General features: G+C 72.5%; 340 protein-coding genes, 1 tRNA gene and 2 pseudogenes (1 of these 343 cut by a window edge). 164 read left to right on the top strand and 179 right to left on the bottom strand.

The annotated features are described in order from the left end of the window. Window positions 1–2,375 (bottom strand): sensor histidine kinase (locus ABUW04_RS19835; RefSeq protein ID WP_380565989.1); only part of this gene is annotated, 2,375 nt, incomplete at its 3' end. A gap of 112 nt (window positions 2,376–2,487) precedes the next feature. After that, complete coding sequence (locus tag ABUW04_RS19830; protein ID WP_051726152.1) at window positions 2,488–3,288, bottom strand: MHYT domain-containing protein; 801 nt, start codon at window positions 3,286–3,288, stop codon at window positions 2,488–2,490. A 209-nt stretch (window positions 3,289–3,497) separates the two neighbouring features. Between ABUW04_RS19830 and ABUW04_RS19825 the strand changes: the two genes are divergently transcribed. After that, a complete protein-coding gene (locus ABUW04_RS19825) occupies window positions 3,498–4,262 on the top strand; it encodes a MerR family transcriptional regulator (protein ID WP_380565988.1) in 765 nt (254 codons plus the stop codon). 54 nt (window positions 4,263–4,316) lie between these two features. On the opposite strand, the gene ABUW04_RS19820 is transcribed toward ABUW04_RS19825, so the two are convergent. After that, the gene (locus tag ABUW04_RS19820; RefSeq protein ID WP_380565987.1) at window positions 4,317–5,186 is read right to left on the bottom strand and encodes an SCO6745 family protein; all 870 of its coding nucleotides are present in this window, start codon (window positions 5,184–5,186) and stop codon (window positions 4,317–4,319) included. Between the two features lie 155 nt (window positions 5,187–5,341). On the opposite strand from ABUW04_RS19820, the gene ABUW04_RS19815 reads away from it, so the two are divergent. Then, the gene (locus tag ABUW04_RS19815; RefSeq protein WP_380565986.1) at window positions 5,342–6,904 is read left to right on the top strand and encodes an MFS transporter; all 1,563 of its coding nucleotides are present in this window, start codon (window positions 5,342–5,344) and stop codon (window positions 6,902–6,904) included. Between the two features lie 136 nt (window positions 6,905–7,040). Here the strand turns inward: ABUW04_RS19815 and ABUW04_RS19810 are convergent, their stop codons facing one another. Continuing rightward, a complete protein-coding gene (locus ABUW04_RS19810; protein WP_380565985.1) occupies window positions 7,041–8,462 on the bottom strand; it encodes an ATP-binding protein in 1,422 nt (473 codons plus the stop codon). 120 nt (window positions 8,463–8,582) lie between these two features. Between ABUW04_RS19810 and ABUW04_RS19805 the strand changes: the two genes are divergently transcribed. The 4 genes from ABUW04_RS19805 to ABUW04_RS19790 are packed head-to-tail and all read left to right on the top strand — an operon-like array spanning window position 8,583 to window position 15,145. Further along, on the top strand, window positions 8,583–9,224 hold the full coding sequence (locus tag ABUW04_RS19805; RefSeq protein WP_380565984.1) for a DinB family protein: 642 nt from the start codon (window positions 8,583–8,585) through the stop codon (window positions 9,222–9,224). Between the two features lie 46 nt (window positions 9,225–9,270). Beyond that, entirely contained in the window at window positions 9,271–10,434 is a 1,164-nt protein-coding gene (locus ABUW04_RS19800; protein WP_380565983.1) for an exonuclease SbcCD subunit D, read from the top strand. Then, on the top strand, window positions 10,434–13,418 hold the full coding sequence (locus ABUW04_RS19795; RefSeq protein WP_380565982.1) for an AAA family ATPase: 2,985 nt from the start codon (window positions 10,434–10,436) through the stop codon (window positions 13,416–13,418). Before ABUW04_RS19800 ends, ABUW04_RS19795 begins: the two co-directional genes overlap by 1 nt. Before the next feature lie 53 nt (window positions 13,419–13,471). Continuing rightward, entirely contained in the window at window positions 13,472–15,145 is a 1,674-nt protein-coding gene (locus tag ABUW04_RS19790; RefSeq protein WP_380565981.1) for a glycoside hydrolase family 13 protein, read from the top strand. A gap of 158 nt (window positions 15,146–15,303) precedes the next feature. Here the strand turns inward: ABUW04_RS19790 and ABUW04_RS19785 are convergent, their stop codons facing one another. After that, window positions 15,304–17,694, bottom strand: a complete 2,391-nt coding sequence (locus ABUW04_RS19785) for a Tex family protein (protein ID WP_380565980.1) — start codon at window positions 17,692–17,694, stop codon at window positions 15,304–15,306. A 113-nt stretch (window positions 17,695–17,807) separates the two neighbouring features. Here ABUW04_RS19785 and ABUW04_RS19780 point away from each other — a divergent pair, with 113 nt between their 5' ends. Continuing rightward, on the top strand, window positions 17,808–18,683 hold the full coding sequence (locus tag ABUW04_RS19780; RefSeq protein WP_380565979.1) for a helix-turn-helix transcriptional regulator: 876 nt from the start codon (window positions 17,808–17,810) through the stop codon (window positions 18,681–18,683). A gap of 193 nt (window positions 18,684–18,876) precedes the next feature. Continuing rightward, window positions 18,877–20,145: a S53 family peptidase gene (locus ABUW04_RS19775; RefSeq protein ID WP_051726130.1), complete on the top strand. Its 1,269-nt coding sequence runs from the start codon at window positions 18,877–18,879 to the stop codon at window positions 20,143–20,145. A gap of 75 nt (window positions 20,146–20,220) precedes the next feature. Here ABUW04_RS19775 and ABUW04_RS19770 read toward each other — a convergent pair whose 3' ends face one another. Further along, entirely contained in the window at window positions 20,221–21,075 is an 855-nt protein-coding gene (locus ABUW04_RS19770) for a thioesterase family protein (RefSeq protein ID WP_380565978.1), read from the bottom strand. Window positions 21,076–21,162: 87 nt separating this feature from the next. Between ABUW04_RS19770 and ABUW04_RS19765 the strand changes: the two genes are divergently transcribed. Continuing rightward, window positions 21,163–21,963, top strand: a complete 801-nt coding sequence (locus ABUW04_RS19765) for an SDR family NAD(P)-dependent oxidoreductase (protein ID WP_380565977.1) — start codon at window positions 21,163–21,165, stop codon at window positions 21,961–21,963. Window positions 21,964–21,985: 22 nt separating this feature from the next. Here the strand turns inward: ABUW04_RS19765 and pgi are convergent, their stop codons facing one another. The 3 genes from pgi to ABUW04_RS19750 are packed head-to-tail and all read right to left on the bottom strand — an operon-like array spanning window position 21,986 to window position 25,489. Beyond that, the gene (gene pgi, locus ABUW04_RS19760) at window positions 21,986–23,647 is read right to left on the bottom strand and encodes a glucose-6-phosphate isomerase (protein WP_380565976.1); all 1,662 of its coding nucleotides are present in this window, start codon (window positions 23,645–23,647) and stop codon (window positions 21,986–21,988) included. A gap of 43 nt (window positions 23,648–23,690) precedes the next feature. Continuing rightward, the gene (locus ABUW04_RS19755) at window positions 23,691–24,911 is read right to left on the bottom strand and encodes a sensor histidine kinase (protein ID WP_037594701.1); all 1,221 of its coding nucleotides are present in this window, start codon (window positions 24,909–24,911) and stop codon (window positions 23,691–23,693) included. Next, a complete protein-coding gene (locus tag ABUW04_RS19750; protein WP_380565997.1) occupies window positions 24,908–25,489 on the bottom strand; it encodes a response regulator transcription factor in 582 nt (193 codons plus the stop codon). The genes ABUW04_RS19755 and ABUW04_RS19750 overlap by 4 nt, the downstream gene beginning before the upstream one ends. Window positions 25,490–25,982: 493 nt before the next feature. Here ABUW04_RS19750 and ABUW04_RS19745 point away from each other — a divergent pair, with 493 nt between their 5' ends. After that, a complete protein-coding gene (locus ABUW04_RS19745; RefSeq protein WP_380565975.1) occupies window positions 25,983–26,837 on the top strand; it encodes an RNA polymerase sigma factor SigF in 855 nt (284 codons plus the stop codon). Between the two features lie 101 nt (window positions 26,838–26,938). Here ABUW04_RS19745 and ABUW04_RS19740 read toward each other — a convergent pair whose 3' ends face one another. The 6 genes from ABUW04_RS19740 to ABUW04_RS19715 all read right to left on the bottom strand — a co-directional run bounded on the left by ABUW04_RS19740 (window position 26,939) and on the right by ABUW04_RS19715 (window position 33,140). Continuing rightward, window positions 26,939–28,459, bottom strand: a complete 1,521-nt coding sequence (locus tag ABUW04_RS19740) for a DEAD/DEAH box helicase (protein WP_380565974.1) — start codon at window positions 28,457–28,459, stop codon at window positions 26,939–26,941. A gap of 170 nt (window positions 28,460–28,629) precedes the next feature. After that, window positions 28,630–28,703, bottom strand: a tRNA-Met gene (locus ABUW04_RS19735). A gap of 97 nt (window positions 28,704–28,800) precedes the next feature. Next, entirely contained in the window at window positions 28,801–29,652 is an 852-nt protein-coding gene (locus ABUW04_RS19730; protein WP_380565973.1) for a MerR family transcriptional regulator, read from the bottom strand. Window positions 29,653–29,764: 112 nt separating this feature from the next. Next, entirely contained in the window at window positions 29,765–31,012 is a 1,248-nt protein-coding gene (gene efeB / locus ABUW04_RS19725) for an iron uptake transporter deferrochelatase/peroxidase subunit (RefSeq protein ID WP_380565972.1), read from the bottom strand. Next, window positions 31,009–32,217, bottom strand: coding sequence for an EfeM/EfeO family lipoprotein (locus tag ABUW04_RS19720; protein ID WP_380565971.1), 1,209 nt, complete (start codon window positions 32,215–32,217; stop codon window positions 31,009–31,011). Before ABUW04_RS19720 ends, efeB (ABUW04_RS19725) begins: the two co-directional genes overlap by 4 nt. A 26-nt stretch (window positions 32,218–32,243) precedes the next feature. Beyond that, entirely contained in the window at window positions 32,244–33,140 is an 897-nt protein-coding gene (locus ABUW04_RS19715) for an alkaline phosphatase family protein (RefSeq protein WP_380565970.1), read from the bottom strand. Window positions 33,141–33,695: 555 nt separating this feature from the next. On the opposite strand from ABUW04_RS19715, the gene ABUW04_RS19710 reads away from it, so the two are divergent. Next, window positions 33,696–34,874 (top strand): magnesium and cobalt transport protein CorA, encoded by a 1,179-nt coding sequence (locus ABUW04_RS19710; protein WP_380565969.1) that lies wholly within the window; start codon window positions 33,696–33,698, stop codon window positions 34,872–34,874. On the opposite strand, the gene ABUW04_RS19705 is transcribed toward ABUW04_RS19710, so the two are convergent. Continuing rightward, complete coding sequence (locus ABUW04_RS19705) at window positions 34,852–35,520, bottom strand: GNAT family N-acetyltransferase (protein ID WP_380565968.1); 669 nt, start codon at window positions 35,518–35,520, stop codon at window positions 34,852–34,854. The two genes, ABUW04_RS19710 and ABUW04_RS19705, sit on opposite strands and share 23 nt — an antisense overlap. Before the next feature lie 82 nt (window positions 35,521–35,602). Between ABUW04_RS19705 and ABUW04_RS19700 the strand changes: the two genes are divergently transcribed. Then, window positions 35,603–37,018, top strand: coding sequence for an acyltransferase family protein (locus tag ABUW04_RS19700; protein ID WP_380565967.1), 1,416 nt, complete (start codon window positions 35,603–35,605; stop codon window positions 37,016–37,018). Here the strand turns inward: ABUW04_RS19700 and ABUW04_RS19695 are convergent. The 6 genes from ABUW04_RS19695 to ABUW04_RS19670 all read right to left on the bottom strand — a co-directional run bounded on the left by ABUW04_RS19695 (window position 36,988) and on the right by ABUW04_RS19670 (window position 45,455). Further along, complete coding sequence (locus ABUW04_RS19695) at window positions 36,988–38,241, bottom strand: arylsulfotransferase family protein (protein ID WP_380565966.1); 1,254 nt, start codon at window positions 38,239–38,241, stop codon at window positions 36,988–36,990. The genes ABUW04_RS19700 and ABUW04_RS19695 overlap by 31 nt on opposite strands. Window positions 38,242–38,352: 111 nt before the next feature. Continuing rightward, complete coding sequence (locus tag ABUW04_RS19690) at window positions 38,353–38,517, bottom strand: putative leader peptide (RefSeq protein WP_380565964.1); 165 nt, start codon at window positions 38,515–38,517, stop codon at window positions 38,353–38,355. A 199-nt stretch (window positions 38,518–38,716) separates the two neighbouring features. Next, window positions 38,717–40,420, bottom strand: a complete 1,704-nt coding sequence (atzF, locus tag ABUW04_RS19685; RefSeq protein ID WP_380565963.1) for an allophanate hydrolase — start codon at window positions 40,418–40,420, stop codon at window positions 38,717–38,719. Beyond that, on the bottom strand, window positions 40,417–43,995 hold the full coding sequence (locus ABUW04_RS19680) for a 5-oxoprolinase/urea amidolyase family protein (protein WP_380565962.1): 3,579 nt from the start codon (window positions 43,993–43,995) through the stop codon (window positions 40,417–40,419). The genes atzF and ABUW04_RS19680 overlap by 4 nt, the downstream gene beginning before the upstream one ends. A gap of 1 nt (window position 43,996) precedes the next feature. After that, window positions 43,997–44,650 (bottom strand): urea amidolyase associated protein UAAP2, encoded by a 654-nt coding sequence (locus tag ABUW04_RS19675; RefSeq protein ID WP_380565961.1) that lies wholly within the window; start codon window positions 44,648–44,650, stop codon window positions 43,997–43,999. A 1-nt stretch (window position 44,651) separates the two neighbouring features. Next, window positions 44,652–45,455 (bottom strand): urea amidolyase associated protein UAAP1, encoded by an 804-nt coding sequence (locus ABUW04_RS19670; RefSeq protein ID WP_380565960.1) that lies wholly within the window; start codon window positions 45,453–45,455, stop codon window positions 44,652–44,654. A 147-nt stretch (window positions 45,456–45,602) separates the two neighbouring features. On the opposite strand from ABUW04_RS19670, the gene ABUW04_RS19665 reads away from it, so the two are divergent. Then, the gene (locus ABUW04_RS19665; RefSeq protein ID WP_380565959.1) at window positions 45,603–46,310 is read left to right on the top strand and encodes a TetR/AcrR family transcriptional regulator; all 708 of its coding nucleotides are present in this window, start codon (window positions 45,603–45,605) and stop codon (window positions 46,308–46,310) included. Between the two features lie 31 nt (window positions 46,311–46,341). On the opposite strand, the gene ABUW04_RS19660 is transcribed toward ABUW04_RS19665, so the two are convergent. The 5 genes from ABUW04_RS19660 to ABUW04_RS19640 all read right to left on the bottom strand — a co-directional run bounded on the left by ABUW04_RS19660 (window position 46,342) and on the right by ABUW04_RS19640 (window position 52,215). Beyond that, window positions 46,342–47,904, bottom strand: a complete 1,563-nt coding sequence (locus ABUW04_RS19660; protein WP_380565958.1) for an amino acid permease — start codon at window positions 47,902–47,904, stop codon at window positions 46,342–46,344. Window positions 47,905–48,294: 390 nt separating this feature from the next. Beyond that, window positions 48,295–49,587 (bottom strand): D-arabinono-1,4-lactone oxidase, encoded by a 1,293-nt coding sequence (locus ABUW04_RS19655; RefSeq protein ID WP_380565957.1) that lies wholly within the window; start codon window positions 49,585–49,587, stop codon window positions 48,295–48,297. 106 nt (window positions 49,588–49,693) lie between these two features. Further along, window positions 49,694–50,359: an NAD(P)H-binding protein gene (locus ABUW04_RS19650; protein ID WP_030252452.1), complete on the bottom strand. Its 666-nt coding sequence runs from the start codon at window positions 50,357–50,359 to the stop codon at window positions 49,694–49,696. Between the two features lie 215 nt (window positions 50,360–50,574). Then, complete coding sequence (locus tag ABUW04_RS19645; protein WP_030252450.1) at window positions 50,575–51,180, bottom strand: pentapeptide repeat-containing protein; 606 nt, start codon at window positions 51,178–51,180, stop codon at window positions 50,575–50,577. Between the two features lie 84 nt (window positions 51,181–51,264). After that, window positions 51,265–52,215, bottom strand: a complete 951-nt coding sequence (locus tag ABUW04_RS19640; RefSeq protein ID WP_030252448.1) for a helix-turn-helix domain-containing protein — start codon at window positions 52,213–52,215, stop codon at window positions 51,265–51,267. 86 nt (window positions 52,216–52,301) lie between these two features. Here ABUW04_RS19640 and ABUW04_RS19635 point away from each other — a divergent pair, with 86 nt between their 5' ends. Next, the gene (locus tag ABUW04_RS19635) at window positions 52,302–52,490 is read left to right on the top strand and encodes a hypothetical protein (RefSeq protein ID WP_380565956.1); all 189 of its coding nucleotides are present in this window, start codon (window positions 52,302–52,304) and stop codon (window positions 52,488–52,490) included. 52 nt (window positions 52,491–52,542) lie between these two features. Beyond that, entirely contained in the window at window positions 52,543–53,547 is a 1,005-nt protein-coding gene (locus ABUW04_RS19630) for an alpha/beta fold hydrolase (RefSeq protein WP_084713826.1), read from the top strand. A gap of 7 nt (window positions 53,548–53,554) precedes the next feature. Here the strand turns inward: ABUW04_RS19630 and ABUW04_RS19625 are convergent, their stop codons facing one another. Then, window positions 53,555–54,388, bottom strand: a complete 834-nt coding sequence (locus ABUW04_RS19625; RefSeq protein ID WP_380565955.1) for an MBL fold metallo-hydrolase — start codon at window positions 54,386–54,388, stop codon at window positions 53,555–53,557. Next, entirely contained in the window at window positions 54,379–55,389 is a 1,011-nt protein-coding gene (locus ABUW04_RS19620) for a cyclic nucleotide-binding domain-containing protein (protein ID WP_380565954.1), read from the bottom strand. Before ABUW04_RS19620 ends, ABUW04_RS19625 begins: the two co-directional genes overlap by 10 nt. Window positions 55,390–55,543: 154 nt before the next feature. Here ABUW04_RS19620 and ABUW04_RS19615 point away from each other — a divergent pair, with 154 nt between their 5' ends. The 4 genes from ABUW04_RS19615 to ABUW04_RS19600 are packed head-to-tail and all read left to right on the top strand — an operon-like array spanning window position 55,544 to window position 62,277. Beyond that, on the top strand, window positions 55,544–56,932 hold the full coding sequence (locus tag ABUW04_RS19615; protein WP_380565953.1) for an adenylate/guanylate cyclase domain-containing protein: 1,389 nt from the start codon (window positions 55,544–55,546) through the stop codon (window positions 56,930–56,932). Continuing rightward, entirely contained in the window at window positions 56,929–57,717 is a 789-nt protein-coding gene (locus ABUW04_RS19610; protein WP_051725115.1) for an ABC transporter ATP-binding protein, read from the top strand. Before ABUW04_RS19615 ends, ABUW04_RS19610 begins: the two co-directional genes overlap by 4 nt. Then, a complete protein-coding gene (locus ABUW04_RS19605) occupies window positions 57,714–60,119 on the top strand; it encodes an ABC transporter permease (protein ID WP_380565952.1) in 2,406 nt (801 codons plus the stop codon). The genes ABUW04_RS19610 and ABUW04_RS19605 overlap by 4 nt, the downstream gene beginning before the upstream one ends. Before the next feature lie 4 nt (window positions 60,120–60,123). Continuing rightward, entirely contained in the window at window positions 60,124–62,277 is a 2,154-nt protein-coding gene (locus ABUW04_RS19600; RefSeq protein ID WP_380565951.1) for a sensor histidine kinase, read from the top strand. Here the strand turns inward: ABUW04_RS19600 and ABUW04_RS19595 are convergent. Both ABUW04_RS19595 and ABUW04_RS19590 read right to left on the bottom strand, forming a co-directional pair. Next, window positions 62,181–62,573, bottom strand: a complete 393-nt coding sequence (locus ABUW04_RS19595; RefSeq protein ID WP_380565950.1) for a response regulator — start codon at window positions 62,571–62,573, stop codon at window positions 62,181–62,183. The two genes, ABUW04_RS19600 and ABUW04_RS19595, sit on opposite strands and share 97 nt — an antisense overlap. A gap of 10 nt (window positions 62,574–62,583) precedes the next feature. Beyond that, window positions 62,584–63,279, bottom strand: coding sequence for a response regulator transcription factor (locus ABUW04_RS19590; protein WP_380565996.1), 696 nt, complete (start codon window positions 63,277–63,279; stop codon window positions 62,584–62,586). Between the two features lie 285 nt (window positions 63,280–63,564). On the opposite strand from ABUW04_RS19590, the gene ABUW04_RS19585 reads away from it, so the two are divergent. The 10 genes from ABUW04_RS19585 to ABUW04_RS19540 all read left to right on the top strand — a co-directional run bounded on the left by ABUW04_RS19585 (window position 63,565) and on the right by ABUW04_RS19540 (window position 73,686). Continuing rightward, window positions 63,565–63,768, top strand: a complete 204-nt coding sequence (locus tag ABUW04_RS19585; protein ID WP_030252428.1) for a cold-shock protein — start codon at window positions 63,565–63,567, stop codon at window positions 63,766–63,768. Between the two features lie 148 nt (window positions 63,769–63,916). Beyond that, window positions 63,917–64,354 (top strand): MarR family winged helix-turn-helix transcriptional regulator, encoded by a 438-nt coding sequence (locus ABUW04_RS19580; RefSeq protein WP_030252426.1) that lies wholly within the window; start codon window positions 63,917–63,919, stop codon window positions 64,352–64,354. A 63-nt stretch (window positions 64,355–64,417) separates the two neighbouring features. Then, window positions 64,418–65,002, top strand: coding sequence for a hydrolase (locus tag ABUW04_RS19575; protein ID WP_030252424.1), 585 nt, complete (start codon window positions 64,418–64,420; stop codon window positions 65,000–65,002). Between the two features lie 173 nt (window positions 65,003–65,175). Continuing rightward, window positions 65,176–66,747 (top strand): APC family permease, encoded by a 1,572-nt coding sequence (locus ABUW04_RS19570; RefSeq protein ID WP_380565949.1) that lies wholly within the window; start codon window positions 65,176–65,178, stop codon window positions 66,745–66,747. A gap of 189 nt (window positions 66,748–66,936) precedes the next feature. Then, window positions 66,937–68,682, top strand: coding sequence for a SpoIIE family protein phosphatase (locus tag ABUW04_RS19565; RefSeq protein ID WP_380565948.1), 1,746 nt, complete (start codon window positions 66,937–66,939; stop codon window positions 68,680–68,682). Window positions 68,683–68,857: 175 nt separating this feature from the next. After that, window positions 68,858–69,817, top strand: a complete 960-nt coding sequence (locus tag ABUW04_RS19560; protein WP_380565947.1) for a L,D-transpeptidase — start codon at window positions 68,858–68,860, stop codon at window positions 69,815–69,817. 667 nt (window positions 69,818–70,484) lie between these two features. Then, window positions 70,485–71,315, top strand: a complete 831-nt coding sequence (locus ABUW04_RS19555) for an SAM-dependent methyltransferase (RefSeq protein WP_380565946.1) — start codon at window positions 70,485–70,487, stop codon at window positions 71,313–71,315. 135 nt (window positions 71,316–71,450) lie between these two features. Then, entirely contained in the window at window positions 71,451–72,050 is a 600-nt protein-coding gene (locus ABUW04_RS19550; protein ID WP_380565945.1) for an ArsR/SmtB family transcription factor, read from the top strand. Between the two features lie 2 nt (window positions 72,051–72,052). Further along, entirely contained in the window at window positions 72,053–72,850 is a 798-nt protein-coding gene (locus ABUW04_RS19545; protein ID WP_380565944.1) for an SRPBCC family protein, read from the top strand. Beyond that, on the top strand, window positions 72,847–73,686 hold the full coding sequence (locus ABUW04_RS19540; protein ID WP_380565943.1) for an alpha/beta fold hydrolase: 840 nt from the start codon (window positions 72,847–72,849) through the stop codon (window positions 73,684–73,686). Before ABUW04_RS19545 ends, ABUW04_RS19540 begins: the two co-directional genes overlap by 4 nt. 90 nt (window positions 73,687–73,776) lie before the next feature. On the opposite strand, the gene ABUW04_RS19535 is transcribed toward ABUW04_RS19540, so the two are convergent. Next, window positions 73,777–75,630: an MFS transporter gene (locus tag ABUW04_RS19535; RefSeq protein ID WP_380565942.1), complete on the bottom strand. Its 1,854-nt coding sequence runs from the start codon at window positions 75,628–75,630 to the stop codon at window positions 73,777–73,779. Between the two features lie 257 nt (window positions 75,631–75,887). On the opposite strand from ABUW04_RS19535, the gene ABUW04_RS19530 reads away from it, so the two are divergent. Together ABUW04_RS19530 and ABUW04_RS19525 are read left to right on the top strand one after the other, a co-directional pair. Beyond that, window positions 75,888–76,295 carry a YciI family protein gene (locus tag ABUW04_RS19530; RefSeq protein ID WP_380565941.1) on the top strand — a complete coding sequence of 136 codons (408 nt, stop codon included), beginning with the start codon at window positions 75,888–75,890 and terminating at the stop codon, window positions 76,293–76,295. 29 nt (window positions 76,296–76,324) lie between these two features. Next, on the top strand, window positions 76,325–77,308 hold the full coding sequence (locus ABUW04_RS19525) for an arginase family protein (protein ID WP_380565940.1): 984 nt from the start codon (window positions 76,325–76,327) through the stop codon (window positions 77,306–77,308). On the opposite strand, the gene ABUW04_RS19520 is transcribed toward ABUW04_RS19525, so the two are convergent. The 4 genes from ABUW04_RS19520 to ABUW04_RS19505 form a co-directional block, all read right to left on the bottom strand. Next, window positions 77,259–78,350 carry a hypothetical protein gene (locus ABUW04_RS19520; protein WP_030252404.1) on the bottom strand — a complete coding sequence of 364 codons (1,092 nt, stop codon included), beginning with the start codon at window positions 78,348–78,350 and terminating at the stop codon, window positions 77,259–77,261. The genes ABUW04_RS19525 and ABUW04_RS19520 overlap by 50 nt on opposite strands. Before the next feature lie 139 nt (window positions 78,351–78,489). Further along, entirely contained in the window at window positions 78,490–79,704 is a 1,215-nt protein-coding gene (locus ABUW04_RS19515; RefSeq protein ID WP_380565939.1) for a transglycosylase family protein, read from the bottom strand. Between the two features lie 62 nt (window positions 79,705–79,766). Beyond that, on the bottom strand, window positions 79,767–83,162 hold the full coding sequence (locus ABUW04_RS19510) for a LysM peptidoglycan-binding domain-containing protein (RefSeq protein ID WP_380565938.1): 3,396 nt from the start codon (window positions 83,160–83,162) through the stop codon (window positions 79,767–79,769). 147 nt (window positions 83,163–83,309) lie between these two features. Further along, window positions 83,310–84,428, bottom strand: a complete 1,119-nt coding sequence (locus ABUW04_RS19505) for an MFS transporter (protein ID WP_380565937.1) — start codon at window positions 84,426–84,428, stop codon at window positions 83,310–83,312. 174 nt (window positions 84,429–84,602) lie between these two features. On the opposite strand from ABUW04_RS19505, the gene ABUW04_RS19500 reads away from it, so the two are divergent. The 3 genes from ABUW04_RS19500 (at window position 84,603) to ABUW04_RS19490 (ending at window position 88,057) form a co-directional block, all read left to right on the top strand. Beyond that, window positions 84,603–85,355, top strand: a complete 753-nt coding sequence (locus ABUW04_RS19500; RefSeq protein ID WP_380565936.1) for an AraC family transcriptional regulator — start codon at window positions 84,603–84,605, stop codon at window positions 85,353–85,355. Window positions 85,356–85,478: 123 nt separating this feature from the next. Further along, the gene (gene nagB, locus ABUW04_RS19495) at window positions 85,479–86,261 is read left to right on the top strand and encodes a glucosamine-6-phosphate deaminase (protein WP_030252394.1); all 783 of its coding nucleotides are present in this window, start codon (window positions 85,479–85,481) and stop codon (window positions 86,259–86,261) included. Window positions 86,262–86,404: 143 nt separating this feature from the next. Continuing rightward, entirely contained in the window at window positions 86,405–88,057 is a 1,653-nt protein-coding gene (locus ABUW04_RS19490) for an AMP-binding protein (RefSeq protein WP_380565935.1), read from the top strand. 95 nt (window positions 88,058–88,152) lie between these two features. On the opposite strand, the gene ABUW04_RS19485 is transcribed toward ABUW04_RS19490, so the two are convergent. Together ABUW04_RS19485 and ABUW04_RS19480 are read right to left on the bottom strand one after the other, a co-directional pair. Then, window positions 88,153–90,348, bottom strand: a complete 2,196-nt coding sequence (locus ABUW04_RS19485; RefSeq protein ID WP_380565934.1) for an ArnT family glycosyltransferase — start codon at window positions 90,346–90,348, stop codon at window positions 88,153–88,155. A gap of 135 nt (window positions 90,349–90,483) precedes the next feature. Next, a complete protein-coding gene (locus tag ABUW04_RS19480) occupies window positions 90,484–91,461 on the bottom strand; it encodes a S41 family peptidase (RefSeq protein WP_380565933.1) in 978 nt (325 codons plus the stop codon). 102 nt (window positions 91,462–91,563) lie between these two features. On the opposite strand from ABUW04_RS19480, the gene ABUW04_RS19475 reads away from it, so the two are divergent. The 4 genes from ABUW04_RS19475 (at window position 91,564) to ABUW04_RS19460 (ending at window position 95,165) form a co-directional block, all read left to right on the top strand. Next, complete coding sequence (locus ABUW04_RS19475; protein WP_380565932.1) at window positions 91,564–92,121, top strand: ArsR/SmtB family transcription factor; 558 nt, start codon at window positions 91,564–91,566, stop codon at window positions 92,119–92,121. A 148-nt stretch (window positions 92,122–92,269) separates the two neighbouring features. Next, complete coding sequence (locus ABUW04_RS19470) at window positions 92,270–93,091, top strand: class I SAM-dependent methyltransferase (protein WP_380565931.1); 822 nt, start codon at window positions 92,270–92,272, stop codon at window positions 93,089–93,091. Next, on the top strand, window positions 93,088–93,540 hold the full coding sequence (locus ABUW04_RS19465) for a protein-tyrosine phosphatase family protein (protein WP_380565930.1): 453 nt from the start codon (window positions 93,088–93,090) through the stop codon (window positions 93,538–93,540). The genes ABUW04_RS19470 and ABUW04_RS19465 overlap by 4 nt, the downstream gene beginning before the upstream one ends. A 356-nt stretch (window positions 93,541–93,896) precedes the next feature. Then, the gene (locus ABUW04_RS19460) at window positions 93,897–95,165 is read left to right on the top strand and encodes an HNH endonuclease signature motif containing protein (protein ID WP_380565929.1); all 1,269 of its coding nucleotides are present in this window, start codon (window positions 93,897–93,899) and stop codon (window positions 95,163–95,165) included. Here the strand turns inward: ABUW04_RS19460 and ABUW04_RS19455 are convergent. From ABUW04_RS19455 to ABUW04_RS19440, 4 genes are all read right to left on the bottom strand, one after another. Beyond that, window positions 95,162–97,102: a glycoside hydrolase family 9 protein gene (locus ABUW04_RS19455; protein WP_380565928.1), complete on the bottom strand. Its 1,941-nt coding sequence runs from the start codon at window positions 97,100–97,102 to the stop codon at window positions 95,162–95,164. The two genes, ABUW04_RS19460 and ABUW04_RS19455, sit on opposite strands and share 4 nt — an antisense overlap. Window positions 97,103–97,213: 111 nt before the next feature. Further along, window positions 97,214–98,044, bottom strand: a complete 831-nt coding sequence (locus tag ABUW04_RS19450) for a sugar phosphate isomerase/epimerase family protein (protein WP_380565927.1) — start codon at window positions 98,042–98,044, stop codon at window positions 97,214–97,216. Beyond that, window positions 98,041–99,132, bottom strand: a complete 1,092-nt coding sequence (locus tag ABUW04_RS19445) for a dihydrodipicolinate synthase family protein (protein ID WP_380565926.1) — start codon at window positions 99,130–99,132, stop codon at window positions 98,041–98,043. The genes ABUW04_RS19450 and ABUW04_RS19445 overlap by 4 nt, the downstream gene beginning before the upstream one ends. A gap of 8 nt (window positions 99,133–99,140) precedes the next feature. Then, a complete protein-coding gene (locus ABUW04_RS19440; RefSeq protein ID WP_380565925.1) occupies window positions 99,141–100,295 on the bottom strand; it encodes a Gfo/Idh/MocA family protein in 1,155 nt (384 codons plus the stop codon). Between the two features lie 177 nt (window positions 100,296–100,472). On the opposite strand from ABUW04_RS19440, the gene ABUW04_RS19435 reads away from it, so the two are divergent. From ABUW04_RS19435 to ABUW04_RS19405, 7 genes are all read left to right on the top strand, one after another. Next, complete coding sequence (locus ABUW04_RS19435; RefSeq protein WP_380565924.1) at window positions 100,473–101,516, top strand: LacI family DNA-binding transcriptional regulator; 1,044 nt, start codon at window positions 100,473–100,475, stop codon at window positions 101,514–101,516. Window positions 101,517–101,618: 102 nt separating this feature from the next. Further along, window positions 101,619–102,296 (top strand): ThuA domain-containing protein, encoded by a 678-nt coding sequence (locus ABUW04_RS19430; protein WP_380565923.1) that lies wholly within the window; start codon window positions 101,619–101,621, stop codon window positions 102,294–102,296. 25 nt (window positions 102,297–102,321) lie between these two features. Further along, window positions 102,322–103,029 (top strand): peptidyl-tRNA hydrolase, encoded by a 708-nt coding sequence (locus ABUW04_RS19425; RefSeq protein ID WP_380565922.1) that lies wholly within the window; start codon window positions 102,322–102,324, stop codon window positions 103,027–103,029. Window positions 103,030–103,150: 121 nt separating this feature from the next. After that, on the top strand, window positions 103,151–104,347 hold the full coding sequence (locus tag ABUW04_RS19420) for an FAD-dependent oxidoreductase (protein ID WP_380565921.1): 1,197 nt from the start codon (window positions 103,151–103,153) through the stop codon (window positions 104,345–104,347). 403 nt (window positions 104,348–104,750) lie between these two features. Further along, a complete protein-coding gene (locus ABUW04_RS19415) occupies window positions 104,751–109,052 on the top strand; it encodes a discoidin domain-containing protein (protein ID WP_380565920.1) in 4,302 nt (1,433 codons plus the stop codon). Between the two features lie 168 nt (window positions 109,053–109,220). Beyond that, a complete protein-coding gene (locus tag ABUW04_RS19410) occupies window positions 109,221–110,888 on the top strand; it encodes an MFS transporter (protein WP_380565995.1) in 1,668 nt (555 codons plus the stop codon). A 38-nt stretch (window positions 110,889–110,926) separates the two neighbouring features. Next, complete coding sequence (locus tag ABUW04_RS19405) at window positions 110,927–111,346, top strand: DUF1003 domain-containing protein (protein WP_380565919.1); 420 nt, start codon at window positions 110,927–110,929, stop codon at window positions 111,344–111,346. 16 nt (window positions 111,347–111,362) lie between these two features. Here the strand turns inward: ABUW04_RS19405 and pgm are convergent, their stop codons facing one another. Then, the gene (pgm, locus tag ABUW04_RS19400; RefSeq protein WP_380565918.1) at window positions 111,363–113,021 is read right to left on the bottom strand and encodes a phosphoglucomutase (alpha-D-glucose-1,6-bisphosphate-dependent); all 1,659 of its coding nucleotides are present in this window, start codon (window positions 113,019–113,021) and stop codon (window positions 111,363–111,365) included. A gap of 307 nt (window positions 113,022–113,328) precedes the next feature. Between pgm and ABUW04_RS19395 the strand changes: the two genes are divergently transcribed. Both ABUW04_RS19395 and ABUW04_RS19390 read left to right on the top strand, forming a co-directional pair. Further along, on the top strand, window positions 113,329–114,180 hold the full coding sequence (locus ABUW04_RS19395; protein ID WP_063757463.1) for a phosphatase PAP2 family protein: 852 nt from the start codon (window positions 113,329–113,331) through the stop codon (window positions 114,178–114,180). A gap of 135 nt (window positions 114,181–114,315) precedes the next feature. Beyond that, window positions 114,316–115,113 (top strand): SAM-dependent methyltransferase, encoded by a 798-nt coding sequence (locus ABUW04_RS19390; protein ID WP_037594695.1) that lies wholly within the window; start codon window positions 114,316–114,318, stop codon window positions 115,111–115,113. Window positions 115,114–115,197: 84 nt separating this feature from the next. Here the strand turns inward: ABUW04_RS19390 and ABUW04_RS19385 are convergent, their stop codons facing one another. From ABUW04_RS19385 to ABUW04_RS19355, 7 genes are all read right to left on the bottom strand, one after another. Then, entirely contained in the window at window positions 115,198–116,457 is a 1,260-nt protein-coding gene (locus tag ABUW04_RS19385; RefSeq protein ID WP_380565917.1) for an RNA polymerase sigma factor, read from the bottom strand. Then, window positions 116,454–116,816, bottom strand: a complete 363-nt coding sequence (locus tag ABUW04_RS19380; RefSeq protein ID WP_030252348.1) for a YciI family protein — start codon at window positions 116,814–116,816, stop codon at window positions 116,454–116,456. Before ABUW04_RS19380 ends, ABUW04_RS19385 begins: the two co-directional genes overlap by 4 nt. Window positions 116,817–116,940: 124 nt before the next feature. Then, window positions 116,941–118,344, bottom strand: a complete 1,404-nt coding sequence (gene sthA / locus ABUW04_RS19375; protein ID WP_030252346.1) for a Si-specific NAD(P)(+) transhydrogenase — start codon at window positions 118,342–118,344, stop codon at window positions 116,941–116,943. Window positions 118,345–118,391: 47 nt separating this feature from the next. Further along, the gene (locus ABUW04_RS19370) at window positions 118,392–118,835 is read right to left on the bottom strand and encodes a nuclear transport factor 2 family protein (RefSeq protein ID WP_380565916.1); all 444 of its coding nucleotides are present in this window, start codon (window positions 118,833–118,835) and stop codon (window positions 118,392–118,394) included. A gap of 50 nt (window positions 118,836–118,885) precedes the next feature. Next, window positions 118,886–120,643, bottom strand: coding sequence for a cholesterol oxidase substrate-binding domain-containing protein (locus tag ABUW04_RS19365; protein WP_380565915.1), 1,758 nt, complete (start codon window positions 120,641–120,643; stop codon window positions 118,886–118,888). 99 nt (window positions 120,644–120,742) lie between these two features. Beyond that, window positions 120,743–121,186, bottom strand: coding sequence for a PPOX class F420-dependent oxidoreductase (locus ABUW04_RS19360; RefSeq protein WP_380565914.1), 444 nt, complete (start codon window positions 121,184–121,186; stop codon window positions 120,743–120,745). Beyond that, the gene (locus tag ABUW04_RS19355; RefSeq protein ID WP_380565913.1) at window positions 121,179–122,705 is read right to left on the bottom strand and encodes a PucR family transcriptional regulator; all 1,527 of its coding nucleotides are present in this window, start codon (window positions 122,703–122,705) and stop codon (window positions 121,179–121,181) included. The genes ABUW04_RS19360 and ABUW04_RS19355 overlap by 8 nt, the downstream gene beginning before the upstream one ends. Window positions 122,706–122,955: 250 nt before the next feature. Between ABUW04_RS19355 and ABUW04_RS19350 the strand changes: the two genes are divergently transcribed. From ABUW04_RS19350 to ABUW04_RS19340, 3 genes are all read left to right on the top strand, one after another. Further along, window positions 122,956–123,816: an FAD binding domain-containing protein gene (locus tag ABUW04_RS19350; RefSeq protein WP_380565912.1), complete on the top strand. Its 861-nt coding sequence runs from the start codon at window positions 122,956–122,958 to the stop codon at window positions 123,814–123,816. Then, a complete protein-coding gene (locus ABUW04_RS19345; RefSeq protein WP_380565911.1) occupies window positions 123,807–126,578 on the top strand; it encodes a molybdopterin-dependent oxidoreductase in 2,772 nt (923 codons plus the stop codon). The genes ABUW04_RS19350 and ABUW04_RS19345 overlap by 10 nt, the downstream gene beginning before the upstream one ends. Before the next feature lie 93 nt (window positions 126,579–126,671). After that, window positions 126,672–127,217, top strand: coding sequence for a hypothetical protein (locus tag ABUW04_RS19340; RefSeq protein ID WP_380565910.1), 546 nt, complete (start codon window positions 126,672–126,674; stop codon window positions 127,215–127,217). On the opposite strand, the gene ABUW04_RS19335 is transcribed toward ABUW04_RS19340, so the two are convergent. Then, window positions 127,178–128,113, bottom strand: a complete 936-nt coding sequence (locus tag ABUW04_RS19335) for an alpha/beta fold hydrolase (RefSeq protein WP_051725102.1) — start codon at window positions 128,111–128,113, stop codon at window positions 127,178–127,180. The two genes, ABUW04_RS19340 and ABUW04_RS19335, sit on opposite strands and share 40 nt — an antisense overlap. 207 nt (window positions 128,114–128,320) lie before the next feature. On the opposite strand from ABUW04_RS19335, the gene ABUW04_RS19330 reads away from it, so the two are divergent. Continuing rightward, window positions 128,321–130,003, top strand: a complete 1,683-nt coding sequence (locus ABUW04_RS19330) for a DUF885 domain-containing protein (RefSeq protein ID WP_380565909.1) — start codon at window positions 128,321–128,323, stop codon at window positions 130,001–130,003. 74 nt (window positions 130,004–130,077) lie between these two features. Here ABUW04_RS19330 and ABUW04_RS19325 read toward each other — a convergent pair whose 3' ends face one another. Further along, window positions 130,078–130,986: an aldo/keto reductase gene (locus tag ABUW04_RS19325; RefSeq protein ID WP_380565908.1), complete on the bottom strand. Its 909-nt coding sequence runs from the start codon at window positions 130,984–130,986 to the stop codon at window positions 130,078–130,080. A 42-nt stretch (window positions 130,987–131,028) separates the two neighbouring features. Then, window positions 131,029–131,478, bottom strand: coding sequence for a GNAT family N-acetyltransferase (locus ABUW04_RS19320; RefSeq protein ID WP_380565907.1), 450 nt, complete (start codon window positions 131,476–131,478; stop codon window positions 131,029–131,031). 169 nt (window positions 131,479–131,647) lie between these two features. Here ABUW04_RS19320 and ABUW04_RS19315 point away from each other — a divergent pair, with 169 nt between their 5' ends. From ABUW04_RS19315 to ABUW04_RS19305, 3 genes are all read left to right on the top strand, one after another. Next, window positions 131,648–132,445: a phosphodiesterase gene (locus ABUW04_RS19315; protein ID WP_380565906.1), complete on the top strand. Its 798-nt coding sequence runs from the start codon at window positions 131,648–131,650 to the stop codon at window positions 132,443–132,445. 78 nt (window positions 132,446–132,523) lie between these two features. Next, window positions 132,524–132,973, top strand: coding sequence for a MarR family winged helix-turn-helix transcriptional regulator (locus ABUW04_RS19310; RefSeq protein ID WP_030252318.1), 450 nt, complete (start codon window positions 132,524–132,526; stop codon window positions 132,971–132,973). Continuing rightward, window positions 132,970–134,394 carry an MFS transporter gene (locus ABUW04_RS19305; protein ID WP_380565905.1) on the top strand — a complete coding sequence of 475 codons (1,425 nt, stop codon included), beginning with the start codon at window positions 132,970–132,972 and terminating at the stop codon, window positions 134,392–134,394. Before ABUW04_RS19310 ends, ABUW04_RS19305 begins: the two co-directional genes overlap by 4 nt. 34 nt (window positions 134,395–134,428) lie before the next feature. Here ABUW04_RS19305 and ABUW04_RS19300 read toward each other — a convergent pair whose 3' ends face one another. After that, entirely contained in the window at window positions 134,429–135,847 is a 1,419-nt protein-coding gene (locus tag ABUW04_RS19300; protein ID WP_380565904.1) for an MFS transporter, read from the bottom strand. A 127-nt stretch (window positions 135,848–135,974) separates the two neighbouring features. Here ABUW04_RS19300 and ABUW04_RS19295 point away from each other — a divergent pair, with 127 nt between their 5' ends. Beyond that, complete coding sequence (locus ABUW04_RS19295) at window positions 135,975–136,970, top strand: Lrp/AsnC family transcriptional regulator (protein WP_030252315.1); 996 nt, start codon at window positions 135,975–135,977, stop codon at window positions 136,968–136,970. Window positions 136,971–136,979: 9 nt separating this feature from the next. Here the strand turns inward: ABUW04_RS19295 and ABUW04_RS19290 are convergent, their stop codons facing one another. Next, window positions 136,980–137,726, bottom strand: coding sequence for a class I SAM-dependent methyltransferase (locus tag ABUW04_RS19290; protein WP_030252314.1), 747 nt, complete (start codon window positions 137,724–137,726; stop codon window positions 136,980–136,982). Between the two features lie 250 nt (window positions 137,727–137,976). On the opposite strand from ABUW04_RS19290, the gene ABUW04_RS19285 reads away from it, so the two are divergent. The 8 genes from ABUW04_RS19285 to ABUW04_RS19250 all read left to right on the top strand — a co-directional run bounded on the left by ABUW04_RS19285 (window position 137,977) and on the right by ABUW04_RS19250 (window position 148,660). Further along, the gene (locus tag ABUW04_RS19285) at window positions 137,977–138,954 is read left to right on the top strand and encodes an esterase/lipase family protein (protein ID WP_380565903.1); all 978 of its coding nucleotides are present in this window, start codon (window positions 137,977–137,979) and stop codon (window positions 138,952–138,954) included. 72 nt (window positions 138,955–139,026) lie between these two features. Next, a complete protein-coding gene (locus tag ABUW04_RS19280) occupies window positions 139,027–139,833 on the top strand; it encodes an EI24 domain-containing protein (protein ID WP_380565902.1) in 807 nt (268 codons plus the stop codon). A 138-nt stretch (window positions 139,834–139,971) separates the two neighbouring features. After that, window positions 139,972–143,340: an ABC transporter permease gene (locus ABUW04_RS19275; protein ID WP_380565901.1), complete on the top strand. Its 3,369-nt coding sequence runs from the start codon at window positions 139,972–139,974 to the stop codon at window positions 143,338–143,340. Further along, on the top strand, window positions 143,337–146,267 hold the full coding sequence (locus tag ABUW04_RS19270; protein ID WP_380565900.1) for a hypothetical protein: 2,931 nt from the start codon (window positions 143,337–143,339) through the stop codon (window positions 146,265–146,267). The genes ABUW04_RS19275 and ABUW04_RS19270 overlap by 4 nt, the downstream gene beginning before the upstream one ends. 92 nt (window positions 146,268–146,359) lie before the next feature. Further along, window positions 146,360–146,881 (top strand): hypothetical protein, encoded by a 522-nt coding sequence (locus ABUW04_RS19265; RefSeq protein WP_051725099.1) that lies wholly within the window; start codon window positions 146,360–146,362, stop codon window positions 146,879–146,881. Between the two features lie 17 nt (window positions 146,882–146,898). Continuing rightward, entirely contained in the window at window positions 146,899–147,249 is a 351-nt protein-coding gene (locus ABUW04_RS19260) for a GNAT family N-acetyltransferase (RefSeq protein WP_332262528.1), read from the top strand. A 167-nt stretch (window positions 147,250–147,416) separates the two neighbouring features. Next, on the top strand, window positions 147,417–147,998 hold the full coding sequence (locus ABUW04_RS19255) for a hypothetical protein (protein WP_063757461.1): 582 nt from the start codon (window positions 147,417–147,419) through the stop codon (window positions 147,996–147,998). After that, a complete protein-coding gene (locus tag ABUW04_RS19250) occupies window positions 147,998–148,660 on the top strand; it encodes a hypothetical protein (RefSeq protein WP_380565899.1) in 663 nt (220 codons plus the stop codon). Before ABUW04_RS19255 ends, ABUW04_RS19250 begins: the two co-directional genes overlap by 1 nt. A gap of 78 nt (window positions 148,661–148,738) precedes the next feature. Here ABUW04_RS19250 and ABUW04_RS19245 read toward each other — a convergent pair whose 3' ends face one another. Beyond that, window positions 148,739–149,194 (bottom strand): response regulator, encoded by a 456-nt coding sequence (locus ABUW04_RS19245; protein WP_380565898.1) that lies wholly within the window; start codon window positions 149,192–149,194, stop codon window positions 148,739–148,741. Continuing rightward, a complete protein-coding gene (locus tag ABUW04_RS19240; protein WP_051725096.1) occupies window positions 149,191–149,571 on the bottom strand; it encodes a hypothetical protein in 381 nt (126 codons plus the stop codon). Before ABUW04_RS19240 ends, ABUW04_RS19245 begins: the two co-directional genes overlap by 4 nt. 167 nt (window positions 149,572–149,738) lie before the next feature. Here ABUW04_RS19240 and ABUW04_RS19235 point away from each other — a divergent pair, with 167 nt between their 5' ends. Next, window positions 149,739–149,969, top strand: coding sequence for a hypothetical protein (locus tag ABUW04_RS19235; protein WP_030252299.1), 231 nt, complete (start codon window positions 149,739–149,741; stop codon window positions 149,967–149,969). Between the two features lie 103 nt (window positions 149,970–150,072). Continuing rightward, the gene (locus ABUW04_RS19230) at window positions 150,073–151,062 is read left to right on the top strand and encodes an LLM class flavin-dependent oxidoreductase (protein ID WP_380565897.1); all 990 of its coding nucleotides are present in this window, start codon (window positions 150,073–150,075) and stop codon (window positions 151,060–151,062) included. 53 nt (window positions 151,063–151,115) lie between these two features. On the opposite strand, the gene ABUW04_RS19225 is transcribed toward ABUW04_RS19230, so the two are convergent. The 3 genes from ABUW04_RS19225 to ABUW04_RS19215 form a co-directional block, all read right to left on the bottom strand. Continuing rightward, window positions 151,116–151,826, bottom strand: coding sequence for an alpha/beta fold hydrolase (locus tag ABUW04_RS19225; RefSeq protein ID WP_030252294.1), 711 nt, complete (start codon window positions 151,824–151,826; stop codon window positions 151,116–151,118). A gap of 72 nt (window positions 151,827–151,898) precedes the next feature. Then, entirely contained in the window at window positions 151,899–152,360 is a 462-nt protein-coding gene (locus ABUW04_RS19220; protein WP_380565896.1) for an HIT family protein, read from the bottom strand. After that, the gene (locus tag ABUW04_RS19215) at window positions 152,357–153,796 is read right to left on the bottom strand and encodes an MFS transporter (RefSeq protein WP_380565895.1); all 1,440 of its coding nucleotides are present in this window, start codon (window positions 153,794–153,796) and stop codon (window positions 152,357–152,359) included. The genes ABUW04_RS19220 and ABUW04_RS19215 overlap by 4 nt, the downstream gene beginning before the upstream one ends. Before the next feature lie 128 nt (window positions 153,797–153,924). Here ABUW04_RS19215 and ABUW04_RS19210 point away from each other — a divergent pair, with 128 nt between their 5' ends. The 3 genes from ABUW04_RS19210 (at window position 153,925) to ABUW04_RS19200 (ending at window position 156,434) form a co-directional block, all read left to right on the top strand. Then, a complete protein-coding gene (locus ABUW04_RS19210) occupies window positions 153,925–154,509 on the top strand; it encodes a DUF421 domain-containing protein (protein WP_030252290.1) in 585 nt (194 codons plus the stop codon). A gap of 247 nt (window positions 154,510–154,756) precedes the next feature. Then, entirely contained in the window at window positions 154,757–155,551 is a 795-nt protein-coding gene (locus ABUW04_RS19205) for a class I SAM-dependent methyltransferase (protein ID WP_380565894.1), read from the top strand. Between the two features lie 25 nt (window positions 155,552–155,576). Continuing rightward, window positions 155,577–156,434, top strand: coding sequence for an arylamine N-acetyltransferase family protein (locus ABUW04_RS19200; protein ID WP_380565893.1), 858 nt, complete (start codon window positions 155,577–155,579; stop codon window positions 156,432–156,434). Here the strand turns inward: ABUW04_RS19200 and ABUW04_RS19195 are convergent. From ABUW04_RS19195 to ABUW04_RS19180, 4 genes are all read right to left on the bottom strand, one after another. After that, on the bottom strand, window positions 156,400–157,611 hold the full coding sequence (locus tag ABUW04_RS19195) for a low temperature requirement protein A (RefSeq protein ID WP_380565892.1): 1,212 nt from the start codon (window positions 157,609–157,611) through the stop codon (window positions 156,400–156,402). The genes ABUW04_RS19200 and ABUW04_RS19195 overlap by 35 nt on opposite strands. 40 nt (window positions 157,612–157,651) lie before the next feature. Next, a complete protein-coding gene (locus ABUW04_RS19190) occupies window positions 157,652–160,486 on the bottom strand; it encodes a hypothetical protein (protein WP_380565891.1) in 2,835 nt (944 codons plus the stop codon). After that, entirely contained in the window at window positions 160,483–163,974 is a 3,492-nt protein-coding gene (locus ABUW04_RS19185) for an ABC transporter permease (protein ID WP_380565890.1), read from the bottom strand. Before ABUW04_RS19185 ends, ABUW04_RS19190 begins: the two co-directional genes overlap by 4 nt. Before the next feature lie 101 nt (window positions 163,975–164,075). Then, window positions 164,076–165,200 carry a cation:proton antiporter gene (locus ABUW04_RS19180; protein ID WP_030252278.1) on the bottom strand — a complete coding sequence of 375 codons (1,125 nt, stop codon included), beginning with the start codon at window positions 165,198–165,200 and terminating at the stop codon, window positions 164,076–164,078. A 332-nt stretch (window positions 165,201–165,532) separates the two neighbouring features. Between ABUW04_RS19180 and trpS the strand changes: the two genes are divergently transcribed. Then, entirely contained in the window at window positions 165,533–166,549 is a 1,017-nt protein-coding gene (gene trpS / locus ABUW04_RS19175) for a tryptophan--tRNA ligase (RefSeq protein WP_380565889.1), read from the top strand. Between the two features lie 24 nt (window positions 166,550–166,573). On the opposite strand, the gene ABUW04_RS19170 is transcribed toward trpS, so the two are convergent. From ABUW04_RS19170 to ABUW04_RS19145, 6 genes are all read right to left on the bottom strand, one after another. Further along, window positions 166,574–168,355 (bottom strand): gamma-glutamyltransferase family protein, encoded by a 1,782-nt coding sequence (locus ABUW04_RS19170; RefSeq protein ID WP_380565888.1) that lies wholly within the window; start codon window positions 168,353–168,355, stop codon window positions 166,574–166,576. A gap of 99 nt (window positions 168,356–168,454) precedes the next feature. Beyond that, window positions 168,455–170,233: a hypothetical protein gene (locus ABUW04_RS19165; protein ID WP_380565887.1), complete on the bottom strand. Its 1,779-nt coding sequence runs from the start codon at window positions 170,231–170,233 to the stop codon at window positions 168,455–168,457. Next, entirely contained in the window at window positions 170,230–171,141 is a 912-nt protein-coding gene (locus ABUW04_RS19160) for a nucleic acid/nucleotide deaminase domain-containing protein (RefSeq protein WP_380565886.1), read from the bottom strand. Before ABUW04_RS19160 ends, ABUW04_RS19165 begins: the two co-directional genes overlap by 4 nt. After that, window positions 171,138–171,719 carry an SUKH-4 family immunity protein gene (locus tag ABUW04_RS19155; RefSeq protein WP_380565885.1) on the bottom strand — a complete coding sequence of 194 codons (582 nt, stop codon included), beginning with the start codon at window positions 171,717–171,719 and terminating at the stop codon, window positions 171,138–171,140. The genes ABUW04_RS19160 and ABUW04_RS19155 overlap by 4 nt, the downstream gene beginning before the upstream one ends. Window positions 171,720–171,751: 32 nt before the next feature. After that, window positions 171,752–172,603: a nucleic acid/nucleotide deaminase domain-containing protein gene (locus ABUW04_RS19150; RefSeq protein WP_380565884.1), complete on the bottom strand. Its 852-nt coding sequence runs from the start codon at window positions 172,601–172,603 to the stop codon at window positions 171,752–171,754. Next, window positions 172,600–173,322 (bottom strand): WXG100-like domain-containing protein, encoded by a 723-nt coding sequence (locus ABUW04_RS19145; RefSeq protein WP_380565883.1) that lies wholly within the window; start codon window positions 173,320–173,322, stop codon window positions 172,600–172,602. The genes ABUW04_RS19150 and ABUW04_RS19145 overlap by 4 nt, the downstream gene beginning before the upstream one ends. Window positions 173,323–173,431: 109 nt before the next feature. On the opposite strand from ABUW04_RS19145, the gene ABUW04_RS19140 reads away from it, so the two are divergent. Continuing rightward, a complete protein-coding gene (locus ABUW04_RS19140; RefSeq protein ID WP_380565882.1) occupies window positions 173,432–173,623 on the top strand; it encodes a hypothetical protein in 192 nt (63 codons plus the stop codon). A 199-nt stretch (window positions 173,624–173,822) separates the two neighbouring features. Beyond that, the gene (locus ABUW04_RS19135) at window positions 173,823–174,086 is read left to right on the top strand and encodes a hypothetical protein (RefSeq protein ID WP_380565881.1); all 264 of its coding nucleotides are present in this window, start codon (window positions 173,823–173,825) and stop codon (window positions 174,084–174,086) included. A 544-nt stretch (window positions 174,087–174,630) separates the two neighbouring features. Here ABUW04_RS19135 and ABUW04_RS19130 read toward each other — a convergent pair. Together ABUW04_RS19130 and ABUW04_RS19125 are read right to left on the bottom strand one after the other, a co-directional pair. Then, on the bottom strand, window positions 174,631–174,861 hold the full coding sequence (locus ABUW04_RS19130) for a hypothetical protein (protein ID WP_380565880.1): 231 nt from the start codon (window positions 174,859–174,861) through the stop codon (window positions 174,631–174,633). Beyond that, window positions 174,854–181,678, bottom strand: a complete 6,825-nt coding sequence (locus ABUW04_RS19125) for an RHS repeat domain-containing protein (protein ID WP_380565879.1) — start codon at window positions 181,676–181,678, stop codon at window positions 174,854–174,856. The genes ABUW04_RS19130 and ABUW04_RS19125 overlap by 8 nt, the downstream gene beginning before the upstream one ends. Window positions 181,679–182,238: 560 nt before the next feature. Here ABUW04_RS19125 and ABUW04_RS19120 point away from each other — a divergent pair. Further along, window positions 182,239–186,207 carry a LamG-like jellyroll fold domain-containing protein gene (locus ABUW04_RS19120; RefSeq protein WP_380565878.1) on the top strand — a complete coding sequence of 1,323 codons (3,969 nt, stop codon included), beginning with the start codon at window positions 182,239–182,241 and terminating at the stop codon, window positions 186,205–186,207. A gap of 84 nt (window positions 186,208–186,291) precedes the next feature. On the opposite strand, the gene ABUW04_RS19115 is transcribed toward ABUW04_RS19120, so the two are convergent. Beyond that, window positions 186,292–188,652 carry a glycoside hydrolase family 65 protein gene (locus ABUW04_RS19115; RefSeq protein ID WP_380565877.1) on the bottom strand — a complete coding sequence of 787 codons (2,361 nt, stop codon included), beginning with the start codon at window positions 188,650–188,652 and terminating at the stop codon, window positions 186,292–186,294. Then, a complete protein-coding gene (locus tag ABUW04_RS19110; RefSeq protein WP_380565876.1) occupies window positions 188,649–189,413 on the bottom strand; it encodes an HAD family hydrolase in 765 nt (254 codons plus the stop codon). The genes ABUW04_RS19115 and ABUW04_RS19110 overlap by 4 nt, the downstream gene beginning before the upstream one ends. Window positions 189,414–189,557: 144 nt before the next feature. Here ABUW04_RS19110 and ABUW04_RS19105 point away from each other — a divergent pair, with 144 nt between their 5' ends. From ABUW04_RS19105 to ABUW04_RS19095, 3 genes are all read left to right on the top strand, one after another. Further along, window positions 189,558–190,184 carry a TetR/AcrR family transcriptional regulator gene (locus ABUW04_RS19105; protein ID WP_030252249.1) on the top strand — a complete coding sequence of 209 codons (627 nt, stop codon included), beginning with the start codon at window positions 189,558–189,560 and terminating at the stop codon, window positions 190,182–190,184. 14 nt (window positions 190,185–190,198) lie between these two features. After that, window positions 190,199–190,987, top strand: coding sequence for an SDR family NAD(P)-dependent oxidoreductase (locus ABUW04_RS19100; RefSeq protein ID WP_380565875.1), 789 nt, complete (start codon window positions 190,199–190,201; stop codon window positions 190,985–190,987). A gap of 88 nt (window positions 190,988–191,075) precedes the next feature. Beyond that, on the top strand, window positions 191,076–192,116 hold the full coding sequence (locus ABUW04_RS19095; RefSeq protein ID WP_380565994.1) for an NAD(P)-dependent alcohol dehydrogenase: 1,041 nt from the start codon (window positions 191,076–191,078) through the stop codon (window positions 192,114–192,116). A gap of 60 nt (window positions 192,117–192,176) precedes the next feature. On the opposite strand, the gene ABUW04_RS19090 is transcribed toward ABUW04_RS19095, so the two are convergent. Next, window positions 192,177–193,310, bottom strand: coding sequence for a S1C family serine protease (locus ABUW04_RS19090; RefSeq protein ID WP_380565874.1), 1,134 nt, complete (start codon window positions 193,308–193,310; stop codon window positions 192,177–192,179). A 36-nt stretch (window positions 193,311–193,346) separates the two neighbouring features. Continuing rightward, window positions 193,347–194,405 (bottom strand): ABC transporter permease, encoded by a 1,059-nt coding sequence (locus tag ABUW04_RS19085; protein WP_380565873.1) that lies wholly within the window; start codon window positions 194,403–194,405, stop codon window positions 193,347–193,349. Window positions 194,406–194,504: 99 nt separating this feature from the next. Between ABUW04_RS19085 and ABUW04_RS19080 the strand changes: the two genes are divergently transcribed. Next, a complete protein-coding gene (locus tag ABUW04_RS19080) occupies window positions 194,505–194,966 on the top strand; it encodes a MarR family winged helix-turn-helix transcriptional regulator (protein WP_380565872.1) in 462 nt (153 codons plus the stop codon). Between the two features lie 182 nt (window positions 194,967–195,148). Beyond that, complete coding sequence (locus ABUW04_RS19075; protein ID WP_380565871.1) at window positions 195,149–195,637, top strand: hypothetical protein; 489 nt, start codon at window positions 195,149–195,151, stop codon at window positions 195,635–195,637. Window positions 195,638–195,671: 34 nt separating this feature from the next. On the opposite strand, the gene ABUW04_RS19070 is transcribed toward ABUW04_RS19075, so the two are convergent. After that, window positions 195,672–196,202 carry an NUDIX domain-containing protein gene (locus ABUW04_RS19070; RefSeq protein WP_380565870.1) on the bottom strand — a complete coding sequence of 177 codons (531 nt, stop codon included), beginning with the start codon at window positions 196,200–196,202 and terminating at the stop codon, window positions 195,672–195,674. A gap of 236 nt (window positions 196,203–196,438) precedes the next feature. Between ABUW04_RS19070 and ppk2 the strand changes: the two genes are divergently transcribed. Then, the gene (ppk2, locus tag ABUW04_RS19065) at window positions 196,439–197,368 is read left to right on the top strand and encodes a polyphosphate kinase 2 (RefSeq protein WP_380565869.1); all 930 of its coding nucleotides are present in this window, start codon (window positions 196,439–196,441) and stop codon (window positions 197,366–197,368) included. Then, on the top strand, window positions 197,365–198,321 hold the full coding sequence (locus tag ABUW04_RS19060; RefSeq protein WP_380565868.1) for a magnesium transporter CorA family protein: 957 nt from the start codon (window positions 197,365–197,367) through the stop codon (window positions 198,319–198,321). The genes ppk2 and ABUW04_RS19060 overlap by 4 nt, the downstream gene beginning before the upstream one ends. A gap of 7 nt (window positions 198,322–198,328) precedes the next feature. On the opposite strand, the gene ABUW04_RS19055 is transcribed toward ABUW04_RS19060, so the two are convergent. From ABUW04_RS19055 to ABUW04_RS19035, 5 genes are all read right to left on the bottom strand, one after another. After that, window positions 198,329–200,518, bottom strand: a complete 2,190-nt coding sequence (locus tag ABUW04_RS19055) for an alpha-galactosidase (RefSeq protein WP_380565867.1) — start codon at window positions 200,516–200,518, stop codon at window positions 198,329–198,331. A 124-nt stretch (window positions 200,519–200,642) separates the two neighbouring features. Beyond that, window positions 200,643–201,386: a DUF2470 domain-containing protein gene (locus ABUW04_RS19050; RefSeq protein ID WP_380565866.1), complete on the bottom strand. Its 744-nt coding sequence runs from the start codon at window positions 201,384–201,386 to the stop codon at window positions 200,643–200,645. A 114-nt stretch (window positions 201,387–201,500) separates the two neighbouring features. Further along, on the bottom strand, window positions 201,501–202,601 hold the full coding sequence (locus ABUW04_RS19045) for a calcium:proton antiporter (RefSeq protein ID WP_030252223.1): 1,101 nt from the start codon (window positions 202,599–202,601) through the stop codon (window positions 201,501–201,503). A 115-nt stretch (window positions 202,602–202,716) separates the two neighbouring features. Beyond that, window positions 202,717–202,944, bottom strand: a complete 228-nt coding sequence (locus ABUW04_RS19040; protein ID WP_380565865.1) for a hypothetical protein — start codon at window positions 202,942–202,944, stop codon at window positions 202,717–202,719. 74 nt (window positions 202,945–203,018) lie between these two features. After that, the gene (locus ABUW04_RS19035) at window positions 203,019–203,720 is read right to left on the bottom strand and encodes a transglycosylase SLT domain-containing protein (RefSeq protein ID WP_380565864.1); all 702 of its coding nucleotides are present in this window, start codon (window positions 203,718–203,720) and stop codon (window positions 203,019–203,021) included. Window positions 203,721–203,824: 104 nt separating this feature from the next. Here ABUW04_RS19035 and cobF point away from each other — a divergent pair, with 104 nt between their 5' ends. The 3 genes from cobF (at window position 203,825) to ABUW04_RS19020 (ending at window position 206,125) form a co-directional block, all read left to right on the top strand. Continuing rightward, window positions 203,825–204,595, top strand: coding sequence for a precorrin-6A synthase (deacetylating) (gene cobF, locus ABUW04_RS19030; protein ID WP_380565863.1), 771 nt, complete (start codon window positions 203,825–203,827; stop codon window positions 204,593–204,595). Then, a complete protein-coding gene (locus ABUW04_RS19025) occupies window positions 204,592–205,419 on the top strand; it encodes a cobalt-precorrin-6A reductase (RefSeq protein WP_380565862.1) in 828 nt (275 codons plus the stop codon). Before cobF ends, ABUW04_RS19025 begins: the two co-directional genes overlap by 4 nt. A gap of 133 nt (window positions 205,420–205,552) precedes the next feature. Next, window positions 205,553–206,125 carry a COG4315 family predicted lipoprotein gene (locus ABUW04_RS19020; protein ID WP_380565861.1) on the top strand — a complete coding sequence of 191 codons (573 nt, stop codon included), beginning with the start codon at window positions 205,553–205,555 and terminating at the stop codon, window positions 206,123–206,125. Here the strand turns inward: ABUW04_RS19020 and ABUW04_RS19015 are convergent. Beyond that, window positions 206,119–206,733, bottom strand: coding sequence for a DUF6629 family protein (locus tag ABUW04_RS19015; RefSeq protein WP_380565860.1), 615 nt, complete (start codon window positions 206,731–206,733; stop codon window positions 206,119–206,121). The two genes, ABUW04_RS19020 and ABUW04_RS19015, sit on opposite strands and share 7 nt — an antisense overlap. Here ABUW04_RS19015 and ABUW04_RS19010 point away from each other — a divergent pair. Then, window positions 206,659–207,489 (top strand): NADPH-dependent F420 reductase, encoded by an 831-nt coding sequence (locus tag ABUW04_RS19010; protein ID WP_380565859.1) that lies wholly within the window; start codon window positions 206,659–206,661, stop codon window positions 207,487–207,489. The two genes, ABUW04_RS19015 and ABUW04_RS19010, sit on opposite strands and share 75 nt — an antisense overlap. Before the next feature lie 66 nt (window positions 207,490–207,555). On the opposite strand, the gene ABUW04_RS19005 is transcribed toward ABUW04_RS19010, so the two are convergent. After that, window positions 207,556–208,410 carry a putative protein N(5)-glutamine methyltransferase gene (locus ABUW04_RS19005; RefSeq protein ID WP_380565858.1) on the bottom strand — a complete coding sequence of 285 codons (855 nt, stop codon included), beginning with the start codon at window positions 208,408–208,410 and terminating at the stop codon, window positions 207,556–207,558. A gap of 653 nt (window positions 208,411–209,063) precedes the next feature. After that, window positions 209,064–211,706: an ATP-dependent helicase HrpB gene (hrpB, locus tag ABUW04_RS19000; protein ID WP_380565857.1), complete on the bottom strand. Its 2,643-nt coding sequence runs from the start codon at window positions 211,704–211,706 to the stop codon at window positions 209,064–209,066. Between the two features lie 62 nt (window positions 211,707–211,768). On the opposite strand from hrpB, the gene ABUW04_RS18995 reads away from it, so the two are divergent. Next, the gene (locus ABUW04_RS18995) at window positions 211,769–212,683 is read left to right on the top strand and encodes a carbohydrate kinase family protein (RefSeq protein WP_380565856.1); all 915 of its coding nucleotides are present in this window, start codon (window positions 211,769–211,771) and stop codon (window positions 212,681–212,683) included. 30 nt (window positions 212,684–212,713) lie between these two features. Here ABUW04_RS18995 and ABUW04_RS18990 read toward each other — a convergent pair whose 3' ends face one another. Further along, window positions 212,714–212,977, bottom strand: a complete 264-nt coding sequence (locus tag ABUW04_RS18990; RefSeq protein WP_037594684.1) for a hypothetical protein — start codon at window positions 212,975–212,977, stop codon at window positions 212,714–212,716. 126 nt (window positions 212,978–213,103) lie between these two features. Between ABUW04_RS18990 and ABUW04_RS18985 the strand changes: the two genes are divergently transcribed. Then, complete coding sequence (locus ABUW04_RS18985) at window positions 213,104–213,748, top strand: LysE family translocator (RefSeq protein WP_380565855.1); 645 nt, start codon at window positions 213,104–213,106, stop codon at window positions 213,746–213,748. A gap of 19 nt (window positions 213,749–213,767) precedes the next feature. On the opposite strand, the gene ABUW04_RS18980 is transcribed toward ABUW04_RS18985, so the two are convergent. Beyond that, window positions 213,768–213,998, bottom strand: coding sequence for a DUF2277 domain-containing protein (locus tag ABUW04_RS18980; RefSeq protein WP_380565854.1), 231 nt, complete (start codon window positions 213,996–213,998; stop codon window positions 213,768–213,770). Between the two features lie 31 nt (window positions 213,999–214,029). Then, window positions 214,030–214,845 (bottom strand): helix-turn-helix transcriptional regulator, encoded by an 816-nt coding sequence (locus ABUW04_RS18975; protein WP_380565853.1) that lies wholly within the window; start codon window positions 214,843–214,845, stop codon window positions 214,030–214,032. A 69-nt stretch (window positions 214,846–214,914) separates the two neighbouring features. On the opposite strand from ABUW04_RS18975, the gene ABUW04_RS18970 reads away from it, so the two are divergent. From ABUW04_RS18970 to ABUW04_RS18960, 3 genes are all read left to right on the top strand, one after another. Then, window positions 214,915–215,658, top strand: coding sequence for a dienelactone hydrolase family protein (locus tag ABUW04_RS18970; RefSeq protein WP_380565852.1), 744 nt, complete (start codon window positions 214,915–214,917; stop codon window positions 215,656–215,658). A 48-nt stretch (window positions 215,659–215,706) separates the two neighbouring features. Then, complete coding sequence (locus ABUW04_RS18965) at window positions 215,707–216,477, top strand: SDR family oxidoreductase (RefSeq protein WP_380565851.1); 771 nt, start codon at window positions 215,707–215,709, stop codon at window positions 216,475–216,477. A gap of 73 nt (window positions 216,478–216,550) precedes the next feature. Beyond that, window positions 216,551–217,615: a helix-turn-helix transcriptional regulator gene (locus ABUW04_RS18960; RefSeq protein ID WP_380565850.1), complete on the top strand. Its 1,065-nt coding sequence runs from the start codon at window positions 216,551–216,553 to the stop codon at window positions 217,613–217,615. A gap of 131 nt (window positions 217,616–217,746) precedes the next feature. Here the strand turns inward: ABUW04_RS18960 and ABUW04_RS18955 are convergent. Next, a pseudogene (locus ABUW04_RS18955) lies at window positions 217,747–218,631 on the bottom strand (MFS transporter); the annotation flags it as partial. Between the two features lie 222 nt (window positions 218,632–218,853). On the opposite strand from ABUW04_RS18955, the gene ABUW04_RS18950 reads away from it, so the two are divergent. Beyond that, the gene (locus tag ABUW04_RS18950) at window positions 218,854–219,567 is read left to right on the top strand and encodes a lysophospholipid acyltransferase family protein (protein WP_380565849.1); all 714 of its coding nucleotides are present in this window, start codon (window positions 218,854–218,856) and stop codon (window positions 219,565–219,567) included. Here ABUW04_RS18950 and ABUW04_RS18945 read toward each other — a convergent pair. From ABUW04_RS18945 to ABUW04_RS18925, 5 genes are all read right to left on the bottom strand, one after another. Then, the gene (locus tag ABUW04_RS18945) at window positions 219,527–220,330 is read right to left on the bottom strand and encodes a class I SAM-dependent methyltransferase (RefSeq protein WP_380565848.1); all 804 of its coding nucleotides are present in this window, start codon (window positions 220,328–220,330) and stop codon (window positions 219,527–219,529) included. The two genes, ABUW04_RS18950 and ABUW04_RS18945, sit on opposite strands and share 41 nt — an antisense overlap. Before the next feature lie 53 nt (window positions 220,331–220,383). Further along, entirely contained in the window at window positions 220,384–221,043 is a 660-nt protein-coding gene (locus ABUW04_RS18940; RefSeq protein ID WP_030252180.1) for a response regulator, read from the bottom strand. Then, the gene (locus ABUW04_RS18935; protein ID WP_380565847.1) at window positions 221,040–222,398 is read right to left on the bottom strand and encodes a sensor histidine kinase; all 1,359 of its coding nucleotides are present in this window, start codon (window positions 222,396–222,398) and stop codon (window positions 221,040–221,042) included. Before ABUW04_RS18935 ends, ABUW04_RS18940 begins: the two co-directional genes overlap by 4 nt. Window positions 222,399–222,479: 81 nt before the next feature. Continuing rightward, window positions 222,480–223,316, bottom strand: a complete 837-nt coding sequence (locus ABUW04_RS18930; RefSeq protein ID WP_030252175.1) for an ABC transporter permease subunit — start codon at window positions 223,314–223,316, stop codon at window positions 222,480–222,482. Further along, the gene (locus ABUW04_RS18925) at window positions 223,313–224,287 is read right to left on the bottom strand and encodes an ABC transporter ATP-binding protein (protein ID WP_051725083.1); all 975 of its coding nucleotides are present in this window, start codon (window positions 224,285–224,287) and stop codon (window positions 223,313–223,315) included. Before ABUW04_RS18925 ends, ABUW04_RS18930 begins: the two co-directional genes overlap by 4 nt. A gap of 506 nt (window positions 224,288–224,793) precedes the next feature. On the opposite strand from ABUW04_RS18925, the gene ABUW04_RS18920 reads away from it, so the two are divergent. The 3 genes from ABUW04_RS18920 (at window position 224,794) to ABUW04_RS18910 (ending at window position 228,607) form a co-directional block, all read left to right on the top strand. Next, window positions 224,794–226,566, top strand: a complete 1,773-nt coding sequence (locus ABUW04_RS18920; RefSeq protein ID WP_380565846.1) for an enoyl-CoA hydratase-related protein — start codon at window positions 224,794–224,796, stop codon at window positions 226,564–226,566. 64 nt (window positions 226,567–226,630) lie between these two features. Beyond that, on the top strand, window positions 226,631–227,125 hold the full coding sequence (locus ABUW04_RS18915; RefSeq protein WP_380565845.1) for a GNAT family N-acetyltransferase: 495 nt from the start codon (window positions 226,631–226,633) through the stop codon (window positions 227,123–227,125). 129 nt (window positions 227,126–227,254) lie between these two features. After that, complete coding sequence (locus ABUW04_RS18910) at window positions 227,255–228,607, top strand: hypothetical protein (RefSeq protein ID WP_380565844.1); 1,353 nt, start codon at window positions 227,255–227,257, stop codon at window positions 228,605–228,607. A gap of 30 nt (window positions 228,608–228,637) precedes the next feature. Here ABUW04_RS18910 and ABUW04_RS18905 read toward each other — a convergent pair whose 3' ends face one another. Then, window positions 228,638–229,090: a MarR family winged helix-turn-helix transcriptional regulator gene (locus ABUW04_RS18905; RefSeq protein WP_380565843.1), complete on the bottom strand. Its 453-nt coding sequence runs from the start codon at window positions 229,088–229,090 to the stop codon at window positions 228,638–228,640. An 87-nt stretch (window positions 229,091–229,177) separates the two neighbouring features. Here ABUW04_RS18905 and ABUW04_RS18900 point away from each other — a divergent pair, with 87 nt between their 5' ends. Further along, window positions 229,178–229,876, top strand: a complete 699-nt coding sequence (locus ABUW04_RS18900; RefSeq protein WP_380565842.1) for a hypothetical protein — start codon at window positions 229,178–229,180, stop codon at window positions 229,874–229,876. Here the strand turns inward: ABUW04_RS18900 and ABUW04_RS18895 are convergent. From ABUW04_RS18895 to pcaH, 5 genes are read right to left on the bottom strand one after another with little or no spacing between them, the layout of a single operon-like run. Further along, window positions 229,852–231,048 carry a 4-hydroxybenzoate 3-monooxygenase gene (locus tag ABUW04_RS18895; RefSeq protein WP_380565841.1) on the bottom strand — a complete coding sequence of 399 codons (1,197 nt, stop codon included), beginning with the start codon at window positions 231,046–231,048 and terminating at the stop codon, window positions 229,852–229,854. The genes ABUW04_RS18900 and ABUW04_RS18895 overlap by 25 nt on opposite strands. Next, window positions 231,045–232,181 carry a bifunctional 3-oxoadipate enol-lactonase/4-carboxymuconolactone decarboxylase PcaDC gene (gene pcaDC, locus ABUW04_RS18890; protein ID WP_380565840.1) on the bottom strand — a complete coding sequence of 379 codons (1,137 nt, stop codon included), beginning with the start codon at window positions 232,179–232,181 and terminating at the stop codon, window positions 231,045–231,047. Before pcaDC ends, ABUW04_RS18895 begins: the two co-directional genes overlap by 4 nt. Continuing rightward, window positions 232,178–233,656: a lyase family protein gene (locus ABUW04_RS18885; protein WP_380565839.1), complete on the bottom strand. Its 1,479-nt coding sequence runs from the start codon at window positions 233,654–233,656 to the stop codon at window positions 232,178–232,180. Before ABUW04_RS18885 ends, pcaDC begins: the two co-directional genes overlap by 4 nt. Window positions 233,657–233,690: 34 nt before the next feature. Continuing rightward, entirely contained in the window at window positions 233,691–234,278 is a 588-nt protein-coding gene (gene pcaG, locus ABUW04_RS18880) for a protocatechuate 3,4-dioxygenase subunit alpha (protein ID WP_380565838.1), read from the bottom strand. Further along, window positions 234,278–235,060, bottom strand: a complete 783-nt coding sequence (gene pcaH, locus ABUW04_RS18875) for a protocatechuate 3,4-dioxygenase subunit beta (protein ID WP_380565837.1) — start codon at window positions 235,058–235,060, stop codon at window positions 234,278–234,280. Before pcaH ends, pcaG begins: the two co-directional genes overlap by 1 nt. 128 nt (window positions 235,061–235,188) lie before the next feature. Between pcaH and ABUW04_RS18870 the strand changes: the two genes are divergently transcribed. The 3 genes from ABUW04_RS18870 (at window position 235,189) to ABUW04_RS18860 (ending at window position 238,193) form a co-directional block, all read left to right on the top strand. After that, on the top strand, window positions 235,189–236,745 hold the full coding sequence (locus ABUW04_RS18870; protein WP_380565836.1) for an IclR family transcriptional regulator domain-containing protein: 1,557 nt from the start codon (window positions 235,189–235,191) through the stop codon (window positions 236,743–236,745). A 254-nt stretch (window positions 236,746–236,999) separates the two neighbouring features. Beyond that, window positions 237,000–237,770: an SDR family NAD(P)-dependent oxidoreductase gene (locus tag ABUW04_RS18865; protein WP_380565835.1), complete on the top strand. Its 771-nt coding sequence runs from the start codon at window positions 237,000–237,002 to the stop codon at window positions 237,768–237,770. 3 nt (window positions 237,771–237,773) lie between these two features. Further along, window positions 237,774–238,193 (top strand): VOC family protein, encoded by a 420-nt coding sequence (locus ABUW04_RS18860; protein ID WP_380565834.1) that lies wholly within the window; start codon window positions 237,774–237,776, stop codon window positions 238,191–238,193. Window positions 238,194–238,254: 61 nt separating this feature from the next. Here ABUW04_RS18860 and ABUW04_RS18855 read toward each other — a convergent pair whose 3' ends face one another. From ABUW04_RS18855 to ABUW04_RS18825, 7 genes are all read right to left on the bottom strand, one after another. Then, window positions 238,255–239,040, bottom strand: coding sequence for an SDR family NAD(P)-dependent oxidoreductase (locus tag ABUW04_RS18855; protein ID WP_380565833.1), 786 nt, complete (start codon window positions 239,038–239,040; stop codon window positions 238,255–238,257). A gap of 57 nt (window positions 239,041–239,097) precedes the next feature. Then, window positions 239,098–240,093, bottom strand: a complete 996-nt coding sequence (locus ABUW04_RS18850; protein WP_380565832.1) for a LysR family transcriptional regulator — start codon at window positions 240,091–240,093, stop codon at window positions 239,098–239,100. A gap of 137 nt (window positions 240,094–240,230) precedes the next feature. Next, window positions 240,231–241,196 carry a fumarylacetoacetate hydrolase family protein gene (locus tag ABUW04_RS18845; RefSeq protein WP_380565831.1) on the bottom strand — a complete coding sequence of 322 codons (966 nt, stop codon included), beginning with the start codon at window positions 241,194–241,196 and terminating at the stop codon, window positions 240,231–240,233. A gap of 1 nt (window position 241,197) precedes the next feature. Then, window positions 241,198–242,574, bottom strand: a complete 1,377-nt coding sequence (locus ABUW04_RS18840) for an FAD-binding oxidoreductase (protein ID WP_380565830.1) — start codon at window positions 242,572–242,574, stop codon at window positions 241,198–241,200. Continuing rightward, on the bottom strand, window positions 242,571–243,542 hold the full coding sequence (locus tag ABUW04_RS18835) for a cyclase family protein (protein ID WP_030252133.1): 972 nt from the start codon (window positions 243,540–243,542) through the stop codon (window positions 242,571–242,573). Before ABUW04_RS18835 ends, ABUW04_RS18840 begins: the two co-directional genes overlap by 4 nt. Further along, a complete protein-coding gene (locus ABUW04_RS18830) occupies window positions 243,539–244,567 on the bottom strand; it encodes an amidohydrolase family protein (protein WP_380565829.1) in 1,029 nt (342 codons plus the stop codon). The genes ABUW04_RS18835 and ABUW04_RS18830 overlap by 4 nt, the downstream gene beginning before the upstream one ends. Next, window positions 244,564–245,688 carry an FAD-dependent monooxygenase gene (locus ABUW04_RS18825; RefSeq protein ID WP_380565828.1) on the bottom strand — a complete coding sequence of 375 codons (1,125 nt, stop codon included), beginning with the start codon at window positions 245,686–245,688 and terminating at the stop codon, window positions 244,564–244,566. Before ABUW04_RS18825 ends, ABUW04_RS18830 begins: the two co-directional genes overlap by 4 nt. A gap of 276 nt (window positions 245,689–245,964) precedes the next feature. On the opposite strand from ABUW04_RS18825, the gene ABUW04_RS18820 reads away from it, so the two are divergent. Genes ABUW04_RS18820 through ABUW04_RS18805 form a run of 4 tightly spaced genes read left to right on the top strand, consistent with a single transcriptional unit; the run spans window position 245,965 to window position 250,069 of the window. Beyond that, window positions 245,965–246,951 (top strand): fumarylacetoacetate hydrolase family protein, encoded by a 987-nt coding sequence (locus ABUW04_RS18820; protein WP_380565827.1) that lies wholly within the window; start codon window positions 245,965–245,967, stop codon window positions 246,949–246,951. Window positions 246,952–246,991: 40 nt separating this feature from the next. Beyond that, window positions 246,992–247,927 carry a VOC family protein gene (locus ABUW04_RS18815; RefSeq protein WP_380565826.1) on the top strand — a complete coding sequence of 312 codons (936 nt, stop codon included), beginning with the start codon at window positions 246,992–246,994 and terminating at the stop codon, window positions 247,925–247,927. 49 nt (window positions 247,928–247,976) lie between these two features. Further along, a complete protein-coding gene (hisD, locus tag ABUW04_RS18810; protein ID WP_380565825.1) occupies window positions 247,977–249,284 on the top strand; it encodes a histidinol dehydrogenase in 1,308 nt (435 codons plus the stop codon). Then, the gene (locus tag ABUW04_RS18805) at window positions 249,281–250,069 is read left to right on the top strand and encodes an SDR family NAD(P)-dependent oxidoreductase (protein ID WP_380565824.1); all 789 of its coding nucleotides are present in this window, start codon (window positions 249,281–249,283) and stop codon (window positions 250,067–250,069) included. The genes hisD and ABUW04_RS18805 overlap by 4 nt, the downstream gene beginning before the upstream one ends. A gap of 58 nt (window positions 250,070–250,127) precedes the next feature. On the opposite strand, the gene ABUW04_RS18800 is transcribed toward ABUW04_RS18805, so the two are convergent. The 5 genes from ABUW04_RS18800 to ABUW04_RS18780 form a co-directional block, all read right to left on the bottom strand. Beyond that, on the bottom strand, window positions 250,128–252,050 hold the full coding sequence (locus tag ABUW04_RS18800; protein WP_380565823.1) for a hypothetical protein: 1,923 nt from the start codon (window positions 252,048–252,050) through the stop codon (window positions 250,128–250,130). A 116-nt stretch (window positions 252,051–252,166) separates the two neighbouring features. Beyond that, the gene (locus ABUW04_RS18795; RefSeq protein ID WP_380565822.1) at window positions 252,167–253,195 is read right to left on the bottom strand and encodes an ABC transporter permease; all 1,029 of its coding nucleotides are present in this window, start codon (window positions 253,193–253,195) and stop codon (window positions 252,167–252,169) included. Further along, the gene (locus ABUW04_RS18790; protein WP_030252114.1) at window positions 253,192–254,163 is read right to left on the bottom strand and encodes an ABC transporter permease; all 972 of its coding nucleotides are present in this window, start codon (window positions 254,161–254,163) and stop codon (window positions 253,192–253,194) included. Before ABUW04_RS18790 ends, ABUW04_RS18795 begins: the two co-directional genes overlap by 4 nt. Next, window positions 254,160–255,836 (bottom strand): sugar ABC transporter ATP-binding protein, encoded by a 1,677-nt coding sequence (locus tag ABUW04_RS18785; RefSeq protein ID WP_380565821.1) that lies wholly within the window; start codon window positions 255,834–255,836, stop codon window positions 254,160–254,162. Before ABUW04_RS18785 ends, ABUW04_RS18790 begins: the two co-directional genes overlap by 4 nt. A gap of 68 nt (window positions 255,837–255,904) precedes the next feature. Beyond that, entirely contained in the window at window positions 255,905–256,984 is a 1,080-nt protein-coding gene (locus tag ABUW04_RS18780) for a substrate-binding domain-containing protein (RefSeq protein WP_380565820.1), read from the bottom strand. A gap of 1 nt (window position 256,985) precedes the next feature. Here ABUW04_RS18780 and ABUW04_RS18775 point away from each other — a divergent pair, with 1 nt between their 5' ends. Then, a complete protein-coding gene (locus ABUW04_RS18775) occupies window positions 256,986–257,132 on the top strand; it encodes a hypothetical protein (protein ID WP_198037353.1) in 147 nt (48 codons plus the stop codon). A 215-nt stretch (window positions 257,133–257,347) separates the two neighbouring features. Here the strand turns inward: ABUW04_RS18775 and ABUW04_RS18770 are convergent, their stop codons facing one another. From ABUW04_RS18770 to efeU, 4 genes are all read right to left on the bottom strand, one after another. Next, window positions 257,348–258,088 (bottom strand): rhomboid-like protein, encoded by a 741-nt coding sequence (locus ABUW04_RS18770; protein WP_380565819.1) that lies wholly within the window; start codon window positions 258,086–258,088, stop codon window positions 257,348–257,350. 88 nt (window positions 258,089–258,176) lie between these two features. Then, window positions 258,177–260,846, bottom strand: coding sequence for a beta-glucosidase family protein (locus ABUW04_RS18765; RefSeq protein ID WP_380565818.1), 2,670 nt, complete (start codon window positions 260,844–260,846; stop codon window positions 258,177–258,179). Between the two features lie 288 nt (window positions 260,847–261,134). Then, entirely contained in the window at window positions 261,135–262,400 is a 1,266-nt protein-coding gene (gene efeB, locus ABUW04_RS18760) for an iron uptake transporter deferrochelatase/peroxidase subunit (protein WP_380521540.1), read from the bottom strand. A gap of 74 nt (window positions 262,401–262,474) precedes the next feature. Beyond that, complete coding sequence (gene efeU / locus ABUW04_RS18755) at window positions 262,475–264,580, bottom strand: iron uptake transporter permease EfeU (protein WP_380565817.1); 2,106 nt, start codon at window positions 264,578–264,580, stop codon at window positions 262,475–262,477. 94 nt (window positions 264,581–264,674) lie between these two features. Here efeU and ABUW04_RS18750 point away from each other — a divergent pair, with 94 nt between their 5' ends. Next, entirely contained in the window at window positions 264,675–265,403 is a 729-nt protein-coding gene (locus ABUW04_RS18750) for a phosphatase PAP2 family protein (protein ID WP_380565816.1), read from the top strand. On the opposite strand, the gene ABUW04_RS18745 is transcribed toward ABUW04_RS18750, so the two are convergent. Then, window positions 265,318–266,607 (bottom strand): SLC13 family permease, encoded by a 1,290-nt coding sequence (locus ABUW04_RS18745; protein ID WP_380565815.1) that lies wholly within the window; start codon window positions 266,605–266,607, stop codon window positions 265,318–265,320. The two genes, ABUW04_RS18750 and ABUW04_RS18745, sit on opposite strands and share 86 nt — an antisense overlap. 141 nt (window positions 266,608–266,748) lie before the next feature. Here ABUW04_RS18745 and ABUW04_RS18740 point away from each other — a divergent pair, with 141 nt between their 5' ends. The 3 genes from ABUW04_RS18740 (at window position 266,749) to ABUW04_RS18730 (ending at window position 270,085) form a co-directional block, all read left to right on the top strand. After that, the gene (locus ABUW04_RS18740; RefSeq protein ID WP_030252093.1) at window positions 266,749–267,408 is read left to right on the top strand and encodes a response regulator transcription factor; all 660 of its coding nucleotides are present in this window, start codon (window positions 266,749–266,751) and stop codon (window positions 267,406–267,408) included. Then, complete coding sequence (locus ABUW04_RS18735; protein ID WP_380565814.1) at window positions 267,405–268,547, top strand: sensor histidine kinase; 1,143 nt, start codon at window positions 267,405–267,407, stop codon at window positions 268,545–268,547. The genes ABUW04_RS18740 and ABUW04_RS18735 overlap by 4 nt, the downstream gene beginning before the upstream one ends. A 362-nt stretch (window positions 268,548–268,909) precedes the next feature. Then, window positions 268,910–270,085 (top strand): bile acid:sodium symporter, encoded by a 1,176-nt coding sequence (locus tag ABUW04_RS18730; RefSeq protein ID WP_380565813.1) that lies wholly within the window; start codon window positions 268,910–268,912, stop codon window positions 270,083–270,085. Here ABUW04_RS18730 and ABUW04_RS18725 read toward each other — a convergent pair. Next, a complete protein-coding gene (locus tag ABUW04_RS18725; RefSeq protein ID WP_157623662.1) occupies window positions 270,051–272,063 on the bottom strand; it encodes a hypothetical protein in 2,013 nt (670 codons plus the stop codon). The two genes, ABUW04_RS18730 and ABUW04_RS18725, sit on opposite strands and share 35 nt — an antisense overlap. Window positions 272,064–272,350: 287 nt before the next feature. Between ABUW04_RS18725 and ABUW04_RS18720 the strand changes: the two genes are divergently transcribed. After that, window positions 272,351–273,082 carry a COG4705 family protein gene (locus ABUW04_RS18720; protein WP_380565812.1) on the top strand — a complete coding sequence of 244 codons (732 nt, stop codon included), beginning with the start codon at window positions 272,351–272,353 and terminating at the stop codon, window positions 273,080–273,082. A 73-nt stretch (window positions 273,083–273,155) separates the two neighbouring features. Here ABUW04_RS18720 and ABUW04_RS18715 read toward each other — a convergent pair whose 3' ends face one another. The 4 genes from ABUW04_RS18715 to ABUW04_RS18700 form a co-directional block, all read right to left on the bottom strand. After that, window positions 273,156–274,184: a LacI family DNA-binding transcriptional regulator gene (locus ABUW04_RS18715; RefSeq protein WP_030252077.1), complete on the bottom strand. Its 1,029-nt coding sequence runs from the start codon at window positions 274,182–274,184 to the stop codon at window positions 273,156–273,158. 90 nt (window positions 274,185–274,274) lie between these two features. Continuing rightward, window positions 274,275–275,165, bottom strand: a complete 891-nt coding sequence (locus ABUW04_RS18710) for a carbohydrate ABC transporter permease (RefSeq protein ID WP_380565993.1) — start codon at window positions 275,163–275,165, stop codon at window positions 274,275–274,277. Window positions 275,166–275,167: 2 nt separating this feature from the next. Then, window positions 275,168–276,094 (bottom strand): carbohydrate ABC transporter permease, encoded by a 927-nt coding sequence (locus ABUW04_RS18705; RefSeq protein WP_030252074.1) that lies wholly within the window; start codon window positions 276,092–276,094, stop codon window positions 275,168–275,170. A gap of 157 nt (window positions 276,095–276,251) precedes the next feature. Then, window positions 276,252–277,571, bottom strand: coding sequence for an ABC transporter substrate-binding protein (locus ABUW04_RS18700; protein WP_030252072.1), 1,320 nt, complete (start codon window positions 277,569–277,571; stop codon window positions 276,252–276,254). A gap of 282 nt (window positions 277,572–277,853) precedes the next feature. Here ABUW04_RS18700 and ABUW04_RS18695 point away from each other — a divergent pair, with 282 nt between their 5' ends. Next, window positions 277,854–279,917 (top strand): beta-galactosidase, encoded by a 2,064-nt coding sequence (locus ABUW04_RS18695; RefSeq protein ID WP_380565811.1) that lies wholly within the window; start codon window positions 277,854–277,856, stop codon window positions 279,915–279,917. Between the two features lie 105 nt (window positions 279,918–280,022). On the opposite strand, the gene ABUW04_RS18690 is transcribed toward ABUW04_RS18695, so the two are convergent. From ABUW04_RS18690 to ABUW04_RS18665, 6 genes are all read right to left on the bottom strand, one after another. Next, the gene (locus ABUW04_RS18690) at window positions 280,023–283,013 is read right to left on the bottom strand and encodes a glycoside hydrolase family 35 protein (protein WP_380565810.1); all 2,991 of its coding nucleotides are present in this window, start codon (window positions 283,011–283,013) and stop codon (window positions 280,023–280,025) included. A gap of 89 nt (window positions 283,014–283,102) precedes the next feature. Further along, window positions 283,103–284,125 carry an ABC transporter ATP-binding protein gene (locus ABUW04_RS18685; RefSeq protein ID WP_380565809.1) on the bottom strand — a complete coding sequence of 341 codons (1,023 nt, stop codon included), beginning with the start codon at window positions 284,123–284,125 and terminating at the stop codon, window positions 283,103–283,105. Further along, on the bottom strand, window positions 284,122–285,129 hold the full coding sequence (locus ABUW04_RS18680) for an ABC transporter ATP-binding protein (protein ID WP_380565808.1): 1,008 nt from the start codon (window positions 285,127–285,129) through the stop codon (window positions 284,122–284,124). The genes ABUW04_RS18685 and ABUW04_RS18680 overlap by 4 nt, the downstream gene beginning before the upstream one ends. Beyond that, a complete protein-coding gene (locus tag ABUW04_RS18675) occupies window positions 285,126–286,067 on the bottom strand; it encodes an ABC transporter permease (protein WP_051725076.1) in 942 nt (313 codons plus the stop codon). Before ABUW04_RS18675 ends, ABUW04_RS18680 begins: the two co-directional genes overlap by 4 nt. Beyond that, window positions 286,064–287,047, bottom strand: coding sequence for an ABC transporter permease (locus tag ABUW04_RS18670; RefSeq protein ID WP_380565807.1), 984 nt, complete (start codon window positions 287,045–287,047; stop codon window positions 286,064–286,066). Before ABUW04_RS18670 ends, ABUW04_RS18675 begins: the two co-directional genes overlap by 4 nt. A gap of 14 nt (window positions 287,048–287,061) precedes the next feature. Beyond that, window positions 287,062–288,738 (bottom strand): ABC transporter substrate-binding protein, encoded by a 1,677-nt coding sequence (locus ABUW04_RS18665; protein ID WP_380565806.1) that lies wholly within the window; start codon window positions 288,736–288,738, stop codon window positions 287,062–287,064. Window positions 288,739–288,957: 219 nt separating this feature from the next. Between ABUW04_RS18665 and ABUW04_RS18660 the strand changes: the two genes are divergently transcribed. The 7 genes from ABUW04_RS18660 (at window position 288,958) to ABUW04_RS18630 (ending at window position 297,520) form a co-directional block, all read left to right on the top strand. Next, window positions 288,958–289,983 carry a LacI family DNA-binding transcriptional regulator gene (locus ABUW04_RS18660; protein WP_037594674.1) on the top strand — a complete coding sequence of 342 codons (1,026 nt, stop codon included), beginning with the start codon at window positions 288,958–288,960 and terminating at the stop codon, window positions 289,981–289,983. A gap of 154 nt (window positions 289,984–290,137) precedes the next feature. Next, window positions 290,138–292,126: a cellulase family glycosylhydrolase gene (locus tag ABUW04_RS18655; protein ID WP_380565805.1), complete on the top strand. Its 1,989-nt coding sequence runs from the start codon at window positions 290,138–290,140 to the stop codon at window positions 292,124–292,126. Window positions 292,127–292,177: 51 nt separating this feature from the next. Further along, window positions 292,178–294,160, top strand: coding sequence for a DNA helicase RecQ (gene recQ / locus ABUW04_RS18650; RefSeq protein ID WP_380565804.1), 1,983 nt, complete (start codon window positions 292,178–292,180; stop codon window positions 294,158–294,160). Beyond that, complete coding sequence (locus tag ABUW04_RS18645; protein ID WP_380565803.1) at window positions 294,157–295,074, top strand: serine hydrolase; 918 nt, start codon at window positions 294,157–294,159, stop codon at window positions 295,072–295,074. The genes recQ and ABUW04_RS18645 overlap by 4 nt, the downstream gene beginning before the upstream one ends. Window positions 295,075–295,076: 2 nt before the next feature. Then, the gene (locus ABUW04_RS18640; RefSeq protein ID WP_380565802.1) at window positions 295,077–295,748 is read left to right on the top strand and encodes a hypothetical protein; all 672 of its coding nucleotides are present in this window, start codon (window positions 295,077–295,079) and stop codon (window positions 295,746–295,748) included. Window positions 295,749–296,293: 545 nt separating this feature from the next. Beyond that, window positions 296,294–296,986, top strand: coding sequence for a helix-turn-helix transcriptional regulator (locus tag ABUW04_RS18635; RefSeq protein WP_380565801.1), 693 nt, complete (start codon window positions 296,294–296,296; stop codon window positions 296,984–296,986). 48 nt (window positions 296,987–297,034) lie between these two features. Continuing rightward, window positions 297,035–297,520, top strand: a complete 486-nt coding sequence (locus ABUW04_RS18630; RefSeq protein WP_030252039.1) for a DUF3291 domain-containing protein — start codon at window positions 297,035–297,037, stop codon at window positions 297,518–297,520. Between the two features lie 7 nt (window positions 297,521–297,527). Here ABUW04_RS18630 and ABUW04_RS18625 read toward each other — a convergent pair whose 3' ends face one another. The 3 genes from ABUW04_RS18625 to ABUW04_RS18615 are packed head-to-tail and all read right to left on the bottom strand — an operon-like array spanning window position 297,528 to window position 300,873. After that, window positions 297,528–298,295 (bottom strand): ABC transporter permease, encoded by a 768-nt coding sequence (locus ABUW04_RS18625; protein WP_380565800.1) that lies wholly within the window; start codon window positions 298,293–298,295, stop codon window positions 297,528–297,530. After that, entirely contained in the window at window positions 298,292–299,893 is a 1,602-nt protein-coding gene (locus ABUW04_RS18620; protein WP_380565799.1) for an ABC transporter permease subunit, read from the bottom strand. Before ABUW04_RS18620 ends, ABUW04_RS18625 begins: the two co-directional genes overlap by 4 nt. After that, window positions 299,890–300,873, bottom strand: coding sequence for an ABC transporter ATP-binding protein (locus tag ABUW04_RS18615; protein WP_380565798.1), 984 nt, complete (start codon window positions 300,871–300,873; stop codon window positions 299,890–299,892). Before ABUW04_RS18615 ends, ABUW04_RS18620 begins: the two co-directional genes overlap by 4 nt. A gap of 159 nt (window positions 300,874–301,032) precedes the next feature. On the opposite strand from ABUW04_RS18615, the gene ABUW04_RS18610 reads away from it, so the two are divergent. Both ABUW04_RS18610 and ABUW04_RS18605 read left to right on the top strand, forming a co-directional pair. Then, window positions 301,033–302,217 carry a sensor histidine kinase gene (locus tag ABUW04_RS18610; protein WP_380565992.1) on the top strand — a complete coding sequence of 395 codons (1,185 nt, stop codon included), beginning with the start codon at window positions 301,033–301,035 and terminating at the stop codon, window positions 302,215–302,217. Further along, window positions 302,214–302,948: a response regulator gene (locus ABUW04_RS18605; RefSeq protein WP_380565797.1), complete on the top strand. Its 735-nt coding sequence runs from the start codon at window positions 302,214–302,216 to the stop codon at window positions 302,946–302,948. Before ABUW04_RS18610 ends, ABUW04_RS18605 begins: the two co-directional genes overlap by 4 nt. A gap of 92 nt (window positions 302,949–303,040) precedes the next feature. Here the strand turns inward: ABUW04_RS18605 and ABUW04_RS18600 are convergent, their stop codons facing one another. Then, window positions 303,041–303,694, bottom strand: a complete 654-nt coding sequence (locus ABUW04_RS18600; RefSeq protein WP_380565796.1) for a hypothetical protein — start codon at window positions 303,692–303,694, stop codon at window positions 303,041–303,043. Between the two features lie 139 nt (window positions 303,695–303,833). Between ABUW04_RS18600 and ABUW04_RS18595 the strand changes: the two genes are divergently transcribed. After that, window positions 303,834–304,343 carry a GNAT family N-acetyltransferase gene (locus ABUW04_RS18595; protein ID WP_380565795.1) on the top strand — a complete coding sequence of 170 codons (510 nt, stop codon included), beginning with the start codon at window positions 303,834–303,836 and terminating at the stop codon, window positions 304,341–304,343. Window positions 304,344–304,405: 62 nt separating this feature from the next. Here the strand turns inward: ABUW04_RS18595 and ABUW04_RS18590 are convergent, their stop codons facing one another. After that, a complete protein-coding gene (locus ABUW04_RS18590) occupies window positions 304,406–305,662 on the bottom strand; it encodes a hypothetical protein (RefSeq protein WP_380565794.1) in 1,257 nt (418 codons plus the stop codon). A 262-nt stretch (window positions 305,663–305,924) separates the two neighbouring features. On the opposite strand from ABUW04_RS18590, the gene ABUW04_RS18585 reads away from it, so the two are divergent. The 6 genes from ABUW04_RS18585 (at window position 305,925) to fxlM (ending at window position 313,078) form a co-directional block, all read left to right on the top strand. Then, the gene (locus ABUW04_RS18585; RefSeq protein WP_380565793.1) at window positions 305,925–307,775 is read left to right on the top strand and encodes a glycoside hydrolase family 35 protein; all 1,851 of its coding nucleotides are present in this window, start codon (window positions 305,925–305,927) and stop codon (window positions 307,773–307,775) included. A gap of 729 nt (window positions 307,776–308,504) precedes the next feature. After that, window positions 308,505–309,260 carry a VOC family protein gene (locus tag ABUW04_RS18580; protein ID WP_380565792.1) on the top strand — a complete coding sequence of 252 codons (756 nt, stop codon included), beginning with the start codon at window positions 308,505–308,507 and terminating at the stop codon, window positions 309,258–309,260. Between the two features lie 92 nt (window positions 309,261–309,352). Further along, complete coding sequence (locus ABUW04_RS18575) at window positions 309,353–309,724, top strand: arsenate reductase family protein (protein ID WP_380565791.1); 372 nt, start codon at window positions 309,353–309,355, stop codon at window positions 309,722–309,724. Window positions 309,725–309,843: 119 nt separating this feature from the next. After that, window positions 309,844–310,497: a hypothetical protein gene (locus tag ABUW04_RS18570; RefSeq protein ID WP_380565790.1), complete on the top strand. Its 654-nt coding sequence runs from the start codon at window positions 309,844–309,846 to the stop codon at window positions 310,495–310,497. Window positions 310,498–310,612: 115 nt separating this feature from the next. Beyond that, on the top strand, window positions 310,613–311,725 hold the full coding sequence (locus ABUW04_RS18565) for a baeRF3 domain-containing protein (RefSeq protein WP_380565789.1): 1,113 nt from the start codon (window positions 310,613–310,615) through the stop codon (window positions 311,723–311,725). Window positions 311,726–311,764: 39 nt separating this feature from the next. Further along, complete coding sequence (gene fxlM / locus ABUW04_RS18560) at window positions 311,765–313,078, top strand: methyltransferase, FxLD system (RefSeq protein WP_380565788.1); 1,314 nt, start codon at window positions 311,765–311,767, stop codon at window positions 313,076–313,078. Between the two features lie 16 nt (window positions 313,079–313,094). On the opposite strand, the gene ABUW04_RS18555 is transcribed toward fxlM, so the two are convergent. The 4 genes from ABUW04_RS18555 to ABUW04_RS18540 all read right to left on the bottom strand — a co-directional run bounded on the left by ABUW04_RS18555 (window position 313,095) and on the right by ABUW04_RS18540 (window position 318,880). After that, complete coding sequence (locus ABUW04_RS18555) at window positions 313,095–315,542, bottom strand: beta-xylosidase/alpha-l-arabinosidase (protein ID WP_380565787.1); 2,448 nt, start codon at window positions 315,540–315,542, stop codon at window positions 313,095–313,097. A gap of 163 nt (window positions 315,543–315,705) precedes the next feature. After that, window positions 315,706–316,605 carry a carbohydrate ABC transporter permease gene (locus ABUW04_RS18550; protein ID WP_030252000.1) on the bottom strand — a complete coding sequence of 300 codons (900 nt, stop codon included), beginning with the start codon at window positions 316,603–316,605 and terminating at the stop codon, window positions 315,706–315,708. Between the two features lie 2 nt (window positions 316,606–316,607). After that, window positions 316,608–317,615, bottom strand: a complete 1,008-nt coding sequence (locus tag ABUW04_RS18545) for a carbohydrate ABC transporter permease (protein WP_084713770.1) — start codon at window positions 317,613–317,615, stop codon at window positions 316,608–316,610. Continuing rightward, window positions 317,615–318,880: an ABC transporter substrate-binding protein gene (locus tag ABUW04_RS18540; protein WP_030251995.1), complete on the bottom strand. Its 1,266-nt coding sequence runs from the start codon at window positions 318,878–318,880 to the stop codon at window positions 317,615–317,617. Before ABUW04_RS18540 ends, ABUW04_RS18545 begins: the two co-directional genes overlap by 1 nt. Window positions 318,881–319,080: 200 nt before the next feature. Here ABUW04_RS18540 and ABUW04_RS18535 point away from each other — a divergent pair, with 200 nt between their 5' ends. Together ABUW04_RS18535 and ABUW04_RS18530 are read left to right on the top strand one after the other, a co-directional pair. Next, window positions 319,081–320,133: a LacI family DNA-binding transcriptional regulator gene (locus ABUW04_RS18535; protein WP_030251992.1), complete on the top strand. Its 1,053-nt coding sequence runs from the start codon at window positions 319,081–319,083 to the stop codon at window positions 320,131–320,133. A 107-nt stretch (window positions 320,134–320,240) separates the two neighbouring features. Continuing rightward, complete coding sequence (locus ABUW04_RS18530) at window positions 320,241–321,818, top strand: glycoside hydrolase family 43 protein (RefSeq protein ID WP_380565786.1); 1,578 nt, start codon at window positions 320,241–320,243, stop codon at window positions 321,816–321,818. A gap of 19 nt (window positions 321,819–321,837) precedes the next feature. On the opposite strand, the gene ABUW04_RS18525 is transcribed toward ABUW04_RS18530, so the two are convergent. From ABUW04_RS18525 to ABUW04_RS18500, 6 genes are all read right to left on the bottom strand, one after another. After that, a complete protein-coding gene (locus tag ABUW04_RS18525; protein WP_380565785.1) occupies window positions 321,838–323,880 on the bottom strand; it encodes a hypothetical protein in 2,043 nt (680 codons plus the stop codon). After that, entirely contained in the window at window positions 323,877–326,006 is a 2,130-nt protein-coding gene (locus ABUW04_RS18520) for a hypothetical protein (RefSeq protein ID WP_030251985.1), read from the bottom strand. Before ABUW04_RS18520 ends, ABUW04_RS18525 begins: the two co-directional genes overlap by 4 nt. A 3-nt stretch (window positions 326,007–326,009) precedes the next feature. Further along, window positions 326,010–326,735, bottom strand: a complete 726-nt coding sequence (locus tag ABUW04_RS18515; protein ID WP_157623661.1) for a hypothetical protein — start codon at window positions 326,733–326,735, stop codon at window positions 326,010–326,012. A gap of 161 nt (window positions 326,736–326,896) precedes the next feature. After that, the gene (locus ABUW04_RS18510; protein WP_380565784.1) at window positions 326,897–327,775 is read right to left on the bottom strand and encodes a DNA-3-methyladenine glycosylase family protein; all 879 of its coding nucleotides are present in this window, start codon (window positions 327,773–327,775) and stop codon (window positions 326,897–326,899) included. Further along, window positions 327,772–328,218 carry a MarR family winged helix-turn-helix transcriptional regulator gene (locus tag ABUW04_RS18505; protein ID WP_380565783.1) on the bottom strand — a complete coding sequence of 149 codons (447 nt, stop codon included), beginning with the start codon at window positions 328,216–328,218 and terminating at the stop codon, window positions 327,772–327,774. Before ABUW04_RS18505 ends, ABUW04_RS18510 begins: the two co-directional genes overlap by 4 nt. Window positions 328,219–328,319: 101 nt before the next feature. After that, the gene (locus ABUW04_RS18500; RefSeq protein ID WP_030251975.1) at window positions 328,320–329,630 is read right to left on the bottom strand and encodes a YhgE/Pip domain-containing protein; all 1,311 of its coding nucleotides are present in this window, start codon (window positions 329,628–329,630) and stop codon (window positions 328,320–328,322) included. 134 nt (window positions 329,631–329,764) lie between these two features. Here ABUW04_RS18500 and ABUW04_RS18495 point away from each other — a divergent pair, with 134 nt between their 5' ends. Then, the gene (locus ABUW04_RS18495) at window positions 329,765–330,205 is read left to right on the top strand and encodes a pyridoxamine 5'-phosphate oxidase family protein (RefSeq protein WP_232242072.1); all 441 of its coding nucleotides are present in this window, start codon (window positions 329,765–329,767) and stop codon (window positions 330,203–330,205) included. Window positions 330,206–330,215: 10 nt separating this feature from the next. Here ABUW04_RS18495 and ABUW04_RS18490 read toward each other — a convergent pair whose 3' ends face one another. Then, window positions 330,216–330,785 (bottom strand): TetR/AcrR family transcriptional regulator, encoded by a 570-nt coding sequence (locus ABUW04_RS18490; protein ID WP_030251971.1) that lies wholly within the window; start codon window positions 330,783–330,785, stop codon window positions 330,216–330,218. A gap of 99 nt (window positions 330,786–330,884) precedes the next feature. On the opposite strand from ABUW04_RS18490, the gene ABUW04_RS18485 reads away from it, so the two are divergent. From ABUW04_RS18485 to ABUW04_RS18470, 4 genes are all read left to right on the top strand, one after another. Further along, entirely contained in the window at window positions 330,885–331,337 is a 453-nt protein-coding gene (locus ABUW04_RS18485) for a nuclear transport factor 2 family protein (protein ID WP_037594672.1), read from the top strand. Between the two features lie 313 nt (window positions 331,338–331,650). Next, on the top strand, window positions 331,651–332,562 hold the full coding sequence (locus ABUW04_RS18480) for an ABC transporter substrate-binding protein (protein WP_030251964.1): 912 nt from the start codon (window positions 331,651–331,653) through the stop codon (window positions 332,560–332,562). A gap of 12 nt (window positions 332,563–332,574) precedes the next feature. Beyond that, a complete protein-coding gene (locus ABUW04_RS18475) occupies window positions 332,575–333,486 on the top strand; it encodes an amino acid ABC transporter permease (protein WP_084713764.1) in 912 nt (303 codons plus the stop codon). Next, window positions 333,483–334,223, top strand: a complete 741-nt coding sequence (locus tag ABUW04_RS18470) for an amino acid ABC transporter ATP-binding protein (RefSeq protein ID WP_037594670.1) — start codon at window positions 333,483–333,485, stop codon at window positions 334,221–334,223. Before ABUW04_RS18475 ends, ABUW04_RS18470 begins: the two co-directional genes overlap by 4 nt. A 64-nt stretch (window positions 334,224–334,287) precedes the next feature. Here the strand turns inward: ABUW04_RS18470 and ABUW04_RS18465 are convergent, their stop codons facing one another. The 12 genes from ABUW04_RS18465 to ABUW04_RS18410 form a co-directional block, all read right to left on the bottom strand. Next, window positions 334,288–335,943: an ABC-F family ATP-binding cassette domain-containing protein gene (locus tag ABUW04_RS18465; protein ID WP_030251956.1), complete on the bottom strand. Its 1,656-nt coding sequence runs from the start codon at window positions 335,941–335,943 to the stop codon at window positions 334,288–334,290. 333 nt (window positions 335,944–336,276) lie between these two features. Continuing rightward, on the bottom strand, window positions 336,277–336,594 hold the full coding sequence (locus tag ABUW04_RS18460; RefSeq protein WP_030251953.1) for a hypothetical protein: 318 nt from the start codon (window positions 336,592–336,594) through the stop codon (window positions 336,277–336,279). Beyond that, on the bottom strand, window positions 336,591–338,495 hold the full coding sequence (locus ABUW04_RS18455; RefSeq protein ID WP_380565782.1) for an FAD-dependent oxidoreductase: 1,905 nt from the start codon (window positions 338,493–338,495) through the stop codon (window positions 336,591–336,593). Before ABUW04_RS18455 ends, ABUW04_RS18460 begins: the two co-directional genes overlap by 4 nt. Then, window positions 338,492–339,244: a ferric reductase-like transmembrane domain-containing protein gene (locus ABUW04_RS18450; protein ID WP_051725068.1), complete on the bottom strand. Its 753-nt coding sequence runs from the start codon at window positions 339,242–339,244 to the stop codon at window positions 338,492–338,494. The genes ABUW04_RS18455 and ABUW04_RS18450 overlap by 4 nt, the downstream gene beginning before the upstream one ends. 377 nt (window positions 339,245–339,621) lie before the next feature. Beyond that, window positions 339,622–342,027 (bottom strand): helix-turn-helix transcriptional regulator, encoded by a 2,406-nt coding sequence (locus tag ABUW04_RS18445; protein ID WP_380565781.1) that lies wholly within the window; start codon window positions 342,025–342,027, stop codon window positions 339,622–339,624. Window positions 342,028–342,096: 69 nt separating this feature from the next. After that, complete coding sequence (locus tag ABUW04_RS18440) at window positions 342,097–342,228, bottom strand: hypothetical protein (protein WP_380565780.1); 132 nt, start codon at window positions 342,226–342,228, stop codon at window positions 342,097–342,099. 65 nt (window positions 342,229–342,293) lie between these two features. Further along, window positions 342,294–343,523: a hypothetical protein gene (locus tag ABUW04_RS18435; protein WP_380565779.1), complete on the bottom strand. Its 1,230-nt coding sequence runs from the start codon at window positions 343,521–343,523 to the stop codon at window positions 342,294–342,296. Then, the gene (locus tag ABUW04_RS18430) at window positions 343,520–344,311 is read right to left on the bottom strand and encodes a PP2C family serine/threonine-protein phosphatase (RefSeq protein WP_030251941.1); all 792 of its coding nucleotides are present in this window, start codon (window positions 344,309–344,311) and stop codon (window positions 343,520–343,522) included. Before ABUW04_RS18430 ends, ABUW04_RS18435 begins: the two co-directional genes overlap by 4 nt. Beyond that, on the bottom strand, window positions 344,312–345,103 hold the full coding sequence (locus ABUW04_RS18425) for a vWA domain-containing protein (protein ID WP_232242071.1): 792 nt from the start codon (window positions 345,101–345,103) through the stop codon (window positions 344,312–344,314). Beyond that, complete coding sequence (locus ABUW04_RS18420) at window positions 345,093–345,887, bottom strand: hypothetical protein (protein ID WP_380565778.1); 795 nt, start codon at window positions 345,885–345,887, stop codon at window positions 345,093–345,095. Before ABUW04_RS18420 ends, ABUW04_RS18425 begins: the two co-directional genes overlap by 11 nt. Window positions 345,888–345,918: 31 nt before the next feature. Then, complete coding sequence (locus ABUW04_RS18415; RefSeq protein WP_232242070.1) at window positions 345,919–346,374, bottom strand: hypothetical protein; 456 nt, start codon at window positions 346,372–346,374, stop codon at window positions 345,919–345,921. Beyond that, window positions 346,367–347,350 carry a serine/threonine-protein kinase gene (locus ABUW04_RS18410; RefSeq protein ID WP_030251932.1) on the bottom strand — a complete coding sequence of 328 codons (984 nt, stop codon included), beginning with the start codon at window positions 347,348–347,350 and terminating at the stop codon, window positions 346,367–346,369. Before ABUW04_RS18410 ends, ABUW04_RS18415 begins: the two co-directional genes overlap by 8 nt. Window positions 347,351–347,595: 245 nt before the next feature. On the opposite strand from ABUW04_RS18410, the gene ABUW04_RS18405 reads away from it, so the two are divergent. Then, complete coding sequence (locus ABUW04_RS18405; RefSeq protein ID WP_380565777.1) at window positions 347,596–349,167, top strand: leucyl aminopeptidase family protein; 1,572 nt, start codon at window positions 347,596–347,598, stop codon at window positions 349,165–349,167. Between the two features lie 15 nt (window positions 349,168–349,182). Then, complete coding sequence (locus tag ABUW04_RS18400) at window positions 349,183–350,991, top strand: SLC13 family permease (protein WP_380565776.1); 1,809 nt, start codon at window positions 349,183–349,185, stop codon at window positions 350,989–350,991. Between the two features lie 53 nt (window positions 350,992–351,044). Here ABUW04_RS18400 and ABUW04_RS18395 read toward each other — a convergent pair whose 3' ends face one another. Next, entirely contained in the window at window positions 351,045–351,743 is a 699-nt protein-coding gene (locus ABUW04_RS18395; RefSeq protein ID WP_380565775.1) for a CPBP family intramembrane glutamic endopeptidase, read from the bottom strand. A gap of 114 nt (window positions 351,744–351,857) precedes the next feature. Between ABUW04_RS18395 and ABUW04_RS18390 the strand changes: the two genes are divergently transcribed. The 4 genes from ABUW04_RS18390 (at window position 351,858) to ABUW04_RS18375 (ending at window position 356,877) form a co-directional block, all read left to right on the top strand. Continuing rightward, window positions 351,858–353,594, top strand: a complete 1,737-nt coding sequence (locus ABUW04_RS18390) for an alpha/beta hydrolase (protein ID WP_380565774.1) — start codon at window positions 351,858–351,860, stop codon at window positions 353,592–353,594. Window positions 353,595–353,681: 87 nt separating this feature from the next. Beyond that, complete coding sequence (locus tag ABUW04_RS18385) at window positions 353,682–354,134, top strand: nitroreductase family deazaflavin-dependent oxidoreductase (protein WP_380565773.1); 453 nt, start codon at window positions 353,682–353,684, stop codon at window positions 354,132–354,134. Between the two features lie 132 nt (window positions 354,135–354,266). Beyond that, complete coding sequence (locus ABUW04_RS18380) at window positions 354,267–356,006, top strand: peptide-N4-asparagine amidase (protein WP_380565772.1); 1,740 nt, start codon at window positions 354,267–354,269, stop codon at window positions 356,004–356,006. 37 nt (window positions 356,007–356,043) lie between these two features. Continuing rightward, window positions 356,044–356,877, top strand: a complete 834-nt coding sequence (locus tag ABUW04_RS18375; RefSeq protein WP_380565771.1) for a MerR family transcriptional regulator — start codon at window positions 356,044–356,046, stop codon at window positions 356,875–356,877. A gap of 29 nt (window positions 356,878–356,906) precedes the next feature. Here ABUW04_RS18375 and ABUW04_RS18370 read toward each other — a convergent pair whose 3' ends face one another. The 6 genes from ABUW04_RS18370 to tdh all read right to left on the bottom strand — a co-directional run bounded on the left by ABUW04_RS18370 (window position 356,907) and on the right by tdh (window position 362,039). Further along, window positions 356,907–357,524, bottom strand: a complete 618-nt coding sequence (locus ABUW04_RS18370; protein WP_380565770.1) for a mycothiol-dependent nitroreductase Rv2466c family protein — start codon at window positions 357,522–357,524, stop codon at window positions 356,907–356,909. A 154-nt stretch (window positions 357,525–357,678) separates the two neighbouring features. Continuing rightward, the gene (locus tag ABUW04_RS18365; RefSeq protein WP_380565769.1) at window positions 357,679–358,350 is read right to left on the bottom strand and encodes a TMEM175 family protein; all 672 of its coding nucleotides are present in this window, start codon (window positions 358,348–358,350) and stop codon (window positions 357,679–357,681) included. Window positions 358,351–358,384: 34 nt separating this feature from the next. Continuing rightward, the gene (locus tag ABUW04_RS18360) at window positions 358,385–358,699 is read right to left on the bottom strand and encodes a hypothetical protein (RefSeq protein WP_380565768.1); all 315 of its coding nucleotides are present in this window, start codon (window positions 358,697–358,699) and stop codon (window positions 358,385–358,387) included. 110 nt (window positions 358,700–358,809) lie between these two features. Continuing rightward, window positions 358,810–359,739: a LysR family transcriptional regulator gene (locus tag ABUW04_RS18355; RefSeq protein ID WP_030251900.1), complete on the bottom strand. Its 930-nt coding sequence runs from the start codon at window positions 359,737–359,739 to the stop codon at window positions 358,810–358,812. Between the two features lie 4 nt (window positions 359,740–359,743). Continuing rightward, on the bottom strand, window positions 359,744–360,955 hold the full coding sequence (locus tag ABUW04_RS18350; RefSeq protein WP_380565767.1) for a glycine C-acetyltransferase: 1,212 nt from the start codon (window positions 360,953–360,955) through the stop codon (window positions 359,744–359,746). Window positions 360,956–361,010: 55 nt separating this feature from the next. Then, window positions 361,011–362,039, bottom strand: coding sequence for an L-threonine 3-dehydrogenase (gene tdh, locus ABUW04_RS18345; RefSeq protein ID WP_380565766.1), 1,029 nt, complete (start codon window positions 362,037–362,039; stop codon window positions 361,011–361,013). A gap of 305 nt (window positions 362,040–362,344) precedes the next feature. Between tdh and ABUW04_RS18340 the strand changes: the two are divergent. The 3 genes and pseudogenes from ABUW04_RS18340 to ABUW04_RS18330 form a co-directional block, all read left to right on the top strand. Further along, window positions 362,345–362,578: pseudogene (locus ABUW04_RS18340) on the top strand (chaplin); the annotation flags it as partial. Between the two features lie 263 nt (window positions 362,579–362,841). Continuing rightward, window positions 362,842–364,164 (top strand): ammonium transporter, encoded by a 1,323-nt coding sequence (locus ABUW04_RS18335; RefSeq protein WP_380565765.1) that lies wholly within the window; start codon window positions 362,842–362,844, stop codon window positions 364,162–364,164. Continuing rightward, a complete protein-coding gene (locus ABUW04_RS18330; protein WP_030251888.1) occupies window positions 364,161–364,499 on the top strand; it encodes a P-II family nitrogen regulator in 339 nt (112 codons plus the stop codon). The genes ABUW04_RS18335 and ABUW04_RS18330 overlap by 4 nt, the downstream gene beginning before the upstream one ends. Window positions 364,500–364,582: 83 nt before the next feature. On the opposite strand, the gene ABUW04_RS18325 is transcribed toward ABUW04_RS18330, so the two are convergent. Continuing rightward, window positions 364,583–367,108, bottom strand: a complete 2,526-nt coding sequence (locus ABUW04_RS18325; RefSeq protein WP_380565764.1) for a carbohydrate-binding module family 20 domain-containing protein — start codon at window positions 367,106–367,108, stop codon at window positions 364,583–364,585. A 325-nt stretch (window positions 367,109–367,433) separates the two neighbouring features. Here ABUW04_RS18325 and ABUW04_RS18320 point away from each other — a divergent pair, with 325 nt between their 5' ends. From ABUW04_RS18320 to ABUW04_RS18310, 3 genes are all read left to right on the top strand, one after another. After that, window positions 367,434–368,078, top strand: coding sequence for a TetR/AcrR family transcriptional regulator (locus ABUW04_RS18320; RefSeq protein ID WP_380565763.1), 645 nt, complete (start codon window positions 367,434–367,436; stop codon window positions 368,076–368,078). 44 nt (window positions 368,079–368,122) lie between these two features. Beyond that, the gene (locus ABUW04_RS18315; RefSeq protein ID WP_380565991.1) at window positions 368,123–369,439 is read left to right on the top strand and encodes an MFS transporter; all 1,317 of its coding nucleotides are present in this window, start codon (window positions 368,123–368,125) and stop codon (window positions 369,437–369,439) included. Window positions 369,440–369,669: 230 nt separating this feature from the next. After that, the gene (locus tag ABUW04_RS18310; protein WP_380565762.1) at window positions 369,670–370,200 is read left to right on the top strand and encodes a hypothetical protein; all 531 of its coding nucleotides are present in this window, start codon (window positions 369,670–369,672) and stop codon (window positions 370,198–370,200) included. 39 nt (window positions 370,201–370,239) lie between these two features. Here the strand turns inward: ABUW04_RS18310 and ABUW04_RS18305 are convergent, their stop codons facing one another. Next, window positions 370,240–371,910: an HNH endonuclease signature motif containing protein gene (locus tag ABUW04_RS18305; RefSeq protein WP_380565761.1), complete on the bottom strand. Its 1,671-nt coding sequence runs from the start codon at window positions 371,908–371,910 to the stop codon at window positions 370,240–370,242. Between the two features lie 711 nt (window positions 371,911–372,621). Here ABUW04_RS18305 and ABUW04_RS18300 point away from each other — a divergent pair. The 3 genes from ABUW04_RS18300 to ABUW04_RS18290 are packed head-to-tail and all read left to right on the top strand — an operon-like array spanning window position 372,622 to window position 376,044. Further along, window positions 372,622–374,364, top strand: a complete 1,743-nt coding sequence (locus ABUW04_RS18300) for a sensor histidine kinase (RefSeq protein WP_380565760.1) — start codon at window positions 372,622–372,624, stop codon at window positions 374,362–374,364. Window positions 374,365–374,396: 32 nt separating this feature from the next. Then, on the top strand, window positions 374,397–375,107 hold the full coding sequence (locus tag ABUW04_RS18295) for a response regulator transcription factor (RefSeq protein WP_030256821.1): 711 nt from the start codon (window positions 374,397–374,399) through the stop codon (window positions 375,105–375,107). Window positions 375,108–375,144: 37 nt separating this feature from the next. Continuing rightward, complete coding sequence (locus ABUW04_RS18290; RefSeq protein ID WP_380565759.1) at window positions 375,145–376,044, top strand: NAD(P)-dependent oxidoreductase; 900 nt, start codon at window positions 375,145–375,147, stop codon at window positions 376,042–376,044. Window positions 376,045–376,078: 34 nt separating this feature from the next. Here ABUW04_RS18290 and ABUW04_RS18285 read toward each other — a convergent pair whose 3' ends face one another. The 4 genes from ABUW04_RS18285 to ABUW04_RS18270 are packed head-to-tail and all read right to left on the bottom strand — an operon-like array spanning window position 376,079 to window position 378,725. After that, window positions 376,079–376,390: an AzlD domain-containing protein gene (locus ABUW04_RS18285; RefSeq protein WP_030256829.1), complete on the bottom strand. Its 312-nt coding sequence runs from the start codon at window positions 376,388–376,390 to the stop codon at window positions 376,079–376,081. After that, the gene (locus ABUW04_RS18280; protein WP_380565758.1) at window positions 376,387–377,166 is read right to left on the bottom strand and encodes an AzlC family ABC transporter permease; all 780 of its coding nucleotides are present in this window, start codon (window positions 377,164–377,166) and stop codon (window positions 376,387–376,389) included. The genes ABUW04_RS18285 and ABUW04_RS18280 overlap by 4 nt, the downstream gene beginning before the upstream one ends. Window positions 377,167–377,185: 19 nt before the next feature. Then, window positions 377,186–378,061: an AraC family transcriptional regulator gene (locus ABUW04_RS18275; protein ID WP_380565757.1), complete on the bottom strand. Its 876-nt coding sequence runs from the start codon at window positions 378,059–378,061 to the stop codon at window positions 377,186–377,188. Window positions 378,062–378,107: 46 nt separating this feature from the next. Further along, window positions 378,108–378,725 (bottom strand): PadR family transcriptional regulator, encoded by a 618-nt coding sequence (locus ABUW04_RS18270; protein ID WP_380565756.1) that lies wholly within the window; start codon window positions 378,723–378,725, stop codon window positions 378,108–378,110. A gap of 128 nt (window positions 378,726–378,853) precedes the next feature. Here ABUW04_RS18270 and ABUW04_RS18265 point away from each other — a divergent pair, with 128 nt between their 5' ends. Then, a complete protein-coding gene (locus tag ABUW04_RS18265) occupies window positions 378,854–380,050 on the top strand; it encodes an FAD-dependent oxidoreductase (protein WP_380565755.1) in 1,197 nt (398 codons plus the stop codon). 112 nt (window positions 380,051–380,162) lie between these two features. On the opposite strand, the gene ABUW04_RS18260 is transcribed toward ABUW04_RS18265, so the two are convergent. From ABUW04_RS18260 to ABUW04_RS18250, 3 genes are all read right to left on the bottom strand, one after another. Continuing rightward, window positions 380,163–381,377 (bottom strand): nitric oxide synthase oxygenase, encoded by a 1,215-nt coding sequence (locus ABUW04_RS18260; RefSeq protein WP_380521603.1) that lies wholly within the window; start codon window positions 381,375–381,377, stop codon window positions 380,163–380,165. 88 nt (window positions 381,378–381,465) lie between these two features. Continuing rightward, complete coding sequence (locus ABUW04_RS18255; RefSeq protein WP_380565754.1) at window positions 381,466–382,803, bottom strand: globin domain-containing protein; 1,338 nt, start codon at window positions 382,801–382,803, stop codon at window positions 381,466–381,468. A 268-nt stretch (window positions 382,804–383,071) separates the two neighbouring features. Beyond that, window positions 383,072–384,088: a LacI family DNA-binding transcriptional regulator gene (locus ABUW04_RS18250; protein ID WP_030256849.1), complete on the bottom strand. Its 1,017-nt coding sequence runs from the start codon at window positions 384,086–384,088 to the stop codon at window positions 383,072–383,074. Window positions 384,089–384,333: 245 nt separating this feature from the next. Here ABUW04_RS18250 and ABUW04_RS18245 point away from each other — a divergent pair, with 245 nt between their 5' ends. The 7 genes from ABUW04_RS18245 to ABUW04_RS18215 all read left to right on the top strand — a co-directional run bounded on the left by ABUW04_RS18245 (window position 384,334) and on the right by ABUW04_RS18215 (window position 394,175). Further along, window positions 384,334–385,260, top strand: coding sequence for a carbohydrate ABC transporter permease (locus tag ABUW04_RS18245; protein ID WP_380565753.1), 927 nt, complete (start codon window positions 384,334–384,336; stop codon window positions 385,258–385,260). Continuing rightward, entirely contained in the window at window positions 385,257–386,198 is a 942-nt protein-coding gene (locus tag ABUW04_RS18240; protein WP_380565752.1) for a carbohydrate ABC transporter permease, read from the top strand. The genes ABUW04_RS18245 and ABUW04_RS18240 overlap by 4 nt, the downstream gene beginning before the upstream one ends. A 173-nt stretch (window positions 386,199–386,371) precedes the next feature. Further along, a complete protein-coding gene (locus ABUW04_RS18235) occupies window positions 386,372–387,754 on the top strand; it encodes an extracellular solute-binding protein (protein ID WP_380565751.1) in 1,383 nt (460 codons plus the stop codon). Between the two features lie 80 nt (window positions 387,755–387,834). Beyond that, a complete protein-coding gene (locus ABUW04_RS18230; protein WP_380565750.1) occupies window positions 387,835–389,583 on the top strand; it encodes a glycoside hydrolase family 35 protein in 1,749 nt (582 codons plus the stop codon). Between the two features lie 47 nt (window positions 389,584–389,630). After that, window positions 389,631–391,142 carry an RICIN domain-containing protein gene (locus ABUW04_RS18225; RefSeq protein WP_380565749.1) on the top strand — a complete coding sequence of 504 codons (1,512 nt, stop codon included), beginning with the start codon at window positions 389,631–389,633 and terminating at the stop codon, window positions 391,140–391,142. Window positions 391,143–391,277: 135 nt separating this feature from the next. Further along, the gene (locus ABUW04_RS18220; RefSeq protein WP_380565748.1) at window positions 391,278–392,447 is read left to right on the top strand and encodes a 4-hydroxybenzoate 3-monooxygenase; all 1,170 of its coding nucleotides are present in this window, start codon (window positions 391,278–391,280) and stop codon (window positions 392,445–392,447) included. Between the two features lie 144 nt (window positions 392,448–392,591). Continuing rightward, on the top strand, window positions 392,592–394,175 hold the full coding sequence (locus tag ABUW04_RS18215) for a purple acid phosphatase family protein (protein WP_380565747.1): 1,584 nt from the start codon (window positions 392,592–392,594) through the stop codon (window positions 394,173–394,175). A gap of 114 nt (window positions 394,176–394,289) precedes the next feature. Here the strand turns inward: ABUW04_RS18215 and ABUW04_RS18210 are convergent, their stop codons facing one another. Then, window positions 394,290–395,504, bottom strand: coding sequence for an aminotransferase-like domain-containing protein (locus ABUW04_RS18210; RefSeq protein ID WP_380565746.1), 1,215 nt, complete (start codon window positions 395,502–395,504; stop codon window positions 394,290–394,292). Window positions 395,505–395,641: 137 nt separating this feature from the next. Between ABUW04_RS18210 and ABUW04_RS18205 the strand changes: the two genes are divergently transcribed. From ABUW04_RS18205 to ABUW04_RS18195, 3 genes are read left to right on the top strand one after another with little or no spacing between them, the layout of a single operon-like run. Next, window positions 395,642–396,169 carry a PadR family transcriptional regulator gene (locus ABUW04_RS18205; RefSeq protein ID WP_380565745.1) on the top strand — a complete coding sequence of 176 codons (528 nt, stop codon included), beginning with the start codon at window positions 395,642–395,644 and terminating at the stop codon, window positions 396,167–396,169. Then, a complete protein-coding gene (locus tag ABUW04_RS18200; protein WP_380565744.1) occupies window positions 396,166–396,888 on the top strand; it encodes an ABC transporter ATP-binding protein in 723 nt (240 codons plus the stop codon). The genes ABUW04_RS18205 and ABUW04_RS18200 overlap by 4 nt, the downstream gene beginning before the upstream one ends. Beyond that, window positions 396,888–399,173 (top strand): FtsX-like permease family protein, encoded by a 2,286-nt coding sequence (locus tag ABUW04_RS18195; protein WP_380565743.1) that lies wholly within the window; start codon window positions 396,888–396,890, stop codon window positions 399,171–399,173. Before ABUW04_RS18200 ends, ABUW04_RS18195 begins: the two co-directional genes overlap by 1 nt. 18 nt (window positions 399,174–399,191) lie before the next feature. Here ABUW04_RS18195 and ABUW04_RS18190 read toward each other — a convergent pair whose 3' ends face one another. After that, on the bottom strand, window positions 399,192–399,788 hold the full coding sequence (locus ABUW04_RS18190) for a TetR/AcrR family transcriptional regulator (RefSeq protein WP_380565742.1): 597 nt from the start codon (window positions 399,786–399,788) through the stop codon (window positions 399,192–399,194). Between the two features lie 220 nt (window positions 399,789–400,008). On the opposite strand from ABUW04_RS18190, the gene ABUW04_RS18185 reads away from it, so the two are divergent. Both ABUW04_RS18185 and ABUW04_RS18180 read left to right on the top strand, forming a co-directional pair. Then, complete coding sequence (locus ABUW04_RS18185; RefSeq protein ID WP_380565741.1) at window positions 400,009–403,173, top strand: glycoside hydrolase family 2 TIM barrel-domain containing protein; 3,165 nt, start codon at window positions 400,009–400,011, stop codon at window positions 403,171–403,173. Window positions 403,174–403,203: 30 nt separating this feature from the next. Then, a complete protein-coding gene (locus tag ABUW04_RS18180) occupies window positions 403,204–404,121 on the top strand; it encodes a LysR family transcriptional regulator (RefSeq protein ID WP_380565740.1) in 918 nt (305 codons plus the stop codon). A 9-nt stretch (window positions 404,122–404,130) separates the two neighbouring features. Here the strand turns inward: ABUW04_RS18180 and ABUW04_RS39715 are convergent, their stop codons facing one another. Further along, a complete protein-coding gene (locus ABUW04_RS39715) occupies window positions 404,131–404,883 on the bottom strand; it encodes an SCO2400 family protein (protein WP_449341751.1) in 753 nt (250 codons plus the stop codon). Window positions 404,884–405,110: 227 nt separating this feature from the next. On the opposite strand from ABUW04_RS39715, the gene ABUW04_RS18170 reads away from it, so the two are divergent. Next, on the top strand, window positions 405,111–406,610 hold the full coding sequence (locus ABUW04_RS18170) for a glycosyltransferase family 39 protein (protein ID WP_380565738.1): 1,500 nt from the start codon (window positions 405,111–405,113) through the stop codon (window positions 406,608–406,610). 19 nt (window positions 406,611–406,629) lie between these two features. Here ABUW04_RS18170 and ABUW04_RS18165 read toward each other — a convergent pair whose 3' ends face one another. Together ABUW04_RS18165 and ABUW04_RS18160 are read right to left on the bottom strand one after the other, a co-directional pair. Further along, window positions 406,630–408,198 (bottom strand): Na+/H+ antiporter, encoded by a 1,569-nt coding sequence (locus ABUW04_RS18165; protein WP_380565737.1) that lies wholly within the window; start codon window positions 408,196–408,198, stop codon window positions 406,630–406,632. Window positions 408,199–408,324: 126 nt separating this feature from the next. Further along, window positions 408,325–408,666 (bottom strand): hypothetical protein, encoded by a 342-nt coding sequence (locus ABUW04_RS18160; RefSeq protein ID WP_380565736.1) that lies wholly within the window; start codon window positions 408,664–408,666, stop codon window positions 408,325–408,327. Between the two features lie 81 nt (window positions 408,667–408,747). Here ABUW04_RS18160 and ABUW04_RS18155 point away from each other — a divergent pair, with 81 nt between their 5' ends. From ABUW04_RS18155 to ABUW04_RS18145, 3 genes are read left to right on the top strand one after another with little or no spacing between them, the layout of a single operon-like run. Beyond that, entirely contained in the window at window positions 408,748–409,197 is a 450-nt protein-coding gene (locus tag ABUW04_RS18155; protein WP_051725566.1) for a BlaI/MecI/CopY family transcriptional regulator, read from the top strand. Window positions 409,198–409,248: 51 nt separating this feature from the next. Then, a complete protein-coding gene (locus ABUW04_RS18150) occupies window positions 409,249–410,241 on the top strand; it encodes an SPFH domain-containing protein (RefSeq protein ID WP_030256886.1) in 993 nt (330 codons plus the stop codon). Then, on the top strand, window positions 410,238–411,140 hold the full coding sequence (locus tag ABUW04_RS18145; protein WP_380565735.1) for a hypothetical protein: 903 nt from the start codon (window positions 410,238–410,240) through the stop codon (window positions 411,138–411,140). The genes ABUW04_RS18150 and ABUW04_RS18145 overlap by 4 nt, the downstream gene beginning before the upstream one ends. Window positions 411,141–411,238: 98 nt before the next feature. Here the strand turns inward: ABUW04_RS18145 and ABUW04_RS18140 are convergent, their stop codons facing one another. Then, entirely contained in the window at window positions 411,239–412,594 is a 1,356-nt protein-coding gene (locus ABUW04_RS18140; protein ID WP_380565734.1) for a ricin-type beta-trefoil lectin domain protein, read from the bottom strand. Window positions 412,595–412,848: 254 nt separating this feature from the next. Then, on the bottom strand, window positions 412,849–413,256 hold the full coding sequence (locus ABUW04_RS18135; protein WP_030256895.1) for a DUF5997 family protein: 408 nt from the start codon (window positions 413,254–413,256) through the stop codon (window positions 412,849–412,851). A gap of 58 nt (window positions 413,257–413,314) precedes the next feature. Here ABUW04_RS18135 and ABUW04_RS18130 point away from each other — a divergent pair, with 58 nt between their 5' ends. Then, window positions 413,315–414,121, top strand: coding sequence for a LysR substrate-binding domain-containing protein (locus tag ABUW04_RS18130; RefSeq protein WP_380565733.1), 807 nt, complete (start codon window positions 413,315–413,317; stop codon window positions 414,119–414,121). Between the two features lie 199 nt (window positions 414,122–414,320). Continuing rightward, window positions 414,321–414,439 carry the beginning of an RICIN domain-containing protein gene (locus tag ABUW04_RS18125; RefSeq protein WP_380565732.1) on the top strand. It continues 1,972 nt past the right edge of the window, so only the first 119 of its 2,091 coding nucleotides appear in the window; its start codon is at window positions 414,321–414,323; its stop codon lies off the right edge, out of view.

The following is a 414,439-nucleotide window of genomic DNA, read 5'->3' as shown; positions in this document are numbered from 1 at the left end:
CCCCCGGGGGCCGCACGGTCGGAGCCGCGGCCGCCGGACCCCGGCCCGACCGGTCCCGAAGCGACCGGCTCGGGGCTGCGCGGCCCGGGAACGCCCGGCGCGGGGCCGCGCGGCCCGGGGACGCCCGGCGCGGGGCCGCGCGGCACCGAGACCGCCGCCGCGGTGCGAACCGGTCCGGAGCCACCCGGCACCGCGGCACCCGGCCCGGCGTCCCCGGCCCCGGGGCCGTCCGACGCGAAGGCGCCCGCCGACGGGCCCGGTCCGGCGTGCTCGCGCACCGCCCGCTGCGGCGGACGCTGTTCCGGTCGCCCGCGCCGGCTCTGCCCCGGCTCCTCCAGCAGGGCGTTCGGCAGCAGCACCACCGCCGTGGTGCCGCCGTAGGCGGAGGTGCGCAGCGAGACCTGGATGTCATGGCGCTTCGCCAGCCGGCTCACCACGAAGAGGCCGAACTGGTCGGTGTCGAACAGGTCGGCCTGCCGTGCGTCGGCGATCCTGCGGTTCGCCTCGGCCACCGCGTCCCGGCTCATGCCCAGGCCGCGGTCCTCGATCTCCAGCACGTAGCCGGTGCCCACCTGCTCGCCGCCGAGGACCACCTTGGTGTGCGGGGGCGAGAAGCTGGTCGCGTTCTCGACCAGCTCGGCGACCAGGTGGGTCAGGTCGGCCACGGCCTTGCCGACCACCGACGCCCCGGGCAGGTCGCGCACCTCCACCCGGGCGAAGTCCTCGACCTCGGCGACCGCCGAGCGGACCACGTCCAGCAGCGGGACGGCGCGCCGCCAGGCCCGTCCGGGGACGGCGCCGGACAGGATGATCACGCCCTCGGCGTGCCGGCGCATCTGGGTGGTGAGGTGGTCCAGCCGGAACAGCCCCTCCAGCTCGGCCGGGTCGTCGGTGGCGCGTTCCATCCCGTCCAGCAGCGAGAGCTGACGGTGCACCAGCACCTGGCTGCGCCGGGCCAGATTGACCAGCACCCGGGCCACCCCGGCACGTTCGACGGCGGCCCGCAGCGCGGCCCGGTGGACCGTGCCGAGCGCCTCGCCGACCTGCCCCAGTTCGTCGCTGCCGGCCTTGACCTGCGGTGCCTCGGCCTCGACGTCCACCTCACCGCCGGCCCGCAGCCGGCCCAGCGCGTCCGGCAGCCGGCGCAGCGCCAGGTCGAGCGCGGAGTTGCGCAGCCCGACCAGTTCCTGCACCAGGTCGCGTCCGATCCGCACCGACACCACCAGCGAGACGACCACCGCCAGCAGCCCGAACAGCATGGCCGCGCCGTTGGTGCTGAGGAAGCCGATGCTGTAGGGGTTGGCGCTCGCGGTGGCGCTGGCGCCCGCCGCCGTCTCCACGGCCGCGTACTGCTGCCGGACGTCGTGGACGGTGGCGGACCAGCTGTCCGCGGGGATCTGCCGCACCGGTCCGGTGCCGGCGCCCTCCGTCCTGACCGTGGCCTCCAGCTGCGCCAGCGCCTTGGCCTGACCACCGTTCAGCACCGCTGCCAGGCGGTCCCGGTCGGCCGGGCGCAGATCGGCGACGGCGCCGCCGACCAGGGCCTGCCGGGCGTAGAGCGCCCCGGTGAACTCCTGGTACTGGGCCGGGCTCATCCGCCCCGCGGCCTGGGCCGCCTGCTCGGCGGTGTCCTCGCGGGCCAGCAGTTCGTCGGCCCTGGCGAGCTCCAGCAGCACCCTGGGATCCGAGGCGACCGCGGTGTTCTGCACCGTCCCCTGCTGGACCTCCGCCAGCGCGCCGTCGACCCCGAAGGCGGCCTCGATCACCGACCCGTACCCGCCGGCGATGTCCTGCCAGCCCGCGACCCGGCCGGTGACCTGGCGCCGCAGCGCGGCCAGCCCGTCGGTCGCCGTGCCCAGCGCGTCCAGCCGGGCGGGCAGCGTGGGGCTGAGGCCGGCGCTGGCTGCGGCGCCGACCCGGATGTCGGTGTCCAGCACGGACATGGTCCGGTCGGTGACGGCGGAGGCCGCCGCCAGCGCCGAGGCACGCGCCGGGACGGGGTCGGCGGCGTAGGCGGCGGCCGCGGTGCGCTCGCCCTGGAGCGCGCCGACGGTGGCGCCGACCGGTGTCAGCAGGGTCGCGTCCACCTGCTTCAGCCGTACCAGTGCGTCGACGTCCTGCGCGGTGGTGACGGTGGCGAAGCCCCACAGCGCGATCAGCGAGACCACCGGGACCATCAGTAGGCAGATCACCCGGGCCCGCACCGACCTGGGCGCAAGCGACCGGCGGGGGGCGTCGGCGGCGGGCGGCACCGGGGCGGGCGGCGGCAGCGGCGGCTCGTCGGCGGCGGGCGGGCCGGCGTGGGCGGGGCGGGGACGGCCTCCACGGTCCGGGCCCGTGTCGGTGACCGGGGCAGCCCCCCGTGGTCGGCGCATTCGATCCTCATCTCGCTTCATCGGCTGGTCGGTTGGTGAACCCGGAGGGTGTCGCCCGGACGGCGTGGCTCGGAGGGCGTGGTTCGGAGGGCATGGTTCGGAGGGCGCCGGCTCAGAGCGATGGCGAGGCCGAGGCGGTCGCGGGCGCGGCCTGCGCCCGCAGCTGCTCGGCGCCGGCCGCGGCGGCCCGCTCCCGCGCGGTGGGCGACAGTGCGACGAACGCCGCGGTCAGGAAGAGGAACGAGCCCAGTCCCACCGTCAGCGGGAAGACGAACTGCATCACCGTCGCCCCCGGCAGCGTCCCCTGCTCGGGGCGCAGCGCGACGGTGACCGCGGCCATCCCGGTGTAGTGCATGGAGCTGACGGCGACGCCCATGACCAGCGCCGCGGCGCCGGCCGCCACCGGGCCGTGGATGTTCAACCCGGCCCACAGCGCCGCCGTCGCGGCCACCACCGCGATCAGCACCGAGACGGCGACCACCGTCGGCCGGTAGCCGACGGTGCCGTGCAGATGCAGCGCGTACATGCCGAGGTAGTGCATGGCGGCGACGCCGAGCCCGGTGGTGAGACCGCCCAGCAGCAACGCCCGGCCCCGGTGCCGGCCGTAGCCGACGGCGAAGACGCCCAGGGCCACGAAGCCCACCGCCACCAGCAGGCTGAGCACGGTGAGCGGGACGTCGTAGCGGATCTCCGAGCCGGTGACGGAGAAGCCGAGCATGGCCACGAAGTGCATGGTCCAGATCCCCGACCCGATCGCCGCCGCGGCGGTGAGCAGCCAGTTGCGCTTGGAACGGCCCTCGGCCGCCAGCGCGCGGACCGTGCAGCGCAGGCCGAGCGCGGAGCCCAGGACGGCCATCGCGTAGGACAGGATCGGGGTGAGCCAGCCGTAGCCGAGCTCGGTCATGCTTCCCATTCCGGCCATCACGGCTCCCTGCGTCTCGGGCGTACGCCGGTACGGCGGACTGCTGCACCGGGCGCCGGGGACGCTACTCGCCGTGTTCGCCCGATTACCTGAATTCCGGCGAAAGTTCGGCGCGACCGCTCCGCTTGTGCTGCACTGGTGTGCTTCCGCCGGTGCCGGTGTGCCCGGCGGCCCCGCCCACAAGCACTAGGCTCGTCCGGGTGAGCGACACACCGGCGCAGCACCAGCACGAGTTCCGCACCGAGGACCTGGCCAAGGAGGCCGGGATCCCGGTCCGCACCCTGCGCTTCTACCGCGAGAAGCGGCTGCTGCCCCCGCCGCGGCGCGAGGGCCGGATCGCCTGGTACTCCGAGGACCACCTGGCCCGGCTGCGGATCATCGCCGACCTGCTGGAGCGCGGCCACACCCTGGGCGGCATCGCCGAGCTGCTCGCGGCCTGGGAGAACGGCCGCGACGTGGCCGAACTGCTGGGCCTGGAAGCGGCGATAGCCGCCCCGTGGTCCGAGGAGACCCCAGTCCCGCTGACGCTCCAGGAACTGGACCGGACCTACTCGGGCCAGGCCGACGCCGAGGCCCTGGCCGAGGCCGTCGCGCTCGGCTACCTGACCGTGGACGGCGACCGGGTCAGCCACATCAGCCGCCGGCTGCTGGACGCCTCGGCCGAACTGGTCGCCGAGGGCATCCCGCTGAGCGCGGTGCTGGAGGCCGCCCACGGCGTCCGGGCCAGCGCGGACGCCCTTGCCGACCTCTTCGTCGAACTGGTGGACAAGCAACTGCTGGACAAGCTGGGCACCCGGCTGACGGCGGGCGAGACGGCACGCCTCGCCGACACCCTGGCCCGGCTGCGCCCGGTGGCCAGGACCGTGGTCGACGTGGAGTTCGCGCTGGCGATGGACCGCCGGGTGCACGGCGAGCTGGGCGCGGTGCTCAGCCGCGCCGCCCGCGAGGACCCGGCGCCGCGCTGACCCCGGCGCACCCGGCCGATCCGCCCAACCGATCTGCCCGGCCGGTCTGCCCCGTCAGGCCTCGGGGAAGTCTCCGACCGGCATCCGCAGTCCCATCGACTCGGCCACCCGCGCACTCAACGGCGCGGCCAGTGCGTGCAGCCGGCGGCAGCGCTCCGGGCCCAGGGCCCGCCAGGGCGCGGCGGCCAGACGGTCCGTCATGGACTCGACCTGCTCCCGCAGTTCGGCGCCGGCCGGGGTCAGCCCGCCCTCCGCGGTGAGCAGCCCGCGCCCGACCAGCCGGTCGATCCCGGCCTGCCAGGCGGCGTCGTCCCAGCCGCGCCGCGGCTGCAGGCTCCGGCGGCGCTCGGATCCGGTGGCGACGATGCTGGTCAGCGCCTCGACGCCGTCCAGCTCCGCGGCGAGCAGCGCGGTGTTGTGGCCGTCGCCGCGCCATTCGCGCAGGGTGGTCGCCGCCTGCCACAGCGCCAGGTGCGGCTGGTCCGGCACCGGAAGCGCCGCGTTGGCCGCGCCCAGCGGGCGTCCGTAGGGCGCGGCGGCGCAGGCCGCCGCGGCCTCGACGGCGAGCTCGGCCGCCTCGGCCAGCTGCGGCGAGGCGAGCAGGTCCGGGTCGAAGGCCGCGCGCAGTCCGGCGTCCACGGCCTCCAGGCGCAGGGCGAGCAGCTTCTCCGCGTCGGCCGCACGGATGTGTCCCAGCTCCAGCCCGGTCAGCGCGGGGTCGAAGTGGTAGAACACCGCGTCGACCACCGAGGTGCTGACCTCGCCGAGCGGTGCGACGCGCCCGGCGAAGTAGGGGCTCCAGGGGCGGTCCAGGCCGGCCTCCTTGAAGACGGCCAGCGCGGCCGGCGCGAAGACCACGGCCAGGTGGTAGGGCTCCAGCAGGTCGCGCATGGCGCGGGCGATGCGCAGGTCCAGGGGTCGCATGGGGGTCAGCGTAGGACAGGTGCTTCGGCATGTGAACACTTTCCGCACTGAACCTTTTAACTTGACTACCTAAAGCATCGGGCCTAAGGTCCTCTTTATTGCTTGATGAACTAAAGCATCCAGTACCTGAACCTTCCGAAGGACCGCTGCCCACCATGAGCCATGCCGTCTCCCCCTCAACCGCCTCCGCGCCGGCGTCCGCGCGGCGCGGCAGCACCCCGCTGATCGCCGCCCTGGGGCTGGCGGCTGTGGTCGTCGCCATGGCGCAGACCCAGGTCATCCCGATCCTGACGCTGCTCGGCACCGACCTGCACTCCGGTGCCGCCGGCATCAGCTGGGTCACCACCGCCACGCTGCTCTCGGCCGCCGTGTTCACCCCGCTGCTGGGCCGGGTCGGCGACCAGTACGGCAAGAAGCGCACCCTGCTGGCCGTGCTGGTGGTCATGGTGGCCGGCTCGGTGCTGGCCGCGGCCACCACCTCGCTGGCCCTGCTGATCGTCGCCCGGGTGCTCCAGGGCTCGGCCACCGCGATCTTCCCGCTGGCGCTGTCGATCATCCGTGACGAGGTCCCCCGGGAGAAGCTGCACGGCGCGATGGCGCTGGTCAGCAGCACCCTCGCCTTCGGCAGCGGCCTCTCCCTGGTGGTCACCGGACTGCTCACCCAGGGCGCCCACCCCGACTACCACTCGGTGTTCTGGTTCTCCACCGGCGTCTCGGCGCTGGCCCTGGTCGCCGTCGCCCTCCTGGTCCCCGACGGCGGTGTCCGCACCGGCGGCCGCATCGACTTCCTGGGCGCGAGCACGCTGGCCGTCTTCCTGGTCCTGCTGCTGCTGGGCATCTCCCAGGGCCACACCTGGGGCTGGTCCTCGGGTCGGATCATCGGCTGCTTCGTCGGCGCCGTGGTGATGGCGGCGGTCTGGGTCCTGGTCGAGCGCAAGGTCGCCAACCCGCTGGTGGACATGCGGATGTTCGCCCACCGCCAGGTCGCCTTCACCAACGTCGCCGGACTGTTCGTCGGCTTCGCCTCCTTCGCCATGTTCATCGGCGTCTCCTACCTGGTGCAGATGCCGGCCCAGCTCACCGGCTACGGCTTCACCGCGTCGGTGCTGCGCGCCTCCACCGAGTACCTGCTGCCCAGCACCCTGGTCTCGCTGGTCGCCGCGCCGGTCGGCGGCATCCTGGTCCGCCGCATCGGCGCCCGCTACACCCTGGCCGCCGGCTCCCTGGTCGGCGTCGCCGGCTTCGCCTGGCTGGCCTGGGGCCACGGCTCCACCCCGAACGTGATCGCCGCCGGCATCCTCGCCGGTATCGCCATCGCCTTCGGCTACGCCTCGATGCCGGCCCTGATCGCGGCCAGCGTCCCGGTCGAGCAGACCGGGATCGCCAACGGCATCAACTCCATCTCCCGGTCCGTCGGCAGCTCCATCGCCTCCGCCGTGGTCACCTCGCTGCTGGCCTCCAAGCTGATCAGCGGACTCCCGGCCGGCGTCCCCCCGCTGCCCGCCGAGAGCCAGTTCACCACCAGCTTCGTGCTGGCCGCCGGCGCCCTGCTGCTCACCATCGCCGTCGCCCTCTTCGGCCTCACCCGCCACAGCCGCCCGATGGCCACCACCCCGGTCGCCACCGCGGTCCTCACCGAGGCGGCAGCCGAACTCAAGGCCGAGGCCCACGCCGAAGCCCTGGAGGACGCCCCGGTCCAGGCCGACGCCAAGGCCTGACATCGGCCCGGCTCCACACCCGACGCCCGCTGCTCGCTCCCCCTCACACCCGAGGGCCGCGGGAAGCGGGCGTCTTTCGAAGTCAAGTGGATCATGGCATCGATCCGAACCTGCCAGCGACCAGAGCGAGCCACAGTCAGCGAGCACGCCAGGCGCCGAGCAAATCCTCTGGGCCGTAGCTCGCCTGCAGCCCCGAGCAGCTGACGCCGTTTCGGGAGACCGCGACGAGTGGGATCGGATCGTCGCTGAGCGCGGCTCGGTGCTTGTGCAGTGCGGCCAGGTCATGGGCATCGAAGCTCGATGCCTCCAGCCACTTGACCGACCCCAGGAACAACAACTGCTTGGCCACCGGCTGACGGTCGGCCCCGACGATATCGATCTCGACGTCGTTGCTACGGGTCCAATAGCCGCCGACGACGGGTGCAGCAGGCAGGTCACCGTCCGGCAGGATCCGAGCCAGCGATTCGCGGATCAGGGGTTCGACGGCGCGGCCCCGCCAGCTCGTCCACTGCTCCCTTATCCGGGTCAGGGTGAGGTCTCCTCGCATACGTTCGATCTCCGCCATGTGCGGATCGAGGAAGGCCAGCCAGAAGCGCAGATAGGGATCCGCCACCCGGTAGCGGCGCTCCTTGGAAGGGTGCAGCGAGATCGGGAGCTCTGCCGCGACGACGCGTTTGTCGATCAGCAGGTCGGCCGCCCGGGTGAGGGTGCTGTGGGAGATGCCACCGGCGGCCCGGGCGATATTGGTGAAGGTCCGCTCCCCCGAGCCGATCGCCCGCAGCACTTCCCTGCCCATCGCCTGCGGAGGGAACTCCGCCGCCAGCGACCGTTCCGCCGAGACCAGCAGGGCCGAGATCGGGTTCTGCAGGGCCGTGTCGAGGAAGTCCCACATGGACGTCCCGGCCTGCCACTCACGACAGATCAACGGCAGCCCTCCGGTGATCAGCGCGGCGTCGAAGGCGTCGGCGGGACCGAGCTGGAGCATCTCACCGATGTCAGCCGGGTTGAGGGGGCCCACCACCATCTCGCGCCCCCGCTGGTGGAACGGACGGTCGTAGCTGTCGAGTGCTTCCATCATCGACAGGTCCGAGCCGACCAGCAGCAGCAATACGGGTTTGCGACTGAGCAGTCGATCCCAGGCCCGTTGCAGCATTCCCTCGAAGGCCTCGATGCGCTCCATCAGATAGGGCACCTCGTCGATCACCACCACACTCGGGGTGTCGTCAGGGAGGACCTCCGCGAGCAGGCGAAAGGCCGCATTCCACTGGTTCGGCGCCTCCTCGGCGAAGAGGGAGCGATCCGGCAGCGAGGAACTCAGCACGGCGTCGAGCAGTTCTGCCAGCTCGTCCTCCGAGGAGCCGCCGGCAGCGGTGAAGAACAGGTTGGGCACCCCCTCCCGCCGGAGGAACTCCTCAACCAGGGTCGATTTGCCAACACGCCGTCGACCGCGCATCAGCACGCACTGGCCGGGCTTGGCCGAACCGAGGGCTGCACGAACCTCACCCAGCGCATGGCGCAGCGTCTGCAGCTCGCGGTCCCGACCGATGAAGCGTTGCATGAGAGGAAATCCTGTCGCAGCAGTCCGAGAACCCTAGCCCCTTAGATAGTATCGCAAGAGATACTATCTGCAGAGATAGTATTGCCGGGGATCTGGGGGCTTCGCTGTACGGTCCTGGGCATGACTCGATCTTCAGTGGGTCCGGTGACCCCGGACGACCTCGACCTTGCGGTGCGGCTGACGGTGGAGCTGCTTCGCGAGGCGCCGGCGGCTGCCTGGGACGGGGAGGCCGGGTCGTTGGAGTGGAGTTGCTGGGAGACCGTCGAGCATCTGGCTGACGATCTGTTCGCCTATGCGGCACAGCTCGGGCCGCGTACCCCGCCGTCGGAGCGGGAGGTGCCGTTCGTGTGGCAGCGGCGGCGGCCGGAGGGGCCGGCCAACGTCGTGTTCGCGGACCGGGAGGCCGGGCCGGACGGGCTGCTGCAGGTGCTGGAGGCCTGCGGGGCGCTGCTGGTGGCGATGGTGCGGGTGACACCGGCGAGCGTCCGGTCCCATCACGTCTTCGGGAGAGCGGATCCGGAGGGCTTCGCCGCGATGGGGATCGTGGAGACCCTGGTGCACACCCACGACCTGGCCGCCGGGCTCGGCCTGGACTGGCGGCCCCCGGCCGGGCTCTGCGCCCGCACCCTGGCCAGGCTCTTCCCCGACGCGCCCGGGGACGCCGACCCCTGGACGGCGCTGCTCTGGTGCACCGGGCGCACCGAACTGCCCGGACGGCCCCGGCTCAGCACCTGGCGCTGGCACGGGGAGCCCGGGTACTGAGCGGTACGGAGTCCGTTGTCAGTGGCGGTTGTTACTGTCGTTGACCATGCGACTGCTGCACACCTCCGACTGGCATCTGGGGCGGACCCTCCACCGGGAGGACCTGCTTCCGGCGCAGCGTGCCTTCCTGGACCACCTGGTCGCCACGGTGCGGGCCGAGGCGGTGGACGCCGTGCTGGTCGCGGGCGACGTCTACGACCGGGCCATCCCCGGGCTGGGGGCGGTGGACCTGTTCGACCGGGTGCTGCGGGAGCTGGCCGGGCTCGGGGTGCCGGTGGTGCTGATCGCCGGGAACCACGACTCGGCCCGGCGGCTCGGGGTGGCCGCCCGGCTGATCGAGCGGGCCGGGGTGCACCTGCGGACCGACCCGGAGCGGTGCGGTGAGCCGGTGCTGCTCGCCGACGAGCACGGTCCGGTGGCGGTCTACGGACTGCCGTACCTGGAACCCGCGCTGGTGGGGGCCGGGCTGGGGGCCGAGAAGGTGAGCCACGCGGCGGTGCTGGCGGCGGCCATGGCGAGGGTCCGTGCGGATCTGGCGGACCGTCCGGAGCGGACCCGCTCGGTGGTGCTCGCGCATGCCTTCGTGGTGGGCGGCGAGGTGAGCGACAGCGAACGGGACATCGCCGTGGGCGGGGTGCCCAGCGTGCCCGCCTCGGTGTTCGACGGGGTCGACTACGCGGCGCTGGGGCATCTGCACGGGTGCCAGACGATCAGCGCAAGGGTGCGCTACAGCGGATCCCCGCTCGCCTACTCCTTCTCCGAGGCGGCACAGCGGAAATCCATGTGGCTGGTCGATCTCGGCCCCGGGGGCGAGGTTGCGGCCCGCCGGATCGACTGCCCGGTCCCGCGGGCCCTGGCCTGCCTGCGCGGCCGGCTGGACGAGCTGCTGGAGGATCCGGAACTGGCCCGGCACGAGGATTCCTGGGTGCAGGCGGTGCTGACGGACCCCGGACGTCCCGACCGGGCCATGGAGCGGCTGCGAGCCCGCTTCCCGCACGCCCTGCAGCTGGCCTTCGAGCCGGAGGGCGAGCTGGGCGACGGGCTCCCCTCCTATGCCGCGCGGACCCGGGGGCGCAGCGACACCGAGATCGCGCTGGGCTTCGTCCGGCACGTCCGGGGCAGCGGTCCGGGGCCCGAGGAGGAGCTGCTACTGCGCGAGGCCACCGAGGCCGCGGGCGCCGCCGCGCTCGCCGAGGGGGGTGGACGCTGATGCGGCTGCACCGGCTGGAGATCACCGCGTTCGGCCCGTTCGCCGACACCCAGACCGTTGACTTCAACGCCCTGGCCGCCGGCGGCCTGTTCCTGCTGCGCGGGGCGACCGGCGCGGGCAAGAGCAGCGTCCTGGACGCCGTCTGCTACGCCCTGTACGGGACGCTGCCCGGCAGCCGTCCGCGGACCCGGCTGCGCAGCGACCACGCCGCGGCCGACGTCCGAACCGAGGTGGTGCTGGAACTCACCCTGGGCGGCCGCAGGTTGGAGATCACCCGCAGTCCCGAGCAGGTGCGCGCCAAGAAGCGCGGCCAGGGGGTGACCACCGACAAGGCGCAGACCCTGCTGCGGGAGAAGGTGGTCGACAGCGCGAGCGAGGACGGTGTCTCCTGGCGAGCTAGCAGCCGGGCGCACCAGGAGATCGGCGCCGAGATCCAGCAGCTGCTGGGCATGAGCCGGGAGCAGTTCTGCCAGGTGGTACTGCTCCCCCAGGGCGGCTTCGCCCGCTTCCTGCACGCCAGCGCCCCGGAGCGGGCCGAGCTGCTCGGGCGGCTGTTCGACACCGCCCGCTTCGGCGCGGTGGAGGGCTGGCTGGCCGAGCGCCGCCAGCAGTCGGAGAAGGCCTGCCAGGCGGTGCGCGGGGAGATCGGCTCCCGGCTGGAACGGCTGCGCGAGGCGGCCGGGACGGACGACCCGGCGCCGGTGGACGTGGACGCGGACGGTCTCGGCTGGGCGGCCCAGCTCCGGGTGGAGGCCCGGGAGCAGCTGGCGGTGGCCCGCTGCTGGCACCGGCTCGCGGTCGAGCGGCGCGAGCTGACCGCCGAACGGGCCCGGGCGGTCGAGGTACTGGCGGACCGTCAGCAGCGGCACCGGCGCGCGGTCCGGCAGGCGCACGCTCTGGAGCAGGGCGCCGCCGATCAGTCCGCGGCGGAGGCCCGGCTGGAGCGGGCCCGCCGCGCCGAGGCCGTGGCCCCGCTGCTGACCCTGCATCAGCAGGCGCTGCTGACCCGGCGTCGGCTGGAGGCGGCCGAGCAGCAGGCCCGAGCCACGCTGCCCAGCGGCGACGGCCGGAGCGACGCCGAGCAGTTGGCCGCCGCCGAGCACGCGACCCGCGAGGAGCTGGGCGGCCTGCGGGCGCTACTGCCGGCCGAGCAGCAGTTCCACAGCAACGAGCGCACCCGCCGCCGGCTGGAGGCCGAGCGCGACGACGCCGAGGGCCGGCAGGCCGAGGCGGTGGAGTGGTTGGAGCAGTGGCCCGCGCTCCGGGAGCAGGCCGCCGCGTCGCTGGACACGGCCCGGCTGGCGGCGGCGCGGGCCGAACAGCTCGACGCCCGGCTCGCCGAGCTGCGGCAGCGCTGCGAGGCCGCCGAGCGGGCCGAGGGGCTGGGCAACCGGCTGTCGGGGTTCGAGCAGCGTGAGCTGGCGCTGCGGGAGAGTGCGGCGCGGGCCCACGAGGACTGGCTGGAGCTGCGCGAACGGCGGCTGCAGGGCATGGCGGCCGAGCTGGCGGCCCGGCTGGCCGAGGGCGAGGCCTGCCCGGTGTGCGGCTCCGCCGAGCACCCGGCACCGGCCAGGAGCGGTCCCGGGCAGGTCACCCGGGAGCAGGAGCAGCAGGCCGAGCGGGCGCACCGGGATGCGGCGGCCCGCGCCGAGACGGCCCGCGAGGACGTCCAGGAGCTGCGCCGGCAGATCGGTTCGCTGGCCGCCGTCGCCGGCGACCGCCCCGCCGCCGAACTGCGCCGGGAAGCCGAGCAGTTGAGCGCCGAACAGGCCGCGGCCCAGCAGCAGGCGGCGGTCGGGCTGCGGGCCCAGGAGGAGCTGGACCGGCTCCAGCACGAGCAGGGCCTGCGCAGCGAGGCCGCGGTGCAGGCCGCCGCGATGCTGGCCGCCCGCACCGCGGGCCTGGACGCCCTGGCCGTGGAACAGGCCAGGCTGGCGGCCGAGTTGCAGCGCGGACGCTCCGGCGCCGAGTCCGTGGCCGCGCGGGTGGCCGAGCTGGAGCCGCTGGCCGAGCGGCTGAACCGGGCGGTGGCCGCCGTCCGCGAGGCGGCCGCCGGCGCACAGGCGGTCGCCGCCGCCGAGGCCTCGGCCCGGGCCGCCGCCGAGCGGGAGGGCTTCGCCGACCCCGGCGAAGCCGAACGGGCGGCGCTCCCCGCCGCCGAGGCCCAGCGGCTGCGCACCCAGGTGGAGCGGCACCGGGCCGAGGTGGCCCGGGTCCGTACCGAGCTGGCCGACGCCGACCTGCTGGCCGCGGTACGGCTGCCGGAGGCGGACCCCGAGGCCGAGCAGGCCGCGGACCGCGCCGCCGAGCAGCGGCTGCGGCAGGCCTACGCCCGGGAGCGGGCCGCCGCCGACCGCTGCGCCGCGCTGGACCGGCTGAGCGACGGGCTGGCCGACGAGCTGCGCCGGCTGGGGCCGCTGGCCGCCGAGCACGCCACCGTCGCCGGACTGGCCGGGCTGGCCGCCGGGACCAGCAGCGGCAACCGGTTCCGGATGTCGCTGGAGACCTATGTGCTGGCGGCCCGGCTGGAACAGGTCGCCGCGGCGGCCGGGGCGCGGCTGGCGGTGATGTCCCAGGGCCGCTACTCGCTGGCCCACACCGACCTGCGGGCCAGGGGCGGCGGCCGCTCCGGCCTGGGCCTCAGCGTGCTGGACGCCTGGACCGGCCAGGAGCGGGACACCTCCACCCTCTCCGGCGGCGAGAGCTTCTTCGCCTCGCTGGCGCTGGCCCTGGGCCTGGCCGACGTGGTCACCGACGAGGCCGGCGGGATGCCGCTGGACACCCTGTTCATCGACGAGGGCTTCGGCTCGCTGGACGAGGACACCCTGGAGGACGTCCTGGACGTGCTGGACCGGCTGCGCGAACGGGACCGGGCGGTGGGCATCGTCAGCCACGTCGCCGACCTGCGCGGGCGCATCCCCACCCAACTGGAAGTCCGCAAGGGGCGCGACGGTTCGACGTTGCGGCAGCATGTCCCCGGGTAGGTCACCGGGTAGGTTCCCGGGCGGGCCGGGACGGCTCGGTCCCGACCCTGGGCATGGAGGAGACGACCTTGACGGATCAGGTGGCGGAGCAGGTGACGGAGACTCAGCCGTGGTGGCGCGGGGCGGCCATCTTCCAGGTGTACCCGCGCAGCTTCATGGACGGCGACGGCGACGGCACCGGTGATGTGGCCGGCATCCGCAGCCGGCTGCCGTACCTGGTGGAGCTGGGCGTGGACGCGCTGTGGATCTCGCCCTGGTACGTCTCCCCGCTGGCGGACGGCGGCTACGACATCGCCGACTACCGCGACATCGACCCGGCCTTCGGCACCCTCGCCGAGGCCGAGGCGCTGATAGCCGAGGGCCACGAGCTGGGGCTGCGGACCATCGTCGACCTGGTCCCCAACCACTGCTCGGACCAGCACCCCTGGTTCCGGGCGGCGCTGGCGGCGGCCCCGGGCTCGGCCGAGCGGGCGCTGTTCCACTTCCGCCCCGGGCGCGGCCCGGGCGGCGACCTGCCGCCCAACGACTGGCAGGCCCACTTCGGCGGCTCCGCCTGGCAGCGCACCACCGACGCCGAGGGCCGCCCCGGCGAGTGGTACCTGCACATGTTCGCGCCCGAGCAGCCGGACTGGAACTGGGACAACCCGGCGGTCCGGGCCGAGTTCGAGTCCATCCTGCGGTTCTGGCTGGACCGCGGCGTGGACGGCTTCCGGATCGACGTCACCGACCACCTGGTCAAGGAGCAGGGCCTGCCCCACTCCGCCGGGCACCACGGCCGCCCCGACCCCTGGCGGGACCAGGAGGGGGTGCACGAGATCTACCGCAGCTGGCGCGCCATCACCGACTCCTACCCCGGCGAGCGGATGTTCGTCGCCGAACTGTGGGAGAACAACCCGGCCCGCTTCGCCCGCTACCTGCGCCCCGACGAGTTGCAGACCGCCTTCAACTTCCCGCTGCTGAAGTCCGGCTGGGACGCGGCCGAGCTGCGCGGGGTCATCGACGACACCCTGTCCGCGCACGCGCTGGTGGGCGCCCCGCCGACCTGGGTGCTGTCCAACCACGACACCACCCGCCACGTCACCCGCTACGGCCGCGCCGACACCACCTACGACTTCGACCGGGCCGGGCGCTTCGGCCGCCCGGTCGACCTGGACCTGGGCACCCGCCGGGCCCGCGCCGCCGCGCTGCTGACCTTCGCGCTGCCCGGCGGCGTCTACGTCTACCAGGGCGACGAGCTGGGCCTGTGGGAGGTCGAGGACATCCCCGACGAGCTGCGCCAGGACCCCACCTGGCTGCGCTCCGGCCATGTCGACCGGGGCAGGGACGGCTGCCGGGTCCCGATCCCGTGGAGCGGCACCGGGCGCCCGTTCGGCTTCAGCGTGGGCGACGGGGACGCGCCGCCGTGGCTGGACGTCCAGCCGGCGGCCTGGAAGGAGCACACCGCCGCGGCCGAGTCCGGGATGGCCGGATCACATCTGGAGCTCTACCGGGCCGGGCTGCGGCTGCGCCGCGCGGAGCCCGGGCTCGGCGACGGCCCCATGGCCTGGCTGCCGTCCGCACCGGAGGTGCTGGACTTCACCCGGCCCGGCGGCTTCCGCTGCGTGGTGAACCTGGGCACGACCCCGGTCGCCCTGCCCGGACAGGTCGAGCTGCTTCTGGCCAGCGGCCCGCTGGACGGGGAGCTGCTGCCTTCGGACACGGCCGTCTGGCTACGTCAGGCCGGGTGACCCGGACCGCCAAAGCAGGCCAAAGCAGGAAGTCCCCTTCCGCACGGGGGAGCGGATGGGGACTTCCTTGGATCATCGTACGAGTGCGGCGCCGGACGCCCGGACCATTGGCGCACCAGGATCCACTGTGCCATCAGCCGATGGCAGCGATGCTCCGATCAGGGCCGCAGACCCGCCCTGCGCAGGGCGTCCGCCATCGCGCTGTTGGCCGCCGGCGCCGGCGCGGCGCCGCCCCGGGCGTTCTCCCGCCGGGGCTGCGGCGCCCTGCGGCCCTGGCCCTGCGACCGCTGACCCTGCGTCGGACCCTGGCCCTGACCCTGGTCCTGCCCCTGCTGCCGGCCGCGCGGTCCGCGCTCCTGCTTGGGCCCGGCCTCGTCGTCCAGCCGCAGCGTCAGCGAGATCCGCTTGCGCGGGATGTCCACCTCCAGCACCTTCACCCGGACGATGTCGCCGGACTTCACCACCTCGCGCGGGTCCTTGACGAAGGTCCTGGACAGCGCCGAGACATGGACCAGGCCGTCCTGGTGCACGCCGACGTCGACGAAGGCGCCGAAGGCCGCGACATTGGTGACGGTGCCCTCCAGCAGCATCCCCGGCTCCAGGTCGGAGAGCTTCTCCACGCCCTCCTTGAAGGCCGCGGTACGGAACGCCGGCCGCGGGTCCCGGCCCGGCTTCTCCAGCTCGCGCAGGATGTCGGTGACGGTCGGCACGCCGAACTGCTCGTCGGCGAAGTCCGAGGGGCGCAGCCCGCGCAGCACCGAGCCGTTGCCGATCAGCGCCTTGAGGTCGCCGCCGGTGTTCGTCAGGATCCTGCGCACCACCGGGTAGGCCTCGGGGTGCACGCTGGAGCCGTCCAGCGGGTCGTCGCCGCCGGGGATCCGCAGGAAGCCCGCGCACTGCTCGAAGGCCTTGGGGCCGAGCCGGGCCACGTCCTTGATTGCCTTGCGGCTGCGGAACGGGCCGTTGGCGTCGCGGTGCGCCACGATGTTGTCGGCCAGGGTCGCGCCGATGCCGGACACCCGGGTCAGCAGCGGCGCCGAGGCCGTGTTGACGTCCACGCCGACGCCGTTGACGCAGTCCTCGACCACCGCGTCCAGCGAGCGGGACAGCTTGGCCTCGGAGAGGTCGTGCTGGTACTGGCCCACGCCGATCGACTTGGGGTCGATCTTGACCAGCTCGGCCAGCGGGTCCTGCAGCCGGCGGGCGATGGAGACCGCGCCGCGGATGGAGACGTTGAGCTCGGGCAGCTCCTGCGAGGCGAAGGCGGAGGCCGAGTAGACCGAGGCGCCGGCCTCGGAGACCACGGCCTTGGTCAGCTTCAGCTCGGGGTGACGCTTGATCAGGTCCCCGGCCAGCTTGTCCGTCTCCCGGGAGGCGGTGCCGTTGCCGATGGCGATCAGCTCGACCCGGTGCGCCGCGCACAGCCTGGCCAGGGTGTGGATGGACTCGTCCCAGCGGTTGGCCGGGACGTGCGGGTGGATGGTGTCGTGGGCGACGACCTTGCCGGTGGCGTCCACCACGGCGACCTTGACCCCGGTGCGGAAGCCCGGGTCCAGGCCGAGGGTGGCCCGGGTGCCGGCCGGGGCGGCCAGCAGCAGGTCGCGCAGGTTGGCGGCGAAGACCCGGACCGCCTCGTCCTCGGCCTCGGTGCGCAGCCGCAGCCGCAGGTCGATGCCCAGGTGCACCAGCAGCCGGGTGCGCCAGGCCCAGCGGACGGTGTCCAGCAGCCAGCGGTCGGCGGGCCGGCCGCGGTCGCTGATCTCGAACTTCTGCGCGATCCGGGACTCGTAGCCGCCGGGGGCCTCGGCGTCGGCCTCGTCGGCGTAGGGCTCCATGGTGAGGTCCAGGACGTCCTCCTTCTCACCGCGCAGCATCGCCAGCACCCGGTGCGAGGGCAGCTTGACGAAGGGCTCGGCGAAGTCGAAGTAGTCGGAGAACTTCGCCCCGGCCTCCTCCTTGCCGTCGCGGACCTTCGCCGACAGCCGGCCCCGGCCCCACATCCGCTCGCGCAGCTCGCCGAGCAGGTCGGCGTCCTCGCCGAAGCGCTCGACCAGGATCGACCTGGCGCCCTCCAGCGCGGCCGCGGCGTCCGCCACGTTCTCGCCGAGGTAGCCGGCGGCCTCGGCCTGCGGGTCCCGGGTCGGGTCGGCGAGCAGCAGCTCGGCCAGCGGCTCCAGCCCGTTCTCCCGGGCGATCTGGGCCTTGGTCCGACGCTTGGGCTTGTAGGGGAGGTAGATGTCCTCCAGCCGGGCCTTGGAGTCGGCGGCGCGGATCTGCGCCTCCAGGGCCTCGTCCAGCTTGCCCTGGCTGCTGATCGACTCCAGGATCGCGGTCCGCCGCTCCTCCAGCTCGCGCAGGTAGCGCAGCCGCTCCTCCAGGGTGCGCAGCTGGGCGTCGTCGAGCTCGCCGGTGGCCTCCTTGCGGTAGCGGGCGATGAAGGGCACGGTCGCCCCGCCGTCGAGCAGGTCGACCGCCGCCTGCACCTGACCGGCCCGTACACCGAGCTCCTCGGCGATGGTCTGCTGGATGGACGCTGTCTGAAGGGTCACGCGCGGTTACCACTCTCTCGCAGGGATGCCACCTGCATTCTGCCGCGCGCGGTGGGCTGGGGAAAACCACGGGTCCCGGCGGGTTGTCAGTGGTGTGCGGCACGATGGATCGCATGACGACTGCCCCCGCTCGTCGCACCGAGCTCGCCGCCTTCCTGCGCAGCCGCAGGGCCAGGATCACCCCGGAGGAACTGGGCCTGCCGCCCGGCCCCCGGCGGCGCACGCCCGGGCTGCGCCGGGAGGAGGTCGCCCTGCACGCCGGGGTCGGCGTGACCTGGTACACCTGGCTGGAGCAGGGCCGCCCGATCAACGCCAGCCCGCAGGTGCTGGACGCGATAGCCAGGACGCTCCGGCTGAACCAGCCGGAGCTGAGCCATCTCTACCGCCTCGCCGACATCCGCACCGCACCCGCGCCGCCGCCCTGCGACGACCTGGACCCGACGGTCCAGCGGATCCTGGACGACTTCGGCACCTTCCCGGCCTGTGTGATCAACTCCCGGCTGGACGTGCTGGCCTGGAACGCCCCGTACGCGGCGCTGTGGCCCCGGTTCCGGGGGTCGCGCGGGCGGAACCTGCTGTGGCTGAGCTTCACCGTCCCGGCCTGCTGCAGCTCCCTGGTCGAGCGGGAGGTCGACCTGCCGCTGCTGGCCGCGCTGTTCCGCACCCACTACGTCCGGCACCTGGGGGACCCGGACTGGGAGGGTCTGGTGGACGACCTGCTGGCGGTCAGCCCCGAGTTCACCGAGATCTGGTCGCGCCAGGACGTGGCCGGCGTGAGCACCCGGACCAAGCGCCACCAGCATCCGGCCGTGGGTGAACTACGGGTGGTGGTGAGCAACTTCGAGATCCTCGGGGCCACCGACGTCGAGCTGGTGGTCTACACCCCGGAGGACCGGCAGAGCCGCGAGCGGCTGCAGTGGCTGCTGGACCACCCCGAGGCCCCCGGCTACGCGCACGACCACCCGGACGTCCTCTACGTACACGAATAGAGGGTTTTCCCTTGCTCGCAGGCTGTGAAAGGCCTGTCATCGGCGGGAGAAATCGCCAAGAACGGCGCACATCTGTGACGCGCAGGTAAATCCCACTGAGGCCACCTTGTTGTCGATGGTTCGTCAACCTTAGCTTCGGTGCGATTCAGCACGGCCCCCGGTTCCCCCGAGCACAACTCCTGGAGGCAGCGCCTTGCGCAAGCTACTGACCACCCTGATCGGCGCGGTGGCCCTCACCGTGTCGGCCCTCGCCGTCTCGGCCCCCGCCGACGCCGGCACCATCGCCGCGACCCCCAAGATCGGCGTCACCTGGACCAACGTCTGTGCCGCCACCCCGGCGGCCGGGTACGCGTCCTGCAACGCCAAGCGCGTCACCGGCGGCACCACCGCCTACATGGCCGCGAAGGCCGCCAGCCAGGGCAAGAGCGTCGCCCCGCTGGCCAGCACCTCCAGCCCGTCCGGCTTCGGCCCGACCGACCTGCAGAGCGCCTACGGCCTCGCCTCCGCCGCGGCCAGCAACGGCTCCGGCGAGACGGTGGCCATCGTGGACGCCTACAACGACCCCAACGCCGCGGCCGACCTGGCCGTCTACCGCTCCTACTACGGCCTGTCCGCCTGCACCGTGGCCAGCGGCTGTTTCAAGCAGGTCAGCCAGACCGGTAGCACCACCTCGCTGCCCACCAGCGACTCCGGCTGGGCCGAGGAGATCTCGCTCGACCTGGACATGGTCAGCGCCGCCTGCCCGAACTGCAACATCCTGCTGGTCGAGGCCAGTTCGGCGTCGTACGCCAACCTGGGCACCGCGGTGAACGAGGCGGTCAAGCTCGGCGCCAAGTACGTCTCCAACAGCTACGGCGGCTCCGAGTCCTCCTCGGAGACCAGCTACGACACCTCCTACTACAAGCACGCCGGAGTCGCGATAACCGTCAGCTCCGGTGACTCCGGCTACGGCGTCGAGTACCCGGCCGCCTCCCAGTACGTCACCGCCGTCGGCGGCACCAGCCTGGTCAAGGCCACCTCCACCACCCGCGGCTGGACCGAGAGCGTCTGGAAGACCAGCAGCACCGAGGGTGCGGGCTCCGGCTGCTCCAAGTACGAGACCAAGCCCACCTGGCAGACCGACACCGGCTGCACCAAGCGCACCGTCGCCGACGTCTCGGCCGTGGCCGACCCGGCCACCGGCGTCTCGGTCTACGACACCTACGGCGTCAGCGGCTGGTACACCTTCGGCGGCACCAGCGTCGCCTCGCCGTTCATCGCCGCGGTCTACGCGCTGGCCGGCACCCCGTCCACCAGCTCCTACCCGGCGTCCTTCCCCTACGCCCACACGTCCTCGCTCAACGACGTGACCAGCGGCTCGACCTCCACCTGCTCCCCGGCGTACCTGTGCACCGCGGAGACCGGCTACGACGGCCCGACCGGCCTCGGCACCCCGAGCGGCACCACCGCCTTCGCGGGCTGACGCTCCGTCACTGAGCTCCATCGCATAAACGGGGAGGGCACCGACCGCCGGGTCGGTGCCCTCCCCCACGTCAGGTCACGCCGGCCGCGGCACGACCGCCAACTGCCGGGACTGGGCCACCAGTCGGCCGGAGGCGTCCCACACCTCGGCGTCCTCCTCCAGCAGTCCGCCGGCCAGGTTCCGGGTCGAGTGGACCACGCGGAGCCAGCCGGGCACGGGCCGGGCCCGGACGTGGACGGTGAGTTCCAGGGTCGGGGTCCAGCCGAAGAGGCCGAGGTCGAAGGTGACCGGCGGCAGCGCGTCCACGGCGAACAGCAGCATCAGCGGGTCGGGCTCGCGGCCGTCCGCCATCCGCAGCCAACCCTGGATCCGGCCCTCCCCGGAGGGCTTGCCCAGCGCCCAGCCGACACAGGCCGGGTCGAGCCGCAGCTCCAGCCGCTGCAGCAGGGCGGCCTCGGTGAGGAAGTCCGGGGGCGCCAGCTCGGAGCTGATGCACTCCTCCACCGGCGGCAGTTCCGGCGGGGTGGCGCTGGTGCGGACCTCGCCCTTCGCCGCGTCCAGGTCGCCGTAGGAGGCGAGCACCCGCAGCCGCTCCACCATGGCGCCCTGCTCGTCCGGCTGGAGCAGGGTGGCGGCGCCCGTGGTGAAGGTGCGTCCCCGCCGTACCGCCTCGGTACGGATCTCGCCGGGGCCGGGACGGGCGGCGGAGATGTAGTAGGCGCTCATCGAGAACGGGTCGCCGTGGTCGTTCACGGCGCCCAACTCCTGCCGCAGGGCGTTGCCGACCAGGGCGAGCAGCAGCCCGCCGTTGATGCCGCCGCCGATGCGCCAGCCCGGGTCCAGCGCGGCGTCGTACACCGAGGGCACACCGGGGCGTGCCGTGACGGCGATCCCCCGGTCGAACTCGGACACCTGATCCGCTGCCGTCATACCGGTCGCTCCTCAATAAGTTACTTGCCAGTAGCTAACTGCACTGTCGCTTCCAAAGTCAAGGCGACGCTGGTAGTCATCGGTGGCATGACGGACAGCGAGACAGCGGACCCCTTCGGCCTGACCGACCGCGTCGCCGTGGTCACCGGCGCGGGCAGCGGCATCGGCCGGGCCACCGCCCAGGTACTGGCCGCCGCGGGGGCCTATGTGGTGTGCGCCGACGTGAACGGGGCCGCAGCCGGGGCCACCGCCGAGGGCATCGGCAAGTCGGCCGGCGCCGCGGCGCTGGACGTCACCGACCGGGCGGCGGTCTTCGCCCTGATCGAGAACACCGCCGCCGAACGCGGCCGGCTGGACATCCTCTGCAACATCGCCGGCATCATCCGCACCGGCCGGGTGCTGGACGTGCCCGAGGCCGACCTCGACGCCGTACTCGCCGTCAACTTCAAGGGCACCTTCCACGCCTGCCAGGCGGCGGCCAGGATCATGTGCGCCAACGGCGGCGGCAGCATCGTCAACACCGCCTCCGGAGCCGTGGACACCGCCCAGCCCGAGATCATGAGCTACTCGGTGTCCAAGGCCGCCGTGGTGCAACTGACCCGCAACCTCGCCGCCGAGGTGGGCCGCTACGGCGTCCGGGTGAACGCGGTGGCACCCGGCCTGGTGCGCACCGCGATGACCGGACGCCACTACCTGCGGCCCGACGGCAGCATGGACGAGACCGCCCGCGCCGCCGCCGAGAAGCCGCTGCGCCGACTGTCCCCGCTGGGGATGATCGGCGAACCCGAGGACATCGCCTACGCCGTCCGCTACCTGGTCAGCGATGCCGCCCGGTTCGTCACCGGACAGATCCTGCGTCCCAACGGCGGTGTGGCGATGCCCTGGTGAGTGGGCGTCAGTTGGGTGGGTGTCAGCGTCCGCGCAGGGTGCGGTAGCGGGTGGCCAGGGCGGCGGTGGAGGAGTCCAGCGCGTCCAGACCCGCACCCTCGACCAGGACCGGCTCGATCCTCTTGGCCAGCACCTTGCCCAGCTCCACGCCCCACTGGTCGAAGGAGTCGATGTTCCAGATCGCGCCCTGCACGAACACCTTGTGCTCGTACAACGCGATCAACTGCCCCAGCACCGACGGGGTCAGCTCCTTGGCCAGGATCGTGGTGGTGGGGTGGTTGCCCTTGAACGTCCTGTGCGCCACCAGGTCCTCGGCCACCCCCTCGGCCCGCACCTCGTCCGCGGTCTTCCCGAACGCCAGCGCCTGGCCCTGGGCGAACAGGTTGGCCATCAGCAGGTCGTGCTGCGCCACCAGCCCCGGAGCCAGGTCCGCCACCGGCTCGGCGAACCCGAGCAGGTCCGCCGAGATCACCTTGGTGCCCTGATGGATCAACTGGTAGTACGCGTGCTGCCCGTTGGTGCCCGGCGTGCCCCACACCACCGGACCGGTCTGCCACCGCACCGACTGACCGTCGCGGTCCACCGACTTGCCGTTGGACTCCATGTCCAACTGCTGCAGATACGCCGTGAACTTCGACAGGTAGTGCGAGTACGGCAGCACCGCATGCGACTGCGCATCGAAGAACGCCCCGTACCACACCCCCAACAGACCCAGCAGCAGCGGCACGTTCTCCTCCGGCGCCGCGGTGCGGAAGTGCTCGTCGACCAGATGGAACCCGGCCAGCATCTCCCGGAACGCGTCGGGCCCGATCGCGATCATCAGCGACAGGCCGATCGCCGAGTCGTAGGAGTACCGGCCCCCCACCCAGTCCCAGAACTCGAACATGTTCGCCACATCGATACCGAAGTCCGAGACCCCGGCGGCGTTGGTGGACAGCGCCACGAAGTGCTTGGCGACCGCGTCCTTGCCCGCACCCAGCCCCTCCAGCAGCCAGCTGCGCGCCGAGGTGGCGTTGGTGATGGTCTCGATGGTGGTGAACGTCTTGGAGGCGACGATGAACAGCGTCTCGGCCGGATCCAGGTCGCGGACGGCCTCGTGCAGGTCGGCGCCGTCGACGTTGGACACGAAACGGACCGTCAGGTCCCGGTCGGTGAACGAGCGCAGCGCCTCGTAGGCCATCGCCGGACCCAGGTCCGAGCCGCCGATGCCGATGTTGACGACGTTGCGGATCCGCCGGCCGGTGTGCCCGGTCCACTGCCCCGAACGGATCCGGTCGGCAAAACCGGCCATCTTGTCCAGCACCGCGTGCACACCGGGCACCACGTTCACCCCGTCGACCTCGACCACCGCGTCCCGCGGCGCCCGCAGCGCGGTGTGCAGCACCGCCCGGTCCTCGGTGATGTTGATCTTCTCGCCGCGGAACATCGCGTCCCGCAACTCGAACACCCCGCGCGCCGCCGCCAACTGCCGCAACAGCCCCAGCGTCTCATCGGTCACCAGATGCTTGGAGTAGTCCAGGTACAGATCCCCCACCCGCAGGCTGTAGCGCTCCCCGCGACCGGCGTCCGCGGCGAACAGCTCCCGCAGGTGCACCTCACCCAACTCGGCCCGGTGCTTTCCCAACTCCGCCCACTCCGGAGACCGATCCAGCGGCAGCCGGTCGGAACGGGTTCCCTCGGACATCGCGTTGACTCCATTCCTGCAGAGGTTCGGTACGTGCCCGAGCCTATCCCGCGCGCTCCTCCTCGGGCGGACCGACGATCGGCAGGCTGAGCCGTACGGCGAAGCCCCCCTCCGAGGTGACGCCGCTGGTGAAGCTGCCGCCGAGCAGGGTGGCGCGCTCCCGCAGGCCGATCAGGCCGTGCCCGCCGCGCGGCAGGTCGGACAGATCGGTGCCGTCCCGGACCAGTGTTGGCGGGCCGTTCACCACCGAGACCACCAGCCGTTCCCCGGCCGAGGACTCACCGCCCGGGGGGCCGCCGTTCGGCCAGACACAGCGCAGCTCCACCTCGGTGCGGGCGCCGGGGGCGTGCTTGCGCACATTGGTCAGCGCCTCCTGCACCGTCCGGTAGGCGGCGCGCTCCACCGGCTCGGGCAGGGCCGGCGGCACCGGGCCCGGCAGCCGCAGCTCGGCGTCCACGTCCGAGTCGGCCACCAGCCGGGGCAGGTCGGCCAGCCGGGGCTGCGGGGCCAGCTCGGTGGGTCCGGCGCCGGCGGCGCGCAGCACCAGGATCATGCTGCGCAGCTCCTCCAGAGTGGCCACCGCCAGCCCGCGCAGGGTGCCCGCGGTGGCCCGGACCTCCGGGTCCTTCGCGGTCACCTGGAGCGCGCCGGCCTGCACCGCGATCAGTCCGGCCTGGTGCGAGACCACGTCGTGCATCTCCCTGGCGATCCTGGCCCGCTCCCGGGCCAGCACCGTCTCGGCGTGCAGCTCCCGTTCCTGGTCCCGCAGCGTCGCCAGCTCGGCGACCCGTTCGGACAGCGCCTCCCTGGTGCGCGCCAGCAGTCCCAGCGCCGCCGGTCCGGCCGCCAGCATCACCGCGTAGATCAGGTCCTGGGTGTGGTCGCTCAGCGTCTCCACGGTGAACTGGTGCAGCGGCCAGGGGACGAACAGGCCGAGGCCGACCAGCCCCGCGCCGAGGTACACCTGCCAGTGCGGGCGGGGGGTGCGGGCCAGGCTGTAGAGGGCGGCCATGGCCGCCAGCACGGCCGTGCCCGCGTACAGCCCCGGCAGCACCACCAGCAGCACCAGCCGCGGGAACCGGCGCCAGAACAGCAGCGAGGCCGCCGACACGATGGAGACGGTGAAGGTCCAGTCGCGCGGCGGCGGGAAGTTCAGCAGGGCGTCGACGGTGGACGCGGCCACCAGGACCAGGGTCACCAGCGCCTGGCGCACCCGCCGGGGCAGCCGGCGCCAGAGCGCGGGGACGCTGCGCGGCCCGGTCATTCGAGCAGTCCGGCCCGCTCGGCCAGGACCGCCGCCTGGATCCGGTTGGCCACCCCGAGCTTGGTGAGCACCGCGCTGACGTAGTCCTTGACCGTCGCGGCGCCCAGGTGCATCCGCGCGCCTATCTCGATGTTGGACAGCCCCTGCCCCAGGAAGCCCAGAACCTGCAGTTCCCGCTCGCTCAGCGCCCCGATGATCTCGCCGCCGCGCACGCCGCCGCGCCGTTCGGCCGCCCGCAGCCGCCGCAGCAGCGGCGCCGACAGGCAGCCGGCGCCGGTAGCCACCGCCCGGACCGAGCGGGCCAGCACGTCCGGCTCGGTGTCCTTGAGCAGGAAGCCGCTGGCGCCCAGCCGCAGCGCCTGGTCCAGGTACTCGTCGGTGTCGAAGGTGGTGAGCATGGCGACCTCCGGCGGTTCGGGCAGCGCCCGCAGCCGGCGCAGCAGGGTCAGCCCGTCCACGTCGGGCATCCGGATGTCCAGCAGCACCACGTCCGGGCGCTGCTCCCTGACCACGTTCAGGGCGTCGGTCCCGGAGCAGGTCGCCACCACCTCGATGTCCGGGGCGGAGCCCAGGATCATGGCGAGGCCGGACCGGATCAGCGCCTCGTCGTCGACGATGGCGATCCGGAGCGGGAGGCTGCTGGCTGAGTGAGGGGGCAAAAGGACCTGTCCTGGACGATTCTCTGACATTGCTCCACCGGCGGCGCGCCGTTCCGGCGTCGCTTCAACACCTCGTTGACCTGGGAGTACCGCGTGACCGTACCCCAGGCTCCAGCGCTGGGCGAATCCGCGGCGGCCGGAGGCCCACCCCCGCTCCGCCCCCCGGTCGGTGGGCGGACAACCCCTGGTCGGGGGTGGTCCGGAGGTTCGGGTACGACCAGGATGGGCCCCTGGCGCCGGCAACGGCGCGTCGGCGGGCACCACGGGGGGGTGCCCGCCTTTGGCATGGGCCCGGGCCGTGCCATGCTTGGGCGGAAGGCATCCCGGGTAGGGCACGACGGAACAGCTCACCACACGCGGCCGGAGCATGGCAGCCAGCCATGCGGACCGAATCCCGACGAAGGAGCTTGGTATGCGGCAGACGGTACGCACGGTGGCGCGGAGGACCTCGGCCCCGGCCGGACCGGCCCCGGCCGGACTCCCCGAGATCCCGGAACCGTCGACGGTGTCGCCCGAGGACGCGCGGGTGCTGTCACGGCTGCTGTTCGACCGCCTGGGCCAGCTGGAGGAGGGCACTCCGCAGTACGCCTACGTGCGCAACACCCTGGTCGAGCTGAACATGGCGCTGGTGAAGTTCGCCGCCGCGCGGTTCCGCACCCGCAGCGAGCCGATGGCGGACATCATCCAGGTCGGCACCATCGGACTGATCAAGGCCATCAACCGGTTCGACCCGGGCCGCGGCCTGGAGTTCACCACCTTCGCGCTGCCCACCGTCACCGGCGAGATCAAGCGCTTCTTCCGCGACACCAGCTGGGCCGTACGGGTCCCGCGGCGGCTCCAGGAGCTGCGGCTGGAGCTGGCCAGGGCCACCGACGCGCTGCAGCAGGAGCTGGACCGGACCCCGACCACCGCCGAGCTGGCGGCCCGGCTGGGCCTGACCGAGGCCGAGGTGGAGGAGGGGCAGCGGGCCGGCCTGGCCTACTCGGCCGGGTCGCTGGACGCGGCGGCCGAGGAGGGCGAGGGTTCGCGCGGCGAACGGATCGGCTACGAGGACCCCGGTATGGCCCGGGTCGAGGACCACGAGTCGCTGCGGCCGCTGATCGCGGAGCTCTCGCCGCGGGACCGGCAGATCCTGTCGCTGCGCTTCGGCTCCGACCTCACCCAGTCGGAGATCGGCGCCGAGCTGGGGCTCTCGCAGATGCACGTGTCGCGGCTGCTGACCCGGACCCTGGGCAGGCTGCGGGCCGGACTGCTGGCCGAGGACTGACGCTCGGAGCGCCCGTGCCGTGCCCGGGACAGCCGGGACACCCGTGACAGACCGAGGGCCCCGAACCGCCTGCAGCGGTTCGGGGCCCTCGTGTGGCTGTCCTAGGCCGCGCGGCTGGGGCGCTGGCCCTGGCCGGAGGGACGGCGCGGGCGGCGGCCGCCGTTGCCGCCACTGCCACCGCTGCGGCCGGAGCCGCCGCGGGGGCCACGGGGTCCCTGCGCGGGCACGGCGGGGGCGGGCGCGGTGACGACCACCGGGACGCCGCTGGGCTTGCGGGCGCCGGTGATCCGGGCCAGCTCGGCGTCGCCGGCCCGGACCCGGTCGTTGTTGGGGGTGATCCCGGCGTCGGCCATCAGCCGCGCCATCTCCCGGCGCTGGTTGGACAGCACCAGGGTGACCACGGTGCCGGACTCCCCAGCGCGGGCGGTGCGGCCGCCGCGGTGCAGGTAGTCCTTGTGGTCGGTGGGCGGGTCGACATTGACGACCAGGTCCAGGTTGTCCACGTGGATGCCGCGGGCGGCGACGTTGGTGGCGACCAGGGCGGTGATGTGGCCGTCCTTGAACTGCTCCAGCACCCGGTTGCGCTGCGGCTGGGACTTGCCGCCGTGCAGCGAGGCCGCGCGGACGCCGTTGGCGAGCAGCTCCTTGGCCAGCTTGTCGGTGGCGTGCTTGGTGTCCATGAACATGATCACCCGGCCCTCGCGGGCGGCGATCTCCACGGTCACGGCGCGCTTGTCGGCGTCGGCGACATAGAGCACGTGGTGCTCCATGGTGGTCACGGCGCCGGCCGAGGGATCGACCGAATGAGTGACCGGGTCGCTGAGGAAGCGGCGCACCAGGCGGTCCACGTTGCGGTCCAGGGTGGCCGAGAACAGCATCGTCTGGCCGTCCGGGCGGACCTGCTCCAGCAGATTGGTGACCTGCGGCAGGAAGCCCATGTCGGCCATCTGGTCGGCCTCGTCCAGGACACTGATGGCGACCCGGTCCAGCCGGGCGTCGCCGCGGTCGATGAGGTCCTTGAGCCGGCCGGGGGTGGCGATCAGCACCTCGACGCCGCGGCGCAGCGAACCGGCCTGGCGGCCGATGGACATGCCGCCGACGACCGTGGTGAGCCGCAGGTTCACGGCGGTGGCGTAGGGGGTGAGCGCGTCGGCGACCTGCTGGGCCAGCTCGCGGGTCGGCACCAGCACCAGGGCCAGCGGGGCCTTGGGCTCGGCGCGCCGGCCGGCGGTGCGGGCCAGCAGGGCCAGGCCGAAGGCCAGGGTCTTGCCGGAGCCGGTGCGGCCGCGGCCGAGGACGTCGCGGCCGGCCAGGGCGTTGGGCAGGGTCGCCGCCTGGATCGGGAACGGCTCGGTGACGCCCTCGCGGGTCAGCGTGGCCAGCAGGCCGCTGGGCATCTCCAGCTCGCTGAAGGCGGCGACCGGGGGAAGCGCCGGGGTGGTGCTGACGGGCATCTCGAACTCGCCCTGCGGGGCCGTGTTCTGACGGCGGCGCGGGGCGCCCTGCTGCGGGCGGCCACGGAACTGCCCGCCGCCGCCACCGCTGCGGGTGCCCGTCCCGGTGGGACGGCCGAAGCGGGTGGCGGGACGCTGGTCATTGGAACGGCTGGTGCGATGGTTCACGGAGAACCTTCCTCGTAGCGGCACGCTTCGAGGAGAGCTCCGCAGCGCTGGGCGCGGAGGATCGCAAGAACGAGCCAGGGGGCGGCGGAGAGTTCTCCGCAGGGGCGTGATCTGAATCACACGCAAAACTCTGCAGGCCCAGCGAGAACGCCGGGCCTACAGAGTTCAAGTAGCGGGGACAGGATTTGAACCTGCGACCTCTGGGTTATGAGCCCAGCGAGCTACCGAGCTGCTCCACCCCGCGTCGGTAACTCAACTGTACCAGAGCGGGACGATCAGCTCGGAGCAGGGCGGCCGCGGACGGCCGCGGACGGTCGCGGACGGTTCGGGGACGGTCGTGGTCAGCCGGCCGCGGTCGCGGCGAGCGGTGGCAGCGGCGCGATCACGTCGCTGACCGGGGTGTCCGGGGTCACACCCCGGGGGTCGGCGAAGAAGACCTGGCGGAGCGGGCCGCGCGGGGACAGCACCTCGTCCTGCGCGGTGATCCAGGCCTCCAGGGTCTCCCCGGCCCGCATCCCGTCGGCCGGCGACAGCTCCCGGCGGGTGAGCCGGACGTAGGCCTCGCGGTGCGCCGGGTCCTGGCGGATCGTCAGGTCCGGGAAGCGGGCCGCCATCGCCTCGACCGCCTCGTCCGGGATCGGACGGCACCACTCGATCGGGCCGTCCGAGTCCTCGTCCACCTCGCCGTGGTAGATGAAGAAGGGCGCTCCCTCCATCCCGGCGAGCCCGGGGACGGTGCCGTCGCCGAGGCGGACCACCATCTCCACGGTGAAGTCGTTGATCTCGGCCGACGTGACATGGCGCAGCGAGCAGATCAGGGTGCGCGCCGGCATTTCGCGTACTGCGACGGGCAGCATGGTGGATCCCTCCGAGAGCGTCTCGACGAGGAAGCGGACGATGTCGCGGCGCTGCTGCTGCTCCGCCTCGACCTCGTCCCAGTAGCCGGACACGGCCTTCGCCGCCTCGCCCCGCGGCAGGTCGCAGACCTCGCGGATCCGGGCCAGCGGCATCCCGACCCGGCGCAGTCTGGCCACCAGCCGGGCCCGGGCCAGCTGGTCCTGGCTGTAGCGGCGGTAGCCGGACACCGGGTCGGTGTGCGCGGGGACCAGCAGTTCCAGCTCGTCGTACAGCCGCAGGGCCTTCGGTGACAGGCGGGCCGCCTTGGCGAAGGCTCCGATGGTCCAGAGCTCCATGGCCGTCCCCCTCCCCCCGTACCGGACTTCTCGGTACCGGACTTCCTCGTCCCGGGCCTTCTGCCCGGTCACCACGATGCTGGGCCTTCCCCCTGGGACAAGGTCAAGGCCGTCAGGACAGCATGCCCGCACCGAGGAAGTCGGACCCGTCGCGGACCCCGGGCAGGGCGAAGAAGTAGCCGCCGCCGGTGGGCTGGATGTAGTCCACCAGCGGCTCGTCGGCGAGCCTGGCCTGGACCGCCTCGAACTGCCGGACCACGTCCTGCTGGTAGCTGCAGAAGAGCAGGCCGACGTCGAGGTTGCCGTTGACGTCCACGCCGCGGTCGTAGTTGTAGCCGCGGCGCAGGATCTGCTGGGCGGCGGTGGCCCTGGTCCGGGGGTTGGCCAGGCGGATGTGCGCGCTCATCGGGACGGCGATGCCCTGGGGGTCGGCGGCGTAGTCGGGGACGTCGGTCTCCCGGTTGCCGTCCAGCGGGGCACCGGTGTCGCGGCGGCGGCCGATCATGGTCTCCTGCTCGTGCAGCGAGACCCGGTCCCAGAACTCCACCAGCATCCGGATGATCCTGACGACCTGGTAGCTGCCGCCCTCGGCCCAGGCGGGCTCGCCGCCGGCGCCGCCCCTGGTCCACAGCAGGGCGTCGGCCACCGCTGCGGTGGCCACGTCCGGGTTGGCGATGCCGTCCTTGAAGCCGAGCTGGTTGCGCTGCGCGCCGGTGGGGCGGGGGGCGGCGTGGAAGCCGTCGGCCTTCCAGTTGAGCTGCATGCCGGAGCGGGTGTGCTTGGCGATGTCGCGCAGCGCGTGCATCACGGTGTCCCGGGAATCGGCGCAGAACTGGATCGACAGATCGCCGTGCAGCTCTGTCGACCCGGCCAGGTGGTCGTTGGGGAACACCGGCATCGGCTTGAGCCGGGCCGGTCTGCGGGCGGCCAGGCCGTAGCGGGCGTCGAAGAGCGAGGAGCCGACGCCGACGGTGACGGTCAGCCCGTCGGCGGGTACGTCCGGGCCGAGGGTGGCGCTGTCGGCGGGTACCGAGGCGACGCTCACGTCCGGCGGGGTGCCGCCGGCGGTCAGGAAGCGGATCCGGTCGGTGAGGGTGCGGAACAGCTCGCGCAGGGCGGTCCTGTCGACGGCGGTGACATCGAAGGAGGCGAAGGTCGCTGCGGCCTGCTGCGGGGTGGTGATCCCGGCCTGGTGCGGCCCCTCGAAGGGGATGCGGCGCCCGGCCGGACCGGGGTCGCCGCCGTCGGACCCGGCCGCCGCAGCCCGCTCCACGCCCAGCGCGCCCACCCCGACCGCGGTGCCCACCGCGGCCCCGCGCAGGAAGGAGCGGCGGCGCAGCGGCTCGGACGTGGGGCTCATGCGGAGGGCCTTCCCTGGAGCAGGTCGGGGACGGTGGACAGCTGTTCCAGCAGTCCGCCCAGGGCGCTGTCGAGCCGCTGACGCTGCGTCAGCGGCAGGGCGGCCGGGGCGGTCCAGCCGTCCGTGGGGCTGCCTTCCGTGGGCCCGCCCGGGGCGGTCCGGCAGGCGGCGAGGTCGGCGTCGAGCGCGGACAGTCCGGCGTCGACGGCGGGCAGCAGCGCCGGGTCGCGCGGGGTGATCAGCGCGGTGAGGGTGCCGAGCACCGCCCGGGTCCCCTGCACATTGGCCTGCAGCGTCGCCAGCGCGGTGCCGCTGCCGTAGTCGGAGGCGCCGGTGAGCTGGAACTGCAGGGCGTTCTCCAGGATCTCGTGGCTGCGCAGCGGCAGGTCGCCGGGGTCGGTGTCGGCGCTGGGGAAGTCGGCGATCATGTCCTGCACGTCCTTGACCAGCCCGCTGCCGAGCGGACGCAGCACGGCGGCGCCCTGGCCGTGCCACAGGCCGTACTCGATCCGGTGGAAGCCGGTCCAGGACGGGTCCGCGGTGCCGCCCGGCAGGCCGTCGGCGGTGCCGTCGATGGCGCCGTCGAAGTCGCCGAAGGAGTTGTAGGCGGCGCCCAGCCGCTCGTAGTCCAGATGCGCGGGCAGCCAGTCGGCGCGGGCCCGGGCCAGGTCGCCGGCGGCCAGGTCGGCGTCGAGCCGGCGGCTGGCGGCGAGCAGCCCGGGCAGCGCCGCGGTGACGTAGGCGCGATAGGCCGTCACCGGGGCGCCCAGGTCCAGGTCGGGCAGCGGCGGGACGCCGGCGACCGCGTCGGCGACGGTGCCGCTGAGGGTGCGGCTCGGGGAGGTCCGCACCTGGCCGTCGGTGAACACGCAGCGCAGCGCGTAGCTGCCGCCGTCCAGGGTGGTGGAGAGGGTCCTGGGCACCCCGGGCAGCAGCGACAGCACTTCGGCGTAGACGTCGCCGCTGCCGGGGGCGATCAGATAGACCTCGGCCGGGTCGCGGGCGGTGTCGCTGAGGCGCAGCACCAGGTGCCCGGCGTGCCCGTCCGTGGCGGCGGCCCACTCCGCGCCGCAACCGCTCTCACTGACGGTGATCACGGGTGCGGCGGGAGCGTCCGCGGCGTCGGAGACGGCGACGCCGAGCAGGGCGATCACCGTCGCCGCGGTCAGTGCGGCCGCTGCGGCGCGGAGCGGGGGTCGGCGCATGGTCCGGTGCTGTTCCAGTCCCTGTGTCAGTTCCAGATGTCGGTGATCGCGGTGGCGGAGGCGCTGTTGCCGACCGCCTTCAGCCCGTACATCTGCTCCAGGGTCGCCAGCAGGTTGTAGTGGTTCACGGTCTCGTCGTAGGTGCCGGTCTTGACCGACTGGCCGACGATGATGGTGGGGACCTGGTTGCTCTCGGTGTAGTCGTCCTCGTCCCAGGTGACGATCAGCAGGCTGTTGTTGGCCTTGGCCCAGGTCGCGTAGGCGGACATCTTGCTGTTCAACCAGGTGTCGGCGGCGGCGATGGTGCCGTCGTGCATGTCGTCGTTGAGGTTGGGGATCACGAACGACAGCGTCGGCAGGCTCGCGTAGCCGGAGCTGCTGGTCGGGAAGGAGGTGAACGGCAGCGAGTCGGCGGTCGGGACGTTGCTGAAGTTGATCCAGGGCGAGTGCTTCCTGGCGTACTTCCCGGAGCTGCAGGTGGTGGAGCCGGTGGAGGGCAGGCCCTCGGAGTAGCCCTTGAAGGTGTCGCCGGCGGCCAGCAGCTCGGAGCCGAGGTTGGCGGTGGTGCCCTCGCTGACCGGGCAGGCGTCGGAGCTCAGGCCGAAGGTGCTGCCGGCGAACAGCGCCATGTAGTTGGGCTCGCTGGGGTGGGTCACCGCGTAGGACGAGGTGAGCAGCGCGCCCTGGCCGGCCAGGGAGTTGAAGTAGGGGGCGCTGCTGTTGCCGATGATGTCGGAGTAGGAGTGGTTCTCCTCCATCACCACCACGACGTGGGCCGGGGTGGGCACGGTGCTGGCGACCGCCTTGGTGGCGACCGGGGTGGCGGCGGGCGTGGCGTGGGTCTGGACTGCTGCCACGCCGAGGGCGACAGCCGCGGCGGTCGCGGCGGCGAGCGGGGCGAGCGTGCGGGACCTCAGACGCATGACGGGCTCCACGGTGAAGAGGGGGCGGCGGCAGAGCGCTGCTGCGCAGGTCAGCGTAGGGAGCCGGGGTAACCCGGAGCGGTACGAACAATCCGGATACGGTGAATTGGTCATGTCATTTTGGGGGCGGGGGCGATGCCCGCGATATGACCCCGGGGGCACGAGCTGCTACAACGGGTCTAGACTGCGGAACTTGGTGTGAAGGTGAGGGCGCCGCCGATGACGGCCGGCCCCACGCCCGGTCGGCGCTGACGGCGCCCCGGCGGTGAGGAGGTGAGAGCAGTGGAGTGCAGTAGTCCGGGTCGAAGTCGGCCCCGCCCCCGACTGTTCCCCTCTCCCCTCGGCCCCCGGTCCGTGCACCGCCCCGGAACGCGTCCGCATGCGGACCCGCGTCCGGTCCACGACTGACCTCTTCCTGGTCGCCTGCCGCACGGAAAACCCCGGGTGCCGTTCTGCCGTACGGTCCCTGCCCCGTTCTGCCCCGCGCCGTCCCGCGCCGGGAGCGGGCGAGCAGGTGCAGCGTCACGGCGGACCTACTCCATGGAGGTTCCTGAGATGTCCGAATGGCGTGTACGTGCGGTCCGCGCGAGCAAGCGGCCCTTCACCCGTCCGGCGGCACCCGCCCGCACCCCCGGCTCGACCCCGGCCGAGCGGGCTCCGGAGCACTCGATGGACCCCCGGCAGGAGCCCAGGCCCGACGCGGTGTCGCTGGAGCGCTCCGTCGTCGACGCCGCGGTCTACCGGGAGGGCGTGCGGATCGCCACGCCCACCAGCCTGTCCGACATCTACCAGCAGATCCCCGGCAAGCCCGGCAGCATGGCCTGGATCGGCCTGTTCCGTCCGGCCGAGTCCCAGCTGCTGGAGGCCGCCGAGCGCTTCGGCCTGCACGAGTTGGCGGTCGAGGACGCCATCGTCGCCCACCAGCGGCCCAAGCTGGAGCGCTACGGCGACACCCTGTTCGTGGTGCTGCGCGCGGCCCGCTACCTGGACGACGTGGAGGAGGTCGACTTCGGCGAGATCCACCTCTTCGTCGGCCCCGACTTCGTGCTGACGGTCCGTCACTCCCAGTCCCCCGACCTGTCAGCGGTGCGCCGCCGGCTGGAGGCCGACCCCGAACTGCTGGCCCTGGGACCGGAAGCGGTGCTGTACGCGGTCCTCGACGCCGTGGTGGACGGCTACGCGCCGGTCATCGCCGGCCTGCAGCACGACATCGACGAGATCGAGACCGAGGTCTTCCGCGGCGACAAGCAGGTCTCCCGGCGCATCTACGAACTCTCCCGCGAGGTCATCGAGTTCCAGCGGGCCACCCGGCCGCTGCTGGAAATCATGCGCAACCTCGCCGGCGGCTTCCAGAAGTACGGCACCGACGAGGAGCTCCAGCGCTACCTCCGCGACGTCGCCGACCACGCCACCACCGCCGCCGAACGCGTGGACGGCTTCCGGCAGATGCTCCAGAACATCCTCACCGTCAACGCGACCCTGGTCTCCCAGGCCCAGAACGAGGAGATGAAGCAGCTCGCCGAAGCCGGCCACGCCCAGAACGACGAGATCAAGAAGATCTCCTCCTGGGCCGCCATCCTCTTCGCCCCCACCCTGATCGGCACCGTCTACGGCATGAACTTCCGCGAGATGCCCGAACTCAAGTGGGCCTTCGGCTACCCCTTCGCCATCGCCCTGATGGGCGTGGTCTGCGGCGGCCTCTACGTCATCTTCAAGCGCCGCAACTGGCTGTAGGGCCGGGGGCACCGAGGAGCGGCAGGCAGGGTTCGAGCCCTTCGATGGTGGTGGCCGGGTGGGGGGTCTGCTGCCAGCGGGTGCGGGTGAGGCGGAGGCGGTGGCAGGTGACCGGTTCGCCGCGGACGGCGAGGCGGGTGATGCCGTCGGGTTCGTAGCCGAGCTTGCGGGAGACGGCCTGCGAGGCGTGGTTGTCGGAGAAGGCCCCGGAGGTGGCGAAGTCGGCGCCCAGGCCCGTGAAGCCCAGGTGCAGTACGGCGGCTCGCATCTCGGTGCCGAGGCCCTTGCCCTGGTGGTCGCGACCGAGCCAGGAGCCCGTGTCGACCTCGCGGGTCACCGACAGGTGCTCTGCGCTGATCTCCTGGAGGCCCACGACGCGTCCCTCGTGGAACACCGCGAAGGGCAGCTGCCACTTCTCGGGGGTCAGATCTCCGAGGGTGCGCCAGGTGAACTGCATGACCGACCTCGCCCGCTCGGCCGGGGGCAGGTCCGTCCAGGGGACGGTGAACGGCATCACGGACGGGTCGTGCACGCCCTGGGCCGCCAACTCGCCGAGTTCGGCCAGTTCCTCATGGTCGGGGAGGCGCAGCTCCAGACGGGGAGTGCGCAGGCGGAGACTGGACAGCGGCCAGTGGTTGGTCAGCATGCGGCATTGTTGCGGCCACGGATTGGTTGCGGCACCTGGTTTTCGGAGTCGTGGGGTGCGGTGCTGGGGCAGCATGCGCGACATGACGAGGGATCGCTACATCGACTTCCTGCGCGCGCTGGCGATCTGCCTGGTGGTGCTGGGGCACTGGCTGATCACCGGACTGGTGCGGCGGCCGGACGGGACCATCAGCGCGCCCGAGCTGTTGGCCACCGTTCACTGGACGCAGTGGCTGACCCTGGGTTTCCAGATCATGCCGTTGTTCTTCCTGGCCGGCGGGTACGCGGCCGGCGGCTCCTGGGCGCGGTGGTCGGCCGCCGGTGGGGAGGCCGCGGTGTGGGTGCGTGGGCGGGCGCTGCGGCTGCTGTTGCCCACGGCGGCGTACGCGGGGCTGGTGCTGCTCGCGGTGGCAGTCTGCGCGGGGGTAGGGGTCGATCCGGGGACGCTGGCGCTGGTGGGCTGGGCGCTGGGGATGCAGTTCTGGTTCCTGCCGGTGTATCTGCTGCTCAGCGCCCTCACGCCGGCACTGCACGCGGCGCACCGGCGCTGGGGGCTACTGGTGCCGGTGGCCATGGGCGTGGTGGCCGTGGTCGCCGATGTGCTGACCGTGGCAGCGCACACCCCGTACGTCGGACAGGTCGACTACGTCCTGGTCTGGGGCGTGCCGTACCAGCTGGGATTCTGCTGGCGGGACGGGCTGCTGACGCCCCGTCGGCTTCAGCTCGCCATGGCGGCGGGCGGTGCGGCGGCGTTCGCGGCGCTGGTGGGGTTCGGGCCGTTCCCGGTGAGCCTGATCCTGGTCAGTGACGAGACCGTGAGCAACACCAATCCCCCGTCGGCGGCGATGCTGGCCTGGGCGGTCGCACAGACCGGACTGTGCCTGCTGCTGGCCCCGGCGGCGCGGCGGCTGCTGGCGCGGGACCGGGTGTGGCGGTGGGTTCGCCCGGTGGGCGGGGCGAGCATGACGCTCTACCTCTGGCACATGGTGCCGGTACTGGTGCTGGCGGCGGTGCTGTATCTGACCGACCTGGCCCCGGAGCCGGCCTACGGCGCCGGGCTGTGGTGGTTGCTCAGGCTGCCGTGGCTGCTGCTGCTCAGCACGGTGCTGGTCGGGCTGGTGCTCTTGCTCCGGCCGCTGGAGCGGGGGCTGACGCAGGCGTATCTGAGGACCCGTCCGGACGGGCCAGTACGCCGGCCGGTGCTCGGCGGTCTCGGACTGGTGGCCTGTGTGGTGGCGCTGGCCCGCTGGGCAGTGACCGGCTTCGCCTACCAGGGGCGGTTCCAGCCACTGCCCGCGCTGCTGTTCGCGCTGGGCGCGGCGCTGGTGGTGCTCGCTGTCAGCGGGTCGGCTGCACACCGCCCTCACGGCGTAGGGAACGTGCAGCTTGGCGGCGGTCGGCCCGCACAGGCCGAGGCCGTCGAACCAGCGCTCCCGGAAGTCCAGGTCGTGCGGCGGGGAGAGACGTCCTACACGGTGGGCTTCCAGGAGAAGCGGTAGGCGCGGTAGGAGATCTCGGCGGGCAGTTCGGCCTGGAAGACGAGCTTGCCGTGGGCGTCGAACTCCGAGACGTAGTTCTGCGCTCCCCAGCCCACGAACTGGTGCCCGCCCGAGAGTGGTTGAGCGTCTCCCTGGGAGGGCGAGCTGAGCCGGTCGGGGGAGTCGTTGGACGAGACCAGGGTGGCCACCCGATGCTTCAGGTCCAGCTTCACCGTGACCGTGCGGCTCCAGGGCAGTTCGCTCAGGCTGTTCTGGCCCGTATTGGCTGTGCCTGCGGACTCGTTGTCGAAGACGGAGTAGCGGTCGCCGCCCAGCGGCTCAGGGTCGTGCTGCCAGGCGAAGATCGTCCCGGCGGTGTTGAGGGACTGCCCGGGTGCGGCGACCGGCTTGAAGCTGCTGGCCTTTCCGCCGAGCTGCCAGATGATCCGGCCGGTCCGGCGGTTGACCTTGTAGGTGGTCCAGGTGTCCCGGGCGTCCACCAGCAGGTTGCCGTCGGTGTCCACCTTGACGGCGTTGACGTGGAACCAGTCCCACGGCGTCGAGGACGAGGCCGGAAGCGGCTGCTCGCTTTGCCCGTAGGGGACGTGGTCGGCGCTGTTCCACTGGAAGAGGACCTTGCCGGTGCGGATGTCAATCTCCTGCACCAGGCCGTCGATCACCTCCTGGTCGGCCCGGCCGCCGATCGAGGTGAGGTCGGCGGTCGCGGTGGTGTAGGAGACGATCAGGGCGGTGTTCTTGGACGTGATGGTGAACTCGTGCCCGTCGGCGGAGTATCCGTTGCCTGCCCGGACGGTCGCGATCTGGTGGTAGTTCTCGTCGTAGATCACGTCCTCTCCGGCAGCCACGCCGCCGAGACCGGTCCCTTGCCACCAGGTCAGCACCTGGTGCCCGCGATAGGTCTGCTCGCGAAAGTCGGCGGCGGTCTCACCGGCGGGTACCAGGTGCGACCAGACGACCCTGGTGCCGTCCGGGCTGAGGATCTCCACCCCGGAGGCGGTGGCGCTGGTGGGGGTCAGGAAGATGTCACCGTTGTCCGCGCGGGGGCTGTCGGTGGTGACCTGGAGCGGGCCGAACAGCGGCGTGGCGGTGGCCGCGTGGGCGGCGCTCCCGGGCAGGGAGATCACAGCTGCGGCAGCCGCGGCGACCGCCGCGCCGGTGGCGATGCCGGTGCGGCGCGGTGAACGGGACTTCGCAGCAGGGGAGTCGGGCTGGTTCGCAGGCATGGCGGAATGACCTCCTGGCGGCGGGGCCGCCGAACGAGACGGACTGGGGGTTGGCCGAGTGGGCTGCCGGGCGATCGCGCCGGGGTTCGCGGCGACGTGTTCAGCGCGCGATCAGCGCGCGGGGCCGGTCAGTCGGAGCGTCGCCCGGAGGGTGACGGCGGGACAGAGCGCGCTGCTGACCCGGAGCAGGTCCACGTGGCGGCGTGAGGTGGAGCCGGCGAAGGAATGGTCGACGAGCCCTGGAGAGACGCTGTCGTCGTAACGGCCCATGCCCATGCCCGTCCCCTCCCCCTGTCTCTGCCGCCGTCTCGCCTGTGGACGCCTGTCGACCGGTCATGATCAACGTAAAGGTCGTGCAGCCTCCCCGGCAACACCTTCAGCACCCTGCTCGGCATACTGAAACACCCCTGCAACAGGGCGCATTGACGCCGTTGCACAACATCCGCACCTGCGGACCGGGAGATGCCGGGTCAGGTCAGTCCTGACGTCCCGCCGGGCCGGATTCCGCCGCGCGGTAGGCGCGCCAGCCGCCGTACGCGGTGATGTCCGGTGCGCCGTCCACGGCCAGGCCCTCGCAGAGGAAGCCGGTCACTGTGCTGCCGTCGGCCAGTCGTACCGGGCCCAGGGCCATCGGTGCGGGCAGGGCGGCGGCCAGTCGGCCCAGGCCCTCGGCCGGGAGCTCCCAGACCTCGGCCTCGATCGCGGCGCCGCCTTCAGCGACCCGGACCAGGCCCGGTTTGGGCGGGTCGGTGGCCAGGGCGTGCAGCCGGTACGTGGGGGCGGTGGTGGTGGCCGCGACCAGGTGTGCGCCCAGGTCCAGGAGTTGGCCGTTGAGCGGCTCGCCGCTGAGGTGGGCGCCGACCACCGCGAGTCGGACCGATGTGGGGGCCGCCAGCTGCCGGGCGATGGCGCCGAGCCGGGTCTCGGTGTGCGGGTGGCCGATCAGCATCACCCCGAAGGGCAGCCTCGCGGCGCCGGGCCCGGAGGTCTGCGGCACGGTCCCGGCCGGGGCGGCGAGGGCGCACAGGCCGAACAGGTTGGTCGAGTTGGTGAAGCGGCCCAGCCGGGAGTTGCTGCCGACCGGGTCGGCGGCGACCTGGGCCAGCGTCGGGTGGCCGGGCGTGGTGGGCAGCAGCAGGGCGTCGGCGTCCCCCAGTTCCGCCATTGCGGTGGCCCGCAGCCGGGCCAGCTCCTCCTGGTCGGCGAAGAGCCGGTGCGCGGGGATGTCGCGAGCGGCAGCGATGATGCCGGCGACCACCGGGTCGACGCCCGCACTCGGGTCGGCGGCGTGCTTGTCGACGAAGGCGCCGACGGCGGTGTAGCGCTCGGCGACGAAGGCTCCCTGGTACAGCAGTTCCGCCGCGCGGCTGAAGGGCTCCAGGTCCAGCGGCAGCAGTTCGACCCCGCCCTCGGCGAGTCGCGCGACCGCGGCGGCCCAGGCGGCGTCCCAACCGGGGTCGAGTTCGCCCAGCTGCGACACGTCCGGCACCGCCACCCGCCAGGGCCCGGGGCGGCGGGCCGGGGGCTCGGGCGGTGCGTCCAACAGCAGTGCGTGCGCCTGCTCGGCCTCGGGCAGGGTGCGGGCGAAGACGCTGACGCAGTCCAGGCTGCGGCAGGCGGGTACGACGCCGTCGGTCGGAACGTCCCCCGGCGCCGACTTGAGGCCGACGATGCCGTTGAAGGCGGCCGGGACCCGGCCGCTCCCCGCCGTGTCGGTGCCCAGGGCCAGGTCGGCGATGCCCAGGGCGACGGCGACCGCGGAGCCGGAGCTGGAGCCGCCGGAGATGCGGTCGGGGTCGACGGCGTTGCGGACCGGGCCGTGCGGACTGCGGGTGCCGACCAGGCCGGTGGCGAACTGGTCCAGGTTGGTGCTGCCCAGCACGATCGCGCCCGCGGCGCGCAGCCGGGCGACGGCGGTGGCGTCCTGACCCGGGTGGTAGGCGTAGCCCGGGCAGGCCGCGGTGGTGGGCAGCCCGGCCACGTCGATGTTGCCCTTGACCGCCAGCACCGTCCCGGCCAGCGGCAGCCGCTCGCCGGCGGCGGTGCGTACGTCCAGCGCCCGCGCCTCGGCCTCCACCTCCGGCTGCGGGCGCAGGTCGATCCAGACCTCCGGGCGGTCCACCTCCGCGATCCGGCGGTAGGCGGCCCGGACGCGGGCGAGTGCGGGTCCCTCGGTCATGCGGCGTCTCCGATCGTGGCCTCGACTGTCTCCCTGACCTCGGCGGGGGCCAGCAGCAGCAGTGGTGCCCCTGCCTCCACCTGGTCCCCCGCTCGCACCAGCAGTCTTTCCACCAGACCGTCCTGAGGTGCCGTCAGTACTGATTCCATCTTCATCGCCTCCACCGCCATCAGCCGCTGTCCGGCGGTGACCAGCTGCCCGGGCTCGACGTCCACCTTCCAGACGCAGGCGGTGAACTGAGCCTCGATCAGTCTGCCCCCAGCGGGGACCACGATCTCCTCGGCGGGCACCGTGGCGACCTGGGCCTGTTCGGCCCGGTCGAACTCCCCGGCCAGTTCCCAGGCCTGGCGCTCGGCGCCGAAGGCGGTCTGCTGCCGCTCCCGGAAGGCCGCGATGTCCGCGGCGTTGTCCTCCAGGAAGCGCAGGTGGTCGGCGAGGGCGAACTCGCCCTCCTCCATGGTGACCGCGAGCCGTCCGGCGGCCATGTCGGCCCGCATCTCCAGCAGTTCGTCCGCTCCGACCGGGTACCACTTGATCCGGTCGAAGAAGCGCAGCAGCCAGGGCTTCCCGGGCTCGAACGGGCCGCGCTGCTGCCAGCCGGACCAGACCTGGACGGTGCGGCCGACGAACTGGTAGCCGCCGGGGCCCTCCATCCCGTAGATGCACAGGTAGGCGCCGCCGATGCCGACGGAGTTCTCCGCGGTCCAGGTCCTGGCCGGGTTGTACTTGGTGGTGACCAGCCGGTGCCTGGGGTCCAGCGGGGTGGCCACCGGTGCGCCGAGGTAGACGTCGCCGAGGCCGAGGACCAGGTACTCGGCGTCGAAGACGGTGCGGTACACCTCGTCGACCGACCCCAGCCCGTTGACCCGGCGGATGAACTCGATGTTCCACGGGCACCAGGGCGCGTCGTCGCGCACCCCGGCCATGTACCGGGCGATGGCCTCGCGGGTCGCCGGATCGTCCCAGGACAGCGGCAGATGGACGGTCCGCGAGGGCACCCGCAGCTCGCGGGTGGGCGGCAGCCGCCGTTCCGCCTGCTGGACCAGCGGCAGCAGTTCGGCGAGCGGCAGCACCGCCGGGTCGGTGTGGATCTGCAGCGAGCGGATGCCCGGGGTGAGGTCGACCACGCCGGGCAGGTCCAGGGCGGCGAGCGATTCGGCCAGGGCGTGCACCCGCATCCGCAGCGCCAGGTCGAGCTGCATCGGCCCGTACTCGACCAGCAGGTTGTCGTCGCCGCTGCGGCGGTAGCCGACGGCGGGCCGGTCCTCGCCCTCGGGGGTGCGGGCCAGGATGCCGCCGTCCACGATGGCCGGACGGTCGCGGCCGTCGACGGTGACCGGGCGGAAGCGGACGGTGTCCCCGGGCCGCAGCTGGCCCAGTTTCCACCGGTCCCGGGTGAGCACGGTGGCCGGGCAGACGAAGCCGCCCAGTGACGGACCGTCAGGCCCCAGCAGCACCGGCATGTCACCGGTGTAGTCGACGGCGCCGACCGAGTAGGGCGTGTCATGGATGTTGGAGGGGTGCAGCCCCGCCTCGCCGCCGTCGCGACGGGCCCAGGCCGGCTTGGGGCCGACCAGGCGGACGCCGGTGCGGGCGCTGTTGAAGTGCACGCTCCACTCGGCGGCGTAGAACTCGGCGATGTCCTCCTCGGTGAAGAAGTCCGGTGCGGCGTGCGGTCCTTCGGCGGCGTCCAGCAGCCAGGACCGGGTGAGGACCGGGCGTTCGCCGAGCGGCACCGGCCGGGTCACGGCAGCGGTCCGGCCGCCGTGCAGCACGTCGCCGGCGCGCAGGGTACGGCCGCCGTGGCCGCCGAACCGGCCCAGGGTGAAGGTGGCCGCGCTGCCCAGGAAGTCCGGCACGTCCAGCCCGCCGGCGACCAGCAGGTAGCTGCGCAGCCCGGCCTGCTCCGGTGCGCCGACGGCCAGTTCGGATCCGGCCGGTACCGTCAGCGGCTCCCACTGCGGCACCGGGACCCCGTCCAGGGTGACCTCGGCCGGGGCCCCGGTGACGCAGACGGTGGTGGCGGCGCTGAAGCGCAGGGCCGGTCCCTCCAGGGTGCACTCCAGTCCGGCCGCGCCCTCGGGGTTGCCGAGCGCGCGGTTGCCGAGCCGGAACGACAGGTCGTCCATCGGCCCGCACGGGGGCACGCCGACATGCCAGTAGCCGGTGCGCCCGGGCCAGTCCTGGACGGTGGTGAGGGTGCCGGCCCGGACCACCTCGATCCTGGGCAGCGGGTCGCCGATCCCGGCCAGGGTGGCGGTGGTGTGCACGGCCGCACGGACTGCGGGTGCGGCGGTGGCGGCGCGGAGCAGTCCCAGGTTGGTCTCGATGCCGTCGATCCTGCTGTCGGCCAGCGCGGCGTCCAGGCGGTCCAGGGCGTCCGCGCGGTCCAAGCCGTGGGCGACGACCTTGGCGAGCATCGGGTCGTAGCTGGTGCCGACCTCGGTGCCGGTCTCCACCCAGGTGTCCACCCGGACGTCCTCGGGGAAGGCGACCCGGGTCAGCAGGCCGGCGCTGGGCCGGTGGTCGCGGTGCGGGTCCTCGGCGTAGACCCGGGCCTCGACGGCGTGGCCGCGCGGCGGCCCGACCGGCCGGACCACGTCGCGGTCGCCCTGGGCCAGGCGGAGCATCCACTCCACCAGGTCCACCCCGAAGACCGCCTCGGTGACCGGATGCTCCACCTGCAGCCGGGTGTTGACCTCCAGGAAGGCCGCCTCCTGGCGGACCGCGTCGTAGACGTACTCGACGGTTCCGGCGGAGCGGTAGTCGATGGAGGCGCAGAGCGCGACGGCCGATTCGGCCAGCCGGGTCCGGACGGCGTCCGGCAGGTCGGGGGCCGGGGCCTCCTCCAGCACCTTCTGGTTGCGCCGCTGCAGCGAGCAGTCGCGGTCGCCGAGGGTGACCACCCGCCCGGCCCCGTCGCCGAACACCTGCACCTCGACATGGCGGGCCTGCTCGACCAGCCGCTCCAGGAACAGTCCGGCGCCGGAGAAGCTGGCGGCGGCGACCCGCTGGACGCTGTCCCAGGCCTCGGCGAGCTGGTCGGAGGTGTGGCAGGCCCGCATGCCGATGCCGCCGCCGCCCCCGGTGGCCTTGAGCATCACCGGATAGCCGAGGGCCTCCGCGGCCGAGAGGGCTGACGCCAGGTCAGCAAGCAGGCCGGTACCGGGGAGCAGCGGCACCCCGGCGGCCTCGGCGGCGGCCCGGGCGGTGTGCTTGGCGCCGAACACCTCCAGCTGCTCGGGGGTCGGGCCGACGAACACCAGCCCGGCGTCCTCGACGCTGCGGGCGAACTCCGCGTCCTCGGACAGGAATCCGTAGCCGGGGTGGATCGCCCCGGCGCCGCTCTCCAGCGCCGCCTTCAGGACCAGGTCGGCGCGGAGGTAGCTGTCCTTGGCCGGCGCCGGGCCGAGCCGGACCGCGTGGTCGGCGAGCCGGACGTGCGGTGCGCCCCGGTCCGGGTCGGAGAAGACCGCGACGGTGCGCAGCCCCAGACGGCGGGCGGTGCGGATGATGCGGACCGCGATCTCGCCGCGGTTGGCCACCAGCAGGGTGTCGAAGGCGCGATCGGGCATCTCAGGCCGCTCCGTCGGTGATCGTCATCAGGACCGGGGTGGGGTCGAAGCCGTTGCAGGGGTTGTTCACCTGGGGGCAGTTGGAGACCAGCACCAGCACGTCGGTCTCGGCCCGCAGGGTCAGCGAGAGCCCCGGGGCCGACAGTCCGTCGACGATGCCGAGGGTGCCGTCGGCCTCCACCGGGACGTTCATGTACCAGTTGACGTTGCCCACCAGGTCACGCTTGCCCAGGCCCCAACGCGAGCCCTCGGCCAGGAAGTTGTCCACGCAGGCGTGCTGGGTCCAGGTGTGGTGGCCGTAGCGCAGGGTGTTGGACTCCCGGCTGCAGGCGCCGCCGATGGTGTCGTGCCGGCCGACCTGGTCGGCGCTGACGGTCATCAGCGGGGTGTGCTCGTTGGAGAGCAGCACGCTGCCGGTGGTGAGGAAGACCGAGCCCTGGGCCTGCAGGGTGTCGGCCGCGCTGTAGCGGACCGAGAGGTCGTGCCGGTCGTAGACCAGGAAGTCCACCGCCTGGTTGCCGGCCAGGTCGGTCACGGTGAGCGACTGGCCGGTGCGCAGCACGGCGGACCAGGCGGCCCGGGCCGGGACGGTGGCGCTCGAAACGACAGGGCCTGTCGCAACGTCAGAGCCCGTCGAAACGTCAGTGGTGGTCATCTCACAGCCCCCTTGCGGCGCAGAACTCGGCGGTGTTCAGGAAGGCCCGGTGGCCCTCGGGTGTCGCCTCCCAGAGCGGGTCGCCCGGCGCGGTGGGCCGGCCGCGCCAGGCGGTGACCTCCAGCGGGCCGCAGTGGTACTCCGGGCGCGGGTCCAGCGGATGCGGGACATTGGCGATCAGGACGGTCAGCGGCTGCTCCGCACGCAGCGTCACCGCGGTGCCGGGACCGGCGGAGCCGGTGTACTCCAGCGCGCCTTCGGCGCTGACCCGGACGCCCTTGAAGAGGGAGAGCGAGGGGGCCAGGTCGCGCCGGTCGAGACCGTTCTTGGCGGCGGCGAGCAGCAGCAGTTCGCGCCCGGCCGGGCTGGCCGACTCGGGCGCGCCGGCGCCGTAGCGGGCGGTGTTGCGGGCCAGGGTGGAGGTGCCGCACAGGGCGTCGTGCCGGCCGGAGCCGTCCTCGGTGATGCTCGCCAGGACCCGTCCCTGGTCGGAGAGGAGCAGGCTGCCCGGGCCGAGGTAGGCGTTCCACTGGACCTTGGTGGTGTCGGCCACGTTCAGCCGTTCCCAGGGCCGGTCGGCGACGTACAGCAGCAGATGGGCGCAGGCGTCGCCGAGCGGGTCGGCCAGCCGCAGCGACGTTCCCCGGGCCAGGACCTTGTGGGTGTAGTTGCCGCCGGGGACGGTCTCGGCCCAGACCACGTCCTCGGCCGGCACTCCCGGTGGCGCGGCGGGACGGTCGACGGGGGCTGCCTGGGCGCGGGCGTGGTCCCGGGCGCCATGGGTGGTGTCGGTCGCCGAACGCACGGTCAGCCTCCTGGTGTGGGCGAGGAGTTCGATGGGGCTGCGCTAATTTCTGTCGCTTGACAGAAATTAGGCGGGCCGCGCTTCCGCCCCGTTGCCCGAACGTTTCGTGCTGGTAACGCGGGTAGGCCGGTGTGCGAGGATCGCTCCATGCCCACCACTGCCCGCGCCTCAGGCCCGAACCGGGGACGGGTCGGCCGGCCCAGGGCCCAGGGCCCCGCCGCCGACGGTCTGGCCCCCCGGGACGGTGTGCTGGCAGCCGCCGCCGAGCTGTTCACCCGGCACGGCTATGCCGCGACCACCACCCGCGCCATCGCCGAGCGCGCCGGGCTGCGCCAGGCCTCGATGTACCACTACTTCGCCGGCAAGGAGGACATCCTCGCCGAGCTGCTGGAAGGCACCGTCCAGCCCTCGCTGGACCTGGCCCTGGTGCTGGCGGCGCGTGCCGAGCCCAGCGCGGAGGCCCGGCTGTGGGCGCTGTGCCGCGCCGACGTGGCGCTGCTCTGCGGCGGTCCGCACAACCTGGGCGCGCTCTACCTGCTGCCCGAGGTGGGCGCCGAGCGGTTCGCCGCCTTCCACCGGGTGCGCGCGGCGCTGAAGGCGGCCTACCGGGAGCTGCTGGCGGCGACCGCTGCGGGCGCCGCACTGGCCGGCCCCGAGCTGGAACTCCGCGGCGACCTGCTGTTCGGCCTGATCGAGGGCGTCATTCTGATCCGGCGCGGCACCCCGGCCGAGCCGGCCGAGGTGCTGGCCCCGGCGGCGGCCGACGCCGCGCTGCGGCTGTCCGGGGCCCCGGAGCCGGCCGTCGCCGACGCGGCGGTGCAGGGCGCCCGACTGCTGGGCACCCTGCACGTCTAGCCCCTGCGGGCCGGCCCCGGCCGACGGAACCTCAGCCTTCCGCCGCCTGCCGGCGCCCCAGCGTGGCCCGGTGCGCGACCACGCCCAGCAGCAGCGCGCCCGCCAGGAACAGCAGGGTGAAGTACTGCAGGTACCAGTGCCCGCCCTGCGGGTCGTAGACCGCCAGCCGCGGCCAGGCCAGGTTGACCGCCATGGCCACCCCGTACAGCACCGCCAGGACGTTGACCGGCAGGCCCCAGCGGCCCAGCGAGAACACCGGGCGGCCGGTCTCGTCCGCGCCGTCCCGTCCGCCCAGCGGCACCCCGCGCAGCCGGCGCAGCAGCATCGGCCCGGTGACCATCGCGTAGGCGGCGTACACCAGCACGATGCAGGTGGTGCCCAGGGCCAGGTAGACCGACGGGGAGACCAGGCTCATCGCCATCGCCGCCGCCGCGAGCACCCCGACGACCACGGCGGGTGCCTTGGGGGTGCCGGTGCGGGTGCCCACCGCCGCCAGCCGGCGCGAGGCCGGCAGCGCGCCGTCCCTGGCCATCGAGAAGACCATCCGCGCCCCGGCGGTCTGGATCGCCAGGGTCGCCACGCACACCGCCACCGCCACGTCGGCGAGCAGCGCCCGGCCCAGGCCGCTGCCGAGCCGGCTGGTCAGCACGTAGGAGAGCCCCTCGCCGGACAGGTGACCGTCGGTCAGGCTGGGCGCCGCGAGCACCCCGCCGAGCAGGATCAGCCCGCCGCCGAGCCCGGCCGCGGCCACCGCGCCCAGGATGGTGCGCGGTGCGGTGCGCCGGGGCGAGCGGGTCTCCTCGGACATCTCGCCGGCGCTGTCGAAGCCCACCAGCACGTAGGCGGCACTGAACGAGGCGATCAGGAACACGCCCAGGTAGCCGCCGGAGACATGGCCGGTGTGCAGGGTGACCCCCGGTCCGCGCTCGGTGTGGGTGAACAGCAGCACCGCCATCAGCGCGATGCCGAGCAGCTCGCAGGTCACGCCGACGCTGTTGATCACCGACATCACCCGGATGTCCACGACGTTGACCACGGTGGTGAGCACCAGCAGCACCAGGCCCAGCAGCACCGCGTTCTGCGCGCCGGTGTGGGTGGTGGGCGAGGGGTCGCCGCCGACGAGCTGGAAGCCGGACCAGATCGCCGGCAGCACCACCTGCAGCGCCAGGGCGGCCGCGGAGACCACGACGATCTGCCCGATGACCATCAGCCATCCGGCGAACCAGCCGAAGGTGGGGGTGCTCAGCCTGGTCGCCCACTGGTAGACGGCCCCGGAGATCGGGTAACGGGCGGCCAGTTCGGCGAAGCAGGCCGCGACGGCGAGTTGCCCGACCAGGACCACCGGCCAGGTCCACACGAAGGCGGCCCCGCCGAAGGAGAAGCCGAAGGCGAAGAACTGGAAGACGGTGGTGAGCACCGAGATGAAGGAGAAACCCGCGGCGAAGGAGGCGTACCTCCCGAGCCTGCGGTGCAGTTCCTGCCGGTAGCCGAAGGCGGCCAGGGCGACTGCATCGGTCCCCTCGGTGCCGGTTGCTGGAGGCGCGTCCACGCCCAGGGTCTGGACGGTGGTGCCGCTGAGAGCGGGATCGGACATGGCTGTCCCCTGTCGCTTCCGTGAGTGACATGTGACGGCGACGGCGGACGCCGGCGCGCGGCGACAGGTGGCACGGCCCGATGGCGGCGGGCGGTTGACCGGCAGGCGGTTGACTGGGCAGTCGGGTGATCGGGCAGGCGGTTGATTGGCAGCCAGGGAACCGGCCCATTGTTGCCGGGGCGCTAACGAGGCGTTACGGACGCAGAAATCCCCGCCCGCGCCCGGCTCCGGGAACGCCCCTTACGGCGCCGACACGGGCGCGACACGGGGCGGAAACCTCTCGTCCCTAATTTCTGTCACGCGACAGGTATTGCAGGCACCAGCTGCGGTCGAAGGAGCCCCCGGTGGCGGCCGGGGGCTCGGCACGGATCGACCGCAGCACTGACCGACCTACTGAGCCGTCACCTCTCCCCCCGCGTACACGCTCTGCACGAACGCATTGCGGAACTTGCCGTCCGGGTCCTGGCGGTCCATCAACTCGCGGAAGTCGGAGGCCCGTTCGTACAGATCGGCGGCCGCACCCGGGGTCGCGGTGAAGAGCTTGCCCCAGTGCGGGCGGGCCCCCAGCGGCGTCAGCGCCGACTCCACCGCGGCCAGCACCGGGGCGACCGCCTCCGGCGCCTTGTGCCAGGTGAAGTGGAGCGCGACGCAGTCACGGCCGTAGGCCGCACTGAGCCAGAGGTCGTCGGCGGCCACCGTGCGGATCTCGGAGACCTGCAGCACCGGGGCGATGCTGCCGCCGAGCTCCCGCAGGGCGGCGAAGGCGGCCTGCGCGGCGGCGCGCGGCAGCAGGAACTCGGACTGCAGCTCCTCCCCCGCGCTCGGGGTGAAGTCCGGACGGAAGTGCGGCAGCCGCTGGTGCCACGGGCCGGGGACGCCGAGCTGCTCGGTGCAGTGGGTGGCCGGCACCCCGGGGATGGGGTGCAGCGGCCGGTCGGCCGGGGTCGCGCCGAACCAGTCGAGCCGGGGCGTACCGGCCTCCACCCGCTGCTTCAGCCAGACCTGGGCCACCGGGGTGTGCCAGTCGGTGAAGACGCTGACGCTGTAGGCGGCCGCCAGCAGCGCCGACACCTCGTCGGCGGCGCCCTCGGTGAGGGCGTCCAGCGGCAGGCCGGTCAGCACGTGCTGGGCGACCTGGTAGGTCGGCTCCACGTCCAGGGTCACCGCCGAGAGCACGCCGAGCGCGCCCAGGTGGACCACCGCGCCGGCGAAGTCGGCGCTGTCACGGTCCAGCCGGACCAGGTCGCCGCCGGGGCCGACGAACTCCAGTCCGGCCACGGCCGAGGCCAGGCCGCGGTTGCCGACGCCGGAACCGTGCGTGGCCGTGGCGACGGCACCGGCCACCGAGATGTGCGGCAGCGAGGCCAGGTTCGCCAGCGCCAGCCCCTCGGGTTCGAGCAGCTCGGCCACCTGCGCGTAGCGCATGCCCGCCGAGACGGTGACCGTCGAGCGCTCGCGGTCGCTCTCGCAGCGCGGCGGCAGCCCTTCCAGGGAGACCAGGGTCCCGGCGGTGTCGGCGATCCGGTTGAAGGAGTGCCCCGTGCCCAGGACCCGCACGGCGTCGCTCCCGGCGACGGTGCGGCGCAGCTCGTCGACCGTGTCGGGGCGCGCGAGGCGCGAGGCGCCGAAGGTGACATTGCCGGCCCAGTTGGTGCGACCCGCCTCGGTGGTTGTGCCCGACATTCCCGCTCCTCGATTGGCGCTGCCCCGTGTTAGCGATCACAACCCTAGTACCGGCCCGGATCGTCACCTCGGCGGGGAGGAGCGGGAGGTCAGGCGGAGCCGCTGGTCAGGACGGGCCGACCAGGGCCGCCACCGCGTCCTGCACCGGAGTCTCGCCGGCGATGAGCTCCAGGGTGAGCCCGGCGGTCGCCGGAGTGTCCAGCAGGGCGGCGATGACGGCGGCCACGTCGGCACGCGGGACGCTGCCGCGCCCGGTACTCGGGGCGAGCAGGACCCGGCCGGCCGCCGGGGCGTCGGTGAGGGCGCCGGGGCGCAGCACGGTCCAGTCAAGGCCCTTGCGGGCGGAGACGTCGGCGTCGGCCGCGGCCTTGGCGCGCAGATAGGCGGCGAAGACCGGGTCGGTGCCGGGCGCCGGCTCGCGGTCCGCGCCCATCGAGGAGACCACCACGAAGCGGCGCACCCCGGCCAGTTCGGCGGCGTCGGCGAACAGCACGGCGGCGGCGCGGTCCACGGTGTCCTTGCGGCCGGCGCCGCTGCCGGGTCCCGCGCCCGCGGCGAAGACCGCGGCGTCGGCCCCGGCCAGGGCCGCCGCCACCTCCTCGACGGTGGCCGACTCCAGGTCGCAGACGACCGGCTCGGCCCCGGCCGCACGCAGGTCGTCGGACTGGGCGGGGTTGCGGATCAGGCCGACCGGCGTGTGGCCGCTGTCGGCGAGCAGGCGTTCCAGGTGCAGGGCGATCTGGCCGTGTCCTCCGGCGATGACAGTACGCATGCCTTCGACCCTAGGTCCTGTCCGGAGTTCCGGCGTGGAGGAAGGAGCGGCGGTCGGTGCGTGTCCTCGGCGTGCCGGACGAAGGTCCTTGTAGCGGAGCTACCTGGGCCTTTGGCCGGTGCGGCGAGAGGGGGCACCTCCCGGCCGAAGGCTGGGGGAGCGTGCCGGGCGCCGGGACGCCGCGCCGGAACTCCGGACAGGACCTGAGGCCGTCCTCACTCCACCCGCAGCCCGAGCGCGGTGGCGATCACCGCGGCCTGCGGCAGGTCGATCCTGGCCCCGCGCAGTTCCACGGTGAGCGGGTCCAGCGCCGACAGGTCGCTGCCGCGCAGGTCGGCGCCGGTGAACGTGGCGCCCTGGAGCACCGCGCCGGACAGGTCGGTGCCGGTGAGCACGGCCCTGTCCAGGCGGGCGGCGCCGAGGTCGGCCTCCCGCATCCGGACGTCCTCCACGGTCGCCTGCCGCAGGTCGGCGCCGGCCAGCCCGACGTAGGACCAGTCGCCGCCGGAGACCTGGAACAGGTTGAAGGTGCAGCGCTGGAACACGCTGCCCACCAGCTTGCAGTCGGTGAACCGGGTGTCGAAGAAGGTGCAGTTGCGGAAGGTGCAGTTGGTGAAGGCCGCGCCGGAGTGCCGGGAGGCGTTGAAGCGCACCCCGGCGAAGGTGCACTCGTCGAAGACGGTGCCGCTGCTGACGACCTCGGTCCAGTCGGTGTCCAGGAAGCTGTAGCCGGTGAACCGGTCGGCCGCCGTCAGCTCGCGGGCGTACCAGTCCTCGTCACGCACCACCAGTCCCGGGTCCGTCGGTTCCGGGGCGGTCATGTGCGGAGCCTTGTGGGCACGGGGTCGGTTCGCCATGCGGCCCATTGAACACCGGGCCACTGACAGAGGCCCGCGGGGCCCGGTTCAGCACTGGGCGAAGGTCCTGCGGTAGTCCATCGGGGTCACCCCGACCGCGCGGCGGAAGTGGTGCCGCAGCAGCGCGGCGCTGCCGAAGCCGCAGACCCGGGCGATCTCGTCGACGCCCCAGCCGGTCTCCTCCAGCAGCCGCCGGGCGTGCGACACCCGCTGCGTGGCCAGCCAGCGCTGCGGGGTGGTCCCGGTCTCGGCGGCGAAGCGCCGGGCCAGGGTCCGGGTGGACAGCTGCGCCTTGCGGGCCAGCGAGGCGACCGTGTGCTCGGTGTCCAGGGTCTCCAGCATCCAGCTGAGCAGCGGCTCCAGGCTGTCGGCCTCGCACTCGGGGATGGGTGCGGTGACGTACTGGCGCTGCCCGCCGTCCCGCTGCGGCGGCACCACCATCCGGCGGGCGATGGCGGTGGCCGCGGCGGTGCCGAGCTCGCGGCGGACCAGGTGCAGGCAGGCGTCGATGCCGGCGGCGGTGCCGGCGCTGGTGATGATCTCGCCGTCGTCGACGAAGAGCACGTCCGGGTCGAGCACGGCCTCCGGATGGCGCTTGGCGAGCTGGTCGGTGTGCCGCCAGTGGGTGGTGCAGCGGCGGCCGTCCAGCAGCCCGGCCGCTCCCAGGACGAAGGCGCCGCTGCAGACCGAGAGCAGCACCGCGCCCCGGGCGTGGGCGGCGACCACCGCGTCCAGCACGGCCTGCGGGTACTCCTCCCGGATGAAGGCGGCCGGGAGCGCGACCAGGTCCGCGTCCTCCAGCGCCTCCAGCCCGTACTCGGGCACGATCTGCGCGCCGATGCTGAGCCGCACCGGCTCGCCGGCCCGCTCGCCGCAGACCCGGAAGTCGAACGGGGGGACGCCGTCCTCGGTGCGGTCGATCCCGAACACCTCGCAGACAACGCCGAATTCAAACGGGGCGGAGTCGTCGATCAGCATCACAGCGACGGTCTTCAGCATGCCGTCAGCATAGCTGGCAGGATTTTGTTGGCATAGGGCTCTCCTGCCACTTCTGGCAGGATCCCGACGGGAGAACAATTACTGCCATGACCACAGCAGCCATCGCCCTCGTCCTGATCGCCCTCCTCGCCTACGCCCTGGAGCGGAACCACCGCCGCCAGCAGGGCCCGTCCTCCTCCCTCAGCGGAAGCCGCGTCGGCCCGCCCGACCGGGACCTGCAGCGGATCGCGGCCGAACTCGCACAGCGCCGTTTCGACGCCGAAACCCACCGGTAATCCCCTGTGCTTCGGGCGCCCTACGCTCGAAGCAGCAGGAGGAGGTGGGACCGTGTTCGACACGCCCAGGGAACTCTCGCCCCGCACCGGACGGCTGCGCTCCGTGGCCGACACGGACGCGGAACTCCACTACCACGTGGTGCACGGCTACCGCCGGGCCTACCGGATCGCCGGCTCCGGGCCGGCCGTGCTGCTGATCCACGGGATCGGCGACTCCTCGGCCACCTGGGCCGAGCTGATCCCGGGACTGGCCAGGAAGCACACCGTCATCGCCCCCGACCTGCTCGGCCACGGCGCCTCCGACAAACCGCGCGCCGACTACTCGGTGGCCGCCTACGCCAACGGCATGCGGGATCTGCTGGGGGTGCTCGGCATCGAGCGGGCCACCCTGGTCGGGCACTCGCTCGGCGGCGGGGTGGCGATGCAGTTCGCCTACCAGTTCCCGGAGCGCACCGAACGGCTGGTGCTGGTCAGCACCGGCGGCGTGGGGCGCGAGGTGAACCCGGTGCTGCGGGCCGTGTCGCTGCCCGGCGCCGACCTGATGCTCTCCTCGCTGCGGCTGCCCGGGATGCGACTGCAGAGCAACGCGGTGATCCAGCTGATGCAACTGCTCGGCACCGACCTCGGCCTGGACGCCGCCGACCTGCTCAACCTGGTGGACGGGCTGCCCGACGCGACCGCCCGCAGCGCCTTCATCCGCACCCTGCGCGCGGTGGTGGACTGGCGCGGCCAGGTGGTCACCATGCTGGACCGCTGCTACCTGGTGCAGGGCATGCCCACCCTGCTGCTCTGGGGCTCGCGCGACAGCGTGGTCCCGGTGGAGCACGCGCACCGCGCCCACACCGCGATGCCGGGAAGCCGGCTGGAGGTCTTCGAGGGCGCCGGGCACTTCCCCTTCCACAGCGATCCGCGCCGCTTCCTGGAACTGGTCGAGGACTTCATCGAGAGCACCCCGCCCGGCAGTTGGAGCGCCGACCAGTGGCGCGAGCTGCTGCGCAGCGGCCGGGACGGCGCGCTGCCGGACACCGGCGGGGCGGACGAGCGCAGCGCCACCTGACGGATGCTCAAGTAGCCTTGACCGTCAGGGTGTCGCCCTGGCGGGCGAGTTCCACCCGGCCGCCGCCGCACCGCAGGTCGTCCAACTCGGCCCGCAGCAGGTCGAGCTGGTCGTCGGTCCGGGTCGGCGCATGGTGGGTGAGCACCAGCCGGCGGACGCCGCAGCGGGCCGCGAAGGCCACCGCGTCCGGCACCGTGGCATGGCCGTAGCCGTCGGCCAGGGACCGCTCCCCGGCCAGGAACTGGCCGTCGTGCAGCAGCAGGTCCGCGCCGTCCGCCAGCGCCTCGGCGACGGCCGAACCCCTGGCCGGGGCGTGGTCGGGAAGATAGGCGAGCACCGCGCCGCCGGACTCGATCCGCAGTCCGTGGGTGAGGCCGCCCTTGTGCCTGATCCCGGCCGTGGTCACGGTGAACTCCTCTACCTGGCAAGGCCCCTGGACCGACCTGAGGAAGCGCCAGCTGCCCAGCAGCCCCTCCGGTCCGATCGGGAAGTGCGGCGGCGACATCGACCGGGCCAGCAGCCCGGCCGGCTCCGGACCGCCCACCGGGACCGGCAGCAGCAGGTCGACCCTGGCCTGCTTGCGGTCGACGGCGGGGCAGAACGGCAGGCCCTGGACGTGGTCCCAGTGCAGATGGGTGAGCACCACGGAGCCCTGGAACGCCTCCGCCCCGCCCAGCCGTGCGCCGAGGTCCCGCAGCCCGGTCCCGGCGTCCAGCACCAGCGTCGGCACCTCGGCGCCGTCCGGCACCACCGCCACGCAGCTGGTGTGGCCGCCGTAGCGGAGGAACGCGGGCCCCGGCGCCGGGGTGGAGCCGCGCACGCCGAGCAGGATCACCCGCATTCCGCCCGGCCCTCCTCCCGGCGGTGCCCCGCCGCCAGCGCCCGCAGGGCCTCGGTGTCGACGGTCTCCGCCGCGGCCTCGGCGACCCGGACCGGGGTCACCGCGGTCAGCGTGGAGGTGCGCAGACCGCCCTCCAGGACGGCCCGTTCACCGACCACCGCGCCCGGACCCAGCTCCGCCAGTCCGCTGCCGTCGACCTCCACCGCCACGATGCCGTCCAGCAGCAGGAACAGCGAGCGCCCCGGGTCGCCCTGACGGATCAGCACCTCGCCGGCCGCGAGCTCGCGCACCGCCGGGCGGCGGCCGCCGCGCATGATCAGCGTCGACAGCTCGCGTTCCAGAGCCGTCTCGGCGGCGGTGACCAGCACCGGGGAGTCCTCGTCGCCCCACGGGGTGTGCCGCCAGGAGTCCTGGCCGCTCCAGGCCTGCCAGTCGGCGACGCCGGCCTTCAGACAGAGCCGGTCCTCCCCGTCGTAGACCCAGTGCCTCGGGAACGGGCTGGCTCCGGCCAGCATCGGCACGGCCCGGCCGTCGGCGTGCAGGGTCAGCGTCAGGGTGGACCAGACGAAGGGGGCCTGCAGCCGGATCAGCTGGCGGCCCGGGATCCGGCGCGGCAGCGGGACTCCGGTGCGGCCGCCCACGGTCTGGGTGAAGCGCACCCAGCCGTCCCCGCGTTCCGGTTCGCCGCGCAGCTCGGGCATGACCACGGCGGCGAAGGTCGCGCCGAGCGGGCCGAGCCGCACCGTGGTCGAGCCCATCAGCAGCCCGCCGCCGGCCCCGCAGTCCAGCAGGGCGCCGTCGTCGCCGAACTCGGCCCAGCCGGTGAGCTGGTTGGCGAAGCGGAAGCCGTCGGCGGCCCGCAGCCCGTCGAAGTCCTTGATGACGTCGGGTGGCGGGTCGTCGTAGTGGCTGACGCCGGCCGTGAAGGCGCCGCGGGCGACCCCCTTCACGGCTTCGGAGGGTATCCAGGACAGCGAGGTGGTCCGTGACTCGATCCGCATCGTCTGCTCCGATCAGGTGTGATCATCCGTCAGGGTCCGTTCACACCAACGACGTTAGGAGCAGCGGCAGCCGGCACCCAGGAGTGCTGCCCGACCGGGCCGGGGGTGCCAGCACCCTGGGAAGCCGACCGGCGACACTGTGTAATGGTCCGTCATGGAGAGCATCACGGTGCTGCTCGCCGACGACAACCTGATCGTCCGCGAGGGTGTGCGCGCACTGCTGTCCCGCGACCGCAGCGTGGAGGTGGTCGGCCTGGCCGCCGACTACGACGAACTGGTCGAGGGGGCCGAACGGCTGCGCCCGCAGGTGCTGGTCACCGACATCAGGATGCCGCCGGACTTCCAGGACGAGGGCATCAGGGCGGCGCAGCGGGTGCGCAAGCAGCTCCCGGGGACGGGCGTGGTCGTGCTCAGCCAGTACGACGACCCCGACTACGCGGTGCAGCTGCTGGCCGAGGGCGAGGCCGGATACGCCTACCTGCTCAAGGACCGGATCGCCGACGCCGGGCTGCTGGGGCGGGCGATCCGCGCGGTCGCCGGCGGCGGCTCGATGATCGACCCGCAGATCGTCCGGAAGCTGATGGAGCCGGCCAGGCGTGAGGGCGAGCTGTCGGCCGACGAGGAGGACCTGCTGCGGCAGGTGGCCGAGGGGCGGCCGGTGAAGGCCATCGCCGCGGGCCTGGGCCAGCCGCCGGCGGCCGTCAACGACGCGGTGGAGAGCCTGTTCCTGCGGCTGGCCAAGGACGCGGGCGGGGGCTCCGGCGGGGCCAGGGACGGCGCGCTGCGGCGGCTGCGGCTGCTGCACACCGCGATCCTGCGCCGCGAGGAGCAGGGCGAGACGCTGTCCCGGCTGCTGCCCGGCGGCCTGGCCGAGAAGCTGCGCGCGGACCGCGGCGCGGCCACCCGCACCGAGCGGCTCACCGTGACCGTGCTGATGTCCGACGTCCGGGGCTACTGCTCGATCGCCGAGCGCACCGATCCGGCGGACCTGGCCGGGCAGTTGGGGGCGCACCGGCGGGCCATGAACGCGGCGGTGCTGGGCGAGGGCGGCACCGTGATGCAGTACGTCGGCGACGCGGTGATGGCGGTGTTCGGCGCGCCCGAGCCGCAGCCGGACCACGCCCGACGGGCCGTCAGGGCGGCCCGGGGGATGCACCGCCGCCAGCACGAGCTGGACCGGGAGTGGGCGGCGCTGGGCCTGGTCCCGTTCGGCCTCGGCATCGGGCTGAGCACCGGCGAGGTCGCGGCGGCGCTGCTGGGCAGCGCCGAGCGGCTGGAGTACACCCTGGTCGGCGACACCGTGAACCTGGCCCAGCGGATGCAGGACCTGGCCCGCCCGGCCGGGACCACGGTGGCCACCGCCGGCACCGTGGACGCGGCCGGAACAGCCGACGGGGCGTGGCCCTGGGCCCCGTTGGGACCGTGCAGCGTCAAGGGCCACAGCGCACCGGTGGTCGCCTTCCGACTGCCGGTCGGCGCCGGCCCCGCCACCGCTCCCGATCCGGCCGCCGTTCCCGATCCCGCTCTGGAGGCCCGCCCATGACCGCGCTCGACACCCCGGCCGAGGACCTGGCGCGGCCCGCCGTCCCCGCGGTGCGGATCACCGGCGCCCGCCGGGTCTTCGCCGCCGAGCTCGCACCGGTGCGGGCACTGCGCGGCGTGCACTTCGAGGTCGGTCCGGGCGAGTTCGTCGCCGTGATGGGACCCTCCGGCTGCGGCAAGTCCACCCTGCTCAATGTGATCGCCGGGCTGGACACCGTGGACGAGGGCACCGTGGAGGTGGCCGGGGAGCGGGTGGACGGCCGCGACCAGGACTGGCTGGCGCGGTTCCGGCGGCACCGGATCGGCTTCGTGTTCCAGTTCTTCAACCTGCTCGACGGGGTGTCCGCGCTGGACAACCTGGTGCTGCCGGGCGTGCTCGGCGGGATGGGGCGCAGGGCGGCCGAGTCGCGCGGCCGGGACCTGCTGGACATCCTCGGGCTCGGCGACCGCACCGCGCAGCTGCCGTCCAGCCTGTCCGGCGGCCAGCGCCAGCGGCTGGCGATCGCCCGGGCCCTGGTCAACCGGCCGGGGCTGCTGCTGGCCGACGAGCCGACCGGGGCGCTGGACAGCGAGGGCGGCGCGGAGGTGCTGGAGCTCTTCCGGCGGCTGCACGAGGACGGCCAGACCATCGTGATGGTCACCCACTCCCCCGAGGTCGCGGCCGGCGCGGACCGCGCGGTGCGGATGCGGGACGGCCGGGTGGTCGACGACGGGGCCACCGCGACCGGGCCCACCGCGGCCGGTTCCGACGCAGCCGAGTCCGGCGCGGCCGGCGGTCCGTCATGACCTTCACCGCCCTCTGGCTGCGCCTGGAACTGCGGCGGCGCTGGCGCTCGCTGGTCGTGCTGGCCCTGCTGGTGGCGCTGGCCGGCACCGCCGTGCTCGCCTCGGTGGCCGGGGCACGGCGCGGGGACACCGCGGTGGACCGGCTGGTGGCGCGGACCAGCCCGGCCGACATCACCGTGCTGCCCAACCAGCACGGCTTCGACTGGGACCGGATCAGGGCGCTGCCCGAGGTCGAGGCCCTCACCACCTTCGTGATCTCCTCCTTCCAGATCGAGGGCGTCCCGGACAACTCCACCGGCTTCGCGGTCGCCGACGACGCGAACATGCGCACCATCGAGCGGCCGATCGTGCTGCAGGGCCGGCTCGCCGACCAGGCGCGCGACGACGAGGTGGTGGTCAGCGCGCACTTCCCGGGGGCGTTCCACAAGGGCGTCGGGGACTACCTGACGATCCGTCTGTTCACCCCCGCGCAGGTCGACACCTACGTCACCGGGGCCGACCCGGGCGCCCCGGCGGGGCCCTCGATCCGGGCCCGCATCGTCGGCGTGGTCCGCTCGCCCTGGTACCACGACAACGTCCGGGACCAGGGCAGCGTCGCGGTGTCGGCCGCGCTCTACCTGAACCACAGGGCGAACTTCGTCGGCAGCACCGACCAGATCTACCTCAACGCCCTGGTCCGGCTCAAAGGCGGCGAGAAGACGATCCCGGAGTTCCGCGCCGACCTGGCCCGGGTCTCCGGCCGAACCGACATCGACATCTGGGACAACGCCGAGCTGGAACGCCACGCCACCAGGGTCAACACCTTCGAGGGCGACTGCCTGCTCGGCTTCGCGGGTGCGGCGCTGATCGCCGCGCTGTTCCTGGTCGGCCAGTCGGTGCTGCGCTACACCTCGGCCACCGTCGCCGACCTGCAGACCCTGCGCGGGGTCGGACTGGGGAACCGGCAGGCCCTCGCGGCGGCATCGGCCGGGCCGGTGATCGCGGCGCTCCTCGGCAGCCTGCTCGGGGCCGCCGGGGCGGTCCTGGTGTCCCGGTGGATGCCGATCGGCGCCGCGGCCCTCTACGAGCCGAGCCCGGGCTTCGACGTGGACTGGCTGGTGCTGGGAGCAGGACTGGTGCTGACGCCGCTGCTGGCCCTGGCCGGATCCGTGGCCTCGGCCTGGCTGGCGCTGGCCTCGGCGCAGAACCGGACCGCGCCCAGGCGCTCCGCGGTGGCCGTGGCCACCGCCAGGGCCGGGCTCCCGGTGCCGGTCGTGGTCGGCACCCGGTTCGCGCTGGAGCCCGGACGCGGACGCACCGCCGTACCGGTGCGCCCGGCCCTGCTGGGTGCGGTGATCGGGGTGCTGGGCGTGCTGGCGGCCTTCACCTTCGCGGCCGCCGTCGCCGACGCCGCCGCCAACCCGGCCAGGTTCGGCCAGACCCACCAGTTGGAGAGCTTCCTCGGCCTGAACAGCACCGACTTCGGGAAGGTCGACCCGGTGCTGGCGCGGATCGCCGCCGACCCCGCGGTCACCGCCGTCAACAACGCCAGGATCGCGGTCGCGGAGTCGGGGGACACCTCCATCACCACCTACACCGTCGACCCGGTCGGCGGGAAGCCGCTGTCGGTGGTCACCGTCTCCGGCCGGCTGCCGCAGGCCGCGGACCAGATCATGCTCGCGCCCACCAGCGCCCGGGCGCTGCACGCCGAGGTCGGGTCGTGGGTGACCCTGACCGGTGCCGCGCGGGCCCGGCGGGAGTTCACCGTGACCGGCATCGGCTTCGTCCCCGAGGGCTCGCACAACGACTACGACGCGGGCGCCTGGGCCACCACCGACGGCTACCGCGCACTGTTCGGCACGGCCTTCAAGTTCCACCTCGCCGAGATCGCGCTGCGCCCCGGCAGCAGCACCGCCGCCATGACCCGGCAACTGCAGCACGAGGCGGCGCCGCTGACCGGCGGGCAGTCGATCGGCCTGCAGCAGGTGACCGCGCCGCAGCAGCTCGCCGAGATCCAGGACGTGCAGACCCTCCCGCTGTTCCTCGGCGGCTTCCTGTTGCTGCTCGCGGCCGGAGCGGTCGGGCACGCCCTGGCCACCGCGGTACGACGGCGCCGCCATGACGTGGCGGTGCTGCGCGCCCTGGGCATGACGCGGCGTCAGTCCCGGCTGGTGGTGGTCGTCCAGGCCACGGTGCTGGCCCTGGTCGGGCTGCTGTTCGGGATCCCGCTGGGCCTGGCACTGGGCCGCACCCTGTGGCGCCAGGTCGCCGACAGCACCCCGCTGGCCTACCACCCGCCGCTGGCCCTGCTGACGCTGCTGCTGGCCGGACCGGTCGCGCTGCTGCTGGCCAATCTGCTCGCCGCCTGGCCGGGCCACCGCGCCGCGCGGCTCCATGTCGGACAGACCCTCAGAGCGGAGTGAACCGATGGCCCCGAAGTCCTCGCGGCTGTCCTCGCGGCTGCCGGTCGTCCTGGCCGCCCTCGCCGTACTGGCCACGGCGGTGGACGCGGTGCGCCGCCCGGACGGCCTGCGCACCGCCTCCACCGTGGTCGCCGTCGGCTGGCTGCTGACCGCGGCGGGCTGCGACCGGGCCCGGCTCGCCGCGCCGGCGCGACTGGCCGTCGTGCTGACGATCAGTCAGGACGCAGCTGCAGTATGGCCGTCCAGCGCGCCGCTCACCCTGGCTGCCTGGACCTGGGGCGGCCTGGCGCTGCCCGACGGCCGGCTGGACCACCCCCGGCGCCGCACCGCGGTCGCCCTGGTCTACGCCGTCGCCGCCGCCTGGACCGTCCTGGCCTGGCGGTCCACCGCCGCCCACGGCCCCGCCGCCGGGGTCACCGCGGCGGGCGTGCTGGCCGCCACCGCCGTGATCGTCGCCGGGGTGGCCCGCCGCTGCCGGCAGGCCGGGGCCGCGCGCCGCCGGGTGCTGCAGTGGGTCGCCGCCGGCACGGTGATGGCCGGGGCGGCCGACGCGGTACTGCTGGCGCTGCACATCCTGGTCGGCCTCCCGGCCGCACTGGCCCCCTGGGCGCTGGCGGCCCTGGTGCTGATCCCGGTGGGCAGCCTGCTCGGGCAGCTGCCGTCCACCGCCAGGCTCGCCGAGCGGGCGCTGCTGGAGGCGGTCACCACCTCCGGCCTGGCCTGCCTGGTGGTGGCCGTCTACCTGGTCACCGTCGTCGGCCTGGGCCGGGCCCCGGTCGGCCGGGAGCACGACGTCCTCGCCTACAGCGTCACCGCCGCCCTGGTCTGCGCGGCCCTGGCGCTGCCGGTGCGGCTGCGGCTGAACGCGTTGGGCCGGTCCCTGCTGCGGCTGGGCGAGCTGGCCCCCGAGGAGGCGCTGTCCGGCTTCGGCGCCAGGATGACCCGCGCCCTGCCGTTCGACGAGCTGCTGCTGCAGCTGGCGGAGTCACTGCGGGCCACGCTGGGCCCGGCCGGGGCGGAGATCTGGGTCGGCGGCGACGGCCTGCTGACCCGCACCGTCAGCGTCCCCGACCGGCCGCAGCGACGGATCAGGCTGACCGAGCACGAGCGGGCGGTGGTCGGCCGGACCAGGATCGGCGGAGCCGGCTGGACCGCGATCTGGATGGCGGACCTGCTGGCCGACCCCGCCCCCGAGCGCGGCCCCGACCCCGACCGCGAGCCGGACCAGGGCCCCGGGCCGGACGACGGCCCGCTGGTCCGGGTCGCCCCCGCCGCCCACGGCGGCGAGCTGCTGGGCCTGCTGCTGGTGCGCCGCCCGGCCGACGCCGCGCCCTACTCGGAGGCCGACGACCGGGTCCTGGTGGAGCTGGCCCGCCAGGTCGGCCTGGCCCTGCACAACGTCCGGCTGGACTCAGCGCTGCAGGCCTCGCTGCAGGAACTGCGGTCCCGCAACCAGGAACTGCGGGACTCCCGGCTGCGCCTGGTCACCGCGGCCGACGCCTCCCGCCGGGAGATCGAGCGCAATCTGCACGACGGCGCCCAGCAGCACCTGGTCGCCCTGTCGGTGAAGCTCGGGCTGGTGCGCGAACTCGTCGACACCGCCGACGGCGGCGACGAGGACCGGGCCACCGTGACCGCGCTGTTGGAGGAACTGCGCACCGACGTCCAGGGCACCGTCGCCGCCGTGCGGGAGCTGGCGCACGGCATCTACCCGCCGCTGCTGCGCAACCACGGCCTGGGGCAGGCGCTGCGCTCGGCCTCCCGGCGCTCGGTGCTGCCCTGCACGGTCTCGGTCGAGCTGCCCGGACGCTACCCGGAGGCCGCCGAGGCGGCGGTCTACTTCTGCTGCCTGGAGGCGCTGCAGAACGCGGGCAAGCACGCCGGCCCGGACGCCTCGGTCACGGTGCTGGTGGAGGCGGACGACGGGATGCTGCGGTTCCGGGTCAGCGACGACGGCCGAGGCTTCGCCGCCGACGGCGCGGCGGCCGGCAGCGGCTTCGTCAACATGGCGGACCGGCTGGGCGCCATCGGCGGCCGGCTCACCGTGGAGTCCCGCCCGGGTCAGGGCACCGCGGTGGTCGGCGAGATCCCGGTCCCCGCCGCACCGCCGACCAGCTCGCGCAGCAGCGAGGGGGTCAGGTCGTCCTTGTGGACGTAGCCGACCGCGCCGCAGCGCACCGCCTCGGCCGGCAGGTCCTCGGCGGCGTAGGTGGACAGCAGCACCACCGCGGTGCCCGGCTGCCGCTCCAGGATCCGGCGGGTGGCCGCGATCCCGTCCATTCCGGGCAGGTTGATGTCCATCAGCACCACCGCGGCACCCGCTGCCCGGTCCACCGCCTCCTCGCCGGAGGCGGCCTCGGCCAGGATCCGCCAGCCCGGAATCCGGGCCACGATCATCCGGGCCACCGACCGGAACAGCGGCTGGTCGTCGACGATCAGGACGGTACGCTCCATACCGCCAGGATCATCCCTGCGCCGCACCCGTACCAGGGGTGCCAGCACCCGGGTGTGCGGCCAGGTACAGCAGCACCGCCTTCACCCTGCGGTTGACGTCCGGTTCCGAGGTCAGCCCGAGCTTGGCGAAGAGCGCGTTGATGTGCTTCTCGACGGCGCGCTCGGACAGGTAGAGTGCGGCGCCGACCGCGGCGTTGCTCTTGCCCTGGGCGATCTGCGCCAGTACCTCGCCCTCCCGGCGGGACAGCCCGGCCAGCGGCGAGCGGCGCTCCTGCACCGCGTCGGCGACCAGCGCCTCCACCACCACCGGGTCGATGTACGAGCCGCCCACCGCCACGCTGCGCACCACACCGGCCAACTGCCCCGGCTCGCCCACCCGTTCCTTCAGCAGATAGGCGCGTCCCGCGCTGCCCTCGGCCAGCAGCGATGTGGCGTAGGCGGGTTCGGCGTACTGGGAGAGCACCACCACACCGATCCCGGGGTGGCTGCGGCGCAGCCGGACGGCGGCCCTGATCCCCTCGTCGGTGGAGGTGGGAGGCATCCGGACGTCGGTGACCACCACGTCGGGGCCAGCGGCGTCCACCGCGGCGAGCAGTCCGGGAAGGTCGCCGCAGACCCCGACCACCTCCAGATCCGGCTGGCGGTCGAGTACTTGGCGCACACCCTCGCGGACCAGGAACGAGTCCTCCGCGATGACGATCCGCAGCGTCACGGCCGGAGTCTAACGGCGGAATCGGGCCGCGAGCAGCCGATCAGCGAGACAATCCAGGGAAGATCACGGGCAGTTGTCCGATTTGCCGCCTGCGCACCGTAGCCAGGCGAACGCGCATCCGATACCTTTCCTGGCAGCAGTCGTGGTTCCGAAGTCTCATGTGCCCACGGTCAAGCACCGTGGGCGCTGTGCTGTGCACCAGTCGGAGGACCAGGGCGATCACCTCAACCCTGAGGGCGCGCACCAGGCACGCCCCTTTCTCCTGACAGAGGGAGCAGCATGGCCACCGGCACTGTGAAGTGGTTCAACTCGGAGAAGGGCTTCGGCTTCATCGCCCAGGACGGCGGCGGCGCCGACGTCTTCGCCCACTACTCCAACATCAACGCGACCGGCTACCGGGAGCTCCTCGAGGGCCAGGCCGTGGAGTTCGAGATCGCGCAGGGCCAGAAGGGCCCGCAGGCGGAGAACATCCGCGTGATCTGACGCCGTCCCGGCGCCCGAGTGCCCCGTACCGGATCCGTTCCGGCACGGGGCACTGCCATGTCATCAGCCGAACTGTTCAGCTGAACTGCTCAGCCGAACTGCTCAGCCGAACTTGTCAGTCTTCCTGTCATTCACGTACCCTCGAAGCATGGACACCGACCGCGAGGACCTCGCCGCGACCGTGTCCGAGCTGCACCAGCTGCTCGGACAGCTGATGCGGCGGATGCGCGCCGCGCACGAGGGTGCGGCACTGACCCTCTCCCAGGCCGCCGTCCTCTACCGGCTGGTCGCCGAGGGCCCGCACACCCCGGCCGCCCTGGCCCGCGCCGAGCGGGTCCGCCCGCAGTCGATGGGCGCGACCCTGGGCGCGCTGGAGGAGCAGGGCCTGGTCGTCCGCGGACGGCACCCGACCGACGGCCGCCAGGTGGTCATGACGCCCACCGAGGCCGGCAGCCGGCTGCTGGAGGAGATCAGGTCCGCCAAGGAGGGCTGGCTGCTCGACGCCATCGCCACCCGGCTCGATCCCGACGAGCAGCGGACCCTGATCGCCTCGGTCGCCCTGCTGCGCCGCCTCGTGGAGTCCTGAGCACACCCCTCGCACCGAACCCCCCGCACCGAATCCCCTGCACCACCGATCTACGGAGCACCCATGCCCGCCACCACTCTGGACCCCCGCACCGCCCTGGTCGTCATCGACCTCCAGCGCGGCATCACCGGCCACCCCGTCCAGCCGCACTCCGCCGCCGACACCATCGCCCGCTCCGCCGAGCTGGCCGCCGCCTTCCGCAAGCGCGGCCTGCCGGTCGTCCTGGTCAACGTCGACTTCTCCGCCGACGGCGGCGACGTCCCGCCCGGCCGCACCGAGGGTCCGGCCTCGCGCGGCGCCCTGCCCGAGGGCTGGGCCGAGCTGGTCGACGAGCTGGACGTGCAGCCGACCGACCTGCGGATCACCAAGCGCAACTGGGGCGCCTTCCACGGCACCGGCCTGGACGTGCAGCTGCGCCGCCGCGGCATCACCGGCATCGTCCTGACCGGCATCGCCACCAGCATCGGCGTGGAGTCCACCGCCCGCGCCGCGCACGAGCACGGCTACAACGTGACCATCGCCACCGACGCGTCCTCCGACCTGGACGCCGACTCGCACCACCACAGCGTCAGTAAGATCTTCCCCCGTCTGGGTGAGACCGCCACCACTGCCGAGATCCTGGCGCTGCTGGAAGCCTCCGCCGGATAGCCCACAGCTGCCCACATCAACCCAAAGCTATTGAAGCTTTTACAAACTGACGCGCCGTCGATATCACCGGATGACTCCCTCGGGCCTTACCATCCGGCCATGACGGCGCGTCAGTTCGTTTCCCGCCGTTTCGCAGCCAGTCGCCACGACCGCGAGAGGGACGGGATCCGCAGATGACCACACCCCCCACCGCCGAAACCTTCCAAGCCACCGGCTCCGGCGCCGGGGAGAAAGGCCTCAAGGGCAACGCCCTCGGCCTGTTCTCCTCCGTCGCCATCGGCCTGGCCTCCACCGCCCCCGCCTACAGCCTGGCCGCCACCCTCGGCATCATCGTGGCCGGGGTCGGGCTGCAGGCGCCGATCATCACCATCCTCGCCTTCATCCCGATGCTGCTGATCGCCTACGCCTACAAGGAGCTCAACGAGGTCGACCCGGACTGCGGCACCACCTTCGTCTGGGCCGCCCGGGCCTTCGGGCCGCGCACCGGCTGGATGGGCGGCTGGGGCATCGTCATCGCCGACGTCATCGTGATGGCGAACCTGGCCCAGATCGCCGGCTCCTACGGTTTCCAGCTCTTCGGCTTCGGCGGCCTGGCCTCCAGCACCCTGTGGACCACGGTCGCCGGGGTGATCTGGATCATCGTGATGACGGCCATCTGCTACGTCGGCATCGAGGTCTCGGCCGCCCTGCAGCGCTGGCTGCTGTGCGTGGAGGTGGCGATGCTGGCGGTGTTCTCGGTCACCGCGCTGGTCAAGGTCTACTCCAGCGGCGCGCCCAGCGGGTCGATCCACATCTCCGCATCCTGGTTCAACCCCTTCGATGTGTCCTCGGGGAGCGCCCTCACCGCCGGCATCCTGGCCGCCGTCTTCATCTACTGGGGCTGGGACACCGCGGTCTCCGTCAACGAGGAGACCACCGACAAGGAGCGCACCCCGGGCCGGGCCGCGGTCATCTCCACCGTGCTGCTGCTGATCATCTACGCCCTGGTGACCACCTCGGCGCAGGCCTTCGCCGGGGTCGGTGACAAGGGCATCGGACTGGCCAACCCGGACAACTCCGGGGACGTGCTCTCCGGCCTCGGCAACGCGGTCTTCGGCGGCAAGGGGCTCGGCTGGTTCCTGGCCAAGCTGCTGATCTTCATGGTGCTGACCTCCTCGGCGGCCTCCACCCAGACCACCATCCTGCCGACCGCCAGGACCACCTTCTCGATGGCCGCGCACAAGGCGATCCCCTCGCACTTCGCCCGGGTGCACCGCCGCTTCCTCACCCCGACCTGGTCCACCGTCGCGATGGGCCTGGCGTCGATCGCGTTCTACGTGCTGCTGGTGAAGGTCAGCACCAATGTGCTCAACGACTCCATCGCCTCGGTCGGCCTGGGCATCGCCTTCTACTACGGCCTCACCGGCTTCGCCTGCGTCTGGTACTTCCGCAGGGTGCTCACCCGCAGCGCCAGGGACCTCTGGTTCAAGGGCATCCTGCCGGGCCTGGGCGCGCTGATGCTGCTGTTCTTCTTCTGCTACGCCGCCTTCGACGTCTACGCGGACCCGAACTACGGCTACACCTCGGTCAACCTGCCCTGGGTCGGCGACGTCGGCGGGGTGACCGTGATCGGTATCGGCGCGCTGGTGCTGGGCCTGGTGCTGATGCTGGTGCAGTGGGCGGTCCAGGGCAGCTGGTTCCGCGACCCCGACGTGCCGGTGAGCGCGGCCTCACGAGAGGTGGCGGCGGACGCTCCGGCCCCCTGAGGCCCGTACGCCCGGGCAGCCCCGGCACCCGGAACCCGCCTGCGGGCGGCATCCGGCCGACGTGAGGCCTGCCACAACGCGCCCTACCATCCCAACATCCTACGTATCATTCACAGGAAGCCCACAAATTGGTGCAAATCGCCAGACGCCCCTGATCGAGCCCCGACCCCAGCGGAGAGTCACCCCGGCATGGAGTCCCAGCCCCAGCAGGCGCCCCAGCAGCGGGCGGCCGTCGACCCGACCGAACCCCGTCTCGCCGCAGCCGCCCGCGCCGCCCGCGCCGGCGCCTACGAGTGGGACCTGGTCACCGGAGACATCCTCTGGGACGACGCCGCCTGCCGGATGGTCGGCACGGCCCCCGAAGACTTCGAGGGCCGTGCCGAGGCGTTCTTCGCCGCCCTGCACCCGGACGACGCCACCCGGCTCGCCGCCGCCACCGCCGAGGTCATCGAGCGCGGCGGCAGCTACCGCAACCGCTACGAGGTCGTCCACGCCGACGGCACCGTCCGGCAGCTGGAGGAGCGCGGCGAGGTGCTGCTCGGTCCGGACGGGCGTCCGCACCGGGTCACCGGGCTGCTGCTGGACCGCACCGACGAGGGCCGCGAGCCGGGCCGCCCGCTCGCCCCCACCCCCGTGGTCCGACCCCGCGCCCCCTGGTTCCGCGGCGCCCTGCCCCGGCGCGGCGGCGACCCCGCCGCGAGCTCCGCCGACTCCTTCATGCTCACCCTCACCCGGGCGCTGTCCAAGGCGGCCAGCGTCGCCGACGTCACCCGGGTGATGACGGACATCGCCCGCCCGGCGCTCAACGCCGACCACCTCCTCATCGAGGCCGACGCGCACAACCCGGAGCACCCCTGCGCCGTCGTCGGCCGGGCGGCCACCGAGGCGATGCAGCGGGCGGTCCGGGACGACCAGCCGCTCTTCCTGGAGGGCGCGGCTGTTCCCCCCGACGACGGCGGGCCCTCCGTGGTCCGCTCCTGGGCCGTGCTCCCGCTCACCGGCACCGACGACGGACGCGGCGCCTGCCTCTTCGACTTCGCCGGCGCCAGGACCTTCGACGACGGGCAGCGGACCCTGTTCACCGCCGTCGCCGGCATCCTCGCCCACGCGCTGGCCCGGGCCAGGCTCTTCGACCGCGAGCACCAGTGGGCCGCCGAGCTGCAGCGCGCCATGCTGCCCCGCGGCGTCCCCTCCGTCGCCGGCCACGACACCGCCGTCCGCTACCTCCCCGGCACCACCGGGATGGCCGTCGGCGGCGACTGGTACGACGTGCTGCCGCTCCCGGACGGCCGGGTCGGCGTGGTCGTCGGCGACGTCCAGGGCCACAGCGTCGAGGCGTCCGCCGTGATGGGACAGCTGCGGATCGCACTGCGCGCCTACGCCGCCGAGGGCCACACCCCCGGCGCGGTACTGGCCCGAACCGGCCGGCTGCTCGCCGACCTGGACACCGACCTCTTCGCCACCTGCTGCTACCTCTCCCTGGACCCGGCCACCGGAGTGATCGAGGCCGCGAGAGCGGGACACCCACTACCGGTCCGGATCAGCGCGGGCGCGACTGGCACGGGGGTGTCGGGCACGGGCACGTCCGACACCGGCACCGCCGTCGAACTGGACCTCCCCGGCGGCCCGCCGCTCGGCGTGGACCCGCAGGCGCTCTACCCCGAGACGGTCACCGTGCTGGCCTCCGGCGAGACCCTGCTGCTCTACACCGACGGCCTCATCGAATGCCGCGGCGAGTCCATCGACACCTCACTGGACCGCCTGCTGGCCACGGTCACCGACTGGACCCGCGACGAGGCCCGTGACGAGGCCGACTCCCCGGCCCCCGAACGGCTCGAACGCCTCGCCGACCACCTGGTCCACCCCTGCCAGGCGCAGCACCCCCGCGCCGACGACGTCGCCGTCTTCCTGCTCCAACGGCGTTCATGTTCATAACGCCCGGATCCGGGAAGACAGTCGGTCAACAGCCGACGCCGGCCGCGCCCGGAACCACCCGGGCCTTCCCCGGCGTCATCCAGCATGCCGAGAACCCGACGATCTGACGATACGTGAGCGGAGCAGGCACGTGGGTCGAACCAGGAACGGTACAGGCATCATCCTGCTGGCGGGCGTGGTTCTGGTAGGCGCCGCCGCCTGCACCAGCAAGTCGCCGCAGACGCAGTCCGCCGGCTCCGGCGGCAGCAGGAGCGGTGCGGCCAGCGGCAGTTCACCGGCGAGCGCGAGCCCCAGCCCGAGCGCCAGCCCGTCCCCCTCCGGTCCGCCCATGCTGCTGGACTCGATCACCCCGGCCACCGGCGCCACCGTGGGCGTGGCCATGCCGATCTCGATCGTCTTCACCAAGCCGGTCGCCGACTCCGCGCGCAAGGCCATCGAGCAGCACCTCAGCGTCACCACCTCCACCCCGGTCACCGGCGCCTGGCACTGGTTCAGCAACCGCCGGGTCGACTGGCGTCCGCAGACCTTCTGGAAGTCCGGGACCACCGTCACCGTGAAGGCCGACTTCACCGGAGTACCGGACGGCAACGGCGACTTCGGCGCCCATGCCTACACCCACAGCTTCACCGTCGGCGCCGACGTCGAGACCACCGTCTCGGTGACCGGGCACTCCATGCAGGTCACCAACGCCGGCAAGGTCGTCCGGAAGATGTCCATCGACGCCGGCAGCTCCAGCTTCCCCACCTGGGACGGCACCATGGCGGTCATCGACAAGTCCAAGACCGTCCACATGACCTCCTGCAGCGCCGGCATCACCTGCAACAAGAACAGTCCCGACTTCTACGACGAGAACCTCCCCTGGGACGTCCACATCAGCTACTCCGGCACCTACCTCCACTACTCCGGCGCCGACCCGCACCCGGGCCACAGCTTCGGCTCCCACGGCTGCGTGCACCTGTCCCTGGCGGACGCCATCTGGTTCTACGACTACTCCAAGCAGGGCGACCCGGTCACTATCACCGGCTCCCCCCGCGGCAAGGCCGACGCCGACAACGGCTACGCCGCCTTCAACCTCACCTGGGCCCAGTGGGTCGCCGGCAGCACGACGGGAGCCCAGACCACCAAGGCGGCGTGACGTCGCGCCGTTGACGCCCCACGCTTGCAACGGCACCACCCGTGCCCCGACCTGACCCACCGTCTCCCGGGCTCACGCCCGGACAGAAGGCGCTTCGCGCCGGCAACAGGAGCGGGGGGTGCCTGGGCCCGGCGCGGAGCGTGCGGCGGGGGCGCGGGGCTGGGGCGCGTGCGCCGATCTGGGCCCCGGGTGATCGGGCAAACCGGGGTCACTTTCGGGACAAGGTGTCACTTGATCTTGCCGCTATGCCCGATTCATCCACACATGCCCGTACCAAGAATGACCCGACGTACCAAAAGTGACCCCAGTTCAGCGGAAGACGCCACGCAGGAACGTTTCCCCCGACCCCCACCGGAAGGGCACCGACCCGCCGCCCGGCAACGCACGCCCCACCACCCTCCCCCCTCCTCGCAGTTGGCCGCGAGCGACAGCGAGCCACCCCAGCCCGGGACCGACCGCCGTGCCCCACGGAGGCGACGAACAGTCAGCGGGAGCGAACACGCACGTCGGACCCGGCGTCGGGACGGGGGCTCGGCCGCCAGACGCATCCCGCCACACCGACGACGGCGCCCCGCCTCCCCCACCCCCGAGCACCCTCAGCAACCAGGTGTAACGTCACGCGCGGACCGGTGCGGGGGCGCCCGGGTCCGCCGAGGAGGAGGTTGTCGTGGGGAACCAGTTGCTGCCCGACGGGGTGCAGCGGACCGCAGTCGGGGTCGCTCGGGTACGAGCGGCGGAGAGTCGGCGGGAGGATCGGCTGTTCGCGGATCCCTACGCCAAGGCGTTCGTACGGGCCGCGACCGGGGCGCGGTCGCAGGCGGAGCACGCGGCGCCGAGGGAGCGCAGCGCGGGCGGGGCCGCGCTGGCCGCGCGGATCGTGCTGCGGACCCGGTTCTTCGACGACTACCTGCTGCGGGCGACCGCAGCCGGATGCCGTCAGGTCGTGCTGCTGGCGGCGGGGTTGGACACCCGGGCGTTCCGGCTGACCTGGCCCGAGGGCACCCGGGTGTTCGAGCTCGACCTGCCTCCGGTGGTCGCGTTCAAGGAGCGGGTGCTGCGTGAGGAGGGCGCCGTACCGACCTGCGAGCGCTCCGTGCTGACCGCCGACCTGCGGGAGGACTGGGGCGCGGCGCTCCGGGAGGCCGGGTTCGACCCGGCGGCGCGCACCGCCTGGCTGGTCGAGGGTCTGCTGGTCTATCTGGAGACGGACCAGGCCACGTCCCTGCTCTCCACGCTGACCGGGCTCTCCGCCGCGGGCAGTCTGCTCTCGCTCACCGAGGGCCGGGACCCGAACCGGATGGTCACCGAGAACGGTGCAGACCAGCGCCTGCAGGCCCTGGCCGGCCTCTGGAAGGGCGGCCTCGGCGAACCCGCGGCCGACTGGCTCCCCCGGCACGGCTGGCAGGTGACCGTCCACGGCAAGGCTGAACTGGAGCAGGCCTACGGCCGCCCCGCACCCGCCGGCAGCGAGGGGTTCCTGATCGCCGAGCGCGGATAGCGACAACCCGGCGCGGCACCCGACCCGACACCGGGTCCCGACACCGGGTCCCGACAGGCTGACAGCCCGCACCGGCCAGCACCCGACACTTCCACTTGTCTTGACAGAAATAATTGTCGGCGAGATCCTGGAAGCATGCTTGATGTAGCCGTGATCGACGACGCCGCGGCAGCGGCGTCGTCACTCGATCCGATCAGGAGCCGTCTGCTGGCCGAACTCGCCGAGCCGGCCTCGGCGACGATGCTGGCCGCCCGGGTGGGGCTGGCCCGGCAGAAGGTCAACTACCACCTGCGCGAACTGGAGCTGCACGGGCTGGTGGAGCTGGTCGAGGAGCGCCGCAAGGGCAATGTCACCGAGCGGATGCTGCGGGCCACCGCCGCCTCCTATGTCATCTCGCCCCAGGCGCTAGCCGTGATGCGGCCCGATCCCGACCGCGCTCCCGACCGGCTCTCCGCACGCTGGCTGCTGGCACTAGCCGCGCGGATGGTGCGCGAGGTGGGTGAACTGCTCACCGGCGCCTCCCGGGCCGGTAAGCCGCTGGCGACCTTCGCCATCGACACCGAGGTGCGCTTCGCCAGCGCCGCCGACCGGGCCGCCTTCGCCGAGGAGCTCTCCGGTGCGGTCACCGCGCTGGTCAGCAGGTACCACGACGAGAAGGCTCCGGGCGGTCGCAGCCACCGCTTCGTGGTCGCCGTCCATCCGAGCGCCGACCGTCAACCCGCGGAAGAGGTCTGACCATGGGTCATGACTATGTGATCCGCCACGAGGCCGAGGTCCCCGCCGAACCCGAGCAGGTGTGGGAGGCCATCGCCACCGGCCCGGGGATGGACTCCTGGTTCATGGGGAGCAACGAGGTCGAGGCCGGACCGGGCGGCCTGATCCGCACCCACACCAGGCGCGGGCCGCTGGACTCGACGGTGACCGGCTGGGATCCGCTGAAGCTCCTGGAGCACCGCAGCGGGACCGGGCCCGACGGCCGCTTCATCGCCTACGAGTTCCTGATCGAGGGACGGGACAGCGGAAGCACCGTGCTGCGCCTGTCGACCAGCGGATTCCTGCCCGGCGACGACTGGGAGGGCGAGTTCGAGGCCATGGGCCAGGGCATCGCCCTGTTCTTCCGCACCCTGGTCGAGCAGCTCACCCACTTCGCGGGCCGCACCGCCCGCCCGCTCACCCTCTTCGGCGCGCCGGGCCTGCGCTGGACCGACGCACGGACGCGGCTCCTCCAGGAACTCGGCCTGGGTGCCGAACCAGTGCACCCCGGCACCGGCACCGGCACCGGCCCCACTGTGCGTACGACGTCACCGGCCCTGGCCGCCCTCGCCTCCGGCACCGTCTACCACGCCGAGCCCGCCGCCCTCGCGGTGCGCACCGACGCGGGCCTGTTCCGCTTCCTGCTCCTGTTCCCCGAGAACGGCGTGATGCTGGCGCACCACCTGTTCGACCCCGCCGCCGACCTGGAACGGACCACCGCCGGGTGGCGCTCCTGGCTCGACACCCTCAACGACCCGACCGTCCCCAGGGAGTCACCATGACCTCCACCGCTCCGACCACCGCCCCCACTCCGACCGCTTTCGCCACCTCCAAGGACGGCACCGCCATCGCCTACGAGCGGATCGGGAGCGGCCCGGCCGTGATCCTGGTCGACGGCGCCCTCTGCTACCGCGCGTCCGGGCCGGCCCGTCCGCTGGCCGCCGCGCTCACCCGGCACTTCACCGTCTACACCTACGACCGGCGCGGCCGCGGCGAGAGCGGCAACACCCTGCCCTACGCGGTCGAGCGCGAGGTCGAGGACCTGGCCGCGGTTCTGGAGGCGGCCGGGGGCAGCGCCCATCTGTACGGGATCTCCTCGGGCGCGGCCGTGGCCCTGGAGGCGGCGAACGTCCTGCCCGACTTCCTCTCGCTGGCGCTCTACGAGTACCCGCTGGCCGTGGACGCCAACGGCCCGGTGCGTCCGGCCGACTACATCGAGACCATGGACGCCCTGGTCGCGGCGGGCAAGCGCGGCGCCACCGTGAAGATGTTCCTGCGCACCGTGGGCGTACCGTCCGCCGCCCTGCTGGTGATGCAACTGCTGCCGGTCTGGTCGAAGTTGAAGGGGGTGGCGCACACCCTGCCCTACGACATGCGGGTGCTCGGCGACACCGGCTCCGGCCGTCCACTGCCGACCGACCGCTGGACCGGGGCGACACTGCCGACGCTGGTGATGGACGGCGGCAAGAGCCCGCAGCCGATGCGCGACGGTATGCGCCAACTGGCCGACGTGCTAACGGGATCCGAGTACCGCACGCTGCCCGGCCAGACGCACATGCTCAAGCCGGACGCGGTCGCGCCGGTGCTGACCGAGTTCTTCCAGATGCACCAGCGCTGAGGGCGGGGACTGAACGGACCGGGCCCGCCGGTCGGCTGCGGATCGGTCGGCGGGCCCCGTAGTGTTTCCTGCTTCAGACCAGACGGTACGTCAGTTCTCGCCGCCCCCGCCGCTGCGCAGCGAGTCGACCACGTCCTCCACCACGTCCTCCACGTCCTCCGCCGAGACCGGCTCGTCGCCGACCGGGGAGGGGAGCTCGCGCTCCACCGGCGCGGCACCGGCCCTCACCGGCTTCACGCCGCCGGTGATGGCGGACGCCGCCGCCGCGATCAGGCAGGCGGCCAGCGCGAACCAGAACGCCACGCTGAGGCCGTCCTGGAACGGCCCGGTGACCAGGTGCGGGAAGAAGCTGCGGCCGGTGAGGTAGCTCGCCTTGTCCGCCGGGATCTGGTGCAGCACCGGCCCGAGCAGCTGCTGCATCGGGTTGTAGCCCAGGAACGCCGCGAACAGCACTGCCAGCGGCGGCAGTTGTGAGATCGAGTGGGCCGAGGCGGCCGGCACGCCCTGCGCGGTCAGTCCGCTGTACATCGCGGACGGCAGGTTCTGCGACAGGCCGATCACGATCAGGCTGAAGAAGATGCCGATCGACAGCACCATCGCCGCGTTCTGGAAGGTCGCCGTCATCCCCGCGCCCACGCCGCGCTGGCGGCCCGGGATCGCGTTCATGATCTGGGCCCGGTTCGGGGAGGCGAACAGCCCGGCCCCGAGGCCGTTCAGCACCAGGATCGCGGCGAAGGCCCAGTACGGGAAGTTCACCGGGAGCACCATCAGCAGCCCGAAGCTGAGCGCGTTGAGCAGCGCCCCCGCCACGGTGAAGATCCGCGAGCCGAAGCGGTCCGAGAGGATGCCGGAGATCGGCGCGGCCACCAGCAGACCCACCGTCATGGGGATCATGTAGATGCCGGCCCAGAGCGGGGTGTCCTGGAAGCTGTAGCCGTGCAGCGGGAGCCAGATGCCCTGCAGCCAGATGATCAGGATGAACTGCAGGCCGCCCCGCCCCAGCGCGGTCAGCAGGCTGGCCAGGTTGCCGGCGGTGAAGGCCCGGATCTTGAACAGCGACAGCCGGAACAGCGGGTCCTCGACCCGGGTCTCGATCCAGACGAAGAGCAGCATCACGATCAGCCCGCCGACCAGTGCGCTGATCACCCAGGGGTTGCCCCATCCGGTGGTGCTGCCGCCGTAGGGCTGGATGCCGTAGGTGATGCCGACCAGGATCGAGATGAGCCCGACCGCGAAGGTGAGGTTGCCCCACCAGTCGATGGTGGCGGGCTGCCTGGTGCCGGTGTCCTTGAGTTTGAGGTACGCCCAGATGGTGCCGAAGATGCCGACCGGGACCGAGACCAGGAAGATCCAGCGCCAGCCGACCGGGCCGAGCACGCCGCCGAGGATCAGTCCGATGAAGCCGCCGGCGATACCAGCGATGACGTTGATGCCCAGCGCGGTGCCGCGCTGGTTGACCGGGAACGCGTCGGTGATGATCGCGGTGGAGTTGGCGAAGATCAGCGCGCCGCCGACGCCCTGCACGATCCGCCAGCCGATCAGCCACAGCGCCGCCTGGCTGCCGCTGCCCCAGGTGAGGGAGAGCAGGATGGAGCAGACGGTGAACAGCAGGAAGCCCATGTTGTACATGCGGACCCGGCCGAACATGTCGCCGAGGCGGCCGAAGGAGACCACCAGCACCGCGGTGACCACCATGAAGCCCATCATCATCCAGAGCAGGTAACTGGTGTTGTGGGGGTCCAGGGGGTTGAGCTTGATGCCGTCGAAGATGTTGGGCAGTGCGATCAGCACGATCGACTGGTTGATCATCACCATCAGCATGCCGAGGGTGGTGTTGGACAGTGCGATCCACTTGTAGTGCGGGCCGTGCGGACTTGGGTGACCCTGCGGTCCCTCCGCTGCTGGGGAGGCGGCGGACCGGGAGGGCGATGAATCGCCGACCATATGGGGACTCCATTTCAGTGGTTGCTACCTACAACCTTCCCAGGCAGGGTATCGATTGTCACCTGATCGGATCAGCGCACCCCCAGGACTTGCAGTGTGGGGAGACAGGGACCACTCCGGCGCACGCCGGAAGTTTTCTCGGATTGCTTCCGGGGGGATGTAGAGAAACCGGTCCCGGCTCCGACCAGTCAGCGAGAGCGTCGAAGGACGCACCACCGCAGCGACACACCGACACACCGACCCTGAGGGAGAACACCATGAAGTACATGCTGCTGATGCAGTTCAGCCAGGTCTCCGCCGGCTTCCCGTCGATGGACCAGTGGACGAAGGACGAGATCGCCGCGCACATCGGGTTCATGCGGGACGCCGACCAGGAGATCGCCGCCCGGGGCAAGCTGGTCGACGCCCAGGGCCTCGCCTCCCCCGACCAGGCCAGGATCGTCAGGGCCGGTGCCGACGGCGGCGCAGCGGTCATCACCGACGGCCCGTACCCCGAGACCAAGGAGTTCCTGGCCGGCTACTGGATCGTCGACTGCCCCACCGCCGAGGCCGCCTACGACCTCGCCGCCTACCTCTCCACCGCACCCGGCCCCGGCGGACGCCCGCTGAACATGCCGATCCACGTCCAGCCGGTGCTGGACGCCCCGCCGATCCTGGAGGACTGAGCGCCACGGAGGGCGGGCAGGGGAAGCGCATGACGGCGACGAACACGCGGACGAGGAGCGCGGAACGAGGGCTGGGCGTTCTGGGAGTCCCGACCAGCGCGGGCTCGCACAACCCCGGCCAGGAGAAGGCCCCGGCCGCCTGGCGCGCGGCGGGCCTGCTCAAGGAACTCAGCGGGCACGGCCTCGCGGTGGAGGACTTCGGCGACCTGCCGGTACAGCGGCACCGGCCCAGCCCACCGGTGGACGGCGTCCGCGACCTGGAGCGGGTGGCGGAGACCGCCCGCCGCACCGCGGCCGAGGTCGCGGCGGTCGTGGCGACCGGACGGCTGCCGCTGGTGCTGGGCGGCGACTGCACCATCACCCTGGGCGCGGTCGCCGGGCTGTCGGCCCGGGGCACCACGCCCGGCCTGGTCTACTTCGACGGTGACGCCGACCTGAGCACCCCGGAGACCACCGACTCCGCCGTCCTGGACACCATGGGGACGACCCATCTGCTCGGCGACGGCGCCCCCGCCCTCGCCCGCCTCGGCGGCCGCCACCCGCTGCTCCCCGCCGACCACATCGCGCTGCTCGGCTTCGACCCCGCCGAACTCAGCACCGAGCACTGGGGCCGGCTGGCCGCCCACCGCCTGCACGCCACGCCCGTGGCGGCGGTCCGCGCCGACCCGGCGGGCGCCGCCGTGGCGGCGCTCGCCCACGTCGAGGCACGGGCGGAGTCGGTGCTGGTCCACTTCGACGTGGACGTGCTGGACACCGGCGCCTTCCCGCTCGCGAACTTCCCGCACTTCAACGGCCTGACACTCGATCAGGCCGAATCCGTCCTGGCCCGCCTGTGCGCGAGCCCGGCCTTCGCCGGCCTGGTGGTCACCGAGGTCAACCCGGACCACGACCCGGAGGGCGAGCTGCTGCGCCGGCTGGCGGAGGTACTGGGCCGGGTCCTCGCCGGCGCCGTACCACCCGGCGTCAGCGGGCGGCCGGCTGGCGGTCCTTCGGGGTCGTCGGTCGCAGGATGACCGAGGGGGTGCGGCGGGAGCCGGACCAGGCGGCCGGGACGGCGTCGATGTCGTAGGCGAGGCGGTAGGCGAGGTTCTCATAGTTGACCCGCCAGCCGCGGAAGTGCGGCCAGGCCTGCTCCGGGGTGCGCTCCATCGGGAAGCCCTGCTGGCGCATCCGCTCCACGCCCTCCAGGAACGACCCGTAGTCGAGGTCGAGCGGGTCGTCCGGCATCGGATCGGCGCTGTAGGGGATGCCCCGGACGTCGGCGAGGTCGCGCAGGCAGACGTAGCCGGCCCGCAGCGCCATCCGGGCCGGGGTCTGCGGACGCCGGGACGGGTTGAAGGCCAAGCTGAGGGCAGCCGCGTCGAGGACCGACAGCAGCGAGACCATCCAGTTGCGGGTGGCGCGGGCCGAGCGGAACTGGATCAGCACCGGATAGGTGGTGTGGCTCTCGTTGACCTGGGCGGCCCAGCGCTCCCAGTTGCTGAACAACTGGTCCAGCGAGTCCAACAGCTCCGCCTGGGAGTAGCGGGCCAGGATCTCCGGCCCCCAGGGCGGGCTGCCGGAGCGCGACTGGAGCAGGGTCACCTCCGCCTCCCTGGCCGCGTAGGCGCTGTAGAGGGCGGGCAGGTAGCCGATCTGCAGCGCGATGACGATCGGGCCGGTGGCCGCCGCGCAGAAGTCGACGGCGGTGAGCGCGCTGCGGTTGCTGCTGGCGAAGCCCAGGGTGAACAGCGACGACCCGGCCTCGTCGAGCGCCGCCTTGACGCCCAGATCGCTGACCGCCGCTTCGAGCAGGGCGTAACCGACCAGGAACGACAGCAGCCACAGCACCAGCGTGACCAGCAGCGACAGCGGTGCGACCGGGGCCAGCACCTTGTCCTTGCGCTCCACGCTGGAGCAGCGGTCGGCGAGCAGCTGGAACGGTACGAACAGCGTCGCCAGCACCACCCGGGTGAATCCGGAGCTGGAGGGCCGGGGCATCACCAGGGTGCGCACCACCGACGAGAACACACCGAGGACGGCGAGGGCGCCGATCACTCCGAGCAGGGGCCGCACGTGGTTTCCTTCCGTCCGCGCCGCACCGGGTGGGCACCGGGTCAGCACCGGAGGTCACCCTACGCGGCCCCTGTGACGGATGTGTCCCTCTCGCTGTGTCGCCGCCCTGCCGCTCAGCCCGGCCGCTCAGCCCTGCCGCTCAGCCCAGACTGACTCCGTGGGCGGCGAGCCAGCTGATCGGGTTGATGTCGGAGCCGTACTGCTCGGTGGTGTCCACCTCGAAGTGCAGGTGCGGACCCGTCACATTGCCGGTGGCGCCGGACAGTCCGAGTTCGGTGCCGGCAGAGACGGTCTCGCCGGTGTGCACGTCGATCCGGGAGAGGTGGGCGTAGAGGCTGTAGCGGCCGTCAGCGTGCCGGATCTCGACCATCTTCCCGTAGGCACCGCCCCACTCGGCCTTCACCACCGTGCCGGCGCCAACCGCGTGCACCGTGGTGCCGACCGGGACGGCGAGGTCCACACCGGTGTGGTGACCGGCCGCCCAGGCGCCGGGGACGCCGTAGCCCTCGGAGATCACGTAGTGGGCGCTGATCGGTGCGACGAAGGCGGCAGCCTTGCTGGACTTCGGAGTGGACGTGGTGTGGTGGACGACGCTGGTCGCGACGGTGACCTCGGCGGCGGGTTTGGCCGTGGGCTTGGCCGCGGCCGACCCGGTCCAGGTGAGGCGCTCGCCCGGCAGGATGAGATTCGGGTCGCTGCCGACGACGGAGCGGTTGACCGCGTAGAGGGCCTGCCAGCCGCCGCTGATGTGCAGGCTCTCAGCGATGCCGGACAGCGTCTCGCCGCGGCGGACGGTGTGCTCCTCGGTCTTCCCGGAGGTGCCCGGTGCCTTGACGGCGGCCTTCTTGACGGCCGCCTTCTTGACACTGGCCTTGTTGGTGGCGGCCTTCTTGACAGTGGCCTTCTTCGTGGCGGCCTTCACCGCAGGCTTGGGGGCGGGCTTCTCGGCCGCCGCCGCGGCGCCGTTGCTGCGGGTCAGTCCCGCCCGAACCGAGCAGACCGGCCAGGCCCCCGGCCCCTGACCCTGCAGCACCCGTTGGGCGACGGTGATCTGCTCGGCCTCGGTCGCCCGGTTCGCCGTGCTCGCGTAGTGCTCGCCACCGTAGGCCGCCCAGGTGGCGGCGGTGAACTGGAGTCCGCCGTAGTAGCCGTTGCCGGTGTTGATCTGCCAGTCGCCGCCCGACTCGCAGGCGGCCACCTTGTCCCAGACCGACGACGTCGCGGCATGGCCGGGTGCGGCGACCAGCACCGGTATCGCGGCGCCGACGGCGGTTGCGCCCGCGGCCTTGGCCAGGGTGACGCCGGCGGCGTTGGGCGGTTGCGGTCTGCGGTGACGTCCGTTCGAAGGGATCATTCCGTGGGCTCCTCACAGTGGTGACAGGTCGTGGGAAATCGCAGAGGGGTATCGGGTCTGCGTCAGATGCGTCTGTACCGGTACCGGTGTCCGGATCCTGGTCTGCGCCGGTGCGTACGCCCTCGGCCGGCGATCGAGTCGAGGAGTTCGAGGGTCTCCGGCTCGTAGTCGAGGCACCCCAGGGCGTCGTTGACCTGGGCGAGCCTGGTGATGGTGGCGGCGACGTGGTTGCCGAGCCCCGAGGTGGCATAGAGGCGGATCAGACCCCGGTGCAGGATCTCGGCCTCGGGGACGGCCGCGAGCCCGCTGTGCAGCGCGGTCTCGCAGCCGTTGAGGTCGCCGACGGCGAGGCGGCGCTTGGCGAGTTCGTGGGAGGCGTCGATGATCGCCGAGACCATGTCCTGGCGGTAGGGCTCGGCCCAGGGGTACAGGTGGTGCGATCCGGCGAACGGGCCTCCGCGCACCAGGTCCAGCGCCCGGCGCAGCGCCGCGTCCTCCGCCGGGCCCGAGGCGTTCATGCCGTGCCGGTACAGGTCCTGGAAGTCGGTCCAGTCGCAGGTCACGGCGGGATGCAGCCGCCTGGCGGCGGGGTCCAGATAGGGCACGCCACCGGGCGAGACCCCCAGCCAGTCGCGCAGCCGGGACAGCGCCGCGGTGCGGATCTGCTGGGCCCTGCGGCCGACCGCGGCCGGTCGTCGGGCGGCGTAGGGGACGGGATGGATCACCGCGTCCACGAGTCTGGGGTCGGGGTCGGGATGGGCCGCCAGCAGTGCGGCCAGGGCGGTCAACTGGCTGGTGAGCGCGGGTTCGGCGAAGCCGTTGGTGCCGATCAGCCGCACCGGCCCGAGCAGCAGGATGCGCGGGGCCGGAGCCAGCGGCCAGCCGTCCTCGCCGAGCGGCGGCGGGCCGGTACGCGAAGGCGGTACGGGGTGCTGCGGCAGCCGGTCTTGTACCGATGCCGGTCCGTGGTCGTGGCCGTGCGTGTGGCCGTGGCGCTGGCCCTCGCCCTGGCGCTGGCCCTGTCCCCGGCCCTGCCCCTCCGCTGCCTGATGCGCCCTCAGGCCGCCGCTCAGTGACGGGATCAGTCCGCCCCGGTGGCCCGGGACGGGCCGGCCCGCGCCCGGCAGGTCGGGGTCGAGCAGCGGGACGGAGGTGGCCGAGGCCGGAGTGCCGCCACCGGTCGCCCGGGATCGGGTGGCCAGTACCGGGATGACGAACGGGTCGTCCCGGTCGGGTTCGGCCTCCGGATCGTGGCCGGTCCAGTCCGGTGCCGGTTCGTCGGAAGGCCGCCGGCTGGTGGCGAGCAGGCTCAGCGCCGCCGCGTACTCGTCCGCCGTCAGGCGTTGCAGTTCGACGGCGAAGGGCAGCCCGTCGGGCGAGCCGTGATGACCGGGGCGGGCGTCGACATGGAGTCCAGGGCCGGCCGTCGCCGGGGTGACCGCGGCGATGCAGCGGTGTTCCTCCCCGGACAGGACCCAGTCCAGCTGCGCCAGCTGACCCTCCGTCAAGGTCTGGTCGGTGCAGAGCAGGGCGGGCACCCAGAGCTCGGTGGCCACGCCCTGGGAGCGGGCCGAGCGGGGGTGGGGGACCTGACACGCCGTCAATGAGTCGACCAGCGCTGACCGGTGTCCGGCCAGACCGGAGAGGGCCTGGTCGGCGCTGCCGCAGACGGCCATCCGGTCGCTGCCGAAGGCCTCCTCGGCGCCGGCCGGGCCAGGGCTGCCGACGGCGAACAGCCGGATCCGGTCCGCGAGCGGGCTCGCCGCGAGCTCCGCCGCCAGCGCCCGGCTGACGGCGGCGACCTCCTCGGGGCTGCCGTCCAGGTGCAGATGCCGTACCTGCTCCAGGTCCACCAGGACGTGCACCCCGTCCAGGGTGCGGCCCAGGGTGACCAGCGCCGGATAGGGGGCCGGGACGCCGCCGGCCCGCTCCGGGGCGATCAGCTCGGCTTCACGGGCGCGGCAGCGCCAGATCCGTCCGTCCGGAGAACCCTCGAAGGGCGCGAGCGGTGGCGCCGGAACCGCCAGGTGCAGATCGACGGTGCCGCCGGGGCGCAGGGCCACGGCGGTCAGCGGGGGCAGCTCGGCCCCGGTCTCCAGACAGGTCATGCCCAGGGTGCGCAGGGTGCGGTCGAGCAGGTCCAGCCCGGTCGGGTCGGCCACGGCCCGGAGGAACGCCTCGTACTGCTGCTCCTCGACATCGGGCATGGGGATGCGCCGACGCGGGGGTCTGCGGCGCTGCTGGCGGACCCGGTTGCGGACCAGCAGCCCGACCAGGCCGGCGGCGAGGAGCGCGGCGGCGCCCAGGGCAGGGAGCCGGACCGGATCTCCGGCGTGCGGCGCGACCGGCGCCGGCGCGGCGGGTCCCTGGGCAGCGGCCCCGGCGGCGGCAGGCTCCGGCACCGCCTGCTCGGGTACGGACCGGTGCGCGGGAGCGGGTGTCGGCGTAGGCGTAGGCGTGGCCGTGGGTGTCGGTGTCGGTGCCGCAGTGGGACGGGCGGACGCGGGCGCCGCACCCGGGAGCCGGAGTTGCTCGCCCGGCTGGATCACATCCGGATCGGCCCCGATGACCTGCCGGTTGGCGGCATAGACGGATTCCCAGCCCCCGCTGACACGGTGCTCCTCGGCGATTCCGGTGAGGGTGTCACCCTGGTGCACCGTCACCGTCACCGTGGTGGAGGTTTCGGGTGAACCCTTCTGAGTAACCGTCACCGCATCGGCCGGCATGACCAGTTGCCAGCCGGGCGAGAGCGGTGCGTCCGCCAGGAAGACCGCTCCGCTCGCGTCCATCACCCGCCCCTGGTTGAGCCGGGCGATCTCCTGCCAGCGGTCACCGCTGCCCAGCCGGGACTCGGCGATGGACCAGAGCGTCTCGGCCGGGCGGACCGCCTGCACGGTGTGCACGGTGTAGGCAGCCGCGGCAGCGGCAGTGGCCTTCGCGGCACCCGTCGGCGCGACGGCCGGCGGCGCGGTCGCCGAGACCGCCGCGGCCGGTGCCGGGAGCGCGGCAGCGAACGCTCCCGAGGCCGGCAGCAGTGCGAACACCGCACCGAGCAGCGCGGCGGCGGACCGCTGCGACCAGCCCAGCGCCGGGATCCGACGCGGGACCCGTCCGCCGATCCGTGCCGCGAGTTCGACCAGCACCCCCAGCGCGAACCCGGCCCAGGCCAGCCAGCCGATCGCGGCGAGCACCCAGACCAGCAACTGCCCCTGGTCGGGGGCGCTCATCAAGCCGCCCAGGCCTTGGCCGCCGAACGGTCCGCCGTCCCGGGCCAGTGCCAGCGTCCCGTACAGCAGCACCAGTGGCAGCCCGGCCAGCAGCGCCGGCAGCAGGACCAGCCCGGCGCAGCCGCGTACCAGCACCGGCCGCCATCCGGGCAGCGCGCCGTGCCGCCGCCGCATCGTCCGCCCGGCGGCGGAGGCGGAGGCGGGAGCGGCGTCGCGCGACTGCGGGCCCATGGCCCTCCCCCTCGGGCGCGCCGACGCGGCACGCCTGACACCTAGAGTGACGCCTCGTCACTGTGATCGGTAGGGGACATGGCAGATCCATGGGTGAACACGTGGTCACGGCAGTTGAACCGCCGTCAGCGACCAGGCGCGATCGGTCTAGGCATCGGCGTCGGGTTCGCGCAGGAAGAGCCCGAGTCCCAGGGCCAGCACCGGGACCACGCAGATGACGGCCAGCACCGCCTGCGGCCCGTGCGCGTCCGCGAGCACGCCGAAGGCCGGGGAGATCAGCCCGCCGATGCTGACGGCCAGTCCGAGGGTGACGCCGGCGGCGGTTCCCGGACGCGAGGGCAGGTAGTCCTGCCCCAGCTTGACCAGCACCGCGAAGGGGATGTTGAGCGCGACCCCGGACAGCAGCGCGAACAGCAGCGGCAGTGCTCCGCCCGGCGTCAGCCGCAGGCCGACCAGCAGCGGGACGGCCAGGACGGCGCCGAGCTGGACGGTGCGGACCATGCCGATCCGGTCCGAGATCCGCCCGCCCAGCAGGGTGCCCAGCACTCCTCCGCCGAGGAAGCAGGCCAGCGCGGTCCCGGCCAGCGCCCGGCCGGTGTGCAGCTCGCGCAGCCAGTACAGCTCGATGAAGGTGTTGACGCCGAAGAACGCCACCGAGCGGACCACCTCGATCGCCGTCAGCACCAGGAACGGGTTCCACTGGTCGCGACCCGACCTGGCCGGGGCGCCGGCGGTGAGCTCGCCGTGCCGACGGCGGTTCCGCAGCAGGGCGAAGGCCATCAGCACGGCCGGCGGGATGAACAGCGCCGTGGCGCCGACGCCCCAGGCCACCAGTGCCGGGGTGGCCAGGACCGGGGCGAGGAAGAATCCGACGCTGCCGCCCGCGGCGAAGATGCTCATCGCCCCGGCGCTGTCGCCGGCCGCCTCCCGGGCCGAGCGCCCGGCGGCGGGGTGGAACATGGCCACGCCGAGCCCGGAGAGCAGGATCAGCGTCCACACCAGCGGATATGTCGGGACCAGCCCCGACAGTCCGAGCCCGAGGCCGGCCAGGCCGACCCCGGCGGCCGCGAGCCAGCCGGGGCGCAGCCGGTCCACCAGCACCCCGATGAACGGCTGCGGCACCGAACTGCCCAGCGTGGCGGCCATGGTGAGCCCGGCTGCGGCGACGTAGCCGTAGTGCCGGTCCAGCACGAAGTAGGGCACGCTCGCGGGCACCAGGCCCTGGTAGAGGTCGTCGACGGCATGGGCCGCGCCCCACAGGCGCATCCGCTGCCAGGTGGTCGGCCCGGGACCGGCCGCAGCGGGCCCGGAGGGCAGTGTCGAACCGGGAGAACCGGCTGAACTGGCTGAACTGGGAGGACTGGCTGAACTGGGAGAACTCTGCATGCACCCAGGATTTCGCCGACGTCCTGGTGCGGGCTACCAGTATCCTGCCTACTTATGTCGGTAACCCGCCTGCCTCTGCCCGGCCCGGACCGGAAGTCGCTCACCCACCGCGAACGGGTCGAGTGGCACGACCACGAGGTCCACCAGCTGATCTACCCGAGGTCCGGGGTGCTCCAGGTGTCCACCAGCCTCGGCGCCTGGGTGGTGCCGCCGCACCGCGCGGTCTGGGTGCCGGCCGGGGTGCCGCACGCCCACCAGGCGCACGGCCCGACCCAGATGTACAACCTGATCTTCGAGGCCTCGGTCAATCCGCTGCGGGTGGACCAGCCGACCGTGGTGGCGGTCGGCCCACTGCTGCGCGAGGTCATCACCGCGCTGATCGAGGACCGGGACGCGGACGAGCAGGCCAGGGCCAACCTGGAGCGGGTGGCCCTGGACCAGCTGCGCCGGGTGCCGGCGCTGCCGCTGCATCTGCCCTCCCCCAGCGACCCCCGGCTGCGGGACATCACCGAACTGCTACTGGCCGACCCGTCCGACCCGCGCACCCTGGCCCAGCTCGGCGCCGCGATCGGCGCCGGCGAACGCACCCTCAGCCGGCTGTTCCGGGAGCACACCGCGATGACCTTCCCGCAGTGGCGGACCCAGCTGCGGCTGCACCACTCGCTCAAGTTGCTGGCCGCCGGAGCCTCCGTCACCACCACCGCGACCGCCTGCGGATACAGCAGCACCAGCGCCTTCGTGGAGTCGTTCCGGCACGCCTTCGGCAGCACGCCCGGACGCTACCGGCGCGAGGCCGAAAGCTTCTGATCCGCCGCTCCCCCGGACGGCCCGCCCGGGGCGCGAGGAGCCCCGCTTTCTGCTAAAATTGGTCTATACCACAATGCTTTTTTCGGCTTTGCCCGACTTTGCCTCGACTGTGATGGGACCAGCATGGAAATTGTGATCGTTCCCGACGCCGCCGCCGGCGGCGAGCTCATCGCGGCGGCGATCGCCGACCTGCTGATCCGCAAGCCGGACGCCCTGCTGGGCGTGGCCACCGGCTCCACGCCGCTGCCGATCTACGAGGCGCTGGCCACCAAGGTCCGCGAGACCGACCTGGACGTCAGCCGGGCCCGGATCTGCCAGCTGGACGAGTACGTCGGCCTGCCCAAGGGCCACCCCGAGTCCTACCGGTCGGTGGTGCTGCGCGAGGTCGTCGAGCCGCTGGGCCTGACCGAGTCCTCCTTCATGGGCCCGGACGGCAGCGCCGAGGACATCGCCGCCGCCTGCCTCGCCTACGACCAGGCCCTGGCCGCGGCCGGCGGCGTGGACCTGCAGCTGCTCGGCATCGGCACGGACGGCCACATCGGCTTCAACGAGCCCTGCTCCTCGCTGGCCTCCCGCACCCGGATCAAGACGCTGACCGAGCGGACCAGGGTCGACAACGCGCGCTTCTTCAACAACCTGGACGAGGTCCCGCACCACGTCATCACCCAGGGCATCGGCACCATCCTGGAGGCCCGCCACCTGGTACTGCTGGCCACCGGCGAGGGCAAGGCCGACGCCGTGGCCCTCACCGTCGAGGGCCCGGTCTCCGCCGTGGTCCCCGCCTCGGCACTGCAACTGCACCCGCACGCGACCGTGGTGGTCGACGAGGCCGCCGCCTCCGGCCTCAAGCTGGCCGACTACTTCCGCGCGACCTGGGCCGCCAAGCCCAGCTGGCAGTCCATCTGACGAGCGCGCACCGCTCCCCGGTCACCCACGACGGCCCCGCCCCGGACACCCCGGGTCGGGGCCGTCGTGCTGCCGCAGCCGGTCCGCAGCGTGTCCACGCCGACGTCTGTCCGTCGGGGTGGTAGCGGATATACCGTGTCCGCATGTCTGCCCCCAGCCATGCCACCAGTCATGCCACCGGCCCCGCCGACACTCCGCTGCTGACCAGCACCATCGGCGCCGACCTGGACCGGATCACGGCCCGGTACGGCGACCGCGAGGCACTGGTCGACGTTCCCACCGGACGCCGATGGACCTACCGCGCCTTCGGCGCCGAGGTCGACGCCGTGGCCCACGGGCTGCTGGCCCTGGGGGTGGCCAAGGGCGACCGGGTCGGCATCTGGTCCCCCAACTGCCCCGAGTGGGTCTTCCTCCAGTACGCCACCGCGAAGATCGGCGCGATCCTGGTCACCGTCAACCCCGGCTACCGGACCCACGAGCTGGAGTACGTGCTGAACCAGGCCGGGATCCGCACCGTGGTCGCCCTGCCGGCGCACAAGGGCTCCGACTACGCGGCGATGCTCGCCGAGGCCGCCCCCGAATGTCCGGCCCTGCGCGACACCGTGCTCATCGGCACCGAGTCCTGGGACGCCCTGGTCCGCGTCGGCCGCGCCGCGGCGGACAACGACCCGGACCGGCTCGCCGCCATCGGGGCGCAGCTGGACCCGGAGGACCCGATCAACATCCAGTACACCTCGGGCACCACCGGCTTCCCCAAGGGAGCCACCCTCTCCCACCGGAACATCCTCAACAACGGTTACTTCGTCGGTGAGTTGTGCCACTACACCGAGCAGGACCGGATCTGCGTGCCGGTGCCCTTCTACCACTGCTTCGGCATGGTCATGGGGAACCTCGCGGCCACCACCCACGGCTCCTGCGTGGTCATCCCGGCCCCCTCGTTCGAGCCCGCCGCCACCCTGGCCGCGGTCGCCGCCGAGCGCTGCACCTCGCTCTACGGCGTGCCGACGATGTTCATCGCCGTCCTGAACGACCCCGGCTTCGGCGGCTACGACCTGTCCAGCCTGCGGACCGGCATCATGGCCGGCTCGCCCTGCCCCACCGAGGTGATGAAGCAGGTGGTCGAGCGGATGGGCATGAGCGAGGTGTCAATCTGCTACGGCATGACCGAGACCTCTCCGGTCTCCACCCAGACCCGCATCGACGACACGCTGGAGCAGCGGGTCTCCACCGTCGGCCGGGTCGGACCGCACCTGGAGGTCAAGGTCGTCGACCCGGACAGCGGGGCCACCGTTCCGCGCGGCGGCAACGGGGAACTGTGCACCCGGGGCTACTCGGTGATGCTCGGTTACTGGGACGAGCCGGAGCGCACCGCCGAGGCGGTCGACGCCGAGGGCTGGATGCACACCGGCGACCTGGCCGCCATGGACGAGGACGGCTACGTCACCATCACCGGCCGGATCAAGGACCTGGTGATCCGGGGCGGCGAGAACGTCTATCCCCGCGAGATCGAGGAGTTCCTGCTCACCCACCCCGACATCATCGACGCCCAGGTCGTCGGCGTCCCCGACGAGAAGTACGGGGAGGAACTGATGGCCTGGGTGCGGCTGCGCCCCGGCGTGCCCGAACTGACCGTCGCGGCGCTGCGGGAGTTCTGCACCGGGCGGCTGGCGCACTTCAAGATCCCGCGCTATCTGCACCTGGTTGACGCCTTCCCGATGACGGTGACCGGGAAGATCAGGAAGGTGGAGATGCGCGAGGAGTCGATCCGGCTCCTCGGCATCCCCAAGCCTTCCTGACGGACAGCCTTCCTGACGGACAGCCTTCCCGACGGACTGCCTCCCTGACGGACAGCCCTACAGCCCTCCTGACGCTCAGCATTCTTGACGGCGGGTCAGCTCTGTTTCGGGGAGCAGTGGTAGAGCTTGCTGCCGGCCACGCCCCCGCCGTAGGCGGCGGGCGGGACGACGGTGCAGTTGCTGGTGACCCAGCCGGTGGCCTGGGCGGCGACGGTGGTGGCCACCGCGTCACCGGCACCGCCGGCGCCTCTGCCGGTGCCGTGGCCAGCGCCGAAGCTGCCGCCTCCGCCGGCCGCACCGCCGCCACCACCCCCACCAGCACCGAAGTCCAGCGGCCGGTCGCTGAGCAGCACATAGCCGAGCTCACCCGCACTGACCTGCTGCTTCAGTGACGCGAGGGTCGGCGACGGCGCCTGGTTGGTGAATCCGCCGATGGGCAGCACCGCCGCGTCCGAGGCCAGGATGTAGGGGGAGGCCAGCGCCCAGTTGTTGGTGGCGAAAAGGTAGCGGGCGCCGTCCCGGTTGGCCTTGGTGTAGCCGAGCAGGCTCCGCTGAGCGGTCGTCAGTGTCCCCGATCCGCGCATCACCCCGGCGAAGGCCGCCATGGCGGGGTCCACCGTCTTGGGCGCGAAGCCCCACATCCGCCGGGCCGGGGGCCCGACCGCGCCCAAGCCGGAGTGCCCGTACGCCGGGTCGAGCACCGAGGAGCTCCAGGCGGCGGGGGCGACCAGCATCGCCACCAGCCCGGCGGCGAACCCGGCTGCAGCCAGGCGACCGAGGCTGCGGAACCGGGGTAGCCCCGGCAGTGCCAGCGGTACGGCCAGCAGCAGCACCGAGACCAGGCCGACCAGCAGCACTGCGGGCATGAGCAGCGGCAGGAAGGTGGGGTAGCCGTGGGTCAGCCGCGCTCCCCAGCCGGCCGTCACCGCCACGGTGGCCGGCAGTGCCCAGGCAGCGGCGCCGCCGCGCCGGTAGGCGCGCCACAGCAGCACCAGGCCCGCGCCGCCCAGCGCGGCCAGCGGGGCGGCGACCACCCCAAGGTAGTAGGTGTGGCCGTTGACGCTCCCGGCGCTGAGGACCAGGAAGAACACCGCGAACCAGGTCCCCCAGAGCAGCAGCCCGGCGCGCAGGGTGTCGGTTCGTGGGGCGCGGCGGCGCTGGAGGAAGCCGAGTAGCAGGGTGGCCAGGGCCAGCGGATAGAACCAGCCGGTCTGTGCGGCCATGGGACCGGTCAGCAGCTTGGTCCAGCCACCGTCGCCCCTGCCGCCGCCACCGCCGCTACCGCCGCCACCGCCGCTACCGCCGTGTCCGGCGCCCTGGGCGACGGCGACGGCGCCGGTGCCGGTGCCGGTGCCGGTGCCGGCGTTCGCGGCGCCGTGGTGGGCGCCTGCGGCTCCCCCGCCGCCCATTCCTCCGGCGCGCACGGTCTGCACGCTGCCGGTGTCGGCGGCGTTGACGCCCACGGAGGAGAAGCGGTTGAGGAAGTTGTAGCCGACGACCATGCTCACGGCCGAGTTGTCGGTGCTGCCGTCGACATAGGGACGGTCCTGCGCCGGGGTGAGGGTGACCAGCAGCATCCAGGACGCCGACACCGCCAGCGTGACCGCTCCGGCCAGGCCGAGGTGGAGCAGCCTGCGCCGCAGCCTCGCCGGGGCGGACAGCCCGTACACCAGCGCCAGTGCCGGCAGTACCGCGAACGCCTCCAGCATCTTGGCCTGGAACGCCAGCCCGACCCAGACCCCGGCCAGCAGCAGCGACCGCAGTCTGGCGTCGCGCGCGGCGCGCTGGGTGGCGTCGGCGGCGAGCAGCAGGAGCAGAGTGAAGGCGGGCTCCTCGACGGCGGTGCGGAACAGCCCGGCCACCACCGGCGTCAGCGTGAACAGCGCGGCCGCGAACAGTGCCGCGTTGACGCCGGCCCAGCGCCGCACCGCCCGGTGCAGCACCAGCACGCTGAGCACGCCCTCGATGACCTGGGGCAGCGTCAGCGCCCAGGCGTGGAAGCCGAAGACGCGGGCGGAGAGGGCCTGCGGCCACAGGAAGCCGGGGAGCTTGTCCAGGGTGATGGTGTTGCCGGGGTCGAAGGACCCGTAGACGAAGGCCTTCCAGCTCCCCGCCATGCTGCGCACCGCGTCCGCGTAGAAGGGGTGGTAGCTGCTGTGTCCGATGTCCCAGGCGTAGAGCAGGGTCGCGACGGCGGTGATGACTATCAGGGCGGGGCGCGCGTAGCGGGGTTGCGGTGCTGCTTCGGTCCGGGGGGCTGGGACAGCCGTGCTCGTCGCGATCGTTGCCATGGCTCGGAGTCTGCCGGGGCCCCGGTCGGGGGCCCCGGCACGCAACACGACGAATCCGGACTTACCAGGTAAATATGGTGTTTTCTTGACGCGGAGCAGGGATTCCGTTTGCCTGACTCACAGACACGCCCGGCTTCAGGCGGATACGGCGGCGGCAGCGGAAGCGGCGGCGGTGGCGGTAGCGGATACGGCGGCGGCGGATGCGGCGGCCAGCGCGGCCAGCGCCTCGTGGTGGGCCCGGTCCAGCGCCTCGGTCGCCGGGACCTCGATGTCGGGCTGTACGCCGACGCCCTCCCAGTCGGTCCCGGAAACCGGGTTGACGGAGCGTCCGGTGGGGATGGTCGCCTCCAGGTGCGGGTGGACGGTGTAGCCCTCGCGGGGGTGGGCACCGCCCCGGCTGCGCTCGCCGACGACCACGGCCCGGCCGAGCTGCTGCAGGTCGTAGCTCAGCTCCTCGGCGCCGGAGAAGGTGGTGCCGCTGGTGAGGACGTACAGCGGCTTGCTGCCGCCGAAGCGCGGGCCGGGGACGTACGGCAGCGTCCAGGACTGGGCGTAGGTGTCGCCGTCGCGCCAGTAGTTGGTGTTGAGGTGGGTGGACTCGTCCAGCAGGTAGCTGCAGATGAAGGCGACGGTGTCGGGGCTGCCTCCACGGTTCCGGCGCAGGTCGATGATCAGAGCCTCGGCACCGGCGACCAGGTTGAGCGCGGCGATCAGGGTCTCCCCGGTAGCACCGTCCTTCAGCGTCATCGGGAAGATGATCGGCGCCAGTTCCAGCAGCACCACCCCGCCGTCCAGCCGCTGCACCAGCGGCACGCCGTTCAGGGATCCGTCGGCCTCCCGGGTGACCTCGGCCAGCACCGCGCCGCCGGGCTCCTCCGGGGCCTGCTCCGCGTGGAACTTCAGCCGCAGGTGCTGGTCGCCGTTGATGGACCGGAGGTCCTCGGTGACCAGCACGGCCAGCTGCTCGGCGGTGCCGGCGGCGGCGTAGCGGCCCGCCCCGAGGTTCGCCAGCAGCAGCGCGGACAGCTGCTCGGCGACCTCGGGGAAGACGTAGTGCTCGGCTATCAGCTTGGCGGTGTCGGTGACGATCCGGTCGGTGTCGAGCGTGGCCATGGAGACTCCCCCGTGAGTGGAACCAGTGTGTCGGTGCTTCCGTCAGCAGGAGTAGAGCACGCCACTTGAAAAAGCGTCAAGAGACATAGACACTTGGATGCCATGGAGCCCTTGCAGACACGCGACCTGCCCCCTGCGGACGAACTCCTGGAGGTCGACAGTGCGGTCCAGTTCAAAGCCCTCTCGCACCCGCTGCGGCAGCGCCTGCTCTTCGCCCTCGCCCGCCGCGCCACCATGAGCCAGCTCGCCACCGCACTCGGCGCCCAGAAGGGCAATGTCGCGCACCACCTCCGGGTTCTGCGCGACGCCGGGATGGTCCGCGTCGTGGAGACCCGCCAGGTGCGGGGCGGAACCGAGCAGTACTACCAGCGCACCGCCCGCCGGATGACCTTCGCCGGCCACCAGTCCGCCGCCACCGCGGCGATGTTCGGCGCGGTCGCCGAGGAACTCGACGAGTCCACCGGCGAGCCGCTCCTGCTGCTGCGCCACGTCCGATTGACGGAGGCTCAGGCCAAGCGCCTGAGAGCCGAGTTGGAACGCCTGGTGGAGACCGCCGAGGAGGCCGGCGCCGACGAGCCCGTGCACGGGGTGCTGGTCGCCCTGTACCCGCAGGGAGACCTGGGCGCGGGCGGCACCGACCTTGGCTCCGCAAGGGAGTGAATCCCCCCTCTGCCGGGGCCGATCCCGGCGCGGGACCGCATGCTCGCCGATCGGAGGGTTCGCCGATCGGAGGGTCACCAATCGGAGGGGCCGTCGACCGGAGAGGTCGCCGACCGGAGGAGTCGCCGACCGGAGGGGTGCACCGCACATGAGCGACGCCGAGGCCGAGACCGCTACCGGATCAGTGACCGGGGCCGAGGAACTGGCCGCCGCCAAGGAGCGCTCCTGGCGCACCATGGCAGCGATCGACGCCGCCTACGCCGCCGGGGAACTCGACCAGGCCGGCTGGCACGCCGCCGTCCTCGCCGTACTGGAACCGGCCTATCTGGCCGCGGACAACCCCCGCGCGCAGTCCGGCCACAGCGGTGACGTCGCCCACTGGCGGCGGGCCCGGGGCCTGCTCGTCGATGCGCTGCCCGAGCAGGGCGGCAGCTTCCTGGACATCGGCTGCGCCAACGGCCATCTGATGGAGACCCTGACGGAGTGGGCCGCCGAGCGCGGCACCGTGATCGATCCCTACGGTGTGGACATCTCCCCGCGCCTGGCTGCCCTGGCCCGGCAACGCTGCCCACAGTGGGCCGACAGGATCTGGTCCGCCAACGCCATGGGCTGGCAGCCGCCACGCCGCTTCGACATCGTCCGCACTGGCCTGGACTACGTCCCGCCGGCTACGCGGCCCGCCTACCTCAAGCATCTGATGACCAGGGTGCTGGTACCCGGCGGCCGTCTGATCGTCGGCGTCTTCAACGAGGAGACCGACCGGGACACCCTCGAACAGGAGGTGGCGTCCTACGGCTCGTCCATCCTGGCAGGGGGCCCGTCGAGCGGCAGCCCGTGGAGCGGCGGCCCGTCGAGCGGCAGCCTGTGGAGCGGCGGCCCGTCCTGCGTGACGGGCCGGACGCGTAGGCCGCACCGCCACCCGGCGCTGAGCTACAAGGCCTTCTGGATCTCCGACAAGGGGCCGGAATGAGCGCGCCCGTAGCGGCCACCTGGGACCCCGGCGCCGCGGGGGTGCTCCGGCTCCCCTCGGGTCGGCTCGTTCGCGGACGGGCGCTGCGCCGCCCACTCCCGGCAGGTCCGCTGCCGGAGTTCGCGCTCTATCTGCTGGGCCGTCAGCCACCCCGGGTCGACTGGGAGGCCAGGTGGCTGCACTGGCCCGACTTCCGGCTGCCTGCCGACCGTGCGGTAACCGCGGAGGCGCTGCAGGAGGCCTGGTCCCGAGCCGCGACGCAACGCGTCGAGCTCGCCTGCAGCGGCGGCCGCGGCCGTACCGGCACCGCACTCGCCTGCCTCGCCGTCCTGGACGGAGTCCCCGCCGACCGGGCGGTCGCCTACGTCCGCGCCCACTATGCGGCCGGTGCGGTGGAAACCCCCTGGCAGCGCACTTTCGTCCGCCGCTTCGACGAGCGGCCGTCATAGGTCACCCTGGCGTCAGTCCTGGGTGGCCCCCGCCGGTCCGCCGGCGACCGAGCCCCCTTCCAGGGAGCCGTGCAACCCGTGCGTGTCTGCTCCAACTGAACCACCGTCATCTCCGTGGGGCACGAAGGTCCATGCACGGCCGGGGTGGCTCGCTCGCGCTCGCGGCAACCACGAGGGGGCGGGCTTGTCCCGGTTTCGGGGACAGGTTGGGCCTCGGACAGGGAGCGTTTTCGGGGGACGTGCGGAGGTTCGACTAGCAACCGTTCATACAGGTCAGGGGCCCTATCGGTGACGGTTTTGACGGTGAGTCACGGTAGAATCAGGGGTGTACGGAGCACCTGGAGGGGGTGGTCGGGATGGACCGGTTCGAGGACGTGAACGTCCGGGCGGCGGGGTTGGCGCGGGCGGTGCCCGGCGCGGAGAGTGTGGCCGGGATCGCCGCGTTGGAGGGGCTGGAGTTGTCGGCGACGGCGCGGATCGATGCGCTGGTGGCGGTGGCGCGGGCGCGGTGCTGGCTGGAGGCGGTGCAGATCGCCATGCTGGCCGGGCTGCAGGAGCAGCCGCTGACCTGCATTCCCGGACGGCCGGATGCGCTGGGGGATTTCCTGGAGACCCAGGAGCAGGTGGCCTGTGCGCTGCGGATCTCCCCGGACACCGCACGGGGGCGGCTGGTCGAAGCCCAGCAGCTCACGAGCCGGTTCCCGACCGCTGTGGGGCTGCTGGCCCAGGGCCAGGTGCAGATCATGCACCTCAAGGCCCTGCTGGAACACACCGCCGCCCTCGACGACGAGACCGCCACGCGCGTGGAGGCCCTGGTCCTGCCCAAGCTCCCGACCCAGACGGTGGGCGCGGCCCGTAAAGCCATCAGCCGCGCCGTGCTCAAGGCCGACCCTGCCGGCGCCGAACAACGCCACACCCGCGCCCGGGAAGACCGGCGCACCACCCTGCAGGCCCACCCCGAGGGCATGGCCTGGTACGGCGCCCTGCTCACCGCAGGCGACGCCGCCCTGGTGGACGCCGCCGTCACCGCGCACGCCCACACCCTCGATGCGGACGGCCGCACCCTGCCCCAGCGCTGCGCCGACGCGCTGGTGGAACTTGTCTCCAAAACGGGGACAACGTCAGCCGCCCCTGCCCCGACGATCATCGTGACCGTCCCCTACGACACCCTGATCGGCACTGCTGAGGAACCCGCCGACCTCCAGGGCCACGGCCCCATCACCCCGGCCCAGGCCCGAGCACTGGCCACCCACCCCGGCAGCATCTGGCGCCGCCTACTCACCCACCCCGCCACCGGCCAGGTCCTCAAAACCGACCCCACCACCTACCGGCCGACCACCGAGGTCACCCGCCACGTGATCGCCCGCGACCCCCACTGCCGCTTCCCCGGCTGCACCCGCCCCTCCCGCCGCTGCGACCTGGACCACGTCACCCCCTTCAACCACACCAACCCCCACACCGGCGGCCTGACCACCCCCGACAACCTCATCCCCCTCTGCCGCCGACACCACCTCACCAAGCACCGCGCCGGCTGGCACATCGGCTACCAGTCCGACACCGGCAACGTCACCTGGACCGCCCCCACCGGCCACACCTACACCGACCATGCCGCTCCGGCCGCCTAGCGGGTCCCGGCCGCTGCCGACTGCAGGGCGCCGGCCAGCACCGCGCTGCCGGTCATGTCGAGCGCCTGCTCGCTGGACTGCCAGGAGCGGACGTCGTCCACGTACTCGCCGCCGTGGCCGGTGAAGGCGGTGTACGAGTCGTGCTCGCACTTCTTCATACCGTCCTGCAGGTCGCCGAGGCCTCCGGTGAAGTTGTCGGTCCCGTTGGGGCCGTTGACGACCGAGCCGGTGTCGATCGGCGCGGAGCCGTTGGTGGAGCCGGAGAGGTTGGGGATCTGCGAACCGGTGCAGTCCGGGAAGGTGGTGCCGGCGCCGACCATGAAGCTGGTGCCCCAGGCGTTGCCGCCGAGCAGCCAGTCGCGCTGCTCCCCCGCGAAGGCGGCGTACCGGCTGTCACCGCTGACCTTGCGGTAGAGGGCCTCGGTGGAGATGAAGCCGAAGCTGTGCGAGTCGACGTCGAAGTTGGTGTAGTCGCCGCCGGCACGGAAGATGTCGGCCGCGGAAGTCTTGGCGGCGGAGGCGACCTGGGCCTTGAGGTCGGCAACCAGGCCGGCCTTGGTGACGGCCAGGCCGCTCGGGCTGCCCGCCGCAGCTATCGCGCTGACCAGGTCGGCGTGGGCGAGGGCGCTGACATCGTAGAGGTTGAGGGTGTCCTTGCCCGAGTCGCTCGCGATGTAGTCCTTGGCCCAGGTCGCCGCCTGGGTGAGGTAGGGCAGGTAGGTCGCCCTGGACCGGCCCAGGGCCTGCTGGGCCAGGGCGATCTCGGTCGCGCCTAGTTCCATCGCGTCGTGCCAGATGGACTCCGGGTAGTACGCGTCGGGCGCTGCCGTCTCCAGGGTGCTGCCCGGCTTGGTGTTGGCCTGCGCGTAGAGGGAGGTCGAGTCGGCGAGTTCGGTGGTGGCGCCCGCGATGTCGCCGGAGGCGGCGTCGGCCTGGGCGGCGAGTGCGAAGGAGGCGGCGACCCGGCCCACGATGTCCGGGTCGATCTTGGCGCCGGGCGCTGCGGCTTCAAAGACCGGACGGTTCCTGGCGGCGTACTTGTCGGCGCTCGCGGTGTCGGAGTCGTCGACCTGCGGCAGCCGCCAGAGGTCGTGGTCGCCGAGGAAGGACCCGGAGGCGTTGCCGCTGCCGATGCCGACCTGGAGGTAGAGCGTCTTGGTGCCGGGGTTCCACATCTTGTTCAGCCATGTGGTGCCGTACTTCGCCTCGGCCGGGAGCGAGGCGGGCGCGCTGCTGCCCAGCGCCCGGGCCGAGGCGTAGAGCAGGTCGTCTGCGTAGGCGGTGGTGAAGGTGAACTTCAGGTAGTCGCCGGCGTCGAACCAGCCGCCGGAGACGTCGACCGGGCCGCCGATCCTCGTCAGCGAGCTGTCCTTGATGATGTCGCCGTTGTCGCTGGTGGTGTCGAAGTTCGGCAGCTTGTAGACGGTCGCGGACCTGTCGTTGAGGTGCGCCGGCTTCCGCTTGAGCGCCCCGGGGATGACGTCGGAGCCGTCCCGCTGGTTCTGGTAGAAGTTGACGCCGTCGGCGACCAGGGTGCCGTAGAGCTTGGCGGCGGACTCGACCCTGAACGTGGGCGAAGTAGCGCTTGCTGCACCACTGGTGACGATGTGGTAGCTGCCGGCGGTACGCACCGACGAGAAGTCGACGGGGTAGACGTCGGGGTAGGCGGAGTTCCAGTTGCCGCGGCTGGCGCTGCCGACCTTTCCGCTGGCGACGGTGGAGCCGGCGGAGTTGAGGACCTTGTAGGTCTCCCCCGTCACGGCGGCGCTGGTCATCAGATAGGCGATCTTCGTGTCGCCGGGCGCGTAGCCCACCTGGTCGACGCGCAGCAGGCCGGTGGTCGCGGCCTGCGCGGAGGTCAGCGGCACCAGCGCCGCCGCCAGCCCGGCCGTGGCGACGGCTGCCAGCAGGGCTCTTCTTCGGGTCGGCGATCCCATGCGGAGCTCCTCGGGACACGAAACAAGTCTGTCAGTTAGTTAACTTTCCTTACTTGTTTCGGAACCGTACTGAGCCCGTGCCGGACCGTCAAGAGCGTCGGAGGACGACTCTCATCGCAGCGCCACGTGCTCGCGATGCCGTTCGATCATCCGACGTAGGGTCAGTTCGCCTGGGGTGTCCCAGACTTCCTGGTTGAACAGCTCGACCTCGATCCAACCGGTGTAACCGGCCGCGGCCACGGCCCGGCTGAGCGGCGGGAAGTCGATCACGCCGTCGCCGACGTGGCCCCGGCCGAGCAGGGCGTCGGCGGGCAGCGGCAGGGTCCAGTCGCAGACCTGGTACGCCGCGATCCGGGCACCGGCGCGGTCGATCTGCCGGTACAGCTCCGGGTCCCACCAGACGTGGTAGCTGTCGACCACCACGCCGACCTGCTCCACCGGGAACTGCTCGGCCAGGTCCAGCGCCTGGGCGAGGGTGGACACCACCGCCCGGTCGGCGCAGAACATCGGGTGCAGCGGTTCCACGGCCAGCCGTACGCCGTGCTCCCCGGCGTACGGGGCCAACTCGCCGAGGGCGTCCCGGACCTGCTCGCGGGCGCCGACCAGGTCCCGGCTGCCCGCCGGCAGCCCGCCGCAGACCAGCACCAGGGTGTCGGTGCCCAGCGCGGCGGCCTCCTCGATGGCGCGGCGGTTGTCCTCGATCGCACCCGGAGTGGTGAAGAACCCGCCCCGGCAGAGGCTGCTGACGCTCAGTCCGGCGTCATGGACCAGCTTCGCGGCGGCGACCGCACCGCCCGCCTCCTCGACCTTGTCCCGCCACACCCCGATCCCGCCGATGCCCGCCTCCGCGCAGCCGCGTACGGCCTCCGCCAGGGACCAGCCCCGGGTGGTCATCTGGTTCAGCGAGAGGCGTTCGATGCCCTCGGTGGTGCTGCCGGTCATCGGCCGACTCCCATCAGGTCGCAGTACTGGCGCAGTCGGGCGGCGGCCAGGTCCTCGTCGGGGAGGATCCCGGCGGCCAGGGCGAGGCGGTGCAGCTCCAGCAGGTGCACGGCGGAGCGTCCGCTCTGCGCGCCGGCCACCATCCCGAAGTGGTCCTGGTGTCCGGCCAACCAGGCCAGGAAGACGATGCCGGTCTTGTAGTGGAAGGTCGGCGCGGCGAACAGGTGTCGGGCCAACGGCACGGTGGGGGCCAGCAGTTCCTGGTAGCGCTCGGTGTCCCCCGCGTCGAGGGCGCGCAGCGCCGCGGCGGCCGGGACGGCGATCGGGTCGAACACGCCGAGCAGGGCGTCGCTGCCGCCCCGGATCAGCTCCGGGTAGTGGAAGTCGTCGCCGGTGTAGAGCCGCACACCGGCGGGGAGGGCGGCCCGCAGGGCGATCTCCCGGTCGGCGTCCAGCAGCGAGACCTTGATCCCGTCGATCCGGTCGGCGTGCTCCTTGATCAGTGTGAGCACGCTGTCGGCCGCCGCGTCCAGGCCGGCCCCCGGGCCGGCCCAGTAGCCGTCGAGGGCCGGGTCGAACATGGTGCCGAGCCAGTGCAGGATCACCGGCTGCCGGGTCTGCCGCAGCAGCGCGCCGTAGACCCGGTGGTAGTCCTCGGGTCCGGCTGCGGTGGCCGCGAGTTGGCGGCTCGCCATCAGGATCACCCGGGCGCCGGCGGCCTCGACCGCCTCGACCTGCTGCTCGTAGCCCGCCTGTACCGAGGCCAGGTCGGCGGCCGGTCCGGCCGGGAGGTGGTCGGTGCCGGCGCCGCAGGCGAGCAGGCCGCCGACGGCCCTGGCCTCGGCGCCGCTGCGGGCGATCAGCTCGCTGGTGGCGGCCCAGTCCAGGCCCATGCCGCGCTGGGCGGTGTCCATGGCGTCGGCGACGCCGAAGCCCAGCGACCAGAGGTGGCGGCGGAAGGCGAGCGTGGCGTCCCAGTCGACGGCGGCGGGCGCGCCCGGCGCGTTGCCGCCGTAGGGGTCGGCCACCACATGGGCGGCCGCATAGGCGGTACGGGAGGAGAAGGGAGCGGAGGAGGAGTGCGTCATGGCGGGCCTCACAGCTCCAGTGCGGGGACGTCGAGGCGGCGGCCCTCGCGGGCCGAGCGCATCCCGAGTTCGGCCAGCTGGACGCCCTTGGCGCCCTCCAGCAGGTCCCAGTGGTAGTCCGAGCCGGTGACCACATGGCGCAGGAACAGCTCCCACTGCACCTTGAAGCCGTTGTCGAACACCTCGTTGTCCGGCACCTGGTGCCACTGCGAGCGGAAGTCCTCGGTGGCCGCGAGGTCGGGGTTCCACACCGGCTTGGGGGTGCCGACCCGGTGCTGGTAGCGGCAGTTGCGCAGTCCGGCGACGGCGCTGCCCTCGGTCCCGTCGACCTGGAACTCCACCAGTTCGTCGCGGTCCACCCGGACCGCCCAGGAGGAGTTGATCTGGGCGACCACGCCGCCCTCCAGCTCGAAGATGCCGTACGCCGCGTCGTCGGCGGTGGCCCGGTAGGCGGCGCCCTGCTCGTCGCGGCGCTCCGGGATGTGGGTGCTGCTGTGCGCGTAGACCGAGCGGACCGGGGCGACGATCTCGTCCAGCACGTAGCGCCAGTGCGGGAACATGTCGAGGATCATGCCTCCGCCGTCCTCGGCGCGGTAGTTCCAGGAGGGACGCTGGGCCGACTGCCAGTCGCCCTCAAACACCCAGTAGCCGAACTCGCCCCGGACCGAGAGGATCCGGCCGAAGAAGCCGCTGTCCACCAGGCGCTTGAGCTTCAGCAGGCCCGGCAGGAAGAGCTTGTCCTGCACCACGCCGTTGCGGACGCCGGCTTCACGGGCCAACCGGGCCAGGTCCAGCGCGCCCTCCAGGGATTCGGCGGTGGGCTTCTCGGTGTAGATGTGCTTTCCGGCGGCGATGGCGGTGCGCAGCGCCTTCTCCCGGGCCGGGGTGACCTGCGCGTCGAAGTAGACCTCGGTGATCGGGTCGGCCAGGGCGTCGTCCAGCGAGGTGGTCCAGCGCTCCAGGCCGTGGCGCTCGGCGAGGGCCCGCAGCCGGGCCTCGCTGCGGCCGACCAGGATCGGCTCGGGCCACAGCAGGGTGCCGTCCTCCAGCGGGAGGCCGCCCTGCTCCCGGATGGCCAGGATCGAGCGCAGCAGGTGCTGCCGGTAGCCCATCCTCCCGGTCACGCCGTTCATCACGATGCCGATGGTCCTACGGGTCGTCATCTCTGTCCTTCCGGGTATCCAGGGTGCTGGAAAGCGCTTTCCAACGGTTGAACCTAGAGCGGTGCGCCGAGGAGGTCAAGAGCCTCGGACCCGGTAGCCTTCCCCTCACACAGCGCACAGCGCACTAGGCACGGCGCACGGCGCACGGCGACTCGTCCGATCGGAGAGGTGGGGACCATGGCGGTGACCCTGGGCCAGGTGGCCCGCCATGCCGGGGTCTCCCTGGCGACGGCCTCCCGCGCGCTGAACGGCTCCGCGCGCACCGTGGGCGACGGGCTCGCCGCCCGGGTGCGGGCCAGCGCCGACGAGCTCGGCTACCTCCCCAACGCTCCCGCCCAGGCCCTCGCCAGGGCCAGCACCGCGACCATCGGGGTGCTGCTGCACGACATCGCGGACCCGTACTTCGGCGCCCTCGCCAAGGGCGCCACCGACACGGCGGCCGACGCCGGGCTGCTCACCATGGTCCTCAACACCGGCGGCGACCCCGAGGTCGAACTGCGCTGCATCCGGATGCTGCACGCCCAGCGGGTGCGGGCGATCGTGCTGGCGGGTTCCGGCTACACCGACCCGGGCGCGACCGCCGCCATCGACGCCGCGCTCTCGCTCTACCGCGCCGAGGGCGGCGCCGTCACCGCCGTGAGCGACCACGGCGACGGGTACGACACCGTCCTGCCCGACAACCGCGGCGGTGCGGCGGCGCTCACCCGGGCCCTGCTCGACCTGGGCTACCGCCGGCCGGCCGTGATCGCCGGGCCCGAGCGGTTCCGGGTGTCGGCGGAGCGGCTCGCCGGGGTCGCCGACGCGCTGGCCGAGGTCGGCCTGACCATGGATCAGATCAGGGTCGAGGAGGCCGAGTTCAGCAGGACCGGGGGCCGGGAGGCGGTGGGCCGGCTGCTGGACGGCGCCGCCGGGGGACGGGACCAGGACCGTCCGGATGTGGTGCTGGCGCTGTCGGACGTCTGCGCGGTCGGCGTCCTCGCGGAGCTGCGCGAGCGCGGGATCGACGTCCCGGGCGGGATCGCCGTCGCCGGATTCGACGACATCCCGCTGGCCGCCGACCTCGCTCCGGCGCTGACCACGGTGCGGATGCCGCTGCTGCAGATGGGCGCCGAGGCCGTCGGCCTGGCACTGGGCCGCCAGGACGACGGCCCGTCCGGACCGGTGCGGACGCTGCGGCTGCCGGTCGAGCCGATGCTGCGGGCCAGCACCGGGACGCCTTGACCGCCCGGCGGCGCCGTCCTTAGCCTGAGGCCCTGGAAAGCGCTTGCCGAGCTTCCCTGAGCCAGCGCGCAGCCCGCCCGAACCCTTGGAGCCGTCCCCGCCATGCCTCCTCTCCCCCGCGTCCTGCTGTTCACCCGCACCGCCGGGTTCCGCCACGACTCCATCCCGGCCGGTATCGCCGCGCTCGGCGAGCTGGCCGCCGGCCAGGGGCTGGAGCTGACCGCGACGGAGGACCCCGGGGCCTTCACCGAGGCCGGGCTGGACGGGACCACCGCCGTGGTGTTCCTGTCGACCACCGGAGAGGTGCTGACGGATCAGGGCCGCCAGGCCCTGGAGCGGTTCCTCTCGGCCGGCGGCGGCTTCCTGGGCATCCACTCGGCCGCCGGCACCGAGTACGACTGGCCCTTCTACGGCGAGCTCCTGGGCTCGCGCTTCCACAGCCACCCGGCGGCCCAGCCCGCCGCGGTCACCGTCGAGGACCGGAACCACCCGGCCACCGCGCACCTCCCGGAACAGTGGGACTGGACCGACGAGTGGTACGACTTCCGCAGCCCGCCCCGGTCCGCCGAGGGTGTGCGGGTGCTGGCGACGGTCGACGAGAGCCGGTACCAGGGCGGACGGATGGGCGCGGACCACCCGCTGGTCTGGTGCCGCGAGCCCGAGGGGAAGGGCCGCAGCTTCTACACCGCGCTGGGCCACTTCGACGAGGCCTACTCCGACCCGGCCTTCCGCGCGCATCTGCTGGGAGCGCTGCTCTGGGTCTGCCGGCTCAAGGACTGATCCGTCGGCGGCCTATTCTGGGTCCGTGACCAGCAGCCCCTTCGCCGACCGTGCCGTCGACCGCGACTCCGCTCCCCAGTTCGTCCTGCCACTGGTGGTCCGGATCGAGCGCACCGATCCGCCCTCCCACACCGACGCGCTGGAGACCGCCGCCCGCGCCGTGCTGACCCTGCTCTCGGACCAGCGCACCACAGACCCGGACGGCGAGTGGGCCGAGCGCGTGCACGCCTGGGAGGACGCCAGGATCCGCAAGGTGGTCCGCCGGGCCAGGGGCGGCGAGTGGCGCAAGGCGCAGGAGCTGGACGGGATCACGCTCACCGGCAAGTCCGCCGAGGTGCGGGTGTTCGTGCCGGTCCCGCTGGACGGCTGGCCGAAGGAGTTGGCGAAGCTCCAGGTCTCCGGCACCGAGCTGGACGACCCCGAGCCGCCGGGCCCGGCCGACCCCGGGATCCCGGTGCTGTGGTTCAACCCGGAGGTGGAGATGTCCACCGGCAAGTCCATGGCGCAGGCCGGCCACGGCGCACAGCTCGCCTGGTGGGCGCTGACGGCCGATCAGCGCGCGGCGTGGCGCGACGCCGGCTTCCCGCTCGCCGTCCGCACCGCGAGCCCGGAGCAGTGGGCGGTGCTGGCCGCCTCCGAGGACCTGCCGATGGTGCGCGACGCCGGCTTCACCGAGGTCGCTCCGGGCTCCTGCACGGTGGTCGCCGACCACCCGGCGCTGCACCGGAGTTGACCGAGGGAGCGTCGGCTGCGGCCCGAACGGCAACCGTCTGCTTTCCGCCAGGAAACCTCCAGGCAACACCCCGGCCGTCCAATGGAAACTGACAGCCGATCAGAGTCGTTTGGAGGTGGGCATGATGGCCCCCTTCGCGGACTCCGACGGTTATGACGTCGCGGTCATCGGCGCGGGACTGGCCGGCGCGGCCACCGCCTGGGAGCTGGCGCGGCGCGGTGTCGCCACGCTCCTGGTCGAGGCCTTCCACCCCGGGCACCGGCAGGGCAGCTCGCACGGCAGCTCGCGGATCTTCCGGCGCAGCTACGCCGACCCGCTGTACGTGGAGCTCACCGGCCAGGCGGCGGACTGCTGGGACGAGTTGGAGTCCGACGCAGGGACGCGCCTGCGGCATCGCGTCGGCATGCTGGACTTCGGCACTCGGCGCGACCCGGTGCGCCTGGCCGAGCAGTTGGCCGCCTCCGGGGTGCCGCACGAGCTGCTGTCCGCACGGGAGGCCGCCGAGCGCTGGCCGCAGCTGCGTTACGACGGCGGCCCGGTCCTGTACCACCCCGACGCGGGCCGGCTGGACGCGGACGCGACCGTCGCCGCCTGCGTGGAGCGGGCCGTCGCCCACGGGGCGGAGCTGCGCAGCGGCACCAGGGTCAGCCGCCTGGAGCGGCTGCCCTCGGGGCAGGTACGGCTGCACGGTCCCGGCCTCGACCACGCCGTGGTGCGCGCCGAGCGGGTGGTCGTCGCTGCGGGCGCCTGGCTCCCCGGGTTCGGACTCCCGTTCCGGCTACCGCCGCTGACGGTGAGTCAGCACGAGGTCTTCCACTTCCGGCGACGGGAGGACCAGTGGCGGGAGGACCGGTGGCGGGAGGACAGCGGCCCGGAATGGCCGGCCTTCCTCCACGCCGCCGGGCTCCTGCAGGCGTACGGACTGCCCTCGGGCGCGGACGGCGGGGGCGGCGGCACGTTCAAGGTCGGGCTGTCCGGTCGCGGGCGGAGCACCACCGCGGGGACGCGCAGCGGTGTGGTCGAGCCGCTGGTCCGCCATGCGGTGAGCGACTACATCCGGCACCGGCTCCCCGGGTTGGACCCGGAACCGGTGGCGGAATCGTCCTGCCTGATCACCTCCACCCCGACCAGGGACTTCGTGCTGGACCGGGCCGGCTCGCTGGTGATCGTCTCGGCCTGCTCCGGCCACGGCGCCAAGTTCGCCCCGCTGCTCGGCCGGATGGCGGCCGACCTGGCACTGGGCAAGTCCGTCGCCCACCCGCGCTTCGCCCTGTCGTCGGGCCCGCGGACGGCTCCCCGGTACCAGCACCAGATGTAGCTCCCGCTGACCGTCCGTCACCTCCGTGGGGCAGGTGCGTCGGTCCCGGGCCGGAGCGACCAGGCACGGCTGTCCGCCTCCCTTCGCGCGCCCGGCCCTGCCACCCTGCGTCGCAAAATTCCGACCACACAGTGCCTGATCAGCGCATGAATGGCGCAACAGGCTGAGCATCCGTCAACTCGCCACCTCTTCCCTAGTGCAGATGTCCGTGATGCACTCACCGGAACCCTGTGCGATCCATTGACGGAGCCATGGCGCCTCTGTAACTTCCTGCTCGATAGCCGCAAATTCTTGTCACTACTAGTTCAGGTGTCAGGACAGGCTCTGCAAATTCCGAGTGACCCGTCCGGGCTCCTGCTCCCGCATCCCCACCCGTGTGCGACAGCACAAGCAGAGGACGAGCATGCGCAGAAGAGGAAGATCCCTGCGGGTCAGGACCGTGGTCCTGACCCTGATCGGGTTGCTGGTCTCCATGGTTCCGGTGCTGAACCTGGTGCCGGCATCCGCTGCGGGCAGCAATCTGGCCCTCGGGAAGACCGCCACCGCCAGCAGTGCCAACGGCCAGTACGTGGCCGCCAATCTCAATGACGGCAACCAGGACAGCTACTGGGAGAGCACCGGCTCCTTCCCGGCCTGGGCCCAGGTCGACCTCGGTTCGGCGACCTCCGTCAACCAGGTGGTGCTGAAGCTGCCCAGCAGTTGGGGCGCCAGGACCGAGACGCTGTCCGTGCAGGGCAGCACCGACGGCTCCACCTTCAGCACCGTCGTGGCCTCGGCCGGGTACACCTTCGACCCGTCCAGCTCCAATGCGGTGACCATCAACTTCGGTGCCACCAGCACCCGTTACCTGCGGATCAACATCACCGCCAACACCGGCTGGGCGGCCGGGCAGATCTCCGAGCTGGAGGTCTACGGCAGCGGTACCAACGGGACCTCGGCCAACCTGGCGCTGGGCAAGACCATGAGCTCCAGCGGCGTCAGCCAGACCTACGCCGCGAGCAACGCCAACGACGGCAACCAGGCCACCTACTGGGAGAGCACCAACAACGCCTTCCCGCAGTGGCTGCAGGTGGACCTCGGCGCCTCCGTCAGCGTCAACCAGGTGGTGCTGAAGGTTCCGGCCGACACCAGTTGGGCGACCAGGACGCAGACCCTGACGGTCCAGGGCAGCAGCGACGGGTCGACCTTCTCCACCCTGGTCCCCTCCGCCGGCTACACCTTCAACCCGAGCACCGGGAACACGTCGACGATCAGCTTCACGGCGACGACCACCCGGTACATCCGGATCACCATCACCGCCAACACCGGCTGGCCGGCCGGGCAGATCTCCGAGCTGGAGGTGTACGGGCCGACGAGTGGGGACACCACCCCGCCCAGCGCCCCGACCAACCTGGCCTACACCCAGCCGCAGACCGGGCAGATCGCGCTGACCTGGAGCGCCTCCACCGACAACGTCGGTGTCACCGGCTATGACATCTACGCCAACAACAGCCTGCTGACCAGCGTCGCGGGCAGTGTGCTCAGCTACACCGACACCCAGCCGGCCAGCGCGACGGTCAGCTACTTCGTCCGGGCGCACGACGCCGCCGGGAACCAGTCGGGCAACAGCAACACGGTCACCCGTACCGGGCAGAGCGGCGACACCACGGCGCCGACCGCTCCGACCAACCTGGCGTACACCCAGCCGCAGAGCGGACAGATCGCGCTGACCTGGGGCGCCGCCACCGACAACGTCGGTGTCACCGGCTACGACATCTACCGCAACGGGGCCCTGGCCACCACGGTCGGCGGCTCCACGCTGACCTACACCGACGCGCAGCCGGACACCGCCACCGTCTCCTACTACGTGAAGGCGCACGACGCGGCCGGCAACCAGTCCTCCGCGTCCAACACCGTCACCCGTACCGGCAGCGGCGGGACCGGCAGCAACCTGGCCGTCGGCAAGCCGATCACCGGTACCGCCAACACCTTCACCTACGCCCCTGCCAACGCCAACGACAACGACCTGACCACCTACTTCGAGGGCTCCACCTACCCGAGCCAGCTCACCGTGAGCCTGGGCGCCAACGCCGACGTGACGTCGGTGGTCGTCAAGCTCAACCCGGACGCCGCCTGGTCCACCCGTACCCAGACCATCGCGGTCCTCGGGCGCGAGCAGAGCGCGACCGGCTTCACCACCATCGCCGCGGCGCAGACGTACACCTTCAACCCGAGCACCGGGAACAGCGTCTCCATCCCGGTCAGCGCGCGGGTCTCGGACGTCGAGCTGAGCATCACCAGCAACAGCGGCGCCCCGGGCGGGCAGGTCGCCGAGTTCCAGGTCATCGGGACCCCGGCACCCAACCCGGACCTGGTGGTCAGCTCCTCCTCCTGGTCGCCGACCTCCCCGGTGGAGACCGACCCGGTCACCGTGTCCGCCACGGTGAAGAACTCCGGTACGGCCGCCTCCGGCGCGACCAACGTCAACTTCTACCTGGGCACGACCAAGGTCGGCACCGCCGCCGTGGGCGCGCTGGCCGTCGGTGCCTCCAGCACCGTCTCGGCGAACATCGGCACCCAGACCGCCGGCAGCTACCCGCTGACGGCCAAGGTGGACGAGGCCAACACCGTCATCGAGCTCAACGACGGGAACAACAGCTACACCAACCCGACCAACCTGGTCGTGGCCCCGGTGCAGTCCTCGGACCTGATCGCCTCGGCGGTGAGCTCCAGCCCGGGCACCCCGTCCGCCGGAAACACCGTCACCTTCTCCGTGACGCTGAAGAACCAGGGCACCGTGGCCAGCGCCTCCGGTGCGCACGCCATCACGCTGACCCTGCTGGACAGCAACAACAGCGTGGTCAAGACGCTGAACGGCTCCTACAGCGGCAGCCTGGCCCCGGGGGCGACCGGCGCCCCGGTCTCCATGGGCACCTGGACCGCCGTGAACGGCAAGTACACCCTGCACACGGTCATCGCCATCGACGCCAACGAGCTGTCGGTCAAGCAGGCCAACAACATCAGTGACACCCCGTTCTACGTCGGCCGCGGCGCCAACATGCCGTACGACGTGTACGAGGCCGAGAACGGCATGATCGGCGGCGGCGCGGCCGTGGTCGGTCCCAACCGGACCATCGGCGACCTGGCCGGCGAGGCCTCCGGCCGCAAGGCGGTGACCCTGGACAGCACCGGCTCCTACGTCCAGTGGAACACCACCGACCCGACCAACACCCTGGTCACCCGCTTCAACATCCCGGACGCACCCGGCGGTGGCGGCACCACGGCCACCCTGGACGTCTACGTCAACGGAACGTTCCTGCAGACCATCACCCTCAACTCCAAGTACGAGTGGCTGTACGGAGCCGAGACCGGTCCCGGCAACGACCCGAGCGCCGGATCGCCCCGTCACATCTACGACGAGGCGCACATCATGCTCAACCAGACGGTGCCCGCCGACAGCGTGATCAAGCTGCAGAAGGACGCCGCCAACACCTCCCAGTACGCCATCGACTACATCAACACCGAGATGGTCGCCCCGGTGGCCAACCCCAACCCGGCCACCTACGTCACCCCGGCCGGCTTCGGGCAGCAGGACGTGCAGAACGCCCTGACCCAGGTCGCCAACGACACCACCGGCAAGCTGGTGGGCGTCTACCTGCCCGCCGGGCAGTACCAGACCACCAGCAAGTTCCAGGTCAGCGGCAAGGCGGTCAAGGTCGTCGGCGCCGGTCCCTGGTACACCCAGTTCAACGCCCCGACCACGCAGGACAACACGGACGTCGGCTGGTCCGTGCAGTCCAGCGCCAACGGGTCCTCGTTCAGCGGCTTCGGCTGGTTCGGCGACTACACCTCCCGCATCGACGGGCCCGGCAAGGTCTTCGACCTGACCGACGTCTCCAACCTCACCATCGACAACATCTGGATCGAGCACCAGGTGGTCGCGATCTGGGGTACCCATGTCACCGGCCTGACGGCCACCAACATGCGGATCCGCGACACCTTCGCCGACGGCATCAACCTCACCAACGGCAGCTCGGGCAACCTGGTCAGCAATGACGAGGCGAGGTCCACCGGCGACGACAGCTTCGCGCTGTTCGCGGCCCAGGACCACAACTCCTCGGACCTGACCAACAACACCTTCCAGAACCTGTCCGCGCTCACCCCCTGGCGCGCGGCCGGCATCGCCGTCTACGGCGGCGAGAACAACATCATGCAGAACCTGTACGTGGCCGACACGCTCACCTATGCGGGCATCACCATCAGCTCGCTGAACTTCGGCTACCCGTTCCAGGGCTTCGGCACCCAGCCGACGACCATCCAGAACGTCTCGCTGGTACGCGACGGCGGGCACTTCTGGAACGGCCAGGTGTTCCCGGCGATCTGGGTCTTCTCGGCGACCCAGCCGTTCCAGGGGATCAGGGTGAACAGCGTCGACATCACCGACCCGACCTACTCCGGGATCATGTTCCAGACGGACTACGTGGGCAGCACCGCGCAGTACCCGGTCACCGACACCATCTTCACCGACGTGTCGATTACCGGGGCGCAGCAGAGCGGTGACGCCTACAACGCCAAGTCCGGCTACGGCATCTGGGCCAACCAGCTGCCCGAGGCGGGGCAGGGTCCGGCGGTGGGCACGGCGGTGTTCAACCACCTCACCGAGAGCAACAACTACGTCAACATCCAGAACACCACCTCCACGTTCACCATCACCGTGAACCCGTAGGCACGGCCTGACCGAAGGTGCGGGGGCGCTCCCAGCCGGGGGCGCCCCCGCACCATTGCTTATACCAACTAAGATTCATAGGATGATCGGGTGCGTGTATCCGACACCCTTCCCCTGAGCCCGCGCTACAAGTGGGTCGCGCTGTCCAACACCACTCTCGGCGTCTTCATGGCCACCCTGGACGCCTCGATCGTCATCATCGCCATGCCGGCCATCTTCCGGGGCATCGGCCTGGACCCGCTGGCCCCCGGCAACATCAGCTACCTGCTCTGGCTGATCATGGGATACCTGCTGGTCACCGCGGTGCTGGTGGTGGCCCTCGGCCGGCTCGGGGACATCTACGGCCGGGTCAGGATCTACAACCTGGGCTTCGCGGTGTTCAGCGCCACCTCGCTGGCGCTCTCGCTGGACCCGATGCACGGCGCCGGCGGCGCGCTGTGGCTGATCGGCTTCCGCATCCTGCAGGCCGTCGGCGGAGCCATGCTGATGGCCAACTCCGCCGCGATCCTCACCGACGCCTTCCCCACCGAGCAGCGCGGCATGGCGCTGGGCGTCAACCAGATCGCCGGCCTGGCCGGGCAGTTCCTCGGCCTGGTCGCCGGCGGGCTGCTGGCCACCGTGGACTGGCGGGCCATCTTCTGGGTCAACGTCCCGATCGGCATCGTCGGCACCGTCTGGTCCTACCGCAGCCTGCGCGAGATCGGCGCCAAGCGCTCGGCCGGCATCGACTGGGCCGGGAACCTCACCTTCACCTGCGGCGCGCTGGCCCTGCTGGCCGGGATCACCTACGGCATCCAGCCCTACGGCGGGCACCCGACCGGCTGGACCAACCCGATGGTGCTGGCCATGCTGGGCGGCGGGGTGCTGCTGCTGGTGGTGTTCGGGCTGGTGGAGAACCGGGTCGCCGATCCGATGTTCCATCTGGGGCTGTTCCGGATCAGGGCCTTCGCGGCCGGCAACGCCGCCTCGCTGCTGACCGCGATCGCCCGCGGCGGGCTGCAGTTCATGCTGATCATCTGGCTGCAGGGGGTGTGGCTGCCGCTGCACGGCTACGCCTACGAGGACACCCCGCTGTGGGCCGGGATCGCGCTGATCCCGCTCACCGCCGGCTTCCTGATCGCCGGACCGGTCAGCGGCTACCTCTCGGACCGCTTCGGCGCGCGCACCTTCGCCAGCAGCGGCCTGCTGCTGATGGCCGCCTCCTTCGTCGGGCTGCTGTTCCTGCCGGTCGACTTCTCCTACCCGGTCTTCGCCGTCATCGTCTTCGCCAACGGCATCGGCCAGGGCATGTTCTCCGCGCCCAACACCTCCGCCATCATGGGCAGCGTGCCGCCTGAGCGGCGCGGCGCGGCCTCGGGGATGCGGGCCACCTTCCAGAACTCCGGGATGTCGCTGTCCATCGGCATCTTCTTCTCGCTGATGGTCACCGGACTGGCCGGATCCCTGCCGCAGACGCTCAGTTCGGGCCTGCAGGCACAGGGCGTGCCCGGCCCGGTGGCCGGCCAGGTCGCCTCGCTGCCACCGGTCTCCACCCTGTTCGCCGCCTTCCTGGGGCAGAACCCGGTCGGCCACTTGCTGGCGCCCTCGGGCGTGCTGAAGGCCCTCCCCCGGCACAACGCCGACACCCTGACCGGTACCCAGTTCTTCCCGCACCTCATCTCGGGACCGCTGCACCACGGGCTGGCGGTGGTCTTCATCGCCGCCGCGGCCATGGCCGTGGTCGCCGCCACCGCCTCGCTGCTGCGTGGCCGGGACACCCACCGGGACGGCGGCCGCGGCACGGACCGCTCGCCGAAGCCCGCCCCGGTCCGGGATGATGCTGCGCACCAGGCCTGACGGCCTGACCGCCCGCGTCAGCAGGAAGGCCCTCCGTCGTGTTCAAGCCCGACCTCCCGCTGGACCCCAAGGCCAAGCACCATCCCGTGGTGCTGGCCCACGAGGCCCGGCGCGCCTCCGACCTGCAGGTACGGATCGCCGACGCGATCACCAAGTTCGCCGGGTCGATGCTGTTCGTCTATCTGCACGCGGTGCTGTTCACGGTGTGGATGCTGTGGGTGGAGCGCAGCCCCTGGCCGACGCTGACCCTGGTGGTCTCGCTGGAGGCGATCTTCCTGTCCACCTTCGTGATGATCGGTCAGAACCGGCAGGCCGCCTTCCAGCAGGCCAAGGCCGACCACGACTTCGTCGAGCAGGAGCTGGAGCTCAAGACCAACACCGAGCTCACCCGCGCCATCCACGCCATGACCACCGAGCTGCACCGCCGCCTGGTGGCCCAGCAGCAGGACGGCGGGTGACCGCCGTCCTGCCGGGTCAGTCCTGGCCGAGGACCGACCCGACCAGGTCGCGGGCCTCCTGCTGGACCCGGGCCAGGTGGTCGGCGCCCTGGAAGCTCTCGGCGTAGATCTTGTAGACGTCCTCGGTGCCGGAGGGGCGGGCCGCGAACCAGGCGGAGTCGGTGCAGACCTTGAGGCCGCCGATGGCGGCGTCGTTGCCCGGTGCGCGGGTGAGCACCGCGGTGATCGGCTCGCCGGCCAGCTCCCCGGCGGTGACCTGGTCCGCCGACAGGGCCGCCAGGGCGGCCTTCTGCTCGCGGGTCGCCGGGGCGTCCACCCGGGCGTAGGCGGGGGCGCCGAAGCGGTCGGTGAGGGCCGCGTAGTGCTCGGAGGGGGTGCTGCCGGTGACCGCGGTGATCTCGGAGGCCAGCAGCGCCAGCAGGATGCCGTCCTTGTCGGTGGTCCAGGTGGAGCCGTCGCGGCGCAGGAAGGACGCGCCCGCCGACTCCTCGCCGCCGAAGGCGACGCTGCCGTCGGTCAGCCCGGGGACGAACCACTTGAAGCCGACCGGGACCTCGTCCAGCCGGCGGCCCAGGTCCGCGGCCACCCGGTCGATCATCGAGGAGGAGACCAGGGTCTTGCCGATCCCGGCGCCCTGCGGCCAGCCCTCGCGGTGGCGGTAGAGGTAGGAGATGGCGACGGCCAGGTAATGGTTGGGGTTCATCAGCCCGGCGTCGGGGGTGACGATGCCGTGGCGGTCGGCGTCGGCGTCGTTGCCGGTGGCGATGCGGTACTCGTCCCGCTTGGAGATCAGCGAGGCCATGGCGTACGGGGAGGAGCAGTCCATCCGGATCCTGCCGTCCCAGTCCAGGGTCATGAACCGCCAGGTCGGGTCGGTCTCCGGGTTGACCACGGTCAGGTCGAGCCGGTGCTGCTCGGCGATCCGGCCCCAGTAGGCCACCGAGGCCCCGCCCAGCGGGTCGGCGCCGATGCGGATGCCGGCCTCGCGGACCGCGTCCAGGTCCAGCACCGAGGGCAGGTCGGCGACGTAGGAGCCGAGGAAGTCGAAGCGGCCGGTGGTGTCGGCGGCCAGGGCCCGGGTGTAGGGGATCCGGCGGACCTCCGACATGCCCTTCTCGATCAGCTCGTTGGCGCGGTCCTGGATCCAGGAGGTCGCGGCCGAGTCGGCCGGGCCGCCGTGCGGGGGGTTGTACTTGAAGCCGCCGTCGCCGGGCGGGTTGTGCGAGGGGGTGACCACGATGCCGTCGGCCAGGGCCGCGGCACTGTTCGGGACGGTGCGGCCGCGGTTGTACGAGACGATGGCGTGGGAGACGGCCGGGGTGGGCGTGTAGCCGTCCTCGGTGTCGATCAGGACGGTGACGCCGTTGGCCGCCAGCACCTCCAGGGCGGTGGCCCGGGCCGGCTCGGACAGGGCGTGGGTGTCGATGCCCAGGAACAGCGGCCCGGTGGTGCCCTGCCGGGCCCGGTAGTCGCAGACCGCCTGGCTGGTGGCGGCGATGTGGGCCTCGTTGAAGGCGGTGGCGAAGGAGGAGCCGCGGTGGCCCGAGGTGCCGAAGGCGACCCGCTGGGCCGGGTCGGCGAGGTCCGGGGTGAGCGAGTAGTAGGCGGTCACCAGCCGGGCGACATCCACCAGGTCCCCGGGCTGGGCCGGCTGACCGGCTCGATCGTGCACCATCGCTGCTCCTTCGTGTCCGTGCTGTCGGTCGCGCGTCGTGTACCGCTCCATCATGATCGATGGGAGCGACGGGAGGTGCTGCCCGGACATCATGCCCGCTGGTCGTGCGTTCGATCCCCGCAGCGCGCTCCGGTCGCCGACGACACCCCGCCGACCCGGCACTGACCTGCGTACTTCCACTGGTACCGACCCGGATGCAGCGATTCGCACAGGGAGACGAGAGGATACCCGGGTGTCTACCGACCTGCCGGTTCCGCCCGGCTCCGATGAAGCTCCCGTGAACTCGCGGGAGAGTGCGTCCGAAGACGTGCGAACCCCGAAGACCCGGCGCCTCAGATGGCGCTGGCGCTCGACCTGGCAGTGGGAGATCCTCCTGGTCGTCTACGCCGTCTACGACGGCAGCCGGCTGCTGGTGCACGGCAAGCAGGACGTGGCCGAACAGCACGGCCGGGACATCCTCTCGGTCGAGCGGCACCTGGGCCTCAGCCCGGAGCACTGGCTGAACCACGCCTTCTACGACCACGCCTGGCTCGGCATACCCGCCGACTACATGTACGCCACGCTGCACTACATCCTCACCGTGGTGGTGCTGTTCTGGCTGTGGAAGTCCCACCGCGAGGCCTACCGGCAGGCCCGCACCTGGCTGGGGCTCACCACCATGCTCGGCCTGGTCGGCTTCATCACCTTCCCGACGGCGCCGCCGCGGATGCTGGGCGGTTCCTACGACTTCGTGGACACCCTGGCCGAGCACGCCTCGATCGGCTGGTGGGGCGGGGGCGGCGGGACGCCCAAGGGGTTCGGCAACGTCACCAACGAGTTCGCGGCGATGCCGAGCCTGCACGTCGGCTGGGCGCTCTGGTGCGGGCTGCTGCTGTTCCGCTACAGCAGGTCCCGGGTGGTGCGGGTGCTGGGCCTGGCCTACCCGGCGGTGATAGCCATGGTGGTCATGGGCACCGCCAACCACTACCTGCTGGACGCCGTCGCGGGCGTCGCGGTGACACTGCTGGGTCTCTGGGCCACCGGTCCGCTGCTGCGGCTGACCGGCCGCCTGCGCCGCCGCGGGGGCGGCGCAGGCAAGGTGGCGGCGGCCCATCTGCCGTCCCAGCGGACCTCGGTGGAGGACACGGAGAGCGTGGAGGCGGCCGGCCGCCGCAGCTGAAGGATCTTCGCGCACTCCTGCCGCCCGGACATCCGTACGACTACGATGCTTCTGGCGCACGGCCCCGGGGGCAGGGGCGGCGCACGGGGCGGCAGAGGCGGGGGCAGGGGCATGGCGGAGGCTTGGAACAGTCCGATGGCCGAGGTGCCGGAGCGCACCGTGCTGGACACCGGGGTTCCGCACATCGCCCGGGTCTACGACTACTGGCTCGGCGGCAAGGACAACTTCGCCGCCGACCGGGAGGTCGGCGACCAGGTCCTGGCCACCGGCAACGCCGTGACCGAGAACGTCCGGGCCAACCGCGCCTTCCTCGGCCGGGCGGTGCGGTACCTCTCCGCGGAGGCCGGGGTCCGGCAGTTCCTGGACATCGGTACCGGGCTCCCCTCCGTCGACAGCACCCACGAGGTCGCCCAGCTGATCGCCCCGGAGTCGCGGATCGCCTACGTCGACAACGACCCGATCGTGCTGGCCCACGCCAGGGCCCTGCTGACCAGCCACCCGGACGGCGCGACCTGCTACATCCACGCCGACGCCAGGGACACCGCGACCGTGCTGGCGGAGGCGGCCCGGGTGCTGGACTTCGACCGGCCGGTGGCGGTGATGATGGTCGGCCTGCTGCACTGCATCCCGGACGAGGACGATCCGGCCGGCCTGGTCGCGACGGTGCTGGACGCGGTCGCCCCGGGCAGCTATCTGACGGTGTCCCAGCCGGCCGCCGACATCCACACCGAGGTGATGGCCAGCACCGCCGCGGTGATGCGGGCGCTGATGCCGCAGAAGATCACCTACCGGACCCGGGAGCAGGTCGCCCGCTTCCTCGACGGCGTCGAGCTGCTGGAGCCCGGCCTGGTCTCGGCCCCGCACTGGCGCCCCGCGGCGGGGGCGGACCCCACTCCGCGGTCTGTGTGGGCGGGGATGGGGATCAAGCGGTAACGGGGCAGCACCCCAGGGGCGCGGGGCTCTGCTGATGCAACAGCGTGCGCGAGAAACCAGCTACGGTCCGCAGCCGAAGACCCCTCAGGGCTGCAGTCTGCGGGCGCGGGCGTCCAGGTAGCGCTGCTCCGGCAGGCTGCGGGTGCGCCGCGCCGCCGTGCGGTACGCCTCCCTGGCCGCGTCGCGCTCCCCCACCGCCTCCAGCAGATGGCCGCGCACGGCGTGCAGCATGTGGTTGTCGGCCAGCGCCGCGCTCTCCCGCTCCAGCGCCGCCAGCAGGTCGAGCCCGGCCTGCGGACCGCTGACCTCGGCCAGGGCCACCGCCCGGTTGAGGGTGACCACCGGGTTGGGGGTGAGCCGCTCCAGCGTCTCGTACAGGGCCAGGATCTGCGGCCAGTCGGTCTTCTCCGCGGACTCCGCCTCGTCGTGCACGGCGGCGATGGCCGCCTGCACCTGGTACGGGCCGAGCCGGGTGCTGGTCAGCGCCCGGGTGATCAGGTCGACGCCCTCGGCGACCAGCGCGGCGTCCCAGCGGCTGCGGTCCTGCTCCGCCAGCGGCACCAGGTTCCCCTGGGCGTCGGTGCGGGTCGCCCGGCGGGCGTCGGTGAGCAGCATCAGTGCCAGCAGGCCCTGGACCTCGCCGTCCAGCGGGGCGACGGTGCGCAGCTGCCGGGTCAGCCGGATCGCCTCGGCGGTCAGGTCCAGGCGCTGCAGGCTGCTGCCGGCGGAGGTGCCGTACCCCTCGTTGAATATCAGGTAGAGCACGTGCAGCACGGCCTTCAGCCGTTCCGGGCGGTCCTCGGGTTCGGGCATGGCGAAGGTCGCGCCGGCGTCGCGGATCCGCTGCTTGGCGCGGCTGATCCGCTGGGCCATGGTCGCCTCGGGGACCAGGAAGGCGCGGGCGATCTCGGCGGTGGTGAGCCCGCCGACGGCACGCAGGGTCAGCGCGATCTGCGAGGGCGCGGTGAGCACCGGGTGGCAGCAGAGGAAGAGCAGGGCGAGGGTGTCGTCGGTCCCGCTGTCGGCCTGCTCCTCCGGCCCTGGAGCAAGCATCTCGGCTGCCGGGGTGGCCGCCATCAGCCTCCGCTCGCGCTCCCGGCGGGCGCTCTCGCTGCGGATCTGGTCGATCAGCCGGCGCGAGGCCACGGTGAACAGCCAGCCCTGCGGGTTGTCCGGCACACCCTCCTCCGGCCACCGCAACACGCCTGCGAGCAGCGCCTCCGCCACGGCGTCCTCGCAGGCGTCGAACTGGCCGTAGCGGCGCACCAGCGCGCCGAGGACCCGCGGCGCCAGCCGCTGCAGCAGGTCCTCGACGCGCCGGTCGCCGGTCCGTTCCGTGGTCACAGCTGGGGGGCCGCCTCGTTCATGACCGGCCACAGCTCGACCGCGTTCTCGGCGGCGTAGGGCATCTCGGCGGCGATCTCCAGCGCCCTGGCCTCGTCCACGCAGTCCAGCAGGTAGTAGCTGGCCAGGTACTCCTTGGTCTCCAGGTAGGGCCCGTCGGTGACGGCCGGCGCCCCGGCCCGCACCCGGACGGTCTTGGCCTGGACGGCGTCGGCGAGGCCGTAGGCGCCGAGCAGTTCGCCGGTCTCGAAGAACTTCCTGTTGAAGGCGTCGACCGCGGCGATGGCCTTGGGCCACTCCTCGGCGGGGTAGGCGCTCCAGGTCTCCTGGTTGCCGTAGATCATCAGCATGAACTTCATGGGGACTCACTCCTCGCGGTGTCGGCACCCCTGCTGGGGAGCCTTTCACAGCGAGGTCGACGCCGCAGGCCGCCGCTCGACACCAACGGTGGAGGTTCTTGGAAATCTTTTCGCCGGCCCGCCGTCAGTCGCGCATCCGGTCGATCTGGCGGATCTTGTTGGTCGCGTCCAGCGCCGCGACCTTGTAGGACTCGGCCAGGGTCGGATAGTTGAAGACCGCGTCCACCAGGTAGTCCACGGTGCCGCCGCAGCCCATCACGGCCTGGCCGATGTGGATCAGCTCGGTCGCCCCGGTGCCGAAGCAGTGCACGCCGAGCAGCTTGCGGTCCTCCGGGGAGACCAGCAGCTTGAGCATGCCGTGGGCGTCGCCGATGATCTGGCCGCGGGCCAGCTCGCGGTAGCGGGCCACGCCGACCTCGAAGGGGACGCAGTCCTCGGTGAGCTGGTCCTCGGTGCGGCCGACGTAGCTGATCTCCGGGATGGTGTAGATCCCGATCGGCTGCAGCTCGGGCATCGGGTTCACCGGCTCGCCGCAGGCGTGGTACGCCGCCGTGCGGCCCTGCTCCATCGAGGTCGCGGCCAGTGCCGGGAAGCCGATGACGTCGCCGACCGCGTAGATGTGCGGGACGGAGGTGCGGAAGTGCTCGTCCACGGCTATCCGGCCGCGGGCGTCCGCCGACAGCCCCGCCTTCTCCAGGTCGAGGCCGTCGGTCAGCCCCTGCCGGCCGGCCGAGTACATCACCGCGTCGGCGGGGATCTTCTTGCCGCTCTCCAGCACCGTCAGGGCCCCGCGCGGATGCCGCTCCACCGCCGCGACCTTCTCGCCGAAGCGGAAGGTCACCGCCAGGTCCCGCAGGTGGTAGCGGAGCGCCTCCACCACCTCCTCGTCGCAGAACTCCAGCATCCTGGCCCGCTGCTCGACCACGGTCACCTTGCTGCCCAGCGCGGCGAACATGGAGGCGTACTCCAGCCCGATCACCCCGGCGCCGACGATCACCATGGAGCGCGGCACCCGCTCCAGGTTGATGACGTTGTCGGAGTCCAGGATGGTCTGCTCGTCGAACTCCACCAGGTCGGGACGGGCCGGTCGGGTGCCGGTGGCGATGACGATGTTCTCCGCCGTCAGCAGCCGCTCCTGGCCAGCGATATCGGTCACCAGGACGGAGTGCTGGTCGGCGAAGCGGCCGGTACCGGCGATCAGCGAGATCTGGTTGCGAGAGAGCTGACTGCGGATCACATCGACTTCCCGGCCTACCACGTGCTGGGTCCTGGCGGTCAGGTCGGCGACGGTGATCTCGTCCTTGAGCCGGTAGCTCTGCCCGTACAGGTCGCGCTGGGTCAGCCCGGTGAGGTAGAGCACCGCCTCGCGCAGCGTCTTGGACGGGATGGTGCCGGTGTGGATGGACACCCCGCCGACCCGGTCGGGGCGATCGACGACGGCGACCCTGCGGCCGAGCTTGGCGGCGGCGATGGCGGCCTTCTGGCCGCCGGGTCCGGAACCGATGACGAGCATGTCGAATTCGGGCACGGTGACGAGTCTGACAGCGGATCACGCCCCAGCGGAAGAACGGACCGTTACGAGTGCTCGTCGGTCGGCTGTGGATTCAGCACGGCCGAGTAGGCCTTGTCCTCGGAGCGTTCCCGCAGCCGCCAGCCGTCCGGGGTGCGCACCAGGGTGTCCACGTACCAGAGCCCGCAGACCAGCACGGACTCCGAGTCGGTGACGGCCATCGGGTTGTGGCACATGGTGCGGGCCGTGGCGCGGTCACCGTCCAGGGTGACCGCGCAGTTGGCGACCAGGTGCTGGGTGGCCGAGAACAGCGGCAGGGTGAGCGCCAGGAACGAGGTGACCTCGTCCACGGTCCCGCGCGGGCCGCCGAACGCGGTGTAGTCGATGACGGCGTCCTCGGTGAACAGCTCCTTGAACAGGGTCCATTCGCGGGTGTCCACCGCATGGGCGTAACGGACCATCAGATCCTGGATCTCCAACCGGTCGGAGATCTCCTGAAGCGTCAGCATGGGCGCCAGTGTGCGGACGGCGGCCGAAGAAGAGAAGGGGGAGGAGGGGGTCACTGCAGGACGCGCTCCAGGAAGGCGCTGCTGAACACCCCGGACGGGTCGAGCGTCTTCAGCGTCGCCACCGCTGCGGCCCAGCCGTCGCCGGCGGCCTGGCCGGCGGTGTAGGAGTCGGGGATGGCTCCGGCGATGACCGAGGCGTCGGTCCAGGCGCCGGAGGGGGTGTTGGCCCACTCCTTGGACCACTCGGCGTGGACCTGCCCGTAGGCACCCATGTTGCTGCGGACGAAGGCCTCCATCTCGCCGGTGAACTGGTGGTCGTAGGGGGTGACCGGGATGGTCGTCATGTCGAACCAGACGGCGGTGTCCCACTCCGGGTGGTCCGGGCGCGGGCGGAGGGTGGAGAGCTGGGCCCCCAGCGCGCCGGTGACCTGGCAGTCGGCCGGGTCGTCCACACCGGTGACCCGGATCTCCAGCGGCCCGTTCATCGGGTACAGGCCCTGGGCCGCGTAGGCGGCCAGCTTGGCCGAGTAGGCGGCGTAGAACTCGCTGACCGCGCGCTGCACATTGGCCCGGCTGGTGACCACGTTCCAGCAGGTCGAGGTGATCCGCAGGGTGGTCGGGCGGACGTAGAGCAGCACGTCGCTGGACCAGCCCCAGATGTCCCAGCTGGCGGTGGAGATCAGCCCGGCGCTGACGCCGGCCATCTGCGCGGCGGTGAAGCTGGGGGTGGCCGCGGCGTCGCCGCCGATGATCTCGGCCAGCAGGTCCGAGATGCTCTTGGGGACGATGTCGTTGAAGGGGAAGTTGTAGGGGCTGCTGACGGCGCGGCTGGTCCACGGCTGGCTGGGGGTCGGGGTGATCACCCGCAGCCAGGGCGAGGTGGTGTTGGGGAACCAGATGCACACCACCCGGCCCGAGCCGTTGACATAGCTCGCCAGCGACTGCGATCCGGCGCTCGCCGGCGGGGCGAACAGGTTGGCGGCGGTGATGTTGAACCAGCTCTGGCAGCGCAGCCGCTGGTCGGCTCCGACGCGCAGGGTGACCTCGGTGACGAAGGCCCGTCCGACGTGCGTGATCAGGGCCTGGATCTGCGGGTCGGTGCGCTGGAAGGTGCGCAGCACATAGGCGGACGAGCCGGCGTCCCAGACCACCGCGGTGAGGCTGACGACCAGGTTGCCGACCGAACCGTAGGTGTGCCCGGCGAGCTTGGTCTCCCCGGTGGCCGGGACGCCGGTGCCGCGGCCCCCGGTCGCGAGGACCCCGCCGAGGGTGGCGGCACCGAGGACCGGGAAACCGGTGAGGCCATAGCCGGCCGTCTTCAGGGTGCCGAGGAAGGTGTCCATGGTGACGCCGGGCTGCGCGGTCACGCTGGCCGGGGTGGAGCCGCTGGCCGGGTGGACGGTGACCGCGGTGAGGTGCTGACTGCAGTCCACCAGCAGGGTGTTGGCGGCCGGGGTGGCCGGGTCGACCACCACCGGCGACCAGCTGTAGGCGGCGCCCAGCGGGCGCAGCCGCCAGCCCTGCGCATGGGCCCAGTTGGCGAGGGTCACCACGTCGGCGGGGGTGGCCGGGGCACAGGTCCACAGCCCGTCGACGGTGATCTCCTCGGACCAGTTCTGGAAGGTCTGCTGGTAGAGGCTGATGCTGGCGGGGAACGACGGCGGCGTCGCCAGTGTGCTGGCCGCGCTGGCGGCCGGGATGCGTCCGAGCGGGGTCCACTGCACCGCGGTCGCGGCCAGTGCGGCCGCCGCCCCGCCGAGCAGCGCCCTGCGGCTCGGACCGGTGGCGTCTCTGCTGCTCAGGTCCATGGCTGGGGCCCTCCGGGTCAGTCGCGCACCGTTCCTGACGATGCGTCAGCTGACAACGTGGAACCTTGACCATGAGAAGTCAAGGCATAGGTGGACCCCCTACCCCTGCTCCGCCGCGCCCTCGCCGGCGACCCCGCTGTCGCCACCGCTGTCGCCGTCGTCCAGGGTGATGCGGATCGCCACCGTCCCCTCCGCGCCGCGGCGGAGCCTGCTGCCGAGCAGGGTCATCCGGCCCACCAGGCCGTACTTGCGCTTCAGCAGCTCGCGGTAGTGCCCGGCGAGCTCCGCGGGGCCGACCTCGGCCTTGGCCGCGACGTCCTCCCCGGTCCGGTTGCCGCGCACGTCGCAGGGGGCCACCAGCACCTCGCCGCGGTTGCGGATCCGCTTCACCTTGCCGGAGTCGGCGACGGTCCACACCCCCAGCGTGTCGCCGTCACGCACCACCCACACCGGGGTGGGCACGGTCCTGCCGTCCTTGCGGTAGGTGGTGACCAGCAGGTACTTGCCGGATCCGAGCCGGTCGAGGAGAACGGAATCAGTCATGCCGCCAGCCTAGGCCGCCGACCGGCTGCGGGGCGCAGAGGAGCGCGGCTCGGAGGTCGGTCTGGTCGGCGAAATCGGAGAGGTCGCGGCCGGTGAGCTGCTCGATGCGGCGGACCCGGTAGTGAACGGTGTTGACGTGGATGTGGAGCCTGCGGGCGGTACGGGCCCATGAGGCGTCGTGTTCCAGGAAGACGGCCAGGGTGTCCAGCAGCGAGACGGTGGTGCGGGCGTCCTGCTCGAGGAGGGGCGCCAGCAGCCGGTCGTGGAAGGCCGCGGTCACCTCCGGCGGCAGCCCGGCGAGCAGGCCCGGGAGCGAGTCGAGGGCGTCCGCGTCGGCGAAGGGCGCCGCTCCGGCCAGCGCATGGCGGGCGCGGACCCGGGCGGTCCGCAGGCCGGCTTCCCACGAACCGGCCGGGGCACCCGCGCCGCCCGGCTCCGGGGCGGCGCAGAGCGCCATCCGCAGGGTCTGACGGTCCGGCAGCCTGCTCTGCAGCCGGGCCAGTTGCTCGGGCAGGCCGGCCAGCGGCCCGGTCGTCAGCGCGGTGGCGTCACCGCTGTCGTCGGTGCCGGCGGTGAACGGCACCCCGAGCGAGAGCAGCGCCTCGGCGAGGGCGTCCACGGCCCAGACCGTGGGCGCGTGGTCGATGCGGGCGGTGACCAGGGTCAGCGGGGCACCGGCGGGCAGGCCGCAGGCGGCCAGCGCCTCCGCGGGGCGGGCCGCGCCGCCACCACTGCTGCTACCGGTACCACCACCGCCGTCACCGCCCAGCGTGTCGAACAGGCGGGCGGCAGCCGTGCGGCGGGCGGCGGCTTCGGCGCGGGCCGAGGCCGCGAGCGGGGCGAGCAGCTCGGCCAGGTCGCGCAGCATCGGGCCGCTGCCCCCGGTCAGCTGCCAACCGTCGAACGGCGAGGCGCCCTCGGCCCCGATCGGCACCGACGCCGCTCCCAGGTCGGCTCCGGCCACCGCCGCGACCACCCGTCCGCTGCCGCTGACCACGGCGCAGGGCGGCAGTCCCACCAGGGCGACGGCCCGGGTCAGCACCTCGGCGAGCGGCGCGCCGGTCTCCAGCAGCGCGGCCAGCTCCCGCCGGACGTCCCCCGGCAGCGCGCCGGGCTGCTCGGCCTCGGCCTGAAGGCCGCCCCACAGCCGCAGGTAGACCCGGTCGGTCACGGCCCGGAAGCTGGTCCCGGAGGGCACCGCCAGCAGCGGTATGCCGTGGGTGCGGCAGGCGTCCACCAGCGCCGGCGGGACCTCGCCGTGGATGCCCTCCCCCGCCAGCAGCGCGGCGACGCCGGCGCTGCGCAGCGCCGTGGTGAACCGCAGCTCGGCCCCGGGCCGCGCGTCCGGCCGCCACCAGACCAGGCCGGTGAGCACCAGCTCGCCCGGCCGCAGGTAGCGGGCCGGGTCCTGGAGGTCGGTCGAGGTCACCCCGGTGACCCTGCGTTCCAGCAGTTCGTCGGTGCCCCAGGCCAGGCCCAGGTCCAGGTCCTCCAGCCGCAGCAGGTCTCCCACGATCACGCGTCGCTCCTCGGTGCCGCGCACCGGCTGCCTGGACCGGGGTGTCCATCCGCAGAAGCGAGGGCAGGGCACGCCCCAGCATCGTAGATGCGAGCCGGATCGGTGAGAATCCCTCTTGGTCGATCCACCAGTAACGCTGGTCGGCGCTGGTGCGCTCCGACAGTCGTCGGTTGTAACAAGCCGCTGGTTCAATCGGCTGGGTCGGGACCGGGAAGCCGGGACCGGGAGACGGGAGAGGACCGAGCGCCGGATGGATCTGCACACCGTGACCGAGTCCGGGCCGGTGCACTGGGCCGAGCCCTGGCGGCCCGGTGACGCCTGGCTGGGCGGGGGCACCTACCTGTTCTCCGAGCCCCAGCCCTGGCTGCGCCGGCTGCGGGACCTCTCCACGGCCGGCTGGCCGCCGCTGACCGAGCGCCCGGAGGGCCTGGAGATCGCCGCGACCTGTACGGTCGCACAACTTTCGCGACTGGTGCTCCCGGACCGCTGGGCGCACAACCAGCGGCTGGTCGAGCAGTGCTGCCGGTCCTTCCTGGCCTCGTTCAAGATCTGGAACATGGCCACGGTCGGCGGCAACCTGGCCAACGCCCTCCCGGCCGGCCCGATGATCTCGCTGACCGCCGCCCTGGACGGGGTCTGCACGCTGCGGGCCATGGACGGCTCCGAGCGCCGGGTGAGGGTCACCGAGTTCGTCACCGGCGACAACCGCAACGTCCTCGGCGAGGGCGAGCTGCTCCGCGCCGTCACCCTGCCGGACGCCGCGCTGCGGCAGCGCACCGCCTTCCGCCGGGCCTCGCTGCACGAGCACGGCCGCTCGGCCGCCCTGCTGATCGGCCGCAGCGACCCGGCGGACGGCTCGCTGACGCTGACGATCACCGCGTCGACGGTGCGTCCGGTCCGGCTGTGGTTCCCGCTGCACCCCGGTGCGGCGCAGCTGCGCGCCGCCGTGGAGGCGGCCGTGCCGCGCGGGGAGTGGTTCGACGACATCCACGGGCTCCCGGAGTGGCGGCGCCACATGACGCTGCGACTGGCCGAGGAGATCCGCCGGGAGCTGCGGGAACCGGGCGAGCTGCGCGACGCGGCGGAGGAGAGGGGCGAGGCATGCGGCTGACGGTCAACGGCGAGGAGTCCGAGCTGCCGGTGCGTCCGGGCCAGTGCCTGCGCACCCATCTGCGCGAGCGCGGCTGGTTCGGGGTGAAGAAGGGCTGCGACGCCGGCGACTGCGGCGCCTGCACCGTGCACGTCGACGGCGAGCCGGTGCACAGCTGCCTCTACCCGGCCTTCCGGGCCGAGGGCCGGTCCGTCACCACCGTCGAGGGGCTGGCCAGACCGGGCGGCGAGCTGCATCCGGTGCAGCAGCGGTTCCTGGACGCCCAGGGGTTCCAGTGCGGCTTCTGCACGGCCGGCTACCTGATGACCACCGCCGCCCTGGACCACGAGCTGAGCGCCGACCTGCCGCGGGCCTTCAAGGGCAACCTGTGCCGCTGCACCGGCTACCGGGCCATCGAGGACGCCGTCCGCGGCCGCTGCAACACCGAGGAGCCGGAGGCCGGCCGGGCCGTCGGCCGCGGGCTGGCCGCGCCGGCCGGACCGCAGGTGGTCACCGGCACCGCCCGCTACACCTTCGACCTGACGGTGGAGGGCCTGCTGCACCTCAAACTGCTGCGGTCACCGCATCCGCACGCCAGGATCCGCTCCATCGACACCTCGGCCGCGCTGCGCGTCCCCGGCGTGGTCGTGGTGCTCACCCACCAGGACGCCCCGGAACGGCTGTTCTCCACCGCGAGGCACGAGCACCCGGACGAGGACCCCTACGACACCCGGGTCCTGGACGACACCGTCCGTTTCGTGGGCCAGCGGGTCGCCGCCGTGGTGGCCGAGAGCGAGGGCGCCGCCGAGGAGGGCTGCCGGCGGATCGAGGTCGAGTACGAGCTGCTGCCCTTCGTGGTGGACCCCGAGCTCGCGATGGCGCCGGACGCGCCGGTGATCCACCCGGTCCCCGGCAGCACCGTGAACGCCGTCGGCGAGGTGCACGGCGAGGTCGGCGACGTCGCGGCCGGGTTCGCGCAGGCGGCCGTGGTGTACGAGGAGGAGTTCCGCACCCAGCGGGTGCAGCACGCCAGCCTGGAGACCCATGGCGCGGTGGCCTGGTTCGAGGAGGACGGCCGGCTGGTGGTCCGTTCCAGCACGCAGACCCCGTTCCTGACCCGGCGCGCCCTGTGCACCCTGTTCGACCTGCCCGAGGACCGGCTTCGGGTGCTGGCGGGACGGGTCGGCGGCGGCTTCGGCGGCAAGCAGGAGATGCTGGTCGAGGACATCGTGGTGCTGGCCGCGCTGCGGACCGGACGGCCCGTCAAGCTGGAGTACACCCGGGCCGAGCAGTTCACCTCGGCGACCACCCGGCACCCCTTCACCGTCAGGGTCAAGGCGGGGGCCTCCGCGGACGGCGAGTTGACCGCCCTTCAGCTGCGGGTGGTCTCCAACACCGGCGCCTACGGCAACCACGGCCCCGCGGTGCTGTTCCACGGCTGCGGCGAGTCGCTGTCCGTCTACCGCTGCCCCAACAAGAAGGCCGACGGCTTCGCCGTCTACACCAACACCGTTCCGGCCGGGGCCTTCCGCGGCTACGGCCTGGGGCAGGTGGTGTTCGCCATGGAGCAGGTGATGGACGAGCTGGCCCGACGGCTGGGCATCGACCCGCTGGAGTTCCGGGCCCGCAACGTCATCGGTCCCGGCGAGCCGATGATCACCGCGGGCGGCGAGGAGGAGGACCTGCACATCGCCTCCTACGGCCTGGACCAGTGCCTGGACATCGTCCGCGCGGCGGCGGCCGAACAACCGGCGCACCCGGAACCGGAACTGCCGGACGGCTGGCTGGTGGGCGAGGGATCGGCGCTGGCGATGATCGCCACCGGTCCGCCCGGCGGCCACTTCGCCGACGCCACCCTGAGCCTGCTCTCCGACGGCCGCTACGACCTGGCCGTGGGCACCGCCGAGTTCGGCAACGGCACCACCACCGTGCACAAGCAGATCGCCTCAGGCGCGCTGGGCACCACCGCCGACCGGATCACCGTCCGGCAGTCCGACACCGACGTGGTGCGCCACGACACCGGCGCCTTCGGCTCCACCGGCACCGTGGTGGCCGGAAAGGCCGTGCTACAGGCGGGCAACGCGCTGGCCGAGGCGCTGCTGGCCTTCGCCGCCGAGCACACCGGCACGCCGCCGGAGGAGTGCCGGCTGGAGACGGACTCGGTCCGCTGCGGCAGCAGCCGCCGGCTCGCCCTCAAGGACCTGCACACCGCCATGGTCGCGGCCGGGCGGGAGACCTCGGCGGCCGGCCACTGGGGCGGCAGTCCGCGCTCGGTGGCCTTCAACGCCCAGTGGTTCCGGATCGCCGTCCACCCGGACACCGGGGAGCTGCGGATCCTGCGCAGCGTCCACGCCGCCGACGCCGGCAAGGTGATGAACCCGATGCAGTGCCGGGGCCAGGTCGAGGGCGGCATCGCCCAGGCGCTGGGCGCCACGCTCTGGGAGGAGGTGCGGATCGACGAGCGCGGCGCGGTGGAGACCGCCGCCTTCCGCCGCTACCACCTGCCCGCCTTCGCCGACGTCCCGCGCACCGAGGTGCACTTCATGGAGACTTCGGACGCCATCGGCCCGTTGGGCGCCAAGTCGATGAGCGAGAGCCCGTTCAACCCGGTCGCCCCGGCACTGGCCAACGCCCTGCGGGACGCCACCGGGCTCCGCTTCACCCGGCTGCCGCTGACCCGGGACCGGATCTGGCAGCAGCTCGCCGAGGCCGCGGAGGCCGGTGCCACGGCCAACACGGAAGCCCGCGGGGACGATCCGCAACTGCCAACCGCACAGGGGTGACCGGGCCGCAGATCCGAGGCCGTCGGGGCGGTTTCCCGGCAGATGCGGGTAAGCCCGTTCCCGACGGGGCATCACGCCGGTGGAGGTGCAGCCGTGGAGCACTCGTCGCGCACGCAGCGGACGGCCGTCCTGGAACTGACCGGTGCGTTCGCCCGGCCGTCGCTCATCGACGTCGCCGAACTGGCCCGCCGGCCGCTGCACCAGGCCGAGGTGACCTTCGCCTGCGCCACCAGCGGCATCCAGCGGCACCGCTTCCAGGGCCCGCTGCTGCACGACGTGGTGCTGGCCGCCGCCCCCGGCTTCGAGCTGCGGCGACGCAAGGACCGGGCCGGCTTCCTGCTGTCGGTGACCGGGGCCGACGGCCACCACGCCGTGCTGTCCTGGGGCGAGATCGACCCCGACTTCGCCCACCAGCCGGTGCTGCTGGCCACCCGCGCCGACGGGCAGCCGCTGGACGCCTGCGGGCCGCAGCTGGTGGTGCCGCAGGACCGCTGCGGCGGACGCTACGTCAGCGGCGTGACCCGGATCCACCTCACCGCGCTGGACCTCACCGCACTGGGCCTCGCTGATCCGGCCCTCGCTGCTCCGGCCCTCACTGCTCAGCCCGTCGCGGAGGGGCACTCCAGCGGTGTGCAGTAGGGCAGCGAGTCGATCGGACAGTCCGTCAGGAAGTGTGCCAGCAGGTCGGTGAACTCCTCGCTGCGCTCCATGTGCACCAGGTGGTCGGCGTCCTTGACGGTGGTGAACACCGCGCCGGGGAGCACCGCGGCGACGCCGCGCCCCATCTCCGGCGGCGTCAGCGAGTCGTGCTCGCCGGTGAAGACCAGGGTCGGCACCGCCGGGACCGGCTCGGGGCGGTACCACTCGTGGCGCATCAGCCGGCGGTTGTGGTCCGCCACCGCCATCTCGAACTGGCGCGGAGTCTGCTCCACGAACTGGCGGTGGATCAGCCGCCCGATCGCGGCGTGCCTGCGGATGGTGCCGCTGCCGGTGGGAGCCATGAAGCGGGCCACCAGCTCCCCGGCCATCTCCTCGTAGCGGCCCTCGTCCAGCATGCCCAGCCAGCGGGTGGCCGCCTGCTCGTACTCCGAGGGGACCGTGGTCGTCATCCCCACCAGCACCATCCGTTCCACCAGCTCCGGGTAGTGCTGGGCGAAGCGCAGCGCGATGGAGCCGCCGAAGCAGCCGCCGAACAGGTTCACCTCGCCCAGGTCCAGGGCGTCGACCAGGTGCCGGGTGGCGGCGGCCAGGAAGTCGGTGCCGTAGCGGGGTGGCAGCTGGTCGGCGTCGCCGTAGCCGGGGAGGTCGACGGTCACCACGTCGCACAGCGGCAGCAGCGCGGCCTGGTGCCGGATCCAGGAGAAGCGGTCCTGGGAGGAGCCGCCGAGCAGCAGCAGCGGCGCGGTGACGCTCTCCCCCTGGCGGACGACCCTGGCGACGTAGCGGAACCCGTCGAAGGTCAGGGTGTGCTCGGACACCACCACCGGGGGCGCTTCCAGCTCGACCTGCGGCGGCAGGGCGGTGTCGATGGACATGTCGAGGAGCTCCCCGTGGTTCGTGGACGTCGAATCCGAAGATCTATCACCGCGGAACGCGTCCTCCCCGGCAATGTCACTCAAACGTGGTCGCGCCCCGGATCCGACCTCGAACTCCCCTGCGGGAGCCGCGCGGCAGCCGCGTGACCGGCGGCCACGGACCGTCGCTGCTGGCGACCCGGGCCGCCGGTCAGGCAGGATGGCCGGATGTCGGATGATGAGATGACACCGCGCCGGATCGCAGACCAGCACGTCGAGAAGGTGGTCGCCCTGGACCCGGGCGTAGCCGCCTGGCTCGGCCTCAACCCGGGCGACGACCGGCAGGCGGACCTCTCCCCCGAAGGGTTCGAGGCCGAGGCCGAAGCGGCGAGGACGACGCTCGCCGCCCTCGACGCCCTTCCGGCCGGTAGCACCGAGGACCCCGCCGAGCAGGCCTGCGCCCGGCTGCTGCGGGAGCGGCTCACCGCCGAGCTCCAACTGCACGACGCCGGTGACCACCTGCGCAGCCTGCGCAACATCAACTCACCGCTGCACGGGGTCCGGAACATCTTCACGGTGATGTCCACCGACACCGACGAGAACTGGGCGACCGTGGCCGGACGGCTGCGCCACGTCCCCGGCGCCCTGGCCGGCTACCGGGCCAGCCTCACCGAGGGGATCGCCCGCGGGCTGCTCGCCGCACCCCGGCAGGCCGAGGTGGTGATCGGCCAGCTCGCCGCCTGGAGCGGCCAGGACACCGGCGGCGCGGGCTGGTTCGCCGACTTCGTCGCCCCCGCCCCGGAGCGGCTGCGCCCCGAACTGGACGCCGCTGCGCGGGAGGCCGCCGGCGCGGCGGCCGGGCTCGGCGACTGGCTCCGGGACGACTACCTGCCCGCCGCCCAGGGCACCCCGGACGCCGTCGGCCGTGAGCGCTACCTGCGCTCGGCCCGCTGGTCCACCGGCGCCGACCTCGACCTGGACGAGGCCTACTCCTGGGCCTGGAGCGAGTTCCACACCACCCTCGCCGCGATGCGCACCGAGGCCGAACGGATCCTGCCCGGAGCCGGCGTGCTGGAGGCCATGGCCCACCTGAACGAGCACGGTCCGGCGATCAAGGGCCAGGAGGAGGTCCGGGCCTGGCTGCAGCAGCTCATGGACGACGCCGTCGAGGCGCTGGACGGCGTCCACTTCGACATCACCGGTCCGCTGCGCCGGGTGGAGTCCTGCCTGGCCCCGGCCGGCAGCGCGGCCGCGCCCTACTACTCCGGCCCCAGCCTGGACTTCAGCCGCCCGGGCCGGACCTATCTGCCGACCCTGGGCCGGGAGTCCTTCCCGACCTGGCAGATCGTCAGCACCTGGTACCACGAGGGAGTTCCGGGCCACCATCTGCAGCTGGCCTCCTGGACCGCGGCGGCCGACCGGCTCAGCCGCTACCAGGTCACCCTCGGCAAGGTCAGCGCCAACGTCGAGGGCTGGGCCCTGTACGCCGAGCGGCTGATGGACGACCTGGGCTTCCTCACCGACGCCGGGCTGCGGCTCGGCTACCTCGACAAGCAGATGCTGCGCATCATCCGGGTGATCATCGACATCGGCATGCACCTGCAGCTGGCCGTCCCGGCCGACTCGGGCTTCCACCCGGGCGAGCGCTGGACCCCGGAGCTGGCCACCGCCTTCATGGCCGCCCACCACGGCAGCCCGGCAGCCCGCCGCGACAGCGAGATCGTCCGCTACCTCGGGCTGCCGGGCCAGGCCATCGGCTACAAGCTCGGCGAGCGCGCCTGGCTCCGAGGCCGCGAGGCGGCCAGGTCGCGCGCGGGGGCGGCCTTCGACCTCAAGGCCTGGCACATGAAGGCGCTGGTCCAGGGCTCGTTCGGGCTCGACGACCTGGCCGACAACCTGGCCGGCCTCTGAACGCACCGCGGTCAGCCGTTCAGGCGCCGTCGTTCAGGCCACGTCGTTCAGGCCCAGCCGTTCAGCCCCGTCGTTCAGGCGCAGTGGACCGCGTCGAGCCGGGCCAGCTCCTCGTCGGAGAGCTTCAGCGCGCCTGCGGCCACATTGGCCTCCAGGTGGGCCGGGTTGCCGGTGCCGGGGATGGCCAGCACGTGCGGGCCCAGGTGCAGCGACCAGGCCAGCCGGATCTCGGCGGCGGACACCCCGTGGGCCGCGGCCACCGCGAGGACCTCGGCGTCCTGGGCCGCACCGGCCGCACCCCGCTCCCCGGCGTGGCCGGCGATGGCGTAGAACGGGACGAAGGCGATGCCCTGCTCGCCGCAGGAGCGCAGGAAGGCGTCGCTCTCCGGGCTCGCCGCGCCCAGGCCGTACTTGTTCTGCACGCAGACCACCGGTGCGATGGCCTGGGCCTCGGCCAGGTGCTCGGGGCCGACGCCGGACAGCCCGAGGTGGCGGATCAGCCCCGCCTCGCGCAGCTCGGCCAGCGCACCGAAGTGCTCGGCGATCGAACCCGGCCGCTGGCGGCGGTAGTTGACCACGTCGAGGTGGTCCCGACCGAGCTGGCGCAGGTTCTCCTCCACCTGTCCGCGCAGCTGGGCCGGGGTGGCCGCGTCCGTCCATTCGCCGTGCTGGTCCCGGCCGGGACCGACCTTGGTGGTGATCACCAGGTCGTCCGGGTAGGGCGCCAGGGCGCTGTTGACCAGTTCGTTGGCGGAGCGCAGTGGGGAGAAGTAGAAGGCCGCGGTGTCCAGGTGGTTCACCCCGAGCTCGACCGCCCGGCGCAGCACGGACAGCGCCCGACCGCGGTCGCTGGGGACCGCCCGGGGGTCGAGGGCCGCACCGTCCTGGGTGAGCCGCATCGTGCCGAAGCCGATCCGGTTGACCGTCAGATCGCCCAGCTTCCAGGTGCCGGAGTCCTTCGCGGTGATCGTCTCAGAGTTCATCGTCGCAGTCTCTCATCCGCCTGCAAGCCTGCGGTCCGGGACTCAGAGCGGGCGTTCGAAGCAGAGCGAGCGCTTCGCGCCGACGTATCCGCCGAAGTTGGGGATCCGCCGGTATCCGGCACGGGTGTAGAAGCGGATGGCGTCGGGCTGGGCGTCGCCGGTCTCCAGCCGGAGGGTGGTCCACCCCTGCTCACGGGCCCAGTCCTCCAGCGTGCGGAGGATGTCCGCCGCGACTCCCGAACCACGCCGGCCGGGGTCGACGTACATCCGCTTGATCTCCCCGACCCCGGGCCCGAGCCGGCGCAGGCCGCCGCACCCGACCGCCGTTCCGTCGTCCTCCCGGGCCACGAAGAACACCTCGATGTCGGCGGCCGACGGCGGCGTCCCCGGCTCGCTGTCCGGGGTCCCGTACCGCTCGGCCACCTCGGCCCGCTGCCGCAGCCGCAGCTCGGTGGCGTCGGGGTCCGACCAGGGAGTCTCTTCGATCTTCATAGCGCCGATTGTGGCAAACGCCGCCGCGACCACTGGTGGTTCCCCGGCGGAGCCGGCCGTGCTGCTCGGCGCCCCGGGTCCGGCGGTGTGACCCCGCGTCACCAGTTGTTCGTTACGCCGTCAGCTTGACGGGTTGTCCGGGCACGGTGGGTCGGGGAAGCGTTCAGCCATGACTTCTTCCTTCTCCGTGGCGCACCTCAGCGATCCGCACATCACCACAGGACCGCTCGGCGCCGGCCCAGCGGCCGGGCTGCAGCTGGCGCTCGCCCGGGTGCTGGCGCTGGATCCGCAACCGGTGGCGGTGGTGATCAGCGGGGACCTGGTGGACCAGGGCCGTCCCGAGGAGTACCAGGAGCTGCGGCGGATCATCGGGCGGTTCCCGCTGCCGCTGCACCTGGTCGCGGGCAACCACGACAGCCCGGACGCCATGCTGGCCGCCTTCGCCGGCAGCGGCCTGCTCGACGGCGGTGAGCAGGGCGTCCACTACGCCGTGGAGCACGAAGCGGCCACCGTCGTCGTGCTGGACTCCAATCTGCCCGGGAAGCCCGGCGGCCTGCTCGGCGCGGAGCAGCTCGGCTGGCTGGACGCGGTGCTCGGCAAGCGCCCCGACGTGCCGGCCTTCGTCGCGGTGCACCATCCGCCGGTGCCGGTCGGCATCCCCTTCCTGGACGGGATGCGGCTGGAGGACGGCGAGGCGCTGGCCGAGGTGGTGGCCGCGCACCCCCGGGTGGTCCGGGTCCTGGCCGGGCATGTGCACCGGCCGATCACCTGCGCCTTCGGCGGCAGCACGCTGGCGGTCGCGCCGAGCACCTATCGCCAGAGCTCGCTGTCGATGCGCGACGGCTCCCCCATGGGCTACCTGGACGAGCCGACCGGCTTCCTGCTGCACCTGCTCACCGCGGACGGCGGCTGCGCCACCCACACCGTCCAGGTCAGCCATGCGGCCGGGCTGCTCGGAGGGTTCTGACCGGGGCGTTCTGACCGGAGCGTTCTGATTGTCAGGTCAAACTTGTAAGTCTGGACTGATGAAACTAGTGTAGAGGGCATGGATCCTCTCGAGCCCGCCGTCAGCAGCACCGCCGCCCAGGCGGCGGCCGACCTCCGGGTACTGCTGGGACGGCTGCGGCGGCGGCTCAAGGAGGTCGACAACACCGACGGGATCACCGCCTCGCAACTGTCGGTGCTGAGCCGGCTGGACCGGGAGGGCCCGGCGGCGCCGGGCGTGCTGGCGGCGGCCGAGCGGGTACGACCTCAGTCGATGGGCGCCACGCTCGCGGCGCTGGAGGAGCGCGCCCTGATCGAGCGCCGCCCCGACCCCGCCGACGGGCGGCGCCAGGTCGTCTCGCTCACCGACGAAGGCACCGAGGCGATCACCGGCACCCGCCGGGTCCGCGAGGAGTGGCTGGCCCGCGCTCTGCAGGACCGCTACACCGCGGCCGAGCGGGCCACCGTCGTCGAGGCGCTGGCGCTGCTGGAACGGCTGGACCGGGCATGAGCCGGATCACCGCGCTCCTCCCCCGCCGCGACGCCCGGCCCGCCGACGGCAGCGCCGCCGGCTTCGACCGCAGGCTCACCCCGCCGCTGGTCCTGGGCTCGCTGCTGAACCCGGTCAACTCCTCGATGATCGCGGTGACCCTGGTCCCGATCGGCGCGGCCTTCGGCGCACCGCCGTCCACCACGCTCTGGCTGGTCTCCGCGCTCTACCTGGCCACCGCCGTCGGACAGCCCGCCGTCGGACGCCTCGTCGACCGCTACGGCGCCCGCCCGGTCTACCTGGCCGGTACCGCGCTGGTCGGGATCGCCGGACTGCTGGGCGCGCTGGCGCCGTCGCTGGGGCTGCTGATCGTGGCCCGGGTCCTGCTCGGCCTCGGCACCTGCGCCGCCTACCCCGCCGCCATGCACCTGGTGCGCAGCGAGGCGGCCCGCACCGGGCTCAGCACGCCCGCGGGCATCCTGACCGCCCTCTCCGTCGCCGCCCAGGCCAGCTCGGCGATCGGCCCCACCCTCGGCGGCCTGCTGATCGGCGTCGGCGGCTGGCGCACCGTCTTCGCCGTCAACATCCCGCTGTCGCTGGCCTGCCTGGTGATGGGACGGCGCCGGCTGCCCGCCATCCCCCCTGAGCGTCCGTCGGACGGCGGGCGCAGCGGCCTGGACCTGGCCGGGATGGCGCTGTTCTCCGCCGCCATGACCGCCGCGCTGCTCTTCCTGATGGCCCCTCAGACCTCCAGCTGGTACCTGTTGTTGATCGCCGCAGTGGCCGCCGCCGCGCTGGTCGCACGGGAGCTGCGGGTCAACGACCCGTTCCTGGACCTGCGGATGCTCGCCGCCAACGGGCCGCTGCTGGTCACCTACGCCCGACACGCGCTGACCTGCACCGTCTCCTACTCCGTGCTCTACGGCTTCACCCAGTGGCTGGAACAGGGCCGCGGCCTCGGCGAGTCCGCGGCCGGGCTGGTGCTGCTGCCGATGTCGCTGGTGGCGATCGGCGTGGCGACAGCGACCGGACGCCGCAAGGGAATCCGGGCCAAGCTGGTGGTCGGCAGCACCGCGATGGCGGTCGGCTCGGCGCTGCTGCTCCTGCTCGGCCCGCACACCCCGGCCTGGGCGCTGATCGGCGTGGTCCTGGTCTACGGCGTCCCGCAGGGCCTGAACAGCCTCGCCAACCAGAACGCCCTCTACCACCAGGCCCCCGCCGACCGCATCGGCACCGCGTCCGGCCTGCTGCGCACCTTCCAGTACAGCGGCGCGATGCTGGCCTCCGCGGTCATCGCCGCCGTCTTCACCACCGGCGCCACCAGCGCCGGACTGCACGTCCTGGCGCTGGTGATGCTGGGCTGCGCCCTGCTGCTGCTCGCCGCGAGCGTGCTGGACCGCTCGCTGGGACGGGCCGGCGGAACGGCCCCCGCCCGCAGCTGACCGGCCGCCCCGGCACCCGCGCGGACCAGGCGGATCAGGAGGCCTCCGGAGCGGTCATCAGCCGAGCCGTGAGCGCCGTCGCCGCGAGCAGGCCGACCGCGACGCAGCAGGCCGTCCAGGCGCCGTCCGCCGCACCGGCGCGCAGGAAGACGGTGCCCAGCAGGGCGACCCCGATCGTTCCGCCGAACTGCTGGACCGCGTTGAGCAGTCCGGCCGCGGAGCCGTTCTCCTGCGGGCGGACCCGGTGCAGGGCGGTGGTGAAGAACGGCACGGTGAACAGCCCGATCCCGGCACCGCTCACCGCGAGGGCGGCCCACAGCAGCCAGGACCCCGGTCCGGCCGGACCGGCGGCGTAGTCGGCCGCCGCACCGCCGACCCCGCCGGCCAGCACCGCGAGACCGGCGAACATGACCCGCGCACCGTAGCGGGGCACCAGCCAGGTACCGGCGCACAGCGAGGCACCGGCCATCCCGCAGGACCAGGGCAGCAGCGTCAGCCCCGCCGTGAGCACACCGGCGTGCCGGGTCAGCTGCACCTGCACCACCACGACCAGCATCAGACCGTTCATCACCGCGAAGAACAGCGTGGAGGTCGCCAGCGCGGCCGGGAATCCCCGGTTGGCGAACAGGCTGGTCTCCACCAACGGACTGCTGCCCCGCCGGCTCTTCCCGCGCTGGTGCAGTCCGAACAGCAGCAGCACGGCGACGCCCGCGCCGACAGCGAGCCACAGCACCACGCCCGCGACGGCGTCCACCTCGATCAGCGGAGCGACCAGCAGCACGCTGCCCAGTACCAGCAGCGCGGTGCCGACCAGGTCCAGTCGCGGCCGGTGCTCGGCCCGGTCCTCGCGCAGCAGCGAGGAGCCGGCCAGCACGGCCGCGCCCAGCGGCAGATTGACCAGGAACACCGCCCGCCAGGACGAGCCGAACAGGTCCGCATGGGTCAGCACCCCGCCGAGCACCGGCCCGCAGACCGCGGCCAGCCCCATCACCGGGCCGATGGTGCCCAGCGCCCGGGACAGCTCGCCGCCGTCGAACATGGCCTTGATCAGTCCGAAGGTCTGCGGGATCACCAGCGCCGCCGCCCCGCCCTGCACCGCCCGGGCGGCGATCAGCAGTCCGGCCGAGGGCGCGAGCGCGCAGCACAGCGAGGCCAGCAGGAACCCGGCCACGCCGATCCGGAAGATCCGCCTGCGTCCGGCGATGTCGCCCAACCGCCCACCGGTGACCAGCAGTACGGCGAACGGCAGGGTGTAGGCGGCGCTGAACCACTGGATGTCGGCGACCGGACCGCCGAGCCCGGCGTGCATCACCGGGGCCGCGACCTGCACGATCGTCGAGTCCAGCAGGTTCATCGCCTCGGCGGTCAGCAGCAGCGCCAGCGCGAACCAGCGGCGCGGGTGCGGCGCGGCCGCTGCCGGGGCGGTCCGCGGCGCAGCGGTGGGGAGGGTCATCGGGGGCTCCTTCCAGGACGTCTCGCTCTCACCACGAGCGTGCTGGCACCCACCGGACCGCTTCCATCCACGCGGGGAAGTTGCGTGATTTCTTCCATCGCCGGGGCCGATGGCGAAGAATGGCTCCATGCTCGACGCTATCGACCGGGGCCTGATCCACGCCCTGCACATCGACGGCCGCGCCCCGTACACCAGGATCGCGGCCGCACTCGGCGTGTCCACGCAGACCGTGGCGCGACGCTACCGGAAACTGCGCGACAGCATCGCCCTGCGCGTGGTCGGCCTGCCCGACCCGCACCGGGCCGGCCAGGCCCAGTGGCTGGTCCGGCTGACCGCCGTCCCGCACCAGGCGCAGGACGTGGCCCACGCGCTGGCCCGGCGCAACGACACCTCCTGGGTGAAGCTGGCCTCCGGCGGCACGGAGATCGTCGCGATCATCCACACCCCGACCGGAGCCACCGCCAGCAGCCACTCGCTGCTGCTGCGCGACATACCGCGCACCGCGAGCGTCACCTCCGTGTCCGCGCACTACGTCCTGCACACCTACTTCGGCGGCCCCACGGCCTGGCGCGGACGCACCGGGGCGCTGGACGAGAAGCAGCAGGAAATGCTGCGCCCGGCCGTGACGCCCGCCGAGGGCGACGCCGCGATCACCGACGCCGACGGACCACTGCTGGCCGCGCTCCAGCACGACGGCCGGACCGGCAACGCCGAACTCGCCGCGGCCACCGGCTGGACCCCGGCGACCGTGGCCCGCCGCCTGGCCGAACTACGGGCCAGCGGCGCGCTGTTCTTCGACGTCGAACTGGACGTCGCGGTCTTCGGCGCGGGCACCCAGGCGCTGCTCTGGATGGCCGTGGCCCCGGCCCAGTTGGAGCGGATCGCGACCACCCTGGCCGGCCACGAGGAACTCGCCTTCGTCGGCGCCACCACCGGCCCCACCAACCTGGTCGCCCAGGCCCTGTGCCCCGACCCGGGTTCGCTGCACCGCTACCTCACCCACCGCCTGGGCGCCCTGGACGCCATCCACACCCTGGAGACGGCACCGGTACTGCGCACCATCAAGGCGGCCGGCCCGCTGGTGACCTACCCGCCCAGCACCGGCGCGGGCCGCCCCCGGTGAACCGCCCGCTCACCCCTCGCGTCGTACCGTCGCCGCCAGGAACGGGGGGAGGCCTTCGCGCAGCGGCTGTTCGGCGCGGAGTGGTTCCGGTGGGGCGGGCTCGGCGATGGCCTCCAGGGCGAAGCCCTGGTCCAGCAGGGCGCCGAGGTAGGTGGAGAGGGTGCGGTGCTGGTTGCCCGCGCGACGGAAGCCCTCGGGGTTGCCGGAGCGCCAGAAGCCCTCGCTCAGGTAGTCGCCGACGGTGCGGCGACGGCGACGGCTGTCCGGCGGGTCGTCGTCGACCGTCTCGGGTGCCCAGCCCGCACCCGGGGCCTCGAAGCAGGGGTGCGGGATGGTGAACACCAGCCGCCCGCCCGGGAGCAGCACCCGTTCGACGGCGGCGAGGGCGGCCTTGAGGTCGACGACGTTGTTGAGGGAGAGCCCGGCGGTCACGCAGTCCGCGGTGCCGTCACCGATGGTGGCCAGCGAGCAGCCGTCGTCGACCGTGTAGACGGCACCGGTCGGGTGCTCGGCCTCGGCGATCCAGGCGTGCGCGATCATGCGCGGGGAGAGGTCCACACCGCGCACTCCGGCCCCGCGCAGGGCGAGCGCCCGGGCCACGATTCCCTCGCCGCAACCCAGGTCCACGATCCGGAGGCCGGTCAGATCGTCCGGCATCTGCTCCAGCAGGATGTCGCGCGCGAACTCGTGCATCGCGGAGCCCTTCCGCAGGCGCTCCGCGTACCAGTCGGCGATGGTGTCCCAAGTGTCAGTCATCGAGAACTGGAGCGTACGCGAGGAGGGGGAGGCCGTGCAGAGGAATCCGAAGGCTCAGCTTCCGGGCGCCGCAACCCGTTCGAGTGGTCGTCAGCGGCTCCGCAGCGCGCCTGACCGCCGACGCTCGGACCGGCTCGCGAGAATCATGAAGTTGCGGTGTCATCCGCATTGCCTTCTCGTTCCGACGTTCCTACTCTCCAGTAAGTCTACCGATCGGTAGCCGGATCCTCCCCCACCCAGGAGGCCCTCCATGTCCCTGCCCATGCCCATGCCCAGATCCCGGCCCGGCTCCCGGCCCGGCCCCCGACGCCTCGCCGCCTCCCTGCTCGCCCTCGGCACCGCGACGGCCTCGGCCCTCGGCCTCGCCACCGCGACGGCGCACGCCTCGACCTACCCCGTCCCCTACAGCTTCGCCGCCGGCGTCGCCGCCGAGCTGGCGGCGCCCGGGAGCGCTCCCCCCGGCTCCAACAACTGGTCCTGCAAGCCGAGTTCGGCGCATCCCCGGCCGGTCGTGCTGGTCCACGGGACCTTCGGCGACATGACCGACAGCTGGCAGGCACTGTCCCCGCTGCTGGCGAACCAGGGCTACTGCGTCTTCGCCCTCAACTACGGCGGCTCGCCCGGCAACCTGTTCCAGGGCTACGGCGACATCCCCACCAGCGCAGCGCAGTTGGCGACTTTCGTGGACCAGGTGCTGGCCGCCACCGGGGCCGCGCAGGTCGACATCGTCGGCCACTCGCAGGGCGGCATGATGCCGCGCTACTACCTCAAGAACCTGGGCGGCGCGGCCAAGGTGCACACCCTGGTCGGCCTGGCCCCGTCCAACCACGGCACCGACCTGGACGGGCTCACCGGGCTGCTGGCCGCCTTCCCCGGCGGCTCCTCGTTCGTCAGCTCGCTGTGCGCCGCCTGCGGCCAGCAGGTCGTCGGCTCGCCGTTCATCACCGCGCTCAACGCGGGCGGCGACACCGTGCCCGGCGTCCACTACACCGTCATCGAGACCAGGTACGACGAGGTGGTCACCCCCTACACCTCGGCCTTCCTCACCGGTGGCAGCAGCGGGCAGGTCAGCGACATCACGCTGCAGGACCAGTGCGGCCTGGACTTCGCGGACCACCTGGCGGTGATCTACGACCCGGTGGCCCTGCACGATGTGAGCAACGCGCTGGACCCGGCGCACGCCACGGCACCGCTGTGCGTGCCGGTGCTGCCCGTCCTCGGCGGCTGATTCCGGGCCCGCGAACCGTCCGGGTCCCGGCCGGATGCGCAGTCTGTCGGTCCGCTACGGCAGACTGCGCGCATGCATGATCTCGGAAAGGGCCTCGGACACCTGTTCAAGGGGCAGCGGTGGGTGCTGCGGCACGGCCGCTGGTGGGGGTTCGGGCTGCTGCCCGGGCTGGTGGCACTGGTCCTCTACATCGCCGCCCTGGTCGCCCTGGCGACCTACGCCACCGACATCGCCAGCTGGGCCACCCCGTTCGCCGACAGCTGGTCCAGCGACTGGCGTTCGGCGGTGCGGGCACTGCTCGCCGTGCTGCTGGTCTGCGGCAGCCTGCTGCTGGCGGTCGTCACCTTCACCGCCGTCACCCTGCTGATCGGCCAGCCGTTCTATGAGTCGCTGTCCGAGCGGGTGGAGGAGATCGAGGGCGGTGCCCCACCCGCACCGAGCCAGTCCCTCTGGCAGCAGCTGGTGTTCGCCGCCCGCGAGGGCCTGGGCTCGGTGCTGCTGACCGCCGGCATCGGCCTGCTGCTCCTGGTCCTGGGTTTCGTCCCGGCGATCGGGCAGACCGTGGTCCCCGCCGCCGCCTTCTGCGTCTCCGGATTCTTCCTGACCGAGCAGTTGGCCGCCGTGGCCCTGCAGCGCCGCGGCCTGACCTTCCGGCAGCGGATACGCAGGCTGCGGAGCCGGCTCGGACTCACTCTGGGCTTCGGCGTCCCGCTGGTGCTGCTGTTCCTGATCCCCTTCGTCGCCGTCGTCCTCATGCCGGGCGCGGTGGCCGGAGCGACCCTGCTGGCAAGGGAGTTGGAGCCGACGGCAGCGCCTTCGCCCACGCCGGCACCGGACGGGGCGACCCCCGGTCCGCCGCCCTCCGAACCGCCTGCCTGACCCCTCCGCGCAAAAAGGACCACCGGGCTCCGCAATCCCTTGCGCCCCACCTGCACCGCGGGAAACACTGAGCCGGGCAGGCGCACAGTACAAGCACAGAAGCGCAGAACACGGAACACAAGGCCCAAGGAGACGTGCGTGGTCGCGACGGAGGTCCGACCGGTCCGGGCCGCGCAGGTCCGGAGGCTGCCGCCCTCGGTGCGGCGGTCCGCGCACCACGGACTGGTGCTGACCGCGGTCGCGGTGACCGTGCTGCTCGCAGCGACGGTGCTGGCCGCACTGGCCGCGCTGGCGGGCAACGCCGTCGACCAGGGGGCCGGGACCCGGCTGGCCGCCGATCCACGGGCCCAGGTGCAGGTCGGCGCGGGCTTCCAGACCACCGGTCTGGCCGCGGCCGACCTCGCGGTACGGAACGCCACCGCCCAGGTCTTCGGCAGCGTGCCCGAGCACACCTACCTGGGGCTGCTCGGCGTCGGGCCGCTGGTCGTCGGCGGCGGCGCCGACAGCAACGGCAAGGGGGCGGTGCTGCATCCGGTCGCGGTCCAGGGGGCCGCACGCTTCGGCCGACTGCTCTCCGGCGCCTGGCCCGCCGGAGCGGCCGACGCTCCGTCAACTGCCTTCACCAGCCTGCCCAACGTCTCCGCCGGCAGCTCCGCGCCCGGTGCGCCATCGACCGTGGACGCGGCTCTGCCCCGGCAGTTGGCGCAGCTGCTCGGCGTCGGCCCCGGCGGGAGGCTCGCGCTCAGCGACGCCTTCGGGCGCCCGGTCACGGTACGGGTCACCGGCGTCTACGCCGCCCAGGGCAACGCCGGGTTCTGGCCGGGCATGGCCGGGGACCCGACCGCCACCCAGGGCGCGGCGGACTCCCTGTTCGTCGTCTCCCCCGCCGCGCTGAACGGAACCGCCGCACTGAACGGCCAGGTCAGCGTCGACTGGAGCGTGCAGGGCGACTTCGCCGGCGCCGCTTCGGACCAGCTGGCCGGGCTGCGGGACCGGGTCGGCGCCTTCGCCGGGAGCCACGCCGACCTCTCCGTCTTCCACGGGGCGCCCTCCGCCTTCAGCAGCCGCATGACCGTCGTCTCCGCACTGCCCCAGGCCGTGGACGCGCTGGCCGCACCCGTCGCGGTGGCCCGCTCCGCGCTCTACCAACCGACCGCCCTGCTGGCCGTACTCGCCCTCACCGCACTGGTCCTGACGGCGCGTCAACTGGCCGAGCACCGGAGCGGCGAGCTGGCGCTGCAACAGGCTCGCGGCGCCGGGACGGTCCGACTGCTGCGGGCGGCCACCGCCGAGTGGGCGCTGACCGGTGTCCCCGCCGCCGTCGCCGCGCCGTTCCTGGCGCAGTCGCTCGTGCACGGCGCGCTCGGCTCCGCCGGATGGACGGCGGCCCTGCTGACCCTGGTGGTGCAGGGCGCGGCCGTACTGCTGCCGGTGCTGTATCCGGCCCTGCGGCCGCTCTTCGGACGAATACCGCGGCTGCGGCCCCGTGGTGGCCGTCGCGGGGCCCGGACCGTGGCGGTGCAGCGGGCCGGTCTGGATCTGGCGCTGGCCGTGGTCGCGGTGCTGGGCTGGTCGGAACTGGCGCACCATCACGCCGTGGTCCAGGGCACCCCGGTCGCCGCCGGCCCGGTCGCGGTGCCGGCCGTCGATCCGGTCCTGGTGCTCGCCCCGGTGGTGGCCTGTGTCGCCGCCTCGCTGCTGCTGTTCCGGCTGATGCCGCTGACCTCACGGCTGCTGGACCGCTACGGCCGCCGCCGCACCGGACTGGTGCTGCCGCTCGCGGGCTGGCAGCTGAGCCGGCGTTCGGCCCGCAACGCCGGCCCGGTGCTGCTGATGTGCCTGGCCGCAGCGGTGGGGGCGCTCGCCAGCACCGCGCTGGCCTGCCTGGACGGGCTGGCGCTGGACCAGGCCGCGTTCACCGTCGGCGCGGACGTCCGGGTGGACACCTCGGCCGGCGGCGGCTACGCCCCCTCGGTCCTGGCCGGTGCCTACCGGGCTCTGCCCGGAGTCACCGCGGTGACTCCGGTGACACTGACCCCGGTCACCTCGGCGGCTGGGACCACTCTGCAGATCGTGGGCACCGACAGCGGGACCGCGGCGTCCCCCGACGGTGTGCGGCTACCGGGACGTCCGAGCGGGCTGAGCCTGGACGAGACGCTGACCAGCGACGGCGCCAAGGCCGCCCCCACCCTGGAGCTGACCCTCCAGGACGCCTCCGGCCTCACCGACTCCGTCACCGCCGCACTGCCGGACGCCGACGGGGCCCGACACACCGTCACCGTCCCGCTCACGGTGAACGGCAGCGGCGGCCGGCCGCGCGACTACCCGCTGACGCTGACCTCGATCACCCTGGTGCCGCAGTCCGGCCAGGACGCGGCCCGGCTGCGGCTGGTGCTGCACCGCATCGGCTCCGACTCCGTCCCGACGCCCGGCTCCACCGCCGCCACGAGCTGGGCCGGGGCCCTGCCGCCCGGGCTGGCCTGGGCCGACCGCACCCTGTCCGCCACCGGTTCGAGGACCACCGCCTGCGACACCGCCGCGAACGCGGCCGACCCGTACCAGCCGGAGCCGCCCGGCGTGTGCTCGCTCTCCTCGGACCCCGACGGGTTGTTCTCGGCGACCGTCAGCACCGGTATCCCCGCCATCAAGACCGACCCCGGCACCCGGCTGCGGATCGCCGTCGCCCCAGCCGTGTCCACCGCGTCGTCCACCCCGGCGGCACCCGTCCCGGTGCTGGCCGACCCTCGGGCCCTGGCCGCCCTGCACCACGCCGTGGGCGACACCGTCAACCTGGACCTGGGCTCGGGACGGAGCCTGGCGGTGCGGATCACCGGCAGCGTGGCGGCCGTCCCCGGTCTCGGATCCACCCGCACCACCGGCTGGTTCACCGCCGACCAGCGCACCCTCGCCGCCGCCCTGGCCGCGGCCGGCGTGGACCAGCAGCCGCCCGCGCTGTGGCGGCTGACCAGCACCGACAGCGCCCGCACCGCCGCCGCGGTCACCGCCCGACCCGCCCTGGGCAGCCCGCTGACGGTGGCGCAGTCCGCCGCGCAGCTGCGCGGCGACCCCTTCCGCAGCGGGCTGCGGAAGGTGCTGACGCTGTGCCGACTGCTCGCCCCGGCCTTCGCCGTGATCGGCTTCACCGTGCACGCGGTGGTGTCGACCCGGGAGCGGCGCCGGGAGTTCGCGCTGCTGCGGGCCATGGGGGCGCGCAGCAGGTCGCTGTCGACGCTGCTGTGGGCCGAGCAACTGAGCATCGCCCTGTTCGCGGTGGTGCCGGGTGCCCTGCTGGGCACCGTCCTCGCCGCCCAGGTGCTGCCGCTGATCACGGTGGACGACTCCGGGCAGCCGCCGTTCCCGCCGCTGCGGGTACGGGTGCCCTGGGGCGGGGTCACCCTGTCGGCGCTGGGCACGGCCGCGGCGATCTGCCTGGTCGTCATGGCCCTGTCCCGGCTGCTCGCCCGGGTGGACCTGGTCCGGGTGCTGCGAGCCGGGGAGAGCGCATGAACGGCGGCGTGAACGGCGTGAACGGCGTGAACGGCGTGAACGGCGTGAACGGACGGCTGATCAGGGCCGAGGCGCGCGGCGACCTGCCGCTGCTGGGCTGCCTCGCGGTGCTGGTGGCGGTGCTGACCGCGCTGGCGGCGCTGGCACCGGTGCTGGCGGCCCGTCAGGAGGACCGGGCGCTGCGGCAGCGGCTGGTGACGGCCCAGCAGCAGGACGCACTGCTGACCGTGCAGACCACCGCCGAGGATCCCGCCAACATGCCTAGCGAGAGCCTGCTGCCGGCGGCGACACCGGGAACCCCGGTCGACACCGCCGCCCTGCTGGCCAAGGGCGGCCGACAGCTGATCGCGCACGCCGACCCCCGGCTCGCCGCGACACTGACCGTCTCCCGCGCCGAGGCCCAGTTCGACCCGGCGACGCTGGCCTCCCCGGCCGTGCCGCAGGCCAGCGTGGTGGGAACCAGTCTCGCCCTGTCCTACATCACCGACGCCGACGCGCACCTGCGGATCACGGCCGGCCGTGCACCGCGACCGCGACCGCGCTCCACCGCCCACAGCAGCCCGCCCGAGATCGCCCTATCCCGGGCCACCGCGACCCTGCTGGGACTGCACGTCGGCGAGCGGCTGAGCCTGGTCGGGCCCGGCGACCCCGCCGGGGCGCCGTCCTCCTACGTCCTCGCCGGGATCTTCGAGCCGCAGCGGACCGGGGACGACTTCTGGAACGAGCAGGCATCACTGGACCAGCCGATCGAGTACCCCAAGGACACCGATCCGACCAAGCAGCTGATCTCCGCGCGCGGCCTGGTCGCCGCCGACGGCGTGGACGCGGCGATGAACGCCGAGGTGCCCACGGAACCGGCCCTCAGCTGGCAGCTGCGGGTCACCCTCGGCAGCGACGCCGTCACCCAGGCCGCCCGCATCGCGCAGCCGCTCGCGTCCTGGAGCACCAGGCTCGACTCCGCGCTGTGTGCCGAGAACCCGATGCTGGATCAGTCCAGCTGCGTGCTGGACGGGCAGCTCACCGATCCGCTGCTGCTCGCCGACGGCCTCGGTCCGCTGCTGGCCGCCTTCACCGCCGAGGACGCCCAGGCCCACACCGTCGCCTCCTACGCCATCGCCTCACTGCTCGCCGTCGCGCTGGCCACCGCCGTGGTGGCGGTGCGGCTGCTGCTGCGCCGGCGCGACGCCGAACTGCGGCTGCAGCGGGCCCGGGGCGCCTCCGGGCCACGGCTGGTGCTGCTGCGGCTTGCGGTGGCCACACCCGTGGTCGCGGTGGCGGGCGCGGCGGGCTGGGCGGTCGGGCTGGGACTCGCCCCCGACGGGACGTCAGGAGCGCCGCGGCCGCTGCTCGCCGCCCTCCTGGCGGGCGCCGCCTGGCTGCTGCTTCCGCTGCTGACCTGGCCCGCCGTCAGGAACGACGGCCGGCTGCGCGGCGAGGGCCCGTCCCCGGCCCGGCGGGTGGTGCTGGAGGCCACCGTGCTGCTGCTCGCCGTCGCCGGGGTGGCGGTGCTGCGCACCTCCACGCCGGCCGGCTCCGCCCAGGACGCCGCGGGCCAGGGGGACGTCCGGCTCAGCGCGGTACCGGTGGTGGTGGCGCTGGCCGCCGTCCTGGTGCTGCTGCGGCTGTACCCGCCGGTGCTGCGCTGGTGCGCCGGTCGGCTGCGCCGGGGGCGCGGCCTGCTGGGGTACGTCGGCCTGGTGCGCGCCGGAGGGGATGCACCGGCGACCGCGATGGCCCTGTTCGTGCTGGTGCTGACGCTGGGTACGGCCGTCTTCGGCGGCCTGGTCTCCAGCACCGTCGGCGCGGGCGCCAGGACCGGCGCGGCCTGGGCCGCGGGGGCCGACGCGGTCGCGGTGCAGCTCGGCAACACCACCCCGCTGACCGCCACCTCCGGATCAGCCACCTCCGGATCAGCCACCGCCGCCGGACCCGGTACCGGGATCCGGACCGTCACCGAGCAGCTGCGCACCTTCAACCTGATCGGCGACCGGAACGGCGCCGGGATCGGCGGCGTCGCGGTGATCACGGTCGACCCCGCCGCGCTCGCCGCCGCCGACCCCGGCTCGGCCGCCGTCCGCGCCCTGCGCGCGGCGCTGTCCGCACCCGCCCGCACCCTCTCCGACGGCACCGTGCAGCTGCCCGCGCTGGGCTCGCCCGACCTGCTGGCGACGGCGCCCGGCGGCAGCCTCAGCGCCACCGTCCAGCCGTACCGGAAGCCGGTGGTCCATCTGCGGTTCAGCCCCACCGGGACGCTGACCGCCGCCGAGCGGGACGACCCGGTGCTGGGCCCGCTGGTGTCACTGGTCGCCGACGGAACCCCGCTGCTGGTCACCACCGCCGCGGTGGAGCAGCGGCTGCCGCAGCTGTCCTCCGGGCACACCGCGGTGCTGCTGTTCAGCGGCGGCGCGGACGCGGCGGCGCTGCATGCCGCCGCCGAGCGGGTGCTGGGACCGCTGGCGCAGGTCACCGTGCGCACCGAGGAGCTGGCCGCCCTGCGCGGGGACGGACTGACCCGGGGCGTCGGCGTCCTCTACACCGCGAGCACCCTGCTGGCGGTGCTGTTCGCGCTGCTCGCCGTCGGCCTGGAGCTGGTGCTGACCGCACCCGAGCGTGGGCGGACCACCTCCTACCTGCGCGCCCTCGGGCTGAACGGCCGGGGGGCGGCCGCCCTGCACCTGGTGCAGCTGCTGCCGCTGGTCCCGGTCGCGGCGCTGGGCGGGGTGGTGCTGGGCCTGGTCGAGCCGCGGATCCTCGGCCCGGCGCTGGACCTGCGCGCCTTCACCGGCGGACCGGGCCGGCCTGCCCTGCACTCGGACCCGGCGCTGACCGTGGCGCTGGGCCTGGCGGCCGGGCTGCTGGTGCTGGCGGCCGCGGTGGTGGAGACGCTGGTGGCCCGCGCCAGGACGCCGGCGGCGAGGATGAGGTAGGGATCGACCAGGCATGGACCGGGGCATCAGGTGGAGGATCAGCCGCCGGTGAACGAGACTGAGCGGGTCCGTCCGCCACGAAAGGAACCACCGTGTCCGCTGTCCACAGCGTGCTGTTCTTTGAGTTCGACGATCCCGACGCGGCGCTGCCCGCGCTTCAGGAGGCCAAGAAGCTGCCCGGGGTGCACCAGGCGGCGGCACTCACCCGCTCGGCCGACGGCGACTTCGACATCGCCGAGAGCTGGGTCCACCACGTGGGGGCGGCGACCGCCGCCGGCGGCGCGGTCGGCGCCCTGATCGGCCTGCTCGCCGGTCCGATGGGCTCCTTCGTGGGAGCGACCGCGGGTGCCTGGCTCGGCGGCACCAGCGAGGCGCACCAGGCCCAGGACTCCTTTGCCACGCTGATCCTCTTCGGCGCCGAGGTGGAGGACGACACCAGCCAGCTGATCGTCGACATCAGCGAGTCCGACCAGGGGCCGGCCGACGAGCTGGCGGCCCGTCACGGCGCGGCGCTGCACCGGCGTCCGGCCGAGGAGGTCGAGGCCCGGGTGAAGGCCGCCGAACAGGCCGCGGACCGTGCCAACGCCGAGGACAAGGCCGCCGAGCAGTTCTGACGGTCACTGAGGGAGAGGTGGACGACATGGCAGACATCGAGTTCGACGACAACGGCCGCACCCGGCTCCGGGCCCTGCAGGACGGACAGCAGATCGGCAAGATCGACTACTTCGTACTGGACCAGCCGCCGACGGCCCGGGTCGGCGTGCACACCGAGGTCGACCCGGACCACCAGGGCGAGGGCATCGCGGGCAAGCTGGCCGCCGAGTTCTACCGGCGTGCCGCGGAGGCCGGGCAGGGCGTGGTCCCGCTCTGCCCCTACCTCAAGCGCTGGTCGCTGGCGCACCCCGAGCAGGCGCCCGCGCCTGACGACGAACTGACGGCCCGTGCCATGGTGAAGCTGCGCGAGGACCCGGCGACCTGGTGACGCTCCGGCAACAACAGCACCACTGATCGGACCGGCCCCGGCGCGATGCGCCGGGGCCGCACTTCTGGCCGGCCCCAGCTTGTTTGCTCCGGTCGGATTCGGCTAGTCGCCCTACAGAAGGGACGCGTTGACGACCCGCGCGCCCCAACTCGTAGGAGAGGAACGGCATGTCCACAGGTCTGATCATCGTGATCGTCGTCGTTGTGGTCGCTGTCGTCGCACTGGCCGCCCTGGCCTTCATGCGTCCGCAGCAGCGCAACCGGAGGCTGCGACAGCAGTTCGGCCCCGAGTACGACCGCGAACTGGCCCAGCACGACGGCGATACCAGGGCGACCGACCAGGTACTGGAGCAACGGGTCAAGCGCGCCGGCGACCTGGACATCCGTCCGCTGGACCCGGCACAGCGCGAGCGCGCCCTGGCGCAGTGGAACACGCTGCAGGAGCAGTTCGTCGACTCGCCGGCCAAGGCCGTCATCGACGCCGACCGGCTGCTCGGCGAGGTCATGCGGGACCGCGGCTTCCCGGACGACGACGCGCAGGACGACCGCTACGCGGCGCTGTCCGTGCACCACGCCCGCGCACTGCCGGGGTACCGCACCTCGCGGCAGTTCGCCGAACGCGCCCAGCGGGGCGAGGCCACCACCGAGGAACTGCGCAAGGCGTTCGTCAACGCCCGCGAGACCTTCGACCAACTGGTCGGCGCCGAGACCGCGACGACCTCCACCAGCAGCAACGAGAGGACGGCCTGATGTCCGACCGACGTTTCCCCGAGCAGCACGAGGACCTGCAGGACCGGGCCCGCTGGGACGAGGAGTCCCCCGAGACCGACGAGCACGACGAGCGCGACGAGACGGACCTGGACGCCTTGGACACTCCGGACGCCCTGGACACCCCGGACGCCCTGGACACCCCGGATGCCGAGCGGACGGACCTGGCGAAGCCCGAGGCGAAGCCCGAGGCGGAGGACACCCTCTCCCACCCCGACGTGGACGACCGGACCAGCCTCGGAGCCGGCACGGTGGAGCCTGACGCCCCGCTACCCGCCCCGGCGTCGTTCGCCGACGTTCCCGCCTCCAGTGACTCGGCCGGTCCCGTCGGCCCCGCCGCCGTGGCTCCGGGCGGGCGGCTCTTCCCGGAGGGATCCGGTGAGAAGCTGCGCGACCGCTGGCAGCACATCCAGATCGACTTCGTCGACGACCCGCGCCACGCGGTCGAGGAGGCCGACACCCTGGTCGAGCAGGTGGCCGGTCAGCTGACCGCGGCCATCACGGCCAACCGCCGTGCCCTGCGCGACGGTTGGGACAAGCAGGGGGCCGGCAGCGCCGCCGACGACAGCGGCTTCCCCACCGAGCAGCTGCGGACCACGCTGCAGCAGTACCGGTCCATGCTGAACCAGCTCCTGGACGCCTGAACCCGGCAGCGGCGCCCCGCGGGCCGAGCCCCTTCCCCCTGCACGCACCAGGCCGTTCCGGCCGCCGGGGGAAGGGGCTCAGCCCTGCTCCCAGTCCCTCGGCACCCGGGTCGCGGTGTCCAGGAAGAACGCGTCGATGCTGCGCACGGCCTGGGCGAACTCGTCCAGGGTGACCGGCTTGGTGATGAAGGCGTTGGCGTGGCTCCGGTAGGCCCCGGCGATGTCCTGCGGCGCGCTGGAGGTGGTGAGCACCACCACCGGAATGACCTTCAGCTGCTCGTCGGCCTTCAGCACCGCCAGCAGCTCGAGCCCGTTCATCCGGGGCATGTTGAGGTCCATCACGATCAGGTCGGGCCGGTCGACCCCCGGTGTCCGCAGGTGTTCCAGCGCGGCCACGCCGTCAACGGCCTTGTGCAGGTTCCGGGCCAGGCCGTGCCCCAGCAGTGCCTCCTCGATCAGCATCGCGTCGGCGACGTCGTCCTCGACCAGCAGGATGTCGCATCTGCGCGCGGCGGGGAGCGCCGCCGGGGTCACGCGTCCCCGTCCCGGACGGCCCGAAGCGCGGCGGCGTGGGTGGGCCTGGCCGGGGTGACCAGTCCCGGCCAGCGCCGGCGGGCGCCCTGACGGCTCATGTTGCAGGCCTGCCCGAGCTGCGGGTACCCGGCGCCGACGTCGGCGGCGTGCTCGGCGGCCCGGTCGACCTGTCGCTCCACGGCCCGCTGGAGGTGCACCAGGGCGTGCAGGTGCGCCAGCGCGTCGCTCTCCTCGGCGCCGCCCGGCAGCAGGTCCGGGTCACCGAGCGGACGGAAGGCGCGGGCGGCCAGCCGGTGCGCCAGGTCCGCGACCGTGGCGTCAGCGACGGCCGCGATCTCGGCTTCGGACAGGACGAGTGCGAAATGGGTCCCGGGCATGTGGCTCAGCGTATGCCCTGGCCGGTTCATGCGACAACATCCGTTGTCCACCGTGTCGTGCGTGCCTGGTTTGGAACGGCCGCTTCAGGCTAGTCGCCCTGATGAAGGACGAAGGCAGTGACACGTTCCCGTGCCGGCTGCTCCACCAAGCAACGGAGGTCTCGACCATGGGTATCGGCGGCTGCATCGTGGTGTTCGCCCTGGGGGCGATCCTGACCTTCGGTGTCGACTGGCATATCAGCGGTATGAACGTCCATGTGGTGGGGGTGATCCTGATGGCCGCCGGCCTGCTCGGCCTGGTCACCTACGCGGGCATCTACCGCCGCCGCTTCCCCGGCGGACGCGCGGGCACCCCGCCGGAGTACGTCGAGGAGCGCCGCTACTACGACGGTCCCTGACGAACCGACAGACCACGGCTCCTGCACGGCCATTGAGGTCGCACCCGGGGAATGGTAGGCATCTCCTTGCCTGACACACCGTCAGCTCTGGAGGTGCGTGCCCATGACCATCACCACCCTGCGCTTCAACCAGGTCTCCCCCGGCCTGGACCGCCGCGACCTCTCCGCCCGTTACCGGGCCACCGTGGAGATGTCCGTCTTCGCCGACGAGGCCGGGTTCGACCTGGTCACCCTGGAGGAGCACCACGGCGCGGACAACGGCTGGAGCCCCTCGCCGATGCTCACCGCAGCAGCCGTGCTCGGCTCCACCCAGCGGCTCGGCGTCATGCTCTGCGCACTGATCACGCCCCTCCACGATCCGCTCCGGCTCGCCGAGGACGTCTCGGTGCTGGACCACCTCGGCGCCGGGCGGCTCACCGTGGTCGCCGGGATCGGCTACCGCCCCGACGAGTACGTGATGCTCGGCAAGGAGTGGTCCGAGCGCGGCAGGCTCCAGGACGAGGTGCTGGAGACCCTGCTGGCCGCCTGGACCGGCGAGCCGTTCGAGTACCGGGGCCGCACGGTCCGGGTCACCCCGCCGCCGCGCACCACCCCGCACCCCGGGCTGATGGTGGGCGGCTCCTCGCGGGTCGCCGTCCGCCGGGCGGTGCGGCTGGGACTGCCGTTCTTCACCTCGGCCCACGATCCCGGACTGGTCGACTACTACGACTCCCTCGCCGCCGAGGCGGGCTTCGAGGGCGGCTTCGCGACGCTGCCCCCGGAGCGCACCGCGATGATCCACTGCACCGAGGACCCCGACAAGGCCTGGGCCGAGTACGGCGAGTGCTTCCTGCACGAGGCCCGCACCTACGCCGGCTGGCAGACCTCCGACATCCACTCGGCGATGGCCTCCGCCTCGGCCACCCCCGAGCAGCTGCGCGCCGAGGGCATCTACGCCTGCCTCACCCCGGAGGAGTGCCTCGCCCTGGCCGCCGCCGAGGGCCCGATGGGCAGCCTGCTGCTGCACCCGCTGTGCGGCGGACTCCCCGTCGACGCCGGCTGGGAGAGCCTGCGGCTGTTCCGCGACCGGGTGATGCCGCATCTGGAGGCCTGAGGCCTGGAGGCAGAGCAACCCCCGGACACCTGCCCGGACACGAGCACCGGGCCCTACCGCAGCCCCGCCTGTGTCCGGTAGGCCTCCAGCCGCCGTACCAGTTCCTCCGGTCGGGACAGCGCCGGGAGGTGGCCGCTGTCCATCTCGTCCGGGGCGAAGCCCAGCCGTTCCCGCACCACCCGGCGCTGGAAGGCGGCGGGGAAGAAGCGGTCCTGGCGGCCGAGCAGAAAACGGGTGGGGACGTCGGGCCAGCGGTCCAGCGGCCACGGCTTGGCGAACGGCGTGTCGGACTGGCCTCGCGGGGCCTGCGCCATCGCCTCGGCAGTGACCTCCGCAGGGACGTCGTGGAAGAAGGTCACCAGCGGGTCGAACCCGGCGGCCGGATCACGGCCCTCGCTGCGGTCCAGCTCGGCCCTGGCCTCGGCGAAGCCGGTGTTGGCCCACCAGTCCCCCGGCGACTCGCCCGGCGCGGGAACCATCGCTGCGACCAGCACCAGCAGCCGCACCGGCAGCCTTCCGCACACCAGCGGCGCGGTGAAGCCGGCCATCGACTGGGCGACCACGACCAGGTCACCGTCCGTCCCGGGGCTACCGTCGACCGCCGCCACCACCGCGTCGGCGTACTCCGCCAGCCCGGCCGCGTCGTCGTCGACCGGCAGTTCTGGCAGCACCACCCGGTGCCCCTCGGTGTGGAGCAGCGGAACCACCCTGTGCCAGTACCGGGCGTCGGATCCTGCTCCGTGGATCAGTACGTAGGTCGCCATCGGCCGTCTCTCCCGTCCCGTGACCGTTCCGTGGCGGTCACTGCAGGGGCAGACTCCCCGATCCCGCCGAAGTCATCGCAGCGCCGCGCGCAGCTCCAGCGCGAGCTCGTCCATCCGGGTGTCCGGCACCCGTTGCTCCGGTGGGCTGTTGAGCAGGCCGAAGACCCCGGGGCCGCGGAGCGGCTGCGGCAGGTCGGCCGGGCGCGGGACCAGGTGGAAGTGGACATGGCCGAAGCCCTCGGCCTCGGCGAACTGGACCACATAGGTCTTGGCGCAGCCGGTGACCGCCTCCAGCGCGCGGGAGAGCCGTACCTGCCACAGTCCGAGGCCGGCGGCCTCCTCGTCGGTGAGCCCGGCGACGGTGGTCACATGGCGGCGCGGGAGCAGCACCAGCCAGCCGGGCAGCGCGGTGTTCACCGCATGCGCCGCGCGCCAGTACCGGTCGGAGGCTATCCGCTCGCGGGGCGGGAGTCGGTCGTGGGCCGCGTCCATCCGGCAGCTGTAGCAGTCCTGGGCGTACTGATCGTCGGTCACGGCCCCATCATGCCGGGCGGCGACGGTTCCGGTCGTTCGGGCAGCCGGTGCGGGATGGCCGTCCAGGACAGCACCGCGGCGGCGGCCATCAGCCCGGCGCAGCCGACGACCGCCGCGCGGAAGGCGTGGTCGACCGCATGGGCCGAGCGGTACTGCTCGCCGCTGAGGCCGACCAGCGCCGGCAGGGCGGCGACGGCGAGCAGGCTGCCGGTGCGGGCGGCGGCGTTGTTGACGCCGCTGGCGATACCGGCCCGGCGGGTCTCCACCGCGTTCAGCACGGTCTCCGTCAGCGGGGCCACCAGCAGGGTCATCCCGGCGCCCAGCACGATCGAGGCCGGCAGCACATCGGTGAGGTAGGAGGCGTGCGCGCCGATCCGCAGCATCAGCAGCGCCCCCGAGGCCGCCAGCAGCGGGCCGATGGTGAGCGGGACCCGTGCCCCTATCACCTCGCCCAGCTTCGCCGCGCGGGGCGAGAACACCAGCATCAGCAGGGTCAGCGGCAGGGTGCCGAGCCCGGCCAGCAGCGGCGTGAACCCCGCGGTGATCTGCAGCTGCAGCACCAGGAAGAACAGCAGCCCGCCCATCGCCCCGTAGATCAGCACGGTGGCGATGTTGACCACGGTGAACAGCCGGGAGGCGAACAGTTCCAGCGGCAGCATCGGCGCCGCCGCCCGGCGCTCGGTCAGCACGAACAGCGTGCCGGCCAGCACCGCCAGCACCGCGGCGACGGCCGCCTGGACCGGGTCGCCTGCGGCGCTGGTGAGCGCCGCCGTGAGCGCCCCCAGCGCCAGCGCCGCCAGTACCGCGCCGCGCAGGTCGAACCGGCCGGTGGCGCTGTCGTCGCGGTTCTCCGGGACGTGGCGCAGCGCCGTCACCACCACGGCCGCCGCCAGCGGCAGATTGATCAGGAACACCCAGCGCCAGCCCGGGCCGCCGACCAGCCAGCCGCCCACCACCGGGCCGACCGCGCCGGCCACGCCGCCCAGTCCTGACCACAGGCCCACCGCCGCGGCCCGGTCGTCCGGATGGAACACCGCCTGGATCAGCGCCAGCGAACCCGGCGTCAGCAGCGCGCCCCCGACGCCCTGCAGGGCCCGCGCCGCGATCAGCACCTGCACGTCGGGCGCCAGACCGCAGACCGCCGAGCAGACCGCGAACCAGACCACCCCGACCACGAACACCCGGCGCCGGCCGTAGCGGTCGCCGAGGGCGCCGCCCAGCAGGATCAGCCCGGCCAGGGTCAGCAGATAGGCGTTGACCACCCACTGCAGGGAGCCGATGGAGGCGTGCAGGGTCGCGCCGATCCGGGGCAGGGCGACGTTGACGGCGGTGCCGTCGAGCATCGCCATGGCCGAACCGAGGACGGTCGCCAGCAGCACCCAGCGCCCGGCCGCCCCGGACAGCCGGACGCCACCCGCGCCACCAGTGCTGACCACCTGCTCATCACCTGCCCGTCATGGGAGAGTTCGGTGTGCCGACGAGAGACGGGGACCGACGGTGACCACTGATCACGTACGTTACAGCGCAGGCCCGCCGGCGGCCGTCAACCCAGGAGGACCTTCCGATGATCAGTCATGACCTGTGGTCCGTCCAGATCCCCATCCTCGAGAAGATCATTCGCACCGTGCTGGTGTACGCACTGGTGCTGCTGCTGTTCCGGTTCGCCGGCAAGCGCGGTCTGGCGAACCTCAACACCTTCGACTTCGTGGTGATGTTCCTGCTGTCCAACGTGGTCCAGAACGCCATCATCGGCGCCGACAACAGCCTGCTCGGCGGGGTGATCGGGGCGGTCACGCTGGTGGCCGTCAACGCCGGAATGAACCGCTGGGTGGCCTCGGACGCCCGGGCCGAGCGGCTGCTGGAGGGCACCGCCACCACCCTGGTCAGCGACGGCGCCTTCGTGCCCGGCGCGCTGCGGCGGCTGGCCCTGCGCACCAGCGAGATCGAGCACGCGGTGCGGGTGCAGAACGGCGACAGCATCGAGGAGGTCGCCGACGCCCGGCTGGAGCCCGGCGGCCAGCTGATCGTGACCCTCAAGGAGGCGGACCAGACCGCCACGCACAGCGACGTCCAGGCCATCCAGGCCCGGCTGGCCGCGATCGAGGAACTGCTGGCGACGCTGGCCGCCCGGGGCGGAAAACAGCCCTGACGGTGGCTCAATCGTACGATTTTCAGTCATTCTTTCGACGGAACTGACCGGATCCGCACCTCTGGCCCCATCCCTAACAGGAGCTTATTCCGCAGTTCAATCCTGGTATGTGCGGACCGCGGTGTTCCGCTTGCCCGCAATTGCCCGCACCGGAGGCCGTCCGCCGCCCCCGCCGGTGCGGACAGGCGGCGTGGTTATGCTCTGCCCGACTTTGATCACCCATCGGGACGAAGGACGGCGACCACCCGTGCAAGACACCGCGACGCTCACCGCCGATCCGCTCATGACCGGCGTGATCTCCTACCAGACCCCCCGGGTCGCCGACGACTACTGCCGCTGGGACGACTCCGGCAGCTGGCTGCTCGGCTACCCGTTCCTGCCAGTGGCCCTGGGCCTGGACCAGCTGCCCGGCGCCCACCTGGTGGACCTCGGCTGCGGACCCGGCGACCTGACCCGCTGGATCGCCGACCGCCACCCGGTGCGGACCACCGCCGTGGACACCTCCACGGCCATGCTCGACCTGGCCCGCTCCCAGCACCCGCACCCGGCGGTGGACTACCGGCTCACCGCCGGCGACGGCCTGCCCTTCCTCGCCGACGGCTGCGCCGACGCGGCCATGGCCTCCTTCCTGTTCACCTGCATAGCGGACCGAAGACTCCTGCAATCGCTGGTGGACGAGATGGCCCGGGTGCTGCGCCCGGGCGGCCGCTTCACCATCCTGATGCCCAACCCGGACCAGATGCACGACGCCTCCTTCGAGGGCTTCCACCGCGGCGAGCCCGGCGCCCGCTACCGCTCCGGCGACACGCTCCCGGTCCGGGTCCGCCGCGAGGACGGCAGCTGGGCCACCATCACCAACACCTACTGGCCCCGGGAGACCTTCCAGGAGGCGCTCACCGCGGCCGGGTTCGGCGCGTACACCGAGCTGACCCCGGTGCTCGCCGACGCCCACGGCGTCGCCGACCCCGCCCTTATCGCCTCCCGTCCCTGGACCGCCGAGCGCGAACGGGCCCCCTTCATCCTGATCACCGCCACCCGCTGAGCGGCCTGGTGGCAGAATCGGCCCCATGGGGACAGTTGACCAGCCGGCCGACGAGTGGCAGAACGACCTGCTCGACCTCGACGCCTATCTGAAGCGCATCGGCCTCGACCGCACCGGCGGCCTCGCCGCCGACGCCGCCACCCTCACCGCCCTGCACCGGGCGCACGTGGCGGCCATCCCGTTCGAGAACCTGGCGCTGATGCTGGACCAGCCGGTCCGCACCGACCTCGGCAGCGTCCAGGACAAGCTGGTGCACCAGGGCCGGGGCGGCTACTGCTACGAGCAGAACACCCTGTTCGGCGCGGTGCTGCAGCGGCTGGGCTTCCGGGTCGACCGGCTGCTGGCCCGGGTCGGCTCCGACAGTGAGGCGCTGCGCCCGCGCACCCATATGACGCTCTCGGTGGAGGTCGACGGCCGCCGGCTGCTGGCCGACACCGGCTTCGGCAACGGCCTGCTGGAGCCGATCCCGCTGGACCCCGACGGTCCGCAGCCGCAGGGCGTGTGGACCTACCGGACGCTGGGCCCGGACCGTGACGGGGTGCGGCGCTTCCAGGAGCTCGACGCCGGGCAGTGGCAGACCCGCTACCGCTTCACCGACGAACCGCAGCACGCGGTGGACGTGGTGATGTCCAACCACTACACCACCACCTGGCCCAGCTCCCCGTTCCGGCAGCGGCCGATCGTGGTCCGGCGCGAGGCCGGGTCCTCCCGCGAGCTGATCGGGCGCCAGTTCTCCCGGATGGTGCCGGGCCGGCCCGCCGAGAGCGTGGAGCTCACCGACGCCGCGGTGGTCGCCGCGCTGCGCGAGGAGTTCCGGCTCGACCTCACCCCGGAGGAGGGGGCCGTCCTCACAGCTCGACTGACACCTCGTCAGCAGCCGTGATCCGGCGCACCGCCGCCACGTCCGCCCAGGCCACGGCGGCCAGTACCACCGTGGTCGCGATGTCCACCACCAGCGGCGGCAGCACCGTGCCGACCGGGACCAGCAGCGCCAGCACCAGCAGGCCGATGTGGCGGGCGCGGTTGTAGTAGCCGAACATCACCCGCTTCAGCAGCAGGTGCCCGGCCAGGAACAGGGCCGGCCCGGCGGCCAGCACCAGCGCCGTGGCGAAACCGGCCGGATGGCCGCCGGGGTGGCTGATGACGACCTCGTCGCCGACGGCGGTGACGATCACGCCCGCCACGATCGGCAGGTGCACGTAGGTGATCCGCACCCCCATCCGCCCGGTGTCGCTCGTGGTCTCCACCACGGAGTCCACCGCCCGGCCGGCCAGCGCGAAGTAGATCCACCACATGGTGACCGCCGTCGCGAAGGCGGTGACGAAGGCCGCCGTGCGCCCGGCATCGAACCGGCCGCTGCCGAAGGTCTGCCCGGTGACCAGGACCGACTCGCCCAGCGCGATGATGACGAACAGCCGGCACCGCTCGACGAAGTGCTCCCCCGAGATGTTCCAGGCCGTGGTACTGGACCGTCCCAGTCCCGGCACCGGAAAGCCGATCCCCGCCGCCAGGTACTCGACCAGCACCGCCACCGCCCACAGCCCGCCGCGCACGGCCACGCCGTGCACCAGCGCCCCGGCGATCCAGAACACCGCGCTGAAGCCGAACCACACCATCGCCCTGACGTACTCCCGGGAGAGCTGGTCCCCGCGCAGCGCGACGGTCGCGAACAGGTGCCGGCCGACCTGCATGGCCAGGTAGGCCAGGACGAAGACCAGCGCGCGGTCGCCGAACGCCTGCGGCAGCGCCGCCGACATCACCAGGCCGAGCAGCATGATGCCGATGATGGCCAGCCGCACCGCGAGCTGGTCCGGGTCGAACCAGTTGGTGAACCAGGCGGTGAAGTTCCAGGCCCACCAGACCGCCGTCAGCAGCACCAGGGTCTCCGCCGCCCCGGCCCAGTCCAGATGGGCCAGCAGCAGGTGCGAGAGCTGGGTGACCGCGAAGACGTACACCAGGTCGAAGAAGAGCTCCAGGAAGGTGACCCGCTGCGCCCCGCTGCGGTCCCGCAGCAGCGAGGGAGCCGGTCCCGGGCCGGTCGCCGTGGTCGGATTCGCCATTGCCGCACCCTATCCCGGCCCGGTGCCGGTCAGATGCCGGTCAGGCGTCGCCCAGCCGCAGCAGCTCCCCCAGCCGCCGGTACCGCGACACCGCCGTCTCCACCGCCGCGGCGGCGACCACCAGCAGCACCAGCCCGAGCACCAGTGCCCCGGTCAGCCGGTAGTCGGTGTGCAGGGCCGGCTGACCCGGGCCGCCGGTGAACTGACGGAGGTTCAGGGCCGGTGCCAGCAGCCTTGGTTCGACCAGCCCAAGGATCGCGCCGCCCGCGGCGGCGGCCGCCGCGAGCGGCAGCAGCTGGGTGAGCTGGAGCAGTCCGGCGGCCCGGCCGCCCAGGCCCAGGGTGCGCAGGAAGGAGGCGGTCCGGCCGCGCTCCTCGGCCGTCAGCACCAGTTCCAGCAGGACCGCCAGCAAGCCGAAGCAGACCGCCAGCCCGGTGCTGACGGCGTAGACCCGCTGGATGCCGCCGACCAGCCCGTCCGCGCGCACCGCCGCCAGCCGGTCGGACCGGAGCCGGACCGTGCCCAGCGGACCCAGCACCGCCGCGCCCTCGGTACGCAGCGCCGCGGGGTCGTCGCCGTCACCGTAGAGCAGGGCCGCGCTGCGGCCCGCGACCTGGGGCTGGAGCAGGGCGGGCGCCGCGGCGGAGCCGGTGACCAGCAGCCGGCTCCCCGGGGCCAGCTGGTCGGTGATCGGCCCGAGCGCCGGATCGTCGAGCTCCGCCGCGGTGAGCGTGCCGACCGGCCGGTAGCGCACCCTGTGCAGGTGGTCGGCGTTGCTGAACGGCTCCGAGACGAAGTCGCCGGCGGGTTCGGCGGCCAGCACCGCGGGGCTGACCAGCACCGGCAGTTCGACGGAGCCGTCGGCGCGGCGCACCGGCGCCGCCGAGGCGGCCAGCAGCGCCCGTCCGAGCGGCGAGCCGGGGTCGGCGGCGACCAGGGCCCGGGCGTCGACGGTCAGCAGCGGGGTGTCCGGCAGCGCCGCGCCGTCCCGGTCCGCGGTCAGGCCGACGGCCCGCAGCTGCTCGCCGACCACCTTGACGCCCCGGGCGACGCCCGGCACCGGTGCGCTGTTCCCGCTGGACAGGGCCACCGCGTCGGCCCCCGCGTACCAGCCGGCCCCAGCTGCGGCACCGTCGCTGACGGTCCGTGAGACCATTCCGCCGAAGACCGCCGTGCCCAGGGTGAGCACCAGCACGAAGAGCGCCAGCCCGGTCGCGGTGGCCTCCCGGCCCGCCTTCGCCAGGCCCAGGAAGGCCAGCACCCCCGGGCCACGGCGCAGCCGGGCGGCCAGCAGCCGCAGCACCAGCGGATAGATCCGCAGCAGGGCCAGCACCGCGACCACCGCCACCACCAGCGGCACCGCGCTGAGCTGCGGGTCGACGCCCTGCGGGGCGGAGGCACCGCGCCCGCGCAGGGCGACCACCCCGGCCGCGGCCAGCAGCAGCGCGGTGGCCTCCAGCACCGCCCGGCCACCGAAGCGGTGCCGTACCGCGCGGACGCTGCGCCGGGGCCGGCGCGGTTCCCTGGTCTGGACCCAGGTGAGCAGCGGCAGCAGCGCCCAGACAGCGGCGGTGGCCGCGACCGCCCACAGCGGCCGCGGCCCGACGGAACCGCCGGTGGGCGCGGACCGCAGGCCGAGCAGCCAGCCGGCCCCGGCCGCGCACAGCAGCACCGGCAGCGCCGGCGCCGACCGCAGCAGCACCAGCCGAAGCGGCGAGGCCCCGCGCGAGCGCTGCAGCCGCAGCGCGCCGTCCCGGCGCCGCAGCAGTACCCGTACCGCCGTGAACGCCGCGGCCAGGACCACGCAGACCAGGGCCACCAGCGCGAACGACTGGACCGCCTCCGCCTGCAGCCGCTCCCGGCCGAAGGCGACCAGCAGCGGGGTCAGCCCGTCGGTCCAGCTGAACCGGTCAGCCGCCTCCTGGTCCGCCTGGCAGCCGACGGTGCCGCCGGGGCCCTGGCACAGCACCGCCGTCATGGCGGCGCCGTAGCCGGCCAGCGGTCCGGCCAGGCTCCGGCTCTGCGCGACCGCGGCCCGGGCCGGGGCGACCGAGAGCTGCCAGCTGAGCTGGGGGGTGTCCAGTCCGGCCGCCATCAGCCGGTCCACGCCGTCGGTGCTGATCAGTGCGTGCACATAGACCTGGATGCCGAGCGGCGGCGGCTGCGGGTAGGTGAGCGGGGTGTCCAGCAGCGGCCTGCTGTTCCAGAAGCCGTCGCCGGTCTGCCGCGGCTCGAAGATCCCCGACACCGTGAAGTCCATCGAGGCCTCGCCGTTGCCGGTGCTGAAGCTCACCCCGATCCGCCCGCCGGCGGACAGTCCGAGCCGCGCGGCGGCGTCGTGCGACAGCGCCAGCTGCGGGTCCTGCCGCTTGGCGGTGTGCGCCGCGGGGAACGCGCCGGCGACCATCCGGACGTGCGGTCCCGCGTCGCTGAGGTAGGTCAGCCCGGTGACCACCGAGTCCACCCCGGCGGTCGCCGGGGTGGACGGCACGCTGGTGCGCACCGGGGCGAAGTCGGCGCCGGTCCGCGCCACCGCCAGCGATCCGCGCAGCGGCGCGGCCGCCGCCCCGACCAGTTGGTCGCCGACCTCGGAGAGCACCGCGCCGATCGGCTCGTGGCTGTTCGCCGGGCCCAGCGCGGTGTTGAGGCCCTGCAGTCGGGTGCCGACCGTCAGCAGCGGGCCCTGCGTCTGGGCGGCGGCGATCCGCTGGCGCAGCGCCCGGTCCTGCTGACGGCCGATCAGCGGCGGTGCGCAGGCGCTCAGCGCGGTGAGCGCGGCCACCAGTACCGCCAGCACCACCAGCATCGGCAGGTCGCCCCGGGCCTCCCGGTGCGCCGGCGACAGCCCGGCCCTGGCCCCGGTTCCGCGTCTCATTCGCCCTCCCCGGCCCGCAGCACCCGTACCAGGTCGACCTTGGCCAGCAGCCTGGCCAGGCCCACCACGACCAGCAGGATCACCCCGGCGGTGACCAGCGCCGTCAGCGCCACCCGCAGCCAGGGGACGTGCACCAGCAGCGGCGGGAACGGCGGGCCGCCGGAGTCGTCCACGGTCACCGTCGGCAGCACCAGCGCGGCCAGGCCGGTACCCAGCAGCACCCCGGGGACCAGCGCGAACAGCGCCACGCTCAACTGCTCGGCCCAGAGCAGCGCGGACAGCCTGCGGCTGCGGATGCCCATCGCGCGCAGCAGCGCGAACTCGCGGCGGCGCTCCCGGGTGGCGATCACCGCGTGGACGGTGAAGCCGACCACCGCGAAGGCCGGCGCCAGCAGCCTGCACAGCGCCAGCACCGCGCGCATCCCGCTGCGGAACGGGTCGGCGCGCAGGGCCGCTCGGGCCGCGCCGACGGTCCGCGCGGTGCCCAGGCCGCCGTCGGCCGCGACCGCAGCCGCGGTGCGGTCCGGGTCGCTGCTGCTCAGCCACCAGACCGTGGCCGGCTCCGGGGTGCTGGCCAGCAGTGCCTCGGCGGCGGCCAGCGCGTGCTGGTCCACCAGGAAGTGGCCCTGGCCGCGGTCGGTGCCGGGGACGCCGGCGATGGTGCCGGTCACCCGCAGCGACAGCAGATGCCCGTCGTCGAGGGTCAGCCGGACCACGCTGCCGGGGACCAGCTGCTGCTCGGCCACCGCGGCGGAGTCGGCGAGGGCCGGCACCGGGCCCGGCAGCGTCGTCGCGGCAACACCGGTGGCCGCCAGGCCGAACTCCAGCTGGGCCCCGGCCTGCGACGCCGCCGCCTCGGAGGTCCCGAAGACCAGCCGGAGCAGGTCCGGACCGCTCCGGAGCGAGCAGAGCCCGGGGTTCCCCTCCCCGAACTCGGGCACCGACCCACCGGACGGCAGGCAGGCCCCGCCCGAGCTCGACTCCAGCGCGGTCGGGGTCCGGTCCACCCAGACCGTTCCGGTCGGCGGGCTGCCGGTCCATCCTGCGGCCGAGCCGATCCGGTGCAGGGTCAGCGTCAGCACCGCCCTGGGCTGCTCGGTGGGCATGACCACGGCCAGCCCGGTCAGGGTGAGCGGGTAGCTGCGGACCGCTCCCCCGTCCGCGGGTCCGGTGAGCGGGACCGGGACCAGGTGCCGGGCCCCGTCCGCAGCGGGCAGCGGCACGGTCACGCTGGAGCTGAGTCCGGCGGCGTCCTCCAGGGTCACCCGCAGCTGCGGCGGCGACCGGTCGCTGTCGCTGGTCAGCGTCTCGTCCAGCAGCAGCTCGGTCGGTCGCCCGGCCAGCGGCAGTCCGTGCACCGGGACGCGGGCGCCGAGGGCGGCCAGCTCGGCCGGGAGGGCGGGGCCGGCCAGGTCGGCACGGAGCAGCGGGGCGGCGGTGGCGGGGGTGGGGGCGGGCGTGGGGGCGTTCGGGGTGGAGGTAGGCGGGGCGGCGGTCGCCGGGGTGGCGCCGGCCGTGGCGAGCGGGCGGGTGTCGATGCCGACGACCTGGTCGGTGTCGCTGTCGGCGTTGCTGCCCCCGGTGCTGGTGACCGGTGTCAGCCCGGTCACCCCGGGCAGCGCGGCGAGGGCCGCGCGCATCACCTCGGGCGGCCGGTCGGTGGGGTCGACCTGGTCCACCCCGACGTCCGCGCCGACGCTGAACACCGCCTGGTCGTGGGCCAGTCCGTCCAGTCCGGCCAGCACCGTGTCGGCCAGTCCGCCGACGGCCACCGCCAGGCACATCAGCACCACCGGTCCGGCGTTGCGGGCCGAGCGGCGACTCAACTGCCAGGCGGCCAGCGGCAGCACCAGGCCGCGCCGGCGCCGGCCGAAGCGGTCCAGGGCCCAGGAGGTGAGCGGCAGCAGCCGGAGCAGCAGCAGTGCGGCGGCCAGCGTGGCCACGGCCGGGACCAGTACCAGCACCGGGTCCACGTCGGCCGCCCCGTCGGCCGCGGAGCCGGTCACCGTGGTGCGGTAGTGGGCGAGTTGGAGGTAGCCGAGGACGGCCACCGCGAGCAGTGCCAGATCGGCGCCGACGCGCTGGGCAAGCGCCGCCCTGGCGCCGCGCATCCGCAGCCGGGCCAGTGCCCCGCCGCCGACCACGGTCGCCAGCACCGGCAGCAGCGTCGCCAGCCCGTGCACCAGCACGGTGACGGCGACCGCCGCCCGGACCGCGCCGCCCAGGGTGCTGCCGGGCGGACGGAGCGCGAGCAACCCGGCCGCGTGCAGCAGCCGCAGCAGCGCCCCGGCCAGGAAGGGTGCGGCGAGGCCGGCCGGCAGCGCGACCAGCGCCCACTCGCCCGCGGCCGAGAGCAGCAGCCTTCCGGTCCCGGCGCCGCGGACCTGACGCAGCATCAATTCGATCCGCCGATGCTCGGCCGGCTGACGGGCGGTCAGCACCAATGCGGTCAGGGCCAGCACGGCCAGCAGTGCGGTCGGCTGGTAGAGCGCGGAACGGGCCACCACCAGCGGCAGCGACAGGGCGTCAACGGCGTCGGGGAGTGCGGAGACCACCGCGAGCTGCGGCAGCGCGGGGGTCCGCCCCAGATACACCGAGCGGCCGGTGTCGCTGGCGGCGAAGCCGGCGATCCGGTCCCGCAGCGCGGGCAGCTTGGCGGTGTCCAGCCCGGAGAGGTCGGGCAGGACGGTCCACCGGGCGCTGACGGCCTGGTCGAAGGCAGGGGTCGCGGTGAACGCGGCCGGGGCCACCACCAGCAGGCTGCCGGCCCGCAGGTCGCCCTGGAGCGGGTCGCCGACCAGGCCGGGCCAGAAGCCCGGCTGAGTGGCCGTCGCGGTGTAGACGCCGGTGATCCGCACCCGGACGGTGCGGCGCGCGGCGTCGGCGAGGACCAGCACCGTGCCGGGCCGGGCGCCGAGGCGCCGGGCCAGCGACACCGGCAGCGCCGCATCCACCGTCCCGACGGCCGCGGCGGACCGGTCCGCGGTGATCGCGGCGACCGGGGCCGCGGCGGCGCCGGACGGCCAACTGCCGGAGTCCAGCCGGGCGTGGACCGCGGCGTCCTGCACCGCGATGGCGTGCAACTGCAGTTGGGCCTGCGCGGATCCGGGCGGCGCGGTGGCGATCGAGAGCGGGTCCAGCCCGTAGCGGGCGGCGCTGGTCCGCTCGGGGACGTCGCCGAAGGCGACCGCGGCGGCGGCGCGCACGGCCCGGTCAGCGGCGGCGAACCCCCCGCCCTGGCCCGCGTCCCGGCCGCCGTTCCGGACCAGGGCACTGATCTGCACCTCGGCGCGCGCATCGGCGTCGAGGCGGGCGGCGGCGCCGGCGTTCACCGCGCCGGTGGCCAGGGCGGCCAGCGCCGCCAGCACGGTCGCCGCGAGCAGCACCGTCAGCGCGGCCGCGGCGAGCACCAGTCCGTGGTGCGCGGAGCCGCGGACAGCGGGCGGCAGACGGCGGCGCGACGATGCCCTCACTGCCCTGACAGCCACGCGACTCCCCCTGTGCTCGCGAAACAATGCGGCCCAGTTTGCTGTCAAGCGCAGAAGATTGACCAGCCTTCAGCAAGAACAATATCGAAATGAGCAAATACTCAGCTTCGTGCCGCCGTCACCGAGCCCGCGGCGATCGCGGCGGCGATGGTCAGCAGCGCGCCGAGCATCAGCGCCGACGGTTCCCCCGGCGCCAGCAGGTGCAGCTGGGTGCCCAGCGCGGCCGCCGCGACCGGCACGCCCAGCTGGGCCGCGGCCAGCACACCCAGACCGACCGGCTGGCCGCTCACCCGCATCAGCGCGTGCACCGCGACGGCGCCCGCTCCCAGGCACACCCCCAGCAGCACGAAGGAGGGGTGCCGTCCCAGTTCGCGCAGGTCCAGCGAGGCGCCCAGCCAGATGAAGAACAGCGGTCCGAGGAAGCCCTCGGTCAGCGCGAACAGCTGCTTGGCCAGCCGCCTGGGCTCGCCGACGGCCGCCACCACCAGACCGAAGGAGAAGCCCGCCAGCATGATCGACACATGCGTCCGGACCGCGAGCGCGGCCAGCGCGAACAGGATCACCAGACTGATCCGCAGCTCCAGCGCGAACTGCCGCTCCTGCGACAGCCGGTGCAGCCGGCGCTGGTAGCCGCCCCGCTCCAGCCGGCGCAGCACCAGGAACAGCGCTCCGGCGCAGCCCAGCACCGCCAGCGCGCCCAGCGCCGCCCGGGCGGCGTGGTCCGGGTCGATCACCAGCGGCAGCGCCACGATGCAGAGCGCGTCGGCGACCGCCACCTGCGGCAGCAGCCCCAGCACCTGCGGGCCGCCGAGCCCGAGCGCGTCCACGACCGGCAGCACCAGGGCGGCCGAGGAGGAGGCCATCAGCACCGCGTAGAGGGCGGCGTGCCCGGTGCCGAAGCCGTCGGCCACCGCCAGCGCCGGCCCCACCGCGACGGCACCGACGGCCAGCGCCCGCAGGGTTCCGGTGCGCAGCCCGGCCCGCAGGTTCGGGTCGCGCATCGGGACGTGCGCCCCGGCGACGAACATCACCAGGGCGAAGCCGATGTCGGCGAGGAAGCCGAAGGTGGGGTCGGACGCGTGCAGGAATCCGACCGCGGAGGGCCCGAGCACCACCCCGGCGGCCAGTTCCCCCAGCACCACAGGCAGGTGCCAGCGGCGCGGCAGCGCCAGCAGCGGACCGAGCAGCCCCGCCAGGGCGATCACCGCCAGCGTCGCGAAACCCATGGCCCGGCCGCCTCCCCTGCTGTTCTGGTGCCCTGCTGTTCTGGTGCCCTGCTGTCCTGCTGTTCCAGTGCCTTGATGTGAACGACCAGTCTCGCCCACCGGGGACCGTTGAGACCGCCGCCACGTCCCTGTAGCCTTGGAGTATGCATTCGTCGTCCTGTCGCCTGAGCTGGTGGCGCTCCTCCTAGGAGCGGCCACTCCCACGCACGCACGACGAGACGGGCCGTTCGCGAGGACGGCCCTTTCGCATGCCCCGGCCCGACGGCCGGGTGGAGGCCCCCGTCCGCACGGACGCCCAGCCACCACCCCCGCCAACGGCCAGGAGGCCTCCCATGAACACCACCACCCCGACTGCCGCCGCCACCCGCACCCGCGTCCTCACCGGCGACCGCCCCACCGGCCGACTGCACCTCGGCCACTACTTCGGCACCCTGCAGAACCGGGTCAGGCTGCAGCAGCAGGGCGCCGAGCTGATGCTGGTGATCGCCGACTACCAGGTGCTGACCGACCGCGACGTCGCCGACCGGCTCGGCGAACACATCGAGGGGCTGGTGCTGGACTACCTCGCCCTCGGCGTCGACCCGGAGCGCAGCACGATCTTCACCCACAGTGCGGTCCCCGCCCTCAACCAGCTGCTGCTGCCCTTCCTCAGCCTGGTCTCGGTCGCCGAGCTCGGCCGCAACCCCACCGTCAAGGACGAGATCACGCACTCCCGGCAGTCCGCCGTCAGCGGCCTGATGTTCACCTATCCGGCGCACCAGGCCGCCGACATCCTGTTCTGCAAGGCCGGGCTGGTGCCCGTCGGCCAGGACCAGCTGCCGCATCTGGAGATCACCCGCACCATCGCCCGCCGCTTCAACGACCGCTACGGGCAGGTCTTCCCGGTGCCGGAGGCGCTGCTGTCGCAGGCGCCGCTGCTGCTGGGGACGGACGGCGCCAAGATGAGCAAGAGCCGGGGCAACTCCATCGCCCTGAGCGCCTCCGCCGACGAAACCGCCCGGCTGATCCGCGGTGCGCGGACCGACGCCGAACGCCGGATCAGCTACGACCCGGAGAGCCGTCCCGGGGTCTCCAGCCTGCTGCTGCTGGCCGGCCTCTGCCTGGAGCGCGACCCGCACGAGCTGGCCGAGCAGATCGGTGACGCCGGATCAGCCGCGCTGAAGCGGCTGGTCACCACCGCGGTCAACGACTGCTTCGCCCCGGCCAGGGCACGGCGCGCGGAACTCGCCCAGGACCTGGGCCACGTCCGCCGCATCCTGCACCAGGGCAACGCCCGCGCCAACGCCATCGCCGACGAGACCCTGGCCCAGGTGCGGGCAGCCATGGGCGGACTGGTGGCGGCCGCATGACCCCCGTCGCCGGCTTCCCTGCGGCTACCGCCCGACCGCGTACCCCTGCATCCCGCGCGGGTTGGCCGCCGCCGACAGCACCCCGGTCCGGGGGTCGCGGGCGACCGCGCACATGCGTCCCTCGGACCAGGCGTCCGCCACCGTGACCAGGTGCCCGCGCCGCCGCAACTCGGCGACGGCCGCCTCGCCGACCCGGGACTCGACGGTGACGCTGCCGGGCTCGGTGGTCCTGGGGTGGAACGAGCTGGGGAAGCTGTCGTTGTGCCAGTTGGGCGCGTCGATGGCGGCCTGGAGGCTGAGCCCGCCGAGGGCCACCGCCAGGAAGAAGTGCAGCGACCACTGGTCCTGCTGGTCCCCGCCGGGGGTGCCGAAGGCAAGCACCGGCTCCCCGTCGCGCAGTGCCAGCGAGGGCGACAGAGTGGTGCGCGGACGGCGGCCCGGGGTCAGCGAGTTGGGCAGGCCGGGCTGCAGCCAGGTCATCTGCAGCCGGGTGCCGAGCGGGAAGCCCAGCGCCGGGATGACAGGGTTGGACTGAAGCCAGCCGCCGCTGGGCGTCGCCGCGACCATGTTGCCCCAGCGGTCGACGATGTCGAGGTGGCAGGTGTCGCCCCGGGTCACCCCGTCCGGACGGGTCGTCAGGCCACCTGCGGAGACGGTCGGTTCGCCGAGTCCCGGCGCCGTCCCGGCCCCCTCGGCGGGCAGCTCCGGCAGCACCGGCCTGCGTCCCCCGGGGCTGCCCGGGCGCAGCTCGTACGAGGCGGTGTCCCCGATCAGCTTGCGCCGCTCGTCGTTGTACTCGCGCGACAGCAGGTCGGTCAGCGGAACGGACCCGGCACCGCCCTCCCCCGCGTCCCCGTACCAGGCCTCGCGGTCGGCCATGGCCAGCTTGGTGCCCTCGACCAGAGTGTGCAGGTACTCGGGCGTGCCGTAAGCCAACTCCTCCGGGAGCAGCGCGAGTTGCTGCAAGAATGCCGGGCCCTGGCTCCAGCCGCCGGCCTTGCAGACCGTCCAGCCGTTCCAGTCGTAGCTCGCCGGCTCCTCGTAGCCGGCCCGGTAGCCGGTGAGGTCGTCCCCGCTGAGGGTGGCCGCGTTGCGGCGGCCCGAACTGTCCATCGTGGGACGGCCGGCGAAGTCCACGATCGCCTCGCCGATGAAGCCCTCGCGCCAGATCCGCCGGGCGGCGTCGATCGCGGCCTCCCGGGGCAGGCCCGCAGTCTCGGCCAGCAGCCGCCGCCAGGTCGCGGCGAGCGCCGGGTTGCGGAACAGCTCACCCGGCTTGGGCGCGGGGAGGTAGACCGCGGCGGAACTGGTCCACTCGCTCTCGAACAGCTCCCGCACGGTCTCCACGGTCGCGGTCACCTTGGCCACCACCGGATGGCCCCGCTCCGCGTACCCGATGGCGTAGTCCAGCACCTCGGCCAACGACTTGGTGCCGTGGTCGCGCAGCAGCACCATCCAGGCGTCGAACGCCCCGGGAACGGCCGCGGCAATCGGCCCGGTACCGGGCACCAGGTCCAACCCCAGCGAGCGGTAGTGCTCCACGGTCGCCCCGGCCGGCGCAGGCCCCTGCCCGCACAACACCTGCACCCGGTTCCCGTCCCCGGCCGGCGCGAACACGATCGGCACCTCCCCTCCGGGCCCGTTCAGATGCGGCTCGACCACATGCAGCACGAACCCGGCCGCCACCGCGGCGTCAAAAGCGTTGCCACCACCCTCCAGCACCGCCATCGCCGACTGCGAGGCCAGCCAGTGGGTGCTGGAAACCATGCCGAAGGTGCCCTGCAGAGTCGGTCGGGTGGTGAACATACGGATGGACTCCCTCGGTGGTCACTGGCTCCACTCCCCCGAAGTGATCTTCGACCGCACACGCCGACCCCGTCAACGGGCTCTCGCCGGGATCGGGACCTAGAGTGCGTCGAGGTCGAGTTCCAGGGCTACCGTTCCCTGGTTACCGCCGCAGATCAGTAGGCCGGTCGGGGTCAGGGCGAGGGCGTCGGTGTGCTGGACCAGGGGTACCGGGGTCATGCGGCCCTCGGTCGGGCGCCAGAGGTGCAGGCGGCGGTCGGACCAGGCGACTGCGAGGACGGGACCGGTGGGGGTGTTCACCGAGGCCAGGGCGGTGGGGAGGGCGTTGCGCCGTTCGATCGGCTCGGGCATGGACCGGCCGCTGGCGGAGTCCCAGAGTCGGACGGTGCCGTCCCCGGCGCCGGTGAACACCAGGCAGAGGCCGTCGCGGACCTCCGGCAGGGCGAGGCAGCTGAGTGCGGTGACGGGTACCTGGTGCGGACGGTGGCTGCGTACGCCGGCAGCGGTCCGGCTGCTGGCCGGCCAGAGGTGGAAGCTGCCGCCGGCGTCGGCAATCACCACCGTCCCCCGGTCCGCCGCGACCGCGGTGACCGGGGGGTTCCTACGGGCGAGCACGGAGGCGTTGTGCTCCTGCACGAAGCTGTGGAGGCCGGCCGGGGCCGGATCCTGCGCACCGGCCGAACCTGTCTCCGAAACGGGGACAAGTCGCAGTTGACCCGTCGAGTCGAGGGTGAGCAGGTGGTCCGGGTCCACTGCGGCTATGTGCACCGGGCGGAGGCTCGGTTCGGTGGCGATGCGTCCGGTCAGCGATCCGTCCGCCCGGTCGTGCCGGTGCAGCCGGCCGATCAGGTCCGCGGCCAGCAGCGCGCCCTCGGACGGCGCCCCCTCGACCAGGGCCAGTCCGGCCGTGCGGAGCCCGGGTCGGGACCAGCGGGCCGTCCAGGAGTGCTGCTCCGCGCGGGGGCGCAGGAACTCAGCGAGCCGCGGATCGACCGCCACGGCCGCGGTGTGGAGCACCGCGACGCGTTCGGGGTCGAGGAGTTCGGTCGAACTGAGCGCGGGACCGGCCGACGCCCAGACGGTGCGCAGGCTGCGCGGCACCGCGATCCTGGTGTCGGCGAGGGCCGCGGTTATCGCGACCGGCGACCCGTAGGCGAGGTAGCCGGGGTCCATCAGCAGCCGGGAGGCCGCACCCTGACGGAGTGCCAGGTCGAGGGCGGTCTCCCGGGCGGTGGCCGAGGCCGCCTGCCAGTCCGCGCCCGGAGCCGGCAGCGCTTCGTCCTGCGGAACGGCGGCAGTGGAGGCGGCAGCAGATGCAGAGGCGAAGGCGCGGCGGCGGAACGGGGGTCCGCCCGGCGGCAGCGCGAGGACCAGTGGCTGGAACTCCGGCGGCAGCAGCTCGGTCCGGTCCACCTCGATCGCGGCCCGGACCCCGGGCAGGGACAGCAGCGGTCCCAGCAGATCGGTGACCACCGCCTGCGGCGTCGCTGACGGCAGGTCACCCGAGCCGCGGCCGGACAGGTGCAGGTCCGGGACGATCATCCGCAACGGTCGCGGATCGGCCTCGACCCGCGCCAGCAGTTCCCCGGGACCGGTCGGCCCGTATCCGAGCTGCCGTCCGATCTCCCAGGCCATCGTCACGGCTATGTGTCCCTGCGCGGGCACCGTCGCATGGACGGTGGTGGCCGGGTGCTGGTGGGAACCGGCCAGCAGCCAGGCCAGCAGATGGCTCTTGCCGCTGCCCCGCCCACCGGTGACCAGGCAGACCCGCGGGCAGGCCGGGTCGGTGCGGGAGGCCCAGTCCAGCAGTGCCGGTGCCAGCAGCGCCGACGGTCCCTCGAGCGCGGGCCAGTCGGCGACCCGCGGCGGCTGGGTCACGCCGGCCCCTGCGACTGTGACTGCGAATGCGACTGCTGCGCGGCGGCGGCCCGGAGCCGGCTGATCCCCTCGCCCCTGGAGGCGGCGGTCTCGCCGTAGGGGAACGAGTGCGTGAGCTTGGCCTGCGGGAAGCGCACCGCCAGCCACATCGAGCAGTAGTGGCCCGGCAGGAAGCAGGGCTGCAGGTCGGTGTGGATGCCGGTCACCTGGTCCGGTGCGACCCCGGCGCCCTTCAGGGAGGCCCACAGGCGCTCCTCCGGGTGCAGCGAGATCGCGCCGGAAGCGGTGAAGATCTTCTTCTGGCCGCTCCCGTCGACGACCTCGAACGCGGCGAAGTTCTCCACCCCGGCGGTGTCCCGCAGATCGTCGAGCACCAGCGGCCACCAGCTCTCCCGGTCGACGAAAGCCGCCGGATCGGCCTCCTGCAGCCGCCGTTGGAAGTCCTCGAACGCTGCCTGCGCCGCCTGCGGGCTGTCGGTCGCGCCGAGGAAGGAGAGCAGCCCGTCCAGGTCCAGCAGCGCGGCCGCGAACTCCTCCGGGCTGGAACTGACGAAGCGCAGCGGCTCGCTGTACCCGAGCAGCATCGCCTGGATCCGCCCGTCGGGGTCGGCGACGAGTTGGTAGGCCGAGTCCGACCCGAGCCGGGTCCAGGACAGGTGGTCGGCGGAGCGCAGCGACTTCGACGTCTCCACCGCGTACTCGCGCAGCGCGGCCGGCTCGCCCGCGGCGGTGCGGAAGTACGGGCCGACCTGGAGCGGCAGCGTCAGCGCGGCGATCCGGGACAGCGCCTCGGCCTCCGGGGCCGCCGGGTCGCCCGCCGCCGCGTCGACGCCGAACCGGCGCAGTCCTGCGGCGCCGAACCGGGCGGTCATCGCCTCGTCGAGCCGGTCGCTCTCGGGATGGCTCACTCGCCGAACGTCCTCACGTACTCCAGCACCGTGAACCAGGTCGAGTCGGGGTTCTGCAGGGCGACCGGATCGGCCTCGCGCATCACCGCGAGCAGCCGCTCGTCCACCCCCACGCCGAATTCCCCGTCGTCCTCGAAGCCGTTCTCCTCGGCGAATTCGGCGTCGTAGTTGGGACGCTCGGCCTCGACGCTGTAGAGGAAGTAGAGGAAGTCGTCCAGGCTGCTGTTCAGCAGATAGGGTTCGGCGCCGCTCCCCGGAATGCAGTACACGGCGCCGCTGCCGGCGTCGACCACCATGGTGTCGTAGGGAATTCCGCCGATCGCGACCCACTCGTCGAAGACCAGGTCCGAGGAGGGGTGCAGGGCGCGGCCGCGCGGCCAGCCCTTGTCCGCGATCTCGACGGACAGGTCCTTGACCGTCTGGAACCATCCGGTGGGCTGGTCGGGCAGGCCGACGTCGCGCAGGAGTTCGCGGGTCCGGGCGTGGGAGACCGGTGCGAGGGCGCCCTCCGGTACGGTGACCAGGTCATCGGCTGGGAAGACCGACTCCATCAGAGCCCGGTCGACGGTCTGCGGCATGATTCACATCCTATCTGTTCCGGTACGCCGGTTCAGCGCCCGCCGGGCACCAGTCCGTCGAGGTACTTGCGCATCGCCTCGTTGCCGGCCGTGCGCGACGCCTCGGTGCTGCCGTACTCGATGCTGTGCGAGACCTTCATGTTGGGGTCCATGTACTCGCTCATCCAGGCACTGCAGTTGACGCTGTTTGTACAGGGTGCTCTTTCGGTGTAGAGCTCGGTGACCCCCGCTGCCGTCTTCTCCTGCAGAAAGGGGATTCCCAGCGCGCGTTCGGAATGCGTGGGGTACTTGCTGCGTCCGACCAGGATGAATCCGTCCGGGTCGCCGGCCTCTCCGTACCTGACGGCCGCGTAGTTCTTGCTGGTGAACTTCGTGCCGCGGTAGGTGCCGTAGTCGCCCGCCTCGTGCCTGGCCAGTTGCGTGGCCGCGGCCAGGTCGGTGCTGCCGACCGGTATCTCGGCCGAGTCCACGTGCGGACGGGTCTCCCCCTCCTCGATCTTGGGGAGGTTGTACGGGCTGTCCTTGCCGACCGGCCGCTTGGGTACCTTGCCGTCGTCGTCCAGGCCCAGCGGCAGCTTGGCGCGCTCCTCGTCGGTCAGCGGCACGGCGCCGTGCGGGGTGAGCCGGTCCACCGTCAGGTCGTCGTTGAGGCGGTAGACCGGGGTGTCCCCGATCTTCCCGTGCAGGTCCTCACGGGCCTTCTCCAGCGCCGCCAGCTTCGCGGCGTGCTCGGCGTCGGCCTCGGCGGCGTTCTTCGCCACCTGGCCGGCCCCGCTCTCGGTGTCCTTGAGGATGCCGTGGTACGCGTCGGCGAAGTCCTTGACCAGTCCCTTGCCGACCTTCGTGGCGGCGTCCTTGAAGACCTCGTGTATCTCGCCGCTCATGAGAAGTCCAGCCCGGCGAACTTGCCGGCGAACACCTCGGCATGCCCCTGGACGGTCTGCGCGTGCTGCCCCAGCACCTGCGCGTGCGCGGTCAGATCGGCCGGGTGTATCCGGAAGCCGTCGCCGGGCCCGCTCCCCGACACGCCCAGCATGTCCTCCAGCGCCGAGTAGCTCATCCCCGCGACCGCCTTCTCCACCGTGCCCAGCAGCGGCGTCAGCGCGGCCTCGATCACCTGCGCGGTGATGTACTGGATCACCATCTGCTTCAGGTACTCCACGGCCAGGTCCGCCGCCTCGACGATGGCCGCCTCGGCCGCCTCGGCCAGGCCCAGCGTCACCACTGCCGCGGCCTGGTCCGCGACGAACGAGGCCGCCAGCACCACCAGGTTGGCTATGCACTCCAGCTTCATCGCCACGATGTAGTCGGCCGCCGCGTCCAGCGCCGTCGCCAGCAGCGAACAGCCGGTCTGCAGCTCGCTCATGTGCCCCTGGGACAGGTGCGCCCACTTCGACACCAGCAGCTCGTACGAGTTGGCCTGGTACGACTCCTTCATCGCGGTCACCGTCGCGGTCGCCTGACGGTGCGTCCCGTCGATCTCGGCGGCGAAGTCCCGCACGTGCGTCGCGAACTCACGCACCGAGTCCTCGTTCACCTGAGGCCACTTGATGCCGATGACCTGAAGGAAGGTCACCACCGCCCCCGGTAGTTCGATCGCCATGGACACCCCCGTCCGTCGAACACATGTGTCGACCAGGATAACCACACTGAGTGCATGTCACATCAGCGGCTACCGGGGGAGCAATAGCCATGAAGTTCCCCTCCTGATCATGGACACCGGCACCTACCCGATCGGGATCTCTGTCAGCCACGAGTACGTGAAGTCGCTGCCGATCACAGCGCACGAGCTACACGGCACCTGGAAACACCCCATCGTCCCGACGGGACCGGAGTCTCAGCCCACCGCGGACGGAGGCCAGGCAGAATCCGGATGCCAGCGGCGCTGGCCGATCCACGCCTGACCAGCATGACGCCCGACGGGCTCACCACACTTGCCAGCCGCCTCGTCCCGCTGCGAGCCGCCGTGGCTGAGCAACGCAACCACCAGCACCGCGGTGGACCACGGCGCCAGGCCAAAGGCAACCACGTCGCTCCCTGCTGTCGGCCGCGGACAAGGTCCTGATCACCGCACTGGACATACGGCAAGTCTGTTCCCAGAGAGTGCTGTGCAACCTGCCCGGAATCAACCCGGTCACTATCAACCAGACGATCGGCGAGACTCGCAGGCTTCTCCACGAGAAGAGGATCAGTGTTGGCCAGAACACCCTGGATCTCAGCCGGAGTCAGAATCTACGGGACTGGTTCGACCACGGCCTGGCCCCGGTTGTCTTCCTCCCGGCATCCGAGGCACTGGCCCACCCAATCCTGACCGGCATGAGCCGGCAGGAATTCCGCACCCTGGTGGAAAAGATCTCAGTGGCCTAAGCCTCCACCGCTGAGAAACGGCGCCATCGGCACCGCGGCGGTGACCGACAACTGGGGGCCCGTGGCGGTGTCCTCCATCAGAGGATCACGGACACGGACCGGGTCCTGGCCATGGCGCTGTTCCAGCGCCGTCTTGCAGTCAAGAAACTCTGGCTGAGTTGTTCAGGGTCAGTCGAGGAACTAACCGTAATGCCTTCGCCGACGTTTTGGCGTTGCTGAAGAAGCAAGGGTTCACGGTCAGCCGAGCAGACCGACGCTTCGCCACGGCTTCCGCAGTCCTCCACGCTGTTGCGGCGGCAGATAGCGGTGACTCGCCGCGTTGATTCTTTAGAGCTTCAATGGGTGCGGCAGCGCTGCCATCGCGCATCGGAGACCACGAACTTGACGCCGGCGAGACCACAGGCGACCAGGGAGCGAAGGAGCGCGGTCCAACTGGCCCCCGGCGCAGCCGCAGCGACACGCGAAGACCCGCACGGCCATCGCAAGGACAAAGCGAGGATAACCGAAAACACTACCCAGCCGCGATCACCATAGACTCATCGCACTAAAGAACTCCGAGGATCTCATCTCCATCATCATCCCATGCACGCATTCCACCGCCAGCTGGCGAGCCGACTACGACATAGTCCTGGGTCAATACAATTTCACCAATTTCGTCACCCTCCCATTCGATCAGAACTCCCTTGTTTACCTCCAGAGTTATTTCGACCGCGCTTGGCTCGAAGATAATCTCCATTGGTTCGGTTCGGTTATTTTCAATTGTAAATCTAGCCATTTACGCCATTCCAATTGTCAAGATAGTACTGCATGAGCTCTGCGCGCTGCCTGGCACTCGGATTCATATTCCCACGTTCGAGCGCCTCCAGGTCTTGGGCAGCATACACTTCGCGCCAATTCTCAATCTCCTCCTTGGTCACGCCGAGATTCACTATTTTTTTCGCCTGTGCCGCGTTGACTAGATTGTAATTATCGTCACCATTGGCCCATACCTCTCGGCCAAACTGGTTTCGGTTTTTGAAGTTTGGATTATTCTGCCAACTCTTATCTGCCTTGGGAAGCAGGTCGGCAGCCTTAGGTGCCGCTCCGCTTGCTCCAGAATCTTTCGCTTCGGAGAGTGCAGTGCCGATGTCGTCGGAGAGGTGTTTGGTGGCGACGGTGGTCAGCCCGATGCCTGCTCCCGTGACTACGACGCCGCCAGCGATAGCGGGGGCACCGCCGAGGCATCCCAATCCAGTCGCGCATGCAATACCGCCGCCACCCATCATCAGCACTCCGTCGCCAGTACTGCCGACGCCAAAGCCGAGAGCGACGAGGTCGACCCCGATGCTCGTTGCATTGTGAAGGATCGCGGATCCGTAGTTCGCCACGGTATCCCACCAATGGCGTGAGTCCGTGTTCTGCAGCGACTGCTCGTAGGCGAGGACTTCCGCCTGTAGCTTAAGTTCTTCGTCTAGCCGGGCTTGGGCGGCTGCGGCTGTTGCGGCTGCGATGGCCGATCGGAAGGATTCCGCTGCTCTTGCGGCCTGGCATTCGCTGAGGCAGTAGTGGGTTTGGTCGGTCTTGGGGTGGTGGGTGTGGACGTGTCCGTTGACGTCGTCCTGGTTGTCTACCTCTTGACCAGTCGTGGGGTCGACGTGGGGTTGGCAGGAGTCTTCGCAGGCGGTAGCCAGGCCGGTGGGGTCGCTGAGGTTGGGGGGTTGGTTGTCGCTGTAGGCGTAGGAGTTCCAGGACTGGGGGTCAGCGGTGTTGAACTGGGGGTCGGGGTTGAGGAAGCGCCCGGTGGTGGGTTGGTATTCGCGGGCTCCGAGGTTGGTCAGACCAGTAGCGGGGTCTTGGATGCCGCCGACGAAGCCCTTGTCGCCGGCCCACGTGGTGGGGGCAGTGCCGCGGGGGTTGCCAAAGGGGTCCAGGTAACGCCGGGTCTGGGTGCCGGTGTTGGCGTCGATGGCCACGGTGGCGGTGCCGTGCGGATCGGTGGACTGGAAGGTCTCGGTGGTGCCCTGGCGCACGATGGTCAGGCCGTTGGGCTCGCTGTAGTAGCGGGTCCCGGAGACTGCGGTGCCGTTGTAGGTGAGTTCGTCCGGTCCCAGGAACAGCGTGGTGGTAGTACCGGTCGTGCGGGTGAGGAGGTTGCCGTCGGTGTCGTAGACATAGGTGGTGGCGTTGGTCGCCCCGGCAGGCTTGTCGGAGGCCAGGCGACCCTCGGCGTCCCAGGTCATGGTGGTGGAGCTGCTACCGGTGGTGATGGCCGTGGTGTTGCCTGCGGCGTCGTACTGGTAGGCGCTGGTGACCGGTGTGGCGGTGCCGGTTTTGGTGCTGGCACCGAGCAGGGCGTGGGGGCCGCCCGTGCCGCCGCCGGTGCCTGTGGCAGCAGTGGGAGTGTTGGCCTGGCCAGCCGCCGGGAACGTCTGGGTGGTGGTGGTGTCCTTGGTGGTGTCACCGGTGGTGTTGTGCTGGGTCTGGCTGGTGCGGTTGCCGGTGGTGTCGTAGGTGTAGCTGGTCCAGTAGGCGGCCGGCCCGCCCACCGTGGTCTTTCCGGCGGCTGCTCCGGAGGTGGGGGTGGTGTTGGTGCACCCGCCGATGTCAGCGATGGAGGGCTGGGGGGCAGTGGTGGTGGTGCCGGTGTCGGTCCATGCGGTGGTCAGCCGGCCGAGGTAGTCGTAGGTGAAGCACTGCCGGTCGGTGGAGGCCGGGGTGTTGTTGGGGATGTTGGTAATCGAGGTGACCTGGCCGGAAGGGCTGTAGGTGTAGTCGTTCTGGTCCACCGCGCCCTGGGTGGCGGCCTGGTAGTCCAGGTAGGAGTCCAGGACTCGGCCGGTGGCCTGGTCGTAGTTGTAGGTGGCGACGACTTCCTTGCTCCACGGGTTGAGTGTGGTGCGGGTGGGACGGCCGTAGTTGTCGTAGGTGGTCTGCAGGTCGTAGGTGGAGGCCCCGACCTGGCTGGCCAGCTTGCCGAAGACGTCGTAGCTGTTGGTGACGGTCTCGGTGGGCGATCCGCCGGCCGCGGGCAGATGCACACCGGTCTGCTGCCCGGTGACCGTGTCGTAGTAGTTCAGCGTCACATAGCTGTACGTGGTGCCCGCGGCCTGCCCCACCAGCTTGCCGGGCACGCTGACAGTGCTTCCGGTGGACTGGTAGTTGTTGTTGTAGCCACGCACCGTGGTGGTGTACGCATCACCGGTGGCGCCGCCGACATACCGGGTCGAGCTGGCAGGCTGCCCCAGGCCGCCGGTAGCGGTGTCGTAGGTCCAGGCAGCGATCTGCTTGGACGCGGCCACGGTGCCGTTGTACTCGCCGGTCTTACGACCCAGCAGATCGTAGGTGTAGGCCAGGATCTGGCCGCGGGCGTCGGTGGTGCTGGCGATCTGCCCTTCGGGGGTGTAACTGGTAGTGGTGGTGCCGGTGTCAGGGTCGGTGGCCTTGGTCTGGCGGCCGTACAGGTCGTAGCTGTAGGACCAGGTGTTCTTTCCGGTCGCGTCACTCTGGGTGGCAGGCTTACCGGTGGGCGTATAGGTGTAGCTAGTGACGTCCGCATCGGCCTTGTTGCCGGTTGCAGTAGCGGTGTGGTACTGCCACAGCTGACTGGTGCGCCCAGCACCGTCGCTGATGGTCGTGGTCGGAGTGGCCCCCTTCGGCGGAGTCACATCGGTCTCGTCTACGCCCTTGTAGGTAGTGCCGGTGGTCGACTGCAGTTGCCCCAGGGAGTAGAAACTACTGGTCAGGGTGCGACCCTGGCCGTCGAAGCTGAGGCTGGTCATGGAGGGCAGGTCGGCGACGGGCGCGGCTACCAGCGTGCCGGTGGGGCCGGAGGCGTTGTTGTACAGGGGGTCGTTGGTCTCGTAGGCGCGGCCGTGGGAGTCGTAGAGGGTGTCGGAGATCAGGCGGTCGGCGCTGAGCGACACGGTGGAGTTCGCCTGGACCTGGCGGACCTCCCCAAAGCCGTTCATGATCTGGATCGACCCGAGGTAGGTGCTGTTGGCGGTGACACCGCCGTTGTCGACCCGCAAGTTCTTCGTGGTCACCGTAGCCGGCACGGCCACGTCACCGGTCTTGGCCGGGTCCTTCACGTGAGCGTCGGTGTAGCTGTACAACGTGCTCGGCGGCTGGCTGGTGGTCCGCCCGGGCTGCCAGACGGCCGTGGTGCGACCCAGCGCGTCGTAAGACGCCGTGGTCGTCCTGGCGTTCTGATCGGTAGAGGTCAGCGTCAGGCCGCGTGCCGGGTCCAGAGTCTTGGTGGCGGTCCAGGTACTGGTGCTGCTGCCGGGCACAGGCGATGCGGTGGTGATCTTGTTGGGGAGTTCGCCCGCGTTGGCGGAGCTGAAAGTCGTGATTGTGGTCGATCCGTTGGGATGCGCGCTATCGGTGGCATTCGGGTCGGTCGCCGAGACCAGACGGCCCATGGTGTCGTAGCCGCTGGTGGCCGTCGTGGCGTAGACCAGGTTGCCAGAGGTGTCGAAGTGGTCAGCGCTCTGAACCCCGGTGGCATCCCCTAGCGATCCGGCTGTGCCGAAGGCCTGGCTGTCGTACAGCGTCCGCTTGGCTGACACCAGGTTCGCGGCGGTCGCCGCCACCGGGTGCGCCGCGTCGCAACTACTGAGCCCGGACAATGTCTCCGTCTGGTCAGGCAGGTCGCCAGGGCCCCCGGTGGCATAGCTGGTGTAGGTGCACTGCTCAGGCAGCCCGTCGGAGACAGCTTCCTGGCTGATGGTGCGATTGTGATTCAGGGGGTCGCTGATGGTGGTGCTGGTCCCGGTGCGCCAACTGCCATCAGCCTTCAGACTCTTGGTGGTCGACTTCGTGGTGGTGGCGATGTAGCGGGCGACCAGGTCGCTGGCCCCGCTGCGCTTGTGGGTGACGGTGGTGTACGGGTTGATCTGTCGAGTGACGGTGTAGCTCGCCAACGAGGGGGTGGCACTGGCCTGCGTGTAGGTATCGGTCTCCAGAGTGCTGCCCGCGAGCCAGTCGTCGTCGGTGACGCTTTCGCCCAAGGAGTCGTTGACCTGGACGTGTTTGGTGGTGCCGTCGGCGTTGAGGTCGCCGTCCATGCCCTGGAGGTAGTGCGTGGTGGTCTGGCTCTGCGGGCCCGTGCTGTCGGTGGTGGCGCCGGTCACCTGGGTGACCCAGGCGAAGCCTCGGAAGTCGTCCCAGGTGCGGGTCTTGGGGTCGATGTTCTCGGCCTCGTTACGGTGCCAGGCCGCCGGTCCGTAGGTGTAGGTGGTGTCCCGTTCGGGGGAGTCGGCCACCGAGTCGTGCGCGGTCACCGAGGCGACGGTGTAGTGGTTGAACCAGTCCTGGGCCGGGGGCGCGCCCACAGCCGTGCCCGGCGGATACCAGACCACCGAGTAGCAGTCCATGGTGTCGCTGTCCGGCGAGGCGGGCATGACGCTGTGCACACGCGAGCAGTCGGGCAGGTTGTAGTCGACGTTGATCGTCTCACCGGTCTCGGTAACGATCTGCTGGATCCGGGGCCGGTAGAAGGCCGGGGGGCTGGGGACCAGGTTGGTGCCGTCCACCCGGTTGGGCAGCATCTGCGCAGTGAAGATGACCGGAGGCTCGGACAGGGAACCGCCGTCCTTGCCGGTGTGGGTGATCGAGTCCAGCCACAGGGTGGGGTCGGTACCGTCCCCGGGCGTCTGGAACGACTGGGCAAGGGCGTAGCTGTCGACGTCGGTGTAGGCGCCGGCACTCAGGACCTGGGTGCTGATCGTGGTGATCTTCTGGTTGGACCAGAACGAGGGCCCGTAGTTGGTGCAGGTCCCAGTGGAAGCGCAGTGCTGGTCGTAGGGCACGTCGGGCCAGTGGCTCGCGTTGCCGGTGCCCAGGGTCGCGCCGGTGCAGGTGTAGCCGCCGTCGGTGGAGCAGCGGCCGGCTGCGTCGGGGGTGAAGGTGATCTGGGCGGCGGACTTGGCGGTGCCGTTCGCGTCGACCTGGGCGGTCAGGGTCTGGCCGTAGTTGATGGTGTGCAGGACCCCACCGCGGGTGTAGCTGGTCAGGGTGCCGGTGCCCAGGTTCTGGCCGCCGCCGCGGGCGTAAGTGTCGGTTTCGGGGGTGTAGCTGTAGGTGGTCAGGTTGCCGTGGGGGTCCACGACGGCGTCCAGGTTCCAACGCCAGGCCATCTGGCACCACGACGCCGCGCCTTTGGTGCTGTCATAGCAGGGGTCACCGCTGTTGGGTGAGTAGACCGGCACGGTCCAGGCGGAGTTGCTGTTCGGGCTGCCGGTGTCACCGGGCAGGTGGTCGGTGCCGAAGTAGTAGGTCATCCCGGTGGTGTCGGTGACGGTGACCGATTCGCCATTCCAGGCGCCGTTGCTGGCTCCGCCCTGGAAGGTGATGGTGGTGCCGTCGTCGTCCTGCAGGTGGTAAGAGGTTGCCGTGGCGGGGTCGTTTTTAGGGTTGGAGGTGTCGTCGCGCACCAGTTGGCCGGAGTGCCCGGCCAGGTTCATGGTGGCGTTGTATCCGCCCCAGCACTCGTCCGCGGAGTTGGTGATGCCGTCCTTGTCGCAGCTCTGGTAGGAGCGCTCGATGAAGCCGCCCGCGGCCAGCGACCAGCCGTCGCCGATCTCGCTGGACTGGGAGTTCTGTGAGGAGGTACGTCCGTCCACCGAGGACGAGTCGTAGGCCAGCGACACCTGCGGCGCCGCCCCCGCCAAGGCCGGCGGGGTGTTGATGCCGTAGCTGTAGGTGAAACCTCCCGAGGAGGACCCGGCCGCCCACTTGGAACTGTTCTGCAGACTCGTGGCCGCATACGTGCCAGCCCCACCGGCACTGGTCGGCGTACTGTCCAGCACCATGACCTGCGACGCGGACACAGCGGCACTCCGCGCCGTCGGCGTCGCGGCGCTCGCTGTCGTGGCTGTGGTGCTGGTGGGCAGGGTGACGTCGGCGACCAGGCGCCCCGTCGCGGCGTCGTAGTGAGAAGCCACCGGGGTCTGCGCGAGGCAGCCCTTGACCTGGGGGGTGGTCAGCGAGCAGGCGGGCAGCTCGACCAGGCGGCTGCGCTGGGCCACGTCGGCACCGTAGCGGCTGGACAAGCTACTCAGGTCCACGCCCACCTGCACCCGGCCGCCGGCCGCCGTGGCCGAGGGCTTGAGTGACAGCAGAACTCCGTGCGAACCCGCGGCGGCGGTGTGCGCACTGTCGGCCACGCTGACCTGGACAGCACCTGAAGCCGGAGCGGCTGCCTTCGCCTTCGTGTTCTTGGCCTGGGAGCTGGTCGTGGACGGCGGAGCCAGCCACACCGGCAGATTGCCAGCGCGCACACTCGCGCCAGTCGGCTTGCTTTGCGCCCCGCCACCGGATGACTGCGCTGCGGCCAACGGGTTGCTCTTCGCAGCGACGGAGGCCGGGACGGTAACGGTCGTGGTGCCGGAGGCCAGTGCGGTGACGGCAGTGGGTCCGGCCCACGGGCTGGGGACCGAGTGCTTGGGGCTGGCAGTGGTGGGCTTGGCCGCGGTGTGGACCGGGACCGAGGCGACATTGGTGAGCGGGGTGTTCGGTGGGGTCCAGACCGTGTTCGGGTCGGTGGCCGCGCTGGCGGCGGCGATCGACCACGGGCTGAGCAGTCCGGCCAGCACCGCCAGGGCGCTGGCCATGCCCAGAGCACCACGGTGCCGCGTCACTTGCCTGATACGCCGCCCGGTCTGATGTCCCGTCACAATCCCGCCCCTTGATCGGTGCGGCCCACGCCTCTGGTTCGCGCACGGGCCGAAGGGAACTCTCGCGATCTTGCCTGGGGTCAGTCAAGAGTTTTCTGAGAGAATCTTGTCCTCGAACAGTGTGCGATCTTTCACAGTGGAGCCATATGCGGACATCTCCCTCCGCATCAGGCCTTCCGTGCAGGAGGGTTCTTGACCCGGGCTTACGCCCTGAGGCAGTGTGCGCACGATCCATAGCCTGTTCGATTTCCATGAAACTCGGGACGCCCTCCATGCGCATCGACGCACCTCCACCATCCCCTCGGCACCGTCCAGGATGGCGCTCGCGCTGGAGCGCGGTCGTCGTCGTTGCGGCCCTCTCGGCAAGCGTCCTCGGTACTACGCCCGCTGCCTGGGCCGATGGGACAAGCGGCGCCTCGGCCTCACTCCTGGCCGACCCGGGGCCGCTGGACCCGGCACAGCAGGCCAGTGCGCAGGCCAAGGCCAGCGGCACAAGTGTGCCCATACCTTCGCTGACCGACGTCTACTCCACCATGGTGGCCAACCCGGACGGCACCTTCACCCAGACCCAGTCCGCAGACCCTCAGCGGGTGTTGAAGGACGGAGCCTGGGCTGACCTGAACGCCACCCTGGTCGCCAACCCCGACGGCACACTGTCGCCGAAGACCAGCAGCGAGCCGCTCACTCTGTCGGCCGGCGGCAGCGGACCGCTGGCCACCATGGCCACCACTGACGGCAAGAAGTTGTCGCTGACCGCGCCGTTCACCCTGCCCTCGCCCACCCTCAGCGGGGACACCGCGCTGTACCCAGAGGTGGCGCCCGGCATCGACCTGAGCGTCAAGGCCACGGACACCGGTGGCTTCTCCACCGTCTTTGTCGTCAAGAATGCGGCAGCAGCAGCCAACCCGCTGCTGACCCACCTGAGTTTCACCACCGCCACCACCGGCGTCAGCATCAGCGCCGACGCCCAGGGCAACCTCACCGCTGCCGACAGCACCGGCACTGCGGTGTTCAGCGCCCCCACCCCCCAGGTCTGGGACTCCAGCACCGGTGCCACCGAGTCGCCGTCCGCGACCAGCGCTACCACAGCGGCTGCGGGCACGCGCTCGGCGAACCAGCAGGCCAAGGCTGCCACCGCGCAGGACGACGCCAGCGCCACACCCACGGCGCCATCGACGGCCGCCGACGCTGGGGACGCCTCCACCACCGATGGCCCCGGCTCGGCCGCCCAGGTCGCCCCAATCGCCACCACTGCCAGCGGCAGCACGGTGACTCTGAGCCCGCCCGCCAGCGCGCTGACCGGCGCGTCGGTCACCTATCCGGTGTTCGTGGACCCGGCCTGGCTCAGCCAGAGCCCGGGCCAGCAGGGCGTCACCTGGACCCAGCAGGCCTACCCCACCACGAACAACCTCACCAACGGCGACGACAACAGCACTTCCAACAGCTCCTACCCGGGCGTGGGCGTCTGCGGCACCTACCCCGAGGGCGGCAGCTGCATTCCCAGCGACGTCGAGCGCTCGTACTGGCAGTTCGACGTCAGCCCCTTCAACACCGCGCTCATCAACAGCGCCACCTTCAACGTCTCCGAGACCTACTCCGCCGACGCCTCCTGTACCACCACCTACCCCGTGGTCGCCGCCGGAATCTGGGGCACCATCGGCCCGGGCACCACCTGGAACAACCCCCCAGCCGCTGATGTCGCCCAGTTCAGCGTCAACAAGGACGTCGGCGGCGCCGACCGGTCCGGCTGCGCGGGCAACGTCCCGGTCAGCTTCGACATCACCAGCGGCCTTAAGAACCTCTACGCCAGCCAGGGAACCGTCACCCACCTGGTCATGCGCATCCACGGCGACGAGAGCAACGCCTACGCGTTCAAGCGCTTCACCCACAAGGCCAACCTGACCATCCAGTACGACCAGGCCCCTGCGGCTCCGACCAATCTGAAGACCCTCCCCCTCAGTGGAGGCATCAACGCCGGCCTGATCAACTCCACCACCGGCACTTGGTCCGCACTGGACTACTGCACCACCACAACGGTCGGCGTCGACGACAACTGGGGCTGGGTCAACTCCTCTGGCACCACCCTGAACGCCACCGCTGCCACCACCAGCGACGCCCAGTCCCAGTACAACGTGAGTTTCCACCTGTGGGACGTCACCGACGGCACCGCCCCCGACTACAACTGGACCTCGGGCTACGCCAACAAGGGCACCAACGTCGACACCCCCAAACTCACCACCCCCGCCACCTTGCAAAACGGCCACGCCTACAACTGGGTTACCGCCGACAGCGACGGCCTGATCGGCTCACCCAACTCCGCCACCTGCCACTTCCGCGTCGACACCACCCCGCCCACCATCAGCTTCGGCGACAGCACCGACTTCCCCCGCTCCGGATCCGGGTTGTCCGCAACCAAGACCGTCGGACTGAGCGGCACCTTCCCTATCACCGTGGCCGACCCCGCCCCCAGCGGCGTCACCGGCGCCCAGGTCTCCAAGGTCGACTGCGTCCGCTACAGCTGGGACCCGACCCTGGCCACCGCCAAGTGGCAGTGCGGCGGCAGCCACACCAGCATCACGCAGGCTCCCGAACACTGGGGCACCAACATCCTCTACGCCCAGGCCATGGACTGGGCCGGCAACAAGTCTCAGATCACCAGCTACTCCTTCTACGCCCCCTGGGCCCCCACCACCTTGAACTATGGAGACGTCAACGGCGACGCACCCGTCGCCCTGCCCGACGTGGTCGCCCCCGACCCGGCCACCGGCGACCTGATCGACTACCAGCAGGCCCGCGACTTCACCCCGTCTAGTGCCATCACCGCCGGAAATATCGCCGCACCCGCCTCCCAGGCCCCCGATGGCACCAGCTGGAACGGCTACCGTGTGGTGCACCGCGGCGACATCACCGGCACCGCCAACGTCGACGACCTGTTCGTCCACAAGGACGGCACCAGCCCCACGACCCCCGGCGACCAGTGGCTGTACCTCTACGCCAACCTGGGCACCAACAACGGCCACTTCGGCAATGCAGACGGCTCCGGCATCGCCGCCGTTGCGTTGCACCGCCCAGACTGCGACCCCGCTAACGGCGACTGCACCGGCTCCCCCATCGGCGACACCTGGGCCAACTCCTACCAGATCACCCCGATCGGCTCCTCCGAGGACACCCCCGACCCCACCGGCGGCTACCAGAACGGTCTCCTGGACATCGAAGGCGGAAAGCTCTGGTTCTACGCCTACCTCGGCGGCAACGGCGCCCTGACCGCCGACGGCCAGCCCACCAAATTCGCCCCACCCATCCTGGTAGATACCACCGTCAACTGGAACAACACCGACCTCATGGTGCCCGGCGACGCAGCAGCCACCGGCCACCCCGCCCTGTGGGCCCGCGACCGCAGTAGCGGAGCCATCATCCAGTACGCCATCAAGTTCAACTCCGCGAACGTCACCGTCCCCTATGCCCCCGCCGTCGTGACCGACAACGCCACCGAGGTCACCTGCACCGACAACGGCGACGGCGTATCCAACAACTGCCCCGTCAACGAGATCACCGGCCTGACTAAGGTCAACCAGATCGGCACTGCCCCTGCCTCGGCCATCCCCACCATTGGTGCCGACTCCGATCTGACCGGAGACAACATCCCTGACCTGTGGTCCCAGTCCGCCACCGGCGCCATCACCATCTGGCCCGGCGTCACCTCCGGCGGTACCTCCGAGACCGCCGTCACCGGCCTGGGCCGGTACGACGACCAGTGGCTCCTGAACCACTCAGGCAACCCCAGCAGCGGAACCCCCGACGCCACCGACACCCCCGACGCCGCCAACGGCCGCAACCCCGCCACCGCCGGCGCCGACACCAGCTACACCGGACCCACCTACACCACCACCGACCACCCGGCCGCCCCCACGGCCGCCGGCGGATCCGCGGTCTTTAACGGCCACAACTACTTCACCACCGGCCAGACCATCACGGACAGCACCAAGGACTACACCCTGTCCGCCTGGGTCAAACTCAACGGCACCCCCACCACCGATCAGACCGCCGTGTGCCTGCGCGACGCCACCAGCGCCCGCTGCGCCGCCTACCTGCAGTACACCGGCGGCACCATCAAGAACTGGCGCTTCATCTCCCCCAGCGGCGACGGCGCCACTGTCACCTTCGCCTCGGCGGTCAGTACCAAGGCCATGACCACCGGCTGGACCCGACTGGTCGCCGTCTTCAACGCTGCAGACCCCAACGTCACTGGCTCGCAGGCCACCATGACGCTGTACGTCAACGGCACCTACGCCGCCTCGGCCACCAACCCCAGCCCCTGGGCCACTACCGGCGGCGTCCAACTCATCGGCGGCGCCACCGGCGGCACCGCCGCCCCCGGCACCATCGGCAGCTTCAACGGCAACATCGCTGACGTCCGCACCTACGCCTACGCCCTCACACCCACCGAAGTCAGCGCACTCAACTAAACCCCAGGGAACCAACCATCGGGCCCGCCCCTCAATACACCGGGGGCGGGCCCGCCTCGCATTGACGCTCGCGCCCACAGAGGGTCAGGGCAGTGGCCCCAGGCGGCGTTTGAGGGGCTGGCGGCCCTTGGGCTGGGACGGGTCCGGGAGGTGGGGCAGGGTGTGCAGGTCGCAGCTGACCGCCTTGTCGGTGCTCACGGTGACGGGCTCGCCGCAGTGGTACAGCTCCAGCGGCTGGCCGTCGGCCAGGGTGTAGGTGGCGCCGGACGGGGTGATCTCCACCTGCAGCCTGCGGCCGCGGAACTGCAGCCGGAAGGCCAGCCGGCTGAGGCGTTGCGGCAGGCTGGGGGCGAAGGCCAGCCGGTCGCCGCGCAGCCGCATGCCGCCGAGTCCGGCCACCAGGGCCGTCCAGGTACCGGCCAGCGAGGCGATGTGCAGACCGTCGCTGGTGTTGTTCTCCAGGTCGTCCAGGTCCATCAGGGCGGCCTCGCCCAGGTAGTCGTAGGCCAGCTCAAGGTGGCCTACCTCGGCCGCCATCACCGCCTGGCAGTAGGCCGACAGCGAGGAGTCACGGACCGTCAGCGGCTCGTAGTAGGCGAAGTTGCGCGCCTTCTGGCCCTGGTCGAAGGCCTCGCTGCGCAGGTACATCGCCAGCACCAGGTCCGCCTGCTTGATCACCTGCTTGCGGTACAGGTCGAAGTAGGGGAAGTGCAGCAGCAGCGGGTACTGCTCCGGGTCGGTGTGGTCGAAGTCCCAGGTCTGGTGGCCGGTGAAGTCGGCCGACTGCTCGTGCACGGCGAGGTCGTGGTTGTAGGGCAGGGCGATGGCCGCCGCCGCGTCGCGCCAGGCGGCGGTCTCCTCAGCGTCCACACCGAGGACGTGCGCCTGCTCCGGGTGGCGCTCGACCGCGTCGGCGGCGGCGCGCAGGTTCGCCTGTGCCATCAGGTTGGTGTAGACGTTGTCGTCGGCGACCGCGCTGTACTCGTCGGGGCCGGTGACCCCGTCGATGTGGAAGGCGCCGGCGCTGTCGTGGTGGCCCAGCGAGCGCCACAACCGGGCGGTCTCCACCAGCAGTTCCACCCCCACCTCGCGCTCGAAGTCGGGGTCGCCGCTGGAAGCGGTGTAGCGCACCACCGCGTCGGCGATGTCGGCGTTGATGTGGAACGCGGCCGTCCCGGCCGGCCAGTAGCCGGATCCCTCCTCGCCGTTGATGGTGCGCCAGGGGAACGCGGCCCCCTCCAGCCCCAGCAGCCGGGCCCGTTCGCGGGCCGCGCCCAGGGTGGAGTGGCGCCAGCGCAGCGCGTGCGACACCGCCTCGGGCAGGGTGGCCGCCAGCACCGGCAGCACCACGGTCTCGGTGTCCCAGAAGCTGTGCCCGTCGTAGCCGGAGCCGGTCAGACCCTTGGCACCGAGCGCCCGCTGCTCGGCCCTGGCCCCGGCCTGCAGCACGTGGAACAGGGCGAACCGCACCGCCTGCTGGATCTCCGCGTCGCCCTCGACCTCGACGTCGGCGCGCTCCCAGAAGTCGTCTAGGTACTCGCGCTGCTGCCGCAGCAGCTCGTTCCAGCCGGTGCTGCGGGCGCCCGCCATCGCGGCCTCGACCTGGTCCCGCAGCGCCGGCAGCGAACGCTCCGCCGACCAGCCGTAGGCGACGAACTTCTCCAGCCGCAGCCGTCCCCCGGGCTGCACCACCGAGGTGACCAGCAGTCGGCTGACGTTCTCGCTGAACTCGGCGAAGGTCGTGGTGCCCTCCGGTCCGTCCACCATGTGGTCGGCGGTGACCGCCATCCGCAGCCCGCTGCGCAGGGTGGAGTGGGCCAGCGCCAGCCGGGTCCCGGTCGCGTACCCGGCCTCCGGCTGCAGGGTGCGGTCCAGCGCGGCGGCGACCCGGGGGTCGGCCGACTGGCTGGGCATCTGCTCGGCCGCGACCAGCTCGGACTGGACCACGATCCGCGCCGCGCCGTCGATCGGCTCGACCTCGTAGGCGATGGCGGCGACGGCGCGCTGGCTGAAGGAGACCAGCCGGGTGGAGGTCACCCTGACGGTGCGTCCGGCCGGCGAGGTCCACTCGCAGCTGCGGCGGAGCACCCCGGCGCGCAGGTCCAGCACCCGCTCGTGGCTGTGCAGCACGCCGTAGCGCAGGTCGAAGGGCTCGTCGTCGACCAGCAGCCTGATGATCTTGCCGTTGGTGACGTTGACGACGGTCTGCCCCGACTCCGGGTTGCCGTAGCCGGCCTCGGCGTAGGGCATCGGGTGCAGTTCGTGGAAGCCGTTGAGGTAGCTGCCGGGCAGCCCGTTGGGCTCGCCCTCGTCCAGGTTGCCGCGCCAGCCGATGTGGCCGTTGGAGAGCGCGAACAGCGACTCGCTCTGCGCCAGCATGTCCAGGTCCAGCTCGGTCTCGCGCAGCGTCCAGGGATCGACGGTGTACGCGGGGTGCGGGATCATCCAGCCCCTCCAGGCAGCAGTTCGGCGAGGTCCTGCACAACAGTGTCCGCGCCGTGGGCGCGCAGTTCGTCGGCCTGGCCGACCCGGTCCACCCCGACCACGTAGCCGAACCGGCCGGAGCGGCCGGCCTCCATGCCGACCAGGGCGTCCTCGAAGACGACGGCGGCGGCCGGCTCGACGCCCAGCTCACGGGCGGCCTCCAGGAAGGTGTCCGGGTGTGGCTTGCCCGGCAGCCCGAGCCGCTGGGCGACGCCGGCGTCCACCCGGACGTCCAGCAGGTCCTCGATCCCGGCCGAGACCAGCACGTCGTGGCAGTTGGCGCTGGACGAGACCACGGCCGTGGCCAGCCCGGCCGCGCGGACCGCCTTGAGGTAGCGGACCGTCCCCGGGTAGGCCTCGACGCCCTCGGTCCGGATCTTCTGCTGGACCAGGATGTTCTTGCGGTTGCCCAGGCCCTGCACGGTGTCGCGCTCCGGCGGGTCGTCCGGGGCGCCCTCGGGCAGTTGGATGCCGCGGGCGGCCAGGAAGCTGCGGACGCCGTCGGCGCGGGGCCGGCCGTCCACGTACTCGTCGTAGTCCGCGGTCGCGTCGAACGGCGTGAAGCCGTCGCCGTCGCGGCCGCGCAGGAAAGCGTCGAACATCTGCTTCCAGGCCGCGGCATGGACGACGGCGGTGCGGGTCAGCACTCCGTCCATGTCGAACAGGCAGGCCGAGATGGAGTCCGGCAGGCCGAGGCCCACGCTGGTGCTCGGGGTGCTCATGCCGCCCGCATTCCCGGTTCCGGTGATCTCCATGCCTGCGGCCGCCCGGTCACGCCCGTTCGGAGGGTGTTCCTACCCGGGTCTCATACTGTCCCAGCGAGCCATCTGTCCCACTGGGACAGTTTGAGGAGTACAGTCGGGAACATGAGCAGCAACGAGGGCCGCAGGGTCCGCAAGGTCCAGGAGAGTCGCCGGGCCATGGCGTGCGCCGCCGTGAACCTGGTGCTGGACCGCGGGCTGGACCGGGTCACCGTCGAGGACATCAGCGAGAGCGCCGACGTCTCCCGCCGGACCTTCTCCCGGTACTTCGCCGGCAAGGAGGACGCGGTGGTCGACGGGCTGCGGGCGGACTTCGCGCGGATCAACGCGGCGCTCGCCGCCCGACCCGCCGCGGAGAACCCGCTCACGGCCTACCACCGGGCGCTGCGGGTCTGGCTGGACGGCGAACCGACCGCCTGGCCACGGCTGGAGCGCTCCGCCGACCTGCTGCGGCTGCTGCACCGGGAGACCGCACTGCTGCCCGCCTACCTGCGGGTCAGGGACGAGGCCCAGACCGCCTCGGTGCGGATCGTCGCGGAACGCCTCGGCCTGGACGCCGAGCACGACCTGCGCCCCGCGCTGGCCGTCTCGCTCGCCGCCGGGGCCTTCAGCACCGCCGTGCAGTTCTGGATCGCCCCCGGTGCGACCGCCCCGCTCCCGCAGCTCATCGACGCGGCGTTCGCGGCCCTGGCCGCCGAACCCGCGCCGAGCACCAGTACCACCACCGAGTGAAGCCAGGTACCACCATGTCCAACGCCCCCACCAGCACCATCGCCCCCGTCAACCCCGCCGAGTTCGCCGGGAGGACCGCCTTCGTCACCGGCGGCGCCTCCGGCATCGGCCTGGAGACCGCCCGCCGCCTGGCCGCCGGCGGAGCCGCCGTGGTCATCGCCGACTACGACGAGCAGGGCGCCGAGCGCGCCGCCGCGGAGCTCACCGCGGCCGGCGGCCGGGCCGCCGCCGTGCGCGTCGACGTCTCCGACCCCGAGTCGGTCCGCGCCGCGGTCGAGTTCACCGTGCGCACCTTCGGCGGCCTGAACCTGGCCGTCAACAACGCCGGGATCGCCGGCATCGCCGCCCCGACCGGCGAGTACACGGTCGAGGACTGGAAGCGGGTGATCGACACCAACCTCAACGGCGTCTTCTACTCGCTCCGCTACGAACTGCCGCAGCTGCTCGCCTCCGGCGGCGGCGCCGTGGTCAACATGGCCTCGATCCTCGGCACCAACGGCTTCGCCGGCTCCCCCGCCTACACCGCCGCCAAGCACGGAGTGGTCGGCCTGACCAAGACCGCCGCCGTGGAGTACGCCGCCCAGGGCGTCCGGGTCAACGCCGTCGGCCCCGGCTTCATCGACACCCCGCTGCTGCGCAACGCCGACGCCCCGCAGCGCGAGTACCTGGTCTCGCTGCACCCGCAGGGCCGTCTGGGCACCGCCGCCGAGGTCGCCGAGCTGACCGTCTTCCTGCTCTCCGACCGCGCCTCCTTCGTCAACGGCAGCTACCACCTGGTCGACGGCGCCTACGCGGCGCGCTGAGAAGCAGAGTCGGAAACAGAGATACAGAGCAGAGACACAGAGCACGGAAAGAGGGTTCATGATGTCCGCCGCAGTACCGACCGAGAAGATGAAGGCCGTCCAGTACCGCGCCGTCGGCGCCGACCCCGAGGTGGTCACCGTCGACCGCCCGGAGCCCGGCCCCGGGCAGGTGCTGCTGAAGGTCACCGCCGCCGGGGTGTGCCACTCCGACATCGCCGTGATGAGCTGGCCGGCCGAGGCGCTGCCGTTCCCGCTGCCGCTCACCCTCGGGCACGAGGGCGCCGGCACGGTCGCCGCGCTGGGCGAGGGGGTCACCGGCTTCGAGCTGGGCAACTCGGTGGCGGTGTACGGGCCCTGGGGCTGCGGCAGCTGCCTGATGTGCGCCCAGGGCAAGGAGAACTACTGCCTGCGCGCCGAGGAGCTGGGCATCCGCCCGCCCGGCCTGGGCGCGCCCGGCGCCATCGCCGAGTACATGATCGTGGACGACCCGCGCCACCTGGTCCCGCTGGGCGACCTCGACCCGGTCACCGCGGTGCCGCTCACCGACGCCGGTCTGACGCCGTATCACGCCATCAAGACCTCGCTGCCCAAGCTGGTCCCCGGCAGCACCGCCGTGGTGATCGGCACCGGCGGTCTCGGGCACGTCGCCATCCAGCTGCTGCGCGCGCTGACCCCGGCGCGGGTGATCGCCCTGGACGTCAACGACGAGAAGCTGGCGCTGGCCCGCGAGGTCGGCGCGCACGAGACCGTCCTGTCGGACCAGCACGCGGCCGCGAAGGTCCGCGAACTGACCGGCGGCCTGGGCGCCCAGGCCGTGTTCGACTTCGTCGGCGCGCCGCCCACCGTGGCCACCGCGACCGCCTGCGCCGCCGTGGAGTCGGACGTCACCATCGTCGGCATCGGCGGCGGCGCCGCGACCGTCGGCTTCGGCGCCACCCCCTACGACGCGGCGGTCCGCGCCCCCTACTGGGGCAGCAGGTCCGAGCTGATCGAGGTGCTGGACCTGGCCCGGTCCGGCGCCATCGACGTCCATGTGGAGACCTACGGCCTGGACGACGCCCCCAAGGCCTACCAGCGGCTGCACGAGGGCCGGATCAACGGCCGCGCCGTGATCCTGCCGAACGGCTGACCCAACTGCTGACCGAACGGCTGACCGGCCGACTGAACCCCCGGCACTCCCGGGCCGGTCTCAGTCGGCCGGCCCGGCGGCCAGGGTCACCGTCCGGCTGTGGGTCGCACCGGCCTGGTCGGTCCACTGGACGGTGACCCGGTCGCCGGGGCGGTGGCCGGTCACCAGGGTGGTGAGCGCGCCCGGGTCGGTCACCGACCGGCCGTCGAACGAGGTGATCAGGTCCCCGGCCACCAGGCCCGCCCTGGCCGCCGGGGATCCGTCCACCACTCCGGCGACCACGGCCCCGGGCGAGCCGTCGAAGGTGGCGTCGACCTGGAGGCCCAGCATCGCGGTGGCCCCGATGTGGATGCCGTCCACGGCCCGGCCGCCCTCGATGGCGTCGACCACGGTACGGGCGGTGGCGATCGGGGTGGCGAAGCCCGCCGACCCGGCGTTGCCGGTGCCGCCCCGGAACCTGAAGCCCTCGGACGCGGCGGTGTCCACGCCGACCACCGAGCCGGAGCGGTCCAGCAGCGGTCCGCCCGAGTCGCCGGGCTGCACCGCGGCGTCGACCTGGATCATGCCGGTCAGCTGCTCGGACTCCCCGGTGGCGTCGTCCCCGGCGGTGATCGACCGCTGAAGACCCGTCACCTGCCCTGCGGCCGCCGTGGGGACGCTGCCCTTGCCGCCGGCGTTGCCCACCGCGGTGACCGGGTCGCCGACCGCCAGGCGGGTCGAGTCGCCGAGCCGCACCGTGGCCAGCCCCGAGGCCCCCTTCAGCTGGATCACGGCCAGATCGTGGCCGCGGTCGTAGCCGACCACGGTCGCGGGGTAGCTGCGTCCGTCGCCGACGTCCACGGCGGAGATCTCGGTGGCGCCGTTGACCACGTGGTTGTTGGTCAGCACCTCGCCCGAGGGGGTCAGCACCATGCCGGTGGCCGCCGCCCGCGCACCCTGGTAGCCGAGCACCACGTTGATGTCCACCAGGCCCTTCTCGACCGTGGCCAGGGTGAGCGTGGCCTCGGCGGAGGGCGGGGCGGATCCGCTCCGCCCGGCCGTACCGCTCGCCGTGCCGCCCGGTCCCGCCACGCGGCCGCTGCCGTGCCCGTCCCTGCTGCTCGCCCAGACCGCGGCCACCAGGACGACCACCAGCACCAGCAGTACCAGCGACCCGCGCCTGGGGGCGCGGCGGCCCGTGTCCGTCCCACTCATGTCTCTACATGTGCCCGGTGTGGGACGGCGCGAACGTCAGCCGACGCGCACCCGCGCCGACCGGACGTCGCGGTGCCACAGCACGCCCACGCACACCGCGATCCACACCGCCAGCACCACGACCGCCCTGACCACGCCGTCGTTGTCGAAGTAGGCCACGCCCTGGACGGCCCGGACCCCGACGCCCACCGGCAGCACCGCGGAGAGCGGGTGCAGCCAGGCCGGCAGGAAGTCCGGGGGCAGTATGCCGCCGCTGGTGGCGTTGCCCAGGATGAGCAGCAGCACCGAGGAGACGCTGACCCCCGCCGGGCCCAGCAGCCGCACCAGCGCCATGGTCGCCCCGCCGACGGCGGCCGCCATCAGCGCGGTGAGCCCGGTGACGGCGAGGAAGGGACCGGGCAGCGCGCCGAAGGCGGTGCCGGCGATGGCGGCCACGGCCAGCCCGCCGACCGCGCTGAAGAAGGCCAGACCGGCCATCCGCCAGCGGAACTCCAGCCTGGGGGCCATCTGGTAGGTCATGGTGCCGAACAGGAAGCCGGCCAGCACCAGGCCGAAGGCGGAGTAGAAGATGGACAGGCCGCGGGTGTCCCCGCTGGATGCGGGCCGGACGTCCTGGGCGGCCGAGGTCTTTCCGTGCAGGAAGGTCCCTTCGAGCAGCGCGGTGACCGAGGGTCCGTTGGCGCTGCTGTAGAGCAGCACCGGGCTGCCGTTCGGGCCCGTGGCGTCGTAGGCCGCGTAGACGTCGCGGTGCTGCACGGCGCCGCGGGCCGAGTCCAGGTCGGGGTAGACCCGCAGGTCGAAGCCGGCGTGCTCGGCGGACGCGGCCTGCTGGGAGGTGGACCCGACGACGGCCACCGGCAGCTGGTGCGGCCGGGGTGCGTGGAAGGCGGCGAGGTAGACGCTGACGAAGATCGCCCCGATCACCAGCACGATGAGAGCGGGCAGCAGCGCTCCCCTGGCCCCGGTCGCGCCGACGCGGGCGGCGGGCTCGTCCACGACGTGCTCGTGCACGACGACATGTGCGTGCGGGTGCGGCTCGGGGCGGGCGTGCCGCGCCGTGGTTTCGGCATCATGGTCGGACACGACTGGGGACACGTGCGGTCCTCTCGTAATAGTTAAATATAAGGTGCCTGCTGATCGTAACAGCCAACCATCAGGTGCCTTATAACATTCCCGGAGCCAGGAGTCCCCCAGGTGATCGACGACCCGTCCACCCGAACCAGCTATCTGGCCTGGCAGTTCGCGCAGGCCGTGGCGCTGCGACTGGAGCGGACGCTGCGCCCGCTGGATCTCAGCCTCGCCCAGCACAACGCGCTGGTGCAGGCGGCCCTGTCGCCCGGGATCTCCAGCGCGGCCGTCGCCCGGCGGGCCGGGATGACCGCCCAGTCCATGGGCACCGCCGTCAACGGCCTGCTCGACCGCGGGCTGCTGGAACGCCGGCCGCACCCGACCAACCGCCGGGTGATGCAGCTCCACCCCACCGAGTCCGGACTGGCCCTGGTCCAGGTCTCCCAGGTGGCCATCGAGGAGTCCAACGCCAACCTCTTCGAGACCCTCTCCGACGAGGACGAGGCTGTACTCGCCGGGCTGCTGCGGCGGCTGGTGCAGCACACCAACCCGGACGCGCTGGACCTGAGCCGCTCGCACCCGGACTGAGCGGCGGGCGCGGGGCGACAGGGCGCCGGGCGGCGGGGCACCACACACCGGCGCGTCAGGATCGCGTAAGGATCCGCTACGGCCCCGTCAGGGCGCCGTCAACGCCGCCCACCGCCGCCCCGGCCCGCCCTGTAATGGAGGTGCAGCAGTGCACTCCTAGACCAGGCGAGCGGGAGGCCACCATGTCGTACACACTCCTCCGCCCCACGGCCCGCAGCAGGGCCCTCCCCGTGGCCACCGCGACCGGCCGGCAGGCCGGCCTGCGGGCCCCGATGCTGGCGGTGCTCTCCTTCGCGGTCGCCGCTCCGCTGTCGGTGCTGCTCGCCGCCGTCGGTGAGCGGCCCTACCCGGTGTTTGAACTGGTGGTGATGTCGCTGGCGGCCTTCGCCGTGGGCTGCGCCGCCGACCTGGCCGGCAGTGTGCTGGTCGGCCTGGTGTTCTGGCTGTTCCTGGACGGCTTCGACCTGGGCCGCTGGGGAGTCCTCGGCTGGGACGGGCACACCTCGGCGGTCCGACTGGCCGTGCTGGTGGCCGCCGGCGTGGTCGGAGCAGTGGTCGGGACAGCGGTGCGGGCAGCGCAACGCAACGAGAGCAGTGATCTGGACGAGGACGCCCCGGGGGACGCGATCGACCGGATCGAGGAGATCCCCGGCGCCCTCCCCAAAGGCTGAGCCCCTGAAGGCTGAGCCCCTGAGGACTGAGCCTCTAAAGACTGAGCGCCGCCAGCAGGATCGCGCTGACGCTGCCGGCCTCGGTGATCTCGCCCCCACGCACCGCCGCCACCGCCTCCGCCACGGTCCGCCAGTGCAGCGTCATCCCCTCCTCGCTCGCCTCCCGGGCCAGCGTGCCGGGGGTGAGGTCGCGGGCCAGGAACAGATGCGCCCGGGCCGGGGTGGCAGTGGGCAGTTGCTCGACGACGCCGAGCGGGTCCAGCCGTCCGGCGCGCCAGCCGGTCTCCTCCTCCAGCTCGCGCCGGGCCGCCGCCTCGGGCTCCTCGGTGCGCTCCACTCCCCCGCCCGGGACCAGCAGCAGCCGACGCCGCTGCAGGTAGAACTCGTCCTCCACCAGCGCGATCCGGCCCTCCGGGTCGACCGCGACCACCCGGACGGCGTCGGCAAGGTCGACCCACTCCCAGGTGCCGGTGACCCCCTCGGCGATCAGGACCTCGTCCTGGAAGGCGCTGATGAAGCGGCCCTCGGTGAGCTGGCGTCGGCTGACTGTGGGCCAGGGGCTCATCTGCGGCGGCCTTCCGTCGGACGGATTCGGTGGGCCCAACTCTCCCATCCGGCGCGACACCCCGTCCGGGCTTGCCGCAGACCGGCCATCTGACGGCCATACGGTGGCAAACTCCACGGGGTGGCATGCACCGAGCACGGTCGCCGACGATGGCGGGGGGCGTCGCCAGGACGCTTGGGGATCGCCGGCGTGGGGCAGAGGGCCACAGACGGCGGGCGCGACGAGGGGAGAGTCCCATGGCACTGGACGACGGCGGCCCGGGTTCCGAGCGGGCGCTGATCCACGGCACCGACCTGCTCTCCGACCTGCGGATCGACTACACCGACCAGGACGAGCCGGTGCTGATCCGCCCGGACGGCAGCGCCGTCGAGACCTGGCGGGAGAACTACCCCTACCAGCACCGGATGCAGCGCCCCGAGTACGAGCACCACAAGCGGCAGCAGCAGATAGAGCTGCTGAAGCTGCAGAGCTGGGTGAAGACCACCGGCCAGCGCATCGTCATCCTCTGCGAGGGCCGGGACGCCGCCGGCAAGGGCGGCACCATCAAGCGCTTCACCGAGCACCTCAACCCGCGCGGCACCCGGGTCGTCGCCCTGCAGAAGCCGACCGAGCGGGAGAGCGGCGAGTGGTACTTCCAGCGCTACGTCGCGCACCTGCCCACCGCGGGCGAGATCGTGCTGCTGGACCGCTCCTGGTACAACCGGGCCGGGGTGGAGCGGGTGATGGGCTTCTGCAGCAACGACGAGTACGAGCGGTTCATGCGGCAGGCGCCGGCCTTCGAGCAGATGCTGGTGGACGACGGCATCGCGCTGGTCAAGTTCTGGTTCTCGGTCTCCCGCGAGGAGCAGCGCACCCGTTTCACGATCCGTCAGATCGACCCGGTGCGGCAGTGGAAGCTCAGCCCGATGGACCTGGCCTCGCTCGACCTGTGGGACGAGTACACCGCCGCCAAGGTGGCCATGTTCCAGGAGACCGACACCAAGCAGGCGCCCTGGACCGTGGTGAAGAGCAACGACAAGAAGCGCGCCCGGGTCGAGGCCATGCGCAGCGTGCTGGACCGCTTCGACTACACCGACAAGGACGGCGCGATCGTCGGGGTGCCCGACCCGCGGATCGTCGGTGCGGCGGCCAACCTGCTGGAGGCGGGCGAGGAGAGCGGGCGGTGACCCGCACCAGGCTCTACCGCGACGGCAGGCTGGACCTGGAGGACTTCCCGGTCGAGGACATCTCCGACTACGTCTGCCAACCGGACTGCACGGTGTGGCTGGACCTCTGCGACCCCACCTCCGACGACTTCGCCATGATCACCGAGGAGTTCGGGCTGCACGCCCTGGCCGTGGAGGACGCCGGCGACGAGCGGCAGCGGCCCAAGCTGGACCGCTACCGCACCCATCTCTTCCTCAGCGCCTACTCGGTCGGGCCCGGGAGCGCGGACGAGGTCGCCGCCTTCATCACCCCCAACGCGCTGATCACCATCCGCAAGGAGGGGCGCTTCGACATCGACCCGGTGGTCGCCCGCTGGGACGACTCCCCCGACCTGGCCAAGGAGGGCGTCGGCTACCTGCTCCACGGGCTGCTCGACTACGTCGTGGACAGCCACTTCACCGCCGTGCAGCGACTCGACGAGCAGATCGAGGCGCTGGAGGGTCTGCTGTTCGAGGACCACGGCGACGCGATCAGGACCGTCCAGCGCCGCTCCTACGAGCTGCGCCGGGACCTGGTGCGGCTGCGCCGGGTGGTGCTGCCGATGCGCGAGGTGGTCAACACCCTGCTGCGGCGCGACCTCCATGTGGTCGGCGACACGATGATGCCGTACTACCAGGACGTCTACGACCATGTGCTGCGGGCCACCGAGTGGACCGAGTCGCTGCGCGACCTGGTCACCTCGGTCATGGAGACCAACCTCACGGTCCAGGGCAACCGGATGAACCTGATCATGAAGAAGGTGACCAGCTGGGCGGCGATCATCGCCGTCCCGACCGCGGTCACCGGCTTCTACGGCCAGAACGTGCCCTACCCGGGCTTCGGCACCCACGTCGGCTTCTGGGTGTCGACGGTGGTCATGGTCGTGCTGTCGGTCCTGCTCTACCTGGTCTTCCGGCGCCGGGACTGGATCTGACGGCGGCTTACCGGACGGCGGGCCGGCTGACGCCTGACTCGCTGACGCCTGACTCGCTGACGGCCGTCAGGTGCACCAGGGTGCTGGCCCAGTCGCCCTCCGGGAGTTCCAGCGGCAGACCGCGGGCCAGCAGCACCGCGCCGTGGTGCAGCCGGCCGGTGGCCGCGTCCCGGTAGCGGGCGTCCGGACGCAGCCCCTGCAGCCGCAGCACCGGTGCGCCCTCGCCCATGGAGCGGGACCGCCGGTAGGCGAGGACGGCGCTCTCGGTCCCGTCCGCCGCCACGAACTGGACCGCGCTCAGCTCCTGTTCGGGCCCGCGCAGCCGGTACTGCTCGCCCTGCTGCACCAGCGGCCGGACCGCCTTGTAGGCGGCCACCAGCTCGGCGGCCCGCGCCAGCTCCTCCTTGGTCCACTCGGCCAGGTCGCCGCCGATGCCCAGGGCTCCGGCCATCGCCGAGTGGAAGCGGAAGTCCAGCGGGGTGCTGCGCCGGGTGAACGGGTTGGGGCTGTCGGTGACCCAGGCGCCCATCACCTGCGCGGGGTGCAGCTGGGAGAAGCCGTACTGGATGTGCAGCCGGTCCGCCGGGTCGGTGTTGTCGGAGGTCCACACCTGGTCGGTACGGGCGAGCAGGCCGAGGTCGGTCCGACCGCCGCCGCTGGAGCAGTCCTCGATCCGGACCGAGGGGTGGTCGGCCCGCAGCCGGTCCAGCACCGCGTAGAGGTTCCGGGTGTAGTCGGTCCAGAGCCGGTCGTCGCCGCCCGCGCCGACCGGTCCGGCCTCGGTGAAGGGACGGTTCATGTCCCATTTGAGGAAGTCGATGGCGTTGTCGCGCAGCAGCCCGTCGATGGTGCCGTGCAGCCAGTCGGCCACCTCCGGCCTGGCCAGGTTGAGCACCAGCTGGTTGCGCAGTTCGGTGCGACGGCGGTGCGGCTGGTGCAGCACCCAGTCGGGGTGGGCGCGGTAGAGGTCGCTGTCCGGGTTGGTCATCTCCGGCTCGACCCAGAGGCCGAACTCCATGCCCAGGCCGTGCACATGGTCGATCAGCGGGGCCAGGCCGTCCGGGAAGCGGTCCGGGTTGGGCGTCCAGTCGCCGAGCCCGGCGGAGTCGTTGGTGCGGGCGCCGAACCAGCCGTCGTCCATCACGAACAGTTCCACGCCCATCGCGGCGGCCCGGTCGGCCAGCGCCTTCTGGTTCTCCAGGCCGATGTCGAAGTAGGTGGCCTCCCAGGAGTTGTACAGCACCGGGCGCAACTCGTCGGGGTGCTCCAGTACTTCGGACCTGATGTGCCGGTGCCAGGCACGGCTGGCGGCGCCGAAGCCGCCCTCGCTGTACAGGCCGAGACTGGCCGGAGTCTCCAGCTCCTGCCCCGGGGCCAGCAGTTGCACCATCGGTGTGTGCTGCACACCCGCCGAGACCGACGCCTGGCCGGCGGGCAGCCGCTGCACCGTCAGCTGCCAGCTGCCGCTCCAGGCCAGCGCGCAGCCGTAGACCGCGCCGCCGGTCTCGGTGGCGGTGCCGTCGTCGAGCATCGCCCAGGGCTGCGCATGGTGGCCGCTCACTCCACGACGGCTGGTCAGCACCGTTTCCCCGTAGGCGAGTTCACTGCGGGTCAGCTGCGATTCGGCGGCCCACTGGCCGTGCACCTGGCTGAGCCGGTAGCCGTCCAGCGGCGGCAGCACCCAGGTGGCCGAGTCGGCCCGCAGGACGGCCACCGGCTCAGCCGTCTCCGGCCGCCCCTCGACCGGACCGGTGTGCCGCAGCCGCAGCCGGCGCTCGATGACGTCGCTGCCGGGCCGCAGCAGGTAGCGGGTCTCGACCGCCAGCGGGTAGTAGCCGTCGGCGAACTCCAGCACCAGCTCGGCGGGGGCTCCGTCGGCCCCTCCCTCGATCCGGTGCCCGGTCAGTTCCAGTTCCAGGTCCCGGGTTCCGTCGGCGAAGCGGACCTGCAGTCCGGCATGGCCGAAGCGGGCGCCGCCGGCCGCCGCCAGGTCCAGTCGGCCGTCGGCGGCGACCTGGAAGCCGCGGTGCACCGGCGCCGGGAAGTCCAGCAGCGAGACCGCCTGCTCGGCGTCCAGCCGGGGACCCCAGTGCAGTCCGTGCAGCAGACCCTCGCCGTCGAGGTGCAACACGTAGCTGGACTGCGGTCCGCTGAGGATCCAGAGCTGCTGTTCCGGGACGTGGACGATCTGCGGCACGACGACTCCCACTTTCGGCCCGACTGCCTGACTGCAGGGCGATAACAGATCAGAACAGAGACTGGAAACAGTAGTCAACATACTTCAACACCCGACTTGATCGTCAGGGGTCGGAGCAGTGCGGTCAGCCGTGCCGGTGGCCGGCCCCGGAACCGGTCGGCGCCGCCGCCGCGGCGGCGATCAGGGCGTGCAGCCGGTGGCCGACCTGCTCGGCGTCGGGGAGCGGCTCGCCGAAGGCCAGCCGGACGTCCCGGTGCGCGCCGGCGTACTCCAGCCGCAGCACGATGCCGTAGCGGTCCAGCGCGTACGGCACCAGTCGGCGGGCGCCGCACAGCAGTTGCGGTCCGATCAGTCCGGTCAGCGCGGTCACGTGGTCCTGGTGGTCCTCGTCGAGGTGCAGCAGCAGCGCCGCCTCCACGGCCGCCAGCGGGTCCGGCTCGGCCGCGAGCAGCCGGGCCGGGTCGACCAGGGTCTCGGCGCCGTCGGCGTCCAGGACGATCTGGCGCAGGTCGAGCCGCAGCAGCCGCAGGCCGTCCCGGGTCGGCCGGGAGGCGCGCAGCCGTCCGGCGATGCAGACCTGGGCGCGGACCCGGTTGCCGGCCGGGAGCGGGGCCAGGTCGGTCCACTCCAGCAGGACCGGCAGCCCGGCCGAGCCCGCGACCACCACCTCCCGGGTGAGCCGGCACTCGGCCGGGGCGCGCAGGGCCAGACCGGCGGCGTCGGCGACGACCAGGTCCGGACCGTGGAGGTCGTGCCGGCCGCCGTTGGCGGCCGCGGTCAGCGAGGTGGCGGCCTGCAGCACGCTGCGCACCCGCTCGGCTTCGCTGGGCTCGACAGGTTCGGCGGCGGCGTTCTCGGCAGGCTTCACTCGACCCTCCATTTGATTAGGTAAGGCTTACCTTAGCTAATGGGGGATCCGCTGCCAACCTCGCCCCGCCGACGCATCGGGGGTGACGGCCGATCAGGGATCGACGGCGAGGAATCAGGGGTTGATGGCGAGGAAGAGGAAGGCCGCCAGCAGCACCAGATGCACTCCGCCCTGCAGCCGGGTGGCCCGCCCCGGGACCACGGTGAGGATGCTGACCACCACCGTCAGCCCCAGCAGCACCAGTTGGGTCGGTCCGAGCCCCAGCAGCAGCGGGCCCTTCAGCCAGATCGTGGCGACCGCGATGGCCGGAATGGTGAGCCCGATGCTGGCCATGGCGGAGCCGTAGGCGAGGTTGAGGCTGATCTGGACCCGGTGCCGGCGGGCCGCCCGCACCGCCGCCAGGGTCTCCGGCGCCAGCACCAGCAGGGCGATGACCACACCGACGAAGGACGGCGGGAAGCCCACCGCCGCGACGGCGTCCTCGATGGTGTGGGACTCGACCTTGGCCAGTCCGACCACGTCGACCAGGGCGACCAGCAGCAGCCCCAGGCTGATCACGGCGGCCTTGAGACTGGCCGGGGCCGCGTGCGCCTCCGGCTGCTCGGGCGCCTCGGGCGGGGCGACCGGCAGGAAGAAGTCCCGGTGCCGGCCCGCCTGGGTGGACACGAACAGCAGGTAGAGCACCAGCGAGGCCAGCGCGGCGAAGGTGAGCTGGGTGGAGGAGAACTCCGGCCCGGGGGCACTGGTGGTGAAGGTCGGCAGCGCCAGGCTCAGCGCGCTGAGCGCGGTCACGGTGGCCAGCGCGGCCCCGGTGCCCTCGGAGTTGAACAGCGCCATCCCGTAGCGGAGCGCGCCGACCAGGAGCGAGATCCCGACGATGCCATTGGTGGTGATCATGACGGCGGCAAAGACGGTGTCCCTGGCCAGCGAGGCGCTGTCGTCGCCGCCCGAGATCATCAGGGTGACGATCAGCGCCACCTCGATCACGGTGACCGCCACCGCCAGCACCAGCGACCCGAACGGCTCGCCGACCCGGTGCGCGACCACCTCGGCGTGGTGCACGGCGGCGAGCACCGCCGCGGCCAGTACCGCGGCGATCACCACGGCCAGCACCGGGTCGATGTGCCGTCCCCAGGTCAGCACCAGGAGGACCAGCGCGATCGCCGGGGCGATGACCGTCCAGGAGAGCAGCGGGGAGCGACCGGAGTCCGACATAGGGTCAGACTGTCACAGCGAAACCGACATTCAGGATATTGAGGACAGCTGACGCCGCCACCCGGGTCAGCCTGACCGGCGGGGCAGCCGGGTCGACGGGTCAGCCGGGTCGGCGTCAGCGGTGCACCGTGTTGATCGCGACCACCACCGCGGCCACCACCAGCACCACCGCCACCAGGTCCGAGCCGACCGCCACCCGGGCGGTGTGCTGGGAGCAGCGCTTGAAGTAGCCCTTCGCCGGATTGCGGCAGCGGGCCCTGGTGGCCCGGTCGTAGGCCCCGCAACGGCGCGTCATCCCCATCGACCCGCCCCACAGCAGTGCGATGGCGATCAGTACGATCATCGCCCGACCCCCTCCCGTCCTAGCCACCCTGACGGATACTCAACTGGCGCGCAACGGTGGCGGATCGGCCAGGCTCAGCCCGACGTGGCGGAGGCGACCGCCCGGCCGGCCTTGTCCCAGTTCTGCCGCAGGGTGTCCAGGTACGACTGGGCCATCGAGCCGAGCTTCACCCCGCGGGCGAAGGCCCGCATGTTGGAGGCCCCGGTGTTGTAGCCGAGGGCCAGCAGCTCGTCCTGGGTCAGGCTGCCGGTGTGCTGCGCGGGCAGCTGGGTCCTGAGGTCGTGCAGGAACCAGGCCTCGGCCTCGATCGCGAGGTCCGGATGGTCCGGCAGCTCGGTCCAGCTGCGATCGGCGAAGGAGCGGCCCCGCTTGGTCTCGTCGAAGGCCGCCTCGTGCATGTTGGCGATGCCGAAGGACGCGCCGGGCTTCAGCTTCTGCCAGGCCCGCTCGCTGGCGGCGTCGTGCGGCTTGTAGGACTCGTTGTAGAGGATCGCCATCAGCAGTTGCGGGTCGATCCCGGCCTGCCTGCCGTACCTGACCGTGTCGGCGGCGTAGTGCGCCGGGTCGTAGGGCTGGACCACTCCGGTCTCCGGGGCGGAGGCCGAAGCCGAAGGGGCCACCGCGCTCCTGGACGCGGAACCGGTTGAGGACTGCGACGGTGCGGCGGCCGCCGTGCCGGAGTCATGGCCGCCGGGCCGGGCGATCCAGCCGATCACCACGACCGCCGCCAGCACCAGGAACCAACCCCACCGTGACTTCCGCTGCTCCCCCGGCATCCTCCGCCTCCCACCGCTCCCGGCCCGCCGGCCGCCATCGTGCCTGGTACCGGGCGACGACCCGGTACCAGGCAACCTATCTCCTGCCTGGCAGACTCTCGGCCATGAACGACAGAAGGACGATCTGCGTCGTCGGCATCGGCGCGGGCGACCCGGACCACCTCACCCTGCAGGCGGTCAAGGCGCTCAACCGCGCCGAGGTCTTCTTCCTGCTCGACAAGGGCCGGGAGAAGTCCGATCTGACCGGGCTGCGCGAGGAGATCCTGGACCGGCACGTGGACCACCCCTACCGGGTGGTGCAGGCCACCGACCCCGAGCGCGACCGCACCGCCGCCACCCCCGGCTACACCCCGGCCGTGGACGACTGGCGTAGCCGCCGGGCCGACATCTACGAACGGCTCGTCAGGGACGAACTTCCGGAGGGCGGTTGCGGCGCCTTCCTGGTCTGGGGCGACCCCTCGCTCTACGACAGCACGCTGGCGATCCTGGCCGAGGTGCGCGGCCGTGGCACGGTGGACTTCGACTGCGAGGTGGTCCCCGGCATCAGCAGCGTCTCCGCGCTGGCCGCCCGGCACCGCACCGGCCTGAACCGGGTGGGCCGGCCGGTGCAGATCACCACCGGCCGCAGGCTGGCCGAGGCCGGGGGGCTGCCGGAGGGCGTGGACGACCTGGTGGTGATGCTGGACGCGCACCAGTCCTTCGCCGGTCTCGACCCGGAGCTGGAGATCTTCTGGGGCGCCTACCTCGGGACCGCCGACGAGATCCTGGTCTCGGGACGGCTCGCCGAGGTCGCCGAACGCATCCTGGCGCTGCGGGCGGAGGCCCGGGCCCGCAAGGGCTGGATCATGGACACCTATCTGCTGCGCCGGCCGTGACCAGCCCGTCGCACCGCAGCCCGTCGCACCCCAGCCCGTCGCACCCGCTGCACGTCCTGGTCCTCGGCGGCACCGCCCAGGCCCGGCTGCTGGCCGCCGAACTCGCCGACGACCCGTCACTGACCGTCACCAGCTCGCTGGCGGGCCGGGTGGCCCAGCCGCTGCTGCCGCCCGGCCGGGTCCGGATCGGCGGCTTCGGCGGCGCCGAGGGCCTGTCCCGCTGGCTGCGCGAGCACCGGGTCGCGGCGGTCGTCGACGCCACCCATCCCTTCGCCGTCACCATCAGCGCCAACGCGGCCGGGGCCGCGGCGGCCACCGGTGTGCCGCTGCTGGCGCTGCGCCGGCCGGGATGGACGGCGGGTCCGGGCGACCGCTGGCATCCGGCCGCCTCGCTGGAGCAGGCCGCCGCGCTGCTGTCCGCCCCCGGGCTGACGCCCGGACCCGCGGCGGCCACGGCCGCCGCGGACCGGCGGGTGTTCCTGACCACCGGACGCGGCGGGCTGGCGGCCTTCGCCGGGCTGCCGCAGCACTTCCTGGTGCGCTCCGTCGACGCCCCGGAGCCGCCGCTGCCGGCCCGGGTCCGGGTCCTGCTGGACCGGGGCCCCTTCACCCTGGACGGCGAGCGCGCGCTGCTGCGCGAGCACCGGATCGACGTCCTGGTCACCAGGGACAGCGGCGGCACCGCCACCGCGCCCAAGCTCGCCGCCGCCCGCGAGGCCGGGATCCCGGTGGTCGTGGTGACCCGCCCCGCCCCGCCCCCCGGCGTGCCGACGGCCGCCGACACCACCGCCGTACGAGCCTGGCTGCGCGGGCTGCGGGCCTGAACCTGTACCGGATCTGTGCTGAACCTGTGCTGTCGCCTGCGCGTACCTGAGGATGCGGACCCGCCTAGGCGGGCCGGTGGACCGGCTGCGACGCAACGGGCGCGGCGGCGGTCCCGGCGGAAGAAGATCCGTCATGATCCGAAAGAATCGTGTCCTTACCGGAGTGCTCGCCGCAGGCGCCGTCGCGGCCCTCGCGGCAGGCTGCTCCAGCAGCGGCACCAGCAGTGCCTCCTCGTCCGCGCCGACCACGGCAGCCGCCAGCGGATCGCCGGCCGGCGGATCCGCGGCGGGCGGCAGCACCACCCTGAAGACCGCCTCCTCGGCCGACGGCCAGATCCTGGTCGACGGGTCCGGGCGGGCGCTCTACCTGTTCGAGGCCGACACCGGCACCACCTCCGCCTGCAACGGCGCCTGCGCGGTCGCCTGGCCGCCGGACCACGCCACCGGAACACCGGTCACCAGCGGGCTCACCGCCTCGATGGTCGGCACCAGCACCAGGGCCGACAAGTCGACCCAGGTCACCTACGGCGGCCATCCGCTCTACTACTTCGTCAAGGACACCAAGGCCGGTGACATCAACGGCCAGGGCGTCACCGCCTTCGGCGGCGCCTGGTACCTGGTCGCCCCCGACGGCAGCGCGATCACCGGCTCCGGGAGCGCACCCAGCACCTCGCCCAGCAGCTCCGGCGGCTACGGCGGCTACTGAGCGGCGAGCGGCACCCGCCGGTCCGCGGTCCGGGAGCGACGGACCCAGCGCAGCACCAGCAGGCTGGCGACCGCGGCCAGCGCGCACCAGGTCGACACGAAGGCCGTCTGCCACAGCAGCAGGCAGACCACCGCCCCCACGCCGCAGGCCACCCCCACCGCACGGATGTCGCGCTGCCCGCTCGCGAGCAGCGCGCCCACCGTGGCCAGCAGGTATCCGGCACCGATCGGCACCGGACGGCCCACCCCGACGCCGTAGCGCAGGGTGTGCCCGTCGATCTGCGCACTGACCCCGTGCCGGGCCACCGCGACGGCCAGCACCACCGAGACCACCAGGCCGAGGAGCACCAGCGCCAGCAGCAGCCGGCGCCGGGCCGGCGAGACCGCGGCCCGTACCGCCAGCAGCACCCCGACCGGCACCAGCAGCGGCAGCAGCGGATAGGCGATCACGGCCCAGGCCGTCCGCGCCACTGCGGCCGTACCGGCACCCACCTCGCCTTCTGCGCCGCGCCAGACGACCGACTCGATCAGCTGGTGCAGGCCCAGCACCAGCGGCAGCGCGGCCAGCAGTGCGTCACGGCCGCGACGCACCGAGGCCAGCGTGACCACCCCGACGGCGGTGACGGCGCCGCCCGCGACCAGGTCGGCGGTCGAACTCCAGCACATCGCACCAACGTAGCCGCCGTACGGGGGGATCGCTGGTTCAGCGTGCCGCAACGGGGGAGGACTCCATCCATGGCAACCATCGGACTCATCGGCAGCGGCAACATCGGCCAGGCCATCGCCAGGCAGGCGGTCGCCCACGGACACAACGTCGTGCTCAGCAACTCGCGCGGCCCGGAGACCCTGGCCGACGTCGTGGCCGCGCTCGGCCCGCTGGCGAGCGCGGCCACGGCGGCGGAGGCGGGCGCGACGGGCGACCTGGTCGTGGTCACCGTCCCGTTCAAGAACTACACCCGGATCCCGGCCGAGCCGCTGGGCGGCAAGACCGTGATCGACACCAACAACTACTACTTCGAGCGGGACGGCCACTTCCCGGACATCGACAGCGGCCGGACCTCGGTGAGCGAGGTGCTCGCCGCCCATCTGCCGGACTCCCACGTGGTCAAGGCGTTCAACAACATCGCCGCCGCCGCGATCGGCGACGAGGCCGCCCCGGTCGGCACCCCGAACCGGCGCGCGCTGCCGATCGCCGGGGACGACGCCGAGGCCAAGAAGACCGTGGCCGCCCTGATCGAGGAGTTCGGCTTCGACGTGGTCGACGCCGGCCCGCTGGCCGAGGGCCGGCGCTTCGACCGGGACAAGCCCGCCTACGGCCCGCACCTCACCGCCGAGCAGCTGCGGGAGGCGCTGGCGCAGGGGTGACCGCGACGGCGGGGCCGGACGGTCCGGTCCGGCGGTCCGGCGGTCCGGTCCGGCCCGACGGTCCGGTCAGGGCCTGGTGCCGATGACCACGGTGGCGTCCAGTTCGTCCGAACCGGTGATCCGGGGCAGCAGACCGCCGGCGGCGAAGACCGCGGCGGTCTGCTCGGCCTGGCGTTCGCTGGTCTCTATCAGCAGGCTGCCGCCGGGCGCCAGCCACCGGTCCGCCCCGGCTGCGACCCGCCGGTGCAGGTCCAGGCCGTCCGGGCCGCCGTCCAGGGCCACCCTGGCCTCGTGCACCCGGGCCTCGGTCGGCAGCAGGGCGATGGCCTCGGTGGGCACGTAGGGGGCGTTGACGACCAGCAGGTCGACCCGGCCGCGCAGCCGCTCCGGCAGCGGGTCGTAGAGGTCGCCCCGGTGGACCGCGATACTCAGGGCGCCGCAGTCGCGGACGCCGCTGCCCGGGGCGGTGAGGTTGCGGCGGGCGCAGCGCACCGCCGCCGGGTCGATGTCGGCGGCGTGCAGTTCGGCGGCGGGGGTTCCGGCGGCGGCCAGGTCCGCGAGCAGCGCCAGGCCCACCGCGCCGGTGCCGCAGCACAGGTCGACGACCACGGCGTCCGGCGGGGCTTGCGCGGCGGCCTGCCGCACCAGGAACTCGGTGCGCACCCGGGGCACGAAGACCTGCGGGTCCACCGCGACCCGCAGGCCGCAGAACCCGGCCCAGCCGAGGATGTGCTCCAGCGGGAGGCCGGCGGCTCGGCGGCGGACCATCGAGTCGAGCTCGGCCGGGGTGGTGGCGGCCGCGACGAGCAGCGCCGCCTCGTCCTCGGCGAAGACGCAGCCCGCGGCACGGAGCCGGGAGACCACGGCGTCGAGGCCGTCGGCCGGTGCGGCGGGGGAAGAGGGCAGAACGGGGAAGGACACAGGGAGCCTTTCGGGATACCGAAGGGCGCTCGTCCCGTCAGGGCCTCGGAGGAGTCCCGGAGGCCGGGGAGCGGAGCACCCGGACTGCGACAGCGGTAATGGGTCCCACCTCCTCGGTCGGTGTCTCTACTGGCCGAGCGCCACAGTACCCGATCGCCGCCGCGCGCACCGCCTGCGGGAGGCCCGTTCCGGGCCGGGACCGCCGCCGTCTGGCATATGCACCCAACTCTCGTGCTTTGGCGTACTCTTGGGCCCGGCCAGAACCCACGGGGGCGGGTGGTCCGACGGCCGTTCGCGACCGCCCGGGGCGTAGCAGCGCACGCACCCCTGGGGCGAAGGAGACCGAACCGTGGTACCGCAGCGGCACTCGAGGGACACCCGAAGGCCGGGCCCGGCTGCCGGGTCCGTCGAGGACGGCGGGTCAGGACGCGCACAGCTGCGCGCCTACGACCGGATCGTCCTCGGCATGGATCCCGTCACCGTCCCGGGACCGGGCCCGGCGGAGCTGACGCCGGCCCGCCCGGCACCCCGCGCGTCCGGGCTGTTCGGCCTGCTGTGGTGCTGAACCGCTGCGGTGCTGAGCCCGCTGAGGTACTGAGTCGCTGCCGTGCCGAGTCGCTGCCGTGCCGAGTCGCCGCAGCGCCGGACGCCGGTCAGCCGTCCCGGCGTGGGTTGGCGCGTCGCGTGGGCTGCGCGGTGGCGGGGTCCTCGGGCCACGGATGCCGCGGGTAGCGGCCGCGCAGGTCGGCCCGGACCGCGCGGTAGCCCTCGCGCCAGAAGGACGCCAGATCACCGGTGACGGCCGCGGGACGGCCCGCGGGCGACAGCAGATGCACCGTCAGCGGAACGCGTCCGTCCGCCAGTCGCGGGGTCTCCTGCCAGCCGAACAGCTCCTGCAGTTTCACTGCGAGCACCGGCCGGTCGGCGGAGTAGTCGACCCGGATCCGTGATCCGGTGGGGACCGTGATCCGTTCCGGGGCCAGCTCGTCCAGCCGTCCGGCCTGGCCCGAGGCCCAGGGCAGCAGCCTGGCCAGCGCCGACGCGGTACCGATGCGCTCCAGGTCCGAGCGGCGCCGGGCCCGGGAGAGCTCGGGCTCCAGCCATGCGTCGGCCTGTTCCAGCAGCGCCTCGTCGGAGACGTCGGGCCAGGGGTCGCCGAGCTCGCGGTGCAGGAACGCCAGCCGCTGCCGAAGTCCGGTTGCCTCGGCCGACCAGGTCAGCAACCCGCCGAAACCCTCGGCGGCCAGCCCCTCCAGCAGGGCCGCCCGCAACAGGGCCCGGTCCGGGGCGGGCAGCGGCTCGGCCGCGAGCTCCACCGCCCCCAGCGACTCGACCCTGCGGGCGACCACATCGCCGCGCCGGGATCCCGGCGGCACGACCCAGCGGACCTCCTCACGCACCGTCAGCAGCGAGGCGCCCGCGCGTCGGGCGGTGGCCTCGTCGAGAGCCGCGGCCAACTGCACCCGCGCGGACGGCGACCCGGCCGGACGGTCGGCGACGGCCACCGCGATCCACTCGGCACCGGACAGGGCGGAGCCGGCCGCGGACTCGGCGGCGGTGCCGGAGGCCATCAGATAGGAGGCGCGGGCTCCCGGCTCGGGGGCGCCGCCACGCGCCCTGGCGATGCGCTCGGGGAAGGCCAGCGCGACGACCAGGCCGGCCGCCGTCGCATCGGGCACCGCTCGGTCCGCACGCCGGGCCCCGGCACCGTCCTCCTTGGAGTCCCCGGCGTCGGGCTGCCGCCGCAGCCGGCGGACCTCCTCGCGCCAGCGGGCGGCATAGGGGTCACGCCCGGTCCTGACGGTGCGCCAGACTGCGGTCAGATCGTCGCCGAGGGCCCGCGGCGGCTCCTCGGAGAGCAGCGCCACCAGCTCCGCCGCCCGCTCCGCGCCCACCGGCGCGGCGCCGTCCAGCAGCGCCCGGGCCAGCCGGGGGTGCAGCCCGGTGCGGGCGATCCGGGTACCCCGGGCGGTCGCCCGCCCGTCGGCGTCGAGCGCGCCCAGCGCGGTCAGCGTCTCCCGGGCGGCGGCCGTCGCACCGTCCGGCGGCGGGTCGGGCAGGGCGAGCCCTTGGCCGCCGGGGGCGCCCCAGCAGGCGGCCTGCAGCGCGAAGGAGGTCAGGTCGGCCTGGAGGATCTCCGGCGTGGGCAGGGCCCGGACCCGGGCGTCCTCGACCTCGGCCCAGCAGCGGTAGACGGCGCCGGGGCCCTCGCGTCCGGCCCGGCCTGCCCGCTGCCGCCCGGTCGCCAGCGAGGCCCGCACGGTGACCAGGCTGGACAGCCCGCGCGCATGGTCCGTGCGCGGTTCCCTGGCCAGCCCGCAGTCCACCACGCTGCGCACCCCCGGCACGGTCAGCGAGGACTCCGCCACGGAGGTGGACAGCACGATCCGGCGGCGGTCGCCGGCCGGGCTGAGCACCGCGTCCTGGACCGCGCGGTCGGCCCGGCCGTGCAGCTGCAGCACCTCCGCCGCTCCCCCGGCGCCGGCCAGCAGTCCGGCGACCCTGGCGATCTCGCCGGCGCCGGGCAGGAAGCACAGCACGTCCCCGTCCCGCTCGCGCAGCGCCCTGAGCACGGTCGTGGCGACCTGCTCCAGCAGCGCCGGATCGGTGCGCAGGCCCTGCGGCGGCCGGACCGGACGCGGCGGCGGCGCCCAGACCACCTCGACCGGGTACTGGATCCCCTGCGCCGCCACCACCGGCGCCGGAGCGCCGTCCCCGAGCAGCGCCGCCCAGGCCGCGGTGTCGGAGGTCGCCGAGGCGCAGAGCAGCTGCAGCTCCGGGCGGAGCGCGGCCCGTACGTCCAGCAGGAAGGCCAGTGCGGTGTCCGCGTCCAGATGCCGTTCGTGGCACTCGTCCAGCAGCACCACGTCCACGCCGGAGAGTTCCTGGTCCCGTTGCAGCCGCTGCAGCAGCACCCCGGTGGTGACCACCTCGACCACGGCGCGCGGCCCCATCCGGCGCTCCCCGCGTACGGTGAAGCCGACGTCCTCGCCCACCGGAGTCCCCAGCAGCCAGGCCATCCGCCGCGCGGCCGCGCGGACCGCCAGCCGCCTCGGCTCAGCGACCAGCACCCGTCGCCGCTCAGCCGGGGCGGCCGCCGTGCCGGCCGTGCCCGCCGTACCCGCCGCGCCGGTGCCGGGGTCGCCGTCGAGCAGCCCGGCCAGCGCCAGCGGCACCAGCGTGGTCTTGCCGGTCCCGGGCGGTGCTTCGAGCACGGCCGCGCCGCGCTCCGCGAGAGCGCGCCGCAGCTCGGGCAGGGCGCTGCGGACCGGGAGATCGAGCCAGGCGGGGTTCACCCGGGCAGTCTCGCATCCGCCTTCCCTGCTCCCGTGCTCCCCCGGCTGTGCAGAATGGCCCGATGACCGACTTCCTGGTAATCGGCGAGAGCATCGCCGACATCGTCCGAGCGCCCGGGCAGGCCGATGTGCCGCACCCCGGCGGCAGCCCCGCCAACGTCGCCTACGGCCTGGCCAGGCTCGGCCGCGACACCGCGCTGCTGACCCAGCTCGGGGCCGACGCCATGGGCGTGCTGATCTCCGCCCATCTGCGCTCGGCCGGGGTGTCGCTGCTGTCCGACGGGCAGCAGGACGTGCGGACGTCGACCGCGCTGGTCACCCTGGACGCCGGCGGCCAGGCCGGCTACACCTTCGACATCGACTGGACGCTGCGTCCCACCCCGCTGCCGTTCACGCCGCACCATGTCCACCTGGGGTCGATCGCGGCCGTCAAGGACCCGGGGTCGGAGACCGTCGCCGCCCTGGCCGGGTCGCTGCGCGGGCAGGCCACGGTCAGCTACGACCCCAATATGCGGCCCGCGTTGATGGGTGACCGGCCGGAGGCGGTGCGGCGGGTCGAGCGCTGCGTGGCGCTGAGCGACCTGGTCAAGGCCAGTGACGAGGACCTGGACTGGCTCTACCCCGGGGTCCCGGTGCCGGACGTCGCCGCGCGCTGGCTGGCGCTGGGCCCCGAGCTGGTACTGGTCACCAGGGGCGGTTCCGGCGCCACCGGCTTCACCAGCGGCGACACGGTCTCCGCAGCCGCGGTCCGCACCACCGTCGTGGACACCGTCGGCGCCGGCGACTCCTTCATGTCCGCGTCCCTGGACGCCCTGGCCGCCCTCGATCTGCTCGGTGCCCCGGCCCGGCCGAGCCTCGCCGCGCTGACCACCGACACGGTGCACGGGATCCTCACCCACGCCGGCCGGGCAGCCGCCCTCACCGTCTCCCGCGCCGGCGCCAACCCCCCGGACCGGGAGGAGCTCCAGAGCGGCTGACCGTCCGATCGTGTGATCGTCCGACGGTGGTCAGTGGACCAGGTGGCCGCTCCCCTCCTCGATGAAGCGGACGGCCCAGCCGAAACCGCTGAGGGTGGTCGAGGCCACCTTCCGGACCTCGATCACCTGGCAGCCGTCATGGGCGTACTTGCCCGCGAACCGCTCCAGGCGGTGCGCGTCGTCGAGCTCCTCCATGGACAACGGCGCACCGAGCACCAGGTCCTCGTGGACGGTCGTTCCGAGCGAGCTGTCGTCGGTACAGGTTCGGCATTCGTGTGCTTCGGGGACGGCCATGGTGTCCAGTGTGCTCCTGCAGCGGCCGCGCGGACGGATCCCCGGCGGACCGTGTAGGAGCCCTACATGGTTCGGCATAGCAATCGTCGCTGGTGCTGAACGCTCGGGAGCGCCGATCCTGGACCCATGGTCGGAACCAACGCGCTCCTGGGCGTCTCGGCGGTGGCGCTCGGCATGGTGCTCACGCCAGGACCCAACATGATGTACCTGGTCTCGCGCAGCATCACCCAGGGGCGCCGGGCCGGGGCGGTCTCGCTGGCCGGGGTCGCCGTCGGCTTCCTGCTCTACCTCTGCGCGGCCAACCTCGGGCTGTCGCTGGTATTCCTGGCCGTCCCCGGGCTCTACCTCGCGGTCAAGCTCGCCGGGGCCGGCTACCTGGCCTGGCTCGCCTGGAAGGCGCTGCGCCCGGGCGGGGTCTCGGTCTTCGCCCCGCAGCCGCTGGCCCCGGACTCACCCCGGCGGCTCTTCTCGATGGGACTGCTGACCAATCTGCTGAACCCCAAGATCGCGGTCATGTACCTCTCGCTGATCCCGCAGTTCATCGACGTCAGGGCGGGCGACGTACTGCTCCAGGGCTTCGTCCTGGGCAGCGTGCAGATCGCCGTCAGCCTTGCGGTGAACCTCGCCATCGTCCTCGCCGCGGGCAGCATCGCGCTGTTCCTGGCCCGCCGCCCGGCGTGGCTCAGGATCCAGCGCTACCTGATGGGCACGGTCCTCGGCGCCCTCGCGGTCAGACTCGCCACCGAACACGCCCCGGCCACCCCTGCCTGACCCGGCAGGCGATCAGCGGTCAGCTTGCGGCCTCCGCCTTCGGCGCGCCCCTGACCACCAGCTCGTCGAGCAGCGTCCTGGTGGCCTCCGCGACCGCCTCGACGGCCGCGTCGAACGCGTCCTTGTTGTGCGCGGCCGGCGCCCGGAACCCCGACACCTTCCGCACGTACTGCAGGGCAGCCGCCCTGATGTCCTCGTCCTCCACCACGGGCATGACCGGCGGGCGGAGCGTCTTGATGCTTCGGCACATACCTCCAGTGTGCGCGCCCGGCGGCGGTGCTTCAGCCGAGATTGGCGATGCGGGCCAGGTCGGGAGCCGGGGCGGAGAAGGTGACGAGTTTCTGTTCGGCATCGTCCGCGAGTTGCAGCACGACGTGGGTGAGGGTCAGTTCGCCGAGGAGGGGGTGGCGCAGCAGTTTGGTGCCGGAGCCGAGCGGGGTGATGTCGTGGCGGGGCCACCAGGCGCGGACCTCGGGGCTGGCGGCGTGGAGGCGGTCGATCAGGGCCGCGAAAGCGGGGTCGCCAGGGTGCCGGGCGGCGGCGGAGCGGAAGCGGCCGAGCAGGGCGGAAGCCTCGCCCGGCCAGTCCACCAGGACCTCGCGGGCGGCGGGGGCGGTGAACATCCACCAGAGCAGATTGCGCTCGGCGGCCGGGAGCGCGGGCCAGTCCGTCCAGAGGGCGCGGGCGGCGCGGTTGGACGCCAGCACGTCCCAGTGGCGGCCGGTGACGTAGGTGGGGCACGGGTCCAGCCGGTCGACCAGCGCCACCACGGCGGGCGAGAGCTGCTCGACGCCCGGGACCGTCGCGGGGACGCCGTGCACCAGTTCGTGGACGTGCGCGCGCTCGGCGGTGTCCAGCCGCAGCGCCGCTGCCAGCGCGTCGACCACCTGGCGGGAGGGGTTCAGCTCCCGTCCCTGCTCCAGATAGGCGTAGTAGGTCGAGGAGATCGCGGCGAGCTGCGCCACCTCCTCCCGGCGCAGCCCCCGGGTGCGCCGCCGGGAGCCCTCCGGCAGGCCGACGTCGGCCGGCTGCAGCCGCTCGCGGCGGGAGCGCAGCAGCTCGCCCAACTCCTTGGCCCGGATCGCGGCCTGCGACATCCTGGTACTCCGGTTACTAGGAAGAGTGTGCTGTGGCTACCACCTTAGGGAGGTGGTTGGGTTCTCGGCATGACCTCCGTTTCCGCGCGCCCCGTTCCGATCCGCACCGAACACGTCACCGTCCCGGTGGGCGTCGGCGACTCCGCGCCGATGGGCGGTTACCTCGCCCGACCGGACTCCGCAGGGGTGTTCCCGGCCGTGCTGGTCGCGATGGAACTCTTCGGCGTCGACTCCCATGTCCGCGATGTCTGCGACCATCTGGCCGGACTCGGCTTCGTCGCCCTCGCGCCGGACTTCCACCACCGCACCGATCCCGGCGTCGAGCTGCCCCGCGAACAGGCGGGCCGGGACCGGGGGTTCGAGCTGCTGCAGCTGCTGACGCGGGATCAAGTACTGGCCGACGTCGGCGCTTCCATCGACTTCGTGCGCTCTCTCGGCAGTCCCCGGGTGGGCATGGTCGGCCTCAGCATGGGCGGCCACATCGCCTACCTGGCCGCGACCGAGTTCGACCTGGACGCCGTCGCAGTCTTCTACGGCGGCTGGCTCACCGGCACGGAGATCCCGCTCAGCCGCCCCGAACCCACCCTCGCCCGCACCGGCCGGATCACCGGCAGGCTGCTCTACCTGGTCGGCGCCGACGACCATGTCATCTCCACGGCCGAACAGCAGGTGATCGCCTCCGCACTCAAGGAGGCGGGCGTCCGCCACGAGTTCGTGACCTACCCGGACCGCGGCCACGGCTTCCTGGGCACCGACCCGGACACCGCCGCCGACGCCTGGTCCCGGGTGCACGCCCTGCTGGCAACGGAATAGGCGGGCCCGGGACTTCCCTTCTTCCGGCGAGCGACCCAACCTGTCCCCATGCGACTGGACGGGCGGGCGGCGATCGTCACCGGGGGTTCCCGGGGCATCGGATTCGCGGTCGCCCAGGGGCTGTTGGCGGTCGGAGCGGATGTGCTGCTGACGGCGCGGGACGGCACCGGCGTCGAGGAGGCCGTCGAGCGGCTGCGGGCGGGCGGAGGCAGCGGTGAGCGGCGCGGCCGGGTCGAGGGCCGTACCGGTTCGGCCGGGGACCCGGACGCCACCGACCGTTGGGTGCGCGGTTGCCTGGAGCTGTTCGGCTCCGTCGACTTCGTGGTGAACAACGCCGGGGCCAACCAGCCGCTGGCCCCGGCCGTCAGCGGCGATCCGGCGGTCTGGCTGGACACCTTCGCCGTCAATGTGCACGGCCCGCTCGCCCTGGTCCGGGCGGCCTGGCAGGTCTGGATGCGGGAGCACGGCGGCGCGGTGGTGAACGTGGTCACCGAGGGCGTCCACGGCGCCGGCCCCGGGCTGGCCGCCTACGAGACCAGCAAGGCGGCGCTGCTGCAGCTCACCCGTCACCTGGCCGCCGAACTCGCCCCCGGGGTGCGGGTCAACTCGGTCTCCCCCGGCCTGGTGCGCACCGAACTGGCCCGGCACTACTGGGAGCCGGCCGAGCAGCAACTGGCCTCCGCCACCCCGATGCAGCGTCTGGGCGAGCCGGAGGACATCGCTGCGGCCGTGGTCTGGCTGCTCTCCCCCGCCGCCGCCTGGGTCACCGGCACCGACCTGCTGGTCGACGGCGGCCGCAGGGTCGCCCCGCGGCGTTGAGCTCCGGCACCGGATCGGTCGGATAGCCTGGCTGGCCTGGAACGGAGCGGGGAAGAGCGGAGGAGGGCCGGCAATGCGCGCAGCGCGCCTGCTGTCCCTCGTCCTGCTGCTGCAGAACCGGGGGCGGCTGACGGCGGAGGAGCTCGCCGGGGAACTGGGCGTCTCGGTGCGGACCGTCTACCGGGACATCGAGTCGCTGAGCGGCGCGGGCATCCCGGTGTACGGGGACGCCGGGCACCGCGGCGGCTACCAGCTGCTCGACGGTTACCGGACCCGGCTGACCGGGCTGCACGCCGACGAGGCGGAGTCGCTGTTCCTGGCCGGGCTGCCGGGCGCGGCGGCCGATCTGGGCCTCGGCGAGGTGCTCGCCGCCGCCCAGCTGAAGCTGACGGCGGCGCTGCCGGCCCCGCTGCGGGACCGGTCAGGACGGATCCGCGAGCGGTTCCACCTGGACGCCCTCGGCTGGTACCGGGAGCAGGACTCGCCGCCCGGCCTCGCGGTGCTCGCCGACGCGGTCTGGAACCAGCACCGGATCCGGGTGCGCTACCACCGCTGGGCGGCCCCGCAGGAGGTCGAGCGCGAGCTCGACCCGTACGGCCTGGTCCTCAAGGCGGGTGTCTGGTACCTGGTCGCGGCGGTGGCGGGCACGCAGGACGCCGTGCGGACCTACCGGGTGTCGCAGATCCTGCGCCTGGAGGTGGACGAGGGGACCGGCTTCGAGCGTCCCGCCGGGTTCGACCTAGCGGCGTTCTGGCGGGACTACCTCGACGGCTACGACGCGCGCCGGCTGCGGCTTCAGGCCTCGGTCCGGATCGCCCCGGCGATGTTCTCGGCGCTCCCCGACCGGCTGGACGCGGCCCTGGTGCGGGCGGTCCAGGCCTCGGCCGGCCCGCCGGACGCCGAGGGCTGGGTCACCGTGACGGTCCCGCTGGAGTCGGTGGAGCTCGCGGTGCCGACGCTGCTGTCGCTGGGACCGGAGGTCGAGGTGCTCGCCCCGGAGGAACTGCGTCGCGCGGTCGCCGAAACGGCGGCGGCGATCCTGGCCCGGTACCGGCCGGCCGGGGACGGAGTCCGGAGCAGCAGCGCCGAGGCCAGCGTCGCCAGCAGTGCCAGCGCGGCCAGCACCGCGAAGCCGTAGCGGGTGTCACTGTGGTCGGTGACCCCGGCCACCAGGAACATCACCCCGACGGTGGCCGCCAGTCCTCCTCCGTTGGCCAGGCCGAACGCCCTGCCGACCGAGGCGTCGTCGGCCGAGGCCATCAGCATGGTCCGGGAGGCGATCCTGGCCTGGCCGAAGACGAAGGCGCCGAGCGGCACCCCGACCAGGTAGCCGGCGATCCCGAACTGGCTCTGCAGCACCAGCCCGACATTGCACAGCAGGAAGCCGACCACGGCGATGCGCAGGTCCGGGTAGCGCCTGCTGACGATCCGGTAGCACCCGGTGGCGGCCAGGAAGCCGAGGCTGCCGAGGGCGTCCACGGCTCCGAACATGCCGGCGCCCAGGTGGAGTTCGCCGATGACGGCGGTGGGCAGCAGCGCGTTGAAGACCGTGACGACCACGCTGCCCTGGGCGTAGAGCAGGATGAAGCGGCGGACCCGCAGCGGTTGCGCGGGGACGGCGGGCATGGCGGGTACGACGGGGGAAGCAGGGGCATCGGCAGGGGCTGTCTGCGCGGCGGCCTCGGTCCGGCGTCCCACCGCGACGACGCAGAGCGCGGAGACGGCGAAGGTTCCGGCGTTGAAGACCAGCAGCGGTACCGCGCCGAAGGCCTGCACCGCCAGCCCGCCCACCGTCGCCGACAGCAGCATGCCGGCCTGCGTCCCGGTCTCGTAGTGGGCGTTGAACCGCCGGAGCCGCTCCGGTGCCACCCGCTCCTTGATCAGTGCCGAGCTGGCCGGGAAGAACAGGGCGCTGACGACGGCGAGGGCGAGGTTGGCGGTGTAGACGCCCGGGCCCTGGGCGCCGCCGCAGGCCAGCCAGAGCGGCAGGCCCAGGGCCAGCACCGCGCTGGTGGCGTCGCAGCCGATCCACAGCGCCCGCCGGTCGAAGCGGTCGGCGATCCGTCCGAAGAGGGGCGACAGCAGCGCCTGCGGTCCGGCGACCGCGATGAACAGCCAGCCCACGGCCATCATCGTCCGCTGCTCCCTGATCATGAGCAGCGCTCCCGCGATCAACTGGACGTTGTTGCCGAGGGCGGTGGCGAAGGCGGCCGGCACGAGCAGGCGCTCGGCCCGGCGCTGTTGACGGTGGTGGCTGAGGTTCATGCCATCAGTGTCGGAACCTCCACTGACACCTTCTGTCAGGGGAAAATCGGCAGCAGTACCCGGGTAGGCGTACTCACGACGGCCGCCGTGCCCTCGGCCAGAATGGGGCCCATGCTCAGCGACTTCGCCCGCCGCGTCCTGCCTCTGCTCGGACATCTGGAGGTCACCGGCGACGCCCCGGAGGGTCCCGCGCCCGGCAGCATCGTCGCGGCCAACCACAGCTCGCTGATCGATCCCGGCGTGGTACTGGCGGCGCTGGCCCGGCGCGGGGTGCCCGACCCGGTGGTGCTGGCGGCCGCCGGGCTGTGGCGGATCCCGGTGCTGGGCGGACGGCTGCGCGCCGAGGGCCACATCCCGGTCCACCGCGGCGAGCAGCGGGCCGCGGAGGCCCTGGTGACGGCGGCCGAGGCGCTGGCGGACGGACGGGTGGTGGTGATCTACCCGGAGGGACGGCTGCCGCGCCGGCACGACTCGGGAGACCGCGACCCCGAGCCCTTCCGCACCGGTCTGGCCCGGCTGGCGCTGGCCACCGGGGCGCCGGTGGTCCCGGTCGGCCAGACCGGCGCCCGCAGGATCACCTCCGGCAGCCGTGGCAAGCAGCTCGCCGGACTGGTCACCGCACCGCTGCGCCGCCCCGATCTGCACGTCCACTTCGGCGCCCCGATCCGGCTCACCGGGACCCCGGCGGAGGCGACGGCCCAGGCGTACGCGGCCGTCGCCCGGGCCCGCCGGACCGCGGCGGGGCCCGGGTTGTCCGACGAGCTGCTGCCCCACGAGCCTTCGCTCAGCGCGGACCTGACGGAGCGTGTGCCAGCACCGCGGTGACCTCGACGTCCTGGATCAGCGGCTTGCCGGACGGCAGCGACCAGCGGATCCGCTGGGCCAACTCGGTGCGCTGCGGCTCCGGGGGCAGCGACTCGGCCGAGAAGGTCGAGAACAGTCCGCCGATGAGCTGATCCACCGTCAACTCGTCGGTGTGGCGCAGTGCTATCTCCCCCACGTCGCGGTACCCGGCGGCCTCCAGGGCCCGGGCGTAGCGGGCCCGGTCGTGCGGGGAGCCGCCGCCGGTGGGACCGGGACGGGTGCCGAAGTACGCCTCCAGGCAGTCCCGCAGCGCATGCGACCAGTCGGAGTCCTGCAGCCAGAGCGGGGCTCCGCCGGCGACCACCGCGACCCCTCCCCCGGGGCGCAGCAGCGGCAACAGGCGGGGGAACAGCACCTCGTGGCGCATCCAGTGCAGCGCCTGCCCCACCAGGGCCGTCGCCAGCCTCCCCGTACCGATCTGAGCCCCGATCTCCGGCAGGTCCGCGTCGGACCCCAGCACCCACACCGTGTTGCCGGCCCCGGCCGCCGCGGCGGCCTCCCCGGCGTACCGCAGCATGTCCGGCTCGGGGTCCAGTCCGATCACCGCACCCACCCTGGCCGCCGCCGGAACGCCCAACTGGCCTGTACCGCAGCCCAGATCCAGAACCGCGTCGTCCTTGGTCCATCCGAACTCCGCCTGCAGCGCGTCGAAGAGCCCGGAGGGATACCCGCGCCGGTACTTGGCGTAGTACTCGGCCACCTCACCGCTGAATCCCGTACCCATGCCCCAACTCTGCCCGATCACCGGCGATCACACGCCGGATCGGTCGTGCTCGGTCAGGCCGAGGACACCAGGTTGTTCTCGTAGGCGAAGACCACGGCCTGCACCCGGTCGCGCAGGCCCAGCTTCATCAGCACCCGGCTGACATGCGTCTTGACCGTGTTCTCGGCCAGGTTCAGGACGCCGGCGATCTCGGCGTTGGAGAGCCCGCGGGCCACCTGGACCAGCACGCTCTGCTCGCGCGGGGTGAGCGACTGCAGGGCGGTCGCCGCCTCACCGCCCTCGACCGGCAGCCGGGAGGCGAAGGTGTCCAGCAGCCGGCGGGTGATCCTGGGCGCCACCACCGCCTCGCCGGCCGCGACCACCCGGATCGCCTCCAGCAGCTCCTCCGGGCGGGCGTTCTTCAGCAGGAAGCCGGAGGCGCCGGCGCGCAGCCCGGCGAAAGCGTACTCGTCCAGGTCGAAGGTGGTGAGGATGAGCACCCTGGTGCCGGGGCACTCGGCGACGATCCGGCGGGTGGCCTCGATCCCGTCCATGCCGGGCATCCGCACGTCCATCAGGACCACCTCGGGCTTCTCCCGCAGGGCGAGCCGGACCGCCTCGGCACCGTCGGCGGCCTCGCCGGCGACGGCGAGGTCCGGCTGGGACTCCAGGACGAGGGAGAAGGCGACGCGCAGCAGCGGCTGGTCGTCGACGAGCAGCACCCGGATGGTCACGCGGGCTCCAGTTCGGCGGTTTCGGGACGGCTGGCGGGGTCCGGGAGCGCCGGTTCCGGCTCGGGGGAGGCGGCAGGGGCGGGGGCGGGGGCGGTCGCAGGGATCGGGGCGGGTGCGGGTTCCAGGCCGGGCTCGGCCAGGTCGAAAGTGGCACTGACGCGCCAGCCCCGGCCGCCGGGCCCGGGTCCCGCCGTCAGCCCGCCGCCGAACGCGGCCGCACGCTCGCGCATGCCGATCAGGCCGTGCCCCTCGCCGTCGGACACAGCTGCCGCGCTGTGGCCGTCGTCGCTGATCTCCACCGTCATCGAGGCGCCCTCGACCTGGACCGCCACCCGGGCCGCAGTGGCCCCGGCGGCGTGCTTGAGGGTGTTGGTCAGCGACTCCTGCACCACTCGGTACACGGTCAGCTGGGCGCCGGGCGAGACCGCCTCCGTCGCCCCGGACACCGCGAGCTCGGTCGGCAGCCCGGCGGCGCGGACCTGCCGCACCAGCGCCTCCAGCTGTCCGATCCCGGGCTGCGGGTGCCGCAGTGCCTCCGGCTCGTCCGCGCGCAGCACGCCCAGGAAGCGGCGCATGTCGGTCAGCGCCTGGCGCCCGGTCTCCGCGGACTGCCGCATCGCTGCGGTGGCACGCTCGGGGGCGTGCGGGTTGGCGTAGACGGCGCCGTCGGCCAGGGCGACCATGACCGAGAGGTTGTGGGTGACGATGTCGTGCATCTCACGCGCGATCCGCGAGCGCTCCTCGGCCACCGCCAGCGCGGCCTGCTGGTCCCGCTGCCGCTCCAGGTCGAGGGCGCGCTGCTCCAGGCTGGCGAGCCGGCCGCGCCTGGCCCTGACGTTGAAGCCGAGCACCAGTGCGGTGGTGACCGTGCCGGAGAACAGCAGGAACACCTTGATGGTGTTGACGATCACATCGGTCTGGCCCATCGGGACCCCGTCGCCGTAGCGGTGGTTCAGGCCGGGCCAGCTCAGCGCGGCGAGCAGGGCTCCCAGCTCGCAGACGCCGTAGGCGAGCCAGGTCTGGGCCCGGCGACAGTGCACCGCCACGGTGTGCAGCGCCAGCAGTACGGCAACGTCGCTGGGCATGCCGCCGCTGACCGTGAGCCACTGGACGAAGGCCACCGCGGCGACCACGCAGAACACCGGGAACGGCGCGGTGCGGCGCAGGGCCAGCGGCAGCACCAGGGCGGCGTTCAGCAGCAGCAGACCCGGCCCGTGGGCCGCGAAGGCGTGCCCCAGCGAGGTGAGCATCAGCAGCAGGGCGACCACGGTGTCGACGGCCGTCGCATGGCGGCCGCGGCCCGCACTGGTGACGAGCCCCCGCAGCGGGGTGAGGTCGAGACGCTTCCCGGTCATGTCCACCAGTCTCACACCCTTCTCCGCGGGGGCCGCCGCACGGCCGGGGCAGGCCGTGCGGCGGCTGTGTGCCCGCTGTGGTCAGGCGTCCCGGCGGCGCAGCACCGCCGCGCCGCCGACCAGGGCCGCGACCACGTAGATGCACAGCACTCCGAAGCCGACCCAGGGGCTGAGCTGGCCCGGATCGCCGTGCAGGGTGAACAGCGCCGCCCCGGCCGCACCCGGCAGGTACGGCGAGATGTCGCTCTGCCAGCTGCTGGGCAGCGCCTCGACCAGCAGCGGGAGCACCAGCAGCAGGCCGAACAGCGAGGCGATCCCGGCGGCGGTGTTGCGCAGCAGCGCGCCCAGGCCCACCGCGATCAGGCCGATGGCGGTGAGGTAGAGGCCCAGGCCGAAGACCGCGCGCGGCACACCGGGGTCGCCGAAGGAGGCGCCGAGGTGCTTGCTGCTGAAGATGGCCTGCCCGATGAAGAAGGCGGCCAGCGCGGACAGCGTGCCGACGACCCAGGTGGCGGCGCCGAACACCAGCGCCTTGGCCCACAGCACCGGCAGCCGCTTGGGCACGGCGGAGACCGTGGCGCGGATCATGCCGGTCGAGTACTCGCCGGTGAACATCAGCACGCCGAGCACGCCGATGGCCATCTGCGCCAGGTAGTAGCCGCGCAGGCTGTGGTCGGTCGGGTTGAAGGAGGCCCGCTCGTCCGCGTGCAGCTGGTTGAAGTGGTCCAGCATGGCCCAGCAGAGCAGGGCGCCGAAGCCCACGGTCAGCACGATGCCCGCAGCCAGGGTCCAGTAGGTGGAGCGCAGCGAGCGGAACTTGATCCACTCTGACTTCAGCACCCGGACCAGGGTCACCCGGGTCTCCGCCTCGGGCGGCAGCGTGGTGGCGATGGGGGTTGCTTCCAGGACGGCGCTCATGCTGCGGTCTCCTTGACACGCTCGTCGGCGGTCCGCTGCGCGGTGCCGGTCCGGGCAGTGCCCGTCTGATACTCGACTGCGTCCTTGGTCAGTTCCATGAACGCCTCCTCCAGCGAGGCCTGATGCGGCGTCAACTCGAAGAGCACCAGCTGGTTCAGGGCCGCGAGCCGGCCGATCTGCTCGCTGTCGGCACCGCTGACGTCGAACACGTCCGCGCTGTCCTGGTCCGGGGTCACCACCACGCCCGGCTGCTCGCGCAGCAGTTCGCCCAGCCGCACCGAGTCGGGCGTGCGGACCCGGACGGCCTGGCCGACCGAGGCCCGCGAGGTGAACTCGGCGACCGAGGTGTCGGCGATCAGCCGGCCGCGGCCGACCACGATGAGGTGCTCGGCGGTCAGCGCCATCTCGCTCATCAGGTGCGAGGAGACCAGCACGGTGCGGCCCTCGGCGGCCAGCGACTTCATCAGGTTGCGGATCCAGAGGATGCCCTCCGGGTCCAGCCCGTTCACAGGCTCGTCCAGGATCACCGTGGCCGGGTCGCCGAGCAGCGCCGAGGCGATGCCGAGGCGCTGGCCCATGCCGAGCGAGAAGGCGCCGGCGCGCTTGCGGGCCACCTCGTGCAGGCCCACCAGGTCGACCACCTCGTCCACCCGGCGCATCGGCAGGCCGTGGGTGGCGGCCAGTGCGGCCAGGTGGTTCCAGGCGCTGCGCCCGGTGTGCACGGCGCGGGCCTCCAGCATCGCGCCGACCTCGCGCAGCGGCGCGGGGTGGTCGGCGTAGCGGCGGCCGTTCACGGTGGCGTGGCCCGCGGTGGGGGCGTCCAACCCGAGCAGCATCCGCATGGTGGTCGACTTGCCGGCGCCGTTGGGGCCGAGGAAGCCGGTGACGATGCCGGGGCGGACGGTGAAGCTCAGGTCCTCCACCGCGGTCTTGGGGCCATAGCGTTTGGTCAGGCCGACAGCTTCGATCATGACGTGGGTTCCTCGACGGACTTCAGCGGGCGTATCTGCGGACGTCCTCACGCTAGTTTCCGGCGCCGCCCCGCCACGAGCCGCCAGCGATGTACCGAACCGGCGGTGGGGGTGGTTCGAGCGATGCACCCGTTCTCCTCCTCAAGGAGGACATGAATCGGGCGCCGAACGTGTGTCGGGGGTGTGCAAGGGCTGTGCGGGGGCGTGCGGGAGCGTGGGCGGCGGTCGGTCGGCGGAGCGCGCTTCGGTCGGCGGCGACTGCGGGGAGCAACCGGTCGGCACGGAGGCGGCGACAGGTGGGGTGCCAGAGGTTCGAGGTCGGGGCCTGGGGCTGGTGTGCGGACACGGTCCGTCACCGCACATCGGAGTCAAGACCTCTGACTCGGTGTCACATGACGACTTCGAAGCGTAGCGATCCTGCGGTCGGGTAGGGACGGCGTCATATGCAGGCACGCCTGTGCAGACGCCCTTCCGCAACGCACCCCACCGTTCCGCCGGAGGCTCGTATGTCCCCACGACTGCACGACCGACGACTCCGCGTCCTCGTCTTCGCCAGCGCGTTCAACAGCCTCACCCAGCGCATCACCCTGGAGCTCGCGGCGCTGGGCCACGACACCGCCGTCGCCCTCGCCCTGGACACCGGGGCCGAGCTGCGGGCGGCCGTCCGCAGGCACGACCCCGAGCTGATCGTCTGCCCGATGCTGACCAGCGTCGTCCCCCAGGACGTCTGGTCCACCCGTACCTGCCTGATCGTCCACCCCGGCCCGCCCGGGGACCGCGGCCCCTCCTCGCTGGACTGGGCGCTGGGCGCCGGGCTGCGGCAGTGGGGCGTCACCGTGCTGCAGGCCGTCGGCGAGATGGACGCCGGGGACATCTGGGCGGCCGAGCCGTTCGACATCCCCGAGCTGCCCGGCGGCATCAGCAAGAGCGACGTCTACCGCAACGAGCTCTCCGACGCGGCCTCCCGCGCCGTGGAACGCGCGGTGCGGCGCTTCGCCGCCGGCGACTTCCGGCCCAGGCCGGCGCCGCCCGGGGTGGCCCGTCCGTACTACCGGCAGGAGGCCCGCCGCATCGACTGGACCGGCGACAGCACCGCCACCGCGTCGCGGGCGCTGCGCATCGCCGACTCCAGCCCCGGTGTCCTGGACAGCATCGGCGGACGCCGCTACTTCCTCTTCGGCGGACAGCCCGAGGAGGGACCGCTGCTGCCCGGCCGCCACCGGCCCGGGGCCTTCCTGGCCACCCGGGGCGGAGCGGTCTGTCGGGCCACCGCCGACGGCGCGGTCTGGATCACCTCCGCCCGGCCGCGCCGCCTGCCCGGCGGACCGCCGACCGCCAAGGCCCCGGCCGCGGACGCCCTCGCCGGGCAGCTGCGCGGCGTCCCGGAGCTGCCCGCCTCGCACGTTCCGTTACCGTCGGGGACGCCGGGGACGTCGGGATCCCGGCTGACCTGGAGCACCGTGCGCTACGAGGAGCAAGGGCCGGTCGGCCTGCTCCGTTTCTCCTTCCCGGGCGGGGCGATGAGCACCGGCGACTGCCGCAGGCTGCTGGCCGGCTACCGGTACGCCCTGGACCGGCCCACCCGGGTGCTGCTGCTGGGCGCCTCCCGGGACGTCTTCTCGCACGGCATCCACCTCGGCGCGATCGAGGCCGCCGCCGACCCGGCCCGCGAGTCCTGGGCCAACATCAACGCCATGGACGACCTGGTCGAGGCGGTCCTCAACACCCGCGACCGGATCACCGTCGCCGCGCTCGGCGGCAACGCGGCGGCCGGCGGACTGATGCTGGCCCTCGCCGCGGACGAGGTCTGGGTCCGCGACGGCGCGGTGCTCAACCCGCACTACCGGCTGATGGGTCTGTACGGATCGGAGTACTGGACCAGCACCCTGCCGCGCCGGGTCGGCCCCGACGCCGCCGAACGGCTCACCGGTGAGGCCCTGCCGCTGATCGCCACGCAGGCGCTGCGGCTCGGCCTGATCGACCGGGTGCTGGGCTGCGCCCCGCAGCGCTTCACCGAGGAGGCCGCCGCCCTGGGCCAGGAGCTGGCCGGCTCCGCGGACTGGCCCCGCCGCCTCGCCGCCAAGCGCCGCGCCCGCGAACACGCCGACGCCCAGCGGCCGCTGGCCTGGTACCGGTCCGAGGAGCTGGCCCACATGTACCGCAACTTCTACGCCCCGGACGAGCCCTACCACGAACTGCGCCGGGCCTTCCTGCACAAGACCCCACCCCCGACCACCCCGGAACGCCTGCGCCGGGTACGCCCCACCGTCGCGGCCTGAGCCCGCCGGCGCCGGGCGGGGAAAGGGTTGGCGGACCTGCGAGCCCCACCGTCATGCTGTTCGCATGCTGATCAGGGAAGCCGGGGTCGAGGACTGGTCCGCCATCTGGCCGTTCTTCCGCACGATCGTCACCGCGGGCGAGACGTTCACCTATCCGACCGATCTCAGCGAGGAGCAGGGTCGCGACTGGTGGCTGCTGTCCGCGCCGAACCGCACCGTCGTCGCCGTCGACGGGGACGGGGACGGGGCGGTCCTGGGCACGGCCAAGATGAACACCAATCACATGGGCAACGGCTCGCACGTCGCGAGCGCCAGCTACATGGTCGATCCGGCGCACACCGGTCAGGGCGTGGGTCGGGCCCTGTGCGAGTACACCGTGGAGTGGGCGCGGGCGGCCGGCTTCCGGGCGATGCAGTTCAACGCGGTCGTCGAGACCAATGTGCACGCGGTCCAGCTGTACCGGTCGCTCGGGTTCGAGGTGCTGGGCACCCTGCCGGAGGGCTTCCGGCACCCGACCGCCGGCTACGTCGGGCTGCACATCATGCACCGCGCCCTTTGAGTCGCGGGGATCCAAGATCAGGAGTCAGATCCTCCGGTCCGTCAGACCTGTTACGGTTCTCACCGGATCCTCACCCGAGTGCCGTGCGGGACGGCCCGGCATGTGAGTGACCGGAGGGGGAGCGTACCCATGCGCAGTTCCGTGACCATGGCTTCCGCGAGGGCCGGAGCGGCGCTCCTGCTCTCGTTCGTGACGCTCTTGGCCGGGGCCACCGGAGCCGGGGCCGACCCGGGAGATCCGCCCGGCGCGCTGACCCCGTTGACCGCGGCCTCGGACCTGGCCAAGACGGCCCTGATCCCGCATCAGGACGCACCCTCCACTCTCACCCAACTCGACTCCGAAATGCCCGTCGTCGACGCCTCCGACGTGCTGGCGAGCGCCAATCACCCGATGCGGAACCTCGCGGACTGCGCGAGCACGGAGACCGCCGCGCTGCCGATCAACCCGAGTGCCTCGTCCGCGTACTGCTGGGACAGCGGCGACGCCGACACCCAGCTCTGGCTGCCGCAGTCGGTCACCTCCTCGGGCGACGCGTCCGCCGACGGCCTGTGGCATTCGCACAAGGTGTTGCTGTCCGGCTGGTCCTACAACACCAGCACCGACCCTGCCGGACACGATGCGACCAAGGACGACTGGGCCCGGGTCGCCTTCATCGACGCTGACAATCCGTCAGCACTCAGCTACCGCTGGGTTCTCCTCGTCGTGCCGACCTCCGGCGGCACCGACTTCCGTCCGCTGGTCTCCCACCTGGGCGGGATGGTCTGGTACGGCGACAAGCTCATCGTCACCGCCTCCAACGGCGACGCCGACTACAACGCCCTGTACGTCTTCAGCATGTCGCAGATCCTCCAGGCCACGGTGAACTCCAGTTCGGTCGGCAAGGTCACCGGCGGCTACTCGGCCGACTCGTACCAGTACGTCATGCCGGCCATCGGCTCCTACAGCTACGCCACTGCTCAGAAGTGCACCTCCACGGATGACACCCACCTGCCCTGCCTGGCCTCGGTATCGCTCGACCGCAGCTCCAACCCGCCCAGCCTGGTGGCCAACGAGTGGTTCTCCTCCGGGGGCACCACGCCCGCCCGACTCCTCCGCTACGGCATCGGCAGTGCCGGTGACTACCTCCTCGACACCAACTCCAGCGGCCAAGCAGTGGCCGAAGAGGTGGAGCAGACCGCGGCGGTCGGCCTACAGGGCGCTCTGTCCCACAACGGCGAGTGGTACGTCGACGACGCCCGCGGCGGGGTCAACCAACACGGCATCCTCTGGCGTCTCGACGCCTCCGGCAGTTCAGCGGCCACCTGCACGTCCGACATCGCCTACGCCTGTTGGGCGCAGCACTCGGAGGGCATGTCGCTGTGGTGGAGCACCCAGACGGTCTGGTCCCTCACCGAGTGGGCGGCCAACTCCCAGGCCAAGTGGATCGCCCCGGCCGTACCTCAGCGCGTGCTCTTCTCGGTCCCGCTCAGCGCCCTGGACTAGGGGACCCGGAGGAAGCAGCGGAGGTCCGGACTAGTCGAGCAGCCGGGACAGGAGGCTGACGAACTGGCGTCGCTGAGCCGGTGTCAGCGGCGCCAGCAGGGCCTCCTGGGTCCGGTCGACCATGGTGTCGAGATCGGCCAGGACGTCCAGGCCCCGGGGCGTGATCGTCACGATCTTCCGACGCCCGTGCTCGGGGTCGGCCCTGCGCTCGACCAGGTCCCGCGATTCGAGCTCGGTGAGCGCCGCGGTGACATCACTCCGGTCGATCCCGGTGTCGCGGCCGAGGTCGGCCTGGCTCGCGGGCCCCCACTGTTCGAGTGCGGTGAGCAGCCGGTAGTGGTACCCGCGCAGGCCGTTGCCCTCGGCCTCGAACCCGGCGACCAGCAGCGCCGCGGAGCGCGCGTAGGCGCGGCTGACGAGCCAGGTCGGACGGGACTTGAGCCGGTCCGGTGTACGGCCGGGCTGAACGGGATGCGCAGGCATGGATCCAGGCTACCAATTGTGGGGGAGGCCAACATGTTCTATGTTGGGTACACCAATATTGGCTAGGCCAACATGGAGGAAGCGACGATGAGAACTCCACCCGCCGACCACCACGACCGGGTCCTGGTGGTCGGCCGCAGCCCCGGCGTACTGGTCGCGACGGTCGACATCCTGCGCGCCAAGGGCTACACCGCCGACGCGACCAACCAGTTCGACCGTGTCCTCGACGACTACGACGTCACCGGACTCGACCTCCTGGTCTTCGGCGGGATGGTTCCGGCCGAGACCAAGCAGTACCTGCGGGACGAGATCTCCAGGCGCAACCCGCGGGTGGGCTTCGTCCAAGGACTAGCCGGCATCGCCGGCCTCATCGCGGCCCAGGTCGAAGCCGCCGCCTCCGACGCGCGAAGCGGCCCCGACCGTGCCGCCATCGCCTACGACGACGCAGGCCGGAGTGTGCAACTGACGCTCGACGAGCCCGCGCATGTCACCGTCGAGGCGCTGTGGGCAACCTCGTTCACTCCTCCCGAGCCCAGGAGCACCTCGCTGCGGGTCTTCGAGGGCGATCTGGAGGCCGGGTCCCACACGACCGCACTGCCCGACCTGGTGCCGTCCGAAGCCTCCTTCGTCACCGTCGCCGTCGACGACCGGATCTGGGTGTTCACGGTCGGCGCGATGCCCGACGCGGTCGCGCGGATGGTCCCCACCTCGGCGCAGGACCGGCGGCTCCCCGAAGTCGGACAGGTCACCACGGACAGCGGTCAGACCAGCGGCAGGCCCGCGTAGTTGGCCGCCAGTTCGGCGGCTGCGTGCGGGGATGCGGCTATGCGGTCGAGTTGGGAGAGCTGGAGGCGGGTGTCGAAGGGGGACTGCTCCGGGGCGGTGTGCAGGGTGCTGGTCATGAAGTAGGAGAAGTGCTCCGCCCGCCAGACGCGGTTGAGGCAGGTGGCCGAGTAGCTGTTCAGGAGCTCGGTGGAGCCGGTTCGGTGCAGGCCGGTAAAGGCCCGGGCCAGGACGGTGACGTCGGCCGCGGCCAGGTTGAGGCCCTTGGCCCCGGTCGGGGGGACGATGTGGGCGGCGTCGCCGGCCAGGAAGAGCCGGCCATGGCGCATCGGCTCGGTGACCGAACTGCGCATGGGGAGAACGGACTTGGCGGTGATCGGGCCCCGGGCCAGCTTCCAGTCACCGGCGGCGAGGGCGAAGCGGGCGTCGAGTTCGTCCCAGATGCGTTCGTCGGACCAGTCCGCCGGGTCGGTGCCGTTGGGCACCTGGAGGTAGAGCCGGCTGACGGTCGGCGACCTCATGCTCAACAGGGCGAAGCCGCGCGGGGAGTGGGCATAGACCAGCTCGTCGCTGGACGGTGCCACGTCGGCCAGGATGCCCAGCCAGGAGTAGGGGTAGCTACGTTCGAAGGTCTGCCTGGCTCCGGCGGGTATCGCCTCGCGCACCACGCCGTGGAAGCCGTCGCAGCCGACCACGTAGTCGCACTCCAGTCGGCGTTCGACGCCCTGGTGGGTGTAGCGGAGGACGGGTTGCGCACTCTCGGCGCCCTCGACCGCGGTGACCTGGGCCTCGAACAACAGCGGTGCTCCGTCGGCGAGTTGCAGCGCGACCAGGTCCTTGACCACCTCGGTCTGGGCGTAGACCCAGACCCGGCGGCCGCCGGTCAGGGCCGGGAAGTCGATCCGGTGCGCGCGACCGTCGAAGCGCAGCTCGATGCCGTCGTGGGGCAGGCCCTCGCGGTCCAGCCGCTCGGCGGCGCCGGACTCGCGCAGTACGTCCACCGTGCCCTGTTCGAGGATTCCGGCGCGCTGCCGCTGCTCGACATAGCCGCGGTCACGGCTCTCCAGGACGACGCAGTCGATGCCGGACGCGTGCAGCAGGCGGGCGAGCAGCAGGCCGGCCGGGCCGGCTCCGACGATGCCGACGGTGGTGCGGGCGGGGGCAGGGGCGGTCATGGGGTGGCCTCTTCCTGGAGCACGGCATCGGCGACGGCGAAGGCGGAGTTGGCGGCCGGCACTCCGCAGTAGACGGCGGACTGGAGCAGCACCTCCTTGATCTCGTCCGGGGTCAGCCCGTTCCGCAGCGCCGCCCTGACGTGCATGGCGAGCTCGTTGTGATGGCCGCCGGCGACCAGCGCGGTGAGGGTGATGCAGCTGCGGGTGCGGCGGTCGAGACCGGGCCTGGTCCAGATCTCACCCCAGGCGTAACGGGTGATGAAGTCCTGGAAGTCAGCGGTGAAGGGGGTGGTACGGGCCACCGCCCGGTCCACGTGCGCGTCGCCGAGGACCGCACGGCGGACGGACATCCCGGCAGCATGACGGTCACTCAGGAAGTGGGTGCGCAGGGCGTGCAGGACTGCTCCGGGCTGCTCGACCGGGGCCAGGTGGGCGGCGGCGGGGAGCTCCAGCAGGGTCGATCCGGCGATGCCGTCCGCGAGTTCGCGGGAATGCGATGGCGGTGCGGCGCAGTCCTCACGTCCGGCCAGGACCAGTGCGGGGGCGGTGATCCGGGCCAGCGATCCGCGCAGGTCGAAGGCGGCGAGGGCGTCGCAGCAGGCGGCATAGGCGGCCGGGTCAGCGGTGCGCTGGTCGTGGATCAGCCGGTCCGGCGGGACGAAGCCGTCGGTGAACCACCGGGCCGGGGCAGAGCCGGCCAGCTCGGCCATGGCCCGGTCGCCCCCGGCCCGGACGAAGGCCGCGCGTTCGCGCCAGGGTTCGGCGCCGCCGAAGTGCGCGGAGGTGCAGATCAGTGCCAGGGCGCCGACCCGCTCGGGGTGCTCGGCGGCGAGCCAACTGCCGACCGCGCCGCCGAGGGAGACCCCGGCGTAGGAGAAGCGTTCCAGGCCGAGGGCGTCGGCGAGGTCGAGCACCAGCCGGCCCAGGTCGGCGACGGTGGCACCGTCGGAGACCAGGTCGGCGGCGGAGCCGCCGTGGCCCGGCAGGTCCCAGCGGACCACATGGAAGTCGCGGGCCAGAGCAGCCGCCTGCGCGTCCCAGAGGGCGAGGCTGGTGCCGAGGGAGGGGCCGAGCAGGAGTGCGGGTGCCCCGGACGCGCCGTCCGAGCGGTGGTGCAGCAGCGGGGTGGTCATCGGAGGTCGTCCTTGTGAACGGCGGTTCGGCGCAGGGCCCGGTCGGTGAGTGCCACGGCCGAGCCGAGGTAGGCGGTGGGGTCGGTGAGCTCCCGGAGCCGGGCGGGCGGGAGCAGGTCCTTCGGCGACTGCCCGTCGGGAAGCAACTCGTCGGACTCGTCCAGCAGTTCCCGCAACGCCTCGTCCAGCGGGATGCCCAGCTCGGCCGCCCGGCGGGAGGCGCCGACCAGCAGCGTGCGGGCCCGGTCCCGACCGAGCAGCGGGGCGAGCACCGTGCTGAGCCGCTCGGAGACCAGCAGACCGTCGGTCAGCGTGAGGTGACTCCACATCAGATGGCTGTTGACCTTCAGTCCGGCGACCAGTTCGGCCGCGTCGCGGGCTGCGCCGCCGGTGAGCCGGAGCGCGTCGCGCAGCGGCTGCCACTCCGCGTGCCAGGCGCCGGCGGGGCGCTCGTCCTCGGCGGCCATGGAGCCGAGGAGGACGGCGGCCAAGGCCGGGACCTGACGGGCGGCGGCCGCGATCAGCGTGGCCCGGACCGGGTTGCTCTTGTGCGGCATGGCCGAGGAGCCGCCGCCCGTACCCTCGGCCAGTTCGCCGATCTCGGTCCGGGAGAGCACCAGGACGTCGGCGGCGAGCTTGCCCAGTGCACCGGCGGTGAAGGCCAACGCAGCGCCGAGGTCGGCGACCGGGGTGCGCAGCACATGCCAGGGCAACGGCGGTTCGGCCAGCCCGAGTTCGGCCGCGTAGGCGGCGACCAGGCGAAGGCCGATGTCCTCCGACTCCGACTGCGGCTGCGGCTGCGGCTGCGGCTGCGGCTGCGGCTGCGGCTGCGGCTGCGAAGGGGACTGCGGCTGCACGGGTTGTCCCGTCGCCTCGGCGTAGGCGTGGAAGGCGGCCAGGGTGCCTGCCGCTCCGCCGAGTTGGGCCGGGAGCGAGGCGCGGACGGTGGCGATCCTGGCGTACGCGTCCAGCACCAGCGCCCGCCAGCCGGCGGCCTTCAGGCCGAAGGTGGTGGGCACGGCGTGCTGGGTGAGGGTGCGTCCGGGCATGGGGGTGGCCCGGTGCTCGGCGGCCAGCGCGGCCAGGGTGTCCGCGGTGGCGGCCAGTTCGTCCAGCAGCGGTGCCAGGGTGCGCGAGGCTACCAGCATCATCGCGCTGTCCATGATGTCCTGGCTGGTCGCACCCTGGTGCACCCGGGCCGCCGCGGCCTCCGGCAAGGCCGCGGCGAGGTCGGCGACCAGCGGGATCACCGGGTTGCCGCCCGCGCGGGCCCGCAACGCCAGCGAGCGCGGGTCGAACCGCTCGGCCCGGGCGGCCTCGGTCACCGCGCGGGCTGCGGAGGCAGGGGCGAGGCCGACCGCGGCCTGGGCCCGGACCAGTGCGGCCTCCGCGTCCAGCATCGCCTGGAGGAAGGCCCGGTCGCCGGTGGCGGACTCGGCCTCGCTGCCCGCGCTGACCGGTGCCAGCAGGCCCACGTCGTCACTGTTCGGGGAATCAGTGTTCGGGGAATCACTGCTCGGGGAAGTCAAGGAAGACCGTCTCCTTCTCCCCCTGCAGGCGGATGTCGAACCGGTGCGTGCCGTCCGGCTGCCGACGGGCGATCAGCGTGTCACGGCGTGCCGCGTCCAGATCGTCCAGCAGCAGGTCCCCCGGCCCGGGATCGGTCAGGTAGGCGCGGGTGAACAGATGGTGCGTCAGACCGCGGGCGAAGACGCAGACGGCGAGGTAGGGGCGGTCCGCAGGCGGGGGCAGGGTGCGCACCGACCAGTGCCCAGCGGCGTCGGTGCAGGCCCGGCCGAAGCCGGTGAAGTCCACGCCGTTGCGGGGCCGGGGCCCGCCGTCGACGCCGTTGCGGGGCAGCGATCCGGGCGCGCCGTGCAGACTGCCGTCCGGAGCGGCCTGCCAGGTCTCGACCACGGCGTCGGGCACCGGCTGACCGGCCCCGTCCAAGACCGTGCCGTGCACGGTGACGGCGTCGGGGTGGCCGACCGGGGCGATGTCGCCGCCGGCCGGGTGCGGCAGCGCATAGCCGAAGAAGGGGCCGATGGTCTGCGCCGGAGTCAGAGGATGTTCCGGGGTGGGCAGTTGCTGGGCCATCAGTGCTCGTCCTCCGTCAGGGTGGCGGACGGGCCGTCCAGGACGATGTCCCAGCGGTAGCCGAGCGACCACTCGGATCGCGACAGGTCGTGCTCGTAGGCGGCGACCAGCCGCTCGCGGGCCGCGCTGTCGGTGACCGACTGCAGGATGGGGTCGTACCGGAAGAGCGGATCGCCGGGGAAGTACATCTGGGTGACCAGCCGCTGGGTGAAGGCGGTGCCGAAGAGCGAGAAGTGGATGTGTGCGGGGCGCCAGGCGTTGTCGTGGTTGCGCCAGGGGTAGGGGCCCGGCTTGATGGTGGTGAAGGAGTAGCTGCCGTCGGCGGCGGTGAGACAGCGTCCCGAGCCGGTGAAGTTGGGGTCCAGCGGGGCCGGGTGCTGGTCGCGCTGGTGGGCGTACCGGCCCGAGGCGTTGGCCTGCCAGATCTCCACAAGCTGGCCGGCGACCGGACGTCCGGCCCGGTCCAGGACCCGGCCGGTGACGGTGATCCGCTCCCCCAGCGGTTCGCCGTGGTGCTGCCGGGTCAGGTCGGCGTCGAGGTCGGTGACGTCGGTGGCGCCGAAGACCGGCCCGCGCAGTTCGGCGGCCTCCGGGTCGCGCAGGCTGACCAGCGCCCGGGTGGGATGCCGCAGCGTGCTGCTGCGATAGGGCGGGTAGTCCCGCGCGGGGTGCTGCCGTGGCACGCCCTCGGCCTGGTACGCCTTGTGTGCGGCGGCTATCTCGCGGTCGATGTCCTGCTGGGTCAGAACCCCGGCGGGGCTGGAGGGCGGGGCGGTGCTCATCGGACTCCCGGTCCTTCGACAGATCTGTCATCGTTGACAAACGGTGTTCGTCTGGTGAACTATTGTTCGCAAATGCCGTACCCGCAGTCTGCGCAGACCCGGCGACCCTGTCAACACCCGAGGAGCCCATGCCCCAGCTGCCTCCGCCCGCCGAAGCCGTCGGCCCGCTGATCCGTGGCATCGCGGTGCTGCGGGAGCTCACCGCAGCCCCCGGGGGCCGTCGCAGCCCCGGCGAGCTCGCCCGCAGCACCGCCCTGGCCCGCTCCACCGTCGACCGGATCGTGGCAACTCTGGCCCGGATCGGCTACGTCCGCACCGAGGGCCGCGAGGTCGTCCTCGCGCCGCAGCTGATGGAGCTGGGCAACGCCTACCTGCTCGCGGTGGGCCTGCCGGACCTGCTCGGCCCGCACGCCGACCGGCTGGCCGACGCGCTGGACGAGTCGGTCTCCATCGCCGTGCCGGACCGCGACGGCATCCGCTTCGTGCACCAGGCGACCCGGCGCCGTTCGCTGTCGCTCAGCTTCCGGATCGGCGACCTGCTGCCGGCCGACCGCACCGCACCCGGTCCGCTGTTCGCCGCGGACCGCGGCCGCCCGGCCCACGAGCCGCACGACTGGCCCGCGCTGCCGCCCCCTTCCGCAGCCGCCGGTGCCTCGCTCTCGTTCGAGCAGCGGACGGAGCAGGCCGGGCGCGACGGCTGGTCGGTGGACGACCAGCTGATCGAGCCGGGGCTGGTGGCCCTGGCGGCCCCGGTACGGGATCCGGCCGGACGCCAGGTGTGCGCGGTCAGCGTGGTGAGCCACACCAGCAGGCACACCGCCGAGGACCTGCGGGCGGCGCTGCTACCGCAACTGCTGGCGGCGACCGGGGAGATGGAGCTGGAGCTGCGCCACGGCCCTCCCCCGACGACGGAGTCCGAACGGCCAACGGCCGCCTGGACCGCGGACGCCAAGCAGGAGGCGGGCTCCGACTTCGTGGAGTCGCTGGCCCGCGGGCTCTCGGTGCTCACCGCCTTCGGCAGCGGACGGTCCTCGCTCACCCTCAGCGCCGTCGCCCAGGCCACCGGGCTTCCCCGGGCCACCGCCCGAAGGGCCCTGATCACGCTGCACCACCTCGGCTACATCTCCCAGGAGGGACGGGAGTTCGGCATCACCCCGCAGGCGCTCGACCTGGGCTTCGCCCCGCTCTCGCGGCTGACGCTGCCTCAACTGGCCCAGCCGCACCTGCGCGACCTCTGCTCCCGGCTGCACGACTCCGCCTCGATGGCGGTGCTCGACGGCACCGACATCCGCTACACCGCAAGGGCCGCCAGCGAACGCATCATGGCCGTGCGGATCGACGTGGGCACCCGGCTGCCGGCCGAGGCGACGGCGATGGGGCAGGTACTGCTGGCCGGACAGCATGGGGGCACCGGCCGCGCCGAGTTGGCCGTGCTGCTGGAGCGGGTGGCGGCGCAGGGCTACGCCATGGTCAGCGACGAGCTGGAGCACGGCCTGCGCTCGATCGCCGTTGCGGTCCGCGATCGCGCGGGGCGCACCGTCGCAGCGGTCAACGCCGCGATGCACGCGCAGCGGAACAGCCCGGAGCAGACCCTGGCGGACGTCCTGCCCGCGCTGCGCGGGACCGCTGAGCGGATCGAGGCGGACCTTCGGGTCGCGGGACGGTTCGCCGCGGTGCAGGGCTAGGGTCGCGCAGTTCCCCGCGCCCCCAACGGTCCTGCAACTCACCCACAGCGGTTCAGTCGCAGCCCCCAGGGGCGCGGGGCTCTGCTGATTTAACAGCGTGCGCGACCAGCCCACTACGGTCCGCAGCCAGGAGACATAGATGCCAGGCATACCCAGGTGTGATGCCGAAACCGCAGGTGAGGCCTTGTTCCCGTGGCGGCGCTGTTCCTACTCTGCAAGCGCCGCGACAGTGCGGACGAGGAGAGGTGCGTGCGATGGGACGGCTTGACGGGAAGACCGCGTTCATCAGCGGGACGGGGGCCGGTATCGGCCGCGCCGCCGCGCTGGTGTTCGCCGCCGAGGGGGCCAGGGTCTTCGGCTGCGACATCGACGCCGAGGCCGACGCCGGCACCGTGGCGCTGGTAGAGAAGGCCGGCGGCCGGATGCGGTCGCTCGCCCCGGTGGACCTGTCCACCCAGGACTGCGCCCGCAGTTGGATCGAGGCCGGGATCGAGGCCTTCGGCGGCATCGACATCCTCTACAACAACGCCTCCGCGCTGCGGAACGGCCCGTTCGCCTCGATGCCCGCCGAGGACTGGTACTTCACGCTCAGGAACGAGCTGGACATCCCCTACTTCTGCACCCAGGCCGCCTGGCCCCATCTGATCGCCCGGGGCGGCGGCGCGGTGCTCAATGTCGCCTCGGTGGCGGCCGAGCGCGGCGCGCTGTTCATGCCGATGGTGCCGCACGGCGCCGCCAAGGGCGGAGTGCTGGCGATGACCAAGCACCTGTGTGCGGCCGGCGCACCCCACCGGATCCGGGTCAACTCCATCGCCCCCGGTATGACCCGCACCTCGGCCACCGCCTCGTTCCTGGACGACCCGGACGGACCGAGGGCGGCCCTGGAGGCGCGCATCCCGGTGGGGCGGATCGGACAGCCCGAGGACATCGCCCGCGTGGCGGCGTTCCTCTGCTCGGACGAGGCTGCCTTCGTCAACGGCGCCAATCTGATGGTCGACGGCGGCGACAGTGCGATGGCGGGCTGAGCGATGACGACACAGCGAGCACGCCTGGACCATGTGGGCGTCAACGTCCGGGAGTTGGCGACGGCCACCGCCTGGTACAGCAGGGCCTTCGGGCTGCGCACCGTCTTCGAGTTCACCCTGGACGGGCCCGGCCTGTCCGGCGTGGTGCTGGAGCATCCGCGCGGCTGGCGGATCGAGCTGCTGCACCGCACCGGTTCCGCGCCGGGCCCGCGCGGCGCCAACCCGCTGGAGGCGGCCCTGCACGAGGGGTACGGACACTTCGCGCTGACCGTCCCGGAGTTGCGGCCGCTCTACGACACCCTGGTCGGCCACGGTGCGACCGAGGTGATGGCCCCCGGCCCCTCTCCCGAGCCGGGGGTGGACATGGCCTGGGTCGCCGACCCCGAGGGCAACCTCATCGAACTGATCGGTAAGGACGTCTGACTCACCATCAGCACCCGACAGCGGCCCGCCTCCCGGCAACGGGGAGCGGGCCGTCCGCGTGCTACCGGTCGGCGTCCAGCGCGTTGGTGATCGCCTTGACCCCGCCGTGCGCGGCGTAGCCGCCGTCCACGGTGATCTCGGCGCCGTTGGTGTAGCTCGACTCGTCCGAGAGCAGGTGCACGATCAGCGGGGCGACCTCCTCCGGCAGGCCCGGACGGCCCTGGGGGGTCAGCGAGAGATGTGCCGCAGCGAAGACCGGGTTGGCCGAGGCCATCAGCGGGGTGTCGATGAAGCCGGGGTGGACGATGTTGGTGCGGATCCCCTTCGGCGCCAGCTCCAGGGCCGCCACCCGGGTGAGGCCGCGCAGTGCCCACTTGCTGGCGGTGTAGGCGACCGCGTGGTGGGCCGTGAGCCCCGCCACCGAACCGATGTTGACGATGGATCCGCCGGCGGCCATCAGCGGTGCCAGTGCCTGGATGCCCAGCATCGGGCCGGTGGTGTTCACCGCGAAGGCCCGGTTCCAGTCGGCGGTCTCCACCGCGCCCAGCCGGGCCCGCATCGGGATGCCGGCGTTGTTGACCAGTCCATGGATCACAGTGCGGTGCTCCGCCAGCCAGTCGGCCAGTGCGGACCAGTCCTCCGGCGCGGTGACGTCCAGGTGCCGGTACTCGACGTCCAGGTCCTGGGCCCGGAGCGAGGCGGCGAGCTTCTCGCCGGCCTCGTCCAGCACGTCGGTGGCGACCACCCTGGCCCCCTCGCGGGCGCAGGCCTCGGCCTCAGCGGCGCCCTGTCCCTGCGACGCACCGGTGATGACGACGGTACGGCCTTCCAGACGCCTGCGGCTCACGCTGTCCTCCTGTTGCCGGTTCGGGGGCGGATGCGGTGGACACCCGCCCCTCTGAACCTAGGAGGCCTTGACCAGGGTCGGAAATTCACGGTCCTGATGGGTCTCATCCACGGGACCGACAGTCGCCGCGTCCTGGGCGGGACGGCCGGCGTCCAGTTCGGCGCCCACCCGGCGGATGGTCTCGCGCAGCCAGGTGTGGCCCGGGTCGGCGTGCCGGTTGTGGTGCCAGTACAGCGCCTCGACCAGCGGCACGTCCGGGAACGGGGTCGGCACCACCACGACCCTGGTGAAGTCCTCGAAGCGGCGCGCCAGCCGCTCCGGCACCAGGGCGACCATGTCGGTGCCGGCCACCAGGAACGGCAGCACGCCGAAGCCGGGCGCGCTGACCTGCACCTTGGGGTTGATCCCCAGGGTCTCCAGCTGCCGTCCGGCCGGGGTCTGGCTCTTGCCGAACGACGCCGCGGCATGCGGCATCTCGGCCAGGTCGCGCAGGGTCAGCCGGCCGTCCTTCAGCCGGGGGTTGTCCCGGTCCAGGATGCAGACGAAGCGGTCGTGCATCACCGCCTCGCTCACGCCCGGCAGCTGGTAGCCCAGCGGCACCAGCATCATGTCGTGGCAGCGCAGCAGGGTGTCCGACTCGGGCTGCCCGTAGACCAGCGGATGGAAGTCGATCCGCACGTCCGGGGCCTCCGCGCCGATGGCCTCCAGCAGCGGCTGGACCAGCACCGACATCATGTAGTCCGACATCACCACGGAGAAGCGCTGCAGGCTGCGGGCCGGGTCGAACTGCTTGGTGAGCGACAGTGCCTCCTCCGCCTTGTGCAGGGTGTCCTGCACCAGCGGCAGCAGCCGCTCGGCCAGCGGCGTCAGCTCGTACTCGCGGCCCACCCGGACCAGCAGTTCGTCGTTGAAGTGGCGGCGCAGCCGGGCCAGTGAGCCGCTCATCGCCGACTGGCTGGTGCAGAGCCTGAGCCCCGCATGGGTGACATTGCGGTCCTCCAGCAGCGCTTCCAGCGCCACCAGCAGGTTCAGGTCGATCGTTCCCAGGCCCATCCGCCCACGTCCTTCCAGAACCCGGTGGGACGTCGTCGTCCGCACCGGTCGAACGAAATGTGACTGTAACCAGCCGACCGGCTGCCGGGAAGGTCCGATCCGGCTTTGACAGCCTGCCCACACGGTCACGGTCACGCTCAGGGGCGCGGGCTGCGGCCGCGCTTGCGGGCCCGGGGCAGATAGGCCTGCTCGGGGCCGGGCAGGATCCGGTTGCTCACCGTGCCCAGGCCCTCGACGGTCAGCGTCACCTCGTCCCCGGGCTGCAGCGGCGGCGGGGTGCGTTCGCCGTTGCGGCCCCAGTGTTCGGCCAGGGCGCCCCAGCCGCAGGTGCCCGAGCCGAGGATGTCGCCGGGCCGGACCCAGGCGTCGCGGGTGGCGTAGGCGATCATCTCCTCGAAGGTCCAGGAGGCGTTGGCGAGGGTGTCCCGGCCGATCAGCCCGCCGTTCAGGCTGACGCTCATGGCCAGGTCCAGATAGCCGTCGGCGTCCCGGTGCTGCTCCACCTCGTCGGCGGTGACCAGCCAGGGGCCCAGGGTGTTGGCGAAGTCCTTGCCCTTGCTGAAGCCGAGCCCCAGCTCGCGTTCGGGCTTCTGCAGATCGCGGGCCGACCAGTCGTTGAAGACCAGGTAGCCGAGGATGTGCGCACCGGCCTGATCGGGGGTCAGATTCCGTCCGGAGCGGCCGATGACGGCGCCGACCTCCAGCTCGAAGTCCAGTACCCGGCAGCCGGCCGGCACCGGGACGCCGTCGTGGGCGCCGTAGGAGGCGTGCGGGTTGGTGAAGTAGAAGGCGGGCGCCCGGTACCAGACCTCGGGGACGTGTTCCAGTCCGTCCAGGCTCTTGGACACCCCCTCGATATGGGCCTCGAAGCCGACGAAGTCGCGGATGCTGGGGGCCTGGAACGGAGCGAGCAGCCGGACCTCCGCGAGCCGGGGGCCGGCCGGGCCGGCCAGGGCTCGCTCGCCCGCCGCGCGCAGGGCTTCCGGGTCGCCGCGGGTGACCAGGGCGGTCAGGCTCTCGTCGAGCGGGTGCAGCCGGTCGCCGTCCGCGTCCAGGACGGCCGAGTGCTCGGCCCCGCTGCTCTCGTAGGTGGCGAAGCGCATCTCAGGACTCCCAGTGGTTGCGGTTGGCGGGGGCGTCCCCGGTGGCGGTGAGGTAGCCGGCGAACAGCGCGCCGGGGTCGCGGTCGGCGCGGATCCGCTGCAGCCGGTCCCACTGCTCGTCGCCGAGGAAGCGCAGTTGACGGTTGGTGAAGTCGGAATCGCCCAGGTACTGACCCGCCGTCACCGGCTGCAGCTCGGCCATGGCGCCGTCGAGCCAGCCGCGCAGCCGGGCGTCCTGTGACGGGTCGTCATGGACCACGTAGGCCGCGCAGTAGATCTCCGACTGCAGGCTGAAGGCCATCTCCGGGAGCGCCCGCAGCGGGGCCATGGAGAACCAGATGGTGAAGGCCCCCGGCACCGGGTGCCCGGTGAAGACCGTCCGCATCGCCGGGACCACCTCGGCCGCGCTGCCGCGCAGCCAGGCGTTGTCGACCAGGTAGCGGTGGCCCTCGGGGTTGGCGGTGCGCTGGCCGGCCAGCTGTTCGGCGAAGCTGGTCGGCTCGGCCTCGACGCGGAACAGGGCCTGCTCGCGGTAGGGGTTGGCGTGCAGCGGGGCCAGCGCCTCGGCCGCCTCGGCCGGGGTGTCCGCCAGGGCCAGGCCGGTGACCAGCAGCAGCGGACGTTCGTGGCCGGGCGGGGTCTGGGTCAGCGCGACGATCTCCACGCAGTCGCCGACGGTGTGGTGGACGGTGTGCAGCCAGGTCATCACCTGGTCGAACAGCTCCAGCGGATAGGCGTGCACGGTGTGGGTGAGCGCCTGCGGCAGCGGGCGGGTGCGCAGGTGGAAGCGGGTGACCACGCCGGGGAAGCCGGGGCCGGCGCCACGCGCCGCCCAGTAGAGGTCGGTGTTCTGCCCGGCGTCGGCGCGGACCAGCTCGCCCTCGGCGGTGACCACGTCGACGGCGACGACGTTCTCGGCCGCCCAGCCCCAGCCGCGGGCGTTCCAGCCCTGCCCGCCCTGGAGCAGGAAGCCGCCGATGCCCACCGAGGGGCAGTGCCCGCCGTTGAAGAAGCGGCCGTGCCCGGCCAGATAGGGGTTGAGCTCGTCGCCGCCGCGGACCGAGGGGGTGGCGACGACGATGCCGGTGTCGGGGTCGTAGTGCAGCTCGTGGAAGCGGCCCAGGTCGATCAGCAGCGCCTGCTCGCGGACGCTCCAGGCGGCCCAGCTGTGGCCGCCCGAGCGGACCGCGACCTGCCAGCCGCGCTCCCGGGCCAGCAGCACGCCCTCGACCACGTCCTGCTCGGTGGCCGCCTCCAGCACCGCAGCGGGTCGGCGTTCGGCGGCCAGGGGGCGGCGGGCGTTGAAGACCCGGCCGACGCAGGCCTGCTCGAAGTCCCGGTCCCCGGGCAGGTGGAGGGTGCCGGTGAAGCCGTTCATTTGACCGCGATCGGGTTGACCGGTGCGCCGACCGCCCCGGTCACCGGGATGGGCGCCGCGACCAGCAGGAACTCGTACACCCCGTCGGCCTCGCAGTCCGCGCCCAGGGCCTCCAGGTCGAACATCTCGCCCAGTGGCAGGCCCATGTTGGGGATGGCGATCTGGTGCAGCGGCGACATGCAGGGGTCGGGGAACTCGTACGGGCGCACCTCGAACCCCCAGGTGTCGGTGGCGGCGGCGGCGATCTCGGTGCGGTGCAGCCAGCCCAGGGTGGAGAAGGACATCCCGGGCGCCGCCCCGGCCGCGTACTCGCCCCAACCGCCGTTGCGGCGCACCCGGTTGATCTGGCCGGTGCGGATCAGCACGATGTCGCCGCGGCGGACGCTGGAGGTCGGGCCCTGCGCCTCGATGGTGGCGCGCAGGTGCTCCTCGGTGATGGCGAAGCCGTCCGGCAGCTCCATCCCGTCCTCGCCGACCACCCGGCCGACGTCCAGCAGCACGCCGCGGCCGACGAAGTCGTCGGCCATGTGCTCGATGCCGGTGACGCTGTCGCCGTTCCCGTTCACGATGGTGCAGGAACGTCCGTTCCAGGCGCGCTTGTTGTCGTAGATGTGGCCGAGGCCGTCCCACTGGGTGCCGGCCTGCAGCGGCATCACCACATGGTCGTCGGCGCCGCCGAAGCCGTGCGGGAAGCCCTGCCGGTCGGCGGCGGCGTCGGTGCCGGTGTCCTTCATGTAGTGGACCGGGTTGATCCGGCCGCGGAAGCCGCGCTGCGGACCGTCCTCGTTGAACTCCAGCGCCAGCGAGATCGCCCGGCCGCGTCGCACCAGCCCGGCGGCGTGGGCGCGTTTGGCGTCGTCGAGGTGGTTGAGCGTGCCCAGCACGTCGTCCGGGCCCCAGCGGCCCCAGTTGCGGTAGGCGGCGCGGGCCTTGGCCAGCTCCTCCTCGATCGGGCCGAGCGTGGTCATGGTCGGTGGCCTTTCTGCTGCAGGAGCCGGAGCGCGGTGCCTCCGGCGATGGCGGCGCGGATCCCGGGTGCGAAGCCGGCGGCGTCCAGGCGTTGCACCGGATCGTCGACGCCCATGTCGAAGGGGTAGTCGGTGCCCAGCACCAGCCGGTCCGGGCCGACGGCCGCCACCAGCTGCCGCAGCGCGGTCGGGGTGTAGACCAGGGCGTCGAACCAGAGCCGCTCCAGGTAGGCGGACGGCGGTTCGGCGCAGCCGCGCGCGTCCGGGCGGTGCTGCCAGGCGTGGTCCGAGCGGCCCAGGTAGGTGGGGAGGTAGCCGCCGCCGTGGGCCACCACCAGGCGCAGCCCGGGGAACCGGTCCAGCACCCCGGTGAAGATCAGGTGCGACAGCGCCACCGTGGTCTCCACCGGCTGGCCCACGGTGTTGCCGAGGTAGCGGGTGGCCAGCCGCTCGCCCAGCGAGCAGCCCCAGGGGTGCAGGAAGACCAGGGTTCCGGCCTCCTGCGCCGCCGCCCAGAACGGGTCGTGGACCGGGTCGGCCAGCTCCCGTCCCTCGACGGTGGTGGAGACGCTCACCCCGTCCAGCCCGTGCACCGACAGGGCCCGGTGCAGGGTGCGCACGGCCAGGTCGGCGTGCTGGAGCGGGACGGTGCCCAGGCCGCGCAGCCGCTCCGGGGCCTGGGCGCAGTGCGCGGCGACGGCGGCGTTGACGGTCTCCGCCAGTTCGGCGGCGAGGGCGGGGCCGGCCCAGTAGTGGTGCATCGGCATCGGGCCGACCACCTGGACGTCGACGCCCATCGCGTCGAGGTCGGCCAGCCGCCGCCGGACGTCCGTCAACTGCTGGGCTCTGCTCGCCAGCTGATGGCGGTTCAGGACAAGCGACTCGGCCGAGTGGGAGCGCTGTTCCGCCGTCAGCTCGCGGGCGAAGCCGTCCGTCCCGGCGACCAGGGCGTCGGCCTCGGGGACGGCGAGGTGGCCGTGGAAGTCCACCACGGCCGCCCCGGCGGGGGCGGCTGCGGCGGTCACGCCTCCGCCTTGAGGAACTCCAGCGTCTCGGACATGATCCGGGCCGGGTCGGCGCCCTCGGTCTCCGGATGGATCTCCCACTCGGCCAGCTGCAGCGAGTTGTCCAGCACCGCACGCACCCGGGGCATCCTGCGCTGCATGTAGGCCTTCAGTATCCCGGCCAACTCGCCCTCGCCGGTGACCATCTCGGCCAGCACCACGGCGTCCTCCGCGCACATCGCCGCGCCCTGGGCGATCAGCGGCGGGCAGGCGTGCGCCGCGTCGCCGACGATCATCACCCGGCCGCGGAACCAGTCCTGGTCCACCAGCACCGACTCGATCCAGCGGTAGTCCACCGCGGCGTCCTCGGGCAGGCCGGCGATGACCCGCCCCCAGGTCCCCCCGTAGCCGGCGCCGCGCTCGCGCAGCAGGGCCAGCGGGGCGCGCGGGCCGATCAGGGCCGGGTCCAGGTTCTCGTCCAGCAGGTAGGCGTAGCACTGGGTGTCGGAGATCGGCGAGTAGCCGGCCTTGTAGCGCGGGCCGCCGTAGTAGACCTCGGCGCAGTCCATCTCCGCGGGCCGCTCGCCGACCACCCGGAAGATGCTCATGCCGACCGGACGCGGCCGGGTCTCGATCCCCAGCAGCCCGCGGATCTGCGAGTTCAGCCCGTCGGCGCCGACCGCCAGGTCGTAGCGCCCGGACGTGCCGTCGGTGAAGGCGACCTCCACCTCGTCCTCGTCCTGCTTGAAGCCGGTCACGCTCAGCCCCAGCCGCACCCGCACGCCCGCCGCGTAGACGGCGTCGCACAGGGCGTCCTGGAGGTCCGCGCGCAGGGCGCCCGCGGTGGACGGGAGTTCCTCGCCGCCGGTGTGCGGGGTCTCCAGCTCCACGATCAGGCCGCCGTCCGCCCGGCGCAGCCGCATCAGGTCGAAGGGGACCGCCTTGGCCAGCACCCGGTCCAGCACGCCGACGCTGCGCAGCGCCTTCAGCGCGTTGCCCTGGACGGTGATGCCGTGGCCGACGCCGAACCACTGCGGCGAGATCTCCACGAGGTCCACCGCCACCCCGCGCCGGGCCAGGGCGAGCGCGAGCACACTTCCGGTGATGCCGCCGCCGACGACGAGCACCTTCGAGACGGCCATAGGTATTCCTCAGAGTCAGTTCAGTCGCTTCAGGAGGCAGCGGTGCCGGCCGTGCGGGACGGCGGCAGCTCGCAGGGGGGTTGGAGTCCTGGTGGGAACCCTGGCGTCGGGCCCGATCCAACGTCAACGGATGGAGCTATCGCCTCGCGCAAGGTCTTCCATCCCGCACGGCAATGCCCGGCCCGATGCCAGGCATCGCGGATGGGCATTTCCGCCGCCCGCCGCGACTGCCTAGCTTTCTGAGGAGAACCACCCCAGCACCGCCTAGGAGCCGCCGTGCCCGAGACCGCCCCGCCCACCACCGACGCCGATCCCGCCCTCGCCGGTCCCTTCGCGCTGGGGACGTTCTCCAGCGGCGGGCCGGCCTTCCCCGGCCTGCTGGCAGGCGCCCGGGTGCGCGACCTGTCCCCGCTGGCGGGCAGCACCTTCGCGCTGTTCGCCGACTGGGAGGCCGTGCTGCCGCAGTTGGCCGGGCTGGCCGCGGACACCGCCTCGGGCGACTGGCACGACCGGTCCGCGCTGCGGGTCCTGGCCCCGATCGCCCCCGGCCAGATCCTGCAGAGCGGCGCCAACTACCGCCGGCACGTGGTGGACCTGGTGGCCGCCGAGAAGGAGAGCGTGCACGGCGCCACCCCGGCGGAGGCCCGCGCCGACGCCGAGCTGATGATGGCCGAGCGGGCCCGCAACGGCGTCCCCTACCTGTTCCTCGGCAGTCCGCGGGCGGTCTGCGGCCCCTACGACCGGGTGGTACTGCCCGCCGAGGGCGTCCAGCACGACTGGGAGCTGGAGCTGGCGCTGGTGATCGGGCGTGGCGGCCGCTCCATCCGCCGCCAGGACGCGATGGACCATGTCGCCGCCTACACCATCTGCAACGACCTCACCACCCGCGACCGGCTCTACCGCCCCGACCTCAAGGCGATCGGCACCGACTGGTTCACCGCCAAGAACGCCGACACCTTCCTGCCGCTCGGCCCCTACCTGGTCCCGGCCGCCTTCGTCGGGGACCCGGGCGACCTGCGGATCACCCTGAGCCACAACGGCGTGGTCCGGCAGGACGAGTCCACCAAGGACATGATCTTCGACATCCCCCGGCTGATCGAGTACGCCTCCGCGACCACCACGCTGCTCCCCGGCGACCTGCTGCTGACCGGCTCCCCGGCCGGGAACGGCGCGCACTGGGGTGTCTTCCTCCGGCCCGGCGACGTGCTGGAAGGCACCATCACCGGCCTGGGCCGGCAGCGCAACACCGTCACCGCAGCATGACCGCCCAGGACGACCACCGCAGCATGAGGAGCCAACCCCGATGACCTTCCAACCCGTCACCCATCTGCGTCACTTCGCGCTCGCCGTACCGGACTTCGAGCGTCAGCGGGCCTTCTTCCGGGACACCTGGGGCCTGACCGAGGTCGCCGACGACAGCGGGCTGGCCTTCTTCGCCGCCGAGGGCAGCCCCGAGCAGTACGTGGTCCGGGTCCGCAAGGACCGGCAGAAGCGGATGGACCTGGTCGCCTTCGGCGCCGGCAGCGTCGCCGACGTGGACCGGCTGGCCACCGAGCTGACCGCAGCAGGAGTGGCCCTGGTCCGCGAGCCGGGCCCGATGGACACCCCCGGCGGCGGCTACGGCCTGCGCTTCTTCGACCCGGACGGGAGGGTGGTCGAGGTGTCCGCGGACGTCGCCACCCGCACCCACCGCAGGATCGAGGAGCGCGAGGCGATCCCGGTCCGGCTCTCCCACTGCGTCGTCAACTCCCGGCAGCCGGAACGCCTTCGTGACTTCTACGCCCGTCACCTGGGGTTCCGGCTCACCGACACGCTCTACTCCGACCACATGGGCGACCTGATGTACTTCATGCGCTGCAACCGGCTGCACCACAGCTTCGCCATCGCCCGGGGCCCCCATGTGTCGCTGCACCACGCCTCGTTCGAGATGCGCGGCGTCGAGGAGTACATGCGCGGCACCGGCCGCGCGCTGCGCGCCGGCACCCGGCTGACCTGGGGTCCCGGCCGCCACCTGGCCGGCGACAACACCTTCTCCTACTTCCACGACCCGCACGGCAACACCGTGGAGTACACCACCGAACTGGCCATCCTGGACGAGGACCTGTGGCACCCGGGCCGGCACGACGTGGACGACCCGATGGTCCAGGACCAGTGGGGCACGGCCGACCCGATGAGCGAGTCGGTGGCCAAGGACCAGTTCAACGACCCCGACGTGCTCTTCACCGCCCCGCCGGTGTGACCCCCCGTCAGTTCGCCTCCCCCTCAGCTTCCCCCGAAAGGCCACCACCATGGCACAGACCGTTCTCAAGCACGCCGTCTCCCAGGAGAGCGTCGCCGCCGACCTGGACGCGGTGCGGGCGACCGTCACCGGCGTCATAGCCGACATCCGCGAGCGCGGCGACGCGGCGGTCCGGGAGTACTCCGAGAAGTTCGACAACTGGTCCCCGGAGTCCTTCCGGCTCAGCGACCGGCAGGTCGCCGAGATCGTCGCCACCGTCCCGGACCAGGTGATCGAGGACATCCGCTTCGTCCAGGACCAGGTCCGGGCGTTCGCGCAGCACCAGCTCGCCTCCATGGGCGAGTTCGAGGTGGAGACGCTGCCGGGGGTGCGCCTCGGCCAGAAGCACATCCCGGTGCGGGCCGCCGGCGCCTACATCCCGGGCGGACGCTACCCGCTGACCGCCTCCGCGCACATGACCATCGTCACCGCCAAGGTGGCCGGGGTGCCCCGGGTGGTGGCCTGCACCCCTCCGATCCGCGGTGAGATCCCGGCCGCGACCGTGGCCGCCGCGCACCTGGCCGGGGCGGACGAGATCTGGCTGCTGGGCGGGGTGCAGGCGGTGGCCGCGATGGCCGTCGGCACCGGCACCATGCAGCCGGTCGACCTGATCGCCGGGCCCGGCAACGCCTACGTCGCCGAGGCCAAGCGTCAGCTCTTCGGGCAGATCGGCATCGACCTGTTCGCCGGGCCCACCGAGATCCTGGTCCTGGCCGACGACGGGGCCGACCCGTTCACCTGCGCGGTGGACCTGCTCTCCCAGGCCGAGCACGGACCCGACTCCCCGGCCGTGCTGATCACCACCTCCCGCGAGGTCGCCGAGGCCACCGTCGCCGAGGTCGAACGGCTGCTGCCGACCATGCCCACCAGGGACTTCGCCGGACCGGCCTGGCGCGACCACGGCCAGGTCGTCGTGGTCGACTCGCTGGACGAGCTGTACGAGCTGGCGGACGCCTTCGCCTTCGAGCACGTGGAGGTGCTGACCGCGGACCCGCGCGAGGCGCTGGAGCGGATGACCCAGTACGGCGCGCTGTTCCTCGGCGAGGGTACCTGCGTCTCCTTCGGCGACAAGGTGATCGGCACCAACCACGTGCTGCCGACCCGCGGTGCCGCGCGCTACACGGGCGGGCTGTGGGTGGGCAAGTACCTGAAGACGGTCACCTACCAGGAGGTCACCGACACCGCCTCGCAGGCCCTGCTGGGCCGGCTGTGCGGGCGCGCGGCCCGGGTGGAGCTGTTCGAGGGCCACGCCCGCTCCGGCGACCTGCGCGCCTCCAGGGCGGCCGGCGACGCGCTCCCCTGGGCGGAGGGCCGGTGAGCTCCGCTTCGCCCCTGGCGGGCCGTACCGCCCTGATCACAGGCGCGGGCGGCCCGCTCGGCCGTGCCTTCTCACTGGCGCTGGCCGAAGCGGGGCTACGGGTGCTCCTGGTCGGCCGCAATCCCGCCACCCTGGCCGAGACCCTGGCCGGGGTCGAGCAGGCCGGCGGCAGCGGACGCACCGCCCTGGCCGACGTCGCCGACCCGGCCTCGGTGGCCGCGCTCGCGGCCGGGCTGACGCAGGCCGGGGAGGAGGTCTCCGTCCTGGTCAACAACGCCGGGATCGCCGGACCGGTCAAACCGCTGGTCGAGATCGACCCGGCGGAATGGGACGAGGTGTTCGCCGCCAACGTCCGGGGCGTCTACCTGCTCTGCCGCGCCTTCCTGCCGCCGATGCTGGCGGCGGGCCGGGGCGACGTGGTCAATGTCGCCTCGGTCAGCGGCAAGCGCCCGCTGCTCAACCGGACCCCGTACACCGCCTCGAAGATGGCCCTGCTCGGGCTCACCCGCACCCTCGCCGGGGAGGTCGGCCCAGCCGGAGTCGCCGTCAACTCCCTCTCCCCCGGGCCGATCCGCGGCCCCCGGATGGCCCGGAACTTCCGGCTGGAGGCGGAGCTCACCGGCACCACCCCGGAAGCCGCCGAGCACGCCTTCGCGTCCCGCGCCGCCCTCGGCCGCCTGGTCGAGAACCACGAGGTCGCCGCCGCGCTCATCGCCATGCTGGGCATGCCCGGCCTCTGCGGCGCCGACATCGATCTGTCAGCGGGGATGATCGCCCCGTCCTGAGACCGCAACAGCAAGGGCCCGGCTGCCGGAGAGCAGCCGGGCCTTCTGGCGCTGCCGGCTAACCGGCCTGGACGACGATGGCGCCGCTGTAGCTGGCACCCGCGGCGATGGCGGTGGTGGTGCCGTCGACCGTCATGGTGACCTGGCGTCCGCGCGGGGCCGTGACGACGGCGTCCGCGGCGAGGGTGAGGCTGGTGAGGTAGGACGTACCGGTGACGGTCCAGCGGGAGCCGGCCGCCAGCGAGACCACGACGCCGTTGTTGACCGCGGCGGCCGGGGTGTTGGTGACCTCGCCGAGCTGCAGGTACTGGTCCGCGCCGATACTGTCGATGTGGTGCTTGGTGGTGGTCGCCGAGATCACGCCCTCGACCTGGCTGCGGGTGAAGGTGAGCACCAGGTTGAGGCCGCCGCGCATGCCGTTGTAGAAGTCGCCCTTCAGCCGGATGTCGGTGAAGGCGGCGACCGCGTCGGTGTCGTGCGCGGCGGTGTTGTCGAAGCTGCTGTCCTTGCTGGCGGCGGTGGTCGGCTCGGTGTAGACGCCGGTGTTCAGCAGCACGCCGTTGACCATCTGCGGTCCCGGGTCGTCGTTCTCCATCACCTGGACCAGGATGCCGTTGCCCGGGTTCAGCCGGGCGCCGCCGGACCCGTCCACCACGATGGAGACCTGCTGGCCCTTGTCCAGGAAGGTCGCGGTACGCGAGTTGAGCACCGTGCCGCCGCTGATGTCGACGCTGCCGGCGCCGTGCCACATCACCCCGAAGCGCTTGGAGTCGATGACGGTGTTGCGCACCGGGATCGCCGCCAGCTCGCGGGCGCTGAGGCCCAGCTCCAGACTGGTGTTGAGTGCGGCCACCGCCGCGCGGGTGCTGTCGGCGTAGTAGACCGTCCCGCCACGGTTGATGGTGGCGTAGCTGGCCACGTCGAACCGGCAGCCGAGGAAGTTCTCGGTGGCGTTGCCGATGGCGTAGGAGCCGTAGCCGCCGGCGGTGCCGGTGTTGGCCACCCGGCAGTTGATGGCGGTGAGGGTGCCGTTCTGGCCGTTGTCGGTGGAGAGCGCGCCCCAGTTCTCGGACTCGATGCTGGAGTTGACGTACGAGGCGCGGGTCTCGGTGCCCAGCAGATTGGTGGCGCGGACGTTGCCGCCGATGCTGAGCATCCAGGGGGCCGACTCCATCACCGAGGTGTCGACGGTGGAGCGGTAGTCGGAGGGCAGGACGCCGTCCTTGACCCTGATGGTGGAGTTCTTGACGACGATGTTGGCGCCGCCGTCGGCGATGACGCCGGTGCGGACCACGCCGGTGTTGTCGATGGTGGCGTCCTCGACCACCAGGGTGGTCGAGGTGCCGGTGCCGACGATCGCCGCGCCGTAGCCGACGAAGTCGCAGCGGCCGTTGCCGTCGAAGGCGATGCCGGGGCTGCGCAGGGCGTAGGAGCCGCCGGCGACGTAGACGCCGTTGTAGGCCTCGCCGGTGGACTGCAGCCGGATGTTGCGGGCGTAGGAGTCGGTGACCTGGCCGCCGACCACGCCGGCCAGCACGGACTTGGTGCGGGAGACGCCGTCGCCGTCCACGTACAGGGCCTGGCGGAACGGGAAGGTGAGGTTGCCGAAGGCGATCGGGTTGGCCACGGCCACGGTCAGCACGACGTCGCCCCGGTAGACGCCGGGCTGGATGGTGGTGACGGTGCCGCCGGTCGGGGTGAGCAGCTGTCCGGTCTCCACGCCGCCGACGGTCAGCGTCAGGTTGTAGCCGTCCGGGGCGACCAGCGAGCCGCCGGAGGCGATGGTGAGGCGGCTGAGCCTGGTCGTGGCGGAGACGGTCAGGGACTCGCCGGCCCCCACCGTCAGCTCCCGGCCGCCGCCGACCGTACTCGGGGCCGCGACGGCGGTGACCGGGTTGAGCAGCAGTGCGCCTGCTGCCGCCGAGCCGGCGACGATGATCGATCGTCGCGAGACCCGGCTGGTGCGGGTGGAGAAGGTCATGAACAACTCCTTTGTCGTCCGTACCGGCGCAGCACGAAGTGACCGGCCGGTGCCGTCGGAGATGACGGCAGGTCAGTGGCCCAGGCGACTGGCCTGGAGGATGGGGTGACGGTTGGTCAGATGCGGTCGCGCAGACGGCGCTCGCGGCCGTAGAGGCCGACCACCGCGAGGATCAGTCCGCCGGTGATCATCTGCTGCTCGGCGGAGGGCAGTTGGGCGGCGCTGAGCAGCAGCGCGACCACCGAGAGCACCAGCGCGCCAAGGACGGTGCGCCAGTAGTCGCCGCGTCCGCCGAACATGGTGCCGCCGACGATGACCGCGGCCAGGGACTGGAACAGGTAGGGGTCGCCGACGGTGACGTTGCCCGAGCCCGAGTAGCCGGCCAGCAGGATGCCCACGCAGACCGCCAGCACCGCGCTGGCGACGTAGGCGCAGATCCAGGTCCGGCCGACGCGGACCAGGGACAGCTTGGCGGCCTGCTGGTTCACCCCGGTGAGGTAGAGGTGGCGCCCGGCCCGGGTACGGGTCAGCATCAGGCCGATGACCAGGGCGACCAGCGCCCAGATCAGCACCACCGGGGGGACGGCCAGGCCGAAGGTGGTGCCGTTGGCGGCGGTGAGGTCGCCGAGCCAGGCCGGGGTGACCCCGGTGGCGGCGCCGTTGATCCACTTCAGCAGCAGTCCGGAGACCAGGGCGCTCACGCCCAGCGTGACGATCAGCGGCTCGACCTTGAAGCGGAACGAGAGCAGCCCGTTGACCAGCCCGCCGGCCGCGCCCACGGCCAGCGCGACCGCCGCCGCGGCCGGCACCGACCAGTGGTAGGTGCCGCACAGCTCGGCGATGACCACGTCGCCGGCCGAGATGAAGGCGGCGATGGAGAAGTCGATGCCGCCGACCAGCACCACGATGGTCTGTCCGGCGCCGGCCAGACCGAGCAGCGAGGCGTTGATCAGGATCGCGTAGAGCACCCGGTGCGAGCCGAAGCCGTCGATGGTGGCCAGCCCGTACCCGTAGAGCGCGACCAGGGCGACGATCTGCAGCAGCGGGAAGCGGCGCTGCCAGTCCGAGAGCTGGGCCACCAGCGGCGGGCGTCCGCCGGCGGTCTCCGGAGCGGCGGGGGTGTCGGTCAGCGCGGTGTCGCTCATGCGGTCCTCCGGCGGGTGTTGGTCAGCACCGCTCCGACGACCACGGCGAAGAGCAGCAGCGCCCCGTAGATCGCGGTGGACCACAGGGTGGACACATTGACTTCATTGAGGAGGTTGTTGATCAGGTAGATGCTGCCGGCGCCCAGCAGTGAGCCGACCAGCGAGCCGCGGCCGCCGCTGAGCGCGGTGCCGCCGAGCGCCACCGAGGCGATGGCCAGCAGGGTGTACTGGGTGGCCATGCTCGCCGCGCCCTCGCTGATCAGGGACATCAGCGCGATGCCGGCGATGCCCGCGTACAGGCCGCCGAGGGCGTAGGCGGCGATCCGCACCACCGGGACGTTCATCCCGGCCGAGTAGGCGGTGGCGTCGTCGCCGCCGACCGCGTAGAGGGCCTTGATGAAGGGGGTGCGGGCCAGCAGCACCCAGATCAGCAGCGGCGCGCCGATGGTGAGCAGCGCGCCGGGGACCGGGCCGAAGGAGCCGGCCAGGTCCTTGGTCCAGCCGGTGCTGCCGGTGGGCACCGAGCCGCCCTGGACCTGGGTGGCCAGGCCGCCGACGACGATGTTGGCGCACAGGGTGGCGACCACCGGCTGGAACCGCAGCACGGCGACCATGAAGCCGTTGATCGCGCCGATGGCGGCGCCGACGGCCAGGCAGATCGGGACCACGAGCAGCGGCGAGGTCAGGCCGTTGGGCAGCAGGTCGGCCACGATGACGATGTTGACCAGGGTCAGTACCGGGCCGATGGATATGTCGATACCGCCGCCGCCGGACAGGATCGCCGGGGTGCTGGCCATCGCCGCGCAGGCCAGCGGGGCGAAGGAGGCCAGTACGGCGGGCCAGTTGGAGGGAGCGGCGAAGGCCGGCTGCACGGCGATGTCGATCAGCAGCAGGGTGAGCGTGAGCAGCGCCGCGAAGGCGTAGGGGCGCCGGGCGAGCAGGGCCCGGACGGAGGCGAGGGCGGTCATGCGGCACCGTCCGGTGTGAGTGCGGGGGTGGTGGGGCCGTCGGTGCTGCCGTCGCCAGGGCCGTCGTCAGGGCCGGCGTCTGGGCCGGTGCCAGGGCCGGTGCCAGGGCCGTCGAGGGTGCCGCTGACCGGGCCCTCGTCGACGGTGCGGCCGAAGAAGGCGGCGACCAGGGACTGCCGGGTCAGCTCGGCCCGGGTCAGGGTCGCCGAGAGGGCGCCCTCGCGGAAGACCAGCACCCGGTCCATCAGCTCGATGTGCTCGTCGACCTCGGTCGACAGCATCACCACCGCCACCCCACGGGCCGTCAGTTCGGCCAGCAGCGCGTAGATGTCGCGCTTGGCGCCGATGTCGACGCCCCGGGTCGGGTCGTTGAGCAGCAGCACCTGCGGGTCGCGGGCCAGCCAGCGGGCGATGACCACCTTCTGCTGGTTGCCGCCGGACAGGGTGGAGACCGGGTCCGACCCGCGGCCCATCCGGATCTTCAGCGCGCTGCGGTAGGGGGCGAACCGTTCCTGCGCGGCCCTGCGGGAGAGCAGTCCGGAGCGGCGGTCCTGACGGAGCGTCGCGGCGCTGAAGTTCTCCCGGATCGACATGGTCCCGAACAGGGCCTCGGCCCTGCGGTCCCGCGGAACGTAGCCGATGCCCGCCGCGGCGGCCTGCTGCTCGGAGCGGATCGGCGCCCCGGTGCCGTCGACGGTGCGCAGCACCGAGCCCTCCCCGGGCGGTCCCTCCCAGAGCGCCTTGATGAAGGCGTCCTGGCCGTGGCCCTCCAGTCCGGCCAGGCCGACCACCTCACCGGCCCGCAGCTCGAAGTCGACCGGCTCGGCGCCGGGGTGCAGCCGCACCCCGGTGGCCCGCAGCAGCACCGGGGCCGCCGGGTCCGGTGCGCGCCCGGCGACCTCGGCCGCGGACGCGCCGGCCAGGTGCTCGGAGCCGGTCATCAGCCGGACCAGCTCGGCCGTGGTGGCCTCGGCCGCGTCCAGGGTGACCACCGACTCGCCGGAGCGCAGCACCGACACCCGGTCGGCGATGGCGTCCACCTCGTCCATCCGGTGCGAGACGAACAGCACCGACATGCCCTCCGCCTTGCGCCGGGCGACGGCCCGGAACAGCCGGTCCCGGGTGGCCACGTCCAGGGCGCTGGTGGCCTCGTCCAGGATCAGCACCTTGGGGCCGCGCACCAGGGCGCGGGCGATTCCGCAGGCCTGGCGGTCGCTGAGGGACAGCTGCTCGACCGGGGTGTCCAGGTCGGGCACCTGCTCCAGCAGCTCCGCCAGGACCGCGGCGGCCCTGCTGCGCTTGTCGGCCTCGGCGACCCTGCGCCGGAACACCCCGTCCGCGCCGAGCCAGACGTTCTCCAGCACCGAGCGCGGTCCGACCACCAGCACCTCCTGGTAGACGGCCATCACCCCGGCCCGGATCGCCGCCGCCGGACCGCCGAAGCGGACCGGTCGGCCGTCGACCGTCAGGGTTCCGGAGTCCGGGGCGTGCACTCCGGTGAGGATCTTCACCAGGGTGCTCTTCCCCGACCCGTTCTCCCCCATCAGCGCGTGCACCTCGCCGGCCGGCATCCGCAGCGAGCAGGACCGCAGGGCCCTGGTCGCCCCGAACGCCTTGGCGAGTCCGGCGGCCTCCAGCACGGCCGGGCGATCCGCCTGGCTCTGCTCGTTCAACGCACCACTCCTTGCCTGTCGACGTGCTCGTCGACTCCGCCTTCGGCTTCCGTGCTGCTACTGGGCTGCTACTGGCCGAAGAAGCCGTCGATGTAGCTGCTGGTCGCGAAGGGCTGGTCGACGTCGGACTGGGTGACCGTCGAGGCGTCGCCGACCTTGAAGCTGGACTTGCTGAAGCCCGACAGGTTGTCGCTGGTCACCAGCGGCGGGTTGATCACGATGTCGGAGACCTTGACGCCCTTGCCGTCCAGCATGTTCTTGGCGACCTGGGCCACCGCCTGGGCCAGCCCGTCACCCGGGTTGTAGAGGCCGACGCCCTGGTACTTGCCGGAGTTGGCGGTCCAGTAGGCGACGCCGCCGGTGGTCAGCCCGTTGTCGGCGACGGTCGGCACGGTGACGTTGGACTTCTGGAAGGCCGAGATGATGCCGGTGGTCATCGGACCGCCCTCCAGCACCCCGCCGATGGTCTTGGTCGGGTTGGCGGCCAGGTACTGCTGCACGTCGGTCTGCGCGGTGGTGGGCGAGAAGTCGGTGTAGATCGAGTCGTCCAGGGTGATCCCCGAGCAGAGCTTCAGCGCCGCCTTGGCGCCGTTGAAGGTGTCGGTGTCGATCGGGACGCCCTTGATGCCGTGCACCCCGAGGATGGCGCCCTTGCCGCCCATGATCTTGGCGACCGCGGCGGCCTGCGCCTCACCGGCCGCGAAGGCGTTGGGGACCACATTGACGGTGTTGGCGTCCACCACGTTGTTCAGCATCGAGATGGACGGGATGCCGGCCGCCGCCGCCTTGTCGACCACCGACTCGAAGCCCGAGGCCAGCGGCTGATAGATGATCAGATCGACCTTGTCGGTGATCAGTTGGTTGAACTGGGCGATCTGGCTGGTCACCTCGTTGCTGGAGACCAGGTCGATCACCTTGTACCCGTCGGCCTTGAGGTACTGCTGCAGCGAGGTGTTGATCAGCGTCTGGTACGGGTTGCTGAGCTGCGACTCGGAGATGCCGATGGTGAAGCCGCTGGTCCTGGTGGGCTTCCAGGTGGCCCACTTGCTGGCCTGGACGGTGCCCGAGTAGCCGCTGTAGGCGGCCTCGTACTGCGCCCCCAGCGCCTTGACCAGGCCGGCGGTGTCCTTGAAGGAGGCAGCCGGCACGGTGCCGCAGGACGAGGCTGTGGAACTGCTGTCCCCCGAGGAGCCGCTGCTCGCTGTGGTCGTCGCCGAACTGCTGCACCCCGCTGCCGTGAGCGCCAGCGCCGTCGCGGCGAAGAGGGCCGAAGCGCCCCGGATCCGAGAAGCGTGAGTCCGAAGGCGGCGGGCCGCGGCAGTCGACGGCGGGGAAGGGGCGGGAGTTGCGGTCATGGTGGGGACTCTCCCTCGAGTCTGGTTCATGCTCAGTCCATGGGTGTTCGCTGTGGCTCTCGCTACCGCGGTGGGTGGCTCGCAGAAGGGGAAGCAGTAGCGTCAGCGATGCAGCGCAGCGTATGAAGCGGCCATCACCAGGGACAAGGCACGGTGTCATCGCCGGACAGCATGGGTGGTATGCGGGGCGCCCGGCGGCTGCTGCCGATGGCTGCCATCGGCAGCGGCGCTCGTCGGCCGGCCCCGGCCGACCCCGCTGATCCGGGCACCGGCCAGGCCGATCAGCGCGGCGGTGCAGTGCCCGATCGTGGTGAAGTCCGGCAGCGCCCCGTACCACTCGGCGTCGGACAGCGGATACAGCACGGCGGCCCCGGCCCACCAGGGTCGGAGCCGCCGTGGCAGCAGCGGGGTGACCGCGGCCACCGCCGCGATGGACACATAGCTCACGCCGTAGTCCAGGGCGTGCCGGGTCGCCTGCGGATAGGCCCCGTCGCCCACCGCGACGGAGATCACCGCGGTCGTGGTGAGGGTCGCACCGACATGTGCCACCAGCACCAGGGCGACCGCCCGCCGGGTGCCGACACTGCGCTCCAGCACGGCCAGGCAGACGACCAGCCCGACCACCACGACCAGGAAGAAGCTCAGCGCGTCGCCGGTGTCGACCACCAGCAGGCTGCCGAACAGGCTGCGCACCGGGTGCTGTCCCATGTTGTCCAGGTTGGTACTGATGTACTGCCGCAGCCGGACGCCGTCCGACTTGCTCAGGACCCGGCGCAGCAGCGCCGCGTCCACCGCGAGCAGCAGCAGGTAGCCGAAGGCCGCCGGGTTCCGACGCGGATACCCGGCGGCCCACCGGAGCAGCCGGGCCCGCGACGGCCGGAGAGGATCAGTGCGCATGGCGCCCATCATCCCCGGCCGTCGATCACGTCCCCTGCTGCGACGCCCGCGAAGCCTGCGACGCCTGCGACGCCCGACCGGCGCCCACTCAGCCGCCGATGGTGACGGTCCGCGACAGCACGGGGCTGGTGGCGTCGGTGCCCAGGGTCAGCGACCGGGCACCGAGGGCGGTCCTCCAGCCGTCGGCCGCGGTGGACCAGTACTGCAGCTGACGGGTCGGAATGGTGATGGTGACCGTCCGCGACTGACCCGGGGCCAGCCGGACCCGGTCGTAGCCGGCCAGCGCGGTCGGGGCGAACTGCACCCCGGCGGGCGGGTTCCGCGGTGCGCCCAGGTAGAGCTGCGGTACGGCGTCCCCGGTGGCCGACCCGGTGTTGCTGACCCGGAAGCTGACCGCCAGGCCGCTCCCGGTCCGGCGGGCCGACAGGTCCGCGTACCGGAACCGGCTGTAGCTCAGCCCGTAGCCGAAGGGGAACAGCGGGGTCTCCCCGTTGGCCGCGTAGAACCGGTAGCCGACGTCGACGCCCTCGGAGTAGCTGGTCACCGGGCAGTTGAGCAGCGTCGCGCCGAAGGGGGCGCAGGTTCCGGTGCCGCCGACACCGGCGGAGCTGCGCTCGGGGTGGGCCGCCTGGTGCGCCACCTCCTGGCCGAGCGAGGCCGGCCAGGTGAAGGGCAGCCTCCCACCCGGGTTCACCCTGCCGAGCAGGACGTCGGCGGTGGCCTGTCCGCCCTTGTCGCCCGGGTACCACATCTCCAGCACCGACTTCACCTTGCCCAGCCACGGCATGGCGACGGGCTGACTGGTGTTCAGCACCACCACGGTGTCCGGGTTCACCGCCGCCACATCGGCGATCAGCTGGTCCTGGCCCTCCGGCAGCGGCTTCGACAGGTCCCCGTCGCTCCAGGCGAACACCACGGCGGTGCCCGCGTGGCGCGCGGCGTTGACCGCGGCGTCGTGCGCCGCCTGCTGCTGCGCCGGGGTGACCCAGTCCAGCCGCACCTGCACCGGCCGGCCCGAGGCGTCCGGGGTGGCCGCGACCGCCAGGGTGTGCGCCCCCGCGGTCAGATGGACCAGGGTGCGCCCGTTGGCGAGACCGTCGGTGGTGGGCAGCGGACCGTTGCCGTCGGTGGCGTGGACTACGCCGTACCGCGGCCCGGTACTGAACCCGGAACCACCCACCGTGGTCAGGGTGTTGCCGTCCACGGTCAGCCCCGCGGTCGCACCCAGGGCCTGGATGTTCAGCCAGTAGTCCCCGGCCTGAAAGACCGTCAGGGTTCCGCTCCAGGAGGCGGCCTGACCGACAGGCAGGGCGTGGCTGCCGGTGAAGTCCAGCGTCGCGTCGACACCGCCGCCGGCCCGCAGCAGCCCGGGCTGCCCGTCGTGCGACAGCGCCGACGCCGGCACGGCGGTGCCCGTCATGTCGTCCCCGACCGAGTAGCTGATTCCGGAGCTGCCCCGGCGGCCCAGCTCCTGCTGCAGCACCTGGTACGTCCCGGTCTGCTCGGCGACCAGGCCGCCGGACTTCTCACCGCCGCCGTCGGTGGCAATGGTCTGCCCGGCGCCGGGCCCGATCAGCGCCAGCGACGAGAGCGCCTTCCCGCCGAGCGGGAGCGTGGAGCCGTCGTTCTTGAGCAGGGTGGCGGCGTCCTGGCCGGTCTTGAGCACGACCTTCTCGTCGGCCGCGGTCGGCTGGGCGGTCACCGTGTGCTTGGACGCGCCGTCCAGCAGGCCGAACCGGTCGTACTCGTAGAGGATGCGTCCCACCGCCTGGTCGACCCGGGACTCCTGGACCGAGCCGTCGGCGATCGCGGCCTTGAGCGCGGCGGAGGTGAAGTAGGACGGCAGCAGCCCGCCGAACCCGCCGCCGGGCATCTCCATGTCCAGACCGGCGTTGAGGTAGTCGGTGCCGTGGTTGGCGCCCCAGTCGGAGGTCACGAAGCCCTTGAACCCGAGCTCGTTCCGCAGGATGGTCGTCAGCGTGTCCGAACTGTCGCACGCCTGGGCGCTGTTGACGACGTTGTAGGAGCACATCACCGAGGAGACACCGGCGTTGACGGCGTCGGTGAAGGGCTGCAGGTAGATCTCGTGCAGGGTCTGCTGGTCCACGCTGACGTTGTTGCCGCCGTCGTAGGCGATGTAGTGCTTGACCTGCGCCATCGTGCCCTGGCTCTGGATCCCGGTGATCTCGGCGGCACCGGTCTGCCCGGTGAGCAGCGGATCCTCGCCGAAGGTGTTGAAGCCCCGGGACCAGGAGGTGTCGCGGTCCAGGTTGACGAACGGCTCCAGCACCACGTCCTGGCCCATGGCCCTGGCGTCACGGCCGATCACCTCGCCGTTCAGCCGGGCGTCGTTCTGGCTGAAGGTGGCGGCGACGCCCATGGTGGCGGTCATCCCGGTGGAGTCCTGCTCGGTGATCACCCCGGGCGGCCCGTCGCTCAGCCGCAGCGAGGGGATGCCCAGGCGCGGGACGCCCGGCAGGTAGCCGGCCTGGTACTGGGTGGTGGACGCGGCCTCGGCCTGGCCCTCGATCATCGAGAGCTTCTCGTCCAGGGTCATCCTGGCCAGCAGCCGGTCCACCCGGGCGTCCCCGGTGACCGGCGCAGGCCGCGCGGACGCGGTGGGCGCCCCGGCCACGGCGAGCCCGAGGGTACTGAGCAACGCGACGGCACAGACCGTCGCACGGCGGTGGCGCCTGCTGTTGCCGGTCCTGCTGGTCTGGCTGCTCTTGCTGGTCCTGCTGATGAGGGTGGGGTGCATACGGCTCTGCCTCTCTTCAAGGCTGCACGTCTCTGTGCGCCTGCGAGCGGAGAAGCCCCCGCCGTCGGGTGGAACGGCGGGGGCAGCACTGTACGCGAACGGCCGGTGGAGAGCCCCGGCCTGGGCGAACGCATGGCATCACCCGGCGACAACTCGTGAACCTGACTCACGTGTCACCAAAGGACTCACGGCTGACGAGTTTTCATTGGAAGGCGCAAGCGGTCAAGACCTTGCACAGGAAGCAATCAGGATGACGCGCTTGGCTTCACAAGCTGAAGGCAGGCGCCCTCAGGCCGTCGTCGTCGCCAGCAGCCCGCTGCCCAGCCAGTCGGAGGAGTCCTTCACCCCGGGCAGGGCGAAGAAGTAGCCGCCGCCGGTGGGTGAGATGTAGTCGACCAGGGGTTCGTCGATCAACCGGGTCTGGACCGCCTCGAACTGCCGCTTGACATCCTGCTGGTAGCAGCAGAAGGCGAGCCCCATGTCCAGGTTGCCCACCGCGTCGATGCCGCGGTCGTAGTTGTAGCCGCGGCGCAGGATGCGGGAGTCGTCGGTCTTGGCGGTGCGCGGGTTGGCGATCCGGATGTGGGCGTCCAGCGGGATCGCGTTGCCCTGCGGGTCCTTGGCGTAGTCGGGGATGTCGGTCTCGTTGGCACCGTCCAGCGGAGCGCCGGTGTCCTTGCGCCGACCGAACATCAACTCCTGCTCGTTGAGCGAGACCCGGTCCCAGAACTCCACCAGCATCCGGATGATCCGGATCACCTGATAGCTGCCGTCGGTCGCCCAGGCCGGCTCGCCGGCGCCCGAGTCCACCCACACCAGCCGGTCCATCTCCCGGGTGGAGGTGACATCCGGGTTGGCGATGCCGTCCTTGAAGCCCAGTAGGTTGCGCTGCGCGCCGCTGGGACGCGGGGTGTTCTGGAAGCCGTCGATCCGCCACTTCACCTGCATCTGACCGCGGGTGTGCTTGGCGATGTCACGCATCGCGTGCAGCACCGTGTCCTGGCGGTCGGCGCAGATCTGCAGCGACAGGTCCCCGTGCGACTCCGCGGCCTTCAGGTTGTCGTTGGGGAAGGTCCGCATCGGGGTGAGCTTGCGGGGCTTCTGCGCGGCCAGCCCGAAGCGTCCGTCGAAGAGCGACGCACCCACGCCGACGGTCACGGTGAGGCTGTCGGTGGGGACGACCGGGCCGAGGATGCCGTTGTCGGACGGCGGCGCGCCGACACCCAGATCGGGCGGGGTGCCGCCGGAGGTGAGGAAGCGGATCCGCTCGGTGAGGGTCTGCAGCAGGGCCTGCAGACCCTTGCGGTCGGTGGCGATGACGTCCATCGAGAGGAAGATGGCGAACGCCGGTGTGGGCGTGATGATCCCGGCCTGGTGGGCGCCGTGGAAGGCGACCGAACCACTGTCGGAGGTGGCGCCGGAGCCCGACGCGGGGGCGGCGGCCGCGGCGGATCCGCTGCCGAGCGCGACCGCGCCGGTCGCTATCGCGGCACCCGCCGCGCCCGCACCCAACGCCGTCTTGACGACGGCGCGTCGCGAGGTGCCGGCAGTCACGGCGCCGGCAGTCCCGGCTCCGCTCCCGAATCCGAAGGGGCAGCTTCCCGTCGAAGGCTGGTACTGGTCGGTCATCAGGCGGACTTCCGGATCTCGAGCAGGTCGGGGATGGGTGCGAGGTCTTCCAGCAGCTGCCCGGTGGCGCCGTTGACGGCGGCGCGGGCGGTCGGGTCGAGCTGCTCGACGGGTGTCCAGGCGGCGCCCTTGTGCTGGGCGTCCAGCAGTGCGGAGAGCCGCGCGATGTCCGCGTCGACGGTGCCGATGAGCGCGGGGCTGCGCTCGGTGATCAGCGGCCGGAGCACCGAGAGCAGTTCCCTGGTGCCGGCCAGGTTGGCCTGGGCGGTCGCCAGGTTGGTGCCGCTGCCCTCGTCGGTGTCGCCGGTCAGCTCGAACTGGAGGGTGTTCTCCAGGATCTCGTGGGTGCGCAGCGGCAGGTCGGTCGGGTCGAAGTCCTGGCTCGGGAACGCCTTGCGCAGCCCGGCGACGTCGGCCGACAGCTGGACCGCCACGGACGTCAGGCTCTTCGCGGACTCGCCGTGCCACAGCCCGTACTCGAGCCGGTGGAAGCCGGTGAAGTCCGGGTCGTTGACCCCGTCGGGCAGCCCGTCCGCACGACCGTTGATCTTGGCGTCGAACTCGGAGAAGGTGCCGTACGCGGCGCCCAGCGAGGCGTACTGCAGGTGCGCGGTGAGCCAGTCGGCCCTGGCTGCGGCCAGGTTGCCGCCCTTGACGTCGGCCTGCAGCCTGTCGGTCTCGGTGACCAGGGTGGTCAGTCCGGCGTTGACGTAGGCCTTGTAGGCGGCGAGCGGCGCGTCCAGGTCGGCGGCGGCGAGGGGCAGAACGGCCTTGACCGTCCCTCCCCCGGTGACGGTGACGCTGGCCGAGGTGACGGCCTTTCCGCCGGTGGGCACGCAGCGCCAGGCGTAGGTGCCCTTGCCTATGGTGGCGGTGAGGGCGCGGGTGGTGCCCGGGGCCAGGCCTTCGACCTCGCCGAAGACGGCGTTGCTGCCGGGGTCGATCAGGTACACCTCGGAGGTGTCCTTGCCGGTGTTGTGCATCTGGAAGGTCTGCTGGCCCGGCTGCGGAGTGGTGAAACCCTTGCCGCAGGCGGTGGGTGAGACGGTGACGGTCGCCGCGGCGGCCGGCTTGCCGTTGCCGGCCGCGATCACCGCGCCGGCGACGACCGCCGGAACGGCGACCACCGCGACCGGGACCACCCAGCGGGGGCGCGGGCGCCCGACCCCTCCCCCGGTCGGAACCGGCTCCGCTTGCTCCGCCTCCTTCGCCTGCGCCGCACCCTCGGGGGCCGGCTCGGCAGCGGGGGCCGGCTCGGCGGCGGGGGTCGGCTCGGCGGCGGGGACCGGCTTCGGTGCGCGGACGCCGCGCAGGAACAGCGTCATCACCACGGCCAGGTAGACGACGTAGGCGACGACCTGGAGCCAGGTCATCTGGGTCGTCAGATTGAACACGCCCTGCACCAGCGTCGCGTACCAGGAGTTGGCGTCGATGCTGCTGCTGATGTCGACGGCGAAGGCGTGGATGCCGGGAAGGACGCCGCCCTCCTGGAGGTCCCGCATGCCGTAGCCGAGGACCCCCGCCGCGATGACGATCAGGCCCGCGCCGGTCCAGGTGAAGAAGCGGGTCAGATTGATCTTCAGCACCCGCCGGTACAGCGCCCAGCAGAGTACCGTCGCGAGCACCAGCCCGACGGCCGCGCCGATCAGCGGGCCGGTGGACTCCCCCGCCGTCTGCGCGGTGGTCCAGATGAACAGCGCCGTCTCCAGACCCTCACGGCCGACCGCGAGGAAGCTGGTGGCGACCAGCATGCCGGAGCCGACCGCCAGTGCCGCGCCGACCTTGTCCTTCAACTCACCGGCGAGGTTGCGGGCGTTGCGCCGCATCCAGAAGACCATCGCGGTGACGAAGGCGACCGCGATCACGCTCAGGGTGCCGCCGAAGGCCTCCTGCGCGGTGGCGGAGAGGCTGTGCGCGGTGAAGGTCAGTACCGCGCCGAAGCTGAGCGACAGCCCGATCGCGGCCAGGACCCCGGTCCACACCTGCGGAAGCCGTGACTTCTGGTCACTCCGGACCAGGGTGGCCACCAGGATGGAGACGACAAGTCCAGCTTCCAGGCCCTCTCTGAGCCCGATGAGGAAACTCGGGAATGCGTCGTCCCACATCAGTGATCCTTCTGTTCGGCATGCTTAGCTTAGGCATACCTTATGCAACCCACGCATGACTCGTCTACATGGAGGTAGACGCTACGGTGTGACAGTGATCGCACGGCGTCACCGGCGTCCCGTCCGCCTCGGCCTGCTCGCCGCGGCGCTCCTCCTCGCGGCCCTGACCGCCCTGGTGATGGTCCGTGACGGCCGCCCGTTCGGCGTCGACACCGGGCTGCACCACTGGGCGCTGACGCACCGTGACCCCGCCCTCGACCGCTTCGGCATCGACCTGGCGGTCACCGGCACCGGGGCGCCCGCCTACGCCGTAGCCGCCCTGGCGGGTGCCGTCGCCACCGGCACCCGGCGCTGGTGGTGGCGCGGTGCGCTGGTCGGGGTGGCGGCACTGGCATCGGCGGAACTGCTGCGCACCTCACTGGCCACGGCCGTCGGCCGCCCCCGGCCCCCTCGCGCCGACTGGCTCGCCTACGCCTCCGGCCATGCGTTCCCGTCCGGGCACAGCACCACCTCGGCGCTGCTCGCCATCGGCCTGACCGCCGCTCTGCTGACGCACGCTCAGCGCCGTACCACCCGGGCGGCGGCCGTGGTCCTCCCGGCGCTGTGGGCGCTCGCGGTCGGCGTCGACCGGGTCTACCTCGGGGTGCACTGGCCCACCGACGTGCTCGCCGGGTGGCTGCTGGCCGTGGTGGTCGGTGGCGCGCTGCTGCCCCTGCTGGGCGCGCTGACCCGAGCGCTCAGCTCGTCACCCGCAGCATGGCCCACAGGGCGGTGGTGGCCACGACCAGCGTCGCCGGAACCGTCCAGAGACCGAGACGGGTGAACAGGCCCAGCTCCGCGTCGGTCCCGTGGTCGCGGAGCAGCCGGCGCCAGAGCAGGGTGGCCAGCGATCCGGCGTAGCTGAGGTTGGGCCCCAGGTTCACCCCGATCAGCGCGGCCAGCACCGGTCCGGGGCCGCCCGCGGAGAGCACCGGCAGCAGCGCCAGGATCGCGGGCAGGTTGTTGATCGCGTTCGCCAGCACGGCCGCCACCGCCGCGACCGCCAGCAGCGCGGGCAGGTCCGAGGACTGCGGCAGCAGCCCGCCCGCCGCCGACTGCAGCCCGTTGACCATGACCCCTTCGACCACGATCCCGAGCGCCAGCACGAAGACGCAGAACAGCGGATCGGCCGAGCGCAGCAGCGCCAGCGTGGTGGCGCGGCGCCGGTCGCGCGCCCGGGCCACGGCGCGCACGCCCAGCACCAGGACGCCGCCGAGCGCCGCCCAGGCCGGGTTGGCCCCGGCCAGCGAGACCACGGCGAAGCCGGCCAGCGTGAGGGCCAGCACCACCAGGGTGAACAGCGGAACGGGGGTGGGTCCGGCCGGGTCCGCCGGCTCTGCCGGGTCGGGTCCCTCCGGTTCCTCCCGCGGGTCCGCCCGCAGCTCCAAGTCGGCCCGGAAGAAGCGGCGGAAGACCAGGTACTCGATGCCGATGGTCAGCACCCACGCCGGCGCCATCACCACACCGAAGCGGACGAACGAGATCCCGGCGGCGGTGAAGGCCAGCAGATTGGTCAGGTTGGAGACCGGCAGCAGCAGCGAAGCGCTGTTGGCCAGGTGCGCGGTGGCGTAGACGTGCGGACGCGGCCGCGCACCGGCCCTGGCCGCGGCGGCGAAGACGACCGGCGTCAGCAGCACCACCGTGGCGTCCAGGCTGAGCACCGCCGTGGTGACCGAGGCCACCGCGAACACGCCGCCCAGCAACCGCACCGGGCGTCCCCGGCAGGCCCGGGCCACCAGCTCACCGGCGGCGGCGAACAGTCCGTCGTCCGCGCAGAGCCGGGCCAGGACCAGCACCGCGGCCAGGAATCCCACCACCGGCAGCAGCAGTCGGGTCTGCGCCCAGGCCTCGCTGGGCGAGACCGCGCCCAGGAGCACCACCACGGCGGCGGCCGGGACCGCGGCGGCCGCCTCCGGCCAGCCCTTGGGCCGTAGCACCGCGAAGACCAGTACACCCAGCAGCAGGGCGACGGAGAGCCCCTCGGCCACTGCGCTGTTCAGAATGACTCCAGGTCAAGGGGTGTACGGACAGGACGAAGACTACCCGGCTCCTGCCCCCGCAGCGGTCGGCCACACCTCGCCGGGAGCCGGCCGGAGGAGCCCACCAGGGAGCCAGTGGACAATGGCGCCATGCGGATACTGCTGGTGGAGGACGAGGTGCGGCTGGCCGAGCGCATCGCCGAGGGGCTGCGCGACCAGGGCATGGCGGTGGACGTGTGCCACGACGGCGACCAGGCCCTGGCCAAGATCGACCTCACCACCGGCTACGACGTCATGGTGCTGGACCGGGACCTGCCCGGACGCAGCGGCGACCAGGTCTGCCGCGAGCTGACCGGGCGGGCCGACGCGCCGATGGTGCTGATGCTCACCGCACTGTCCGGGACCGACGACCGGGTCGACGGCCTGGCCCTGGGCGCCGACGACTACCTCGGCAAGCCGTTCTCCTTCGCCGAACTGACCCTGCGCGTCCAGGCCCTGGCCCGCCGGGGCCGTTCCCACGCCGCCGTGCTCAGCTGCGGGGACGTGACCATGGACACCCTGCGCCGCACCGTCCACCGCTCCGGACAGCCGGTCGCACTCACCGCCAAGGAGTTCGCCGTGCTGCAGCTGCTGATGGCCGCGGACGGCGCCGTGCTCAGCCAGGAGCAGTTGCTGGAGCGCGCCTGGGACGAGCACGCGGACCCGTTCACCAACACGGTCCGGGTCACCGTCAACCGGCTGCGCCGCAAGCTCGGCGCCCCCGAGCTGGTGGAGACCGTGGTCGGCGCGGGCTACCGGATCAGCGCATGAGGCGGCCACGGCCGGGGATGCCCCCGCTCACCATCAGGGCCCGGCTCACGCTCACCTACGCCGCGCTGTTCACCCTCGGCGGCAGCGCCCTGGTGCTGGCCCTGACCACGGCCTTCTACCACTTCATCTTCCAGCCGCTGCCCGACGACCAGATCCCCAGCAGCCTGGACCCCGACCACGACCACTTCGTCGGCCTCAGCGACCAGATCCGCGACGCCGCCGCCTCGCACCTGCTCCGGGTCGCGCTGGCCCTGCTGGTGCTGGTGGTCGCGGTCTCGGCGCTGGTCGGCTGGTGGGTCGCCGGGCGGCTGCTGCGTCCCATCGCCGACATCACCGCCGCCGCCCGCCGCGCCAGCGGCACCACCCTGCACGAGCGGCTCAACCTCTCCGGCCCGTCGGACGAGCTCAAGGAGCTCGGCGACACCTTCGACCAGATGCTCGAACGCCTGGACGCGGCCTTCGCCGCCCAGCGCCGCTTCGTCGCCAACGCCAGCCACGAACTGCGCACACCGCTCGCGCTGACCCGCGCCGCCGTCGAGGTCACCCTGGCCAAACCGGAGCCGGACCAGGAGCAGTGGCGCAGCATGGCGCACGACGTCGCCGACTCCACGGTCCGGGCCCAGCAGCTGATCGACGCCCTGCTCACGCTGGCCCGCTCGGAGCAGCGGCTCACCGATCCGGAGGAGGACGACCTGGCCGACATCGCCGCCGAGGCGATGGACCGGGTGGCCGCCCGGTGCCGGGAGCGGCGGCTGCGGGTGGAGTCCGATCTCGGGCCGGCTCCGCTGCACGGCAGTGTCGCCCTGCTCGGGATCGCGGTGGCGAACCTGCTGGAGAACGCGGTGAAGTACGGCAGCGAAGGCGGCCTGCTACGGGTCACCAGCGCACGGAGCGGGGCCGACCGGGTCGAACTCACCGTGGTCAACGACGGTCCGGCGCTGCCGGCCGACCGGCTCGACCGGCTCTTCGAACCCTTCCAGCGCGGCCGGGGCCGGGCCCCGGGGCCGGACGCCCCGGAGGGGGCAGGTCTGGGCCTGTCCATCGTCCGCGCCGTCGCCACCGCCCACGGCGGCCGGGTCACCGCCACGGCCCGCCCGGAGGGCGGACTGGCCGTCAGCCTGCTGCTCCCCGCGGCCTGATCGGCGCGCTCGGCCTGACTGACGCGCTCAGGCCGACCGGCGCGCTCAGGAGGGCCAACCCGCCCAGAACCAGAGCACGACGGCCTGGGCGATGAACAGCATCACCTCGCCGCCCTCCCGGGACTGCAGCCAGGACCATGCCTGCTGGGTCTGTCGCATGCGCCTTCTCCTGGATCGCTCTTCGTCTTCGCCGTCATCATCGTCTACATGCCTGTAGACAAAGCTACCCCCAAACCACTCGATCAGGTGATCCACACCGATCTGACGTGACATCGACCCCGCCGACGTGATGCGGTCCTACCAGGTCCGCATCATCGATCGACCGCTGACCTGGTCGATCGCCGCCGATCGGGGGAACCCTCATGGCCGGTACGCAGCCATCTCGCAGGGAACCAGAAACGGGAGCACTCACCCTGCTCGCCGGAGCACTGCAACGGAACCTTCTGTGGATCATGGTCGGGGCGTACGTCCTGGCCGCCGTCCTGCCCGGTCCCGGGGAGGCGGTCCGCTCCGTCACGCTCGGAAGGATCGGCGCCACCGCACTTCCGCTGCAGGCGGGTCTGCTCGCGGTGGTGGTGTTCAACGCCGGGCTGACGGCCAGGGCCGAGCGGCTGCCCGCGCTGCTGCGCCGTCCCGGGCCGCTGGCGCTCGGGGTGGCGATCAACGCGCTACTCCCCAGTGTGCTGCTGGCGGTGGCCTCGGTCGGCGCGGAGGGGTGGCACAACCCGCGCGAGGCGCAGAGCCTGCTGGCCGGGCTGGCCCTGATCGGGGCGATGCCGGTGGCGGCCGGCGCCACCGTCTTCTCCCAGGGCGACGAGGGCAGCGCCACGCTCAGCCTGGGCCTGGTGCTGGGCTCCACCCTGCTCAGCCCGCTGACCATCCCGCTCGGCCTGCACCTGGGCGGATTCCTCACCACCGGCGGCTACGCCGCCGACCTGCACGCCGCGGCGAAGACGGCCGGCAGCCTGTTCGCCGTCCTGGTCGTCGTGCTGCCCTGCCTGCTGGGGCTGCTGACCGGACGGCTGGCCACAGTGCTCAGGGGCGGCCGGTCCGGTCGGGGCTCGACCCCGCCGCTGATCCGGCTGGTCAACCTGGCGGTGGTGGTCACCCTCAGCTACACCAACGCCTGCGGGGCGCTGCGCCAGGTGATCCGCAGACCGGACCCGGACTTCCTGCTGCTGGTGGTCGCCGCCGCGGCGCTGATGTGCTCGGTGTCGTTCCTCTGCGGCTGGGTGATCGCGGGCCGGCTCCGCTGCGACCGCGGCGAGGCCGTGGCGCTCACCTACGCGTCGGGCATGAACAACAGCAGCGCCAGCGCGGTACTGGCGGCGACCCGGATACCGGACCACCCTGCGGTGCTGCTGCCGATCCTCGCCTACAGCCTGCTGCAGAAGATCCTGGCCGGTTCGGTGGGCCGGTTCATCGGCAGTCCCGTCCTGCCGCCCGTCCTGCCGCCCGGACGGGAGGCAGGACGGGATGCGGCAGCGGGCCGCGCCGGACCCGTCAGCGGGTCCAGTCCGGACGCAGGGTCACGCTGAGGATGGTGCGGTACTCGGCGGGCTGGGCCGCCGGGACGGTGTAGAGGCTGCTCGGGTCGGTGCCCTGCACCGAGCCGGTGCTCGGCAGCGGCTTGGGCGTGGAGTAGCCGGCGAACAGCATGGTCAGCGTGCCATTGCCGTTCTGCACCACGGTCGGGTCGTAGACCCGGCCCGAGTAGTAGCCGGAGAGGCCGAGCGCGCCACCGCTGGTCGCCTGCTTCGCCAGGGCGGAGAAGGTGTAGTCGGTGCCGATCAGCTTCTGCGGGGTGCTCCAGTTCTTCCCGTCCTCGGACGAGGAGTAGAAGATCTGGTTGAAGGCGTCGCTGTCACCGTCCGAGGCGTAGGCGCCGGACAGGAACAGGCCGTAGCTGCCGTCCGGGTTGGTGATGACCGTGCCGCGCGAGCCGACCCAGCGCAGCACCGAGTCGCTGCTGGAGGTCGGGTCGTTGAGTCCGGAGACCTGGCCGAGGTCGGTGAAGTGCACGCCGTCGTAGGTGTAGGCGGCGCGGACCACCGAGTAGTCCTCGTTGTTGCCGTAGAGCGACTTGGGCTTGTTCTTGCCCTCGCCGATCGCGGCCAGCTGGGCGTAGGGGACGGTGGCCGCGCCGGGGGCGCCGACGCTGCTGCCCTTGGCCACCGCACCGGTGCCGCCGGTGCAGCCGGTCAGATCGGTCGCGTCCGCGCCGGTGCAGCTGACCTGCACGATGCCGGCCGCCGTGCCCAGGCTCACGGTCACCGAACCGCCGCTCGGCTGCAGCGCGGAGGTGTCCGCGACCGGAATGGTGGCCGCGGGCAGCGTCACGGCCGCCGTGGTGGTGGTCGGGGTGAAGTAGTTGACGATCTTCTCGGTGTAGAGCACCGCGACGCTGCCCCTGGGCGCGCCCTGGTAGTGCGACAGGGTGCTGATGATGCCGTCCGGGGCGATCAGACCCGAGGTCTGGTCGGCGCCCGCCGGGATCACCGCGTCCGCCTTGACCGCGTCGCCCGCCGCGACGCTGACCCCGGCCGCGTCGCGGGTGGTGCACCCGGTCAGTGCGGTGGCCGTGGCGGCGGCGTCGTTGCAGTCCACGATGTGGCCGTCGACGTTGAAGTGGCCCGGCTGCTCGAAGTTCGCGGTCGAGCCGACGTTCACGGTGACGCCCGCGCCGGTCGGACCGGCCGGGATGCTGACCGCCGCGGTTGCGGTGGTGCTGCCGCCCATGCCGACCGGCTCGGTCGCCGGCAGTCCGGCCAGCGGGTCGTCGCCCTTGGGCGTGAGCTTGTGCACGATCAGGTTGACGCCCAGCGCGTCCCCGGTGGGACGGCTCAGCGTGTAGAGGACCTGCGCCCGCTTGCCGCTGCCCGCCTGGCCGTTGCCGCCGTAGCCGGGAACGGACAGCACGAAGGCGTGGCCCTGGCCGTCGTCGTCGGTGTTGCCGGTCGCGCACAGGCCCGCGTTCTGCTCCAGCGCCTCGCCGGTGTACTTCCAGGTCTTGCCGTGGTCGGTCGAGGTGGCCGAGACCACCGCCTCGTCCGTGTCCTTCGGCCGGTAGTCGAAGTAGCCGGTCAGCGTGCGGCCGCCGTCGTCGCTGGTGACGAACGGGAAGTAGTACGGCTGCATCGGCAGCACGCTGCCCTTGGGCTGGCGCAGCACCGTGCCGGTCGCCGAACTGGTGCCGTTGTCGGTGGAGCAGTAGCCGGTGAGCGGACCGGGGGTGCCGGTGGAGCCGCTCTGCGCGGGCACGGCACCGGTGCCGGCCGGGTCGACGGCCACATTGGGGTAGGTCACCCCGCCGACGCTGATGGTGCTGCCGAACGCCGGGTCCCCCTGGGAGAGGGTCCACGGACCACCCTTGACCTTGTCGACCACCGGGGTGCCGACGGAGTAGCCGGCCAGGTGCCGGTGGGACTGGTGCAGGCTGCTCTGCGGCAGGGCGGCGACGCAGGCGAGCGCAGCCACGCCGACGGCTGCTGCCGTCGCTGTACGGCGACGAGTCATGGGGAAGCCCTTCAGGGGTGGGCGGGACGGGGATTCGGCGTGATCCTGACCCTTCGTCGGCGAAGTCGGCAGTGGCCGGGGCGACTGTTCACCCGGTGTTACGGCTCCGGCATCCGGCCGGTTGCCGGAGCGCTGACAAGTTGGGCCTGTTATCCGGGTGTTAGGTGCCTCGTGCGAGGCTGGCGCGGTCCATGTACTGCTCGAGAACGGTCGCCGCCTCCATGTCGACAGGCCAGATTGCAGCAAGGCACCGCGCGACGACGTCCGCGCGGCACGCCCTGAGCAAGGTGCCCGAAGTCACCCTGTACTTCTGGATCACCAAGGTCCTCACCACCGGGATGGGCGAGACCACATCGGACTTCCTGGCCCAGCACATCGACCCGGTGATCGCCGTGGGCCTGGGCTTCGTCGCCTTCGCCGCCGCGATGCTGCTGCAACTGCGTGCGACCCGCTACACCGCCTGGATCTACTGGACCGCGGTGGTGATGGTGAGCGTCTTCGGCACCATGGCCGCCGATGTGCTGCACGTCCAGTTCAAGATCCCGTACACGGTGTCCACCGCGTTCTTCAGCGTGGTCCTGGCCGTGGTCCTGGTCGCCTGGTACAAGGTCGAGGGGACGCTGTCGATCCACAGCATCCACACCCGCAGCCGCGAGCTCTTCTACTGGGCCACCGTGCTGACGACCTTCGCGCTGGGCACCGCAGCGGGCGACCTGACCGCGATGAACCTGCACCTGGGCTACTGGGCCTCCGGCGTGCTCTTCGCGGTGCTGATCGCGATCCCCGCGGTGGCGCACTGGCGCTTCGGGATGAACCCGATCGGCGCCTTCTGGTTCGCCTACATCATCACCCGCCCGCTCGGCGCCTCCTTCGCCGACTGGATGGCGGTCTCCCACGCCCGCGGCGGCCTCGCCTGGGGCACCGGACCGGTCAGCCTCGGCTGGGCCGTGGTCATCCTGGGCTTCGTGGTCTACCTGGCCGTCTCCCGCAAGGACGTCGCCGAGCGCGAGCAGGGCTGAACCCCGGCAGCACCGGAGGCCGTGTCGCAGGTCGGTCTCTCCGACCGGCGACACGGCCTCCCGTGCTGCCCGCTCAGGCCGAAGCCCGCACGATCAGCTCCGTCGGCAGGATCACCGAGGCCGGGGGCTCGCCCGCGATCAGGGACTGCAGCACCCGGACCATCTCCGCGCTGATCCGGTCCCAGGGCTGACGGACCGTCGTCAGCGCCGGGCGGGTGTTCGCGGCGATGGTGGAGTCGTCGAAGCCGCCGACCGCGACGTCCTCCGGCACCCGGCGGCCGGCCTGTTCCAGGGCGGCCAGGGCGCCGTCCGCCATCAGGTCGGAGGCGACGAAGACCGCGTCCAGGTCCGGGGCGGCGGCCAGCAGCGCGGTCATCGCAGCCTCGCCGCCGGCCCGGCTGTAGTCGCCCTCGGCGACCAGGGCCGGGTCCTGCGGCAGGCCGGCCTCGGCCAGGGTCTCCCGGTAGCCGTTCAGGCGGTCGACCCCGCCGGGGGTGTCCAGCGGGCCGGTGATGGTGGCGATCCTGCGGCGGCCGGTGCCGAGCAGGTACCGCACCATCGCCCGCGCGCCCTCGTTGTCGTCCGCGGCGACATAGGGCGTGGTCGAGGTGTGCCCGAGTGGCTTGCCACAGGCCACGACCGGCATCCGGGCCTCGTCCAGCAGCTCCACCATCGGGTTGCCGGAGTGCGAGGAGACCAGCAGGACGCCGTCGACGTGTCCCGAGGTGATGTAACGGCCTATCCGGCGGCGCTCCTCCTCGGTGCCCGCGATCATCAGCAGCAGCGGGATGTCGTGCTTGGCGAGGGCCGTGGTGCAGCCGCGCAGCAGCTGGTTGAAGTTCGGGTCCTCGAAGAAGCGCGTCTGCGGCTCGGTCAGCAGGAAGGCGACCGAGTCGGAGCGCTGGGTGACCAGGCTGCGGGCATGGCGGTTGACGACGTACCCGGTCTTGCGGATGGCGGCGTTGACCGCCTTCAGCGCCTCCGGGCTGACGTTGTGCCCGCCCTGCAGCACCCGGGAGACGGTGCCGCGGGAGATCCCCGCCTCACGGGCGACGTCGTGGATGGTCGGCGGCCGGCGACGGGCCGGCGTTGCTTCGGTCATCTGCGGTGACGGTTCTTCCTCGAACGGTAGGACGGTACTGAACGGTTCTGAAGGGCTCTGCACGGCAGGGGTCCGGCTGCTGATGCCTGATCAGGACTTTACGGCCCCGGACAGCAGGTCGAGGCGCCAATAGCGCTGGAGCGACAGGAACAGTGCGATCAGCGGCAGCACCGAGATCAGCGAGCCGGTGATCACCAGGGTGTAGAGGGCCGGGGCGGCCGCGCCCTGCTTCAGCAGCGTGAACAGGCCCACCGTCACCGGGAACTTGCTGTCGTCGCCGAGCATGATGAAGGGCAGCAGGAAGTTGTTCCAGATCGCCACGAACTGGAACAGGAACACGGTGACCAGCCCCGGCATCATCATCGGCAGCGCCACCGAGCGGAAGGTGCGCCACTCGGACGCGCCGTCGATCCGGGACGCCTCCAGCAGTTCGTCGGGGATCGCGCCGGCGGCGTAGATCCTGGCGAGGTAGATGCCGTAGGGGCTGAGGATGCTCGGGATCAGCACGGACCAGTAGGTGTCGGCCAGACCGGCCTTGGCCATCAGCAGGTACTGCGGGATGGCCAGCACCACCGGCGGCATCAGCACACCGGCCAGCAGGGTGTTGAAGATCGCGTTGCGCCCGGAGAAGCGGTACTTGGCCAGGGCGTATCCGGTGACCCCGGAGACCCCGGCGGACAGCAGCGCACCGACCCCGGCGTAGAAGGCGGAGTTCAGCATCCAGGTCCAGAACTCGCCGTTCCGGTAGGCGCTGAGGTCGTGCAGGTTGGAGAGCAGGCCGGTGCCGGGGAACAGGGTGAAGCTGGTGAACAGCTGCGCGCTGCTCTTGGTGGCGGCTGTCAGCACCCACACCACCGGTATCAGGCAGTAGACCGCGCCGGCCAGCAGGCCGAGGGTGGGGGCCCAGCCGATGCGGCGGAGCCGGGAGGTGAGCGGGGAGCCGCTCACGGGCACGCTGACGCGGGTGGCGTCCTGGGTCATCGTCACTGCTGCTCCCCATAGGCACGGCTGCCGACCAGCTTCAGGAATCCGAAGGAGATCACGAGCGTCACCGCCGCGATGACCACCGAGGTGGCCGAGGCGGAGTAGATGTCACCACGGACGAACGCGTCGCGGTAGACCTTCATCAGCGGGCTCCAGGTGGAGGAGATGCCGTTGGTCAGCGGCGCCAGCGTGGTGGGTTCGCTGAACACCTGAAGCGTGGCGATCAGCGAGAAGAAGAAGGTGAGGACGAGCGAGGGGAGCACCATCGGGATCTTGATCCGCAGTGCGATCTGCAGCTCGGACGCGCCGTCGAGCCGGGCCGCCTCGTACACCTCTGCGGGGATGGAGCGCAGCGAGGTGTAGATGACGACCATGTTGAAGCCGGTGCCGCCCCAGACCGCGATGTTCGCCAGCGCGACGTACATGCCGTGGCCGGAGAGCAGTTGCGGGCCGCTCATGCCGAGCTTGCCGAGCAGGAAGTAGCCCGGGCTGGTGGTCGGCAGGTAGAGGAAGCCCCAGAGCAGGCTGGCCACCACGCCGGGGATGGCGTAGGGCAGGAAGATCGCGATGCGCGAGAAGGCCCGCAGCCGGACCTTGTCGGCGTCCAGCAGCAGGGCGAACAGCAGCGCCAGGCCGAGCATGACCGGAACCAGCATCGCGCCGTAGACCAGCACCCGGGCGGTGCCGTTGAGCAGCTCCGGGTCGCTGAGTGCCGAGGCGTAGTTGGACAGCCCGGCCCAGCCCTCGCTGCGCGAGCCGGGCCCCAGCCCCAGCCCCTGGATGTGGATCTTGCGGAAGCTGAGGTAGCCCGCGTAGCCGATGGGCAGGGCGAACATCAGCGAGAACAGCACGATCGCCGGGGCGAGGAATCCGTAGGGCGCCAGTCGGAACGTGCGACGCCTGGGGGGTGGGGCTGCCGTGGCCATGGGGCGCGGCTCCGTTCCAGGGGTTGAGGGTGGGGGCTGGGGAGCAGGGAGTGGGGGTGGGTGAAGCGGTGCAGGTCGGGGGCTGGGAGGGGTGCCCCCGCCCGGGTGGAGGCACCAGCCCGGGCGGGGGAGTCTCAGCGGTGCTGCGGTGGTGGCGTCAGCCGGCGACCTTGAAGCCCTGCTTCTGCATGTCGGCCAGGGTGGCCTGGTTCATGGTGTTCAGCGCGGCCACGAAGTCGCTCTTGTTCTGCGCGGCCTTGCCGAAGGCGTCCTTGAAGGCGCTGTAGGCGACGTTGACGTTGGGTCCCCAGGCGGCGGGGGCCGTGGTCGCGGCGATCTTGGCGGCGCTGGTGTAGAAGTCGGGCTGGTTGCTGAAGAAGTCGGGCGCGGTGGCCAGGGCGCCGCCGGTCTGGGCGTCGCTGGCGGCCGGGTACACGTAGGAGTCCTTGACCAGCGCGGCGACGGCGGTCGGGTCGGTGTTCAGCCACAGCGCGAACTGGGCCGCCGCGTCCTGGTGCTTGGAGTTGTTGGTCACGGCCGTGGACGAGCCGCCCCAGCTGCCGGTGACGTTCTCGCCCGCGCTCCACTGCGGCAGCGGGGCCATGGCCCACTTGCCCTTGGTGGCGGGGGCGCTGCTGCTGAGCACACCGGGCGCCCAGACCGCGCTGACCCAGGCGAGCTGGGAGCCGTCGGCGAGGGCCTTGCTCCAGGCCGGGGTGTACATCGGCTGGTTGTCGATGGTGCCGTTCTTGACCAGGTTGCCCCAGAAGCTGGCCACCTTCTGGGTGGCCGCGTCGTTGATGGCGACCTTCCAGGTGTCGCCGCTGGTGGTCCACCAGGAGGCGCCGGCCTGCTGGGCCAGGCCGGCGAACAGGCCCGCGTCGTTGCTGGAGAAGGTGGTGAGGGACTTCTTCGGGTCCGCCGCGTGCAGCTTGGCCGCGTCCGCGGCGAACTGGTCCCAGGTGGTGGGGACGGTCAGCCCGTACTTGGCGAAGAGGTCCTTGCGGTAGAAGAACATCAGCGGACCGCTGTCCTGCGGTATGGCGTAGACGGCGTTGGAGCCGAGGGTCACCTGCTTCCAGATGCCCGCCGCGAACTTGCCGGACGCGGAGCCGTCCTGCTTGGAGATGTCGGCGAGGACGTTGTTGCTGACCAGCGTGGGCAGCGCCTGGTACTCGGCCTGCACCAGGTCGGGGGCGCCGCCGGCCTTCGCCGCGGTGATCACCTTGGTGAGCAGGTCGTCGCCGGAGGCCTGCTTCTCCACGGTGACCTGGATGTTCGGGTGGGACTTGTTCCAGATCGCCACGACCTGGTCGAGACCGGGGGCCCAGGCCCAGTAGGTGAGCTTGACCGGACCAGAGGCCGTGGCCTGGGTGCTCGCACCGGCGGAGGAAGTGGAGCCGCTGCTGCTGCAGCCGGCGAGAAGAGCGGTGGCGACACCGGCGGCCGTCAGGCCGAGGGCGATGCGACGGTGCATCGAAAGCATGGACACTCCAACGGACGAGGACGTCCGCACCATGCGGACTGTCGTCTTCAGTCACTGTGAGCGTTCACAGTACGGAAACCAACACGACACTTGTCAAGAGTTGTTGCAATCCGGTTATCCAAGGGCCTGCAAATCCCGACTTTCCGGCAGTCAGCAGCTCAGAAGTGTCGAGTGATCAACAAAATCCAACATGACACACCACTTGCCAAAGGGCGGTACGCGTCGGTTAACGTGTGCACGTTCCCAGCCCTCTCGCTTCCGCAGGAGTCCGTCATGCCCCCGAAACCCACTCGGCTCCCCACGCGACTCCTGGGGCGCGGCCTCGCGTTCGGCGGTGACTACAACCCCGAGCAGTGGCCGGAGGAGGTCTGGGCCGAGGACATGGCCCTGATGCGGGAGGCCGGGGTGAACGCCGTGAGCGTCGGCGTCTTCTCCTGGGCCCTGCTGGAGCCGTCCCCCGGCGTCTTCACCTTCGACTGGCTGGACCGGCTGCTGGCGATGCTGCACGACAACGGGATAGCCGTGGCCCTGGGCACCCCCACCGTCGTCCCGCCGGCTTGGTTCTACCAGCGCCACCCCGAGGCGCTGCCGGTCACCAAGGACGGCCAGCGACTGGCCTTCGGCGGACGCGGTGCGATCTGCCACAGCTCCCCCGCCTACCGCCAGGCCGCCGCGGGCATCACCACCGCCCTGGCCGAGCGCTACGCCGACCACCCGGCGCTGGCCCTCTGGCACGTCCACAACGAGTACGGCGCACCGGTCGCGGCCTGCTACTGCGAGCAGTCGGCCGCGGACTTCCGCCGCTGGCTGCAGCAGCGCTACCAGTCCCTGGAGCGGCTCAACGAGGCCTGGGGCACCCTGTTCTGGGGGCAGACCTACACCTCCTGGTCGCAGATCGAGCCGCCGCGGCGCACCCCCACCGCCGGCAACCCGGGCCACCAGCTCGACTTCAGGCGCTTCACCAGCGACGCCATGCTCGCCAACTTCAGCGCCGAGCGTGACATCCTGCACCGGCTGGCCCCGGACACCCCGGTCACCACCAACTTCATGACCGCGCTCAGCCAGGGCCGCAATGTCGACTACTGGGCCTGGGGCCGCGAGGTGGACCTGGTCTCCAACGACCACTACCTGGTCGCCGAGGCCGAGCGCACCCACGTCAACCTGGCCATGTCGGCGGACATCACCCGCTCGGTCGCCTCCGGCGCCCCCTGGCTGCTGCTGGAGCACTCCACCGGGGCGGTCAACTGGCAGCCCCGCAACCTCGCCAAGGGCCCCGGCGAGCTGGGCCGCAACAGCCTGGCCCATGTCGCCCGCGGCTCCGAGGGGGCGATGTTCTTCCAGTGGCGGGCCTCCCGCTACGGCGCCGAGAAGTACCACTCGACCATGCTGCCGCAGGCCGGGACCGACAGCCGGATCTGGCGCGAGGTGGTCCAGCTCGGCTCCGACCTGGGCCGGCTGGCCGAGATCCGCGGCACCCGGGTGCGTGCCGACGTCGCCGTGCTGTGGGACTGGCAGTCCTGGTGGGCCCAGGACCTGGAGTGGCGTCCCACCGAGGACCACAGCGCCGAGGAGCGCGCCGACAGCTGGTACGAGGCCCTCTACGACCAGCACCTCACCGTGGACTTCGCCCACCCCGAGGCCGACCTGACGGACTATCCGCTGGTGGTCGTCCCCGCCCTCTACCTCACCGAGACGGCGGCGGCCGAGAACCTGCGGCGCTATGTCGAGCAGGGCGGCGTCCTGGTCGTCTCCTACTTCTCCGGCATCGTCGACGGCACCGACACCGTCCACCCCGGCCCCTACCCGGGTGCGCTGCGCGACGTCCTCGGGCTGACCGTGGAGGAGTTCCTGCCGCTGCGGGCCGGCCAGGAGGTCGCTCTCGACGGCGTCGGGACCGGCACCGGGGCGGACGGCGCCCCGCTCGCCCCGCTGAGCGGCGACGTCTGGACCGAGACGGTGGTGCCGCGCGGCGCCGAGACGGTGTGGCGCTACACCGACGGCCCGGCCGCGGGCGGTCCGGCGATCACCCGGCACTCGCTGGGCGCCGGCCACGCCTGGTACGTCTCCACCCGGCTCTCCCCCGCCCAGCTGGCCCCGGTGCTCGCGCTGGCCGGCCAGGACGCCCGACTGCCCGACCGCAGTGAGCTGCTGCACGACGTCGAGGTGGTCCGCCGCAGCGGCGCGGAGGGGGACTACCTCTTCGCGATCAACCACACCGCGGCCGAGGCCAAGGTCACCCTGCCCGCCCCCGGCACCGAACTGCTCACCGGGGAACGCGCCTCGGGCTGCCTTCCGCTGCCCCCCGGATCCGTCCGCGTCGTCCGCCTGGAGGGTTGAGGGGCCGCACCAGACCCGACGACCGCGGACGCGGACCGGCCCCGAGCGATCTTCCCCGCTCGGGGCCGGTCGTTCATGCGGTTGTCGGCCGAGCATCAGTGACGGTCAGTCACCCCACCTGCCGGTGCCGCCCGTTCCCCCGTCCACCGATCCGAGCAGGGTAAGGGCGACGGTGCCGGGGCCGGACGGGGTGGTGCCGTCGGCGAGGACGGCCAGGGCCAGGGTGTTGTCGCCGTGCGGGTCCAGGATTCCGGTCGGCAGCACGAAGGTGTGCTGCGGGCCGACATCGTTGATGTACTGGCCCAGGTTCCAGCCGTTGAGGAACAGTTGGACCCGGTAGGCACGGGTCGGGTCGTCGGTCAGGGTGAGCCCCACCGAGGCGTCGAGCCCTTCCGGGATGCGCAGCCGGAAGCCGGTGCGGTACCAGGTGACGCCCTGTCCGGACGCGGTCGCCGGGAACACCGCCGGGCTCCAGCGGCGGTCGTCGAAGCGCGGCAGGTGCCAGCCGTTGCGCTCACCGTCCAGGCCACCGCTGTTGAGCGGTCCGCGCACCGGGTCGGCCGCCGTCACCGCTGCGGTGTCCGCGCCCTGGAGCCGCCACACCGGAACGGGAGCGCTCCCGCTGTTCAGCGTGAAGGCCGCCGAGACCAGTCCCCTGGCGGACTTCTGCGCGTCATTGGCCCCGCCGTCCTCGGAGCGGGCCATCGGACGGACCAGGACGGACAGCACGTGGTCGCCGTCGCCCTGCTGCGCCGACGGAAGCGGCAGCGTCGCGGTGGCGGTCCAGGTCTGCGTGGTGGCCTGGGCCAGTGTCGGCACCGGCATCCGGTGGCCGCCCAGCGGGACGCCGTCCAGCCAGGCCATCAACAGGCCCTGGGTGCCGGTCTGGTAGGAGAGTTGGAGAGCGGAGGCGTCGCTCGCCCCGGTCCAGGAGGCGCGGTACCAGACGTCCCCGTAGTGGAAGCCGTAGTCGTCGGCGAAGAGCACCGGGCCGCCGGCCGGCACCGGGGTGGAGCTGAAACTGGTGGTCCGGTCGGCGACGGTCCAGGTCGAGTCGGGGTAGCCGGGCGCCGACTCCGGGTCGCCCGCGGCGCTGCGCCAGCCGGTCAGCGCGGGCAGGGTGATCGCCGGCGGGCCGGCCAGGCTCCGCCGCGCGGCCAGGCTGCCGGAACGGGTGGCCCTGGTCGGCACGGTCTCACCGTTCCAGGTGACCCGCTCGATCCCCCGGGGTGCCCAGACCTCCAGGTCGCTGGGGGCCGTGGTGTCGCCGGTCAGGTGCAGCGCCTGACCCTCGGCGTGTGCGGTGCGCAGCAGCGCGGGGCCGCGGACCAGCGCGGTGCCGGTGGCGGTACGGGTCGGCCACAGCGTGGCGCAGGCGACGTCGTCGGCGAGCAGCAGGAGCAGCGGCACCGGGTTGCCGCCGCCGCTGACGCTCAGTCGGGTCAGGCCGGAGAGCGTGGCGGTGACGGTGAGCAGCGTGCCGGCGGGGTCGTAACTCCAGTCCGCGGCGCCCTCGATCAGGGCGACCGCGGGCTGTTCGGCGCAGGACAGCGCGAGTTGGACCGGTGCGCCCGGTCGGCCCACCAGCAGGCCGACGTCCTGGCGGCCGATCCGGCCCTGCAGCATGGGTTGCGCCGTGGTGTGGTGCAACTGCCGTGAGCCCAGGGCGATCCCGGTGCCGAACAGTCGGGCGTCCTTGGCGCTGACCTGGAGCGGCACGGTGAGTGTGCCCTCGGCGACGGCCAGGTCCAGGGTGGTGCTGATGTCGGCGGTGTGGTCGTTGCGGACCACGTAGATGTGCGCGGCGGTGTCCGGGTTGCTGAGGTGATACACCGTCAGGGCGGGGTCGGCCGCGGCGGTGTCGGCGGCCCGGTCCAGCTTGGCGAGTTCGGGGACGGCGGTGAGCAGGCTGCCGATCTGCTTCATCGGGGTGGTCTTGGCGGTCGGGTTGCGGGCCTCGTCGATGGCCGCGCCGTAGTCGTAGGAGGTGTAGACGACCGGGGCCGGCAGCCAGCCCCAGGAGGTGCCGCCGAAGGCCATGTAGACGTTGTGGATCTTGATGCCGTTGGCGAGGTTGGTGAGGTAGAAGCGCCGCTCGTAGCCGGCGTCGCGGGTCGCCCTGGCAGCCGCGTAGCCCTGCCCGGCGAACTCGGCGCCGCCCCAGCAGTCGAACCAGCCGCCGCCGAACTCGGCCATGAAACCGGGGGTGTCCGGGCTGGCGGTGGAGCCGCCCTTGCTGCCGCCGGCGCCGAAGTAGCCCCAGTCGGGCGGGGTGGACGAGGGCGAGGGGTAGCCGTCGAAGGCGTAGAGGTAGCGGCCGGTCTCGGTGCCGTCGGGGCCGCTGGTGGGGAAGGACCCCGGGGTCCAGTATCCGTTGCGGCCCTTGTCGTTGTGGAACAGCGGCACGGTGATGCCGTCGGCGCGGACCTTGGCGTAGAGGTGCGCCAGGTAGTTCTTGCCGGTGCTCCCGGAGATGTAGGAGGCGTACTCGTTCTCCAGCTGGTAGAGCAGCACCGTGCCGCCGCCGGTGGAGTACTGGCGCGGCGCGACCACCGCGTCGACCGCGCTCAGGTACTCGTCCAGATGGGCCAGGTAGGTCGCGTTGTCGGTACGCGCGGTGCCGGCGGTGGCCAGCAGCCAGCCCGGGTAGCCGCCCGCGTCGACCTCGGCGTTGATGTAGGGGCCGGGACGGACGATCACATAGAGCCCGGCCCGGGCGGCGTCGTCCAGGAAGGCCCCGAGGTCGCGCACGCCGGTGAAGTCGTACACCCCGGGGGCCGGGGAGTGGTAGTTCCAGGCGACGTAGACGCTGACGGCGTTGAAGCCGCTCGCTCTGAGCTTCTGCAGCACGTCCGGCCACAGCTGCGGGCTGGGCAGCCGGAACGGGTGGATCTCACCGGACCAGATCGGCACCCGTTCGCCGTCGACGAGCAGGGAGTACTGGTCGAAGCCGACGGTGCGGGCGACGCCGTCCGCGAGCGGTCCGGCTGCGGCGGCCTGAGCCGGCCCGGTGTCCAGGGAGAGGTTCGTTCCGATGGCCAGGCCGGCGACCGCGCCGCCACTGAGTACGGTGAAGCGCCGACGGCTGAGGTCCATAGAATCCTCCATCAGAGAACATATCTCGCCATATCAACCCACGGACAATCAAGAACCAACAAGGACCGTAGGTCTGACCTGGCCTCAGGTCAATGCTCCGGACCTTCCCTGTGCAGCCAGCACAGCGCCTGGTGCCCCGCACCGACTGCGGCGACCGGAGGCCGCTGCGCGCAGATGTCCATCACCGAGGGGCAGCGGCCGCGGAACGGACAGCCGCCCTCAGCGGTGGCCTCGCGCTGCTCTGCCGTGCGACGGGCGCGCTGGTCCAGCCGCTCCCGGCGCGCGGCCCTGGCCTGCTCCCGGGAGGCGCCGGTGCTGGGCGCCGACTCCGCCAGCAGTTTGGTGTAGGGGTGGGCCGGGTTGAGGATCACCTCGTCGCTGGGCCCGCGCTCGACCACCGTGCCCCGGTACATCACCATCACCTCGGAGGAGAAGTGCCGTGCGGTGGCCAGGTCGTGGGTGACGTAGAGCAGCGCGAGGCCGTGCCGCCGCTTCAGCTGGTCCAGCAGGTTGAGGATCTCCAGCCGGATCGAGACGTCCAGCATCGACACCGGCTCGTCGGCCAGCAGGATCCGCGGCTCGGGCGCGAGCGCACGGGCGATGGCCACCCGCTGGCGCTGGCCGCCGGACAGCTCGTGCGGACGCTTGGCGGCCATGTCCGCGGCCGGGGTGAGGTTGACCGACTCCAGCAGCTCCCGCACCGCCGCGTCCGCCGGGGCACCGCGCCGGGCCCGGCCGGTGGCGATCAGCGGCCGGCGCAGATGGTGGTCCACGGTGTGCGCCGGGTTGAGTGAGGCGAAGGGGTCCTGGAAGACCATCTGCACCTCGCGGCGGTAGGCGGCCGCCCCGGTCCTGGGCCGCCCGCCCAGCTGCACCGTCCCCGAGCTGGGGCGCTGCAGCCGGGCCAGGGCCCGGACCACGGTGGACTTGCCGCTGCCGCTCTCCCCCACCAGGGCGAGGGTCTGCCCCGCGCGCAGCCCGAAGGACAGGTGGTCGACGGCGCGCAGCGGCCTGCCGCCGCGCTGCGGGTAGTCCACGGTGAGGTCGCTGACCTCCAGCACCGGGGCCGGGGACGGGTCCACCGCCGGAGCACTCGACCGGGCGTCTGTCATGGAGTGGCTCCCTGGAGTCCGTGGAGGTGGCAGGCGGCGCTCCAGCCGGTGCCGCGGTCGAGGTCGAGCAGGGCCGGGTGCTGCCCGGCGCAGGGGGCGAAGACCTGGTCGCAGCGGGCCGCGAAGGGACAGCCGGGCAGCTGTTCGCGCAGGTCGGGCGGGGTTCCGGGGATCCCGCGCAACTCCCGGCGGGCGCCCGCCAGGTCCGGGAAGGACCGCAGCAGGCCCTGGGTGTAGGGGTGCGCCGCCGAGCCCGCCAGGCCCTCGGCCGGGGCGTACTCGACGAACTCCCCCGCGTACATCACCGCGAGCCGGTCGCTGATCTCCAGCAGCAGGCCGAGGTCGTGGGTGATGAAGACGACGCTGAAGCCGAGCTGCTCGCGCAGCCGCTCGACCTCGTCCAGGATCTCCCGCTGGACCACCACGTCCAGGGCCGTGGTCGGCTCGTCCATGATGACGATCTCCGGTTCCAGGGCCAGCGCCATGGCGATGACCACGCGCTGGCGCATGCCCCCGGAGAGTTCGTGCGGGAAGCTGCGGATCCGGGCCGGATCGATGCCGACCAGTTCCAACAGCTCCCCGGCCGTCCGACGGCGGCGCTCGGCGGTCCAGCCGGTCCGGTGCGCCCGGAAGATGTCGTCGAACTGGCGGCCGACGGTGGTGACCGGATTGAGCGCGTTCATCGCACTCTGGAACACCATGGACTGCCTGCTCCAGCGGAACGCACGGAGCTGCTCCCCCTCCAGCGCCAGCAGATCGGTCTCCACCCCGTCCCGGGAGCGGTGCAGCACCCGGCCGCCGGTGAGCCGGGCCGGCGGCTTGAGCATCCGGCTGATCGCGTACGCCAGCGTGGACTTGCCGCAGCCGCTCTCACCGGCCACGCCCAGCAGCTCACCGCGCCGCAGCTGGAAGCTGACGTCCCGGACCGCACGGGTGGGCCGCTCCCCCGCGTACTCCACACTGAGGTGCTCGACGCTCAGCACCACGTCGGCATCGGTGCTCATGCCCCGGCCCCCTTCTTCTGCAGCCGGGCCTTCTTCTGCCTGGGCTCGTGATGGACCCTCAGCCGGGGGTTGAGCAGCTCGTCCAGGCCGAAGTTGACCAGCGACAGCGCCGCGCCGACGGCGGCGATGCACACCCCGGGTGGCACGAACCACCACCAGTAGCCGCTGGACAGCGCCTCCGCGTTCTGCGCGAAATAGAGCATGTTGCCCCAGGTCAGGTCGAGCGGGTTCTCCAGCCCCAGGAAGGCCAGACCGGCCTGGGTGAGGATGGCGAACACCACCGCGAAGATGAACTGGGAGACGATGATGGCCAGTTCGTTGGGCAGGATCTCCACCAGCACGATCCGCCAGCGGCGCTCCCCGTAGACCCGGGCGGCCAGCACGTAGTCGCGGCTGCGCAGCGACAGGGTCTGCGCCCGCAGCACCCGGGCCGAGGCGGCCCAGCTGGTCAGCGCGATGATCAGCACGGTGGCCGGCATCCCGCCGCCATGGGCGTAGGCGGAGACCACGATCACCAGCGGCAGACCCGGGATCACCAGGAAGACATTGCTGAGCAGCGACAGCGCCTCGTCGGCCAGCCCGCCCAGGAATCCCCCGCCGATCCCGATCACGATCGAGACCACGGTGGCGACCAGCGCCGCCGCCACCCCGATGAACAGGGTCCCGCGGGCGCTGACGACCAGTTGGGCCAGCACGTCCTGGCCGAGCTGGGTGGTGCCGAGCCAGTGCGCGGCCGAGGGCCCCTGGTTGAGGTCGGTGCTGACCGCGTTGGGGTCGCCGACCAGGAACGGGCCGATGATCGCGGCCAGCGCGAACAGCACCAGCACGGTCAGCCCGGTGACCAGTCGGCGGGAGCGCAGCATCCGGCGCAGCCGGCCGGGGCCGGGGGCGGCGGTGGGCACCGCCGGGTCGGTGAGCAGGGCGGCGGTGGTCGTCATCGGGCCTGCCTCGTGCGCGGGTCGACGAAGCCGTAGAGCATGTCGACGATGAAGTTGGCGGCCAGCACCGCCATGGTGATCACCAGGAAGACCGCCTGCATCAGCGGGTAGTCGTTGTTGCCCACGGCGCTGAGCAGGGTGAAGCCCATCCCCGGGTAGGAGAAGACGATCTCCATCACCAGCGAGCCGCTGACGATGAACCCCAGCGAGATGGCGAACCCGGCCACGCTGGGCAGCACCGCGTTGCGGGCCGCGTACCCGATCATCACGGTGCGGGCGCGCAGCCCCTTGGCCTCGGCCGCGGCGACGTAGTCCTCGGACAGGGTGGACACCATCATGTTGCGCATGCCGAGCAGCCAGCCGCCCACCGAGCTGAGCACGATGGTGATAGCCGGCAGCAGCGCATGGCTGACGGCCGAGCCGATGAAGGCGCCGTTCCAGCCGATGAAGGTGTCCGGGCTGTAACCGCCGCTCTGCGGGAACACCTGGGTCACCTGGGTGAGCAGGTAGAGCAGCAGCAGCGCCAGCCAGAAGTAGGGGATGGCGGTGAGGAAGGTGGTGACCGGGACCAGGTTGTCCAGCCAGGTGCCGCGCTTCCAGCCGGCCAGGGTGCCCAGCGCGATCCCCAGCACCACGCTGATCAGCGTGGCCAGGCCGACCAGCAGCAGGGTCCACAGCACGCAGCTGCGCAGCACCGTGGTCACCGGGGTGGGGAAGTAGCTGATGGACAGCCCGAAGTGCAGCTGGGCGACGGAGGTCAGGTAGTCCCAGTACTGAGCCAGGATGTTGCCGTGGCCCAGCCCGAGCATCCTGGCCACCGCGTCGTGCTCGCCCGCGGGGACCGGGCCCTGCTGCTGCATCCGGGACAGGATGATCTCCACCGGGTCACCGGGGATCAGCCGCGGCAGGGCGAAGTTGAGGGTGACGGCCAACCAGGCCGCGATGGCGTAGAAACCGAGCTTCCTGAGCAGGTAGCGCATGCTGGGAGCGCTCCCTACTTGGCCGGGCTGAGGCGCATGGCGACCCAGGCGGCGTCGGGGAACAGCCAGACCGAGGCAGCCGCGTAGGAGTCGGCGGCGGTGGGGAAACCGGTGACGTTGTTGCCGTTGAACTCCTGCTCGTTCTGGGCGTCCATCAGCGGGATCACCGGCATGTCCTTCACGAACTGCTGCTCGATCGCGTAGAAGTAGGGCTTCTGGGCGTTGACGTCGGTGGTCTCGGCCAGGTGGTCCAGCGCGTCGTCGATGGCGGCGTTCTTGTAGCGGCCGTAGTTGCCGCCGGTGGTCTGCTGGCCGAGCGGCTTGGCCAGCCGGCTGTCGACGATCTGGTCGTAGTAGGCGCGCGGGTCCGGGGTGAAGCCGAAGCTGCTGAGCAGCATCTGGAAGTTGCCGGACGCCTGGTCGGCGGCCCAGGTGTTGTAGGCCTCGGAGTCGATCTGCAGGTCGATGCCGACCTTCTTCAGCTCCTGCTGGGCGAGTTGACCCAGGCTCAGGTAGTCGGTCCAGCCGGACACCATCTTCACCGTGACGGTGAGCCTCTTGCCGTTCTTGGCGTAGTAGCCGTCGGAGCCCTTGGTGTAGCCGGAGGCGGTCAGATAGCCGTCCACCTTGTCCTGGCCGGTCTCGAAGGCGGTCGGCAGCGAGGGGTCCAGCACCGAGGAGAAGTTGGGGGTGAGCAGTGCGGCCGGGTTGGTCGCGGCGGCCTGGCCGTCGTAGACGGACTGGCTCATGAACGCGCGGTCGACTCCGGCGCTGATGGCCTTGCGGACGTTGGGGTCCGCGGTGGGGCCCTGCAGCGCGTTGGGGATGAAGGCGGTCACCGCCAGCGGGTTGTTGACCAGGGTGAACTTGGGGTCCTTGGCCAGGTAGTTCTTCTTGATGTCCGGGATGAAGCCGCCGGCCCAGTCCAGCGCGCCCGACTCGATGGCGGCGTCGGCGCTGTTGTTGCCGTTGTACCCGACGTAGCGCAGGGTCGAGAACTTGGGGTAGCCGGTGAGGTAGTAGTCCTTCCGGGCGGTCAGGGTGACCAGCGTGGACGCCACCGACTTCACCGTCCAGGCGCCGGTGCCGACCGGCTTGCTGTTGAGCACAGTGGTCTTCTGCGCGTCCGGGATGGAGCCCCAGATGTGCTGCGGCAGCATCAGGGTCTTGCCGAGGATGAAGTACGCCTTGGTGTAGGCGGACTGAGTGAACGTCAGGGTCACCCCGTCGGTGCCGTCGGTGGTGACGTTCGCCAGCGGCAGGCCGTAGGCGTTCAGGGTGCTGGCGTGCATGGCGTTGGCGAAGCTGAAGGCGACGTCGGCGTTGGTGAACGGCTTCCCGTCGCTCCAGGTGACTCCGGAGCGGATCTTGATGTGCAGGGTCTTCCCGCCGTCGGCCCAGCTGTAGGAGGTGCCCAGCCAGGGCTGGATGTCGCCGGACTTGGAGGTGTTGTAGAAGAACAGCGGCTCGTAGACCATCCCGTCGGTGGCCTGCAGGGCGTTGGGCGAGAACGGGTTGAAGTTGGCCGTGTAGCTCTGGCCGGAGCCGGTCGAGACGGTGAGCACTCCGTGCTGCACCGAGGCCGACGGGCCCTTGTGCCCGCTGCTGCTGCCGCAGGCGGCGAGGGTGACGGAGAGGGCGAGGGCGCTGCAGGCGGCGAGCAGCCGGGGGCGGTCGAGGGTTCTGGGCATGGGTGTGTCCCCTTGGGTCCGAATGAGCGGGTGGGTCAGGGGGGATCGGCGGCGGTCCGCACACCGGCGACACCGGTAAAGTCTGATGTGCCGAAAAAGTAGGGTCGCCCTCAGCGCGTTGTCAATGCCCCGGTATTGATTTGCAGAAAGCCGGGTGCTGATACTGCTGAACCGGTTTTGCGATAACCCGGCATAGCCACAGCTCAACGGAGGAGCACGGTGAAGCGTCCCACCATGCAGGACATCGCCCGGCGGGCCGGGGTCACCAAGGGCGCGGTGTCCTTCGCGCTGAACGGTCGGCCCGGGGTCTCCGAGCCGACCCGCAGGCGGATCCTGGCCATCGCCGAGGAGCTGGGCTGGCAGCCCAACAGCGCCGCGGTGGCCCTGTCCGACGGCCGGGCCAACGCCTTCGGCCTGGTGGTCGACCGGCCGGCCCGCACGCTGGGCCTGGAGCCCTACTTCATGCAGCTGATCTCCGGCATCCAGGCCGAGCTGTCGGCCACCGGCACCCCGCTGCTGTTCACCGTGGCCGACGACCAGCTGGCCGAGATCGCCACCTATCGCTCCTGGTGGGGACGGCGCCGGGTGGACGGGGTGTTCCTGGTGGACCTGCGGGTGGACGACGCCAGGGTGCCGGTGCTGGAGCAGCTGGGCATGCCGACGGTGGCCATCGGCATGCCCCAGGCGGCCGGCAGCCTGCCCGCGGTGTGGACCGACGACGCCGCTGCGGCCCGCACCGCGCTGAGCCATCTGGTCGGCCTGGGCCACCGGCGGATCGCCCGGGTGGCCGGCCCTGAGCAGCTGCTGCACACCCGGATCCGCACCGAGGCCTTCGCCGCCTGCGCCTGGGAGCTGGGGGTGGAGTACCGCACGGTGGCCTCCGACTACAGCGGCGAGCAGGGCGCCGCCGCCACCCGCGAGCTGCTGCTGGGCCCGCGCCGGCCGACCGCGCTGGTCTACGACAACGATGTGATGGCGGTGTCCGGGCTGTCCGCCGCGCAGGGCCTGGGCCTGCGGGTTCCCGCCGACGTCTCCATGCTGGCCTGGGACGACTCCGCGCTGTGCGAGCTGGTGCACCCGTCGCTCACCGCGCTCAGCCGGGACATCGCCGAGCACGGCGCGCACGCCGCCCGGGTGCTGCGGCAGGCCGCCGGCGGCGCCGACTGCGGTGACCTGCGCGATCCCGACCCGGTGCTGACCCTGCGCGGCAGCACTGCGGCGCCGGCCGGCGAAGATCAAGACTGAACCGGTTTAGGGAATCTTCGTCGAAACACTGTCGAATACTGCTCCGGGGGTTGTCGCTAAACCGGTGCAGTGCTTCCCTGTCCCCACCGGGACCGCCCGTCCGCACCGGGTCCGGAACTTCCATTTGTCGCCCTTGCCCCGAGGGGATTCCCGCATGCACCGGAACTCTGCCCGCCTCACCTCCGACGGACAGCCGGACGGACCGCCGGTCACCTGGTTCGGCGTCAACTACTGGTCCCGCACCGGCGGCCCGCTGATGTGGCGGGACGGTTCCGCCGGCACCGGCTACGACGGCGAGGTGGTGGACCAGGAACTGCGCACCCTGCGGGACCACGGCCTCACCATGACCCGCTCGTTCTTCTACTGGCCCGACTTCATGCCCACCCCCGACAGCGTCGACGAGCGGCTCTGCGACCGCTTCGCCGACTTCCTGGACCGTCACCGGGCCCTGGGCATGGGCACCGTGCCCACCTTCGTGGTCGGCCACATGTCCGGCGAGAACTGGGACCCCGCCTGGCGCGGCGGACGCGACCTCTACCAGGACGTCTGGATGGTGGGCCGGCAGGCCTGGTTCGCCAAGGAGATGGTGCGCCGCTTCAAGGACCACCCGGCGGTGCTCGGCTGGCTGGTCTCCAACGAGATGCCGATCTACGGCGACCGCGCCACCGCGACCGCCGAGGCCGTCTCGGCCTGGGCGCAGATCATGGTGGACGCGGTGCGCGCGGCCGGCGGCACCCAGCCGGTCTCACTGGGCGACGGCGCCTGGGGCCTGGAGACCTCGGGCCATGACAACGGCTTCCGGGTCCGCCACAGCGCCGAGATCTGCGACTTCCTCGGCCCGCACGTCTACCGGATGGAGGACGACCCGGTCCGCCAGCACCACGCCGCCGCCTGGGTCTGCGAGCTGGCCGGCACCTTCGGCCGCCCGGTGCTGCTGGAGGAGTTCGGCGTCAGCTCGGACTTCGTCTCCGGCGCCAACGCCGCCCACTACTACCGCCAGGCCATGCACAACTCGCTGCTGGCCGGGGCCACCGGCTGGATCGCCTGGAACAACACCGACTACGACGACCTGGCCGAGCAGCCCCCGTACCGGCACCACGCCTTCGAGATGCACTTCGGCCTGACCGACCGTCATGGTGCGCCCAAGCCGCAGCTGGTGGAGATGAAGGAGTTCGCCGCGCTGCTGGAGCGGGTCGACTTCGGCCGCTGCCGGCGCGCCGACTCCGACACCGCCCTGGTGGTCACCTCCTACCTGGACACCCTCTACCCCTTCACCCGCGCCGAGGACCGCGCCTCGGCGCAGCAGATCCTCCGCCAGTCCTGGGTCGCCGCCAGGCTCGCCGACGCACCCCCGGCGCTCACCCGGGAGAGCGACGGCCTGCCCGGCACCGCCCGGCTCTACCTGGTCCCCTCCACCAAACAGCTGCTCGCCCCCACCTGGTACGAACTGGAGCAGCGGGCCCGGGACGGCGCCACCGTCTACGTCTCCTACTCCCCCGGCAGCCACGACGAGCAGCGCGGCCCCTGGTACGCCCACCTGGACCGGCTCTTCGGCGTCGAGCACCAGCTGGAGTACGGCCTGGTGAACCCGGTGGAGGATGACGAGATCCGGTTCACCCTGCACCGGCCCTTCGGCACCCTGGCCGAGGGCGCCCGGCTCAACTTCCGCGCGGCGGGCGGCCCCGACAGCCGGGTGTTCCTGCCGGTGGTCCCCACCGGGGCGGAGGTACTGGCCTCCGACGGGCGCGGCCGCCCCGCGCTGCTGCTGCGCCGGGTCGGCGCGGGAGCCGTAGTGCTCTGCACCTACCCGATCGAGCAGATGGCGGCGGCAACCCCCCGGGTCAATCCGGAGGACACCAGCGTCCTCTACGACGCGCTGGCCGCCCACGCGGGCGTCCGCCGCCCGGTGACCGTCGCCGACCCCAGGGTCGCCGTGGACCGGCTGGAGCACCGGGACGGCCGCAGCTTCGTCTGGCTGGTCAGCCAGAGCCGCGAGGAGGTGACCGTGAAACCGGTCACCTCCGAGGGCGGCACGCTGCGTACGCTCGACGGCGCGGACGTGGACCGGATCACCCTGCCGCGCTACGGGGTCCAGGTCCTGGAGTGGCGCGCCGACCGCGGGGCCGCTCCCCGAAAGGGGTGAGCTGACCGAAGCCCGCCCCGGGGGCCTCGTCCGCACCCGTAGAATCGCCGGATGAGCGCTCCGGAGACCACCGAACCCCTCCTGACCTCCGACAACCCCGCTGCGGCCGACTCGGCCGCAGCGGCGGAACCCGCTGCCTTCCCGGAACCGGCCGAGGACAGCCCGGCGCTGCGCGTGCTGCGCCGGGTCTTCGGCTACGACGCCTTCCGCGGCAGCCAGCAGGAGGTCGTCGAGCAGGTGATCGGCGGCGGGGACGCACTGGTGCTGATGCCGACCGGCGCCGGCAAGTCGCTGTGCTACCAGATCCCCGCACTGGTGCGCCCGGGCACCGGGGTGGTGATCTCGCCGCTGATCGCCCTGATGCAGGACCAGGTGGACGCCCTGCGGGCGCTCGGGGTGCGGGCCGGCTTCCTCAACTCCACCCAGGACATGGACGAACGGCGGCTGGTCGAGGCCGAGTTCGTCGCCGGGGAGCTGGACCTGCTCTACCTCGCCCCGGAACGGCTGCGGGTCGAGGCGACCGTACGGCTGCTGGAGCGCGGCTCCATCTCGCTGTTCGCGATCGACGAGGCGCACTGCGTCGCCCAGTGGGGCCACGACTTCCGGCCCGACTACCTGGCCCTGTCCTCGCTGCACGAGCACTGGCCCACGGTGCCCAGGGTCGCGCTGACCGCGACCGCCACCGAGGCCACCCACGCCGAGATCACCTCGCGGCTGGGCCTGGCCGACGCCCGGCACTTCGTCGCCAGCTTCGACCGCCCCAACATCCAGTACCGGATCGCCCCCAAGGACGAACCGAAGAAGCAGCTGCTGCAGCTGCTGCGCACCGAGCACCCCGGTGAGGCCGGCATCGTCTACTGCCTCTCCCGCTCCTCGGTGGAGAAGACCGCCGCCTGGCTGGTGGAGCACGGCGTGGAGGCACTGCCGTACCACGCCGGCCTCGACTCCCGGGTCAGGGCCGCCAACCAGTCCAGGTTCCTGCGCGAGGACGGCCTGGTGATGGTCGCCACCATCGCCTTCGGCATGGGCATCGACAAGCCCGACGTGCGCTTCGTCGCCCACCTGGACCTGCCCAAGTCGGTCGAGGGCTACTACCAGGAGACCGGCAGGGCCGGACGCGACGGGCTCCCCTCCACGGCCTGGCTGGCCTACGGGCTGCAGGACGTGGTCCAGCAGCGCAAGATGATCGACACCTCCGAGGGCGACCAGGCCCACCGCCGCCGCCTGGCCGCCCACCTCGACGCGATGCTCGCGCTGTGCGAGACCGTCGAGTGCCGCCGGGTGCGGCTGCTCGACTACTTCGGGCAGAAGAGCGAGCCCTGCGGCAACTGCGACACCTGCCTGGTCCCGCCGGAGTCCTGGGACGGCACGGTGGCCGCGCAGAAGTTCCTCTCCACCATCGTCCGGCTGCAGCGCGAACGCCACCAGAAGTTCGGCGCGACCCAGATCGCCGACATCCTGATGGGCCGCAAGACCGCCAAGGTGATCCAGTTCGACCATGACGCACTGAGCGTCTTCGGCGTCGGCGCCGAGCTGGCGGAGGCCGAATGGCGTTCGGTGGCACGGCAGTTGCTCGCCCAGCGGCTGGTCGCGGTGGAGGGCGAGTACGGCACGCTGGTGCTCACCGAGGACAGCGCCGAGGTGCTGCGCGGCAACCGCACCGTCGCGCTGCGGCGCGAGCCGGCCAAGCAGCCGCGCGCGGCCAAGGCCGCGAGGACCGCCACCGGCGGCCGCAAGGCCGCACCGGCCGACCTGCCCGCGGAGCTGCTGCCGGTCTTCGAGACCCTGCGCGCCTGGCGGGCGGCCACCGCCAAGGAGCAGGGCGTGCCGGCCTACGTGGTCTTCCACGACGCGACGCTGCGCGAGATCGCCGCCACCGCCCCGACCACCCTCGCCGAACTGGCCGCGGTCAACGGCGTCGGCGAGAACAAGCTCGCGGCGTACGGCCAGCAGATCCTCGACCTGCTGGCCGGGGGAGGCAGCGAGAGCGGTCGGGGCGCCGAGGACGAGCCCGCTCCGGAGGCGGAGGAGTGACCGCTCATCCACTGGACCCGCTCGGCACCGCCCTCAAGGAGATCTTCGCCGAGGCGGGCGCCGAGGGCTTCCTCCACGTGCGCGAGCTGGACGGGGACCGGGACGGCAGCGGGGACGGCGAGGTGGCCCTGGGCGCGGACACCCCGGTCGTACTCGCCTCGGTGTTCAAGATCGCCGTCGCCCTGGAGTACGCCCGCCAGGCCGCCGCCGGAATGCTGGACCCCACCGAGCGCCACACCGTCACCGGCGCCCACCGCAGCGGCGGCGACAGCGGTGCGGGCAGCGACGGCTGCCGGGACGACGTCGAACTCTCGCTGCGCGACGCCGCCTTCCTGATGATGAGCCTCAGCGACAACGCCGCGACCGATCTGCTGCTGGAACGCGTCGGCGCCCAGAACGTCCGCGACACCGTCGCCGGGCTGGGCTTCACCGAGTTCCGGCTGGGCAACAGCTGCCGCGAGGGCGCCGCGGAGGTCCGAGGCGACCTCGGCGCCGATCCCGACGCGCAGGGGGTGGTGGTCTCCGCGGACCGCATCCGCTCCCTCGCCTACCTGAACCCCGCGCACGGCAGGGCCAGCACCCCGCGTGAGATCACCGCCCTGCTGGCGGCGATCTGGCGCGACCAGGCCGGACCCGCCGAGGCCTGCGCCGAGGTGCGCGATCTGATGGGCCGCCAGTTCCAGTCCGGCCGCCTGGAGTCAGGCTTCCCGGAGCCCGTACGGGTGTCCGCCAAGAGCGGCACCCACTGGACCGTCCGCAACGAGGCGGGCGTGATCGAGTACCCGGAGGGCGGCCGCTACGCCGTCGCCGTCTTCCTCCGCACCCGCTCGGTGCACCAGCGCCTCCCCGCAGCCGACACCGCAATCGGCCAAGCCGCCCGCCTCGCCATCGACCACCTCCGCCGGGACCGGTGAAGATGCCGGTCGATCTCGAACTCCTCGTCGACGTCCACCGGGCACGGCTCGGACCGAAGGAGTACCGGGTGATCCGGGCCAGGCCCGAACCGTTGGCCCAGGCCGTACTGATCCAGGAGAGCTGGTACTTCGAGATCTTCGCGGACGCCCCCGCGGCCGAGGCGCTGGCGGCGGCCTGGATGCTGGCCGCCGAGTCGCGGCACTCGCTGGTCTGGCTCCCCATGCGCCCCGGCGCGCCCGTCCCCGACGGGGAGCCGGCAGGACGGCCGCTGGACCTGCTGCTGGCGCACCACTCCCAGCAGTTCCCGGCCTCCCGCTGGAAAGCGCTCCGGGCACACCTCGGCCCGGGTCGGCCCCAGCGGGTCGAGGTACCGCGCAGCACCGTCCGCCTGCCCGACCACGACGCCTACGCCCGACGGCACCACCGCGAGTACCGCGACCACCTCACCGAACACGTGGCCGCCGACACTCTGCTGCTCACCGGCAGCGACCGCGCCTTCCGCGAGGCCGCACCCCTGTTCCTGGACGTCGCCGAGAACGGCCCGACCTACACCCCACGACGCAGCGGCGACCACTACTGCGCCGAACTACGCCCCCAGGACGGCACCGTCAAGGGCGCCGCGGCCCTTCACATCGCCTACCCGCCGTCGCACGGGGAGGGCGGGGCGGCGTAGTCGGTTGTTTGCGGCAGCTGTGGGTGGCTTACATGGCGGGTTCGTTGCCGCCCTCCGCCGTCCGTGGCTTGTTGCTGTTGCTCGCTTCGCTCGCGGCGACAAGGACGGGAGGGGTGCCGGGGTCTCGCCGTTGCCGGGCGGCGGGTCGGTCGGTGGTGGGGCTGGAGAAACGATTCGCCAGGTAGGTGCCCTCTACACTTTGGGTCAATCTTCGGACATTGGGTCACTTGATCTACATGAATGCCCGGATATGTCCGACATCTCCGTACGACGAGTGACCCCATGTACGAGAAGTGACCCCAGTTCAGGCAACTCGACCCGCCGCACGCCACCCCGCACGCCCCCGCCACGGGCCTACGGCGCCCGGCCAAGCAGCCCCCTCCCTGCTGTTGGCCCGCGAGCGCAGCGAGCAACAGCAACAAGCCACGGACGGCGGAGGGCGGCAACGAACCCGCCATGTAAGCCACCCACAGCTGCCGCAAACAACCAGCTACGCCGCCCCGCCTCCCCCTAACACCAACGTCCACTCGCTATAGAGTCGACATATGAGCATCGACAACGACAACGCCGACAGCGACGACGCGGTTCTCGACACGGTTGCCGTTCTGGGTGATCCGGTGCGGCGCAAGCTGTATCGGGTGGTGGCGGCTGGGCCGGGGGCGGTGGGGCGGGATGCGGCTGCTGCGGCGGCGGGGGTGTCGCGGTCGCTGGCTGCGTTCCATCTGGACCGGCTGGTCGAGGCCGGGCTGCTCACGGTGACGTACCAGCGGCTTTCGGGGCGTAGCGGGCCGGGGGCCGGGCGGCCCGCGAAGCTGTATCAGCGGGCGCCAGGGGAAAGGGAGTTGTCGTTGCCGCCGCGCAGCTACGACTCGGTCGCCCGGCTGCTGGCGGACGTGGTCGAGCGGGCTGGGCTCGACCGGGAGCTGCAGTCGGCAGCCAGGGAGGCAGGGGCGGCCTTGGCAGCCGAGCCGGCCGTGAACCGCCGCCTCGACCCCGAGGCCGAGTTGCGGGAGCGGGGGTACGAGCCGTACTGGGACCAGGCGGTCCTCCGGCTGCACAACTGCCCCTTCCGGTCGCTGGCTGAGGAGTTCCCCGCGCTGATCTGCGGGATGAATCTGGCGCTGATCGAGGGGCTGCTGCCCGGCTGCGCCGATGGAGAGGGCTGGACGGCGACGCTGGATCCGCTGCCGGTCCCGGATGGGTGCTGCGTTGCGCTGGCTCCAAAGGGTGAGATCTAAAACCAATAGCCATTGACGATAGAAGGCGGCTCCGGCCATGCTGTCCCCATGGCTGACTTCCACCTCGCCCAGGTCAATGTCGGACGCATCCTCGCCCCACTCGACGGCCCGGTCCTCGCCGACTTCGTCGCCCAACTCCCCGAGATCAACGCCCTGGCCGACGGGTCGCCGGGCTTCGTCTGGCGCCTGGTCGACGACGACGGCGCGGATTCAACCAGCGTGCGCCCCGACGACCGTGACGACATGTTGCTGATCAACCTCTCGGTCTGGGAGTCGGTGCAGGCGCTGAAGGACTTCACCTACCGCAGCGACCACCTGAAGGTGCTCAGCCGCCGCCGCGAGTGGTTCGAGCGACTGGCCGAGCACCACCTGGCGCTGTGGTGGGTTCCGGCGGGCCACCGCCCCACCGTCGCCGAGGCGGTGCAACGCGTCGCCCTCCTGCGCGAGCACGGCGAGGGCCCCGAGGCGTTCACCTTCCGCAGCCCGCACCCGGCACCGGATGCAACTCCCACTCCGGCGCCGGCCACCCCCTGACGCCCCGTCAAGCGTCGCGCAGCCGCAGCAGCAGCCCGCCGGTGAGCAGCCATCCGGCTGCCCAAGCGGCGAGCACCCCCAGTCCCGCCCAGGGCCCGATCGGCAGGCTGCGCAGTCCCGTTGTCGCCTGGACCGCGAGTCCGGCCGTCATCGGGGCGATCTGCTGCAGATGGCGCTGCCAGTGCGGGTCGCTCACCACCGACGCGACGATCGGGAAGAGGAAGAGCAGCGCCAGAACCACCCCCACGGCCGCGGCCGAGTCCCGGACGGCGGTGGCGACGCCCAGGCTGAGCAGTGCGATCAGCGCCAGGTACAGCACCGACCCGACGGCGGCCCGCAGTACCGCGCCGTCGCTCGGCGACAGCGGCGGATACCCGTGTGCGGCGGTGAAGCCGTGGCCGGGGAGGATCAGCGCCCCGGCCAGCAGGCTGCCCAGGACGGCGACGACGCCCGCGGCCGCCGCCGCGCCGGCGACCAGGGTCGCCTTCGCGGCCAGCACGGTCCAGCGGCGCGGTATCGCCCCCAGCGTGGTGCGGATCATGCCGGTGCTGTACTCGCCGCCCATCACCAGCACGGACAGCGACGCGACCGCGATCTGGCCCAGGTAGATGCCGGTGAGGGCGAGCTTCGCCGGGTCGGAGGCGCTCGACGTGCTCGACGCCGCCGCCACCCCCGTGCTCAGCCCGACGGTCAGCACCACCGCGCCGATCAGCAGGGCTGCCGTGCCCGGCTGGGTCCGCAGCTTGGTCCACTCGGCGTGCAGGGCGAGCCTCATACGTCCCTCCTGCGCAGCAGGTACCCGGCGACCGCCAGGGCGACGGCGGCCCAGCCGCACATCACCGCGAACCCGGCCCACGGAGACAGCGGGAAGAAGCCGTTGGTCGGCGTGTAGACGCCGGCGACCTGGCTGAACGCCTTCAGGCTCTGCTGGATGGCGAAGCCCGCCGCCGGGGTGAGCCGCAGCAGCCACTCCGACGGGCCGGCCGGGAGCACCGATGCGGTCGCCAGGATGTACGGCAGTACGATCACCGCGATGACGACGGTGACCGCCCCGGCGCCGCGCCGCAGGATCGTGCCGACGGCCAGCGCGAGGACGGCGGCGACGGCGAGCAGCGCCCCCGTACCGACCACCAGGCGTACTTCGGTGAGCAGGCCGATGGGATAGAGCGCGTTGCCGTTGGCCTTCAGGATGTGCATGCACAACGGAAGGGCCACCGCCGCGGCCACCACTCCGGTGACGAAGGAGACGGCGGCTGCCACGACGGCCTTGGCCGCCAGCACCCGGCCGCGCCCCTGGCTCGCGGTGAGGGTGGTGCGGATCAGCCCGCGCCGGTACTCGGCGGTGATGAACAGCGTCCCCAGCACGATCACCACGACCAGCCCGGCGAAGGTGCCGACCAGGCTGCGTTCGACGGCCTGGCCGTCACCCAGCGGACCACCCACGGACGGGGCGATGTCGCCGGACCCGCGGATGCTGAACGCACCCGTGGCCTGGTCCTGCTGGAAGCCCTCGGACGTCGGCGAGCCGTTCCCGCCCGTCGCACCCGACCCGGCGGCACCGGGGCCGCCGGAACCGACGACGGGGCCGCCCTGGGCTCCGCCGACCTCGTCCCCCTTCCACACCGCGCCGGACGTCCCGCCCTGCAGGCCGACCTGGTCGAAGGTGGCCGTCGCAAGGGTGGGACCGCCGGTGGTGCTGCTACTGCCGAAGCTGCTGGACGTCGTCTGCACCGCGTCCGGCGAGGTCGCGAACATCCCGATCTGAACTGTGGACGGCAGCCCGGCCAGGTGTGCGGTGCCGATCAGGGTCCAGTTGCTGCCGTCGCTGGAGTCGTAGCCCGTGACCGTGTCACCGGAGCGGGTCAGCCGCAGCCAGCGCGGCGAACCCGCGGAGACCGCGCCGGACAGCCCGGCCGTGTCGTGGGTGAAGTCGTACTGCATCCGTACCCCGTGGCCGGCTGTGGCCAGCACCGCCGCGTAGGCCGAACCCTGGCCGGTACCGTTCTTGACGATGACTCCGGCCTTGGACCAGGGCTCCTTGCCGGCCAGCCCGGTGATCCTGGCGGTGATGCTGCCGTCACCGGCCAGTGACTGGTGCACGAAGTAGAAACGGTCGGTCACCATCCCGCCCTCGGGGCCGACCGGCACCGAGGGGCAGGTGATCGAGCCGTTCGGTCCACCGCAACTGCGGTGGCTGCCCAGCGCGCTGAGCACCCCGACCCCGACCAGCGCCAGCGCGGCGACGACCAGGCCGACCATCCAGCCGCGCACGGTACGGAACTTGGTCCACTCGGCCCGCAGCAGCTGCGGGAACCCCGCCCGGGCTGCCTGCGCCTGGGCCTGCGAGCGGTACGGCGTGATCGTGGCACTCATCGCGCCACCTCCTCGGCCGAGGCACCAGCGCCGGCACCAGCACCAGCACCGCCGCCATCGCCGTCGCTGCTCGCGCCGCGGAACTCCACCGCGTCCCTGGTCAGTTCCATGTAGGCCTCCTCCAGCGTCGCCCGGTGCGCGGACACCTCCGAGAACGGCACCCCGTCCGCCGACAGCAGCTCGACGATGCGCTCCGCCGCCAGCCCCGACACGGTGAGTGTGTCCCGGTCGGTGGCCGCGACCGTCGCGCCGGCCCGTGCCAGCAGGGTCATCGCCGTCGAACGCTCCGAGGTGCGCAGGGTGACCCGGTCCCCGGACGCGGCCGCGACCAACTCGCGGACGCTGGTGTCGGCGATGACCCGGCCGCGCCCCAGCACCAGCAAGTGGTGTGCGGTGTCCTGCAGTTCGCTCATCAGATGGCTGGAGACCAGCACCGCCCGTCCCTGCGCGGCCAGCGAGCCCAGCAGCCCGCGCATCCAGACGATCCCCTCCGGGTCCAGCCCGTTGAAGGGCTCGTCCAGCATCAGCACCGGGGGGTCGCCGAGCATCGCGGCGGCGATCCCGAGCCGCTGCCGCATACCGAGGGAGTAGCCCCCGGCGCGGCGGCGGGCCGCCGACTCCAGGCCGGCCAGCCGGACCACCTCGTCGACCCGCTTGCCGCCCAGGCCCTGGGAGTGCGCGAGCCACAGCAGGTGGTTGCGGGCGGTCCGGCTGGGCTGCAGCGCGGCGGCGTCCAGCAGCGCACCGACATGGCTCAGCGGACGCTTCAGGGCCCGGTACTGCTGCCCACCGATGAGAGCGGTGCCCGCGTCCGGGGCGTCCAGGCCGAGGATCACCCGCATCGTGGTGGACTTCCCCGCACCGTTGGGACCTACGAAGCCGGTGACCTGCCCCGGCGTAACCGTGAATGTCAGGCCGTCGAGAGCCTGCGTCGGCCCGAAGCGCTTGCGCAGGCCGGATACCGCGATGGTTGCTTCCATGGCAGAAATCATGGCGTCGGGCCGCTCCCCGGTCGTCGCGCCGAGGAGCCGTCTTCCCGTCACCGGTGCCAGCGACTCCCCCGGCCCGCGCATCCCCCATAGGAGGGATGGCCGTGTCCCCGACCCGAGGGTCGCCAGTGCACCGTCCCAGCGGTGACAATGATCGACGTGGGCCGAGCGGACGAGACCAGGCAGGGCCGGCACCGACCGGAGGGGCAGCTCCCCGTCCTGGTCGGCGCCGTGCTGGCGGTGCTGGCGACGGTCGAGTGGGCCGTCCGCCCCTTCACCGAGCACACCTTCCAGCTGAACCTGCTGCTCTTCCTGCTCGCGCTCGCCACCACACTGCCCCTGGCCCTGCCGCGCCCGGACGTCGCCGCCGTCGCCGTCACCCTGGCGGTGGTGCTGTCGCTGCTGCCGTTCCACACCCTGACCGGCGCCGGGGCCTGCGCCGAGTTGTTGGCGCTCTACCGGCTCGGCCGCGGCGGCGCGCAGCTCCCGGCCGCCGGCCTGGCCCTGCCGTTCCTGCCGCTGGCGCTCAGCGACCCGTCGGACACCGCCACCAGGGTCCTCGCGGTCCTGCTCGCGGGCCTGGCGCCGGCGGCCGCCTGGGCCGGCGCCGCGCTGCGGGCCAGGGACGAGGCGCGGGAAAGCAGCGCCGCCCGGCAGGTCGTCGTCGGCACCCTGCTGGAGCACACCGCGCGCGGCGAACGGGCCCGCATCGCAAGGGAGTTGCACGATGTGGTGGCCCATCACATCTCCATGATCTCGGTGCAGGCCGAGACCGCCAGGCTGACCACCCCCGGCCTGCCCGCCGCCGGGGCGCAGCGGCTCTCGGCGATCGGCGACACCGCACGCGCCGCGCTGACCGAGATGCGGCGGCTGCTGGGCGTGCTGCGCGAGGACGCCGGCACGGACACCGCCCCGGCACCCGCCGAGCGCCGCCCCCAGCCGGGCCTCGGTGAGCTGAACGAGCTGCTGGACGACGCCCGGGACGCGGCGGGCACCGGCACCCGGCTCATCCTGCGGGGGCTGCCCGACCGGCTGGACCCGGGAGTCGAACTGGCCGCCTACCGGATCGTCCAGGAAGCACTGACCAACGCCCGCCGGCACGCGCCGGGCGCCGCCGTCGACGTGGAGCTGCACTACACCGACGACGCACTGCTGCTGCGCATCCGCGACAACGGTCCCGGCCCGGCCCCCGAACCGGCGCCCGGCGGCCACGGACTGCTCGGCATGCGCGAACGGGCCGCCGCCGTGGGCGGCGAGCTGCACACCGGGCCGGCCCCGGGCGGCGGCTTCCTCGTCGAATCCGTACTACCGACCAGGTCGGAGGCCGTCCGATGACCACCCCTCAGTCCACCCCGCCGGCCATCCTGCCGTCCGGTCCACCCCCGCTGCGCATCGTCGTCGCCGACGACCACCAGGTGGTCCGCACCGGCTTCGCCGCGCTGCTGGACACCCAGCCGGACTTCACCGTCGTCGGCACCGCCGGCGACGGTACCGAGGCGGTGCGGATCTGCCGCGAACTGCGCCCGGACGTGGTGCTGATGGACGTCCGGATGCCCGGCACCGACGGGATCGAGGCCACCCGCCAGCTCACCGAATCGCTCCCGGAAGCCGACCGGCCGCGGATCCTCATCCTGACCACCTTCGACCTGGACGAGTACGTCTACGACGCGCTGCGCGCCGGCGCCAACGGCTTCCTGCTGAAGGACGTCACCGCGGAGCGGCTGTTCGACGCGGTGCGGATCATCGCCGACGGCGAAGCGCTGCTCGCACCCACCGTCACCCGCAGGCTCATCGGCGAGTTCACCCGGCAGCGGCCACCCCGTCCGGACGACCGGCCCGCCACCGCGCTGACCGCGCTCACCGACCGCGAGACCCAGGTGCTCCGGCTGCTCGCCGAGGGCCTGTCCAATGCGGAGATCGCGGTCCGACTGGTGGTCACCGAGGAGACCGTGAAGACCCATGTGAGCCGGATCCTGGGCAAGTTGGGGCTGCGCGACCGGACCCAGGCCGTGGTCGCGGCCTACGAGACCGGACTGGTCGTGCCCGGCACCCACGACCCGTCCTGAGCCGGATCCGCTCCGGGTCACCTGGGCGGGTGACCGCGCTGTGGTCCACGGTCACCGACCCAGGTGACCCGGAGGCTTCATCCCGCGACCGATCAGTCGCTGCTCCCGGCCTCGACAACGGCCCCGGACGCCGCGTCGGCCGCCGCGCCCTGGCCCTGGGCCTGGTAGAAGACCGTCGCGCCCTGCTTGGCCTTCTCCGCCTGCCCCCGCCGGACCAGCGCCTCGGCGGCGCCGCGGGCCAGGTTGGTCTGCACCGTGGTGGCCTCGGCGCCGAAGAGTTCCTGCGCGATCTCGCTGGTCTTCTGCGGGTCCGGCCGCGCGCTCAGGAACGCCAGCACCCGCGCGGGCAGGCTCGGCGCCGCCCCGGTGGCGGCCGGCGCCTTCTCCGCCGCCTTCCGCCTCGTCGCCCGCGGAGCCTTGGGGGCCTTGGCGGGCTTGGCGGCCCGCGCGGCCCTGGCGGGCTTCGCCTCCCGCCGCGGCGCCGGCACAGTGACGTCGGCGGCGACCGCTTCCGGGGCCGCCTCCTGACCCGGCGTCGGAGCCGCGACCGGCTCAGCGCCCGCCTCGGGGCCCGCCTCGGAGCCGACCGCGGCCAGGACCCCCTCCAGCCAGGCCTCGGTCTCGCGCAGCGCCGGCAGCTGCTCCTCGATCTCCGCGATCCTCGCCCTGACCGCGTCCAGCCGGACGGCGATGTCGGTGGCCACCTCGGCCGAGATGGCGGATCTGCTCAGTTCCTCAGCATGCATACGTTGTTGCCTTCGCCCAGTGCGGGCATGGGATCGCCCGCGTGACTGCCGAGCATAGACACTTCAGCCAATAACCGGTCACAGGAACGCTTCCACGGGCAGGGCATAATTTGGTGAAATCCGCACAGGGAGAGCGCCGATGACAAGCGACAGGACGGCAGTTCGGATCGCCGAACTGGGCAGCGAGCATGCCGACGAGGTTCTGACGATCTATCAACTCGGGATCGACGAGGGCAATGCCACCTTCGAGACCACCGCCCCCGGTTGGGAGGTTTTCGACAAGGCCAAGCTCCCGACGCACCGCCTGGTCGCGCTGGACGCGGACGGACGGGTGCTCGGCTGGGCCGCGGTCTCCGCGGTCTCGGAGCGCTCCGCCTACGCCGGGGTGGTCGAGCACTCGGTCTACGTGCACCCGGACGCCCGGGGCCGGGGCGTGGGCGCCGCGCTGCTGGATGCGCTGGTCCGCTCCACCGAGGCCGCGGGCATCTGGACGGTCCAGTCCGGCATCTTCCCGGAGAACACCGCCAGCCTCGCCCTGCACCGGCGCGCCGGCTTCCGGGTGGTCGGCACCCGCGAGCGCGTCGGCCGCCAGCACGGCCGCTGGCGGGACGTCGTCCTGGTCGAGCGACGAAGCCCCGCCGTCAACTGAACCGCCGTCAACCGATTGAACTACCGTCCACCGATTGAACCGCCGTCAACCGGTCCCGGAGGTCACTGGCTCCGACGCCGCCGCCGACGGGCCACCAGGGCCAGGGCGGTACCGACGACCGTCAGCCCCGCCGCGGCACCGGCCAGCGGGGTCAACCGCTGCGAACTCCCGGTGTCCGCCATCTGCGCGCGGTGCGCGGCCTGCCTGATGTGCTCGCCGGGCTCCGTCTCGTCGTCCGACGACGGAGTCGGCAGTTCGACCGTGGCCTGTGCGGTGACCCCGGTCGCAGTGCCGTCGTTGAGCAGCTCACCGGTGACGACCAGATGTCCGCGGCCGACGCTCGGAGCGAGCCGCACCGTGAACGAAGCCGTGGTCGACCCGCCCGACTGCAGCGCTCCGCCCGCGACCGGGACCTCCGTGGTGTAGGAGCTGCCGGCCCGCTGTCCCCCGGAGCGCAGGCTGCGCACCGAGGCGCCGGTCGGCGTCACCGTGACCGTATCCGCGCTCAGGTTGGACACCCCGCTGAAGGTGACCCTGGCCGTGGCGTTCGGGATTCGGACGCCGCCACTGGGGCTGATGAAGGTCAGCTCGGCCGGGAAGCTCCCGCCCGGCTCGGCCCGGGCCGGCGCCCGCACGGGCGCCTCCCGGGCGGGGGACGTCGCGAAGTTGAACCTGCTGCCGCCCACCCGGACGTCGTCGACATAGGTGTCCAAGGACGCGGAGGCGTCCCCCAGCGCTCCGACGTTCAGGATCACCCCGGCAACGGTGGCCTCGCCGCCCGCTGCCGCGAGGAACTGCTTCAAGGTGGCGTCGCTGCCCGCCGCGAAGGTGCCGAACGCCCGCGAGGTGCGCCACTTGGAGGTCGAGCGCTGCACGAACTCATGCCAACTGCCGGCGGTCACCCCTCCGTTGAGCTGGGGTTGGAAGCTGAGCGTGGTGAAGGTCGGTGCGGTGATCACCAGTTGCAGATTGGCGCCGAAGGGAACCGCACTGGCGGTCGAATCGCTGCCGTTGACATACAGGTCGTAGCTCATCGGCTGCGTGGAGACGGTGCTGAGCTTGCCGTTGAGGATGTGCCCGAGCTGGGCGCGCTGTCCGGGGCCGATCTTCAGCCGGGCGCTGCCGTCGCTGAAGTCCGGGTCCGCCAACGTGCCGATGGCCGCGACACCGTTGCTGTCCGGGGTCACCGCCCACGGACTGCCCTTGTCGATCTGGGCCTGACGCACGGTCACCACACCGGCGGCCTGGGCGGACGGCCAGGCGAGCCCGGCCATGAGGACCGCGGCCGAGGCCGCGGTGACGACTCTGCTGGAACGCACGGGGACTCCTGGTCGACGGGGAGCGAACCGGGGACCCACCCAGCAACACGCATCAGGGCCCCGACCTGGGGACCGACACCGCACCTTGCGCCAGCCGGCCGCCGAGGTTCACCCCTTCGAGCGCCCCCGACCGAACGCGTGGACCCGACCGGACCATGCTTGACCCACCCGGGCAGGGCCCATACCCTTCAGCTTTGGAAAGCGCTTTCCAGGCACCCGGGCCACCGAGCGCTCCGCCACTCCCCTGCCCCCGGAGAGCGCCATGCCCAACCGTCCCACCCCGCCCCCGCAATCCCCACGACCCCCCACCCCCGAGACCGCGTCCGGACTGACCGTCGTCGCGGACTCCTTCCTCCGCAACGGCCGCCCGCACCGGATCGTCTCCGCCGCGATCCACTACTTCCGGGTCCGCCCCGAACTCTGGCACGACCGGCTGCTGCGGCTGCGCGCGATGGGCGTCAACACCGTCGAGACCTACATCGCCTGGAACGTCCACGAGCCCGAGCCGGGCGTCTTCGACTTCGACGGCCCGCAGGACGTGGCCGCCTTCATCACCCTCGCCGCCGACCTAGGCCTGGATGTCATCGTCCGCCCCGGCCCGTTCATCTGCGCGGAGTGGGAGTTCGGCGGACTGCCCGGCTGGCTGCTGGCCGACCCCCTGCTGCGCCTGCGCCGCAACGAACTCCGCTACCTGGCGGCGGTGGACGCCTGGTTCGACGTCCTGCTCCCGGTCCTGACGCCGCTTCAGGCCGGGCGCGGAGGCCCGGTCGTGGCCCTCCAGGTCGAGAACGAGTACGGCAGCTTCGGCAACGAGACCGCGCACCTGGAGTACCTGCGCCAGGGACTCCTGCGGCGCGGCGCCACCGACTGCCTGCTCTTCACCGCAGACGGCGCCGGCGACAACTTCCAACTCGGCGGCAGGATCCCCGGTGTGCTCTCCAGCGCCACCTTCGGCTCCCGCCCGGAGGCCGCACTGGTCACGCTGCGCCGGCACCAGCCCGAGGGCCCGCTGTTCGTCTCCGAGTACTGGCACGGCTGGTTCGACCACTGGGGCGAGCCGCACCACACCCGCGACGCCGAGGAGGCGGCCCAGGTCCTCGACACGCTGCTGGCCGCAGGCGCCTCGGTCAACATCTACATGGGCCACGGCGGAACCAACTTCGGCTGGTACAACGGCGCCAACCACACCGGAACCGTCTACCAGCCCACCGTCACCAGCTACGACTACGGCGCCCCGGTCGGCGAGGCCGGCGAGCTCACCGAGAAATTCCACCGCTTCCGCGAGGTCATCGCCCGCCACCTGGGCCCCAACCCACACCAACTGCCCTCACTGCCACCAAGGCTGACGCCAAGACAGCTCCATCCCGAAGCCGTCACCGCCCTCCGCGACTCCCTCGACCTGCTCGCCAAGGCACACCACCGCGCGGAGCCCGAGCCCATGGAGACGCTGGGCCAGTCACTGGGCCTGATCCACTACCGCACCCGACTGCGCGGACCGCTGCCGCAGGCGCGACTCTCCGTCGACGGCCTCGCCGACCGCGCCCAGGTCTTCCTGGACGGCGCCGAACTCGGCGTCCTGCACCGCGACCGCCCGAACCAGACCCTCACCATCGCCGTACCGGAGCAGGGCGCCGTGCTGGAACTACTGGTCGAGAACCAGGGACGGATCAACTACGGCCCACTGCTGACCACCGACCGCAAGGGCATCAGCGGCGGCGTGCGGCTGGACAACCAGTACCAGTTCGACTGGGAGATCCGCCCCCTACCGCTGGCCGACCTCACCCCACTCGAGTTCCCAACCCCCCATCTCTCCCCGGCTTCGCCGCCCACCGGCCCCACCTTCCACCGCCTCCACCTGGACATCGACACCCCGGCCGACGGCTTCCTCGCCCTGCCCGGCTGGACCAAGGGCATGGTCTGGCTCAACGGCTTCGCCCTGGGCCGCTACTGGGCCGAAGGCCCGCAGGAGACCCTCTACGCCCCGGCCCCCCTCTGGCGGCCCGGAACCAATGAGCTCATCGTCCTGGAACTGCACCAACCGGGAGCACACCTGGAACTGACGGACACCCCTCGCCTGGGAGCAACCGACAGCACACCGATCCCCCAGTGGTGACGACGCGACACGGTGGGCGGTGGAAACGCCCCACGCCTGCAACGGCAGCGTGTGGTGACGCGAGTCGGCCGCCGTCTCCCGGGCTCACGCCCGGAAAGAAGCGGCTTCGCCGCGCGACAAGGGCGGGGGTGCCTGGGCCCGGCGCAGAGCGTGCGGCGAGGGCGCGGGGCCGGGGCGCGTGCGCCGCTCCGGGCCGTTTTAGGGTCACTCGACCTACGTTGGGGTCACTGAATTCGGGCATACCGGTCAGGAAGTGTCGGACGAGTGACCCCGATGCAGGTCGAGTGACCCCAAAACCCGGGTGATCGGGCAAACCGGGGTCACTTTCGGGACAAGGTGTCACTTGATCTTGCCGATATGCCTGATTCATCCGCACATGCCCGTACCAAGAATGACCCGACGTACCAAAAGTGACCCCAGTTCAGCGGAAGGCGCCACGCAGGAACGTTTCTCCAGACCCCCACCCGGAAGGACACCGACCCGCCGCCCGGCAACGCACGCCCCACCACCCACCCCCTCCGCGCAGTTGGCCGCGAGCGACAGCGAGCCACCCCAGCCCGGGACCAACCACCGTGCCCCACGGAGGCAACGAACAGTCACCGGGAGCAAACACGCACGTCAGACACGGCAGCGGGACGGGGGCTCGGCCGCCAGACGGACCCCGCCGAACCGACGACGACGCCCCGCCTCCCCCACCGGCCGTCAGTCCCAGCTGCCAGGATGCACTCCATGGACATCTTGGATCAGAAGCTGAGTCGTAAGCAGGCCTCGGACGCGGTCGGGGCCCAGGGGTGGCGGCTGCTGCTGGGTGCCCTGCGCGCGTCGGTGCCGGTGCGGTCGCTGGCGCAGGCGGTCGAGGTCGCGGCGAGCGCGGTCAGTGCGTGCGGGGAGGACGCCGACGGACACCTGCATGTCGACATCCGCCCGGGGCGGGTCGTGCTCACGCTGCAGACGCTGGCCCAGGCCGCCGTGACCGGGCGCGACGCCGATCTCGCGGAGCAGCTCTCCGCAGTCGTACGTGCGGCCGGGCTGCGGACGGAGCCCGAGCTCGCCACGGAGACCGGTGCAGCGGCGGGCACGGAAACGGGCGCGGAGACGGGCACGCCGGCAGTGCGTTCGGTGCAGATGCTGGAGATCGCGATCGACGCGCTCGACATTCCCGCCATCAGGCCGTTCTGGCAGGCCGTGATGGGCTACACCGACGAGGCGGAACCGACCTGCTCCGGCGCCGGCCTGGTGGACCCGGTCGGGCAGGGCCCCGCGATCTGGTTCCAGCAGATGGACCAGCCGCGCCCGCAACGCAACCGCATCCACTTCGACCTCTGCGTCCCCCACGACGAGGCGCAGCACCGGATCGAGGCCGCCCTGGCGGCCGGCGGCCGACTCGTCTCCGCGGACGAGGCCCCCGCCTTCTGGGTGCTCGCCGACAGCGAGGGCAACGAGATCTGCGTGACGACCTGGCAGGGAAGGGACGCCACCCCCTGAGCCCCCCTAAGCCCCTAAGCCCCTAAGCCCCTGACCCCCGGAGCCGGCACGTCCTGGTCGGCCGCGCCGGGCTGTGCGTAGGATCTGCTGCCATGGAGATCTGGATCAATCCCCGCTGCGGCAAGTGCAGGAGTGCCCTGCACACCCTGGACGAGGCCGGGGCCCAGTACACGGTGCGCCGGTACCTGGAGGACCCGCCCACGGCGGACGAACTGGAGACCGTCCTGCAAAGGCTGGGCCTCGAACCCTGGGACATCGCGAGGACCGACGAACCGGTCGCCAAGGAGCTCGGCCTCAAGGACCCGACCGCCTGGCCCCGCACCGACGAGGCCCGCAGCAGGTGGGTCGCCGCGCTGGCCGAGCACCCCGTCCTGATCCAGCGTCCGATCATCACCGCGGACGACGGCCACGCGGTCGTCGCCCGCACCGACGAGGCCGTGCGCAGCGTCCTGCCCGGCCAGTAGTCCGGCAGTACTGCCCAGTACTCTCCCCCGCTGCCATCACATTCCGGCAACTTGGCATCAACAACCCCCCAGGGATGCCAATCTGACGCAAAGGCATATGACTCGGCGGGAGCACCACCATGGCGTTCACCAGTTCGTCCGAGCCGTTCCGGGAACCACCGCGGCGTCGGTCGCGCGGCCATGTGGCGATCGGCGTGGCGGTTCTGCTCATGTTCTGCGTGCCGCTGCTGATACTGGTGACGACGGCCACGCCGTCCCAGAACAAGGCGAACGCCGACGGCACGGTGGCGGCCGACGGGCCAACGGGCACACCGACGAACCCGGCCTCGGCCCGTCCGGTCGGCGAACTCGCCCCTGCCGCCTCCACCTCGCCGGGCGGGTCGCCGGGCGTGTCGCCGGGCGGGTCGACGGCCCCTACGTCAGCCGTTCCGAACGCATCCGCCGCCGCGTCCCGCCCGCTGATGCCTCCGCTGCCGCCGCCCGGGGCGCCCTGGCCCCCGCCGCCGGGGGCGCCGGTTCCCCCGGTCTGCGCCCTCGAGTACCGGGTCGACGCCGGCGGTGCCACCACCTGGACCGCGATGACGGCCCTGAAGGGCGAGCTGACCGTCGAGTCGGTGTCCGCCGGGGTCGCCCACCGCCAGCGCCTGCAGCTCCCCGCCGAGGTCGGCGAGCTTCCGTTGCCGACCGCCGTGGCCCGGGACCACGGGCTCCGCGCGACCCTCTCCCCCGCCGACGGCACCACCACCTCCTGCCTGGTCGGCCCACAGGCCTGAGGCGCCGGACTGCGAAGGTCGATGTCCCCGCATATGGTCGGTTGAGGTCAGCCTGTGCGCGGGTCGGGTCGGGGAGGATCGGCGCCCAGGGCCACCCACTGCGGAATGAGCCCGTATGGATCCCGTCCTCAACGCCTCCGTCCTTGCCGAGCTGCGCCGGCCGCGCCGCTACCCCGCGGTGTCCGTCCTGGTGCCCACCCACCGCCGCGAGCCGGACAACACCCAGGACCCGGTACGGCTGCGCAACCTGGTCGCGGAGGCCAAGGAGCGGGTCGCGAGCGACCCGGACGTCTCCAGGGCCGACCGGATCGACGTGCTGGAGCAGCTGGACCGCGCCGTGGCCGAGGTGGACCTGGTGCACGCCAAGGACGGTCTGGTGCTGTTCGCCGCCCCCGGCGAGCACCAGGTCTGGAGCCTCGGACGGCCGGTGCCGGCCCGGGTGGTCCTCGCTGACACCTTCGTGACCCGCAATCTGGTCTCCGCCCACATCGCCGAGCAGCCCTACTGGGTGCTGGCGGTGGCCGCGGACCACGTCTCGCTCTGGAGCGGGGTGCTGGACCGGCTGACCGAGCACCACGCCGACGGGTTCCCGCTGACGCGCAGCCTGGAGGACCCGGACTCCGAGCGCAAGGAGCGCATCGGCGACCTGCCGAGCATCTTCCGCGACGAGCAGACCCGCCAGTTCCTGCGCCAGGCGGGGGAGGCCGCCTCCCCCGTGCTGGACGCGAACCGCCGCCCGCTGTTCCTGGTCGGCGAGGCCGCGGCGCTGTCGCTGCTGGCGGAGGCCGCCACCGGCAGCGCGCTGGCGGCCTTCACCGGGGCCGCCCACGTCACCCAGGGCGGGTTGGCGAAGGGGCCGGCCCAAGCCCTGTTCAGGGCGGTCGGCCCGGTGCTGGAGGCGCAGCGCCGCCGTCGGGTCTCCGACGTGCTCACCGCCCTGGACCAGGCACGTAGCCGCCGCGAGTTCGCCGCAGGGCTCGACGAGGTGTGGCAGAACGTCACCCAGGGCCGGATCGCCTCGCTCAGCGTCGAGGAGAACTACCGGACCACCGTCCGGGACGACGGCGAGCACCTGGTCCCGGCCGACGACCCGACCCACCCCGACGCCCGCGAGGACATCGTCGACGAGATCATCGAGCGGGCCCTGGACACCGGCGCCGAGATCACCTTCGTCCCCGACGACAGCCTCACCCGCATGGAGCACATGGCCGCCGTGCTGCGCTACTGACCTTCGGCGGGGTCGACGCCCGGCAGGGAGAATCGTCCCGTGACGACAGCTCAGGCACTGCGCGACAGGATGGTGGACGCACTGGTCGCGCAGGGCGCGGTCGGCACCGCCGCGATCGAGGCGGCGATGCGGGGGCTGCCGCGCGAACTCTTCCTGCCGGGCGTGCCGTTGGAGCAGGTCTACGCCGACGACGTGGTGGTCACCAAGCGGGACGGCAGCGGCAGGGCGCTCAGCTCGGCGTCAGCGCCCGGCCTGGTCGCCGAGATGCTGCGGATGACCCGCGCCCGGGCGGGCCACCGGGTCCTGGAGATCGGTACCGCCACCGGTGTCAACGCCGGCTACCTGTCCCGGCTGGTGGGTCCGGAGGGGCAGGTCGTCACCATCGAAATCGACCCCGACTTCGCCGCCGGGGCCCGCCGCGGTCTGGCGGCGGCCGGGGCGGACAACGTGGCCACGGTCCTGGGCGACGGGGAGTACGGCGCCCCCGGCTCGGCGCCCTTCGACGCGATCGAGGTGACCGCCCAGGCCGGTGACATCGCCGCCGCCTGGCTGGACCAGCTGCGCCCGGGTACCGGGCGGCTGGTGGTCCCGCTGACCCTGCGCGGGATCTCCCGCACCTTCGCCTTCGCCCCCGAGGGCGACCACGACGACCTCAGGGACCACCGAGACCACCGGGACCCCGGGGACCTCGGGGACCCCAACGACCACTGGATCGCGGTCGAGCAGCTCCCCAGCGGCTTCGTGCCCATCCGCGGCGACGGCGCCCGGCCGCAGCGCACCCTCACGCTGCTCCCGGGATCCCACGGGCCGGGCGGCTCCGACAGGCCCGGCGGCTCCGACGGGGCACGGCTGCGCATCGACGACGACCAGCCCGCCGACCCGGCCGCGCTCAGGGCGGCCCTCTCCGCCCCGGCGTACCAGGTGTGGACCGGGACCACCGTGCCGGGCGACGGCGGTCGGGCCCTGCTGCACCTGGAATTCTGGCTCGCGGTGACGATGGACGTGTACGGACGCTTCGTCAATGTCGGCCCGACGTTGGAGGCCGGTCCCGGTCCGCTCGGCTGGACGCCCCCGTTCGGGAGTCCGGCCGGCTGGGACCGGGACACTCTGGCCTACCTCGTGCTCCGCCGCCGGCCGGACCACCCGGCCGGCTTCGAGCTGGGCGTGTGGGCTCACGGCCCGCACCGCGAGCCCCTCGCCACGTCGGTCGCGGACCAGGTCCGGCACTGGGACCGGCACCTGCGCGACGGCCCGGAACCCACGGTCCGCGCCTACCGTGCGGGCACGCCGGACCAGCGCCTCGCACCCGGCCGGATCGTCGACCGGCCGCACACCAGGATGGTCATCGGCTGACCGACGGCCCGGCCGCTCAGCCGATGACGGCCGGGCAGGTGAGCACGCGGGTGTGGTCCACGCGCCGCTCCGGGCCGGTGAGGACGAGCGGGACGCGGGAGCGGATGTCGGACTCGGCGCTGGACGCCGCCAGGCGGAACTCCAGCCGGCCCGGCTCCACCACGCGTCGGCCGTCGCGGCCGGTGAAGGAGGTGGTGTCGGCGTGCACCCGGAATGTCACCCGGCGCTGCTCGCCCACCGCGAGCTCCACCCGCGCGTACCCGATCAGCCGCGACTCCGGGCGGGTGACCTGGGCGACCGGGTCGTGCAGGTAGAGCTGGACCACCTCGGCGCCGTCGCGCGGGCCGGTGTTGCGGACCCGGACGCTGATCTCGACCTCGCCGTCGGTGGGGACCGCGCCCGCCGTCGCCTCCGCCTCGTCCCATTCGAACGAGGTGTAGCTGCGGCCGTGGCCGAAGGCGTACAGCGGGGTGGGGTCGAGGTTGCTGACCTCGTTGGCGTTGCCCAGCGGCGGCTGGAGATAGGTCCACGGCTGGCCGCCGGGGCCGACCGGGATGCCGATGGGCAGCCGGCCGGAGGGGTTGACCCGGCCGGAGAGCACGCCGGCCAGTGCCGCTCCGCCCTCCTCGCCCGGGAAGAACGCCTGGACCACGGCGCCGAGCCGGTCCGCCCAGCGCCCCAGCGCGTACGGACGGCCCGTCAGCAGCACAAGTACGACCGGGGTTCCGGTCTCCAGCAGTGCGTCCAGGAACTCGCCCTGGACGCCGGGGAGGGTGAGGTCGGCGGCGTCGCAGCCCTCGCCGGAGGTGCCTCGGCCGAACAGCCCGGCCCGGTCGCCCAGTACGGCGACGCAGACCGAGGACTCCCGGGCCGCGGCGACGGCCTCGGCGAAGCCCTCGCGGGACGGGGCCGAGACGTCGCAGCCGCGGACGTGGCGCAGCTCGGAACCGGGCAGCTCGGCGCGGAGCGATTCGAGCAGCGTCGGCACCTCCACCCCGGTCGGGGTGCCCGGGTGCAGCACGCCGACATGGGCGGGGAAGGAGTAGCAGCCCATCATCGCCATCGCCTCGTCAGCGAGCGGGCCCACCACGGCGACCGGGCCCGGCCCTGCGGCGTCCTGTCCCACGCCGTCCTGTCCCACGCCGTCCTGCCCCCCACGGTTCAGCGGGAGCACGCCGACGGCGTTGTCCAGCAGGACCACGGCCTGCTGGGCCAGCCGGCGGGCCAGGTCGCGGTTGTGCGGCGGGTCCAGGTCGACGCTGCCGCGCTCCTGGTCGACATCGACGTCGGCATCGACGCCCCCGGCACCGCCGTCGACCCCGACCAGGGCGGCGGGCTCCGCGGACCAGTCCGGGTCCAGCAGCCCCAGCTCGCACTTCTGCAGCAGCACCCGGCGCAGCGCCCGGTCCACCGACGCCTCGTCGACGTCGCCGCGGCGGACCGCGGAGACCAGTTCCTCGCCGTAGGCCCGCACCGTGGGCAGCTCGACGTCCACGCCGGCGGTCAGCGCCAGCCGGGCCGCGTCGGCCCGGTCGGCGGCGACCCGGTGCAGGGTCTCCAGGAAGCCGATACCGAAGTAGTCGGCGACCACGGTTCCCTCGAACCCCCAGATGTCGCGCAGGAGTTCGGTGAGCAGTCGGGGGTCGGCGGCGGCCGGGACGCCGTCGATCTCGGAGTAGGAGTGCATCACCGAGCGGGCACCGCCGTCACGCAGGGCGTGCTCGAACGGCGGCAGGATGACGTCGGCGACCTCGCGGGCGCCGGCCCGGACCGGGGCCAGGTTGCGGGCACCGCTGGACGCCGAGTAGCCGGCGAAGTGCTTGAGCGTGGCCACGATCCCGGTCGACTCCAGACCGGCGACATAGGCCGCGCCGACGGTGCCCACCAGGTAGGGGTCCTCGCCGATGGTCTCCTCGACCCGGCCCCAGCGCAGGTCGCGGACCACGTCCAGGACCGGCGCGAGCCCCTGATGCACGCCGACCGAGCGCAGGTCGCTGCCGATCGCGGCGGCCATCTCCCGTACCAGCTCCGGGTTCCAGGACGCTCCCCAGGACAGCGGCACCGGGTAGATGGTGGCTCCCCAGGCGGCGAAGCCGGCCAGGCACTCCTCGTGGGCGACGGCCGGTATGCCGAAGCGGTTGGCGTCGGCGATCCGCTGCTGGGCCCGGGCCAGCGAGCGGGCGCCCAGCGCCGGGTCGACCGGAGCGGTGCCGAACGGCCGGGTCAGCTGCCCCAGCCCGGTGCTGATGAGCTTGTCCAGGTCGACCGGGTCGGCCAGGTTGTCGTGCATGTGCGGGGCGACGCCGCCGCCCTCCGCGTCCGCGCCCACCCAGACGCCGTAGAGCTGGGCGACCTTCTCCTCCAGGGTCATCCGGGCCATCAGGTCGGAGACCCTGGTCCCGGCAGGCAGGGACGGGTCCCGCCAGGGGCCGTGGGGGTGGCTGGGGTCGTGCTCGGTCGCCATCGGAGGAGGCGTCCTTTCGTGGGATGCAGTGCTGGAGCAGTGCGGAGCTGGTGAACGGCGGAGCTGGTGAACGGCGGTGCTGGTGAACGGCGGTGCCGGTGAACGGCGGTGCCGGGTAACGGCGGTGCCGGGAAAGGGAACGGCGGCGCTCAGGCCCGGGCGGTCACTTGCCGCCGACGCCCATCAGGCCGCTGATCAGTGCCTTGCGGGCGAGCAGGTAGGCGACGAACATCGGGATGCCGGACAGCACCACGGCCGCCAGCGTCGCCGGGATGTTGACGCCGTACTGGCTGCTGAGGGTGTAGAGCCCGGTGGTCAGCACCCGCTCGTTGTCCGACTGGGTCAGGATCAGCGGGAAGATGAAGCCGTTCCAGGCGTTCAGTGCGGTGAAGACGGCCACGGTGCTGAGCCCGGACCGGGACAGCGGGACGACCAGCTGCAACAGGATGCGGGCCTGCCCGGCGCCGTCCAGGGCCATCGCCTCGTACAGCTCCTCGGAGATGTCGCGCATGCTGCCGACCAGGATCAGCAGGGTGACCGGCATCGCGAAAGCCGCCGTGGGCAGGATGATGGCCGGCAGCGAGTCGTACAGGCCCATCTTCCCGATCATCACGTACAGCGGGACGATGGTGACCGGCGCCGGGATGGCCAGGCCGAGCAGGAAGATCCGGAACGCGAAGTTGGCCCAGCGGCCGGCGCTGCGCACCACCACGTAGGCGACCGGGACGCAGAGCAGCACCACGGCCGCCACCGTGAAGGCGGTCACCAGCACGTTGTTGACCAGGAAGCCCCAGAAGCCGCTGTCGAGCACCAGCTTGTAGTTGCTCAGCGTCAGCGTCTTGGGCCAGGACAGCGGGTTGCCGCCGAGGGCCTCGTCCTGGGTCCGCAGCGAGGTGGTCACCAGGATGTAGAGCGGGACCAGGACGATGACCAGCCAGACTCCGGCGCCGAGGCCGGCCAGCGGGTTGCCCTTGATCCGCAGGCCCTTGCGGCCGGTGCTCCTGGACCCGGAGCCCCTGGACCCGCTGCCCCTGAGCCGGGCGGCCTTGATTGACTGACTCATCGTCACATCCCCTCCCGGGTGGAGCGCATGGACCCGAAGCCGGAGAACTTGACCATGAGCAGGGACAGCAGTGTGGAGACCACGACGAGGGCGGTGCCGAGCGCGCTCGCGTAGCCGAAGTCGAAGCCCTGGAAGGCCTCCCGGTACATCCCGTAGGACAGCGTGGTGCTGGAGGTGCCCGGGCCGCCCTGGGTGAGCAGGAAGACGGTCTCGAAGGAGGTGAGCGAGCCGACGATGATCAGCACCGAGGAGGTGGTGATCGTGTGCCGCAGCTGCGGCAGGGTGATGTGGAAGAACTGGCGCCAGCGGCCGCAGCCGTCGATGGACGCCGCCTGGTACAGCACCTCGGGGATCTGCCGCGCCCCGCCCTGGTAGATCAGGGTGTGGAAGGGGATGAACTGCCAGCCGCCGACGAAGGCCACCGCGATCAGCGCGCCGTTGGACGAGCCGATGATGTTGCCGTCGGGGAAGCCCAGCCACGGCCCGATGGTGGTCGCCAGACCGAAGTTGGGGTCCAGGATCGCCTTGAAGAGCAGTGCGATGGCGGTGGTGGACAGCACCAGCGGGATGAAGAAGACGGCCGACAGCACGGCCCGGTTCTTCTCCCGGCCGGCCGCCCAGACGCCGAGCAGCAGGGCGACCGGGGTCTGGAAGGCCCAGCTCAGCACGGTCAGCACGATCGTGATCACGGTCGCCTGGCGGACGTCGCTGTCCTGGAACAGCCGGGTCCAGTTGGACAGGCCGGAGAAGTGCGGCGTGCCGAGGCCGCCCCAGCTGCCGCAGAAGGAGAGGTAGACCGCGTAGACCATGGGGGCCACCGCGAAGACCGCGAAGAACAGCACGCCGGGCACGGCCCAGCCGGGGCTGGGGCGCCCCACCCGGGCGGCCACACTGCGGCGGACGCGGCCCTGCGGGGCGTCATCCCGGGCGTCGGAGCCCTGGGCGCCGGCCGGGGCCCGGCCCGGCCCGCCGTCCTTACTGGCGGGCCGGGCCTCAGCTTGACTGGACATTACTTGAGCGCCTTCATGTCGGTGACGAACTGCTCGGGGCTGACCTGGCCGGCGAAGAGCTTGCCGATCTCGGTGGTCATCTGGGTGGCCTGCTTGGCCGGCAGCGCCTGGTCCCAGGACAGCTGGAAGGACGGGGCCTTCTGCACCATGTCGTACTGGAACTGGGCGAACGCCGGGTTGGGCGAGCTGGAGAGCAGGTCCTTGGCCGAGGTGGTGGCCGGGACGTCCCCGTTGGCGACCAGCTTGTTGGCGTAGTCGGCGGTGGCCATCGCCTTGAGGAAGGCGACCGCGGCGTCCTTGTTCTTGGTGTGCGCGTTGACGGACCAGTAGTTGGTCGGGTTGCCGACCACGTCGGCCGCGTCACCGGTGCCGCCGTCGACGGTCGGGAAGTTGACCCAGCCCTCGTCCTTGGTGGCGAACTCCTTGTGGTTGGCCAGCTGGTTGGAGTAGTCCCAGGTGCCCATCAGCTGCATCGCGGCCTTGCCGGTGCCCAGCAGGGTCGGGGCGGCGTTGTTGGTATAGCTGGTGGCGGTGAAGGTCTTGCCGAAGGCGCCGTCGTCGATCAGCTGCTTGGCGGTCTGGGCCGCCTTCAGCACCGCCGGGTCGCCCCAGGCGGAGGAGTCGCCGCCGGCGATCTTCTGGAAGACCGAGGGCCCGGCGATCCGGTCCAGCAGCTCCTCCAGCCACATCTGCTCGGTCCAGGCGTCGGCACCGCCGAGCGCGACCGGGGTGATGTTCTTGGCCTTCAGGGTGGTGATGGCCGTCTGCAGCGCCGCCCAGGTGGTAGGGGCCTGCAGACCGTTCTGGGTGAACAGGGTCTTGTTGTAGAAGAGCACCACCGGCTGCATGCCGCGCATGGGTATGCCGTAGTTCTTGCCGTCGATGGCGCCGGCCGCGAGCACCGAGGGCAGGAAGGAGCTCTTGAACGAGGAGTCCTGGGTCAGGTAAGGGGTCAGGTCCAGCAGCTCGCCGGCGTCCACGAAGGGCTTGATGCTGCCGCCGCCCCAGTTGTAGAGCAGGTCCGGAGCGTTGGGCGAGCTCATCACCGCGTTGAGCTTGTTCTGGTACGAGTCTCCGGGGATCTCGACCAGCTTCACCTTGACCTTGGAGGTCTTGTTGAACTCGGCGACCGCCGCTTCCTGGACCTTCACGGCGCCATCGCCGTAGACGTACGCGGTCAGCGTGCCACCGCCGGAGCTCGACCCCGAGCCGGAGCCGGAGCCGCAGGCTGCGGTCAGCAGACCGAGACAGACCGCCCCCACCATCGCGGTGGTTCTGACAGCCCGTCGACTCCCCTGCCGAGCACCGTTCGACCTGATCGCCATCACACACACCTTCGTGTCGAATGTTTCGGAGCAAATTCCGAATGATTACGGGGAACTTAAGCGGCGGTTGCGATCGACGTCAAGAGAGGTCCGTTCGGATCTCGTTCCCGTTTTGGTCACGATCCGCTAGCATCTCCGCCATGAGCACCGCCCGAGAACCCCGCCTGCGCAGCGAGAACGGCTCCTCCCCGACCGGAGCCACGCTCGCTGAGATCGCCCGTGCCGCGGGTGTATCCGCTCCGACAGTTTCGAAGGTTCTCAACGGACGATCGGATGTGGCGCCCGCCACCCGGCTCCGGGTCGAGGAGCTCCTGCAGCAGCACGAGTACCAGCCGCGCCGGCGCAGCGGCCCCGCCCCGTCCTCCCTGCTCGACCTGGTCTTCCACGAGCTGGAGAGCCCCTGGGCGATGGAGGTCATCCGCGGGGTCGAGGCCGTCGCCCGCACCGAGGGCCTGTCGCTGGTCGTCTCGGAGTCGGCCGGACGGCTCAGCCCCGGGCAGAGCTGGGTCGACGCGGTGCTGGCCCGCCGCCCGGTCGGGGTGATCCTGGTCCTCTCCGACCTGGACCAGGCCCAGCGCGACCAGCTGACCAGCCGCGGGATCCCCTACGTGGTGATAGACCCGGCCGGCGACCCGGGCCCCGACGTGCCCGCCATCGGCGCCACCAACTGGCAGGGCGGCCTCAGCGCCGCCCGCCACCTGCTGGAGCTGGGACACCGCAGGATCGGCGTGATCAGCGGCCCGGCCCGGATGATGTGCAGCCGGGCCCGGGTGGACGGCTACCGGGCGGCGCTGGACACCGCCGGGGTGCCCTTCGACGAGAGCCTGGTCGCCGAGGGCGACTTCCACCACGAGACCGGCTACACCGCGGGACTGGAACTGCTGGCCAGGCCGGACCGGCCGACCGCGATCTGCACCGGCAACGACCTCCAGGCGCTCGGCCTCTACGAGGCCGCCCGCGAACTGGGCCTGCGCATCCCGGACGACCTCAGCGTGATCGGCTTCGACGACCTGCCGCTGGCCCGCTGGGTCGGCCCGCCGCTGACCACCGTCCGCCAGCCGCTGGTGGAGATGGCCGAGTCGGCCATCCGGCTGGTCCTGGACCTGGCCCGGGGCGAGGCCCCGGCCACCCGCCAGCTCGACCTGGCCACCCGGCTGGTCGAGCGCAGCAGCACCGCTCCCCCGGCAGCCTGAGCACCGGCCGCGCCACCCGCCCCACCACCAACGCCACCATCGCCGCCACTGCCACCACCACCAACGCCGCCACCGCCGCCACCGCCCGAACCGAGGTACCTGCCGCCATGCCGACGACCGCCCGGAACCCGCTGCTGCCCGGCTTCCACCCGGACCCCAGCATCTGCCGCGTCGGCGAGGACTACTACCTGGTCAACTCCTCCTTCCAGTACTTCCCCGGCCTGCCGCTGCACCACAGCAGGGACCTGGTGCACTGGCAGCCGGTCGGGCATGTGCTGGACCGTCCCGGGCAGCTCCCGCTGGACCGGGTGCGCCCCTCCGGCGGGCTGTACGCGCCCACCATCCGGCACGACGGCAGCCGCTTCCACGTCGTCTGCACCCTGGTGGACGGCACCCTGCCGGGGCGGCAGGGCAACTTCGTGGTCTCCGCGGAGGACCCGGCCGGCCCCTGGACCGACCCGGTCTGGCTGCCGGAGGCACCCGGCTTCGACCCCTCGCTCTTCTTCGACGAGGACGGCTCCGCGTACCTGCTGGGCACCCGGCAGATACCCGGCGCCGAGCCCGAGGGCCGCACCGAGATCTGGCTGCGCCCGATCGAGGCGGGCGGCGACTGGCGGTTCACCGGCCCCGAGAGCGTCCTCTTCTCCGGCGCCCTGGTCGACGCCGTCTGGGCCGAAGGGCCGCACCTCTACCGCCACGACGGCGGCTACCTGCTGCTGCTGGCCGAGGGCGGCACCGAACAGAACCACGCGATCACCGCGGCCAGGGCCGACCGGATCACCGGCCCGTACCGGAACTGTCCGCGCAACCCGCTGCTGACCCACCGTCACCTGGGCCCGGGGCAGCCGGTCGGCGCCGTCGGCCACGCCGACCTGGTGCAGACCCAGTACGGCGACTGGTACGCGGTGCTGCTGGCCACCCGCCCACTGCCGGGCCCGGACGGCGAACCGCACGAACTGCTGGGCCGGGAGACCTTCCTGGCCCGGGTCGACTGGCAGGACGGCTGGCCGCTGTTCTCCCCCGGCGTCGGCCAGGTGGAGCCCCGGCTGGAGGTCCGACTCCCGGACGCGGCCGACCCGGAGGCGGCCCCGCCCGCCGAGACCGACGACTTCGCCGCCCCCGCCCTGGCCCCGCACTGGAACCTGCTGCGGACCCCGTACCGGCCGGTCCACCAACTGCCGGGCACGGGCCTGCGCCTGCCGCTGCTGCCGGAGACGATCACCGAACGCGTCTGCCCCGCCTTCGTCGCCCGCCGGTTGCAGCACCACGCCTTCGAGGCCGAGACCCTGCTCGACTTCACCCCGGCCGCGCCCGGCGAGGCGGCCGGCCTGGTGCTGTTCCAGGACGAGGACCACCAACTCCGCCTGCTGCTCGGCGCCGACGGGCAGCTGGACCCGGTCCTCACCCTCATCGAACGCCGCGCCGGCAAGGAGACCCTGCTGGCCTCCACCAGCGCCGTCCCGGCCGGCACCCCGCTGCGGCTGACCGTCCGCGCCGACGGCCTGCGGCTCCGCTTCCGGTACCAGGACCGGGAGTTCGCCGAGGCCGACGCCACCGTGCTGAGCACCCGCACCGCCGGCGGCTTCACCGGCGCCTACATCGGCCTCTACGCCAGCTCCCACGGCGCCCCGGACTCCCCGAACCACGCCGACTTCCCCTGGTTCCGCTACTCCCCGCGCCGGTAGGAGGGCTGCGCGGACCTCCTCAGGGCGGTGTGGCCAGCACGCTGGAGAGCCGGAGGATCACCCCCTGGTGCAGATCGGCGGTGAAGTCTCCGGTGCTGGTGTCCGGTTGACCGGCCCGGTGCACGGTGGCGCCGAGGTGGAGCAGGCCGGAATCGGCCTGACGGTCCGCCACCAGTGGTTGCACCAGGTCGATCTGGAACATGGGCGTGTCGGGGGCGAGGGCGAAGGTGAGGCTCTGGGTGTCCCCGTCCAGCCGGGCCCTGACGTCCACTCCGGTGATGCCGTCGGCCCCCATCTTCGCGTCGTTGACCAGGGTGATGGTGGTGTGCAGGTCCTCGATGTAGAGCCGTTGCTGGTCGATGACGGCCGGGGTGGAGTCGGCCAGGGTGTAGTCGGCGGTGAGCTGCGCCCCCGTCGAGGTGGCGGCCGGGACGGTCGCCGTACCGCCGCCGCCGGGCACCGCCACGGCCAGGCCGCCCGCCACCAGCCGGCTGGAGCCGTCGGCCAGGGTCTCCAGCAGCCGGCTGAGGGTGGCCGCGGTCTCCGCGTGGTTCTGCACGGTGGCCGTGGCGCCGTCGCCGCTCGCCAACACCGGACCGGCCGGCCAGGGCCCGGTCAGGTGGACCACGTCCACGTGCAGCTCGACCGGGCCGATGCTGCTGCCGTCGCTGAGGGCGAAGGCGGCATTGCCCACCAACTGCCCCTCCGCGGCGGCGGATCCGAGCATCGCGTTGACGACCACGGCGTCCGTGTAGTTCAGCTCGGCGCTGATCTGGAGGGAACTGCCGGAGACCGTCGCCTGGACCGGAGTGCTCGCATTCCACCCGGTCACGGTGAGGGCCGACATTCCCGAGCCGTAGTCGGTGGGCAGCAGCAGGGTCGGCCGGCGCCCCGCACGGACTGCCAGTACCGCACTCAGGTCGGCCAGTTGGGCGGGGCGCAGGTCCGGCTGCAGGCTCGCCTGCAGCCGGCAGGGCAGGCCCCCGTCGTGGGTGGCGTCGAACACCTCGATCCAGCGGATCAGTGGGCTCCAGTCCGGGACTCCGGGGTGTCCGGGGTCCGCCCGGCCGACCCGGTAGCGGCGCGGGAGCACCAGGTAGACGGCCGGCCGGGTGAGCGAGGCGAGCACCTCGTAGTCCGCGGTGGCCAGTTCGTCCAGGGCGGTGTAAAGCTTGTCGGGGAGTCGGCCCAGGGCCATGCCGTCCTGGCAGCCGATCGGGACCGGCTTGGCCGGGTCGGTGGTGTCGAGGTAGAGCCGGCCGTAGTCGGTGCAGGGGACCAGGAGGTCCAGGCTGCGGCTCTGCCCGGTCGAGACGCGGTCCCAGCTGCCCACCGGGTCGTCGCCGCCGTCGGACACGGCCGGAGCACGCTCCGGCGCGAGCCGGACACCGTCCGCAGCCACCAGCTCCGCCGAGGTGCCGCGCGGCGGCAGCAGCCAGTCCCACCAGTAGGCGGTGAAGGTGACGCTGGTCCGCAGCCGCAGCGGAACCGGCTGGTACCCGGGCCGCGAGAGGCTTCCGTACGCCGCCCGGGCCAGGTCTCCGGCCACCTCGAAGACAAGGGTGCGGTTGTCCCCGTCCTGGGTGGTCCGGGAGGCCGCGATCGAGGTGGTGGTCAGACTGCCCTTGACCTCGTCCACGTAGGGGATGTCGATGACGGCCTGGAAGCCGTCCAGCGGGATCGGCGCGCAGTGGCCGAGGTCGGAGATCTTCGCCTTGGTCGCGTCGCTGAGGAAGGACTGGAGCTGCACCGTGATCGTGGCGGCGAGGCTCGGTTCGCCGTCCGCTGCGTGACCGGTGACGAAGGTGTAGCCGAAGGGGCTCTGCGGCCACTGGCTCTGCGCCGTCGGCGCGACGATGCGGAAGGTCGGCAGGTACCAGCTGAACCAGCCGAGGTAGATGTCCTCCAGCACGTCGAACCCGTCCGGGTCGCTGCCGGGCAGCTTCGGCCCGCCCGGGTTGCCGTCGTCGGGCGGGGAGGCGTCGCGCACCACCGCGGCCTGCGCCTGGGTCAGTAGAGGGTGGGTCAGTAGCGGCTGCGTCAGCAGCGGTCGGATCCTCATCGCGGGTTGGTCTCGGTGACGCCGGGTTCGCCGACTCTGGGCGGGAGCGCGGTGAACGCGCCGTTGCCGGAGGTGGCCTCGATCCAGGGTCCGGTCCAGCCGTCGTTGGGCGGTGCCGCGTCGCCGATGTCGGCATTGCGGTAGACGGTGACCCGGTAGCTGAACTGCGGCTGGTAGTCCGGCTGTCCGGTGTAGACGGTCCAGTAGCGGGCCGTGTGCTGGTCGTCCGCGGTGAAGGAGAAGGTCACCACGTCGTCGGCCCTGGAGGTGCCGTCCAGCCGGGTGCCCTGCGGCTTGAGGGCGATGTCGGCGGTCCAGTTCCCGCTGAGGTGGCCGCCGAGGGCGATCGGTCCGACGTTCAGCACGCCGACGTGGTCGCACTTCACGGCCTGGGCCAGGTCGTTGGTGAGGGTGCCGTTCTCGCCCGGGTCGAGCTGGACCTGGCCCACCTCGACCCGCTGCCGCAGATAGGGGCTGTCGGTGTCGGGGGCCGGCGGGTTGAAGACGATGGAGCGCTTCACGTACAGCTTGTCCGGGGTCCAGCCCTGCGGCGGGTTGGCCACGTCGACGGCCTGCTTCTCGGTCATCCGGGCGAACCAGGTGGAGGATGTCGTGCCGTCGGCGAAGCTGATGTAGGCGCTGGGCGCGGAACTCGGCGAGGTCGAGCCGGGGCTGCCGGTGGGCAGGCCCTGCGCGGGGTTGGCGGGCACGACCGCCGACGGGTCGCTCGGCGGGGAGAAGGTGGTGCCGCTCCACTGCAGGCTACCGGCGGTGTTGGGGTAGCCGATCTGCACGCTGACGTAGTCGACCGGGTCGCCGACCCAGTGCCGTTGCGGGTCCGGCCAGTTGACGCCCGGCTTGCAGGCGACGGTGATCATGCGGTCGTAGTCGTCGAGGTACAGCTCGCCGAAGTACTTCCGCAGGACCGACGGATCATGGGCGAGGACGTCACCCAGGCCGTCCAGGGCGCCGCCGATGGTGTGCGGCTGGAGGTAGCGGGAGTCCGAGGTGAACTGGAAGCTGTTGGCGATGTCGACCTGGTCGTGCCGGAAGTCCAGCGACACCCCCACGCCCAGGCCCCAGCCGGTGCCGAAGCAGCCGCTGCCGCCGGAGGGGGCCTGCGCGTCCGGGACGGTGGGCATCGGCTGGAAGATGACCTGCTTGGCCTGGTCCATCCAGAGCGGGATGAGCATGTCGATGAACTTCTCGACGGTCTTCTCCTGGTCGTCCGCCCCCTGCAGGGTGCGGTCGATCTCCAGGTTCACCTTGATCGCTCCGGTGGTGCGCAGGTAGTTCCAGGTGGTCTTCACGTCCGCGGAGGCCCAGAAGTACTGGGCGTGCACGGCGGTGGAGAGGTGCGAGAAGACCCGCTCCCAGTCGGAGGTCATGGTCAGCGAGGTGATCGGCGCCCACAGCGGGACCTGCAGGTTCTCGATGACGGCGATGACGCTCTGGTTGGCCTTGAAGCCGGCGGCGACGATCTCCGCGGACACCGAACCCATCATGCAGGTGAAGGAGTTGTCGGCGACCGGGTCGGTGGCGCCGGGGCCCTGGCCCTGCATCTTCCAGAAGAAGGGGTCGGTGCCGCCGGCCGTGGTGAGCGAGCCGTCGGGGTTCATGCTGGCGTTGGTGACGCTGACGATGTTGGAGGCGATCGGCATGGGACGGAAGAAGGCGGGGTCGCCGAGGGTGGGCGCGGGGGCCGAGGACTGGTACCGGGTGTAGCGGTCGCCCTTGTCCTTCCAGGTGTCCAGGATCTGCTGGTGCGCCTGTGCCAGGACCCCGTCCGGCGGTGCCGAGGTGATCGTGAAGGAGAGCGCCCCGCCGGTGACCTCCCTGGTCGTCCCGGGGATCACGCCGACCGTGGTGCTGCCGGTCTGCACCCCGGCGAAGTGCAGGTAGTAGAACTCGTAGTCCCCGTCGGGCTTCCGGGCCAGGCGCACCCCGTTGGGCACCCAGTAGTAGACCGGCGGCATCCCGGCCTGCTGCATCAGGTCGTTGTGCTTGTCCGGGAGGTAGGAGAGCGTGTAGTCGACGCCGTCCTTGCTGACCACGGTCTGCTGGAAGCCGCCGGTCCAGATCGGGCCGACCGGCTCGGCGGTGTCGATGTTCGGGAAGTCACCCATGCGCTAGATCCCCTCGGTGCTGGACGGTTCGGGCTGAGGGTCCGTCGGCCGGGTCCCGGACGGCTCGGTCGCCGGGAAGACCAGCACCTCGGGGTCGTATCCGCCGGCCAGCACCGCCGCGGCGTTGCGGAACAGCTGCTGGTCGCGGTCGTTGCGCAGGACGATGGTGCCCACCTCGGGGTTGAACCGGCACTCGTCAGCAGCGGAGGCCCAGTCACCCGCTGCCACGAAGCCCTGGAACCGGGGGAAGTCGAAAGCCGGGCCCATGCCCCAGGCCATGCTGAGCAGCCCGAGCTGGGCGTCGGCGGGCCAGTTGTCGTAGTCCGCGAAGGGGGTGCGGCCCTTCAGCACGGACTCCATCTCGTCCAGCTTGGCGAACACCACCCGGTCGATCTCGTCGTCGGTCAGCCGGAGGGTGGTCAGGTCCCGGAAGGCCCCGCCGCCGTGGGACGCCAGGTCCATGCGCGCCTTGACGGTGTCCCAGGCACCGTCCACGACCTCGGCCGTAGCCGAACTACCGTCCGAGTCGTGCCAGTCGAGCCCTTCGGCAATGGCGTGGGACTGGGCCCGCTCCGCGTCGGTGGGTGCGGTGAGCGGAGCCCGGGTTGCGTCGATCAGATTGCCGACGCCCGTGCTGACAAGGCCCTTGACGTCCAGGTACATGTAGTCGACCCGGCCCTCGAGCGGTCTGTTGAATTCGAGCCAGTATGCTCTTGTACTGTCTTTCATGAACACCTCTCCGTTGCCTCCGGCGGCAAAGAGTTGGTGCTCGAACTGAATGGTCGCGAAACGTCATGCCCGTCAACTCCCCGGCGCACGGTTGCGCACGGCCGCCGGGGAGGCGGGCGCGATCGGCCGCGCGCCCCTACCGGAGCTGACGCCCTCCGGGGTCACGCGGCGCGGAGGTAGTGGGCCCAGTAGCCCTGCGAGGTTCCGTACGGCGCGGCCAGGGCGGCGAGGTCGGACTCGGTGAGGGCACGGTCGTAGACCCGGGCGGCGGCCTTGAGCAGGCTCGGTTCGATGGGCGCCCGCTCCATCCGGCCCAGGCCGCGGATCAGCAGGAAGGTCGCCGACCAGGGCCCGATGCCGGGCAGGGCCAGCAGCGCCTGCTCGACCTGCTGGTAGGGGCCGGTGCGCAGGAAGTCCTGGTCGAGTTCGGCCCAGCCACGCAGCGACCGGTGGAGGTAGTCGGCCTTGCGCGGGTTGCCGACCAGGGCGGCCAACTCCTCCTGAGTGAGCGTCAGCAGCTGTTCCAGGTCCGGGAAGGCCCACAGTTGACGCCCCGCCAGGGTGACCGAGTTGCCGAACGACTCGGTCAGGGTCTGCTTGACCGCCCTGGCTCTGGCGATGGGTGTCCGCTGGCACAGGATCGACCAGCACAGCAGCTCCAGCGGGGTCGGGAACTTGACCTGGTGGTAGCCGTGCAGCCGCCGCACCACCGCCGCGAACGGCGGGTCGGACTCGGCGGTCCGGTAGAGCCCGGTGAGGTCGTCGTCGAGCCCGAGGAAGAAGGAGATCTGCTCGCCGGCGGCAGCGGCGGCCGCCGGGCCGATCGGCCGGTCCGCACTGAGGCCGACCCGCACTCCGGACTCGGCCGCGGCGATCGTCGCGGCCATGGTCAGACCGTCCGCGCGGACGGCCTTGACCAGGGCCCGGTCCCCGGCGTCCTGTTCACCGGTCATCGCCGGGAAGGTGCGGAGGAACCCCAGCGAGGCGGCGAAGTCGAAGGGCTGACGTGCCGTCAGGGTGAGTTCGGTGGTGTGGCTCATGTCCGTTTCGCCTCTTTCAGAAGAGAAGTGAGCAGGCCGATCGCGTCCGCGCGCGGCACCTGGGCGAAGAACTCGGCGTCGGTCCTCTCGACGGCCGGTACGGCGACGGTGAGCAGTTCCCGGCCCGCGGCCGTGAGGCTGATCCGCTTGGCGCGGGCGTCGGACGGGTCCTCCAGCCGCTCCAGCAGCCCCTTGGCCTCCAGCGTGCGCAGCACCTGGCTGGTGGTCATCGGGTCGGTCCCGGCGTGGTCGGCCAGCCCGCGCTGGGTGGCCGGACCGCCCTGCCCCGCCAGCCAGCCGGCCGAGGCCAGCAGCACGAACTGCGGATGCGTCAGCCCGAGCGGCTTCAGCACCGCGGCCATCCTCCGCTGCCAGCCCAGGCTGACCCGCCAGAGCAGGAAGCCCGGACTGTCGTCCGGACCGCTGGGGGTGGGGTGACTCATCGTCGCGATCCTCTCCGCCTCGACTATCTATGCTCACATACTATATGCGCGCATAGTAAATGGGCAAGGGTGCGACGCGGACTCCGATCCGGGTGCCGCCGCTACGAGGTCTCCGGGACCATCCGGTGCAGGCCCTTGCGGTCGTAGTACGAGGCGGCGGCCAGACCGAAGCCGAGGGCGACCACCACTCCGATGGCGATCATGATCCAGGCGCGGGTGAGGCCCGCATCGGCGCGGGCGTCGAAGTAGAGGATGGCCCGCAGCCCGCCGCTCAGCTGCCGCATCGGCTCGAACACCGCCAGCCAGCGGTAGAAGCCGGGCAGCGCCTCCAGCGGGATGGTCGCGCCGGAGGAGGGCAGCGCCAGCACGATGAAGACGAACATGCTGACGAGCTGTCCGATGCCGCCGAAGGCGGCGTTGATGGACTGCACCCCGAGGCCCACGGTGGCGCTGGCGCAGAACGAGAACAGCCACAGCAGCCACAGGTGCGAGGCGTCCATGCCCAGCAGCACCACGCAGACCAGCAGGATCAGCCCCGAGGTGAGCGCGGCGACGGCCACCGACATGGCCCACTTGACCAGCAGCGTCCGGGTGCGGTTGATCGGCACCACCGGCCGGCGGGTGTGCCAGGGGCCGATCTCGCTGTCCGCGTAGCCGAGGCCCACGTCCACGCCGTTGCTGATGACATTGCCGCCCATGAAACCGGCGAGCACCAGCAGCAGGGTGTAGTAGAAGGCGGTCAGCCCCAGCCCGCTGTGCGTCCCGATCGGATGGCCGACCTGGACCGAGACCGCGATCGGGTCGGCCAGCAGCAGCCGGGTGGCGCTGCTGGCGCTGCCGTCGGCCACGGTCGGCGCGGTGGCGGTCAGGGTCTTTCCCAGCTCCAGCGAGGCCTGGTGGGCGGCGGTCTGGTTGATGGTGCTGGCGAAGGAGGAGGCCAGGCTGCCCACCCCCGGATTGGTGAGCACGTTCAGCGTGGGCCGCGCCGGGTTCGCGGTACCGGTGCCGCCGAGCGCGGCCACCGCCGCGGTGAAGCCGGGCGGCACCTCCAGGACTCCGTCCAGCTTGCCCGAGGCCAACTGGTCCTGGGCCTCGGCCTGGTCCAGCCGCCGCCAGGACGCCTGCCGCTTCGGGTCGGCGGCGGTGGCGATGGAGTCGGTGATCTGCGCGCCGAGGACGGTCTGCCGGCCGGACACCACCGCACCGCGGTCGGCGTTGACCAGCCCGACCGGCAGCCGGTGCAGGTTCCCGTTGGGGTTGACGATGCCGCCCATGTAGAAGATCGAGAGTCCCACCACCACCAGCGACACGATGGTGGTGGGGAACATCCAGATCTTCGGGTTGCGCAGCACCTGGAGCGGGCGCACCTGCCCCGGCCGCGGCCGGTCCGCGGGAGGGAGAGGGGAAGACATGGCGCTCCAGGGGGCATAGGCGATCGGCCTTGGGCAACGTAACCGCTGCCGGTGCCAGGACCCGGCGCCCCGCCCGGCCGCGCACGGCGGTTCTACCCGACTGGCCGAGCGGGCGTCTGATTGGATGGGTCGCCGTGTACCCGCCCGAGATCCGTGCCGCGCTGGCCGCGCACACCACGCTCACCCTCGCCTACGCCGACGCCCAGGGCCCCGGCGCCTGCGCCGTGCTCTACGCCTGCGCGCCGGACGGCTCGCTGGTGCTGGTCACCTCCCGCAGCACCCGCCACGGCGGCGCGCTGGCCGCCGACGGCTCGGTGGCGTTCACCGCGCAGGCGGACGGGCAGGACTGGCTGTCGCTGACGGGCCTTCAGGGCCGGGGCAGGTGCGTGCTGCTGACGGGTGCGCAGCGCGACGCCGGCTGGGCGGCCTACCTCGACCGCTTCCCCTTCGTCGGCACCGACCCGCGGCTCGGCGAGGCGCTGCGGCGCACCGACCTGTGGGCCCTGCGGCCCGACTGGCTGCGGCTGATCGACAACGGGAAGGGCTTCGGGCACAAGCAGGAGTGGCCCGGCTGAGGACGCCCGCTCAACCGGAGGTCGGCCGCAGCCCGTCCAGGAACACCGCGAGGGTGCGGGCCCGGGTCTCCGGGTCGCCGGCGAACTCCACCGCCCTGGACGCTCCGACCAGCAGCGCCTTGAGCTCGGCGACACCGAGGTCGGCGCGGACCGCTCCGTCCTCCTGGGCCCGGTGCAGCAGCTCCCCCAGCGCCTCGCCCAGCTGCCCGGAGACCCCGGAGGTCACCCCCTCGACGTCCACCCCGGCCTGCTCCAGGGCGTCGGCGAAGGCGTTCTTCGCCGACGCCTGGTCGACCACCAGGGCGAAGAACCCGAAGAACGCGGGCCCCGGCTCGGCCGCCGCCGACAGTTCCCTGGCCCGCTCCCCCAGCCGTTCGAGCCGTCCCAGGAAGACCGCAGCCAGCAGCGCCTCCTTGGTGGGGAAGTGCCGGAAGACGGTGCCGATGCCGACGCCGGCCTGACGGGCGATCTCCTCGGTGGACGCCCCGGTCCCCCGAGCGGCGAAGACCTCCTCGGCCACCGCCAGCAGCCGCTCCCGATTGCGCCGGGCGTCGGCGCGCAGTGGCCGATCGGGCGTCATCGGGCACCACGTCCCGCGAAAGCATGGACAAACGGAGTAACCAGTCCGTATCGTTCAATCGGAGTCACAACTCCGATTCTATCCACAGCTGGAGGAGCCATGTCCGCAGCAGCCACCCCGCACCAGGCGTTCGAAGCCCTGATCGGCCACATCTCGGCCGGCCGCTGGGAGCAGATCGCCGACCTCTACGCCGAGGACACCGTGGTCGAGATCCCCTTCGCACTGCCCGCCCCGGCCAGGATCGAGGGCCGCGAACAGCTGCGTGCCCACTTCGCCACCGCCACCGACGCCGGCGTCGAGATGGAGGCGCGCAACGTCCGGGTGCACCGGACCGCCGACCCCGAGGTGATCGTCGCCGAGTTCGACTACCACGGACGGGTCAGCTCGACCGGTCGCAGCTTCGACGTGGCCAATGTGCAGATCCTCACCGTCCGGGACGGTCTGATCGCGGCCAGCCGGGACTTCCACAACCACCCGGTGATCGCCCTGGCGACCGGCCAACTGCCCGCGCTGGTGGCCGCGCTGGAATCGCCCGCACAGGCCGGACGGTGACCGCCGGCCCCCGGCCGCCGCGTCGCCGGACTCATGGCAGGGCCGCCACCTGCGGCGTCTCACCAGCTGACATGTTGTCCCGGCGTTACTGAAACGTAGCCGACGCGATTGACAGGGCACCGCACCGACCGAAATGCTCGATGAATGTCCGGAACCTCTCCGCTGATACGCCGCCGCCACGTGGACCACGAGCGCTGCTCCACCGACCTCTGTCGCTGAGGTCTCTGTCGCTGAGCGCCCGTGTGCTGAACCCGGCTCCCGCCACGCCGACCGTGCGCCGTTCTTCCGGACCCCATCGCAAAGGAACATCCCCGTGTCCCGTGCCCGTACCGCCCTCGTCGCCTCCGTCGGGGCCGTCCTCGCCCTGACCGCCGCCGCCTGCGCTCCGCAGTCCACCACCTCGTCGTCCGCGTCGACGGCGGCGTCCGGCAGCGCCTCGACCAGTGCCGGCGCCACCGCCGTCGCCGCCTCGTGCTCGACGAGCAGCCCCAGCCTGTACAAGCAGGGGCAGCTGACGGTCGCCACCGACTCCCCGGCCTACGCGCCGTGGTTCGACAGCAACAAGCCGTCCAACGGCAAGGGCTTCGAGAGCGCCGTCGCCTACGCGGTGGCCGACAAGCTGGGCTTCAGCGCCGCCCAGGTGAAGTGGGTCGTCGAGCCCTTCGACAACTCCTACGCCCCCGGCGCCAAGAACTTCGACTTCGACATCAACGAGATCTCCGCGACCGCGCAGCGGGCCAAGGCCGTGGACTTCTCCACCGGCTACTACACCGCCAACCAGGGCGTCCTGGTGCTCAACAAGTCGGGCTACGCCACGGCGACCTCGCTGAGCGCGCTGAAGAACGCCAAGATCGGCGTGCAGGTGGCCACCACCAGCTACCAGGCCGTGGTGAACGAGATCAAGCCCACCAAGACGCCCAGCGTCTTCAACACCACCAACGACGAGATCCACGCGCTGCAGAACGGCCAGATCGACGCGATCGTCACCGACATGCCGACCGTGTTCTACCTGGCCAGCGCCGAGCTGACCGGCGGGAAGATCCTCGGCCAGTTCAACTACGCCGGCGGCACGCCGGAGGAGTTCGCGCTGCTGCTGAAGAAGGACAGCGGGCTCACCAGCTGCGTCAACCAGGCCATCGCCGCGCTCAAGGCCGACGGCACCCTCACCAAGATCACCGACCAGTGGCTGTCGGCCTCGGCCAACGTCGCCACGCTGAAGCAGTAGCGGGCCCGGACCATGGACGTCAGCATCGAGGACAGCGGCGGCGAGAGCGGCGAAGGCGGCGACGACGGCGCCCACATGGAGTACCGGCCCAGCGCCGGCCAGCAGGAGCGGGAACGGTTCCGCCGTTCCCGCAAGCGGCGCGACCAGTGGATCGCCGCGCTGTGCACGCTGGGGTTCGTGGTGGTCGTGGTCGTCGGGGTGGTGGCCTCGCCGGGCTGGGACCGGGTGCACAGCCTGTTCCTGGACCACTCCGAGTTCACCAGGACCTTCCCGGCGATCCTGCGGGGCTTCTGGCTCAACGTCCAGATGTTCCTGATCGCCGAGGTGCTGATCCTGGTGCTGGGGCTGCTGCTGGCGGTGGTCCGGGTCACCCGGGCCCCCGGGCTGCTGCCGCTGCGGCTGGCGGCGACGCTCTACGTGGACGTGTTCCGCGGGGTGCCGACGCTGCTGCTGGTCTTCCTGGTCGGCTTCGGGCTGCCGGCGCTGCAGCTCCAGGGCACCCCCACCCAGCCCTGGGTGCTCGGGGTGATCGCGCTGGTGCTCTCCTACACCGCCTATGTCGCCGAGGTGTTCCGGGCCGGGCTGAACTCGGTGCACCCGGCGCAGCGCAATGCCGCCAGGGCGCTGGGGCTGAACGAGACCCAGACGCTGCGCCATGTGATCCTGCCGCAGGCGGTGCGCACCGTGGTCCCGCCGCTGCTCAACGACTTCATCGCGCTGCAGAAGGACACCGCGCTGGTGGCCGTGCTCGGCCCGCTGGAGGCCCTGCGGGTGGCCCAGATCAACGCGGACTACGACTTCAACTACACCCCCTACCTGGGCGCCGCACTCTTGTTCATCGCCATCACCATCCCCATGACCAGGTACGCCGACCGACTCCAGCGCAAGGTTGCGCAGCGCACCTGGGCGGAGGCGGGACGGTGAGCGAGCCCCTGCTGCGGATCCGCGGCCTGCGCAAGCAGTACGGCGAGCGGCTGGTGCTGCGCTCCATCGACCTGGACGTGGCCGAGCACCAGGTGGTCTGCCTGATCGGCGGTTCGGGCTCGGGCAAGTCGACCCTGCTGCGCTGCGTCGACCTGCTGGACACCGTCGACGACGGCACCATCCACCTGGGCGGCACCGAGCTGACCGATCCGCGCCTGGACGACCACGCCGCCCGGCGCCGGATCGGCATCGTCTTCCAGGCCTACAACCTCTTCCCGCACCTCAGCGTGGTGGACAACATCACCCTGGCACCGCGCAAGGTGCACAAGGTGCCGCGCAAGCAGGCCGAGGAGTACGCCAAGGAACTGCTGGCCAGGCTCGGCCTCTCGGACAAGGCCAAGGACTACCCGGACCGGCTCTCCGGCGGCCAGCAGCAGCGCGCCGCGATCGCCCGCGCGCTGGCCACCGAACCCGAGGTGCTGCTCTTCGACGAGATCACCTCGGCGCTGGACCCGGAGCTGGTGGGCGAGGTGCTGGACGTGGTGGCCGACCTGAAGCAGCGCGGCCTGACCATCCTGATGGCCACCCATGAGATGGGCTTCGCCCGGCACGCCGCCGATCGGGTCTGCTTCCTGGAGGACGGCGTGATCCGCGAGCAGGGCACCGCCGAGCAGGTCCTCACCGATCCGCAGCACGAGTCGACCCGCCGCTTCCTGGCCCGGGTGCTGGACCGCTGACGGTCCGGCACCCGGCGGCTGCTCCTGCCCCGGACTCGGACCCTGCCCCGGCCCCGGCCCCGGCTCACTCCTCCGGCGGCTGCCACGGCGTCAGCCCCTCGGTCCGGTCCAGCCGGAGCCAGCGGGTGACGCCGATGCCGCGCAGGAACGGCAGGTCGTGGCTGGCCACCACCAGGGCCCCCTGGTAGGAGGCGAGCGCCGTGGACAGCTGGCGCACGCTGGCCAGGTCCAGGTTGTTGGTGGGCTCGTCCAGCAGCAGCAGCTGCGGGGCCGGCTCCGCCAGCATCAGCGCGGCCAGGGCCGCCCGGAAGCGCTCGCCGCCGGACAGGGTGGCCGCCTGCTGGTCCGCCCTGGCGCCGCGGAACAGGAAGCGGGCCAGCCTGGCCCGGACCTGGTTGTCGGTGGCCGAGGGCGCGAAGCGGGCGACATTGCCCACCACCGACAGGTCGTCGTCGAGCACGTCCAGCCGCTGCGGCAGGTAGCGCAGCGGCACCGCCCGTTCGACCTCGCCGGCCAGCGGGTCCAGCTCGCCGACCAGGGTGCGCAGCAGCGTGGTCTTGCCCGCGCCGTTGGCGCCGACCAGGGCGATCCGCTCGGGGCCGCGCAGGTCCAGGTCCAGTGACACCCCGTCGGCCGCGTAACGGGTGCGCAGCCCACGGAGCGTCAGCACGGTCCGTCCGGCCGGGACCTCACTGGCCGCCAGGTCCACCCGGATCTCCGCGTCGGCACGGACCGCCAGCTCCGCCCCGGCCAGCCGCTCCCTGGCCTCGGCCACCTTCTCCTGCTGCTGGATCCGCAGCTTGCCGGAGGAGACCTGGGCCTGCTGCCGGCGCGCGTTCATCACGATCTTCGGCTCCCGCTTGCTGTCGTACTGCTTCTGGCCGAAGCGCTTCCGCCGGGCCAGCGTGATCTGGGTCTCCACCAGTTCGCGCTGCTGGCGACGGACATCGGCCTCGGCCACCCGCACCATCCGCTCGGCCGCCTCCTGCTCGACCGCCAGCGCCTCCTGGTAGGCGCTGAAGCCGCCGCCGTACCAGTGCACCGCGCCGTCGCGCAGATCGGCGATCCGGTCGACGTGCTCCAGCAGCTCCCGGTCGTGGCTCACCACGACCAGCGCACCGCGCCAGCCGGCGACCACCTCGTGCAGCCGCTGCCTGGCCTCCAGGTCCAGGTTGTTGGTGGGCTCGTCCAGCAGCAGCACCTCGGGCTGCCGCAGCAACTGCCCGGCCAGGCCCAGCAGTACGGCCTCGCCGCCGGAGACCTCGCCGACGGTTCCGTCCAGGCGCACGGCCTGCAGTCCGAGCCGGTCCAGGGTGGCCCTGGCCCGCTCCTCGACGTCCCAGTCGTCGCCGACCGCGGCGAAGTTCTCCTCGGTGGTCTCGCCGCGCTCGATGGCCAGCAGCGCGGAACGGGTCCCGGCGATGCCCAGCACCTCGGCCACCGGCAGCGCCGCGTCCAGGACCAGGTTCTGCGGGAGGTGTCCGAGCGTGCCGGTGACGCCCACGGTGCCGGCGTCCGGCTGCAGCTCCCCGGCGAGCAGCCGCAGCAGCGTCGACTTGCCGGAGCCGTTCAGCCCGACCAGACCGGTGCGGCCGGGTCCGATGGAGAGGTCGAAGTCCTCGAACAGGGTGCGGCCGTCCGGCCAGCAGAAGCCGAGTCCGGAGCAGACCAGCGAGGCCGCCGGGGCGGTGGGGGTGTGGCTCGGGGTGGGATGTGACATGGAGCAGCTCCTGGTGTCGGTGCGGATGGCGGACCTCGCGCATGGAGGTCCGGTGACAGCCACGGAGGGAGACACCGACAGCCCCGCAGGAAGGGACACTGCGGAAGCACCTACGAAAAAGCCGCCCAGGAACAGGGCATGGCCGATCGTCGAGGTCGGACGGGGCACGCGGGCTCACGTGGGGTGACCACGGGCTGCGGTGTCTCCGAACTCAGACGAGCAACGGCCTTCTCCTGTCGGGCGGCATCAGGTACCCGCTCAGCGTACGCAGGCCCCGCCCGGGCGCACAACCGGATTTCCGGTGCGGGTCCGGGCGGGGCCGCGCGGTCCTGCTCAGCCGACCCTGGAGGTCGGGGTCGGCGAGGTCGACGGCCTCGCCGCCGTCCCGGTGCCCGTGACCGTACCGGTGACGGAGCCCGAGCCGGAACCCGAGCCGGCACCGGCGCTGGAGCCGACCACCGGCGCCTTGCTCGGCGGCATCGGCGGGGCGGTCACCAGCACCCTGGCGTAGGCGCCCATCGCCGCCACCAGCACGACCAGGATCACCAGCCAGCGCAGGTGCAGCCGCGCCGGCAGGCTCAGCATCCAGGGCAGCACCCCGCCGGAGGGGGCCCGTCCGGTGCGGCGGTTGCGGTTGACCCGGCGGCTCAACGACGCCTCCTTCGGTTCGGGGTACGCGTGTGCGGCCGGGTACGGCCGATCTCGTCGCGGTAGGCCAGCAGCTCCAGCGGCATGTCGAAGGCGACCACCGCGACGGTCTGCGGTCCGTAGTCGGTGGCCCGGGTGTAGCGGGCGACGAAGCGCTCCGAGCGCAGCGAGCCCTCGACCACCTCGACCTCCTTGCCCAGCGCGGGGCTGCCCACGGCCTGGATCCGGGTGCCGTGCTGCTCCGACCAGAACCGCGGCACCGGGGTGAACCGGGCCGCACGGTCCGGGCCGCGCAGCAGCGAGTCGGCGGCGTGCTGCCCCATCTCGACGGCGTGGATCAGGTGTTCCACCCGCCGCGGCTGGGAGTCGAACCGGGCGTTGGGCCAGCGCGCCACGTCGCCTGCCGCGACGATGTTCGGGTGGGCCCGGCCCCACTGGTCCACCGCATGGCAGGTGGGATCGCAGAGCACGCCGTCGGAGACGTCCAGGCCGCTGCCGCGCAGCCACTCGGTGCGCGGCTCGCTGCCCAGGCCGAGCACCACGAAGTCGCAGTCCAGCACCGCGCCGTCGTCCAGCCGCAGCCGCAGCACATCGCCGTGGTCCTGCCAGTCGGTGATCTCGGTGCCGAGCCTGACGTCCACGCCGGCCCGGCGCTGGATGTCGCCGACCAGGGTGCCGATCTGCTTGCCGAGCACCCGGCGCAGCAGCGGGGCGCTGTGCACCACCAGGGTGACGTCCATCCCGTGCTCCCGTGCGGTGCAGGCCAGTTCGCAGCCGACGAAGCCGCCGCCGAGGATCACCACATGGTGCGCCCGGGCGGCGTGCATCGCCCGCCGGACCGCCTCGGCGTCCGCCACGGTGCGGATGGTGCGGACCCGGTCGCTGAAGACCGGGGCCTCCGGCAGCCGCTTGGCGTCCACCCCGGTCGCCAGCACCAGCCCGTCGTAGGGCAGCCGTTCGCCGCCGCGCAGCTCCACGGTCCGGCGCTCGACGTCCAGGCCGATCAGCCGGGTGTCCAACAGCCAGTGCGCGTCCAGGGTCTCGTCGGCCCGGAAGGTGAGGTCCTCGTCGTCCAACACCCCGGCCAGGTACTGCTTGGACAGCGGCGGACGGCTGTAGGGGCGGCGGGACTCCTCGCCCACCAGCACCAGCTCGCCGTCGAAGCCGCGGTCCCTGAGCCTGGTCGCGGCGCTCAGCCCGGCCAGGCCGCCGCCGGCCACCACGATGCGCCTGCGGCTGCTGCGCGCGGCCGTCCCACTGCGCAGCGGGCGGGCAGCGCCGCGGCCGACGGCGGAACCGCCGCCCGGCGCGTCGCCGCCGCGGATCGCGATGGCCTGCATCGGGCAGCAGCGCACCGCCTGCCGGGCCTGGGCCGCGAACTCGGCCGGCACGCTGCGGGTGTAGTGCAGCGAGCCGCCCTCGGAGATCCGGAAGACCTCCGGCGCCTCCTGCTGGCAGATGCCGTAGATGTGGCAGCGGTTGTTGTCGACGCTGACCCGCACCGGCTCGGCCTCGGAGACCAGCACCGGGTGCACCGGCTCGAAGGAGTCGGTGGGGACCGGGGCGGGCCGGTGCTCAACCGGCACGGCCGGCCGGCGCTGCGGCACCGGGAGCTGGCCCTGGTGCTGGTGCACCAGGTACTGCTGGGCCGGGGCCGGTTGGGCCGGGACGTGCTGGGCCGGGACGTGCGGGGCCGGCATCGGCACCGGCTGCTGCGGATGGACCGGTACCGGGTACCAGTGACCCTGTGGCGGTGGGCCCTGTGGCGGTGGGTCGGGCTGCGGATAGCCGGGGTACGGCTGCCCGGGCTGTCCCGGCTGCGGGGGGCCGGGTTGACGGAACGTCACCGGGACGGCCGGCAGCGGGCCGGTCAGCGGATCCGCGAGGGGGTCGGGGTCCGTCATCGGGCGGCCCCCTGGCTACCGGGGAAGGCCCGCTGCCGCAGTCTGGAGCGCGAGGGGAAGGCGCGGATCAGGAACGCCAGCAGGCAGGTGGCGGCTCCGGCGGCGACGCCGACGGCCACCAGGTTCTCGTGCCGCGGTTCGGGGTGCACCAGGAATATGTGCAGCCATATCAGCGCGAAGGCGACATAGGCCAGTTGATGGAACCTCAGCCAGCGGTGGTAGCCCAGCCGACGCTGCAGCCAGACCGAGCAGCCCACCGCGATGGCGAGTTCGGTGCCGAGGATGCCGAGCCCGACCGGGATCCGCTGCACCCCGCCGGTGAACGGAACGGTCAGTTCGCGGGCGCCGATCTGCCAGATGGGCTGGTAGAGAAAGGTGAAGCCGTGCAGGGCGCCGAAGATCAGCGCGGACAGCGCCAGCACCATGTGGGCGCCGTAGAAGGTCTGCCGGTTGACGGCGCGTTGCATGAAGCGAAGCCGCAGCACCACGCCGAGCACGATGGTGGCGACCATCAGCACGTACGCGATCAGGGCGAAGACCCGGGCGATCATGTGCACACCCTGGTCGTAGCTGACGCCCTTGTCGTAGGCGTCGAGCGGGGACCCGGGGATCGGCGCGACCGCGGCGGCGAGGGCGGCCGGCGGCGCGAGCAGGGCGGGGACGACGAACCCCAGCAGCGCGAGGACGAGCACGGCTGCGATGGTGCGGGCGGTCCGTCGGCGGTTGCTCGGGGGTGCAACCGAGTTCATGTCCTGGACTCCTTGCGTCGGCACGCCCCGGAAGCCCGGTGGTAAAGGCCCGGATTAACACCCGCGGGGATCCGAATCTGCTTTCACGCTTTCTGCACAATAATTTGGTACGGATCAGGGCAGGCTGTCTCTGGACCCTTTCCCCGGAAGGGCGCGCAACTTGGGGGGAGGCTACACCACCGGATCGCAGCCGGTCGATTGCGACCGGACAGGCCCGATCCAAGCAGGCGAAATGGGATATAGGCCACTATTCCCGAGAAATCAACAATGGCCTGCACCGCCGCCACCAGGCACTTTTCGGAACAGAACGGAAGCCTGCGGCGCAGACGAATAATTCTTCCTGGCAAAGCGATTCCCAGCTCACTCACCGGCAATTGTCAGGTGCCCAGGAAGGCCGCGAGTTCGGTTCGGCTGCTGGTGCCGAGTTTCGCGTGGGTGCGGTAGAGATGGCCCTCCACGGTACGAATCGAGACGCCGAGACGCCGGGCGATCTCACCGCTGGAGAGCCCCTGCGCGGCCATCGTGGCCGTCTCCCGCTCCCGCCGGGTCAGCGGCAGCGGCCGGGCCGCGGCGAGCAGCGCGGGGCTCCGCGCGCCCTGGCACTCCTCGGCGAGCCGGGCCGCGCGCACCGAGGCCGCGCGGGCGGCCCGGGTGCGGCCCGCGCCGGCGTGGACCACCGCCGCCTGGGCGGCGGCGTCGGCCGCCGCCAGCGGGTCGCCCATCTCCTCAAACAGATCCGCGGCCACTGACACTGCGTCACCATCCGCCGCCAGTACGGCAGCCGCATGGTCGGCGGCGGCCCGTGGGCGCGGACCGCGGACCACGGCGGCCAGTTGGGCCAGCCGGCCGGCCCCGCCGCAGTCGCCGAAGCACACCGCAGTGTGCAGCGCCACCACCTCGGCCGCGGGAGCGTCCAACTCCCCCGCCCGGCAGGCGGCCTGGCGGGCCAGGGCAGCGGCCTCGGAGACCGTCCCGCGCGCCGCCGCCACCCAGGCCCTGGCCAGCAGGACCTCGGGCCCGTAGCAGAGCAGCCCCGGGTGACTGGCCGCCTCCAGCTCCGCCAGCGCCCGCTCGGCCGCCGCCGCGTCCCCGGTCCGGGCCAGCGCCAGGACCAGCGCGATCAGCGTGGCCATGGCCCAGCCCCCGGTGTCCTGGCGCAGCCCGGCCCTGGCCTCCCTGAGCAGCCGGACCGCGGTGTCCAGCCGGCCGCGGGCCAGCGCGGCCCGGCCCTGGACGGCGGCGTCGAAGGCCCGGGAGAGCCCGGGGGCCTCGGCACCGCGCTCCCGGCTTACCTCGGCGACCCGCGCCGCCTGGTGCAGCAGGCCGGCCAGGCGCAGGGCGTCGATCCGCATGTCGGTCAGGATCGGACCCAGATTGGCGGCGTCGTGTGAGGAGGCCGCCACCGTGTGGGCCCGTTCGGCCCAGGGAGCGATCTCGTCGGCCCGGCCGGCCGCGCCGAGCGCCATGATCAGACCCCAGGTGGCCAGCGCGGTGCCCTGGCCGGACAGCGAGGGGCTCGCCAGCGCCTCCTGCGCGCAGGCGATCGCCGGGGCGGGCCGCCCCAGTGCGGCGTGGAACGGGGCCCGTGCCGCGACCAGTTCGAACCGTGGCCCGGCGGCGCCGATCGCCGCCTCGGCCCGGTCCAGCACCGCCGTCCCCCGGGCCGGCTCACCCAGCGTCCAGAAGAGGTTGTTGGCCCGCAGGGTGGCGCAGCGGACCAGCTCGCCGTCGTCCCCGGCCAGGGCGGCCAGCGGGGCCATCTGGTCCTCGGCCTCGTCGCCGCGGCTCAGCAGGCTCAGGCAGAAGGCCAGGGTCCAGCGCGCCTCGAACCCGGCCCCGGCGGCGACCGCCGCCGCTGCGAGCCGCCCGGCCAGGTCCAGGTCGAACAGTTCCAGGGCGTGCCGCGCGGCGGCGGTGAGCAGCGCCGGATCGGCCTCCAGGTCCGACTCCAGGGTGAGGGTGGCCCGGCGCAGGGTGTCCTCGGCCCGGTTGGCGCCGGTCGCCTGTAGCGCCTCGGCGATGCGGCCGCGCAGCCTGCGGGCGCGCAGCAGGCCGATCTCGGCGCGCCGGACCTCGCCGTAGAGCGGGTGGGCCAGCCGCACGTCGAGCCGGCGGCCGTCCCGCTCGACGCTCACCAGGCCGCGGTCCTCGGCCAGTTCGACCGGTTCGGCGCCCGCCAGCCGGGTCAGCAGCGGCACCCCCAGCGGTTCGCTGAGGGCCAGCAGGTCGACCACCCCGCGCAGCGGCTCGCTGAGCTCCCCCATGGTGGTGCTGACCAGTTCGGCCAACCCCGGTGACACCACCGGCCGACCGGACCAGCGCCACAGTCCGTCCACCGGCGCGAGCCGGCCCGCCCCGCGTTCGCCGTCGACCAGCTGCCGCAGGTAGAGGGCGTTGCCCCGGGTGAGGTCCCAGATCCGGTCGGCGGCGGCACCGTCCACCGGGGCGCCGAGCACCGCCTCCAGCAGGGCGGCGGTGGCGGCCCGGTCGAGCGGGGCGACCTCGACCCGGTCCAGGTGGCCGTCCTTCCAGAGCGCGGTGATCGCGTCCGGGGCCGGCTCGCCGCTGCGGACGGTGACCACCACGGCGGCCCTGCTGTGCAGCACCAGCCGGTGCACCAGCAGCGCGGACAGCGGGTCCAGCCGGTGCGCGTCGTCGACACCGATCAGGAAGGGCCTGCGGCCGGCCTCGGCCAGCAGTGCCTCGGCGGCCTGACGGACCACCAGGCCGGGGTCGTGGCCGGGCGTTCCCATCAGCGCGCCGAAGGCTCCCAGCGGCAGCACCCGCGCGGACTCCGTCGCGGCCACCCCGCGGGTGGCCGCGCCACGCCACGACGCCGCCCCCAGAGCCCCTCAGGCCAGCCGGGTCTTGCCCACACCGGCGCCGCCGGAGAGCACGACTCCGCGCGCTCCGGCACCACCTGACGCCGCGTTGATCAGCCGCAGCTCCTCGGAGCGCCCGGTCAGCGGCCAGACCTCGCCCATGCCAGAACAGTAGCGAGCGACCCGCCGGGCGGTAAGGAGATTCCTACCCGATTCATCCCCATCGACTAGCCGTGCGACAGCAGTTGACCCAGCAGCACCAGCAGCACGACCAGCCCCACCAGGGTGAGCACCGCGGTGCGCAGCCGGTGCGGCCTCGCCGCCGCGGCGGCCGGAACCGGGACCGCGGCGCGGGCCGGGGTCGCCGCGGCGACCGGTGCCGCGGCCGGGGCGGCGTTGAAGTCGTCCTGGCCGGTACGCTCCAGCCGCCCGCACCAGGGGCAGGCCTGCAGGTGCGAGCCGTAGGTGTGGTGCGGTCTGGCCGCGCAGACCCGCACCCGGGACCGCTCCAGGTCCAGCGCCCGCAGCCAGGCCTCGGCACTGGGCCTGGCCGCCGGATCGGCCACCCCCGGGCCGAAGGCCGCGCGGGCCAGCAGCAGCAGTTCCGGCGGCAGCACCCCCGGGTCCAGCACCCCGCGCGGCACCACCACCCGCTCCGGCTGGACCACGTAGGAGCAGCTGGCGGCGATGTTGTCCTTCACCGTGGACTGCGAGTCGCTGTCGTGCGGGACGCCGCCGAAGGGATGGTTGCCCACCGAGAGCAGCTGGTAGACCAGCACCGCGAGGGCGAAGTCGTCACCGGCCTCGGTGGCCGGGCCGCCCTTCTGCCGCTCCGGGGCGCAGTAGTCGGCGGTCTGCATCAGACAGGGGAAGTACTCGCCGGTGGCGGGGTCGGTGAAGGCGATGGAGTCGCAGTCCAGGAAGGTGACGAAGCCGTTGGCGTCCACCACCACGTTGTTGCTGGAGAAGTCGCCGACGACCAGGCCCTCGTGGTGCATCCGGGCGGTCATGAAGGCCAGGTTCCAGCCGACGCCGAGCAGGAAGCGCCAGTCCACCCGGCCCGGGAAGAGCCGCATCCGCTGCGCCCTGGTGAACAGTCCGACCAGCCGCACGTGGTCGGGTTCGCCGAACCGCTGCATGGCGTAGCCGAGGAAGCCGCCGTCGGCGCCGCGGGCCTGGGCGGTGGGCCAGGCCAGTTCGGAGGGCTGGGCCCGGTCGGTGGGGCGGCCGCCCAGCGGAGTCATCGTCAGCATCCGTTCCAGCCTGCGCTCCTGCTGCGGCCCGGGGGTGTCCCGGTAGACCTTCACCACCACCCCGTCGTCACCGACCACCGTGTACACCGCGGCCTCGCCGCCGCTCTTCAGCGGCCGGTCGGACAGCAGCACCGAACGGCCGTCCAGCAGGATCCGGTGCCCGGCCGTCCCCGCCGTTCCGGTCGACCCGGTCGTCCCGGTCATCGGCGCACCGCCCTCAGCAGCGTCTTGTCGTCGGCGTTCACCGCGGTCAGCTGGTCCGAGCGGAGCAGCACCGCCAGCGCCCGCTCGTCCTCCTCGGGGTCCTCACCCGGGCTGTCCAGACTGCGCAGCATGGCCGCGACGAACGACGGCTTGGGCTGCTGCGGCCGGCCGTCGGCCCAGCTGAGCGCCAACTGCGCCAGCCCGTCCGTGGACAGCAGCACCCCGTCCACCCCGGGGTCGCGGACGCAGGCGGTGCGCACCGAGCGCTCGGCCTCGGCGGAGGTGAGGAAGACCGTCTCGTTGCTGTACTCGCTGGCGGCGTCGGGCTGCGGCAGCAGGTGGAACTGCGGCACGCCGTCCACCGTGCCCGCGCGCAGCACCACGAATCCGTCGCCGACGCTGAGGTGTCCGATCCAGTCGGGGGCCAGCACCACCACGGTGAGCGTGGTCGCGAACTCCTTGGCGTCGGGACCGGTACGCCGCAGGAACTCGTCCCGGACGTCGAGGAACGCCTCGCGCAGCGCGCTGCGGACCCCGGCCGCGGTCCGCGGCCGCTCGGCGGCGCGGCGGGCGAAGCCGGCCGCGGCCAGCCGCACCGCGAGGGCGGACCCCTCGTCGGAGCGGGACCGGCTGCCGGCCCCGTCGGCGACCGCGAGCACCGTCACCGGGGCCTCCGGCGGCCCGAACTCCCGTGACAGCCAGGCGTCCTGACAGGGCGTTCCGGACCTCCGGTGGCGGTAGCCCTCGACGCTGACCCCGTGCACCCGCCATTCCACCGCCGGATCCATTCAGGACTCCCAGGCCGGCCGCTGGGTCTTGAACTGACTGAAGATCTTCTCGAAGACCTCGTCCCCGGCGCCCTTCTGCTCGGCGTTGGCACTGGCCGACATCATCTGCAGCAGCTCGCGGAACGGGAACCCCTGCAGCCTGGCGTTGAACGCCGGGGCGAACGCCCGCAGCACCTCCTCGCCGCGGTCGGTGATGCCGCCGACGCCGATGGCGTAGAGCCGGAACCGCTTGTCCCGCTGCTCCGCGGTGATCACCGGGACCACCCGCCGCCAGGCCTCGGTGGGATGCCCGGTCCGGTCGGTCGGCAGACCGTCCGTCACCAGGCAGATCTGCGGCCGGTAGTACTGCAGCCCCAGCTGTCGCAGCTCGGTCTTGCGCGCCGCGACGATCTGCATCGCCAGCTCCAGCGCCTCGGCCATCAGGGTCACCCCGGCCGCCCGCAGCAGCGGCGGCTCGAACCGGTGCGCGGGGACGAAGGGGCTCACCCTGGTGTCCGGCGACAGCAGATTGGGACCCTGCCAGGCGCTGACCCCGGCGTCGCCGAAGGTGAGCACCGCGACCTCGACGCTGTAGCTGAGGCTCACGTCGTCGTGCAGCTCCCTGGTCCACTCGCTCAAGGCCTCGTTGAGCGAGGCGATCGGGCCGCCCAGCATCGAGTGGGAGGTGTCCAGGCACAGCACCAGCGGCAGCCGTTGGGCGTTGTTCTCGATCTCCAGGTCGGCGTACTGCTGGGGCAGGGTGGCCGTGCGCGGGTCGTTGCGGACGGTCATCGGATGGGTGCTATCGCGCATCGTGTCTCCTGTGGGGGTGCTGCGGCTGCGGGAAGGCGAGCAGGACGTCGGCGTCCCGGTCCGCGCCGCGGACGTCGGGGAAGCCCACCTCGACCGGCTGCCCCGGATCGGGCGCGGGCTCGCCGGGCTCGGACCAGACCGCCCGGTAGAGGCAGTCGTCGATCTCGACGTAGCCCTGCGGATGCAGGTCGGTGGCCACCGTGGCCCGGTGCAGCTCGGCCGGCCGCGGGACGGGGGGCGCCGCGGCGACCGGATCGGGCCCGGCGGGATCGCGCCCCGACCGGTCCGACACCGGCGGGTCGACCACCGTGGGCGGTCCGCCGCGGGCCGGGAAGGCACGGGTCGGGAGGGCATGGGTTGGGAAGGCATGGCGGGCCACCGGTCCGGCCCGCTCGGGGTGCGGGCGCAGCAGCACCAGCAGGGCGATCCCCACCAGCACGGCCAGGGCGCCGCCGCCCAGCGCCTGGACGCCGCCGCTGTCGTACCAGGGGTGGTGACCTCCCTTCGGGGCCGGCGGCGGGACCACGGCAGCGGACGGAGCGGCCGAGGCCGACCGGGAGGCCGAGGCGGACGCGGAGGCCGACCCGGACCCGGACGCGGCCTGCGACAGCACGCACGGCGGCAGGCCCGTGCACTGCGGCCTGGCCACGTAGCGGACCTGCGCCCCGCCGCCCGGCAGGGCGCCGAGCAGCATCGCCAGGGCCGCCGCCACCAGCAGGACGACCACCGCTCGCCCGCGGGCGGACCGGGCCGCACCACCCCGCCGCGCCGGTTCGACTGACACCAGAGGCCCCCCGTCCCCGTCCGACCTGCCGCTAGAGCTGGAACACCCGGTGGCACCGGACGAACATCTGCCGTGCCAGCTCGGCCCATCTGCTCGCCAGCGCGCCGAACTCCGCCGGGGTCATCCGGCAGACCAGCGGCAGCACGCAGACCCCGGCCAGGCACGGTCCCGGACCGCGGACGTCCCAGACCGAGAGCACCGGGATCAGCTGCTCGGTGTTCCAGGCGTTGGATGCCGCTGCGGCCAGCGCGATCTGACCCGGTTTCAGTACATGACCGTCCGTCATAAAGGCCACCAGCAGCTCCTTGGTCGCCATGAGACGCAGCGTCAGCCGGCGGTCGGTGCCCTCCAGGTCGAAGTCCAGCGAGATCGACGCGCCGTCCTCGGCCCAGGCGTAGTGCCCGTTCTCGGCCCAGCCGACCACCAGCTTCCGCCAGTGCAGTCCGAGTTCCAGCTCGCCGGTGGCCGCTCCGGTGCCGTCAGCCACGGCCGGCCGCCTCGGCCACCAGGGCGTCGGTCAGCCCGGCGTCCAGCAGCGCCTGGGCGTGCAGCAGCAGGTAGGAGGAGACCGGCAGCACCGGCCCCCGGCTGTGGTTGCGGGCCTCCAGGTCGTCGGTGCGCACCCTGATGGACTCGGCGACCCGGGGCGGCGGCCAGACCTGGGCGCTGTTCCTGACCCCGATCAGCCCGTCCAGCAGCACGTCCAGGTCCGGGCGCCGCCCCGGCGCCTTGGCCAGGCAGGCCCCGACCAGCCCGCGCAGCCCGGCCGGCACGCCGTCCAGGTCCGGCGGCTGCTCGGTGATCCGGTACATCACCCCGGCCCCGGAGCCGAACGGCGGCCGTCCCGCCGCCGCGAAGACCAGCACCGCGCCCAGCGCGAAGACATCGCTGGCCGGTCCGGCCGGTTCGCCCCTGAGCTGCTCGGGGGACATGAACGAGGGCGTGCCCATCACCTCACCGACCCTGGTGATCGGATTGGCCCCGCCCAGCATGGAGATGCCGAAGTCGATCACCCGGGGGCCGTCCTCGGCGAGCAGCACATTGGCCGGCTTGAGGTCGCGGTGCACGACGCCGACGGCGTGGATCGCCTGCAGCGCCTCGACCAGGCCCACCCCCAGCGTCCGCACCGCCGACGCGGTCAGCGGCCCGTCCGCCCTGACCGCCTCGGCCAGCGAGGGACCCGGCACGTACACGGTCGCCAGCCAGGGCGGGTCGCCCTCGATGTCGGCGTCCACGACGGCCGCGGTGAACGCGCCGCTGACCGCGCGGGCGGCCTCCACCTCGCGGGCGAAGCGGCTGCGGAACTCCGGGTCGGAGGCCAGCTCGGGCCGCACCACCTTGATGGCCAGCGCCCGTCCGCTGCGCGAGCGGCCCAGGTAGACCCAGCCCATCCCACCGGAGGCGAGGCGGCCGACGACACGGTAGGACCCCAGCGTCAACGGGTCACTGACGGGCGTGCGCACTCAGTCCTCCCCGCGCAGGACGGAATCCCCGACGGCGGTTCCCTGGTCGGCCGCCCGGTCCATCGAGCATGCAGCGGCCCGGCGCGGACGGCACGCGTAGCGGGGTACTCGATTCGGCCGCCCGGGCCCCGCCGCGAAGGCCCGGCCACCGGCGCGCCCTGGCCGCAGCCGAACGGGCATATGGGATAAAAGGGGTGAAGCTGCGGGGTGTCGTGGCCCCCGCCCGGACCGCGAGGAGCGCGTACATGGCGAAGGTCGGCGACACGGTGGACAGCGACGTAACGGATGGCGACGTGATGAACCTCGTCCCGTCCTGGAAGCGGCAGGTCGGGGTGTCGGCGGCGGTGCTGCCCGGGGACCTGGTGGACGCCGTGGCGGTGGACGAGGTGCTGGGGGTCCCGGTCGCGACGCCGGTGGGCGACCAGACCTGGCTGGGCCTGGGCGGTGCCGGGCTCCGGGCCGCGGGGATGGACGGCGCCATCGGCTCCACCCTGGCCTGCCCGGTCTCCGGCGGTGGCGTGGCGCTGCTCTACGGCACCGGCGCCGCGAGCGCCGCTGACGCTCGGACGCTGCGCGACGCCGGCGCGGCCCTCGCCGCCGCCGCGTCGGGCTACGGCCGGCTGGCCCTGATCGTCCCGGACCCGGCCCCGGGCCCGGACGGCTCCTCCCTCTCCGCGGAGTCGGCCGCGCAGGCGCTGGTGGAGGGCGTGCTGCTGGCCCGCTACCGCTATCCGGTGCTCAAGCGGCCCGAGCCGGAGCCAGCCCTGGAGTCACTGGTGCTGCTGACCACCGAGGACCGGCTGGAGCAGGTGGCCAGCGGCGCCGAGCGCGGCCGGGTGCTGGCCCGGACCCAGTCCCTGGCCCGGGACCTGGCCACCTGCCCGCCCAGCATCATGACCGCCGAGGCCTTCGCCGACATCGCCCAGCGGCTGGCCGCCGACTGCGGCCTCGCCGTCGAGGTCTTCGACCGCGCGGCGCTGCGGCGGCTGGGCTGCGGCGGACTGCTGGGTGTGAACGCCGGCAGCACCGACGAACCCAGGATGGTCAAGGTCCGCTACTCCCCGGCCGGCGGCTCCGGCCCGGAGGCCGGCACGCTGGCGCTGGTGGGCAAGGGCATCATGTACGACTCCGGCGGCATCAGCCTCAAGCCCAGCGACGCGGTGCACGCCACCATGAAGAACGACATGACGGGTGCGGGCTCCATCCTGGCGGCCATGACCGCGCTGGCGGCGCTGGACTGCCGCACCGCCGTGACCAGCTGGCTGATGTGCACCGACAACATGCCCTCCGGCAGCGCCACCAAGCTCGGCGACGTGCTGACCATCCGCGGCGGCGCCACCGTCGAGGTGCTGAACACCGACGCCGAGGGGCGGCTGGTGATGGCGGACGCCCTGGTGCTGGCCACCGAGGAGCCCTGCGACGCCATCGTCGACATCGCCACCCTCACCGGCGCCAGCATGCGCGCCCTGGGCGCGGAGATCGCCGGGCTGTTCGGCAACGACCAGCCGCTGATCGACCAGGTGCTGGCGGCGGCGCGGCGCACCGACGAGCCCTGCTGGCAGCTGCCGCTGGCCCGCCGCTACCGCGCCGAACTGGACTCCGACGTCGCCGACATCAAGAACATGGGCGGACCCAACGGCGGCGCGATCCACGCGGCGCTGTTCCTGGAGGAGTTCGTCGCCGGACGCCCCTGGGCGCACATCGACATCGCCGGACCGGCGCAGAACGACAGCCCCAAGTCCTGGCGCCCGCGCGGCTGCACCGGCTTCGGGGCCCGGCTGCTCACCGAGCTGGCGCTCGACTTCAGCAAGCCCTAGCCGGAGCCGGCCGCCGTGAGCGACGCGACGCTGTGCCTGGTGATCCTGGTCGTGGTGGTGGGACTGTTCGTGTGGAACCGCCTCCCGGTGGAGGTCGTGGCCCTGGGCTCCGCGCTCGTGTGCTACGCCACCGGACTGCTGACGTCCGGTCAGGTCTTCGCCGGGTTCGGCGACCCGGTGGTGCTGTTCGTCGCCGCGCTGTTCGTGGTCAGCACCGCCCTGGAGAGCACCGGACTGACCGCCTGGGCCGGACGCCGGCTGGCCGACGTGGTCGGCTCCGGCCGGCGCCGGCTGCTGGTGGCGACCATGGTGCTGGCGGCCGGCCTGGCCGCGCTGATCACGGTCAACGGCTCGGTGGCCGCACTGCTGCCCCTGGTGGTGCTGCTGGGGGTGCAACAGGGCCAGGCCCCCTCGCGGCTGGTGATGCCGCTGGCCTTCGCCGCGCACGCCGGATCGCTGCTGCTGCTCATCGGCTCGCCGATCAACCTGATCGTCTCCGAGGCGGCCGACGAGGCCGGGGCCGGGTCCTTCGGCTTCGTCCAGTTCGCCCTGGTCGGTGTGCCGGTGCTGGCAGGCACCGTGGCGATCGCGGTGCTGCTGGGGCCGCGGCTGCTGCCGCTTCGGCAGCCCGCCGCGATGCCCGCCGACCTCAGCCGGCACGCCCACACCCTGGTGTCCCACTACGGTCTGGCAGAGGACGCGGCCAGCCTGCAACTGCCGGCCGGCAGCGAACTGGTCGGCACCCTGCCGGCCGACCTCAACACCCGGGCCCCGGACGGTGTGGTCGTCGTCGGCGCGCTGACCGCCGACGGCCACGACTCCCGGGGCGACGCACCGCTGGAGTCCGGCGACGTGCTGATCCTGCGCGGCGCCCCGGAACTGGTCGACGCCTTCGCCGCCGGGACCGGGCTGCAGCCGCTGCCGCCACCGCTGCGGGACCATCTCGCCGATGTGCTGCTCAACCGGGACACCGGTCTGGTCGAGGTGGTGGTGAGCCCCAGGTCGCCGCTGATCGGCAGCACCCTGTTCCCCGGCATGAACAGCGCCGACGGCGAGCTGGTGATCATCACCGCCCGACGCAGGGGCCGGGACACGGGCCCGGCCCCGTGCACCGTCCAGGCCGGCGACAGCCTGCTGCTGCAGGGCTCCTGGCAGGCCGTGGACCGCACCAGCCGGCGCGGGGACCTGCTGGTGGTGGACCAGCCCGCGGAGCTGCGCCGCCAGGGCACCGGGCTCGGCCCGGACGCCTGGCGTGCGCTGGCCGTGCTGGGCGCGATGGTGGTGCTGCTGGCCACCGGCGCGGTGCCGGCGCCGGTGGCGGGGCTGCTGGCCGCGCTGGCCATCGTGGTCTGCCGGGTGGTCCGGGTGGACGACGCCTACCAGGGCGTCTCCTGGACCACGGTGGTGATCGTCGGCGGGATGTTCCCGCTCTCGGTCGCGCTGCAGCAGTCCGGGGCCGGCGACGAGATCGCCCGGGTGGTGGTCGACGCGGCCAGCGGCAGCCCCTATCTGCTGCTGCTCGGCGTCTTCGTGCTCACCTCGGTACTGGGCCAGTTCATCAGCAACATGGCGACCGCACTGATCGTCACCCCGATCGCCGTCTCGGCGGCCCACGACGCGGCGGTCTCACCGCTGCCGCTGCTGATGTGCGTGGCGACCGCCGCCGCGGCCGCGCTGCTGACCCCGGTGGCCACCGCCGCCAACCTGATGGTGCTGGGTCCGGGCGGCTACCGCTTCGGCGACTACTGGAAGTTCGGCGCGCCGATCCTGCTCTGGTACCTGGCCGTCACCATCGGCCTCGTCCCGCTGGTCTGGAGGTTCTGACCTGCCCCTCCGCCCCTGGAGACCGGGCCCGGCCCCTGGACCGGCCCCGGCGGCTAGACCAGGCCGCCGAGCAGGTAGGCGGAGACGTAGCCGAGGGCGTTGGTGGCCCAGTGCAGCCCCATCGGGGCCAGCAGGCTGGTGCTGCGCCGGCGCAGCTCGCAGAAGACCACCCCGGACGCCGCCGTGAACAGCACCGCGCCGGCGTCCGCCAGCACCGCGCCGAACACCGAGTGTCCGAAGAGCGAGCCGAGGGCCGGCTTGTCGCTGGCCAGGTGGAGCGAGGGCAGGATGTGCCACAGCCCGAAGAGCAGCGAGGACACCCCGGTCGCCCAGTAGACCCCGCGGATCCGCAGCAGCAGCCCGTAGAGCACCCCGCGGAAGGCCACCTCCTCCAGCAGCACCGTGCCCAGCGGCACCTTGACCAGCACCCGCAGCGCGACCTGACCGCCGCTCAGCGAGTCGGTGCGCTGGTCGGCGAAGAGCCCCCGGGTCGGCGGGAACAGCGCGCCGACCAGGTAGACGGCGGCGACGATCCCGATGATCACCAGCGCCCAGCGGGCGCCGCGCGGCAGGCCGGCCCGGGTCAGCCCGACCAGTTCGAGGGCGTCGCCGGCCCAGTGGGCGATGCCCAGCAGCAGGGCGACCACGACCACCGCGGTGAGCAGGCCCCAGGCCGGCAGCCAGCGGTTGTTGACCAGATTGGTCAGCACCAGCAGCACCACTGCGGCGCTGAGCGCGGCGATGTCGCGCACGGATGCCCCCTGGCAGGTCGGAGGAGTCCGATGCTGCCCCGAACGAAGGGACCCGGGGGTGCAACACGCGGAGCAGATCGGTCAAATATGGATGAAACCACCTACAGTCGACACATGTCGCAGCAGGTGCCCGAAGAGCAGCCCCCTGCCGAACCCCCCGCCCCGTCCTCTTCCGAACCCCCCGCCGAGCCGCCGCCCGGGGCGCACCGGGCCGCGCAGCGCCGTCGCCCGATCGTGCGTCAGGGACCGGACTGGGGCGGGCTGCTGGCCGCGACCGTCTTCTACTGGCTCTCCTTCACCCCTTCGCTGCTGCCCCGGCCCTGGTGGCTGCAGGTGCTGGCGGCGGCGGTCACCGCCACCATCGGCTACGCGCTGGGCGCGCTGATCGCCCGGGTGGTCCGGATCTGGTTCAAGCCCTCCGAGCGGCTGCGGCACGCCGCCTGGTGGGCGCTGGGCGTGGCGGCCCCGGTCGCCGTGGTGGTCACCACCGCGTGGAGCGTGACCTGGCAGGGCGACTCGCGCCGCGCGGTCGGCATGGACCCCCGGGTCACCTGGTGGCTGTGGGCCCTGGTGCCCCCGATCGCGGTGCTGCTGTGCGCGCTGCTGGTGGTGATCGGCCGCTCGCTGCGGCTGGCCACCCACGCCGCGGCGCGCGGCCTCGGCCGGATCCTCCCACCGAGACTGGCGGCCGCCTGCGCGGTGGTGGTGGTGACCGTGCTGGTGATCGGCCTGGGCCAGGGCTTCCTGCAGCGCGGGGTGCTCAGCGTCCTGGAGAGCAGCGCCAGGCTGGCCAATGACTCCACGTCACCCGGCATCGTCCAGCCCACCCTGCCCACCCTCTCCGGCAGTCCGTCCTCGCTGGAGTCCTGGGGCAGCCTGGGGGCCAAGGGCCGCGACTTCGTCGGCCAGGCCCGCACCCGGGCCCAGCTGACCGCCTTCAGCGGCAGGCCCGCCATGGACCCGGTCCGGGTCTACGTCGGGCTGCGGGCCGCGCCGACGCTGGCCGAGCGGGCCCGGCTCGCGGTCGCCGAACTGCAGCGGACCGGCGCCTTCAAGCGCAAGGTGCTGGCGGTGATCAGCACCACCGGCAGCGGCTGGGTGAACCAGAACCTCGCCAACCCGCTGGAGTACATGTACGACGGCGACAGCGCGCTGGTCGCCATCCAGTACTCCTACCTGCCCAGCTTCGTGTCGGTGCTGACCGAGGACGAGGCGGCGCACGCCGGCCGGGCCCTGTTCGACGCCGTCTACGCCGAGTGGTCCTCGCTGCCCGCCGCCACCCGCCCGAAGCTGCTGCTGGCCGGCGAGAGCCTGGGCTCCTACGCCACCGAACGGGCCTTCGACGGCAGCCTCGACGAGCTGACCGCCCGGGCCGGCGGCGCCCTGCTGCTGGGCCCGACCGCCGACAACCCGCTCTGGCAGACCGTCACCGACGGCCGTGACAGCGGCAGCCCGATGTGGCTGCCGATCTACCAGCAGGGGCAGAAGGTGCGCTGGGGCCAGGTCGCCGCGGACTTCGGCAGGCCCGCGAGCCCGTGGCCCGGCCCCAGGGTGCTCTACCTGCAGAACGGCGGGGACCCGATCACCTGGTGGACCCCGCACCTGATCGTGCACCGCCCCGGCTGGCTGGTGGGTCCGCGCGCACCCGACGTGACCGGCGGTATGCAGTGGTACCCCTTCGTCACCTTCTGGCAGGTCACCTGCGACCTGCTCGGCGCCGACAGCGTCCCGGTCGGCCACGGCCACCGCTTCGGCACCCTGCCCGTCGCCGGCTGGGCCGCCGTCGCCCAGCCGCCCGGCTGGACCGCGGCGGAGACCGCGAGGCTGGAGGCCCTGCTGGGGCAGGCCTGACGCCGCGCTGGCGGGTCGGTTGCCGCGGTTCGTCGGCGGACGGACCATGATGGCAGCAGCACAGTATCGACAACGGAGTGGACTGACATGCCTCTTGAGGGTGAGTACGAACCCAGCCCGTCGAAGTGGGTACGCGACCAGGTGGAGCTCTACGAGAGCTCCGGCGGCACCGAGGGGACCACCCTGCGCGGCATGCCGGTGGTCATCCTGACCTCCAAGGGGGCGAAGAGCGGGAAGATCCGCAAGAGCGGGCTGATGCGGGTGGAGCACGACGGCAGCTACGCCGTGGTCGCCTCCCAGGGCGGCGCCCCGACCCACCCGGTCTGGTACTACAACATCACCGCCAACCCCCTGGTCGAGCTCCAGGACGGCCCGGTGCGCCAGGACATGACGGCCCGTGAGGTCACCGGCGCGGAGCGCGACGAGTGGTGGGCGCGCGCCGTCGAGGCCTACCCGGACTACGCCGACTACCAGAAGAAGACCGACCGGGTGATCCCGGTCCTCGTGCTGACCCCGTCGGCACAGCACACGTCGGCATAGGCTCCGTCCGCGCAGGCCCCGCTCGCAGCGGCCGCCCGGCCGCCCGACCGCCCGATTGCCCTCTTGTGCATGCACCGTCATCGGGTGCATGGTCCTCCGAGGACCTGGTCATGATCGGCGGAGGGCAGTCGGATGCGAGCAAGGGGCCTGCTGCACGGACTCGGAGTGCTGGGCGGCGCCGCCGTCCTGCTGGTGACGACCGCGCTGGGGGCGGGGACCGGAACGGCGGTCGCCGCCGACGCGCCGATCGAGACCGGGTACCAGAACCCGGTCACCGCCCTGCCCCCGGTGAGCCGTCCGCCGACACCGCACTGCACGGTGACGGTGATGCAGAACGACTTCGGCAACACCATCAGCTCGCCGCCCTACACCGGCACCGTCACCCCGCCCGCCGACTGCCCCGGGCCGTGGAACAAGGTCGTGCTGGACTGGTCCGGCAGCGTGCAGGGACGCCAGTACGACCGGCTGGCCGGGGTCTGGATCGGCGGCGCCGAGGTGCTGCGCACCAGCACGCCGGAGCCCACCGCCGCCGGGATCAGCTGGCACCTGGAGAAGGACGTCAGCAGCTTCATCCCGCTGCTGCGCACCGCCCAGCCGCTGGCCGTCTCGCTGGGCAACGTGGTCAACGCCACCTACACCGGCGTCTACCACATGAAGCTGACCCTGACCTACTACCAGGCCGACCGCAGCCACCCGGCCGCGCGCACCGCCGACCAGGTACTGCCGCTGTCCGACTCCACCCCGGCCGGGACCGGCTCCGCCGCGAGCTGGTACTCCCTCGGCCCGGGGCAGTCCGCGACCAGGACCGTCACCCTGCCCCGCAACCTCACCGGCGTGCAGCTGGAGGTCTACGCCCGGGGCGGCGGCTGCGACGAGCAGTGGTTCGACTCGGTCCCGTCGGACCTCGCCGCGAAGTACCCGGACTACCTGTGCGGCGGCGGCTCCTACCGCGAGGTGCAGGTCTCGGTGGACGGCAGGCCCGCCGGGATCGCCCAGCCCTACCCGGTGGTCTACTCGGGCGGCATCGTGCCCACGCTGTGGCGGCCGATCCCGGCGGTGGACCAGTTCGTCACCCAGGCCTACGACATCGACCTGACCCCCTTCGCCGGCACCCTGGTCGACGGCAGGCCGCACACCTTCACCATCACCCCCTACGGCGCCGCCGACACCTGGACCGTGGACGGCACCCTGTTCCTGGACACCGACCACGGCGCGGCGAGCACCCACGGCGGGCTCAGCAGCGACACCCTGGGGCTCTCCCCCGCCGTCGCCACCACCGAGACCGCCGGCAGCGGCGACACCACCGAGGTCCGCACCACCGCCCAGCGCGACTGGCGGACCAGCGGCTGGCTGCAGACCTCGCACGGACGGATCGTCACCACCGTCTCCCAGCACGCCGTCTACAGCAACAGCGACGCGGTCTCCTCGGCCGGGCAGCGGCAGCTGATGACCCAGCAGGAGTACGGCACCACCACGACCACCACCGCCGGCCCGGGCCGACAGGACAGCTCCGTCCGGCACGCCTGGTCGTACCCGGTCACGGTGGACTCCGACGTCCCGCTCTACACCGACGGCGACAACTACTCGCTCTCCGCCACCGTCTCCCAGGGCCGGATCCTGGTCGACAGCGTCCGCACCGGCGCCGGCTGGCGGCCCACCGCCGTCACCGACGACCGGGTCGACGCCACCGGCACCCTGGCCCGCACCGCCGGCGTCACCACCGCCGCCGACGGCACCGACTCCGAGCACTACCTGGGCAGCACCGACACCGGCGGCTGCTACGACCGCAGCATCGCCGCAGCCCACGGCTATGTGACCGCGGACCGGCAGTCCCGTTGCGACTGGGGGACACTGGAGGCGGTCCGCCCTTGACCCTCACACCGTGTGAGGGCCGAACCTCGAGAGCATCATGTTCACCATCGGAGACTTCGCCGGGCACGGACGGGTGTCGATCCGCATGCTCAGGCACTACGACGCCATCGGCCTGCTGCGGCCGGCCCGGGTGGACCGGTCCAGCGGCTACCGCTTCTACGAGACGGCGCAGCTGTCCCGGCTCAACCGGATCGTCGCGCTGAAGGACCTCGGCTTCACGCTGCAGCAGGTGCAGACCATCCTCGACGAGGACGTCAGCGCCCAGGAGCTGCGCGGGATGCTGCGGTTGCGGCGGGCCGAGCTGGAGGCGGCCGTCGCCGAGGCGGCGTCGAACCTGGTCCAGGTCGAGGCGAGGCTCCGGTCGATCGAGAATGAGGGTGCCATGCCCGAGGAAGACGTCGTCATCAAGCGCCTGCCCGCACTGCGGCTGGCGGAGCTGAGCGGAACGGCCGCGAGCTTCGACCCGACCGACATCGGCCCGGTGGTCAACCGGCTGTTCGACGAGCTGTGCGCACAGACCGAGGCGGCCGGGGTCACCCCGGTCGGCCCGAGCACCGTGTACTACGAGACCTCCGAGGCCCTCGGCGCGGAGGTCGTCGTGCACGCCGGCCTCCCGGTCGCCGCCGGGGTCACCGGCGGCCCCGGCGGCCCCGGCTTCCAGGTGGTCACCCTGCCCGCCGTGGAGCAGGCCGCGACCATCGTGCACCGCGGCTCGATGGACCGGGTGCTGGCCACCAGCCAACTGCTGGCCCGCTGGGCCGAGGCGCACGGCTACCGGTTCCGCCAGCACGCCCGGGAGATCACGCTGAACTACTCGGAGGATCCGGACGAGTGGGTGGCCGAACTGCAGGCCCCGGTGGTCGGGGCCTGACCCCGGCCGGTCGAGGGCCGGTCGGCCGGTCAGTCGAAGTTCAGGCTGCCGGTGCGGGTGCGCTTCAGCTCGAAGAAGTCCGGGAAACCGGCCAGCGCCCGGGCCCCGTCGAAGATCCTGGCCGCCTGCTCGCCGCGCGGGATGGAGTTGAGCACGGGACCGAAGAAGGCCACGCCGTCGATGTGGATGGTGGGCGTCCCGACGTCCTCGCCGACCGGGTCCATGCCCTGGTGGTGGCTGCGGCGCAGCTCCTCGTCGTAGGCGTCGCTGTCGGCCGCGGCGAGCAGCCCGGCCGGCAGCCCCACCTCGGCCAGCGCCGCGGCGGCCACCGCGCGGTAGTCCTTGTCGCCGCCCTTGTGGATCCTGGTCCCTAGGGCGGTGTAGAGGTCCTCGTACACCTGCTCGCCGTGCTCCTGCCCGGCGGCGGTCACGATCCGGGCCATCGCCAGCGAGTTGTCTACCAGCTCCCGGTACCAGTCCGGCAGCTCGCGGCCCTCGTTGAGCACGTACAGGCTCATCGGCCGGAACCGGAGCTCCAACTCCCTGAGCCCGCGCACCTCCAGGATCCACCGCGAGGTGATCCAGGCGAACGGGCAGGCGGCGTCGAAGTAGAAGTCGACCTTGGCGGGCGTCTCGGTTCGGGTCATGACCGTGGTTCCTCTCGACATCTCAGGCGTTAGCTGTCGCAATTGCTGACAGGAACTACGTTAGCCACCCATTGATCCGCCCAGCAGGGCCAATGGGGGCATGATCCGCTGGGCCAATTCCGTCCGGATCAGGCGCCCGGATCAGGCGTCCCGATCAGGCGTCCGGGTCCTGCGGGGAGACGGGGCGGGGCGCCGCCTCCCGGGCGGCGCGTCGGCGGGTCGCGTAGGAGCCGCCCCGGCCGCCGACGAGCAGCAGGACCACCAGGACCAGCACTCCGTGGCCGGGGAAGAGGTAGCCCGCGGGGACGGCCAGCAGCAGGGCAACCAGGTCGAACCAGAGCTCCAGGCTGTCCGCGGTCGTTCCGGCGTCAGCGGAGAGCCGGTGCCGCCGGGCCTCATGACGGATCGTCAGCAGCGAGACCACGGCCAGGACGTTGATCCCGGCGTAGACGGCGATCGCGATCCCGTCCTGTCCGCCGTAGGTGCCCAGCAGTTCGGCGGCGAAGGGCAGTGCGCACACCGCCAGCAGCAGCGGCAGGGTGCGTGCCAGCAGCGCCGGGTGGGTGGCCTGCACGGTGCGCATCTCGGTGTTGTGGCGGCGCCAGTAGCTGGCGATCACATAGAAGCTGATCAGGAACGCCAGGTAGTGCGGCCACTCGTGCAGCAGTGCATGGATCAGGACGTGGTCGGCCGGATGGTCGCCCTCGTCGGGAACGCGCAGGTCCAAGGCGAGCAGCGTCATCGCGATCGCGAACACGCCGTCGGACAGCCCGAAGAGCCGTCCGGTCGCGCGTTCGTTGACTTGGTCCTCGGTCAGCGTGTTCATGGCGGACACTATCGCACGGTGATCTGCCGCACCGTCACTTGGTCATGTCGACGCTGGCCGAGGCCCCGCTGATGCCGCCCAGGTGCAGGTGGTAGCGGCCGAGGCCGAGGTCGGTGTTCTTGTTCAGCACGAAACTGACACCGTGCGAGTCGAAGGTCACGTGGTCGTTGTCGATCCGGTCGATGGTGAACTTCTGGCCGTTCAAGGTGAGGCTCTCGCCCTCCTTCAACGTCAGATGGCAGCTGCCGCCCGCGCAGCCCACGTCCCCCGAGTCGGAACAGCCGACGAGCACGCCGCCTCCGAGCAGGACCGTTCCGAACAGCACAGGCACCAGCACAGCACGCCTCATGGAACCCCTCCCCCGTCTGCCGAGCTCCTTGCTCCACAGTAGCGAGCGTGCGGGCGTCACCGGCGGAATCAGGCCACCTGCGGACTGCGGCAAGCGCTACGGACCGCGCGCTACGGACCGAGCGGTCCGGCCGGCCGGACCCGGTCGGCGGCCGAGCGCAGGGCGTCCAGGACCGGGCGGATCAGCGGATGCTGCTCCGCCCCGCGCCGGACCGCGGCGAAGACCCGCCGGGTCGCCGGATCCCCGGCCACCGGCAGCACCACCACCTCCGGCAGGTCCACCCCGCGCAGCGCCGAACGCGGCACCAGAGCCACCCCGGCCCCCGCCCCGGCCAGCGCGGCGACAGCCCTGAAGTCGTCCGAGGAGTGCGTCACCCGGGGCTGGAAGCCGGCGAACTCGCAGGCCAGCATGACCACCTCATGGCAGGGGTTGCCCGGGTAGGGGCCGATCCAGGGCTCGTCCGCGAGATCGGCGACGTCGACCCGCTCGCCGCCGGCCAGCCGGTGGCCTCGGGGCAGCACCGCGTCGAACGGTTCCGCGTAGAGCGGGACCCGGGACAGCCGCTGGTCGTCCTCGCGCGGAGCCCCCCGGTACTCGACGGCCACCGCCAGGTCCGCGTGCCCGTCCAGCACCATCATCAGGCTGGCGTCGCCCTCGGCGTCGCGCACCCGGATCCGGATGCCGGGGTCGGACACCCCCAGCGCCGTCATCGCCGGGGCCACCACCGCAGCGATACCGGTGGCGAAGGACGCCACGGTCACCTCGCCCGCGTCGCCCGCGCTGTAGGCGGCCAGCTCGGCCTCGGCCCGCTCCAGCTGGGCCAGCACGGTGTTGCTGTGCGCCACCAGGATCTCCCCGGCGGCGGTCAGCCGGACCCCGCGGCCGTCGCGCACCAGCAGCTGGTGGCCGACCTCGTGCTCCAGCGCGGCCAGCTGCTGGGAGACGGCGGACGGGGTCAGATACAGCGCGGCGGCCGCGGCGGTCACCGTCCGGTGGTCCGCCACGGCCCGCAGGGTGCGCAGCCGCCGGGTGTCGATCACCCGGTCATTTTGCCAGGGATGCCCGTGCTGCCACGAATGCCCCCACTGCGGTCTCGACGTCCTCGGCCGAGTGGGCGGCCGACAGCTGGACCCGGATCCGGGCCTTGCCGTGCGGCACCACCGGGTAGGAGAAGCCGACCGCGTAGACGCCGTGCTCCAGCAGCTGCTCGGCGATCCGTCCGGCCTGCTCGGCGTCGCCGACCATGACCGGGGCGATCGGGTGGTCGCCGGGCAGGATCTCGAAGCCCTCCTCGGTCATCCGGCGGCGGAACAGCTCGGTGTTGGCGTAGAGCCGGCTCCGCAGCCCGGCGCCCAGCCCGTCGGCGCTGTCGTCCTCCAGCAGGTCCAGGACGGTGATCGAGGCGGCCGCGATCACCGGGGCCAGCGAGTTGGAGAACAGGTAGGGCCGGGAGCGCTGCCGCAGCAGCGCCACGATCTCGGCGCGGGCGGCGACATAGCCGCCGGAGGCGCCGCCGAGGGCCTTGCCCAGGGTGCCGGTGAGGATGTCCACCCGGTCCATCACCCCGTGCAGCTCGTGGGTGCCGCGCCCGCCGGGGCCGACGAAGCCGACCGCGTGCGAGTCGTCCACCATCACCATGGCGCCGTAGCGCTCCGCCAGGTCGCAGATCTGCTCCAGCGGCGCCACGTAGCCGTCCATGGAGAAGACGCCGTCGGTGACGACCAGCTTGCGGCGGGCGTCCCCGGCCTCCTTCAGCTGCTGCTCCAGGTCGGCCATGTCGCGGTTGGCGTAGCGGAAGCGGCGGGCCTTGGAGAGCCGGATGCCGTCGATGATGCTGGCGTGGTTGAGCGCGTCGGAGATCACCGCGTCGCGCTCGTCCAGCAGGGTCTCGAAGACGCCGCCGTTGGCGTCGAAGCAGGAGCTGTAGAGGATGGTGTCCTCCATGCCCAGGAAGCGCGACAGCCGGGCCTCCAGTTCCTTGTGCACCTCCTGGGTGCCGCAGATGAAGCGGACCGAGGCCATGCCGTAGCCCCAGCGGTCCAGCGCCTGCTTGGCCGCGGCCACCACCTCGGGGTTGTCGGCCAGACCCAGGTAGTTGTTGGCGCAGAAGTTCAGCACCTCGCCGGGGCGCCCGCCCGCGGTGACGTCGACCGACGCGCTCTGCGGGGTCCCGATGACCCGCTCGGGCTTGTGCAGCCCCGCGGAGCGGATCTCGTCGAGGGTGGCGCGGAGGTCCGCGCGGACCGAGTCGAGCATTCTGGGTCACTCCTTGGATCTGGGTACGGAGGGTTGCCGGGGAAATGCGGTCAGGTCACGCGGTCCAGTCGAGGATGACCTTGCCGCAGCGTCCGCCGGCCGCGTCGTCGAAGGCGGCGTCGAAGTCCTGGTAGCCGTAGCGGCCGGTGATCACCGGGCTGAGGTCGAGCCCGCCCTCCAGCAGCACCGACATGGCGTACCAGGTCTCGAACATCTCCCGGCCGTAGATGCCCTTGAGGGTGATCATCGAGGTGACGATGCGGGCGAAGTCGACCGGGAACTCCTCGGCCGGCAGCCCCAGCATGGCGATCTTCCCGCCGTGGGTCATGTTGGCGATCATGTCGCGCAGCGCCTCGGGGCGGCCGGACATCTCCAGCCCGACGTCGAAGCCCTCGCGCAGCCCCAGCCGCCGCTGCCCCTCCTCGATGGTGGCGGTACTCACATCCAGGGCCAGGCTGACGCCGACCTTCTCGGCCAGCTCCAGCCGGTACGAGCTGACGTCGGTGATCATCACCTTGCGGGCCCCGGCGTGCCGGGCCACCGCCGCCGCCATGATGCCGATCGGGCCCGCCCCGGTGATCAGCACGTCCTCGCCCACCAGCGGGAAGGACAGCGCGGTGTGCACCGCGTTGCCGAACGGGTCGAAGATCGCCGCGACGTCCAGGTCCACCGGGACCCGGTGCACCCAGACGTTGGAGGCCGGCAGGGTGAGGTACTCGGCGAAGGCGCCGTCCCGGCCGATGCCCAGGCCCACCGTGCTGCGGCACAGGTGGCGCCGGCCGGCCAGGCAGTTGCGGCACTTGCCGCAGACCAGATGTCCCTCGCCGCTGACCAGGTCGCCCGGCGCGACGTCGGCGACCCCGGGGGCCACCTCGACGACCTCGCCGACGAACTCGTGGCCCAGCACCAGCGGGGTCCGCACGGCCTGCTGCGCCCAGCCGTCATAGGCACGGATGTGCAGGTCGGTCCCGCAGATACCGGTGCGCAGCACCTTGATCAGCACCTCGCCGGGGCCGACCTCGGGCTCCGGCACGTCCATCAGCCACAGCCCCGGCTCCGCCTTCGCCTTTACCAGTGCTTTCACGGCGGGAGCCTCCTGAGGCGCGACGACGTACGCCGGCGGCGAGTGCGGCCGACGCTGACAAACCCTGCCCGCCCGCCCCGCCGCAGGTCCATCGAGGCTTTCTTAAGCACGCCTCCACCGGAGCTTCATGGTGCCCCGATCCGGCCGCGCCCGCGATCGGCGGCGGTCGGACCGCGAGCGGTCGCGCCACGCGTTCGGGTGATGCCCGGCCTCCCGGCGTTGCCCGGCGGGCGGGCGCGGCGTTGGAGGTGCAGAGCCTCGTGTCCCGATCGGCTCGCTCAGTCTCCGTCGCTCGAAAGGGTCCCATCGTGAACCACCAGCGCAGCACCTTCGTCGCCGCCGCCGCTCTCGGTCTGCTCGCCGCCGGCGCGGGTGTCGCCTCCGCCTCCAGCACGGCGGCGGGCGCCGCTGTCGGCTCCCCCGGCGTCGGCTCCGGCAACCTGATCCAGGTTCCGGTGCACGTCCCGGTGAACGTCTGCGGTGACAGCGTCAACGTCATCGGCGTGCTCAACCCGGCCTTCGGCAACGAGTGCGCCAACTGGGGCTGAACCGCCCCGCACCACCCCGCGCCCGCGGGCGACGCGTGAACCCCCGGCACCGCCACGGCGCCGGGGGTTCACGCGTCCGGGTGACCCACCCGCGGCGCAGGCGCCGCCATCCGGCCCACCCGTGCCGGAAAGCGCGGGATCGGTGAGGAAACCGAAACGGTGCGGAAGCCTTCAGGACATCTCCCGGCAATGCGAAACGCCGGCGAAACACACCCGTACGCAACCGGAAATCTGCCCCGGCAACCATCGCCAGCGTGACCACCCCCGCCCTGCTCGCCGCCGCCCCTCCCGCCCTCGACGCCGGCGACACCGCCTGGCTGCTCGTCGCCACCGCGCTGGTGCTGCTGATGACCCCGGGGCTCGCCCTCTTCTACGGCGGCATGGTGCGCACCAAGAGCGTGCTCAACATGCTGATGATGAGCTTCGTCTCGATCGCCCTGGTCACCGTGGTGTGGCTGCTGGCCGGCTACAGCCTGGCCTTCGGACGCGACCTCGGCGGGCTCGGTCTGATCGGCAGCCTGGACCACCTGGGGATGGCCGGGATCACCCCGTCCTCGCTCACCGGCAGCGTCCCCACCCTGCTCTACGCGACCTTCCAGCTGACCTTCGCGATCATCACCGCCGCGCTGATCAGCGGCGCCGTCGCGGACCGGGCCAGGTTCGCGGCCTGGGTGGTCTTCGTCCTGGTCTGGACGCTGGTGGTGTACGTCCCGGTGGCGCACTGGGTGTTCGCGCCCGGCGGCTGGATCAACGCACAGCTGCACGCCCTGGACTTCGCCGGCGGCACGGTGGTCGAGGTGAACTCCGGCGCCTCCGGACTGGCCCTGGCCCTGGTCCTGGGCCCGCGCCTGGGCTTCCGCCGGGAGGCGATGCGTCCGCACAACCTGCCGCTGGTGCTGCTGGGCGCCGGGCTGCTCTGGTTCGGCTGGTTCGGCTTCAACGCCGGCTCCGCACTCGGCGCCAACGGCCTGGCCGCGGCCGCACTGCTGAACACCCAGGCGGCCGCCTGCACCGGACTGCTGGGCTGGCTGCTGACCGAGAAGCTGAGGGACGGTCACGCCACCACCCTCGGCGCCGCCTCGGGGGCGGTGGCCGGCATGGTCGCCATCACCCCGTCCTGCGGATCGGTGGACCTGCTCGGGGCCCTGGTGATCGGAGCGGTCGCGGGCGTGCTCTGCTCCTACGCGGTGTCCTGGAAGTTCCGCTTCGGCTACGACGACTCGCTGGACGTCGTCGGCGTTCACCTGGTCGCCGGCATCGCCGGGACGGTGCTGATCGGGGTCTTCGCCACCAGCGTGATGACCGGCGGCGCCGAGGGGCTGCTGCACGGCGGCGGCCTGGACCAGCTCTGGCGGCAGGCCGTCGCGGTACTGGCCACCGGGGCCTACGCGTTCACCGCCAGCTACGGCATCGGCAAGCTGATCGACCGGGTGCTCGGCTTCCGCGCCCCCGCCGAGCACGAGCTCTCCGGCCTGGACCTCGCCGAACACGCGGAGACCGCATACGATCACGGCGTCATCCACCAGGGCGCCCTCGCTGGACCCGCAAGCCACCACAGAGAGATCCACACCCCATGAAGCTGATCACCGCCGTCATCAAGCCGTTCCGACTGGACGAGGTGAAGACGGCGCTGAACGAGGTCGGCGTACGCGGTCTCACGGTGACCGAGGCCAGCGGATACGGGCGCCAGCGCGGCCACACCGAGGTCTACCGGGGCGCCGAGTACCGCATCGACCTGGTGCCCAAGGTGCGGATCGAGGTCCTGGTCGAGGACGCCGAGGCGGACGCGGTGATGGACGCGATCGTCGCGGCCGCGCGGACCGGGAAGGTCGGCGACGGCAAGGTGTGGAGCGTGCCGGTCGAGACGGCGGTCCGGGTGCGCACCGGCGAGCAGGGCCCGGACGCGGTCTGACGGTCCGACGGTCCGCCCGGCACGAGAGGGTCCGACACCGGTCTCGGTGTCGGGCCCTCAGCCCGTGCGTCCAGCGGTCGGTATTACTTCCAGGTGTCCGACAGCGTCACGGTGCCCGAACTGCCGGTGGTGTAGCTGCGGTTGGCGCCCGACTCCCAGGTCACGTTCCCGGCGGCGTCCTTGACGATGTACTTGTACTCGAAGTACGTGTTCGGCGTGATGCTGATGGTCTTCGACCAGACCGGGTAGCTGCTGGAGGACAGCAGGATCGCGCTGTTGGGGTCCCAGTAGCCGAGCCCGCCGATGCTGCCGACAACGTAGACGTTCTGGCCGGTCACGGTGGACTTGGTCTCGTCGAAGACGACACCCACCGAGCTGGTGGCGTTGGCCCCCCAGGTGTTGCTGAGGGTGGCCGCCGAGGTGCCCGTGGTCGCCGTGTGGTTGGCGCCGGACTCCCAGGTGACGGTGCCGTCCGGGTCCTTCTTGATGAACTTGTACTCGAAGGCGGTGTTGGACGGCAGGTTCACCGTCGCCGACCAGGTCGGGTAGTTGGCGGAGGAGAGGGCGACCGCGTTGGCGGTGTTCCAGCCGCCCAGCGCCGCGATCGAACCGACCACGTAGACGTTCTGGCCGTACCAGGTGGTGGCGGTGTCGTTGAAGGTCTCCGCCACGGTGGTGCTGGAGCCGTTGAAGGTGTCGGTGAGGGTGGCGCTGGCGCCCGAACCGGTGGTCGCACTGTGGTTGGAGCCGGGCTCCCAGGTGACGTTGCCCGCCGAGTCCTTGGCGATGTACTTGTACTGGATCGCGGTGGACTTCGGCAGGGCGACGGTGACCGTCCAGGTCGATCCCGACTGGGTCATCGGTATCGCACTGCCCGGGGCCCAGCTGCCCAACTCACTGGTGGAGCCGACGAGGTAGAGCGGAGCACTGCTCGGGGCGCCGCTGACGGTGAAGGTCTCGTTCACGGTCGAGCTGCTGGTGCTGGTGCTGGTCGAGGTGGGGGTGGCCGTGGCCGTCGCGCTGGCACTCGCCGAGGCGCTGGCACTCGCGCTGGCACTCGCCGAAGCGGTCGGCGTGCTGGTACCGGTGGTGGTCGCGTACAGCGCCACCGAGTCGCCGGCCGCGATGGACACCGTCGCGTTGCCGGAGCTGTCGACGGCCACCGTCGGTCCGGAGCAGGCGCCGGTCGAGGCGGTGTAGTCGCCGTGGATGATGTCGCAGTAGGTACCCGCGGCCAGACCGGTGGCGAAGGTCTTGGTCTGCGTGGTGCTCTCGTTGTTGATCGCGATCCAGGCCTTGGAGCCGCGGGAGAAGGCGATCAGGTTGGAGCCGTCGTCGTACCAGTTGGCGACGGCCGCCGTGCCGGCCGCGTTGTGCCAGCCGACCATGTTGGCGATGCCGGTGTTGCGGTCGGTGCAGACCCAGGCGCTGGAGGAGCAGTCGGTGTTGGTGACGAAGCCGTTGGAGTCGGCCGGCGGGGAGTCGTCCGAGCTGCTGAAGGAGAAGCCCGAGTAGACCGAGGGGGTGCCGTAGCCCCAGGCCAGCATGAACTCGGTGGCCAGGGTGTACTGGGTGCCGTTCTTGTAGTTCAGGGTGCTGCCGTTGCGCTCGGTGTCGTGGTTGGTGACCATGGCGCCGTCGTACGCGCTCGGCAGCAGGCCCCAGGTGCTGCCGAAGGTCTTGAGGTTGGCGATGCTGCCCTGGAACTGGCTCTTCATGTCGTACGCGTAGTCGAAGCCGATCAGGCTGCCGTTGCTCTCGAAGGCCGCGGGCGCCAGATTGCCGCTGCTGCCCGGATACACCTCCTGCAGCACGAACGGCCGCGCGCCCCACAGCGTGTTGTTCAGCCGGGACTCGATGTTGGCCATGTCGGCCTGGGCGATGTGCTTGGCGGAGTCGACCCGGAAGCCGTCGACCCCGTCCGCTATCAGCGTGTTGAGGTAGGCCGCGATCTTGGCGCGGACGTCGTCCGTCTCCGTGTAGAGGTCGGCCAGGTTCTCCAGGTCGCACTCCTGGACCTGGGTCTGGCTGTTCCAGTCACTGATCGACAGGTCGGAGTTGGGGCAGTTGGTCGGGTAGCTGTGGAAGTCGGCGGAGGTGTAGGGGACCTCGCTGTAGCTGCGCGACGACACGTTGAAGCTGTCGCCGCCGTAGGAGTCGGTGCTGGTCTGGTCGGTGCCGGACATGTGGTTGATGACCGCGTCCGTGTAGACCTTGACGCCCGCGTTGTGACAGGCCGTTACCATCGCCTGGAACTGCGCCGCGGTGCCCATCCGGCTGTTGAGGTCGTAGCCGACCGGCTGGTAGACGTCCCACCAGGCGTGGGTGCTGCCCGAGAGCCGGATGGAGTCCTGCGGCGGGGACACCTGCACCGCGCCGTAGCCCTTGGGGCCGAGGACATTGGTGCACTCGGAGGCGACCGAGGTCCAGTTCCACTCGAAGAGGTTGGCGATCACGTCACCGCCGTTGCTGCTGCTGGCATGCGCGGCTCCGCCCAGCGCCACCGGCAGCAGTCCGCCGGCGAGCAGGGCGCCGGCCAGCAGCAGGCCGCCCGAGCGCGAACCGAGACGGCGGTTGCGGCGGGAGCCGCCTTCCGGGGGTGGTGCCATGGGCATGGATCTGCGCGTGGATCTGCGCGATGACTGCGACTGCATCGTGACTTCTCCCAGGAGGGTGGATGGGAAGGTCGTCATGCGGGCCCGCACGAAGCGCAATGGCCCGTCCGCAGCTCACTGCGAACGGCGCCTGATGGACCGTCCAACCCCGGTGGCCACTGGGGACTTGACGGCTGCGCGAGATGACGATCCCGCCGCTGACGGGCGGTGGTCAAGCCTTGGGTGCAAACAATTTCAACGTCTTTCGAAAATTTCATGCGCGCTTGCAGTCGCCCTCAGAAAGTAGACAGTGTCTACGGAGCGGTGGTAGACAACCTCCATGGACCATCAGGGATCGCTTCGGGAACGGCTGATCGACGTCGGCGTGGAGCTGGTGACCACGGAGGGGACCGCCGCGCTGGGGCTCCGTGAGATCGCCCGCAGGGCGGGGGTGTCGCACGGCGCTCCGCGCCGCTACTTCCCGACCCACCACTCCCTGCTGTCGGCCATCGCCCGCCGCGGCTTCGCCGAACTCGGCATCCGCTCCGCCGCCGCGACCGCCGGACTGGAATCCGCACGCGACCAGGTGCAGGCGATCGCCCGGACCTACGTCGGCTACGCACTGGGGCAGCGCGGCATGTTCGAGCTGATGTTCCGTCATGACCTGCTGGACAGCGGCGGACAGCGGGATTCGGACAAGCCGGGGTTGCGGGAGTCGTCGCTGCCCCAGTTCCGACTCGTGGTCGGCCTCATCGCCCGTCACCGCTCCGAACAGGGGAAGGCGCAGGCTGATCGACCGGCCGCCCCTCCCCCGGCCGTGGCCGCCGCGGCGCTCTGGTCCAACCTCCACGGCATCGCCCAGCTCTGGACCTGGCAGAGCCTGCAACTCGCCCTGGACACCGATGGATCGGGCACTGACCCTGACTCACTCGACCTGTTGATCAACGCCGCCCTGGACGCCCACCTCGGCCCGGCCGACAGGTGACCCCACAGCGCCATCTGGCCCTGCTGGCCAGCACCGGCGGAGCGATGATCGTCGCCCTGGACGGCACCATCCTGACCGTGGCGCAGCCCAGCCTGCAGCGCGACCTGGGTGCGAGCGTGGCCCAGGTCCAGTGGACCAGCACCGGCTATCTGCTGGCGGTGGCCGCACTGCTGGTCATCGCCGGACGCCTAGGCGACCGGTACGGCCACCAACGGCTGCTGTTGATCGGGCTGCTGGGCTTTGCCGCAGCCTCCGCCGGGGTCGCGCTCTCACCGGACATCGGCTGGGTGACAGCGATGCGCATCGCTCAGGGAGTGAGCGGCGCCCTGCTGCAACCGGCGACACTCGCGCTGCTTCGGCTGGCCTACCCGCCCGACCGGCTCTCCGGCCCGGTCGCCGTCCGTACCAGCGCGATCGGACTGGCCGCCGCGGCCGGCCCCCTGCTGGGCGGTGTCCTGGTCACCCAACTGGGCTGGCGCACGGTGTTCGTGATCAACATCCCGATCGCTGTAGCGATCGCCCTGGTCACCCTCGCCGTACGGGTGCCGATGCCGGCACCCGTCGAATCCACCCGCCTAGACCTGACCGGCGCGGCCCTGCTCGCGACAGCTCTCGCGGTACTGGTGCATGCCCTCGCCGGAGTGCCCGGGTACGGGTGGACCGCCGGCCGCACCGTTCTCGGACTCACCGCCGCTGCGGGGCTCACGGCGGGGTTCGTCCGGCACGAACGCCGTGCGGAACATCCCATCGTGCCACGTGCGGTGGCCCGGTCCGTCCCGGTGACGGCCTCGATGGCGATGCTGCTGACCACCAGTTGCGGCCTGTTCGGGGCCCTGTTCGCGACCACGTTCTTCCTCCAGGACGTCCGCGGGCTGAGCCCCCTGGTCAGCGTGGTGTGGGGAATCCCGATGACCGCGCTGATGATCCCCGGCGCGCCGCTCGCCACGGCGGTACTCCGCCGTCAGGGGCCACGCCGCACCGCGATCGGCGGCATCGGTCTCGTCGCCGTCGGAATCGCGGCGCTGTCCCGGCAGAGCCCGACCAGTCCCTGGCTGCTCACCAGCGTCTGCTTCGCACTGCTCGGCGCCGGCTTCACCACGGTGATGGTCACCGCCACCGGCACCGTCGTCGGCGACGCCCCACCCGGCTACGCCGGAGTGGTCGGCGGCCTCAAACAGACCGCCAACAACCTCGGCCCCACCCTCGGCATCGCCATAGCCGCCGGCCTGACCGCCCTCACCCCCACCCTCCTCACCCTCTCCGCCCTGACCGCCCTCGGCCTCCTACCAGCCGCCCTGCTCCCGGGGCGGGACGCCCGTCACCCGAACGTGGACTCGTTCCAGCGGGCGTCGGTGAGGTAGCGACGATCGTGGCCCTCCGCGACATGGCAGGAGAAGGCAGGATGGCCTGCCGCTGCGTGCCCCCGCGGTGTACGCCGCGTCCCAGACTCGCGAACCGGATGGGCGGTGTCGAAGTCGATGAAGGCGACCGAAAGCAGTGAGCGGCTGAACATCCGACCGGCTGGTGATGTCAGTGCTCCCCGCCATGCTTGGTACCCAATCAACTCGGGATTCGGAATGCGGCATTCGCAATGCGCGTACTGGTCGATGGTGAGGTGTCTGTGCACTACCACCAGCTCTACGTCGAAAGCGACCAGGACAGGTTCACTCCAGGACTTGAGGAGGCGTTCGCGGGCCAGGCCGCCGGGCTCTGCGGCGGTGCACAGGCAGGAGCCCTGTGGCTGACTATCGGACTTCATACCGGCGACGTCGGGTTCACCGTCGAGCTTCACCAGGATCGCCCGCCGGTCGACGAGGCCTGGGAGGAGATAGTCGAAGTCGGGTTCACTCCGTCATCGCCGAGGACGCAACTGCTGCAGTGGGCAGGCGAAGCACGCTGGGATCTCGATCTCGCAGAGGTCGACTACCGCGTTCGCTACTGCGCCATCGGAATGGACCGGGCCAGAATCGCCGACAACAGACCGGCCGGAGTGCCGCAACTGGACCGGTACCTGCTCCAGTTCTGGCCCAGCCCACTCGAACCGGCCCGAGTGCTGAAGCAGACCAGCGAGACAGCGGCCTACTGGCACGAGCACGCCCGCCAGCGAGCGGCCTGCCGGTAGCGGCAAGGCACACTGCTCCAGCTTCCAGAATCGGGCTGTTTAGGCGGCGGCGGTGGATTGTCTGTGCCGGGTGGGCAGTGGGGGGATCCGGGTGTTGGGTGGGGTGGGGGTGTTGGGGGGTGGGGTGGCGGTGTAGTGGCCGTTGGGTTGTTGGGTGAGGTTCCAGCCGGTGGTGTGCAGGTCGTGGTGGTGTTCGGGGCAGAGCAGGGTGATGTTGTCGACGGAGGTGGGTCCGCCGTCGGCCCAGTGGATGGCGTGGTGGCCCTCGCACCAGGAGGGTGGCCGCTGGCAGCCGGGCCAGATGCAGTGCCGGTCGCGGGCGGTGACCGCGTCGCGGATGTGCGGGGGGATGGTGCGCGAGGCCCGGCCGATGGACAGCGGTCGGCCCTGGCCGCGGGTCAGCAGTACGCGCAGGGTGCAGTCGCAGGCCAGTTGGCGTGCGGTGGCGGTGTCCAGGCGCAGTCCGCGGGTGGTGAAGGCGCCGTGCGGCGGGGCCAGCAGTCCGGCCAGCGGGTCACCGGGGTGCTCCGGGGCGGGGAGCGGGTCCTGGACCGGTCCGTCGTGATGGTGGTGTGGGTGGGGGGTGGTGAGGGTGTCCAGGTCGGCGATCAGGGTCAGGTGGGGGCGGGTGCCGCCGGTGACCGGTAGCGTGCCGGCGTTCAGGGCCAGCGCGGCCACGGTGGCCAGCGCATCACCCAGGCGCTGGGCACCGGTGCGCGGGTCCTCGGTCTTCGGTGGGCCGGCGGCGGCCTCCAGGGCGGTCCGCAGCCGCTCCCCGGCCAGGGCCTCCAGTTCGCCGGACAGGACCCAGAACGGGCGGTCGGTGGTTCCGGTGGCCGAGAGTTTCACCCAGGACTGGAACACGGCAGGGGCTTCGTCCTGGGGCGGTTCCTCCTCGGCCACCAGCCGCACCCGTACCTCCTCAGCGGCGCGCGTCAGCTGGGACAGGTGCAGGTGCGGGGCGTGGGTCAGCAGCAGTTCCTCGGCCTGGCCGCGGGCCTGGACATCGTCCACCGGCGCCAGATGACGGGCGATCACCTGCGCCTGGTCGGCGCTCAGCGTCCCGGCGGCCTGCGCGGTGCGGACCGCGGGCACCGCGGCCAGCTGACCGGCCCGTGCCGTCAAGCGCCGCGCCGCTGCGCTGGCGAGTTGGCCGTGGGTGGCCAGGAAGCCGCCGGTGGAACGTGAACGCAGCACGGTGGCGCCGTCCATGGCGTCGAAGACCGCCACCCGCCGCAGCAGTTCGGCCTCCAGCATCTCGCCCAGCCGCAGCAGGGCCAGCACCTGCTCGCCCAGGGCCAGCGCGCCGGTGGCACACAGGGCCTCCTGGTCCTGCCCGGCCAGCGCCGCCAGCATCGCCTGCGGCCGGCCCGGCACCGAGCGCAGCGGATCGGGCAGGACGGCGGTACGCGAGGACACCGGCGTACCGGCCCGCACCGAGCACCCTGAGGCGTCGGTGAGCATCCCGCCCACGCCACCGTTGCGCCCGGACACCCCGGCGCCCTCCTCGGCGACCTGCTCCCGCCAGCCGGTCGACCAGTCCAGCCCGGTCGCAGCCTCGATCGCCTCACCGCCACCCACCGTGTGGGCCGACAAGGAGGAGGGTTGCGCGGAGGAGGAGGGAGGGGACGACACCACCCGGCCGACCCAAGGGCCAGCACCGGACGCCGCGTCAACCATCGCCTCGCCCCCGAAGACCAGGGCGTCCATAACCCCATTCTCCCCCACCACCCCCAACCCCACCATCACCCACAAGGGGGAAATGTCACCCCATCAAGTTGACGAATGAGGCGATGCCGTAGCGGGTTGCTTACGGCAACTGTGAGTGGCTTACATGGCGGGTTCGTTGCCGCCCTCCGCCGTCCGTGGCTTGTTGCTGTTGCTGTTGCTCGCTACGATCGCTGGCCAACTGCGGGAGGGGCCGTCCTGGTTGGGCACCGTAGGCCCGTGGCGGGGGCGTGGGGGCGGGGCAGGGGGCGTGCGGCGGGTCGAGTTGCCTGAACTGGGGTCACTTCTCGTACATCGGGTCACTCGTCGTACGGAGATGTCGGATATATCCGGGCATTCATGTAGATCAAGTGACCCAATGTCCGAAGATTGACCCAAAGTGTAGAGGGCACCTATCTGGCGAATCGTTTCTGCAGCCCCACCACTGACCGCCCGCCACCCGGCAACGGCGAGACCCCGCACCCCTCCCCGCCCCTGTCGCCGCGAGCGAAGCGAGCAACAGCAACAAGCCACGGACGGCGGAGGGCGGCAACGAACCCGCCATGTAAGCCACCCACAGCTGCCGCCCCACCCACCCCGGCGGTGCACTGACCGGCGTGGGCCTGGCCCAATCCCCCGGGTGTAGCCGCCACCTGGGTGTACTGCGTCGTGGAGTCCGGGGAACTTGTCCTCGTCGAGGGGACAATCGGCGCCATGTCCCTCGCTCCGGTGCTGCCCGCTGATCCCCAGGTGCCGTTGGGGGGCGGGGGCGCGGGGGCGCAGCGGGGGCCGACCTCGGCGGCGTTGGTGCTGGTCGAGGCGCTGGTCGGCGGGGTGGTGCTGCTGGTCACCTACTGGGTGCTGGCCTCGGCCGGGTACTCCGGGCTGCTGCGCTCGTGGCAGCTGGTGCTGCTCGGGTTGCTCGCGCTGGCGCTGCTCATTGCCCGGCACCGTTTCCCTCAGGTGGCGATGGCTGCGCTGGCCGCGCTGCTGGGGGTGATGCCGTCGCTGGCCATGCTGTGTGCGGTGGTCAGCTACAGCACGACCCGGCGGGTCGGCGCCCCGCGCCGGCGGGATCTGGTGCTGCTGGCCTCGGCCGTGCTGCCGGTGCTGGTCAGCGTGGTGCGGCTGGTGCTGTGGCAGGGCGCCCGCTGGCAGTACGCGGTGGAGCTGGGCGCGGTGCTGGCCGTCGTGGGCGTGGTCGTCCCGGGACTGGTCGGCACCGCCGCCGGCCAGCAGGACCGGCTGGTCCGCGCGCTGCGCGAGCGCACCGCGGCGGCCGAGCGGGCCAAGCGGCTGGTGGAGAGCGAGTCGCGGACCGAGGAGCGGTCCCGGATCGCCGCCGAGATGCACGATCTGGTCGGCCACCGGCTCAGCCTGATCGCCCTGCACGCGGGCGGACTGGAGATGGCCCTGGCCGAGCAGGCCCCTGACCTCGTCGACGAGGCCGCCCAGGTACGCCTGGCCGGGCGGGACGCGATGGACGAGCTGCGCCAGGTGCTGGGGGTGCTCGGCCCGCTGGGGCGGGACACCGGCACCGATGCGCTCACCGAGGCAACCGGCACCAGAGCGGACGTACTGGCGCTGGTCGACGAGTCCCGTGCGGCCGGGATCCGGGTCGCGTTCTCCTGGCAGGGCGACGATCTGACGGCCTCCCAGCCACGGGTGCGCCGGGCGGTGAACCGGGTGGTCCGGGAGGGGCTGACCAATGTGCACCGCTATGCCTCCGGCGCGGCGCTCACCGTGACGGTGCATCACGAAACCGGCCGGGTCTCCGCCGAGGTTCACAACGGCGCGCCACCGCGTCCACCGGCCGCGACCACCGGGCTGGGCACCGGCCGCGGGCTGGCCGGACTGCGCGAGCGGGTCACCCTGCTGGGCGGCGAACTGACCGTGGGACCCGAGCCGGACGGCGGCTTCCTGGTCCGCGCGGTGCTGCCCACCGACCCGGACGCCGGCCCAGGCGGCGAGGCTGGCGCCGAGGCCGGCGGCGACGTCGGCGGCGAGGCCGGCCACGGTGCCGAGGGGGCGGCCCCGGCCTGGGAGCCACCGCTCTCCCCCGATGCGGTCGAGCCGCCCAGCACCGACGAGGTGGTGCGCAGCCGATTGGCCGGTGCCGTCGCCGCGGTGCTGGGCCTCGCCGGGCTGGGCGCGGTGCTGCTGGTCGGCCTGAGCCTGCTGCAGCAGGCCCGCCCGTTCGAGGGCGAGCCGCCGAACAGCGTGGTGCACCTAGGTATGACACCGAGTCAGCTGCAGCAGCTGGTCGGCTCGGACAGTCCCGCGGTGCGGTCGGCGGCGGACGGACGTGAGCCCTCGCGTCCCTCCGGGGCAACCGAGTGCATCTTCCCGTACACCTCCGCCACGGACGGTCGGCACCGGCTGATGATCACTCGCTACTGTTTCAATGATGACAAATTGACCGATATTGCCAATTTCACCACGCCGCTGGCCTCCTGAGCCGAGCCGAGCGGCCCGCCCGGGGAGCACCGATGACCGAGAGCAGCGCCGCCACCACCCCGATCCGCGTCCTGCTGGCCGACGACGAGGAGACCGTCCGAGCGGGGGTGCGGCTGATCCTGCGTCATGCCGAGGGCATCGAGGTCGTCGCCGAGGCGTCGAACGGGGCCGAAGCGGTGGAGCTGGCCGCGCGCACGCCGGTGGACGTGGCGCTGGTGGACATCCGGATGCCGGTGCTGGACGGGCTGGCCGCCATCGAGCAGTTGCTGCGGCTGGACCCGCACCCGGCCGTGGTCATGCTCACCACCTTCGGTGACGAGGCCAATGTCACCCGGGCGCTGCAGGCCGGGGCCGGTGGCTTCCTGCTCAAGGACGACGGACCGCAGCAGCTGATCAGCGCGGTGCGGGCGGCGGCCGAGGGCGACGCGGTGCTCTCGCCGGGGGTGACCGGCATGGTGGTGCGCCGGATGCTGGACGGCAGCCGGCCCGGCGCCGGGGGCACCACCGCCGCCGCCGAAGACGCCGAGCCGGCGCCGGAGCAGCAGGTCGCCGCCCTCTCCGAGCAGGAGCGCCAGGTGCTGTCCATGCTGGGCCAGGGCATGCCCAATCTGGAGCTCAGCCTGCGCCTGGGACTGGGCCCCGACGCGGTGAAGACCCTGGTCAGCGAGGTCCTGGCGAAGACCGGCACGGAGAGCAGGGTGCAGGCGGCACTGCTGGCGGTCAGGGTCGGGCTGGCGGACTGAGGCCCAGGGGCGGGCAGCGGCAGGCTACGATCCGGCTGTGCTGAAGATCGGTCTCATCGGTATGGGCCGGATGGGGACCCCCATCTGTGCCAACCTCGTCGCCGCCGGCCACCAGGTGGCCGTCCACGACGCCCGGCCCGATCGCGCCGCGGCCGCGTACGACTGCGGCGCCGCCTGGTGCCACTCCGGTCGCGAGGTGGCGGACGGCGCGGATGTGCTGATCACCGTTCTCCCCGGCCCGGCCGAGGTCGGGGCGGCGCTGGACGACGCCGTCCTGGACGCGCTCGCGGCCGCCCCCGATCCGACCTGGATCGACATGAGCAGCAACTCCCCCGCCGCGGCCGCACCGGTCCGCGAACGCGCGCTGACCCGGGGCATCGGCGTGCTCGAAGCCCCGATCGGCGGCGGCCCCGAGGACGCACGGGCCGGCACGCTGCGGCTGTTCGTCGGCGGCGACGCCGACCTGCTCGCCCGGCACCGCCCCCTGCTGGAGGTGGTCGCCGACCCGCAGCGGATCACCCACCTCGGCGGCCCCGGCACCGGATACACCGTCAAACTGCTGGTCAACCTGTTGTGGTTCGGCCAGGCCGCAGCCACGGCCGAGGCCCTGCTGATCGGCCGCAGCGCCGGTGTCGACCTCGCCGCGCTGCACCACACCCTGGCCGAGTCGGCCGCGAGCAGCGAGTTCATCCGCCGCGACCTGCCCTCGCTCTTCGCCGGCGACTACCTCGCCTCGTTCGGCCTGGACCACATCCACGAGCAGCTCGCCGTCGTCACCTCGCTGGCCCGCGACCTGGGCACGCCCCACACGATCACCGAGACGGTCCGCCGACTGCACCAGGACGCCCTGGACCGCTACGGCCCGGCCGACGGCGAGCTGCTGGCGGTGGCCCTGCTGGAGGAGCAGGCGGGGATCCGGCTGCGGACCGGCCCCTGACCACCAGTTGACAGCTCCAGCTCCTGACGCAGGCTCAACCGGCGACCAGCCGTACCAGCGCGGTGACGACCACTGCCACCAGTACCACCACCAGGAACGGCGCCCGCCGCCACAGCGCGAATCCGGCCGCGGCCAGGCCGAGCGCACGGGCGTCCAGGACCAGGCCGTGGGCGCCGTGGCCGAAGGTCTGCAGTGCGGTGAGGGCGGCGAGCAGGGCGACCGGGGCGAGAGCGGCGAAGCGGCGCACCGCAGGGCGGTCCAGCAGCCCGGCCGGGACGGACAGGCCGATCAGCTTGAGCAGGTAGCAGCCTGCGGCCGTGACCAGCACGGCGGTCCAGACGTTCATGACTCCTCCAGCGGACGCTTACGGCGCAGTAGCCCGACGACGGGTACCGCGACGACCGCGAGCAGCACGGGTATCCCGGCCGGCAGCAGGGGGGTGGCGGCCAGTGCCAGGACCGCGCCCAGCAGTGCCACCGAGCGCTGTTCCCCGGCCTCCCGCAGCCGTGGGCCGAGCAGGGCCAGGAAGACCGCCGGTCCGGCGGCGTCCAGTCCCAGGCGGGTCGGATCGCCGAGCGCGCCCGCGCCGAGCGCCCCGGCCAGGGTGGTCAGGTTCCAGGTCAGGTAGAGGCTGACGGCGGTGACGGCGAAGCCGATCCGGGTGGAGCGCCGGTCCGGCTGGACCATGGCGACCGCGGTGGTCTCGTCGATCACGGCGTGGGCGGCGAGCGGGCGCAGCAGCCTGGGCAGTTCCAGCCGGGGGCCGAGGCGCAGCCCGTACAGCGAGTTGCGGACGCCGAGGAAGAGCGCGCCGGCGATGGCGGCGAACGGGGCGGCACCGGCCGCCAGCGCCGCGGTCAGGGCGAACTGCGAGGCGCCGGTGAAGACCAGCAGGCTGAGCACGCAGGTCTGCCAGACCGTCAGATGCGCTGCGGCACCGGCGACGCCGAAGGCCAGCCCGGACGCTCCGACGGCCAGGCCGACGCCCAGGGCGTCCCGCACCACCGCGCGGTCCGGTACCGCCCGGGCCGGGTGGCCGGCCGCCGGGTCGCCGTCCAGCGGCCTCGGCGGGGCGGGGGCGTTCGCTGCGGCTGGTGGTCCGTTGCGTTGGGAGGCGATCATGCGGACATGGTGCCCCCGGTCACCGCCCCAGGGCTTGTACGTTCCTGCGCGCCCGCTGGTAGGCCCCGGGCGGCACCCCGACGATCCGGCGGAAGTGGCGGGTCAGGTGCGCCTGGTCGACGAAGCCGACGGTGACGGCGGCGTCGGCGGGGGCGGTCCCGGCGTCCAGCAGTCGGCGGGCGGTGCTGACCCGCTGCTGGGTCAGCCAGGCGTGCGGCGGCAGCCCGTACACGCTGCGGAAGGCCCGCAGCAGCGGGAAGGGGCGGGCGCCGACCGCGGCGGCGAGCTCGTCCAGGGTGGGCGGGTCGGCCAGCTGGACCACCAGCAGGTCGCGGGCGCTGCGGGCGGCCCGCAGCCCTTCGGCGGCCGGCTGCCGGTCCGGGCTGCGGCCCCGGGCATGGCCGCGGACCACCCGGGCGAGCGCCAGCCGCAGCAGCGTGCTGGCGGCCAGGACCTGGTTCTGCTCGGCGGCCAGGTGCACCTGCTGGACCAGCTGCGTCAGCTCCGGGTCGACCGCGACGGCGCCGGCGAAGCTCAACGTCCCGCGGTCGGCGCCCAGGTCGGCGGCGACCGCGGCCATCGTCGCCACGCTCGGGTAGATCACCTGGTAGCTCCAGCCGCCGGGCTCCCCCGCGTGCCCGGTGTGCAGGGTGTCCGGGTCGACCAGGGCCAGGCTGCCGGCGGCCGCGCGCTCCAGGCTGCCCCGGCAGTGGAACAGCTCGACCCCGGAGGTGATCGCGGCGATCACATAGGTCGCATGGGTGTGCTTCCCGAAGGTGTGCCGGACGTACCTGGCGTCGAGCAGGTCGACCTCGGGCAGCGCCGGGTGGGTCCAGTAGTGCGCGCGTTCGTCGTTGGGCATCACCGTCATCGCCTTCGCCGGTCCTACTCCCACTCCTGCTCCCGCTCCCGGTCCTGCTCCCGCTCCTGCTCCTGCTCCGCTACTCCGGTTCCTGCTCCGCATCGCCCGCCAGGGCCAGCAGTTGCTCCGTCGACCAGACCAGCCGACCCGCGCGGAGGTCCTCGACCACGCCGTCCAGCCAGTTCAGCTCGGCCGCTGTGACGGCCCGCAGGTACTCGCTCTCCAGCATGGTGATCCGGGGCAGACCGCGCGCGGCCTCCTCGACCGCGGCGCGGTCCAGGCCCGCCACCGAGGCCGCGAGCACCTCGCGGCGCCCCTCCAGGGCCGCCAGCATCTCCGCCGGGTCCAGCAGCAGCAGCTGCGACAGCGCGGCGGGGAACTCCGGGAACTCCTGCTTGGGGCTGCGCAGCATCTCGATCAACCAGGCCCGGGCGGTCGCCCGGCCCTCCTCGGTGACCTCGTAGACGGTGCGCTCGGGGTACTGCTGGTCCCGGCCGGTCTCGCGGACCGCGATCAGTCCGGCGCCGAGCAGCCGCTCGATGGTGCGGTAGAGCCCGGCCCGCTGGCCGACGTTGACGACCTGGTCCTTGCCCCACTGCTTGATCAGCCGCTGGACCCCGTAAGGGTGCAGCGGCTGATAGCTCAGCAGCGACAGCACGGTGAGGGCCAGCGGCGAACTGCGCACGGGTGTGTCCATGGGGCCATGCTACCCGCGACTACCCACCCTAGAACTAGTTGACTTGAGACTAGTCTCAGTGCAACTATCAATCCATCGCCAAGGGCGCACCCGCTGCTCCCACCGCACCGACGAAAGGCAGGAATCCCATGACCCCCCGTATCCGCACCGCCCTGGTCATCGGTGGAGGCATCGCAGGCCCGATCTCGGCCATGGCGCTGCAGCAGGCCGGCATCGAGGCCACCGTGTACGAGGCCTACGCTGACACCGCCGAGGGCAAGGGCGGCGGTATGACCATCGCCCCCAACGGCCAGGACGCCCTGGACGCCATCGGCCTCGGCGACGTGATCCGCCCGTTCGGCGTCCCGATGACCGGCATCGTCATGCAGGACTGGGCCGGCCGACGGCTCGCCGAGTTCGGCAATCCACCCGGGGTCGCACCCATGCAGCTGGTCTGGCGCACCGACCTCTACGGCGCGCTGTACACCGAGACCGAGCGCCGCGGCATCCGGATCGAGCACGGAAAGCGCCTGGTCGACGCGGTGGAGACGGCCGACGGCATCACCGCGCACTTCGCCGACGGTTCGCAGGCCACCGCGGACATCCTGATAGGCGCGGACGGCATCCGCTCCACCGTCCGCACCCTGATCGACCCGGACGCCCCCGGCCCCTCCTACGGCGGGTTGATCAGCTTCGGCGCCCAGGTGACCGGGACCACCACCCCGTCCACCCGGTCCAAGATGAACATGAGCTTCGGCAAGCAGGCCTTCCTGGGCTACCAGGTGCTCGACGACGCCTCGGGCATCTGGTTCGTCAACCTGCCGCACCCGACCCCGATGTCGGCGGCCGAGGCGAAGAAGACCCCGTCCGAGGAGTGGCTGAAGCTGCTGAGCTCGAAGTTCGCCGACGACCGCACCCCGGCGCGGGAGCTGATCGACCGGACCGCCCCGGAGGACCTGATCGTGGTCGGGTCCATGGAGAACATGCCGCCGCGGGTGCCGGTGTGGAGCCGGGGCCGGATGGTGCTGGTCGGCGACTCGGCGCACGCACCCTCGTCCAGCTCGGGGCAGGGCGCCTCACTGTCCATCGAGAGCGCCGTGGAGCTGGCCCGCTGCCTGCGCGACCTTCCCTACCAGGAGGCCTTCGCCGCCTACGAGAGGCTGCGCCGGCCCCGGGTCGAGCGGGTGATCAAGGAGACCACCCACAAGAACAGCGCCAAGGCCGCCGGGCCGGTGGGACGCGTGGTCTTCGCCCTGATGATGCGGATCTTCGACAAACTGGCCAAGCCGGAGAAGATGGCCTGGGTCTTCGACCACCGCATCGACTGGGACGCTCCGGTCAACTGACCGGTGCTCAGCTGCACGCCTGTGCTCCGGAGTGAGGTCCGGCTCCGGGGCACAGGCGTGCGGCGGGTTCAAGTCCCGTCACTCACCAGCCCGTCACTCATCGGCCCGTTCCTCAGCCGACAGGTGCCGGCCAGACGCTCCGCCGGTGCACGAAGGCCGGTCGCAGGTTCTCGTCCGGGGCGTCGTAGTAGCGGTGGAAGACGGCCGTCGCCGATCCCGACAGCGGCGGCACGATCCAGCTCCAGTCGACCGGGCAGCCGCGGCCCCGGGCGTGTTCGCGTTCGACATGGGTGAGGAAGCGGGTCGACTCGGTGTGGTGGTCGGCGATGGTCACCCCGGTCCGCTCGAAGGAGTGCAGCACCGCCAGGTTCAGCTCCACCAGGGCCCGGTCCCGCCACAGGGTGCGCTCGCTGCCGGTGTCGAGCCCGAACAGGTCCGCCACCGCCGGGAGCAGGTTGTAGCGCTCGGTGTCGCCGAGGTTGCGGGAGCCGATCTCGGTGCCCATGTACCAGCCGTTGAACGGTGCCGCCGGGTAGCTGATCCCGCCGATCTCCAGGGTCATGTCGGACACCGCCGGCACCGCGTACCAGCGCAGGCCCAGCGCGGCGAAGCCAGGGTGGTGAGGGTGCGTCAGCGGTACTTCCAGCACGGCGTCCTCGGGCACCTCGTAGAACTGCGGGGCCTGCTCCGGGGCGGCCTGGACCAGCAGCGGCAGCACCTCGAACCGCTCCCGGCCGCCCTTCCAGCCCAGGTCGGCGGCGAGTCGGGCGCGGGAGGCGCTGCGCGGGTCGTCCGCGTAGCGCACCAACTGCTCGCCGAGCAGCCGGGGCGCGGGGCGGCCGGGCCGGTCGGGGGCGAAGACGGTGATGACCGGGCGTATCCGGCCGCCGTTGGTGGCGGTGCGCAGATGCTCGAAGCAGTGCTGGGCGATGTCGTCGGGATGCTCCAGGTGGCGCAGGTCCCGCACCGTCAGGTTGTTCCAGTACAGCCGGCCGATGCAGCGGTCCGCGTTGCGCCAGGCGACCCGCGCTCCGAAAGCCAGTTCCTCGGGCGTGTGCTCGTAGCTGCCGTACGCCGCGACGTCCGCCGCGATCTCCGCGAAGCGCTGCTCGGGCCGGGCGCTGTCCGGGTTCTCCTGCGCGAACTGGCGGACGAAGGCGGCGGCCTCCCGCAGCAGGGTGTCCTGCTCGGCGGTGCGGACGGCCGCCCGGCCGGCCGGAGCGGTGGCGGTACGGATGAGGGGGGTACGGGCCAGTGCCGTGCGGGACAGCGCGGTTCGGGACAGCGCAGATCGGGACAGGGCGGTGCGGGGGCGGGGGAACGACAAGGGTGTTTCTCCTGCTCGGGGGCCGGCGGGGAGCACCGCCGCGGACGGCTGCGGCGAGGCGGCGTCCGGACGGCGGGGTGGGGTCGGATCAGCCGGCGGCGAGGTGCGCTGCCATGCGTCTGGGCAGCAGGGCGGCTTCCAGCGCGGGGACGTCGAAGGGGTCGTGGTGGATCCGCTGCTGCGGGACGCCCTGGCGCAGCAGGGTGTAGGCGGCCTGGGTGACCATGTCGACCGGCCCGGAGAGGTACGCCTCGTGCCGGTACCAGGGCCCGAACTCGGCCAGTACCTGGGGCAGGGTGCCCTCCAGGCCCGCGATCCGCTCGTCGGAGACGGCGGCCCGCACCGAGAGCCAGTGGTGCCGCTGCGACATCCGCAGCATGTCGTCCAGCCCGTAGAGCTGCATCGCGGTCCTGGCGCCGACGAAGACATTGGTCTGCCGCTCCGAGCCGGTGCGCGCCGCGTGTTCCACCAGGGCCCGGATGGGCGCCAGCCCGGTCCCGCCCGCCACGCAGACCAGCGGACGCCCGCTGTCGGGGTCCAGGGTCATCCCTCCCTGCGCCGGACCGAGCCTGACCATGTCGCCGGCTGCGGCCTGCTCCACCAGGGCCGGACTGACCTGGCCGCCGTGGACGGCCCGCACATGGAAGGTCAACGACCCGTCCGGGCGCGGCGCGTGGGCCGGCGAGTAGTAGCGCCAGGCCCTCGGCGCCCAGGGCGTCTCCATGCTGGCGTACTGGCCGGCCAGATAGGGGTACGGGGTCTCCGGCTGCACGGTGATCTCGGCGATGCCGTGGCCGCGGTGGACGTGCCGGGTGATCTCCGCGTACCAGACGGCCGGGCCCAACAGTGAGTCGTCCTCGGCGGCCTTGGACATCACCTGGGCGACCAGCCCGTAGGCCGTGGTCCAGATCTGGGCCAGCTCGGGGGTCCAGGCCGGTCCGGCGTACCGCTCCAGCGAGGCCAGCAGGCATTCGCCGACTGCGGGGTAGTGCCCGCTCAGGGCGCCGAACTTGCGGTGGTCCCGGCCCAGATGGGTGCAGAAGCGGACCAGGTTGTCGGGGTCGTCCACCAGGTCGACGATCCGCAGCAGTCCGCGCAGCAGGCGGTCGCGCTGCACGTCCAGGTCCACCGGGAAGAGCTCGCGTACGGCCGGGTAGCGGGCGAACAGGATGGCGTAGAAGTACACGGTCAGCTCGCCGGCCTGCGGGCTCACCGCAACCACGCTGGCTCGCAGCAGGGCGATCTGTTCAGGCGTCAGCGGATCCGACGCGGAGGCCGCGGGGGCGGCGGAGGGGCGGCCGGGAGCGGGGACCCGGGCCTGCCTCGGAATCGAGGACGGTGCCGAGGACGGAACCGTGGACGGTGCCGAGGGCGGAACCGGGGTCCGTCGGTCCTGGAGGGTGGAGCGCAGTCCGGAGAGCCTCAACGGATCTCCTGGTGACGACTGTGACCGCTGGGAAACAGTGGGCAGCCGAAGGACGCGTGTCTGTGATGAGCAGTCAGAGCCAGTGCGGGCAGAGCCTTGACGGGCAGAGCCTTGACAGACAGAGCCTTGACGGACATGGGATCTCCGGGGTCGGTCGCCCTCGCGGTCCGGAGGGCGCGAATCCGATTACCCTAGTTGATCAACTCATATTGTCAAGTTCCCGTCAATTCGCCCCAAGACCCACACAACACCCACACTCCACCGCAGGTCAGCGGGGCGGCGGTGCGGTACTCTCACGCACCACCAGCTGCGGAGTCACCATACTGCGCTCCTCGCCCCCGGGCCGGTGGCCGTGGGCGAGCTGGTCCAGCAGCAGGGACACGCACAGCCGTCCGACCTCCTCGAAGTCCTGGTGCACGGTGGTCAGCGGCGGATGGAAGAAGCCCGACTCCGGGATGTCGTCGTAGCCGATCACGCTGACGTCGCGGGGGACCTCCCGGCCGGCCTCGCGCAGCGCCTTGATCAGCCCCAGCGCCATGTGGTCGTTGGCCACGAAGACCGCGGTGACGTCCTTGTCCTCGGCCAGCCTGCGGCCGATCGCATAACCGGAGCCGGCCGACCAGTCGCCGTAGAGCACGGCCGGGACCGGCGCCCCGGCGCGCTTGAGGGTACTGAACCAGGCGGCCGCGCGGCGGCGGGCCGAGTAGGAGTCCTGCGGTCCGGCCAGGTGCCACACGGTGCGGTGGCCGAGACCGAGCAGGTGCGCGGTGGCCGCCTCGGCGCCGACGGCCTGGTTGTTGTCCACCGAGGGGTGAAGCTGGTCCGGGTCGCCGTCGGCGACCACCACCGGGACGCCACTGGGCAGGCGCAGGTCGGGGTGGTCCAGGATCTGCGCCTCGATCATGATGATGCCGTCCACGCCCTGCCCGGTGAGCTTGGAGAAGGCCTTGCGCATCGCGCCCCCGGTCTGCGACTCCGGGCCGACCAGGTTCACCGAGTAGCCAGCGGTCTGCGCGGCCTCCGAAATCGCCTGCAGGGTACGGCTGTTGCCATGGGCGCTGAGACTGAAACTGATCACGCCGAGCATCCGGAACCGGCCGGTCACCAGAGCGCGCGCGGCGCTGTTGGGCCGGTATCCCAGCACCTGCATCGCGGACAGGACCCGCTGCCGGGTCTCCTCGTCCACGTTGCTGCGCTCGTTGGCGACCCGGGACACGGTCTGGCTCGAAACCCCGGCCAACGCCGCGACGTCCGCCTGGGAGGGCGGCTTGAAGGTCTCGGTCACACGTCCCACCTCTCGTGATGTTTACGCCAACATCGTAGCCAGGGCCGAGCGCCGCGAGCAATGCCGATCCCATGCCCTGACGCAGGCACCAGAGCTGACGATTGGTCCGTATTCGCATGGTTCTTCCGCGCCTTTTCGCAGCTGGACTCCTGTTGGAAATTTTTCCGCAACGAGCCTTGACGCCCTGGATGCAGCTGACACACACTCATCGACACACGGACCGTGTTTGCGTAAACATCGGCGAAATGGACCGAGCTGTGACCAGCGAAACCCTCCACCCCCGGCTCCGCCGCCGAAGGGCACCACGCCCCGGCAAGTACGGGATGCTCTTCGTGAGCCCGTTCCTGCTGGCCTTCGCCTTCGCGATCGCCGCGCCACTGGCGTACGCGGCCTACCTCAGCCTGTTCCGGCAGGGGCTGGTCGGCGGCAACATGTTCGTGGGGCTGGACAACTACCGCCGGGCCCTGTCGGACACGCTGCTGCACGCCGGGCTGATCAGGGTGGCGCTGTTCCTCGCGGTCCAGGTCCCGATCATGCTGGGGCTGGCCCTGCTGGCCGCGCTGGCACTGGACAGCGGCCGGCTGCGCTGGGCCGCCCTGTTCCGGATCGGCATCTTCATCCCCTACGCCGTGCCCGGCGTGGTGGCCGCGCTGATGTGGGGCTACCTCTACGGACCGCGGTTCGGCCTGGTCCACCAGATCGGCACCCATCTCGGCCTGCCGCTGCCTGACCTGCTCTCGCACTCCTGGATGCTGGCCTCCATCGGCAACATCACCACCTGGGAGTACACCGGCTACAACATGCTGATCCTCTACGCGGCGCTACGCTCGGTCCCCTACGAGCTCTACGAGGCGGCGGAGGTGGACGGGGCCGGCGAGATCCGCAAGGCGGTCAGCCTGAAGATCCCCGCGCTGCGGCAGGCGCTGCTGCTCTGCACCATCTTCTCGATCATCGGCAGCTTCCAGCTGTTCAACGAGCCCAATGTGATCCAGGCGCTGGCCCCGGGCGTGATCTCCACCAACTACACACCCAACATGTACGCCTTCAACCTCGCCTTCAACGGCCAGGAGTTCAACTACTCCGCCGCCATCGCGGTGGTCCTGGGCGGGATCACCGCCGTGGTCGCCTACGCCGTCCAGCTGTGGACCAACCGACAGGAGCGCGCGTTGTGAGCACCGCGACGACTGCCCCCGACCGCTCCCCCGAGCGCCCCCGCGCGACCCCCTCCCGTCGGCCCCGCCCCCGTCCGGACCGGCCCCGCAGCCGGGCCAGCACCTCGCTGACCGTCGCCATGGGACTGATGCTGGCCTACACCCTGGTGCCGCTGCTGTGGCTGCTGATGAGCAGCACCAAGAACAGCCAGTCGCTGTTCGACAGCTTCGGCCTGTGGTTCGGGCACGGTTTCTCGTTCTTCCACAACGTCCACGAGGTGCTGACCTACGACAACGGCATCTACGTGCGCTGGCTCGGCAACACCGTGCTGTACGCCGTGGTGGGGGCCGGCGGCGCGGCCGCGCTGGCCGCGCTGGGCGGCTACGGGCTGGCCAAGTACGAGTTCCGGGGGAAGCGGGCGGTGTTCGGCGCGGTGATCGGCGCCATCACGGTCCCGGCGACCGCGCTCGCGGTGCCGACGTACCTGCTGTACAGCAAGATCGGCATCGTCAACACCCCGTGGGCCGTCATCATCCCGGCGCTGGCCAGCCCGTTCGGGCTCTACCTGATGCGGGTCTACGCGCTGGAGGCGGTCCCCGACTCGCTGCTGGAGGCCGCCCGGATCGACGGGGCGAGCGAGCTGCGCACCTTCTTCACCATCTCGCTGCGGCTGCTGGCCCCCGGTTTCGTGACGGTGCTGCTGTTCACCCTCGTGGCGACCTGGAACAACTACTTCCTGCCGCTGATCGTGCTCAACAACCCCAAGTGGTTCCCGCTGACGGTGGGCCTGAGCCAGTGGAACACCCAGACCACCGGGCCGCAGACCGGCGCCACTCTGGACCTCTACCCGATGGTGATCACCGGCAGCCTGCTGGCGATCGTCCCCCTGGTGGTCGCCTTCCTGCTGCTCCAGCGCTACTGGCAGTCGGGACTCGCCGCCGGCAGCGTCAAGCAGTAGCCCGCCCGCGGCAGCGCCCCGGCCGCCCCTCGTCCCGCTCCGGCCCGCGCCCGCACGGGCGGCCGCCGGTGTGGTTCCGCACGCCCAGACGCACCACCACGCCCTGACGCACCGCCAGTTACCGACGCACCATCAACAACCCTCGCTCGCACCGACAGGAGACGACTCCCCCGATGGACACCTCGCGCAGATCCCTCCGGCCCTCGACCCGCACGGCCACCCGCACCGTGCTGGCGCTGTCCGCCGCGCTGACCCTCTCGCTGACCGCGGCCTGCAGCAGCAGCTCCTCCGGCAACGGGGCCGCCAACCCGGCCGCGGCCAAGTCCTCCGCCGCCGACGCCCTGACCACCCCGACCACGCTGACCTTCTGGACCTGGGTGCCGAGCATCCAGACGACCGTGGACGCCTTCGAGAAGAAGTACCCCAACATCAAGGTCAACGTGGTCAACGCGGGCCAGTCCGCCGCCGAGTACACCAAGCTGCAGACCGCGATCAAGGCCGGCAGCGGGGCCCCGGACGTCGCCCAGATCGAGTACTTCGCACTGCCGCAGTTCGCGCTGTCCAAGCAGGTCGTCGACCTCACCGCGTACGGCGCCGCCTCGCTGAAGTCCAGCTACACCCCGTCGGCCTGGAACCAGGTCGCGCTGCAGGGCGGCATCTACGGCTACCCGCAGGACACCGGCCCGCTGACGATGTTCTACCGCACCGACATCTTCAAGAGCCTCGGCCTGACCGCCCCCACCACCTGGGACGAGTTCGCGGCGGACGCGGCCAAGATCCACGCCGCCGACCCGACCCACTACATCACCTCGATCGACCCCGGTGACGCCGGCGGTGTCGACAGCCTGATCTGGCAGGCCGGCGGCAAGCCCTACCAGACCACCGGATCCACCTCGGTCACCGTCAACCTCAAGGACAGCGGCTCCGCCAAGTTCGCCACGCTGTGGACCTCGCTGCTCTCCAGGAAGCTGGTCGACCCGACCCCCGGCTGGACCACCGACTGGTGGAAGAGCATGGGCAGCGGCAAGTACGCCATGTGGATCGCCGGCGCCTGGGCCCCGGGCTCGCTGGAGACCACCATCGCCGCGACCAAGGGCAAGTGGGCCGCCGCACCGGTGCCGCAGTGGACCGCGGGCGCCAACGCCTCGGCCGAGAACGGCGGCTCCTCCGACGCGGTGGTCTCCACCAGCACCCACAAGGCCGCCGCCGCGGCCTTCGCCGCCTGGCTCAACTCCAGCACCGAGGGCGCCACCTCGCTCAACAGCATCGGGCTGTTCCCGGCCACCACCGGCCTGCTCGACAGCTCCGCCTTCCTGGACCAGACCTTCCCCTTCTTCAACGGGCAGAAGGCCAACCAGGTCTTCGCGGCCTCCTCCAAGGCGGTCACCGCGGGCTGGCAGTACCTGCCCTACCAGGTCTACGCCAACTCGGTCTTCAAGGACAGCGTCGGCCAGGCCATCACCAACGGCAGTGACCTGTCCACCGCGCTGGGCAGCTGGCAGACCGCCATCTCCCAGTACGGCACCCAGCAGGGCTTCACCGTCGCCAACGGCTGAGCGCCGCAGCACCCTTGCCCGACTCCGGCCGCCCGACCCCGGGCGGCCGGACCCCGTACCGACAGCGGAGCCAGACAACCGTGGCCATACTCGACATCACCGACGACGGATTCCACCTGGACGGGCAGCCGTTCCGCATCATCTCCGGCGGCCTGCACTACTTCCGGGTCCACCCCGAGCAGTGGGCCGACCGGCTGCACAAGGCCCGGCTGATGGGCCTCAACACCGTCGACACCTATGTCCCGTGGAACCTGCACGCCCCGCGACCGGACGTGTTCGACCTGGACGGCATCCTCGACCTGCCGCGCTTCCTGGAGCTGGCCGCGGCCGAGGGCCTGCACGTGCTGTTCCGCCCCGGGCCCTACATCTGCGGCGAGTGGGAGGGCGGCGGGCTGCCCTCCTGGCTGCTGGCCGACCCCACCATGGAGCTGCGCACCACCCACCCCGGCTTCCTGGCCGCGGTCGACGACTACTTGGACCGGCTGCTGCCCGTCGTCCTGCCGTACCTGGCCAGCCGCGGCGGCCCGGTCCTGGCCGTGCAGCTGGAGAACGAGTACGGCGCCTTCGGCGAGGACGCCGCCTATCTGACCCGGCTGGCGCAGTCGCTGGTCAAGCGGGGCGTCGACGTCCCGCTGTTCACCTCCGACCAGCCCGGCGACCTGGCCAGGGGCGGCCTGGACGGGGTGCTGCGGACCGTCAACTTCGGCTCCGGGGTGGCCCGCGGGCTGGAGGCGCTGCGCGCCCAGCAGCCGACCGGACCGCTGATGTGCACCGAGTTCTGGAACGGCTGGTTCGACCGCTGGGGCGGCAAGCACGTGGTCCGCGACCCCGACGACGCCGCCCGGGCCCTGGACGAGCTGCTCGCGGCGGGCGCCTCGGTGAACTTCTACATGTTCCACGGCGGCACCAACTTCGGCTTCAGCAACGGCGCCAACGACAAGGGCAACTACCGCGCCACGGTCACCTCCTACGACTACGACGCGCCGCTGGACGAGGCCGGCGACGCCACCCCCAAGTACCGGGCCTTCCGCTCGGTCATCGCCCGCTACGCCGCCGAGCCGGCCGAGCCGGTCCCGGCCCGCGCCCCCAAGTTCGCCCTCCCCGGCATCGAACTTCCGGAGCAGGCACCGCTGTTCGACAACCTGGCCGGGCTCGGCAGCCCGGTGTCCGGGGACCGCCCGCTGACCATGGAGGAGCTCGGCCAGAACTTCGGCTTCGTCCTCTACACCACCCGGCTGGACACCCCCGGCCCGACCAGGCTCGCCGTCGGCGCCGTCCGCGACCGCGCCCAGGTCTTCCTGGACGGGCAGCCGGTCGGCGTCCTGGAGCGGGAGAACCACGAGCACACCCTCACCTTCACGGTGCCGGCCGGCGGGGCCGAGCTGCGGGTGCTGGTGGAGAACCAGGGACGGGTCAACTACGGGGCCGCGCTGCACGACCGCAAGGGCCTGATCGGCCCGGTCACCCTCAATGGCAGGGCAGTTGACGACTGGTCAAGTCTGCCGCTGCCGCTGGAGGACCTCGGCCCCATCGCCTTCGCCCGCACCGACTCCGCCGCCCCCGGCCCGGTGCTGCACCGCGGCACCTTCCAGGTCGACGAGCCCGCCGACAGCCATCTGCACCTGGACGGCTGGACCAAGGGCAACGCCTGGATCAACGGCTTCAACCTGGGCCGCTACTGGTCCCGCGGCCCGCAGCGGTCGCTCTACGTGCCCGCCCCGGTACTGCGGCCGGGAGCCAACGAGATCGTCCTGCTCGAACTCCACGGCTCCACCGGACGCACCGTCGACCTGCGCGAGGTCCCCGACCTCGGCCCCATCGAGGAGTAGCGCCAAGGCCCAACCACCCCACCCGGCACACCATCGGAGGGACCGTCATGTTCAGGAACGTCCTGAGCCCCACCCGGCGCCGCTACCGCGCCCTCCTGTGCACCCTCGTCACCACCCTCGTCACCGCCCTCGTCGCCGCCGTCGTCGGCGGCCTCGCCGCGCTGGTCCTGCCGGCGCAGGCCGCCTTCGCGGACACCAGCAGCACCTTCACCCCCGGCAGCGCCTGGACCGACACCTCCGGCAACGCCCTGCAGATGCACGGCCTGGGCATCATCAAGGTCGGCTCCACCTGGTACGGCTTCGGCGAGAACAAGTCGGGCGAGAACTCGACCGCCACGCCCTTCCAGTCCATCAACTGCTACAGCTCCACCGACCTCTCGCACTGGACCTACCAGGGCGCCGCACTGACCGAGCAGGCCAGCGGCGACCTGGGGCCGAACCGGGTGGTGGAGCGGCCCAAGGTCATCTACAACAGCAGCACCGGGCTGTACGTGATGTACCTGCACATCGACAACGCCAGTTACAGCGAGGCCAAGGTCGGCGTGGCCACCAGCAGCACCCCCTGCGGCGGGTACACCTACCTGGACAGCTTCCAGCCGCTGGGCTTCCAGAGCCGCGACATCGGACTGTTCCAGGACACCGACGGCACCGGCTACCTGCTCAGCGAGGACCGCGCCAACGGCCTGCGCATCGACAAGCTCTCCAGCGACTACCTCACTGTGGTCAGCTCGGTCCAGGTCTTCGCCGACTACGAGGCACCGGCCCTGGTGAAGGCCGACGGCACCTACTACCTGCTGGGCTCGCACCTCAGCGGCTGGGGTGCCAACGACAACGTCTACGCCACCGCCACCTCGCTGACCGGCACTTGGTCCGCGTTCCGCACCTTCGCCCCGGTGGGCTCCAAGACCTACAGCACCCAGACCGCCAACATCATCCCGGTCCAGGGCTCCTCCGGGACCACCTACATCTACGCCGGCGACCGCTGGACCACCGCCGACCTGGGCGCCTCCCCCATGGTCTGGCTGCCGCTGACGCTCAGCGGCACCACCGTCTCGGTGGGCTGGCAGAACAGCTGGACCCTGGACCTCACCACCGGCACCTGGTCCGGGACCTCCGACCCGACGGCCGCCACACACACCCTGGCCGCCGGCAACAGCGGCCTGCTGCTGGACGTCAGCGGCGCCTCCACGGCCAACGGCGCCGCCGTCATCCAGTGGAGCGCCACCGGCGGCAGCAACCAGAAGTGGGCCCTGGCCCAGGTCTCCGGCAACGTCTACACGCTGACCGGCACCGGCTCCGGCAAGTGCCTGGAGGTACCGGGCAGTTCGCTGGTCCAGGGGGTCCAACTGGACATCTGGACCTGCAACGGCGGGACCAACCAGCAGTGGGCGCTGGAGTCGACGGGCAGCTGGACCAGTACCTCCGACGCCACCTACGTACTGGTCAACCTCAAGAGCGGCTGGAACATCGACGTCAGCGGCCAGTCCACCAAGTCCGGCGCGGTCGTCGACCAGTGGGTGGCCAACGGCGGCAGCAACCAGTCCTGGAACCTGGGCTGACGGTCCGCCAGTTCCCGGGAGCGCCCTTCGGCCCGGTCATCGCCCCCTTGCCGGGGTCGGTGGCCGGGCCGCAGAGTTGGCGGCGACCGTGGCCGTGGGGGCCGGGGAGGGCCGGGGGAAGGACGGGGTGGGGACATGGTGCGGGAGCGGACGGCCGTGGTGATCGTCGGCGGGGGGCCGGCCGGACTTACCCTGGCCGCTCTGCTGCGGCGCTGCGAGGTGCCCTGCGTGGTGCTGGAGGTGCGCAACCGCGAGCACATCGAGAAGCGGCAGCGGGCCGGCATCGTCGAGTACCAGGCCGCCCGGATGCTGGACGGCTGGGGCCTGGCCGACCGGCTGCTCGGCGACGCGCCGGTCGGCGGCCGGCTGGAGCTGCGGGTGGACGGGGTCCCGCACCAGCTCGGCGACGACGCCATCGGCGGCATCATGTGCCCGCAACAGGTGCTGGTGCGCAATCTGATCGAGCTGCTGCTGGAGGACGGCGTCGATCTGCGCTTCGGCGCGGCCGAGGTGACGCTGCACGGTCTCACCGGCGAGCGGCCCACCGTCCGCTACCGGGACGCCGAGGGCCTGGAGCACGAGATCGACTGCGACTTCGTGGCCGGCTGCGACGGGTTCCACGGCGCCGGACGGGCCGCCGTCCCGGCCGGCGCCGTCCGGGTCCTCGGCCACGACTACGGCGGCGCAAGCTGGCTGACCGTGCTCGCCGACGCGCCCCCGTACCGGCACCCGCTGATGGCGGTGAGCGACCGCGGCTTCGCCGCCCAGTTCGCCCGCGGCCCCGCCGCGAGCCGCTTCTACCTGCAGTGCGCACCCGGCGATACCGAGCAGGACTGGCCGGACGAGCGGATCTGGGAGCAGCTGCGGGTCCGGCTGGGCGACCCCGGGCTGCGGGCCGCCGCCGTCACCGAGTCGGAGGTGTTCGCCCATCGCGGTGTGGTGCACGACCCGATGAGCCACGGCCGGCTGTTCCTGGTCGGCGACGCCGCCCACATCATCTCCCCGCTGGGCGGCAAGGGCATGAACCTGGCCCTGCACGACGCCGACGTGCTGGCCCGGGCGCTGCGCGGCTTCACCCGTGACGGTGACGAGTCCGGGCTGCGCGACTACTCCCGGGACTGCCTGCCCCGCGTCTGGGCCTGCCAGGAGTTCTGCGACTGGCTGTTGGAGACGACCCACGCGGCCGGGGACACCTCTCCGTCGGCCGCCTACCGCCGGGGCATGGCCCGGGCCCGGCTCGCCCGCCTCACCGGCAGCGACACCTCCGCCCGGCTCTACGCGGAGCAGATGGCCGGGCTCGCCTGAGCGGCGGTGCTCGGGCGGCAGTGCTCGGGGCGGCAGTGCTCAGGGCTGCCGTGCCGGCCCCGGAGGTGAACTCACGGGACCGGGTGGCTGGTGATTCAGACGGTGTTTCCCTTGATGCCATGGGGCCCTCCTAGCCTCCGCATCATGACGAAACAGGGCATGACTCCCGAACAGGCCGCCCAGCTGAGCATGGCCGAGCAGCACGAGTGGTTCCGTCGAGCGACCTCGCGGCGGTCGATGCTGCGCGGCGGCCTGGTCGGCGCCGGCACCGCGATCGTGGGCGCGGCTGGCCTGACCGGCACGGCCTCGGCCGCCCCGGTGCGGTCCGCAGCGTCGCTGCTGCCCACTGCCGACCGTCCGAACGGCTCCACCGTGGTCCCGTTCGGGCGGCACATCTCCTACGGCGCCGACCCGACCCGGCAGATGTCGCTCGCCTGGCAGGCTCGGGCCGCGGTCCGCAACCCCTTCGTCCGGATCGGACGCTCCCCGCAGGACCTCGGCCAGAAGCTCCACGCCGATGTGCGGGTGCTGTCCACTCTGGCGAGCGACACCAGCCCGATCGACTCGGTGGCCCTGGTCTCCCCCACCACCATCGAGCAGTACTACCTGCGCGCGGAGCTCGACGGGCTGCGCCCGGGCGAGACCTACTACTACACGGTCGGCCACGACGGCTGGGACCCGCGCGCCAACCTCGCCGTGGTGAACTCCTTCACCACCGCCCCGAGCAAGCGCGGCGCCTTCAGCTTCACCGCCTTCGGCGACCAGGGCATCAGCTACGACGCGGTGGCCACCACGCATCTGATCGCGGGTCAGCACCCGGCGTTCCACCTGCACGCCGGCGACGTCTCCTACGCCGAGGGCACCGGCCACGGCCTGATCACTGACTCCTACGACCCCAAGGTCTGGGACTCCTTCTTCCAGCAGGTCGAGGCGGTGGCCGCGACGGTGCCGTGGCAGGTCGCCGCGGGCAACCACGAGATGGAGCCCTGGTACTCGCCGGACGGCAACGGCGGTCTGGCGGCCCGCTTCGACTTCGCCGGGCAGCAGCAGACCTACTACTCCTTCAGCTACGGCAACGTCGCTGTCATCACGCTGGACGCCAACGACGTCTCCTACGAGATCCCGGCGAACAACGGCTACAGCGGCGGCAAGCAGACCGCCTGGCTGAAGCAGGAGCTGGCCGCGCTGCGCAAGCGCTCCGACATCGACTTCATCGTGGTCCAGTTCCACCACTGCGCCTACAGCACCTGCTCCTCGCACGCGTCCGAGGGCGGCGTCCGCCAGTACTGGGTCCCGCTGTTCGACGCCTACGGCGTCGACCTGGTGATCAACGGCCACAACCACGTCTACGAGCGCACCGACCCGCTCACGGGCGGCAGCGTGACCACGGCGGCCCCCAGCGGCGCCACGGTCACCCCGGCCACCCAGGGCACCACCTACGTGGTGGCGGGCGGGGCCGGCAACAGCCTGTACTCCTTCCCGGCCAAGGACAGCTACGACGGCGCGGTGGACGACGTCTCCCCCATCGCCTCCTTCGTGAACTCGCCGGGCCAGGCCAAGACCGCCGAGTCGGTGGCCTGGTCCCGGGTCCGCTACACCGGCTACTGCCTGCTGGCCATCGACAGCGCCCCGGCCACCCGGGGCCGCACCTCCAAGCTGACGGTCCGTGCGATCGACGGCTTCGGCGCCGAGATCGACCGCGTGGTGCTCGCCCGCACCGCGAAGTAGCCGAACGCCGGACCGGGTTGTTGTCCCGATTTCGGGGACAGGTTCGGGCCGTGGGGTGGGGGCGGCGGCGTCTCGCCTCCTCCACCCCCACCCTCACCCCCACCCCCTCCCCCGTCAGCCGAGGGCCTTCCCCAGCCGCAGCAACCCGTCCGCGATCTCCACGGGTGTGTGCGTGGTGAACGACAGCCGCAGCGTCGCCGGGTCGGGCCGGCCGGCGAAGAAGGGGGCGCCGGGGACGTAGGCCACGTTGTGGGCGATCGCCCGCCGGAGCAGCGCGGTCGCGTCATGGCCGGCGGGGAGGCTGGCCCAGAGGAACATGCCGCCGTCGGGGCGGTTCCAGCTGCTGCCGGGCGGGAGTGCGTCCGCCAGTCCGGCGAGCAGGGCGTCACGGCGCTCGCGGTAGGCGTCGCGGACGGTGGCGAGGTGGGCGTCCAGGTCGCGGTCGGCGAGGTAGCGGGCCGCAGCGGCCTGGTCGACCGTGGAGGTGTGCAGGTCGGCGGCCTGCTTGGCGATCACGCAGGCGCGCCGGAGCGCGGCCGGGCCGCGCAGCCAGCCGAGCCGCAGTCCGGGGGCCATCACCTTGGAGAAGCTGCTCAGCAGCACCGTGCGGTCCTCGGCACCGGCGCAGCCGGAGATCCACTGCACCGGTTCGCCGGCGAAGCGCAGTTCGCCGTACGGGTCGTCCTCGACGATCCAGAGGCCGCGCCGTGACGCCACCTCCGCGACCGCCCGCCTGCGTGCCAGTGGCAGCGTCCGGCCGGTCGGGTTCTGGAAGTTGGGCACCAGGTACAGCAGTTTGGGACGCTCCGCCGCGACCAGGGCGTCCAACGCGTCCGGGAGGATGCCGTCGGCGTCCGTCGGCACCGGGACGATGCGCGCGCCGGCCAGGGCGAAGCACTGCAGCGCGGCCAGGTAGGTCGGGTCCTCGACCAGGACGGTGTCGCCGGGCTCCAGCAGGGCCGTGGCCAGCAGCGAGAGCCCCTGCTGCGAGCCGCCGGTGATCAGCAGGTCCTCCGGCCCGGTGGGCAGGCCGCGGGTGGTGAGCCGGTCCGCGACGGTCGCGCGCAGCGACGGGTCGCCCTCGGTGGTCGAGTACTGCAGCACCCGCCGCGGCGACTCCCGCAGCACCGCATCGTAGGCCGCGCGGATGCCCTCCGCGTCGAACAGCTCGGGAGCGGGCAGGCCGCCCGCGAAGGAGATCACCTCGGGGCGGGCGGTCAGCGCCAGGATCTCCCGGACCGGGGACCCGCCGACCTCCGCGGTGCGGGCGGCAAGAGCAGGAACAGGAGCCGGAGCTTCGGCGGCGCGGGTCTCGGCAGGAGTCGTCATGCCCGCCACCCTACGAAGGCCCGCCCCACCGCTCGGGGGGATTTCACGATGCGGTCGGCAGCGCGGCGATGCCAGGTGTCGAGCAATAGATACCGAGTGTATAGACGCGGTATCTATCCCCGGCGTACCGTGGCCGCATGAGTGTTCCGCTGACCCTGTTGGGGCTGCTCGACCGTGAGCCGAGCCATGGATACGACCTCAAGCGCGACTACGACACCTACTTCGTCCGGGGCAAGCCGCTGCCCCCGGGCCAGGTCTACTCGACCCTCGGCCGGCTGGCCCGCGACGGCAAGGTGGTCGCCGGGGAGAGCGAGTCCGGCAGCGGTCCGGACCGCAGGCGGTACGCGATCACCCCGACCGGACGGGCCGAGGTGGAGTCCTGGCTGGCCGAGCCGGTGGACAGCGACCCCAACCTGCAGACCGTGCTGTTCGTCAAGGTCGTGCTGGCGCTGATGCTGGGACGCGACGCCGAGGGCTACCTCGACCGGCAGCGCGCCTCGCACCTGCAGCGGATGCGGGAACTGACGACGCTTCGGCGCAGCAGCGACCCGGTCGACGCGCTGCTCGCCGACCACCGGCTGTTCCATCTGGAGGCCGACCTGCGCTGGATCGACCTCACCGCCGCCCGACTGACCACCCTGGCGGATCTGGTGGCAACCTCATGAGCGCCGCGGACCTCCCCGCCGTCCCCACGGCCAAGGGCCCGCTGCTCCAGGCCCGGGACCTGCACCGCTCCTTCGGCAGCACCCCGGCGCTGCGCGGGGCCGAACTGTCCGTCGACGCGGGCGAGATCGTGGCGGTGATGGGCCCCAGCGGTTCCGGCAAGTCGACGCTGCTCCACTGCCTGGCCGGGATCTTCCCGCCGGACCGCGGTGAAGTGTGGTTCGACGGCGGCCGGCTGGACCGGCTGAGCGAGAGCAGGCGCACCGAGCTGCGCCGCACCTCCTTCGGCTTCGTGTTCCAGTTCGGCCAGCTGGTACCGGAGTTGACGGTGGCCGACAACATCGCCCTGCCGCTGCTGTTCAACCGGGCCGACCGCAAGGACGCCTACCGCAGGGCCGACGAGTGGCTGACCCGGCTGGAGCTGGACGGACTGGGCGGCCGGCGCACCGGCGAGCTCTCCGGCGGCCAGGCCCAACGGGTCGCGATAGCCCGGGCCCTGGTGATCCACCCCAGGGTGCTGTTCGCGGACGAGCCGACCGGCTCGCTGGACTCGCTCACCGGCGAGCGGGCCATGGACCTGCTGACCGACCTGGCCCGGGCCGAGGGCACCACCGTGGTCCTGGTGACCCATGACGCCCGGGTCGCCGCCTACGCCGACCGCGAGGTCATGGTCCGCGACGGCCTGGTGACCAGCCCCTACCCGGTGGAAGGCGGCCGCTGATGTTCCGTCTCGGCCTGCGGCTCTCCCTGCAGGGCGGCCGGGAGGCGCTGGTGCGCCTCGCCACCATCGTCGCCGCCGTCGCCCTGGGCGTCGCGGTGGTGCTGTCCATCCTCGCCGACTACAACGGCTACCAGACCCTGCTGGACCGCCCCTGCTGGGAGTGCACCCACGGGACCCCGCTGAACGCCGGTCAGTCCGCCGGCACGGCGCTGCCCGGCACCGGCGCACTGTGGAACCTCAGTGACGACTACTTCCGCGGCCGGACGATCGAGCGGCTGGACGTGGCGGCCCTGGGCTCGGCCGAACCGGTCGTCCCCGGCCTCCAGCAGCTGCCCGCCGCCGGGCAGTTCGTGGTCTCGCCGGCGCTGGCCGCACTGCTGCGGTCGGTCCCCGCCGACCAGCTCGGCGACCGGTTCCCCGGCACCCAGGCGGGCCTGGTCGGCGACGCCGCGCTCAGCGGACCGGACGAGCTGGTGGTGGTCATCGGCCACACCCCGGCGCAGCTGGCCGCCGATTCGGGCACCGAGTACGTCACCCGGGTCAGCAACGCGCACAGCGACATCAGCACCTCCAACGTCTACAAGTACGGCTTCGGCCTGGGCTCCATCGCGGTGATGTTCCCGCTGCTGATCCTGATCAGCACCGCCACCCGGCTCGCCGCCGCCCGGCGCGAGGAGCGCTACGCGGCGATGCGGCTGGTCGGCGCCACACCCCGGCAGATCAATGTGATCGCGTCGGTGGACTCCGCCCTCGGGGCGCTGCTGGGCACCCTGCTGGGCATCGCCGTGTTCCAGCTGCTCCGCACCCCCGTCGACGACCTGGCCGTCACCGGCTCGCGGTTCTTCCCCGCCGTGGTGGACCCCTCCGCGGCCGACTACGCCGCCGTGGTCCTCGTCGTGCCGCTGGCCTCGGCGCTGGCCGCGCTCTGGTCGCTGCGGCGGGTGCGGATCTCCCCGCTGGGCACCAGCCGCCGGGCCACGCCGCCACCGCCCGGAGCCTGGCGGCTGGCACCGCTGCTGCTCGGCCTGGTGATCTACGTGGGGCCGCTGGCGGTGCTCGGTTTCCAGAACAAGTCGACGAGCGGGCCCAGCAGTTCGGCGCTGGCGCTGGCCGAGCTCGGGGTGCTGCTGATCATGGTGGGGCTGATCCTCAGCGGCTCCTGGCTCACTATGCAGGTCGCCCGGGTCGTCGCCAGGTTCGTCAAGGGGCCCGCCTCGCTGCTGGCCGCGCGACGGCTGGCGGACAACCCCAAGGCCGCCTTCCGCGCGGTGAGCGGGCTGGTCCTGGCCGTACTGGTCGGCACCGCCATCGGCGGCCTGGTGCCGTCCGTGGTCGCCGGGCAGAACGCCGGGTCCGCCGGGTCGCTGACCCATGTGCTGCAGGCCGGTTTCGCCACCGGCACCCAGGACCACACGAAGGACCGCACGACGAGCACCGCCGGCCTGCCGCCGCAGACCGCGGCGGCGCTGCTGGGACGACTGCGCTCGTTCCCGGGAGTCTCCGTCGTACCGATCTACTCGGACGCCGGTGGCGCCGGCGGTGGCGGCGGACGCGGCGCACAGATCGCCGCCTGCGCCGACCTGGCGGCCGTCAGCGCGATCGGCCGGTGCGCACCGGGCGCCCAGGACGTCAAGGCGCAGTTCTCGGCCCTGTTCGACGACAACCTGCTGTCGCTGGAACGGCAGTTGCCGCTGGTGACCGCCGCCAGCACCACCGGTTCGATCGACCTCTCGGCGCTGGACCTGCAGACCGTGCTGGTCCGGGTGGACAACGCCGGAACCCTGGAACAGATCCGCACCCTGCTGTCCACCTACCTGTCGGCCAACGGCGTGACCCAGCCCCCGCAGACCTTCGGCGAGGTCGGCGACGCCCGGGCGGGCGAACTCCGGGCGGCGGAACGGGTCATCGAGGTGCTGGTCGGCCTGACCGTCCTGGTGGCGGGCTGCAGCCTGGCGGTGTCCGTCGGCGGGAGCCTGGTCGAGCGCCGGCGGCCGTTCACCCTGCTGCGGCTGAGCGGCACGCCGACCCCGACGCTGTACCGGGTGGTGGTGCTGGAGTCGATGCTGCCGCTGCTCACCGCGACGGTGGTGGCCGCCCTGATCGGTTTCGGCACCTCGTTGCCGCTGGTACTGGCCCTGGTACCGCAGCGGGCCCACCTCGCCCCGCCGGACGGCACCTACTTCGCCCTGATGGGCGTGGGGCTGCTGGCCTCGGTGGCCGCGATCCTGACGGCACTGCCGCTGCTGGGCCGGATGACCGCGCCCTCGAACGCGCAGTTCGAGTAGTGGCCGTCCCCGCCGGGGTCAGCCCAGCAGGGCCAGCAGCGTCCGGGTGACCGCCCGCCGGGCGTGGGCGGCGGACAGGCCCCGGCGGGCCCGCAGATGGTTCCAGGACGCCCAGGAGGCGGCCGCGTCCAGGGCGTCCAGCAGGCCGCCGGCTCCCCCGGCGCCACGGACCCCGGCCAGTTCCGGGGCGAAGGTCGCCGCCAGATCGTCCCGGAACCACCGGTCGCCCTGGGCCATGACCCGGCGCAGCCCCGGCGACTCCGGCTCCAGGCCCAGCCCGATCAGCCGGATCGGCGTCATCAGCTCGTACATCCGCTCGCGCTGCCGCATCAGCGCCACCACCTTGCGGCTGGTCGTCCACCCGGACGGGACCTGCTCGGCCAGCGCCTTCCAGCGCGCGGCCTGCCGCAGCGCGCCCGCCTCGTAGAGCGCCTCCCGGTCGGCGAAGTGCACGAAGACGCTGCGCTCGGACACCCCGGCCCGCTCGGCGATCGCCTTGCCGGTGGGGATCCGGTTCTCCTCGGTCACCAGCGACAGCAGCGCGTCCACCAGGACGTCGTAGGTCCACTGCGGATCCCTGCGCCGCCGGCCCACGGGGCGCTGCTGCTCTGCCATGGCTCCATCATCCCAGGTGCTCCCATCCCCCCAGGTGGCCGCGGTGCCCCGAGGAACACGGTGCACGACCCTTGACGGGTGTACGTCGAACGCTGTCAGAATCTGGTGCACAGTGGGGGTTCAGTGGTTGATCGTGTTCGTTTCTGATCCGTTGGCACCACCATGCCTGCCTGGCCACCGCCCTCAACAGAGCCGCCGACTCTCGGGAGAGGGGATCGCCGTGGCGATCACTCGTAGATCAGTCCTAGTAGCAGGTGCGGTCGGTTCGGTGGCCGGGACGGTCGCCGGGGGCCTGCCCGCCCTTGCGGCCTCGGCCTCGGCCGCCGTCTCCGCCACCCCGTCCCGCGCCTCGGGCGGCCGGACCGTCGAACTGGCCGACGACTGGCGCTTCGTCCTGGTCAACCCGGCCGCGGCGACCGACCCGACCGGCGCCTACGCCGGGGCGGCCGCGCCCGGGTACGACGACTCGGCCTGGCGCACCGTCGCCGTGCCGCACGACTGGAGCATCGAACTCACCCCCACCACCGCCTCCGGCACCAGCAGCGGCACCGGCTTCCTCCCCGGCGGCCTCGGCTGGTACCGGCGCAGCTTCACCCTGCCGTCCGAACTGGCCGGCAAGCGGATCTCGGTGGAGTTCGACGGCGTCTACATGGACTCGTACGTCTACTGCAACGGCACCCTGGTGGGCAACCACCCCTACGGCTACACCGGCTTCGCCCTGGACATCACCGACCTGGTGCACACCGACGGCAGCACCGTCGACACCATCGCCGTCAAGGTCCAGAACCAACTGCCCAGCAGCCGCTGGTACTCCGGCAGCGGCATCTTCCGCCATGCCCGACTGGTCGTCACCGACCCGGTGCACGTCCAGCGTTGGGGCACCTACGTGACCACGCCCGGCCTCGCCGACACCCTCGCCTCCGGAACCGCGACGGTGCGGGTGCAGACCACCGTCGTGAACGACTCGGACACCGCGCAGCAGGTCACCGTCCTGTCCACGGTCAAGGACCCGGACGGCCGGGTGGCCGGCCGCAGCAGCTCGACGGTGCAGGTCGCGGCGGGCTCCGGCACCGGAGCGAACGCGGGGGCGACCGCGACGGCCACCCAGGAGATCGCCGTCGCCAAGCCGCAGTTGTGGTCCTTCGACACCCCCCGGCGCTACACCCTGGAGACCGAGCTGCGGGTCGGCGGGGCGACCACCGACAGCTACCGCACCCCCTTCGGCATCCGCCACGCCACCGTCGACCCGGACAACGGCCTTTCCCTGAACGGGAAGTACGCCAAGCTCCAGGGCGTCGACCTGCACCACGACCAGGGCGCGCTCGGGTCCGCCATCAACTCCGACGCCCTGCTCCGGCAGATGGGCATCATGAAGAGCATGGGCGTCAACGCCTTCCGCACCTCGCACAACCCGCCCTCGCCGGAGATGGTCGCGGTCTGCGAGCAGTTGGGCATCCTGATGATGGTGGAGGCCTTCGACTGCTGGCACACCGGCAAGAACACCTACGACTACCACCGCTTCTTCGACCAGTACTCCGACGCGGACATCTCCGAGATGGTGCTGGCCAACCGCAACTCCCCGGCCGTGCTGATGTGGTCGATCGGCAACGAGATCCCCGACTCCACCAGCACCGCCGGGCTGGCGATGGGGCAGCGGCTGATCGACGACATCAGGGCGCTGGACGACAGCCGGCCGATCGTGATCGGCTCGGACAAGTACCGCAGCCTGCCGGCCGTCGGCTCGGCCGCCGACCTGATGCTCGCCAAGCTGGACGGGCTGGGGCTCAACTACAACACGGCCGCCTCGGTGGACGCCCTGCACGCCCGCTACCCGCACCTGTTCCTGTTCGAGTCGGAGTCCTCCTCGGAGACCTCCACCCGCGGCTTCTACCAGCAGCCGGACCAGCTCAACACCGGCGAGAACTACTCCCCAGGACGCCGGGAGACCTCCTCCTACGACAACAACCTGGCCTCCTGGACCATCAGCGGCGAGTACGGCCTCAAGAAGGACCGGGACCGGCGCTACTTCGCCGGTCAGTTCCTCTGGTCCGGGACGGACTACATCGGCGAGCCGACCCCGTACGACGTCTTCCCGGTCAAGTCCTCCTTCTTCGGCGCGGTCGACACCGCGGGCTTCCCCAAGGACGCCTACCACCTGTTCCGCAGCCAGTGGAGCAGCGAGCCGATGGTCCACCTGGTGCCGATGGACTGGACCGGCCACCGGCCCGGCGACACCGTCGAGGTGTGGGCCTACGCCAACACCGAGAGCGTGGAGCTCTACCTCAACGGCAGGTCGCTCGGGGTGCGCAGCTTCGACGTCAAGACCACCACCGACGGCCGCAGCTACCTGGAGACCACCGAGCCCACCGGGGACGACCGGACCGTCACCGGCGGTCCCTACCCCGGCAGTTACACCAGCCCCAACGGCAGCGCCGGCAAGCTGCACCTGACCTGGAAGGTGCCGTTCGCGCCGGGCGAGCTGAAGGCGGTGGCCCGGCACGGCGGCCGGACCGTCGCCACCGACCTGCTGCGCACCGCCGACGCCGCACACGCCGTCCGGCTCACCCCGGACCGCACCGCGGTGGACGCCGACGGCCGCTCACTGGTCTACGTCACCGCGGAGATCGTGGACGCGCACGGAACGGTGGTCCCCGGCGCGGACAACCTGATCCGCTTCCAGGTCAGCGGCGGCTCGCTGGCCGGAGTGGACAGCGGCCGGCCGGAGAGCGCCGAACGCTACCAGGCCAGCACCCGGACCGCGTTCCACGGCAAGGCACTCGCCGTCGTCCGCTCCGGCACCCGTCCGGGGACGCTCGCCGTCAGCGCCTCCTCGGCCGGGCTGCACCCCGGCAGCGCCCTGGTGCACGCCACCGGCGTCGGCGCGGCGCCGGTCACCCCGCCGACCGCACTGGTCCCGGACCCGGGGCCGGCCGCGCCGGTGTACCCGCTGGCGGACGCGGGCTACTCCGGTTCGCCCAGCACGGTCCCCGCCGCGATGCTGGACGGCAACCCGGCGACCGGCTGGTCCAACTACTACGCCAAGAGCGCCACCGCGCTGCTGCCGGCCTTCTCCGGTGCCGGGCCCGCGAGCTGGGTGTCCGTCAGTTACGCGGGGCCGCAGACCTTCGACCGGGTCGAGGTGTCGTTCACCGTGGACGCGGTGCACTCGCGGCCGGCCGGGGTCACCGTCTCGGTCTGGAACGGCTACCGCTACGTCCCGGTGAGCGGGGCCTCGGTCAGCTGGGCCACCGCCTCCGACGCGCCCACCGTGATCACCTTCGACCCGGTCCGCGGCTCCCGGCTGCGGCTGGACCTGGCCGCCGCCGACCCGGCGGCAGCCGACGCCGCCCAGCGGATCAGCACCCTCAGCGTGCCGGTGAGCTGAGCGGTCCGCGCCGGACGTAGCATCGGCGGAATGGAACTGCGCCAGCTGCGCTACTTCGTGGCGGTCGCCGAGGAGCTGAACTTCGGGCGGGCCGCCGCGAAGCTGCTGATCGCCGGGCCGTCGCTGTCCCAGCAGATCAAGTCGTTGGAACAGGACCTGGGGGTGCGGCTGTTCGACCGCGACCGCCGCTCGGTCCGGATCACCGCGGACGGCGCGGCCCTGCTGCCGCTGGCCCGGGACCTGCTGGAACGGGCCGACGGCCTGCGGCGCCGCGCCGCCGAGCTGTCCGGCTCCGAACCGGTGCGGCTCGGGTTCGTCAACTGGCTGCCGCCGGACCTGTCCGCCCGTCTGCTCGGGGTGGCCCAGCTGCACGTCGACCCCTGGGTGGCGCCCTCGCACGCGCAGGCGGCCCGGGTCGCCGACGGCAGCCTGGACCTGGCGGTGTGCTGGGTGCGCGACGAGGACCTGGAGCGGCACGGCCTGCGGGCCCGGCTCATCGGCGCGGACCGGCTGCACGCGGTCGCGGTCGGCGACGACACCGGCCCGGTCCCGGCCCGCGCCACCGCCGTGCTGGTGGACGACGACACCGTCTCCTGGTCGTCCTGGAACGTCTACGCCGAGCAGTTGGCCCGCGACACCGGCGCCCGGGCGGTGCGGACCCGGGACGGCGGGATCACCGGCCCGGCCTTCTTCGACCACGTCCGCCGCAGCCGACGGCCCGTCATCAACTCGCCCAAGGGCCAGACCGCGCCGCTGCCGCCGGATCTGGTCCGCCGCCCGGTGACCGACCCGGCGCCGTACTGGACCTGGTCCCTGGTCCGGCGGGCCGACGAGACCCGCGCCACGGTGCTGGCCGCGGTCGACGCCCTCACCGCTGGCGTCGGCAGCCTCGGACTGGACGACCCCGGGGCCTGGCTGCCCGACTTCGACCCGCACCGCAGCCGCTGAGCGGGGGCCTCAGCTGGTGCACCACCACAGGAACTGGCTGGTGCAGCTGGCCGAGGCCGACGGCTTGGGGCTGGCCGAGGGGGAGGTGGAGGCGGCCGCGGAGGAGGTGGCCGACGCGGAGGCGGAGGCGGAAGCGGGCGCCGAACTGCCGGCCGACCGCGAGGGCGAGGACGGGCTGGCCGCCGCGTGCGAGGCCGAGGCCTGCGCCGACGAGGAACTGGCGCTGGGGCTCGCCGAGGCCGACGCGGACGCGGAGCGACTGGTCGAGGCCGGATCCGAGGACGAGGCGCCGGCGGCGCCACCGGTGCTCCCGTCGCCCGCCGAGGTCGAGGTCTGCGGGTCGGCGATACCGGTGGCCGGAGCGCTGGAGGCGCCCGGCGTCGCCGGGGCGGTGGCGTTGTCGGTGGTCAGGGCGAGCACCCCGAGACCGCCGACGGCCAGGATGCCCACCGTGCTCAACGCCAGCATCCGGCTGCCGCGGGAGCGGTTGCGGCGCCGCCCGCGGGCGGGGGCGGCGAGCGGGACCAGCGGTTCGAGTCCGTCCCCGGGCGAGAGCTCGCCGTACAGGGCGACCGCGGTGGGCTCCCGGATCACCAGTTCCGCCGTGGGCCGGTCGCCCCCGGGGCCGTCACCCGCCGGGCGGTCCGGCGCGGCCTGCTCGCCGGCGACCGCCTCCGGCGCCAACTCCTCGGCGGGACGGCCGCATCCAGGGCAGTTCAGCGCGCCGTTGAGCCGGCGCCGACACGTCGAGCAGTAGTTCATTTGGTCTTCCGTGCAGGATGCTGAGCCTGCGGCCCAGAAGGTATCCCCGCAGCCTAGGGTGATCTGGACATGATCGAACAGTGGACTTGTGTGTGATTTATGCGCAGAAACGGTGTACGAACTCTCCGTCCATCCACCCGGACCGTGCGTCACCACCGACCGGTCCGCCGCGGTTCCGCACCGTTCGAGGGGTGTCCGGGCCGCACCGCGCATGCCACACTCGCGCCATGGCGGCCGTCCAGCTCCCACGGATTGCCTGGCGCCAGGTCCTGCCCGTGCTGGCCGTACTGGCCGCGCTGCTGGAGGCCACCGCCGGGCGCTACGGATACCACCGCGACGAGCTGTACTTCATGGTGGCGGGCCACCATCCGGCCTGGGGCTACGCCGACCAGCCGCCACTGGTGCCGCTGCTGGTCCGGCTGGACACCGCGGTGCTGGGCGACTCGGTGCGGGCGCTGCGGACCCTGCCGCTGCTGGTGGCGCTCTGCACGGTGTTCCTCGCGGCGCTGTGCGCCAGGGAGTTGGCCGGGCCGGACGCCCGGCGCAGCCGCCGTTCCCAGCTGCTGGCCGCGGTCGCCACCGCGCTCTCGGCGCTGGTGCTGGTGAGCGGCCACCTCTTCGTCACCTCCGGGGTGGACCTGTGCGTCTGGGCACTGCTGCTCTGGCTGGTGCTGCGCTGGCTGCGGACCCGCGACGACCGGCTCTGGCTGCTCGCCGGGGTCGCCGCCGGGGTCGGACTGCTCGTCAACAACCTGGTGGCGCTGCTGGCCCTGGCGCTGGTGCTGAGCGCGGCGGCAGTGGGACCGAGGACGCTGTTCCGCAGTCCGCTGCTGTACGCGGGAGCCGTGATCGCCCTGCTGGTCTGGACGCCCGACCTGATCTGGCAGTGGCGGCACGGTTGGCCGCAGCTGACCATGGCCCGGCAGATCTCCTCGAACTCCCAGCGGGTGCAGCTGCTGCCGTTCCAGTTCGAGGCCTCCTTCCCGCTGCTGTGGATCGCCGGCTGGTGGGCTCTGGCCCGCCGCCGGGAGTTCGACGGGTACCGGCTGCTCGCGGTGGGCTATCCGGTGACGCTGGCCCTGGTGCTGGTCACCGGCGGCAAGCCCTACTACGCGACCGGCTGGGCCCCGCTGCTGCTGGCCGCGGGCTCGGTGGCCGCGGTGGACTGGCTCTGGCGGCCGGACCGGGCGCGGACCGCGCGGCACACCGGCACAGTGCTGCTCGCGGCGGTGCTGGGGGTGGTGTTCTCGCTGGTGGAGGTGGTCGCCGCGCTGCCCGTGGTGCCGGTGTCGACCTACCACCTGGTGCAGCCGTTGAACGCGGAGAACGGCGAGACCGTCGGCTGGCCCGAACTGACCGCCACCGTCGCCGGGGTGTACCGGGCGCTGCCGTCGGCCGCCGACCGCTCCGGCGCCACCCTGATCGCCGAGAACTACGGCGAGGCCGGGGCCCTGGACCACTACGGCCGCCCGCTCGGCCTGCCCACCCCGTACGCCGACCACGACGGCTACGCCGACTTCGGCACCCCCTCCGGCGACGGCCCCTCGATCATGGTCGGCTTCGAACCGGAGCAGCTGACCGGCTACTGGGGCAGCTGCACCCTGGCCGCCCGGATCGACAACGGCCGCGGCCTGGACAACCAGGAGCAGCACAAGCAGGTCCTGGTCTGCCGCGATCGGCTGCTGCCCTGGCCGGATCTCTGGAAGCGGCTGCGGCACTATTCCTGACGGCCGGTCAGTACCGGTGTCACGGCCCCTCGGCGAGTGCGGACTCCTCGCGGTCCAGGTCGTACTGGAGGTGGCGCCGGGTGGTGTCGCTGATCTGGTGGTCCTCGTACAGGCGCCGGAGCTCGCCGCCCTGGAGGGCTATCACCTCGCGGCGGATCTGCCGGTAGGCCGCCAGCACCGAGCCGGCGCCCCCGCCCTGGCCCTGTTCGCCGGCCTCCTGCTGGTCGTGCTGGAGCCGGGCGTCCAGCGCGCGCCGGGCCTGCTCCAGCGCGGCGGTGGGGGCGGCGTCGAGGTCGGCGAGCTGGTCCAGGTGCTCAAGGCCGACACCGGCCAGCCGCCGCCGGGTCCGGGCCTCCTCGCGCGCCGTGTGCTCGGGCTCCAGGGCGATGCCGGAGCGGTTCACCAGCGGCGCCAGGCTCAGCCCCTGCGCGACCAGGGTGGTCACCACCACGGCGGTGGTCAGTACCAGCACCAGCGAGCGTCCGGGCAGTTCGGTGCCGTCGGCGGCGACCAGCGGGATCGACAGTGCGGCCGCCAGCGGCATCACCCCGCGGGTCCCGGCCCAGGTCACCACCGCCGCCACCCGCCAGGAGGCGGTGCCGCCGACCGGTTTGACCACCGAGGTCAGCGGCAGCACCCAGAGGATCCGCAGCGCGATCAGCAGCGCGGCGACAGCCAGCGCCTGCAGCGGCCACCAGCCGGTGCCGCCGGGCAGCTCCCGTACCAGCGTGGGCAGTTCCAGGCCGACGATCGCGAAGACCACGCTCTCCAGCAGGAAGACCACGACCCCGTACACCGCCTGCAGCTGGAGCCTGATCCTGGCGTCGCTCAGCTTGTGCCCCGACCGTCCCAGCACCACGCCGGCCACCACCACGGCGGTCACCCCCGAGGTGTGCACGCTCTCCGCCAGCACATAGGCGCTGTAGGGGGTGACCAGGGCGATCACCGTCTCCAGCACCGGGTCGGCGGTGCGCCGCCGCACCACCGCGACCCCGGCCGCCACCGCCGCGCCCACCGCGCTGCCGCCGCCGGCCAGCAGCAGGAACTCACCCCCGGCGTGCGGCCAGTCCACCGCGGCACCGGCGACCGCCACCCCCACCGCGACCTTGAACAGCACCAGCGAGGTGGCGTCGTTGAACAGGCTCTCGGCCTGCACCAGCACCTGCACCCGGCCCGGCAGCGCCAACCGTCGGCCCAGCGCGGTGACCGCGACCGGGTCGGTGCTGGCCAGCACGGCCCCCAGTACGAACGCCATCGGCACCGGCAGCCCGGTCACCGCGATCGCCAGCGCCCCGACCGCCGCGGCGGAGGCCAGTACCAGGCCCAGCGCCAGCACCGTCACCGGCCGCCACACCAGCCGCAGGTCGCGCATCGACAGTTCCTCGGCCGAGGCGTACAGCAGTGGGGGCAGCACCACCAGCGCGATGGTCTGCGGGGCGATGTGCAGCGGCGGCGTGCCCGGTACCAGGGCCACCCCCAGCCCGGCCAGGACCAGCAGTGAGGGGGCCGGGATGCGCCAGCGGCGCGCACCCGTGGCCACGACGGTCGCCAGGACCACCAGGACGAGGATCGTGCCCACTGCGCGCATTTCGGGAACTCCGGCTCACCACCGGGGCCACCGCGGCGAAACGCGCGGTCCGTCCCCGGGCCGACCAGACTTCCCGGCACACCACGGCAACCTTATCGCGCCCCTTACGGGGCCCGTCCTGTCCGGTCAGCCGAAGCTGGTCAGCAGCACGACCACCAGGGCGAGCAGCCCGCCGCCGACGATCAGCGCGAACGGCAGCACCACCAGCGCCAGCACCGAGAGCTGGCCGACCCGGACCACGAAGGCGCGGGCGCCGCGCGGTGCGGGCGCGGCGGCCTGCCGGGGTGCGGGACCCCGACCGCGGCCGTCGGCCCGACGTGATCCACCCTGGCCGCCCGGCCCGCCCGGGCCCTGGGGTCCGTTGACGCCACCCGGCCCCTGGGGTCCGCGCGGGCCGCCCGCCGCGCGTGACCCGGTGGAGCCGCGCGTTCCGGTGGAGCCGCTTCGGTTGCTGGATATGTCGGGCATGGCCTTGCTCCGGGGTCACGGGTGGCGGCGTGGCAGACTCAGCTTCTACGGACTCGTAGAAGTTCTAGTGGACTGTAGACGATGAGGAACCGACAGGTGAATGGCGGGGGCGACAGCGGGGGCGCGGGTGGGCGCAGACCCCTGGGGACACTGGAGGCCGAGGTCCTGGAGCTGCTGCTGGCAGCGCGGGAGCCGCTGGTCCCGGGAGAGGTGCTGCGGCGGCTCGGCGACACCCTGGCCTACTCCACGGTGGTGACCGTGCTCTCCCGGATGCACGACAAGGGTCTGCTGACGCGCGACAAGCGCGGCCGGGCCTTCGCCTACGCACCGGTCACCGACGCCCACGGGCTGACGGCCCGCCGGATGCGCCGGGAGCTGGAGTCCGATCCGGACCGGGCGGCCGTACTGTCCCGCTTCGTCGCGTCGCTGTCGGCCGACGACGAGCAGGTGCTGCGGATGCTGCTGGGCGGCGATCTGTCCGGGCTGCCCGAGCTGTCCGAGCCGCCCCACCAGCCCATTTGGTCACCTTGACGATAACTGGGTTACCCGATATCGTCTATCTGACGACAAGGGGGGCCTGCCATGGCCGACATCAACAAGCGCTTCGGGCTGCGACACCTGCGCGCCGCACCCACCTCGCACATCCGCCACCTGCGCCGCGGCGAGATCGCCCACGAGGGCGCCGGCATCGCCTTCTGGTTCCGGCCGCTGGTCGCCGCGCTCTCCGAGGTACCCGTCGACGACCGTGAGCTGGCCATGCTGTTCCACGGCCGCACCGCCGACTTCCAGGACGTGACCGTGCAGGCCACGGTGACCTTCCGGATCACCGACCCGGCGGCCGCCGCCACCCGGCTGGACTTCGGCATCGACCCGGACACCGGGGTGTGGCGGGCCGCGCCGCTGGAGCAGATCGGCTCGCTGCTCACCGAGACCGCCCAGCAGCACGCGCTGCACCTGCTGGCCCGCACCGCCCTGGCCGAGGCCCTGGTCGACGGGGTCGCCTCGGTGCGCACCCGGATGGCCGAGGGGCTGGCCGCCGAGCCCCGGCTGGCCGAGACCGGCCTGGAGGTCATCGCGGTACGGGTGGTCGCGCTGCGCCCCGAGCCCGAGGTGGAACGGGCGCTGCGCACCCCCGCCCGCGAGCAGATCCAGCAGGAGGCGGACCGGGCCACCTTCGAGCGCCGCGCCGTCGCCGTCGAGAACGAGCGCGCCATCTCCGAGAACGAGCTGGAGAGCAGGATCGAACTGGCCCGCCGCGAGGAGCAGTTGGTGGCCCAGCAGGGCGCCAACGCGCGCCGCCTGGCCGAGGAGGAGGCAGCCGCCGCGGCCGTCCGCACCGGCTCCGAGGCCGACCGGCGCACCACCCTGGCCACCGCCGAGGCCGAGGCGGTCCGGACCATCGGCGCCGCCACCGCCGCCGCCGAGGCGGACCGGCTGGCCGCGCACCAGCAGGTCGACCCGGCCGTGCTGCACGCCCTGGCGCTGATGGAGCTGGCCGGGAACCTGCCCAAGGTGGACCATCTGACGCTCACCCCGGACCTGCTCACCGACCTGCTCGGCAGGCTGGCGCGGTGAGCCTGGCCCCGCGCGCCGTCCTGGTCCACCGGCGCACCGAGTACCAGGAGTTGATCGACCGTCACAGCACCCGGGGGCAGGCCGAGTTCTTCCTGCGCACCCGGGGCCGGGAGATCGGCGAGGTCGAGCGGCGGCACCGGCTGGCCGAGGCCGCGCTGGCCCAGGTCGCCGGCGCGGTCCCGGCGGACTGGCGGCACGCCCGGGTGGAGCGCACCGACCTGTCCCGCTTCCTGTTCGCCCCCGACGACGTCGTGGTGGTCGTCGGCCAGGACGGGCTGGTCGCCAACGCCGCCAAGTACCTGGCCGGGCAGCCGGTGCTGGGCATCGACGCCGAACCCGGCCGCAACCCGGGCGTCCTGGTCCGGCACCGCGCCGCCGACGCCGCCAAGCTGCTGCGGGCCGCCGTCGAGCCCGGGCTGGAGGCGCGGCTGGACCAGCGCACCATGGTGGAGGCGGTGGCCGACGACACCCAGCGGCTGCTGGCCCTGAACGAGATCTACCTGGGCCAGCCCGGCCACCAGACCGCCCGCTACCGGCTCGGGACCGCGACCGGCGAGGCGCCGGAGCCGCAGGCCAGCTCCGGTGTCCTGGTCGGCACCGGCACCGGGGCCACCGGCTGGTGCCGTTCCGCCTGGCTGGAGCGGCAGAGCCCGCTCCGGCTGCCGGCACCCGACGACCCGGCACTGGCCTGGTTCGTCCGCGAGGCCTGGCCCTCCCCCACCACCGGCACCGACCAGGTCCAGGGCCTGCTGGCCGGGGAGCAGCGGCTCTCGCTCACCGTGGAGTCCGACCGCCTGGTCGCCTTCGGCGACGGCATCGAGTCCGACGCCCTGGAGCTGACCTGGGGCCAGGTGGTCCACCTCGGAGTCGCCACGACCCGACTGCGCCTGCTCGGCTGAGCCCCTCGGCCATGACGGCCGACGCCCACCGTTTCGCGGTGGGACGCCGGCCGTCATGGTTCCTTCACTGCTGACTGGGGGTCACAACTGTCGTGACGTCAGGCCGGCAGCGACCACAGCTGGTTGGCGGTGCCGGCGCAGTCCCAGATCTGCACCTGGGTGCCGGAGCCGCCGTACCCGGTGTCGTCCAGGCACCTGTTGGACTGCGGGTTGTAGTACTCCCCGTTGGACTCGTGGATCCAGACCTGGGACCCGGTGTTGTTGCAGTCGTAGAGATCCACGAGCGTACCGTTGGCCGTGCCGCCGCCGTTGACGTCCAGGCACTTGCCCAGGACGTGCAGGGTGGTACCGGCCGCGACGTAGGTCCACTGCTGCGCGGCGGTGCCGTTGCAGGTGTAGACCTGGACCGGGTTGAAGTTGGCGGTGCTGGCCGAACGGTCGTCCAGGCACAGGCCGTTGTAGCCGGTGACGGCGCTGCCGCCGGTGGGCGGCGGCGTGGTGCCGCCTCCGGTGGTGGTGTACGCCGCGACGTAGCCGACGCTCATGGTGGCACCGGAGCTGGTGGCCGAGGTCGGGGTGGTGCAGCCGCAGACGCCGTTGGGGAATCCGCCGCCGATGGCCAGGTCGAAGATGATCGACAGGTTGTGGTCGAAGGCCGCCTGCCAGGTCGAGGCGCCGACCTGACTCTCACTCACGCTGAAGTACTGCGCGCCGTCGAGGTACCAGGTGATGGTCTCGGCCGAGGTGTTGGTGCGGTCCAGGATCATCGAGTAGGTGTGGTACCCGGTCTGGCAGCCGGAGCAGGCGCGCAGCCCGCTGCCGATGCCGTTGCCCTCGTTGCACACCCCGCCGGGGTAGGTGCCGCAGTGGATCGTCCCGGCCACCTGGGAGAGGGCGTTGACGTCCTCCATGATGTCGACCTCGCCGTTCTCGGGCCACTGGCCCGGGCCCAGCATCCAGAACGCCGGCCAGTAGCCGAGGCCGCTGCCCGGGTTGGGCTGCTGGATCGACGCGGTGACCTGCAGCTTGCCGCCGGCCGGCGCGCCGACGTTGGCGCTCGGCGTCTGGATCCGGCCCGAGGTCCAGCTGCCGCCGTTGTTGATCGCGGTGATGTCCAGGTGACCGCTGCCGTCGAGGTGGACGTTGCTGGTCGAGTTGGTCATGGTCTCGATCTCGCCGGTCCCGAAGTTCGACCCGGGGCCGGTGTCGTAGATCCAGTTCGAGGACGACGGCGCGCTGCCGGACGCGCCGGCGAAGCTGTCGCTGAACGCCGTGGTCCAACCCGCGGGCGGCGCGGGCACGGTGACCGCGTTGGCGGCACTGGGGAAGGTCATGTACGCCGCGACCAGCGCGATCGTCGCCAGCAGCACGGCGGAGCGGGTCCGGCGCAGGAAGCGGAGCAGGGAGAGCCCACGCCGTGGGGAGCGCGGGCTTCGTGCGTGTGTACCGGTCATCTACAACTCCCAAGAGTGCGCCGCGAACTGCCGTGTGGGGACGGGAGCTCCGGCACGGTTCCGAAACAGCGGCGGCAGGGGAGTGCCGCAGTGAGAGCGCTCTCACAAGGATCTCTTGGAACTATCGACCTTGGCATGCACACGCGTCAATGCCTGTGTCACAGAATGGTCTCCGCCGGACGGCGGAGTGGCATCCGGGTACGAGGACCGGCGCCGACACGCCGACGCCGGCGCCGTGAGGGTGGGGCTGCGGATCAGCCGCGGTCCCGCTGCTTGGCCGCCTCCTGCTTGTGCTTCTCCTTGATGCGCACGGTCTCCTTGCGCACCTCCGCCTGGGTGGCGCGCTCGCGCTGCAGCCACTCCGGGGCGGCGGCCTTCAGCTCGTCGATCTGCTCGGTGGTGAGCGCCTCGGTGATACCGCCGCGGGCCAGCCCGGAGATGGAGACGCCCAGCTTGTCGGCGACCACCGGCCTGGGGTGCGGGCCGTTGCGGCGCAGGTCCGCCAGCCACTGCGGCGGATCGGCCTGCAGGGCGTTGAGCTCGTCGCGGGAGACGACGCCCTCCTGGAATTCCGCAGGAGTGGCCTGGAGGTGGACACCCAGTTTCTTCGCCGCGGTCGCGGGCTTCATCGTCTGGGGGGTCTTCGGCTTGAGCGTCGTCATGGGGTCAAGGGTAACCAGCGCGGGAGCCTGTCCAGGTCACGGCCGGTAGCCTGGCTCCGTGACAGAGACGCAGGTGACCTCGCCGTTCCGGCTCGCATACGTTCCCGGAGTGACCCCCACCAAGTGGGTGAAGGTCTGGAACGAGCGGCTGCCGCAGGTCCCGCTCACCCTGGTGGGACTGCCCGCGGCCGAGGGCGACCCGACCCTGCGGCAGGGCGGCGCGGACGCCGGGCTGGTCCGGCTCCCGGTCGACCGGACCGTCCTCAGCGCCATCCCGCTCTACACCGAGACCACGGTGGTCGTGGTCCCCAAGGAGCACCGGCTGACCGAGGCGGCCGAGCTGACCGCCGCCGAGCTGGCCGAGGAGATCGTGCTGCACCCCCTGGACGACGTCCTGGAGTGGGAGCAGCGTCCCGGGGTGCCCGCCAAGGAGCGCCCGGCCACGACGGCGGACGCGGTCCAGCTGGTGGCCGCGGGGATCGGGGTCCTGGTCGTCCCGCAGTCGCTCGCCCGGCTGCACCACCGCAAGGACCTGACCTACCGCCCGGTCACCGACGCGCCCCAGTCGCAGGTGGCGCTCGCCTGGCCGGAGGACCGGACCACGGACCTGGTGGAGGAGTTCATCGGCATCGTCCGCGGCCGGACGGTCAACAGCACCCGGGGCCGCGCGGGCGAGACCGCGCCGCAGCCCAAGCAGCAGCGCGCCAAGGCGGGCGACAAGGCGGGCGACCGGCGCGGGCAGAAGGGCGGGGCGGCCAGGACCGGTGGCGGACGTCCGCGCACCGGCGGCGGCTCGGGCTCCGGCGCCGGTAAGGGCGGGAAGCCCAAGCCCGGCAAGCGCGGCAAGCCGCAGCGCCGCTCCTGACCCCGGAACGGGCCGGGGCAGGACCACAGGTCCGTTCTATTGACGCCGGGCAGGCCGGTAGGTACAACGATGGCACCGCATGGCGTGCAGCGGGTGATCCCCGCCCGCACGCCCCCTTCGGCGCGGCCGGCGCGTGATGCCGCCCGCCGCTCCCGCAGTGCGGTCCCACCGTGTTCCACCCACCCACCGAGGATGTCGTATGCGCCTGCTCGAACGTCCGCCCCGCCGCCCGGGGCGTGCCGCCCTCCGGGCCCTGCTCCTGCTGCTGTCCTGCCTGGCGCTGGTCGCCGCGCCCGGCACCGCGCACGCCGTGACCAC

The organism is Streptacidiphilus jeojiensis, from assembly GCF_042510965.1.
GTDB classification, from domain to species: domain Bacteria; phylum Actinomycetota; class Actinomycetes; order Streptomycetales; family Streptomycetaceae; genus Streptacidiphilus; species Streptacidiphilus jeojiensis.
Note: the sequence above shows the minus strand (reverse complement) of the source record. Positions and strands in the feature narration are given on the sequence as shown.

Bases quoted from the DNA above. Each gene is read 5' to 3' on its own strand.
- ABUW04_RS19830 (WP_051726152.1), bottom strand. From the start codon at position 3,288: ATGGGAAGCATGACCGAGCTCGGCTACGGCTGGCTCACCCCGATCCTG.
- ABUW04_RS19820 (WP_380565987.1), bottom strand. From the start codon at position 5,186: ATGCGACCCCTGGACCTGCGCATCGCCCGCGCCATGCGCGACCTGCTG.
- ABUW04_RS19815 (WP_380565986.1), top strand. From the start codon at position 5,342: ATGAGCCATGCCGTCTCCCCCTCAACCGCCTCCGCGCCGGCGTCCGCG.
- ABUW04_RS19810 (WP_380565985.1), bottom strand. From the start codon at position 8,462: ATGCAACGCTTCATCGGTCGGGACCGCGAGCTGCAGACGCTGCGCCAT.
- ABUW04_RS19805 (WP_380565984.1), top strand. From the start codon at position 8,583: ATGACTCGATCTTCAGTGGGTCCGGTGACCCCGGACGACCTCGACCTT.
- ABUW04_RS19800 (WP_380565983.1), top strand. From the start codon at position 9,271: ATGCGACTGCTGCACACCTCCGACTGGCATCTGGGGCGGACCCTCCAC.
- ABUW04_RS19795 (WP_380565982.1), top strand. From the start codon at position 10,434: ATGCGGCTGCACCGGCTGGAGATCACCGCGTTCGGCCCGTTCGCCGAC.
- ABUW04_RS19790 (WP_380565981.1), top strand. From the start codon at position 13,472: ATGGAGGAGACGACCTTGACGGATCAGGTGGCGGAGCAGGTGACGGAG.
- ABUW04_RS19780 (WP_380565979.1), top strand. From the start codon at position 17,808: ATGACGACTGCCCCCGCTCGTCGCACCGAGCTCGCCGCCTTCCTGCGC.
- ABUW04_RS19770 (WP_380565978.1), bottom strand. From the start codon at position 21,075: ATGACGGCAGCGGATCAGGTGTCCGAGTTCGACCGGGGGATCGCCGTC.
- ABUW04_RS19765 (WP_380565977.1), top strand. From the start codon at position 21,163: ATGACGGACAGCGAGACAGCGGACCCCTTCGGCCTGACCGACCGCGTC.
- pgi (WP_380565976.1), bottom strand. From the start codon at position 23,647: ATGTCCGAGGGAACCCGTTCCGACCGGCTGCCGCTGGATCGGTCTCCG.
- ABUW04_RS19755 (WP_037594701.1), bottom strand. From the start codon at position 24,911: ATGACCGGGCCGCGCAGCGTCCCCGCGCTCTGGCGCCGGCTGCCCCGG.
- ABUW04_RS19750 (WP_380565997.1), bottom strand. From the start codon at position 25,489: ATGATCCTGGGCTCCGCCCCGGACATCGAGGTGGTGGCGACCTGCTCC.
- ABUW04_RS19745 (WP_380565975.1), top strand. From the start codon at position 25,983: ATGCGGCAGACGGTACGCACGGTGGCGCGGAGGACCTCGGCCCCGGCC.
- ABUW04_RS19730 (WP_380565973.1), bottom strand. From the start codon at position 29,652: ATGGAGCTCTGGACCATCGGAGCCTTCGCCAAGGCGGCCCGCCTGTCA.
- efeB (WP_380565972.1), bottom strand. From the start codon at position 31,012: ATGAGCCCCACGTCCGAGCCGCTGCGCCGCCGCTCCTTCCTGCGCGGG.
- ABUW04_RS19720 (WP_380565971.1), bottom strand. From the start codon at position 32,217: ATGCGCCGACCCCCGCTCCGCGCCGCAGCGGCCGCACTGACCGCGGCG.
- ABUW04_RS19715 (WP_380565970.1), bottom strand. From the start codon at position 33,140: ATGCGTCTGAGGTCCCGCACGCTCGCCCCGCTCGCCGCCGCGACCGCC.
- ABUW04_RS19710 (WP_380565969.1), top strand. From the start codon at position 33,696: ATGTCCGAATGGCGTGTACGTGCGGTCCGCGCGAGCAAGCGGCCCTTC.
- ABUW04_RS19705 (WP_380565968.1), bottom strand. From the start codon at position 35,520: ATGCTGACCAACCACTGGCCGCTGTCCAGTCTCCGCCTGCGCACTCCC.
- ABUW04_RS19700 (WP_380565967.1), top strand. From the start codon at position 35,603: ATGACGAGGGATCGCTACATCGACTTCCTGCGCGCGCTGGCGATCTGC.
- ABUW04_RS19695 (WP_380565966.1), bottom strand. From the start codon at position 38,241: ATGCCTGCGAACCAGCCCGACTCCCCTGCTGCGAAGTCCCGTTCACCG.
- ABUW04_RS19690 (WP_380565964.1), bottom strand. From the start codon at position 38,517: ATGGGCATGGGCCGTTACGACGACAGCGTCTCTCCAGGGCTCGTCGAC.
- atzF (WP_380565963.1), bottom strand. From the start codon at position 40,420: ATGACCGAGGGACCCGCACTCGCCCGCGTCCGGGCCGCCTACCGCCGG.
- ABUW04_RS19680 (WP_380565962.1), bottom strand. From the start codon at position 43,995: ATGCCCGATCGCGCCTTCGACACCCTGCTGGTGGCCAACCGCGGCGAG.
- ABUW04_RS19675 (WP_380565961.1), bottom strand. From the start codon at position 44,650: ATGACCACCACTGACGTTTCGACGGGCTCTGACGTTGCGACAGGCCCT.
- ABUW04_RS19665 (WP_380565959.1), top strand. From the start codon at position 45,603: ATGCCCACCACTGCCCGCGCCTCAGGCCCGAACCGGGGACGGGTCGGC.
- ABUW04_RS19660 (WP_380565958.1), bottom strand. From the start codon at position 47,904: ATGTCCGATCCCGCTCTCAGCGGCACCACCGTCCAGACCCTGGGCGTG.
- ABUW04_RS19655 (WP_380565957.1), bottom strand. From the start codon at position 49,587: ATGTCGGGCACAACCACCGAGGCGGGTCGCACCAACTGGGCCGGCAAT.
- ABUW04_RS19650 (WP_030252452.1), bottom strand. From the start codon at position 50,359: ATGCGTACTGTCATCGCCGGAGGACACGGCCAGATCGCCCTGCACCTG.
- ABUW04_RS19645 (WP_030252450.1), bottom strand. From the start codon at position 51,180: ATGACCGCCCCGGAACCGACGGACCCGGGACTGGTGGTGCGTGACGAG.
- ABUW04_RS19640 (WP_030252448.1), bottom strand. From the start codon at position 52,215: ATGCTGAAGACCGTCGCTGTGATGCTGATCGACGACTCCGCCCCGTTT.
- ABUW04_RS19635 (WP_380565956.1), top strand. From the start codon at position 52,302: ATGACCACAGCAGCCATCGCCCTCGTCCTGATCGCCCTCCTCGCCTAC.
- ABUW04_RS19625 (WP_380565955.1), bottom strand. From the start codon at position 54,388: ATGCGGGTGATCCTGCTCGGCGTGCGCGGCTCCACCCCGGCGCCGGGG.
- ABUW04_RS19620 (WP_380565954.1), bottom strand. From the start codon at position 55,389: ATGCGGATCGAGTCACGGACCACCTCGCTGTCCTGGATACCCTCCGAA.
- ABUW04_RS19615 (WP_380565953.1), top strand. From the start codon at position 55,544: ATGGAGAGCATCACGGTGCTGCTCGCCGACGACAACCTGATCGTCCGC.
- ABUW04_RS19610 (WP_051725115.1), top strand. From the start codon at position 56,929: ATGACCGCGCTCGACACCCCGGCCGAGGACCTGGCGCGGCCCGCCGTC.
- ABUW04_RS19605 (WP_380565952.1), top strand. From the start codon at position 57,714: ATGACCTTCACCGCCCTCTGGCTGCGCCTGGAACTGCGGCGGCGCTGG.
- ABUW04_RS19600 (WP_380565951.1), top strand. From the start codon at position 60,124: ATGGCCCCGAAGTCCTCGCGGCTGTCCTCGCGGCTGCCGGTCGTCCTG.
- ABUW04_RS19595 (WP_380565950.1), bottom strand. From the start codon at position 62,573: ATGGAGCGTACCGTCCTGATCGTCGACGACCAGCCGCTGTTCCGGTCG.
- ABUW04_RS19585 (WP_030252428.1), top strand. From the start codon at position 63,565: ATGGCCACCGGCACTGTGAAGTGGTTCAACTCGGAGAAGGGCTTCGGC.
- ABUW04_RS19580 (WP_030252426.1), top strand. From the start codon at position 63,917: ATGGACACCGACCGCGAGGACCTCGCCGCGACCGTGTCCGAGCTGCAC.
- ABUW04_RS19575 (WP_030252424.1), top strand. From the start codon at position 64,418: ATGCCCGCCACCACTCTGGACCCCCGCACCGCCCTGGTCGTCATCGAC.
- ABUW04_RS19570 (WP_380565949.1), top strand. From the start codon at position 65,176: ATGACCACACCCCCCACCGCCGAAACCTTCCAAGCCACCGGCTCCGGC.
- ABUW04_RS19565 (WP_380565948.1), top strand. From the start codon at position 66,937: ATGGAGTCCCAGCCCCAGCAGGCGCCCCAGCAGCGGGCGGCCGTCGAC.
- ABUW04_RS19550 (WP_380565945.1), top strand. From the start codon at position 71,451: ATGCTTGATGTAGCCGTGATCGACGACGCCGCGGCAGCGGCGTCGTCA.
- ABUW04_RS19545 (WP_380565944.1), top strand. From the start codon at position 72,053: ATGGGTCATGACTATGTGATCCGCCACGAGGCCGAGGTCCCCGCCGAA.
- ABUW04_RS19540 (WP_380565943.1), top strand. From the start codon at position 72,847: ATGACCTCCACCGCTCCGACCACCGCCCCCACTCCGACCGCTTTCGCC.
- ABUW04_RS19535 (WP_380565942.1), bottom strand. From the start codon at position 75,630: ATGGTCGGCGATTCATCGCCCTCCCGGTCCGCCGCCTCCCCAGCAGCG.
- ABUW04_RS19530 (WP_380565941.1), top strand. From the start codon at position 75,888: ATGAAGTACATGCTGCTGATGCAGTTCAGCCAGGTCTCCGCCGGCTTC.
- ABUW04_RS19525 (WP_380565940.1), top strand. From the start codon at position 76,325: ATGACGGCGACGAACACGCGGACGAGGAGCGCGGAACGAGGGCTGGGC.
- ABUW04_RS19515 (WP_380565939.1), bottom strand. From the start codon at position 79,704: ATGATCCCTTCGAACGGACGTCACCGCAGACCGCAACCGCCCAACGCC.
- ABUW04_RS19510 (WP_380565938.1), bottom strand. From the start codon at position 83,162: ATGGGCCCGCAGTCGCGCGACGCCGCTCCCGCCTCCGCCTCCGCCGCC.
- ABUW04_RS19505 (WP_380565937.1), bottom strand. From the start codon at position 84,428: ATGCGCCTGTGGGGCGCGGCCCATGCCGTCGACGACCTCTACCAGGGC.
- ABUW04_RS19500 (WP_380565936.1), top strand. From the start codon at position 84,603: ATGTCGGTAACCCGCCTGCCTCTGCCCGGCCCGGACCGGAAGTCGCTC.
- nagB (WP_030252394.1), top strand. From the start codon at position 85,479: ATGGAAATTGTGATCGTTCCCGACGCCGCCGCCGGCGGCGAGCTCATC.
- ABUW04_RS19490 (WP_380565935.1), top strand. From the start codon at position 86,405: ATGTCTGCCCCCAGCCATGCCACCAGTCATGCCACCGGCCCCGCCGAC.
- ABUW04_RS19485 (WP_380565934.1), bottom strand. From the start codon at position 90,348: ATGGCAACGATCGCGACGAGCACGGCTGTCCCAGCCCCCCGGACCGAA.
- ABUW04_RS19480 (WP_380565933.1), bottom strand. From the start codon at position 91,461: ATGGCCACGCTCGACACCGACCGGATCGTCACCGACACCGCCAAGCTG.
- ABUW04_RS19475 (WP_380565932.1), top strand. From the start codon at position 91,564: ATGGAGCCCTTGCAGACACGCGACCTGCCCCCTGCGGACGAACTCCTG.
- ABUW04_RS19470 (WP_380565931.1), top strand. From the start codon at position 92,270: ATGAGCGACGCCGAGGCCGAGACCGCTACCGGATCAGTGACCGGGGCC.
- ABUW04_RS19465 (WP_380565930.1), top strand. From the start codon at position 93,088: ATGAGCGCGCCCGTAGCGGCCACCTGGGACCCCGGCGCCGCGGGGGTG.
- ABUW04_RS19460 (WP_380565929.1), top strand. From the start codon at position 93,897: ATGGACCGGTTCGAGGACGTGAACGTCCGGGCGGCGGGGTTGGCGCGG.
- ABUW04_RS19455 (WP_380565928.1), bottom strand. From the start codon at position 97,102: ATGGGATCGCCGACCCGAAGAAGAGCCCTGCTGGCAGCCGTCGCCACG.
- ABUW04_RS19450 (WP_380565927.1), bottom strand. From the start codon at position 98,044: ATGACCGGCAGCACCACCGAGGGCATCGAACGCCTCTCGCTGAACCAG.
- ABUW04_RS19445 (WP_380565926.1), bottom strand. From the start codon at position 99,132: ATGACGCACTCCTCCTCCGCTCCCTTCTCCTCCCGTACCGCCTATGCG.
- ABUW04_RS19440 (WP_380565925.1), bottom strand. From the start codon at position 100,295: ATGACGACCCGTAGGACCATCGGCATCGTGATGAACGGCGTGACCGGG.
- ABUW04_RS19435 (WP_380565924.1), top strand. From the start codon at position 100,473: ATGGCGGTGACCCTGGGCCAGGTGGCCCGCCATGCCGGGGTCTCCCTG.
- ABUW04_RS19430 (WP_380565923.1), top strand. From the start codon at position 101,619: ATGCCTCCTCTCCCCCGCGTCCTGCTGTTCACCCGCACCGCCGGGTTC.
- ABUW04_RS19420 (WP_380565921.1), top strand. From the start codon at position 103,151: ATGATGGCCCCCTTCGCGGACTCCGACGGTTATGACGTCGCGGTCATC.
- ABUW04_RS19415 (WP_380565920.1), top strand. From the start codon at position 104,751: ATGCGCAGAAGAGGAAGATCCCTGCGGGTCAGGACCGTGGTCCTGACC.
- ABUW04_RS19410 (WP_380565995.1), top strand. From the start codon at position 109,221: ATGGCCACCCTGGACGCCTCGATCGTCATCATCGCCATGCCGGCCATC.
- pgm (WP_380565918.1), bottom strand. From the start codon at position 113,021: ATGGTGCACGATCGAGCCGGTCAGCCGGCCCAGCCCGGGGACCTGGTG.
- ABUW04_RS19390 (WP_037594695.1), top strand. From the start codon at position 114,316: ATGGCCGAGGTGCCGGAGCGCACCGTGCTGGACACCGGGGTTCCGCAC.
- ABUW04_RS19380 (WP_030252348.1), bottom strand. From the start codon at position 116,816: ATGAAGTTCATGCTGATGATCTACGGCAACCAGGAGACCTGGAGCGCC.
- ABUW04_RS19370 (WP_380565916.1), bottom strand. From the start codon at position 118,835: ATGCTGACGCTTCAGGAGATCTCCGACCGGTTGGAGATCCAGGATCTG.
- ABUW04_RS19365 (WP_380565915.1), bottom strand. From the start codon at position 120,643: ATGGACCTGAGCAGCAGAGACGCCACCGGTCCGAGCCGCAGGGCGCTG.
- ABUW04_RS19360 (WP_380565914.1), bottom strand. From the start codon at position 121,186: ATGACTGATTCCGTTCTCCTCGACCGGCTCGGATCCGGCAAGTACCTG.
- ABUW04_RS19350 (WP_380565912.1), top strand. From the start codon at position 122,956: ATGGATCTGCACACCGTGACCGAGTCCGGGCCGGTGCACTGGGCCGAG.
- ABUW04_RS19345 (WP_380565911.1), top strand. From the start codon at position 123,807: ATGCGGCTGACGGTCAACGGCGAGGAGTCCGAGCTGCCGGTGCGTCCG.
- ABUW04_RS19335 (WP_051725102.1), bottom strand. From the start codon at position 128,113: ATGTCCATCGACACCGCCCTGCCGCCGCAGGTCGAGCTGGAAGCGCCC.
- ABUW04_RS19330 (WP_380565909.1), top strand. From the start codon at position 128,321: ATGTCGGATGATGAGATGACACCGCGCCGGATCGCAGACCAGCACGTC.
- ABUW04_RS19325 (WP_380565908.1), bottom strand. From the start codon at position 130,986: ATGAACTCTGAGACGATCACCGCGAAGGACTCCGGCACCTGGAAGCTG.
- ABUW04_RS19320 (WP_380565907.1), bottom strand. From the start codon at position 131,478: ATGAAGATCGAAGAGACTCCCTGGTCGGACCCCGACGCCACCGAGCTG.
- ABUW04_RS19315 (WP_380565906.1), top strand. From the start codon at position 131,648: ATGACTTCTTCCTTCTCCGTGGCGCACCTCAGCGATCCGCACATCACC.
- ABUW04_RS19310 (WP_030252318.1), top strand. From the start codon at position 132,524: ATGGATCCTCTCGAGCCCGCCGTCAGCAGCACCGCCGCCCAGGCGGCG.
- ABUW04_RS19305 (WP_380565905.1), top strand. From the start codon at position 132,970: ATGAGCCGGATCACCGCGCTCCTCCCCCGCCGCGACGCCCGGCCCGCC.
- ABUW04_RS19300 (WP_380565904.1), bottom strand. From the start codon at position 135,847: ATGACCCTCCCCACCGCTGCGCCGCGGACCGCCCCGGCAGCGGCCGCG.
- ABUW04_RS19295 (WP_030252315.1), top strand. From the start codon at position 135,975: ATGCTCGACGCTATCGACCGGGGCCTGATCCACGCCCTGCACATCGAC.
- ABUW04_RS19290 (WP_030252314.1), bottom strand. From the start codon at position 137,726: ATGACTGACACTTGGGACACCATCGCCGACTGGTACGCGGAGCGCCTG.
- ABUW04_RS19285 (WP_380565903.1), top strand. From the start codon at position 137,977: ATGTCCCTGCCCATGCCCATGCCCAGATCCCGGCCCGGCTCCCGGCCC.
- ABUW04_RS19280 (WP_380565902.1), top strand. From the start codon at position 139,027: ATGCATGATCTCGGAAAGGGCCTCGGACACCTGTTCAAGGGGCAGCGG.
- ABUW04_RS19270 (WP_380565900.1), top strand. From the start codon at position 143,337: ATGAACGGCGGCGTGAACGGCGTGAACGGCGTGAACGGCGTGAACGGC.
- ABUW04_RS19255 (WP_063757461.1), top strand. From the start codon at position 147,417: ATGTCCACAGGTCTGATCATCGTGATCGTCGTCGTTGTGGTCGCTGTC.
- ABUW04_RS19250 (WP_380565899.1), top strand. From the start codon at position 147,998: ATGTCCGACCGACGTTTCCCCGAGCAGCACGAGGACCTGCAGGACCGG.
- ABUW04_RS19240 (WP_051725096.1), bottom strand. From the start codon at position 149,571: ATGCCCGGGACCCATTTCGCACTCGTCCTGTCCGAAGCCGAGATCGCG.
- ABUW04_RS19235 (WP_030252299.1), top strand. From the start codon at position 149,739: ATGGGTATCGGCGGCTGCATCGTGGTGTTCGCCCTGGGGGCGATCCTG.
- ABUW04_RS19230 (WP_380565897.1), top strand. From the start codon at position 150,073: ATGACCATCACCACCCTGCGCTTCAACCAGGTCTCCCCCGGCCTGGAC.
- ABUW04_RS19225 (WP_030252294.1), bottom strand. From the start codon at position 151,826: ATGGCGACCTACGTACTGATCCACGGAGCAGGATCCGACGCCCGGTAC.
- ABUW04_RS19210 (WP_030252290.1), top strand. From the start codon at position 153,925: ATGATCAGTCATGACCTGTGGTCCGTCCAGATCCCCATCCTCGAGAAG.
- ABUW04_RS19200 (WP_380565893.1), top strand. From the start codon at position 155,577: ATGGGGACAGTTGACCAGCCGGCCGACGAGTGGCAGAACGACCTGCTC.
- ABUW04_RS19195 (WP_380565892.1), bottom strand. From the start codon at position 157,611: ATGGCGAATCCGACCACGGCGACCGGCCCGGGACCGGCTCCCTCGCTG.
- ABUW04_RS19190 (WP_380565891.1), bottom strand. From the start codon at position 160,486: ATGAGACGCGGAACCGGGGCCAGGGCCGGGCTGTCGCCGGCGCACCGG.
- ABUW04_RS19180 (WP_030252278.1), bottom strand. From the start codon at position 165,200: ATGGGTTTCGCGACGCTGGCGGTGATCGCCCTGGCGGGGCTGCTCGGT.
- trpS (WP_380565889.1), top strand. From the start codon at position 165,533: ATGAACACCACCACCCCGACTGCCGCCGCCACCCGCACCCGCGTCCTC.
- ABUW04_RS19170 (WP_380565888.1), bottom strand. From the start codon at position 168,355: ATGTTCACCACCCGACCGACTCTGCAGGGCACCTTCGGCATGGTTTCC.
- ABUW04_RS19155 (WP_380565885.1), bottom strand. From the start codon at position 171,719: ATGCCGCAGACCGTCGACCGGGCTCTGATGGAGTCGGTCTTCCCAGCC.
- ABUW04_RS19150 (WP_380565884.1), bottom strand. From the start codon at position 172,603: ATGAGCGGCGAGATACACGAGGTCTTCAAGGACGCCGCCACGAAGGTC.
- ABUW04_RS19145 (WP_380565883.1), bottom strand. From the start codon at position 173,322: ATGGCGATCGAACTACCGGGGGCGGTGGTGACCTTCCTTCAGGTCATC.
- ABUW04_RS19140 (WP_380565882.1), top strand. From the start codon at position 173,432: ATGGACACCGGCACCTACCCGATCGGGATCTCTGTCAGCCACGAGTAC.
- ABUW04_RS19130 (WP_380565880.1), bottom strand. From the start codon at position 174,861: ATGGCTAGATTTACAATTGAAAATAACCGAACCGAACCAATGGAGATT.
- ABUW04_RS19125 (WP_380565879.1), bottom strand. From the start codon at position 181,678: ATGGCCAGCGCCCTGGCGGTGCTGGCCGGACTGCTCAGCCCGTGGTCG.
- ABUW04_RS19115 (WP_380565877.1), bottom strand. From the start codon at position 188,652: ATGATCCCGCACCCCGCGTACACCGTCGATCCCTGGACGCTGCGCGAG.
- ABUW04_RS19110 (WP_380565876.1), bottom strand. From the start codon at position 189,413: ATGAGCACCCCGAGCACCAGCGTGGGCCTCGGCCTGCCGGACTCCATC.
- ABUW04_RS19105 (WP_030252249.1), top strand. From the start codon at position 189,558: ATGAGCAGCAACGAGGGCCGCAGGGTCCGCAAGGTCCAGGAGAGTCGC.
- ABUW04_RS19100 (WP_380565875.1), top strand. From the start codon at position 190,199: ATGTCCAACGCCCCCACCAGCACCATCGCCCCCGTCAACCCCGCCGAG.
- ABUW04_RS19095 (WP_380565994.1), top strand. From the start codon at position 191,076: ATGAAGGCCGTCCAGTACCGCGCCGTCGGCGCCGACCCCGAGGTGGTC.
- ABUW04_RS19090 (WP_380565874.1), bottom strand. From the start codon at position 193,310: ATGAGTGGGACGGACACGGGCCGCCGCGCCCCCAGGCGCGGGTCGCTG.
- ABUW04_RS19075 (WP_380565871.1), top strand. From the start codon at position 195,149: ATGTCGTACACACTCCTCCGCCCCACGGCCCGCAGCAGGGCCCTCCCC.
- ABUW04_RS19070 (WP_380565870.1), bottom strand. From the start codon at position 196,202: ATGAGCCCCTGGCCCACAGTCAGCCGACGCCAGCTCACCGAGGGCCGC.
- ppk2 (WP_380565869.1), top strand. From the start codon at position 196,439: ATGGCACTGGACGACGGCGGCCCGGGTTCCGAGCGGGCGCTGATCCAC.
- ABUW04_RS19045 (WP_030252223.1), bottom strand. From the start codon at position 202,601: ATGTCGGACTCCGGTCGCTCCCCGCTGCTCTCCTGGACGGTCATCGCC.
- ABUW04_RS19040 (WP_380565865.1), bottom strand. From the start codon at position 202,944: ATGATCGTACTGATCGCCATCGCACTGCTGTGGGGCGGGTCGATGGGG.
- ABUW04_RS19035 (WP_380565864.1), bottom strand. From the start codon at position 203,720: ATGCCGGGGGAGCAGCGGAAGTCACGGTGGGGTTGGTTCCTGGTGCTG.
- cobF (WP_380565863.1), top strand. From the start codon at position 203,825: ATGAACGACAGAAGGACGATCTGCGTCGTCGGCATCGGCGCGGGCGAC.
- ABUW04_RS19020 (WP_380565861.1), top strand. From the start codon at position 205,553: ATGATCCGAAAGAATCGTGTCCTTACCGGAGTGCTCGCCGCAGGCGCC.
- ABUW04_RS18995 (WP_380565856.1), top strand. From the start codon at position 211,769: ATGACCGACTTCCTGGTAATCGGCGAGAGCATCGCCGACATCGTCCGA.
- ABUW04_RS18990 (WP_037594684.1), bottom strand. From the start codon at position 212,977: ATGGCCGTCCCCGAAGCACACGAATGCCGAACCTGTACCGACGACAGC.
- ABUW04_RS18985 (WP_380565855.1), top strand. From the start codon at position 213,104: ATGGTCGGAACCAACGCGCTCCTGGGCGTCTCGGCGGTGGCGCTCGGC.
- ABUW04_RS18980 (WP_380565854.1), bottom strand. From the start codon at position 213,998: ATGTGCCGAAGCATCAAGACGCTCCGCCCGCCGGTCATGCCCGTGGTG.
- ABUW04_RS18975 (WP_380565853.1), bottom strand. From the start codon at position 214,845: ATGTCGCAGGCCGCGATCCGGGCCAAGGAGTTGGGCGAGCTGCTGCGC.
- ABUW04_RS18970 (WP_380565852.1), top strand. From the start codon at position 214,915: ATGACCTCCGTTTCCGCGCGCCCCGTTCCGATCCGCACCGAACACGTC.
- ABUW04_RS18965 (WP_380565851.1), top strand. From the start codon at position 215,707: ATGCGACTGGACGGGCGGGCGGCGATCGTCACCGGGGGTTCCCGGGGC.
- ABUW04_RS18960 (WP_380565850.1), top strand. From the start codon at position 216,551: ATGCGCGCAGCGCGCCTGCTGTCCCTCGTCCTGCTGCTGCAGAACCGG.
- ABUW04_RS18950 (WP_380565849.1), top strand. From the start codon at position 218,854: ATGCTCAGCGACTTCGCCCGCCGCGTCCTGCCTCTGCTCGGACATCTG.
- ABUW04_RS18945 (WP_380565848.1), bottom strand. From the start codon at position 220,330: ATGGGTACGGGATTCAGCGGTGAGGTGGCCGAGTACTACGCCAAGTAC.
- ABUW04_RS18935 (WP_380565847.1), bottom strand. From the start codon at position 222,398: ATGACCGGGAAGCGTCTCGACCTCACCCCGCTGCGGGGGCTCGTCACC.
- ABUW04_RS18930 (WP_030252175.1), bottom strand. From the start codon at position 223,316: ATGAGCGCCGTCCTGGAAGCAACCCCCATCGCCACCACGCTGCCGCCC.
- ABUW04_RS18925 (WP_051725083.1), bottom strand. From the start codon at position 224,287: ATGATCGAAGCTGTCGGCCTGACCAAACGCTATGGCCCCAAGACCGCG.
- ABUW04_RS18920 (WP_380565846.1), top strand. From the start codon at position 224,794: ATGTCCCCACGACTGCACGACCGACGACTCCGCGTCCTCGTCTTCGCC.
- ABUW04_RS18915 (WP_380565845.1), top strand. From the start codon at position 226,631: ATGCTGATCAGGGAAGCCGGGGTCGAGGACTGGTCCGCCATCTGGCCG.
- ABUW04_RS18910 (WP_380565844.1), top strand. From the start codon at position 227,255: ATGCGCAGTTCCGTGACCATGGCTTCCGCGAGGGCCGGAGCGGCGCTC.
- ABUW04_RS18905 (WP_380565843.1), bottom strand. From the start codon at position 229,090: ATGCCTGCGCATCCCGTTCAGCCCGGCCGTACACCGGACCGGCTCAAG.
- ABUW04_RS18900 (WP_380565842.1), top strand. From the start codon at position 229,178: ATGAGAACTCCACCCGCCGACCACCACGACCGGGTCCTGGTGGTCGGC.
- ABUW04_RS18895 (WP_380565841.1), bottom strand. From the start codon at position 231,048: ATGACCGCCCCTGCCCCCGCCCGCACCACCGTCGGCATCGTCGGAGCC.
- pcaDC (WP_380565840.1), bottom strand. From the start codon at position 232,181: ATGACCACCCCGCTGCTGCACCACCGCTCGGACGGCGCGTCCGGGGCA.
- pcaG (WP_380565838.1), bottom strand. From the start codon at position 234,278: ATGGCCCAGCAACTGCCCACCCCGGAACATCCTCTGACTCCGGCGCAG.
- pcaH (WP_380565837.1), bottom strand. From the start codon at position 235,060: ATGAGCACCGCCCCGCCCTCCAGCCCCGCCGGGGTTCTGACCCAGCAG.
- ABUW04_RS18870 (WP_380565836.1), top strand. From the start codon at position 235,189: ATGCCCCAGCTGCCTCCGCCCGCCGAAGCCGTCGGCCCGCTGATCCGT.
- ABUW04_RS18865 (WP_380565835.1), top strand. From the start codon at position 237,000: ATGGGACGGCTTGACGGGAAGACCGCGTTCATCAGCGGGACGGGGGCC.
- ABUW04_RS18860 (WP_380565834.1), top strand. From the start codon at position 237,774: ATGACGACACAGCGAGCACGCCTGGACCATGTGGGCGTCAACGTCCGG.
- ABUW04_RS18850 (WP_380565832.1), bottom strand. From the start codon at position 240,093: ATGGGCCTGGGAACGATCGACCTGAACCTGCTGGTGGCGCTGGAAGCG.
- ABUW04_RS18845 (WP_380565831.1), bottom strand. From the start codon at position 241,196: ATGCGCTTCGCCACCTACGAGAGCAGCGGGGCCGAGCACTCGGCCGTC.
- ABUW04_RS18840 (WP_380565830.1), bottom strand. From the start codon at position 242,574: ATGAACGGCTTCACCGGCACCCTCCACCTGCCCGGGGACCGGGACTTC.
- ABUW04_RS18835 (WP_030252133.1), bottom strand. From the start codon at position 243,542: ATGACCACGCTCGGCCCGATCGAGGAGGAGCTGGCCAAGGCCCGCGCC.
- ABUW04_RS18825 (WP_380565828.1), bottom strand. From the start codon at position 245,688: ATGGCCGTCTCGAAGGTGCTCGTCGTCGGCGGCGGCATCACCGGAAGT.
- ABUW04_RS18815 (WP_380565826.1), top strand. From the start codon at position 246,992: ATGACCTTCCAACCCGTCACCCATCTGCGTCACTTCGCGCTCGCCGTA.
- hisD (WP_380565825.1), top strand. From the start codon at position 247,977: ATGGCACAGACCGTTCTCAAGCACGCCGTCTCCCAGGAGAGCGTCGCC.
- ABUW04_RS18800 (WP_380565823.1), bottom strand. From the start codon at position 252,050: ATGACCTTCTCCACCCGCACCAGCCGGGTCTCGCGACGATCGATCATC.
- ABUW04_RS18795 (WP_380565822.1), bottom strand. From the start codon at position 253,195: ATGAGCGACACCGCGCTGACCGACACCCCCGCCGCTCCGGAGACCGCC.
- ABUW04_RS18790 (WP_030252114.1), bottom strand. From the start codon at position 254,163: ATGACCGCCCTCGCCTCCGTCCGGGCCCTGCTCGCCCGGCGCCCCTAC.
- ABUW04_RS18770 (WP_380565819.1), bottom strand. From the start codon at position 258,088: ATGCGCACTGATCCTCTCCGGCCGTCGCGGGCCCGGCTGCTCCGGTGG.
- ABUW04_RS18765 (WP_380565818.1), bottom strand. From the start codon at position 260,846: ATGCACCCCACCCTCATCAGCAGGACCAGCAAGAGCAGCCAGACCAGC.
- efeU (WP_380565817.1), bottom strand. From the start codon at position 264,580: ATGTGGGACGACGCATTCCCGAGTTTCCTCATCGGGCTCAGAGAGGGC.
- ABUW04_RS18740 (WP_030252093.1), top strand. From the start codon at position 266,749: ATGCGGATACTGCTGGTGGAGGACGAGGTGCGGCTGGCCGAGCGCATC.
- ABUW04_RS18735 (WP_380565814.1), top strand. From the start codon at position 267,405: ATGAGGCGGCCACGGCCGGGGATGCCCCCGCTCACCATCAGGGCCCGG.
- ABUW04_RS18730 (WP_380565813.1), top strand. From the start codon at position 268,910: ATGGCCGGTACGCAGCCATCTCGCAGGGAACCAGAAACGGGAGCACTC.
- ABUW04_RS18725 (WP_157623662.1), bottom strand. From the start codon at position 272,063: ATGACTCGTCGCCGTACAGCGACGGCAGCAGCCGTCGGCGTGGCTGCG.
- ABUW04_RS18715 (WP_030252077.1), bottom strand. From the start codon at position 274,184: ATGACCGAAGCAACGCCGGCCCGTCGCCGGCCGCCGACCATCCACGAC.
- ABUW04_RS18710 (WP_380565993.1), bottom strand. From the start codon at position 275,165: ATGACCCAGGACGCCACCCGCGTCAGCGTGCCCGTGAGCGGCTCCCCG.
- ABUW04_RS18705 (WP_030252074.1), bottom strand. From the start codon at position 276,094: ATGGCCACGGCAGCCCCACCCCCCAGGCGTCGCACGTTCCGACTGGCG.
- ABUW04_RS18700 (WP_030252072.1), bottom strand. From the start codon at position 277,571: ATGCACCGTCGCATCGCCCTCGGCCTGACGGCCGCCGGTGTCGCCACC.
- ABUW04_RS18695 (WP_380565811.1), top strand. From the start codon at position 277,854: ATGCCCCCGAAACCCACTCGGCTCCCCACGCGACTCCTGGGGCGCGGC.
- ABUW04_RS18690 (WP_380565810.1), bottom strand. From the start codon at position 283,013: ATGGACCTCAGCCGTCGGCGCTTCACCGTACTCAGTGGCGGCGCGGTC.
- ABUW04_RS18685 (WP_380565809.1), bottom strand. From the start codon at position 284,125: ATGACAGACGCCCGGTCGAGTGCTCCGGCGGTGGACCCGTCCCCGGCC.
- ABUW04_RS18680 (WP_380565808.1), bottom strand. From the start codon at position 285,129: ATGAGCACCGATGCCGACGTGGTGCTGAGCGTCGAGCACCTCAGTGTG.
- ABUW04_RS18675 (WP_051725076.1), bottom strand. From the start codon at position 286,067: ATGACGACCACCGCCGCCCTGCTCACCGACCCGGCGGTGCCCACCGCC.
- ABUW04_RS18670 (WP_380565807.1), bottom strand. From the start codon at position 287,047: ATGCGCTACCTGCTCAGGAAGCTCGGTTTCTACGCCATCGCGGCCTGG.
- ABUW04_RS18665 (WP_380565806.1), bottom strand. From the start codon at position 288,738: ATGCCCAGAACCCTCGACCGCCCCCGGCTGCTCGCCGCCTGCAGCGCC.
- ABUW04_RS18655 (WP_380565805.1), top strand. From the start codon at position 290,138: ATGCACCGGAACTCTGCCCGCCTCACCTCCGACGGACAGCCGGACGGA.
- recQ (WP_380565804.1), top strand. From the start codon at position 292,178: ATGAGCGCTCCGGAGACCACCGAACCCCTCCTGACCTCCGACAACCCC.
- ABUW04_RS18640 (WP_380565802.1), top strand. From the start codon at position 295,077: ATGCCGGTCGATCTCGAACTCCTCGTCGACGTCCACCGGGCACGGCTC.
- ABUW04_RS18635 (WP_380565801.1), top strand. From the start codon at position 296,294: ATGAGCATCGACAACGACAACGCCGACAGCGACGACGCGGTTCTCGAC.
- ABUW04_RS18630 (WP_030252039.1), top strand. From the start codon at position 297,035: ATGGCTGACTTCCACCTCGCCCAGGTCAATGTCGGACGCATCCTCGCC.
- ABUW04_RS18625 (WP_380565800.1), bottom strand. From the start codon at position 298,295: ATGAGGCTCGCCCTGCACGCCGAGTGGACCAAGCTGCGGACCCAGCCG.
- ABUW04_RS18620 (WP_380565799.1), bottom strand. From the start codon at position 299,893: ATGAGTGCCACGATCACGCCGTACCGCTCGCAGGCCCAGGCGCAGGCA.
- ABUW04_RS18615 (WP_380565798.1), bottom strand. From the start codon at position 300,873: ATGGAAGCAACCATCGCGGTATCCGGCCTGCGCAAGCGCTTCGGGCCG.
- ABUW04_RS18610 (WP_380565992.1), top strand. From the start codon at position 301,033: ATGATCGACGTGGGCCGAGCGGACGAGACCAGGCAGGGCCGGCACCGA.
- ABUW04_RS18605 (WP_380565797.1), top strand. From the start codon at position 302,214: ATGACCACCCCTCAGTCCACCCCGCCGGCCATCCTGCCGTCCGGTCCA.
- ABUW04_RS18600 (WP_380565796.1), bottom strand. From the start codon at position 303,694: ATGCATGCTGAGGAACTGAGCAGATCCGCCATCTCGGCCGAGGTGGCC.
- ABUW04_RS18595 (WP_380565795.1), top strand. From the start codon at position 303,834: ATGACAAGCGACAGGACGGCAGTTCGGATCGCCGAACTGGGCAGCGAG.
- ABUW04_RS18585 (WP_380565793.1), top strand. From the start codon at position 305,925: ATGCCCAACCGTCCCACCCCGCCCCCGCAATCCCCACGACCCCCCACC.
- ABUW04_RS18580 (WP_380565792.1), top strand. From the start codon at position 308,505: ATGGACATCTTGGATCAGAAGCTGAGTCGTAAGCAGGCCTCGGACGCG.
- ABUW04_RS18575 (WP_380565791.1), top strand. From the start codon at position 309,353: ATGGAGATCTGGATCAATCCCCGCTGCGGCAAGTGCAGGAGTGCCCTG.
- ABUW04_RS18570 (WP_380565790.1), top strand. From the start codon at position 309,844: ATGGCGTTCACCAGTTCGTCCGAGCCGTTCCGGGAACCACCGCGGCGT.
- ABUW04_RS18565 (WP_380565789.1), top strand. From the start codon at position 310,613: ATGGATCCCGTCCTCAACGCCTCCGTCCTTGCCGAGCTGCGCCGGCCG.
- ABUW04_RS18555 (WP_380565787.1), bottom strand. From the start codon at position 315,542: ATGGCGACCGAGCACGACCCCAGCCACCCCCACGGCCCCTGGCGGGAC.
- ABUW04_RS18550 (WP_030252000.1), bottom strand. From the start codon at position 316,605: ATGAGTCAGTCAATCAAGGCCGCCCGGCTCAGGGGCAGCGGGTCCAGG.
- ABUW04_RS18545 (WP_084713770.1), bottom strand. From the start codon at position 317,615: ATGTCCAGTCAAGCTGAGGCCCGGCCCGCCAGTAAGGACGGCGGGCCG.
- ABUW04_RS18540 (WP_030251995.1), bottom strand. From the start codon at position 318,880: ATGGTGGGGGCGGTCTGTCTCGGTCTGCTGACCGCAGCCTGCGGCTCC.
- ABUW04_RS18535 (WP_030251992.1), top strand. From the start codon at position 319,081: ATGAGCACCGCCCGAGAACCCCGCCTGCGCAGCGAGAACGGCTCCTCC.
- ABUW04_RS18530 (WP_380565786.1), top strand. From the start codon at position 320,241: ATGCCGACGACCGCCCGGAACCCGCTGCTGCCCGGCTTCCACCCGGAC.
- ABUW04_RS18525 (WP_380565785.1), bottom strand. From the start codon at position 323,880: ATGAGGATCCGACCGCTGCTGACGCAGCCGCTACTGACCCACCCTCTA.
- ABUW04_RS18520 (WP_030251985.1), bottom strand. From the start codon at position 326,006: ATGGGTGACTTCCCGAACATCGACACCGCCGAGCCGGTCGGCCCGATC.
- ABUW04_RS18515 (WP_157623661.1), bottom strand. From the start codon at position 326,735: ATGAAAGACAGTACAAGAGCATACTGGCTCGAATTCAACAGACCGCTC.
- ABUW04_RS18510 (WP_380565784.1), bottom strand. From the start codon at position 327,775: ATGAGCCACACCACCGAACTCACCCTGACGGCACGTCAGCCCTTCGAC.
- ABUW04_RS18505 (WP_380565783.1), bottom strand. From the start codon at position 328,218: ATGAGTCACCCCACCCCCAGCGGTCCGGACGACAGTCCGGGCTTCCTG.
- ABUW04_RS18500 (WP_030251975.1), bottom strand. From the start codon at position 329,630: ATGTCTTCCCCTCTCCCTCCCGCGGACCGGCCGCGGCCGGGGCAGGTG.
- ABUW04_RS18490 (WP_030251971.1), bottom strand. From the start codon at position 330,785: ATGACGCCCGATCGGCCACTGCGCGCCGACGCCCGGCGCAATCGGGAG.
- ABUW04_RS18485 (WP_037594672.1), top strand. From the start codon at position 330,885: ATGTCCGCAGCAGCCACCCCGCACCAGGCGTTCGAAGCCCTGATCGGC.
- ABUW04_RS18475 (WP_084713764.1), top strand. From the start codon at position 332,575: ATGGACGTCAGCATCGAGGACAGCGGCGGCGAGAGCGGCGAAGGCGGC.
- ABUW04_RS18465 (WP_030251956.1), bottom strand. From the start codon at position 335,943: ATGTCACATCCCACCCCGAGCCACACCCCCACCGCCCCGGCGGCCTCG.
- ABUW04_RS18455 (WP_380565782.1), bottom strand. From the start codon at position 338,495: ATGACGGACCCCGACCCCCTCGCGGATCCGCTGACCGGCCCGCTGCCG.
- ABUW04_RS18450 (WP_051725068.1), bottom strand. From the start codon at position 339,244: ATGAACTCGGTTGCACCCCCGAGCAACCGCCGACGGACCGCCCGCACC.
- ABUW04_RS18440 (WP_380565780.1), bottom strand. From the start codon at position 342,228: ATGGGCGAGGTCTGGCCGCTGACCGGGCGCTCCGAGGAGCTGCGGCTG.
- ABUW04_RS18435 (WP_380565779.1), bottom strand. From the start codon at position 343,523: ATGACCGGGACGACCGGGTCGACCGGAACGGCGGGGACGGCCGGGCAC.
- ABUW04_RS18430 (WP_030251941.1), bottom strand. From the start codon at position 344,311: ATGGATCCGGCGGTGGAATGGCGGGTGCACGGGGTCAGCGTCGAGGGC.
- ABUW04_RS18425 (WP_232242071.1), bottom strand. From the start codon at position 345,103: ATGCGCGATAGCACCCATCCGATGACCGTCCGCAACGACCCGCGCACG.
- ABUW04_RS18405 (WP_380565777.1), top strand. From the start codon at position 347,596: ATGGCGAAGGTCGGCGACACGGTGGACAGCGACGTAACGGATGGCGAC.
- ABUW04_RS18390 (WP_380565774.1), top strand. From the start codon at position 351,858: ATGTCGCAGCAGGTGCCCGAAGAGCAGCCCCCTGCCGAACCCCCCGCC.
- ABUW04_RS18385 (WP_380565773.1), top strand. From the start codon at position 353,682: ATGCCTCTTGAGGGTGAGTACGAACCCAGCCCGTCGAAGTGGGTACGC.
- ABUW04_RS18380 (WP_380565772.1), top strand. From the start codon at position 354,267: ATGCGAGCAAGGGGCCTGCTGCACGGACTCGGAGTGCTGGGCGGCGCC.
- ABUW04_RS18375 (WP_380565771.1), top strand. From the start codon at position 356,044: ATGTTCACCATCGGAGACTTCGCCGGGCACGGACGGGTGTCGATCCGC.
- ABUW04_RS18370 (WP_380565770.1), bottom strand. From the start codon at position 357,524: ATGACCCGAACCGAGACGCCCGCCAAGGTCGACTTCTACTTCGACGCC.
- ABUW04_RS18365 (WP_380565769.1), bottom strand. From the start codon at position 358,350: ATGAACACGCTGACCGAGGACCAAGTCAACGAACGCGCGACCGGACGG.
- ABUW04_RS18360 (WP_380565768.1), bottom strand. From the start codon at position 358,699: ATGAGGCGTGCTGTGCTGGTGCCTGTGCTGTTCGGAACGGTCCTGCTC.
- ABUW04_RS18350 (WP_380565767.1), bottom strand. From the start codon at position 360,955: ATGCTCGACTCGGTCCGCGCGGACCTCCGCGCCACCCTCGACGAGATC.
- ABUW04_RS18330 (WP_030251888.1), top strand. From the start codon at position 364,161: ATGAAGCTGATCACCGCCGTCATCAAGCCGTTCCGACTGGACGAGGTG.
- ABUW04_RS18325 (WP_380565764.1), bottom strand. From the start codon at position 367,108: ATGGCACCACCCCCGGAAGGCGGCTCCCGCCGCAACCGCCGTCTCGGT.
- ABUW04_RS18320 (WP_380565763.1), top strand. From the start codon at position 367,434: ATGGACCATCAGGGATCGCTTCGGGAACGGCTGATCGACGTCGGCGTG.
- ABUW04_RS18315 (WP_380565991.1), top strand. From the start codon at position 368,123: ATGATCGTCGCCCTGGACGGCACCATCCTGACCGTGGCGCAGCCCAGC.
- ABUW04_RS18310 (WP_380565762.1), top strand. From the start codon at position 369,670: ATGCGCGTACTGGTCGATGGTGAGGTGTCTGTGCACTACCACCAGCTC.
- ABUW04_RS18305 (WP_380565761.1), bottom strand. From the start codon at position 371,910: ATGGACGCCCTGGTCTTCGGGGGCGAGGCGATGGTTGACGCGGCGTCC.
- ABUW04_RS18300 (WP_380565760.1), top strand. From the start codon at position 372,622: ATGTCCCTCGCTCCGGTGCTGCCCGCTGATCCCCAGGTGCCGTTGGGG.
- ABUW04_RS18295 (WP_030256821.1), top strand. From the start codon at position 374,397: ATGACCGAGAGCAGCGCCGCCACCACCCCGATCCGCGTCCTGCTGGCC.
- ABUW04_RS18285 (WP_030256829.1), bottom strand. From the start codon at position 376,390: ATGAACGTCTGGACCGCCGTGCTGGTCACGGCCGCAGGCTGCTACCTG.
- ABUW04_RS18280 (WP_380565758.1), bottom strand. From the start codon at position 377,166: ATGATCGCCTCCCAACGCAACGGACCACCAGCCGCAGCGAACGCCCCC.
- ABUW04_RS18270 (WP_380565756.1), bottom strand. From the start codon at position 378,725: ATGGACACACCCGTGCGCAGTTCGCCGCTGGCCCTCACCGTGCTGTCG.
- ABUW04_RS18265 (WP_380565755.1), top strand. From the start codon at position 378,854: ATGACCCCCCGTATCCGCACCGCCCTGGTCATCGGTGGAGGCATCGCA.
- ABUW04_RS18245 (WP_380565753.1), top strand. From the start codon at position 384,334: ATGGACCGAGCTGTGACCAGCGAAACCCTCCACCCCCGGCTCCGCCGC.
- ABUW04_RS18235 (WP_380565751.1), top strand. From the start codon at position 386,372: ATGGACACCTCGCGCAGATCCCTCCGGCCCTCGACCCGCACGGCCACC.
- ABUW04_RS18225 (WP_380565749.1), top strand. From the start codon at position 389,631: ATGTTCAGGAACGTCCTGAGCCCCACCCGGCGCCGCTACCGCGCCCTC.
- ABUW04_RS18220 (WP_380565748.1), top strand. From the start codon at position 391,278: ATGGTGCGGGAGCGGACGGCCGTGGTGATCGTCGGCGGGGGGCCGGCC.
- ABUW04_RS18215 (WP_380565747.1), top strand. From the start codon at position 392,592: ATGACGAAACAGGGCATGACTCCCGAACAGGCCGCCCAGCTGAGCATG.
- ABUW04_RS18210 (WP_380565746.1), bottom strand. From the start codon at position 395,504: ATGACGACTCCTGCCGAGACCCGCGCCGCCGAAGCTCCGGCTCCTGTT.
- ABUW04_RS18205 (WP_380565745.1), top strand. From the start codon at position 395,642: ATGAGTGTTCCGCTGACCCTGTTGGGGCTGCTCGACCGTGAGCCGAGC.
- ABUW04_RS18200 (WP_380565744.1), top strand. From the start codon at position 396,166: ATGAGCGCCGCGGACCTCCCCGCCGTCCCCACGGCCAAGGGCCCGCTG.
- ABUW04_RS18195 (WP_380565743.1), top strand. From the start codon at position 396,888: ATGTTCCGTCTCGGCCTGCGGCTCTCCCTGCAGGGCGGCCGGGAGGCG.
- ABUW04_RS18190 (WP_380565742.1), bottom strand. From the start codon at position 399,788: ATGGCAGAGCAGCAGCGCCCCGTGGGCCGGCGGCGCAGGGATCCGCAG.
- ABUW04_RS18180 (WP_380565740.1), top strand. From the start codon at position 403,204: ATGGAACTGCGCCAGCTGCGCTACTTCGTGGCGGTCGCCGAGGAGCTG.
- ABUW04_RS39715 (WP_449341751.1), bottom strand. From the start codon at position 404,883: ATGAACTACTGCTCGACGTGTCGGCGCCGGCTCAACGGCGCGCTGAAC.
- ABUW04_RS18170 (WP_380565738.1), top strand. From the start codon at position 405,111: ATGGCGGCCGTCCAGCTCCCACGGATTGCCTGGCGCCAGGTCCTGCCC.
- ABUW04_RS18165 (WP_380565737.1), bottom strand. From the start codon at position 408,198: ATGCGCGCAGTGGGCACGATCCTCGTCCTGGTGGTCCTGGCGACCGTC.
- ABUW04_RS18160 (WP_380565736.1), bottom strand. From the start codon at position 408,666: ATGCCCGACATATCCAGCAACCGAAGCGGCTCCACCGGAACGCGCGGC.
- ABUW04_RS18155 (WP_051725566.1), top strand. From the start codon at position 408,748: ATGAGGAACCGACAGGTGAATGGCGGGGGCGACAGCGGGGGCGCGGGT.
- ABUW04_RS18150 (WP_030256886.1), top strand. From the start codon at position 409,249: ATGGCCGACATCAACAAGCGCTTCGGGCTGCGACACCTGCGCGCCGCA.
- ABUW04_RS18140 (WP_380565734.1), bottom strand. From the start codon at position 412,594: ATGACCGGTACACACGCACGAAGCCCGCGCTCCCCACGGCGTGGGCTC.
- ABUW04_RS18135 (WP_030256895.1), bottom strand. From the start codon at position 413,256: ATGACGACGCTCAAGCCGAAGACCCCCCAGACGATGAAGCCCGCGACC.